The organism is Dickeya sp. Secpp 1600, from assembly GCF_003049805.1.
GTDB lineage: Bacteria > Pseudomonadota > Gammaproteobacteria > Enterobacterales > Enterobacteriaceae > Dickeya > Dickeya fangzhongdai.
This window is the reverse complement of record NZ_CP023484.1, coordinates 460,013-921,385: the sequence shown is the minus strand read 5'-3', so window position 1 is coordinate 921,385 and position 461,373 is coordinate 460,013. Positions and strand designations below refer to the sequence as shown.

The window sequence follows — 461,373 nt, the reverse complement described above, 5'->3', positions numbered from 1 at the left end:
CGATTGAAGAGAAAGTGGCGCAGGTGGCGGAGATGCTGCAACTGACGCCGTTGCTGCACCGCAAACCCGGCGCGCTCTCCGGCGGCCAGCGTCAGCGGGTGGCGATTGGCCGCGCTATCGTGCGTAAACCGCGCCTGTTTCTGTTTGACGAACCGCTGTCCAATCTGGACGCCAAACTCCGCACTCACACCCGGGTGCAACTGAAAGCGTTGCATCAGCAACTGGCCGCCACCATGATTTACGTCACCCACGACCAGGTGGAAGCGATGACGCTGGCCGACCGCATCGTGGTGCTGCATGAGGGCCGCATTGCCCAGGTGGGGACGCCGGAGGAGCTGTACCACCAGCCCGCCACTACCTTCGTCGCCGGGTTTATCGGTACGCCGGAAATGAACTTTTTCCCGTTGCCGCCAAGTCAAATGCCGTCGCACGATCAAATACCGTCGTCTGATCAAATGCTGTCGCCGTGGCTGCAACGGCTGGCGCGTGATGAACGCGCCGCCACCCTCGGCATTCGCCCGGACGCCTTTGAAGTCACCGAAGGCATCCCGACCTTTAAGGTCGATTTGGTGGAAAATCTGGGCGCGCAGTATCACCTGCACGGCCACTTCATCCACGAACCCTGTCTGACGCTGGTGGTGGAAGGCCGCCACCCGGCGCGCATCGGCCAGGAGCTGGCGTTGCAGGTTGCGCCGGAACGTTGTCACTGGTTTGACGCGGCCGGTCAGCGTTTGCCGCAGCCCCCGCTTCCCGTCGGACAGGAGAGCCAGCATGGAGCTTGAGATTCTCGGCAGCGGCGAAGCCTATGACAGCCAACGGGTCAACGCCGCGATACGGGTCAGCGAAGACGGATTCCAGTTGCTGGTGGATTGCGGCCCGACCGTACCGCAGGCGCTGTGGCAGCGCCAAACCGCGCCGGACGACATTCACGCCATCTACATTACCCATGCTCATCCCGACCACGCGCTCGGCCTGACCACCTGGCTTAACTGGTGTGAATCCTGCGGGCGTACCGCGCCGCTGACGATTATCGCACCGCGTCAGCAACTGCCGCAGTTGCAGCGTCTGGCGGATTTCGCCTTCTGGCCCGCCGGCCGGCCGCTGTTTACCCTGAACTGGCAGAACGGCGAAGACCTGATCGAACTGGGGCCGTGGCGCTGCCAGACCGCGCCGACCCGCCACTCGGTGCCCAACCGCTCCCTGTGGCTCGACGGCGAACAGGGGACGCTGTTCTACAGCGGCGACGGTCAGTTGACGCCCGCGGGCGCCGCGTTACTGGCCCGCTCGGATCTGGCGCTGGTGGAGTGTTTTTCGCCGCAGGCGGCGGACAATGCCTACCACGGCAACTGGCCGCAGGTGCAGACGCTGGCGCGTAAGCCGGGCGCGCCGTTGGGTCTGTACCACGTGCAGCAGTCGCAAAAAGCGGCGCTGCAACAGGTTATCGCCGCCTCGCCCGGCGTGTTTTTGCCGGAGCAGGGCGACCGTGCGCAATGCCGCAACGGGCGCTGGCACGTCATCAGGGGAGCAGAGCATGAATAAGAAACGCATCACCTCGATTGATGTCGCCCGCTGCGCCGGCGTTTCGCCATCGGCGGTATCACGCACCTATTCCGCCCCGGGCAAGGTCAGCCAGGCGACCCGCTCACGGGTGTTGGCGGCGGCGAATGAACTGGGCTATCGCCCCAATGCGCTGGCGCGGGCGCTGGTCAACTCTGGACGGCAGGGCTCCGGCATCGTGGCGGTGGTGATGGGCGAATTCGACAACCCGTTCCAGCCCTGGCTGTTCGGCCTGCTGACGCAGGCGTTGCAACAACACGGACTGGTGCCGATGCTGGTCAGCGTCACCGAACAGTGCGACATCCGCGCCCGGCTGCAGCAGGCGCAGTCGTGGCAGGTGGAAGCGGCGATCATCTCCGCCGGCAGCCTGTCGCGGGAAGCCACCGGACGCTGTCTGGAACTGTCGCTGCCGATGGTGCTGATGGGCCGGGAGGACCAGCGTGAAACCGTCACCGCGGTACTGTCCGATAACCGGCTGGCGGGCGAGCTGGCGGCGGACCACTTGATCTCGCTGGGGTTGACCCGGCTGGCTTATATCGGCGGCCGTCAGGACGGGCAGGCGTCGCTGGAGCGGCTGGCGGGTTTTCGCCAGCGGTTGGCCCATCACGGCTTGCCGGAGCCTGTCGTGACGGATAACCCGGATTACGCCTACCACAGCGGCTATCACGCCATGTGTCGGTTGCGGCAACAGCATCCGCTGGTCGAAGGCGTGTTCTGCGCCTGCGATGCGCTGGCCTTCGGCGCCCTTGACGCCCTGCGCCTGACCGACGGCCCGGCGTGCAAGGTAGTGGGTTGCGACGATACCCCGCAGGCAGCCTGGGAAGGATACCGCCTGACCACCGTCCGCCAGCCGGTGGAGCTGTTGGTGGAGCAGGTCATGCGCCACCTGCAACGGGTGCTGAGCGGCGAAGCGCAGAAAGGAGAAACCGTCCGCATTACACCGACGCTGATCGTGCGTTAACCGTATGTAGCCAAATCACGGGTGTTACTTCCCCAGGTTATTAGGCTGAGTCAGGATAGAGAAATGATGCATAAACCGGCCGTCGCTCTGGCCCGCACGGCCAGCAGGCTGTTATCGGGCGATTGTCGTCGCCCGATCGCTGTTTTCCTTTTCCATAAGCCGCTATCCACGCGGCATCGGATCACGCGACACCGGATCACGCAACGTTGGATCACGCAACATCGGATGATGCCGTTCCATAAAATCCAGAAAGCGGCGCACCATCGGAATGCCGGCGCTGCGTTTAAGATAACTCACCGCAAACGTGCGGGTGATCGGCGTCGCCACCGGACGAATCACGATATCGTAGCCCTTCAGGCTGCTCGCCACCGAGGTGCACAGAAACACCACCCCGCCGTGATGCATCACCAGATCCATAATGATGTCGAGATTGCTGCACTCCCGAAAGCAGGTGTCTTCCAGCCCGGCGCGGCTGAACGCCGTCGACACCGCCGCATGCTCGCCGGTGCCTTTCTGCGGCACGATCGGCCGCTCCTGCGCCAGTTGATGGAGCGTCAGGCTCGGTTGAGCCGCCAGCGGATGGTCGGTCGCCATCACCGCCACCAGATTGTCATCCAGAAAAATGGTATGGCTGAACAACGGGTCCTGCAGATAGTCGTCAAACGGCGTAGAGAGCGACACGTGGATCTCGGCGTTTCTCACCTTTTCCAGCAGGTCGCTGCTGACGCCGTCGATAAAAGACAGCTCGATATTCGGGTGCTGTTTCTGAAACAGCGTGAAGACATCGTAATATTTCAGCCGGTTGAAAATCGGAATCACCCCCACCATTAGGGCACCGTCCTGACTATCTTCGTACGACTGCACAAATTGTTCGACGTCATAATATTCCCGGATCAGCGGTTTGATTTTGTCATCAAACGCTTCGCCGAATGGCGTCAGCGCGAATTGCCGGGTGGTGCGATTAATCAGTTTCCTTTCCAGCTCCTGTTCCAGCCGGGATATTTCCTGGGAAAGAAACGCCTGTGAGATATTGAGTGATTTGGCTGCGCGGGTAAAACTCCCTTTCCGCACCAGCTCATGGTAATAAAGTGCTCGCTTTATACTTATCATGATTATATTTATTTATAACCTTAACGAATATTAATTATATTAAATTACGAAAATACTAATGTGAGATTAAGCACATTTGCATTAATCCCAGACGTGATAGCCTGCATCCTGATTTTTTCCTTCCTGTATTGATAAGACAAGCATCAGTTACATAATAATCCTAAGGAATATTCCATGCGTACCCTCCCGCTAAAAATGATATTGTTGTCCGCTGTTACCATTACCGGAGCCGCGCAGGTGACAAGCGCCATGGCCGCAGACAACATTCATGAATTAACCCTGACGCCCCGTCAGCCAGTGGTTAAACTGATTTCCGACGTGGTTTACTCCCAGGTGCCGATGCGCGGTTATGCCAATGTGGCCTTGAAAATGGACATCCTGCAGCCGGAAGCGAAATCACCACAGCCCGCCGTACTGTTCATCACCGGTGGCGGCTTCATCAACGCCAATAAAGACAGCTACATCCAGCAGCGGCTGAAGCTGGCGGAAGCCGGCTACGTGGTCGCCAGTATGGAGTACCGCGTGGCGCCGACCGTGCTGTTCCCGGCGCCGCTGGAAGACGTCAAATCCGCCATTCGCTATCTGCGCGCCAACGCGAATAAATTCGGCATCGATGCCTCGCACGTGGCGGTATTCGGCGCTTCCGCCGGCGGCTATCTGGCGGCGTTTGCCGGCACCACCAACGGCAACAAGCAGTTTGACCGCGGCGAACACCTCGACCAGAGCAGCCAGGTACAGGCGGTGATCGATTTCTACGGCCTGTCGGACCTGACCCGCGTCGGCGAAGGTTTCCCGGACGAGGTGGTGCAGAAACACGCCTCGCCGTCCTCCACCGAAGCTATCTGGGTCAACGGCACCTCGGTGTTCAATGAGGGCGGTCCGATTACCCGCTTCCCGGAGAAAACCGCCGCCGCCAACCCCATCACCTACATCGGCCAGCATACCCCGCCGTTTTTGATCATGCACGGCAGCGCCGATACGCTGGTTTCACCGCGTCAGACCGAAATCCTGCACCGGGCGCTGATAGCCCACGGCATCGACAGCACCTACTACGTGGTGAAAGGCGCCGAGCATGGCGGCGTTTACTGGCTGCAGCCAGAGATCATGCAGAAAGTGATCCAGTTCCTGGATAGTCATTTGAAACCATAATGGCTGATGGTCATGGCTGCTAACAGACAGCCGAGCACAGTTTTTAACGCTGGAAAAAACCTTCGTATTGTATTTAAAGAATTTGCCAGCCATCTGAAACGCCTCGCTGGAGGCGTTTTTATTTTCTGCACTTTTATGTTTCGGCAAAAATAATTTGCCGAAAATGTTAATTCTTGCGCCAAATCATTTTTATTTACCCCCACCAAAATAGACTTTCCTTGCGCAAGTCAAAAAAGACATTTCAATAACAACGTGAAACAATAAAATAACAGCAAGAATAAAAAATCAGACAATAATAACATCACCACGCCAGTTATCGTATTTTGCAATTATTTTTATCCGGATATACAAAAAATTAAATGTGAAGCGTGCCACATATCCCGCCAGGTACGCATGTTCCAATTATTCGCACCAACATGTTTTATTTCCCGACACATGGGCTTTGTCGTTATTTATCGCGCTCACTGAATACAGATGAGTAAGAAAATAAAAAATTGATTTATTGCTGAGCAGATATCGGTTGAGCCAGACCAGATGTCTACCTCTGAAAGGTTATTTTATGGAAAATTACACCCGACGCCGTTTTATTGCCATCATGGGCAGCGCGCTGGCTGTTTCCGGCAGCGGTTTGCCGGCGGTCGCGCAGGAAACGGTAACGCCCACCGGCCCGCGTCCCGTCAAATACGGCATACTGCATAACGAGCTACGCTGCATCGGCTGCAAAGCTTGCATGACCGCCTGCCGTAAAACCAATCAGGTGCCGGAGGGCGTCACCCGGCTGGACATTCTGCAAACCGTCGATATCCCCGCCACCGACAGCAGTAAACCGATCAAACAGTTCTTCCGCCAGTCCTGCCAGCACTGCGATAACCCGCCCTGCGTATCGGTCTGCCCGACCGGCGCGTCGTTCAAGGACGCGCTGACCGGCATTGTCGATGTCAACGACAAGCGTTGCGTCGGCTGCCGCTACTGTATCGCCGCCTGCCCGTACCACGTGCGTTTCATCAATCCACAGACCCACACCGCGGATAAGTGCAACTTCTGCCGGGAAACCAATCTGGCGGCAGGCAAAAGACCGGCCTGCGTCGAGATCTGCCCGACCAAAGCGCTGGTGTTCGGCGATCTCAACGATCCGGATAGCGAGATCTCGAAAATGATCAAAAGCAATCCGATCTACCGCAGCAAAGTCTATCTGGGCACCGGCCCCAACCTCTACCGCATCCCCGGTAAATACGGAGAGAGCGACCATGCATGACGCTTTTCACTTTCACTCGCTGGTGTGGGACTGGCCGATTGCGGTGTACCTGCTGCTGGTGGGGATCTCATCCGGAATGATGACGCTCACCCTGCTGTTTCGCCGCTATGTGCCGCAGGAATACCATCACGCCAATCCGCTGGTCGTCGCCACCGCTATCGTGGCGCCGCTGTCGGTCATGCTGGGATTGCTGATTCTGATTTTCCATCTGGCCCGGCCGCTGACCTTCTGGTATCTGCTGCTGTTCTACAACCCGACTTCCATCATGTCGCTGGGTGTCATGCTGTTTCAGGTGTATTTGCTGGTGATGCTGCTGTGGCTGTTCGCGCTGTATCGCCAGCCATTGCTGGGCGGGTGCGAAAACCGCCTGTCCGCTGGCCTGCATCAGAAGTTCGCCAGCTTGCTGAACGTCCTCGTGCGCCGTATCCGCCTGCTGGAAAATCTGCTGCTGGCGCTGGCGCTGCTGCTGGGCTGTTATACCGGCTTTCTGCTCTCGGCGCTGAAGTCGTTCCCACTGCTGAATAACCCGCTGCTGCCGGTGCTGTTTCTGGTATCCGGCGTGACCTCCGGCATCGCCGTGATGCTGTTGGTGGCATCATCGTCGCGCTGGCGCGACGCCTGCCCGCAAACGCTGCACTTTTTGCACCAGTTGGAAAAACCGGTGGCGATCATCGAACTGTGTTTGCTGTTCGCCTTTTTCATCGGCCTGCTGCTGGGCGGCGGACAGAAAACCGTAGCGGCGCAGGCGGCGTTGAGCGGCTTCTGGGGCGCGGTGTTCTGGCTGGGGATTCTGGGAGCCGGCATTCTCGCTCCGATGGCGGCCGGCGCCGTGCCGGCATGGCGTCACGCCGGCGGCCGACTGACGCTGACCACGGCCACACTAAGCCTGCTCGGCGTATTTTTACTGCGACTGTTCGTGCTGTACGCCGGACAGATGACGGTAGCCTGATCATGGCCGGCTCACGCGCGCTGTTCTGGCTGGCGTCGGTGGCGTTCTTCATGCAATCGCTGGATACCACCATGCTGTATGTCGCCATTCCGGCGATAGCGCGCACGCTGCACCAACCGGTACTGCGCATGGAGCCGGTCGTGATGGCTTACCTCGTCGCCGTGGTGGCGTTCACCCCGCTCAACAGCTGGCTGAGCCAGCGGCAGGGAGAACGGCGCACCTGCCAGCTGGCGCTGCTGACGTTCATCGCCGGCGCGCTGTTGTGCAGCCAGGCCACATCGGCCGCCGCACTGGCGCTCTGCCGCTGCCTGCAAGGCGCCGGCGGGGCGTTGCTGCTGCCGGTGCTCCGCACTCAGGCGCTACGCGCCACTACGCCCGAGCAAAAACTGCCTTTTCTTAACCGCATGACGCTGCTCGGCCTGCTTGGCACCCTGACCGGTCCGCTGGCGGGCAGCCTGCTGACCGATGCCTTCGGTTGGCGCGCTATTTTCCTCGCGCCGATCCCGCTGTCGCTGTTGTGCCTGTGGCTGACCGGATACGCCATTCCGGATGGCGTCACGCCGTCGTCGCGCCGTATTCCGCTACGTAGCCTGCTGCTGCTGACCGCCGCGCTGTCGCTGTTCACATTACTGCTGGTCGCCGCCCCCAAAAATCTGCTGCCGCTGCCGGCGTTGACGCTGATTGCGCTGGCGGGTTGCGGCTGCGGCTGGCTGTATCTGCGCGGCGATCGCCATGCGCGCGAAGCGCTGCTGCCCGCCTCGCTGTTCGGCATTCGCACCTTTTATGTCGGCGTGTGGGGCGGCGTGCTGACCCGGCTGCTGCTGGCGTCGATACCGGTGCTGATTTCGCTGGTGACCCAGACCACGCTGGGTCTGACGCCGGCGACCGCCGGGATCATCATGCTGCTGTTTTCCGCCGGCGCCCTGCTCGCCAAGCTGCTGTTTGAACCGCTGGTGCGCCGTGCTGGTTATCGCCAGTTGCTGATCGCCGCCACGCTGTTGGCGGCGATCGCGGTGCTGGCGCTCGGCGCCGCCATCCAGCAGCGGTCGCTGCCGTGCATCGGCGCGCTGTCCGGCCTGCTCGGCGTACTGACGGCGCTGCTGCACTCGGCGGAAAGCACGCTCGCCTGCTGCCATCTGGAAAACGACGCCTGCAACAGCGGCAACAACATCCTGCTGCTGAGCCAACTGCTGGCGGTGATGCTGAGCATGGCGCTGACCTTTCCGGCGCTGCGGGCGCTATCGCGCCTGTCGCCGTGGCTGCACATCAGCCCGTTCAGCCTGCTGTTCGCGCTGCTTGGGGTCGGGCTGGCGCTGAGCTGCCTGCTGTTTCGCCATCTCGGCCATGAGGACGGAAACGTATTGCTGTCGCCCTCTTCCTGAGCGGGCGGCCCGATTTTTTCATTAATCAACATGTCGTTAATCAACAGAGTGAAATCACGTATGAAGAGAAGTTCAATCACATTACTCATCAGCCTGCTTTGCGCCGCCAGTACCACCGCCGTGGCGGAAAGCGGTCAATTTAAAGCCGGCTCTTACTCCTCCACCAAACAGGGCATCGGCGGCGACGTGACCGTCACCCTGGACGTGGACGCGAGCGGTACGGTCAACAAAGCCAGCATCGACGCCCCGTCGGAAACGCCGGAAGTGGGCGGCGAGGCGGCCAAAGAGCTGGCGAAAACCATGACCGAGAAAAAGACCATCAATGTCGATGGCGTTTCCGGCGCCACCATGACCAGCGGCGCCGTGCATGACGCCGCGCAGGAGGCGTACGAAAAAGCCCGCCAGCACTGATTCATGACGGCCGGGCGCTGCCCGGTTTGCCCTGTGTTATTTCGTGAGAACGATATTTGTGAAAGCAATATTTGTGAGAACAATAAAAGGAAAACAAGATGGCTCAATACCGAAGAACAATCCTTGCCGCCCTGTGCCTGTCGATGCTGGGGATAGCCTCCGCCAATGCGGAGCAGGCAGCGCCGCAACCCGCCGCCAACGCGGAACCGGCCAAACCGGCGGCGATCCCCAAAAGCGCTGACGTGGTGATCATCGGCGCGGGAGCGGCCGGCACCGCCGCCACCATGGCGGCGGCAGAGAAAGGCGCCAGCGTAGTGTTGCTGGAAAAGCAGGGCGTGGTCGGCGGCACCGGCAACTTTGCCGAGGGCATTTTCGCCGCCAACAGCGCCATGCAGAAACGTCAGGGCATCGTGGTGACGCCGGACATGGCGTTCAAAACCATCATGGAATACAGCCACTGGATGGCGAACCCGTTTGTGGTGCGCGCCTTCGTCAACCGCTCCGCCGACACCATCGAGTGGGTCAAATCCAAAGGCATCAAGTTTGAATACATCGGCCCCGGCGGGCCGGGCGGGATGTTGACCTGGCACGTGATCGACGGCCCCGGCCACGGTCGCCACCTGATCAAAACCTTCCACGAACAGTTCAAAACCATGCCGGTCACCACGCTGGTGAAAACCGCCGGTAAAGATCTGGTGATGAAGGACGGCAAAGTCGCCGGGGTGATCGCCGAAGGCAGCGACGGCAAACCATTCCAGATCGACGCCAAAGCGGTGATCATCGCCACCGGCGGCTACGCCAACAACAAAGAGATGCTGCAGAAATACGTGGCGGTGCCGGACACCATCATGGTGGGCAACATCGGCAAAGACGGCGACGGCATCAAAATGGCGTGGAAAGCCGGGGCCAAAGAAGAAGGGATGGGCGTAGTACAGTCCTACCGTCCTGGCCTGCCGGACTATGCGCCCAACTCCCAATTGCTGGCCGCCGCCCGTCAGCCTTATCTGTGGGTGGATCAACACGGCCGCCGTTTCACCGACGAATCCATCGTCATTATCTGGCCGCACGCCGGCAACGCGCTGGCCAAAGCCGGCGGGGTGATGTATTCGGTGTTTGATGAAGACGCCCGCAAGCACTTCGTCAACGACGGCATCGACGTGCCGATCGGCGAATGGGTGATCGCCAACACCAAACTGGTGAAATTCGATGACGAGTTCACCAAAGAGAACCAGAAAAACCGGGGCTTTGTGTTCAAGGCCGCAACGCTGGACGAGCTGGCGAAACAGATGGGCGTCGACGCCAGCGTGTTGAAACATACCGTTGACGAAAACAACCGCTTCGCCGCACAGAAACGGGACGAGGTGTTCAACAAGAACATGGATTACCTGCGCCCGATGAAGACCGGTCCGTTCTACGCGGTGAAAATGCTGCCGGCCGCGCTCGGCACGCTGGGCGGCGTGAAGATCAACGATAAGATGGAAGCAGTATCGCCGACAGGCAATGCGGTGCCGGGGCTGTACGTCACCGGTAACGATGCGGCGGGTATGTACGGCGACACCTACGACCTGCTGCTGGGCGGCGGCACCTTTGGCTTTGCGCTCAACTCAGGTCGCATGGCGGCAGAAAACGCTCTCGATTACCTCCACTTCACCAAAAAGTAATGCCTTTCGTCCCCCACGGCGTGGGGGACTTTCACACTTTACGAAAGGTGAGATTGAAACGAACTTCATCCGACATTCCCGTCGGCAACGGGCCGTTCCTGAGCGGCAAAATGGCATGGTAATGCAGCCGCGAAGGACCGCCCCACACCACCACATCGCCATGCATCAGCGCCAGCCGCTGACACGGATCGCCGCGTTTTTCCCCGCCAAACAGAAACACCGCGCTTAACCCCAGCGAGACGGAGACGATCGGCTGGCGCAGGTCCTGCTCGTCTCTGTCCTGATGCAGCGACAGTTTAGCGCCCACCGTGTAGCGGTTGATCAGGCAGGCATCCGGCGCAAAATCGTGATACCCGGCGGCGCTGGCCGCCGCCTGCGACAGTTGCCAAAAGCAGGCCGGCATAGCGGGCCACGGCCGGCCGGTCAGCGGATCCTGAGCGCTGTAGCGATACCCCCGTTCGTCGCTCACCCAGCCCAGCGGCCCGCAGTTACTCATCGCCACCGACATGGTATGCCCGCCCGGCGTCACCATGTGACGAAACGGCGACGGCTGCGTCACCTGTTCCAGCGCGGCCAGCAATGCTCCGGCCTGTTGCCAGGCGAAGCCGCGCAGCAGCATCGCGCCGGGCGCCAGCGTTTCATTCCGGCGCTCCGGCGGCTCATCGGCAAACAGTTCGAAATTCATGCAGACCTCTGTCTAAATAACCAGTATTATTTAGTGTACGCGGTCCATGAACAAGTTGCCCGCCTTGTTTTAGGCGACACGATAATTATCTGAAACAGAACAAGAAGGATGCCACCGGATGACGCCATCGCCGCTCCCGTTCGACGAACCCCAAGCTCTCGCCCATCTTGCCGCCATTGACGCGCACTGGGCGCGGCTGATCGACGGCGTCGGGCATATTCGTTTTGAAAGCCGCCCGGCGCGGGAACCTTACGACGCGCTGATTCGGGCGGTCGCCAGCCAGCAACTCAGCAACCGCGCCGCCGCGGCCATCATCGGTAAATTGCAGTTGCGCTTCGAGGTCGGTGAAGGCGGCTTTCCCTCCGCCGGGCAACTGACGGCATGCGAACCGGAGGTCTTGCGCCAGTGCGGCTTTTCCGCCCGCAAAATCGACACGGTCAAAGGGATTGCCCAAGGGGTACTGAGCGGGCTGGTGCCAGGGCGGGCGGAGGCGGAACATCTGGATGACGAAACCTTGATCGAGCGGCTTTGCACGCTGAAAGGCATCGGCCGCTGGACGGTGGAAATGCTGCTGATCTCCACGCTGGAGCGGATGGACATCATGCCGGTGGACGATCTCGGCATCAAACAGGGGTTTCGTTATCTGTACCGCCTGTCGCAGGACCCGACGCGCAAAGCGATGCTGGAGATGAGCGAACCCTGCCGCCCTTACCGCACGCTGGCCGCCTGGTATCTGTGGCGTATTCCCCATATGCCGGATTACGCCGAATACCGGGCGTCGCTGCGTCAGTAACGCAAACGGCCAAGCCGACAACGCCAATACCAGGGGAGAGACAACGCCGTCTCTCTCCTTTGCCGTGCGGCTAGCGCCCTTGTACCGCGGTCGCCAACAGCCGCTCGCGCAGCAGGTCGTACAGCCAGTTGTAGGCCATGGTATACGGCAGGAAGAACAGGAAGAAACCAATCTCCACCATCAGCGCCTGCCACAGGGTGATATCCAGCATCCACGCCGCCAGCGGCAAGCCAATAAGGATAAAGCCGCCTTCGAAACCCAGCGCGTGCCCCATACGCACCCACAGGCCGCGTCTGATTCGGCTGACCGGCCATAGGCGATCAAACAGGCTGTTGTACGCCACGTTCCAGACCATCGCCACGCTGGACAGCATTATCGACAGCGCGCCAACCTGCAGGATCGAGCGCCCGAGTACCCAGGCGCCGATCGGGGCGCAAATCAGTAACGCCATCACCTCGAAACCGACGGCATGCGCCATCCGCCATCCGCTCACGGAGTGTTTTGTGTTCATGGCGCGCGCTGCGCTGGACTTGCTGTTGCATGTTTTTCTCCTTCGGCCTGCATGACTGCGATTGCGGGTTGCCATTCTCATCGAAATAACCAATAGTGTTAAATTAGTTTCCATCTAAAAAAGCGATAGAGTCGGCGATGCGTTATTCTCCTGAATCCCTGCTGGCGTTTATCGCCACCGTGAATACCGGTTCTTTTTCCGCGGCGGCCCGTCATCTGCAAAAAAGCCAGTCCACCGTCAGTACCGCGGTGGCGAATCTGGAGGCGGATCTGGGCCTGACGCTGTTCGACAGGCGCGGTCATCAGCCGGTGCTGACCGATGAAGGGCGCAAGGTACTCAGCCACGTCAAAGCGATTTTGTCCGCCAGCGAAGCGCTGGACGAACTGGCGATCCGGCTGGCGGACAAGGTGGAGCCGCGGCTGACCTTTGTGCTGTCGGACACCTGGCAGTGCCGCCACTACTACCCGGTATTGCAGCGTTTCGCCGAGCGTTTTCCTGATGTGGAGTTCGAGTGCCTGATTGCGGAAGACGAGGACGTCGTGGACCTGCTGCAGTCGCAGCGCGCCCATGTCGGCGTGTTGCAGGCGCAGGCGCATTACCCCATCGACATTGCGGTATCCCGGCTACAGGTGACAACCGAAATGGCGATCTACGCGGCCCACAGCCACCCGTTGGCGCAGCACGCGCCGGTGACGCAGGAACAGCTCGCCACGGCGCGTCAGTTGTGCCTTCACACCTACAGCCAGCGGGAGCGGCCGCAGTCCGAAGGCGCTACCTGGTCGACGCCGTCGTATCTGATGCTGCTGGAAATGGCGGAACAGGGGTTTGGCTGGAGTATCCTGCCGCGCTGGCTGGTGAACGAGTACGCGCGCAACCGGCTGGTGGAACTGGCGCTGCCCGGCTGGCCGCGGAAAATTGAGGTGGACATCGCCTGGTCGCGCCCTTTTCCACCCGGCCCGGCCGGCCTGTGGCTGATCGATACCCTGCTGGAACAGCGTGAATGAATATCCGCTCGTAAGGCCTGATGCCCTATTCAATTGGGTAATCAATAAACCTTATTTATTTAATGGATATTGCGTTGTCGCACGCCGCACTTAATTAATTTAAATAAATGACTTAATATGGCGCGCCCAGCGGTCATTTTTGCCGGCAACCTCGTCACGTTTCGGTCTGAGATATATTTTCAACGAAAACATGACAGAGATAAAAATAATGTGACTTGTTGGCGTGGTACTCCCTGTCATAAAGCCATAGTATGTGAGGCGGTATCCCTCAAGGGGCGCGGTACTGGCGCAAGTTAAGGAATATCACCCGACGTTTATTGCTTTTGTCGTCGTGCCCGAGGCGATTGACACAACAATAAGACCGGCACAAAAGCCCTAGACGGAAAATAAGACCCGATGAATCACTCAATTATGCGGCTGCAAGTGAGAAGAATATGTCGAATAAACCGTTCTATTACCAAGATCCGTTTCCATTAGCGAAGGATAAAACCGAATATCGCTTAATCAGCAGCGATTTTGTTTCCGTTAGCCAGTTTGAAGGCCAGGATATTCTCAAAGTCGACCCGCAGGGGCTGACGCTGTTAGCCCAGCAGGCATTCCACGATGCCTCTTTCCTGCTGCGCCCTTCCCACCAGCAACAGGTCGCCGATATCCTGCTCGACCCGGAAGCCAGCGAAAACGACCGTTATGTCGCCCTGCAATTCCTGCGTAACTCCGAAATCGCCGCCAAAGGCATCCTGCCTACCTGTCAGGACACCGGCACCGCCATTATCGTCGGCAAGAAAGGCCAGCGCGTATGGACCGGCGGCAACGACGCCGAAGCGCTGTCGCGCGGGGTGTACAACACCTTTATCGAAGACAACCTGCGTTACTCCCAGAACGCGGCGCTGGACATGTACCAAGAGGTCAACACCGGCACCAACCTGCCGGCGCAGATCGACCTCTACAGCACCGAAGGCGATGAGTACAAATTCCTGTTCGTCACCAAAGGCGGCGGTTCCGCCAACAAGACCTATCTGTATCAGGAAACCAAAGCGTTGCTGTCGCCGGGCAAGCTGACAAACTACCTGGTGGAAAAAATGCGTACGCTGGGTACCGCGGCCTGCCCGCCGTACCACATTGCCTTCGTCATCGGCGGCACGTCGGCGGAAACCAACCTGAAAACCGTCAAACTGGCCTCCACCCGCTACTATGACGAACTGCCGACCGAAGGCAACGAGCACGGTCAGGCGTTCCGCGATGTGGCGCTGGAACAGGAACTGCTGGAAGAAGCCCGTAATCTGGGGCTCGGCGCACAGTTCGGCGGCAAATACTTCGCCCACGATGTGCGCGTGATTCGCCTGCCGCGTCATGGCGCCTCCTGCCCGGTCGGCATGGGCGTGTCCTGCTCGGCGGACCGCAACATCAAAGCTAAGATCAACCGTCAGGGTATCTGGCTGGAGCAGTTGGAAACCAACCCCGGCAAATACATTCCGGACCACCTGCGTCAGGCCGGCGAAGGCGAAGTGGTGCGCATCGACCTGAATCGTCCGATGGCCGACATTCTCAAGACGCTGTCGCAGTACCCGGTGTCCACCCGCCTGTCGCTCAACGGCACCATCATCGTGGCGCGCGACATTGCGCACGCCAAGCTGAAAGAGCTGCTGGATAACGGCGGCGAACTGCCGCAATACGTGAAAGATCACCCGATCTATTACGCCGGCCCGGCCAAAACGCCGGAAGGCTATGCCTCCGGTTCGCTCGGCCCCACCACCGCTGGCCGCATGGACTCCTACGTTGATCTGCTGCAATCCCACGGCGGCAGCATGATCATGCTGGCCAAGGGCAACCGCAGCCAGCAGGTGACCGATGCCTGTAATAAACACGGCGGTTTCTACCTCGGCAGCATCGGCGGCCCGGCGGCGATTCTGGCGCAAAACAGCATCAAGAGCCTGGAGTGCGTGGAATACCCCGAACTGGGTATGGAAGCTATCTGGAAAATCGAAGTGGAAGACTTCCCGGCCTTCATTCTGGTGGATGACAAGGGCAACGACTTCTTCCAGGTGATTCAGTCGCAGAAATGCACCCGCTGCGGTTGATTATCCGTTAGCTTGTCCTTCAAACCCTGGCGCATGCCGGGGTTTGTTATTTTATTCCCAACCGTTTTGCCACTCGGTGCAGGTTGCCGCTATCCACCGCCAGTTCGCGGGCGCAGGACGACCAGTTACCCTGATGTCGCGCCAGCGTGTCGCTAATCACCTGCCGCTGATAATGCTCCGTCGCGTCCCGCAGGCTGATGCCGCGCCACGGCGGCACGGTATCGACGGCGGCCGGACGAGGTGCGTCAGGTAAAACGCCGTCCAGATTCAAATGTTCCGGGCGCAATGTCAGATCGCCGGTCGCCCCACCGGCCCGCGCCACAATGGTCGCCCGGTAGATCACATGTTCCAGCTCGCGCACATTCCCCGGCCACGGATAACACGTCAGCAAATGGGTCGCTTCCGGCGACAACGCCAGACGCTGCAACCCTAACCGGGCCCGGCTGCGTTCGCAGAAAAACCCGGCCAGCAAGGCAATATCCTGACCGCGCGCCCGCAGCGGCGGCACCGACAGCGGAAACACGCTCAGGCGATGGAATAGATCGGCGCGAAAAGCGCCTTCCTGCACCGACTGTTTTAAATCCCGGTTGGTGGCCGCCAGCACGCGCACATCCACTTTCAGGCTACTGTCCTCGCCTACGCGCTGCAAATCGCCGTACTGCAACACCCGCAGCAGCTTGGCCTGTAACGTCAGCGACAACTCGCCAATTTCATCCAGAAACAGCGTACCGTTGTCCGCCAGTTCGAACTTACCGGTACGATGGTGGATCGCGCCGGTAAACGCCCCTTTCACGTGACCAAACAGCTCGCTTTCCGCCACCGACTCCGGCAGCGCGGCACAGTTCAGATACACCAGCGGACGGTCCGCACGCCGCGACCCCTGATGGATGGCCCGCGCCACCAGCTCCTTGCCGACCCCGGTTTCCCCCATGATCAGCACGTTAAGATCGCTGTCAGCCACGATAGCCACCTCTTTTTTCAACTGCTGCATGGGTGCAGACAATCCCACCATCTCGTCAGCATCCACCTCCGTCATGAGAGCGGCGTCTGACAGCGGCGCCAACGTTTGTCGTTCCAGTTGCTCCATCAGCAACGCATTGCTCAAGGCAACGGACGCCATCGCGCCAATCAGCCGCAGTTCTTCATCGCTAAAATGATCGAACTGGTGGGGATCCATACCATCAATGGTCAGCACGCCGATCAAGGTGTGGTGAGCAAACAGCGGCAGACCAACGCAGGCATGGACCTTCAACGCTTCCTGACCGGGAATCAGGCCATCGTAAGGATCCGGAAGCTGGCTGTCCGCCGGGAAACGCACCACGTCGCCTGCCCGGGCTATCGCCTCCAGCCGGGGATGCTCGGATAACCGGAAACGTCGCCCCAGCACGTCCGGCGCCAGTCCATCGGTCGCCAGCGGACGCAACAGCTGGCTTTCATAACGCAGCAACGCTGCCGCATCGCAGCATAACAGCTGGCGCAAGCCGTTGAGCAGGCGCTGAAAACGGTCCCGGGTTGAAAGCCCTTGTTGCAGTTCAATGGCAATGTGCGCAAAGGAATCTATCGATAGCGGCATGGTGTGTCTTTTTCACAAATAAGTGTCAAAAAGACATTACTCAGTCATTGTCATAATGACAATGTTTATTTTTAAAGTACTTAAAAATCAAATAAATAAAATCTGGCACGGCTCATGCAATCACATCGTATCCACCTTTAATACGCTAATGGAGTGTTACGATGTCTATTCATGTTAAGAATAATATTCACTGGGTCGGGCAACGGGATTGGGAAGTGCGTGACTTCCACGGAACCGAATACAAAACGCTGAAAGGCAGCAGCTATAACAGCTACCTGATCCGGGAAGAAAAAACGGTGCTGATCGACACCGTTGACCACAAGTTCAGCCGTGATTTCGTCCAGAACCTGATGGCGGAGATCGATCTGGCGCAGATCGACTACATCGTCATCAACCATGCCGAAGAAGATCACGCCGGGGCGCTGAGCGAACTGATGTCCCACATCCCCGATACGCCGATCTACTGCACCCATAACGCCATCGACTCCATTACCGGCCATCACCATCACCCGGAATGGCATTTCCACACCGTCAAAACCGGCGATTCGCTGGATATCGGCAATGGCAAGCAGCTGGTATTCATCGAAACCCCGATGCTGCACTGGCCGGACAGCATGATGACCTACCTGAGCGGCGACGCAGTCCTGTTCAGCAATGACGCTTTCGGCCAGCATTACTGCGATGAGCATCTGTTCAACGATGAGGTCGATCAGGGTGAACTGTTTGAACAATGCCAGCGTTATTTCGCCAATATCCTGACGCCGTTCAGCCGTCTGGTCACCGCCAAGATCAACGAAGTGCTGGGGTTTAACCTGCCGCTGTCGATGATCGCCACCTCCCACGGTGTGGTGTGGCGCGACGACCCGGCGCAGATTATTCATCACTATTTGCGGTGGGCCGACAGCTATCAGGAAGATCGCATCACGCTGTTCTACGACACCATGTCCAACAACACCCGCATGATGGCTGACGCCATCGCGCAAGGCATCCACGATGTCGATCCGGGTGTCGCCGTGAAAATCTACAATGTGGCCCGCCACGATAAAAACGAAATTCTGACGCAGGTCTTCCGCTCCAAAGGCGTGCTGGTCGGTTCTTCCACCATGAATAACGTGATGATGCCAAAAGTAGCCGCCATGCTGGAGGAAATCACCGGTCTGCGTTTCCAGAACAAGAAAGCCTCCGCCTTTGGCAGTTACGGCTGGAACGGCGGCGCGGTTGACCGTATCCAGACCCGGCTGATGGATGCCGGCTTTGAGACCACGCTGTCGCTGAAAACCAAGTGGCGTCCGGACGGGTCTGCGCTGGCAATCTGCCGGGAACATGGCCGTGAAATTGCCCGGCAGTGGGCCTTGCATCCGTTAACCGTATCGCCCGCCGCCGCTATCGAAGCCCCCCAAACGGCTGAGATGGCGGAAACACCGGCGGTCATGGCGGCGGCATCGACCTGCGCCTGCAACGGCACGTCAGCACCGCAAGATAGCAACCGGATGCAGTGCAGCGTATGCCAGTGGATTTACGACCCCGCCATCGGCGAACCCATGCAGGACGTCACGCCGGGCACGCCCTGGTCTGATGTGCCCGACAGCTTCCTGTGCCCCGAATGCGGCTTAGGCAAAGACGTGTTTAATCCTATCCATATTTAATCCTATCCATTAATAAGGAACGGCCATGTCTGACGAAATCATTGTTATCGGGGCGGGTTTCGCCGCCCGGCAGTTGATTAAAAACCTGCGTAAGCAGGATGCCCAACGCCCGATTCGCCTGATCACCGCCGACAGCGGCGACGAGTACAACAAGCCGGAACTGAGCCATGTGCTCAGTCAGCATCGCCGCGCCGACGATCTGACGCGCATGAGCGCGGCGCAATTTGCCGAAGAACAGCGGATTACGCTGTTGGCGCACACCCCCGTCACCGGCATTGATGCCGAGCGGCGGCAGGTCATGTGCGATACCCGGCGCTACGATTACCACACGCTGGTGCTGGCGACGGGCGCCAGCGCCGTGATCCCGCCGATTCCCGGCCATCAGTGGATGCTGACGCTCAACAGTCAGCAGGAGTATCGCCGGGCGGAAGCGCGCCTGACGCAGGCAACCCGCATTCTGATACTGGGAGCGGGTTTGATCGGCAGCGAACTGGCGATGGATATGGCACTGGCCGGCAAGCAGATCACCCTGGTGGATCGGGCATCGCACCTTCTTTCTGCGCTGCTGCCCGTCGAAATCAGCGCCCGACTGCAAGCCGCCCTGCTCCAACAAGGCGTGGAGCTGATGCTCAATACCGGACTTCAACAGCTGGAAAAAACCGACGCCGGCCTGAAGGTCACGTTGATGTCCGGGCGTACGCTGGAAGTCGACGAAGTGATCTCCGCCATCGGATTGCGCGCCAATACCTCGCTGGCCGCTGCCGCCGGACTGGCGGTTAATCAAGGTATAGTGACCGACAACCGGCTGCGTAGCTCTGATCCGCATATTTACGCGCTGGGAGACTGCGCTGAAATCAGCGGCAAGCTGCTGCCCTTTTTACAACCGATTCAGTTGACCGCCAGTATCGCAGCCAACAGCATTATCGCAGCCAGCACCGGTAATAGCGCGGTCAAGCATGTGCCGGAAGGGAACGGTTCCCTCACCCTGCCCACGATGCTGATTAAAGTGAAAACCCCGTTGTTTCCATTACAGCTGGCTGGCGAAACGCAGAACCCGGAACTGGTCTGGCACCTCGTCGCGGATCATGGCGGGATGGTGGCAAAAGGTATGGCGGGAGAGCAGTTGCGGGGGTTCGTCGTGGGGGGCGATCGCATGAAAGAAGCCTTTCCGCTGTTACGGCAATTGTCATCATGAGCTGCATCATGTCGATGGCAACAGCCGCCATGCAGGCAGCAGCGTCATTTCATGCATTTATAATACATATTTCTGGTCACACCATTGCGTGATTAATAGAATGTCCCCCAAACAATTCGAGTTGCAGAAAGGCAGCGACTGGGTGAGTGGCAAATCGGCTTACGCCGGTTTGAACGCCGCCAACGCATCTGCAACGTGAAGTATGACGGATATAGCGGGATACGCGGACGCACGAGGTCTTTATGCAAGAACTGATTTGCTATAAACACATGCCGGTATGGAACAGCAGCACGCTGCCAGCGGCATTCCAGGAAAAACACAACACCAAAGAAGGCACCTGGGCAAAGCTACATATTTTAAAAGGCGAGCTGACTTTCGACCTGCTGACAGAACAGGGCGACACCAAAGAACGCTTCCACTTCTCGCCACAACAGCAGCCGCCCTACATTGAACCGCAGTGCTGGCATCGCATCGTCTCGTTTTCAGACGATCTGGAATGCCAGTTGGGGTTTTACTGCACGGCAGAAGACTATTACCACAAAAAATATGAGCTGACGCGCACCCACTCGGAAGTGATCAACGCTGTGCGTCATGTGCAGCCGGGAAAAGCGCTGGATCTGGGCTGTGGCGGCGGGCGCAACGCGCTCTACCTGAACCTGAAAGGGTTTGACGTCACCGCCTGCGACAAGAACGTCATGAGCATTGATAAGCTCAATAGCATCATCGCTGATGAGCCGCTCAGCCGGATTGAGGCGTTCGTCCACGACATCAATCAGGCCGATATTCGTCACCAGTACGATTTCATCCTGTCGACAGTGGTGTTCATGTTTCTGGAACGAGCGCGCATCCCGGCGATTATCAGCAATATGCAGGAGCACACCGTCGCCGGAGGCTATAACCTGATCGTCGCCGCCATGTCCACCGACGATTTCCCCTGCCCGATGCCGTTCTCGTTCACCTTCGGGCACAACGAGTTGCACGACTATTACCGTGACTGGGAAATCGTGAAATACAACGAGGATGTGGGAGAACTGCACAAAACCGACGCCAACGGTAACCGCATCAAACTGCGCTTTGCCACACTGCTGGCGCGGAAACCAGCCTGAACCTGACGCCTGAAAAAATCAGGGCCGGAAAACCGGCCCTGCAGGAAGAAGAGTCGACGGCGCGCCGTCTGATAATCAGCTGGCTTTACGCTCAGCCGCCTGACGGTAAGCCACCAAATCCTCGATGGTCAGTACCGGCATATCGTGCTGTTTCGCAAATGCGATCACTTCCGGCGCGCGGGCCATAGAGCCATCGTCATTGGTCAGTTCGCACAGTACGCCGAACGGTTTGAACCCAGCCAGACGCATCAAATCCACAGTGGCTTCGGTATGACCGCCGCGCGCCAGCACGCCGCCCGGCTGCGCACGCAACGGGAACACATGACCGGGACGGTTCAGGTCGCTCGGGCGGGCATCATCGGCAGTCGCCGCGCGAACCGTGGTCAGACGGTCAGCGGCGGATACGCCGGTGGTAACGCCTTCGGCGGCTTCAATCGTGACGGTGAACGCAGTTTGATAATGGCTGGAGTTGTGCTCCACCATCATCGGCAGCTCCAGCTTTTGACGGCGTTCTTCGGTGAGGCACAGGCACACGATGCCGCTGCCGTGACGAATGGTCAGCGCCATCTGTTCAACGGTCATGGTTTCGGCCGGGAAAATCATGTCACCTTCGTTTTCCCTGTCTTCATCGTCCAACACCATCACGCCACGGCCGTGACGCAACGCATCCAGCGCACGTTCAACACGTTCAGCGGGAGTACCAAATTCGGAAAGTAAAGTCTGATTCATGGTAAAAAAACCTCATTATTAATATGGATTACCAGAATCAGGGCGAACTTGAGGAGTCGTTTTTGCACTGAAAAACAGCGGCAAAAACGCAAAAATAACGCGTGCAGGCGCAAACCTGTCAGAAACCGTTACTCTCTCCCATCCGGACTATTACCGTCGGCCCCGGAATTACACCGGATCTGCTGACCTCAAACGATATCGTCTGAGCGCTCGCGGGCTTCCAGCCGGCCTGATGGCGCAAACTGGTTTACCGCCGGTGGGGAATTACGCCCCGCCCTGAGAATAAGCAGGATTACTATAGCGCTAACTGGAGGGACGGGCAATCTCTAACCCCGCTTATGGATCGCAAAATTCATCGTATGAAAATCACTTTTTGTTTATACAACGCTAGTCTGGCATTACACTTGGGTTATATTCGCCATTCGTCAAACAGTTCAGGAAAGCGTCATGATTGACCCGAAAAAGTTAGAGCAGATTGCCCGTCAGGTGCAGGAATCCATGCCGAAAGGCATCCGGGAATTTGGCGAGGATGTAGAGAAGAAAATCCGTCAGATACTGCAATCACAGCTGGGCAAGCTGGATTTGGTCAGCCGCGAAGAGTTTGACGTGCAAACCCAGGTATTGCTGCGAACCCGCGAGAAACTGGCGCTGCTGGAACAGCGTCTGAGCGCGCTGGAAGCAAAAGCCGCCGGCAACGAACCGGCGCAGCAGCCGCCAGCCGATCCGCAATAATTCCCGCCGGCGCGACGCCAGACAGGGCTTGCCGCCCTGTCTGCTTTCAGTCAGCCGTCACCGCCTCGCGCCTGGCCGGCAGCATCAGCCATAACGCCGCCAGCATCCCCAACGCATACAACGACTTCCAGCCGAGCGTCAGCAACAGCGCCGCGCACAGGACGCTGCCGATGATCGCCATTACGCGGGAACGCCCGCGCAACAGACGCCAGCCCGCCAGCATGCACAGCAGATAAATCAAAATGAAAATGCCGTTGGCGTAAACAATCAGTTCGGACAGCGGCAGGTTCAGCCAGTAAATGATCAGACAGCAGATCAAACAGCAAGCCACCACCAGCGACAACGCATTCACCGGCGTACGCGACGCCGATAGCTGGGCCAGACGGCTTTCTTCAGGCGCCTGCGACCACACCAGCCGGGCAAAACCCTGAGTATAGATATTCACACTGGCGAAACAGGCGAGATAACCCACGATGCAGGCCAGCCACAAGGCATGATCGCCGAACAAACGCACCACAATACCGGGCAAAGATGCGGTAGCCGCCTGATGAGGGCCATAAGCCCCGAAATGCAGCACCGCGACAGTACATCCCCAGTAAACGGCGCCCGCCAGCAGCATGCCGATCAGCAACGCTCGAGGAAAATCCCGTTCGGGCGATTTGAACTCCGTCGCCAGATGGGCAAAGGCTTCCAGCCCGACGAAGCACCAGAACATCACCGCCAGCGCATCCAGCATCTTCGCTCCGTTAATGTCCGCCAGCGCAGGCCACGAAATCTGGGACGGCGTAATCCGACCCTGCCACCAGATCGCCGCCACCAGCAAGACCACCAGCAGCGCAATTAGCGTCTGTACCGTGGCGCTGGAGCCGGCGCTGCGCATTCCCAGCAGCCAAATCACGGCCAGCGTCAGCAATTGCACCAGCAGCAAACCGCCGGCATTGAGGCCAAAGGCCGCCTGCCAGAAGCCGGCCGCGATTTGCATCGCCGCAGGCAAACCGACCGGGATGACGGACAAGAACAACCAACCGGTGACCCTGGCTAGTCGCGGGCCAAACGCCAGCCGAACAAAGTGCGCCGCGCCGCCGGCATTCGGAAAGTGCCGGCCAAGCGACGCAAAAGCGATGGCAATCGGAAACACCAGCGCAATCAGCAGCGGCCAGGCCCACAGGCTATCGCCCCGCGCCTGCTCCGCCACCAAGGCGGGTACGGCAAACACACCGGTCCCCAGCAACGAGGTCGACAACAACCCGATGCCCTGAACCAGCCCCAATTCCTGTTTTAACGTATTACTGCCGCCCACTGTCTGCACCTTGTCGCCGGCCGGCGCGCATCTCGCCCTGCGCCGACACACTGAACGTGAACGCCGCCAGGACGCTCACGATGAAAGTAAAAAGCCCCCGCGGACGGAGGCTTCTGAAAAGTATAAGAATTAACAACACATTCGCCGTTATTCGCCCTGAACGTTATTCGCCATTAGCCTTGAGTACCGCACGAATACGAGCTTTATAGGCTTCCACTTTCTGCGGCGTCACCAGACGACGCTCGTCGTCCAGCACCACGCCGCCCACGTCATCGGCGATACGCTGAGCCGACTGCAGCATCAGCTTGAAATTCTGGCTGGCGTCGCCGTAAGACGGCACCATCATGAAAATCGACACGCCCGGCGTAGTGAATTCGGACATCGCTTCTACGTTGAAAGAACCGGGTTTGACCATGTTGGCCAGGCTGAACAGCACCGGGCCGCTGCCTGCCGGGTTGACGTGACGATGGAAAATGTTCATTTCGCCGAACTGGAAACCGGACTGCAATACGCTTTGCAACAACAATTCGCCGCCGATCACGCCGCCCTGATGAGCCGCCACATGCAGCACCAGCACGGCCTCCTGCTGCGATTCATGTTGTGCGGTCGCAGGCGCTTCAGGCGCCGCCGGCTCGGGTTGCCGGTCATACGTTTCCGGCGGGGTTTCGTCGACAATGCGCGCCGCCGATTCGGATACCGGCTGCGGTTGCTGATACTGGGGAGCGGACTGAGGCTCGGCGCGCGGCGCCGCAGGCTGAACGGGTTGACGCAACGGCGCTTGCGGCTCGACGTCATCCAGCAATGGATCATAGGCCGCCGGTTCCTGCCCGAAGGACGGCGCTGAACGCTCGCCCGAAGGCGCATAGTTGCCGGACGAAGGATTCTGCTGGCCGCGGGAATGCGTTACCCGCACCTCGCCGACCCCTTCGTCAAGCTCTTCCAGCGGGGCGTCATCACGCTTTGGCTTCAGGCGTTTTACCGGACGATCGCGGAAAAGGGACGAGCGTTCCTTACGGCTTGTCCAAAGACCGTGCAGTAACAGTGCTATAATTGCGATCGCGCCAACAACAATCAAGATCAGACGCAGGTCCTGCATCATTGCTATCCCAGTTATTCCAATACGTTGCCACTACGGCAAATACACATACCTCTAACTGTATTTGCCTGTGTACCCAAGTGCAAGTCTGGGCGCTAGTTTATGATAATAAAGATCGACAGCGGGCATTTTTTTGCCGTTTTTTCATGCAAATCGCAACTAGCCAGCTGAAAATCATCCCGATATGATGCCATAACCTGCATATCATAGGGTGAGAACAGCACCATGTCTTATACGCAACACCTTGATCCCAAACACAGCGGCCTGCATTACTTTCTGAAAGGCTGGCAACTTCTCTCACTGCCCGGCATCCGCCGTTTTGTCATTCTTCCCATGCTGGTTAATATCCTGCTGATGGGCGGCGCCTTCTGGTGGTTGTTCCGCCAACTCGGCACCTGGATACCGCAATTGATGACCCATGTGCCGGATTGGCTGCAGTGGCTGAGCTACCTGCTCTGGCCGCTGGTGACCCTCTCCGTGCTGCTGGTGTTCAGCTATTTCTTCAGCACGATCACCAACCTGATTGCCGCGCCGTTCAACGGCCTGCTGGCGGAACAGTTGGAAGCACGGCTGACCGGTCAGCCGCTGCCGGCCAGCGGCATCCTCGATATCGCCAAAGACGTCCCCCGCATCATGCGGCGCGAAATTCAAAAACTGGCCTATTATTTACCGCGGCTGCTGGTGTTGCTGTTGCTGTATTTCGTGCCCGGCATCGGCCAGACGGTGGTGCCGGTGGTGTGGTTCCTGTTTGGCGCCTGGATGCTGGCGATTCAGTATTGCGATTACCCGTTCGACAACCACAAAGTCGGTTTTTCAGCCATGCGCCAGGCGCTGCGGCAGAACAAGCTGACCAATCTGCAGTTTGGCGCGCTGGTCAGCCTGTGCACCATGGTGCCGTTGCTGAATCTGTTGATCATGCCGGTAGCCGTCTGCGGCGCTACGGCCTTGTGGGTGGATCGTTACCGTCATCTTTCCGCTACGCTGCGTCGGTCCTGATCACGACGACAACAGTAACCTGTTCTATAACTGGATATTGATGAAAATATATTTCTTCAGAACATATCGATATAGCGATTCTTTACTTCACTGGCTGTCCCGAACGAGTATTCTCTCTAAGGTTCGCAAAAATTTCATACAGTTATTAAGGACGGGCTATGAGTAAGATCTACGAAGACAATTCTTTCACTATCGGCCATACGCCGCTGGTTCGTCTGAATCGCATCGGCAATGGGCGTATTCTGGCTAAGGTGGAGTCACGTAACCCGAGCTTCAGCGTAAAATGCCGCATCGGCGCCAACCTGATTTGGGATGCCGAAAAGCGTGGCGTGCTGAAACCCGGCATCGAACTCGTAGAACCGACCAGCGGTAATACCGGTATTGCACTGGCGTATGTGGCGGCGGCGCGTGGTTATAAACTGACGCTGACCATGCCGGAAACCATGAGTATCGAACGTCGCAAGCTGCTCAAGGCGCTGGGCGCCAATCTGGTGCTGACCGAAGGCGCCAAAGGCATGAAAGGCGCGATTGCCAAAGCCGAAGAAATCGTGGCCAGCGACCCGCAACGCTACCTGCTGCTGCAGCAGTTCAGTAACCCGGCCAACCCGGAAATTCACGAAAAAACCACCGGCCCGGAAATCTGGGAAGACACCGACGGCGAAGTCGACGTCTTTATTGCCGGCGTGGGCACCGGCGGCACGCTGACCGGCGTTAGCCGTTACCTCAAGAACACCAAGGGTAAAGCCATCATCTCTGTTGCCGTTGAGCCAACCGACTCTCCGGTCATCACCCAGGCGCTGGCCGGCGAAGAAATCAAACCCGGCCCGCACAAGATCCAGGGGATCGGCGCCGGTTTCATTCCCGCCAACCTGGATCTGAAGCTGGTCGATCGCGTTGAGCGCGTCACCAACGAAGACGCTATCCACACCGCGCGTCGTCTGATGGAAGAAGAAGGCATTCTGGCGGGTATCTCTTCGGGCGCAGCGGTAGCAGCCGCCCTGAACCTGCTGAAGGAAGAGGAATTCGCCAACAAAACCATCGTGGTGATCCTGCCCTCTTCCGGCGAACGTTATCTCAGTACGGCGTTGTTTGCCGATCTGTTCACCGAACAGGAACTGCAGCAGTAAGTTTCTCCTAGTCGAATAAGTTTCCCCTGGTCGCAAATGTGATTTAAAAGTTAAAAAAGCACCCTGCGGGGTGCTTTTTTGTGGCCGAGTTCAAACTTTCTGTTACTTACACATTGCTTTTCACGGTCAGGTTTAGTATTTAACCGAACAATTATTTTGATGCGTGAAATTAATATCCGTCGAGGCCCCCACATACGGATATCATTCCAGCGACATGGAGCAGCACGGCCGGACGCTTCATCAATCGCAGGATCAACAACACGGGGCCATGTCGACGTTAACCAGGGGTAAGCGCACACCGTTTTCCTCAACCGCATCCCGGCCTGTCCTGAACCATTCAGGGCAACCAAACAGGCTAAAGTTCAGTACATACACTAAACTTTAGTTCCACAACATGAACCTAATCCAACAAGTTGGGGAAAACAGAATGTTCCAGCAAGAAGTAACGATTACCGCGCCAAATGGCCTGCACACTCGTCCCGCCGCACAGTTCGTAAAAGAAGCCAAAGGATTCACCTCTGAAATCACCGTTACCTCCAACGGCAAAAGCGCCAGCGCCAAGAGCCTGTTCAAACTGCAGACCCTCGGTCTGACCCAGGGTACCGTGGTCACCATTTCCGCCGAAGGTGAAGACGAGCAGCAAGCCGTTGAACATCTGGTTAAACTGATGGCTGAGCTTGAGTAAACGGCCCACTCTCTTTAGTGAACATCAGAATCAAGTAAGGTAGGGTTATGATTTCAGGCATATTAGTATCACCGGGAATTGCTTTTGGTAAGGCGCTGCTACTGAAAGATGACGAGATTGTCGTCAACCGGAAAAAAATCTCTGCAGACCAGGTCGATCAGGAAATCGAACTCTTCCTGACGGGTCGCGCCAAAGCCTCAAAACAGCTGGAAGCGATCAAGCAAAAAGCAGCTGAAACGCTGGGGCCAGAGAAAGAAGCCATCTTCGAAGGGCATATCATGCTGCTGGAAGATGAGGAATTCGAGCAGGAAATCATCTCCCTGATTAAAGACGACCACGCGTCTGCGGACGCGGCGGCGTTTTCCGTCATCGAGACCCAGGCGAAAGCGCTGGAAGAACTGGATGACGAATACCTGAAAGAGCGCGCCGCAGACATGCGCGACATCGGCAAGCGCCTGCTGAAAAACATTCTGGGCCTGCACATCGTCGACCTGGGCGACATCCAGGACGAAGTGATTCTGATTGCCAAGGATCTGACCCCGTCCGAAACCGCGCAGCTGAACCTGAACAAGGTGCTGGGTTTCATTACCGATATCGGCGGACGTACGTCCCATACCTCGATCATGGCGCGCTCGCTGGAGCTGCCGGCCATCGTAGGCACCACCGACGCCACCCAGAAAATCAAGAACGGCGATTTCATCATTCTGGACGGGGTAAACAACAAGATTTACCAGAATCCTGATCAGGCCACCATTGACCAGCTCAAGGCCGTTCAGGAACAGTACAACACCGAGAAATACGAACTCGCCAAACTGAAAGATCTGCCGGCCATCTCGCTGGACGGTCATCAGGTGGAAGTGTGCGCCAACATCGGCACCGTGCGCGACGTCGCCGGCGCTGAGCGTAACGGCGCGGAAGGCGTGGGCCTGTATCGCACCGAATTCCTGTTCATGGACCGCGATGCCCTGCCGACCGAAGAAGAGCAGTTCCAGGCTTACAAAGCCGTCGCGGAAGCAATGGGCGCTCAGGCGGTGATCGTGCGTACGATGGACATCGGCGGCGACAAAGACCTGCCGTACATGGATCTGCCGAAGGAAGAGAACCCGTTCCTTGGTTGGCGCGCGATTCGTATCTGCCTTGATCGCAAGGAAATTCTGCATTCGCAGTTGCGCGCAATTCTGCGTGCGTCCGCGTTTGGCAAACTGCGCATCATGTTCCCGATGATCATTTCGGTGGAAGAAGTGCGTACGCTGAAAGCCGAACTGGAGATGCTCAAAGGCCAGCTGCGGGCGGAAGGCAAGGTGTTCGACGAAACAATCGAAGTCGGCGTGATGGTGGAAACCCCGGCCGCGGCGGCCATCGCCCACCATCTGGCGAAGGAAGTCGACTTCTTTAGTATTGGGACAAATGACTTAACCCAGTATACTCTGGCGGTAGATCGCGGGAATGAGCTGATTTCTCATCTCTATAACCCGATGTCTCCAGCCGTGTTGACCCTGATCAAGCAGGTGATCGACGCGTCGCATGCCGAAGGCAAGTGGACAGGCATGTGCGGTGAACTCGCGGGCGACGAACGTGCTACACTACTGCTGCTGGGGATGGGTCTGGATGAATTCAGCATGAGTGCCATCTCGATTCCTCGCATCAAGAAAATTATTCGCAATGCCAACTACGAAGATGCGAAAGCGCTGGCGGAGCAGGCATTAGCCCAGCCGACAGCTGAAGAGTTAAGCAGTCTGGTAAGCCGGTTCATTAAAGAAAAGACGCTTTGCTGATACCGCTGTGCTGACCCAATATTAATGCTTAGGAGAAAATCATGGGTTTGTTCGATAAACTGAAATCTCTGGTTTCTGATGACAAAAAAGAAACCGGCAGCATCGAAATCATTGCCCCGTTATCCGGTGAAATCGTCAACATCGAAGACGTGCCTGATGTGGTATTCGCAGAGAAAATCGTCGGCGATGGCATCGCTATCAAACCTAGCGGTAACAAAATGGTCGCGCCGGTGGACGGCACCATTGGTAAAATCTTCGAAACCAACCATGCTTTTTCCATCGAATCAGACAATGGCATCGAGCTCTTCGTTCACTTCGGTATTGATACCGTTGAACTGAAAGGCGAAGGCTTTAAACGTATCGCGGAAGAAGGGCAGCGCGTCAAAAAAGGCGACGTGGTGATCGAGTTTGATCTGCCGTTGCTGGAAGAGAAAGCCAAGTCTACCCTGACCCCGGTCGTGATCTCCAATATGGACGAGATCAAAGAGCTGACCAAACTGAGCGGCACCGTTGTCGTTGGGGAAACCCCGGTTATTCGCATCAAGAAGTAAGCGACTTTCCGTCATGAAAAACGGCACCTTCGGGTGCCGTTTTTGTTTCTTTTCGCCGTGTAATCAGCCCTGATGCAAGCCGCCGGGACCACGCGAGACTGTTGCCAGAAAAACCATTCCAGCAAAATTTATTGCCAGCGAGGGATGCAAATACGGATCTGCAACCCGCCCTGCTCCCGGTTCTCCGCTTCGATGCGGCCGCCGTGCGCCACCACCGCCTTGCGAGCGATGGCCAGCCCCAATCCGTACCCTTTGCCCGACTGCGGCGAATCGATGCGCATGAAAGGATCGAAAATACTGGAGAGTTTGCTTTCTTCCACGCCCGGCCCGCGGTCCGCTACGCCGACGCACCACTCTTTCTCATCCCGTGACAGCGTGACCAGCACCTGCTGACCGCGCGAAGAGAAACGCAGCGCATTGCGAATGATGTTATCCAGCGCATGCCGCATCAGCTCCGCCGAGCCTTTGACGGTGTAATCATCGTAATCGCTAATATTGAGTGAGATGTCCACGCCCGGCACCTGCGCTTCATAACGCGCATCGTTGACCACCGCATTCACCAGCCCGAGCAGGTCGAAATACTCTTCGGTGTTGACCGCGTTGTTTTCCGCGCGGGACAGCGTCAGCACTTCGCCGATCATCTTGTCCATCCGTTCTGCTTCACGCTCGATGCGCTGCAAGGCGTTTTCCACGTTGTCAGGGTTCTGACGCGCCAGCCCGATCGCCAGTTGCAGCCGAGCCAGCGGCGATCGCAATTCGTGGGAGACGTCGTGCAGCAGTTGCTCGCGCGCGCCCACCAATACCGACAGGCGACCAACCATAGCGTCAAAGTCGCGCGCCACATCGCCGATCTCATCATGGCGGCGGCGCATCGACGGATAAAGCCGTACCGACAGGTCGCCCTGCGCGACACGCTCGAAGCTGGCCCGCAACCGGCCCAGCGGACGCGCCAGGTTCCACGCCAGCATACCGCTGAACAGCAACCCGCCCAGCGCGCCAATCCAGATCATCGGCGGCGGCAAATGCAGGAAAAACGGCATCGGCGCCGGACCGTTCTCCGGCATCAAATCCTGCCGCCAGCGAGCGGTATTGAAACTCACCCGGTATCGCTGCCCGTCAGGGCCTTCCACTACCTGTAACGACGCGGCGTCCGGCCGTTCCGGCATTCCGCCCGGCCCAGGTATTGGCCCCGGTCCGAACCCCGGCCCCGGGCGTCCGGGCGGTTCGCCCAGCATCCCCATTTCCGGCGGCGGTTCAGCGCCTATCCCGGCCACGTCCTCGTTGTCGCCGATAATCGAGACATTGATGTAACCACGTTCGCTCTTCGGCCAGTCGGCCAGCGTGCGCCCCAGTTCAGCCATGCCGCCCTGACGCAACGCCTGCGTCGCCAGCGCCATTTGCAACGACATGGTGTGTCTTCCCAGACGAACCTCCGGCGGCTCGTTACGCCCGCCGTAAAACGAGAAGCCTACCCACAGCAGCTGTGAAATGACGAAAAACGTCAGCCACAAACCGAGCAGGATCTTCCAGAACAGCCTTCCATGCATGATTAACGGATCCGGTATCCGACGCTGCGCACCGTCTCGATGGTCAGGTTACACCCATCCAGCGCCGCCAGCTTTTGACGAATATTGCTAATATGTACATCCACGCTGCGGTCATAGGCCTCCCGGCGGCGTCCCAGGCATTTCTCCGACAGCTCATCCTTGGTCACCACCCGCTCGGACGAGCGCATCAGCAGCTCCAGCAGGTTGAATTCCGAAGCGGTAAGATCAAACGCCTTGCCGCGCCACTCGCTGCTGCGGGTAGAAGGGCAGATCGCCAGCTCGCCGTAGTTCACCGTCCCGGTGTCCTCGCTTTTTTCCGCCTTGTCTTCATAACGGCGCAGCACCGCACGCAGACGCGCCACCAGCTCACGCGGATAGCAGGGCTTCGGCACATAATCATCCGCGCCCATTTCCAGCCCGATCACGCGATCGATGTTATCGCCCTTGGCCGTCAACATAATGATGGGAATCGAGCGGTTGCGACGTACTTGCCGCAGTACGTCAATTCCGCTCATATCCGGCAGCATGATGTCCAAAATCATCGCGGTATACTGATCGGACATGGCGCCGTCCACTCCTTCCTTGCCGGTCATCACCTGTGAAGTGCTGAACCCTTCCGCCGTGAGGTATTCACACAGCATGTGCCCCAGTTCAGCGTCATCGTCTACCAGTAAAATTTTCATACTTTCATTCCCATGCATTGTTACCGCTCCTATTGTCAGGGCTGGTTGCAATCTGCGCAGCACCATTTACGGAATCCTTACCTTTCACTGTTCGAAACATAACGCATTCGAAGCGGGATGACGGGTAAATTATACGCAGCCCGTGTTCCCTGATTCAGGGATACGTCGCGTATTTTGTCCCGGTTCTTCGTTTCGGCGTTTTACTTAGCCAAGGATGCTTTTGTTTTGATGAGATTCCGACCCAGCTCCAGCCGTTTCTGGTGGCTTTTGGCCGGCCTTGCCGCCATTACCCTGTTCGTCGTCTTTCGCCTGTCCCGGCCGGCGCCCCCGCCGAATTATATTACGGCCACGGTGGATGTCCGCGATCTGCAACAGACTGTGCTGGCCGACGGTACCGTCAACGCGCGTAAACTGGTTAGCGTCGGCGCGCAGGTTTCCGGGCAAATCAAAGCGCTGCACGTATCGCTGGGCGACAAGGTGAAACAGGGGCAGTTGCTGGCCGAAATCGACGATTTAACCCAGCAGAACGCGCTGCGGGACAGCAAGGCGGCGCTGGATAACATTCAGGCGCAACGCGCCTCCAGGCAGGCCACGCTGCGTAATAACCAGCTCAGTTGGCAACGCCAGCAAAATCTGATGCAAAAAGGCGTCGGCGTGCGGGCGGATTACGACAACGCCAAAGCTACGCTGGAAGCCACGCAGGCCGATATCGACGCGCTGGACGCCCAGATTGTACGGGCGAAAATCGCCGTCAACACCGCGCAGGTCAATCTGGGTTACACCAAGATCGTCTCGCCGATGAACGGCACCGTGGTGGCGCTGCCGGTGGAACAGGGGCAAACCGTCAACGCGGTGCAGAGCGCGCCGACTATCGCCAAGGTCGCCAACCTCGACACCATGACGATCGAAGCCAAAATCTCGGAAGCGGACGTTATCAACGTCAGGACCGGCATGCCGGTGTGGTTCACCATTCTTGGCAACCCGAACAAACGCTATCAGGCGGTGCTGCGCGCCATCGAACCGGCACCGGAATCCATCAGCAGCGAAAGCAGCAGCACCAGTGGCAGCGGCACCACCAGCAACAGCACCAGCAGCAGTTCCTCCAGCTCCGCCATCTACTACAACGGCCTGTTCGATGTCGACAACCCGGACGAAACCCTGCGTATTTCCATGACTGCGCAGGTCTATATTCTGTTGTCCGAAGCGAAACACGCCATCGTGGTACCGGTCAGCGCGCTGATTAACCGTCAGGGAAAACTGTTTGTTCAGGTGACCCAGCCGCAAGGCCGGCCGGCGCTGCGCGAAGTGACCACCGGCATCAGCGACAACGCCTATATCCAGCTGATTTCCGGCGTGCTGCCCGGCGAGGAAGTGGTGATCAGCCAGCAGACGGCAAGCGACGGCAGCGGCGCGTCGTCCCCGCCACCGCCGCCGATGGGATTTTAAGCCATGAGCGCGCCTCTGTTAGCGCTGCGCCAGGTCCACCGCAGTTTTATCAACGGTGAACAATGCGTCGATGTGCTGAAAAACATCAACCTGACGATTCATGCCGGTGAAATGGTGGCGATTGTCGGCGCGTCCGGCTCCGGCAAGTCCACGCTGATGAATATCCTCGGCTGTCTGGATAAACCGACTCAGGGGGATTATCAGGTAGCCGGCGTCTCCACCCTGAGCCTGAATGACGACCAGCTTGCCGCGTTACGCCGCGAGCACTTCGGGTTCATCTTTCAGCGTTATCACCTACTTAATGACCTGAACGTGGGCGATAACGTAGAAATGCCGGCGGTGTATGCCGGTCAGGCACGCCACGAACGCCGCCAGCGCGCTGCCGCCCTGCTGGCGAGGTTAGGTCTTGCCGGTCGTCTGCAGGACTCGCCCAACCAACTGTCGGGCGGGCAGCAGCAGCGCGTCAGCATCGCCCGCGCGTTGATTAACGGCGGCCAGGTGATTCTGGCGGACGAACCTACCGGCGCGCTCGACAGCGCCAGCGGTGAGGAAGTGCTGTCGATTCTTCATGAGTTGCATCAGCAAGGGCACACCATCGTGCTGGTCACCCACGATATGCGCATCGCCCAAATGGCCGGCCGCATCATCGAGATTCACGACGGTGAAATCGTGGCCGACCGCAACACGGCCGACGACATGACGCCGGCAACGCCGACGCCCCCGGCGCCGCTACCGGCCAAAACGCTGACCAGCGGGTACGACCGGCTGCAGAATGCCTTCAGGATGGCGCTGCGCGCCATGAACGCCCAGCGGATGCGTACCTTCCTGACCATGCTGGGGATTATTATCGGCATCGCCTCGGTGGTGTCGGTGGTGGCGCTCGGCAAAGGCTCGCAGCAACAGGTGCTGGAACACATCAACGCTATGGGCACCAGCACGCTGGAGATCTTTCCCGGTAAGGATTTCGGCGACATGCGCTCCGCCGCCATTCAGACGCTGCGCGTCAACGACCTGCGCCCGCTGGAACAGCAACCCTACATCCACAGCGTCACCCCCACCGTCTCGACATCGGTGACGCTGCGTTACGCCAATAAAGCGGTATCGGTCAGCGTCAGCGGCGTGGGCGAGCAGTTCTTCACCGTGCGCGGCTATGTCCTGTCGGAAGGCGACGGGTTCTCGCCGCTTAGCGTTGAACGTCTGACGCAGGAGGCGGTCATCGATCAGAACACCCGCAATAAGCTGTTCCCCAACGGCGAGAACCCGCTGGGACAGGTGATTTTTCTCGGCACCCTGCCTTGTCGCATCATCGGCGTCGCCACCCGCAAACAGTCCGGCTTCGGCAGCGATGAAAACCTGAATATCTGGGTGCCCTATACCACCGTGATGCGCCGCATGGTCGGTCAGTCATACCTGCGCAGCATTACCGTGCGGGTTAAAGACAATATCGACCTGAGCGTAGCGCAACAGGGCATCACCCAGATTCTGACGCGCCAGCACGGCAACAAGGATTTCTTCGTCATGAACACCGACAGCATCCGTCAAACCATCCGGCAGACCACCGCCACCATGACGCTGCTGGTGTCCGCCATCGCGCTGATTTCGTTGATTGTGGGCGGTATCGGCGTTATGAACATCATGCTGGTGTCGGTGACCGAACGCACGCGGGAGATCGGCGTCCGCATGGCGGTCGGCGCGCGCACCGGCGACATCATGCAGCAATTTTTGATTGAGGCGATTTTGGTGTGTCTGTGCGGCGGAGTATTGGGCGTGATGCTGTCGCTGCTGGCCGGCGCAATCGCCAGCCATGTCAGCGGCGTAACATTCCTTTATTCCGCCGCCTCAATGGTGGCGGCGTTTCTCTGCTCCAGCCTGATTGGCGTGATTTTCGGCTTCTTCCCGGCGCGGCGCGCGGCCCGTCTGCAACCGATCCACGCGCTGGAGCGGGAATAAACACAGGCGTGGCGCTTAGCCAAACACGCCGGTGGAAAGATAGCGATCGCCGCGATCGCACACCACGGTGACGATCAGGCTGCCGGGCTGTTCGGCGGCGATGCGCAGCGCCCCCGCCACTGCGCCGCCGGAGCTGACGCCGCAGAATACCCCTTCCACCCGCGCCAGTTGCTGCATGGTGGTTTCCGCCTCCTGCTGCGACATATCCATAATCCGGTCCACCAACTGCGGCTGAAAGATACCCGGCATATAGTCCGGCGACCAGCGACGGATCCCTGGGATCTGGCTACCGTCCTGCGGTTGCAGGCCGACGGTGCAAACCGTCTCACTCTGGCTTTTCAGGTAGCGGCTAACGCCGGTGATGGTGCCGGTGGTGCCCATGCAGGAGACGAAATGGGTCAGGCGGCCCTGCGTCTGCCGCCAGATTTCCGGGCCGGTGGTGGTGAAGTGCGCCAGCGGATTGTCCGGATTGTTGAACTGGTCGAGCAGCTTGCCTTCGCCCGCCTGCGCCATCTGCCGGGCCAGATCGCGCGCGCCTTCCATTCCCTGCTGTCGGCTGACCAGCAGCAGTTCCGCCCCGTAGGCGCGCATCGCGGCCTGCCGTTCCAGGCTCATGTTTTCCGGCATCAGCAGACGCAGTCGGTAACCTTTCATCGCCGCCACCATCGCCAGCGCGATGCCGGTGTTGCCGCTGGTAGCCTCAATCAGCGTGTCGCCCGGCGCAATCTCGCCCCGGCGTTCCGCCTGCTGGATCATCGACAGCGCGGCCCGGTCCTTCACCGAGCCGGCCGGATTGTTGCCCTCCAGCTTCAGCCAGATTTCGCTGCCGGTATGCTGGGCCAGACGTTGTAATTTAATCAGCGGCGTATTGCCGACGCAGTGCTCAAGCGTGGTCACATTCTCTCTCCGGGTCGTCAGAGGACGCCAAAAAAACAGGCACCGCGATGCAGTGCCTGCCTGTAGCAAAACCGGATTCTGTTATAGCGATAACAAACGATCAAGCGAAGGGGCAAAGAAGTAACTGCCGCTGACCGCGCGGGTAAAGCGCAGCATATCGTCGCGTTTGCCGTCACGGTCGCCAAACATGCTCAGCAGTTGCTGTTCAATGTTGTAGAGACGGGCGCAGTAGGCGGTGAAATACAGGCCGTGCTTGCCGCTGGCGGTGCCGTAAGGCAGGCTCTGACGCAGGATTTTCAGCCCCTTGCCGTCTTCCTTGAGGTCGACGCGGCTCAGGTGCGAAGTCACCGGCCGCGACTCGGACGACAATTCTTCGTTATCTTGTTTGGTGCGGCCGATCATCTGTTCCTGCTGTTCCACGCTCATGCGATTCAACTGGCGCAGATTATGCTCCCAGCGTTGGACAAACACATAGCTGCCGCCTTCGCCCGCCTGCCCGTCCGGCACGATGGCGACGTCACGCCGGGCGTCGCCCTGCGGGTTTTCGGTGCCATCGACAAAACCGCTCAGATCGCGGTCTTCCACCCAGCGAAAGCCGTGGGTTTCTTCTTCGATGTTGATGGTGTTGCCGAACGCCGCCAGCACCGCCTGCGCCAGCGAAAAGTTGACGTCATGACGCAGCGACTGGATGTGAATCAGCATGTCGCGCTGAGTGGCGGGCGCCAGCCCGTTGCCCAGCGGCGTGAAGGGTTTGAGTTCCTGCGCGCTGTTGTCGCAATCCAGCTCGCGCCAGACGTCGTAGCCAAAGGCGATTACCGCGCCAAGACCCGCGTCGGGGAAACGTTGCTGCAACTCGGCCAGCGCCTGACAGAACTTCTTACACCCCTGGCGGATGGCATCAAATTCTCCCTGTACCATAGCCTCCATGAAAATGGCAAAACGGCGATGCTCCAGCAAAATACCGCTTTGAATTTGTGTCATCTGTTGCTTCCTCACATTACTCAGTGCAGTTTCTCTCGCGCCGGCAAGCCATGCCGGGCTGCTATCTCAATGCTGCTCTATCAATAAGGGCATGAGGCGTGACCACCACGCCCCAATTCTGATCACATGATATCAGACGATGTTAACGATAACAGGATAACCTTACCGATAACGATGGAAAGCATAGGTGACTGTTTTCGCAAGAATGATCAACCAAGGGGCCGCAACCCACCCCGGATGGATTTCACTGTCGGTAGCATCACCTTGATTAACCAGTACAGCAAACTGGCCGCCAGCAGCGAATTAAGCGCCGGGATCCCCCATTCGGTGAACAACCCGACGGCGCTCCCCGCCAGACTGGCGATAATCGCCGACCAACCGACGTATGGCGTGCTGCCTGCATCCGGCAGTTCGCCATGCCGACGGCTCTCGTCCAGCAACTTCCGGCTGGTGCGCAGAATATAGTAATCCACCAGCATCACCCCGATAACCGGCGGGAAGAACACCCCCAGCAATGTCAGGAAATCCACAAACCGATCCAGAATGCCGATAACCGACAGAAAAGTGCCGATAAAACCAATCAGCAATGTGATGGACTTGTAGCTCAGCTTTCTGCCGGTGATGCCTTCCACCGCATTGGCGATGCCCAACGACGATGAATACAGATTGATGTCGTTGATGCGCAAGGTAGAGAAAATCACGGTAATCAGCCCGATTCCGCCTGCGGTTTGCGACATGATCGTCACGATGTCGGCGGTATTAAGCGCACGGGCAATCAGGATCGCCAGCCCATTGACGACAAATTCGCCGATCATGATCGACAGCATCGTGATCCAGAAAACATGCCGCCCGCGGCGAGAATAACGTGTCATGTCAGGAGTAATCAGACTGGCCACAATACAACCGCCGACCACCATGGTCGCACCGGCGCTCACCGAAATAGCCTCGCCGGATACGCTCTTTTGCAGCAACTCGGTAATATTGTGCCCGGTCAGCGTCATGGTCGAAATATAGCCGACCACCATGATAAACAGCGGCACCGCAATTCTGGCGGTGTAGCGTAAGGCACTGAAACCGAAGGTGACCAGTAGCGTCAGCGCGCAGCCGGAAAGCGCCGCCGACCAGCCAAATCCCAGCCGATCGCCCAACGCAAAATTAAGCGATTTGGCAAACACCGCGTTTTGTACACCAAACCAGCCCAACAGGCTGACGGCGATAATCGCGCCGATAAACACCGCGCCCATCCGGCCAAACCCGCACCAGCGCGCCAACAGACTGCCGGACAATCCTTCCTTCATGCCCGCGTAACCCAACCCCAGCGTGACGACGCCGAAAATCGCGCTGCCGATGGCTATCGCCAGAAAAGCCTCGCCGAGCGTCATCGAATGACCCAGCACCGCCCCCAACATAAACTGGTCCAGTGCGGTGAGCATGCCAATATGAACCAAAGCCACATTGAAAAATGGCAGCCGCACCGACGTCGGAACCCGGCTCACCGGATAATCATCAAGGTTTTCCATTGCACCCATCCTTGCTTAAATAAATAAAATACCTTTCGCAATCAACGAATGAGGTATAAAACTTTCCAGTCCACTATCCCGGCAATATTCTTCGAATTGGTTCAAAGAATGAACGCCTGCTTTTTGATACATGTTATAAATTCTGTTTTCGATTGTTTTATGAGAAACGTTAAATTTTCTGGCGATCTCTTTACTGGAGAATCTACGCAACATTAAAAAAATCACATCGAGCTCAGACTTAGTAAATACGTCGATATTAGCCGTCGTTTTCAATACCGACGGTTTTTTCTGATCGATATAGATTAATGGCGATAACGTACTGAGTGGCTTGGCATTCCACATCACTCCGATGCATTTTTTATCCCTATCAAAAATAGGAATCTTTTCGCTGACAAATGGCGTTAGCTCATTTCGGCCATACCAGTAATCGGTTTCGATAACCGAGACACGCTGCTCACTATTTTCCGTACGTTTATCATGCTCGATGAAATCGTCGGACAATTCGGCCCAGCTGGCGGGAAACTCCTCATCCAGCCGGCCTTCAATGCCGAACCGTTCAGGCGTAACAGTGTAAAGACGGGCAGCACGATTCATATATATATGGCGCGATGCCAAATCTTTTATCCCCCAAGGTTCGTTCAATCCTTCCAGCAGAGTAATAAGATTACCAATATACTCATTCGCCGCTGATAAAGATAAATTCATCCTGTTATCTCTATGTTTTCATCATGATCGTCTGACTGACATCAGGCGATAGATTTCGCCAGATAATGCCGGGTATATTTGTGCGCGTAATCAGGCAATGAACCATACTCCTGATACCCCAGTTTTTCGTAGAATCCTTTAGCCTGAAAGCTAAATGTATCAACATAAGCCATATGACAACCGCGCGCCGACGCTTCTTTTTCCGCCTGCTTCATCAGTTTGCTGCCTAGTCCAGTACTGCGGTGTTTATCATTGACCCAGAGATACTGTACTTCCAACCCGCCCCACCAGGTTCTGGCGACCAACCCCGCTACAATCTGACCGTCATTATCGGTAAAATTCAAAAACAGCGGGTGAATATCTACATGCTCATAGTTTTCATTATGCCGCCATAAATTTTCGATGACATATTCCTGATCCTGATTATCAGGTTTGTCAGTTACATTCAATTTCACGCTATTCTCCTTAAAGCGACACAAACGCCCAACTCGCCACGCGGGCAAAAATCTCAAAATACAACCGAATGCAAGGGTATTTTTTACCCGTTAAAAATAAACTCACCTGCGTTATCCTACAACTGATGCAACAATAAAAACATTTTCTTGCAAACTTTATAAAATAAATTATTACATCAGGGAAATTATTATTAATAAATATCATAGGTTTTTCAGTCATGCAATACATCACAATCAAACAAATACTGCTGTGACTTTACTGCCATATTCAATCGCCAACACCATTTTTATTACCTTAAATGCATAGATGAATTATGAAATTAATAACAAGAAAACTATTTCATAAATCATATTTATTTATGCTTTATACCATCATTGATGAGAATTAATGTCTCTCAATCTGTTACACCGCCGGAGAATGGCTGATCGCCAACGCATTAGGCGTTAAATATGAAGAAATATGGCCTAACCGCTATTATTTCCCTCAAACTAATGTTCCGTCTTACCCACACGTGAAAAAAACCACCGCGCGGATGGCGGTGGTTTTGCCGTCAATATCAGTTACTCAAGAAGATCAGTCAATCAAAGCCAACCGCACACACTGGCAAGCGCTTACCCGATCGCCCCCACTTCTTCCGCGATCGCCTCCAGCGCATGATGACGCGCGCAGTCCGCCTGTACCCAACGCGCCCGCTGGGTATAACCGGGTTGATCGAGGATGCGCATCACCGCCTCGGCAATCTGCTGCTCGCCCGGCGTGCTGGTGCCGAGATTCAACCCGCAGCCGGCAAACACCACTCTCGCCGCGGTTTCCAGTTTGTCTTCTCCCGTTCCGGCCACAATCAACGGCACGCCGTGAGACAACGCCGCGTTGAGCGAACCGTACCCCCCGTTGGTAATCAGCAGCGCCGCCTTCGGCAACCAGTGTTCCAGCGAGACAAAGCGGCATACCCGCGCGTTTTCCGGCGCCGAGGCGGCCAGTTCTTCCACCGGTCGGCCGCCGGTGGTCGCCAGCACCCGAACGGGCTGATTAGCCAGCGCGCGTAACGTCGGGCCAATCAATTGCTGCAAATCCACATTCGCCAGCGTTCCCTGCGACACAATCACCAGCGGCCGGGTGTCCTGTGGATCCCACAGCGCGTGTTCCGCGTCCTGTTCCGCCACCTTCAACGGTAACGGCCCCACAAAGCGTACGCACGACGGCAAATCATCGCGGTGATATTCCAGTTCGGTGGTGGACAATTGCAGGAAGCGGTCGCAACCGCTGATCAGCGCGTCGGTAAAGGGTGCGGATAGCGGCAGCTGTCCCGACTGCACCATCACCGTATCGAACGCCTCCTTCACGCCGGCGATCAGCCCGCGGGTCTCTTCGTCGATCAGTTGCTCGCGGGTCAAATCCGGCGGCAACAGCGCAGGCGGAATACGCGGCCCGTAAAAGATCGAATCGCGGGAAGAGAAAGACAGCGGCGTCACGCCGATGCCGATCACCGGCGGGCGATCCTCGCTGGCCAGCAGCGGCAGAATGCCGTAGAAACAGTTTTCCGCCATCACTACGTCCGGCTGAGTTTGCGCCAGCACCGCGCGCAATTGTCGGTCGATCAACGGGATAGGCGCGGAAAAGAATTCGCGCAGCGCCAGCGCCATCTGCGCGTTGCCGGGCGGCAGAGTGGCGCGTTTGGGAAAATGGCGTTCCAGGTAGCGGTAGTCAAAATCGATCTGTTCGTCGAACGCGACAAATCCAACGCCGGCGGCCTGCGCCTGCTCGCGAAACAGCGCGCCGCTGAACAGGGTTACCCGGTGCCCTTTGGTCAGCAGATGACGGGCAATGGTCAGCATAGGATAAACATGCCCCGGCGTTGCCACCGCGGCCATCAGGATGTGGGACATCAAAACTCCTTATTGATCATTATCGGTGTGCGGATCCAGACGCGATGCGAATGCGCACATCAGACTTCCTGTACAGGTGATATCCGCAGCCAACGGTACCGCTGTCGGCTGCCGGCCGTACACAGCGCCTCATGTCGGCAATCTGTATGCAGATTTATATGTTAGCGTCAGGCCGGCGCAGATACAGCACCGGATGCGATCCGGATCATATTCAGAAGAAATGACAAACCAGTGGAACAGGACGTGGAGGGAACGATGATGAAAGGTAATAAAAGTAGTGAGTCATCAGGGGATTTTTCAGTAATTCAGCATAGAATAAGCGCCAAATTCTTTAACAAACTTCAACAATAAATCTGATAAAAATTGCATTACAGCGCCAAACGCGGCGGCGGCATGAACCGGGACAACCTCATCCCGGCCATGCATTAATAAATAATACTGATGAATTATTCTCGTTCCTGCGCATGCCAGACGATTTTGCTGACCTTCCAGCTCTTGAGAATATCATCGGACGGCATCAACCCTTCCGGACCGCTCCAGTCGCCGGAGAACAGGTAGCTGACGTGTTTACCCTGCGGCGCCACACATTCGACGCTGCGGGCATCCGCGCCTTGTCCCGGCTGGCAGAGGCCAAACGCTTTGCTGTAAAGCGAACTGAATTCATCGCCGATTTTCACGCCCCATTCGCTGGCGATCGCCTTGTCCATCACCGCCACCTGTTTGACCTGGCCTTTCGGCGCTCCGCTGATTTCCAGCCTGACGCTGTCATCCTTGAGCGCTTCATAGATCGATACCAGCTTGCCGTTGCGGGTTTCCATACCGCCGCGCAGGCGATAATCACCGTTCAGCGCGTCGTTCAACGCTGACTCCAGCATCGGCGTTTTGGCATTAATGTCCCCGACGCCGGCGTCCGATACCGTCAAACGATGGCCGAACCAGTTGAACGGCGACAAACTGGACCAGGAAAAACTGGAAAGGGTGCTGCACCCCGCCAGCAATAACGGGAAAGCCAGAAACAACGGACGCACTTTTGTCACTCTCGACTCCTCAACATAAAACGGCGCCGACTCAACGAGCCGGCCCTGCCATAGCGCTGGCTCTTTGAGTGCGCCGCCGGCAGAAAGTGCCGTGAAAATTCGCGCCGGTTAATCCACGGCGCGTACATGCCGTCAAGATTACCATTGTTCAGACGGGCCGGGGAAACGTTCATCCCGAGAAAAACGTCACCCCGGCCGAAGGGAGAAGGGTTAGCGGAAAGCAGCCAGATCGATGTGATAATGGAACAGATCGGCCAGTTCCTGCTGGTGAGTTACCGCGATCACGGTGCAATCCGGCAATGCCTGTCGGATCACCCCCAGCAGGTGCCGGGCCGCATGCTGGTCGAGATGGCTGGTGGCCTCGTCCAGATACAGGTGATCCGGACGGTTGACCAGCGCCCGCGCCAGCGCCAGCCGCTGCCGTTCGCCGCCGGAGAACACCCGATCCCAGTTCATCTGCTGCTGTAATCGGTCGCCCCAGTCGCCCAGACCAACCTGATCCAACACCCGACGCAACGCCGCTTCATCGTCCAGCGGCGCCCGCGGATAACAAATTACCTCCGCCAGCGCTCCCTGCCCCAGATAGCTTTGTTGCGGCAACAGCAACGAATGGCCGCGCCCGGCCTGCCAGGCGCCGTGGTAATAGGGCCACAACCCGGCCAGCGTGCGCAGCAGGGTCGATTTCCCCAGCCCGCTGTGGCCGGAAAGCCGGTTCCAGCTGCCGGGCGCGCACTGGAACGTCACGTTGCGCAGCAGCGGTTGTCCCTGCGGGGTGGAGAAACTAAGCCGCTCCACCTGCAGTTGCTCACCTTGTACGACAGGTATCGCCGTATCCTGATGCGCCTCGATTTCCCGCCGGAACTGATCCAGACGCGTCATGCTGGCGGAGAGTTCCACCAGCGAGTAATACACCCGAATAAACCAGCTCAGCGCGCTGTGCACCTGCCCGAACGCGCTGCGAATCTGCATCAGCCCGCCGAGCGTGACGGTCTTGCTGAGAAACGCGGGCAGCGCGGCGAATACCGGCACAATCAGGCTGACGCGGGTATAGCCGACGGTAAACAGGCCCAGGTTGCGCTCGGCATTCATCAGTGAACGCCAGTTGCTGACGATCGACGAAAAATAACCGCCCAGTTGGCGCTTTTCCTGCCGCTCGCCGCCGTACAGCGCAATCTGCTCCGCGCTGTCGTGTTTGCGCAGCAGCGAGGCGCGGAAATCCGCTTCCGCCTGCTGTTTATGGTAGTTGATGCCATGCAGCCGTTTGCCGATCCACTGGGTAATCAGGCTGCCCAGCAAGGTATAGATCACCGCTACCCATACCAGATAACCGCTGACGGTCACGCTGTGCCCCCACAGCGTGAACTGCTGCACGCCGGAAAGATCCCACAGGATCAGCAGGAACGAGAACAGCTGGGCGAAGGTGATGATAAACGACACCAACAGCCGCACCGTTTGGGTGACGAACAGGTCGACATCCTGCGCGATGCGCTGGTCCGGGTTATCCACCCGGCCGCTCAGCGACAGGCGATAAAAGGCGCGCTTCGCCAGCCAGCTGTCGATAAACGCCGCCGTCATCTGTTCGCGCCAGCGAATAATCAGCAGTTTGGTCAGCCATTCCTGATACACGAAGACGCCGATATAAATCAGGATATAGAGGCAATATTCCTTGATCAGGCGGTAAAGCAGGCCGCTGTCGAATGCCCCCAGCGCATCATAAAAGGTTTTGCTCCAGTCATTGATGCGGACGTTGAGGTAAACAATGCTGCCGCCCATCGCCACGATAGCAGCCAGCAGCATCCAGCTTTGCCAGTAACGCCGGTTAAGCCAGAACGGACGGCACAACAGGGCAAAAGCCTGCAGGAACGGTTTCACGATTTTTTCTCCTGCGGCAACGTGATATACAGCACCTGATTCTGCGGATGCCACAGCCGGGACGCCGCATCGCGCACTGCTTCAAACGTAATCGCCGGCGCCAGACTATCCAGTTGGGTCAGATAGCGGGGATCATGATAGTTCCGGTAACTCAGCATCAGCCGCGACATCAGGGTGGTGCTGTCCTGCTGGCGAGCGCGCTCGCCGTGGATAAACTGCTTGCGCTCCTGCTCCACATCCTGCGGCGTGATGCGCGCCGCCAGCGTTTCCAGCACCTGCTGCGCGTTGCGTCTCAATTCCTGCGCCCGCTGCGGCGAGGTGGTAAAACGCAGCGACGTTTCAATACGCTGACTTTTATCATTCAGACGGCTTTCCATCCTCAGGTTATAAATTCCCTGCGCGTCATCCCGCAGGCTGGCCTTGAGATAGCGGGCCGCCAGCCGGGAGGCGATATTCACCTGCACCGCCTGCTGCGGCGTCCATGTTTGCGGCGAGAAGCTCCACAGGTAGATATCCGCCTTCGGTTCCAGATTGATGGCGGAGACACGCTCGCGTTTCCCCGCCAGCGCCAGATGCTGCGGGCTTTCCGCGCCAGCCTGACGCGGCAGCGAAGCCAGATAGCGCTCCACCAGCGGACGCAACTGCTCCGCCGGCAGGTCCGCCAGCAGGTAATAGGTCACCGGCGCCGCCACGGTCTGCCGCCACTGATCCGCCAACTGTTCGGTGGTGACGGTATCCAGCTGTGTCGGCGTCGGGAAAGGCGTCGGCGCGTTGCCGAACTGCAGCTCGGCGCTCTCCCGCTCCCGTCGGAAGCCAACGCTCTGCTCGCGGGTAACCTGTTGCCGCTTCAGCACCGACAGGCTGTCGCGCATATCGTTTTCATCAATAGCGGCCGACCGATTCATCGCATGATAGAGATGCAACAGCGCGTCCAGCTTGTCCGGGCTGACGCTGCCGCTCCAGCGCAGTTCGTCCGGCTGATAATCCAGACTGAGCGATAGCCGCCGCTCTTTTTTCCAGTCGTTCAGATCCCGGCCTTTCCAGCCAGCCGGCCCGCTTTGGCTGATCAACTGACCGGCCAGTTGGGACAGCCACGGCTCGCGTCCCGGCGTCATAAAACCGGCCGGCGACTGCACAGCCAGCGACACTGATTTGCCGGCCTGAGCGCTGCGCAGCCATACCAGCCGATCGCCGTTGCTCAGTTGCCACTCTTCCACCTTCTGCTCAGGGAACGCTCGCCCGCCGGTGATCTCGCCACGGCCTTCAGCCGCAGGCAACGCCGGCGCTACCCGCACAACAGGCTTTTGTAGCGGCGCCAGCTCGCTGCGAGCCGCCTGCTGACGCTGTTGCTCAATATCGGCCGCCGACGGCGGCGTGAACGGCAGAGTGCCGGGAACACTGAACTGCACCAGTTGATCGGGCGATGACAGCCAGCGCTGCAGGCAGGCATTGATATCCGCTGCGGTAATGGTTTTCAGCACCGCCAGAACCTGCTGCCCCAGCTGTTGTTTGCCGGTATAAGGACGCTCCTGCTGCCAGGACACCACCAGTTGCTGCACCCAGTCGGAAAACTCGCGCTGTTCCGGCGTCGCCGCCATCTTCTCCGCCGACTGGCGGATCTCATCTTTGACGGCCGCGATATCGGATTCGTAGAGCGGGTAATGGCGCAGGCGCGCAATCTCCTGCAACAGCACGGTCACCCCCTGTGGGTGGCCGTCCGGCAGCACCGAGGCGAACAGCCCCAGCGCCACCGTGGTACGCCCGATGTCGGACTTGCGCACCACCAGACTGCTAACCGCCGTTGCCGGAGCGATCGGTTGACGCTGCACCTGCCGGCTCAGGGTGTCCAGCGCGATCTGGTTGATCAAACGGTGGCGCAGCCCCTGCTCGTCTGTCGCTCTGGCCGCCGCGTCATCAAAACGGAACACGAACGACACCTGGCTGACGCTGCTCTGGCTGTCCTGCAGGCGCACCACATGCAGTTGCGGGCGCAATGCGGGTTCATACCGATCCCGCTGCGGTATTTTGCCGTCCGGCAGCGTGCCCATCGCCTGCGTAATCGCCTGCTTCACCTGCTCGGGCTGTAGGTCGCCGATCACGATCAGGCGCATATTCCGCGGGTGATACCAGCGGGCGTAAAAATTGCGCAGCACCGTCACCGGCGTGGTCTGGATCGCGCTTTCGGAACCGATGACCGGGCGCTCGGGATAGCGGGAGTCATGCCGGATAGCGGCCACCCGCTGTTGATTCATGCGTTCCGCCACACCGAGCTTGCCGCGCCACTCCTCCAGAATCACCTGGCGCTCGCGCTGCCAGTCCTCCGGCTCGAAGCGCGCCTGCCCGGCTATCTGCGCCAGCACGTTCAACGCCAGCCCCAGAGATGGCTTGCCCGCAGGCGGGCTCAGCATGTAAACCGTGCGCTCGTAATTGGTCATCGCATTGTAATGCTGACCGCGAACCCAGCCCTGCTGGCCCAACGTCTGCGCCAGACCGGCCGGATAATCCCGCGTGGCGCGAAACACCATGTGCTCCACCATATGCGCTACGCCGGACTCGTCATCCTGCTCGTCCAGCGAACCGGATTCAACGCTCAGCCGGATGTCCAGCCGTTGCTGCTGCCCGGCCAGCGGCACAATGGTGTAACGCAGGCCATTGTCCAGTTGCCCTTCGGTGATCACCGGCAACGGGCTGGTGACGGTTTGCGCTGAGGCCAGCGCGCTGAACAGACAGAACGCTATCGTACCTATCCAGCGGGAAGTCATTTTTCTCATTAATCGCTCAATCATGGGTATGTAAAACCGACGGGATATCTCAGGCAATCACTGTGTTATCGCCGGGAACGGGACGCACCCGCTCCCGGCGTCAGACCATTACCAGTTGTAAGCCACACCCAGCCAGAACTGACGACCCAGCTTGTAGGTCACCGTATTGCCGGAAGTCTCCTGCGAGGTGGCGATCACGTTGTCGAGCACGTTGATCACATCCAGCGTCAGGTCCAGCGACTGGTTTTTATAGGTGGGCAAGGAGTAGTTGAATCGCCAGTCGTAGGAGACGTAATCCTGATACTGGCGCTCGGTATACAGCGTGGCGCTACCGGTATAATCGCCGCAGGCGCTGACGCTGCTGGAACTGCCGGAGCAGGTAACGCTGGAGGTACGGTAGCCTTTGTAACCGGAGGTATAGGCCAGGTTATGATCCCAGTTAAGACGAATGGCCGGGAAATAGGTGTTGATATTCAACGCCACCGACCACGGGGTGTTGTAGTCAAGCGCGTCCATGTCACGACGATCGGTCAGGCGGCCTTTGAAAATCACCTTGCTGTCGTCCATGTTGCCCTGGTCGTAGTAAAGCTGTGAGCTGGTCTTGTTATCCGCCATGCTGGCGCTCAGCCCCCAGCGAACATCGGCGTATTTCAGTTTATACGGGCTGATAGGTTCCACCGTCAGCGAAAGCGTATTGCCTTCGGTGCGGGCGTCATTGGTCAGGTAGTAATAGCGTTGACCGCTGTCATCGGTTCCATTGCTGCGGCCGAACTGGTTACGCCCCTGACGATTAACCCATTTCAGCGTCCACACGGTGTCGTACACCCGCTGCGACAGCCCCAGCGACAGCTCGTCGCTGTACGGCGTTTTCAGGTCGGAAATATCGTAGTCATAACTGCCATAACTGGTATTACTGCTGGTCCAGCCGCTGCTGGCGCTGGTACGACTCTGCACTACCGACTCGTTGATCCCGGAGCGCAGTTTGTACGCCAGCATGTTCTGGGCGTAGTAACGGTTGGCGCCGCCGAAAACACGGGTGGAGCGATCGCCAAACACATCGTAAGACGCCGCCAGACGTGGGGCGATGTTCAGGTTTTTCAGGTAATCGTCATACTGCAGGCGCACGCCCGGCGTCACTTCCAGGTTCTGGTAACTGACGCTGTCCTGCAAATACACCGCATAGTTGACGTAATTGCCTTCCACCTGACGCGCCGGGAACAGATTGCGATTGCGGTAATACTGCTCGCCATTAATACAGAAGTCGTCGCCGGCCTGGCACACCACGCTGGTGCTGATGGTGGGCGTATTACGACTGGTATACACATTGCTAAAACGGCGATATTGCGCGCGGTAAGAATCTACCTGCCAGCCCATATCCAACTGATGGCTGGTGCCCCACAACGCCAGCGGGTTGAGCTCGTAATCCTGTTTGAACGTGAAGGTCTGTTTTTCTGTGGCATATTTGCCATAACCACCGATTCCCGATAGCTGGGAGTTACCCGCTACCCCCGTACCCCAGTCCACAACATTGGAAACAAACCGGGATGTGCGGTTATAGCGATACCAGGACTGATAGGTATCGCCCTCATGCTCGATACGGTTTTCCTCAAACTGGTAACCCGCCAGACTGCTCACTTTCCCCCAGTCCGCATTGTGTTCCCACTCGATATTGCCGCGATAGCCGCCGCCGGTATTGGTATAGCCGCCGTTTTTGATGTCTTTTTTGTAATAGCCGGATTCATGCGGCGCGTACATACCGGTCAGGCGGAAAATATCGCCGTTATCCGCCAGATAAGTGCCTTTGAGCAAATAGGTTTCCGCCTCGCGCTTCTGCGTGACCCATTCGTCCATGACGCTGTTATAAAACGGGATCGACGACTGCTGGCGGTTATAGGCAAAAATAAATCCGGCCTTGTCGCTTAATGGCTGATTAAAGGTGGCGGAATAAAAATTCTTGCGGAATTTCGGTTGATAATAGAGCTGGCTGGCTGAATAAAAGTCGCCTTCAATATCATCGTCAATATGATAACGGGTCCAGCTGTCGCGGGTGGTGCGATAAGAAACCCTGCCGGAAGCGCGGTCCAGTTTCGGGTCTTTTAATTTGGCATCGACCACGCCGCCGGTAAAGTCGCCATATTTCGCGGAGATATTGCTGTCGAATACCTGTAATTGCTCGATCAACTCCGAGTTAATCCAGAATGATTGCGCGCCGCCGGCAGGCAGGTCGGTTGGTGAATATCCATCCGGTGTATTGCTCAGTTCGCCATTATTCGCGCCGGGGTTGATGACGTTATTGTTGGATAACCCGTCGATCATGTAGTTATTTTGGTAAAACTTCTCGCCATGAAACGACACGTTTTCCGGCGCCAGTTCACCGGGCGTCTGGCTGCTGTCGAGGCTATTAGAAAAACGCACGTTTGGGTTGGAGCGCAATAATTCCGTGACGCTGCCGTTACGTGTCGGCCGACGCTGAATCTGCTCGCTGGTAATCACCTGGGTTCCCATCGTCTGGCTGGTGGGAGTGGAGCGAACCAGGATGGTATCCTCATCGGTATTTTTCTTTTCTGCCGCCGGTTTACCGGCAGAGGTATTTTCTGTTTGAGTCGTCTGTTCGGCAGCCGTCGCCGTTGATGATACGCCGAGTATCATCATCAAATAGAGATGCTTATTCATGTAATTATTTCCTGTACCCTGATGATATTGAAAACAAAAAAATCAATTCTGAAGTTCGATATGCCCATTCAGCCGAAAAATGACGGATACCGTCTGGTCGGCAACCGGTGAATCGGCCTGATAACGCCAGCGCGCCATGTCTTTGATAACGTCGCTGCTAAACATCCCGTCAGGGTTCTCCGACAACACCCGAATATTGGTGACCGTGCCGCTGGCCGTGACGTCGAACCGCAGTCGAACCTGGCCTTCCACCCCCATCGAGCGCGCCCGCACGGGATAATTCACCCGTCGTTGCAACGCCTTCAGCGTGCCGGTCTGGCTATTGCCCGCGCCCTGATGCGCCTGCCCTTGCGTACTCTCGCCCGCCGGTGCGGCCTGGCCGCCTGCCGACGCGCTGGCGGGCGCTGACGCCGTTGCGCGATTTCCCGGCTCAGCCGGACTCGCCGCGTCCGCCACAGGCGTCGGCGTATCACGAGTGTCACTGCGTGGAGAGGCGGGTGTTTTTTTGACGTCCGCTTTTTCCTTTACCGGCACAGGATCTTTTGGCGGGCGTGAAGGTTCGCGGGTTTTCTCCGTCGGTTTTGGCGGGCGTGTCGTCGCAGCAGGATCGGAAGACGTAGCCGTCACCACGGCGCGCTCATTCACCGGCAGCGGCCGCATTACCGCTGGCGCCACAGCTACCGGCGTCACTCTGGTGGCCGTAACCGGCTCGTCGGCAGACGATGTTGCGGTGCTTGCGGAAAGCAGCCGCACTGCGTGGGCGGAGAACGAGGTGACATGCATGCCCGTCACGCTTTCTCCGGCACGCCCGGCCTGCAACACCAGTTGCTCGTGAGGCGCATACCCCCACAACAAGGCCCAGACCACCGACAGATGTACCCCGACGGACAACAGAAGAGAATGTGTAGCTTTCAACGTAATACCATGTTTTATTTATAGAAATAAGTATCAAATTATGGACAGGACAACGACGACGGCGCCCCTGATTCCCATCCCAAAACAAGCAGAAACATCCCTTTATAGATAATGAGAATTATTTTACAAATGATATCCATTATCAATGAATTTTTACAGCACGTCAGTACAAACCTGACCTTTTGGACAGGCAAAACACCACTAATGAGAAAATTGCGCGGAGGCGCGGACAGAAACAGGCGGACAGAAACAGAAAGAGAAAATGCAGCAGGCAAGCGGGATATCGGTCGGCGTCAGACGGAGATAAGGCGGCCTCTCCCCGTCATCGACCGGATGGGAACGGTCAATACTCCTGGTCTTCAATCAGGCGTTTACCCAGCGTGATGCTGTCGACCATGTCGTAATTCATCTTTTCATACATGCTGATGACGGCCGTGTTGCTCTGACGCACCATCAGGTGGATCTTCGGGCAACCGCGCGCGATCAGTTTTTTCTCCAGACGGCTGATCAGCGCATTGGCGATGCCGCGGCCGCGGTAATCCGGATGCACCCCCAGATAGTAGGCCGAACCGCGGTGACCGTCATATCCGCCCATCACTGAGCCGACCACCTCGCCGCCCACTTCTGCTACCAGAAACAGGTCGGGATCATGGTTGAGCTTGCGCTCAATATCCATTTCCGGGTCATTCCAGGGGCGCAGCAAATCACAGCGTTCCCAAAGGGTAATCACTTCTTCAAAGTCATCTTGCCTGAATACGCGGATTTCCATCGCTGCTCGCCATCTAGAGTCAATAGGTGATACTCGATTATCCCGTGATTCACCGCAGACGCAACATCTTCGTCATACACTTTTCAGCAATGACATCGATTCACATCGACGGCATTTACCGGCGATGGGCGGCCTGCCGAATTTCGATATACTAAGGCTGCAATAAGTCCAACCGCCTTTCAACATCATCATAAGGGACACTATGAGCTCACCTGATATCGATGCGATCAAGCACTTTCTGCTCACGTTACAGGACAACCTGTGCCGGCAGTTGGAACTGACCGATGGCGCCGCCACCTTTATTGAAGACGCCTGGCAACATGCTTCCGGCGGCGGCGGACGCAGCCGCGTTCTGCGTCAGGGGCGGGTATTCGAGCAGGCCGGAGTGAATTTCTCTCACGTTTCCGGCGCATCGCTGCCGCCGTCGGCCAGCACCCACCGCCCGGAACTGGCTGGGCGCAGCTTTCAGGCGATGGGCGTTTCGCTGGTGATCCATCCGTTAAACCCGTACGTGCCGACCAGCCACGCCAATATACGTTTCTTCATCGCCGAAAAACCGGGCGAACCGGCGGTCTGGTGGTTTGGCGGCGGCTTTGATCTCACCCCGTACTATGGTTTCGAAGAAGACGCCGTCCACTGGCATCAGACCGCGTTCGACCTGTGCCAGCCGTTCGGCGACGACGTCTACCCGCGCTACAAACAATGGTGCGACGACTACTTCTTCCTCAAACACCGCAACGAAGCACGCGGCGTCGGCGGCCTGTTCTTCGACGACCTCAACACGCCGGATTTCGACACCAGCTTTGCATTCATGCGCGCGGTGGGCGAAGGCTTCCGGCACGCCTATTTGCCGATCGTCAATCGCCGCAAAGATATCCCGTGGGGCGAGCGGGAACGCCAGTTCCAGCTTTACCGCCGAGGACGCTACGTGGAATTCAACCTGGTGTGGGACCGGGGCACGCTGTTCGGCCTGCAAAGCGGCGGACGCACCGAGTCGATCCTGATGTCGATGCCGCCGCTGGTGCGCTGGGAATACCAGTACCAACCGGAGCCGGACAGCCCGGAAGCGGCGCTGTACCGCGACTTTTTGCCCGCCCGTGACTGGCTCGGCCTGAATACGCCGTCGGGAGCACGCGGATGACCGCCATCTGGGTGGACGCCGACGCCTGTCCCAACGTCATTAAAGACGTGCTTTACCGCGCCGCCGATCGCACCGCAACCCGCCTGACGCTGGTCGCCAACCAGCCGCTCAGAACGCCGCCTTCGCCGCACATACACAGCCTGCGCGTCGCCGCCGGGTTCGATGTGGCGGATAACGAAATCGTGCGCCGCGTTCAGCCGGGCGATCTGGTGATCACCGCGGATATCCCGCTGGCGGCCGAAGTGCTGGCAAAACACGCGGTCGCGCTTAACCCACGCGGTGAACGCTACACCCCGGACACCATCCGCGAGCGGCTGACGATGCGGGATTTCATGGATACGCTGCGCGCCAGCGGGGTACAAACCGGCGGCCCGGCGGCATTAAGCCAACGCGATCGCCAGCAGTTCGCTAACGAATTGGAGAAGTGGCTGCGTCAGCAGGCGTAAAAAAACCGGCAGGTCACCCTGCCGGTTTAGTCTTTTCGTTACAGGCTACCTTGCCGGATTACAGCGGCGCGGTTTGTGCTTCCACCACCGCCAGCGCCACCATGTTGACGATACGGCGCACGGAGGCGATCGGCGTCAGGATGTGTACCGGCTTGGCAACGCCCATCAGTACCGGCCCGACGGTTACGCCTTCGGAAGACGAGACGCGCAGCAGGTTGTAGCTGATGCGGGCGGCTTCCATGTTCGGCATGATCAGGATGTTGGCCGCGCCTTTCAGCGGGCTGTTCGGCATCTGCTCACGACGAATGGCTTCCACCAACGCGGCGTCGCCGTGCATTTCGCCGTCAATTTGCAGCTCCGGCGCCATCTTGTTCACCAGTGCCAGCGTGGCGCGCATTTTCTTCGCCGTCGGCGAATCGGAGGTGCCGAAGCTGGAATGCGACAGCAACGCCACTTTCGGCTCAATGCCGAAACGGCGCACGGTGCTGGCCGCCATCAGGGTGATTTCCGCCAGCTGTTCCGGGGTCGGATCCGGGTTGACGTAGGTGTCGGCGATAAAGGTGTTGCCGCTCGGCAGCAGCAGCGCGTTCATCGCTCCCGCCACATGCACGCCGTCACGGTAGCCGAACACTTTCTCCACCACGTTGAAGTGCTCTTCATAGTTACCGACCGTACCGCAGATCATCGCATCCGCTTCGCCGCGGTGAACCATGATGGAGCCGATCAGCGTCGGGTTGCCGCGCATATCGCGCTGCGCCTGCTCCTGAGACACGCCGCGGCGTTTCATCATCTCGAAATATTCGGTCCAGTAGGCTTTAAAACGCGGGTCGGACTCGTTGTTCACCACCTCGAAGTCCTTGCCGATAGCGATCTGCAAGCCCAGTTTCTGGATGCGTTTTTCGATCACGCCCGGGCGACCGATCAGCACCGGGAACGCCAGCCTCAGCGACACCAGTTCCTGTGTGGCGTGCAGCACGCGCGGGTCTTCCCCTTCCGCCAGCACCACGCGTTTCGGCTGGGTGCGGGCCTGAGAGAAGATAGGTTTCATGAACAGGTTGGTTTTGTAGACGAACTGCGTCAGTTTTTCGATGTAATCATCGAAGTTTTCAATCGGACGGGTCGCCACGCCGGACTCCATCGCCGCTTTCGCTACCGCCGGCGCGATCTTGATGATCAGACGGGGATCGAACGGTTTAGGAATCAGGTATTCCGGCCCAAAGGACAGGTCCTGATCGCCATAGGCGGACGCCACCACTTCGCTCTGCTCCGCCAGCGCCAGATCGGCAATGGCGTGCACGCAGGCCAGCTTCATCTCTTCGTTGATGGTGGTCGCGCCCACATCCAGCGCGCCGCGGAAGATGAACGGGAAACACAGTACGTTGTTGACCTGATTCGGGTAGTCGGAACGACCGGTGCACACGATGGCGTCCGGGCGCACTTCTTTCACCAGCGGCGGCAGAATTTCCGGCTCCGGGTTAGCCAGCGCCATGATCAGCGGGCGCGGCGCCATGGTTTTCACCATGTCCTGCGTCAGCACGCCCGGACCGGAACAGCCGAGGAAAATGTCCGCGTTCGGGATAACATCGGCCAGCGAACGGCTGCCGTTATCGTCAATGGCGTACGCCGCTTTGGTTTCCGCCATGTTGGCTTCGCGGCCTTTGTAGATCACGCCGCGGGAATCGCACACCACGATGTTTTCATGTTTCAGACCCAGCGCCACCAGCAGGTTCAGGCAAGCGATGGATGCCGCGCCCGCGCCGGATACCACCAGCCGAACGTCGGAAATCTGTTTTTCCACCACGCGCAGGCCGTTAAGCACCGCCGCGGTACAGATAATGGCGGTACCGTGCTGGTCATCGTGGAATACCGGAATCTTCATGCGCTCACGCAGCTTCTGCTCGATGTAGAAGCACTCCGGCGCCTTGATATCTTCCAGGTTGATGCCGCCGAAGGTGGGTTCCAGCGCGGCGATCACGTCGATCAGCTTGTCCGGATCCTGTTCATCCACTTCGATATCAAACACATCGACGCCGGAAAACTTCTTGAACAGCACCCCTTTGCCTTCCATTACCGGCTTGCCGGCCAGCGCGCCGATGTTGCCCAGGCCCAGCACCGCGGTACCGTTGGAGATCACCGCCACCAGATTGCCGCGCGCGGTATATTTGTAAGCCGCCAGCGGATCTTCAGCGATTTCCAGACAAGGCGCAGCAACGCCCGGGGAATAGGCCAGCGCCAGGTCGCGCTGCGTGGCCAGCGGTTTGGTCGGGGAGACCTGGATTTTTCCCGGCACCGGATATTGATGGAAGTCCAGTGCGCTTTGCTTCAGTTGTTCATCCATAGTTTATTACCTTGTCTTATCGCTTTGTTAGTAGGGTGGCGAGTCACCCAGTGTACCGTGTCTGTGATTTTCGAAACCATGAAGCATTACAAAATCCACGCCGGAATACCGCTTAATATAGTTAATTAATGAGAGTGAAAATCACTCACCATAACGACTATTTCCCCGACCAAACATGACCAAATACCGATGATATCGCTGCCGGCGTTTCCTTTGTCACACGCAAGCCGATACGAATTGACTATGCTTAGAGGCCTATCCCAATAGGCGTAATTGGCGCAGCCAGTTTGGATTCGAGCAGCGCGCAGAACCCGGAGCGTACACGTAGTACGTGAGGGTTCCGAGCACTGCCCAGGTCCAAAATGGCAAGTAAAATAACCCTATTGGGATAGGCTCTTAGCCTGTGTTACGACATGGATGATCAACCTGCCGATGACTGCAATCAGAAAAAACGCATGTCATTCCGCCACAGAATCCTGCAGGGTGATTCCGCCAATTTTCTCTTCAGGGAGCCAAGCCATGAACCAACTAGACGCATTGAAACAATTCACCGTGGTAGTGGCAGATAGCGGCGATATCGAATCTATTCGCCACTTTTCACCGCAGGATGCCACCACCAATCCATCCTTGATTCTAAAAGCCGCCAGCCTGCCCGCTTACCAGCCGCTGTTTGCCGATGCGCTGGCTTACGCCCGCCAGCAGGGCGGATCCAGAGAAACGCGACTCATCAACGCCAGCGACCGTCTGGCGGTCAACATCGGCGCCGAGGTGCTGAAAAGTATTCCCGGGCGGATCTCCACCGAAGTGGATGCCCGTTTGTCGTTTGATCGCGGTATGTGTGTAGCTAAAGCACGTAAACTGGTGGCGATGTACGAGGAAAAGGACGTACATCGTTCACGTATTCTGATCAAGCTGGCGGCCACCTGGGAAGGGATCCGCGCCGCCGAAGAGTTGGAAAAGGAAGGGATCAACTGCAACCTGACGCTGCTGTTTTCGTTTGCACAGGCCCGCGCCTGCGCGGAAGCCAACGTCTATTTGATTTCGCCGTTTGTCGGCCGCATTTACGACTGGTATCAGGCCAGACAACCCTCCGCCGACTACGATGCCGAACAGGATCCGGGCGTGCTGTCGGTGCGGCGTATTTACGAGTATTACAAACAGCATCGCTATCGCACCATCGTGATGGGCGCCAGCTTCCGCAAGGTGGAGCAGATTCTGGCGCTGGCCGGGTGCGATCGTCTGACCATTGCCCCGCCGTTACTGGAACAGCTAAAAAACAGCACCGCACCGGTGGAGCGCATTCTCAGCCCGTCAACCGAAGGCTTTCATCAGCCGGCGCCGCTGTCGGAAACCGAATTCCGTTGGCAGCATAATCAGGATCCGATGGCGGTGGAGAAACTGTCCGAAGGCATCCGCCTGTTTGCCGCCGACCAGCAGAAGCTGGAAGATTTGCTAGCCGCCCGATTGTAAATAGGGTTCCGCCACAAACAACAAGGGGCCTGCCGGCCCCTTGTTATCTACAGTTTTCGTATGCCGTTAACGCACGTTGGCGAACCAACCTTTAATCTGCGCGTGCTGCAGCAGCATGATGGTTTTACCATCACGAATACGACCGTCCTTGATCATCGCCAGCGCTTCGCTAAACGGCAATTCCAGCACTTCGATATCCTCATCATCCACACCGCCGCCGTTCGTTTTACGCTGTGAATCGTCATATTCCGCGGCAAAGAAATGCACCAGCTCGGTGATGCCGCCCGGCGACATGTAGGCTTCAAACAACTTTTCCACTTCACCGATCTGGTAACCGGTTTCTTCGATCGCCTCATTTCGGATGCACTGCTCCGGCGACTGATCGTCCAGCAAACCGGCGCACGCTTCCAGCAGCATCCCGCTTTCATTGCCATTCAGGTAAGTCGGCATCCTGAACTGTCTCGTCAACACCACCGTCCCCCGGGCACGGTTGTAAAGCAGGATGGCGGCGCCGTTGCCGCGGTCATACACTTCCCGCATCTGGCGCACTATGCCGCCATTCTTACGTTTCAAATCGAACACATATTTATGCAGCACAAACCAGTGATCGGATAACAGTTGCTTATCAAGAATAGTAATGGGCGACGACATCATTGAATCTCTGTATCAAAAAATCAGTCCCAGATAATAGGACGGAGCTTGCCGGAATGCACGTGATCGTAAGATGAAAGCAGAAAAGTCGGAACCGAAAAGACAAACGCCCCCGCCCATAAACGGCGGAGGCGTCGCAAAGAACAGGCGAGCGTGTTAACCCAGCAGCGTATCCAGCAGCAGATACAGGTTGAGCGCAATCACCATACAGACGATCACTTTGCCAAGGTTCTGTACCCGGCGGCTGTTCACCAGGCACCCCATCAGTTCGCGGTTGCCGGTAAAAACCAGCAGCGGAATCAACGCCAGCGCAATACCGAAACTCAACAGCACCTGGCTCAACACCAGCACCCGGGTCGGGTTCATGCCGGACAGAATCACGATAAAAGACGGCAGCATGGTTACCACGCGGCGAACCCACAGCGGAATATGAAAGCGCACAAACCCTTGCATCACCACCTGACCGGCCAGCGTTCCCACCACGGTGGACGACAGCCCCGCCACCACCAGACTCAGGCCGAAAATAGTCGCCGCTGCCTGCCCCAGTAAGGGTTTCAGCGTCAGATACGCCTGATCCAGTTCGGCAATCGAGGTGTTGCCGCTGAAGTGAAACGCCGCCGCCGCCGTCGCCATCATCGCCAGATTCACAAACCCGGCGATGGTCATCGCCACCGCGACATCCACCTTGGTGGCGGAATAACGTTCGGCGCGGGTTATGTTGCTTTGTTGCTGTGTCAGCGATGAATGCAGGTAAATTACGTGCGGCATAATGGTCGCGCCCAGTACGCCGGCTGCCAGCAGCACCGCGTCGGAATTGGGCAGGCTCGGTATCGCCATGCCTTTCGCCAGCGACGACAGTTCCGGGCGAGAGAAAATCAGCTCGACGATATAGGCCGCCGCCACAAACAGCAGCAACCCGCCGATCACCATCTCCAGCGGCTTTTGCCCACGTTGCTGCAGCGTCAGGATCAGAAAAGTGGCAATGCCGGTGAGGATCGCACCTTCCAGCAGCGACACGCCAAGCAATAACTTAAAACCGATCGCCGCGCCGATGAATTCCGCCAGGTCGGTCGCCATAGCGATGATTTCGGCTTGCACCCAGTAAGCCCAGACAGCAGGTTTCGGGAAACGATCGCGAATATGCTCCGCCAGATTCTTGCCGGTGGCGATCCCCAGTTTGGCGGAGAGCAATTGAATCAACATCGCCATCAGGTTGGCCCACACCACCACCCACAACAGCTGATATCCATAGGCGGCGCCCGACTGAATATTGGTGGCGAAATTACCGGGATCGATATAACCGATCGCCGCGATAAAAGCCGGCCCCATCAGTGAAAGCTTGAGCTTCCGCGACGTACGGCTGACTGACTCCACTACACGACTCCCCGGCATATGAGTAACCCTTCTAACACTATTGTTTTATTACTCTCGCAAAGTTGATAATGATTATCAAGTGCATTTAGAATGGCAGTGATGATTGCTCTGATAGGTTATGATAATGATGCATTCACCCGACAAACGACACACGTTTTAATACGTAAAGATTAACAAAATATAAACAAAAAAACGATCGGTACAGCATCACGCGACTAAACGCTTTCCATGCGATAACGACAGAAAAAACGGTGTAAGCAACCGGGAAATGCTGTCGTGAAGCCAGCAAGAGAAAACGAAGGGGAATAAAAGGAGGGAAAGAGCAACAAGGCCACATTCACAGTCCGGGAAGAAGATTCACAATCCGGGAAGAAGCCTGCTGGCCGCTCCCCGGAGAAAGCCGGAAACGATTATTCCTTGGCTTTGGACACCGCGACCATCGCCGGGCGCAGCAAACGACCGTTCAGGGTATAGCCCTTCTGCATCACCATCATGACATGGTTCGGCGCGTGATCGGCTGATTCCAGCAGGGTCATGGCCTGATGAATTTCCGGATTAAACGGCACGTTCACTTCCGCCACCACGTCGATGCCGAACTTATTCACGGCGGAAAGCATCGCTTTCAGCGTCAGTTCGACCCCTTCAATCATGCCCGACAGCGCTTCATTGGATTTGTCCGCCATCTCCAGCGCACGTTCAAGGTTGTCGATCACCGGCAGCATTTCGCCCGCAAATTTTTCCAGAGCGAATTTATGCGCTTTTTCCACATCCAGCTCGGCACGGCGGCGGATATTCTCCATTTCGGCGCGGGCGCGCAACGCGCTTTCACGCTCACGCTGCTGGGCATCATTCAGTTGCGCTTCCAGTTCTGCGATACGCTCATCACGCGGGTCAGCGACATCTGTCATCTCTGGTACGGCATCCGCTTGCTGACCTTCCGCTGCTCCTTTTTGATCCAAGACTTGCTCGTCAGGCGACTTCTGTTCTTTACTACTCATGAAATTCTCCGCGTTTTTCGCATTCATCTCGCTAGTTCGCTTATTATGGGGATCAAAACCGGGGTTTCAAGGGAACCACTCACATATTATTGGTCCGGCTATCGGTCCAAAAACCGTGAGCCTCCGGTGCTCTCATGAGGATAATGCACCCAAATGAACAGATCGTTTAACTGCATTGGCATTGTCGGTCATCCACGTCATCCAAATGCCTTGACCACCCACGAAATGCTGTATCACTGGCTACGCGCACAGGGTTACCGCGTGGTGATCGAACAACAGATCGCCCGCGAGTTGCAGCTAACGGACGCCGCCACCGGCAGCCTGTCGGAAATCGGTCAGCAGGCGGACCTGGCGGTGGTGGTCGGCGGCGACGGCAACATGCTGGGCGCGGCGCGGGTGCTGTCGCGCTACGATATCAACGTCATTGGCGTCAACCGCGGCAATCTCGGCTTCCTGACCGATCTCGATCCGGATCATACCCAGCAACAGCTAAGCGAAGTGCTGGCCGGGCGCTACATCCGCGAACAGCGTTTTATGCTGGAAGCGCAGGTGTGCCGCGCCAACCACCCCAACAGCAGCAGCACCGCCATCAACGAGGTGGTTCTGCACCCGGGTAAAGTGGCGCATATGATTGAATTTGAAGTCTATATTGATGACAAGTTCGCGTTTTCCCAGCGCTCCGACGGTCTGATCATCTCTACGCCTACCGGCTCCACCGCCTATTCGCTATCCGGCGGCGGCCCGATTCTAACTCCGTCGCTGGATGCGATCGCGCTGGTGCCGATGTTCCCGCACACCTTGTCGGCGCGGCCGCTGGTGATCAACAGCAGCAGCTCTATCCGGCTGAAGTTTTCCCACATCACCCAGGACCTGGAAATCAGTTGCGACAGCCAGATTTCGCTGCCGGTGCAGGAAGGCGAAGAAGTGCTGATCCAACGCAGCCAGTATCACCTGAATCTGATTCATCCAGAAAATTACAGTTATTTCAATACATTGAGTAGCAAGCTTGGCTGGTCGAAAAAATTATTCTGAAAGTGGCGCTGGCTACTTTACTGTACAAAAAACCAGTCTATACTGTACGTAATAACAGTTGTTGTTACATACAGGACACTATCATGCTGGCGCAACTCACAATCAGTAACTTCGCCATTGTGCGCGAACTGGAAATTGATTTTCAGGCAGGGATGAGCGTCATTACCGGCGAGACCGGGGCGGGAAAATCCATTGCTATTGACGCCCTCGGCCTCTGTCTCGGCAACCGTTCCGACGCCAGCATGGTTCGACCCGGCGCCAGCCGCGCCGACATCTGTGCCCGCTTCTCGCTGGCGGATACCCCGGCCGCGCTGTGCTGGCTTGAACACAACCAGCTTGACGACAACAACGAATGCCTGTTGCGCCGCGTCATTAGCGCCGACGGCCGCTCCCGCGCATTCATCAACGGTACGGCGGTGCCGCTGTCGCAACTGCGCGAACTAGGTCAGCATCTGATTCAGCTTCATGGGCAGCACGCCCACCAGTTGCTGCTAAAACCGGAACATCAGCGCCACCTGCTGGATGCCTATGCCGATGAATCACAACTGCTCAGCGCCATGCGCCAAATCTGGCAGCAGTGGCATCAAAGCTGCCGCGAGCTGGCGCAGCACCAGCAAGCAACCATTGAGCGGGAAGCACGCCGGGAATTACTGCAATATCAGCTCAAAGAGCTGAACGAGTTTGCTCCCCAGTCAGGCGAGTACGAACAGATAGATGTCGAATACAAGCGGCTCGCCAACAGCGGACAACTGATGTCCCTCAGCCAGCAGACGTTGCAGATCCTCAGCGAAAGCGAAGACCAGAATCTGCTTAGCATGCTGCATAGCGCCAGGCACCAGCTGTCGGAACTGGTGAGCATGGATGACAAACTCTCCGAGGTATTTTCCATGCTGGAAGAAGCCAGTATTCACATCAGCGAAGCCAGCGATGAACTGCGCCATTACTGCGATCGTATGGATATGGACCCGATTCGTCTGTACGAACTGGAACAACGCCTGTCGCGCCAGCTGACGCTGGCGCGCAAGCATCACGTAACGCCGGAAGAGTTACCCGCATTCCATCAGCAGTTATTGCAGGAACAACAATTGCTGGAACAGCAGGAAAGCGATCACGAAACCCTGAATCGCGCGGTGCAAGAGTTCCATCAGCAAGCCCTACATGTGGCCGAACAACTTCATGCCCGACGCTGTCAGCACGCCAGCGAACTGGCGGAATTGATCACCACCAATATGCATGAGCTGGCAATGCCGCACGGTCATTTCACGATTAATGTGACCTTCACCCCGGACTCACTGACCGCCAACGGCGCCGACCACATCGAATTCTGCGTCACCACCAACCCCGGTCAGCCGCATCAGCCGCTAATCAAAGTGGCTTCGGGCGGCGAGTTATCGCGTATCGCGCTCATCATCCAGGTCATTACCGCCCGCAAGATGGATACCCCGGCTCTGATTTTCGACGAAGTGGATGTCGGTATCAGCGGCCCGACCGCGGCGATTGTCGGCAAGATGCTGCGCCAGCTTGGACAATCCACTCAGGTAATGTGCGTCACCCATCTGCCGCAGGTAGCAGGATGCGGTCATCACCACTACTTCGTTAGCAAACACACTGACGGCGCGGCGACCGAAACGCTGATGCAGCCACTGGGTAAGCGCGAACGTCTGCAGGAACTGGCGCGCCTGCTCGGCGGTTCCGCCGTCACCAAAAACACGCTGGCGAACGCCAGAGAATTGCTGGCGGCATAGTGAGGATCAACTTTTTCGAATTCCCGCGGTCTTACAGACGTCTTGCAGGTTTTCAAGTCAGGCAAGGTCTATTATCATCTGCAACCTATGCCCTTAAGGAATGTAATCACTATGCGCTGTAAAACGCTGACTGTCGTCGCCGCGGTGGTTGTTGTTATGTTGACTGCCGGTTGTTCCACGCTGGAACGTATAGTCTATCGGCCTGACATCAATCAGGGGAACTATCTGGCACCCGCTGACGTTGCCAAAATCCGTAACGGAATGACCAAACAGCAGGTCATCTACACGTTGGGCACCCCCATGCTGCAGGATCCGTTTGGATCAGACACCTGGTACTACGTCTTCCGTCAGCAACCGGGGCACGAAGCCGTGAAACAGCAAACGCTGACTCTGACCTTCAACAGTCAGGGCGAGCTGGCTAATGTGGACAACAAACCCACGTTGCAGACGCAGTAAGTGAACAGGCTTGGCGAGACGAGTACTCGCTGACTGGCCCCAAAAAATAAGGCACGTTACCGTGCCTTATTTTTTGAACGTTCCGCGCGCTGACGACGCAACTCTTTAGGGTCTGCCAGCAACGGCCGATAAATTTCCACCCGATCGCCATCGCTGAGAACATCGGTCAGTTTCGCCGGGCGGCTAAAAATGCCGATTTTATTGACGCCAAGGTCGATATCCGGGCGTAGGGCCAGCAGGCCGGATGCTTGAATAGCCTGCTCCGCCGTGCTCCCTTCTTCCAGCGTCAACGGTCGTAAGTACTGACGCTCCGGCAACGCGTAGACCACTTCCACGTGAATCTCAGGCACAATAGACCTCTTTGGCGCGCTGGGTGAACGCCTGCACCATATTGTTGGCCAATTCTTTGAAAATCTTGCCGAATGCCATTTCAATCAACACATTCTTGAATTCAAAATCCAGATTCAGCTCGACCTTACAGGCATCATCGCTCAGCGGCGTAAAACGCCAGTCGCCGGTCAACTGACGGAACGGACCGTCCACCAGTTGCATTAAAATACATTGGTTATCAATAAGCGTATTGCGGGTGGTAAACGTCTTGCTGATGCCGGCTTTAGACACATCAACCGCCGCCGTCATTTCACTCCCGGAGGAAGACAGTACCCGGCTACCAGTGCATCCAGGCAGAAAGGCCGGGTAAGACGAGACATCATTCACTAATTTATACATCTGCTCGGCACTGAACGGGACCAGCGCAGACCGGCTGATTTTAGGCATACAATTTTCCGTGATTCATAAAACGCGCAAAATAATACCATCGATGAGCGGTCAGACAAAAATTCTGCGAGGGGCATCGCACCCGTTCACAAAGAACGGTATGAATCCCGGCGAGGGATTTCATTCACGACGACAACCAGTATAATGACGGCACTATGACAAAGAAAAAAGCACATAAACCCGGTTCTGCCACCATTGCGCTCAACAAGCGCGCCCGCCATGAATACTTCATAGAAGAAGAGATTGAAGCGGGATTGGCACTTCAGGGGTGGGAAGTCAAATCACTGCGCGCAGGCAAAGCCAATATCAGCGACAGCTATGTGTTGATGCGTGATGGCGAAGCTTACCTTTTCGGCGCCACATTCACTCCGTTGCACGGCGCCTCCAGCCACGTGGTCTGCGATCCGACGCGTACCCGCAAACTGCTGCTGAACCAGCGCGAGCTGGACTCGTTGTACGGTCGTGTCAACCGCGAAGGCTATACGGTAGTGGCGCTGTCGCTGTACTGGAAAAATGCCTGGTGCAAGGTCAAGATTGGCGTAGCTAAGGGTAAGAAAGAACACGACAAACGTGACGATATCAAAGAGCGCGAATGGAAGTTGGACAAAGCGCGCATCATGAAAAATGCCGCCCGCTAACGGTAGATTAGCGAGTCATCTTTCTGTTATAATAGTGAAATATCTTGGGGCTGATTCTGGATTCGACGGGATTCGCGAAACCCAAGGTGCATGCCGAGGGGCGGTTGGCCTCGTAAAAAGCCGCAAAAAAATAGTCGCAAACGACGAAACTTACGCACCTGCTGCTATCGCAGCTTAATCAGCCTAAGAAACTGAAGGTGTCCTCTCTCCCTAGCCTCCGCTCTTAGGACGGGGATCAAGAGAGGTCAAACCCAAAAGAGATCGCGTGGATGCCCTGCCTGGGGTTGAAGCGTTAAATCCAATCAGGCTAGTTTGTTAGTGGCGTGTCTGTCCGCAGCTGGCAAGCGAATGTAAAGACCAGACTAAGCATGTAGTACCGACGGTGTAGGAATTTCGGACGCGGGTTCAACTCCCGCCAGCTCCACCACTTACATATCCGGATACGTCCGGGAAAGTCCTTAAAGCCCGCATCCCACCTAGGTTTGCGGGCTTTTTTGTTTCTATCATTATCCGACGATATCCGGCTAAATCCGCTGATGATTGGTATACGAATTGGTATACGGTACGATATATACCAAAAAGCGTATACCAATCATTAAGGATATCTCCCAATGGCACGGACAACTCGCCCCCTTACCCACACCGAAGTGCAAAAAGCCAAAGCGGCAGACAAAGACCTGACGCTGCATGACGGCAACGGGCTATTTCTCTTAGTCAAAACCACCGGGAAAAAACTGTGGCGGTTCCGTTACCAGAAACCAACCACAGGCCAACGTACCATGATTGGGTTTGGTGCTTACCCGGCATTGTCATTAGCCGATGTCCGCGCCATGAGAGACGAAAAACTGTCGTTGTTAGCCAAGGGAATAGATCCACAGGAAAAGGTGGCTAAGGAAGCCGAAGAAGCGCAAATCGCCGTAGAAAGCCTTTTCATCAATGTGGCGCGTAGCTGGTTCACGCTGAAACAGGCTACAGTCAGCACCGACCACGCCAAAGACATTTGGCGATCACTGGAAAAAGACGTGCTCCCGGCGATTGAAAATATCCCCATGCAACAAATCAAAGCCCGCACACTGATACAGGCGCTGGAGCCGATTAAAGCCCGTGGCGCACTGGAAACCGTCAGGCGGTTAGTACAACGCATCAACGAAATTATGGTTTACGCGGTTAACACCGGGCTGATTGATGCTAACCCTGCCTCAGGCATTGGTATGGCCTTTGAACGCCCCAAAAAACAGCATATGCCGACCATTCGGCCAGAAGAGCTACCCGCGCTGATGCGCACCATTGCGATGTCTAACCTCTCCATTCCTACCCGCTGCTTGCTGGAATGGCAATTACTGACACTTATCCGCCCGGCTGAAGCCTCCGCCACAGCATGGGCTGAGATCGATATCGAGAAAAAAACGTGGAGCATCCCGGCTGAAAGAATGAAAGCTAAGCGCGATCATATTGTGCCGCTCAGCGAACAGGCGCTGGAACTTCTCGACATCATGCACCCTATCAGCGGCAACCGGGAGTATGTTTTCCCCAGCCGTAACGATCCTAAAAAGCCGATGAACAGCCAGACCGCCAACGCAGCACTAAAACGCATCGGCTACGGTGGAAAACTGGTTGCTCATGGTTTACGCTCAATAGCCAGCACCGCCATGAATGAAACCGGTTTTAATCCTTATGTGATTGAAGCGGCGTTAGCGCATTGTGATAAGAATGAGGTTCGACGAGCTTATAACCGCTCAACATATATCACTCAACGAGTAGAGTTAATGTCATGGTGGGGATGTTATGTTAATGATGCGAACAAATAAAACAAAGGAGTTTAATGTGTCAAAAAAAACAAATGACCAAATAATACTTGAACAAATACTAAAAGATAAAAAAAGTGAACTTGGCATTGACATTAAAGATTCTGAGTTTTTTGAATTATATTCTGCATCAGAGATACTAAAAGATTACGATGTCACATATGATGATATTGAATACGGCATTGTTGGTAATGGTGGTGACGGTGGCATTGACTCTATTTTTACCTTTGTTAATGGTGAGTTACAAAAAGAAGATACTCAACTCAATACTCAAATGCGGAAAAACCATATTGAATTAGTTATAATTCAATCAAAAACATCTCCAACCTTTAAAGAAGATGCGATTATTAAATTCCGAGAAACCATTCAAGACTTGTTTGATCTGGGTAATGAACTCGAAAAATTCAAACAACGCTACAATTCGCTTTTATTAGAAAAAGTCACTTTATTTAGAAATGCATACTCAAAACTAGCTAAAACATTCCCTACCATTGTAATTAAATTCTTTTATTCAGCTCAGGGTATGGATTCTGATATTCATCAGAATGTCATTGATAAAGCAGGTAAACTACAAGAAGATATACGTAAATTGTTTAGTGGCTCAGTTTGCGAATTCAATTTCATTGGGGCCACTACCCTTTTAGAAATGAGCAGAAATATACCTGCCAGCTCTCGCATACTAGAAGTTTCTGAGCAGCCTATCAGTACATCTGCTGGTAGTTATGTTTGCTTAGCATCACTGACAAAGTATTATGAGTTTGTCAGTGATAATGGCTCACTCGCAAGAAGTATTTTTGAATCTAACGTGCGTGACTACCAAGGCAGCGTAACTGTAAACACTGGAATTCGTCTGACACTTCAGAATATGAAATCTGATGATTTCTGGTACTTGAATAATGGCGTCACAATTATCACACCTAAAGCAGTAAGTGCTGGGAAACAATTAACCATAGAAGACCCACAAATAGTTAACGGACTTCAAACCTCCCATGAAATATACCGACACTTCTCAAACGCAGGAGATACTATAGATGATAAGAGATCCATTCTTATTAGAATAATTTGTGAAGAAAACGAAGGGGCTCGCGATAGAATAATTCGTGCAACTAACAGTCAGACCGCAATCTTACCAGCTTCTCTCAGAAGCTCTGATGAGATACATAGAAATATAGAAGATTATTTTAAAGCTAACGATTTCTATTATGATCGCAAGAAGAACTTTTACAAAAACCTTGGAAAGCCCGCTTCAAAAATAATAAGCATTGCATATTTAGCACAAGCGATGATGACCATTGTTTTATTTAGACCTGATAATGCGAGAGCTCGACCCTCAACACTTATTAATTCTGACGCAGAGTATAAAAAAATATTCAGTTTAGATATCAACATTGATACATACTTAAAAGTAACACTAATTATTAAATCTACCGAATTATTTCTGAAAGCTGAAACAGATAAATATACCCCCGACCCAAAAACCACAATAAACATTAAATACTACGTTGCCATGGTTGCAACCATAAAATACCTAAGCACTAAGGAAGATATTTTATCGGCACTATCAACAGTCCCTCAGATATCCATTAGTGACGATATTTTCAATGAAAGCCTTAACACTGTATTACATCATTATCACATCTTGGGCGGGGATGATCAGGTGGCTAAAGGCGCAGCTCTAACCCCAGCAATTCTTGCATCACTTTAATCGGAAATCATCGATTTGGAGAGGCTAAGCTCTCTCCTTTTTCCCCAAGAATAAATAAAAGATATTGCGCGCAATTGTGCCCCCGCCACGCCTGCCCGCTTTATGTAGCAGTTTTCATGCAGTTGCATGGAGGCGCTCAGGCCTTGCCAATACTGGCGCGACAGGGCAAATTGAGAGGTAAGTTCCACATGCAAATTCATGCATTGTACACATGCACGATCAAAAAACTGCTAGCCAGAGAAAAAGTCTCAAAAAAAAGCCCGCGCGATAGCGGGCGATATTCTGATATTAAAATTAATGAAATGATAATTCTACTAATTAATTCAATTCTCAGTATTGTGCCCACGCGTTGTTAACGCAGCCTCTTTTTCTTTCAAGTCGCGGAAAAAATTCATTCGGCCGATCGGATTTGCCACGGGGGGAAAATCTGCATGTGCCAACGAAGGTGAATCAAGCCCCAGCACGGACAAGACTGGCTCGTTGTCCATTTCAAAGCGATAGTTATTCTGTAAGTAGACCGCTTTTAGTTCCACACACTTTTTGAGATTTCCGGTTTCTCGGCCATCAGCCGATATTCTTCCGGCGTCAGGTTATTCAGCGATTCATGGGGACGCTCGCTGTTATATTCATGCAGCCAGCGTTCTGTAATTTCACGCGCTTCATTCAGTGTTCTGAACAGGTAAAAATCCAGTATTTCTGTCCGGTACGTCCGGTTAAAACGTTCGATAAAGGCATTCTGTGTCGGCTTGCCCGGTTTAATAAATTCCAGTGCTACACCATGCTCTTCCGCCCATTGTGCCAACGTCAGCGAAACCAGCTCCGGGCCGTTATCCATCCGCATCTTTAGCGGATACCCTCGGTTTGCCACTATCCTGTCCAACACCCGAACAACGCGTTGTGCCGGTATATTCAGGTCAATTTCTATCGCCAGCACTTCACGATTAAAATCATCCACCACGTTAAACGTACGAAAACGTCTGCCGCATACCAGCGCATCATGCATAAAATCCACTGACCAGCTCTGATTCAGGTGTTCCGGCGTCGCTAATGGTGCTGGATCACGCACGGGCAAACGTTGCTTTCCTTTACGACGAAAATTCAGTTTCAGTAAGCAATAAATACGATGAACGCGTTTGTGATTCCATGCATGCCCCTGCCTGCGTAGCTTCTGGAACAACTTCTTGAAGCCGTATCGCGGATAGCGTTCCGCCATGTCGGTCAGTGCCTGAATGACCGGCTCATCACGCCGGGTGTCAGGCTGATAAAAATAGACCGTCCTGCTCAACGATAACGTCCTGCATGCCTGGCGGATGCTCATCGTAAACTGCGCGGTCAGATAACTGACGAGCTCACGCTTTATCGCTGGTTTTAAAGCTTTTTTTCAATAACATCTTTGAGTGCCCGGCACTCCAGACTGAGATCGGCAAACATCTGTTTCAGTCGCCGGTTTTCGTCCTCCAGATCTTTCATCTTTTTGATATCAGAGGCTTCCATTCCGCCAAACTTCGCTTTCCAGTTAATGGGATGGACTACCTCCTCCCCCTGCGGTTAACTGTACGAAATATGCTCAACAGGAGAGTCACCATGAATATCGTATTTCTGGGTATTGATCTGGCTAAAAATGTTTTCCAGCTTTGCGGATTAAACCAGGCTGGCAAACCGGTTTATACAAAACGTACCGGCCGAAAAGAATTACTCCAGACGGTGGCAAATATTCCTGCCTGTCTGATTGGTATCGAAGCGTCAACAGGGGCATTTTACTGGCAACGCGAGTTTGAAAAACTGGGACATAAAGTAAAAGTCATCAGCCCACAGTATGTAAAACCTTTTGTTCGTGGGCAAAAAAATGACGGTAATGATGCACAGGCGATAGCTGTGGCCCTTATGCAACCCACGATGCAGTTTGTTCCGCCTAAAAGTCCCGAACAGCAGGATATTCAGGCTCTGCACCGTGCAAGACAACGTATTGTCAATCATCGTACTGCAACCGTCTGTCAAATCAGAGGACTGCTGCTCGACCGGGGAATAACAATCGGTGCAGCGGTCTCAAGAGTTCGTCATGCAGTTCCGCTGATCCTTGAAGATGCAGAAAATGGTCTCAGTACCAGAATGCGCAGGACGATTGCAGAACTCTATGATCTCTTTAACGATCTTGGTCGTCGCATAAACTTTTTTGATAAAGAAATAGAGGCTGTGTTCAGGCAATCTGAAGCCTGCCAGCGCATTGCCAAAGTTAAAGGTATTGGTCCTAAAACGGCAACGGCTGTTGTTGCCGCTATTGGCAAAGGAACTGAATTTAAAAATGGTCGTCACTTCGCCGCGTGGCTTGGTCTGGTTCCCCGGCAACACTCAAGTGGTGACAGGCAAGTTCTCATGAATATGACGAAAAAAGGCGACAAGCATCTGCGGACTCTTTTTATTCATGGTGCCCGCGCTGTCGTCAGGGTTGCCACGAATAAGAATGATAGCTGTCTGCATCAGTGGGTTAATCAGTTGAGGGAACGGCGAGGGTTTAATAAAACGACCGTGGCGGTAGCTAACAAGAACGCGAGAATAATCTGGTCGATGCTGAGAAATGATACAGAATATCAGGCAGCCGGAAGTTAATTCCCAGCCAGAAAAGTTGCAGTGTACTGAGAAATGGTGACAGGTTGCACCTGCACAATCGGAACCTGATTTTTATACTGGCCTCAGAGGCCGTCCAGTTGTTGAGGCGATCGTGTGCGGATTACCCATTTGGGCACAGGTTTTCCTGATGCCGGATAGATGTAAGCAACAACCCAAAACCAGAATCAGTGCTTGCAAAACGGAGGTAGTCCATAGATGTAGTACGAAGCCTCGGATATTCCCGCTTCGCGGCAGACGTCTTTGACGGTACGTCCGGCTTCAACGGACTTCAGGACGGCGATGATCTGGTGCTCGGTAAATCGGGCTTTGCGCATGGCGATCTCCTCAACGGGACATAATCAGTATGTCGGAAGATCTCTAAAAGTGAATGGTTCGGTTTAGTGGGATACTTACAATATCTCTGACACTGGCACAGTGGGCGGAAGAGCATGGTATAGCACTGGAATTTATTAAACCGGGCAAGCCGACACAGAATGCCTTTATCGAACGCTTTAACCGAACGTACCGAACAGAAATACTGGATTTTTACCTGTTCAGAACACTGAATGAAGCTCGGGAAATTACGGAGCGCTGGCTGCATGAATATAACAGCGAGCGTCCCCATGAATCGCTGAATAACCTGACGCCGGAAGAATACCGACTGATGGTGGAAAACGCGGAAATATCAAAAAGTGTGTGGAACTAAAACCGGCGTACTTACAAGTTCACTCCGATCCTGTCATTCATAAAAACTTAGATTTATTCAACAAAGCCATTGTATACATATATAATAAACCGCCCCATGATAAGCCAGTGACAACACCTAAACCTGCGCCCCATAGACATTGAAATGAAAAGTTTAGTAGTAACATTGAGTCCGTTTCCATAAGGTAGGTCATGGTAAATTTAAAAACAAAAGATAAAAGAATTAAAACAAGAACAAAAGGACTTCCAGTACGAGTGACTAGACCAGAGGATGCATCATATTCAACAGGTGATCCCCACAATAATGACGTTCTAATAATACAGGATAGGATTGATGTAATCATATATGTAAATATGGTAGGGTAAAAATGAAACCCATTTAGATGGTAAATGCCTGCAGATAAAAACAACACAGGTATGATGAAAAGCCTGTTCAGGGGGATTTTCCTGGGTTGTAGTGCAGAGATACCTCTTTTTAGTAAAAAAACAAAAAGAATCCACACCCATAAAGGTGTATTTGAAAATATAGTAGCAGTCATGTTTGCTCCCTCTCTTGTGCTGAACGGCATGTCTTGTGTGCAGATTACAATGACTCACCCACCGAGCTTAAACCACGCCATATTAACGACAGTAGGCAGACATCTAAGTGACAATCATCTGACAGACGTTCTGGAGCGTATATGGGAAGGAGCGAATTTGTTGAATAAATAAGATATTAGGTGATGAAGTAAATAAAAGCAGCCAAAAAATTTTGAGACTGTAATTTAAATTGTGTAATTGCCTATTTCTGATATGTTCATTCCAATAATGGAGACTGGCAAACGATGGACGAAAAGAAACTCAAGGCTCTTGCGGCTGAACTGGCTAAAGGCCTTAAAACCGAAGCTGATCTCAACCAGTTTTCCCGCATACTGACGAAGTTAACGGCCAAAGCGTCACTCAATGCTGAGCTGACCGACCATCTCGGACATGAGAAAAATTCGCCTAAAACCGGCACCAACACCCGTAATGGTTACTCGTCAAAAACATTGCTTTGCGATAACGGCGAGATAGAACTGAACACACCACGTGACCGCGAAAATACCTTTGAGCCGCAACTGATAAAGAAAACTCAGACACGCATCACACAGATGGACAACCAGATTTTATCCCTCTATGCCAAAAGCATGACCACGCGGGAAATCGTCACCACCTTCAAAGAGATGCGCGATGCGGATGTGTCGCCCACGCTGATATCTAAAGTCACCGATGCGGTTAAAATACAGGTAACAGAATTGATTGATCTATTCCCTTTGCTCAGTACCGGCTGATGGCGGACAACCCGGAACTCCCCAAAAGCGGGTGCGTTCACAGAGGAAGCCCAGAAAAACATCGTAGATACTTATTTATATCCATATAACTGGTAAAAATAAAATAATCCGGGAAGCCACCCCGTTCTTCCCGTTTTATTTTAATCCCATTTTGTTGCCTTCTTTGTGCTCTGAAAACAGAGAAAATAAATCCATAACAAATACTGGCGCCACTTTATTGATAGTATTTCATGACTCCCACCTGAGTCTCGCCTCGCTGTTTTTATCACATTGATACATTTTCGCATTTACTATACGGATTAAGTAATGTATATCAACAAGCCTGTTAGAGTAACAATCAGACCAGGATACAGAAATGTTTTCAAAGCATTATGAGGTTGAGGATAGCCATATCGATTTCCAGGGCGTAGTCGACGGTCTCTATTACCCATTTTATATGGAGTGGACGCGCCATGCGTTCATGAAAGAATCGCTAGGCGTTGATATTGAAGAGGAGTTCAAGCAGGGCAAAGTCTATATGGTACTTGAGTATTCTCTGCGCTTCCGTAAAAGCCTGCAAAAAGGCGATCGGTTAGAGGTTACCTGTCAGTTGGAAAAAAACGAAAAGCGCAATCGCGTCAATTTTGTTCAGCAGATTAAGGTTGATGGCGTAACGTACGCAGAAGCCACCTTTGTCGCTACTTGCCTGGTCAACGGCCGTCCCTCCATGCCAGAAGCCGTGACGAATGCGCTAGCGGACTAAGATATAGATGTTATCAAGGGCAAAATACCCGCCCTTGATAACAAAATTTCCCTTAACACAGCCGCGAACGCGCCTATAACATTGCATAATCGCGCGACACCTGCTTTTACTGCTCAGGTGGCAATGGTACCAACACCCTGCCGGCCGAAAACAAAGGCTGTCCAGAGATGTTGCTCTCATATCTCTTTAACCAGATCACCGCACAAAACAAGCTCACGCCCAATGGCCTCAGCAGCGAAAGACAGCGTGTCATTATCGCCAACGGTACACAAATCCTTTCGCGGTAGCGACATTCGATGATTCATCATTTTTACATCCTGAAAACAAAATAATAACTATTTGTTATTATTTCACGTATAACTTAACATCAATTTTCCGGATGTGGGCTAAAGATGATGCAGTGTCTGGCGTTTTTCCTGTCTTCACTATTTATATGCCGTACGGTCTTTGTCGGTTCAGCGTCGGCTGCACCGCTCGATTCCCGGCCGCCTTTGCTTAGTGAACGCATGCTTTTAATGACGGGAAAGGCGCCGTTTTTCTTTCCGGGCCGGTACACATCTCTATCGGAGTTACTGGCCAGCCCCAGCTGTGGTAGAGGTTGTTTTGCAACGCCTGCTAACGCGCCTTCCGGAAATGCGACCGGTGATGCCCGAACTCAGACGGAATTAACAGGGCAAACCAGCGCGGTGTCGGCTCATTTCCTATCGCTGGTAATGATATGAATACCGAATATTTATATTCAATTTTATACGGTTAAAAGAGGTGTTATTGCCATGTTCAGAAAATTTTCGCTCCTGAAAATCATTGTCATTCTTACTATTTCACCATTTGCATTTGCCAAACAGGACATAATTCGTATTGGCGTCGATTTGACTTATCCCCCCTTTCAGAGCAGGGATAAAAATGGCAATCCATCAGGGTTTGATATCGAGATAACCGATGCCATCTGTAAATCATTAAACGCAAAATGTGACTATATCGTAAACACGTTCGATGCCCAGATTTCGGCTCTTCTCGCCAAAAAAATCGACGTTATTTCGCCACTGGGTGTGACAAAAAAGAGAAAGGAAGCTATCGATTTCAGCAACTATGTTTTTCATATACCAACCAGATTTGTCGCAAGGAAAGAGGCTAATCTTCTTCCACAGGTCGACATGCTGCGAGGGAAAAATATAGCGGTACAACAGGGAACCATTCAGGAAGCATACGCCAACAAACACTGGCAACCTGCTGGGGTTAACGTTAAAAGCTACCCAGATCAGGAAGCAATTTACGAAGATTTATATGCCGGGAGGGTTGAAGGTGCGCTGTGTCCATCGGTTGCTCTGACATTCGGATTTTTACAAACTCCGGAAGGTCAGGATTTTGAGTTAAAAGGCCCGGAAATAACCGATGCTGATTTGTTCAGTATTGGCTCAGCATACGGTATACGCCAGGGCGATACGGAAATAAAGCAGCTATTCAATCAGGGGTTGCAAAACATAATGAGCAACGGTGAATTTTCCCGCATCAAGAAACAGTATTTTGGCGATATCGATTTAAGCGTAAAAGAATAGCGCCAGGCGTAGTTAACTGATGACTTGGTAAATACCGCGCTATTCCTTTCCGGCTTAATCATTTCCCACTCCCGGCCCACTCCGAGGCCGGGAAACAGCTAGCCACGTAGCCCCAATGCCGAACTGTTCTGGCACACTACGTTTCGACGTTATTGAAATAATTTTTATGAAAAAAACCACACCGTCAGGATGTGGTTTTCTGTTAATGCAGGTAACAAACAGAGATGTTATTTCAGATTAGCTTTGAAAAATGAAGTCAATTTTGCAAATGGGATTAAATTGACACGATCATACAAATCGACATGTCCAGCCCCTGGAACAATGTACAACTCTTTTGGCTGGCCGGCACGTTTAAACGCATCTTCGCTGAATTCACGGGAATGCGCATTGTCGCCGGTAATAAACAACATCGGACGCGGCGAGATCGTTTCAATATCATTGAACGGATAAAAGTTCATGAATTTCACATTGCTTGTCAGCGTAGGATGGGTGGTCAATTCTGGTGATGAGCCTTTGGGTGTAAACTCACCGCGAGGCGTACGGTAGAAATCAAAGAACTCTTTCTCGATAGGAGTTGAGTTTGCATCAATCTTATGTACCGTACCACTGGTATATTTAGTCGGGCCACCGGTAAATTCGACATAACGTTGCTCAGCGGCCTCGGCAATGATTTTTTTGCGCTGCTCAAGCGTTAACGAATGGTGGAGCGCGTTACGGTTGGCAGACCCCATGTCATACATACTTACGGTTGCAATAGCCTTCATACGCGGATCGATTTTAGCAGCGCTGATAGCAAAGCTGCCGCTTCCGCAAATACCGAGAACGCCGATCCTGTTTTTATCAATAAACGGACGGGTGCCGAGGTAGTCTACGGCAGCGCTAAAACTTTCAGCGTACATATCCGGAGAAACGGCGTTACGCGGCTGTCCCTCGCTTTCCCCCCAGAAGGCCAAATCGATAGCCAGCGTGACAAACCCCTGCTCAGCCAATTTCTGTGCATACAGATTAGAGCTTTGCTCTTTTACCGCCCCCATAGGATGACCAACGATAATCGCCGGATTCTTGGTATTCTGCTTCATGTCTTTCGGGGTAAAAAGATTCCCCGTGACATTCATTTGATATTGGTTTTTAAAAGTCACCTTCTGCATCGTGACTTTATCACTCTGATAAAAGTTATCAGCACCATTCGACATATCCGCACCTATTGCAGAGAACGAGCTAATAATAAGCCCTAATAACATAGTAAATACTCTCATTACATTTTCCTCATTTAGAGAAACAACTAAATATGAAAAGACCTGCTCTTCAGAAGCCCTTTCAGTCAAAAAATCAGGATGGCGTTATCAATGACAAGCTGATATTTCACATCATCTTTAAGTATTCGTTGATATAGCGATTCATTTCATCGCACCGAATAAATGCAATCGCTTAATGGCGGCAATAGGTCAGCGCCGGTCCGCACGCGAGGTCAGGTACGCCAGAACGGCGGCTAACAACAGCAGGAATGCGCTCAGGGTGAACGTGCTACGGTAGCCGCTCATATCAAACAACCCGCCTCCAATAGTCGACCCCAATGCGATGGCAAACTGAATGATGGCTACCATCAATCCGCCACCCGCTTCCGCGTTTTTCGGCAACACTCTGGTCACCCAGGACCACCACCCCACCGGCGCAGCGGTGGCCACCATCCCCCACATGCAGAGCAATGCCGCCACAATAAAGAGCCGATCGCCAAACGCAATCAGCGCCACGGCAATCGCCGCCATTAACAAAGGAATAATGATTAACGTCTGGTAAAAGCCCGCCTTCAGGAAGGCGCTAATCAGCACCGTCCCGGAAAAGCCGGAAATACCTATCGCCAGCAAAATGAGTGACAGACTGGAGACATCAACGTGAGTCACCGTTTCAAGGTACGGGCGCAGATAGGTGAACAGAGCAAACTGCCCCATGAAAAAGACGCCGCACCCCGCCATCCCCAACGCAACCAACGGATGTTTAAGCAACGCAAAGACATTGCCGGAACCTTTTTCTCGCCCGCCGGCGGGCATCGCAGGAAGGCTGATCCATTGCCAGACCAAGGCAAGCAGCGCGACCGGCACCAGGCAAAAGAAAGCGCCACGCCAGCCGATCATCGCCCCCAGATAGCTGCCTAGCGGCACGGCTACGATGGTCGCCAGCGCGTTGCCGCCATTAAATATGGCCAGTGCTTGCGGCACGCGATGAGGCGGCACAAGCCGTATCGCCGTCGCGGCAGACATTGACCAGAATCCGCCGATAGCCACCCCGATGAGCGCCCGGCCGAGCAAATAGGTCGCGTAGTCCGACGCCAGCGCGATAACGGCGCCTGAAAGCAACATCAGGCCAGTCATACCCAGCAACAGCGCCTTGCGGTTCATTCCCCCCGCCAGTGACGAAATAGACAGACTTGTCAGCACTGCCAGCGCGCCGGATATGGCAATGCCCTGCCCGGCCAGCCCTTCGCTGACCCGAAGATCAGTTGCCATCGGCGTCAGCAGGCTGACCGGCATAAATTCAGACGCCACCAGTGCGAAAACGCACAGCGTCATCGCCAGTACGCCGCTCCAGTAAGCCGGTTGCTGCCCGGTATTGTGGCGGGAAAGGGCATTCCCCACCGGGATGTCATGTACTTTCGTTGTCATAAAACGGGTTATCTCAATAGATTCCAGACGCGGAATGTCTCAGCAGATGCAATACACGCGGCGCGTTTTCACATCCGTCGCAGCGTTATTCGTTTTCTAAAACCCGATTCGCAGGCAAAGCGAACCCTGCACCGGGAAATCCAGACCGGTGATACGTAACGTATTGATGTTGATAAAGCGGACGGGTTCAGCCCCGGTAATGATGACGGTTATTCCCTGACGCGTTCGCTCCTGACGGGATACGCCCGAGTTTCAGCCTCAATGCGCAGGGAATATTGTCGTCCTGAAAATGTAGAGCACATGCTATCCCTTGACTAGCTAATGAATACTTAATAAGGATATAAGTAGTGCTAATAAATCTCTGCGGGGTACACGATCATGATGAAACGCAACCTCAACGACCTGCTGTACTTCGTCACGGTGGCGCGGGAAGGTAGCTTTACCCGGGCCGCGGCACAACTTGGCGTGACGCAATCCGCACTCAGTCAGGCAATCACTGGCCTGGAGAATCGCCTGCAAATCCGGCTGCTGACCCGTACAACACGCAGCGTTTCACTCACCACCGCTGGCGAGCGCCTTTTGCTGGCGATAGGTCAACGCTTCGATGAGATTGAATCTGAACTGGATGTCCTGACGGAACTGCGCGACAAACCGGCGGGTACGGTGCGAATTACCTGCGGCGATCACGTCCTGCGAACCACCCTACTCCCCAAACTGGAGCCTTTACTGCGCGAATACCCGGACATCAACGTGGAGTTCGATATCAATTACGGCTTTCGAAATATCGTGGCGGACCGTTTTGATGCCGGGGTACGTCTGGGGGACACCATCGACAAGGACATGATTGCCGTTCCCATTGGGCCGAAGCTACGTATGGCGGCGGTAGCCTCGCCAGCCTATTTTGCCGGCCACCCCGTCCCGGAAACCCCGCATGATCTGACGGGCCACAACTGTATCAATATGCGAATGGTCAGTTCGGGAGGGCTGTATGTCTGGGATTTTGAACATCAGGGACGCCAGGTCAACGTGCGGGTGAGCGGACAACTCATTTTTAATACTTCCACTCACATCGTCGATGCCGCGCTGGCAGGGCTGGGTATCGCCTATCTGCCGGAGAAAGAGTTCGCGCCGCACATTGAGGAAGGCCGCCTGACACAAGTGCTTGACGAATGGTGTCCCCCTTTTCCCGGCTACTACCTGTATTATCCCAGTCGTCGGCAACCTTCACCGGCCTTCTCGCTGGTTGTTGATGCTCTGCGCGTCAGCCGCTAGGGCTCTGGCTGTCTCCCGCCATTGCCATCATTCCCTCACGCCGACTTGTCTTTCGGCCACACGAGTCGATGTAGCGTAATCCTGTAGTGACTTGACCCTGTAGTTTGACACTGTCGTAGCTTGACCCTGTAGTAGCTTGACCCTGTAGTAGCTTGACCCTGTAGTAACTACAGGGTGTTGAATAGACCGCATATGGCATACCGATGATGCTTACCAACTCACCATCAGGGCTAGCCATTCAGGTCATTCAAACAGTGAATACGGAGGTATCCATGGGTATTTTTGACAAATTATTGGGCGGTCATCATGGGAAGGGCCACCACGGGCATCATCATAACAACGAACATCATAGCTCGCATGGCAGTTACCCAACCGTGAACCACGCGGGAGTAAGTTGCCCAAACTGCCGGTCGCTCCATGCCCCCACCGCGCGGTTTTGCCAGCAATGCGGCTCATCGCTCGTACCGGCAGTCTGCCCGCAATGCAGCACTTCGGTACAGGCTGGCGCAAAATTTTGCGGTCAGTGCGGGAGCACCATCATCTGATGCCAGGCGGTGTCCCGCCATAGCGCGCGACACCACCTAAAACACCGCCACATGCAGCACCGCTCTGATCAAAATGCCGAACAGGGCCCCCAGCGCAGCGTAACGAAACAGTCGGGTAAAACGCGAGCCAACACCCAGAAAAATGCCGATGCCCGGTAAATCAAAGGTCTGTATCAGCAGCCCGGCGGAGGCATTGATTTGACTGGCGGTCATCTTCCCCTGCTGAATCAGGTCTGACACCACGCCAAAATAAGCGGTGCCGCCCGCCAGGCATTTCACCAGCGTCGGCATCACGAAAACAGGGGAAATATTGGCCGACGCCAGCAGCGGCGAGAAAAAGCGTTCAAGCGCCGTCACCGCGCCGGCGGATTCCAGTATGCCGACAATCGTCATGGAAAGAATCAGCATCGGCACCGATCCGAGCGCCAGCCTGATGGCGTCCGCCCCGGCGCTATTAATGATGCCGATAACGCCTCTGGCCGCCGGCTCTTCGGCAGAAACCTCGCCGGAACGCCCGCTTTCCAGCGCGGAGAGTTTGCGCCCCAGCACATGGTAGGTCAGCGCCGCTGCCGCCAGCCCGCCGATAATCGATATCACGATGGCCGCCGCCCAGTGCAGGCCAAACGGCGTCAGCGGATAAAACACGTTGCCCTGCCCCATAGCGAACACCATCGCCAGCGTCGCCGCCATATGGCGATCGGACACGCCGCGTTTTTCCATAATCGACAACGTCGCCAGCGGCGCGGCAAAACTGACAAAGTTAAGCTGAATCAGCGCAAAGGTACTCATACCGGTGAGCCCGAAGGGCTTGAGAATCGGTGCCATCCACCGAACCAGCGCATCCACGATACCTTTCGCTTCCAGAAAACGCATGATGACCAGCATCACGACCATAATCGGCAACAGTGTATACAGCGCAACGTCAACGGAGGCTTTCCCCGATGACATGATGATTCCAATCACGTTCATGTAATGTCCCAGCACGGGTGAATCTGTCCCGGCAGGTGCCGTCAACGGTACCTGCCGGGCTCTCAGTCCGGTTATTTTCGTGATAAACATCACAATATTCCAGAACGTTTTTCACCACATCCGGACAAACGCAGCGCCTGCCGTTATCCGACACCACGGGTGATTAAACAAGGAGAGACAAATCAGAATAAAGAACCGCTGAGGCTGCTCACCTCCCGGTAACAAGACAAGACGCAATGAGATTAATTCATACTTTGACGATCGCTAAAAAACGTCATTCCGGGACATTACACTCGGTATTGTCCCGCTATTGGTTATTGTGATTATTTTACGGCAGCGTTGCAGCACTGACCATGAACCAGCGGCTGTGGCGCCGCAACGAGCTGCCGCAGCCGCTTGCTCCGGTAATCAAAAGCGGATGGTTTCCTCTCCGTAGCAATAACGGGCATAAAGTTCCGGGTTGATCTCAAAGCCGATGCCCGGCTTATCCGGCACCGCCACCATGCTGTCCTGGTCCAGCGTCACTTCCGGCAGCATGAAGTCCTGCGCCCAGTAGCGTGATGACGGCGGAATGTCATGCGCCAGCAGGAAATTGGGCAGCGTCGCCACCGCAATGTTGTGCGCCTTACCCACCGCGGTATCCAACATGCCTCCACACCATACCGGCACGCCGGCATCCTGGCAGAAATCGTGGATCAGCTTGGTTTCGGTGATGCCGCCCACCCGCGCCACCTTGATATTGATGATGCGGCCGCTGCCCAGTTCGATGGCTTTGCGGGCATCTTCCACCGAAGCAATGCTCTCATCCAGGCAGATCGGCGTCTCAATCGCCGCCTGCAACTTGCGGTGATCGACGATATCGTCGTGCGCCAGCGGCTGCTCGATCATCAGCAGGTTGAATTTGTCGAACTCACGGAACAGCGGAATATCGTCCAGCGAGTAGGCGGAGTTGGCGTCCACCATCAGCGTAATGTCGCCGAATTCGCTGCGCAGCGCCTGAATATAGGCCAGATCCTTACCCGGTTTGATCTTAATCTTGATACGGCGGTAGCCTTCCTCCCGGTAGCCCGCCACCACACGCACCAAATCCGCCGGCGTCGGCTGAATACCGATACTCACGCCGGCTTCGACCCGATCGCGCACGCCGCCAAGTTCACGCCACAGCGGCGTCTGCTTATGCCTGGTGTAGGCGTCCCATATCGCGCCCTCCACCGCCGCCTTGGCGCAATTGTTGCGGCGAACCGGCGCGAAAATGTCGCGCACCTCGGAAGGATGGCGAATCTCGCCGGCCTGACGCAGCATCGGCACCAGAAAATCGCGCATGATGTGCCAGGCGGTAACGTTGGTTTCCTCGTTGTAAAACGGTAGTGAAATCGCCGAACAGTCGCCGTAACCCACCACATCGCCGCTATGCGCTTCCACCACGGTGAAGTACTTCTCCGTCTGAGTGGCAAAGCTGGTGGTAAACGGGGTTTTCAGCGTCATTTTCATCTGACGCAATACAATTTTGTCTATTTTCATCCTCTGTCCTTCACCTACACGTTTAACGTCAAACCTGTGCCGCCATATCGGTTTTCACCGACGGGCGCGTATGAATAGTCAGGCTCACCACCGCCGAGAACGCGGCTGCCGCCATGAGAAACAAAAACGCCGAGGGATAGCCGAAATACTCCACCATCGCGCCAATGACCAGCGGCGCAATAAACCCGGCCGCCTGACCGCCCACGTTGATCACCCCGATGCCGGATCCCACCATGCGCGAAGCCAGCACCTTGGTCGGCAGCGCCACCGCGATTGCCAGCACGAACGATTTGAAAAAGTAGGCGCAGGACTGAGCCACCACCACGGCGGTGATGGTCGACGCGCTGTACATCAGATACAGGAACAAGGCGGTCAGCAAGGCGCAGCCCATCAGCATCACCCGCTCGCGGCCATCAAAGAAACGGGTCATCACCCAGCCGCCGCAGGCGGTCGCCACTCCGGCCATCACGTAGGGGATCGGCAACAGCACCCCCACCGCTTTCAGATCCAGATGGCGTTCGGTCATCAGGTAAATCGGCATCCAGGAGTCCAGCCCCTTGTTGATCAGGCTCAGACCGAACCAGACCGCCGCCAGCCGCCATAACAGCGGATTTTTCATTACGTCGCGCCACTCCGCACCGCTCAGGCGTTCCGGTTCATCGGACACCCATGCTGGTTTGGCGCTGACGGTCAGGGTATATACCAGCACGAAGGCGATGCCGAACAGGCCAATCACCATGAATGCATGACGCCAGCCCAACGCCAGAATCAGCGGCGCGATCAGCAACGGCGCAATCATGCTGCCCACATAGTTGGAAGACATCAGCAGCGAGGTCATGCGCGGCTTATCACTCGGAGGGAACTGCTCCGCCGCATTCTTGACGGAAGCGGAAGGATAGGCGCCTTCCCCCACCCCGAACAGAAAACGAATCACCAGTAACGCCGTCAACGACCAGGCGATGCCGGTCAGGAACGTAAACAGCGACCACATGGCGATCGCCATCGCTACCACCACCCTGGCGCCAAAGCGATCCGCCAGCCAGCCGCCGGGCAACTGCATCAACCAGAAGCCGAAATAAAAAGCGCTCAGCACCAGCCCAACCTCGCTAGGCGACAGCGACAGCTCTTTCGCCATCTGCGTCGATCCCATACTCAGCACCACGCGATCGATAAAAGCCACGCACCAGCCGATATAAAGCAGGAACAGCACCCAATATGATTTTTTTCTCGTGTAATGCCCCATCTGTCCTGATTCCCCCTGTGTGATGTTGTCATTGCCTGAAGCCAGTGCGTTCTGCGACGCTTTTTCCCTGTGCCGGCAACCCCTCCTGATTGCATACTAGACACCCGCCATCCATACTGCTATTTCAACTTTTTCACCACCTCATTGCCGAAACGGCAAACTTCAATCATTGAGGGAGTCGCATGACCGCTCGCTATCTGCAGGACACCGCCCTGCGCTATTTTCTGGAAGTGGTGCGTTGTGGTTCCATTAGTGAGGCCGCCTTGCGACTCAACGTGGCGGGTTCCGCCATCAGTCGCCAGGTCAGTGGGCTGGAAGACCGGCTCAACACCACGCTGTTTGAACGGCGGAAAAGCGGTATGACCCCCACCGCCGCCGGAGAACTGCTGGCGGCTTACGCCTTTCGCAATCAGTTGGAAACCGAGCAAGTGACGCAGGAAATCCGGGAACTGCAGGGCTTGCGCCGCGGCGACGTACGCATTGTCTCCACGGCGGGATTTAGCCTGGATTTTATTCCGATGGCGATCGCCTCGTTTCGCCAGCATTACCCCTATATTCGTTTTCAGTTGCTGGTGGCGACGGCCGAAGAAGTGGCGCGCCGGCTGAATGAGGGCGAAAGCGACATCGGGCTGACGTTCAGTCAGATACCAACCGCCAACATTCATGTCGCCTACCGGCTGCACTCGCCGCTGGTGGCGGTGATGCAGCGCTACCATCCGCTGGCGGAGAAATCGAGCCTGCGCCTGTCGCAACTGGCGGGTTATCCGCTTGGCGTGCCGGTTCGCCACATCCTGACCCGGCGGCTGTTCGACGCCTGCTGCAGCCGTCAGGGGTTGCTGATCGATCCGGCGTTTGAAACCACCTCCATCAGCGCCCTGCTGGCGTTCGCCCGTTACTGCGACGGCGTAGTCATTTCCACCGAGTTGGTGGTGCGGCAATACCTGAAGGATCACGATATGGTGGCGGTGCCGATCACCGGCCAGGATCTAAACGGACTCAACATCGAACTGAACACGCTGGCAGGCCGCACGCTGCCGAAAGCGGTTTCCGCGTTTACCGATCACCTGATTCAGATCATGGAGCAGGAACAGCAGCCGGAAGCATAACCCAACGGACCCACAATTCGGTTTTTTCCCTATGGACGTTGCGCTACCATGACCGCCACGTTGTTTTTGACTGAATTATATGGATATCTGATGCGTCGCCTGGTTGCTGTTTTTCCGCTGTTGCTGGCGCTGTCCGCCTGCAGCAATAAATCCGCCGAGCCCACCGGGGCTGAAATTATCGGTACGCCCGCCGCCACTGCTCCCTCCGGCGGTTTTCTGTTATCCCCCGCCCACGCCGGCGGTCTGCTGACCAGCGGCGATTTCGCCAACAGCCCGGATGTGGACCGTTTCGTGGACAAAATGGTGCGGCAGTATGGCTTCGAACGGCAGCAACTGCACGACGTGCTGGCGCAGGCGCAGCGGCTGGACTGGGTGATCCGGCTGATGGACAAACAGGCGCCGTCGCCGTCAACGGCAACCCCCTCCAACATTCCCAACGGCGCCTGGCTGCGCTACCGCAAGCAGTTCATTACCCCGGATAACGTGCAGAACGGCGTGGCGTTCTGGAACCAGTATCAGGACGCGCTGGATCGCGCTCAACAGGTTTACGGCGTACCGCCGGAGATCATCGTCGGTATTATCGGGGTGGAAACCCGCTGGGGCCGGGTGATGGGTAAAACCCGCATTCTCGATGCGCTGGCGACGCTGGCCTTCGCCTACCCGCGCCGCGCCGAGTATTTCAAAAGCGAGCTGGAGTATTTCCTGCTGATGGCGCGGGAAGACGGTTTTGACCCGCTGTCGCTGCGCGGCTCGTTTGCCGGCGCGATGGGCTACGGCCAGTTCATGCCGTCGGCGTTCAAGAAATACGCGGTGGATTTCAACGGCGACGGTATTCCCAACCTGTGGGACCCGGTCGACGCCATCGGCAGCGTCGCCAACTACTTCAAATCGAACGGCTGGCAGCCTAACGGCCAGGTAGCGGTGACCGCCAGCGGTCAAACCTTCGCGCTGGAAACCGGCTTCAAGACCCGCTACTCCCTGTCGACGCTGGCGGCAGCGGGGCTGCGCCCGAGTGCCGCACTGGGCGGCTATCAGGAAGCCAGCCTGCTGCGCCTCGACATGGGCAGCTACTACCAGTTCTGGTACGGCCTGCCTAACTTCTACGCCATCACCCGCTACAACCACAGCGTGCACTACGCGATGGCGGTGTGGCAGTTAGGGGAAGAAGTCAGAAAAGCGCGGCAGGGGTACTAAACCTGAGTCCAACTGCTGACAAACCCTTTAAGTACAGGGTGAAAGGGTTTTCCGGCGTCAAAAACTGTGCTGAGGTGGACGACTTCGCCGGGTGAGCCGCATGGACGCGGCGAAAGCCCGTGCCGCGTCTGGAACGCGTCACGGGCGGCCCGAACAGCGAAGGCGAACGCCGAAGGGACCGCGAAGCGGCGCAGTTTAGCCCCCAAGCCAGTGGTCAAGGAGAGGCGGCGCTGAGCCTCTCCTTGTCGTGCGTGCGATGAAATGGCAAAGAAACGGCTCTGTTCATTCCGCACGAAACCATTCACTGCCCAGACAGACTTCACCATACCAAACAACATGACCAGTTGGGTTGGCAACCCGGTTTTATCTGCACGATAAAAACCTCACCCGCTGTGCTTTGCCGCGTATTCCGCACTATTCACCCACTGGTGGTCCTGCTCCCAGCTAAAACGCCACTGGCGCACCGGCCCGGCCATCACGTTGAGGTAGTAGCTGTCGTAGCCCGCCAGCGTCGCCACCGGATGATAACCGCGCGGCACCATCACCACGTCCCGGTCATACACCGCCATGCATTCGTCCAGCGAGCGATCCTCGGTGTAGACCCGTTGCAGGCAGAACCCCTGCGGCGGGTTGAGCCGGTGATAGTAGGTTTCTTCCAGATACGTTTCCTGCGGCGGGTTGTCCACATCGTGCTTGTGGCTGGGGTAAGAACTGGTGCAGCCCTCGTCGGTGTAGACCTCGACCACCAGCAGGCTATCCGCCACCTTGTCCTCCGGCAGGATGTTGTGCACGAAACGGCGGTTGCGCCCGCTGCCGCGCGCTTGCGCGCCGATATCCTGCGGGGCGATCAACCGGGTGGGATGATTGCTCCACCCCGGCGCGGCGCATACCGCCAGTTCCAGCGGCGTATCGGCGGTGACGGTCACCGTTTCTCCCGGCGCGACGTACACCGCCCAGGGTTTCTTGCGCTCGAACGGGTTCATGCGATCGCCGATATGCTCAAACCGCGCCTGCGGCGTCGCCACCGTCGCCCGACCGCCCACCAACACCAGACAGCGCTCCTCGACCACCGCCGGTAGCGCCAGCGTTGCGCCGGTCGACAACTGGTAAACCTCAAACCCGACATGACGCCAGCCCGCGCGAGCCGGGGTAATCTGCTGGATACGACCTTGCTTATCCGGCGCATGATAACGGGACAGTAATTCAGACATCGCCCACCTCCCTGCCTGCAACAGTCAGATCAGACCCGCGTCGCGGGCAAACCGCTGCAGATTGTTGAACCCCAGCGTGGCGTAAGTCAGCGGATGCGCCACCGCCGGGTCCTGTTCGGCTTCCACGACCAGCCAGCCCTGATAATCATGCGCTTTCAGCAGCCGGAACAGCGACGGATAATCGACGCAGCCGTCGCCCGGCACGGTGAACACGCCGCTCAACACCGCATCCAGAAAACTGGTTTTGCGGTTTTTCACCTCTTTCAACACCTCGGGGCGAATGTCTTTACAGTGCACATGGTTGATGCGTTGCACCCAGCGCTGCGCCACCGCCAGCGGGTCGGCGCCGGCAAAGGTCAGGTGACCGGTATCCAGCAGCAGGCCCACTTCCGGCCCGGTGTGGGTCATCAGTTGATCCACGTCGTCGGCGGTTTCAATCACGGTGCCCATATGGTGGTGATAGGCGATTTGCACGCCCTGCTGCTGGGTATAGCGGGCGAATTCGCTGAGCTTGTCGCCGTATTCCTGCCAGCGCGTCGCCGGAAAACGCGGGCGCAGATGCACCGGCGTACGCTGATCGCCATGCACCGCGCCGGTCACTTCGGCGAACACCAGTACGGTGGCGCCCAGCTCGCGCAGCAGGTTAAGGTGATCCTGCACCGCGGCGATCTCGTCTTTTACCGAACGGGTCAGCAACTGGCCGGAATACCAGCCGGAAACCAGACTCAGCCCATGTTTTTTCAGAATCGGCCCCAGCACGCCGGACTGGCGCGGGAACTTGTTGCCCAGTTCGAACCCGGCGAAACCGGCCTGACGCCCTTCGCTCAGGCAGGTTTCCAGCGGAGTTTCCGCCCCCAGCGACGGCAGGTCATCATTGGTCCAGGTCAGCGGATTGATACCCAGTTGAACAGTCATTCTCGATTCCCTCTCATAATAAATGGATTTAGCCGCGTTGACGCCACAGGGCGATCAGTTGCAGGTAGTTATCTTTGACGTCGGCGATCAGTTGCCGATCGTCGATATCGCCGCGCAGCCACTGCTGCGCCGGCTGCGCAAACAGCGTGCGCCCCACCGCGAACCCTTTCACCACCGGTTGACCGGCGGCGGCGTTGAACCCCTGACGTAATATTTCGATCGGCGCGTCCAGCCCGAGGATCACCACGCCGCGGCAGTGGGGATCGCGCTCTGCCAGCAATCGCTCCAGCCGCTGCCAGCCGTCGGCGGACAGCGGCGGCAGTTTCCACCAGTCCGGCCGGACGCCGATGTTGTAGAAACGCTGGATCGCCCGCAGGTAAAGATCATCGCTGCGCGGCATGTCGGCGGGCAGAATCACCTCCAGCAGCAGTTCGTGGCCGGACTGACAGCAGGCGCGATACACCTCGCTCACCTGCCGTTCCTGCGTCAGCCGCAACGGGCTGTCGTCTTCCGGGTGGAAAAACACCAGGCACTTCACCACATGCTCCAGCGGCCAGCTCACCAGTTGCGAGCCGATGTTGCCGTGCTCCAGCACCAGCGGGCGCGAACCCGGCAGTTCGATCGGGCGACCGATCCACCAGCCTTGCCCGGTAATGGTATTGAGCGCGTCCTGCCCGAAGGTGCCATCGCATAATAATCCGGCTTTGCCGGGCGATAATCCGGCCTTGCCGGACGGCAATCCGTCTTTACCCGATGATGATCCGGCGCTCTGTAGTCCGGCCTGCTGCGCCGCCTGCTGGCTGGCCTGCAAAATCAACTGCTTAAGCGCTGGGATCCGGCGGCGATCGGCACCGCAGGCCAGCGCCATCTCCTCCAGTTGGCTGCGGTGATCAAAGGCGATCACGCACAGTTCTTCCCAGCGCTGACGGCGGGTGGTGACGCGATGTAAATGGTTCAGTTCCGGGTCCAGATCCGGCCGCGGCACCGCATGGGCGCGCGCCAGATAGTTATCCAGCTCGATGCGGCTCGGCATCGCCGGGGCGCAGCCGTGGCGAGACACCACCAGCGCGCCGCAGGCGTTGGCGTAAGCGCAGGCTTTCTCCCAGCCCTCGCCGCTCAGGTAGCCACGCAGCAGACCGGACATAAAGGCGTCGCCCGCCCCCAGCACGTTGAGCACTTCGACGCGCACGCCTTTGACGGTAATGCCCTCATCCAGCGACGCCGGAATGTCGCCGGTGAACACCGAACAGCCGAGCGGACCGCGCTTGCACACCAGCTCCGCCGCGGTATGCGCCCGCACCTGACGCAGCGCCTGTAGGGTGTCGGTGCTGCCGCCGGCGATATGAAACTCCTCTTCGGTGCCGACGATCAGATCGAACAGGTTCAGCACCTGTTGCAGTTGCGCCGTTACCGCCGTTGACTCGATGAAACGGGTTTCGCCGTCGCCTAACGAAGTCAGCCCCCACAGCACCGGCCGGTAGTCGATATCCAGCACCGTTTTCACGCCGTGACGACGGGCGTAACGCAGCGCAGTCAGCACCGCCTCGCGGGTGTTCGGGTGCGACAGATGGGTGCCGGTGATCGCCAGACAGCGCGACGAGGCGATGTAATCCTCGCTGACGTCCTCCGGCGTGATCGCCATATCGGCGCAGTTATCGCGGTAGAAGATCAGCGGAAAGGTTTCCCGATCCTTGATGCCGAGCAGCACCAGCGCGGTCAGGCGCGTCGGATCGGTTACCAGATGACTGGTGTCGCAGCCGACCTGCTGCAACTCTTCGCGCAGAAAGCGCCCCATGTGCTCGTCACCCACCCGCGCCAGCATTGAGGAACGCAGCCCCTGCCGGGCGGTACCGTAGGCCACGTTACCGGAAGAGCCGCCCAGGTATTTGGCGAAACTGCCCATGTCTTCCAGACGCGCGCCGATCTGCTGACCGTACAGGTCCACCGCCACGCGTCCCATGCAAATCACATCAAACTGCTTTTCCGTACTCATAACGCCCATTCCTGTCAGTCAAAAAAGGAAATCGACAACACGTCGGCACGACCGTTATCCCGCTTCATGCACTGCCACCTCATGTACCGCCACCCAGCGCGCGGCCTGATGCGACAGCACGATGGCGTCCAGCACCCGGGAGACGCGCCAACCTTCGTCAAAATCGGGCCACAGCGGACTCCCGGCGGCGATGCCGTCGATCAGGTCGCGCACCTCGACGGTTTTCTGATCGTTAAAACCGATGCCGTGCCCGGCGCTGGCGCAGAACGCGGCGTACTCCGGGTGCTGCGGCCCGATCAGCAAAGTCTGAAACCCCTGTCGGTTGACCGGGTCGTCATGCCGGTACAGTTTTAGTTCCGCCATGCGTTCCTGAGTAAAACTGATGGCGCCGCGGGTGCCGGTGATGACATAACTCAGCCCCATCTTGCGTCCGCATGCCACTCTTGACGCCTCGATCACCCCGCGCGCGCCGCTGGCGAAACGCACCATCGCGTGCGCCTGATCCTCGTTTTCCACCGCCACCCGGTCGGCGCTGCCCGCGCTCACCGGCCGCTGCGGCACCACCGTCTGCAGATCGCCGCACACCTCGGTGATGTCACCCACCAGGTAGTGCGCCATATTGACGATGTGCGCGCCCACGTCGCCCAGCGCGCCCAGCCCGGCGGTGTGCCGGAAGCAATGCCAGTCCGCCGGTTTCAGCGGGTCGGCCAGATAGTCTTCGTTATGGGTGCCGTAGAAATGGGTCACTTCGCCGATCTCGCCGCGCGCGATGATCTCTTTCGCCAGTTGCGCCGCCGGGTTCTTCATGTAGTTGAACCCCACCAGCGTTTTTACTCCGGCCTGACGGGCGGCGTCCGCCATCGCACGCGCGTCGGCGGCGTTGAGCGCCAGCGGCTTTTCCGAATAGACGTGTTTGCCGTGGCGAATCGCCGCCATCGCCATTTCCTGATGCAGAAAATTAGGCGCGCAGATATCCACCACGTCGATAGCCGGGTCAGCCACCAGTTGATGCCAGTCGCTGGTGAAACGGGCGAAGCCCAGTTCCCGCGCCCGCTGCTTTGCCAGCTCCGGCGAGACTTCCGCCAGCATCTCGCACACCAGTTGCCCCTTGAGCGGGTACACCACCGGCGCCTGCGCATAGGCGATGGCGTGGGCGCGGCCGATGTAGCCGGTGCCGATCAAACCGATTCGAACCTGTTTCATGCCTGTCGCTCCCTGTGTCAGATGGCGCCGCGTCGGCTCTTGGCGTAGGTATCGAACGCTACCGCCAGCACGATGATGAGCCCGGTGATGATCTGCTGGTAGTAGGCCGAAACGTTCATCAGCACCAGCCCGTTAATCAGGATCCCCATGATGACGGAGCCGATGATGGTGCCGCTGATGCGCCCGTAACCGCCCATCAGCGAGGTGCCGCCAATCACCACCGAGGCGATCACCCGCAGTTCGAACGAGATGCCCGCCACCGCTTCGGCGCTACCCAGCCGGGCGCTGAGGATGAACCCCGCCAGACCGGCCAGCGCGCCGATCACCACGTAGACGCTGACCAGTACCCGCTGCACGTTGACCCCGGCCAGCCGCGCCGCCTCGGTGTTGCCGCCGATGGCGTAGACGAAGCGCCCCCAGCGGGTTTTATGCAGCGCCAGCCAGCCTACCAGCGCCACCAGTGCGAAGATCCAGATCGGGATGGAGATGCCGAGCAAATCACCCCGCCCCCACCAGCGGTAACCGGGGTCAAACCCGGCGATGGGCGCGCCGTCGTTGACAACCAGCGTCAGGCCACGCCAGATGGTCATGCCGCCCAGCGTGACGATGAACGGCGACAACCGCAGACGGGTAACGCCCAGTCCGTGCAGGAAACCGATAACGGTGCCCATCGCCAGACAGATGCCCAGCCCTACCAGCCAGCTCATGCCGCCCCAGGCTTGCGCATCGACGGTGGTGAAATTATCGCCTTTGATCACGTAGGCGGCGGTCATGGCGCACACCGCCAGAATCGACCCAACCGACAGGTCGATGCCCGCGGTTAGGATCACGAAGGTCATCCCCACCGCCATGATGCCGTAGATGGACACCTCGGTGAGGATGTTGGTGATGTTGCGTTCGGTCAGGAAGTTGCTGTTCTGCGACTGGAAAAAGATCAGCAGCAGGATCATGAAAATGAACACCCCGAAACGCTCGAAGAAGGCGATCGGGTCGATGCGTCCCCGGCCGTTAGCCGGCGCCGGCAGTTTGGTACGGGATAAGGGTTGCTGCATGCTCATGGTATCTCCGTTATGCGGCCTGTGGTGCGTCATGGCAGATGGCCATCAGGGTCATCAGCCGCTCTTCCGTGGCGTCATCGCCGTGCAGTTCGCCGGTGATCCGGCCTTCGCTAAGGGTGATGATGCGATCGGAAATCGCCATCACCTCCGGCAGATCGGAGGAAATCACGATCACCGCCACGCCCCGTTTCGCCATATCGAACAGCACCTGATGCACTTCGGACTTGGTGCCGACGTCGATACCGCGCGTCGGCTCATCGACGATCAGCACCCGGGGGTTGAGCGCCATACAGCGCGCCAGAATCACTTTCTGCTGGTTGCCGCCGGAGAGCTTGCGCACCTCCTGCTCGCTGTCCACCATCTTGATGCGCAACGCCTGCCGGTAGGATTCGATCAGGTCGTCCTCGCGGCGGGTGTCGACGAAGTAGCGCCAGCGCAGCAGCGACGACAGGCTGGAAAGCGACAGGTTGTTGCGGATCGACAAGCCCAGCACCGCGCCCTCTTTCTTGCGATCTTCCGGCACCAGCGCAATGCCCTGATCGAGCGCGTGCAGCGGATCGACCGGGTGATAGGCCTGGCCGTCAAGCCAGAATTCGCCGGAGGTAAACGGGTCGGCGCCGAACAGGCAGCGCGCCACCTCGGTACGGCCGGCGCCTACCAGCCCGGCGATGCCGAGGATCTCGCCCGCGTGCACCTGAAAACCGATGTTGTCGAGCGCGATGCCGTGCGGATCGAGCGGCGGTTTTTCCCGGCACAGCCCTTTCACTGCCAGCCGCACCGGTTTGTCCTGATGATGGGTTTCCGACGGCGGGCGACGGCTGAACACCACGTCGCGCCCGACCATCATGCGGATGATGCCCGCCACGTCGATGTCGGCCACGTTGCCGGAGCCGGTGTAACGGCCGTCCTGCAATACGGTGAAGCGGTCGCACAGCTGGAACACTTCGTGCAGCCGGTGCGTCACATAAATCACGCTGACGCCGCGCGCTTTCAGCTCACGCACCACCCGGTGCAGGCTCTCCACCTCGCTATCGCTCAGCGCGGCGGACGGTTCATCCATCACGATCAACCGGGCGTTGAGGGTCAATGCGCGGGCGATTTCCACCATCTGCTGCTGCGCCACGCTCAGCCGCGCCACCTGCGTGGTCGGTGATATGTTCAGTTGCAGGTACTCCAGCACCGTGCGAGCTTCCTGATTGACCGCCTGCGCATCGACAAACAGCCGGCTGCGTTGCTGTTCGCGGCCGAGAAACATGTTTTCCGCCACCGTCATGTTGGGCAGCAGGTTGAATTCCTGATAGATGGTGACGATGCCGCGGTTCTGCCGTTCTACCGGCGAGTCCTGCGGCGACAGCAGTTCGCCGTTGAAGCGGATATCGCCGCTGGTCTGGGGTTGCGCACCGGCCAGCGCCTTGAGCAAGGTGGACTTGCCGGCGCCGTTCTCGCCCAGCAGGGCGTGGATCTCTCCCGGTAGTACCGTCAGTTGCACTTTATTGAGCGCCCAGACGCCGGAGAAATTCTTGGCCAGATCGGTAATGTTCAGTAAGGGTTCAGTCATGGGATGGCCCTCGTTGCGCACCGGCCGCCGGGCCGGTGCGTGAGTGGTATGTCCGCTTATTTGCCCGCTTCGCCGATACGTTCCGCGTCGTTCAGGTTGTCTTTGGTGATCATGGTCGGCGGGTAATCCGCGCCGGTGATCGGCGACTTGGTGCGAATATTGTTGGTCAGTTGGGTCATCGCCTGCGTCACCGCGTAGCCGGGGCGTTGATCGGCGGTCACCGACAGCCAGCCGTCACGCACGCGGGCCAGCGCTTCCGGCACCGCGTCAAACCCAGTCACCATCACTTCGCCCGGTTTCAGCCCCTGACTTTGCAGCGCTTCGATCGCCCCCAGCGCCATGTCGTCGTTGGCCGACAGAATCACCTGCGGACGCTTGGGCAGCGACGGCAGCACGCTTTCCACGATGCGCATCCCTTCGGAACGCATCCAGTTGCCGGTCTGATCCGCCACCAGGCGATACTTGCTGCCACCCGCTTTCAGGCTGTCGCGGATACCCTGGGTGCGTTCAATATTGGACGATGAACCCGGTTGTCCGGTCAGCAGCACGATGTCGGCGCCGTTCGGAAAGCGCGCTTTGACGAAATCGGCAATCGCCTGACCGCCCTTGTAGTTGTTGGCGCCGAAGTGCGGCACTTTCTTGTCGGTCTTCACCGAGCGGTCCAGCGTCACTACCGGCAGTTTGGCGTCCTGAATCTCCGTTACCGCGCCCGACACCGCGTTGACGTCATTAGGCGACACCACAAAACCTTGCGCGCCGCGGGTGATGGCGTTTTCCAGATCCGCCACCTGTTTCGGGGAACTGCCCTGGCTGTCCAGCACCTGCAGGTTAACGCCCAGTTCTTTGGCGGCCTTGACCGCGGTACGCTGCATGTGAACTTCAAATGGCATCGCCAGATTAGGGGTACTGAACACAATCTGCTCGTTCTGGGCCTGCGCCAGACCGGACGACATCGTGAAGGCCATCGCCGCGGCCATGATGGTTATCTTTTTCATGGTGTTGTCTCTGCATCAGTTGGGTGTAAATTATCCCCGTCATACTTCAAGTTACCGATGCGTTGGCTTTATTACTCGGCCCATCCCTGGGCCTCGCCCTTCGGGCCGCAGCGAGCTGCGTTCAAATCTGCTCCCGGCAGATTTGTCGCTCACCCCAGTCACTTACCGATGTAAGCTCCTGGGGATTCACTGCGTCGCCGCCTTCCTGCAACTCGAATTATTTAGGGTATAAACGTCAGGTCATGTTGTTATGTCAGGGGCCGCCGCCGTGCCGGCCCTCTGGTTATGTCAGAGCGAAATAGCGCGCCCCTTCGCCAGCGATTCCAGCGCTTTGTCGGCCAGATACAGCGCCCGCTCGCCGTCGACGCCGCTGCACTCGGGCGGGGTACGCCCGTGCAGCACCTCGACGAAATGACGCCATTCCGCCGCGTAGGCATCGCGGTAACGCTGCAGGAAAAAGTGTTCCGGTTTGGCGGCGAGGCACCCCGCGTCGCCCCAGTGTTCCACCTGATTTTCACGGATGTTGCCCGCGCTCAGCACGCCGAGCTCGCCGTGCAGCTCCAGGCGCTGGTCGTAGCCGTAGCCGGAGCGGCGGCTGTTGACGATGGTCGCCATCGCGCCGGAGGCGAATTTGAACACCACCAAAGCGGTGTCGATGTCGCCGGCCGCGCCGATGGCCGGGTCCACCAGATTGCTGCCCTGCGCAAACACCGACACCGGCTCTTCGCCCATGATGAAACGCACCATGTCGAAATCATGGATGGTCATGTCGCGGAACATGCCGCCGGACACACGCACATACTCCGCCGGCGGCGGCGATGGGTCGCGGGAGATAATCATCAGCGATTCGGGCTTGCCGATGCGTCCTTCGCCCGCCAGCGTTTTCACCCGGCGAAACTGCGGGTCGTAGCGACGGTTAAAACCGACAAACAGCGGCACCTGCTGCTGCTCCACCACCTTCAGGCAGTCGCGCACCCGGGCGATATCCAGATGCACCGGCTTTTCACAGAAGATGGCTTTGCCGTGGCGGGCGGCCAGTTCAATCAGGTCGGCGTGGGTATCGGTGGCGGAGGCAATCAGCACCGCGTGTACCGCCGGGTCGGCCATCGCCTCGTCGACGGTTTGCAGACGGGCCTGATATTTATCAGACAGCGCCCGGGCGTTGGCGGGGTTGGGATCCACCACCGAATAGAGGCAGGTTTCCCGATGTTCGGCGATATTGACGGCATGAACCTGGCCAATGCGGCCGGCGCCCAGTAAAGCAATGTTAAACATGGCTACTCCCTCGATACCGCGGGGTATCACTGGTTGGTTGTAGGGGTTCAGGGTCTGTTGTGCTTTTAGAGTAAAGACAATAAAACGTTTATTTCAATTTCAGTAAAACTGGAAATTATGTTTTTGCGCGCCAGCTAACATTTTGGTGACATATGAGCAAAATAGTGTTAGCACAATCACGAAACCGCGGCCGGGTCGTCAGCGCGTTGCAGGACGAAAAAAAACGTAATCAAGGCATGGAATTAGTAAACAAGGATGACGTCGTGTCTTGCGGCTGGCGCGCAGATAAAGCGGCCGGAGCACCTGCGGGCATCACCGCCCGGCCGTCCCCGGCAGCGAATAAAAATGAAATAAATATTTCAATAGCTGCCTCTGTTGCAGCGCAGCAAGAACCTCAGCACCATATTTTTTCATAGGAATAACGGTTCTCCTGAAAATAACGGTTTCCCTAAAAACAACGTTGATCTTGATAATGATAACCATTACTATCTGTGTGGTTGTTGGTTTTAGCGACCATGCATCGCCTCATAAAAAAACAAACGAATGATATTGCCTGCGGTTTAACAAAACGGTTCACCAGCATTGCATACCGCCCGGGAATAAAGGCATTGGAATAATTGACCCACTGTGGTAGTGAATAGCTGTAGTAGCAAATAGCTATGGTGGTAAATAGCTATGGTGGTAAACAGTTGTGGGCAGTCCATGGCAGGAAATGACGCAGAATGATTTCGACTCAATACATCAGCCGTATCTCTCTTAATCGCGATAAGGTGCCATCATTTGACCTTTATCCGTTTTCTATTCCAGCGATTCATTCGTTTGACTTTATTGACCCCCATCCCAAGGTTACTTTTTTTATTGGCGAGAACGGCGCCGGAAAGTCAACGCTGCTGGAAGCCATTGCCGTATCAATGGGGTTTAACCCCGAAGGCGGCACCCGAAACTTCAATTTCAGCACACGGGCGTCGCATTCAGAATTATCGAATTACCTGAGAATCGCCAAAGGCGTACCTCGTCCCCGTAATGGATTTTTTTTTCGTGCCGAGAGCTTTTTTAACCTTGCCTCCGAGATCGAACACCTTGACGCCGAACCGTCTTTCGGCCCGCCGGTGATTAATTCATATGGCGGCCACTCCTTGCATGAGCAGTCGCACGGCGAATCTTTTCTCTCATTAATGATGAACCGTTTTGGCGGCAAAGGGCTGTATCTGCTCGACGAACCGGAAGCCGCGCTGTCGCCGGCCAGGCAGTTGGCGATGCTCGCCAGAATGCATGACCTGATTCTGGATGATTCCCAATTTATTATCGCCACCCATTCGCCGATTCTGCTGGGTTACCCGGACGCATTAATCTATCAGTTTGATGGCGATAGCCTCTCCCAGGTGAATTATAAAGACACGGATCATTATCAAATCACGCGTTCGTTCCTGAACAATCCTGAAAAAATGCTGCAGGAGTTAATGAAGAAGTAATAGAAAAGCCATTAAAACCACGTAGTGCATTCAGTTGCCTATACACCATTAATGATCATTGCATCCATAAAGTCATGGAGGAATATCAACGACCGAATTTTAAAAAAACCATATGAAATCACACAGAATCATTCTGATTTAACAAATCAATGAAATTGTACTTCTGAGGGCATCTTTAAAGGAATAATAGATGATCAATCTATCTATAAAAAGAATATTATTTACTTCAACGTTATTAACCATGACCTTATTTTATCAAAACATAAGTATCGCCGATGGAGATATAAATGCAAAATTGACATACAAAAATGAGCGTGAGACAATAAAAAAATTAGCAAATTATTCCAGAGTCAGCGCATCATGCGCTATTAAAAAAAATAAAATAGTGCCAGACTCGGCCAGCAGCACGCTGAATTCAAGCATGGGAGATAAGAAAGACCGATGCATACAAGAATGTTTATATACATTACCAACTGGCTCGTTTGATGGCGGCTCCTTTCACAGCTGTATGGCTGAGTGTATGGGAATGATCCCCATGTGTGATATTTAATTTCTATTTAAAAACAAAATTATGGAGTCATAACCATGTTCATTTCAGACAAAGACGTCGCCAGGAAAGTCATTAATAAATCATCGGCACTCATCACTTTAATTGAAAAAGAACTGACCGATCTGGGAAGTCAGCTGCCAGAAGAAGAATATAACAACTGCAAACGTATCGCAGGCGAGCTCCTTTATACCCTGTGTATGAACGTTTTAAATGAAATCTCCATTGATCACCCTGACTTAAAGCCAAAAGGATTTACCGTTTACGTTCAAAAGGAGGAGAACAAATAATGCCGATTTATCATATAAGCATCATGAGCTGTGGAACAACGAAGACAATAAAATGCAGCGATGACCAATATATACTGGATGCCGCGGAGCAAGAAGGAATACAACTGCCCTACAGTTGCCGGGCCGGCGCATGCTCGTCATGCGCATGCAGACGTTTAACTGGACAATATGATGACTCTGATCAGTCTTTTCTCGATGAAAGCCAACGGGGACAATATATACTCCCATGCGTCACCTATCCACAATCTGATATGTTTATCATGTCTCATGCCGAGGAGGATTTGACCTCATGAACAGGAGAATGTTCATCATATCCGGGTTAGCGTTAGGGCTTTATGGCGTCACGCATCGAACGTATAGTGCCCTAACGAAAAAGCCCATCATAATAAATACCGCACTCATTAACGACGAGCAGCAAATTATCGGCAGGCTGGATAAATTTCTCTTTAAAAAGGGGCAATGCAGTTTTTCAGACTCGAAAGGCTGTATCCCTGTAAAATTCATTTTGCGTTTTTTTGAAAAAGACACCATGAAGCCGCTGACTGGCGCTAAAGTAGGGCTGTGTCTTTCTGATGCGTTCAAAGCACAAGGGAAAACGCCTTCAGTAAATAATACGTGTAATGCAACATGGGCAGAGGTGACGGAGAGCAATCATTTGGAATTTGCCACCCACATCCCCAAAATTACGCTTAAAAAAGACCGACTCATGAACCCCATCGATTTTATCATCAGAAAAGAGGATAAATTCTCGATATCCAGATTTAACTTCTCGAATGATTTTCTGCAAACACGGAGAGATCTACATACGGAGGTTAAAAATGGCGTATATACCCATACATTAACCGATCGGGCACTGGAAGTTTATGGTCAGGACGTTGATAGTGCGGTAGCGGAGTTAGTGCCTGAAATGATGAACGGCTATTTTCACGTCGCGATGGATTTTATTGTCGAAGATCTTAATTCATAGCGGTATGAATGGCGGTGAAAAAATAGGGGGATGCTATTGCCTCCCCCTCCGACTAATACCACCAATGTCACCAATGCCACCAATGCCAGTGCAGCGATGAGTGATGCGGCAGGAAAACCGGCATCACCGAATAAGGTTCTCGTAGCCCAACAACCGGGCGCTTCTGTCGAGAGAACGGCAGGCAGAGCCTTACAGAGGCGTCATGTCCTCATCATCAAGGCATCGGCATGAAATAAAAATTTTACTGATTACCGTGCATCATGAAGACCGCGCCGGGAAAAACCGGTGCAGTAATCCCCCGCTGAATGCCGTCATTTCGATGCTAACGCCAGAACGGGCACGCGCCTAACGCACTGACGGACTGGGTCACCGGGCGCTGGCAAAGCCGGGGCGGTCGATAAATCGCAGGAACCGCATTCGGCGCGATATGGCGCGGCCCAGTCGGACAACGCCTGAAACGAGCCCGTTAACGCGGCCCACTCGGCTAAAACGGTATGACCCATCAAAAATGAATAAAACAGCATTAGGGGCTGCCATAAATCCAAATCTGCACTATTACTTTCTTATCAGCTCCACATCATTTACCCGTCATGCTTCAGGTTGCAGGCATGCTGCCCTTCCTGCAACCCGAATTACTTAGGGCATAAAAAGGTCACTGGTATGTTTCCGGTATAGGGGATGGCGATGTTTGGATTATCAAAAGTGCTGAGCACAGAAGGAAAAAAGATTACGGCATCGAAGGCAAGCACGTCGGAACAAGATATGAATGCGATTAAGCAAAGCATCGCTTATATCGAATTTCTGCCTGATGGCACCATTCTTTATGCCAACCCGATTTTCCTCGACCTGCTTGGTTATACGCTGGATGAAATACAGGGCGAGCATCATCTTATATTTTGCGACCCGCACTACGTATCCACGGAGAATTACCGTATATTCTGGCGCCGACTGGCCAGCGGCGAATCCTTTTCCGGCGTATTCGATCGCTATAACAAGCAACACGATAAGTTCTTCCTGAGAGCCACCTATTTCCCGGTAAAAAACCGTAATGGCGAGGTAGTGAAGGTCATCAAACTGGCGTCCGACATTACCCAGAACCATCAGGCGCTGGTGGATAAAGACGCCATTCTCTCCGCCCTGCACCGTTCACTGGCGGTGATTGAATTCACCCCGGAAGGAAATATTATCTGGGCCAACGATAACTTCCTGAAAACCATGGGCTATAGCCTGGAAGAAATACAAGGCCAACACCATCGGATGTTCTGCTACGACATGTTTTACCGGGAAAACCCGCGCTTCTGGGACAAGCTCAATAACGGCGAGTCGTTCGTCGGCCGTTTTGAGCGCAAAACCTCGCAGGATGAGCGGGTCTGGCTGGAAGCGAGTTATAACCCGATTCTCGATGCTCACGGCAACGTGTACAAAGTCATAAAATTTGCTTCCGATATCACCACCCGAGTCGAAAACGCCAAACGCATCGCGGATATCGCGGTCACCACGTCGGAACAAACCTCGCAAATCACCTACAATGCCAGCGAGGTGCTGACGGAAACGGTCAACAATTCCGAACGGATTACCGCGCAGGTCAAGTCGGCATCGGAAATCGGCGCCAGCCTGAATGAGCATGCCAAGAACATCAGTGCGATTATCAGTACCATCGACGCTATCGCTTCCCAGACCAACATCCTGGCGCTGAACGCGGCGATTGAAGCCGCGCGGGCCGGCGAGTCCGGGCGCGGTTTCTCCGTGGTGGCGGAAGAGGTACGAAAACTGGCGATCTCCACCTCGACGGCGACGCAAAAGATCACCCATATGGTTGAGGACAACGCCCGATTAATCGAACAGATGTACCAGCAACTGGATCAAATTAATCAATTCTTAGGGGATGAGCGAGAGAAAATACACGATCTGTCGCGCGGCTTTAGTGAAATTAACAGCGGCGTGTCCGCGTTTGTTGATGTGATACATAAATTAAACGTGTAATTCAGCTACGATTCCGGCGGCTTATTTTTATGACCAGACAATAAATAATCTCCAGATCATTATTTTGGCGATCATATAAATATGACCCGGCGTAAAATACGCCGCCGGTTTTTAACGTTATCGTTTGTTAATGCTATCGTTTGTTAATGCTATCGTTTATTAATGCTATCGTTTGGAGCGCATATATATTGAAGGGACTGCTTGAAGCGTTATTCATCCCAGACTTCGAGCGGTTCATCAATTATGCGACCGGCTATAAGTGCATCGGCATGACGTGGAAGGGTGATGGGATAGAACGTTTCTTGCGACACCCTTAATTCGCCCAACGGCCACCACTGATAGCGAAGGTGGTCCTCACGTTCGAACGGTTCTCTATAACGCTCATCAATGGTTTGAGGCGCTATCTCGATCCTGGCACAACAAATCGCCTCATGCTGCAGGCGGCGCTCTCCGCGGTAGGTATAGAGGACGTCCCGCTTCCATAGCGGTGAGCTTACGGACGAGGCTGAGAGGGTGATTCCCGTTTCCTCGTAGAGTTCGCGTATCACTGCTTGTGTGATCGATTCGCCCGCTAAAACGCCGCCGCCGGGCAGTTCCCAGGATTCTAAAAACGCCGGATTGCTGGCGTCCCGAGTGCTCAGGAGAAGAACGCGGTTTGAACCGTCAATAAGCAGTACACGCGCAGCGAATCGCTCTTTACGTCCACTGAGGTTCTTTATCGACTTCGGCATGGCTATCAATCTCGTTAATTTGTCCCACAATGGGATCTTACACGGTATAGCTCGATGAAACATGCCGCTATCATGCCCTCAGCCGGTAACACCGATAAATACACAGTCATCATCTTCGTAAGGATCAGATATGGATTACAACGTTCAGCATGTGAATAAACGCCATGCGGCCGGGTTCCATCTGGTGGGCCCCTGGGAACAAACGGTGCCGCAAGGATTTGAACAACTGATGAAATGGGTGGACGAGCACGCGGTACAGCCGCTGGAATGGATTGCGGTTTATTACGGCAACCCGCAAGAAACCCCGCCGGAAAAACTGGCGGCGGATACCGTGGTAAGCGTGACCGCTGAGTTTCGTCTGCCCGCCAACAGCAGCGGGGCGATCGCGACGGAGATCGCCGCGGGGCGGTACGCGATTGCCCGCGCGCGCGTATCCGACGATGATTTCGGCCTATCGTGGCAGGCGTTTTTTGCCGCGTTACTCGGCGATGGTAACACCGTCGACACAACGCGATCCTGTTTCGAGGTCTATCTCAATGACGGTTATAGCGACGGCTACTGGGATATCGACATGCATATTCCGATTCAGTGACGCATAGCACGTGGCATGCCTCAGCCGTATTGATAGCGGCATTGATACGGATATAGCAGCATTGATATGTAGTAGCGGCGATATGTAGTAACGATGAGAGTAGTAACGATGATGCGCATCTGCGCCCGCGAAGAAATCATCGTGAGCGCAGATGCCGCTAAACATGCCGCCTGAAAGGTGTATTCGTCATCAGCCCTAATACTGCCGTGCTTTCGCGCGTTGTAATTGCACCTCGCGCGCCGCGGTTTCAATCGCCGGGTTGTCCGCCACCTGCGCGGTGCCGGTGTTCCACCAGGCGTCGTAGCCGTGGGTCATGGTTTTCGGCAGCACTTTGATATCCAGCAAGCACGGGCCGGGGTGCGCCTGCGCCTCGCGCAGCGCCTGCAATAACGACGCCTCGTCCCGCACCGTCCATGCCCGACAGCCGTAGCTTTCGGCGTTGCGGGCGAAATCCACCGTCACCAGCGAACCGGTCAATTTGCCGCTGTCCCGATCGCGCCGCCGGTTCTCGGTGCAGAAACTGCCCATCCCCTGACTCATCTGCAGGTTGTTGATACAGCCGAACCCGGCGTTGTCGAACAGCAGCACGGTAATTTTGATGCCTTCCTGCACCGCGGTTTGCAGCTCGCTGTGCAGCATCAGGTAAGAACCGTCGCCCACCATCGCGTATACCGGCTGTCGCGGCGCCGCCAGCCGCGCGCCCACCGCCGCCGCGATCTCGTAGCCCATGCAGGAGTAACCGTACTCCAGATGATAGCTGTCCGGCGTTTTCACCTGCCACAGCCGTTGCAGGTCGCCGGGCAGCGACCCGGCCGCGCCCACCACGATGGCGTCGTCTTCCAGCGCGTCGTTCAACAGCCCCAGCACGCGGGTTTGCGTCAGACGAGTGCCAAGCGTCTCGCGGTACTCGGCCAGTTGCGCGTCCAGATGTCCGGCGATTTCCAGCCCCTGCCCGTCTTCGTCGCGCCGTTCAAACAGCCGCTGACGCTCTCGTTGCCAGTCGAGACGGGCCTGCGCGACCTCATCGCCCCAGCCGCTGCGATAGCCCTGAGCCTCCAGCGCCTGCGCCAGTTGCGTCAACCCTTCGCGGGCGTCGGCGATCAGCGCGACGGCATCCAGTTTGAACGCGTCGAACTCCGCCACGTTGAGCAGCAAAAACTCGACCTGCGGATGGGTAAACAGCGATTTGGAGGCGGTGGTGAAGTCGGTCAGCCGGGTGCCGACGCCAATCACCAGATCCGCCTGCGCCGCCAGCCGGTTCGCGGCCTGCCCGCCGGTCACGCCGATGCCGCCGGCGTTAAGCGGGTGCTCCGACACCAGCGCGCCCTTGCCCGCCTGGGTTTCGCCAAACGGCAGATTAAAGCGCTCGGCAAACTGGCGGAAAGCATCGTGCGCGCCGGCATAACGCACCCCGCCGCCGCAAATCAGCAACGGGCGGCGTTTGCGCGCCAGTAATGCCGCCGCCTGCGCCAGCCGGGCGCTATCCGGCGGACGGCGTTCCAGATGATGTACCCGCCGTTGGAAGAACGCCGCCGGGTAATCCCAGGCTTCCGCCTGCACGTCCTGCGGCAGGCACAGCGTCACCGTGCCGGTATCCGCCGGGTCGGTCAGCACCCGCATGGCGTTGACAAGCGCGCTCATTAGCTGTTCCGGGCGGCTGATGCGGTCCCAGTAGCGCGACACCGGCCGCAGGCAATCGTTGGTGCTGATGGTGGCGTCATGATACTGCTCGATTTGCTGCAACACCGGGTCGGGCTGACGGCTGGCGAACAGATCCCCCGGCAGCAGCAGCAGCGGAATGCGATTGGCGGTGGCGGTGGCCGCCGCCGTCACCAGATTGGCGGACCCCGGCCCCACCGAGGTGGTCACCGCGTACACGCGCCGCCGCCGGTGCTGTTTGGCAAAACCCACGGCGATGTGCGCCATGCCCTGCTCGTTGCACCCCTGATGCACCTGCAGGTGCCCGGCATCCTGCTCCAGCGCCTGCCCGATGCCGAGCACGTTGCCGTGCCCGAAGATGGTCATCACCCCGGCGAACAACGGCGTTTCCTCGCCGTCCACCTGGAGATACTGCTGATTGAGAAACCGGACCAGCGCCTGCGCCATGGTCATTTTCAACGTGTCCATCGTTTGCTCCCGCAAGTCAGGTGGAATTACTCCAGCGTTGGCATCACAAAACTACTGGCGTGCTGCTCCAGCCGCACGCTGGCCGGCCAGCGGCTGGTGACGGTTTTCATGCGGGTGTAGAAACGCACGCCGTCGTTGCCGTGCACGTTGAGCGCGCCAAAAATGGAGCGCTTCCAGCCGCCGAAGCTGTGGAACGCCATCGGCACCGGGATCGGCACGTTAATCCCCACCATGCCCGCCTGCACCTCTTCACTGAACTGGCGGGCGGTTTCGCCGTCGCGGGTGAATATCGCCGTGCCGTTGCCGTATTCGTGCTGGTTGATCAGGGTCAGCGCGGTCTGGTAATCCGGTACGCGCACCACCGACAGCACCGGGCCGAAAATTTCTTCCCGGTAGATCTGCATCTGCGGCGTGACGTTGTCAAACAGCGTCGGCCCGACGAAATAGCCCTGCTCATGCCCCGGCACCCGAAGTCCGCGGCCGTCGACCCGCAGCGTGGCGCCCTGATCGATACCGCTTTGAATATAGCCGGTAATCTTGTCGCGGTGCGCGCCCGAAATCACCGGCCCCATGTCGTTTTCCTTGCCGTCGACCAGGCCGGGGCCGACGCGCATGGCGGCGACCTGCTGCTCCAGCTTGCGGCACAGCGTCTCGGCGGTGTCATCACCCACCGCCACCACCACCGACAGCGCCATGCAGCGCTCGCCCGCCGCGCCGAACGCCGCGCCGAGGATGGCGCTGGCGGCCATGTCCATATCGGCGTCCGGCATCAGGATGCAGTGGTTCTTGGCGCCGCCCAACGCCTGACAGCGCTTGCCATGAGCCGACGCGGTGCGATAGATATACTCCGCCACCGGGGTGGAGCCGACAAAGCTCACCGCCTGTACGCGCGGGTCGGTCAGCAGCACGTCCACCGCTTCTTTATCACCCTGCACCACGTTGAACACGCCGTCCGGCAGACCGGCCTCTTTCAGCAGCTTCGCCAGCAGCAGCGACAGCGACGGGTCCTTCTCCGACGGTTTAAGCACGAAGGTATTGCCGGTCGCCAGCGCGATCGGGAACATCCACATCGGCACCATCGCCGGGAAATTGAACGGCGTGATCCCCACGCACACCCCCAGCGGCTGCATCAGCGAATGGCTGTCCACGCCGGTGCCGACGTTGGCGGAGTGCTCGCCTTTTTGCAGATGGGGAATACCGCAGGCGAACTCCACCACCTCCAGCCCGCGGGTCAGTTCGCCCACCGCATCGGAATAGACTTTGCCGTGCTCTTCGGAAATCAGCCGCGCCAGCGTGTGCAGGTTCTCTTCCAGCAGGGCTTTGAAACGAAACAGGATGCGGGCACGACGCAGCGGCGAGTGCTTCGCCCAGTCGGGAAACGCCGCCGCCGCCGCGCTGATGGCCTGCTTCACCTCGTCGGCGCTGCTCAGCGCCACCTGACGAATCTGTTCGCCGCTGGCCGGGTTAAACACCGGCGCGACGCGCGCGCTGTGGCTGGGCGCGATTTCGCCGTGAATGAAATTGGATACGGTTTCCATGGTTACACCTCTGCAGGGGTTTAGGGTGACAGATGGCTGATATCGACTTACTGTATATGAAATAAAAATTCCATTTTAATAAAAAATAAAACAAATGTTGATTATTGTGATCCAGGATAGATTTTCCGGTAAACGGCAGGTAACCAGCGTTTAACCGGCTTTTTACGCGGTTTCATCAGCCGGTAACGCACAGAAAAACTGAATTATTCATTCTATTTTTTACCGAAAAAATGACAAATCGGTTTGAAATGCCGGTTCAACTCACTAGAATCGGATCAACAGCATCCCGCCGGGATGACGGAGAACAACACTATGGCTATGGCGACCAGCCTGAGAGAATTACAGGAGCAGATCCGCGCGCGGTACGACTCCCTGAGCAAGCGTTTGCAGCAGGTGGCGCGCTACGTGCTGGACAACACCAACAGCGTGGCGTTCGACACCGTGGCGGTGATCGCCGAGCAGGCGGACGTACCGCCCTCCACGCTGATCCGCTTCGCCAACGCCTTCGATTTCAGCGGTTTCAATGAAATGAAACAGCTGTTCCGCATGAATCTGGTGGAGGAAACCGCCAGTTACACCGATCGGGCGCGGCTGTTTCGGGAGATGGAAGACACGGTGCCGGAACGTCCGCAGGACATCCTGCACGAATTCGCCCGTTCCAACGCGCAGGCGATGCAGCAACTGGCGGCGCGCACCCAGCCGGAAGACCTGGAAAAAGCGGTCGACCTGCTGGCGCAGGCCGACACGATCTACATCGTCGGACTGCGGCGCTCGTTCAGCGTCGCCACCTACCTGTCCTACGCGCTGAGTCATCTGGAAAGCCGCCCGGTGCTGGTCAACGGACTCGGCGGCATGTTCCGCGAGCAGTTGTGCCGCCTGAACGCCAAAGACATCGTGGTGTCGATCAGCTTCTCGCCGTACGCGCAGGAAACGGTGATGGTAAGCGAAATGGCCGCCAGCGCGGGCGCGCGCCAGATCGTGATCACCGACAGTCAGGTAAGCCCGCTGGCGACGCTCAGCGATGTGTGCTTTGTGGTAAAAGAAGCGCAGGTGGACGCGTTCCGCTCCCAGTCGGCCACGCTGTGTCTGGTACAGTCGCTGATGGTGTCGCTGGCCTATCGTCAGGGCAACAGCCTGCGCCAGCGCGAAGAAGGCCAGAAAAGCGCCTGACTGCTGCATCCATTATCGATTTAAGTTAAGGGAAGCCCCGGTGTTGTGCCGGGGCTTTTTTCCGTCTCTGCTTTTCTGCCGCTACGTTCCTATACCTGTACCGCCGGTCTTCCGCCGTATTATTGCTGAAGCAGCAAAAAACCTCTGCGTTTGTTCACCTTTTTCACAGAGTCGCGCCTCGTGATAATTCTCTGCTTTATTCCTGTGACAAACGAGGTCAATCATGGCAGTTCCTGCATTCGGGTTAGGTACGTTCCGCCTTAAAGACGAGGTGGTGATCGCATCGGTCAAAGATGCACTGGCGCTGGGCTATCGCGCTATCGATACCGCGCAGATTTATGACAACGAAGCGGCGGTGGGTCAGGCGGTGGCGGAAAGCGGCGTGCCGCGCGGCGAGTTATATCTCACCACCAAAATCTGGACCGAAAACCTGAGCCGGGAAAAACTGATCCCCAGCCTGAAACAGAGCCTGCATAAGCTGCGCACCGATGATGTGGATCTGACGTTGATCCACTGGCCGTCGCCCGGCAACGCCGTCAGCGTGGCGGAATCCATGCAGGCGCTGGTGGAGGCGAAACAGCAGGGGCTGACGCGCGAAATCGGCGTGTCCAACTTCACCATCGCGCTGATGCAGCAGGCGATTGACGCCGTCGGCGCCGGGCAAATCGCCACCAACCAGATAGAGCTGTCGCCGTACCTGCAAAATCGCCGCGTGGCGGACTGGGCGCGGGCGCACGGCATCCACATCACCTCGTATATGACGCTGGCCTACGGCAATGCGCTGAAGGATGCGGTCATTGGCGCGATCGCCGCGAAGCATCAGGCCACGCCCGCACAGGTGGTTCTGGCCTGGGCGCTGGCGCTGGGTTACGCCGTGATCCCGTCATCGACAAAACGCGAGAACCTGCAAAGCAACCTGCTGGCGCCAACGCTGACGCTGGATGCCGACGACATGGCGGCCATCGCCGCGCTGGAACGCCATGGCCGACTGGTTAGCCCGGACGGGCTGGCGCCGGAGTGGGATCGGTAATCCGGTTCTGGCGAATAGCCGTCAGGCCCATGCCGCCTTGCCGCACGCCGGACGGTTTTTGCTTTTTCACCGCGTCACCTGCTCGCTCAGAAAATCGATAAACGCCCGGATGCGGGTGCTGACGGCGCGGTCGCTGTAATAGACCGCGCTGAACGGCATCGCCACCGGCAGGCGCCGATCGGCAAGCAGTTCCACCAGCTCGCCGCGGGCGATTTCCCCGTCAATCATGTAATCCGACAGGCAGGCGATGCCGTTGCCCGTCAGGCTCAGTTGCTTGAGGGTTTCGCCGCTGTTGGATGATAACCCCACCTCAATCTCATACAGTTGACCGTCTGCGCGCGCCACCGGCCAGGTGTTGAGCGATACCGGCTCGGTAAACCCCAGACAGAGATGCTGCGCCAGCGCATCCACATGCTGCGGCGCGCCGTGTTTCGCCACATAGTCCGGCGAGGCGACGATCTTGCGATAGCTGGTAAACAACGGGCGGGCGCGCAGGCTGGAGTCGGTCAGCGTTCCGGCGCGGATCGCCACATCGACCTTGCGCTCAATCAGGTTGATAAACGTCTCCGACGACACCAGCGACAGCGTCACCTCCGGGTAACGCTCGCGAAACGGTTTGACCAGCGGCATCAGCAGGTGCAGCACTACCGGCGTGGCGGCGTCGATACGCAACAGACCGCGCGGCGTGCGCCGGGTTTCCATCAGTTCGGTTTCCGCCGCCGCCATCTCCTGCAATATCTGCTGTACCCGACGAAAATAGCGCTCGCCCTCTTCCGTCAGGCTCAGTTGCCGCGTGGTGCGGTTCAGCAGGCTGACCCCCAGTTTCATTTCGAGTTTTTTCACCGCCCGGCTCACCGCCGAGTTCGCCAGCCCGAGCTGTTCCGCCGCCCGGCTGAAGCTGCCGCTTTCCACCACCGAGACAAAAATCGCCAGTTCTTCCGAGGTCGCCTTCATTTTTGCTTCTCCAGCAAAATTCCATTGAGATTTTAGCTATTTTTGTTATTTAAGCAGTTCTCCATACTGATCGCCATTATTCGAACCCCGTTCTATGGAGATAATTATGCCGCTGGCGTTACTGGCTCTGACCATCAGTGCCTTTGCAATTGGCACCACCGAATTTGTGATTGTCGGCCTGGTGCCGACCATCGCCGACCAACTGGCGATCTCGCTGCCCTCGGCAGGACTGCTGGTTTCCATTTACGCGCTGGGCGTCGCCGTGGGCGCGCCGGTGCTGACCGCGCTGACCGGCGCGCTACCGCGCAAACCGCTGCTGGTCGGGCTGATGGCGCTATTCACCGCCGGCAACCTGTTGGCCTGGCTGGCCCCCAACTACGCCACGCTGGTGGCGGCGCGATTGCTGACCGGGCTGGCGCACGGCGTGTTTTTCTCGATTGGCTCCACCATCGCCACCAGTCTGGTGCCGAAAGAAAAAGCCGCCTCGGCGATCGCCATCATGTTCGGCGGACTGACCGTGGCGCTGGTGACCGGCGTACCGCTGGGTACCTTCATCGGCCAGCACGCCGGCTGGCGCGAAACCTTTCTGGCCGTCTCGGCGCTGGGAGTGATTTCACTGTTAAGCAGCCTGATGCTGGTGCCGAACACCATCCCCGGTAGGGCCATCGCCAGCCTGAAAGCGCAGTTGCAGGTGCTGACTCACCCCAGGCTGCTGATGATCTACGCGATTACCGCGCTGGGTTACGGCGGCGTGTTCACCGCCTTCACCTTTCTGGCGCCGATGATGCAGGATCTGGCAGGGTTTAGCCCGGCCGCCGTAAGCTGGATTTTGCTGGGTTACGGCGTGTCGGTGGCGATTGGCAATCTCTGGGGCGGCAAACTGGCGGATCGCCACGGCGCGGTGCCGGCGCTGACATTTATCTTCGCCGCGCTGGCGCTGTTGCTGCTGGTGTTCCAGTTCACGGCATCTATTCAATACGCGGCGCTGGCGACGGTGCTGGCGATGGGGGTGTTCACATTCGGCAACGTGCCGGGCCTGCAGGTCTATGTGGTGCAGAAGGCCGAACAGTATGCGCCCCACGCCGTGGACGTCGCCTCCGGTTTAAACATTGCGGCGTTTAACGTCGGCATCGCGCTGGGGTCGGTGATTGGCGGGCAGACGGTCGCCCGCGGCGGACTGGCGCAAACCCCGTGGATTGGCGCGGTGATTGTCGCGGCGGCGCTACTGCTGATCACGCTCAGCGGCCGGCTGGACAGGCAGCCTCGTCCACTGCTGGATTGAAAAAACAGCGCATGCCGGGGACTCTTCTCCCCGGCAGGACACTTCTCCCCGGCATGTTCCGCCGTTATCCCTGCGAATCCATGTTCTCCAGCGTGAAGGCGCGCCCCGTTTGCCGGGGCCAGCAGGCGAACAGATACCCCGCCAGCGCCATCCCCACCACCGCCCACGGGATGAAGAACACCAGTTGTGACGAAGACCCGCTCAACACGTCCATGTTGTCGCTCACCATCAGCAACGCCACGCCCATCAAGACTGCCGAGCACAGCGGCGCCCAAAGGCGACTCCAGGCGGACGCCGAATAATGGGGCGCGCGATGGAAGAACATCACTACCGCCACCGATACCCCGCCCTGCAGCAGCAGGATCGCCATCGTCGCCACCGCCGATCCCCAGGCGAAGATATGCATCATCGGGTCCGCGCCGCTCGCCGCCAGCACCAGCAGCAACGTCAGCATCATCAGGGTCTGCACCAGACTGGCGACGTAGGGCGTGCCTTTGTCGCCGCGCACCCGCGCCATCTTCGCCCACAGGACGCCGTCGCGGCTGATGCTGAACAGGTAACGGGAAATGTTGTTGTGGAACGCCTGCGCGGCGGCGAACAGGCTGGTGATCAGCAACAGCGACATCACCTGTTCCGACCAGGGCCCCAACAGGCGGCTGGCGACGTCGAACACAAACCGCCCCGGATTGTTGAGCGCCTGCTCGCGCACCTGATCCAGCCCATACGCCTGCACCATCGCCCAACTGGTCAGCGCGAAGAACAACGTGATTAACGTTACCGCCAGCAGGGTGGCGCGGGGAATGGTTTTGGTCGGCTCCCGACACTCCTCGCCGTAAATGGCGGTCGATTCGAAACCAATAAAGGCGGCGATGGTGAACACCAGCGCGATCCCCAGATTGCCCTGCTGGATCACCGAGGGCGTAAAGGAGGCGAACGTCAGCGGTTGCGGTCCGTGCGACCACAGGATCGCGATGTCGGTCAGCAGCACGATGCCCACTTCCAGCAGCATCAGAATGCCCAGCACCTTGCCGCCGATCTCCACGCTTTCGATCCCCAGATAGCAGATCACCAATAGCATCGCGCCGCTGTACGCCCACCAGGGAAAATTGACGCCGAGATGATCCTGCACGTACATCTGGCTGAAGAAACCGAACAGCGCCACCACCGCGATCTGGATGGCGAAATAGGCCAGCAGCGCCACCGTCAGCGCGCTCACGCCGGTGCGCTGCCCCAGCCCCAGCGCGATGTAACTGTAAAACGCGCCCGCGTTGGTCACATAACGGCTCATGGCGATATAGCCAAAGGAGAACACCAGCAAAATCGCCCCGGCCAGCACATACATGGCGGGAATGCCCGCGCCGTTGCCCGCCGACATCGCCACCGGCAACCCGCCGATCACCCCGGTCAACGGCGAAGCGGCCGCGACCACGAAAAACACCAAAGACCACAGCCCTAGGCTGTTCTTTTTCAGTTGATTCTCTTTCATTTCGGCCCTCGCGATCTCGCAGCGGGTTGATAAGCTGAAGGACGTCACCGCCGCGCCGGCGGCAGTGCGTCCGTGTGGTTGTGTCTACATGGTTGTGTTACAGGCAGGCCCGGTACAGGGCTTCCACCTCATCCCGCGTGGCGATGCGCGGGTTCTGCTGCAGGCTGAAGCCCATCGTCTGCACGCAGTTGTCCGCCATCCACGGAATGTCTTTCTCATCAACGCCCAGATCCCGCAGCGTAAAGTTCAGCGCCAGCGTCCCCAGCAACTGCCGGACCAGCACGATGCTGCGCTGGGCCTGTTCTTCTTCGCTCAGCGCCGCGACATCGTCGCTCATCGCCCGCGCCACCGCGGCAAACCCGGCCACGTTGTCGCGCCAGGAAAACGCCATCAGCGCCGGATAAAGCGCCGCCAGCCCCTGACCGTGGGTGATGTTGTACAACCCGCTCAGCGGGTGTTCCATCGCGTGCGGCAAGCCGCAGGCCGACAGGCCAATCGCCATGCCGCCGAGGGTATTGGCCCAGCACACCTGATCCCAGGCGTCCAGATCGCCGGCGTCGCGCCAGACGCGCGGCAGATAACGCGCCAGCAGGCCGATGGCTTCCCGGCTCATGATCGCGCTCATCGGCTGAACATAGCGCCCGACCAGCGCTTCGATGTTGTGGCTCATGGCGTCAAAGCCGGTAGACGCCACCATCGCCGGGGTCTGGGTCACCATCAGCGTCGGGTCGATGATGGCGGTGTGGGCGAACAGCGCCGGGCTGACGAACACCAGTTTGTCGTGGGTGGCCGGGTTGGTGACTACCGCCACGCAGTTGCCTTCGCTGCCGGTGCCCGCCGTGGTGGTCATCAGCACCAGCGGCAGCGCGTCGCCCGCCGGGGCGGGAACGGATAAATACTCGACCACCGAACCGGTATGCTTCGCCATGAAGGCGATGGCTTTGGCGGCATCCATCACACTGCCGCCGCCGACCCCCAGCACCACGTCGCACTGGTGCATACGCGCCAGCCGCGCGCCGTCATCCACCGTAGTGCTGAGCGGGTTGGACTCGATGCGTTCAAACAGAAAACAGGTCACGCCGCTGGCCGCCAGCGCGTCCGTCACCCGGTCCAGCAGGCCGGTTTTGCGGCAACTGGCGGTGCCGGTCACCAGCAGCACCTTGCGGCCCAGCTGCGCCACCACCTGCCCGACCCGCTGCGACTCGCCGCGGCCAAAGCACAGGTTGACCGGTTGTCGATAAGAGAATTTCATGGCGTCACCTCTCATGCCGGCGTCGCCGACAGGGCGGCGGCCTTCACCTGCTCCACCACCTGCGCTACCGAGGCTTCGAACGCATCCAGCGCGTAATCCAGCTCCTCGTCGGTGATGGTCAGCGGCGGCAGGAAGCGGAACACCGCCAGATTATTGATGGTGAAATTCACCTGAATGCGCCATTTCTCCACCATCAGGCCGGCAATGGGCGCGGAGTAGTAGTCGCCGAGCGACGCGCGCAGCGCTTCCGGCATCGGGCAAAATTCCATGCCGATCATCAGCCCTTTGCCGCGCACCTCGCGGATCACGCCGGGGTAGCGCCCCTGTACTTCGCGCAACCGCTGCATCATGCGCTCGCCTTTACGCGTCGCCATGCCGCACAGATCGTTTTCAACGATGAACTGCAACGCGCCCAACGCCGCCGCCGCGCTGAGGGTATTTTCCTGATAGGTGGCGGTGTGGTGATAACAGGTTTCGATGGTGCCGTAGGCCGCTTCGTACAGCGCTTCGGTACACAGGTAACCGCCGAACGGCACCAGCCCGCCGGACAATCCTTTGGCGAACACGATGCAATCCGGCACCACGTCTTCGTGCTCGCAGCACCAGAACGTGCCGGTACGCGCCGCGCCGCACTGGATTTCATCCAGCACCAGCAACGTGTCGTAACGGTCGCACAGCTCGCGCGCGGCCTTCAGATACCCCGCCGGCGGCACCAGAATGCCGCCTTCGCCCTGAATCGGCTCGACCACGAACGCCTTGTACTTACCGGTGGAGAGCGCCGCCGCCAGTTCGTCGACCGAGCCGTAGGCCACATGGTCGATGTTGCCGAGCGTCGGCTGCTGGCCGAAGCGCCATTTGTCCTTGCCGCCCAGCGACACCGCGCCGGAGGTCTTGCCGTGAAACGCGCCCAGCGTCGCCAGCAGGTGGGTTTTCTCCGGCTTGTGGCGGGTGCCGAGCTTTACCAGTTTGATCATGCCTTCGATGGCTTCGGCGCCGCCGGTGGCGGTGCCCATTTTGGTGAGTTTGCCCTGCGGCGAGAGCAGCGCCATGTTATGCGCCAGCGCCGCCGTGACGCTGTGGTAGGAGATGGCGCCCATCATGAACAGGCGATTGTCGAAACACTTCTGCAGGCAGGACCAGACGAACTCGTTGTTGTTGCCGACCGTCACCACCCCAACCGCGCCGATCATATCCAGATGCTTGTCGCCGTTGTCGTCGATAAAGGTGCTGCCTTCCGCCCGTACGAAATACTTGGCATGCCCATCCAGCGACCGCATGCGGTTCAGGTGGGTCAATTGCAGTTCCCGCGTTGTTTTGCCATCCAGCGCAATCGCTTCGTCAATGGTATAGAACCCCGGCACAACCTGTTTTGCATCCGCCATAACACCCTCGCTCAACTCTGATTGATGAAGAAAGAAAAACGTTCTGTGAGCTGTTTATAGCGGGATGGCGGGGTAGGAAAATAGAATAAATCGGCACAGGCCACGGTGCAGAACCGGCGTTGTTTTGGTGCATTTTCGCACTAAAAAAAGGCACCCGCGCAAAGACGTCAACACTGCCGGATGCGGTGCTGATAACGAATGGCCTGAATCCCCGCCAGATAGGCTTTCGGCGAGCAGGAAGCGAAGTCTTTAAATTCGCGCAGGAAATGCGACTGATCGGCATAGCCGAGCCGCTGGGCCAGCATCGCCATGTTCTGCGCCTCGCCCTGATTGAGCAGCGACAACGCGCGCTGAAAGCGGATGGTGCGGCAAAACGCCTTGGTGGACATGCCGCAGTGGTCGTGAAACAGCCGGTGGATATAACGGGCGGAATAGAGGGTTTTCCGCTCCAGCTGTTCAACCCGGATCACGCCGTCATGCGCCATGATCAGATCGATCATCTGCAACAGCAACGGCGGAGAAACCCTACCCATCTGGCGGGAAAAATAGGCCAGAAACAGCGATACCTGCTCACCGAAATCCCGACTGTCGGCCAGCCGCTCCACCAGCCGCCCGGCGCCGGGCGCCGCGTCCTGAAACGCTATCTCCTGCCCGGCCAGTTCGCCGGCGGACAGATCCAGCAACGCCGGCATCACGCCCGGCATAAAGCGTACGCCGAAATAACGTTCTCCCGGGCTGAGTCGGGTCGCCTGCGCCGCCTCGGTGCTGCCGCATACCCGCCCGAACGGCGCGTCGCGATTGATGTTGAACAGAATATCCACGCTGCCGTCCGGCACTGCCAGCGTCACCGGCTGTTCTCTGGCCACGGAAAAACAGTAAAAATGCGCAATCGGCGAGTCGATAAGCGCCTTTTTCAGGTAATCTTCAGCAGCATTGATCACAAACCAGGGCTGCAGCGGCCTGACTGCGAGCGACGTTGAACCGGTACGCATACCCTTCTCCTGTTGCGCATGTCTTCCGGATGAGCAATTTCTGCGCCAGAACCGGAAAGGCGCCGCCGCCGGCCGGAAAAAAGTCCCGCGTTGCGGCATGAAGTGATACTCTTGCAACCACAGGTCAAATGACGTCTTATCAAGCGGTAAACAGTACAACGATCCATAATGGAAAGAGTGATATGAGTAAAATTCGGGTTGGCGTGGTTTTTGGTGGTAAATCCTCTGAGCACGAAGTGTCACTGCAGTCCGCAAAAAACATTGTAGACGCCATTGATAAAACGCGGTTCGACGTGGTGTTGCTGGGCATCGACAAGCAAGGGGAATGGCACGTCAACGACGCCTCCAACTATCTGCTCAACGCCGATAACCCGGCGCTGATCGCCCTGAACCGCACCAGTCAGAACGTGGCGCTGATCCCGGGCCAAACCCACCATCAGTTGATCGATACCGCCAGCGCCAGCGCGCTGTCGCAGATTGACGTCATTTTCCCGATCGTTCACGGCACGCTGGGCGAAGATGGTTCGCTGCAAGGGCTGTTGCGCATGGCGAACATTCCGTTTGTCGGCAGCAGCGTGCTGGGATCCGCCGTCAGCATGGACAAAGACGTCACCAAACGGTTGTTGCGCGACGCCGGCCTGCTGGTGGCGCCGTTCGTCACCCTGACCCGCGCCAACCGCGCCCGCCATCCTTATGACGACGTTACCGAACAACTGGGGCTGCCGCTGTTCGTCAAACCGGCTAATCAGGGGTCGTCCGTCGGCGTGAGCAAGGTGCGCAATCAGGCGGAATTCGAGCGGGCGGTGGAGCTGGCGTTCCGCTACGACCATAAAGTGCTGGTGGAATCGGCGATTGTCGGCCGTGAAATCGAATGCGCGGTGCTGGGCAACGACTATCCGAAAGCCAGCCTCTGCGGCGAAATCGTGCTGCACGACGAGTTCTACTCCTACGACACCAAATACATCAACGAAGATGGCGCGGCGGTAGCGATTCCGGCGGCGATGGACGACGAGGTGCACCAGCATATCCGCGATATCGCCCTGCGGGCTTTCCAGACTCTGGATTGTCAGGGTATGGCGCGGGTAGACGTGTTCCTGACGCCGGACCAGCAGGTCATCGTCAACGAGGTCAACACCCTGCCCGGTTTCACCAACATCAGCATGTATCCGAAACTGTGGGAAGCCAGCGGCCTCAACTACACCGACCTGATCACCCAGTTGATTGAACTGGCGCTGGAGCGCCACGCGCAGGATAGCAATCTGCAAAGCTCGGTGCGTGAGTGATGGATGCGCTCCGGTGCGCGCGCGGCGCATACCGGAGCGTATTACTCAGATGCGGCTGAGGGCCGCGAAGGTATCAACGGTCATGGACGGTTGGAAATCGATCACCTCGTAGTTGGCCACCGCCTGAAACGGATCCTGCTTTAGAAAATCCTCCAGCTCTTCCCGTTCGACGCTCTTGGCCAAAATCACCCCCCCGGTACGCGGATTTTTACGCCCGGACGCCACAAACACGCCTTGTTCATATCCCCGTTTCAGCCAGGTCACATGTCGTTCCAGCAAGTTTTCCACTTCATCCAGCGGCGCGTTGTATGTCAGATTGATGATATACATGGTTATTCTCTTCGTTATAAGTCGGCATTCGGCCAGCGCCCTTGCTGCAACACTACCCGGTAACCGTCGGGATCACGGAAAGTTTTGCCCTGCCGCTCCCAGTAAGGATTAAATGACGCCACTACGCTGAACCCGGCCTGCACCATGCGATCGCAGGACGTCTGCCACCCTTCATGGTCGGAAACGTACAGCACCAGTAAATCGTCTTCCGTCGGCGCTGGCATGACCGGATGAGTATGACAAACGGTAAACTCAAGGTGCCAGGCCAGCCCCCGCCGACCCAGCATAACACCACTGAAGCCGCCGTGTTGCGCAAAGGAGCCTAATTTCTGCAACCCCAGCCCGTCACAGTACATCCGCTCGCTTCGTTGCAGGTCCGTTACCGGCCGCGCCACGCGTAATGTGGTCATGCGTTACTCCTTCTTATGGCTGAAAAGTCTTATGGTTGAAGAGTCTTATGGTTGAAAAGTTTTATGGTTGAAAAGTTTTATGGTTGTTGATGCGCCAGTTGGAAAAGCATGCGCGTCTGGCGGGTTGTCGGGTGATCCGGCTGGAAACCAGCATACATCAGCCGCAGGCGATCCGGCTCTATCTGCGTCATGGCTATCGCCAGCGCGGGCCGTTTTTTCCCTATGGCGACGATCCGCTTAGCGTTTATATGGAAAAAACGATCGCTGGCTGATCCTAAAAAACCGATTGCAGAACTTTGAATCAATGCTGTATATTTAGCCAGTATTTTTCATGGAGATGCAGCTAATGTACGTAGAGTTGGTTTACGATAAAAGAAACGTGAGCGGGTTACCCAACGCGGCGGAGCAGATTAAAAACGAACTCGCCAAACGCATTCATCGGGTATTTCCGGACGCGGAAATCAAAATAAAACCGATGCAAGCCAACGCCATTAATTCCAACGCCAGCAAGCAGGATAAATCCACCATTAACCGGATTATCGAAGAGATGTTTAACGAAGCCGACGAATGGCTGACGCCGGAATAATGGCGGTCAGGCCGGTTTCCTGTTTCGCTCGCGGCACCGCTTCGCCGCTGCAAACGCCATCATGACCCGCTAACCGGATCGTTGCCGGGCGCGCCTGACCGGCATAACCGTTCCCGGCGGTTCGCAGGCTGCCAGCGGTCAGCGGACCAGCCAACGGCCACCACATTGTTATACCACCCCGCCACCTGACTGACAGGTTAATAGACTGTATTTAAAAGCAAAAAAACCTATCCCTGCCGTCACCCGTCTACTCTTCTTCCACAAATTCGTGAGCGGTATAACAGATACCAGTAAACATAATCGGCATAAGAAATTCCGCAATAGTCACCCGTTCAACTAACCACAACAATACGCGGGAACAAAGCAAACGCTGCTTTTATCCATCATCGGAGTTTCCAATGACTAACAATAACAAGTTAAGCACGGCGGAAAAAATCGGTTTCGGCATGGGAGACGCGGCCTGCGGCATCGTCTATTCCTCTGTGACCATGTTCCTGACCTATTTTTATACCGATATTTACGGCATTTCCGCGGCGGCGGTGGGCGTGATGTTTCTGGTAACCCGCGTACTGGACGCCGTCGTCGACCCAATGATCGGCCTGCTGGCTGACCGAACCCGCACCCGCTGGGGACATTTTCGCCCCTGGTTGATCTGGTTCGCGGTCCCGTACGCCGTCATTGCTGTACTGACCTACACCACGCCGGACCTGGCCGGCAGCGGGAAACTGGTTTACGCCTACATCACCTACACCCTGTTGATGATGTTCTACACCTTTATCAACATTCCCTACTGTTCGCTGGGCGGGGTCATCACCACCGACGAAAAAGACCGGCTTTCCGCCCAGTCTTACCGCTTCACCATCTCTTCCGCCGCCGGGCTGCTGGTGTCGGTGGGAACCCTGTGGCTGGTGGACTGGATCGGCCGCGGCGATAAGCAGCTCGGCTATCAGGGCACCATGGCGGTGATGGGCGTATTGGCCGTCATCATGCTGATTTTCTGCTTTTTCACTACGCAGGAGCGAATCAATCCACAGGTGGATCAAGGGCAGAACGTCTGGGACGATGTGAAAAATCTGCTGAGCAACGACCAGTGGCGCATCGTCGCCGTCATTACCTTTTTCTCCAGTATGGCCGGCGTGATGCGCGGCGCCGCCACGCTGTACTACGCCACCTACCTGATGGTTGACCCGGCACATACTGGTGCCGTCGGCACCGCGATGAAAAGCGCGTTTATCACCACCAGCGTGGTCGGCACCATTATCGGCGCCATGCTGGCCGGTTATTTCGCCAAACGCTACCGCAGCCTCAGCCTGTTCAAAAACATCAACCTGCTGCTGGTCGCTACCGGTGTGGTGCTGTTTTTTGTGCCGCCCACCTGGCTTGCCGTGGTGTTTCCGCTGTATTTCCTGGTCGGTTTCTTCCACCAGATGTATCAGCCGTTTAAGTGGAACATGATGGCGAACGCCGCCGACTACGGCGAATGGAAAACCGGCCGCCGCATCACCGGCCTGTCTTTCTCCGGCAATCTGTTCGCTCTCAAGCTGGGAATGGCGGTCGCCGGGGCGCTGGTCGGGTTCGCCTTGGGCTGGTTCGGCTATGTGGCGGGCTCGCCCACCCAGACGTCGCTTGCCACCACCGGCATCATTGGCCTGCTGAGTATCGGCCCGTCGCTGTCCTACCTGATTCTGTACTGGCTAACGCGTTTCTATAAACTGGATGACAAGACTATGGAACAGATCCAGACCGACCTCGCACGCCGTCATGCCGCGCCGCAGCCGGCGCCAGAGCAGGACGACGGCGTCAATCCGCACCTGACCCCGCGCGGCGTGGCCTGACCGTTAAGGAGAAGAACAACGTGGAACCTTCACCGATGACATCCCCCTGGAACCCGGATCGGGGCGACGGCCGCTACCGTAACCCCATTCTGTTCGCCGACTATTCCGACCCCGATATCGTGCGGGTGGGCGACGACGTTTATCTGGTGTCGTCCAGTTTTAATCACATGCCGGCGCTGCCGATCCTGCATTCGCGGGATCTGGTGAACTGGACGCTGATCAACCACGTGTTTGCGCGTTTCGACCTGCCGGGCTACGAGCGGTTTCAACCGGGAAAAGGCGTCTGGGCGCCCAGCATCCGTTACCATGCCGGGAAATTCTGGGTGTTTTTCAGCACGCCGGACGAAGGGATCTTCATGTGTCAGACCGACGAGCCGCGCGGCGACTGGAGCGCACCGCATTGCGTGAAGGCAGCCAAAGGCTGGATCGATCCCTGTCCATTCTGGGACGACGACGGCAGCGCCTGGCTGGTTCACGCCTTTGCCTTCAGCCGCAGCGGGCGCAAGCACCAGCTTCAACTGTGCCGGATGAGCAGCGACGGCCATCAACTGCTGGATGAAGGCCGGATTATCGTCGACGGCACCGCCAGTCAGCCAACGCTGGAAGGCCCGAAACTCTACAAGCGCAACGGCTGGTACTACATTTTTGCCCCGGCCGGCGGCGTGCCCACCGGCTGGCAGACGGTGCTGCGCGCCGCATCGCTACAGGGGCCGTGGCAGGCGCGCGTGGCGCTGCATCAGGGGTCTTCCGCCGTTAACGGCCCTCATCAGGGCGGCTGGGTCGAGCTGGAAAACGGCGAGAGCTGGTTCGTGCATTTTCAGGATCGCCACGCTTACGGCCGTGTGGTGCACCTGCAACCGATGCAATGGCAGGATGACTGGCCGCTGATCGGCGCGCCATCGGGCGACGGCGGCCCGGGCGAGCCGGTGGCGGAAGCGGCCATGCCCGCCGTCAGAGCAAACAACATCCGCGCCCAGCCGGCGACGTCTGACGATTTCACGGCCGACCGGCTCGGTTTGCAGTGGCAATGGCAGGCCAACCCCGATGCAGGCTGGTACGAACTGCGCCGACCTGGACTACGGCTGTGGTGCCAGCCGATGCCACAGCGTCATGGCGTGCCGTCCTGGTATGACGTTCCTAACCTGCTGATGCAGAAATTTCCGGCGGAGACCTTTACGGTCACCACCCGGCTACGGGCAACGCTGAAAAACGTGGGCGATCGCTGTGGGTTGATCGTCTACGGCGAGCGCTTCGCTTTTCTGGGGCTGGAAAAAACGGCGGACGGCGTAGCGCTGACAAACGGCTATGGCTGGATGACCGACGCGCAGGAACTGCGCCAGTACGCCGGAGCGACATTGCCTTTTGAGGAAGCGCACACGCTTGAACTGCGGGTGACGGTGCTGCCGAACGCACGCTGCCAGTTCGCGTGGCGCACGCCTGACGGCGGTTTTACCCCGGTCGGGGAGCCTTTCGCCGCCGGGCCGGGGAAATGGGTGGGCGCCAAAATCGGGCTGTATGCGCTGTCGTTACCGGAACAGCACGGTCAGGGCCGCGCCGACGTCGATTTTTTCCACGTTACCCCCTGAACGCCAGTCGCGGCCCTCATCCGGGCCGCACCGGCAAACCGCCGGCTGTATTCAACCCACGGCAATGGCTGTATTACGACAATGACCGCATGCACGCGCAATGACCGCGGCGGCGGTCACGCAGAATCGCGGTCGCCGCATTAAACGATCGCCGCTAAATAGCGGCTCCACGCATAAGAAAAGGCGCAGCCTAGTAATACTCGATTTTGGTGGTATGCGTCAGAGTGGTGACCGTTTGCGCAGCGCCTTTGCCGTTCGAGACCAGCACCTGACACAAACGCGGATTGAAATGCTGGTCATACTGACAACTGGTGCGGGTCACGCTGACCTGTTCGTTGTTTTCCGTCACGATAACGGTGGCATCAAGCCGTTTTTGCGCCGGCGCATCGTTGCGCATCTCGACCTTAGTCACGTTGCCGTTTTCCGGCGAGACAAACGTCATGCTGACCGGGAAGCCGTCGTCGTCGTAGCGATAGCTCGCCAGCGGCGTCGGCTTATCGCGGTAAACCACCTCGGCGATGGCGTGTTGGTCGTTCGAACGGTAGCTCAGGCGGCCATCGGTGGTTTTCGCCAGTTGGCAGTGATCCGTCAGTTGAAACAGCGCCTGACGATCGCTCTGCTCCACCAGCGTCTGCCCATCGCGCACCAGATCCAGGTCGAGATTCATCGACGGCTGATAGGTACGCAGCGCAGCGAGGCACCCTTCGGCATCAAATTCGCCCTCGACATAGGCCGTCACCTTGCCGGCCTCATCGGTCTGGGTTTGCGTAAAGCGTTTGACCTTTCCCCGCAGCGCATCAAAGCCAAAGATATTGGAAAGCCCGGCCAGTACCGGGTTCACCGGCTCTGCGGCCGGTTTCAGGTCACACCCGGCCAGTAATACCGAGCCCGCCAGCAGCGTGGCGCGTAGTTTCATAGTCCTTATCCTGGATACCTGTTGAATCGCGTCAGTTTACGCCAATTCCAAAAGAGAGGATAAAGATAACTATCCATCACAACCAAGGAGCAGGGAATGGGCAGTGACATACTGGCTATCGCCGCCATCGGCGGAGTACTGGCGCTCGGCGCCATGAGTCCGGGGCAAAGTTTCATTCTGGTCGCGCGGACCGCGCTGGCTTCATCCCGGCGCAATAGTCTCGCCGTCTCGCTGGGGATGGGCGTCGGCGCAGCCATCTTCGCGCTGGTGGCGTTGCTGGGCCTGCAATCGCTGCTGCTGGCGGTGCCCTGGTTATATCAGACGCTGAAAATCGCCGGCGGGATTTACCTGCTGTATCTGGCGTTTACCCTGTTTCGCGCCAGACCAGACCACGCCGCGCCAGCGCTGCACAGCGGCCACGAGCCGCCTCAGACGCACGCCTTTCGGCTGGGGCTGTTGACGCAACTCAGCAACCCGAATACGGCGCTGGTGTTCGGCGGGGTGTTCGCCGCGCTGCTCAGCCAGCACATTGCGGGCTGGATGTACGTGGCGTTGCCGTTGCTGGCGTTCGTGATCGATTTTCTGTGGTATGCGCTGGTGGCGTTGTTGCTGTCTTCCAGCGGGCCGCGCGGCGCCTATTTGCGGTTCAGAACGTTATTTGACCGCCTCAGCGGTACGGTGATGGCGGCGCTGGGCATCCGGTTGCTGCTGCAAAAATAGACCGGCGCCTCATGCCGTCGCCATCGCCGGCGACGGCATCATATAAACGGCAACGGTCTCCTGCCGCTGGCGGGAAGCCAGAAACACATGGCGCATTCCCAGCGAATGAAAACCGCATTTGAGCAATACCCGGCCGGACGCCACGTTCTGCGGCAAATGACAACCGTAGATTTTCTCAACATGCAGTTGGCTAAAGGCAAACTGGCATAGCGCCAGGCTGGCTTCGGTGCCGAATCCCCGTTGCCGGAAATCGGCGCCCAGCCAGTAACCGATCTCCGGCTGGTCGGTTTCCAGCGACACCAGCGAAATCGAGCCAATCAACTGCTGACTCTGCGATAAACAGATGGCGTAGGCCACCCCTTTACGCCGCTCCCAGTTGCTCTGCAAATCGGCAATCCAGTTGACCACCGTTTCACGCGGGCAGGGATAGGGAATCAGCATGGTCATAGCGGAAATATCGGGCGCGCTGTTCAGCAAGGTGCAGACATCAGTGACGTCCTGCGCCTGCAGCGGCCGCAATTGCAGATGTTCAGTGGTCAGGGTAGGTTGCCGCATCAGATTCTCCTCATCAGTCATGTCCACGGGCGCTCTGTTAGGTGGCATCATGGCGGAGAATGGTTCCGGACCGGCGACGCTTGCGCCGGCCCCGCATGCAAAGGATGATAGCCTGTCGTCCTCGTTGGTCGACAACCCTCAGGAATACAGGCTGTTCGCTGCCTGCTCGCTTTCCTCACGGGAGAATCCCCCGTAAGTCATGGCGGAGATAAACGCAGCGCGGTCGGTCGTGGGGTAAACCTTTTCATGCAGCACCAGCCGGCCAACTTCTTCCGCAGTTAACTGTGGAAACTGCTCATGAATACCACCTACGACATCCCAACTGGCGTACCCCAACATGCGGATGATCCCCGCGATCTCCTGCGGTGAGGTTTCATCCTGGTAAGTCGAGTGAATCACATCGGCTATCAGTTTCGAGGTCAGCACATTGACTTTGGACACATCGCTATAACGGCTGCCCAGAGATTGAACAATATGATTGATGGCTTCTTCCGGTCCATAGCCTCTTTCACGGATTCTGGCTAATACCGATACCATTTTGTCTCTCAGATCGATAAACATAGTGCTGTTCCTTCGTCAAAGTCGATAATCAACCCGAAGAGCGCGAAGGCTATCCCTGAAGTATGAACAGATTTCCTTAATGGTCGCGTCTGGGATTTTTCTGCCGGCCTGACGCTGACGCCCGCATCAGGAGGTGTCCGGCGCTTTATTTCAGCATAGGCGCAGATGCCTATCCTTCCACTGGCATTTCCCGCTTTGCGGGCGAATGCCGGATTTTTAATCGGACAGCGCCACGCCCTTGTCAGACTGTACGATAATAGGTGATATAGTCTGATTTTATTAACGATACATTAACACCGCTGTTTATCGCCAGCGTCATCTTCCCTCGCAGGGATGTGAACGGCCGGGCAGAGGATCTGCCGCAACGTATCCGGTTGGGAACTGCACAGCATGTCCCTAAACTGCTACTATTGCCGGCCTGTGGCGCGCCGCCTGCTCGCCATATACATATTGAAACAACTCAGCGGGCTATAATCGGTCAAAAAAACTCGCCGGGCAGCGATAATAGCCGCCACACAGGGACATCGTTCAGCAACAAAGAAGGTTAAGTCATGATCACCACCGACGGTAATAACGCGGTCGCTTCGGTCGCCTGGCGAACCAATGAAGTTATCGCTATCTACCCCATCACCCCCAGCTCCACCATGGCCGAACAAGCGGCCGCCTGGTCGAGCGACGAACGCAAGAATATCTGGGGAGATACCCCTCGGGTGGTTGAAATGCAATCCGAAGCGGGCGCCATCGCCACCGTGCACGGCGCATTGCAGACCGGCGCGCTGTCCACGACCTTTACTTCCTCGCAGGGCCTGCTGCTGATGATCCCGACGCTGTACAAGCTGGCCGGTCAGTTGACGCCGTTTGTACTGCACGTCGCCGCCCGTACCGTGGCGACCCACGCGTTATCCATTTTCTGCGACCATTCGGACGTGATGGCGGTGCGTCAGACCGGCTGCGCCATGCTGTGCGCCAGCAACGTGCAGGAAGCGCAGGACTTCGCGCTGATTTCCCAGATGGCGAGCCTCAACAGCCGCCTGCCGTTTATTCATTTCTTTGACGGCTTTCGCACCTCGCACGAAATCAACAAGATCGAGCCGCTGAGCGACGCGCAATTGCGCACCCTGCTGCCGCAGGCGGCGATTGATGTACACCGTGAGCGGGCGCTTACTCCTGAGCGTCCGGTGATTCGCGGCACCGCCTCCAACCCGGATACCTTCTTCCAGGCGCGCGAAGCCACCAACCCGTGGTACAACGCGGCATTCGGTCATGTGGAACAGGCGATGAACGACTTCGCCCGCGAAACCGGCCGTCAGTACCGGCCGTTCGAGTATTACGGCCATCCCGACGCCACCCGCGTTATCGTGATGATGGGCTCCGGCGTCGGCACCTGCGAAGAGGTGATCGACACCCTGCTGACGCGCGGCGAGAAAGTCGGCGTGGTGAAGGTTCGGCTGTACCGGCCGTTCTGTGCGCAGCATCTGCTGGCGGCGATTCCGCAAAGCGCGCAGTCCATCGCGGTACTGGACCGCACCAAAGAACCCGGCGCCCAGGCTGAACCGCTGTATCTGGACGTGATGACCGCGCTGGCGGAGGCGTTCTCACGAGGTGAGCGCCCACTTATGCCGAAGGTGATCGGCGGCCGTTACGGTCTGTCTTCGAAAGAATTCACCCCGCAGTGCGTCGAGGCGACGTATAAAGAGTTAGCGCTTACCAACCCCAGACCGCGTTTTACCGTCGGTATTTATGACGATATCACCCACCTGTCGTTGCCGCTGTCCGAGCAGCCGATGCCGACGCAGGCGTCGCTGGAAGCGCTGTTCTACGGGCTGGGCAGCGACGGCACCGTGTCCGCCGCCAAAAACTCGATCAAAATCGTCGGTAATTCGACCCCGCTGTTCGTGCAGGGCTATTTCGTTTACGACTCCAAAAAAGCCGGTAGCCTGACGGTTTCCCACATGCGCGTCGGCCCGCACCCGATTCATTCCGCCTACCTGATTGAACAGGCGGATTTCGTGGCCTGCCACCAGTGGCAGTTCATCGACAAATACAGCATGGTGGAGCGCCTGAAACCGGGCGGCATCTTCCTGATCAACACGCCTTACAGCGCCGACGACCTGTGGCACCGGCTGCCGCAGGAAGTACAGGCCGGTCTGAACCAGCGTCAGGCGCGGGTGTTCTGCATCAATGCGGCGAAAATCGCCCGCGAATGTCAGTTGGGCGCGCGCATCAACACCGTGATGCAGATGGCGTTCTTCCACCTGACGCAAATCCTGCCGGGCGGCGACGCGCTCGACAAACTGCGCGCCGCCATCGCCAGCAGCTACGGCAGCAAAGGCCAGGAACTGGTGGAACGCAACTGGCGTGCGCTGGACGCGACGCTGGCCGCGCTGGAAGCGCTGGCGCTGGAGCCGGTGAATCCGGACAGCCCGTGCCGCCCGCCGGTGGTCTCCGACGCCGCGCCCGATTTCGTCAAAACCGTCACCGCCGCGATGCTGGCCGGTCTGGGCGACAGCCTGCCGGTGTCCGCCCTGCCGCCGGACGGCACCTGGCCGGTCGGCACCACCCAGTGGGAAAAGCGCAACATCGCCGAAGAGATTCCGTTGTGGAAACCGGATCTGTGTACCCAGTGCAACCACTGCGTGGCCGCCTGCCCGCACTCCGCTATCCGCGCCAAGGTAGTGCCCGCCGACGCGATGGCCGACGCCCCAGCGTCGCTGCAGTCGCTGGACGTGAAAGCCCGCGACATGCGCGGTCAAAAATATGTGCTGCAGGTCGCGCCGGAAGATTGCACCGGCTGTAATCTGTGCGTGGAAGTGTGCCCGGCCAAAGATCGCCAGAATCCGGAAATCAAGGCCATCAACATGGAATCGCGTCTGGACCATGTGGCGACCGAGAAAACCCATTACGATTTCTTCCTCAAACTGCCGGAAATCGACCGCAGCAAACTGGAGCGCATCGATATCCGTACCTCGCAGTTGATTACGCCGCTGTTCGAGTACTCCGGCGCCTGTTCCGGCTGCGGCGAAACCCCGTACATCAAGCTGCTGACCCAGTTGTACGGCGATCGTCTGCTGGTGGCCAACGCCACCGGCTGTTCCTCGATTTACGGCGGCAACCTGCCGACAACGCCCTGGACCACCGATGCCAACGGCCGCGGGCCGGCATGGGCCAACTCTCTGTTTGAAGACAACGCCGAGTTCGGGCTGGGCTTCCGCCTGAGCGTCGACCAGCATCGCCAGCGCGCCCTGCGCCTGCTGGATCAGCTCAAGCCGCAATTGCCTGCCGATGTGGTGGCCGACCTGCTGGAAGAATCCGTTGCTGCCGATACGCGCCGCGAACAGATTGCCCGCCTGCGTCAGTCACTCAGCGCCATCGACAGCGCCGACGCTCGTCAACTGATAGAGGAAGCCGATCATCTGGTGGATAAATCCATCTGGCTGATTGGCGGCGACGGCTGGGCCTACGATATCGGCTATGGTGGTCTTGACCACGTGATGAGCCTGTCGGAAAACGTTAACGTGCTGGTGCTCGACACCCAGTGCTATTCCAACACCGGCGGCCAGCAATCCAAAGCCACCCCGCTCGGCGCCGTCACCAAGTTTGGCGAGAATGGCAAACGCAAGGCGCGTAAAGACCTCGGCATCAACGTGATGATGTACGGCCACGTCTACGTGGCGCAGATATCGCTGGGCGCCCAGCTTAACCAGACGGTGAAGGCGATTCAGGAAGCGGAAGCCTGGCCGGGTCCGTCGCTGATCATCGCCTACAGCCCTTGCGAAGAGCATGGCTACGATCTGGCGTTCAGCCACGACCAGATGCGCCAGTTGACCGCTACCGGCTTCTGGCCGCTGTACCGCTTCGACCCGCGCCGCACGGCGGAAGGCAAACCGGCGCTGGTGACGGATTCCCGTCCGCCGTCAGCCAGCCTGAGCGAAACTCTGCTCAACGAGCAACGATTCCGCCGGCTCAATAGCCAGCAGCCGGAGGCCGCCGCCCTGTTGTATGAAGAAGCCGAGGCGGATCTGCGCCGCCGCTATGACTTCCTCAGCCTGCTGGCGGGCAAGGCGGAGAAAAACGCCCAGGAATAATGCCGTTTAGTCGGATCACACAGGGAGCGGGAAACCGCTCCCTGATTCTTTCTGGCACACGTCGGCCACACGGTTCGTTCCCTTTATTGGTCGCCTTATTTCCCCGCACCGAAGCTTATAATGTAATGGATTGTACATCTGGTTTTCCTGCCGCCCTTCTGCACATATAATGCGCATCCGGACTTTTTGTACCGGATAACAACAATTCCTTTGCCGCAATGGCTTTTAACACTCAACAAAGATATGAAAATGAGTATTCGCGCGATCCTGACATTAGTTGTGGCGGCGGCTGCTTTCAGCCAGACAGCACTCGCCGTGGTTTATCCATTGCCAGCCCCGAATAGCCGGCTGGTGGGTGAAAATATCCAAGTTACCATTCCCAGCGATAGCACCGACGCGCTGGAACACTTTGCCGCTCAGTACCAGATGGGCCTGAGCAACCTGCTGGAAGCCAACCCGGGTATTGACGTTTATCTGCCAAAACCGGGCAGCACCATGACCGTGCCGCAGCAACTGATTCTCCCTGACGCTCCGCGCGAAGGCATCGTGATCAACAGTGCCGAAATGCGTCTGTATTACTACCCGAAAGGTTCCAAAACCGTGGTGGTACTGCCGATCGGCATCGGCCAGCTCGGTAAAGACACCCCGATCAACTGGGTGACCTCGGTTCAGCGTAAGAAAGAACGCCCGACCTGGACGCCGACCGCCGCCATGCATGCAGAATACGCCGCCCGCGGTGAATTCCTGCCTCAGGTTTACCCGGCCGGTCCGGACAACCCGATGGGCCTGTACGCGCTCTACATCGGTAACCTGTACGCCATCCACGGCACCAACGCTAACTTCGGCATCGGCCTGCGCGTAAGCCACGGTTGCGTGCGTCTGCGTGACAAAGACATCAAATACCTGTTCGACCATGTTCCGGTCGGCACCCGCGTTCAGTTCATCAACGAGCCGGTGAAAGCCACCGTCGAGCCGGATGGTTCACGTTATGTCGAAGTTCACAACCCGCTGTCCCGAACCGAGGAAGAGTTCAACTCCGACACGCCGGTTCCGCTGAAGCTGACCCCGGCAGTAACCAAAGTGCTGGCGGACGCCAGCGTCAGTGAAAGCACGGTGAATCAGGCGCTGCAAACCCGCATCGGTATGCCGACGAAAGTGAACGGTCCGGCGGAAAACATCGCGCCGATCGCGCCGGCTGAACCAGCGGCTCCGCAGGCGCCGGCCATTCAGCAGACCAGCACGCCGGATAATGCACAACCGGCAGCGCCTCAAGCCCAGCAGACGGCAACCGACGCCGTGCCGGCAACCGCTGCTGCGACTGACGCCAGCAAATCCTGATCGATCCCCGGATTTTAATCCTGTTCACAGGGCAGCTTAAGCTGCCCTGTTTGTTTTTGGTGAGTTCTTTCCTGCACTAACCCGTTTCATCCCGCCTGACTATCATCAATAACCCTCATCGATAAACCCTCATTGATAACCTTTCATTGATAAAACCCTCTCCCCACGCCGCGGTAAGGCGTAATTTGCATTAGCAGTCTGTTGCACCGCTGTTTATGATTCACTTCACAAAATCAATTGACTTATCATTAGTTGACTTGTTAACTAATAACATTTCATCTATCCCACGGACTTCATCATGTCACAGACCGAATCTTCCGCCCGTCGACGCTTCGCCCTGCAGTTGGGTCAGACCTCCCGCTTGTGGCGCCGGGTTATCGACCGGGAATTGCAACCGTATGGATTGACCCAGGCGACCTGGCTGCCGTTGCTGTTCATCGCCCGCGAAGAACCCCCCATCCACCAGAAAGCGCTGGCCGAATCGCTGGGGCTGGACGCTTCCGCGGTGGTCCGGGTACTGGATAGTCTGCAAAAGCAGGGATTTATCGAAAGACGTGAAGGCAACGATCGCCGTTTTCGCGAGATCCATCTCACCGCGCTCGGGCTGGAGCTGGTGAAGAAGGTGGAGTCTATCGCCGGTCAGGTGCGTAATCAGGCGCTGGCTGGGGTATCGGAACAGGATATTGAGCAGGTCAGCCGGATCATCAATCAGGTTATCAGCAACCTCTCCCGAACCGAAAACGGTCACTCATGAATACTCACGCATCCAAACTGGCGGGGTTCCGGCGTCTGAGCCAACGCCAGCGTACCTTTTTTCTGGCCGGCGCCGCCTTGCTGTTGCTGGCGGTGCTCGTACTGGCGTACTGGTTTCATCAGCGTTTCACGCATATCGGCGAAACCGACGCCCGCGTAATGGGCGAAGTGATCTCGCTGGCCAGCCGGGAAAGCGGCTGGGTGACCGCCCGTCCCGTTATTGACGGCGATGCTATCCGCAAGGATCAATTGCTGGCGCAGATCGACGATCGCGACGCCCGTTTGCGGCTGGCGGAGCAGGAGGGCAATCTGGCCGCCGCCGATGCTCAAATCAGCTACAGCCAGACACAGCGTCAGGTCACCGATCTCACTACTCAGGCCTCGCTGGATGAAGCGCGGGCGAAACTGGCGTCGAGCGAATCCGCGGTTAACAACGCCGGTTACCAGCTCAGCCTGGCGCAGAACAACTTCCAGCGCGACGATCAACTGCTGAAAAGCAACCTCACCGCCCGCAAAACCTGGGATGAGTCCCACACCACGCTGTTGCAGCGTCAGGGCGAATTGCGGGAAGCCGAAGCCCAGCGCAGCGCTCAACAGGCGGCGTTGAACAACGCCGTGGCGCAGCGCAACACGCTGCAGGTGCTGGACCGGCAGATCGAGATGCAGCGCCAGCAGCGAATCGCGTTGCAGGCGCAGGTGGATCAGCTCAAGCAGGAGATCGCCGACCGGGCGTTGCGTTCCCCGGTGGATGGCGTGGTGGATCGCACCATTGTGAATGTGGGCAGTTACGTACAGGCCGGACAGTGGATCATGCTGGTGCACGATCCGCGCAATCTGTGGGTCGAAGCCAACATCAAGGAGACGGCCATCGGCCGGGTTCGGGTCGGCCAAAAAGTGGAGATTCAGGTGGACGCCTACCCGGACAAACATTTCAGCGGCCATGTGATCCGGGTCGGCGATGCGGCCACCAATCAGTTTGCACTGCTGCCGAGCCCGAATCCGTCCGGCAACTTCACCAAAATCACCCAGCGCGTACCGGTGCGTATCGCGCTGGACGATCCGGACAACGGCCTGAAACCGGGCCTGATGGCGGAAGTCAGCATCAATGTCGCCGATTGAAGCCCAGGCCGCCCGTTTCGGTCACCGCTATCGCTGGCTGGCGACGGTCACCATCATGCTGGGCACCATCGCCACCACGGCCACGGCGACCATCGTCAATGTCGCGATGCATGACATCATGGGCGCGTTCGGCATGGGCCAGGATCAAGCACAGTGGCTTTCCACCGCCTTTCTGGCCTCAATGACCGCCACCATGCTGATCACCGCCTGGACGCTGGAGCGCTTTGGCTACCGCGCCACCTACGTCGGCTCACTGGTGGTGTTCGTCGCCGGCAGCCTGCTCGGCACCTTCAGCCAGAGCAGCGCCGAAGTGATCCTCGCCCGCATTCTTCAGGGCGGCGCCAGCGGCGTGATCCAGCCACTGGCGATGATCATCATTTCGCAGGTGTTTCCGGTATCGGAACGCGGCAAAGCGATGGGTATTTATGGCGTCGGGGTAGTGCTGGCGCCAGCGCTGGGGCCGGCCGCCGGTGGGCTGATGGTCGATCAACTCGACTGGCGCGCGGTCTTCATGGTGGTGGTACCGTTCTGTCTGGCCGGGATAGCCGCCGCACTGGTGATCCTGCCGGCTAAAAGCGCACAGACCGACAGCACGCCCCGGCGTTTCGACACCCTGGGGTTTATTCTGCTGGTGACGGCGCTGACCTCGCTGCTGGCCGGGCTGTCCAACGGGCAGCGCGAAGGCTGGGGGTCGTTCTTCATTCTCTGCCTGCTGACTACCGCCGTGATCGCCACGCTGGCGTTCATCGTCCGCGAATTCACCACGCCGCACCCTCTGCTCAGCCTGCGAGTGTTCGCCAACCCGGTGTTTACCTCCGGCTGTATCGTGGCGTTCGCGCTGGGCGCGGGTATCTACGGCTCGACTTACATCATCCCGCTGTTTGTGCAGAGCATTCAGGGATACACCCCGACCCGTTCCGGCCTGCTGCTGATGCCGGCGGGACTGGCGCTCGGCATGGTGTTCCCGCTGGCGGGATCGCTCAGCGACAAGCTCAAACCCCACCTGCTGGTGGTGGCGGGTTTGCTGCTGTTCGGGCTGTCCTGCTGGCTGTCCAGCGCGGCGGACACCGATACCCCGTTCTGGACCATGGCCTGGTGGATTGTCATCGGCCGCGTCGGGCTCGGGGTGATGTTGCCCGCCATGAACGCCGGCGCGCTGCGGGCGCTGCCGCACGCTCAGCTGGCGCAGGGCGCGGGCAGTCTCAATTTCATCCGTCAGTTGGGCGGCGCGATGGGGGTCAACCTGCTGTCGGTATTTATCGAACGGCGCGCCACCTTTCACGGCCAGATGCTGGCGCAGTCGCTGACGCTGGACAATATCCGCAGCACCGACGCCATCCGCCAGCTCAGTCTGCTGTTCGGCCACGGCGGCAATCCGCTCGGCGATCCGCTCAGCACCAGCATCAACCCCGGCATCATGACCTACCTGCAATCGGTGCTGGCGCCCAAAGCGCAGATGTTCGCCTATCAGGACGGCTTTTTCATGGTAGCGATGTTCTTTTTTCTGGCGATGTTGCCCGCCTGGTTTATTCGACCGCGTCCGGTGCTAAACCCAACCTCGCAACCCGGTGCGGCCAAGGCGCCGGCATGACTCTGTGAACCGGCTTCAGAACACGCCATATGACAGTTGCCGCCCAACCGAAAGACCGTTAAGGTTGGGCGGTTAATTTTTCTCTTTTCAGGACGCCATCTATGTCCAGTAACAGTTTGTCCGGCAACGAAAAAAATCTGTCCAACACGCTGCTGCCCGCCGCAGTGCAACAACCCCGTTACGACCGTCAGTCGCTGAAGCCTCGTATCGTACACATCGGCTTCGGCGCGTTTCACCGCGCGCATCAGGCGTTGCTGACCGATCGGGTGCTCAATCGTCAGGGCGGCGACTGGGGGATTTGCGAAGTGGTGTTGTTCAGCGACGATACCCTGATTTCCGCCCTGCGCCGTCAGGATCACCGGTTTACCGTGCTGGAGAAAGCCGCCCACGGCAATCAGGCAATCGTGGTTGGCGCGGTCTGCAAGTCGCTGCACGCCCGAGTGGAAGGGATCGCGGCGATTCTGGAACAGCTGGCGGATCCGATCGTCGCGATCGTCTCGCTGACCATCACCGAGAAAGGCTACTGCCGCGCAGGCAACAAAGGAGAACTCGATCGGGACAATCCGCTGGTGCAGCAGGATCTGGCCCACCCGCGCCAACCTTCGTCGGTGCCGGGATTGCTGGCCGAAGCGCTGCGTCTGCGCCGTGAGCGAGGCATTACGCCCTTCTCCGTGCTTTCCTGCGACAACGTACCGGAAAACGGCAAAGTGACGCGTCAGGTGGTGGTGGATGCCGCACGCCTGCAGGATCCCGCGCTGGCGGACTGGATCGCGCAGCATGTCACCTTCCCCAATACGATGGTGGATCGGATAGTACCGGCCGCCACGCCGGAAACACTGAGCCAGGTAGCCGACGCCGTCGGCGTGGCGGATCCGTGCGGCATCGCCTGCGAGCCGTTTATTCAGTGGGTGGTGGAAGACAGCTTTGTCGCCGGCCGCCCCGACTGGGAACTGGCGGGCGCCCAACTGGTGGACGATGTGCTGCCGTTTGAAGAGATGAAACTGCGCATGCTCAACGGCAGCCACTCTTTCCTGGCCTACCTCGGTTATCTGGCGGGTTACGAGCATATCAACAACGCTATGGACGACCCTTGCTACCGGCAGGCGGTGCGCCACCTGATGCTGCAGGAGCAGGCGCCGACCCTGCATGTGTCCGGCGTAGACCTGACCGCCTATGCCGACCAGTTGCTTGAGCGTTTTGCCAACCCGGCGCTGAAACACCGCACCTGGCAGATTGCGATGGACGGCAGCCAGAAACTGCCCCAGCGCATGCTGGCGTCGTTACGCTGGCATCTGGCGCGCGGCAGTGACCATCGCGCGCTGACGCTGGGCGTAGCAGGTTGGATGCGTTACGTCGGCGGGGTTGATGATGCCGGCCAGGCGATCGATATCCGCGATCCGCTGGCCGCCACGTTGCAGCAGATCGTCAGCACCACCCGTGACGACGCAGAGCGGGTCCGCGGTCTGTTGTCCATCAGCGCGCTGTTTGGCGATGACCTGCCCGGCAACGCGACGTGGGTAGCGGCACTGACCGACGCTTATCTGTCGCTGCGCGACAACGGCGCCAAAGCAACCGTTGCGGCGTTATTCAACGACTGATCTGTATTCAACGACTGATCGGTGTGGCGCCATATCACACGGCGCTGACGCCATCCCCACATGCCGCGCTCAGGAAAGTACTCGGAGCGCGGCTGTTCAGATGCCGTCTGTACGCCGTGATATCCCGATGCCGCCCCTCTCAGGCGCACCGGCCATCACTCTTCCGGCGAATACTCCAGCACATCGCCAGGCTGGCAGGACAGCACCTCGCATATTCTCTGCAATGTATCGAACCGGATGCTTTTCACCTTGCCGGATTTCAGCAGCGAAAGATTCTGCTCGGTAATGCCGATCAACCCCGCCAGCTCGCGAGACTTCATCTTTTTTTGTGCCAGCAGCACGTCCAGTCTGATAATGATTGGCATAGCCCGTCTTACCAACAATTCACTCATGACCCGATAAAATACACTGTCTGGTGCCGTGAGATAAATCACACTTTGCGTCACGCGTAATATCCAGGATCACAAGCTGATCACAGTTCATCGCTATTTTTTACAATTATTCTTGATTTTTGCGGGCCGGCATTGCGAAATAACGATGATAGTTTCACCACCTTCCCCGACGCTATCGTTCCTGCCGCCGATAATTTTTATCGTCTTACGATAAAAAAATGATGCCAACCGACAAACATCGCGTTTTTCAGGTCAATACTCGTGATCAAATTAAAAAAACTTATTTCATGATCTCCCTGACAGATTCCTATTAAAAGCAGCCAGGAGTGGGATGGCTAGTTTACTTTTGTCTCGAACGGGCAAATGATAAGAACATAAGTTCATTTCAAATGAAATAATGTTTTAATATTGTTAGGCGAATTGATCATGAGTAAACCCATAACTTTGAAACACACGCTCTGTTACGGCAGCGCGAACTTGCTAGGCAGTGGCGCCTTAGCCATTAGTGGCGCCTGGCTAATGTACTTCTATACCACCTTTTGTGGATTGTCTCTGGTTGAGGCCGCTGCCATTTTCTCCGTGGCCAGCGTCATCGACGCCATCAGTAACCCGATCATGGGTTACATCAGCGACAACTTCTACAATACCCGCATCGGCCGCATGTTCGGTCGCCGTCGCTTCTTCATCCTGCTCGGTATTCCTTTGGTACTGGTCTACCCGATGCTGTGGATGGAAGGGCTCGGCTTCTGGTACTACCTGTCGACCTATGTGCTGTTCGAGCTGATTTACACCTCCATCATGGTGCCGTACGAAACGCTCGCCACCGAGATGACCACCGACTTCAAAGTCCGCTCCAAACTGACCGGCTCCAAAGCCATCTTCGGTAAGGTCGCCAACTTCCTGGCCGCCTTTATTCCGGGGCAGTTCATCGGTATCTACGGTAAAGACTCCGCCACGCCGTTCTTCTACACCGGTCTGGCTTATGGCTTCATCATGTGTGCGGCGATGATCGCCCTCTACTTCACTTCCTGGGAACGTTCTCCGAGCGAAGTGGCGCGTGAACACACCCAGAACCTGTGGCAGTCGCTGAAAAAACTTAGCATCGACATGGCGTCTACTTTCCGTCTGCGTATTTTCCGTAAACACCTCGGGATGTACCTGTTCGGTTTCGGTGCTGAATGGCTGTTCGCTTCCGCCTTTACCTATTTCATCGTATTCGGTCTGAAGCAGAGCACCGCGGTAGTGTCCCAGCTCAACAGCTTCAGCTCGATTATGCAGTTTATCTCCACCTTCCTCTTCATCGGCATCTGCGTGAAAATGGGCTTCGGTCGCCCGTATCGCCTGGCGCTGACGGTGGTAATTGTCAGCGTGATCGCCTACGCAGCGCTCTATTTCACTGGCTGGTCTCAAACTGCGACCATCATCGTCCTGTTCGGTATCACCGCTATCTTCGGTCTGAGCACCGGCGGTATCTACTACATTCCCTGGACGGTCTACACCTTCCTGGCGGACGTGGATGAAGTGCTGACCGGTCGTCGCCGTGAAGGGATTTACGCCGGCGCCATGACCTTCGCCGGTAAGATGGTGCGTTCCGTCATCGTCTTCGCCATGGGCTGGATTCTGAGCCAGTTCGGATTCGTATCCGGCAAAGCGGCACAGCCGGAAAGCGCCGTGCTGGCGATTGTGGGCGTGTTCTCTCTGGGCGTGGTTGCTCTGGCGGTCGTCGCGATCTACTACAGCACCCAGATGCGTCTGGACCGTAAGAATCACATGATTCTGCTGCAGGAAATTGCTCGTATCAAAGCTGGCGGTGCGATTGCCGATGTTCCAGCGGAAGCCCGCGCGGTTGCCGAAGAACTGACCGGCTGGAAATACGAACAGTGCTGGGGCAATAACCCGCTCGGTATGCAACAAGACGTTCCGGAACCAGTGGTTGCGACGTCTCATCGCTAAGATTACCCTCGGTCTATCATCATTCAATGCCGCCCTCCGGGCGGCATTTTTCTTTTCTTAATTCTTATCGGCTCTCTCTTTCTTTCCCGACACCAACAGGGGGGGAACGGTTCCACCTGGCACGTCGGCTAAAACACCATAAAGTAGTCCATACAGCAGGATGCTGTAGTTTCGGACCACTAAGGAAACAGCCACGATGCCAGCATACTTTTCCGCCTTTTGCGCACGCCTATCACGTCGCTTTTTCATCCGTTCATCTATGGCTGGAATCTTGCTGCTGGTTTGTACCAGCGCCAGCGCACTGACCGTCGATGAAGCCAGGCATTTACTGGGACGAACCAGTTTTGGCGCCAGTCAGCAAGATATCAACGCGTTACTGCCGTTATCCAAAGAGCAGGCGGTCTCACGGTTATTATCATCACTTGAGCAACCCAACTACCTCCAACCCCCGTCTTACCTTTCACAACCGCGCCCCAATTACTGGGACAAGGACTGGGAAAAACAGGACGTGGTGGCTTATCGCATCAATGAAATTAGCCAGTTGCAGAGTTGGTGGATACAGGAAATGATTGAAACCCCCTCGCCATTTGCCGAACGTCTGGCCCTGTTCTGGCACAACCATTTTGTTTCACGTTTCCAGAACACTCGCGTTTCCGCGCCTTTTTATGATCAACTGATGTTGTTTCGCCAATGGGGCGGAAAAAGCTTTCGTGAACTGCTGAAAGGAATACTGCGCGATCCGATGATGTTAAGCGGGCTGGACAACGTTAAAAACACCCGTATCTCTCCCAATGAAAATCTGGCTCGCGAACTGATGGAACTGTTCACACTGGGCATCGGCCGCTATAGCGAACAGGACGTTAAGCAGGTGGCCCGCCTGCTGGCCGGGCATACCGTAGACCAAAATCAGGGTTGGTATTACAAGGTCAACGAGCAGGACAGGGACACGGGCGTAAAAACCGTACTCGGTCAAACCATTGCCGCAAGCGCCTCGGACGAACTGGATCAACTGGTGGAGGTTTTACTGCGGCAACCCAGCACCGCGGAACGGATTGCCGCCAAATTTTTCTACGAATTCGTATCCTTGCAGCCCAATGCTAGCGAAATTGCCCAACTGGCCACCACGCTACGTGAAAGTAACTATGACCTGAATGCACTGCTGAAAACCCTGTTGCTCAGCGAGGCATTCTGGGCGCCAGAGAACCGCGGCAGTCTGATCAAATCACCACTGGATCTGGTTGTCGGATTTGCGCGCACTTTCCGCCTGCGCCTGCCGGATTATCGTGTACTGGCTGACTACAGCGAAGTGCTGGGGCAGGAACCGTTCCTGGCACCGGATGTTTCTGGCTGGAAAGGGGGCTATCACTGGCTTAACAATAGCAAGATCATTAACAGAAAACGCATTATTGAACGATTGTGGGTCGCCGTTGATCAATCACGCAAGCTCGCCGCGACGCCGACCGACGGCCTGCATATCCGCTTCAACTCAGAATACCGCCGCACGCCCGCGCAATTCAGCGTGCGCGTCAACGGCCGGCCGGTAGCCGATATCACGGCGCAGGCCGGTTTGCACACCCAGGGTATCGAGAAGGCGTCCAATGAGTCTGCGGCGATGAAACCGATGTGGGAAAACGCGCATATCCCGGTTTCCGCACTGCCGGCAAACCCGAAAACCATCACCATTGCCTTTACGCTGACGGATGTGGATACCCATCTATTTATCAACTGGATAGAACTGAACGGGCAGCGTTACAACCCGGCTGAGTCGCGCTGGGTCAATACCACATACGGGCGTTGTCCACTGGGGGTGCCGCCAGCCTCCTTTTATTGCGACGCCCAGTTGGAATTCACGCTGAACCCGGCAAGCAGTCCGGAACAGGCGTCACTGGACGACCTGCGCACACCGTTGAATTCCAGTATCGAATACGGCACGGCGCGCCTGCAGCTGATGCCGCAACACGCATCGGCTAACACGCCGCCCCCACTGACTCAAATGCCGCCACTCATGCCAACGTTCACCGACGATATGGCACCGATGATGCAGGAAACGTCCGCCAGCCAGGTGTTAAGTCTGCAACAGCAAATCTACCGGCTCCTCACGCTAGACCCGGCATATAACCTGAAATAACTCATGGAGTTGTTATGGATAAATCTATCCTGCGTACCCGCAGAAACCTGCTGAAACTGTTTGGTTCGCTGCCGCTGGTGTCATTATTGCCAACATCGTCGCTGGCGGAAAATCTTCAAGCGCTGGGTCGGCAAACCGGTCGGCGTCGGCTGATTATTCTGGAATTATTTGGCGGCAACGATGCGCTGAATACGCTCATTCCTTACCGCGACCCGCTCTATCGTCGCTACCGCCCCAATCTGGCGATTTCCCCCCAGGATTGGATCCGCTTAAGTGATGAGCTGGCGTTTAACCCGTCATTCAAACCTCTGGGAGAACTTTATCAGCGCGGCGAGCTGGCCGTGATACCGGACGCAGGCTATCCCAATCCATCGCTGTCGCATTTCGATTCCACCGCTATCTGGAACACCGGCTATGTTGACACAGCACAGCGTTCCGGATGGGCTGGACGCACTATCGCGGCAAACCGTAGCTGGGCCGCGCCCCATGACGCCAACGGCATCGTTTTTTCTGGTTCGCCTGCGTTTCTACAGGAAGAGGGGATACGCGCTCTGGAACTTCAGGATACCAACGTCCTGATGTCCTCCGATGACGTGGCGCTACGGCCTGCCGTTCAAGCGCCTAATTCAGCGACTCACTACATCCGTTCATTGCTTGAAAACCATCGCGATATCAGCCAACGAATCCGGCAAAAACTCAACCGCCCCAACCCGTTCGAACGGCTGTTCAGGAGCAGCGAGTACGGCTACCTGGAGCCGATTTACATTCAGGGCGCACAACTCCTGTGGCTGATTGCCTGCGATGTAGACACGCCGGTATTTAAGCTAGGCATGTCTGGGTTTGATTTACATGGTTTGATGAATGAACTGCACCGTCCGCTATTACATCAGGTGGCCACGCTGCTGATGGGATTACGGCGGGGATTAATGGACATCGGCACCTGGCAGGACACGCTGATTCTGGTGCAGTCCGAGTTTGGCCGGCGCCCGGAGGAAAATGCCTCCGGCGGCACCGATCACGGCACCAGTGGTGTCGCCCTGCTGCTGGGCGGCGCGTTAAGCGGCGGGATTTATGGCTCGCCCAGTGACCTTGGTAAGCTGGATGAGGCGGGAAATCCATACTTTACCACTGACTTTCGCCGTATTTACTCCAGCATTGTGACCGATTTTTGGCGGCTGCCTCACAATCCATTACGGAATGAAGGCTTTGAACCACTGGCCTTACGCCTTTCGGCCTAAACGCTCATGTTGACAAGGATGACTCTCATGAACAGGATTTCCCCCGCGCTTGCCGTCGGAAACCGGGCAATGCCACAGACGGATACGTTTGCTGTAGCGATTGAAGCGCTGCCGGAGGGCAGACTGATTTATCCCCGGCACTTACCTGCCACCTGCAAAATAATGGCCTGTGTAACGCTATACAATGAGCCGCCCGCAGCGCTGCTGAATACGCTGACAGCGTTGTGCGCCAGCCAGTTTTCCACCACGCTCGAAGACGCGCCGTCGCCCCCGCTGGTGATATGCATGGTTACCGATGGCGAAGCGGCACTGCATCCGCAAACTCGGGCACAGTTGTCTTCGCTGGGTTTTGACCTGTCTTCTCCATCACCGCCTTCCGACGCCGATAAAAATATGGGTAACCAGTTGGCGCTTCAGTGCCTTACCTTATCCGCCAGTGAAATATTGCCGCCGTCGCCACGCATCTCCCCCACGCAGAACGCATTATCATCGGTGACGCTGGTACTGGCTCTTAAGCACCATAATCGCGGCAAACTGGACTCACACAGCTGGTTTTTCCGCCATATTTGCCGGCTGATCACGCCGAGCTATGCTCTGCAAATTGATACCGGCTCTGTTCCCGATGCTCATTGCCTGTCTCGCCTGCATGACTATCTGGAAGCGCATCACCACTGTGCGGCGGTGACAGCCCGTATCCTCACCCCGCCGCCGACCGACCGGCGACTGATACTGAACTGGCAATATGGCGACTTTTGGTGGGAAAAAATCACTGACTGGCCCGTCAACCAACGGCTGGGGTATATGGAGGTCGTGCCGGGTCAATGCAGCCTGATTCGCTATGCAACGTTCAGCATGCCGTCTTCAACCACGTCATCGCCACTTCAGCGTTATTTACGCGGCCTGCACCCGCAGGGCTTGCTGGAGCATAACCAATTTCTGGCTGAAGATCGGGTGTTGGGGTTTGAGATAGTCAGGGAGAGTATTCCGCCTTCTACGACCGAATACCGTTCTGACGCCATGCTGGAAACCGATCCCTGCCACACCTTTGCCGAACTGGTGCGACAACGGCGCCGCTGGATTAACAGCACACTGGCGGTACGAGCCACCACCTTGCTGGCCTTGCCCGGACTATGGCGCCAAAACACGCTCTCATCGGCCAGAAAAAGGCAAATCATCGCGTCCCTGTTCTGGAATTACAGCCAATTGCTGATCCTGTTTCTCTTCCCCTCCCTGTTTAGCGTATTAGGCGCCATGAGTACCGAATCATTCGTTCCGGCCTCGCTCAGTGAAGCCGCGCGCTATGTGGCGGCAGGCAGCCTGCTTGGGCTCTGGTGCGGCGTGCTGTGGCTCAGTCGGATATACAGCGTCAACACCCCGACGGGGGTACGCCTGCATAGTTTTGCCATCAGCATGATGGGGCTCATCATCAATCTGATCATGCTTATCAACATCAGTAACCACCCGGTGCCAGGCAGCTTTCTCCTGCTGGTGCCGCTACTGGCGCTGCTCTTATCTTCATCGAGGAACCTAAATACGTTATGGCGCGTAGCAGTTTTTTATTTACCGAGTCTGCCGTTCTTCCACTTTTATCTCACGAGCTATTCTGTGGCGAATTTCAGCGATATTAGTTGGGGTACGAAAGGATTGACGCAACAAACCAGGCTCTCCCAGTCAGGGGCCTGGTCACGACAGCGTGATATACTGCTGTGCGCCTGGGTTGGATGTAATACGGTACTGACGTTTTCCATGCTGGTGTTGGGGCAGCAGGCCAGCACGACTTTTGTGTTTATCTTTATTCTATTTATGCTGGCGCGTTATCTGTGCGCCGCACTATGTAGCCGCCTGACCGAGCGTATTCTTCTTTTCTGTGCCAGCCGGGTTCTCTCAACGCGACAGCCGCAATAACCTGACAACAGTATCATCCGGATACGTGCCATAATATATATCTGGTGCGTTTCGGACTACTCGCTGTGCCAAAAATCGGTTCAGTCAGTCGTATTATTTTATCCGCCGCCATTACCTTTCTATTTTTTTACCTTATCTGCAAACGTTAGGAATACCAATTGAAGAGTTAAAGGCTGAATAACTCCCTATCGTTTTCAGCCGCATATATATACTGCCACGAAATAGTCAGATGATGCGGCCGACTATCCGTCGGCCATAATTTTTCGTAACGCACGCTCTGTCATGCCAAAATCCCGCGCGATCTGCTCCAGGTTCACGCCTGACTGTAATAGCAATCTAATCGCAACATTTCTCAGCTTCAGATAGATCCCCCATGCAGAGGGAATGTCCAGCACACTATCAGAGGCTGAGTGCAGCAACATGTTCCGGTATGTTTTTTCCGATAACGCGATGCCTACTTTTTGCGTAAACGCGGCATAATCTTTATTAATATAGATCCGACAGCCGCCATAACGCCTGACAAACTCCAGCATTATGTCGAACCCATCATTTTCAATTAATTCGGAAACCAGCCAGGGTAATGTTGCGAGCACGTCGATTTTATTATTCTGATAGAAATCATCAAATAAATAGAAACGCGGATCGTCAACAGAAGGCAATCCAGAGAAAATCCCCTGAAGTATTCTATAATCCATAATTACTCCTATCCTTGAGCAATATATTTTATTTATATACCCAAAACAGTTTTAGTTGCAGAAAAAAAACACTTGCGTTTTGAACAACGCAACGCGTTGGCCTTCAGGACGAGGCCATGAATAGGCCAGGTAATAAAGACAGCACTCCTGCAATTTAACGTATGACGGGTATAATAATTAAAGGCATCAAATAGCCTTATTCTTATAAAAATCATCAGCCCAGAAACTGATGTTTTTTCAGCCTACAATAAAAAAAATAAAAGACAAGGATATCTATTTAACGAAAGGGTGGCTCTAATATTTATAATATATCTCGTATTACCAATACGTTGGCTATATGACGTTCATCATCACCTATAGATAATCAGGAAAACATTATTATTGTCAGAGTAATATATGACTATCTACGAAAACATAGCCAGGTCGTCTGCGCACACGACCTGACTATGAATGGTTATGCGGCTGAGGCTGCATCCGGTAATGATGCAGGCGCAGCCTAAATCAGCGCCGCTTCCCGTAGTTCGCTTTTTAGGTAGGCGTAGTAAATGGGTGCGGCAATCACGCCGGAAATACCGAATGCGGCTTCAAACACCAGCATCGCCAGCAGAATCTCCCAGGCGTGCGCCTTGATGCGGGTGCCGACAATCTGGGCATTGAGGAAATACTCCAGTTTGTGGATCAGCATCAGATAGACCAGCGCCAGCAGCGCGATCGGCACAGAAATCGACAACGCGGCGATGAACACCACCGAGTTGGAGATCAGATTGCCAATCACCGGCAGCAAACCAAAAATGAAGGTCAGCACCACCAGCGTTTTGGCAAACGGCAGATGAATGCCGAAGCCGGGCAGCACGCCCAGAATGAAAATGGCGGACAGCACCGTGTTTACCAGCGAAATCTTCACCTGCGCGAACACGATGTTGCGAAACGAGGAGGACAACAGCGCCACCCGGTGCATCAGTTCAGTTTTCAGCAACGGCTTATCCACCGTCGGCTCGATGTTATACAGGGAGATGATCGCCCCGAGGATCATGCCGATCAGCATGGTGACGAAACCGTGCAGGAAATCTTTCCCCATGTTTTGCAGCATCACCACGTGCTTTTGCAGCCACATCACGAACTCGTGCTGCAACTCCTCCACGCTGACCGGCAGATAGCCCGGCAGGTAGGTCATGATCTGCTTTTGCACATCGTCGAGAATAAAGGCGATGCGGGCGTTGAACACACTGGTGTCTTTCATTTCCTGCATCAGCAACCCGACCAACGCGCCGAAAATCACGCTCAACAGGCAGACCACCAGCGTGCTGATCACCGCCACCACCGCCAGCCGGGCGCGTTTGCCGCTGATCACCTTCTGGAAATACGGCGTCAGCAGATTAATGATTTCATACACCAAAAAACCGGCGATAAAGCAGGCAAGCAGGCGCAGCTCAATCAAGAGCAACAGCCCCCCCATGATAAAGACGAAGCTCAGCAATCTGGCCTGTTTCAAATTCAACAACTGCATATGACATCCTGTTTCGTACTGCTACGTCAGGGGAATCGCAGCGCCTGCCAACGAAGGGGATCGCCCCGTCGCCAGAGGTGGCAATACTCTGACCGTGAAATAATATTTCAGCGACCATTCTTAGCATTTTAACCACGAAACACCAGCGTGATTAGCGTCATTTTTGGGCGTCTATCGTGTGGATAGACAAGGTAATGGTGGGAAAAATTTCAGAAACGGCAGGAAATTACGCCTGACGCGAGCGGATCGTCACCCACCAGTAAAAACGCTGAGAAAGGGTGATCGGCAGGGTTTTCGTCAACGCATTGAACAGCCGTTCGGTGTCCTGCAACGGGAACACCCCGGAAATACGCAGCGCCGCCACGCCGTCATCCAGTTGGAAATGCAGCCGCTGATAACGGGCGATCTCCCCGATTAACTGGTCCAGCCGCATATTATCGGCCACCAGCACGCCGCCCGACCAGCTTTGCCGGAAGGCTTGCACCGCCACCGGCGGCTGCCACTGTTCACGCGAGTAAGTCACTTCCTGCCCGGCAGGCAACCGCAGGCGATGGTCAGCTCCGGCGCCCAGTTGCAAGTGCGCTTCGCCGCCGAACACCGCCAGACAGCTGCGCTGCTCCCAGGTTCGCAGGGACAGCTTACAAGATGAACCGGGCATCACGCTGCCCTGCCCCGTTTCCAGCCGCAGCGCCGTATTCCCGCCGGCTGCTCGCTCCAGCAGCAGTTCACCCGACAGCAGTTGCAGCACCAGTTCCTCGTTCTGATGGCGAACATTCAGCGCCGAATCGGTATTCAGCCATACCTGAACCCCTTGCGCCAACGTCAGCTGACGGCGTTCTCCCACGCCGGTGCGATAATCGGCGGCGTAGCTGCGCCACGGCAGGCTATAGCCTAATGCCCCGCTCACACTGGTCAGCACCAGCAGTTTAAGCGCGCTACGCCGCTCGCGCCCCTGACGGCTCAGCACCGAGGAGATCAGCCGGTTGTCCGGCGTCTGAAAACGCGCCTGAATCTGTTCCACCTGACGCCAGGCCAGTTGATGACGTTCATCGCTCTCCAGCCAGCGGCGCCAGGCGCGCCGCTCCTGTTCGCCGCATCCTTCGTCGTGCAGCGTGGCGAACCACTCCGCCGCGGCGGACAGGATATCGGAAGACAAGGAGGAGGACGGCGACGTCATGGTATTACGCTTGAGCGGTCAGGCAGGTCAGCATGGCCTGCGCCATGTACTTTTTCACCATGCGCTCCGACACCATCAGGCGTTCCGCTACCTGACGATAGGTCAGCCCTTCCAGTTGCACCCACAGGAACGCCTGTCGGGCTTTGGACGACAACGAGGACAACAACGCGTCGATCTCCACCAGCGCATCGACGATCATCGCCTGCGCTTCCGGCGACGGACTGACCACAAACTCCTGGCTGGCCAGCGTCTGCAAATACGCCTGTTCCAGATCTTTGCGCCGCCAGTGATTGACCATCAGCCCATGCGCCACGGTACTAAGCCAGGCGCGCGGTTCACGAATCGGTTCGGCGGGAAAGTGCGTCAGCAACCGCAGAAAGGTATCCTGCGCCAGATCCGCCGCCTGCTGGGAACAGCCGAGGCGACGCCGCAGCCATCCTTGCAGCCAGGAATGGTGCTCGGAATAGATCTGCTGCACACGCCGTTGGTCATCATGGCGGTCATCAGCCTGTTCGGGGCAAAGGGCGGCGGAGTGATTCACGTTGCTGGCTCGTCAAATAATAATCAAATGATTTTCATTCTCAATATTACCAATGTCAACCTTTTATCCGCCCGTTTCCAAAATGGAAACGGGAAGGCAACCGCCGTCGCCCTCCCGTATTATGCGCATCCGTCTTATGCAGATCCGTCTTATGCACATCCATCCATAGACGCCCGGTTTACATCCGCTCCGATCGCACCGCCAAATCCCGACTGTACTGTCGGCTGGCATCCACCAGCATCGTGGTATACGCACTTTTGGGCGTATCGCGGGCTAAATCGCCGGTCGCGAGCGTTTCCAGAATACGGCCATATTGCATCACCGCGACGTTGTGGCACAGGTGCGCTATCACCCCCAAATCGTGCGTCACCATCAGGTAGGTCAATTTTTCCTGCTGCTGTAATTCCGCCAGCAGATTGAGGATTTCCGCCTGCACGGACACATCCAGCGCCGAGGTGGGTTCATCCAGCAGCAGCACCCGCGGTTCCAGAATCAACGCTCTGGCGATCGCCACGCGCTGACGCTGCCCGCCGGAAAGCTGGTGAGGATAGCGGCGGCGAAACTGCGGTCCCAGCCCCACCTTGCCCAATAACGTATCGATACGGTCATCCCGATCGTCGAAGCGATGAATTAACAGCGGTTCTTCCAGAATCGTCTCCACCGTATGACGCGGGTGCAGCGAACCGTAGGGATCCTGAAACACCATCTGCACCCGGCGGCAGCGCGCCTGCTCGATACGATGCGCCAGCGGTTGACCATCGATCCATAACTGCCCCTGCCAGTGATTGAACAGCCCGGCCAGACATTTCAGCACCGTGGTTTTTCCGGAACCGGATTCGCCGACCAGACCGAAGATCTCACCGTCATTGACGGTGAGATTCACATCGTACAGCACCTGATTTTGCGCGCTTCCCTCGCCGAACGTCAGGTTCAGGTTACGCACCTCAATCATCGCCCGCGTCTTGTGGTTTGCCTCAGTCGTCATATGCGCTCCTTAGGGGTTAAGCCAGGCTGGATCGCGATTCATGACCGGCAGGCGCGGCCGCGGATGATCGATATCCGGCAATGAATTGAGCAAACCTCGGGTGTAGGGGTGTTGCGCATGGTCCAGATCGGCGGCCGCGATCGATTCCACCACCCGGCCGGCGTACATCACCAGCACCCGATCGCAGAAGCTGCGTACCAGATTGATGTCGTGACTGATAAAGATCAGCCCCAGACCGCGCTCGCTCACCAGATCATCCAGCATCGCCAGCACCTGCAGGCGCACGGAAACATCCAGCGCCGAGGTCGGTTCGTCGGCAATCACCACTTCCGGCTCGGTGATCAACATCATCGCGATCATAATGCGCTGCCCCTGACCGCCGGAAACCTCGTGCGGGTACAGGCCGTATACCCGTTCCGGCTGACGGATGCGCACGATGTCCAGCATCGCAATCACCTTCTCCTTTGCTGCCTGCCGCGAAACGCGGTGGTGCGCAAGATAGGCTTCGGCGATCTGATCGCCGACGCACACCACCGGATTCAGCGAATACTTGGGATCCTGCATGATCATGGAGATGCGTTTGCCGCGAATCTGGCGCATTCGCGCTTCATCCGCCGCCAGCAGGTCGATGCCGTTAAAATCCAGCCGGTCGGCGGTGATGCGGGCGCTGCGCGGATGCAGTCGCAACAGCGCGCGCCCGACGGTGGATTTGCCGGAGCCGGATTCGCCGACAATCGCCAGCTTTTCACACCCCAGCGAGAAGGACACGCCGCGCACGGCGTCGGTCACCGCGCGGCCATTGACGAAACTCACCCGCAGATTGTCCACCTCCAGCAGCGAAGCTGCTTCCGGCTTGTGGTGAGCCGCATTCACATTATTCAGTTCTGGGATCGAGGATGTCACGTAAGCCGTCTCCAAGGAAATTGAACGCCAGACTGTTGATCAAAATCGCCAGCCCCGGAATCGTCACCAGCCACCAGCACTCCATCATGTAGCGGCGGCCGGCCGAAATCATCGCCCCCCATTCCGGGTCGGGCGGCTGCGCCCCCAGCCCGAGAAAGCCCAGACCGGCCGCGGTCAGAATGATCCCGGCCATGTTCATGGTGATACGGATAATCACCGACGGCAGGCACAGCGGCACAATGTGGTGCAGCAGAATGCGCAGCGAAGACGCGCCCTGCAGTTTCACCGCCGAGACAAAATCAGCCTGACGCAGCGACAGGGTTTCCGCCCGCGCCAGACGCGCGATCGGCGGCCAGGCGGTGAGCGTAATGGCGATCACCACATGCTCCAGCCCTGGGCCGAGCGCCGCCACAAACGCCAGCGCCAGCACCAGACTGGGAAAAGAAATAAAGATATCGGTGATGCGCATCAAAATGGTGTCGACCACCCCGCCGTAATACCCCGCGACCACGCCCAGCAGCAGCCCGATCGGCCCGACGGTGATCGACACCAGCGCCACGATATACAGCGTGATGCGGGAGCCGTACACCAGACGACTAAACACATCGCGTCCGAACTCGTCGGTGCCGAACCAATGGCTGGCGCTCGGCGCCTGCAGCGTGTTGGCGAGATCCTGCGCCAGCGGGTCATGGGTGGCTAGCCACGGCGAAAAAATGGCCATCAGCATCAGCACCAGAACAATCGCCGACCCTATCGCCGTCAGCGGGTTGCGCATCAACAGCGACAGAAAACCCAGAATACGCGCGCCGCGCAGCTTCAAACGGCCGGCGCGCTTGTGCGGCCGGGCGCGCAATACCGGCTCGGAGGAAATCGTCATACTCTCGTCCTCGGATCAAAGACCTGATACAGCATGTCCGACAGCAGATTCAGGCTGACGAAAATCAACCCGACCAGCAGGACACAACCCATCACCGCGTTCATGTCGCCCAGCAACAGGCTACCGGTGAGATAAGAGCCAAACCCCGGCCACGAGAACACGGTTTCAATTAATACCGCGCCTTCCAGCAGCGACCCGTAAGCCAGCGCCACCACCGTCAGCAGTTGCACCAGAATGTTGCGGAACGCGTGCGCCCACACGACGCGAAACTCCGACAGCCCTTTCACCCGCGCGGTGATGATGTATTCCTGCGACAGCTGCGCCAGCATGAAACTGCGCGTCATGCGGCTGATGTACGCCAGCGAGTGGAACCCCAGCAGAGTAGCGGGCAGCACCAGATGATTGAGCGCGCTGCGAAACACTTCCCAGTTGCCGTCCAGCATGGCGTCGACCAACAGCAGGCCGGTGCGGTTTTCCACCAGCCCGTCATAGGCCATGTCCACCCGCCCGGCGCCGCCGACCCAGTTCAACCAGGCATAGAACACCAGCAGCCCCATCATCCCCACCCAAAAAATGGGGGTGGAATAGCCGGCCAGGCTGATGAAACGCACCACATAGTCCGCCCATTTGCCGCGCCTTGCCGCCGCCAGCACGCCGAGCGGCACGCCCAGACCGGCGCCGACGATGATCGCCATCGTCGCCAGTTCAATGGTGGCGGGAAAAACGCGAATAATGTCGTCGATAACCGGGCGGCCGGTCAGCAGCGCATTGCCAAGATCGCCATGCAGCAGCGCGTTGAAATAGATCCAAAACTGAACGTATAGCGGCTTATCCAGCCCCAGTTGCTGGTAAACCTGTTGGTAGGTGCTTTGGTCGGCATCCTGCCCCACGATCGCCAGCACCGGATCGATGGGCATGACGCGACCGATAACAAACGTCAGGATCAATAAGCCGAACAATGTGACCACAACCTGGAATAAGCGTTTCGCCAGCCGGCGCAACACGCCGCCCGGTTTAAGCCACTCGCCTGGTTTGATCCGATCAGAGAAAACCATGTTCTTTCTCCCGAGCCCCCGGCCGGCGACGGACATCAGGCCGCCGCCGGCGCAGTGATTTCACGTTGACGTTCTGCGTCGCCAACTAGCGTTGCTTGTACACGTCCCGCAGATGGGTCGTGGAGGACGGATGCGGCACATACTTCATGACATCCTTGCGCAGCACGACCGAATCGATCATCTGGGAAACCGGGATAATGGCCGGGTACAGCGCCTCATAACGGTTCTGGACGTCGATGTACATTTGCTTCTGCTTTTGCGGATCCTTTTCCAGCAACGCCTGATCGATCATCTCGTTCAGCTGTTTGTCATAGAACGAGGTGCGCCAGCCCTGAAAATTGGTCAGCTTGGCTTCGTCGCTGTTATCCGGGTTGTAGACCACGGAACGCAGGCTGGAATGCGGATGAGGATCGACGCCGCCGCCGCCGCGCCCGACCAGCATGTCGAACTTGCGATCGCGCATCGCGCCATACACCTGATTGCCGGTGCCGGAGAGGATCTGAACTTTGATGCCGGCTTGCGCCAGCGTGGACTGCACGGAGGTGGCGAGGTTCAGGAACGGCTGATCCGACAGCACGCGCAGCGTGGTGTCAAACCCGTTCGGATAGCCCGCTTCCGTCAGCAGGGTTTTGGCCCGCGCCACATCCAGTTTGTAGCCCGGATCGGGCAGCGTGGCGTCCATCCCTTTCTGGATCGGGCGCTGATGATAGAAACCATAGCCGGTCATCACGGTGTTATTGATGCCGTCGTAGTCGATCAGATAACGCACCGCTTCGCGCACTTTCGGATTGGCGAAGTACGGGTTCTTCAGGCTCATCGCCACGTAATACAGCGTGCCTTTGGTCACCTCCTTCACCGTCACGTCTTTATCCTGCTTGAGCGCATTGATATCCGGCACCGACATGCCGGTCGCCACGTCAATGTCGCCTTTCTCGATCATCAACCGCAGCGCCTGCGATTCGGTCATATGTCGGAAAATGACGCGCTTCATTTTGGCGTCGCCCTGCCAGTAACCGCTGACGCGGCTGATGCGCAGCACATCTTTCGCCTGCCACACATCCAGCTTGAAGGGACCGGAACCGGCTTCATTGGTGGTCAGCCAGCCATTGCCCCAGTCGCCGTTTTTCTCGTGTTGCAGCACCGTTTTGCGATCCAGCACCGAGCCGCTGCCCAGCGTCGCCAGCGAGTAGATGATAAGCTTGGGATCGTTGGGCTTGGGCAGTTCGATCTCCACCGTATGGGCATCTTTGGCGCGGATCATCTTCGCGACGTTATCCGCGGTAAAGCCGTACGATTTCCAGGTGGTCGCTTGCGCCATGTTCAGATGCAGCAGCCGGTTCATCGACCAGACAAAATCTTCCGCGGTCACCGGGTTGCCGGAATGGAATTTCGCGTTATCGACCAGATTGAAGGTAATGACGTTGCCGTCGTCGCTGACGCTCCAGCTTTTCGCCAGCGCGGGCAAAACGTGGCTCAGGTTGTCGGGGTCCAGTTCGACCAGCGAGTCATAGAGGTTTACGACCACCCCCACCACTTCATTGCCGGTCATGGCGGCCGGATCCAGTGACAGCATGTTGTTCATGTTCATGCCGACAATCAGTTGATCGTCAGGGGTTTTGGCTGACAGCATGGCCGGCGTGGCGGCCATACACAGTGTGCTCAACAGCAGGGTACGAAGTATTGCTCGTGCTTTCATTATTCTTCTCCAGGTGTGGAAGTATGGAAGACGACAACATTTGTTTTTTTAGTGGTTACTCGCGTACAGACCACAAGCGCTACGCCTGACTCAGGGTATGCGCTTCAATCCAGTCAAAATTAATGTCCTCGCCCAAACCGGGACGCTGCGACAAATGGACATACCCTTCTTCGTCCATCGGGTCGACCAGCGTATTCAGATAGGCCGCCGGCTCGTCGTAGTTCAGGAACGGATGCAGCAGGCCGCGTTCGTACCAGCGGCAGTTTTTAATCGCCCCCACCACCGCCAGGTTCGGCGCGCCGTTGCCGTGAATTTCGCAATCCATGCCGAAGGCTTCCGCCAGATGCGCCACCTTGAGGCACGGCGAAATCCCGCCCACGCCCTGCACCCCGGCGCGCAGAATGTCGCAGGCGCCCTCTTTCACCCAATCAGCGCGGCTGAAATATTTCCCGCCCAGGCTTTCCGGCCCGATGACGTCAATGTCCAGATTCTTGTTCAGCCAGCTGTAGGACGCCATGCTCTGCTCTTCCATCGGCTCTTCGAACCAGGTGAAGTTCAGTTTTTGCAGTTCACGGCCGATATACAGCGCCTCGCTGCGGCTGTACCAGTGGTAGCCGTCCAGCATCAGGCAGATATCCGGCCCCACCGCCTCGCGCACCGCCGCACAGGCTTTGACGTCCATTTTCGGGCTGGGCGCGAACGACACCGGCGGCATCCAGGTGTGCAGTTTGATGGCCTTGTAACCGCGTTTCACCAGCTTTTCAGCAAACTGGCCGTATTCTTCCGGCGTGGACAGGCCGCCTGTCAGCTCGTCGCCGCACATGGTGCTGCCGTAGGCCGGCACTTTATCGCGGTAGCCGCCCAGCAGTTTGTACACCGGCAGATTCAGCGCACGCCCGGCCAGATCCCACAGCGCCTGCTCGGCGATCGCCAGCGCGCGGTCGGTCAGCTGGTTGGCGCTGCCGCGCTGCCAGTGCACCAGATCCTGCCACAACCGCTCACGATCAAACGGATCCTGCCCAATCAGCACCTTGCGGAAAAAGCTGTTCACCACGTATGGGCGGATCACTTCCGGCGGCGCAAACGCATAGCCTTTGTGACCGCTGTCGGCGGTGATGGTCAGCAACGCCATACTGGCCTGATGCTCATCGCCCGGATGAGAATGTCCTGCGCTGTCGGAAACGCGACGAGTGGGATAAGTGAAGACGGTGACGTCGATCGATTCAATTTTCACGTTGATTACCTGCCTGGATAGTTAACTCATTTACAAGATTTTCAGCAATAAACTGTGTGTATCGAAAAATGCATCAGATATATGGCGTAAGTCTGTATCAAGCAAAGCGCAGATATATTTCTCTGTCGCCATACGGCAGAGAGATCAACATCACAAAAAAGGAACCATGTATTAATTAAAGAAAAACCATGTTTTATTTAAATTATTGTGGCTGTATTTCATTTAGTCATTAGGCAATATCTCCCATATGATGAAATTATGACATGGAAAATTAGGCAAACGCCCATAACCTTGTGAGCATTATCACGAGGAAAAATCTATCCCTTATCATTTGAAAGGTTAAAGACAGGCAGGAAACGTACGGGAACGCGGCAGGCGAGGCGCAGCTACCGGAAGGTCCAATGTCGTTATAGATAAAGACAATTTATCAATTGGAAGTGCATCGTGACGCATCACGGCAGGCTGGTATCGGTATGACTGGCGCCGTCGGAACACCTGCAGCAGCGACGTTGGTTCAGGCGTATACCCTGGTTAATTCATTTATTTTTTTATTAGCCTGCAACCTGCGGGAATATATAAATATGACGTCGATTAATCAGATGATAAATATTGCATGTAAGAGGCAATATCCCGCCGTTAAATATAACGGGATACTGCCTGATACATCGTTTATACCCGTCATACTTCAAGTTGCAGGCGCGTTGGCGGCCCTCGCTCGGTTGCCGCGTTGCAAGGCTCTTAATGAGCCTTGCCCTAAGGGCCAGCGCATTGCATTGTTCAACACGCGAGCGAGTTGTCCTGCAACTCGAATTATTTAGGGTAATTACCAGCGATACGTCACATTGGCGGTAATATCACGCCCTTCTCCGTAATAACACCAGAAATTACAGGCGCTGACATAGTGATGATCCGCCAGATTGGTCGCGTTAACCTGCACGCGCCAGTTCTTGGTCACATCGTAGGCGATCATCGCATCCCACAGCGTATACGCCGGGACTTTCAGGCTGGCGCTTTCCAGACGGTCGCCGTAGGAACTGCCGATGTAGCGCACGCCGCTGCCGACGGTCAGCCCTTCCAGCGGGCCGCTGAACGCGTAGCTCACCCAGGTGGAGAACATATGTTCCGGTAACCCCGGCAGCCGCTTGCCGTTTTCTCCCGCTACGCCGGATTGGGTGGTTTCCACATTGTTATAGGTGTAGTTGCTGGTTAACGTCACGCCTTTATACACTTCACCGCTCAGTTCAAGCTCGATCCCACGGGAACGCGCTTCGCCCGACTGCACCTGACGGCTCGGGTTATTGACGTCGGTGGTCAGGATATTTTCCTGACGCAGGTTATACAGCGCCGCCGAGGCATAACCGTTGAACCCTTGCGGGGTATACTTCACCCCCACTTCCGTCTGTTTGCCCATGGTCGGCTTGTACTGGTTGCCATAGGCGTCATAATCCGCCAGCGGCTGGAACGACTCGGCATAGCTGACATACGGCGAAATGCCGTTATCAAACAGGTACATCGCGCCAGCCGTTTTGGTGAACTTGGTGTCGCTGGTGCGGGAGTCGATCCCCATGATCGTGTTGCGCGTGTAGGATTTGGCGTCGTCGTAACGGCCGCCCAGCAGCAGGATCAGACGATCGTCATACTTGATCTGGTTCTGCACATAGTAACCGTTCTGATGACGACCGGAACGGTGATTGGACAGCTGGTTATCGCTCAGGGTGTAACGGCCATAGACCGGGCTGAAAATGTCCAGCGGCGCGCTGTTGAACTGGTAGAGCGAGGCGTTGTACGGCGACAGATCCGCATCGCGGCTCTGGGTATTGGCGCGACGGTAGTCAACGCCCAGCAACAGGGTATTGTCGATATCGCCCCAGCGCCATTCGCCTACCATGCGGTTATCCACCGACCAATTCTGCGCAAAGCCGTCGCGGTAGGTCAGCCCACGATTAACGGTACGATCGTCCAGTTGGCCCATGGCATAGACCCCGCGCAGGTCCATGTTCAGGTAGGTGTAGTTCGTGTTCTGGTGGAAGGTCCAGGTATCGTTCAGGTGGTGCGTGAACTCATACCCGAGGTTCAGTTGGCGGCTATCGAACCGGTTCAGGCTCGGTTCCCCCAGCGAGGTCTTGTAGCCAACCTTGCCGTAGGGCGTGTCGTGCAGGGTGCCGTAGGGCGTCTTGAAGCCATTGGTCATCCCGGAACGGGTATCCATGTAGCTGCTCAACAGCGTCAGTTCGGTATCGTCGCCCATCAGGAAAGTCAGGCTGGGAGCGAGGTAAAACCGCTTGCTGTCGGCAAAATCCACTTCGCCGGACGTATCGCGCGCGGTGCCGACCACCCGGTACAGCACCGTGCCGTCATCGTTCAGCGGGCCGGAGCTGTCCACCGCCAGCTGACGGTAATCATTGGAGCCGTACTCTACCGATACCTGCCCCTGCGGCAGGCGCGTCGGACGCTTGGTGATCACATTCACCAGCCCGCCCGGCGGATTCTGACCATACAGCACCGATGCCGGGCCTTTCAGTACCTCAATGCGTTCCACGCCGAACGGTTCCAACTGCTGAGTATAAAACCCGTCTTCGTTCAGGGTAGCCAGCCCATTCTGGAAGCGGGAAAGATCGCTGAAGCCGCGGATCACCAGCCATTCGGTCTTATTGTCCGGCCCGTAGGGCGTCGCCAGCACGCCCGCGCTGTAACGCAATGCCTGATCGATCTTCTTGGCGCCGCGCTCTTCAATCTGCTGTGCGTTCACGACTGCGACGGCGCGGGGCGTTTCCGACAAGGGCGTGTCCAGCTTCAGGGCGGTATTTGGCGGCGCGGTCACCACTATCTGCTCGTTTTTGGCGGCTGTGTTCGCCGGCGCGGCGGCGGGCGTTGCCGTCGTCTGCTTCGCCAGCGTAACCGTTCCATCCGCGCCAACCTGCGCCTGCAGACCACTATTGGTCAGGATGGACTGAAACCCTTGCTCAACACTGAAGGAACCGCGCAGGCCCTGACTGGTTTTTCCCTGGGTCAGCGCCGGATCGTAAGAAAGCAGTACCCCGGATTGCTGTGCAAACTGATTCAGCACCTGGTTCAACGGCCCGGCGGAAACGGCGTAAGTCCGGGTGACGGCGTTGGCCGATGCCGCCTGACTCACCCCCACGGGCAGCGCCGCATACACGGATAGCCCCAGCACCCCGGCCCGAAGCAGGCGGGTACGATATGTCAACATAGTGATTCCCCTTCAGTATCGAATTTTCAGCATCAATCATGTGGTCTTTAACGCCGTTGGCGGTGTCTATTCACCGCACTCATGCATAGACCAGGGACACAACCGCATCACGTCCCAGGCACCACCTGATTGCTATGCCAAACCAGTCACGTCAAAAGGGAACCGCCGATCAAAAAAATTTTCGCGCAGCTTCTGATTCAACGGGCGGCTACACCGCGACAAGCGGGAATAAAGCGCCTTTAGCGCTGCGATATTCCGGCAAAATAACCCGAACAAGCCGCGAATAATTAGCCTTGCAACGTTATGTCGCCATTATTGAAGGTGAGTAAAAAAAGAATCTTTTTCTGTTGTCCATTTTATTATGGATTATGTAAAAAAGACACTTAACGCTAAGAAGTGTATTTAAATATGGATTTGTTATTAGCTTGATCGTGGAGTGAGGTATCGAAACGTATCGATATAAAAACAACACAAAAAGAAAGAGAATAGCGCTATCATTAGGACGCTTGATAATAGCCGACATGAAAACACAAAAAAATCACATCAATGAATGAATTGATACGGTGTGCGTTTAATTTCCGGACATCCGGCGTCATGACGCCATGGTTGTGGTGATGTCGCCATCATCCTGGTTGAGGATTAACAGCGACAATACCCGATCTTCCACATTCAACTTGGAAAACGACAGCGTACTGAGCGGCTTTTTGGCAAACCCGTCAGACAGGAGATCCCAGGCGACATGCGTACTGAGCAGATCGTTGTTGGTCATGAAATCCTGATACGCGAACCGCACATTCACGGGGAGCACTTCGTCAATGGAAGCCGGCGTTGTGGCGCCGGTGCGCAAACCAAAATGTGCATTAAATGCGGAATTCGCGCAGAGTATCTTGCATTTGTCATCAATGACTGCGATCGCTCGTCTATCATTGTGAACAGGGGCGCTTAACATACTCATGATCTCATTCTGCCCAAATATCAGACTCATATGTCCTCTGCTTCTTGCTATGTGAAATCTATCCCCCCTGAAACTGCCTAAATGTGGACGGCTCGGGGAGTCCGGGGATAGTTTTAAAGTCAACCAGATAAATTACCTGGTAAATGCAATAATTAAACCGTTGATATAATTAGAATTCAGCCAACCGGGACAAAGGACGTTCTGAGCAAGAACTTAATTTCCTGCGTTATTATGCAGTCCAAACAATATAGATATTATACTTTGGTAAATTATATCCCACGTCTTCCGGCGGACTGAAAGTCGAAATTATCTATCACAATAATCAGTCCATTTATTGCCTACAAATTGTTTACAACTAAAACAATTTCGTAACGAAATAGAGGCATTAAATGTCACCCTTTTAGGGATCATTAGCACTATATCTGCTTTCGCCGGAAGTCGATCGTCCAAATAAGGCCGATCTTTTGCTTGTTTGATCATATCGTCCGATCAAATTCTTATTAATGATAGTTAATGTCGATGAAATAGTCATTTTCATTAACTATTCCCTTTACGAATTCAAAGAACGACACATAAGTGACAAAAATGTGAGAAAAGTCGCACAAACTTGTGTGTTTTAACTGCTTCCGGCCCATGCCGCCGCCAACTCAGACTATCTTTAAAAGCAAACGTCTCGGCTCTTTCCTGCAATGCGTGATCCATCGCGCAAAAAAGAAACAAATGTTAATGGCTCACTGTTATTAACTATTGATTGACATAATATTAACAATGTTTAAGGAGAAGCGCTATGAGCCAATATAATAAGCACCCTATACCCGCCGCCATTGCGGAAAACGCCTTAATCACCGCCGAACAATATAAAAAGATGTATCAGGAATCTGTGCAGGATCCTGATGCCTTCTGGCGGGAACAAGGCAAGATCGTTGATTGGATCAAACCCTATCAACGGGTTAAAAACACCTCTTTTGACCCGGGCCATGTCCGTATCCGCTGGTTCGAGGACGGTACATTAAATGTAGCGGCCAACTGCCTCGATCGCCATCTCGACACGCTAGGTGATCAAACCGCGATCATCTGGGAAGGCGACGACGCCGGAGAAAGCAAAAAAGTCACTTACCGCGAGCTGTATCAGGCGGTTTGTCGTTTCGCCAACGTACTGAAATCCAAAGGTATCCGTAAAGGCGACGTGGTCGCTATTTATATGCCGATGGTGCCGGAAGCCGCCGTGGCGATGCTGGCCTGCGCCCGCGTCGGCGCCGTGCATTCGGTGATCTTCGGTGGATTCTCCCCGGAGTCCATCGCCGGCCGTATTGTCGATTCCAACGCCAAACTGGTGGTCACCGCCGATGAAGGCATTCGCGCCGGGCGGGCAATTCCGCTGAAAAAGAACATTGACGAAGCCCTGCGCAACCCGGCAGTCACCAGCGTCAATCATGTGATCGTATTCCGCCGCACCGGCAATCCCGGCAGTTGGCAAAACGATCGGGATCTGTGGTGGCATGAGTTGATCGCTCAGGCGGACGATCATTGCCCGCCGGAAGAAATGAACGCCGAAGATCCGCTGTTTATCCTGTATACCTCCGGCTCCACCGGTAAACCCAAAGGGGTGTTGCACACCACCGGCGGGTATCTGGTGTACGCCGCCACCACTTTTAAATATGTGTTCGATTATCACCCCGGCGACATTTACTGGTGTACCGCCGACGTCGGTTGGGTCACCGGTCACAGTTACCTGTTGTACGGCCCGCTGGCCTGCGGCGCTATTACGCTGATGTTTGAAGGCGTACCCAACTGGCCTACCGCCAGCCGTATGGGGCAAGTGGTGGACAAACACCAGGTCAATATTCTGTATACCGCGCCCACCGCCATTCGCGCGCTGATGGCGGACGGCGACAAGGCGATAGAAGGCACCTCGCGTCAGTCGCTCAAAATCATGGGCTCGGTGGGGGAACCCATCAACCCGGAAGCCTGGGAATGGTACTTCCGGAAAATCGGCAATAGCCGCTGCCCGATCGTCGACACCTGGTGGCAGACGGAAACCGGGGGATTCATGATCACCCCGTTGCCGGGCGCCATCGAAGCCAAACCGGGGTCGGCGACGTTGCCGTTCTTCGGGGTGCAACCGGCGCTGGTGGACAACCTCGGCAACCCGCAGGACGGCGCCTGCGAAGGTAATCTGGTGATTACCGACTCCTGGCCCGGTCAGGCGCGCACGCTGTTTGGCGACCACGAACGCTTTGAACAGACCTATTTCTCCACCTTCAAAGGCATGTATTTCAGCGGCGACGGCGCACGCCGCGACGAAGACGGCTATTACTGGATCACCGGCCGCGTGGACGACGTGCTGAACGTTTCCGGCCACCGGCTGGGAACGGCGGAAATCGAATCCGCGCTGGTTTCGCACCCGAAAATCGCCGAAGCGGCGGTGGTCGGCATTCCGCACAGCCTCAAGGGGCAGGCGATCTATGCCTATATCACCCTGAATCACGGTGAAGAACCTACCAGCGAGCTGTATACCGAAGTGCGCAACTGGGTACGTAAAGAGATCGGCCCCATCGCCACCCCGGATATCCTGCACTGGACCGATGCGCTACCGAAAACCCGATCCGGCAAAATCATGCGCCGTATTCTGCGCAAGATTGCAGCCGGGGATACCAGCAATCTTGGGGATATCTCCACCCTCGCCGATCCTGGCGTGGTAGAGAAACTGCTGGAAGAAAAACAAGCCATGAATCACACACCGTCCTAACTGTCATCTGATAAAACAGCGCCCCCGCACCAGATCGCATTACGCCGTCTGGTGTGTGGTGGCACCTAAAAAAACAGCCGCCCGTAAGGGCGACGCGACTTATCTGACTGGAGATTTATGATGAATGATCTCATTTATCAACGGATTGAAGATAACCCGCTATTTAAAGAACTGATCCAGAAACGGCAGCGCTTTGCCGCCTTTCTTTCACTGATCATGCTGGTGTTGTACGTCGGTTTCATTCTGTTGATCGCCTTTGCGCCGGGTTGGCTGGGGACGCCGATCGCGCCCGGCGCGGGGACGACCCGCGGCATCCCGTTGGGTATTGGGCTCATCGTTATCTCTTTTGTGCTTACCGGTATTTATGTCTACCGCGCCAATGGCGAATTTGACCGCCTGACCAAAGAGTTGCTCAACGAGGTGCAAAAATGAAAAGCCGCATTTTCCTGCTGACCGCTTTGCTGGGGCTACCGATATGGGCGCAGGCGGCGGATGCCGTTTCCGGCAACGTCCAGAAGCAACCACTGAATATTCAGGCCATCGCACTGTTCGTACTGTTTGTAGCGGCAACGCTCTACATCACCTACTGGGCTTCCAAACGCACCCGCTCGCGTAGCGATTACTACACCGCGGGCGGCAACATCACCGGCTTTCAGAACGGGCTGGCGATTGCCGGCGACTATATGTCCGCGGCCTCGTTCCTCGGCATTTCGGCGCTGGTCTACACCTCCGGCTTTGACGGCCTGATCTACTCGCTCGGCTTTCTGGTGGGCTGGCCGATCATCCTGTTCCTGATTGCAGAGCGGTTACGCAATCTGGGCCGCTATACGTTCGCCGACGTCGCCTCCTACCGGTTACAGCAAAAACCGATTCGGACGCTGTCCGCCTGCGGCTCGCTGGTGGTGGTGGCGCTGTACCTGATTGCCCAGATGGTAGGCGCCGGCAAGCTCATTCAGTTGCTGTTCGGGCTGAATTACCACATCGCAGTGGTGCTGGTCGGTATTCTGATGGTGATGTACGTGCTGTTTGGCGGCATGCTGGCCACCACCTGGGTACAAATCATCAAAGCGGTGTTGTTGCTGTGCGGCGCCACCTTCATGGCGATCATGGTGCTGAAAACGGTGAACTTCAGCTTCGATAGCCTGTTCACCGAAGCGACCAAGGTTCACGCGAAAGGTATTGCGATCATGAAACCCGGCGGGCTGGTGTCCGACCCGATTTCCGCGCTGTCGCTCGGGTTGGGGCTGATGTTCGGCACCGCCGGCCTGCCGCATATCCTGATGCGTTTCTTCACCGTCAGCGATGCCCGTGAAGCACGCAAAAGCGTGTTCTTTGCCACCGGGTTTATGGGGTATTTCTACTTCCTGACCTTCATCATCGGTTTCGGCGCGATTCTGCTGGTAGGCGCCAACCCGGCGTTCAAAGACGCCGCCGGCGCGCTGATCGGCGGCAACAATATGGCGGCGATACATCTGGCGAATGCGGTAGGCGGTAACTTCTTCCTCGGCTTTATCTCCGCCGTAGCCTTCGCCACCATTCTGGCGGTGGTGGCCGGGCTGACGCTGGCCGGCGCATCAGCCGTATCGCATGACCTGTATTCGAACGTCATCAAGAAGGGTCAGGCTACCGAGCGCGACGAACTGAAGGTATCGAAACTCACGGTGCTGGCGTTGGGGATCATCGCCATCCTGCTGGGTATTCTGTTCGAAAATCAGAACATCGCCTTTATGGTAGGACTGGCGTTCTCGATTGCCGCCAGCTGTAACTTCCCGATTATCCTGCTGTCGATGTACTGGTCCAAACTGACCACCCGCGGCGCCATGATCGGCGGCTGGGCCGGGCTGCTGACAGCGATAGTGCTGATGGTGCTTGGGCCGACCATCTGGGTGAAAATCCTCGGTCACGCCAGCCCGATTTATCCGTATGAATACCCGGCGCTGTTCTCAATGCTGGTGGCCTTTATCGGTATCTGGTTTTTCTCGATTACCGACAATTCAGCCAACGCCGTCGAAGAACGCGGCAAGTTCAAGGCGCAGTTCATCCGTTCGCAAACCGGCCTTGGCATCTCCAAAGGGTCATCTCACTAAGTTCCACAATACTCACGACAACCGGGGAGCGTGCTCCCCGGTTTTTTTTACACTTTCTCGCTGAGTACCGCTTCCAGCAAATCCAGTTCGCGCAGCATTTTCTGCAGCGTTTCGTTGCTGATGCGCTGCGTGGCGCGCAGGTGATACAGTTCGGCGCGCTCTGCGCTGACGGCGGCCAGACGGAAGCGCCGTTCCAGATTCTCCACCGCCATGTTGTTTTCCAGCTCGTCGGTGCCCGCCACGCGACGATGCAACATACCGATGACGCGCGCGCTCACCTCCGCCAGCACCTGATCGTCCAGGTTCTCTTCCCGGTCCGCCGCCAGTCGCTCCTGCATTTTCTTCAGGCTATCGATAGCGACCTGCGCCATCGTTACCCGCGCGATGCGTTCCTCTTTTTTCTGCACGCTGTGGTCGGTCAGCGTAATGCCCCTGAGCAGCAGCGGTAGCGCCATCACACCGCACAGCAGTGAAAACAGAATCACGCCGGTGGCGATAAACACCAGTTGATAGCGGGACGGGAACGGCTCGCCGCTGCTCAGAAACAGCGGAATGGACAGCACACCCGCCAGCGTGATGGCGCCCCGAACGCCGGCAAAGGTGCTGATCCAGATCTCGCGCGAGGTGTAGTCGGCGAACAGCATCGGGCGTTTGTTCTGTACATAACGGCTGTAGAGCTTCATCAGCCACAGCCAGGCAAACCGCAGCAACAGCAAGGCGCAATAGATCAGGGCGATATCGGCGAACAGCATCCAGGTTTCGATGGTCGGATCCAGCTCCGCCTGCACAATCGACTCTTCAATCACGCCGGGCAATTGCAGCCCCAGCATCAGGAACACCATGCCGTTGAACACAAACTCCAGCATGTTCCACACGCCGTTGGCGCGCAGCCGCATGTTGAGCGGCGCCTGCCGCAACAGCTGGGTTCGGCTGATGGTCATCCCCGACGCCACCGCCGCCAGAATGCCCGATACGCCGAAATGTTCGGCGATCAGGTAGGCGGCGAACGGCAACAGCAGCAGTAATACGATTTGGGTGGCGGCATCGTCATCGTTCTGATGGCCGAGCAACGACAGGGATTTACTGTACACCCAGGTAACGCCGATCCCGGCCAGCAGGCCGCCCAGCGCCACCTGCAAAAACGCCAGCGTCGCGCCGGAAACCGTGAACACCATAGTTCCCATGGCGATCGCCACCGCAAACTTGAGCGACACCAGCGCCGAGGCGTCGTTCATCAGCGCCTCGCCCTGCAGGATCCCCATCAGCTTTTTCGGGATCCGGTCTTCGCCGACGATACCGGACAGGGCCACCGCATCGGTGGGAGACAGGACGGCAGCCAGCGCAAAGGCGGCCACCAGCGGCATTTCCGGGATCATCCAGTGCAGCAGGTAACCGATACCCACCACGGTAATCACCACCAGCACCAGCGCCAGTCCCAGAATTTCACGCATATGGTGCAGGAACTCGCGTGTCGAGGTTTTCCAGCCGTCGGCGAACAGCAACGGCGGAATAAACAGCACCATAAACAACTCGGGATTGAAATCGACATGCAGACCGAATTGCGGCCAGGCCAGCATGGCGCCCAGAGCGATCTGCATCAGCGGCAGCGGTATCTGGAAAGGCAGGATGCGCGTCACTACGCCTGAAAGAGAAACGATCAGCGTCATAATCAGAATGGTGAAAAATATTTCCATGTGTTCCCTGGTTGCTTGCCGTTACATGAAAGGAGGTCGGGTAGCTGCCATCGGGCGCCGACTGCACCATCCGGTGGATGATCTGTTGAAATAATAACAAGATACAAAGCAATGAACAGGAATCGAAGACAAAAAAACAGCGCTTTCGGCACAGAGAAACAAAAAAGGGGAACCCGCGTTCCCCTTATTACATGGTGTGGAATAAAAGACGGCTTAGAGCGCCCAGCCGCCGGCGTAAAATACCACCAACGCTACGGCGATAATCACGGTGCCGAGATTGAGTTTACGCCATTCGCCAGAGAACAGACGGCCTAATACCAGCGAGCCAAAGCCCAGCATGATGCCGGTGACGATGTTACAGGTCAGCACGATGAATACCGCGCACACCAGGCCGGACATGGCGTCGACAAAGTCGTTGAAATCCAGTTTGGAGACGTTGCTCAGCATCAGCAACCCGACATACATCAGCGCCGGCGCCGTGGCATAAGCCGGCACCAGATAAGACAGCGGCGACAGGAACAGGATCAGCAGGAACAGCACGCCCACTACGGTCGCGGTCAGACCGGTTTTACCGCCTGCGGCAGTACCCGCTGCGGACTCAATGTATACCGCCGCCGGCGACGTTCCCACCAGACTGGAGAAAATGCTGCTGACGGAGTCGGCGGTCAGCGCGCGGCCGCCATTGATAATCTGGCCGTCTTTGTCCAGCAGGTTGGCCTGCCCGGCCACTGCGCGAATGGTGCCGGTGGCGTCAAACACCGCCGTCATCACCAGCGCCAGCACGCTCGGCAGCACTACCGGCTGCAACGCGCCCTTGATGTCGAGGCTGAAAATCAGCGACTGGCCGTTAGCATCGGTCAGGCTCGGCAGGGCGAACAGCCCCTGATATTTCACGTTCGGGTCAAAAATCAGACCGATGACTGAAATGGCGACGATCACCAGCAGGATCCCGCCCGGCACGCGGCGTTTTTCAAGACCGATAGTAGCGGCCAGACCGATCAGCGACATTATCACCGGAAACGCGGTGAAGTGACCCAGCGCCACCGGCAAGCCGTCGATCGGGTTCTTGATCACCAGACCAATGCCGTTGGCGGCGATAATCAGCAGGAACAACCCGATACCGATGCCTGCGCCATGCGCCACGCCCATCGGCAGGTTGCGCAGGATCCAGGAGCGGATGCCGGTAGCGGAAATCACGGTAAACAGCACGCCCATCATGAAGATGGCGCCCAGCGCGACCGGCACGCTGATATGCTGGCCCAGCACCAGACTGAAGGCGGTAAACGCGGTCAGCGAAATCGCACAACCGATCGCCATCGGCAGGTTGGCCCACAATCCCATCAGCAGTGAACCGAACCCGGCCACCAGACAGGTCGCCACAAACACCGCTGCGGGCGGAAATCCGGCTTTACCCAGCATGCCCGGCACGACGATGACCGAGTAAACCATCGCCAGAAAAGTAGTCAGGCCCGCCAGCACTTCCTGACGAACGCTGCTGCCGCGCTGCGTAATCTTGAAAAAGGCATCAAGCGCGCCTGCGGGACGAGCCGCATCGTCAGCCTGACGAGTGGTATTGGACATGGTGTATCCCCTGAAATGTCGTTTTATGGTTATCAAACGTTATGGTTCAAACGTTATGGTTATCAAGCGCCGTGACCGGCACTTGGCCAGTATTCGGTGAAAACGGTGTGATTCGACGCCCCTTGCCAGACGCCGGACAGCCTGCCGTTTTCCCACTCCAGCCTGACACGCAAACGATTAACCGTTGCGTTACAAAGCGGCTGAATCCTGCCAGTTGTTGTTGAGGCGGCAGATTATCCTGCCTTCGGGACATCCATTTCAACTGCTATTCCCCGCATTCACGCCGTGGTCGCGCTGAAAATGACGCAAACCAAACGCCGCATGCCGTTGCCGCGATCATCAGACCAACGGCTCTTCGCCACCGTTCGAATAGCAACATCTTGAGTATGAAAGAAAATAAAACCGCGGTTCAGTCAGAGTAGACTACTCGTTCATCTTTTTGTGACGCGCATCACAAAAAAGTTGACCACTCCCTGAGCAGGGTGTATCTTTAAAACCGTGAACAACGTCACAGAAATAATGAATCACACAGAGGAATACGACAATGAAACTGCTGCACAAAATTATCGCCATGTTTGAAAACTTCACCATCAACTTCGGTACTTTCAACCAATAATTCTTTTATGCGTATGGGGGAAACACCATGAGTATTGTCCGTCAAATCACTCAAATCCTAAAAGCGCTGGGCAAAACCTACCGCGGTGTTAATCCCTACGCGCTGTTTCGTTAATCATCAGTCATTCTCTCCTTCTTGTGGCTGCCTTCGGGCAGCCACTTTTTTTTGCGTCTGGCCTTAGCGGTACAGCGACGCCTCGCCGCACGGGCGGGTCTTGAAGCGACGGTGCAGCCATAAATACTGTTCCGGCGCACGCAGGATTTCCCGCTCAATCACCCGATTCATGTACTGCGCCGCCTGCTGCTGATCCTGACTCGGATAATCTTCCAGTTCCGGCTCAATCACCAGCTGATACCCTTGCCGGTTCGGCTTGCGAATCAGTACCGTGGTAATTATCGCCGGTTTGGCCAGACGATGGATGGTGGCCGTACCGCAGGTCGTCGCCGCCTGCTCTACCGCAAAGAAAGGCGCGAACACGCTGCCTTTCGGGCCGTAATCCTGATCGGGAGCGAACCACACCGCTTCGCCGCTTTTCAGCGCCTGCACCATGCCGCGCAGATCCTTACGGTCGATCATCGCTTTGTTGGAGCGGGATCGCCCCCAGGTCTGCACCAGTTCCATCAGTTTATTGTTATGCCGCCGGTACATCGCCATCATCGGCTGACACAGCCCCATAGCGCGGCCGCCCAGTTCCAGCGACATAAAATGAATGCCAATCACCATCACGCCGCGCTGTTCGCGCCCGGCCTGCTGAAGGTTCTCGAAGCCGGAGACGTCGAACCACGCTCTGACTCGTCTGTCCGACCAGAACCAGGCCATGCCGGTTTCCATCAACGCCATCCCCAGCGAGGCGAAATTCGCCTCCAGCATCACTTCACGTTGTGATGCCGGCATATCGGGGAAGCACAGTTCCAGGTTGCGGCGGGCAATACTCACCCGACGCTTGAGAAAATGACGGGAACTACGCCCCAGTCGACTGCCCAACCGCATCAGCAGCGGATAAGGCAACTGCACCAGCAGAAACAGCACGGCAAGGCCGAACCACAGCAGCCAGTAGCGGGGGTGGAACAATTCCCTGGTAAAGGTTTGTTGAGTCATTATGAATATCTTCTTGATTGCCATACCAGCCAGTTTTAACAAACTAACCATGCACGACATTGTCGTTATCCAGGCAGCCCGGAAGAAAACACAGTCAATGTGAAAAAAGAGGAGAAACGTGCGGCAAAGTACAGTCCGGCGCATGCCGCACGTCTCTGCCGCTAAAAAGCGACTCAGATTACCCGAAATCCACCGAATAAAGGAGGGATTCGAGTGTAAAGATTGTGTGCGGCGTCAATGTCGTTGCCGCTCGCCGTCAGGCGCGGGTCGCCAGAATGACGCTGGAAGCCTTGATCAGGGCGATCACCGCCGATCCGGCCTGCAATCCCATCTCTTCCACACTTTCGTTGGTGACGCTGGCAGTCAATTTCAGACCTTTGGCGGTGGTGATATGCACCGTGGCGTGTACCGCGCCTTTGACCACGTCATCAATCGTACCGCTGAACTGATTACGGGCGGAGAAGTTCAGGCCGCAATCGGCCGAAGCCAGAATCACCCACGGCGCCTTAATCAACGCCAGCGCCGCTTTACCCGGCGCCAGTCCGAGCGTCGTCACGCTGCTGCGGGTAATCACGGTAGTCAGCTGTTCGCCGCTTTCCAACGTTAGCACCACTTCGCTATTGACCGCGCCTTCCGCCACGCTGGCCACTGTTCCACTAAGTTGATTTCGTGCAGAAACGGACATAGAACCTCCTGGATAAATCGGTAAATAACCATAAAAGCGTTTAATGGATCATCAAACGCTTTTTCCCGCCGCAGTACAAGCCATCAGCAACAGTTTTATTTTATGGAAACCTTCGTCACCAAATCGTCACCGGCCTGCCATGCCCTTGCAGTATTCCCTGCGCAGCATATGCCTTCCGTTTTACGAAACCCGTTGACTGGCATTAACCATCACCATGCGAAAACTATCACCATGCAAAAAAACTGGCTCCCCTGGGTGATTCTGTCGCCTTCTTTGCTGTTCCTACTCTTGTTCACCTACTTTCCACTGTTGCGCTCCGTTTATGACAGCCTGTTCGATACCCGTATGGCGGGCGCAGACGCGCCGTTCGTCGGTTTGGGAAACGTGGTTCGCCTGCTGAATGACGCCGTATTCTGGCGCGCGCTGCTCAATAACCTGGTCTATATCCTGCTGACGGTGATCCCCGGCGTGGTGCTGGCGCTGCTGCTGGCGGTGGCGCTATGGGAAAACCACGCGGTCAACCGCTGGCTGCGTACTGCGTTTTTTTTCCCGATGATCATCCCGATGGTCAGCGCCGCCGCGCTGTGGCTGTTTATCTTCATGCCCGGCATCGGCCTGCTGGATTACTATCTGGCCAAGCTGTTCGGCCCGATGAACAACAACTATCTGGGCCGCAGCAACAGCGCGCTGCTAGCCCTTGCGCTGATTGGCGTATGGAAATTCGCCGGTTACTACATGCTGTTCTTTCTGGCTGGTTTGCAGAGCATCCCGCCGTCCACCCGCGAAGCCGCGATTATGGAAGGCGCCACGTCGACGCAGGTGTTTTTCCGGGTCACGCTGCCGCTGCTGCGCCCAACGCTGAGTTTCGTCATTACCACCGCGCTGATTTACTCCATCACCCAAATCGACCACGTGGCGGTGATGACTCACGGCGGGCCGGACAACGCCACCACCGTGTTGCTGTACTACATCCAGAACCTGGCCTGGGACACCCACGACCTCGGCAAAGCCTCGGCCGCTACCTTCCTGACGCTGGCGGGGCTGTTCGTTTTCTCGCTGATTAACCTGAAAGTGCTTGAGAAAGGGGCGCATTATGAGCGTTGAGATCTCCCCCGCCGTTGCCTGTTCCACCCGCGCGCCCTTGCCGGCATGGCTGCGCTGGCGCCAGTCGCGCCGGGCGACCCTGAGCCTGCTGATGATCTGCGCCGCGCTGCTGTGGATAAGCCCGTTTATCTGGATGCTCTCATCGGCATTCAGCGCCACCACCTTTGGCGTGGGAATGGCGTCGCTGTTGCCGCGCTGGCCGCTGACGCTGGATAACTTCCGCGACGCCTGGCAGAGCGCCGACTGGATAAGCCTGTACGCCAACACCATTTTCTTTACCTTCGGCACCTTTTTCGTCCAGTTGCTGACCATCACCACCGCCGGTTACGTCTTCGCCTGCCACGAGTTTCGCGGCAAGCAGACGCTATTCCTGCTGTTTCTGGTGCAGTTGATGATCATGCCGGTGGTGATGATGGTGCCCAACATGATGACGCTGAAGGCCTTTGGTCTGCTCAATACCCTGACCGGCGTGATGATGCCCTATTTCACCTCGGCGTTTGGCGTATTTCTGATGCGTCAGGCGTTTCTGGCTATTCCCAAAGAGATTGAAGAAGCCGCGCTAATGGAGGGCTGCCGCTGGTGGCAGGTGTTATTCCGCGTGCTGCTGCCGATGTCCTGGCCCTCCATTCTGGCGTTCGCCACCGTCAGCATTACCTATCACTGGAACGAGTATTTGTGGCCGCTGATGATGCTCAACGACCCGGACAAACAGGTGCTGACCGTTGGGCTGGTGTCATTCGCCATGGGTGCCGAATCCGGCGGCCAGTGGGGAATGATCAGCGCCGGGACGCTGATGGTGTGCCTGCCGCTGATGCTGGCGTTTATCGTTTTCCAAAAACAGTTCCTGAGAAGCTTTGGTTTCTCAGGGATAAAATAAGGAGTTTTTCATGCTGTTAGCGCAAATTTCCGACACCCATTTTCGAAGCCCAGGGCAGAAACTGTACGATTTCATCGACATCAACGCCGGCAACGCCGACGTGGTGTCGCAGCTTAACGCCCTGACCGAACGCCCGGACGCAGTGGTGATTAGCGGCGATATCGTCAACTGCGGTCGCCCGTCGGAATACCAGGTGGCCCGCCAGATTCTGGGCAATCTGGCCTACCCGCTGTACATCATCCCCGGAAACCACGACGACAAAACCCACTTTCTGGAGTATCTGCAACCGTTGTGCCCGCAACTGGGCCACGACCCGCAGAATATGCGCTACGCGATTGACGATTTCGCCACCCGGTTGCTGTTCATCGACTCCAGCCGCGCCGGCACCTCCAAAGGCTGGCTGACGGAAGAGACGCTGGCCTGGCTGGAAGCGCAACTGATGCGTGATGACAAGCCCACCTCCGTGTTTATGCACCACCCGCCGCTCGCCCTCGGCTCCGCGCAAATGGACCGCATCGCCTGCGAAAACGGCCACCGCCTGCTGGAACTGGTGGAGCGTTTTCCGTCGCTGGTACGCATTTTCTGCGGGCATAACCACTGCCTGATCATGACCCAGTACCGTCAGGCGATCATCGCCACCGTGCCGGGTACGGTCCATCAGGTGCCCTACTATCACGAAGACACTCGCCCTTACTACGACATGTCGCCGCCGGCCTGCCTGATGCACCGTCTGGTGGACAAACAGTGGGTCAGCTATCTGCACCCGCTGTCGCATTACGCCGGTCCGTGGCTGTACAACGAAAGCATCAGTTGCCCGGTGGATGAGCGTTAATGGCTACGTTACGACTGCACAACGTCAGCAAACGATTTGACGACAAACCGGCGCTGCGCTCGCTGTCGCTGGAGATCGCCGACGGCGAATTTCTGGTGCTGGTCGGGCCGTCCGGCTGCGGCAAAAGCACCCTGCTGCGCCTGCTGGCCGGGCTGGAAACGGTAAGCGACGGCGAGATTTGGCTGGATGGCGACGACATCACCGCCCACTCGCCGCGCGAGCGCAACTTCGCGATGATTTTTCAGAACTACGCGCTGTTTCCGCACCTGACGGTGAAGGACAACATTACCTTCGGCATGCAGATTCGCCATGAACCGAAAGCGAGCTGGCAACCCCGGCTGGAGAAAGTGGCGCAGTTGCTGCAACTGAACGAACTGCTGGACCGCAAACCGGGCAAGCTGTCCGGCGGCCAGCGTCAGCGGGTGGCGATGGCGCGCGCCATCGTCCGCAACCCCAGGCTGTTTCTGATGGATGAACCGCTGTCCAATCTGGACGCCCGGCTGCGCACCGAAGTGCGCGACGGCATCATGACGCTGCACCGGCAGTTAAAAACCAGCACCGTCTACGTCACCCACGACCAGACCGAAGCCATGTCGATGGCGGATCGCATCGTGGTGATGAACAACGGCGAAGTCCAGCAGGTCGGCACGCCGGAGCAGTTGTATGCCTTCCCGACCAACCGGTTCGTGGCAAGTTTCATCGGTTCGCCCGCCATGAACCTTATTACGCTGCCTTGCGCAGGCGGCGCGGCGCAGGTGGGTGAGCAAGCGCTTCCTCTGCCGCCGCACGCCGGCCAGCTCCAGCAGGTGATTTTCGGCATCCGCCCGGAACACCTTACCGATGCTCCGGAAACCGAACAGCATACGCTGCGTCTGCCCGGCACCGTGACGCAACGAGAATTGATGGGCGCGGACTATCTGCTGCACATCAGCACGCCGATTGGCGAACTGCGCTACAGCCGCAAAAACCGCGGCGACGCCCCGATGGTCGGCGATACCGTCAGCCTCGGTTTTTCACCTTTTGATGTTCATCTTTTTCATGCTGATACACAGCAGAACGTATACCAGGAGATCCCCCATGCATAAGCCCCTGAAACAGCGGTTACAGGCGCTCACCCTCGGCATCACGCTGGCCTTCGCCGGTTCGGCGCTGGCCAAACAGAACATCGATTTCATGTTTCCAGCCCCGGTGGACGGCAAACTGACGATGGAAATGACCCGCATCATCAAAGAATTCAACAGTTCCCAGCAGGATGTGGAAGTGCGGGGGATTTTCACCGGTAACTACGACACCACCAAAATGAAAGCGGAAGCGGCGCAGAAAGCCGGCCAGCCGCCCGCGCTGGTGATCATGTCCGCCAACTTCACCACCGATCTGGCGCTGAAAAACGAAATCCTGCCGATGGACGAACTGTTCAAATTCGGCAACGAAAAAGCCGGTACGTTTTTGACCAACGAATTCTGGCCGGCCATGCACAAGAACGCGCAGGTGATGGGCGTGACGTACGCCATTCCGTTCCACAACTCGACGCCGATCCTCTATTACAACAAGACGATGTTCGAAAAAGCCGGCATCGCCCAGGCGCCGCAAACCTGGCAGGCGCTGCTGGAAGACGCCAGGAAGCTGACCGACCAGAGCAAAGGCCAGTGGGGCATCATGCTGCCGTCCACCAACGACGACTACGGCGGCTGGATTTTCTCCTCGCTGGTGCGCGCCAACGGCGGCAACTACTTCAACGAGGACTATCCGGGCGAGGTCTACTACAACACCCCGACGACCATCGGCGCGCTGCGCTTCTGGCAAAACCTGATCTACAAAGACAACGTGATGCCGTCCGGCGTACTGGATTCCAAGCAGATCAGCGCGGCGTTCTTCTCCGGCAAACTCGGCATGGCGATGCTGAGCACCGGCGCGCTGGGTTTTATGCGTGAAAACACCAAAGACTTTGAACTGGGCGTGGCGATGCTGCCCGCCAAAGAGCAGCGCGCGGTACCGATCGGCGGCGCCAGCCTGGTAAGCTTCAAAGGTATTTCCGACGAGCAGAAAAAGGCCGCCTACCAGTTCCTGAGCTATCTGGTCAGCCCGCAGGTTAACGGCGCCTGGAGCCGCTTCACCGGCTATTTCTCGCCGCGCAAAGCCTCATACGACACGCCGGAAATGAAAACCTATCTGGAAAAAGACCCGCGCGCCGCCACCGCGCTGGAGCAGTTGAAGTATGCCCATCCGTGGTACTCCACCTATGAAACCGTAGCGGTGCGTAAAGCGATGGAAAACCAGCTGGCCGCGGTGGTGAATGACGAGAAAGTCACGCCGGAAGCGGCGGCCAAAGCCGCCCAGCAGGAAGCGGACACTATCATGAAACCCTACGTGGACCAGACGGCGCTGGCCCCGGTGAAGTGATCCTTCCACACCATGAAGAGATGTTAGTTACGATGCCGGCTTGACCGGCATCGTTTTTTCTCACCGCACCCGATCGCCGGAACCTTTGCCGACCACCGTTTGCACCAGATAAGTGAAGTAATGTTTTACCGACAGGGTCTGAATCATGCGTTGATCCCACTCCGCCAGTTTCTGCGGCGTAGACATATCGATAGCGTTAACCTGCGCCAGCCCGGTAATCCCCGGCAACACATCAAATACGCCGCGCGCCTGACGTTCGGCAATCAGTTCCTGTTGGTTAAACAGACAAGGACGCGGCCCCACCAGGCTCATCTCCCCTCTCAGCACATTAATCAACTGAGGCAACTCATCCAGCTTGGTTTTACGCAAAAACGCGCCTAACCGCGTCACGGCACTGCGGCTGGCAAGGTGCGTCGCCACTGACTCGGTCGTCACCGCCATCGTGCGGAACTTAATCAGGTTAAACGGGCGCTGATGTCGGCCGACCCGCTGCTGAATAAAAACCGGCGAACCGGTATCAAACAATCCCAACACATAAACAATCAGCATCACCGGCCACAGACACAGCAAGCCAATCAGCGCCAGTAATACATCCAGAACACGCAGCATAATAATCGGTCAACCTTTTTTGGATTCGGACTCGGAGACGCCGGACGTTTCCGCCAGAAACGCCCGCGCCGTGATGGCAATCGCCTGATGATAAGGGACGGCGGGCTGCCAGCCAAGCCGTTGCCGGGTTTCGCGGATATCCACCTGCAGCGAACCCAGCAGGCGCTCCGCCACCGCGGATTTTCCCAGCAGGGCCGCGGCGCTTTTCAGTACCCACGGCGGCAGCGGCCAACAGCGGTTTTTCACCCCCAGCGCCGCCGCCATATCCGCCAGCAGATCGGCGGTGGAGACGTCGTGGTCGTCCGACGCCAGCCACACCCGCCCCGGTGCCTGCGGATGGCGCAAACTCAGCAGAATCAGGTCGGCCAGGTTGTCCACAAATACCAGACTGCGCTGGTTATGAACCGCCGCCAGCGGCAGCGGCACGCCTTTGCTGGTCCAGTTCATCATCGCCCGGAAATTGGCTTTGACGCCCGGTCCATACACCAGCGGCGGGCGAATAATCACCACCTCAAGACCGGTTTCCTGCGCCAGACGCATCAGCGCCTGCTCCGCCTCGTATTTGCTCACACCGTAAGGATCGGCGGGCGGTACCGCCACATCGGGCTGAAAAGGCCGGCCAGGCTGAGTGGTTTCGCCATTCACCTTGATGGAACTCAGGAAGACAAACCGTTTAACGCCGGCTTCCGCGGCCTGCTGCGCCAGTCGCAACGTCCCCGCCACATTGGTTTCCCGATAAAGCGCCAATGCATCACCGCCGTCCTGCATCTGATGCACTCTGGCGGCGCAGTGTACTACCGCATCCACACCTTGCAGCGCCGGCGTCCAGTCGGTCGTGGCGGTCAGATTGGCGCGAATCATCGGGCTATCGGATACCTCTGCACGCTCGCTGCAATGCAGAACACAGGCGATGCCTTGCTCGCCCGCCAGCGCGACCAGCCGCTTCCCGATAAACCCACGGCTTCCCGTTACTAAGATTTTCAATATGGTTACCTTCCGCAGGAAAATACCTGATAATACCTTGGTACCCGCTATACCAGAAATTGAGATTCTCACAGCTGGTCAAGACGTTGTCGGACCACTAAAATGTCCGCCTAATTTACTCCAATTGTCGTCTCACACAGACATTCAGGCCCCAGATGTTTAAACCCATTCCATTTTTGCTAAGTACTGAGCGTAGAAACAAACGCATCATGACGGTGCTCTATGATGCGATAGCCATTGTAGTTTCACTTTATCTGGCCGTCGCCGTTCGTTTGGGCACCTTGGATTTTCCTGTGGGTTACGCTGAAATCGCCAGCGTCCTGATCACGTTGTCCATCACGCTTTTGGTATTTATTCGCTGCGGTATGTACAGGGCCGTGCTGCGTTACATGATGCTGCCGGCAATGGGGTATGTTTTTCTGTCGGTGATTCTGTCGGCCATCAGCCTGGCGCTGAGTAGTTTCTTTTTTCAGTCGTTTGTGCCGCGCAGCGTCCCTTTTATCTACGCCGGACTGGCGACGCTGGCGCTGGGCAGCCCTCGCGTACTCATTCGCACGTTTTATTACCACTATTACAAACGTCAGAAGCCAAATGTCTTTATCTATGGCGCGGGAGCAACCGGGCGTGACCTGCTTTATTCCCTGATCCAGGGAGACGAGTTTCATCCGGTGGTGGTGCTTGATGATGACGAAAAAAAGATTGGTCAAATCATCTGCGGCATCAAGGTGCATCACAGTAGCGAATTCGAAAAACTGAAACCGTTATATCAACCGGTAAAACTGCTGCTGGCGATTAATAACATCAAAAAAGGCCAGCGATTGAGATTGCTGGAAAAATTGTCGCACTGGCCGATTGAAGTGCAATCCGTACCCTCGGTCGAAGACATTGCCGCCGGAAAGGCTGTTGCGACAGAAATACGGGATTTGGACGTGGCGGACTTGCTGGGACGTGAAGCGGTAGGCCCCGACAAGCAACTGATGTCTAAAAACATTACCGGCAAATCGGTCATGGTTACCGGGGCTGGCGGTTCCATCGGCTCAGAGCTCTGCCGCCAGATTCTGACGCAGCACCCCCGCACGCTGGTGCTGTTTGAACTGAATGAATACAACCTCTATACCATCGACCAGGAGCTTCAGGGCATCAAGAAACGTTTGCTGCTTGATACCAAAATCGTTGCCGCACTGGGGTCGGTGCAAAAGCAAAACCGGATCCAGAAGCTGATGCGGGCCCATCAGGTAGAAACCATTTATCATGCCGCAGCTTACAAGCATGTGCCGTTGGTGGAAGACAATGTCATCGAAGGTATCCGCAATAATGTCTTCGGCACGCTGGCCTGCGCCGAAGCCGCAATAGAGGAAGGGGTGCGCAACTTCACCCTGATTTCGACCGACAAAGCGGTGCGCCCCACCAACATCATGGGGACCAGTAAGCGAATGGCAGAACTGATTCTGCAAGCGCTGGCGGAACGGCAAAGCCAGACGACCTTCACCATGGTCCGTTTCGGCAACGTATTAGGTTCCTCTGGCTCTGTCGTTCCGCTGTTTAAAAAACAGATTCGTCAGGGAGGCCCGGTTACGGTAACCCATCCGGACATTACCCGTTATTTCATGCTGATACCTGAAGCGGCGCAACTCGTTATACAGGCAGGCGCGATGGGGATTAACGGCCAGGTTTTTGTTCTGGATATGGGGGAGCCGGTTAAAATCCTCGATTTAGCGCGCAGAATGATCAACCTGATGGGAATGAAAGGGTGCATCGAAGGCTATGGCGAAGATGGCGATATCGTTATTAAATTCACGGGATTACGCCCGGGAGAAAAGCTCTACGAGGAATTGTTGATTGGCGAAAATGTAGAAGGCACCAGCCACCCCAGAATCATGACCGCGCAGGAAGAAAGACTGAGCTGGCAGGAAATGGAACAACTGTTACAAAAGCTCGACAAGAGTTGCCATGATTATGATGTCGGCGACATCAAGGAGATATTGCTGGAAGCGCCAACGGGATATACGCCCATCGCCAATAATAATATTGCGAATAATAAAGAGCGGAAGGATTAACGGGTATGATTAATGGCCGGGGCCGACCTCATACCGCGGCTTTTTAATAACCCCCGTCCGTAAATCGCTGAGATTGCCTGTTCCCGATACATTGCATGTATCACGACAGGCATCATCGCCTTTTCAAAAGGCCAGTCGGATTAAACCGCAGCCCTCATCGTCGGATAGAGAAGCGCTACCGATTAAACGATTATGCCGCCGTGGAAGCCGAATTAAGCTCGTCGTAGCGCTGCTGGGCGAGCATGACTTCATCAATATTGCTCTCTGCCCAGTGGGTCAGTTCGTGTACGGTCTTGACCAGCGTCTTACCCAGCGAGGTAATCGAATACTCCACCGTCACTGGCACCGTGGCGAACACCTGCCGACGGATCATGCCATCGCGCTCCAGATGCTTCAGCGTCTGCGACAACACCTTCTGCGATACGCCTTCAATGTCACGTCTTAATTGATTAAATCGTACCGGCTCGCACGCCAGACGATCCAGAATCAACAGCGACCACTTATTGGACAAACGATCCAGCACCACGCGCGCCGGACAGGTTTTGCTGTAGACATTGAATTCAGGCATCTTATTACCTCTGCTCCATCTGCTGCCGTTGATGAGTTTCTATTTCATACCTGCATAACCATACTGCATTTTGTTTCCTTTTGGGAGCTGGTTTATTTTTGAAACTGTTAATAGCATGTCGCGTTGTTCAGGCGCCTCAAGGTATGCGGCACATACGGTTATGCCGCGCTCAGCCAGTGACTGATCTGAACCGGTCTATCCGATGGATACCCCGTCGATGCGCGGGTCGTTCAAACCGGAACCGTACGGTTGATCATCTTGATCGAAGGATACGTCAGGATCAGAGCCAGCCCTGTCGATCCAAGCAAGTCGACCGGCCAGTGCATGCCAAGCAGGAGACGGCTTGCCAGCACGCCGGCGGCCCAGGCGATCAGCGCCACCGCGCCGATAAAACGCCGCCGCGGCCACAGTAACCCGACCCCGAGCATGGCCCAGGCGGCGGCGAAAATAGAGTGACCGGAAGGAAATGAATAGCTGGTTTGCTCCGCCCAGTGGGCTTTTTGCCAGACAGGCATCGTGGCATGGTCCTGAAGGCCGTCAAATACGATGCGGCGGCGTTTATCGGTATCCAGATTGTAGAAACGGTGAATTTCCGCTGGCTGGTTGTGGCTTAACCACGCCACAAACGGCCGCGGCTCCTGTACGCATCGCTTCAGTACGCCAACGGACACTTGTCCCAGCAAAATGGGCGCGATAATCAACAAAGCGCATCGCCAGACGAGCGTCTTCGCGGGTTTTAACACCCATAGTAGCGCGCCCAGTAAAAACAGCGCCGTGATAATACCGAACGGATTACTCACCGTTTGCGTCAGAAAATAAAAAAAGGCCAGCAGCCGGGACGGCGCATCCGGATTCCACTGCCAGCCCGTCATCCATGCGATACAGGGCACCGCCAATAACGCAGCCAGGCAAACGCCTATTCCGGTGAATACTTTCGGTTGTTTTTTCATTACGCGAACATCTCTTTTTTTAGCGTACTATCAGCCGCTGTTGAAATACGATAAAACACCTGTTCCGGGCAGTATCACGTCGCCGGAGTCAGGATTTATTCGCTGTTATTGATTAGCAATAACAAAGGGGGTTCTGTTTATTTCTCACCTTATTTATCGGTAGATAACCGATGGGGAAAGTCATTATTTCCCGTTGAGTTTTTATTAATATCGAACGGATGATTTTCGGGTGTCGTATCCGTATGGGGATACCAGGCCGCCGGAGAAAGTATCCATGTATTTCCCACTTTATTTACACTCGCCTGGGCAGGGCTTTGCTCGATAAGAAAAAACGACGCCGCCGCCAGCATTATGTATAAAATATTTACTTTCATCCGACCTCCTCGCTACAGGACTAAAAAAACCGATATTCTCCGCCTGCCGGGATAATATATCGCCGCAGGCGATGTGAGGCTGTACGGAAACAGCACGGCGATATCGTATCGAACACAGGGAACAGCAAAGAAATGCGTTATTCTTCCCGCAGCGTACAGACGTAGACCAGCGCGGGCGGAACGTTTTTCACCACGACAATCCGTTGCCAGTTAAAATAATGCGACAATAATTTCTCCGACAGCGGACTATATTGAAACTGAACAAACGTACTGTGCGGCGCCATACATTTACGAATCTGATTCAGAATGCGCACGGTAATTCTGGTGGGCATCGACAACAGCGGCAGGCAGGAAAAAACAATATCATAACGATTAATGAGTGTTTCTGCCGATGCAGCGACGACATTCAGCCGTTTATCTCCAATCTTTTGTAGCTGATTAACGAACCCCGGATTAATTTCATACGCATCCAGCACCGCGTCGGCGCGCATTCGCTCAAGAATGCCTTTGGTCAATACGCCGTTCGCCGCGCCAAGTTCGGCGATAGAAAGATTCGTACACCAGTCTACCTGGTTCATCATCGCGCGGCACAGCGTGGCGGATGACGGAATAACGGAGCCTACCGAGCGCGGCGCGGCAATAAACTGCCGGACATATGAAAAATAATTTTTCAGTTGAGCGCGAGACAACGCGGTGTTTTGCCTATTCTGAATCATAGTCTGAACCAGCCTCCTGTATGATAATAGGGTCTATTATCAGTGCGTCATGATGACCCAGGCTCAACGCATAAATTACAATTTTGTCAGGTTGGCGATGTCTTCCTTGCGCGTCGGCAGCACCAGCGTAAAACAACTTCCCTTCCCTTCCTCGCTCGCCACCTGGATTTTGCCGCCGTGCATCTCGGCGATGGTTTTCACCAGCGCCAGCCCTAAGCCGGTGTTTTCCGCGTTGCTGCGGGCGTCATCCACCCGATAGAAACGGTCGAAGATATGCGGCAAATGATCCGCGCTGATGCCTTCGCCGTTATCAATAACGCTCAGACAGGCCTTGCCGTTGTAGTTCACCGCGCTCAACAAAATCCTCCCGCCGGGCGGCGTATGGCGCAGCGCATTGGACAGCAGATTCGCCAGCGCGCGCTGCAAATGAATGGGATCGGCATAGAAAACGACGTCGCCTTCGCTCGACAAGTCGATATTCTTTTCTTCCGCGAGAATATCGTAGAAATTGATCAACCGGGCGAATTCGGTTGCGCTGTTCAGCTGTTCCACGTTGAGCGGCTCGCGGCTGTTATCCGCACGAGCCAGAAACAACATGGATGAAATCATGCGCGACAGCCGCTCCCCTTCCTCCACAATCGCCGCCAGCGTTTCGCGGTACTCATCCTGACTGCGCGCCTTGCTTTGCGTCACGCTCGCCGCCGAAATCAAATTGTTGATTGGGCCGCGCAACTCATGGGCGATATCCGACGAAAAGCGGCTCAACTGTTTAAACGATGCCTCCAGGCGGGTCATCATGCCGTCGAACGAGGCGGCCAGCGTATTCAGCTCCGACGGCCAGCGCTGTGTGGACAGCCGGGTGTGCAGGTCTTCCGCGTGGATGTGCTCGATTTCCCGGCTCATCGTCCGCAGCGGCAGCAGCCCTTTGCGGGCCAGCCAGTAGCCAATGGCGGAAAAAATGACGATGGACAGCGCCACGGCAATCTGCATGCGCTTCCAATAATCTTCAATGATTTCATTGTTCTTTGAGACGTTCAGCGCCGCCTGCACCAGCCACGGCTGGTTATCCTTGAGGACGAAATCGGTCGAGGCGATCAGGTATTTTTCGCTGGCTTCGTGCGCGCGATAGCGCCACGCGCTGTAGCGAAATTCGCTGGATGGCGCGGGGAAATCCTGCTGCGGGACGCGCATATTTTTCGACTGCGCCCAGACTTTGCCGTCCGGGCTGATGATCCTGAGCGAAAGGCGTTCCTGACGGGCGACGAACTCGAACAGCTCCTGCTGCCAAAGGTCTTTCGGTCCCTGACGTTCGCTGATGGTAGCGGCGATTTCCTGCTGAAAGCGCAGCGTACTGCGCAGTTCATCTTCATCCTTCTGGCTAAGCTGGTTGCGCATCGTGGAGTACAGCAGCCCCGAAACGCTGTACAGCACCAGACTCATGGCGAGGGAAAAATAAAGCGTCAGCCTCAGGGTGATCGGAAAATTACGCGGTATCAGCATCGTTTCTCACTTCCAGTACATATCCGGCGCCGCGGATGGTGTGCAGCAGTTTGATCTCATAGCCATCGTCGATTTTGCTGCGCAGCCGGCGAATCGCCACGTCAATGACGTTCGTTTCTGGGTCAAAATTCATGTCCCAGACCTGCTCCGCCAGCACGGTGCGCGACAGCACTTCGCCGCTGCGGCGCATCAACAGGCTCAACAGCAAAAACTCTTTTTGCGTCAGCTCGATGCGTTTTCCGCCGCGCGACACGCGATGTTTAAGAAAATCCAGCTGCAAGTTGCTGATTTGCAGAACGGACTCCTCCACCGCCGGCGCATGTACCGCCTGCCGCCGCATAATGACGCGCACCCGCGCCAACAGCTCGCTAAAGGAAAAGGGTTTGATCAGATAATCTTCCGCCCCCAATTCCAGACCACGCACCCGGTCTTCCACCTCGTCGCGCGCCGTCAGGAACATGACGGGGGTCAGTTTCCCGGCCTGACGCGCCAGCTCCAGGATCTTCCAGCCGTTCATACCGGGCAGCATGACGTCGAGGATCGCCAGATCATAATCGTTGGTCAGCAGATAGTGCAGGCCATCCACGCCATCGTGAGCGACATCGACCACAAAATCATTCTCCTTGAGCCCTTTGGAGATGTAATCCGCCGCCATGGTTTGGTCTTCTACCAGCAATAGTCTCATTGTTCCTCCACCGGATGCGCCATCGTCGCCATTTCAACGTTTGGCCGGTCAAACAGCAGATACAGAACGGGGGTAATAAACAGCGTAATCAGCTGCGAGAACAGCAACCCGCCTACCACCGCCACGCCCATCGGCTGACGCAGCTCGGCCCCGGCGCCCCAGCCAAAGGCGATGGGCAGCGCCCCCATCATGGCGCACAGCGTCGTCATCATGATCGGCCGAAAGCGCTGCATGCACGCCTGTATAATGGCGTCATGGGGCGACAGACCCCGCGTCCGCTGTGCGACAAGAGCGAAATCGATCATCATGATGGCGTTCTTTTTCACGATGCCAATCAGCAACAGAATGCCGATCATGGCGATAAACGTCAGATCCAGATTCATCAGCCGCAACGCCAGCAGCGCGCCCACCGCGGCGGACGGCAGCCCCAGCAGGATAGTCAGCGGATGGATCCAGCTTTCATACAATACGCCCAGAATGACGTAAATCACCGCCAGCGCCATCACAATCAGCCAGACCTGACTGGTCTGGGACTGCTGGTAGAGCGCCGCCTGTCCCGCGTAGCTGCCGATAACCGAATTAGGCATCTGGATAGCCTGCTGTACCTGCGCGATCGCGTTGGTGGCGTCGGAAAGCGATTTCCCCGGCGCCAGATCGAACGAAACGGTGATCGCCGGCAACTGCCCCTGATGGTTTACCGCCGTCACCCCCTGTGAACGCGTGATGTGGGTAAAGGTCGTCACCGGCAGCAAGGTGTTCGCCGACGAGCGGACATAGATTTTCGACAGGTCGCTTTCATTCTGCCTAAAGGCGCTGTTCACCTCCATGATGACCTGATAGCTGTCTTCCGGCGCGTAAATGGTCGATGCCTGCTGCGTCCCGAAGGCGGCGTACAGGTTGCTGCGGATCTGATCGATATCCACGCCCATCAGCGACGCTTTGTTGCGGTCAATCTGCAACTGCGCCTGCAAACCGTTCAGCTGCGCGTCGCTGTTCACGCCCACGAAAACGCCGGTTTTTTTCATTCCGTCCATCAGCCTGTTCGCCCAGTCATTTAACGATAGTCCATCGCCGCTGTTCACCGACTGTAGCGTGTACTGGTAGTTGCTTTTTGACGAACGCCCGCCGACCTTCAGGTTCTGCACCGGGCTGTAAAACACGGTAATCCCCGGCAGATAGCGCGTTTCGGCGCGCATTTTCTGCAACACCTGCGCCATCGGCGGACGCTGCGCGCTGTCTTTTAGCGTCAGCATCAGTTGCGTAGTGTCATGGTCGACTTTGGTCACCATATCGCTGACGGCCGGGTCCTGTAGCAGGGTATTGCCCAACTGCTGCGCCACCTTCAACCGCCCTTCGTAGGACATATCCTGCGGCGTATCAATATTCGCCGTCACCTGGCCGAGATCTTCCTGCGGAAAAAAACCTTTGGGCGCACTCCAGTACAGTAAAACGCTGAGTAATACCGTCGCCAGCGCGGTGAGCACCATCACCCAGCGATGCCCGATGGCCCAGTCGAGCGCGTTACCATACCCGCGACGCAGGGATTCAAACCCGCGTTCAAATAGCTGGCTCCAGGCCGGCTCCGGCGTCGGATGTTCCTGATGCTTGATCAGCATCGGCACCAGCAGCGGAATCACCGTCAGCGACGCCGCCGCCGACACCAGTATCGCCAGCGACACCACCCAGGCGAATTCATGGAACAGTAGCCCCAACGTGCCGGGCATAAAGAAAATGGGGATAAACACCGCCACCAGCGACAGCGAAATCGACACCACGGTAAACGCCACCTCTCTGACCCCGAGCAGCGCCGCCCGCCAGGGCGACTCGCCCTCCTCCATGTAGCGCATGATGTTCTCCAGCACCACAATGGCGTCATCAACCACCAGCCCCACGGCAATCGTCAGCCCCATCAGCGAAATATTATCGAGGCTCATCCCGAGCAGGTACATCAGCGCAAAAGCGCCCAGCAGGGACACCGGCACGCTGAGCGCCGGGATCAGCGTGGCGCGGAAATGGCGCAAGAAAAGCAGAATCACCAGCACCACCAACGCGATGGTCAGCATCAGGGTGAGATTCACATCATGAATCGCCTGACGAATCGAGATTGAACGATCGTTCAGCAGCTTCATTTGTACCGACGGCGGCATCTGCGCCTGCAATTTGGGCAGCAGTTGGTTGATGGCGTCGAGCGTCGCCACGATGTTCGCCCCCGGCTGGCGGTTGATGCTCAATACAATCGCGGTATGCCCGTTGACCGCGCTGTAGCTTAGGGCATTTTCGATGCTGTCCTGCACGCTGGCGACATCCGACAGCCGTACCGGCTGCCCGTTACGCGTAGCGATAATCACGTTGGCGAAATCCGCCGCCTTCATCAGATCGCCGCGGGTTTGCAGCATCATCATCTGACGCTTGCCGTCCAGCTCGCCGATGGGCGAATTCGCATTGGCGGCCTTCAGCGCCGTCTGCACTTCAGACAACGTCATATCGGTCGCCGCCAGCCTGTCGGGGTCGATTTCCACCCGCACCGCATAGCGTTTCTGGCCGATCACATTCACCTCCGCCACGCCTTTAATGGTCGATAGCGCGGGGGAAATCAGGTTATCGGTGAAACGGTTGAGCTCGGAAAGCGTCATGGATGGCGAGTCGATGCCAATCGCCGCGATGGGCGCGTCCGCAGGGTTCACCTTGCGAAACGAGGGCGGCGTCGTCATCTGCGACGGCAGCTTTTTCATCGTCTGGTAGAGCGCCGACTGCACGTCAACGGCGGCCGCGTCGATGTTCACGGACGGGTCGAACTCCAGCACGATGGTGGTCGCCCCCTGCAAACTGGTCGAGGTCAGCATCGACAAACCGGGGATCGTGGACAGGTTCTTCTCCAGCGGCGTGGCGACCGACGACGCCATCGTTTCCGGGCTGGCTCCGGACAGCGATGCGCTCACCCTGATGGTGGGCATATCAAACGACGGCAATGCCGCCACGGGCAGTTTCGTCCAGCAGATGACCCCGGTGACGATCACCGACAGCCATAGCAGCATCACGGCAATGGGGCGGGACAGGCACAGTTCGGCGAGTTTCATCAGTTCTGCCCTGCCGCATCTTTTTTCGCCACGGCGACTTTCATACCGGGACGCAAATTGTTGGCGCCCTCAATCACCACATCGGTCCCCTGCGATATGCCGTCCACCACGGCCATCTGCTGCTGGATGCGCAACAGGTTCACCGGCTGCATCACCGCCTGACGTTGTTTATCGACGAGATAGACGAAATGCCCGTCCGGGCCGTTCTGAATCGCCTGCGGCGGCAGCACGACCACGTTTTCCGCACCCGCGTCAATGTTGACCGCCTGATACGCGCCCGGCCACAGCAGATTACCGGCGTTGCTAAACCGCGCCTTCAGCGCGATGGTGCCGGACTCGGTGCTGACGGTATTATTAATAAAATCCAATATGCCTTCCACCGCCTGCCCTTTGGCGTTATTCACCCATACCCGTACCGGCCCTTGCGCCTGCGCGGCCAGCACCGGGTTGAGATCTTTTTCCGGCAGCGTAAAAGAGACGCCAATCGGGTCGAACTGGCTGACGGTGACAAGGGGAAGCGAACTGCCGGGTTGCACCAGACTGCCCGGATGAACGTTCAGCGCGCCGGTTTTGCCGTTAACCGGTGCGTAAATGCGCGTGTAGCCAAGCTGCGCCTGCGCGCTGCGAATATCGTCCCGCGCCGCGTTGAACTGCGCGTCATACTGTTGTCGCGCGCTTTGCAGCGCGTCCCAGTCGGACGCCGAGATATAATTCTGCGCTTTCAGCGCCCGCCCGCGGTTTAGATCCCGCTGCGCTTTATCCAGCAGCGAGCGTGATTCCGCCTGCGACGCCACCGCCCGGTGCAAGGCCGTCTGCTGCGTGTTGTCATCCAGCGTGAACAGCAGTTGTCCCTGATGCACCACATCCCCTTCTTTGAACTCCACCGATTTTACGGTTCCGGTAATCTGCGACTGGATATCGACCTGATTTAGCGAGACGACGTGCCCCTGCGTGGCGAGCGTCAGCGGCAGCGATTTGACCTGCGCCGGCACCAGGCTCACCAGCGGAGCGGGCGCGCTGTGCGGGGTGGCGGAAACGGCGCTTTGGCGGGAATACAGAAAATAGAGAATAACGGCGCCAACCATCAGGCTGGCAACGATAAACGGCCTTGAGCGTAATAATTTCATGGCAATGAACACCCGGAAAGAAATAGCTCAAGTCTACCCACCGCCAACCGACAGAAATGCGCTGCCCAGATGACAATTTTGTCATCTCAGTCGTGAGGACAGGATATGCCTACTGTTGTAGGGGCGGTCCAAATGTGGAAAATAATAGCCAGTTGCTGGAGGCGAGCATTACGCTTGCACAAGCCCATGGCGTCTCGAGAAGAGACAAGAGCATTAAAAACGCGGATGATCTGGACGCTTTTATGATGGCGTGATGCCGGGATGAAACAGTTAAAGCAAGGATAAAAATAATAATGCTACAGATAATTGGTGCATTAATTCTTCTGGTTATAGGGTTTGTTGTCCTTAAAGCGTTGTTTCGGGCATCGCTCAATATTCTGGGCGTGGTATTTGGCCTCGGCGTACTTATCGTGGCAGGCCCGCCGTTATTAGCGGGCTATATTGTGGAACGAGTAACCTTTGCGCTTCGCCTGCGCTGGCTGCTGGGTGTTCCACTCGTCATTGTTGGCATGATAATTAGCTTTATGTGGGGACTGGACGGCGAACACATTGCCTATGAAGCACATACCTTTGATTCAATGAAGTTTATTTTGACTGCGGCGCTTGCCGGCGGCCTACTGGCGGAACCCCTGCAAACCAAAGCTATCCTGAAGAATGGGCTCGCTCCCGTCGATATTGCCGGAAAACTCAAAGAATACTATTGCTGTTTTTACACATCTTATTTTCTTATGGCCTGCTCGGCGGTTACACCGTTTATCGCATGGGAATACGCTATTTCGCCTTCACTAATGTGGTGGGCAGGGCTGCTTTACTGGATTGCAGCCTTACTGACGCAGTTCTATGCAGCAAACCAGCTTCAGGAACTGAAGAAGCTAACGATGGCCGTTAAAGAAGGATTGAAGGAACAAAAAGCGATCAATAGCCGGAGCTGGCTGGCGGAGCTAAAGAAAGCAAGCAACCTCTCCGCAGAATTAACCGAAAGCGTTTTTCTAAAGCTAGTCTCGCAACATATTCTGCAGGGCGAGACACGAGAGCAAGAATTGGCGGGTGATAACTGGTTGTTGAATGATGCCTGGTATGAAGGAAAAATGGCGGAATTCAACGGGCAGTTGAACAGCAAGCTAACGCATTCGCCGGATGAAGTAAAAACGCTCTTCAGCAATCGACTGAATTTACCTGCCGCCGCAAATGATGACCTTCTGAATCGTTATCTTGACGGTGGGAGTTATTATTCGTTTTCAGACGGGCGCAAATTTGTATCATTCCGCTTTATTGATGAGCTTTGTACCTGCGCGTCATGCGGTTTGAGTGAGATTAAAAGCGTGAACGGTTCCGGTAGCGGAAATCATGAATGGTATTGCTCTGATATATGCCGTGAAACCGAAAAACTTTGCCAGGAAATCCATGAAAGACCGCAGGCTGAATTTATTTCCAGCGCGGCGACGAATGGCCTGATTCTCATGACGCTGCCAGAAGCCTGGAATACCAACGAAAAAATGTTCGCCGTGGGCGGACAAGGACATGGTTTTGCTGCTGAACGGGGCAACCATCTTGTCGATAGAGTACAGCTGAAAGACGCTCAAATCCTCGGTGACGACAATGCAAAAAATGGCGCAGACAGGCTGGTTAACGGTACTGAGATCCAAACCAAATATTGCTCAACCGCCGCGCGCAGCGTAGGTGCCGGTTTTGATGGGCAAAATGGACATTATCGTTACTACGACAGTAACGGCGCGCCGATGCAGCTCGAGGTGCCAAAAGACCAGTACGCAAAAGCGCTTGAGACCATGGAGAACAAAATTCGCGATGGCAAAGTGCCTGGCGTTAACGATCCAGCCGAAGCGACAAAACTGATACGTCGGGGGCACCTCACCTACGCGCAGGCGCAAAATATCACTAAATTTGGTACGTTCGAATCCATTACCTACGATCTTGCGGAAGGATCCATTGTCAGTCTTGCCGCAGGCGGGATTAGTTTCGGTCTGACGGCTTCCATTTTCTATCTCAATACCGGCGATCGTAAGGCTGCGTTACAAACTGCCGCGATACAAGCCGGGAAAACCTTTACCCGCACGCTGACGGTTTATGTAACGGTCCAGCAATTACACCGTATTAGTGCCGTTCAGGGGCTGCTTAAAAATATCGATTTCGCTGCTGCCAGCCCGACGGTACGTAATGCGCTTCAGCGGGGAGTCGGAGCCAATAATCTAAATTCTCTAAATAAAATGATGCGTGGCACGCTGGTGACCTCTTTCGCGCTGGTAGCCGTTACCACTGGCCCGGATATGATCAAGATGGTACGTGGTCGTATTTCAGGAGCCCAGTTCATAAAAAATCTGGCTGTAACCTCTTCCGGCGTCGCTGGGGGTGCCATTGGCTCTATTGCTGGCGGTGTGATGCTTAGCCCATTAGGGCCGTTTGGCGCTTTAGCTGGACGTGCAGCAGGTGGTTTACTGGGCGGCATGATTGCAGCGGCTATTTCCAGAAAAATTGCCGGCGCGCTGATTGAAGATGATCGGGTTAAGGTGCTGGAGCTAATTCAGGAGCAGGTGGCATGGCTTGCGGCAAGTTTTCTGCTTACAGAGCATGAGCTGGAAAACCTTAACGCGAATCTGGCAAGCGTGCTCAACCAAAAAACGCTGGAGATCATCTTCGCCGCTAAGGAACAGGGCCGCGCAACAGCAAATATGTTGCTCAAGCCGCTGGTGGTGAGTGTGGTTAAGCAACGACCAGTTCTGACATACGGGCAAGAACAAATCAGCGAGATGGTTGATCAAATGGAGACGGCTGTTCCAGTTTCTGCCGCTGCATAACGAAAGTACTACAGAAACAATTTCTTGACGCATCCAATCGGACTGGGCTGAGCGTGTTGCAGCCCAGCCACAAACTTGAATAAGGGCGCAGGCGCGCTTCTTTGATAACTCGCTTTATTACCTATAAATCAATGCTACAGGCTACGTCTCGTTAACTGTAACAGTCTGCCAGGAATGGCAGACTACTCCAAACCACCACGGCTCCAGGGCATTTTATTGCAAGGAAAAAATGACCGTATACACACGTGATAGATTCAAGGAGTACCGAATTGAACCAAGGGAAGAGAGCAAACCTGACGAGCAGTTAACTTCATTGAGGGTAAGTTTATATCCCCATTCCCCTACATCAACGTTGAGTATGAGTGACGAAAAAATTCTATAATTGATTATTTAACAAGGAAAAATTGAATTTAGTGCAGTTCAGGAGCGTTGATTTTGGAGCGGGCGAAGGGAATCGAACCCTCGTATAGAGCTTGGGAAGCTCTCGTTCTACCATTGAACTACGCCCGCGTCGAAAGTGACTGGCATTATAGCGTCATCTGTCTGGCGGGCAAGACAAAACACCAGCTGACTGCGCGCGTTTTAAGCAGTCGATTCAGTTGGCCGGCGTCAGCAGCGTTTGGTATCCGTTAACGATCACCTGTGCGGCGAACACGGCGAACAGCACGGCGGATAACGCGCTGCAATAAAACGACAGTCGGCCTTTCAACGCGCCGCGCCCGTACTGGATCAACAGCGCCATGAACAGCGTCCAGAGCACGCCGCCGATAAAGAATCCCCCCAGAAACAGCGCTACCTGTCTGGCGGAGCCGTCGGTGGCCTGTGCAATCAACGTCCCGCCGACCGCCGCAAACCACAGCAGCGCGCTGGGCGACGCCAGCGCCATTCCCATTCCGCTGATAAAATCGCGGTGAGCCGACGCCGGCGCGCGCGGTGAAAACACGGTAACGGTATCGATCGGCAAACCGCGCTGCTGGCGGTAGTCGCGCCAGGCGCTGCGCGCCATGCTGAACGACAGCCACAGCAGTACACCGCCGCCGCCTATCCACAACAGCCAGCGTACCGGCGTATAGTTGAAAATCACCGCCATCCCCAGCACCGACAGCGTGGCGTAAATCAGGTCGCCGAAGCAGGACCCCAGGCCGATAAAAAACGCCGCGCCTGCGCCATCCCGGACGCCGCGATTAATAATGGCGGTATTGACGATCCCCAAATCCAGGCACAGCGACAACGACAACAGCAAGCCGCTCAGCATCACTAGTAACATAGCGTCCCTCAGTTATTCTTTTTTCCGGTAACGTTTTTCCGGTCGCTCTGGTGCGTTTCCGGTAATTAATGTCTGTTTCCGGTAACTTAATGATTAATGTGCGACGAGCTTACGGCGATATTCACCGTCTGTATTGTCAAAATTTGATATCGCGAAACTGCCCCGGCGTCATGGCGCTATAACGGCCGAACGCCTTGGTGAAATGCGCCTGATCGGCGAACCCCAGCGCCAGCGCCACCTGGCTGATAGGCATCCCCTGACGCAGCCAGATTCGCGCACGGCGCATACGCACCTGCATCAGCCACGCCAGCGGCGAGATACCTTCCGAATGGGTGAAACCGCGCACCAGATGGGCGGCGGAAATGCCCTCCTGCCGCGCCAGTTCGGACAGCGTTGGAATCTCGGTCAGATCGCTCGCCAGCCGCGCCTTGATCCGGCGGATCCGGGCCGGCTCCCGTATGGGACGGGGAGCAGAAGCGCCGCGGGCTTGCGTCATCAGTTCAGATAACCACATCACGATCTGTTCCTCACGCTGCGCGGGCGTCATCACCGCCGTCACCAGTTGGGTCAATTGGCGGGCCAGCCGGGGAGACACGCTGGCCGGACGTGAAAACAGGAACGATTGCTGGAAATAGTCTTCGAACGCCCGTGGTTGTACGTACAGCGACGCGCATTGCCAGCGGTCGTGGCTGTGTTCGCTGCCCTGCAACTGGCCGGGATTATAGGTCGTGACCATTGACGTGTCGGCAACAAAGGTGTCGCCGTCCAGCCAGACCTGCTCCAGCCCGCCCAGATTGGCGCTGATGACGAATTCGTCATGGCTGTGACGAGGGAAACGCTTGCCGTTGGTCAGCAACGCCAGCTCGAACGCGTCATTACGGTACGTGATCATCATCCCCTCCACTGACTAAAGAAGCGTGACAGTAACATCCCCGCTCCACAGGCAGCAAGCAGCGACCTTTCCGCTGTCATATCAAGGTGGAAGAATAAAAAACGGCTCGTCTGCCTGTAGCAAACGAGCCGCGATAGCATGTTGTCAGAGGAAGTTATTTCTGCGGACGCATCGCCGGGAACAGGATCACATCGCGAATGGTGTGGCTGTTGGTGAACAGCATGACCATACGGTCGATACCGATGCCCAGACCGGCGGTCGGCGGCAGGCCGTGCTCCAGCGCGGTGACGTAGTCTTCGTCGTAGAACATGGCTTCGTCATCGCCGGCGTCTTTCGCAGCAACCTGATCCTGGAAGCGTTGCGCCTGATCTTCAGCGTCGTTCAGCTCGGAGAAACCGTTGCCGATTTCACGTCCGCCGATGAAGAATTCAAAGCGGTCGGTGATTTCCGGGTTCTGATCGTTACGACGCGCCAGCGGAGAGACTTCCGCCGGATATTCGGTGATGAAGGTCGGCTGAATCAGATGCGCTTCCGCTACTTCTTCGAAGATCTCGGTTACGATACGGCCCAGACCCCAGCTCTTCTCAACCTTGATGCCGATGGACTCCGCGATGGCTTTCGCCGCGTCGAAGCCGTCCAGATCCGCCAGGTTGGTTTCCGGGCGGTATTTCTTGATCGCCTCACGCATGGTCAGCTTCTCGAACGGCTTGCCGAAGTCGAACACCTGGTCGCCGTACGGCACTTCAGTGGTGCCCAGCACGTCCTGCGCCAGCGTGCGGAACAGCGACTCGGTCAGTTCGATCAGGTCTTTATAGTCCGCGTACGCCATGTAGAGTTCCATCATGGTGAACTCAGGGTTGTGACGCGGCGACACGCCTTCATTACGGAAGTTACGGTTGATCTCGAACACGCGTTCAAAACCGCCCACCACCAGACGCTTCAGATACAGTTCCGGCGCAATACGCAGGTACATGTCGATATCCAGCGCGTTGTGATGGGTGATGAACGGACGCGCGGATGCGCCGCCGGGGATCACCTGCATCATCGGGGTTTCCACTTCCATGAAGTCGCGGCCGACCATGAACTGGCGGATACCGGCCAGAATCTGCGAGCGCACACGGAAGGTGTGGCGGGACTCGTCGTTAGCGATCAGGTCCAGATAGCGCTGACGGTAACGGGTTTCCTGATCCGCCAGGCCGTGGAACTTGTCCGGCAACGGGCGCAGCGCTTTGGTCAGCAGACGCAGTTCGGTACAGTGGATCGACAACTCGCCGGTCTTGGTTTTGAACAGCTTGCCGCGCGCGCCGACGATATCGCCGAGGTCCCATTTTTTGAACTGTTCGTTGTAAACACCTTCCGGCAGATCGTCGCGCGCCACATACAGCTGAATGCGGCCGCCCACGTCCTGCAGCGTAACGAACGACGCTTTACCCATGATACGGCGGGTCATCATGCGGCCGGCCACGTTCACTTCCAGACCCAGCGCTTCCAGCTCTTCGTTGTCTTTTTCGTCGTAGCTGGCGTGCAGCCGATCGGCAGTGCTGTCACGGCGGAAGTCATTCGGGAAAGCCACGCCGGTTTCACGCAACGACGCCAGCTTCTCACGACGCGTTCTGAGTTCGTTATTAAGATCCAGCGCCTGCTCGGCACCCTGGTTTTGTGGTTCAGACATGAGATTCCTTATAACCCCGCTTTTAAACTTGCTTCGATAAACTTGTCCAGATCACCGTCCAGCACCGACTGGGTATTACGTGTTTCCACCCCGGTGCGCAGGTCTTTAATGCGGGAGTCATCCAGCACATAAGAACGAATCTGGCTGCCCCAGCCGATGTCGGACTTGTTGTCTTCCATCGCCTGTTTCTCCGCGTTCTTCTTCTGCATTTCAAACTCATACAGCTTGGCTTTCAGCTGCTTCATGGCCTGATCTTTGTTCTTGTGCTGGGATCGATCGTTCTGGCACTGGGTAACGATATTGGTGGGAATGTGGGTGATACGCACCGCGGATTCAGTACGGTTAACGTGCTGGCCGCCGGCGCCGGACGCGCGGTATACGTCGATACGCAGGTCCGCGGGATTGATCTCGATATCAATGTCGTCGTCCACTTCCGGATACACGAAAGCGGAACTGAACGAGGTGTGACGACGGCCGCCGGAATCGAACGGACTCTTACGCACCAGACGGTGTACGCCGGTTTCGGTACGCAGCCAGCCAAACGCATAGTCGCCCATGATCTTGATGGTGGCGGATTTGACGCCGGCCACTTCGCCTTCGGACTCTTCAATGATTTCAGTCTTGAAGCCTTTGCTTTCCGCCCAGCGCAGATACATGCGCAGCAGCATGCTGGCCCAGTCCTGCGCCTCGGTGCCGCCGGAACCGGCCTGCAGGTCAAGGTAGCAGTCGGCGCTGTCGTACTCGCCGGAGAACATACGGCGAAATTCCAGCTGACCCAGCTTGTTTTCCAGCTGATCCAGCTCGGCAGCGGTTTCGTTGAAGGTGTCTTCATCGTCTTCTTCCACCGCCAGTTCCAGCAGACCGGAGACATCGTCCAGCCCCTGAACCATCTGATCAATGGTGTCGACAATCATTTCCAGGGAGGAACGTTCTTTCCCCAGCGCCTGCGCGCGTTCAGGCTCGTTCCATACGTCGGGCTGTTCCAGCTCGGCGTTTACCTCTTCCAGACGCTCTTTCTTGGCGTCATAGTCAAAGATACCCCCTCAGAACAGCTGTCCGTTCAGACAGGTCCTGAATGCGGTTTTTTACCGGATTGATTTCAAACATGGTGTTAGGATCTTAATGTTGTTTGTCGATGACAGAATGCATGTAAACGGCGAATTGTAGCGGATCCGCGCCGTGGTTTATAGCTTTTTACCGATTTTAGCGGGATACGCCGCATAGCGAAAAGAAAACGCCGGGAAACCCGGCGTCAGTTGTGGCGCCTGCATACTACAGCGGCCACAGGTGTTCGATCAGCAGTTGTACCGAGCGTTTGCCGCGGAATTCGTTGACGTCCAGTTTGTAAGCCAGTTCAACTTCGCGCACGCTGCTGTCAGGCCACAACAAGGTGTCGACGTTGAAAGCGATGCCGTCCAGCAGCGGGCCGCCGCCCAGCGGTTCCACCATCACCTTGAGGTGACGTTCGCCGACCAGTCGTTGCTGCAACAGCCGAAAGCGCCCGTCGAAGGTCGGCTCCGGAAACGCCTGCCCCCACGGCCCTGCTTCACGCAGCATTTCAGCGGTGCCGAGCGTCAGTTCAGGGATCGCCAGTTCGCCGTCGGACCAGACGACGCCTTCCAGTTGCGACGCATCCAGCCACTCGCCCACCAGCTCGGCAAAACGCTGGCGAAACTCGTCAAAACGGTCTTCCACCAGCGACAATCCCGCCGCCATCGCGTGGCCGCCGAACTTCAACATCAGACCGGGGTGGCAGGTATCAAGGCGCTCCAGCGCGTCGCGCAGATGCAGCCCGGCGATAGACCGCCCGGAACCTTTCAGAATACCGTCGCCCGCAGGCGCAAACGCGATCACCGGGCGGTGAAAACGCTCCTTGATGCGCGACGCCAGAATCCCCACCACGCCCTGATGCCACTCCGGGTGGTACATCGCCAACCCCAGCGGCAGCGTGTCGCGGCTGCGCTCCAGCTGTTCGCACAAATGCAGCGCTTCCACCTGCATGCCGGCTTCGATTTCACGGCGACTCTGGTTCAACGCATCCAGATCGCTCGCCAGCATCCGCGCTTGCACGATGTCGTTGCATAACAACAGTTCTACGCCGACGGACATGTCGTCCAGCCGTCCCGCAGCATTAAGACGCGGCCCCAGCGCAAAGCCCAGATCGCTCGCCACCAGTTGGACGGCGTCGCGGTTGGACACTTCCAGCAAAGCGCGAATCCCCGGTCGGCATTTGCCGGCGCGAATCCGGCTTAATCCCTGCGAAACCAGAATACGGTTGTTGGCGTCCAGCGGCACCACATCCGCCACCGTGCCCAGCGCCACCAGATCCAGCAGTTCCGTCAGATTGGGAACGGCAAGACCGCGTTCGGCAAACCAGCCGGCGTCGCGCAGGCGCACGAACAGCGCCATCATTAAATAAAACGCCACCCCGACGCCCGCCAGCGCTTTCGATGGAAACGCGCAATCCGACAGGTTGGGGTTGATCATCGCCTCGGCCGCCGGCAGGGTTTCCCCCGGCAGATGGTGGTCGGTCACCACCACCGCGATGCCGCGCCGGTGCGCATCGTCCACCCCGGCGTGCGACGAAATGCCGTTATCGACGGTCACGATCAGCTCCGCGCCTTTGGCGGCGGCCTGCGCCACCACTTCCGGGCTGAGCCCGTAGCCGTCCTCAAACCGGTTGGGCACCAGATACTGAATCTCGCGGCCGCCCATGCTGCGCAGCGCCAGCACCGTCAGCGCGGTACTGGTGGCGCCGTCGGCGTCGAAATCGCCGACGATCACGATGCGACGGTTGTCCGCCAGCGCCTGGCGTAACACCTCAACCGCCTGCTCAATGCCGCCAAGCAGACGGTAATCCAGCAGACCGCGCAGACTGCGCTCAAGCTCCTGCATCTGTCGTACGCCGCGCTGGGCGTATAAACGACGCAGCAATGCGGGGAGGGAGTCGGGTAACTCTGTCTCCGTCGTCGGGCGACGACGGAGTTGGGTAACAACATTCACGCTTGATTAACCACTCGATTCAATTAACCGCCTGATTTCAGCGAGGCTTTGTGCGCATCCAGCATCGCCATCATCTCTTTTGGCGGCTGATACCCCGGCACCACCGTGCCGTCTTCCAGCACGATCGCCGGCGTACCCTGCACGCCAAACAGCACGCCCAGTTGATAATGGGCGCCGATGTCGGTTTTACAGGTGGCGGGCGACACGTCATCGCCTTTCATGGCGGTGTCAAACGCCTTGTTGCGATCCGCCACGCACCAAATCGACTGCATGTCTTTCGCCGCCTGAGAGTTCATGCCCTGACGGGGATACGCCAGATAACGCACGGTAATGCCGAGCGCGTTGTAGTCTTTCATCTGCTCGTGCAGTTTGTGGCAGTAACCGCAGGTGATGTCGGTAAACACGGTAATGACATGTTTTTCCTGCGGCGCTTTATAGACGATCATCTGGTCTTTTAACGCATCCAGACGCTCGTTCAGAATATGGTTGGTGACATTCACCGGGTTCTTGCCGCTGACGTCATACAGCGGCCCCTGCAGCAGGTGCTTGCCGTCTTCGGTGATGTAGAGCACGCCATTCTCGGTCAGCAGGGTTTTCATCCCGCTGATAGGGGAATCCTTCACTTCCGCGCTCTGCAAGCCCAGACGGTTTATGGTCTGCTTGATTGCGGCATCATCCGCGCGCGCCGCGCCGCTCAGGGCCAGAGTCAGCAATGAAAAGAGTACTACACGTTTTTTCATGGAATTATCCTGTTATCAGGGCGCAAGCGCCGTGCTTATCCATCATTGGCGGGGAACCCGCCATGACATCCTGTCAGCCCGCCGGACATCATGCCCGGGGATGGTGCTGTTGATGCAGCTGTCGCAGCCGCTCCGTCGCAACGTGGGTATAAATCTGCGTAGTGGACAGATCGCTGTGGCCCAATAACATCTGCACCACTCGCAAATCCGCACCGTGATTCAGCAGGTGGGTTGCAAAGGCATGACGCAAAACATGCGGAGAAAGTTTATTGCTGTCAATAGACGCCAGTGTCGCATAGTGCTTGATGCGGTGCCAGAACGTCTGGCGCGTCATCTGCTGGGCGCGGTTGCTTGGGAACAATACATCCAGCGTCTGGCCGTTCAGCAGCCAGGGGCGGCTGTACTCCAGATACTGCTCCAGCCAGTACACCGCCTCTTCTCCCAGCGGCACCAGCCGCTCCTTGTTGCCCTTACCTATCACGCGCACCACGCCCTGCCGCAGGCTGACATCGCTGATGGTCAGCCCCACCAGTTCCGATACGCGCAGGCCGGTGGCGTACAGCAGTTCCAGCATCGCTTTGTCGCGCAGTTCAAGCGGCTGATCGGTAACCGGCGCCGCCAGCAGTGCTTCCACCTGCGCTTCCGTCAGATCCTTCGGCAGCCGCTGCGGCAGTTTCGGCGACGACAGCGGCGCGCTCGGGTCGTCGGTTCGCTGCTTTTCCCGGTACAGGTACTGAAACAAGCGCCGCATCGCGCTCAGCAAACGCGCTGAACTGGTGGCCTTGTAGCCGCCTTCCAGGCGTTCAGCCAGAAAGTCCTGCAAATCCGACGGCTGCGCCTGCAACAGGCTACTGTCGTGATGAGCCAGCCAGTCCGCCAGCGAACGCAGGTCGTTGCGATAGGACGACAGCGTATTTTCCGCCAGATTGCGCTCCAGCCACAGGGCATCCAGAAACTGCTCGATTAACGTCTGATCCTGTTTCTGCATCACTCTCTCCCGTCATGCCGCCAACGGCTCCATCCCGCCATTATGCCTCACAGAGTATGTTCGGGGTACAATTCGGTAATCATTCTCAACTTCATCACATCCTGTGGCAAAACGAAGCGCGAAAGGGATTATATTTTCTTATTCCAGCGTATCCCGGAATGCCTTTGCCGCAAGGGCCGGCGTCAGTCGCGGCGCTGGTTTGAAAAGAACTTTTTTCTATGCATAGAATGCGGGTCCGTGTGTTACAAAAAAGCAAAAAACTATGCAAGCCTCCATCTCATCCACTATTGATAATCAAACACCAGATGCGCCGGTAAACTCGCGCAATAAAGTGGTGGTCGCCTCGCTGATCGGCACCGCCATCGAATTCTTCGATTTTTACATTTATGCTACCGCTGCCGTGCTGATCTTTCCGCACATTTTCTTCCCGCAGGGTGATGCTACCGCCGCCACGCTGCAATCGCTGGCGACCTTCGCCATCGCGTTTGTGGCGCGCCCGATCGGCTCCGCGCTATTCGGCCACTTCGGCGACCGTGTCGGCCGCAAAGTGACGCTGGTCGCGTCGCTGCTGACCATGGGTATTTCCACCGTCTTGATCGGCCTGCTGCCGAGTTATGAAACCATCGGCGTACTGGCTCCGCTGCTGTTGGCGCTGGCCCGCTTCGGCCAGGGGCTTGGCCTCGGCGGCGAATGGGGCGGCGCGGCGCTGCTGGCGACCGAAAACGCCCCGGCCAACAAACGCGCGCTGTACGGCTCCTTCCCGCAGTTGGGCGCGCCGATCGGCTTCTTCTTCGCCAACGGCACCTTCCTGCTGCTGTCCTGGGGGCTGACCAACGAGCAATTCATGAGCTGGGGATGGCGTGTGCCGTTCATCGCCTCCGCCGTGCTGGTGATCATCGGTCTGTACGTGCGCGTATCGCTGCACGAATCGCCGGTATTCGCCAAAGTCGCCAAAGAAGGGAAACAGGTGCGCGTGCCGCTGGGCACCCTGCTGAGCAAACACGTGAAAGCCACCGTTCTCGGCACCTTCATCATGCTGGCGACCTATACGCTGTTTTACATCATGACCGTCTACTCCATGACTTACGGCACCACCCCGGCGCCGGTCGGGCTTGGTATTCCACGCAACAACTTCCTGTGGATGCTGATGATGGCGGTGATCGGTTTCGGTCTGACGATTCCGGTGGCGGGCTATCTGGCTGACGCCTTCGGCCGTCGCAAGACCATGATCACCGTGACCTGCATCATGCTGGTGTTCGCTATGGCGTTCCCGTCTTTGCTGGGCTCCGGCAACCAGACGCTGATTATGGCGTTTCTGGTATGCGGCCTGAGCCTGATGGGGCTGACCTTCGGCCCGATGGGCGCGCTGCTGCCGGAACTGTTCCCGACCGAAGTGCGTTATACCGGAGCATCATTCTCCTATAACGTCTCTTCTATTTTGGGCGCGTCCGTGGCGCCGTACATCGCCGCCTGGCTGACCAGCCACTACGGGCTGTTCTACGTGGGCGTTTACCTCGCCGCGATGGCATCACTGACGCTGATCGCCTTGCTGCTGACGAAAGAAACCCGCCACCAGTCTCTCGGTTAAGTCTTTTAGGGATGAAGGCATCGCCTTCATCCCTTCTTCCGCTCCCACCCTGTACGACCCTGTTATATTCCGTTAGGCTAAACGCTCTGCGATACCGCCTTTATTGATGCAATCACGATCAGACACTTATGAAGATAGGACTTTTTTACGGCACCAGCACCTGCTACACCGAAATGGCGGCGGAGAAAATCCGCGACATTCTGGGCGAGGAGCTGGTAGACCTGCACAACGTGAAAGACGTTGCGCCCCAGGAAATGGAAAACTACGAGATGCTGATTCTTGGCATCCCCACCTGGGACTTCGGTGAAATTCAGGAAGACTGGGAAGCCGTCTGGGCGCAACTGTCGACGCTGAACCTGAAAGGCAAGATTGTCGCGCTGTATGGCATGGGCGACCAGTTGGGGTACAGCGAATGGTTTCTGGATGCGCTCGGCATGTTGCATGACCAGCTCAAGCCGCTGGGCGTGCGTTTTATCGGCTACTGGCCGACCGAAGGATACGACTTCACCAGCCCGAAGCCGGTAACGGAAGACGGTAAACACTTTGTTGGTCTGGCGCTGGATGAAGTGAATCAGTACGACATGAGCGACGAGCGGATTCAACAGTGGTGCGAGCAGATCCTGCACGAAATGGCGGAGTTACTCTGACGCGCTACGCCAGGGGCGGCATCAGGCGTTGCGTGCATGCCATTCGTGACATTAATGCAACGCCTGATGCCGATTCGATGCGGCTCCCGCCGGCAGCCTTAATGATGGCGGGAGGATTCCGTGCCCTGCAGCGGATGCTGCAGCAACAGTTGGCGCAACAGCCGCCACTCTTCATTGCCCATACTGTCTGACGCCAGCCACAAGCGCTGATGCCCTTTACCGGTCGTCGCCCGCAACGACAGCAACACGCCGTTGCGCATCACCCACGGTCGCCGGGCTATCTGCCAGTCACGCTGCTGCCAGTGCAGTTGGTTTTCCCCATGCAGGGAAATTTCCCCCTGACGCGACTTGATGATGCGCTGACTGCGCACGAAACCGAACACCACCAGCGTCACCAACCCCAGCCACAGCGGCGCATAGCCGTCCGGCCAGGGAGCCAGCAGGATCATCAGCACCAGGAACCCGTGCGTCAGCAGAGAAAACAACTGCATGCGCCAGGATACACGCAAATCACATTGCCACTGGGCCACGGTCTTTATTTCGCGTCTGAATAAGGGAAACCATGCGCTTCAGTTCCGGATCCACCGGCTCGCCGTGGTTCATCAGCCAGTTGAACAAGTCGGGATCGTCGCACTGCAACAGACGGATGAAATGCTGCTTGTCGTCGTCGCTCAGCGTGTCGTACTCATGCTCGAAAAACGGCATGATGGAAATATCCAGTTCACGCATTCCGCGTCTGCACGCCCAGTGAATGCGTGATTTGTTATTGATGTCCATGTTCATTTCGCCCACTTCTCTGTATGGTTATCCGCGCAGGGTGATGATGACCGTCGGTGTAACCCTATTCTACCTGATGGCCTTCTACTAATAGTAACACTTTGACATATTTTCGCGTATTACCGCGTGTACTATTTCACGGATGCGCAGCATATCGCACGATTAGACTATCCTTTTGCCTTCTCGCCCCCGCCTTCTATTCCCCCCGTTCGCCGCCTTATGGCGGAACACAGCCTAAACTGCTTGCAAACCGTTGTCGCTCTTTTACCATTGGGTCATTCGCTGACATTACGCATCGCAGGATTGTAATATGGCTCATCCGTTTACCGCACAACCGCTGTTTTCTTCTGCTCAACTCCCCGCCACCCTGATAGCGCTGGATGACTGGGCGCTGGTCACCCTTACCGGCCCGGACACGGTCAAATACCTTCAGGGCCAGCTTACGGCCGACGTCGATGCCTTGCAGGCCGATCAGCACGTGCTCTGCGCCCACTGCGACGCCAAAGGGAAAATGTGGAGCAATGTGCGCCTGTTCCATTATGGCGACGGGCTGGCTTATCTGGAGCGCCGCTGTGTGCGGGATAGCCAGTTGACTGAGCTGAAAAAATACGCGGTCTTCTCCAAAACCACCATCGCGGCCGACGACAACGTGGTGCTGCTGGGCGCCGCGGGCCTCGACATTCGTTCGCATCTGGCGCCCCTGTTCGATGTGCTGCCCGACGCCGATAACGCCGTGGTGCAGCAACCGGGAGCGACGCTGTTGCATCTGGCCCACCCCGACGAACGTTTCCTGCTGGTGCTGGATGCGCAACGCGCCGCCGCGCTCATTGAAACGCTGCAAGCCAGCGTCAAGCTCAACGACAGCCGCCAATGGCAAGCGCTGGATATCGCGGCCGGGCTGCCCATTATTGACAGCGCCAACAGCGCACAGTTCATTCCACAAGCCACCAATTTACAGGCGTTACAAGGCATTAGCTTCACCAAAGGGTGCTATGCCGGTCAGGAGATGGTCGCGCGCGCCAAATACCGCGGCGCCAACAAACGCGCGCTGTACTGGCTGGCGGGCACCGGTGCGCAGGCCCCCGCGGCAGGCGATGAGCTGGAACTGAAACTCGGCGATAACTGGCGCCGTACCGGCACCGTGCTGGCGGCCAGCCAGTTGCATGACGGCACGTTGTGGGTTCAGGCGGTGCTGAACAACGATCTGGAGGCTGACAGCGTGCTGCGGGTGCGCGACGACAGCGGCAGCCAGCTCGCCATTCAGCCATTGCCTTATTCTTTGGAAGAGTAACCGGTCCTGCAAAGCATCGGGGATGCCCCGGCTCCCTGATGCTTATCCGGCTGACGGCGATATCTGCACCGGTTATCCCACGTACAGATAGATCGCCAAAAAGTGGCACACACTGCCTCCCAGCACAAACCCATGCCAGATGGCGTGATTGAACGGTATACGCTTGCAGACGTAAAACACCACGCCCAACGTATATACCGCGCCGCCGATCGCCAGCAGCGTCACTCCGCCGACGGACAGTTTCATCGCCAGTTGATAAATAACAATCAGCGATAGCCAGCCCATCACCAGATAGGTCATCAGCGACAGCATTTTAAACCGGTGCGCAAACGCCAGCTTGAATATGACGCCCAGCAGCGCCAGGCTCCAGATGGTGATCATCAGTCCGCGCGCCAGCGGCGAGTTAAGGCCCACCAGCAGAAAAGGCGTATAGGTTCCGGCAATCAGCAGATAGATAGCGCAGTGATCAAATTTCTTCAGCCAGCGTTTTGCGCGCTGATGAGGAATGGCGTGATACAACGTCGATGCGAGAAACAGTAAAATCAGGCTGCCGCCATACAGACTATAACTGGTTATAGCCAGAGACGTGGCGCCATTGTCCAGCGCCTGCACCAGTAATAACACCAGCCCGACAATCCCAAAGATAAAACCAATTCCATGGCTGATACTGTTGGCGACTTCTTCCGCCAGCGTATACCCCGATTCCCCCATTTTTTTCTTCATGCAAACCTCTTGTCCCACACTTACCCCTATGCTCGCACCGGCGGCCTTCCCTGCCACGCTGAGCAAGCTTTGAGCAGCTTAACTGAGAACAATTCCAGTGTACACCTGTACGCTAAAATAAAAATCAGCGGCTTTCAGACGGTATTCTTGCATGTTCATCTTATGGCGCATCCCCTACAATAGAGCCTCTTTATTGCAGGAGATTAACGGATGTCGTTCGCTTTACCCGTACTGGATTTCGGCCCCATGACCGATGTCGTCCGGTTTCTGATGGAAATCGACAAACTCAAGAGCGTTCAGCGCCGTTCCAAGGTGATTGGCACCGATCGTCAGGAAGACTCTGCAGAGCACAGCTGGCATTTTGCGGTCGCGGTGATGAGCCTGGCGCCTTATGCCGATGACGGTATCGATATCACCCACGTGCTGAAAATGGCGCTGATTCACGACATCGTGGAGATCGACGCCGGAGACGTGCTGGTGTATGACCTGAAAGCCCGCGAAGCCATTCAGGAACAAGAGCAAGCCGCCGCGGCGCGCATTTTCGGCCTGCTGCCGCAACCGCAGCACGACCAGTTTCTGGCGTTATGGCACGAATACGAAGCCGGAGATACCGCCGAAGCGCGTTTCGCGCTGATGATCGACCGTGTAATGCCGGTGCTGATGAACCTGCACAACGGCGGCCAAAGCTGGGTGGAACACGGTATCCGGCTGGAGCAGGTGTTGAGCCGCAACGCCTTTATCAGCGACGTCAACCCGGCGCTGTGGAGCTATCTGAAACAGCACCTGGAAGAGGCGCAGGCGAAGGGCTGGTTGAAATAGCCGATGGTCGCCAACCGCATGAGCGGCGCCAGAGGCCGCTCATATCGGCGAACAAAAATGTCTGTATCGGTCAGTTTTTTGCCGTCATCGCCAGCTTCACGCCCAGTGAAATAAACAGCACGCCAATGGTTTTATTCAGCCAGAAGCGCACCATTTTGCTGACTTTCAGCTTGCTGCTGGCCAACGCGGTCGACGCGGCCAGAAAGTGACACCACAGCATGCCGTTGAAATTGAAGATCAATCCCAGAACGATAAACGCCAGTGCTTTCTGCGGCGCCTGCGGGTCAATGAACTGAGGCACGAACGCCAGAAAGAACAGCGCTACTTTCGGGTTTAACACGTTGGTGAGGAACCCCTGCCAGTAGATTTTCCGCATGGAAAGCACAGGCCGGTTGGCCGGCAGAACACCGCTGTCGGCATTAGCGCGGTGAGCGGATTTATCCAGCAACGCTTGCACGCCCATATACACCAGATAGACAGCCCCCAGCACTTTCACCACCGTAAACGCGGTGGCCGAGGTAGCCAGAATGGCGGACAGCCCCAATGCCGCTGCCAGAACATGCACCAGCGTGCCGGAACCGATGCCCAGCGCCGCAGCCGAGCCCGCGCGCCATCCCTGCGACGAACTCTTCGTCATAATCAGCAACGAATCCGGTCCCGGCATGATGTTGAGCAAAATGCCGGACAGGATAAACAGTGAAATATCGTGAATGCCTAACATGATTTTCCCGCCATCTATTAATATTAATTTTGCTTCAGCTCCCGCTTCATTTTTCAGGGGGAGAAGCGACCACTCTACCACGCCGGACAAAAAAAACGGGCGCCGCTCACGCCGCACCCGTTTGTATCAGGAGGCTCTCGAACCACCTCCCAATTATTCACACTGTAAAAACCGCGCTTACTGATATTCGCTCATCGGCACGCAGGAGCAGAACAGATTACGGTCGCCGTACACGTCATCCAGACGTTTCACCGCCGGCCAGTATTTGTGGGTCTGTCCGGCCGGGAATACCGCCAGCTCGCGGCTGTACGGATGCGACCAGTCGGCTGCCAGCTCGGTCTGGGTGTGCGGCGCATTTACCAGCGGATTGTCTTCGTGCGGCCATTCGCCCGCCGCCACGCGGTCGATCTCGGCACGGATCGCCAGCATCGCGTCGATGAAACGGTCCAGTTCCACTTTGCTTTCCGACTCGGTCGGCTCGATCATCAACGTACCCGCCACCGGGAACGACATGGTCGGCGCATGGAAACCGTAGTCGATCAAACGCTTGGCGATATCCATCTCGCTGATGCCGGTGCTCTCTTTCAGCGGACGAATGTCCAGAATGCACTCGTGCGCTACGCGATCATCACGGCCGGTATACAACACCGGATAAGCGTCTTTCAGGCGCGTCGCCACGTAGTTGGCGTTCAGGATCGCCAACTGGCTGGCCTGTTTCAGCCCGTGCGCGCCCATCATGCGGATGTACATCCAGCTGATCGGCAGGATGGAAGCGCTGCCGAACGGCGCAGCGGAAACCGCGCCCTGACGAGTCAACACGCCGTCCATCGCAACCACCTGATGGCCCGGCACAAACGGCGCCAGATGCGCTTTCACGCCGATCGGTCCCATGCCTGGGCCGCCGCCGCCGTGCGGAATGCAAAACGTTTTGTGCAAGTTGAGGTGCGACACGTCCGCGCCGATGTGACCCGGCGAGGTAATGCCTACCTGCGCGTTCATGTTGGCGCCGTCCAGATACACCTGGCCGCCGTACTGATGAACAATCTGGCACACTTCGCGGATAGTTTCTTCGTACACCCCGTGGGTGGACGGGTAAGTCACCATGATGCAGGAGAGCTTATCGCCGGCCTGCTGCGCTTTTTCCCGCAGGTCGTGCAGGTCGATGTTGCCCTGCTTGTCGCAGGCCACCACCACCACCTGCATCCCCGCCATCTGGGCGGAAGCCGGGTTGGTGCCGTGGGCGGAACTGGGGATCAGGCAGAGGTTGCGCTCGCCTTCGTTACGGCTTTCGTGATAACGGCGGATCGCCAGCAGACCGGCGTATTCGCCCTGAGCGCCGGAGTTCGGCTGCATACACACCGCGTCATAGCCGGTTAGTTGCACCAGCCAGTCGGACAGCTGCGTGATCAGTTGACGGTAACCCAGCGCCTGTTCGGTCGGGCAGAACGGATGCAGTTCGGCGAATTCCGGCCAGGTAATCGGCAGCATTTCCGCCACCGCGTTGAGCTTCATGGTGCAGGAGCCGAGCGGGATCATCGCCTGATTCAGCGCCAGATCCTTACTTTCCAGACGATGCAGATAGCGCATCATTTCGGTTTCGCTGTGGTACTGGTTGAATACCGGATGAGTCAGGATGTCGTCACTGCGCAGCAACGCCGCCGGGATTGACGCCGACCGGCTGCTGACCGCCGCATCCAGCGTATCGATATCCAACCCGTGATCGTCGCCCAGCAGCACGGCGAACAGCGCCAGCACGTCGTAGCGGCTGGTGGTTTCATCCAGCGCGATGCCGACCGCGCCATCCAGATCGGCGCGCAGGTTAATGCCGGCGCTCAGCGCGCGGCCCTGTACCGCCGCCTTATCGGCGACCTCAACGGTCAGGGTATCGAACCAGTGCTGATGACGCAGCGTCAGACCGCGCTGGGTCAGCCCGGCGGCCAAAATGTCGGCCAGACGGTGGATGCGCCCGGCAATGCGTTTCAGCCCCTGCGGCCCGTGATACACCGCGTACATGCCGGCAATGTTGGCCAGCAGTACCTGCGAGGTACAGATGTTGGAGTTGGCTTTTTCGCGGCGAATGTGCTGCTCGCGGGTCTGCATCGCCATGCGCAGCGCGGTGTTGCCGGCGGCATCACGCGAAACGCCGATAATACGGCCCGGCATGGCGCGTTTGTATTCGTCGCGGCAGGCGAAAAACGCCGCGTGCGGGCCGCCGTAGCCCATCGGTACGCCGAAACGCTGGGCGGACCCCAACACAATGTCGGCGCCCTGTTTGCCCGGCGCATCCAGCAGCACCAGCGCCATGATGTCCGACACCACGCTGATGATCACTTTGCGGTTTTTCAGCTCAGACATCAGCGCGCGATAGTCATGCAGCTCGCCGGTGGTGCCTGTCTGTTGCAGCAACACGCCGAAGACGTCGTCATACTTCACCGCGTCAGCCGCGTTGCCGGTAACGATGTCAAAGCCGAAGGTCTGCGCGCGGGTGCGCACCACGTCCAGCGTCTGCGGATGCACGTCGGCGGCGACGAAGAAACGGTTTGCCTGCTTGAGTTTGCTGACGCGTTTGGCCATCGCCATCGCTTCCGCGGCGGCGGTCGCTTCATCCAGCAACGAAGCGGAAGCCAGCTCCAGACCGGTCAGATCCTGCGTCACCTGCTGGAAATTCAGCAGCGCTTCCAGACGTCCCTGCGACACCTCCGGCTGATACGGCGTATAGGCGGTATACCAGCCCGGGTTTTCCAGCACGTTGCGCAGAATCACCGGCGGCGTCAGCACCGCGTGGTAGCCCATGCCGATGTAGCTTTTGTAACGCAGGTTACGTCCGGCGATCGCCTTCAGTTCGGCCAACGCCTGATATTCGGTGGCGGCGTCGCCTACCGCCGGCGGTTGGGGCAGTTGGATATCGGCGGGTACGATCTGGCGGGTAAGCCCGTCCAGTGAATCCGCCCCGATAGCGGCCAGCATCTGTTGTTGCTGAGCGGCCGACGGGCCAATATGGCGCTCCGTGAAGGCGCTACCGTGTTCGAGCTGACTGAGAGTCTGGGTCATGTGGGGGAATTTCCTGCATTTAGCACAGTGATGTGCAGCACAATTAACTAATTCAGAAAACAAGCAAATCATTCAGAAAAACAAGCAAACAATTCACAAAACAAACAGATCATAAAAACAAGCGGACAATAAAAACGCCCCGTCGCGGGGAGCGAACGGGGCGTCAGGCTTATTCTTCGTCGTCGCCGTCTTCTTCTTCCAGCAGCGCCTGATAACCAGCGGCATCAAGCAATTCGTTCAGTTCGTCTTCATCAGACGCCTTGATGCGGAACAGCCAGCCTTCAGCATACGGCGCGCTGTTCACCAGTTCCGGTGCGCCTTCCAGTTCGTCGTTGATTTCCACCACTTCGCCGCTGATCGGCGCGTAGATGTCGGACGCGGCTTTGACGGACTCCGCCACGGCGCAGTCATCACCGGCGTTGACCGTGCTGCCGACTTCCGGCAGATCGACAAACACCATATCGCCCAGCAATTCCTGCGCGTGCTCGGTGATGCCCACGCTGTAAACGCCGTTGCCTTCCGCCATCACCCATTCATGGGACGAGGTATATTTCAATTCTGCCGGAACATTGCTCATTGCCACCTTCTCCTTCCATTAACGCCAAAAATTAAAACTGAACCAGCGCCTTGCCGGCGCGAACGAAATTGGGTTTGGTCACATGCACCGGCATCTCGCGATTACGAATCTGCACGATAGCCTGTTCGCCGATACCGGCGGGAACACGAGCCAGGGCGATGCTGACGCCCAGCGTGGGCGAAAACGACCCGCTGGTGATCACACCTTCCTGCATGACGCCATGATTATCGGTAAAGCGGACCGGCTGACCGTGACGCAGCACGCCTTTTTCGGTCATCACCAGGCCGACCAGTTGTTCGGTGCCTTCCGCCTGCTGACGCTCCAGCGCTTCACGGCCGATGAACTGGCGGTCTTCCGGCTGCCAGACGATGGTCCAGCCCATGTTGGCCGCCAGCGGCGAGATGGATTCATCCATGTCCTGACCGTACAGGTTCATGCCCGCTTCCAGACGCAGCGTGTCGCGCGCGCCCAGTCCGCAGGGTTTAACGCCGGCCGCCAGCAGTTGTTGCCAGAAACCGACCGCCTGTTCCTGCGGCAGCGCGATTTCATAGCCCGCTTCGCCAGTATAGCCAGTGGTGGCGATAAACAGGTCGCCCGCCTGTACGCCAAAGAAGGGTTTCATGCCGGCTACTTGCTCACGCTGGGCATCGTTCAGCAGACTGCGCACTTTTTCCTGCGCCTGCGGCCCTTGCACCGCGATCAGCGACAGATCCTCACGTTCGGTAATCTCCACCATGAACGGTTTGGCATGCTCGGTGATCCAGGCCAGATCCTTCTCGCGGGTGGCGGAGTTCACCACCAGCCGGAAATAGTCTTCGGTCTGGAAATAGACAATCAGATCGTCGATCACGCCGGCGGAGGGCGTCAGCATCGCGGTATAGAGCGCTTTACCGGGCTGGGTGAGTTTGGCGACATCATTCGCCAGCAGATAACGCAAAAATTCACGCACGCGGGCGCCGCGCAGATCCACGATGGTCATGTGCGACACATCAAACATGCCGGCGCTGTTGCGTACGATGTGATGTTCGTCCAGTTGAGAACCGTAGTGCAGCGGCATCATCCAGCCATGAAAGTCCACCATTTTGGCGCCATCGGCCAGATGCTGTTGATACAACGGAGTGTGGTTTGCCATTCTTTTCTCTCTACGTTAGCCGCGCGTTGTGACGCCAGGCCCCACGACGCAAACGTTTATCCTGCCCCAGAACTTACCACCGAAGCGCGCGTTCCACCACTCCCACAACCATAAGTTTATCTATATAAAAAGCCAAACCGGCATTGAATTACCCAATCACCCAATCAGGATATAAATCCGTAAAATTTCACAAAATAAAAACTTAACTCCAAATTAAAAAATAAAACCAATACCACAAATTATTAATGCATGACTTTCTGGTTTGATGTCAGAAGAGACAACCACAAGTTAAATTAGATTAAATAATGCGAAAAAACCCTAAAATTAGATTATTTCAGGTAAGGCCACGCCCGTTTTTCATTGCCTTCACACTCCGATTCTGTGATCGCCGTCGTGGACACCTTCCCGTCAGCGACAGTACGACGCGGCTGATGGCAGCCGTAAGAAGGCAGCGAGTCCCGACCGGTTTCACACTGGGTTCATCGGCGGGTGATCCCTCTGACAAAGGTTTGACTTTTATCAACCGGAAGCGAGCTTTCGTCTCGCCCTGCGCGGTGCGCGACTAGATTAACTATTAACCACACCGGCTACTGGCGCAAATGGATAACCGACACGCCTCAATGATTAAAAATCAATGCGTTAAGGAGAAATCATGGCACACAGAATGATACTGAATGAAACGTCCTATTTTGGCGGCGGCGCCATCGCCCACCTGACCGAAGAGGTACAGCGACGCGGCTTTCGCAAGGCGCTGGTGGTGACGGACCAGGAACTGATGAAGTACGGCGTAGCGGGTAAAGTAACCGCGCTGCTGGACAAAGCAAGCCTACCTTATGACATCTATGACGGCGTGATTCCCAACCCAACCATCGCCGTCGTCCGGCAGGGCGTCGAACGTTTTCAGGCATCTGGCGCCGACTACCTGATCGCGATTGGCGGCGGTTCGCCGCAGGACACCTGTAAAGCCATCGGCATCATCATCAACAACCCGGAATTCGCCGATGTGCGCAGCCTGGAAGGGGTCGCGGCCACCCGCAAACCCAGCGTGCCGATTCTCGCCATTCCTACCACCTCCGGCACCGCGGCGGAAGTCACCATCAACTACGTCATCACCGATGAAGAGAAACGGCGTAAATTCGTCTGCGTCGACCCGCACGATATCCCCATCGTGTCGTTTATCGACGCGGACATGATGAGCAGTATGCCCGCCTCACTCAAAGCCGCCACCGGCATCGACGCCCTGACCCACGCCATCGAAGGGTTCACGACTCTGGGCGCCTGGGAATTGACCGACATGCTGCACCTCAAAGCCATCGAGATCATCAGCCGTTCACTGCGCGACTCGGTGGCCGGCAAACCGCAGGGCGTGGAAGCGATGGCGCTGGGGCAATATATCGCCGGTATGGGTTTTTCCAACGTCGGCCTGGGACTGGTGCACGGTATGGCGCATCCGCTGGGCGCGTTCTATAACACCCCGCACGGCGTCGCCAACGCGATTCTGCTGCCCCATATCATGGCCTGGAACGCGGAATACACCGGCGAGAAATTCCGCGCCATCGCCGCGGCGATGGGGATACAAGGTGCGGACAGCATGCCGCTGACGCAGGCGCGGAACGCGGCGATTCAGGCGGTGCGGCAGCTGGCGCAGGATGTGGATATTCCGGCGCAATTGCGTCAGGTCGGCGTTAAAGAGCAGGATATTCCGGCGCTGGCGCAGGCGGCATTCGACGATGTCTGCACCGGCGGCAACCCGCGCCCGGCCAGCGTGAAGGAGATTGAGGCGTTGTATCAGTCGATCTACTGATAATCAAACCAAATGACAATCAAACTGCGGATCGTGCGATTTGTCGATGCGTGACGGGAAGTGACAAAAAACGCGCGTCCTGCCAATGATGAACCGGAACCTGCCGCGTCAAACGCCGCGGCAGGCCGGTCAAGCCCGTATTACTATCGGGGCTTCAGGACGCGTGGAGCAACCAGCGCCTGTGACGAACATTCAGCATTCGCAATGCAGCATTTACGCTGGAATATTCGTTACAGGCGAACACGGCTCAAAGGCTGCAAAGCCTTGCAGCAGGTAGGATCGTAGCATCTGAACCGAGCGTATCACGCTCAGATCAGGTGGCTGATATTCACGTTCTCCATCAGGTAATGGTTGTCGGAGTAATCCACCGGAATGGCAATCACCGCCGGGCCGTCCACATCCATCGCCTGCCAGAGCTTCGGCACCAGTTCGGCGGCGGACTCCACGGCGAAACCTTTAGCGCCGAAGGCTTCCGCATAGGCTTTGAAGTCAATCGGCCCGAATTTGACGCCGGAAGCGCGGTGATATTTTTTCTCTTCCTGAATTTCCACCATGTTGTAGGCGTTATCCACCCAGATGATGTGCAGAATGTTGGATTTCAGCCGCACCGCGGTTTCCAGTTCCATACTGGACTGCATGAAACCGCCATCTCCGGACACCGACACCACTTTCTGTTGCGGATTCACCAGCGCGGCGGCGATCGCCCACGGCAACGCCACCCCCATAGTCTGCTGACCGTTGGTCATCAGCACCTGACGGGCGCGGAAGCTGTAGAGATAACGCGCCAGCCAGATATGGAAGCTGCCCATGTCCACGCACAGGGTCACGTCTTTATTGACCAGATCCTGCATTACCCGCACCAACCGCAGCGGATGAATAGCGAAGCCGTCCATGTTGATGGCGCGGGTCGCCAGTTCATGGCGCAGTTGACGACGCTCCTCCAGAATCGCCTCCGACTGGGACGACAGCACGATCGGCGAGCTCAGTTGCTCATTGAGCGTATCAATGGTGATGCTGATGTCGCCAACCAGTTCCACATCCGGGCGGTAGGCGTTTTCCACTTCGGCGGGCAACACATCAATGTGCACCAGCGTGGCATTACCAGAATTCCACAGCGCCGGCGCATACTCCACCGGGCTGTAGCCGACCGTGACGATAAGGTCGGCCTGCTGTAGCAGCTTGTCGCCGGCCTGATTGTTAAACAACCCTACCCGTCCGGCAAAATGGTCAAAATGCTGTTGATCGATTACCCCGGCGGCCTGATAGGTACTGGTCACCGGCAGGCGGCTGTGATGCAGCAGGCGGCGCAGCGCCTCGGCATTTTTCGGCTGGCTGGCCATCAGCCCCAGCAACAGTATCGGGTTTTTGGCTTTCTTGATCAGCCCGACCACCCGTTCAACATCCGCACGCGGCGCGCTATTGAGGGTCGGCAGCGAGGTACGAGCCAGAATCGGGCTGTCTACCGGTTCATTGACAATATCTTCCGGCAGACTGATGAACGACGCGCCCGGCCGACCGAGCTCAGCAGCGCGAAAGGCGTTAGCCATCACTTCTGAAATGGCGGACGACACCGTGATTTCGGCGCTGTATTTGGTCACCGGCTGAAACAGGCTGACGGTATCCAGGCTCTGGTGGGTCAGTTTCAGGCGGTCGGCGCGTTTGACCGCACCTCCCAGCGCCACCAGCGGGTCGCCTTCCGCCGTCGCAGTCGCCAGCCCGGTCACCAGATTCGAACAGCCCGGCCCCGACGTCACCAGCGTCACGCCGGCCTTGCCGGTAAGACGGCCGACGGCGGCCGCCATAAAGGCGCCATTAGCCTCATGGCGCACGGGAATGGTTTGAATCGGCGAATCCACCAACGAATCAAACACGCGGTCTACTTTTGCACCAGGAATGCCGAAGACATAGTTGACGCCTTGCTGCTCAAGATGTTTTACGATCAGCTCCGCACCGCTAGACCAATGCTGTTGACCATCCCTATTTTCCATAATGTTTATCCTCTGCATAACAGTGTGCTTTTGCTTTCAGTACCTGCTCGATGCTTCAGCTCTCCACGGAGTGAATGACGCTATCGAGATTTTCAGGGGATAAATTGGCTTTCAGGAAATCCCTGTCGCGGGGAAGGTCAATAACCAGTTTGGCGATAGAGCCAAAGGTCAATACGCCTTCTTCCAGTCGATAATCAAGGATATGCCCGCCGCCTTTGCGGTCATCAGTGATGAAATGCTCGTGATAACCGGCAACATTAATCCCCTGAACATAGGCAGGACTACGGAAACCGATAACGCTGCCCTGACACTGTTCGAAACGGAACGTGGGTTGTTGGGCAATCGCTTCCAGCATCGGTTTATAAGGGCGTTCCTGGCGAGGTACCGTACGGGTTTCCACGTGGCTAAAGCGGCCATCTATCCGCAGGGCACAAAACAGATTATCTGTTGCAATCAAGTCATTAATGCGCTGATGAATCGCTTCGCGGCTGGTGGCCTGCCCGAAATGGATTTGCTCCGTCGGGCGGAAAAAGGTCATTACCGCGAAGGGAGTTTTTTGATACGGCAGCGCTGCTCGCGCGCTGCCATCCTCACGGAGCTGGAAGATACGGCTGTTAAGCGCCACCAGTTCACCGTCGAGATCATTAAACGTCCCTAATCCAAAATCGCCATGTTTCAGAAGTTCTTCCATGGTGATGTTACCTTCATAAACGCCATTAATAAGCCCGCTCATTAATGACGTCTGATAAATAACGCACTCTGGATGCTGTTTCTGATGATGAAGTGCAAAGCTGGCCAGTTCCCTGACACAGGAGTCGACGCAGTTAACATCTTTCATATCCATTCCCTTCTGACGATGATCAACTTAAATTTATTTAATGTTTCACTTGAATATTGACCTCCGTCACACCAAAGTTCCAATACAGAGATGTGGCCATTTGGAGATCGAAAATATATGGAATTACGTTACCTGCGCTATTTTGTCGCAGTGGCCTCAACCCGGCATTTCACCCGCGCGGCGGAAATTCTCGGCATATCACAGCCGCCGTTAAGCCAGCAGATTCAAAAACTTGAGCGGGAAATCGGGACGCCGTTGTTCAAGAGGCTGACCCGTGGCGTGGAGATGACGGAAGCTGGCGAAGCGCTGTATCAGGACGCCAGCCATATTCTGGAACTGGCCGAATCGGCCGTGGAGAGAGTGCGCAGCATCGCCCGCGGGGAGAGCGGCGCGATCAACATCGGCTTCTCCTGTGCGGTGACGTTTCATCCCACGGTGCTGGCGCTGTTGCGCCGTTACCGGCAGCATTATCCCAGCGTCCAGCTGCGGCCGCGGGAAGAGCACATCAACGAGATTCTGGAGAGCCTGCGCAACCGCACCACCGACATCGCGTTTGTGCGCCTGCCATGTGATATCGGCGAGGAGTTCGAAGGCGAATTACTGGCGGACGAGCCGATGCGGCTGGTGCTGCCGGAAAACCATCCGTTCAGCGATCAAACGCGAATCAATCTGGGACAGCTGCGGCAGGAACCGTTGATCATCTTTCCGCGCGAACTCTGCCCTAGTCTGCACGACCTGATTATCCGCGCCTGCTACCTGTCGGGCTACCAGCCAAAAATCAACCCGCTGGCGCCGCATATCACCGCCACCATCAGCATGGTGGCGTCCGGTTTTGGCGTGACCTTTGTCCCTGAATCGCTGGCCAGCATCCAGACCGGCAATGTGACTTATCACGACACCAACACGCCGCACCTCACCACGCAGATTGCCGTTATCTGGCGCAAACATGACCGCTCCGCCACGCTGCTGAACATGCTGCAGCTGGTGCGCGACTATCTGCACAGCGCCTGATCGTTCTCAGGCATCCAAAAACCTGCCGTCGTCAAACGGCAGGTCACACAAAAATCATGCGGCACCGGTTGTATAGCGGCAAATCTTATATATGATATTAGTTATCATTATCAACAAGAGAAGCCACAATGCTGACCGCCATGATCGCCGCCTGCGGGCTATGGGGAATAAGCTGGTATTTTGGCAAGCGTCTGTCCAGCGCCTGGGGCGTTCTGCTGCCGGCGGCGCTGATGCCGTTGCTGGCCCTGCCGGAACTAAACCTGACCCACCTGAAGTACATCTGTGCGCTGGCGATGCTGCTCACGTTGAGCATGCTGTTTCATCGCCGTATGCGTCACTATCTGCTGCTGCCGTCCTGCATTGCGCTGGCAGGCGGCCTGGCGGCGCTGTCGCTTACGCTAAAGGGATGGTGATACCGACCCTGAACGGGCATAACGCACAAGATAAAGGAAGAAAACGCGCTGTTGATTTTATGAGCGAGAAGAATTGCTGTGCTGGAAAAAGACAAGAAAGATAAGGATGAGGAGAGTGGTGCGAAGAGAGGGACTTGAACCCTCACGTCCGAAGGACACTAACACCTGAAGCTAGCGCGTCTACCAATTCCGCCACCTTCGCACTGTTTACTACGATACTATTTACTATTCACTACTTACTACGATTACTACTTACTACGATATTGCTGCTACATCTTGATTTGTATCCCAGTGGTGCGAAGAGAGGGACTTGAACCCTCACGTCCGAAGGACACTAACACCTGAAGCTAGCGCGTCTACCAATTCCGCCACCTTCGCAGGTACTGTGAAATACAAATCTGTGGTGATTTTGGTGCGAAGAGAGGGACTTGAACCCTCACGTCCGAAGGACACTAACACCTGAAGCTAGCGCGTCTACCAATTCCGCCACCTTCGCAAACCAAGCAACATTACGTCACACAATGTCACCACGGAGGCGAATTCTAGAGATTTTCGCACCAACGTCAATCATTATTTCCATGTCGTTACAGCGTTTGCTGTAAAAAACAGCATTCAGACAAACGGGGCCTGCTGGAAGCATTGTTGAAGCCACTCAATCACCACCCGGATGCGCGGCGCCAGAAAGCGCCCGGAGGGATACATCACATACAGCGGCATATCGGGCGGCGGTAACTGCGGCAGGATCTCCACCAGTTCCCCGCTCGCCAGCAACGGCGCCAGACCGTAGCGCGGCGCCTGAATAATCCCCATTCCGGCCTGGCAGGCGGCGATATAGGCATCGGCGCCGTTGATTTCCACCAGACTGGGCAGCGAGCGGGTAATGACTTGCCCCTGCTGCATAAATTCCAGCGGGTAACGCTGCGATGTGCGCAGCGAAAAATAGCTCACCATACGATGAGACGTCAGCGCCTCCAGCGTGTCGGGCACGCCGTATTCCGCGCAATAAGCCGCGGAAGCGCAGGTTATCTGCGGCAGCGACGGCAGCGAACGCGCCACCAGCGAATCATCATCCACCTGCCAGGCGCGCAGCACGCAGTCCACGCCTTCGCGCACCACATTAATCGCGGCATCGTTGGCGCTCAGCACCAGCGCAATCTGCGGATAGCGGCGGTAAAACGCGGGCAACGACGGGATCACCACCTGCCGGGCCAGCGAATGCGGCATGTCGATTCGCACCCGTCCGCTGGGCTGCTGGCGCTGACGGGAAAACAGCGCGTCCGTTTCCTCAATTTCCGCCAGCAACTGCACGCAGCGCTGGTAGTAAAGCAAACCTTCGTCCGTCACCTGCACCTGACGGGTGGTGCGTTGCAACAGACGCACCCCCAGCCGCAGCTCCAGCCGTTTCAGCGTCTGGCTGACGGTCGCCCGCGGCAGTCCCAGCTTTTCCGCCGCCCGGCTAAAACTTTCCGCTTCCACAATGCGCACAAACACCCGCATCGCCTGAACCTGATCCATCACCGGCCCCATTGTTTGCATTTTACAAACAGTGTTGCATAAAACCGCGAATTTATCTTTTTGATTCAAACAACCACACTGAAAAACGCGGTTAATAACACGGAGCAATAACATGCAACAGCGAAAACTGGGCCCGCAGGGGCCAACGGTATCTGCACTGGGTCTCGGCTGTATGGGGATGAGCGATTTCTATTCCACCGGGCAAGATGAAAAAGAGGCTATCGCCACCCTGCATCGTGCGCTGGAACTGGGCGTCACCCTGCTGGATACCGCCGACATGTACGGCCCTTACACCAATGAAACGCTGGTGGGCAAAGCCATCAAAGGCAAACGGGATCAGGTATTTCTGGCTACCAAGTTTGGCATTCTGCGCGACCCGGCCAACCCGAACCTGCGTGGCGTCTGCGGCCGGCCGGAGTATATCCGTCAGGCGGTCGAAGGCAGTCTGAAACGTCTGGGCGTCGAGGTCATCGATCTTTATTACCAGCACCGCATCGATCCGGCAGTGCCGATTGAGGACAGCGTCGGCGCGCTGGCCGATCTGGTTAAGGCAGGCAAGATTCGTTATATCGGCCTGAGCGAAGCCTCCGCCGCTACGCTGGAACGCGCGCACCGCGTTCACCCTATCACCGCGCTGCAAAGCGAATACTCATTGTGGACGCGGGATGTGGAAGCGGAGATTCTGCCCGCCTGCCGCCGTCTGGGCATCGGCTTCGTGCCTTACAGCCCGCTGGGACGTGGTTTTCTGACCGGCGCCATCAAACGACGGGACGATCTGGCCGCGGACGATTTCCGACGCGCCAACCCGCGCTTCAGCGATGAAAACTTTGCTAAAAACCTGCAACTGGTGGACAAAATCACGCAGCTGGCGCAGGAAAAAGCGGTAACGCCATCGCAGCTGGCGCTGGCCTGGGTGCTGGCGCAGGGCGAGCACATCGTTCCGATTCCCGGCACCAAACGCCGTCGCTATCTGGAAGAAAATGTCGGCGCGCTGTCGGTTTCGTTGACGCCGCGCGAGCAGGATGACATTAACGCCATCTTCCCGCCGGAGATCGCCGCAGGCGCGCGCTACGGACAGGAAGGCATGGCGACGCTCGATAACGCCTAAGCGTCGCATCGCGCCCGGCGAAAGCCGGGCGGCTCAGTTAACGTTTTTTATTGCGGCGCAGCACCGCGCGATAAACGCGGAAACGACCGGTCTGGGCGATAACTTCATGGCTGCCGAAGGTTTCGTCCAGCAGCGCCGGGTACGGCAGGAAAGCGTTGGCGACAATGCGCAATTCGCCTTCCATATTCAGGTGCGAGGCGGCGCCGCGAATCATCACTTCCGCCGCGTGCAGGCTGGTCTGCATGCCGTCATGGAACGGCGGGTTGGAGATAATGAGGTCAAAACGCCCCTGAATATCCGAGTACGCGTTGCTGGCGATCACCTGCCCTTCCAGACCGTTGGCCGCCAGCGTCGACCGGCTCGCTTCCAGCGCGGCGGCGCCGACATCGCTGAGCGTCAGGCGGATTTTCGGCGATATGCGGGCAAACGACGCCGCCAGCACCCCAGCGCCGCAGGCGAGATCCAGTACCTTGCCCTTGCGATGCGGCTCCAGCGTCGAGAGCAGCAACTGGCTGCCGGTGTCCAGCCCCTCGCGGCTGAATACGCCCGGCAACGTGTGTACCGGCACGCCATCCACGTCATACTCCAGCCACCAGTCCTCCAGCGCAAAAGCAGACGGTGCTTCCAGACGACCGTGATACAGGCCGCAACGGCGGGCGCTGTCGATCTTGTTGATGGCGGCGATCGGCTCCAGAATGCCCTCGGCGCTGCGTACCCCGCTGCGGTTCTCGCCGACGACGAAAATGTCGCAGCTCACCGGCAGCAGCGACAGCAGGTTGGACAGCTGGAACTGCGCTTCCTGTTTGCTTTTCGGCCAGTAGTAGATCAGGGTGTCGCACCCGGCTACGGTTTCCGCCTGCGCCAGCAGCGAGAAATGCACGTTGTCGCCCAGTACGGGCTGCAACTGCTGCCAGTGATGATACTGCGTGGTGTGCACGGTGACGGCGGCTGCGTCAAAATGAGCGGGCAGCGTATCTTGCAGATCGCCGGCAAACAGCACCCGGCGGGAAACAAATTCATCACTGTGGCGCAGTATCACTTCACTGGCGGGGGTTAATGCTGACATCAGGTCTGGCTCCTCAATAAACTGAGCGAGGATTATAGTGGTTTGTTGGCGCATGTTCAGCGATTTGTTAGCATAGCGCCGCACAATCGTGCGCCACCACTATTGTTTATCGCGATGATCATATCGCGGTTATCGTATCGCGGTTATCGCGCGCGGAGTTAAGGCATGACATCAAGACGGGACTGGCTGTTGCAGCAACTGGGGATCACCCAGTGGACTTTGCGTCGGCCGTCGGTGCTGAAAGGCGAAATCGCCGTCAGCCTGCCGCCGGACGCCCGGCTGCTGATCATCGCCGATCCGCTGCCCGCCAGCGACGATCCGCTATTGCAGGATGTGGCGCGCAGCCTGAATCTCGCCCCGCAGCAGATAGTCAGCCTGACGCCGCGTCAGGCGCAGATGCTGCCGGAACACACTCGCTGCCACAGCTGGTGGCTTGGGCAGCCCGCCGCCGACCCGTTGACGTTGGACGGCGTGCAACTGACCAGCCCGGCTCTGGCCGAGCTTTATCACAACGCCGGGGCGAAACGCGCCCTGTGGCAACAGATTTGTCACCATGAACATGATTTCCACCCTGACCACGGCTGACCTGCCGCGGGCGTTTGAGATTGAATGCTTAAGCCACGCCTTCCCGTGGAGCGAAAAAACCTTCATCAGCAATCAGGGCGAGCGTTACCTCAACCTGAAACTGTGCCATGACCAGCAGTTGGTGGCCTACGCCATCACCCAGGTGGTGCTGGATGAAGCCACGCTGTTCAACATCGCCGTCGCCCCCGACCATCAGCGTCACGGCTACGGACGTCAGTTGCTGGAACACCTGATCGCCGAGCTGGAGCGCAGCGATGTGGTGACGCTGTGGCTGGAAGTACGTGCCTCCAACGCGCGCGCCATCGCGCTGTATCAAAGCATGGGATTCAACGAGGTGTCGGTGCGGCGGGATTATTACCCGACCGTCGGCGGCCGGGAAGACGCCATCATTATGGCGCTGCCGCTGGGCTGACGGCGCGCTTTTCCCATCAGTCCGGCCGTTTCCTTCCGGTTGTCAATAATTTGAAATGGAAATCATTCTCAATTAATATGCGGCGATATTTTGCGCTTTCCGTTTTCAGGAACCCGTTATGTCCGCCGTCAACACCGCCAGCCCTTGCGACCTTCAGCAGCTTTATCAGCAGCATCACGGCTGGCTGCAGGGGCTGCTGCGCAAACGGCTGGGCAATCTGTGCGACGCCGCCGATCTGGCGCACGATATTTTCGTACAGCTGCTGACCCGTCCGCGCCACTTCGACAGCCATGAAGGCGCGCGCGCCTACCTCAGCGTGATGGCGCAGGGCCTGTGCGTCGATCTGTGGCGCCGCCAGGCGCTGGAACAGGCCTGGCGGCAGTCGCTGAACGACTGCGAGCAAGTGCATGCGCTGTCTGCCGAGCAGCACACCATCATTCTGGAAACCCTGTATCAGGTCGACGCCATGTTGCGTCAGTTGCCGGACAACGTGCGCGTCGCCTTTATCCTGGCGCAGATTCAGGGGCAAACCTACGCGCAAATCGCCATCACGCTCGGCGTCAGTGAGCGGATGGTGAAAAAATACATGGCGCAGGCGATGCTGCACTGCATCCTGCTGGAAGCGGAGCATCACGGCCATGAGGCGATGCAGCGGTGAACCGACAGGCACCGGCGTCGCCACCGGATTATCAGGCGCTGCAACAGGCGGCCGACTGGTACGCCCAACTGCTGGACTCCGCCCACGACAGCGAGCTGCATATCCGCTGGCAACAGTGGCTATCGGCAAGCGATGCGCACCGTCTGGCCTGGCAGTATGTGGAAACCGTCAGCCAACGCTTTCAGCCGTTGCGCGGCGACGTCACGCCATTGACGGCGCAGACGCTGCTGCAACCGTCTACGCCGCTCACCCGCCGCCATACCCTGCGCCTTGGCGCACTACTTGCTACCGGCTCGCTGCTGTCCTGGCTGACCTGGCGCCACACGCCGGTGCGCGAAAGCCTGCTGGCGCTGACAGCCGACTACCGCACCGGTACCGGCGAAATCCGCGATTTTACGCTCAGCGACGGTACCCGGCTCTGGCTAGATACCGCATCCGCGCTTGATGTCCGCTACACCGATACCCGTCGCCAGTTGAACCTGATCGCCGGCGAAGCGCTGATCGACACCGCCGCCGACAAGCGGCGACCGCTGTTTGTCGCCAGCCGGGAAGGCAGCATGCAGGCGCTCGGTACCCGTTTCAGCGTGCGTCAGTTGGCAGGCAGCACCCAACTGACCGTATACGCCGGCAGCGTGGCGGTCACGCCGCGGCAGACAGGCCCGCTGCGCCAGATCGACGCCGGCCGACAGTGGCGATTTGACGCCAGCGGCGCCGGGTTCGAAACACGCATCAGCGCGCAGGATGCCGACTGGCGTCAGGGAATGCTGCACGCCAACGACACCCCGCTGGGCGACGTGGTGGCGCGGCTGGCCCGCTACCGCCACGGCCATCTGGCCTGCGCGCCGGATGTCGCCGCGCTGCGCGTGGTCGGCACTTTCCCGCTGATGGACACCGATCGGGCGCTCGCCATGCTGAGCCGGGTGCTGCCGGTGCGCATCCACCGCCGTTTCGACTGGTGGATCACCGTCGAACCTGCCTGAAAAAAATTATCGCCCGCCGGTTCCCTTTTTGCGCCGCTCGTTCGATTCCCACTAAAAGCACGCTCTTTTACTCTGGGATACAAGGCATTCATCATGACATTCACTACACCTGCTCGCGCTGGCCTGCGCCAGATTCTCCGCCCACAAAAACCGCTGGTCGTCGCGCTGCGCCTCGCCCTGCTCAGTCTGTCGCTGCCGTGCGTCATTCCAGCCAGCGCCGCGCAGGAAAGCCCGGCGACGCGCCATTACGCGCTCGCCGCCGGTCCGCTTGGCAACCAGCTGAACCAGCTCGCCGGGCAGGCCGGCATCTATCTCGCCGCCGACGCCAGCCTGACGCAGGGGCTGAGCGGCCCGGCGCTGCAGGGCGATTACACGGTGGATGAGGCGTTACGCCGCCTGCTGAGCGGCAGCGGGCTGACCGCGTCACGCCAGGCGGACGGCAGCTACGTGCTGAGAAAGCCGGCGGACGGCGAAGAAATGTATGTTATCCGCCAACCCAGCCTGAACGGCCCGACCGAAGACACCGGCGCCTACACCACCCGCAATCTCAGCACCGCCACCCGAATGACGCTTTCGCCGCGCGAAACGCCGCAATCGGTCAGCGTGGTCACCCGCCAGCAGATGGACGACCAGCACATGACGTCGCTGGAAGACGCGATGGCCGTATCCACCGGCGTCACCGTGGTGAAAGAGAGTTCATATCAGACCCGTTTCCAGTCCCGTGGCTTCATGATGGACAACGTGCAGGAAGACGGCTCCGGCAGTTCATTCCAGAACAGCGTATCGGGCATGGGCTCGGCGGAATCCTCCAGCGAGTCGCCCGATCTGGCGATCTACGATCGGCTGGAAATTCTGCGCGGCGCGTCCGGGCTGTTGCAGGGCAACGGCGAGCCGGGCGGCACCGTCAATCTGGTGCGCAAAAAACCGACCTACGATTTTCGCGGTACGCTCAGCACCAGCGCAGGCAGTTGGGATCATTACCGTCAGGAAGCGGATGTGTCCGGCCCGCTCAATAGCGACGGTTCGCTGCGCGGCCGTTTTGTCGGCGTCACCCAGAAAAAAGGCAGCTTTGTCAACGAGGTATACAGCGAACGCCATGTCATGTACGGTACGCTGGCCTATGATCTCACCAGCGACACCACCGTCACCACCGGCGTCAACTGGCAGAAAACCCGCACCGTGCCGGATCTCTACGGCGTACCGATGTCTACCGATTACGCCAGCCTGAACCTGCCGCGCTCCACCTTTCTGGGCGCCAGCTGGAACCGGATCACCTTCGAGAAAATCAACGCGTTCGCCGAACTGGAACACCGCTTCAGCAGCGACTGGACGCTGAAAAACGCGCTCAACTATACCCACTCCACCGCCGTCGGGCGCTTTACCGGTATTTTCGGCAACGGCACCAGCGGCGTCGGTAGCAGCGGCACCGGGCGGCTCAACAACATGCTGGCGCGGGATAATCAGGCCGATCAATGGAGCTATAACCTGACGCTCAACGGGCCGTTCGAACTGCTCGGGCGTCGCCATGAGCTGGTGGTGGGCGGCGATTACCAGAAAGAAAACTTCGACAACCTGTTCGGCCGGGTGATCAACACCAACGTCGTGAACGTGTATAACTGGAACCCCGACGCGCTGGCCGAACCCGCCTGGCCCGCCTACAGCAACAATTACACCTACGATCTCTACCAGCGCGGCCTGTTCACCACCGCCCGCTTTACGCTGGCGGACGACTGGAAGCTGATTGTCGGCACCCGCTACAGCAACTTCAGCTATACCAACAACTTGCGTAATCTCAGCAGCGGCTCCGCCACCCAGACCCACTTTAAAGCCAACGAACAATGGACGCCGTACGGCGGCCTGCTGTGGGACTTCGCCGATCACTACACCTGGTATCTGAGCTACGCCGATATCTACAAGCCGCAGGAAAATATCGACAACCGCGGCAATCTGCTGCCTGCCGTCACCGGCAAAAACTACGAAACCGGGGTGAAAGGCGAGTTCTTCGGCGGCGCGTTGAACACCTCGGCAGCGCTATTTCGCATCGTGCAGGAAAACCGGGCGGTCGAAGATATCAACTGTCAGGTTTCCACCACCTGTTACCGCGCCGACGGCAAGGTGGAAAGTCAGGGACTGGAACTGGAAGCGGCCGGCAAACTGGCGACGGGCTGGCAGTTGTCCGCCGGTTATACGCTGACCAACAGCAAATACCTGAAATCCGACGAGAGCACGCAGGGGCGACGCTACAGCCTCAATACGCCGCAGCACCAGTTCAAGCTTTACACCAGCTATCAGTTGCCCGGCAGCCTGAATCAATGGACGGTAGGCGCCGGGCTGACCGCGCAAACCGACACCACCACCAGCCGGGGGGTGACGCAGGGCGGTTATACGCTGCTCAACGCCAACGTGAACTATCAGTACAACTCGCATCTCAGCTTCAACCTGGCCGGGTATAACCTGACCGACAAGGTGTACTACGTGAACGTGTCGAACCGTCATCGCGGCGGCAACAACTTCTACGGCGACCCGCGCAATGTGATGCTAACCGCCAAATGGGCCTTCTGATGGCGGCGCTAAACCTTTGGCGCCGGGAGCCATGACCAGCCTGCGGCGTTTCTGCCGGCTAGCCGCGCCGCTGTGGCTAAGCCGCGGCGCATTATGGTTATGGCTGCTGCTGTTTGCGGTTATCGGGCTGACGCTGTCGGTCGTGTGGATCAGCGTACAGTACAACAACTGGAGCAAAGCCTTCTACGATGCGCTGGCGGACTACTTCCGCCATGCGTCGATCCGCGCGCTGGCGCTGAGCTATCTCGGCTACACCGCGCTGTTTGTCGCGGTGGTGGTGTGCGGCAACTGGCTGAAAAAACTGCTGATGCTGCGCTGGCGCGAGCAGATGACGCGGCAGTTCGAACAGCAATGGTTGCAGCGCCACGCGCACTATCGGCTACAACTGATGCCCAACGGCGCGCCGGATCACCCCGACCAGCGCATCGCCGAGGATATCCGCCTGCTGACGGAGCAGAGCCTGACGCTGCTGCTGTCGTTGCTGAAAAACACCGCCCGGCTGTTCTCCTTCCTTGCCATCCTGTGGCAGATCTCCGGCGTGCAGACCATCACGCTGGGCGACTGGCGCCTGACCGTGCCGGGGTATCTGGTCTGGATTGCGCTGGGGTATGCGCTTTTCGGCAGCGCGGTCACACACTGGCTCGGCGCGCCGCTGCATCGCGTCAATGCCCGGCTACAACAGGTGGAAGCCGGCTATCGCGGCACGCTGTTGCGTATCCACGACCACAGCGAGCAAATCGCGTTTTATCAGGGACAGACGGCGGAACGCCAGCGGATGCAACGGCACTTCGGCGCGATCGTCGCCAGCGCCTTTCAACTGATGGGGCGCGAGTTTCGGCTGGAGAGCTTCACCACCAGCTACTTCCGCCTGAGCCTAATTATTCCGGTGTTCGCGGTGCTGCCGCTTTACCTGCTGCAACAGATTTCGCTGGGCGCCATCATGCAGGCGCGCGCCGCCTTTGGCTACGTGCTGGACGCCTTTGGCTGGTTCATCGACAGCTACCGGGAACTGGCGCGCTGGTCGGCTACCGTCGACCGGCTGTGGGAACTGCAACAACAGTTGCAGCAGTTGCCGCCCTGCCCGGCCCCACAACGCCGGGGCGAGGCGCTTATCGCCGATCGCCTGCAACTACGCTCTCCACAAGGGCATGCCTTACTGGAGCCGGTGTCGCTGTGTCTGCAACCGGCCAACTGGTGCCAGTTGCAGGGCGCGAGCGGCAGCGGCAAAACCACCCTGCTGCGAGCGCTGGCCGGGTTATGGCCGTTCAGCGCCGGACCGGTGATCCACCCTGCCGGCGAAGTGCTGTTCTTGCCGCAAAAACCCTATCTGCCGCAGGGAACGCTACGTCAGCTGTTGAGCTATCCGTCGCCGCACACGCCGCACGATGATCAGTTGCAGGCCGTACTGCAACAGGTGCAGTTGCCTCATCTCGTGCCGTTGCTGGACTGCGAGCACCCCTGGTCGATGCGTCTGTCCGGCGGCGAGCAGCAGCGGCTGTCGCTGGCACGCGCCTTGTTACAAAAACCGGCGTTGTTGTGCCTGGATGAAGCCACCAGTCAGTTGGACGATGACAGCGCGTATCTGCTCATGCGGGAATTGCGTCATCAGTTGCCGCACGCCATCGTGCTGGCGGTGACGCATCAAACGGTGCTGGCGGAGCTGTTCGATACCACGCTGACCACAACGACAGCCGGGCGGGCGAACGCGGCCTGAGCGACAGGAAAAAATACCGTCAGGAAAGAAACCAAAGAAAGCGGCCCGAGGAATATCGGGCCGCCAGAGGGATTAGGCGTCGGCTTTGTCGCCCAGCAGTACGGATTCGAGCGCGATCTCGATCATCTCGTTGAAGGTGGTCTGACGCTCGGCCGCGGTGGTCTGCTCGTGGGTACGGATATGGTCGGACACGGTGCAGATCGCCAGCGCTTTAGCGCCGAATTCCGCCGCCACGCCGTAGATACCGGCCGCTTCCATTTCCACGCCCAGAATGCCGTATTTTTCCATCACGTCGAACATTTGCGGGTCCGGCGTGTAGAACAGATCGGCGGAGAACAGGTTGCCGACGCGAGCGTCGATGCCGCGCGCTTTGGCTGCGTCCACCGCATGACGCAGCAGATCGAAATCGGCAATCGCCGAGAAGTCGTGATCTTTAAAGCGCATCCGGTTCACTTTGGAATCGGTGCAGGCGCCCATGCCGATCACCACGTCACGCAGTTTCACATCTGCGCGCACCGCGCCGCAGGAACCGACGCGGATAATTTTCTTCACGCCGTATTCGGTGATCAGCTCTTTGGTGTAAATGGAACAGGACGGAATGCCCATGCCGTGGCCCATTACGGAAATGCGGCGGCCTTTGTAGGTACCGGTGAAACCCAGCATACCGCGCACATTGTTCACTTCCACCGCGTTTTCCAGAAAGGTTTCCGCGATGTATTTGGCGCGCAGCGGGTCACCCGGCATCAGCACTACGTCGGCGAAGTCACCCATTTCTGCATTGATATGTGGCGTAGCCATGCTTTTTCTTCCTTTTCAAATTCAGTGTGAAATCATGATGATAAATTATAGCGCCCGTCACCGGTCCGTGTCACAGCATTGACCTGTCACAGAATAGTCCTGTCACAGAATAGACTGGCCGTAATCCATCGGCGACAGCCCGAAATAACCGGTAACCGTCTGGCCGATATCGGCAAAGGTGGTGCGGTGGCCGTAATCGCCCGGCTTAACGTTCGGCCCGTAAATCAGCACCGGCACATGCTCGCGGGTGTGATCGGTGCCGGGCCAGCTCGGGTCGCAACCGTGGTCGGCGGTCAGGATCAGGATATCGTCGCCGGTCACGCGCGCCAGCATCTCCGGCAGACGGCGGTCAAACAGCTCCAGCGCCGCCGCATAGCCGGGCACATCACGGCGGTGGCCGTAGGAAGAGTCGAAATCGACAAAGTTGGTGAACACGATGGTGTCGTCGCCCGCCTGTTCCATCTCTTTCAACGTGGCGTCAAACAGCGCATCGATACCGGTGGCTTTCACCTTTTTGGTGATGCCGACGTTGGCGTAGATATCAGCGATTTTGCCCACTGACACCACAGTGCCATTTTTCTCGTCCACCAGCTTTTTCAGCATAGTCGGCGCCGGCGGCTCGACCGCCAGATCGTGGCGGTTGCCGGTGCGCTGGAACTGACCCGCTTTGTCGCCGACGAACGGACGGGCGATCACCCGGCCGATATTGAAACCGCCGTCGGTCAGCTCTTCGCGGGCGATTTCACACAGCTCGTACAGTTTCTCCAGCCCGAAGGTTTCTTCATGGCAGGCAATCTGAAATACCGAGTCCGCCGAGGTATAGAAAATCGGTTTGCCGGTTTTCATGTGTTCCTCGCCGAGCTGGTCGAGGATCACGGTGCCGGAAGAATGGCAGTTGCCAAGATAACCCGGCAGCCCAGCGCGTTCGACCAGTCGGTCCAGCAGCGCCTGCGGGAAACTGTTGTGTTCGTCGAGGAAATAGCCCCAGTCGAACAGCACCGGCACCCCGGCGATTTCCCAGTGGCCGGACGGCGTGTCCTTGCCGGAGGAAATTTCGCTGGCGTACGCGTAGGCGCCGATGATATCGGCCTGTTCATCCAGCCCCGGCGGGAACTGCCCGGTGGAACCTTCCGCCGCCTTGCCCAGCCCCAGACGGCTCAGGTTCGGCAGCCGCAGCGGCCCTTGTCGGCCGACATCGGCCTTGCCTTGTGCGCAGGCTTGTGCGATATGGCCCAGCGTATCTGAACCTGCGTCGCCAAACCGTTCGGCATCAGCGGCGCTGCCAATCCCGAACGAGTCGAGAACCATAATAAATGCACGTTTCATGTAGTTATCTCCTGCGTCGTGCGTAAGGCACAGCTTATACGTAAAACGTAAAGCATCGGTGTACGTAAGGCCGGGCGGCGACAGTGCGGTTATACCCGTCATACTTCAAGTTGCAGGTGTGTTGGCTGCGTTCGTTCACCCGAATCACTTACCTGAGTAAGCTCATCGGGATTCACTCACTTGCCGCCTTCCTGCAACTCGAATTATTTTGGGTATAGATGTCCGTAGCGTCCAGACGACGATAAATCAGCGGACAAGGCGCAGGCGGTTGATCGTCAAGGCGAATCGCCTCGCGCAGCGCCTGCGCGGCCAGTTGCCAGTCCGACTCGGTTCTGGCGTGGACAACCGCCAGCGGACGCTGCGCATCCACCCGCTCGCCCAGACTGACCATGTCGCTCAGCCCGACACTGTGATCAATGATATCACTGGCCTGACGTCGACCACCACCCAACGCCACCACTACCATGCCCAACGCGCGCGCATCCATCGCGCCGACAAAGCCGTCGCGCCCGGCGAACACCGGTTTGCTGAGCGTGGCGGGCGACAAATAGCGATCGTAATGTTCGACAAAATCCGTCGGGCCGTGCTGGGCCGCCACCATACGGCCAAATACTTCCGCCGCCCGGCCGTTGTCCAGCACCGACTGCAGTTTCGCGCGCGCCTCGGCGGCATCGCGCGCCAGGTGGCCCGCCAGCAGCATGGATTCGCACAGCGCCATCGTCACCTCGAACAGACGCGGGTTACGCTGCTCGCCGGTCAGAAAGCGCACCGCTTCGCGCACTTCCAGCGCGTTACCGGCGCTGGAAGCCAGCACCTGACTCATGTCGGTCAACAGCGCGCTGGTGCGGCAGCCGGCATTATTGGCCACGCCGACAATCGCCTGCGCCAGTTGCTCCGACTGTTCATAGGTCGGCATAAACGCGCCGGAACCGACTTTGACGTCCATCACCAGCGCGTCCAGCCCTTCCGCCAGCTTTTTCGCCAGAATCGAGGCGGTGATCAGCGGGATGGAATCGACGGTGGCGGTGATATCGCGGGTGGCGTAAAAACGCTTGTCCGCCGGCGCCAGCGAGCTGGTCTGCCCGATAATCGCCACCCCAACCTGACGGATGATCTGCCGAAAGACGTCATCCTCCGGGAAGATGTCCAGCCCAGGAATCGACTCCAGCTTGTCCAGCGTACCGCCGGTGTGGCCCAGACCGCGGCCGGAAATCATCGGCACATAGCCGCCGCAGGCCGCCACCATCGGCCCCAGCATCAGCGACGTGACATCGCCGACGCCGCCGGTCGAGTGTTTGTCCACCAGCGGACCGTTCAGGTTTAGCCCGGACCAGTCCAGCACCGTGCCGGAATCGCGCATCGCCAGCGTCAACGCCACCCGTTCATCCATGTTCATATCGTGGAAGAAGATGGTCATCGCCAGCGCGGCGATCTGCCCTTCCGACACGGTGTTATCGCGCACACCGTTGATGAAAAAGCGAATTTCCTCCGCGCTGAGCGGATGCCCGTCGCGTTTTTTGCGGATAATTTCCTGAATCAGAAACAAGGTGCGTTCTCCTGCATAATCCATGAGTACCGATGTATCGCGCCCGTCAGGCGCGAACCGCATCAGTAGCCGCTGCGTGCCTGCCCGGCTTCGTGGCCCAGCGTGGTCAACAGGCTACCGAGCAAGCCGGACGCGCCAAATCGGAAATGGCGGGCATCCGCCCAACCGTCGCCCATGATAGCGTCGGCAAGTTGCAGATACTGCGCCGCATCTTCCGCTGTGCGCACGCCGCCGGCCGGTTTAAAACCGACGCGCTCACCCACGCCTTTATCGCGGATCACGCTCAGCATCACTTCGGCAGAATGCAGCGTAGCGTTCACCGCCACTTTGCCGGTCGAGGTTTTGATGAAATCCGCCCCGGCATCAATGGCAATTTCGCTGGCTTCGCGAATCAGTTCATCGCTTTTCAGCTCGCCGGTTTCAATGATTACTTTCAGCAGCACGCCCGCCGCGGCACAGGCCGCCTTACAGGCGCTCACCAGCTCGAAACCGACCTGACGGTTGCCGGCCATCAGCGCCCGATAGGGGAACACCACGTCCACGTCGTCGGCGCCGTAAGCGATAGCCGCATTGGTTTCCGCCAGCGCAATGTTAATGTCGTCGTTGCCGTGCGGGAAATTGGTCACGGTAGCGATGCGGACATCCGGCGTGCCCTGCTCGCGCAGCACCTTGCGCGCCAGCGGCACAAAACGCGGGTAGATACAAATGGCGGCGGTTTTTCCCGCCGGGCTGTTAGCCTGACGACACAGGGCGATCACCTTCTCATCGGTATCGTCATCATTCAGGGTGGTTAAATCCATCAGTCCCAGCGCGCGTTGCGCCGCCGCAGTCAAATCACTCATACAACACTCCCGCTCTCAGCCACACTATTGCGTTTCCGGGCATTTCACCCTGATAACGCACTCTGTTATGTGATTTTATTCACATCAAAAAGAAATTAAATGCACATAAATCATCATTTGTGTGAATATTGTAACACCAAAGAAGGTAAGCACTGTATCGAATTATATGAAGCCTGATAATGCAGGCTTATCCCCGCTAGCGCGGGGAACACTCTCAATACGATCCACGCCAATCCACGAATCTCGGTTTATCCCCGCTGGCGCGGGGAACACCAAGGAGTGGTTTCAAAATAAACACTCTTTAACGGTTTATCCCCGCTGGCGCGGGGAACACGTCACGATACAGCCCGATCCACACATCACAATCGGTTTATCCCCGCTGGCGCGGGGAACACCAAACGCATAGTTGTTCATTGCGTTTTTACTCCGGTTTATCCCCGCTGGCGCGGGGAACACGTACACCCGGTCAGCGGCCTGTATCGGCAGGGAGGTTTATCCCCGCTGGCGCGGGGAACACTTCTGTCCGTCACTTTCAACGGCAAGTTCAGCCGGTTTATCCCCGCTGACGCGGGGAACACATGGCTAAGGGCTTCGATAACCATCGCAAGCCCGGTTTATCCCCGCTGGCGCGGGGAACACGCGGACTCGGAAGGATTGCGCCGACGGTGTGTTCGGTTTATCCCCGCTGGCGCGGGGAACACCGGACCCATGACATAATGAAGTGTTTGTCCTGCGGTTTATCCCCGCTGGCGCGGGGAACACTGCGCCGCACTGGCTTTACTCGGTGAAGTACGCGGTTTATCCCCGCTGGCGCGGGGAACACATTCTTCTGCGCGGTAAGGTCAGTGTTAGCGGCGGTTTATCCCCGCTGGCGCGGGGAACACGCTCTCTGCGTAGGCCGTAAATTTGGCCTCAACGGTTTATCCCCGCTGGCGCGGGGAACACCTGGGCTTTCTGGTTCTGCTGCTCCACCAGTTCGGTTTATCCCCGCTGGCGCGGGGAACACCCAAATCCATAGGCATCTGCTTGAAAGCATTTCGGTTTATCCCCGCTGGCGCGGGGAACACGCATCCCATTGAGCCTTGACATCAGACCACAGCGGTTTATCCCCGCTGGCGCGGGGAACACATGTTCCGTGCTGCATTATTCGTTTTCCCCATCGGTTTATCCCCGCTGGCGCGGGGAACACATACTGAGGCTCCCATTTTTCGACCTCGGCGCCGGTTTATCCCCGCTGGCGCGGGGAACACTTTCATAGCATCAAATAGCAGCCCGATTTCTTCGGTTTATCCCCGCTGGCGCGGGGAACACCTGAAGAGCATTGGAAAAAGCTGAGCGATGAGCGGTTTATCCCCGCTGGCGCGGGGAACACGGATAAAAATATTAAACCTACTGACGTTCAGAACGGTTTATCCCCGCTGGCGCGGGGAACACGATACCTCACCTTGTAATGATGTGCCTATTACCGGTTTATCCCCGCTGGCGCGGGGAACACCCGCTGGAAGGGATTTTGTCGTAAAAATATAGCGGTTTATCCCCGCTGGCGCGGGGAACACTCTAAAACTATATACTTGTTTTTTAATGACTTTTAAAGCCTGAAAAATTCCACCAACTTTTTTATGTTGTTAAAGAGCGCTAACTTATTGATAAATAAAAGCCTCAAATTTTTCCACCATCGGCCACCGACGAATACGGCAGCACAGGCAGCCTTTATCGAGATATCACCGTAAGATAAGCGCTGACCCACGAAAAGGAAATGACGTGAAAAACAGTGAGACCACATGGTTTCTGTACCTGCTGCGCACCGACAGCGGGCTGCTTTATACCGGCATCACCACCGACGTGACGCGGCGGCTGGCGCAGCATCAGGCCGGGAAAGGAGCGCGCGCGTTGCGCGGCAAAGGACCGCTGACGCTAGCGTATCACTGCGTGGCGGGCGATCGTTCCACCGCGCTGAAATGGGAATATCGCGTCAAACAGCTAAGCAAAATGCAAAAAGAAAGGCTGGTGCAGCACCAGCCTCCGACGCTTACCGATTTTATGCCCCTGTTCAGAAGCGATTGAACGGCGCGGCGTATTCCACCAGACCGCTGGCGCCCTGAAAGTGGTTGTCCGCCAGCGGGTAAACCTGAAAGGCCCGTTCGCTGCCCGGCCAGCGACAGCGCAATTGCTGCTCCTGCGCCGGCACAAAACCAAAACGAGCGTAATAATGCGGGTCGCCCAGCACCACCACGGCGGTGTAGCCAAATTCGTTGAGCGCATCCAGTCCTTCATACACCAGTTGCTCGCCGATCCCCCGGCGGCGCAGGCTTTCGTCTACGGCCAACGGCGCCAGCGCTACCCACTGCAGGTCTTCGCCGCCCAGCGTCACCGGGCTGAACGCGGCATATCCCACCACGCCGCCTTCGTCGTCGGTAGCGACGATACCCAGCGTCAACTGGCCGTCCTCACGCAGCTGATGCACCAGCTCCGCTTCGGCCTCGCTGGAGAACGACCGCCGCAGCAAGGCGTCGATGCCCGGCGCATCAACCGGGATTTCAACACGAATCAGCATGACACTGGCGCGTGCGGACTGGCTTGCTCTGCGCCCTCCTGTAAACCGGCGGCCACGAACCCGGCCAGTTGCAGCAGCGCAACGCGCAGCGGCGCGGGCATACTTTCCAGCTCGATGGCATCCATCAGGTTCTTGACGTACAGCCCCAGTTCAGTGTCCCCTTCAATACGCAGGCGGCGCTGGAAAAACAGCGTGTCCGGATCTTCACGACGGGCGGCGATCAGGATCAGATCGTTGGCATCGGCGCTGAAGCTTACATCCGCCAGTTCGTTGTGACTGATTTCCAGCCGGTTATCCCGCAACGTGACAAACCACTGCAAACCGATATCGCGGACTTCGATCTGCAACCAACGCCCGTCAAGAAAATCCAGCTCGCCTTCTTCCAGCGCCTGACGGAACTGCCACCCCAGCAGTTGCTCCAGCACCCGGCGTTGCAGGAAGAAAGGCGTTAACGCTAACGGCTTACTCAGTAAACGTGGCCCTTGACGCACAATCTGCGCACGTAGTTTTTCCAACACTGGCGTACTCCTCATAAAGCGATGCTGCTTAACCGATATGGTCATTATTCTGCCACAGAACGGGAAACCGGCAGCAGGGGTCTACATCAATAAAAAACGCCAGACGCGTTTTTTAACATCGCGTAGCGACCCCCGCAGGCAAGTCGCTGGAATGTGACGAGTTAAATTTAGCCTGTTCTGCGCCAAATCACGACCGGTAAGCGCCAGCAATTCCCCGATATGCTGGTTTAAATCAAAGTCGCTGGCAGCCGGGTTCACTAAGATTCCTTTTCATTGCAAACCGGCCCGCTGCGTCAGGCCGTGATGAAAGGACGTAAGAATGGAACTGCTTTGCCCCGCCGGTAATCTGCCGGCACTAAAAGCCGCCATCGACCATGGCGCCGACGCGGTGTACATCGGGCTGAAAGACGATACCAACGCCCGCCACTTCGCCGGCCTCAATTTCAACGACAAAAAACTGCAGGACGCCAGCGACTACGTGCATCGCCACCGCCGCAAACTGCATATCGCCATCAATACCTTCGCCCACCCGGACGGCTATCAGCGCTGGCAGCGGGCGGTGGACACCGCGGTGCAGACCGCCGGCGCCGATGCGCTGATTCTGGCGGATCTGGCGATGCTGGAGTATGCCGCCGAGCGCTATCCGACGGTAGAGCGACACGTGTCGGTGCAGGCATCCGCCACCAACGAGGAAGCCATCCGTTTTTATCAGCGCCACTTCGATGTCGCTCGTATCGTGCTGCCGCGCGTGCTCTCCATTCATCAGGTCAAACAGCTTTCGCGCACCAGCCCGGTGCCGCTGGAAGTGTTCGCCTTCGGCAGCCTGTGCATCATGGCTGAAGGGCGCTGCTATCTGTCCTCCTACCTGACCGGCGAGTCGCCCAACACCGTAGGCGCCTGCTCGCCGGCACGTTTCGTGCGCTGGCAGCAAACGGAAAACGGCATGGAATCACGGCTGAACGATGTGTTGATCGATCGCTATCAGGACCATGAAAACGCCGGCTACCCGACCTTGTGCAAAGGCCGTTATCTGGTGGACGGCCAGCGTTATCACGCGCTGGAGGAACCCACCAGCCTGAATACGCTGGAACTGCTGCCGGAACTGATGGCGGCCAATATCGCCTCGGTGAAAATCGAAGGCCGTCAGCGCAGCCCGGCGTACGTCAGCCAGGTAACCCAGGTATGGCGGCAGGCGATCGACCGCTGCAAGGCCGATCCGGCGCATTTCACCCCTACCGCCGAGTGGATGGAGGCGCTGGGCGCCGTCGCCGAAGGTACGCAGACCACACTAGGCGCCTATCATCGCCAGTGGCAGTAGACAGGAGACATCGACACAACATGAAATATTCACTGGGCGCCCTGCTCTACTATTGGCCCAAAGCCGACATTGAAACGTTTTATCAGGCAGCGGCCGCCAGCAGCGCCGATATCATCTATCTGGGTGAAACCGTGTGCAGCAAGCGCCGGGGCATGAAAGTCAGCGACTGGCTTGACCTCGCTCGCGCGATCGCAGCCAGCGGCAAGCAGGTGGTAATCTCCACACTGTCGCTGTTGCAGGCGCCTTCCGAACTGACCGAGCTGAAAAGGTATGTGGAAAACGGCGAATTCCTGCTGGAAACCAACGATCTGGGCGCGGTCAACATGGCGGCGGAGCGCGGCCTGCCGTTTGTCGCCGGCCACGCGCTCAACTGTTATAACGCCTACACCCTGCGGTTACTGCACAAACAGGGCATGATGCGCTGGTGTATGCCGGTGGAGCTGTCGCGGGACTGGCTGCAACATCTGCTCAATCAGTGCGATGAGCTCGGTTTTCGCCATCAGTTTGAGGTGGAAGTGCTGAGTTATGGTCATCTGCCGCTGGCGTATTCCGCCCGCTGCTTTACCGCCCGTTCGGAAAACCGCCCCAAGGATGAATGCGAAACCTGTTGCATCAATTACCCGCAGGGGCGCCAGATGCTGTCGCAGGAAAACCAGCAGGTATTTGTGCTTAACGGCATCCAGACCCAGAGCGGTTACTGCTATAACCTCGGCAACGATCTGGCGTCAATGGACGGGCTGGTGGATATCGTGCGCCTGTCGCCGCAAGGGCCGGATACGCTGGCGATGATCGATAATTTTCGCGCCAACCAGCACGGCGGACAGCCGCTGACGCTGGCAAACCAGCAGGATTGCAACGGCTACTGGCGACGGGTGGCCGGGCTGGAGCTGGTCGGTTAAATCAGTCGGGACGATGCGCACGCATCGTCCGTTGCAAATTGTTAAGATCGCGTAACATCTCATTTGTGTTTATTTGGGCTGGCACCGTCAGCCCCTCAACCCGATGAGTCACGCTTATGACAGCTACCGTTCCTTTCTCGCTGCTCGATCTGGCCCCTATCCCGCAAGGCAACACAGCCCGCGATGCGTTCCGCCATTCTCTGAGTCTGGCGCAGCACGCGGAAAAATGGGGATATCAACGCTACTGGCTGGCGGAACATCACAACATGACCGGTATCGCCAGCGCGGCCACGTCGGTGCTGATCGGTTACATTGCCGGCGGTACGCAACGTATCAAGCTCGGTTCCGGCGGCGTCATGCTGCCAAACCATGCTCCGCTGGTGATTGCCGAACAATTCGGCACGCTCGAATCACTCTATCCCGGTCGGATTGAACTGGGTCTGGGACGCGCGCCGGGCACCGACCAACGTACCATGCAGGCGTTGCGCCGCCATCTGAACGCCGATATTGACGATTTTCCCCGTGATGTGCAGGAACTTCAGCGCTACTTCGCCCCTGCTCAGCCGGGACAGGCCGTGCAGGCGGTGCCGGGACAGGGGCTGAACGTCCCGATCTGGTTGCTTGGATCCAGCCTGTACAGCGCACAGTTGGCTGCATCGATGGGATTGCCGTTTGCCTTCGCCGCCCATTTCGCGCCGGACATGCTCCTGCAGGCATTGCAGCGCTATCGGGATAACTTCCAGCCATCCGCCCAGCTTGAAAAACCGTATGCCATGGTGTGCGTCAACGTGGTCGCCGCCGACAGCGAGCGGGACGCCCGTTTTCTGTTCACCTCGTTGCAGCAGCAGTTTATCAACCTGCGACGCGGCACGCCGGGACCGTTGCCTGCACCGGTAACGTCGATGGAGGCGCACTGGTCCGCCGCGGAACAGTTTGCTGTAGAGCAGACTTTACGACTGGCGGTGGTCGGCGATCCGGCCAGAGTGCGTCACGGCCTGCAAACCCTGTTGCGGGAAACCCAGGCGGACGAGCTGATGATTAACGGCCAGATATTCGACCATCAGGCGCGGCTGCGTTCATTTGAACTGGTGGCACAGCTGCAAGCGGAAATCGTGCGGGAACCGCGCATTCAGTGATATAAAAACCATCACATAAAAACCGTGACATAAAAAAACCAGCCCGAGGGCTGGTTTTTCATATCAACGTCAGACGTTATCAGGCATTGCTGAAACGGCGCGGCGCACGCTGACCGTCACGGCTGCCACGACGCTCGCCGCCTTCACGACGTTCGCCATTGAACGGACGACCGCGGCCATTGCCGGCACCGGCGCGCTCGCCAAAGCTACGACCACCACGATCGCCGCGCTCACCGCCTTCACGACGCTCACGGCGTTCATGCGGCTGAGCATCGCCCATCAGTTGCATATTCATCGGCTTGTTCAGAATACGCGTACGAGTGAAGTGCGACAGCAGATCGCCCGGCATGCCTTTCGGCAGCTCAATGGTGGAATGCGAGGCAAACAGTTTGATGTTGCCAATGTAACGGCTACTGATGTCGCCTTCGTTAGCAATCGCGCCCACGATATGACGCACTTCCACGCCGTCGTCGCGACCCACTTCGATCCGATACAGATCCATTTCGCCGACGTCACGGCGCTCACGACGAGCCGGACGATCCTCGCCACGCGGGCCACGATCGTTACGGTCGCCACGACGTTCGAAGCGCTCGTCGCGTTCGCGGAATTCACGGCGCGGACGACGCTCAACCACCGGATCCGGCGGCAGAATCAGCGGACGTTCGCCCTGCGCCATCTTCAGCAGCGCGGCTGCCAGCGTTTCGATGTCCAGCTCTTCCTGCGGTTGCAGCTTGCTGAGCAGCGCACGGTACATGTCCAGATCGCTGCTTTCCAGTTGCTGCTGTACTTTAGCGGCAAACTGCGCCAGACGGCGCTGACCCAGCAGTTCGGCGTTCGGCAGATCCACTTCCGGAATCGTCAGCTTCATGGTGCGCTCAATGTTGCGCAGCAGGCGGCGTTCGCGGTTTTCCACGAACAGCAGCGCGCGTCCGGCACGGCCAGCACGACCGGTACGGCCGATACGGTGTACGTAGGACTCGGAATCCATCGGGATGTCGTAGTTCACTACCAGGCTGATACGATCAACATCCAGACCACGCGCGGCAACGTCGGTCGCGATCAGGATATCCAGACGACCGTCTTTCAGGCGCTCCAGCGTTTGTTCACGCAGCGCCTGATTCATGTCGCCGTTCAGCGCGGCGCTGTTGTAACCGCTGCGCTCCAGCGCTTCGGCCACTTCCAGCGTGGCGTTCTTGGTGCGCACGAAAATGATCGCCGCATCAAAATCTTCCGCTTCCAGGAAACGGATCAGCGCTTCATTTTTACGCATGCCGTATACCGTCCAGTAGCTCTGGCTGATATCCGGACGAGTGGTCACGCTGGACTGAATGCGGACTTCCTGCGGATCGTTCATGAAACGACGGGTGATACGACGAATCGCTTCCGGCATGGTGGCGGAGAACAGCGCCGTCTGATGTTCAGCCGGGATCTGCGCCATGATGTTTTCCACATCTTCGATGAAGCCCATGCGCAGCATTTCGTCAGCTTCGTCCAGCACCAGACCGCTCAGGTTGGACAGATCCAGCGTACCGCGTTTCAGGTGGTCCAGCAGACGCCCCGGGGTACCGACGACAATCTGCGGTCCCTGACGCAGCGCGCGCAACTGCACGTCATAACGCTGGCCGCCATACAGAGCAACCACGTTGACGCCCTGCATATGTTTGGAAAATTCGTTACAGGCTTCCGCAACCTGCACCGCCAACTCACGAGTCGGCGCCAGCACCAGCAACTGCGGCGCTTTCAGGTCAGCCTTGATATTGTTCAGCAGCGGCAGGGAAAATGCCGCGGTCTTGCCGCTCCCGGTCTGCGCCATACCCAGTACGTCGCGCCCGTTGAGCAGATGAGGAATACATTCCGCCTGAATCGGGGACGGCTTTTCGTACCCCATCTCAGACAGTGCATTCAGAATCGGAGCGGACAGCCCCAGACTAGCAAAAGAGGTTTCAAACTCTGCCATGTAAACTTTGCCTCACTTCAAAATGGCGGCCAGTCTACATAACTTGTCGAGAAAATACTCAATCATTTTCATTGAAAAGTGTGAACCGGCTCAAATTGGATTAAAAAGCGAACAAAAAAGCCTCGCCCGTTAAGGCGATGAAGAAATCGTCATGATTTCAGGCTGAAAGGTGTTCGTCAGCTATTGCTGGTCCGATCCTGATAGGTCGTCTTGCTCTTGGCCTAACTGCGCCAATTCCAACAATGCATAGCGGTGCTCAACAAAGTTGTGAACATTGTTAGCAACCGTCAGCTTGAACAACGCCTCGGCGGTGTTCTTGTCCCCCAGACTTAGGTAGTGCTTACCTAAATAGAAGTCAGTTTCACTGAGATGCTCGGCGAGCGAAGTGTTATCCTTAGCTTCTTCCTGCACACGCTGCATCAACACTTTTTCGTTGATGTCGCCCAGGTAGAATTCGACAATCGTCCATCCCCACACACCTTTCTTTGCCCCTTCGTAGCGTTCTTTTAACGCTGATTTGGCCTTCTCGGGATTGATTTCTCTCTCCACCAGGTAAAGCCACAGGGAACGGAAAGGATCATTAGGATCGTCGCGATAAAACGCTAGCAGATCATCCTGCGCCAACAGGTAGCGACCGCCGTAGTACAAAGCGATGCCCCGATTCAAACGCGCATAATTGTAAGTTGGATCAAGCTCTAATACAGAATCAAACGCTTCATAGGCAGCATCAAAATTGCCTGCCTGCGTCAAGTAAATGCCGAGATAGTTAAATACTTCCGGCATATCGGGACGGATGGAAAGCGCTTGTGAAAAATCATTTCGCGCCAACGCCCGTAACCCGAGGCTATCATACAGCACTCCGCGCTCATATAACAGCTGTGCTCGTTCATCGGGAGTAATTGCCCGGCTCGCCAGGATCTGCTCCATGCGCGCCAGGATGACTTCCTGCTGCAACGTTGGCTGCAACGGTACCGCCAGCAATGCATCTTTGCGCCAATCCGTGTTGCTGCATCCTGCCAGCATAATTGCTGTCGCAACATAACACCAGCGCAAGAAAGGCTTCATTTCCCACTCCCGAAGACAAACATTGGATGAACATCCTGTCCCCGACTGCTCAGCATAAGGATATCCGTTCCTTATAATACACGCAGCTCCTTCACATCGTAAGGAGCTGCCAATCGATTATCCGCTATTATTCTTCCTCGGAAACCGGAACAGTTTCCTGAGATTGAGCATTTGCTTCTTTTATGCTCAAACGGATACGACCCTGACGGTCCACTTCCAGTACCTTAACCGGCACTTCCTGGCCCATCTGCAGATAGTCGGTCACTTTCTCAACGCGCTTGTCGGCGATCTGAGAAATATGTACCAGACCTTCTTTACCGCCGCCGATGGCTACAAATGCGCCAAAGTCAACGATACGGGTCACTTTGCCCTGATAGATACGGCCCACTTCGATTTCAGCCGTGATCTCTTCGATACGACGAATGGCATGTTTCGCTTTTTCGCCGTCGGTCGATGCGATTTTCACCGTGCCGTCATCTTCGATCTCGATGGTAGTACCGGTTTCTTCGGTCAACGCACGGATCACCGAACCACCTTTACCAATCACATCTTTGATCTTGTCGGTGCTGATCTTGATGGTGTGAATACGCGGTGCGAATTCGGAGATATCGCCACGCGGCGAGCTAATCGCCTGTTCCATCACGCCCAGAATGTGCAGACGCGCACCCTTGGCCTGATTCAGCGCCACCTGCATGATTTCGCGGGTGATACCTTCGATTTTGATGTCCATCTGCAGCGCGGTCACGCCTTCACGGCTACCAGCCACTTTGAAGTCCATGTCGCCCAGGTGGTCTTCGTCACCCAGAATGTCAGACAGAACCACGAAGTTGTCGCCTTCCTTCACCAGACCCATCGCGATACCGGCAACGGCAGCCTTGATCGGCACACCGGCATCCATCAGCGCCAGCGACGCGCCGCACACGGACGCCATAGAAGAAGAACCGTTGGACTCAGTGATTTCGGATACCACACGCACGGTGTACGGGAAGGCTTCCGGTTTCGGCATCACAGCCAGCACGCCACGTTTAGCCAGACGACCGTGGCCGATTTCGCGGCGTTTCGGCGAACCGACCATACCGGTTTCGCCCACGGAGTACGGCGGGAAGTTGTAGTGCAGCAGGAAACGATCGGTACGTTCGCCGGTCAGTTCGTCAATAATCTGCGCGTCGCGCTCGGTACCCAGCGTCGCGGTCACCAGCGCCTGAGTTTCACCACGGGTGAACAGAGCGGAACCGTGAGTACGCGGCAGTACGCCGGTACGAACGTCCAGACCACGGATCATGTCTTTTTCACGACCGTCGATACGCGGTTCGCCGCTCAGGACACGGCTACGCACCACATTCTTCTCAATGCTGCCGAGAATATCGCGCAGTTCATTCTCGTCCAGCGTGTCATCTTCCGCCAGCAACGCCGCAACCACGTCGGATTTGATGGTATCAACCTGAGCGTAACGCTCCTGTTTTTCGGTGATGCGATAGGCATCGCCCAAACGGACTTCAGACAGCGCCTGCACACGGTTGTGCAGTTCGACATTAACTTCCGGCGCCTGCCAGTTCCACTTCGGCTTGCCGGCTTCCGCCGTCAGCGACTTGATGTTTTCGATAACAATCTGCTGCTGATCGTGACCGAACACTACCGCGCCCAGCATCTGATCTTCGCTCAGCAGATCCGCTTCGGATTCAACCATCAGCACCGCGCCTTCGGTACCGGCAACCACCAGATCCAGACGGCTGGTTTTCAGTTCTTCGGTAGTCGGGTTCAGCACATACTGGTCGTTGATGTAACCAACGCGAGCCGCGCCAATCGGGCCGTTGAACGGAATGCCGGACAGACTCAGCGCAGCGGAAGCACCGATCATGGCGACGATATCCGGGTTAACCTGCGGATTAACGGAAACTACGGTGGCGATAACCTGCACTTCATTAACGAAACCATCCGGGAACAGCGGACGAATCGGACGGTCGATCAGACGGGAAATCAGAGTTTCGCCTTCGCTCGGACGGCCTTCGCGACGGAAGAAACCACCGGGGATGCGGCCAGCAGCGTAGGTACGCTCCTGATAGTTAACGGTCAGCGGGAAAAAGTCCTGACCCGGTTTGGCCTGTTTGGCACCTACCACGGTCACGAATACCGCGGTGTCATCCATGCTGACCATCACGGCGGCAGTTGCCTGACGAGCCATCATGCCGGTTTCCAGTGTCACGGTATGCTGACCGTACTGGAATTTACGAACGATCGGATTAAGCAAAATACTGTCCTTTACCAGAGGCGCGCGCCATATCCCTGATACGGCACACCAGTTAATACCCGACCCGCTCATTACATCCTCGCGACTAATGACAGTCCTCATCCGACGCCACAGATAAAGCCTCTCATTAGCCGCGCGAATCGCTGTAATAACGGATCATATTCACAACAGCAATACATTACTCTGTTTTGCTGGCACTTCCTAGAAGAAAGGGGCCCAAAGAGGCCCCTTTCTCCTGAAACTCGTCGAATTAGCGACGCAGACCCAGACGTTCAATCAGGGTGGTGTAGCGTGCCAGATCTTTACGCTTCAGGTAGTCCAGCAGCTTACGACGCTGAGAAACCATACGCAGCAGACCGCGGCGGCTGTGGTGATCTTTCTTGTGCTCGGCAAAGTGACCCTGCAGATGGTTAATCTGAGCAGTCAGCAGAGCAACCTGAACCTCGGTAGAACCGCTGTCATTCGTACCACGACCAAATTCCGCAACAATTTTCGCTTTCGCTTCAACGCTTAGAGACATGATTTACTCCAAAATATTATAGATAGAACAGGCGCCGATCTCTAATTCAGCCGCCCAGGATTTAAGCCGCGTCATTTTACTCTCAGCGCCATCTAATCGCAAGGCGCTCAGGCATCCGTCGGCACAGGGTTTTCTACTACCAGACGACGCGGCGCGACCCGACCTTCGTCATCGATTTCCCCCATCCCAATAAACCGGCGCGCGTCACCCTCGGTAATGCGCACCATACCATTAGCCGGCGTAGCGGCAGCACGCACCGCTTGCCCCAGCTTGAGATAGCCCGCCACCACCGGCGACAGATTAACTTCCGGAAACGCCTGCACAGCGGTATCCATCGGCAACAGCAGCACATCCAGCAATTCGCCGATCGGCTGCTCCTGCGCTTCCGCCTGTTCACGCAACGCCTGCAACTGCTCCAGAGTCACCATCCGCTCGATCGGATAAGTCGCCACCTGCAACCGGCGCAGGTAAATCACATGGGCGCCACACCCCAGCTTCTCGCCCAGATCATCAATAATGGTGCGGATGTAAGTTCCCTTGGAACAATGGATTTCCAGTTCCAGCTCATCCCCTTCCCAGCGGATAAACTGCAACTCATACACAGTAATATCACGCGCTTCACGCGGCACGGTCAGCCCCTGACGCGCATATTCGTACAGCGGGCGACCCTGATATTTCAGCGCGGAATACATTGACGGCACCTGTTGGGTATCGCCGCGGAAACTATCCAGCGCCGGCATCAGCAGATCATGGGTAAAGGCTACCGGGCGCTCCTGAATCACATTGCCGTCGGCATCCGAAGTATCCGTACGCTGCCCCAGACGAGCTATCACCCGGTAGCGTTTATCGGCATCCAGCAGGTACTGGGAAAACTTGGTCGCCTCACCCAGACATATCGGCAACATGCCGGTTGCCAGCGGGTCCAGCGCGCCGGTATGCCCGGCTTTATTGGCATTAAAGAGGCGTTTTACCTTCTGCAGCACATCGTTGGACGATGCTCCTTGCGGTTTATCCAGCAGCAAAACGCCGTGGATATCCCGGCCGCGGCGACGAGGACGCGACATTACCCCTCCTGCTCATCATCTGCGGCAGGGGTACGACGTTCCGCATCACGTCTGACCACGTTGGTCACCAGATTGGACATCCGCATCCCTTCCACCAGGGAATTGTCATAGGAGAAGGTCAGTTCCGGCACTACGCGCAGACGCATGGCCTTGCCCAACAACATACGGATAAAACCGGACGCATCCTGCAACGCCTTCACTCCGGCTTTGACCTGCTCCGGTTCGTTGTCATTCAGAAAGGTCACAAACACTTTGGCGTAAGCCAAATCGCGCGACACTTCCACGCCGGATACCGTCGCCATGCCCACACGCGGATCTTTCACTTCACGCTGAATGATAATGGCGATTTCTTTTTGCATTTCCTGAGCCACACGCTGCGTGCGGCTGAATTCTTTTGCCATGATGAATCCTCAGAGAAAAATCGGGGGGCACTCGGCCCCCCAGCATGAAAACATCAGGTACGTTACTGCACGTATCAGTCGATGGTGCGTTTGATCTCAATGGTTTCAAACACTTCGATCACGTCGCCAGTGCGAACGTCATTGTAGTTCTTCACACCGATACCACATTCCATACCGTTACGGACTTCGTTGACGTCGTCTTTGAAGCGGCGCAGGGATTCCAGCTCGCCTTCAAAGATAACCACGTTGTCACGCAGCACGCGGATTGGGTTGTGACGTTTCACCACCCCTTCGGTCACCATACAGCCGGCAATCGCGCCAAACTTCGGTGACTTGAACACATCGCGCACTTCCGCCAGGCCGATAATTTCCTGCTTGTACTCCGGCGCCAGCATACCGCTCATCGCCTGTTTCACTTCGTCGATCAGGTCATAGATGACGGAGTAGTAACGCAGATCCAGGCCTTCCGCTTCGACGATACGACGGGCAGAGGCATCCGCACGCACGTTAAAGCCAAGGATGATCGCGTTGGAGGCCGCGGCCAAGGTGGCATCGGTCTCGGTGATCCCACCCACGCCGGAACCCACAATCTTGACTTTGACTTCGTCGGTGGACAGTTTCTGCAACGAATCGGAAATCGCTTCCACAGACCCCTGAACATCGGCTTTCATCACAATGTTCAGCTCGGAAACTTCGCCCTCGGTCATGTTGGCGAACATGTTTTCCAGCTTGGACTTCTGCTGACGCGCCAGCTTCACTTCGCGGAACTTACCCTGACGGTAAAGCGCCACTTCACGAGCTTTCTTCTCGTCACGCACCACTGTCGCTTCGTCACCGGCCGCCGGTACGCCGGACAGACCCAGGATTTCCACCGGAATGGACGGACCCGCTTCGGTGATTTCGCGACCCAGTTCGTCACGCATGGCACGCACGCGGCCATATTCGAAACCACACAGTACGATGTCGCCCTTGTTCAGCGTACCTTCACGTACCAACACGCTCGCAACCGGGCCACGACCTTTGTCCAGGAAGGATTCGATCACCACGCCGCTGGCCATACCGCTGCGAATGGCTTTCAGTTCCAGAACTTCGGCCTGCAGCAAAATAGCTTCCAGCAGTTCATCGATGCCTTCGCCGCTTTTGGCGGATACATGCACAAACTGCGATTCACCGCCCCACTCTTCCGGCATGATGCCGTACTGAGACAGTTCGTTTTTGACACGATCCGGATCGGCTTCCGGTTTGTCGATTTTGTTGACGGCAACCACCACCGGTACCTTGGCGGCCTTGGCATGCTGAACAGCTTCGATGGTCTGAGGCATCACACCGTCATCAGCGGCCACAACCAGCACCACGATATCCGTAGCCTGTGCGCCACGCGCACGCATGGCGGTAAACGCGGCGTGCCCCGGCGTATCCAGGAAGGTAATCATGCCGTTGTCAGTTTCAACGTGATAGGCACCGATATGCTGGGTAATACCGCCAGCCTCGCCAGCCGCTACCTTGGTGGAGCGGATGTAGTCCAGCAACGAGGTCTTACCGTGGTCAACGTGACCCATGATGGTCACTACCGGCGCGCGCGATTCGGCGGAGGACAAACCGGTATCGCGGTCGCTCATTACCGCTTCTTCCAGCTCGTTTTCACGGCGCAGGATCACTTTATGACCCATTTCTTCCGCTACCAGCTGCGCGGTTTCCTGATCGATAACCTGGTTGATGGTGGCCATCGCGCCCAGTTTCATCATGGCCTTGATGACCTGAGAACCTTTGACGGCCATCTTGTTCGCCAGCTCGGCCACGGTAATGGTTTCGCCAATCACCACGTCGCGGTTGACCGCCTGCACAGGCTTATTGAAGCCCTGCTGCAGGGTACTCGGCTTACGCTTGCCTTTACCGCCGCGAGTCACCGCACGGGCTTCTTCGCGATCGGCCTTCGATTCAGACAGACGGCTGCCTTTTTTCTGTTTGGTAACCTTGCTGCCGCGACCGCGACCGCGACGATCGCCTTCCACCTGACGATCATTCTCATCTTCCGCTTCACGCGCGTGATGGGAGGTGGTTACGTGGTAATCCGCGTCTTCGGTTTCATCGCCTTCTTTTTCCCAACGTCCGGCATTTTCTTCTGCCATCTGGCGAGCCTCTTCTGCGATACGACGAGCTTCTTCCTCGACCTTACGACGAGCCGATTCTTCCGCCTTACGCTTGAGCTCAGCCGCTTCCGCTTCGCGACGCGCTTTCTCAGCCTGAGCTGGTTTAGTCATACTATCGTTTTGTTGGTTGCTCACTTTCTCTTTTTCCGCTACGTCACGCTTAGCTTTTTCAGCGGCCTCACGTTTGGCTTGCTCTTCAGCAACAGCGCGCTTTGCCTTCTCTTCTTCCTCACGTTTGGCCTTTTCTTCGGCCTCGCGTTTGGCTTGATCTTCGGCTGCGCGTTGCGCCTGTTCTTCCGCTTCACGCCGTGCCTGCTCTTCCTCAGCCGCAGCCTGCTGCTCGTCGTGAGGATCGCGTTTTACATAGGTGCGCTTCTTGCGGACTTCGATCTGCACCGATTTACTCTTACCACCGGTGCTGGGGATATTTAAAGTGCTACGTGTTTTACGCTGCAGTGTCAATTTTCCCGGCGCGCCGCCGCGGTCGCGGTTCAGGTGCGCCAGCAGTGTTTCTTTTTCATTCTGAGTCACAGAGTCCGATGCAGACTTGGTGATTCCCGCATCAGCAAACTGCTGTATCAGGCGGTCAACCGGCGTCTGGATCTCTGCGGCCAGTGATTTTAGGGTTACATCTGTCATGCTGTTCCTTTCCTGCTACAGTTCGTTATTCGTTACTGCCACCAAACCAACAGATATTACGTGCAGCCATAATCAGCTCGCCGGCTTGTGTTTCATCAAGCCCTTCAATATCTGCCAGGTCGTCGACGCCCTGCTCAGCAAGATCTTCCAGCGTGCAAACACCGCGCGCGGCCAGTTTAAACGCCAGCTCGCGGGACAGACCAGATAAATTGAGCAAATCTTCCGCTGGCTGACCACTGCCGCGGTTTTCTTCATTCGCCAGAGCCAGCGTGGTCAGCGCCGCTTTTGCCCGTTCGCGCAGAGCTTCGATGGTTTCTTCATCCAGACCATCGATCTCCTGCAGCTCATGGATTGGCACATAAGCCAGTTCTTCCAGCGAAGAGAAGCCTTCTTCAACCAGCGCCGTCGCGAATTCTTCGTCAATATCCAGGTGCTTGGTGAAAATATCGATGGCGGCATGAGCCTCTGCCTGGTGTTTCGCCTGCAGATCTTCAATCGTCATCACGTTCAGTTCCCAACCGCTCAGTTGAGAAGCCAGACGAACGTTCTGACCGTTGCGACCGATAGCCTGCGCCAGATTGCCGGCTTCAACCGCGATGTCCATAGTGTGTTTGTCTTCATCAACTACAATGGACGCCACATCGGCCGGCGCCATGGCGTTAATGACAAACTGCGCCGGATTATCGTCCCACAGAACGATATCGATACGCTCGCCGCCCAGTTCGCTGGATACCGCCTGAACGCGCGCGCCGCGCATCCCCACGCATGCACCGACCGGATCAATACGCTTGTCGTTGGTTTTGACCGCGATCTTGGCGCGGGAACCCGGATCACGGGCTGCAGCTTTGATCTCAATAACTTCTTCGCCGATTTCCGGCACTTCGATACGGAACAATTCAATCAGCATTTCAGGGCGGGAACGGCTCACAAACAGCTGTGCCCCACGCGCTTCCGGACGAACGGCATACAGGACGCCGCGAATACGGTCTCCCGGGCGGAAGTTCTCACGCGGCAGCATGTCTTCACGGCCGATCACAGCTTCAGCATTGCTGCCCAAATCCAGCGTGATGTTATCGCGGTTAACTTTTTTGACCACGCCGGTGACGATCTCGCCTTCCTGTTCACGGAACTGGTCAACCACCATGGCGCGCTCGGCTTCGCGCACTTTCTGCACGATAACCTGCTTGGCGGTCTGAGTGGTGATGCGGTCGAAAGTTACGGATTCGATCTGATCTTCGATGTAGCCACCCAGTTCCACGCTTGGCTCTTCAAATTGCGCCGCTTCCAGGGTGATTTCGCGTGTCGGCTGGGTGACTTCGTTCACGACCTGCCAACGACGGAAGGTATCGAAATCGCCGGTTTTGCGATCGATACAGACACGAACATCAATTTCCTGCTCGTATTTTTTCTTGGTCGCTGTCGCCAGTGCAGTCTCCAGCGCTTCAAAAATCTTTTCACGCGGCACGGCTTTTTCATTGGAAACCGCTTCAACAACAGCCAGAATCTCTTTATTCATCCTAGTTGCCTCATCCAAACTTTAAAAGTGGGGTACCAGGTTCGCCTTCTGGATATTGCTCAGCGCGAACACTTCATCTTTGCCTTCCACTGTTACGGTGATCATCTCGCCTTCAACGGATTTGATGATGCCCTGCCACTTACGGCGATTCTGCACCGCCATGCGCAGCACCAGGCTAACTTCTTCACCCGCGAAACGCTCGTAATGCGCAGCGGTAAAGAGCGGCCGTTCCAGGCCCGGCGACGACACTTCCAGGTTATAGGCAACGGATATGGGATCCTCAACATCCAGTACCGCACTGACCTGGTGGCTAACATCAGCACAATCATCAACAGTGATGCCATCTTCACTATCAATATAGATTCGCAGTGTCGACTGGCGTCCCCGAATGAACTCAATGCCTACCAGCTCATAGCCCAGGGCTTCAACAGGTGCCGAAATCATCTCTGTTAACTTTTGTTCTAATGTGGACAAGCCCACCCCCAAGACATAAAAAAAGGGCTTAATAGCCCAGTAATTCTGCTGTCAGATAACAAAAAACCCCGATATATCGGGGCTTTGTGCAACTGGACCCTATTTACCGCAAACTACTGCGGCATAACTACCATCAAGTATTCTTTCAGAATTCACCGTAGATAATGCGCTTGATGCAATACAGTTTATTTGAAAAAAAACTTTTCTGGGAAGTTAAGTGGTTGCGGGGGCCGGATTTGAACCGACGACCTTCGGGTTATGAGCCCGACGAGCTACCAAGCTGCTCCACCCCGCGTCCGAAAACGTGGCAAATACTACGCTGACAACCGCAAAAATGCAAGTTATCTATAGGATTGGTACCGAGGACGGGACTTGAACCCGTAAGCCCAATCGGGCACTACCACCTCAAGGTAGCGTGTCTACCAATTCCACCACCTCGGCATCACAATTGCTTTTTATCATCAGCGGCGTTTACCCGCCGATGAAACGCCCGCGATTATTTAGGAATATCGCTTGACGGTGCAGTCGGTGCTTTTGACTGCTCTGCTTTTTCGGGCGCAGCTGGCTGACTCAGGTTTTCCCACTCGCTGCCTTTCTTGCTGTGGTCGGAACTCATGTTCCCCAGAATCAGGCTGAGTACGAAAAACAGCGTGGCAAACAGCGCCGTCATTCGGGTCATAAAATTGCCGGATCCGCTCGAACCAAACAAGGTAGCGGAAGCCCCTGCTCCGAACGACGCTCCCATATCAGCACCTTTACCTTGTTGCAGCATGATAAGACCAACCAGGCCAATCGCCACAATCAGGAAAATTACCAGAAGAGCTTCGTACATAGTCGTACCTGTTATTTATCCCCACCACCTGGTGAGGCATCGCTAATTCTTGCGGCTTACCCGCGACTACCCGCCAGGAGAGGTAACTCCCCTATAAAGCGGGTCTGAATACTAACTAAAGCATCGGGTGTACGCAAGGGTAATTTGGCGCCAACCCACTGATTGAGGAAAAAACCAGCGGCCGAAAAAGAAAGACCGGAAAATACTGGCTAGCCGACTGATTACATAGGCATTCACGCTATCACGCCGTGTGACAGGCATTCGCAGCCTGCCACCACCGTCGGCGCATTATTCTGCCCTTAGCCGGCCGCTTTTACCGCATCGGCAATGCGATTTGCCATCTGCGTCACCGTCGCTTCGTCTTCCCCTTCCACCATGACCCGGATCAAGGGCTCTGTACCGGACTTACGCAGTAATACCCGGCCACGACCGGCCAATTGCTCTTCCACCGATTGCGTGGCCTGCTTCACCAGCTCGCTTTCCAGCGGATCTCCTTCTCCGGAGAAGTGCACATTGACCAGTATTTGCGGAAAGAGCTTCATGCCGCTGCACAGGTCATGCAGGCTCATATGGTTGCGGACCATGGCAGTCAGTACCTGTAAGCCTGCGATAACGCCATCACCGGTAGTGGTTTTATCCAACAGGATAACGTGGCCGGAGTTTTCAGCGCCCAGACGCCAGCCTTTCGACTGCATCAACTCCAGCACGTAGCGGTCTCCCACCTTGGCACGAGCAAACGGGACGCCTAACTGTTTTAGCGCCAGCTCCAGTCCCATGTTGCTCATCAATGTACCGACCGCACCACCGCGCAATTGCCCCTGACGCAGCGCTTCGCGCGCGATAATGTACAGGATCTGATCGCCATCGACTTTGTTGCCCTGGTGATCAACCATAATCAGGCGATCGCCATCACCATCAAACGCCAGACCGACATCCGCTTTTTCAGACAGCACCCGCGCCTGCAATTGCGTGACGTCAGTAGCTCCGCACTGTTCATTGATGTTCATGCCATCGGGTTCACAACCAATGGCAATCACCCGTGCGCCTAACTCACGCAGCACGCTGGGCGCAATGTGGTAGGTAGCGCCATTGGCGCAATCCACCACGATTTTAAGTCCGCTGAGGCTCAGTTCACTGGGAAACGTGCCTTTACAAAATTCGATATAGCGCCCGGCAGCATCAACGATACGGTTCGCCTTGCCCAATTCGGCGGATTCGACGCAGGTCAATGGTTTTTCCATTTCTGCTTCGATCGCCTCCTCCACTTCGTCCGGCAACTTGGTGCCGTCAATCGAAAAGAACTTGATACCGTTGTCGTAGTAGGGGTTATGTGACGCCGAAATCACGATCCCGGCTTCAGCACGAAAGGTACGGGTCAGATAAGCCACCGCCGGGGTTGGCATAGGTCCGGTGAACGATGCGGACAAGCCAGCCGCCGCCAGCCCGGCCTCAAGCGCAGACTCCAGCATGTAGCCGGAAATACGGGTATCTTTGCCAATAATAATTTTTCTGGAACCATGACGCGCCAGAACTTTGCCGGCAGCCCATCCCAGCTTCAATACAAAATCAGGCGTAATCGGCAGATCGCCCACCTTGCCCCGAATACCGTCAGTGCCAAAATATTTGCGGCTACTCATAATTGTTGTTATTCCTTCGCTGATAGAGTTGCTTCGACTACACGTATTGCATCCACCGTCGCTTTCACATCATGGACACGGATAATATGGGCACCCTTCATCGCGGCAATAACCGCCGCTGCTACACTGCCATAAACCCGTTCAAGCGGCGGAACACCCAGCAATTGCCCAATCATGGTTTTTCTGGACATACCAACCAGCAACGGCAAACCGAAGCGATGTAATTCTTCCAGGTTCCCCAGCAACCGATAATTATGCTGCAGATTCTTGCCGAAGCCGAACCCAGGATCCAGCAATAACTGGTCGCGCGGAATACCGGCGGCGACACAACGGGCAATATGATGCTCAAAAAACGCCGAAACCTCACCTACCACATCGTCATAATGCGGCGTGTGTTGCATGGTTCTCGGCAATCCCTGCATATGCATCAGGCACACAGGAAGACCTGTTGCCGCCGCCGCCTCCAGCGCACCCGGCTCTCTAAGCGCCCGAATATCGTTGATAAGGTGTGCGCCGGCCTGCGCACAGGCGGTAATCACTTCAGGCTTGGACGTATCCACCGAAATCCAGGTTTCAAAGCGTTGCGCCAGCGCTTCCACCACCGGCACAACCCGCTCCAACTCTTCATCGGTACTGACTTCGTCTGCGCCCGGTCGGGTAGACTCGCCCCCCACATCAATGAAATTGGCGCCAGCAGAAATCATCTGCTCGGCATGGATCAAAGCCGTGTTCAGCGTGTTGTGTTTACCGCCGTCGGAGAAGGAATCCGGGGTGACATTCAAGATCCCCATAACCTGGGGACAGGAGAGATCCAGCGTCAATCCACGAGCGTTCAGTTTCATGTTTTGCTTCTCAAATTCGTCTAGCCAGCATGCCCTACCGGAGTAAAAAACCCCGGCAAGCCGGGGTTGGAGGGAAGCTGTGGCCCGCCAGGGGGCCGTCATACCATTACTTGTCGTTCAAAGGCCCGGACATGGTATTGCCCGGTGTCGGCGCATGAGGTTCATCCGCCGGCGTCGGCGCCTTAGGAGCCCCGCCATTGTCAGACGACGAAGAGTTATTGCCCGAAGTCGGTTCTTCCCAGCCGGCTGGCGGGCGAACGTCTTTACGCGACATCAGATCATCGATTTGCGGCGCATCGATAGTCTCATACTTCATCAGCGCGTCCTTCATCGAATGCAGAATGTCCATATTGGCCATCAGCAATTCGCGGGCACGCTGATAGTTACGCTCGATCAATGCCTTAACTTCCTGATCGATGATACGCGCCGTTTCATCCGACATATGCTTGGCTTTGGCTACAGAACGACCGAGGAACACTTCGCCTTCTTCTTCCGCATACAGCAAAGGCCCCAGCTTTTCCGAAAAGCCCCATTGCGTCACCATGTTGCGGGCGATGGACGTCGCCACTTTGATGTCGTTGGAAGCGCCGGTAGAAACATGCTCGGATCCGTAGATGATTTCTTCAGCCAGACGGCCGCCGTACAGCGTGGAAATCTGGCTTTCCAGTTTCTGACGGCTGGCGCTGATCGCATCACCCTCAGGCAGGAAGAAAGTCACACCCAGAGCACGACCGCGCGGGATAATCGTCACTTTGTGCACCGGATCGTGCTCCGGCACCAGACGGCCGATAATCGCATGACCCGCTTCGTGATAGGCGGTGGATTCTTTCTGCGCTTCGGTCATCACCATAGAGCGGCGTTCCGCCCCCATCATGATTTTGTCCTTGGCCTTCTCGAATTCCACCATCGAAACCACGCGACGGTTGCCGCGAGCCGCAAACAACGCAGCTTCGTTCACCAGGTTAGCCAAATCCGCACCGGAAAAGCCCGGCGTACCACGTGCGATAACGGAAGCGTCAATATCCGGCGACAGCGGTACGCGGCGCATATGGACTTTCAGAATCTGTTCACGGCCACGGACATCCGGCAAGCCAACCACCACCTGACGGTCAAAACGACCGGGACGCAGCAACGCCGGGTCCAGCACGTCGGGACGGTTAGTCGCGGCGATAACGATGATGCCTTCGTTGCCTTCAAAACCATCCATCTCAACCAGCATCTGGTTCAGCGTCTGCTCGCGTTCGTCATGACCACCGCCCAGACCCGCGCCACGCTGGCGGCCCACGGCGTCGATTTCATCAATAAAGATGATGCAGGGTGCAGCTTTCTTGGCCTGCTCGAACATGTCACGCACGCGAGAAGCACCGACGCCCACAAACATTTCTACGAAGTCGGAACCGGAAATGGTGAAAAACGGCACTTTCGCTTCACCGGCGATGGCTTTCGCCAGCAAGGTTTTACCGGTCCCCGGCGGGCCGACCATCAGCACGCCTTTCGGAATTTTACCGCCCAGTTTCTGAAAGCGGCTCGGCTCGCGCAGGTACTCCACCAGCTCGGCAACTTCTTCTTTGGCTTCATCACAGCCCGCCACATCGGCGAACGTGGTTTTAATCTGATCTTCCGTCAGCATCCGTGCCTTGCTTTTACCAAAAGACATGGCACCTTTGCCGCCTCCGCCCTGCATCTGGCGCATGAAGAAAATCCAGACACCAATCAGCAACAGCATCGGGAACCAGGAAATGAAGATAGAAGCCAGCAGGCTCGGTTCTTCCGGCGGTTCGCCAACCACTTTCACATTTTTGGTCAGAAGGTTATCCAGCAGTTTAGGATCGTTGACAGGGATGTACGTGGTGTAGCGGCTGCTGTCTTTTTTGACAACATTGATCTCGCGCCCGTTGATACGCGCTTCACGGACCTGATCCTGATTCACTTCAGTCAAAAAGGTTGAATAATCCACCCTACGGCCATTCGACTCGCTGGGCCCAAAGCTCTGGAATACGGACATCAGCACTACCGCGATGACCAACCAGAGAATCAGGTTTTTCGCCATGTCACTCAAGGGATTAACCTCATATTACAACTGTGTTAAAAAATAGCGTCAGGGTACTACAGTTTACGACCTGTCGCTACAATGTACACCTCACGGGACCGGGCTCGCGAGGCATCTGGCTTACGAATCTTCACCGTCGTAAACAGGGAGCGAATCTCACGCAGATACTCATCGAAGCCCACTCCCTGAAATACTTTCACTACGAAACTGCCACCGGGCGCTAATATATCCCGACACATGTCCAGCGCAAGTTCAACCAGATACATGGCGCGGGGAATATCCACCGCCGGAGTACCGCTCATGTTCGGGGCCATGTCGGACATCACCACCTGAACCTTCTCGTCTCCAACCCGCTCCAGCAGGGTTTTGAGCACTAATTCATCACGGAAATCCCCTTGAAGGAAATCGACTCCAACAATAGGATCCATCGGTAAAAGATCGCACGCGATAATGCGCCCTTTTCCACCAATCTGACTGACAACATACTGGCACCATCCGCCTGGCGCTGCGCCAAGATCCACCACGGTCATGCCGGGTTTGAACAGCCGGTCAGTCTGCTGTATCTCATCAAGTTTAAACCAAGCGCGCGAGCGAAGCCCTTTTTTCTGCGCCTGCTGTACATATTTGTCGCTAAAGTGTTCCTGCAACCAGCGGGTGGAACTTGCAGAACGCTTTTTGTTAGCCATCGATTTTCCAACTATGATTTTTTCTAACTAGTGTTAATTAAGTGCCAGCGGCGGGCAAAACGTCTCAACGACAGCCAATCTGTATAGCCGGATTGGTGATAATCATGAGATGGCGGTAGAATGGCCCGTTTTCAATCCCAACCTAAGCAAAAAAGACAATGAATCTGAGTAACAAACAAAAACAGCACCTGAAAGGCCTGGCTCACCCGTTGAAGCCGGTCGTCATGCTGGGCAACAACGGCCTCACTGAAGGTGTGCTGGCTGAAATCGAGCAGGCTTTGGAACATCACGAACTGATCAAGGTGAAAATCGCCGCTGAGGATCGTGAAACCAAGGGCCTGATTGTCGATGCCATTCTGCGCGAAACCGGCGCCAGTAATGTCCAGGTCATCGGCCACACTCTGGTACTCTATCGTGCGTCAAAAGAACGCAAGATTGTGTTGCCCCGTTAACATTTTCGGTTCAGGTTACCCTGTTTCCCGGCAAGGTTCCATGACCCGCTGGTGAGAAAAAAGGCCGATATCGGCCTTTTTCCTTTCTTTACAATCGAGGCTGGCGCCTTGCCAGTCAATAGGAATCAGAGATATTCCACCTTCAGGATTTCGTACTCCACGACCCCGCCCGGCGTGCTGATCGTCACCACGTCATCCTCTTCTTTGCCTATTAACCCCCGCGCAATCGGCGAGTTGACAGAAATGAGGTTCTGTTTGAAGTCGGCTTCGTCGTCACCCACGATACGGTAGGTCTGCTCTTCTTCGGTATCCAGGTTCATCACGGTTACCGTAGCGCCAAAAATCACGCGACCGTTCGCCGCCATCTTGGTGACGTCGATAACCTGGGCGTTAGACAGTTTGGCTTCAATTTCCTGAATCCGACCTTCACAGAATCCCTGCTGCTCGCGAGCGGCATGGTATTCTGCGTTTTCTTTCAAATCACCGTGCTCACGCGCCTCGGCAATCGCCGCAATAATTTCGGGCCGGCGTACTGACTTCAGGAAGTCCAGCTCCTCGCGTAACTTTTCAGCACCACGCAACGTCATCGGAAATTGTTTCATATCGTCACTACCTCTAAAAAATCCGTACGGCTCACGTTACCGTCATCCTGACAATTTAAACAAAAATAGCCTCGCCCGGAACATTCCTTCCAGGCCAGACGCGTTTTTGCATTTTGATACGCATTTTACCCCAGAGTTCCACCAGGGTCATCGTTTACTTTATCCCTTGATGCGCCGTAGTATGACCACCACGTTACCCTGTACTTAATTGAGATTATGCGTTTTTTATCGATTCTGACCGGTTTTGCCTGCGCAGTTGCCCTACAGGCCAACGCCGCCCCCATTGACGAGTACACCAAATATCTGCCCGATGGGGCCAATCTGGCGCTGGTGGTGCAAAAAGTCGGAGCATCTACCCCGGCTGTCGATTATCACAGTCAGCAGATGGCGCTGCCCGCCAGTACGCAGAAAGTCATCACCGCGCTGGCTGCGCTGTTGCAACTGGGGCCGGATTACCGTTTCATCACCACGATGGAAAGCAAAGGCACGCTCGCCAACGGGGTATTACGCGGCAATCTGGTGGTGCGCTTCAGCGGCGATCCATCGCTGAAACGACAGCAACTCCGTAACATGGTACAGGAACTCAAGAAACGGGGAATTCGAGAAATCAGCGGTGACGTCCTGATCGATACGTCCGTATTCGCCAGCCACGACAAGGCGCCCGGCTGGCCCTGGAATGATATGACTCAGTGTTTCAGCGCGCCGCCCGCTGCCGCGATTGTCGACAAAAACTGTTTTTCCATCTCGCTCTACAGCGCCCCCAAGGCAGGCGATAACGCATTTATCCGCGTCGCGTCCTATTATCCGGTGCAAATGTTCAGTGAAGTTCGCACCCTGGCGAAAGGCTCCCCAGACGCTCAGTATTGCGAGTTGGATGTAGTGCCGGGTGAACTCAACCGCTTTACCGTTACTGGCTGCCTGACGCAGCGCGCCGAACCGTTGCCGCTGGCGTTCGCCATACAGGACGGCGCCAGCTACGCCGGCGCGATCGTGAAAGACGAACTGCAACAGGCGGACATCCGCATCGCCGGCAGCCTGCGCCGGCAATCGCTGCCTGGCGCTCCCGGCACCGTACTGGCGCAAACCGAGTCGGAGCCGTTGCACGAATTGTTGACCACCATGCTGAAAAAATCGGACAACATGATTGCCGATACCGTATTTCGCACCATCGGGCATGAGCGTTTCAAGGTTCCCGGAACCTGGCGCGCCGGCGCTGACGCCGTTCGCCAGATCCTGCGTCAGAAAGCCGGAATCGACCTGGGCAACACCATCATCGTTGACGGCTCAGGGTTGTCCAGACATAACCTGATCGCGCCGGCAACCATGATGCAGGTGCTGCAGTATATTGCTCAACACGATAACGAATTGAATTACATCAAGATGCTGCCGCTGGCGGGCTATGACGGGACATTACGCTATCGTGCCGGCCTGCATGAAGCCGGGCTTGATGGCAAAGTCTCGGCCAAAACCGGCGCGTTGCAAGGGGTGTACAACCTGGCGGGCTTTATCACCACCGCCAGCGGCCAGCGAATGGCCTTCGTACAGTATCTCTCCGGTTACGCGGTTCCACCGGAAGATCAAAAAGAACGCCGCATTCCGCTGGTTCGCTTCGAAAGCCGCGTTTACAAAGATATATACCAGAACAATTAACTGACTGATAAAAAATTCCCTTATCTGCCTGGCAGATAAGGGAAACATACACAACTAACAAGCAAATTTTTCTTTTCGACCACTGCCTAGATGGCCTGGTGGCGATTAATGCTGGTAAATAATTTCAACGCCTTCGTCGTCATCTTCATCCCAGTCGTCATCCCACTCCTCTTCAGCTTCCGCCTTGGCGGCTTCCAACTGTTCGCGGTGGTAATCATCCCACATGAAGTCGACTTTCTCAGGCGCCTTGTTCTCTGCTTCGGCCAGCGCTTTCGGCTGAGTATTGAGGAAATTCATCACATCCCAGCACAGGGCATTTACCCCTTCCCGGTTGGCTGCGGAAATCAGGTAATATTTACCTTCCCAGCCAAGTGCGGTCGCGATCTCTTTCGCGCGTTTTTCCGCCTCGCCTTTCTCCAGCAGATCAACCTTGTTGAACACCAGCCAGCGCGGTTTTTCCGCCAGAGACGCGCTGTACTGCTGCAATTCATTAACGATCACTTTGGCATTTTCGATCGGATCGGATTCATCGATCGGCGCCAGATCGATCAGATGCAGCAACACGCGGCAGCGCTCCAGATGCTTCAGGAAACGGATCCCCAGCCCAGCGCCTTCGGACGCGCCTTCGATAAGACCGGGGATGTCTGCCACCACGAAGCTCTTCTCGCTGTCCATGCGCACCACGCCCAGGCTCGGCACCAGCGTGGTAAACGGATAATCCGCCACCTTCGGCTTAGCGGCCGACACTGCGCGAATAAACGTTGATTTCCCGGCATTCGGCAAACCCAGCATACCGACATCCGCCAGCAGCAACAGCTCCAGCATCAACTCACGCTCTTCGCCCGGCGTACCGTTGGTTTTCTGTCGCGGCGCACGGTTGACGGAGGATTTGAAGCGGGAATTACCCAGCCCGTGCCATCCGCCTTTGGCGACCATCAGTTTCTGCTGATTACGGGTCATATCACCCAGTACTTCACCCGTGCTTTTATCCAGCACGCGCGTACCGACGGGGACCTTGATGGTGATGTCTTTGCCACGCTTGCCGGTGCAGTCACGGCTCTGACCATTCTGGCCGCGTTCCGCACGGAAGCTTTTCTCAAAGCGGTAGTCAATCAGGGTATTAAGGTTTTCATCCGCCAGCAGGTAGACATCGCCGCCGTCGCCGCCGTCGCCGCCGTCAGGCCCGCCATTGGGAATATATTTTTCACGACGGAAGCTGACACAGCCATTGCCACCGTCACCCGCCACCACCAGAATGGTGGCTTCATCTACAAACTTCATGAACTGTCTCCGCAAAAAACCAATAGAGAATGACCGACGCGTTTGAATAATTTATTGGTTCTCTTTGGCTCAACGAATTGGGTTGATGACAGATAACCGCAGTATGTCACCTGCCACTGAAAAACCGACGCATCAGAACCGTTCCGATAAAAGGGCGCTGATTGTACCTGCTTGGCGAAAGGATTTCACCTGTATTAAAAATAATCAGCCCTGATTCGCTTCGCCACCCTTTGTTCAGAGTATCCGCGCGGCCTGTTCCTACCTCATCAAACCCTAGGACGCTTGTCGCGTTTTAATGCGATCAGACGATGCCCAATCGCAGAGAACATCGCGCCGGTCACCACGACAAAGGCGCCGATATACCCCAGCAGATTGAGTGCCGGCGCGGCAAATACCGAAGGCCAGGCCAATGACAATAAATCCGAAAAAAACAGCGTAAACAACGGCGTCAGCGTAATGATGGTACTCACCTGAGCGGCCTGCCAGCGCGCCATAGCCTCAGCCAGCGCCCCGTATCCCACCAGAGTATTCGCGCCGCAAAACAGCAGACAGGCCAATTGCCAGCCAGTCAGTTGGAAAATCCCCCCCGGTTTTGCCAACGGGGTGATAAACAGTACACAGAGCGTATACAGCAGAAAAAGCAGCTGTTGCGAAGTCAGACGACGCAGTAACACCTTTTGTGCCACGCCATAGGCCACCCATACCGTGGAAGCCGCTACCCCCAGCAATATCCCGAAGGTGTAATCCGTCAGTCGGGTAAAAAGCTCCACCAGACTATTGTTGAAAAACATCAATAATCCGCAAATCAGTACCCCAGCGCCGATGATTTGATTCACGCGCATCTTTTCCTTGAGGATCACAACGCTGGCAACCATCAACCCCACCGTCGACAACTGCCCGATCACCTGCGACGCCGTAGGGCTCAGATATTGCAAAGATGAGCTGAACAGCACGAAATTGCCCAGCAACCCGCCGGTGGCTATCAACAGCAGAATCCACCAACGCTGATGATCAAATACCCGCGGCGTCGGCAATTTGCCTTTGCTGTACAGGAAAATCCACAGCCCGACGGAGGCGATCAAAAAGCGGTACCAGACGATGGTATAAGGCTCCATCGCTACCAGAACCTGTTTCATCGCGATTGGCAGCGCTCCCCAGCATATGGCGGTAGTCAGCGCCAGACAAAACCCGATGACAGCATTCTGTTTCATCACATCACCTGTTCTTTTTATCGATTTCTGTATTATGCCGCGTATCTGTATTGTGCCGCGCAAATGTAAAAAGCCCTGCAACAAGTTGCAGGGCTTTATTATTCAACCTGATACCGAAAAATTACTCAGCGACGATGCTGATATATTTACGGCTGTTCGGGCCTTTAACTTCGAATTTGACTTTACCGTCAGACAGAGCAAACAGGGTGTGGTCTTTACCGCAGCCTACGTTGCTGCCTGCGTGGAACTTGGTGCCACGCTGACGAACGATGATGCTGCCAGCCAGAACTGATTCACCGCCGAAGCGTTTTACGCCAAGACGTTTGCTTTCTGAGTCGCGGCCGTTACGAGTAGAACCGCCAGCTTTTTTGTGTGCCATTAATCCGCTCTCCTAAAACTTAAGCGCTGATGCCGGTGATTTTCACGTCAGTGAACCACTGACGGTGGCCAGCCTGCTTACGGTAGTGTTTACGGCGACGAAACTTAACGATTTTAACTTTCTCGCCACGGCCGTGAGCAACGACTTCAGCCTTGATTTTGCCGCCGTCGACGAAAGGAACGCCGATTTTGACATCTTCACCATTGGCAACCATCAGAACCTGGTCAAACTCAACAGCTTCACCGGTTGCGATGTCCAGCTTTTCCAAGCGAACGGTCTGGCCTTCGCTTACTCGGTGTTGTTTACCACCACTTTGGAAAACCGCGTACATATAAAACTCCGCTTTCCGCGTGCTTCTTTGAATGATGTGAAGCGCGCTATAAATATTCACAATAGGGCGCGAATTCTACGCAAAAAACCCACTGATGACAAGCGCAGAATCAATCAATGTGAAGAAAAAGGATACAACCCATGAACTGCCGTTTATCTGCGCCGTTTTTCAAGTACAATCAGGCCTAACGTTCCCCTTTTCAGTGCCGACACCATCAGCATTTTCACGGCAGAAACAGAAGCAATCAGCTGGCAGAAACAATGAACTTAGAGCAAATCACAGCGTTAAGCGCACAGGATATGGCCGCCGTCAACCAGACCATACTGGATCAGCTCAACTCCGACGTTGTCCTGATCAATCAGTTAGGAAATTACATCATCAGCGGCGGCGGCAAGCGTATCCGGCCTATGATTGCGGTATTAACCGCCAGGGCGCTGAACTACCAGGGTGACAAACACATTACCGTTGCCGCGCTGATTGAATTCATCCATACCGCCACTCTCCTTCACGACGATGTGGTCGACGAATCCGATATGCGTCGGGGAAAAGCTACGGCAAATGCCGCGTTCGGCAATGCCGCCAGTGTGCTGGTAGGCGACTTCATTTATACCCGCGCTTTTCAGATGATGACCAGCCTGGCTTCGTTGCGCGTCATGTCGGTGATGTCCGACGCCGTCAACGTCATCGCAGAAGGCGAAGTGCTCCAGCTCATGAACTGCAACGATCCGGACATTACCGAAGACAGTTACATGCGGGTGATTTACAGCAAAACGGCCCGGTTGTTCGAGGCGGCGGCGCAGTCATCCGCCATTTTGTCGGGCGCCAGCAGCGAGCAGGAACAGGCCTTACAGGACTACGGCCGTTACCTCGGCACCGCCTTCCAACTGATTGACGATTTGCTCGATTACAGCGCCGACGGCAAAACGCTGGGGAAAAATACCGGCGACGACTTGAATGAAGGCAAGCCCACGTTGCCGTTGCTGCATGCCATGCATCACGGCAACGAAGAGCAGCGCGCCATGATCCGCCAGGCGATCGAAGAAGGTAATGGGCGCCATTTGCTGGAGCCCGTGCTGGCGGCCATGCAATCCTGCGGCTCTCTGGCTTACACCCGACAGAGAGCCGAAGAAGAAGCCGACAAAGCTATTACCGCTATTCAATGCCTGCCTGCCAGTGATTTTCGCACGGCGCTTGAAGGCCTGGCTCATCTCGCGGTACAACGCGACTTCTGAGTCATTCTTCCTTAATTTTGTACTCCTGCGGCCCGTTTTCCAGGCGGGCCAGCATTCCCATCGCCCCTTCGCGCAGAATATGTCCAATCAGCCGGGTACGTTCTTCCACGGAAAGCTGGTGGTAAATCTGTATCCAGGTGTGTTCCTGAACAGTCGCCGATTTCCCGACGTAGTCGGGCGGGGTTTCCTGCATGAGGCTGGTTTTCACCTCCTCCGGCAAGCTCCAGACAGCGTATTCGACGCCCTTACCCTGAACACCTTTGCGACGCCGTTTCTCCCAGCCATGTTCCTTGGCTCTTTTATTGAGCCCCTGGCGAGACTTCGGCAACCCTGCCACGCCTAACAATTCATTAGTGGTAAACCATGCCTTTTCCATCATCCTTCTCCCTTTCATCTCGTTCCTGATACGAATACGCAATTAGATGACTAAAACAGCAATTACGTTTCCATATAATAGACTAATTTTATTCAAACCACTAATGCAATAGTGTTAAAGGTAGCATTAATCGCGATCAGGAAAGTTCCACAGAGAGAAATCAGGTGAGGATAAAGAGGGGAGAAAGCCATTCCGCAATACAGAAAATCGGGAATGGCTGAGTCACTTAATCAGAAAAATCTTTTATCAAAGTCGCGCTTGCCGGATTGGCAAGACCCAGCTGTTTCAGCGTGGCAGACACGCCTTCGCGCATGATATACGCAATCAGTTTTTCCCGTTCCGGGACAGATAACTGATGGTAAATCTGGATCCAGACTGACAGCATGTCTGACGGCTTTGCCGAATATTCACCTGACGTTTCCTGCATCAGCAGTGTTTGCTGAACAGACTGAGGCAAGCTATGGATAGAATATTCTACCCCTCGTCCTTGTACACCTTTACGGCGACGCTTTTCCCAACCATCTTCTCGGGCTCGCTTATTCAATCCTTGCCGTGATTTAGGGAGTCCGCCAATACCAACCAATTCGCTGGTCGCAAACCACTCTTTTTTCATGTCCTTTTCATCCCGATAGAGATACTCGTTACCTATTCAGATCCATTTGGAAATTAATTTGGAAATATTAAGGAAATTGGTGCTATATTATTTCCAAATAATGGCTTTTGGTTAGCGAAACCATTCACCATGAGCCGTTAGTTATACCATTAATACGCTGTCGTCTTAATAGCAATAAGGGAAGGATTATGAATTCAAGGAAAAATGACTGGCATCCCGCCGATATTATTGCGGCACTGAGAAAGAAAGGGACAACGCTCGCGGCCGTATCACGAGCCGCCGGGTTGAGTTCTTCCACACTGGCCAATGCTTTATCCCGCCCATGGCCGAAGGGCGAATGGTTAATAGCCGACGCGCTGGGTATTCACCCATCGGAAATATGGCCCAGTCGCTATTACGATCCTGAAACACAAGAACTACTCGACCGCAAAAAACTGATCCGTCCGCCGTCTGATCCGCAATCCGAATAATGCTTCCGGAAAAAAGAAAGGCCGGAGAATAGACTCCGGCCTTATCAACAGTATGTTCACACAAAGGTGATTATTTCTTGTTAACGAACTCTTCGCCCAGCGCGATATCCTGCTTCAGGGTATCCAGCATGCTAACCAGAGCCTGTTGTTCAAACGCGCTCAGCGCACCGATGTCTTTACGCTCGGCAATGCCGTTTTTGCCCAGCAACAGCGGTTGAGCAAAGAAACGAGCGTGTTTGCCATCGCCTTCCACATAAGCGCACTCAACCACGCCGCTTTCACCCTGCAGAGCGCGAACCAGAGACAGACCAAAGCGTGCGGCTGCCTGACCCATAGACAGGGTTGCTGACCCGCCGCCGGCTTTCGCTTCCACAACTTCGGTGCCCGCATTCTGAATACGTTTGGTCAGATCGGCCACTTCCTGCTCGGTGAAGCTCACGCCCGGAATCTGGGACAACAACGGCAGGATGGTGACGCCGGAGTGGCCGCCGATAACCGGCACGTCGATGGCCTGCGGCTGTTTGCCTTTCAGTTCGGCAACGAAAGTGCTGGAACGGATAATGTCCAGCGTCGTGACGCCAAACAGTTTGTCTTTGTCATACACGCCGGCCTGCTTCAGCACTTCGGCGGCAATCGCCACCGTGGTATTGACCGGGTTGGTGATAACGCCGATACAGGCTTTAGGGCAGGTACGGGCAATCTGCGAAACCAGGTTACGCACAATCCCTGCGTTCACATTAAACAGGTCGGAACGATCCATCCCCGGCTTACGGGCCACCCCGGCAGACATCAGCACAACATCTGCGCCTTCCAGAGCAGGAGTAGCATCTTCACCGCTGAAACCTTTGATTTTCACATCGGTGGGAATGTGGCTCAGATCGACAGCTACACCCGGCGTAACGGGGGCGATATCATAAAGAGAGAGCTCTGAACCTGAAGGAAGCTGGGTTTTGAGGAGAAGGGCAAGGGCTTGACCAATACCACCTGCGGCTCCGAGAACTGCAACTTTCATCCTAAACTCCTTATTATGTTAAGTAAAATTACCGTGGATGCGTTTAGTTAAAAACGTTTATGCTCGCGAGAGAAGCCAGGCGTCAGACCTGTTTTCAGAAGGACACTACATAGGTCCGCAGCGATAAATAGGCACGCAGCGATAACGCACTATGTGATTAATAATAAACTAACAATCTGCCTGATATCTGAAAGGTAATTAAAGTAACAGGCAATTGTAGTATGCCCCGGCATAAGCCCACGACTGATTAACGGGTGTGTTACATTACACCGACCATCAGCCTCCAAACAACATCATTTTGATAACATTTATTTTACTTTTATGTGATGAAGAGCACATTTTTTGACACCCTGGTAAAGTATTGCCCCACCGCCCACTAAGTCCGCTGTCTCAGGCCAATAATCCGGTTTTATACGCGCTCATATTGCATAAAAATTCATTCAAATGCATAATGGCCGCATGTTCCACTTTTTCCCGGACACGGTGCAGAATGCGTAACTCCACTAAACAAGAAGATCTGGTTAAGGCGTTCAAAGCGCTGTTAAAAGAAGAGAAATTCAGTTCGCAAAGCGAAATTGTGCAGGCGCTGCAGGACGATGGGTTCGAGAACATCAACCAGTCCAAGGTATCCCGCATGCTGACCAAGTTTGGCGCGGTGCGTACCCGCAACGCGAAGATGGAAATGGTTTACTGTCTGCCTGCCGAACTGGGTGTTCCCACCACCACCAGCCCGCTAAAAAACCTGGTGCTGGACGTGGATTACAACGACGCGGTGGTCGTGATTCACACCAGCCCTGGCGCAGCCCAGCTGATCGCCCGCCTGCTGGACTCGCTGGGCAAATCGGAAGGGATTCTCGGCACCATCGCCGGCGACGATACCATTTTCACCACCCCAGCCCGGGGCTTCAGCGTCAAGCAACTGTATGAAGCAATACTGGTATTGTTTGAACAGGAACTGTAATGCTTCTCCGCCCCGCTATGCGTTTGGGGCGGAATAGCCGGAAAATCACAGCGCAGGCAATTCAGCCAGCGGCCAACGCGGCCGAACCGTGATGCCAAGCTCATCCGTCACGCCCTGGGCAAGACGAACCGCTCCGGCATAAGCAATCATCGCGCCGTTGTCGGTACAGAATTCAGGGCGGGCATAGAACACGTCGCCGCCTCGTTTCGCCATGATGTCCGCCAGCCGCTGGCGCAATGTCCGGTTGGCGCTCACGCCGCCGGCCATCACCAGCCGGCTGAACCCTGTCTCATCAAGCGCACGCCGGCATTTGATGGCCAACGTATCCACCACCGCATCTTCAAACGCCCGCGCGATATCCGCCTGCGTCTGCGGATCGCTGCCGTTTTCACGGATAGTATTGGCGGCGAAAGTCTTCAGCCCGGAGAAACTAAAATCCAGACCGGGTCGATCGGTCATCGGCCGGGGAAAAACAAAACGGTCGGAATGCCCGCCTTGCGCCATTTTCGACAGCAACGGCCCGCCGGGATAATCCAGCCCCAGCAGCTTGGCGGTTTTGTCGAACGCCTCGCCAGCCGCATCGTCAATGGACTCACCCAGCAACCGGTATTCGCCAATGCCGGTAACGCTGATCAACTGGGTATGGCCGCCGGACACCAGCAGCGCGACAAACGGAAACGCCGGCGGATTATCTTCCAGCATCGGCGCCAGCAAGTGACCTTCCATGTGATGCACCGGAATGGCCGGCACATCCCAGGCAAACGCCAGCGAGCGCCCTACCGTCGCCCCGACCAGCAGCGCCCCAACCAGACCAGGGCCGGCCGTGTAAGCGACGCCATCGATATCTCTATGCTGTAGCCCGGCGTCTTTCAACGCCGCCTGAATCAACGGCACGGTCTTGCGAACATGATCGCGGGAGGCCAACTCAGGCACCACGCCGCCATAATCGGCATGCAACTTCACCTGGCTGTAAAGCTGATTCGCCAGTAGCCCGGCCTGCGTGTCATAAATCGCGACCCCGGTTTCATCGCAGGATGTTTCAATACCCAATACGCGCATTGCTGTTTTCACTCTCGTTTACATTTACGGCGGCGGTTACATTTACGGCGGCCCGCCACGGCTGCTTGATTCAGGCGGGACATAGTCTATCATAAGCCAGTCCACTGACGAGCGAACCGGCGCCGCGCGTTTTATGATCGCTGATGCACTTTACAAACGCGCCACAGTTGCAGTAGAATTCCGCACCATTTTGAAAAGGCTGGCACAAGGCCAGCAGCAAACCGAATTTACTGAGGTGAGAGGCACATGCCGGTAATTAAAGTACGTGAAAACGAGCCGTTCGACGTCGCTCTGCGTCGTTTCAAGCGTTCCTGCGAAAAAGCAGGTGTTTTGGCTGAAGTTCGTCGTCGTGAGTTCTATGAAAAACCGACTACCGAACGTAAGCGCGCTAAAGCTTCTGCTGTGAAACGTCACGCCAAGAAGCTGGCTCGAGAAAACGCACGCCGCACTCGTCTGTATTAATTTTCTGGAGGGTTATCCTCCACCGCGTGATTAATCCGCAGACTTAGCAGTTGCATACGAAGGCCGTGCTTTCCGAAAGGAATGCGCGGCTTATTGTCGTTTATAAACGTATATAGATAAGGGGCTTATGGCTGGACGTATTCCCCGCGTATTTATTAATGACCTGCTGGCCCGCACCGACATCGTTGACCTGATCGATGCGCGCGTCAAACTGAAAAAGCAGGGCAAGAATTATCACGCGTGTTGCCCGTTCCACCACGAGAAAACCCCTTCGTTCACCGTTAACGGTGACAAGCAGTTCTACCATTGCTTCGGCTGCGGCGCCCACGGCAACGCGATTGATTTCCTGATGAATTATGATCGTCTGGAATTTGTTGAAAGCATTGAAGAACTGGCTGCAATGCACGGCCTGGAAGTTCCTTACGAAGCAGGCACCGGTCCGAGCCAGCTCGAACGCCACCAGCGGCAAAGTTTATACGAGCTGATGGAACAATTAAGCGCTTTTTACCAACATACCCTGAACCAACCTGCGGGTACGCCGGCCAGAGAGTATCTGTCCAGACGCGGCCTGAGTGATGAGGTGATCCGGCAATTCGCCATCGGATGTACGCCGCCAGGGTGGGACAATGCGTTAAAACGTTTCGGCCGCAGCAGCGAAAACCGGACCACGTTGACCGACGCCGGCATGCTGGTGACCAACGATAATGGCCGTACTTACGACCGTTTCCGCGATCGGGTGATGTTCCCAATCCGCGACAAACGTGGGCGGGTTATCGCTTTTGGCGGTCGGGTGATGGGCGATGCTATGCCCAAGTACCTGAACTCGCCGGAAACCGAGATTTTTCACAAAGGCCGCCAGCTGTACGGCTTGTACGAAGCGCAACAGAAAAATCCGGAATTGAAGCGGTTGTTGGTAGTCGAAGGCTATATGGATGTGGTCGCGCTGGCCCAGTTTGGCATCGATTACGCGGTGGCCTCGCTAGGAACATCAACGACGGCGGACCATATCCAGTTGTTGTTTCGCGCCACCGATCAGGTGGTGTGCTGTTACGATGGCGACCGCGCCGGACGCGACGCCGCCTGGCGCGCGCTGGAAACCGCGCTACCCTATCTGGATGACGGTCGGCAGTTGCGCTTTATGTTCCTGCCCGACGGCGAAGACCCGGATACGCTGGTGCGTCAGGAAGGCAAGGCTGCTTTCGAGCAACGTATCGAACAGGCGATGCCGCTGTCGGCGTTTTTGTTCGACTCGCTGCTGCTGCAGGTGGACATGAGCACCCCGGACGGGCGCGCCAAGCTCAGTACGCTGGCCCTACCTCTAATTGGGCAGGTACCGGGCGAAACGTTGCGATTATACTTACGTCAACAACTTGGCAATAAACTGGGGCTGTTGGACGACAGCCAGCTGGACCGCCTGCTGCCGAAAGCGGCGGAGCAAACATCGTCCTACCAGCCTCCACGGCTAAAAGTCACAACTATGCGTATACTGATAGGACTTTTAGTACAAAATCCGAGGTTGTCCGCCGAGGTGCCGGAACTGGCGCTGGAAGGGGTGGAAGAGAACAAAGTTGCAGGGCTGGAGCTGTTTCTGGATCTGGTGAAAACCTGCAATGAAAGCCCAGGTATGAACATGGGACTGCTGCTGGAAAAATATCGCGAAAGTAAATATCGCAAGCAGCTTGAAACCCTGGCCGCCTGGGACCATATGATTGAAGAGGAAGAGCTCGAAGAAAAATTCAGGGTCAGCCTGGCCGAGCTCTACGACCAGTTGCTGCAGTTGCGGATGGACACGCTAATCGCCCGCGAGAGAACGCATGGGCTGAGCACGAACGAGCGCAAGGAACTGTGGTCGCTGCAACTGGCGCTGACGCGAAAAAACTGATTTCCCGCGGCTTAATTGCCGATAAATAGTAGGGTCGAGCCCTACAGCGTGCCGCTACGGGGGCTGCGGCGATAAGAAAAATTCCCCTAATGTTATTGTTAGCGATTTACGCTGACCGACACCAACCCCAATATTCTGAAGTGTGGATACCGTCTTATGGAGCAAAACCCGCAGTCACAGCTCAAGCTACTTGTCACCCGTGGTAAGGAGCAAGGCTACCTGACCTATGCCGAGGTCAATGACCATCTGCCGGAAGATATCATCGACTCCGATCAGATCGAAGACATCATCCAGATGATTAACGACATGGGCATCCAGGTGATGGAAGAAGCGCCGGATGCCGATGATCTGATGCTGGCTGAGAATACCGCCGATGAAGACGCTGCCGAAGCAGCGGCGCAGGTATTGTCCAGCGTTGAATCGGAGATTGGCCGCACGACCGATCCGGTTCGCATGTACATGCGTGAGATGGGTACCGTCGAACTGCTGACCCGTGAAGGGGAAATCGATATCGCCAAGCGAATCGAAGACGGTATCAATCAGGTACAGTGCTCCGTAGCCGAGTATCCGGAAGCCATCACCTATCTGTTGGATCAATACGATCGCGTCGAAGCGGGAGAAAGCCGCTTGTCCGACCTGATCACCGGTTTTGTGGATCCGAACGCCGAAGAAGACCTGGCGCCGAATACCACGCCCGAGAACGCCGAATTGGCCGACGACGGCATGGATGATGACGACGACGAAAACGAAGAAGACGAAGACGACTCCGATGATGACAACAGCATCGACCCGGAGCTGGCGCGTCAGAAATTCACCGAGCTGCGCGATCAGTATGAAGCGACCCGCGTAAGCATCAAAGCGCATGGCCGCAGCCACCCGACCGCGATTGATGAAATCAATAAGCTGTCTGAAGTGTTCAAGCAGTTCCGTCTGGTGCCGAAGCAGTTCGACCTGCTGGTGAACAACATGCGCACCATGATGGACCGCGTGCGCACGCAGGAACGCCAGATCATGAAACTGTGCGTCGAGCTGTGCAAAATGCCGAAGAAAAACTTCGTAACGCTGTTCACCGGCAATGAAACCAACAGCAAGTGGTTCGACGCCGCGCTTTCCATGGGCAAACCCTGGTGCGAAAAATTGCGCGAAGTGGAAGACGACGTGCATCGCAGCCTGCAGAAACTGCAACAGATCGAAGAAGAAACCGGCCTGACCATCGAGCAGGTGAAAGACATCAACCGTCGCATGTCGATTGGCGAAGCCAAGGCACGTCGCGCCAAGAAAGAGATGGTGGAAGCCAACCTGCGTCTGGTTATCTCGATCGCCAAGAAATACACCAACCGCGGCCTGCAGTTCCTGGACCTGATTCAGGAAGGCAACATTGGCCTGATGAAAGCGGTAGACAAATTCGAATACCGCCGCGGCTACAAGTTCTCCACCTACGCTACCTGGTGGATCCGTCAGGCGATCACCCGCTCCATCGCGGATCAGGCGCGCACCATCCGTATTCCGGTGCATATGATTGAGACCATCAACAAACTCAATCGTATTTCCCGCCAGATGCTGCAGGAAATGGGCCGTGAGCCGACACCGGAAGAACTGGCCGAGCGTATGCTGATGCCGGAAGACAAGATCCGCAAGGTATTGAAGATCGCCAAAGAGCCGATCTCCATGGAAACCCCGATCGGTGATGACGAAGATTCGCATCTGGGGGATTTCATCGAAGATACCACGCTGGAACTGCCGCTGGATTCCGCGACGTCGGAAAGCCTGCGTTCCGCCACCCATGACGTGCTGGCCGGCCTGACCGCCCGCGAAGCCAAAGTGCTGCGTATGCGTTTCGGTATCGACATGAATACCGACCATACGCTGGAAGAAGTCGGCAAACAGTTCGACGTAACCCGTGAGCGTATTCGTCAGATCGAAGCGAAAGCGCTGCGTAAACTGCGTCACCCGAGCCGTTCCGAAGTACTGCGTAGCTTCCTGGACGATTAATAAGATTCTTTATTGAATCGGTGCTATCAACCCCCGGTCCCGACCGGGGGTTTTTCTTTCTTATATCCGTGGTTACTCACTGCGTAACGCCAGACCAATACATTCTGGTCCCCTGCCTTTATTCACGATTACCGCCCTATCCCCACGGTAAATACAATGAATTCTTAATAATAACAATCTGCTGAATACTGGATATAAAACAACCATATGGCCGCCAGACTATAGACCCCACCAGCCGGATTACCTATAATCGAAGTATAATTGGCCCCTTAGCTCAGTGGTTAGAGCAGGCGACTCATAATCGCTTGGTCGTTGGTTCAAACCCAACAGGGGCCACCAGATTTCAGCAGAAAAATCATATAATTAAGCCACCTTTGACGGGTGGCTTTTTTACTAATGCAGCTTAGCGTGGCGATTCAATGCCAAAGTAGCACACAGGACCATCGGGCAGCTAAGTCGTCACGCATCCCTTCACCAACAGATAACCACTATCTCAATCTGACGACCACCTTACCTTTCGCCCGCCCGGTCTCAACGTAAGACAGCGCATCTGCCGTTGCATCAAATGGAAAGACCCGATCCACCACCGGCCTGATGATGCCTGACTCAATGAGAGCGCTAATTTCATCAAGCTGCTCTCCGCTGGCCCGCATAAAGACAAACGCATAACTCACGCCCTTCTGCCGGGCCTGCTTCCGGATACGGTGACTCAGGAGACGCATCACCTGTTTCAGCCCCCATGACAACCCCTGTTCTTTCGCAAACTCCGGTGCGGGCGGGCCGGAGATGGAGATGAGCTGCCCGCCGGGTCTCAACACCCGCAGCGATTTTTCCAGCACGTCATTGCCCAAACTGTTCAGCACCACATCGTAGCCATGCAGTACGGTTTCAAAATCCTGCTTCCTGTAATCAATGACCACATCCGCCCCCAGCGCTTTTACCCATTCGACGTTACTCGTGCCGGTGGTGGTGGCGACGAAAGCGCCGAGATGTTTGGCAAGCTGGATAGCGATGGCACCCACGCCGCCGGAGCCGGCATGAATCAGCACCTTCTGCCCTTTCTTCAACTTTGCGGTTTCAACCAACACCTGCCAGGCCGTCAGGCTGACCAGCGGAATTGAAGCCGCTTCTTCCATGCTGAGGTTGCCGGGTTTCAGCGCCAGCGAATCCTCTTTGACGGCGATGAATTCGGCAAAGGCGCCGATACGTTCCTGGTCTGGCCGTGCGTAGACCTCATCGCCCGGCCTGAATCGCGTTACCTTTGGCCCGACGCGAACGACAACGCCTGCGACATCGTTTCCCAACGCCAACGGCAAACGATACGGCAGAATCAGCCTGAATTCGCCGCTCCTGATTTTGGCATCAAGCAGATTGACGCCGGCGGCATGAACCTGAATCAGGACGTCATCGCCCCGTAACTCCGGCTCAGGCATTTCGCCAATTCGTCCGCTGCTTCTGCGGCCATAGCGATCGATAATGAACGCCTTCATAAAGTGTTGCTCTCCAGAATGATTACCTATTAACGGCCTGCCCGCCCGCGGTTATCGGTACGAATGACGGAAAGAAAAGCCAGTGCGAGGACCACTTCTAACACGGCAGCCAGCAGGATCCCGCTATTGGCGTGTCCTGCAACAAACTCCCCCACCCCAAGCGTTGCAAGTATCATGCAAGTGACCACTACGCCCTTCATCAGGGATGAGCGGGCTGGCGATGGCGCTACATTTCTGGCCAGGAAGAATATGACGCCAACTCCGGCATACAGCGCCGCTGAACGACGACTAACCAGCCCCGCCGAACTATTGAAGTCAACGCCCCAACTGGCCAGCATCAGAGCTGGCACCGATATCCAGGCGACGGCGAGCACAAAGAACAGCAGCGCCGACAAGATAGCCAGCGGCCGGAATCTGAGTGATAAGACGGTCATATGCTGAGTTCCTAAGCTACGCATCAAGCTGCAAACTTTTGCGGATACCCGAGTCCAGTAAACCCGGCGCGAATCGGCGCAGCAGTCGCAGGCGAGCCGCGGCCGCGCCTGCCGTATAGCGAAGCTTCGGACGTTTTGCGCGGGCCGCTGTCAGTACAACCTCAGCTACCACAGCCGGATCATCCGCGCTCGCCATTGCCAGCCTCACCACCTTTTCCAGCGCCCGGCGTACCGGGGCGTATTCATCCAGCACCGCATCCGGCGGCACGTTGTTGGACTCGAACTGCGTTTTGGTATACGCAGGCTCAATGACCGAAACCCGGATACCGCGCGTGCGTAATTCGTGATCCAGCGCCTCTGAATAGCCTTCGACCGCATGTTTGCTGGCCGCGTAAAGCGCCACATAAGGCATCGGCACAACGCCGAGAATAGAACCGATGTTGATGATGCGGCCGCCGCCCTGTTGGCGCATGTGGGGCACCACGGCGCGGGTCATGCGGACAACGCCCAGAAAATTGGTGTCGAAGACCGCTTGCGCCTGTTCGATTGAGCTTTCTTCCGCCCCGGCCGGGCTAAGTCCAAAACCCGCGTTGTTCACCAGCAGATCGATACGCCCTTCCCGCCGGAGTAGCTCGCTCACGGCGGCGTCGACCGATTCATCAGAAGTCACATCCAGCGCCAGCAGCTCAAACCGCCGCTGCCCGGCCTGAGCACCTCGTCTGCTGGTGCCGTATACCTTATAGCCGGCCTGCACCAGCCGTTCCGCTGTAGCTTCACCGATCCCCGATGAGGCGCCGGTAACCAGCGCGATGGGTTTATTTGATGTCATAAAATACCTTGTCTATTGCTTCGTCATCAGGCTGTCTGTTGCCTGAGTAAATAAAACCGGCGCGCTACGGACGCAATTCTGTATCGGCGAGTGCATCAGTCGATAACGTGCGGCGGCATTCGCCTGCGAAAACCCCGGCAGCATGGCTTGCCGGGCGTGTTGATAAGCATCCCATTGCCCGGCTTCGTGGAGCGGCGGGATAGTTACCGGCTCGCGGCGATCAAAACCAACCAGCGCGGCATCCACCAGTTCCTCAACTTCCATCACGGCGGGAAGCGTATTGATGTCGGTGCCTGAACGTTCCCAAATCTCTGTGCGCGTAGCCGCCGGAAGCACCGCCTGAACGTAGATGCCCCTGGGAGCCAGTTCGAGGCTGAGTCCCTGAGAAAGAAACAGCACAAACGCCTTGGTCGCACCGTAAACGGTCAACCCGAACTCCGGCGCCAAACCGACTACAGAGCCAATATTGATGATGGCGCCCCCGCCTGCCGTCGCCAGACGCGGGGAAACCGCGCTGGCAAGCCGCACCAGCGCCATCGTGTTGAGCGCGACAAGCCGCTCGATATCGTCCGTCGCCTGTTCAAGGAAGCTCCCACCGATATTCATACCCGCGTTATTCACCAGGATCCCGATATGGCTGTCTTCGCGCAGTCGCGTCTCCACCGCAGCAAGCTCGTCAGGTTGGGTAAGATCGGCGGGCAGGACATCAACCGTCACGCCGTAGTCCTGACGCAGGCGAACAGCCAGGGTATCCATCCGCGTATGGTCGCGGGCAACCAGCACCAGATCATGGCCGCGACGCGCAAAACGTTCGGCATAAACAGCGCCAATCCCCGATGACGCACCAGTGATGAGAACAGCAGGAGTGGTATTCATTCATTTATCCTTTTGTCAGCGTGAAGAAGGTGGATGTCGCACTTGCCAAATAGATGATGAATGACATATATAATAGATGTCAATCGACATTTAAATAAAAGGATCGATAGCATGCAATACACCACGTTTGGCCGAAACACAGGATTACGCGTCTCTGAACTGGCCCTCGGTACCGGTAACTTTGGCACCGGATGGGGTTATGGCTCAGAAAAAGAAGAAGCGAAACAGGTATTTGAACGCTACGCTGACGCCGGCGGCAATTTCATCGACACGGCAGACGCCTATCAGTTCGGCCAGTCCGAGCAGTTGGTAGGGGAGTTCATCGCTGCCGAACGCGATCACTTCGTGGTCGCCACCAAGTATACCCTTGGCGCGGCGCCGACCCCGGATATCGCGCAGACCGGCAACAGCCGCCGCAATATGATTTCCTCGGTGGAAAATAGCCTGAAACGGTTGAAAACCGATCGCATTGATGTGCTATGGGCACACTTTGACGACCAGTTAACCCCGCTTGAAGAGATCGTCCGCACCTTTGACGATCTGATCCGTGCCGGAAAAATTCAGTATGCCGGGCTATCCAATTTCCCTGCCTGGCGCATCGCCAGAGCGGATACGATGGCGGAACTGCGCGGCTGGTCGCGTATCGCCGGGATACAGGTGGAATACAGCCTGGCACAACGCACCGCCGAGCGGGAACTGCTGCCGATGGCGGAAGCGCTGGGGCTGGCGGCAACGCTCTGGTCGCCGTTGGGCGGTGGTCTGCTGACCGGAAAATACCGTCACAGCAATGAAGGGCGTCTGACGGGGTTTGGCGGCAGGTTGGTGCATATCGAGCGGGATACCGCGCTGCTGGATGAAGTCATCGCCGTATCACAGGAGCAACAGCGACAGCCCCTGCACATTGCCATCGCCTGGTTGCGACAGAAAGCGGCCCATTCCAGCACCAGTCTGATCCCCATTCTGGGTTCCCGCACCCGAAATCAGTTGGATGATACCCTCACAGCGCTGGAGGTGACGCTAAGCGATGAACAGATGGCGCGCCTTGAGATCGCCAGCGCCATTTCGCTCGGAACACCGCACGATCAGATCGCCGGCAGTCTGCCCCGCGCTCAGGGCGGCGACAGCGCTCGCATCGCCAGTCTACGACCGCCGCGCGCCTGAACCGGTTGATCATTATTGATGAAGGGCATCATCTATTGAGTCTGGTATTTCCATGCCCTAAGATGATGCCCGTCCGATGAGAGGAGAAAGTCATGGCCCGTGTATCAAAACAGCAGATGGAGCGTAACCGCGAAGAAATTATTCAGGTTTCTTCACAGCTCTTTCGTGAACGTGGCCTGAATGGCGTCAGCGTGAATGATTTGATGGCGGCAGCCGGGTTAACCCACGGTGGTTTCTACGGGCACTTTGCCTCCAAAGATGAACTGGCCGCTATCGCCAGCCGTAAGGCTCTTGAAGATTCCAGCACCCGCTGGCAGGCGCTCAGCCAACAGCCGGATCAACGCAACCTGCGTACGCTGGTAGAAAACTACCTGTCTTCCGCCCACCGCGATGGCGTGAAGGACGGATGCGCGATCAGCGCGTTAGCCAGCGATGTGGCTCGGGAAAGCGAAGATAAGCCAGTACGTGAGGTGTATCTCAATGGCGTGAAAGCCATGCTGGGCAGACTGGAGGCCCTTTCCGAGACGGAAGACCACGAACAGCGCAGGCAACAGGCGCTGACGCAGGTGGTTTTGTTGGCCGGCGCGCTGATGTTGTCACGCGCGACCGCCGGGGACCCGTTGTCGGATGAGTTTCTCGCCGCAGCCAAAAAAGCGCTGCTGGGCGAAGAGTAACACTTTCGCATTCTCGCATTCTCGCATTCTCGCGCTATCACACCGCAGCCAGCTCGTACCCCGTATCCAGCAGCGTAAAAGCATACTGCCGCTGCGAGGAGAGAATCACCCGCCGGTCTTTGGTCACGAAAATGGCTTCGATATGCGGTAGCCGGGACAGGTAAGCCACGCCTTTTTCCACGCCCAGGCCGTAAATCAGGGTGGTGTAGATGTCTCCGTCGATGGAGGCATCGGAAATGATGGTCACGCTGAGCAGTTCGTTATCCAGCGGGTAACCGGTTTTCGGGTCGAGAATATGGTGATAAAGGCGGCCATCGCACTCGAAATAACGCTCGTAAATGCCGGACGTCACCACCGACTTGTTCGCCACGTGAACCACGCCGATCAGCTCGCCGTTGTCGCCAAACGGCTTTTGCAATCCTACCGACCAGCCAGCCTGACCGCCGCTCTGCGGTCTGCCAAGCGCCAGCACGTTGCCGCCCAGATTGATCAGCGCATGATAGACATGGTGCTGATACAGGAATTGCCTGACGACATCGGCGATATACCCTTTCGCGATCGCCCCCAGATCGATTTCCATCCCCGCTTTTTCCAGCCATACCGAGCAGTCCTGCGCATTGAGCACGACGTGGTGAGGGTCGGTCAGCGCCAGTAATGCCCGCAATTCGTCGGCGGGCGGCACGCTGTGGCCCTGAAAGCCGATTTTCCAGCGTTTCACCACCGGCCCGATGGTGAAATTGAAGCAACTGCCCTCCAGCAGGCTGACCTCTCTGGCGCACTTAATCAGATTGAACAGCGGCTGGCTGACGACAACCGGGTGTTTGCCTGCGGCACGGTTGATGTCCATGACTTCGGAATCAGCCCGGTTAACGGTCAACGCATCCTCCAGTTGTTTAATGCGGCCAAACACCTGCGATGCCAGATGTTCATTCGGTTCAAACAATTTGAGAAGAATGGGCGAGCCCATGAGTACGGTGGAATAGACGTAAACCCGATCGTCTGACGGCATGGCGGATAGTCCTGGAAGAAAAGCGAATAATGCCTGCATCAGCAACGGTCGCTGACGCAGGCATTCTTGCTTACAACGGCATTTACTTACAACCGCCTTTACTTATAACTGCCTCTACTTATAGCTGCACGTAAGATGCCGCGTTACGGCCCGCCTGAATACCAAAAACGATGATATCGGCGACGGCGTTGCCGCCGATGCGATTACCGCCGTGGATGCCGCCCACCACTTCACCGGCGGCGAAGGCGCCCCGGATCACCCGTTTCTTGCTGTCCAGCACCGCGGTATCGGTGTTGATCACCACGCCGCCCATGGTGTGGTGCACGCCGGGCGCGATGCGGATAGCGTAGAACGGCCCCTGATTGATGGGGTGGCGCAACGCGGTTTTACGGCCGAAGTCGTCATCATGCTGCTTGTCGACAAACAGGTTGTAGCGTTCCAGCGTCGCCAGCAGAGCGTGGAAGTCGATAGACAGCTTGTCCGCCAGCTCGCGCGGAGAAGCGGCGCTCACCACAAAACCACGGGACAGATATTCGTCCGCCGCCTTGTTCTTCGCCCTCACCTGCTCGTCAAACAGGATATAGGCATACTTCTCCGGCAGGCCGATAATTGCCGCCGACACCTTGTCGCGGGTTTCCATCTCGTTAAAGAAGCGATGCCCCTGCTGGTTCACCAGAATCGCACCGCCGCCGCGAATGGATTCGGAGATCAGGTAAGACGTGGTCTGCTCGACCGTCGGGTGGATCTGAATTTCCCCCAGGTCGACGGTATCGGCGCCCACTTTCTCCAGAATCTCAATACCGCTGCCGGTAGCGCCTTGGTGGTTGGTGGTGACGAAGCCGTCCAGATCCGGGCGGTATTTCACCACCATCTCGCGGTTGGCGCTGAACCCGCCGGTGGCGACCACCACGCCTTTGGTGGCGATGGTCAGTTGTTCATTGTCCTCGTTAAGCACCCGTACACCGGTAATCGCGCCGGCGTCATGGACGATATCGATAACCGACGTATCCAGCATCACATCGATATTGCGCTTGTTGATGTTTTTCACCAGACCGCTGATCAGGAAGCCGCCTACCGCCGAACCATCCGCCGGGCGATGGGTGCGATCCACGCTCATCCCACCGGTAATGGTAATGTCGTTCAGTTCGATGCCGCGCTCCGCCAGCCACTCGATCGCCATCGGCGCACCTTCCACGAATCGTTTCAGCAATTCGGGATTATTTTTTAGCTTACCGCCTTTCAGAGTCTCCTCGTAGAACCGTTCCTTGTCGTCTACGATGCCTTTTATTTTCTGGAAACGAGTTCCTGCCGCGTTCATACCCACGGACGCCTTGATAGTGTTGCCGCCGATGCTGGACATCTTCTCGACAATCAGCACGTTGGCGCCGTCATCGCAAGCCTGAATCGCCGCAGCCAGACCGGCGCCGCCGCTGCCGATCACCACCACGTCATAACGCTGCATGTCCGCCGGGTCGCCGCCTTCCGCCATAATCGCCGCTTTACAGGACTTAGCCAGCGCCTTGGACACCGCTTTTTTCACCGCTTCGCTCTGGGTGGTGGCGCCGGTGACCGCATCCACATGCGGGCTATTGGCGTCAAGAATACGGGAGCGGATAACCTCAAAGCTGCTGACGAAATCGGTATTCAGCTGCGAATTAGGCTCCAGCGTAACATCGGCGATGCGATCCGTTTCCAGGCTGACGTTGATCACCAGCTCGCCGGCGTCGTCCTGCACTTTCTCCTGAAACACGCCCGCCTTGAATTTTTTCGCCGACAAGCTCATGTCGCGGATCATCGCTTCCACCAGCGAGAAGCGCCACAGCGGTTCGGGAATGGTCAGGGCTTCACGTTGGGTGCTGTCGATAAACAGTTCGAGCTTCTGTTGATTGATGAGGCGATCGGTCCAGTCCGGATAGGCAATGCAGGCTTTCCCCACCGCCACCAGATCGTAACCGTGTTCCAGCGCCGCGTCGGCATCCGCTTTATTCACCACGCCGCCGACGCCGATTACCGGCACCTTAGCCAGCGTATCGGAACGCATGGCGACATATTTGCCAATCAACGGGGTGGGATCGGTGGTATCGACGATGGATGAGCGCAGAGTGTATCCCATAGAAAAATGCAGGTAATCCAGCCCACGCGCCGCCAGTTTTTCCAGCAGGTACAGGGTGTCGTCAAACCGGATGCCCGGCTCTTCGATTTCCTCCGGCGAGAAGCGATAGCCGATGATGAAGGACGCATCCGCATACTGGCGCGCCATCTTGTGGGTGATTTCCAGCACGGCGAGCGGGAATCTGGCGCGATTGTCGCGGCTGCCGCCCCATTCATCGGTGCGCTGGTTGGAGTTCGGGGAGTAAAACTGCTGAATCAGGTAGGTATTGGCGCCGTGGATTTCCACGCCGTCGAAGCCGGCTTCAATGGCGCGGCGCACCCCTTCGCCAAATTTGGCGATCATGGCTTCCACCTCTTCGCCCGTCAGCGCGACCGGAACCGCCGCCCCTTCGCGCGGCGCGGCAACGGCGCTCGGCCCGACCGGCGACTGGCCGCCAATCAGTTTCGGCTCCACCATGCGCCCGCCGTGGTAGATCTGCAAAATGGCTTTCGAGCCCTTTTCCTTGATGGCCGAGGCGACTTTCGCCAGTCCGGCGATCTTGTCGTCGTTGTCGATGCCAATCGCGCCCGGAAACGCCAGCCCTTTATCATCGATAAAGCAGCACTCCACAATCACCGCGCCGATGCTGCCGGCACGCACCTGATAGTACTCCACCAGCTCTTTGGTGACGGTTCCGTCATAAAAGCCGGTGCAGGTGGTCATCGGCGCCATCAGGAGACGATTTTTAAGCTCGACGCCATTTGGCAAGATAAACGGACTCAACACCTGGTCGTTAATGTTCATAGTCAGTGACTCCATAATTACAAATATTTCATAGGCTTTAAATTTGTTATCGGTTTATTGTTTTTTATTTTGCTTAGCGGGCCGATGTCATAACGTTAATATGATTGGCTTTTTAGTTTATAAATAATCAAATTAGTTAATTAACTAATATTCCACTATTATGTCATAGCGTTGTTTAAATACTGATTCAGTAAAAAATAAACCGTTCACATTCGGTTAAAATAAAGTAACGCTTTATTTACCTGAATATGCCGCCCCCCGAATATACGTGCTATACCCTAAATAATTCGAGTTGCAGGAAGGCGGCAACCAAGTGAATCCCCTGGAGCTTACATCAGTAAGTGACTGGGGTGAGCGAGGGCAGCCAACGCATCTGCAACTTGAAGTATGACGGGTATATTCTTCAGGTTACCGCGCCATGAACCCAGACCAAAGCCAGCCCAGACTGCTCATACGCCACATGGCCATGCGCTGTTGAACGATGTCAGCCGCCTCTGCCGGGGCAATCTTAAATATGACCAATCACGCTTAATAAATAAAACACCGGTTCATTATTATTCGCTCCAGAATACCTTTAATAATTAACCTTGTTTTTTGTAAGTCTATTGCATCTGACAACCCGGTTATTTATTACCACCCTGAGAGTGGGCCGATATAAAAAAGCCGCCTGATGGCGGCTCATATAAATGATTACGCTCAGGCAATGTCCTCGTCGATTAATTGCGCCACCCTCCGGCGGGACACTTCGTCAAACGGCGCACGCATCAGCAGATTCGATTCTCCCCCGGCGCTCTGATAAAACACCGGCCGCGCGTGCGAGAACCGTTTGAAACCGATATCGCCGTGATAAGCCCCTATCCCCGACGCGCCAACGCCGCCGAACGGAATGTCATGCACCAGCACATGGCTCATCACGTCATTGATCACCAGCGCGCCGGATAGCGTGCGGTGCCGGATCTGCGCGATCTCTTGCGGGCTCTCGCCGAAATAGTAAGCGGCCAGCGGACGATCCATCCCGTTGATGATCGTCAGGCACTGCTCGATATGGTCGTAGGCGATCACCGGCAACAGCGGTCCGAAGATTTCCTCCTGCATAATGCGGGCGGTGGGCGGCGGGTTGATTACCAGCGTCGGCGCCATACGTCGACGCGGCAAATCGTCTACCTCCTCCGTCGCGCGCACCAGTGTCGCCCCCTGATGACGCGCGTCATCCAGCAGCGCTTTCAGCCGTGCGGTCTGGCGGGCATTAACCACGGAGGTGTATTCGCGGTTTTCGATAAACGCCCCGTAGGTCTGGCGCAGAAACACGCAGGCCTGTTCGACCAACGCCGGCAGATCATCCCGGTGCACCAGCACATAGTCGGGCGCAATACAGATTTGCCCGGCATTAAACGTTTTGACGGTCATGATGCGCTGCGCCGCCAGTACGATATCGCTGCCGCGCGACACGATGACCGGCGATTTGCCGCCCAGCTCCAGCGTCACCGGGGTGAGGTTTTCCGCCGCGGCCTTCATCACCTGCCTGCCGGTAGCGGTGCTGCCGGTAAACACCAGATGGTCGAACGGCAGCGACGAGAAGTGTATTGACGCGTCAACACCGCCCTGCAACGTCGAGATTTCGTCTTCGGCGAACCGTTCCGCAATCAGCCGACACAGCAGCCGACTACCGTTTTCAGCCAGTTCGGAGGGCTTAATCATTGCCCGGTTGCCGGCGGCGATCACCCCGGCCAGCGGGCCAAACGTGAGCACCAGCGGGAAATTCCACGGACTCATGACGCCAATCACCCCCAGCGGTTTGTACTCCACCACCACCCGGGTGCCGGGAAACGGCGAGGTTCCCTGCTCTTCCTCCGCCCATTGCTCCAGATGGCGCGCCGCGTGGCGCAGCGCATCAATCGAGCCGAGAATATCGGAAATCAGCGTGTTGCCGGGAGCGCGGTAGCCGAAATCCTGGCTGTAGGCGTCGCACAGCTCATCCTGATGCGCTTTCAGCAATTCAATACAGCGATTCAGAATGGAAATACGTTCGGGGATTGTCAGCGGACGGTCGGTGGCGGCCGCTTGCATACGAGAAAGGTGCTGTGAAATAACATCAGCCGAAACAGGCTGATTATTAAGAATAAAATGACTCATGACGACTCACTTAACAAACATGGGAAATGGCGCCTTCTGAAAAGAAGGATGCGGAGATATGAATTTGATAAGTAAGTAGCCGGGGCGAATTGTACGTGCGCGGCGCCGGATTATCCAGCACTAACCGAGCCTGATGAGAGGCATCAGGCTCGTTGTCTGATTACGGCGTCGGCAACAGAAACGCCTTGAACTGCGGCGTCATGACGGCCTCAAACCCTTTATCGGTTTTGGTGATCAAATAGACCGCCAGTCCTTGCTGTTCCGCCAGTTTCAGCGCCTTTTCGGTGCCCAGCACCATCAGCCCGGTATCCCAGCCATCCGCCTCCAGCGCGGTTCTGGCAATCACGGTGGCGGAAACCAGCTGATGCGTAATCGGCCGACCGGTGGCTGGGTCGATGACATGAGAATAGCGTTTGCCGTCCTGCTCAAAATAGTTGCGATAGCTGCCGGAAGTGCTGATGCCGTAGCCCTGCAGGTCTACCGCCGCCTGAATGGCATTCTCCTTGTCGGTAGGCTTCTGAATGGCGACCCGCCAGGGCTGCCCCTGACCGTTGACGCCGCGGCTGGAAATCGCGCCGCCCACCGACACCAGATAGTTGGTGATGCCTTTGCGGGTCATCAGTTGCGCCAGCAGGTCCGCACCGTAACCCTCGCCCATAGTAGACAGATCCACATACAGGCCCGGCAGATCTTTCTGCAACCATTCGCCCTGATGATTGCTGATCAGGCGCAGGTGGTTCAGCCCCACTTTCCGTCGCGCATCATCAATCTGCTGCTGGCTGGGAATCGCCACCGGCTGCTTCTGCGGCCCGAATCCCCACAGGTTGACCAGCGGCCCCACCGTGATATCCATCGCCCCGCCTGTCGCCCGGCCGATGCGCTGCGCGGCCAGAATGATATCCGCCATGCCATTGCCGATAGGCTGCGGGTCAGTACCGGTGTCGCGGTTAAAACGGGACAACACCGAGTCGTTACGGTAGGTGGAAATGTCGTTGTTGGCCTGTTCCAGCAAGGCGTCGATCTCCTGCTGCAACTGTTGCCGGTCTTCCGGCAATTCTCCGCTGATCTTCACGCTATAGAAGGTACCCATGGTTTTACCCTCAAACGTGGTAAACGGACGTGAGCTGTCCGCGGTCGCCCCCGGTTTGCAGGCGCTCAGCACGCTGAGCACAGCCAGAAAAAGGATGGATTTTAAGGCGGAAAACGCCATGAGCCGCACTCCCTGAATCACAATGACGCGCTATTGATAGAGCAAGATCGGGCGATTGAAAAGTGCTGATGGGGAAAAACCTGTCTGAACGCAAGAGATCGGCCAAAAGCGGTGTGCCGGTCGGCCAGGCTGGCGCAGAAAAACCGCGCAGAAAGATGAGCGCTTGCGGCGATAAAAACGAAACGCGCCAGCAGGCGCGTTTCGGGTATATCAGGCTAGACGGTTATTGCGGCGCTTTTGCCGGCGCCGGTTCTTTCAGGTGTTTGGCAAAGTTGTCGTTGAACTGCTTTTTCTGTTCCGGCGTCAGCACGTTGTACATCTTGTTCTGGATTTCCAGACGTTTCAGCATATGGGCTTTGCTGGTTTCAGCCATTTTGTTGGCCACCGCTTCGGCTTTAGCTTGATCAAAGCTGTCGGCGGCAATCAGGCTGTGCCATTCAGTGCGTTCCTCAGCCGAAGGCCGCTCACGGTCCTGTTTAGCGTTCTCCATGATGTCACGCATTTTCTGGCGCTGTTCATCGGTCAGATTCAACCCTTTGAACATCATGTTCTTTTCCATGCCGCGCTCGCCGTCATGATGCTTCATCATACGCGCGCCCTGATCCGGCGGGGTATTATCCTGAGCGTAGGCGAACCCGGCGCTACTCAGCGCCAGCGCAGAGGCAATCACAATCGCAGTTAACTTAGACATAAGACCTTCCTTCACGTTACGGTTTTAATTATTAACGCACCGGAATGCGTCAACCTTTGCGATGCAGTATAGGCCGGGGAATTTCAGTTAACCGGGGGCTAGGGTAAAACTTTGCAAGGGAGATATTCACAATTGCGCCAATTGTGGAGAAAGCGGAAATATTCCGTAAGAGGCCGGTCAGAAGAACAGAGCAACGGCGCTGGCCCACCGGTGAAAGCCGCTGGCAGGCCGCCGCGCCGTGGCTCGTCACCCGCCGCCGGCAATGCACCGGCGGCGGCGTCATCAGGCGGCTTGCTCCTGACGCAGGCGTTTTTCGCGGCGGATTTTGCGCTCTTCCATCACCGCTACCAGCGCCATCAGGCAGATACAACCGATCGCGGCGGCGTCCAGCGCGGCAAAGGTGCCCGCCCAGCCGGTCAACCCGAAAATCGGGGTGCCGTCGGCGATCATGCCCAGCCCCAGCTTGGCGAAGCTGTCGCCAATCAGATAGGCGAAGGTGCCTTTGATGCCGTCGGCGGCGCTGATGGCTTTCTTCGGCACAAAACCGACGGCGGCCACGCCAATCAGCAACTGCGGGCCGAACACTAAAAAGCCCAGCGCAAACAGCGACGACAGATAAACATACTGGTTGCTGGCATGTTGATAGACGCCAAGCGTCACGATGATCAACGCCAGCGCGATGCAGGCCACCAACCCGCGGCGACCGTTGGCGAGATCCGACAGCCAGCCCCACAGCAGCGTGCCCACCAGCGCACCGGCCTCGAACAGGGTAAAGCCCTGAATCGCCACCGCTTTCGGCAGTTTCAGTTCCTGATAGGCGTAAACCGTGGACCACTGGTCGATGCCGATGCGCACCACATACAGAAAGATGTTGGAGAAGCACAGCAGCCAGATCACTTTGTTTTTCAACACATACTCGACGAAGATCTGCCATTTGGTCATGGCGCCGTCTTCCGTCTCCTTGTCTTCTTCGGAGATAGCCTCGTCAAACAGCTCTTCGGCTTTCCCCAGGCCGTAGGCTTCCGGGGAGTCGCTGCCGAAACGCAGGCCGATGAAGCCGACAATCAGCGCGATGATCGACGGGAAGATAAACATCCCGATTACATGGCCGTCGAACAGGTAGTTAGCGCCGAACAGCGCTACGCCCGCCGCGCCCGCGCCGCCGAGGTTATGAGAAATGTTCCACAGCCCCAGATAGGTGCCGCGTTTGCGGCGCGGCGTCCACTTGGTGATGGTGGAGTAGCTACACGACCCGCCGGTGCTCTGGAAAAAGCCGCTCAGCGCATAACACGCGATCATCAAAAACAGGCTCACGGACCCCGTCCCCATGCTGGCGCTGAAACCGAGCATGCAAATGGCGGACAGGATCAGCATAAACGGCAGAAACTGCTTGGTGTTTTTGCCGTCCGCATAATAGGACACCAGCGTTTTCCCAACGCCGTAGGTTATCGAAAAACCGAGGCCAATCATGCCAAGCTGCGTCATGCTCAACCCGTAGGTGCTGATCATGTCGTTCTGCGCGATGTTGAAGTTCTTACGGATCAAATACATGGTCAGGTAGCCGATGAACACCACCAGATAAGACTGCATGAACGGCTTGAACCACATTTTACGCCGCACATCGAGCGGCAGATCCAGCGTCGGTTGACGCACCTGGGTTAAAAAGTTGAGCATGATGTTTCCTCTTACAGGACGAAACGGCTTGCAGCCTTATCTCGCCCGCATGGGCTTTGTTTTAGGTGATTTGTTTTTGGGTAATTCGTTTTGGGTGATTCGCTTTGAATGATTTGTTTTGAGTGATTTATTTTGAATGAATTGTAAAAAAGCCCGCGAATGCGGGCCTGAGGGAACGTCCTGCTTCAACTAGGAAATTTTCCCGGTTTTCGCCGATTCAGCGCAAAAGGGTGAAGCGAATCACGCTATGTCGGCCGCGGCGCGCGGCGACGAGGCACGCAGGAAAGGCAACAGCAGTAGCGCCGAGACGCCGGCGGCCACCGCAATCACCGCGAAAAAGCCGCTCCAGTGCCACACATCCATGATGCGCGCCAGCGGCCAGCCGGACAGCGACGCGCCAAGATAGGCGAACAGCCCCACAAATCCGGTGGCGGCGCCGGCGGCGTCTTTGTGGGAGCATTCGGCGGCCGCCATGCCAATCAGCATTTGCGGGCCGAAGACGAAGAAACCGGTGGTGAAGAAGCAGGCGGCCTGCATCACGTAGCTGGCGAACGGCATCAGCCACAGCGAACCGACGGACAGTAAAATGCCGGCGGCGAAGATCAGGTTCATCGGGCCGCGGTTGCCGTTAAACAGCCTGTCCGATCCCCAGCCGGCCACCAGCGCGCCGATAAACCCGCCCAGTTCGAACATGGTGACCGCCGAGTTGGCGGTCACCAGATCGACCCCCAGCGTTTCCGACATGTAGAGGTTGCCCCAGTCGTTGATGGCGGCGCGCACCACGTACACCAGCACATAACAGCAGGCCAGCAGCCAGATATACGGATTGGTGAACACGTATTTATGCAGGATTTCCCGACGCGACAGCCCGGCCCCCTCCTGCTGCTGGGCGATCTCCAGCGTATCCTGACACCACTCGCCCACGCTCGGCAGGCCGAGGGTCTGCGGCTTGTCGCGCAGTCGCCAGCATAAAAACAGCCCGGCGACGATCGCCAGCGAACCGGCGATCATCATCCCGGCGCGCCAGCCGTAATGCAGCGCCGCCGCTCCCACCACCATCGGGATCAACGCACCGCCCACGTTATGCGCGGTATTCCACAGCGCCCACCAGCCGCCGCGCTCGGTGCGCGAATACCAGCTGGTGAGCAGCCTGGCGCACACCGGCGCGCCCCAGCCCTGAAAAAAGGCGTTCGCCATCCACAACGCGGCGAAGGCCCACAGCGACGAGGAAAAGCCAAACAGAATATTCACCACGCCGGTCGCCAGCAGGCCGATGCCCATAAAGTAGCGGGCATTGGAACGGTCGCTCACGATGCCCGAGAGGAATTTCGACGCCCCGTAGGTCACGTAAAACAGCGTCGCCAGCATCCCGATATCGGTACGCGCCATCAGCCCGCTGGCGAGGATTTCCGGCACCGCGGCGTTAAAACTTTTACGGGTGAAGTAAAACAGCGCATAGCCCAGATATAGCGTCATCAGGATATGCCGACGCCAGTAACGGTAGGCTTCATCAATGGCCTGACGGTCGGCCAGCGGCGGCGCGCCGGCGGGAATTTTAAGGAAACGCGTATTCAGGAAACGCGTATTCAGGAAACGAATGTTCAGAAAGCCGGACATCAAGACTCCTCGCTGGCTGGCAGCGGCAGGATGACGGTTAAACGGGTGCCATGAGTACAGGAAAGCTGCAAGGTGCCGCCCAGCGCCGTGACGCGCTCGCGCATCCCGAGCAGGCCAAAGCCTTCCGCGCCGGAACCCGGCGGCAGCCCGCCGCCGTCGTCCTCGATCACCAGCGTCAGTCGCTCGCCCTGCTGCCAGACCTGCAACGTCACCGCGCTGGCGTTGGCGTGTTTCACAATATTATTCAGCCCTTCCTGACACACGCGAAACAGCGTTACCCGCAGCCCTTCGCCGAGCGACGCTTCGTCAATGTGCCAGGCGAGATGGCTGACGATGCCATTCGCCTCCAGCTCCATCTCGCGCATCAAGGAACGCACCGCCTGCTCCAGAGTGAGATCGTCCAACTGGCGCGGACGCAGGCGACCCATCAGCCGGCGCACCGAATCATACACCCCGAGCGATAACTGCTCGATGAGCGCGCCGCTCTGCCGCACGTTGCGGTTCTCCGGCGCCAGCCGTTGCAAAATGCCCGCCTGAGTACGAATCGCGGTGATGGTCTGGCCGATGTCGTCGTGCAGCTCCCGCGCGACGTCGCGCCGCACGTATTCTTCCGTCGCCAGCAATCGTTCCGCCAGACGGCGATTACGCGCCAGCTGATTTTGCAGCGACAGGTTCAGCTCGCGCAGGCGCTGGATGCCGGCGCCGAGCAGCAGCCCGGTCAGGCTCTGAGCCAGCAGCGACAGCAGCAAATCCACCGGATGTTCATGCCAGGTCTGGCTGGCGATCAGCGCAATGGCGTTCATCAGCGTGGCGATCAGCGCGCCTTGCCAGCCATAGTGCCAGGCGAGCGCAATGATCGGCAGCGCCAGACAGAACGGGGTAAAACGCGACAGCTCCGCCGGCAACCCCAGTTGCAGCCACAGGCTCACGACAAACAACAGCAAATACCAGAGCAGATGGCGCCCGCGCCAGTTCACCGGCTGGGAAACCAGCGACGGCCCGAGCGGCAGCCAGGTAGAACTGGACAGATAGTGCCAGATAAGCAAACAGGTGGGCGAAAGCGTCAGTCCGCCGGTCAGGGTCAGCAGCAACACCGTGAGCGCGTCCTCGCCGCGGCCGAGCCACGGCAGGGATTGCAGCAGCGCCGCCGCAATCAGCGCGCCGCCCTGCCACAGCAGCGTGTGCCAGTCATCCTGACGCGCCCGCCGCGATGCCAGCATCACCGGCAGCAGCGCCAGTACGCTGCCCGTCAACAGCAGCGGCAAATGCGCCAGCGCCACTTCCTTCGCCAGCCAGACCAGAAGCAACCACTCGCTGCCCAGCAGCACCGGCCAGAAACGGCGCGGCGATTGCAGCATCAGCCCCAGCCGCAGGCCGAAAGGAAACAGCAGCGCGGCCAGATCCGGGCGCGTCACCAGATGCAGACTGATGCTCCACAGGCAAAACCACGCGGCGGAGAAGATAAAACAGCTGGCGAAGACGGCGATAAGCCAGGTAGCAATCGGGCGCATCACCAACCATCAAACATGCGGCGGGCCAACTCCACGTCGTTGCTGACGCCCAGTTTTTCCATCAGGTTGGCCCGGTGAACGTGTACCGTTTTCGGCGACAACCCCAGTTCGGCGGCAATGGCTTTCACCGCCATCCCCTGCGCCAGCTTTTCCGCTACCTGACGCTCACGACGCGTCAACGGATCTCGCCGGCCCGACGCCAGTTTCAGCGCGATATCCGGCGTCAGGTAACAGCCGCCGCCCGCGACGGTGCGCACCGCCGCGATCAGCTCATCCGGGCTACAGCGTTTAGAGAGAAAACCGCGCGCCCCGGCGTTCAGCGCCTGTTCTATCAGCGCCGGGCTGTCGTGTACCGATAGCATAATCACCGCCATGCCTTTCGGCAGTTGACCGAGCAGTTCAAGCCCGGAGAGATCCGGCATCGAAATATCGCAGATGCAAACCTGCACGCCTCGCCCCGGCAACCCGGCGAGCGCCTCGCGCCCGGAGCCGAATTCCCCCACCACCTGCATATCGGGCTCAAGCCCCAGCAGTTGGGCAAAACCGGAACGGACAATAAGGTGATCGTCGATAAGAGCGAGGGTAATCATGGTTGAACCTGGGTGACCGAGAGGCGCTTACCTTAGCGTTAAGACCTGGCGTGTTCAAGGGTTGAGCAATCAGGTGTTGAGCTACCCGGCATGGAGCCATCAGCTAATGAGTAAAAACGGGCTGTCGCCAGCCCGTTAGTATCGCTTATCCGCCGAAAGTCAGGCTGCTGCTTTGTACCCCGGCGTATTTCTGGGTAAAGGTTTTGGCTTCAGAAACCGTCTTCAGCTTGTAGCTGTAATTGGAAGACGGCGTCCACTTGCTGGCCGACGAGGTCTGGTTGGTAATGGACGGCGTGCTGCCGGTATCGGTAAATGTCCCGGTCCCTTTGTCGTCCAGCATCCCTTTGTTACTGCTGGTGGTGGTGCCGAAATAGTTATATTCGGACACAATTTTGGCATTCTGCGCCAGCGTGAACCCCAGTTGGTATTTGTCGATGAAGTTGTTATAGGCGTGGTAATAGCCATAACGCATCAGCCCCGGCGCACGCACGTAGATATTGCTGAAATAACAGTGGCAAATAGTCAGGTGCGGGTAACCGTCGTAGGTGGAACCATTGCTGCTGCCGTCCTGCGGATAACCGAAGATCAATCCGTACTCATGGTTTTTGAACAGGCAATTACTTATGGTGATGTAATCGGCTTTTTCTCCGATATAAATCAGTTTATCCAGCCCGCCGTCGGTCAGCGTATAATCGTGGCCGGGAAAAGTGAGATGATCCAGCCAGTATTTATTGCCGTGCGTGAGGTAAACCTGAATATCATCATTACCTTTAATGGTGCTGGTGTGTTTAAACGTCAGGTTCTGAAAGATAATATTCTTCGAACTCGACGCGCTGCGAAAATGAATATTAGTCAGCGTATTACTGCCATAAGAACCAATAATCGATTTATTCGCCCCCAGCGTTACCTTGGTTAATGAACTGGCGCTGATATTGGCGTTAATCACCAGGATTTTCGCATCCGTTCCCGCCACGTGGGTTTTCAGGTCGCTCAGGCTGGTAATAGAAACCACGCTGCCGCCTGTGCCACCGGTGGTGCTGCCCGATTTTGCAAAACCGACCATACCGGATGTGCCTGTAGTTGGATAGGCCATAATAATGCTCCTGTCGAAATATCCCGCCATACTTCAAGTTACAGGTGCGTTGGCTGCGTTTGATTACCCTGGTGACTGACTAGAATAAGCTCACGAGGATGCACTCGGTTGCTGCTTTTCTGTAACTCGAATTATTTAGGGTATAGATGAATGAATAAAAAGAGAGGAATTCTCTTTTTTCTCGCCTGATGTTGCAGACATATTCACCCTACAACAGGAATTGATGACTCTCATTATTTTGGTATTGACTCATCCGCCACACAACGGCCAATATAATTTCTTTAAATAAAACAAACATAAAAAAGACGAATGAAAAAGAAGATAATTAAATTATAAATAAAATATCAATGTTGCCATAAAAAATAAAAAACAAATATAATCAACCTAAATGATAATACCGAAAATAAAATAGAACGGCCCTGACCGTTCGTCAGGGCAGAGAACGATAAAACGCAGCGGCTTCGTTGGCTAGCGCATCGAGGTGGGCGCGGATCAGGTTGATCTTCTGCAGCAACGGATTGCGCTCGGGGGATTCATCCATCATGTTGACCCGGGTAACCAGCTCATTGATTCTTGCGCACAAATCCGCTTCGCGCTGGCGAGCCTGCGCTAGTTGCAAATGAAGATGCTGATAATCGCGCTGCCAGATCTGTTGCTGTCGGCTGACGCTGGCTTCCAGCGCCTGCAGCGCGCTGTCCAACCGCGCTTCCAACTCTTCGATACACATAGGGGTTCCTTCGCTGACGTAACCTGCGGATTATAATGACAGTCCCGCGCGACAACAAATGCCATGCGGGACTACGCCGCTTAGCGACTGCGGGTTTTCACCGCCCGCAGCACGACGAACTTCGCATTGCTAGCGACGTTTTCGCAATTGCCGAACAGCCGCTTCAGCTTGTGGAAGTAGTCCAGATGGCGGTTGCCAACGATCCGCAACTCTCCGCCAACTGCCAGACAGCGGCGCGCATCAAGGAACATCTGCCAGGCGATATCATCGGTAATCGCCTGTTGCTGATGGAACGGCGGATTGCACAGCACCGCCTGCAGGCTGTCCTGCCCGACGCCCGCCAGCGCATGGTTCACCACAAAACTGCTGCGCGCCATATCCTGCGGCCGGTTGTATTCCACATTGCGCCGACTGGAGGCCACCGCCATATAGGACTCGTCGAAAAAGCTGACATAGGCCTGCGGGTTCAGCGCCAGCGCGGTCAGGCCGATGACGCCGTTGCCGCAGCCCAGATCGACAATCTTGCCGTCCAGTTGCTGCGGTAAATGCTGCATGAAAAAACGGGCGCCGATATCCAGCCCGCCGCGGGCAAACACATTGGCGTAGTTGTGAATGTGATAGTGGTGGGTAGGATCATCCGTGCCGTCCAGCGGCCAGACCGTCATCACCGGTTGTTCATCAACAGTACGCGGCTCCGGCTGGCAGTGAATCAGCCGGGCCTTTTTCCAGGCCAGCGAGGTGCGGGTCGGCCCCAGAATCTGCTCGAACAGTTGCAGCGTCGAAGTATGGATATCCCGCGCTTTAGCGCCGGCGATGACCACGGTCTGCGGCGTCGCCACCTCACGCAGTTGCCGTAGCTGATGTTCCAGCAACGCCAGCGTTTTCGGTACTTTCAGCACCACCAGCGCCGGTGCGTCCGGCAGCGGCGCCAGGCTGTCCAGCAGGGTGACCGATTCCGGCGCGTACCCATTAAGCGACAGATTATGCCGGGTCGCCAGTTGGCTCAGGTACGAGTCGCTGATGCAGCAGGGCGTCTGCGCCTGCAAGCCGCAGGCCAGCGCCCCGAACGCATCATTGAAAATCAGCCGGGGACCGGGCCCGATCGGCATCTCGGCCAACTCCCGCAGCAGATATTCATCCGCCGCTTCCCACGCCTGCAACGGTGACTCGCGATCGGACTGCGGGTAACGAACCAGCGTCAGGCTATGTGTTTCCAGATCAAGTTGGCTCATGGCCTCTCCTGCAATACAAAATCTGGCGCTGTTTATCCCTTAAAACGGCGTCGCAGTAAATGGTTTTCCTGTCGAATCGCCGAGAGTTCGTCACGCCGGCGGCCTATTCATCCACTAGCGTAGACGTCATTTGCAGCGATGCCTTCGCGGGATAAAGCGCCAGCGGAATTGTTTGACCCTGTACAGGAACTATCCTATCTTTGGTGTTGCAAAGGGGAGTAACTTTTCGCTGGTCAATCGTCATTACAGTGCAATAGCACTCGGTTACCAGGCAACCTTAATGACTATTCCGCATTAAGTTGTAAGTGAGACCTTGCCAGAAGGCGAGGTCTATTTGCAGCTTAATAGCAAACGGCCTGTGCCTTCTGACACAGGCCGTTTTGTTTTCTGACGACAGAGCCAACCCGGATGGGATAGGTTCTAAGGGATACTGTTATGGTAACTATAGGTACCCCCCTGATGTGGGGCAGCTTCGCAATCATTGTGGTGGTCATGCTCGCCATCGACCTGTTTTATCAGGGTAAGAAAGGCTCCACGGTCATGACCTTCAAACAGGCCGCCGTCTGGTCGCTGGTGTGGGTCACACTCTCAATACTGTTCAACGCCGGTTTCTGGTGGTATCTCACCGGCACGATGGGCCGTGAGGTGGCGGATGCTCAGGCGCTGGCGTTCTTTACCGGTTATCTGATCGAAAAAGCGCTGGCCGTCGACAACGTGTTCGTCTGGCTGATGCTGTTCAGCTATTTTGCCATCCCCGCCCAGTATCAGCGCCGGGTGCTGGTGTACGGCGTGCTGGGGGCGATCGTGCTGCGTACCATCATGGTGTTCGCCGGCAGTTGGCTGGTCTCCCAGTTCCAGTGGCTGCTGTATCTGTTCGGCGCGTTCCTGCTGCTCACCGGCCTCAAAATGGCGCTGGCGAAAGCGGACGACACCGCCATCGGCGATAAACCGGTGGTCCGCTGGCTGCGCAGCCACCTGCGGATGACCGACGACCTGCAAGGCGAGCATTTCTTTATCCGCCAGAACGGCCTGTGGTACGCCACGCCGCTGTTTCTGGTTCTGGTGATGGTGGAAATCAGCGACGTGATCTTCGCGGTAGACAGCATCCCGGCCATTTTCGCCGTCACCACCGATCCGTTCATCGTGCTGACGTCAAACCTGTTCGCCATTCTGGGGCTACGCGCCATGTACTTCCTGCTGGCCGGGGTGGCGCAGAAGTTCTCGATGCTGAAATATGGGCTGGCGGTGATCCTTGTCTTTATCGGCATCAAGATGATGCTGATCGATCTGTTCCACATTCCGGTCGCCATTTCGCTCAGCGTGGTGGCCGCGATCCTGCTGACAACCATCCTGATCAACATCTGGGTGAATCGCCGCGCCGGGCGCTGATAGCGTCGTCTGTTAACGCAAGCCCCGCAGCCGCGGGGCTTTTTTCTCAGGCGCTCTTGGTAGACGAGTGCTCATCCATCTTGAACGGATCGATGCCGTTACGCTGCATACGCCAGAAACGAACGATGTTGTATCCGTTCATCACCAGAAAACTGGCTTCAATCAGCGACCCGCCGATCGACCCCAGCCAGATGTTGTGTATCACCCACAGTGAGGTTGAACACCAGATAATGCCGCGCATCGCCAATCCATGAGCCCGGAATAGCGCCCAGGTGCTGCACACGGTGCCGATGATCGGCAACAGTTCCATCGGGTGTTTCACGCCCGGCAGACCCAGCGCCAGCGTCAGGGTAATAAACACGAACATCACCGCGATATTGTTGGTTTTCAGGGTGATCAGGGTACGACCCGAGTTCAGCATGGCGCTCATACCGGCCGCGTTCGCTCCCATCAGGAAGAAGTGACAAGCGATAACCGCGCTGTAGGCGGAGAGCTGGATTTTAAATTTCTTTTCACTGCGGTTGAAAAACATAGTGATACCGACCAGAAAGGCCAGTACGCCAACTGCCTGAGCAAACACGTAAGATGTCATGATCCCTGCCTTAAAAGCGCCATTACGAAAAAAACGGCGTTCAAATAATGAAACGCCGTTTTATTTTATTTGGAATCGTTTAGATTTACAACGACCGTATTGATAACGATCGAGTTTGTCATGATCCGCTTTACAAGGTCACACCGCTTTTAAAGATCGCCAGTTCGCGGAAATCGTTGATCTCGTTTTTCGCCAGCTTGCCGTTGGCGATCTCAACGATCAGATCGACAAACTGCGACAGCAGCTCATCCATCGACATACCGTGAATCAGACGCCCGGCGTCAAAGTCGATCCAGTGCGGTTTCTTTTGCGCCAGTTCGGTATTGGTCGCCAGTTTCACCGTCGGCACAAAGCCGCCGTAAGGCGTACCGCGACCGGTACTGAACAGCACCATGTGACAGCCGGCGCCTGCCAGCGCGCTGGTGGCTACCGCATCGTTACCCGGCGCGCTCAGCAGGTTCAGCCCCGGCGTATGCAGGCGTTCACCGTACTTGAGCACGTCCACCACCTGGCTCTGCCCCGCTTTCTGGGTACAGCCGAGGGATTTCTCCTCCAGCGTGGTGATGCCGCCGGCCTTGTTGCCCGGCGACGGGTTTTCGTAGATCGGCTGGTTATGTTCAATGAAATACTGTTTGAAATCATTGACCATGTGCACGGTTTTCTCGAATGTAGCTTCGTCGCGGCAACGGCTCATCAGGATGCGCTCGGCGCCGAACATTTCCGGCACCTCGGTCAGCACGGTGGTGCCGCCGTTGGCGATGAGGTAATCCGAGAAACGCCCCAGCAGCGGGTTGGCGGTAATGCCGGACAGACCGTCCGAACCGCCGCACTCCAGACCAAACTTCAGCTCGCTGAGCTTGCCCGGTGCCCGGCGATCGTCGCGCATCACCTGATACAACTGGTGCAGACGTTCCAGACCGGCTTCCACTTCATCTTCCTGCTGCTGGCAGATCATAAAGTTGACGCGATCGGCATCGAACTCGCCCAGCGTATCGCGGAACGCAGATACCTGATTGTTCTCACATCCCAGACCGATGACCAGCACCGCCCCCGCGTTCGGGTGACGCACCATGTTCTGCAACATGGTGCGGGTGTTTTCGTGGTCCTGCCCCAGTTGGGAACAACCGAACGGATGAGTGAACAGGTAAACGCCGTCGATACCTTCCGCATCGTTGGTTTCCTTGAGGAAACGCTGCTGGATCTGACGGGCGATGCCGTTGACGCAGCCGACGGTCGGCAGGATCCACAGTTCGTTGCGGATCCCGACGTCGCCGTTTTTGCGACGGTAGATTTGAACCTCGCGATCCGCCAGCTGCGCCGGCAGATCGATGAACTCCGGCTGGTACTGGTACTCGTCCAGATCGCTCAGATTGGTTTTGGCGTTCTGCGAGTGGATGTGCTCGCCGGGCGCGATGGCGACCAGCGCGTGGCCGATGGGCAGGCCGTATTTCACGATCATCTCGCCGGACGCAATCGGCCTGAGGGCGAACTTATGCCCGCGCGCTACCGGCTGCGGCAACGCCAGGGAGATATCGCCAACCGACACCGTTTCATCCTGCGCCAGATCGCGCAAGGCGACGGCGACATTGTCCAACGAATGAATTTTGATGATGCTCTGCATGGATAAAACCTTATGCGATTAGCAATAACCCGCCACCGCGTCACGCATGCCGCGCTCAACGATAGCCTGCAGTTGTTCGATGACCAGCGCCGCCAGACCGGGCACCAGCGTCAAATCCTGCTCCCAGTGCTCCGCATCGCTCAGCACCGCGTTCACTACCTGCGCCAGCGACGTGGTGCCGGCGCGCACGCCGCCCCACAGCACCTCATAACGCTCCAGCCAGTGAGCGTCGTCCTGCAGCGGGTAGCTGTCGCCGTTGCGCTCGCCGCGATAAAAAGCGATCAGCGCCGCCAGCGCGAAGGTCAGGCGTTTCGGCAAAGCGCCGTGGCGTTCGCGGTAGGTCAGCAGCTGCGGCAGAATGCGGGTACGGAATTTGGTCATGCCGTTCAGGGCGATAGACAGCAACTGATGCTGGATGAACGGGTTTCTGAAACGGCTCAGCACCGCCTGCGCGAACGACACCAGCTCGTCGTGCGGCAGATCCAGCACCGGTACGATCTCCTCGGCGATGGTGGTTTCGACAAACTTGCCGATCTGCGCATCGTTCAGAGATTCGCCCACGGTATCCAGGCCGGCCAGGAACGCTACCGGCACCAGCGCGGTATGCGCGCCGTTAAGGATCGCCACTTTGCGTTCTTTGTACGGCTTGATGTCGTCGACAATACGCACGTTCAGTTTCAGCTTGTTCAGGCGCAGCTCTTCCGCCAGCCATTGCGGCCCCTGAATCACAAACAGGTAGAAGTACTCGGCGGTATCCAGGAAGGTGTCCTGATAGCCCAGTTCCTGCTGCAGCGCGTCCACTTCGGCGCGCGGGTAACCGGTTACGATACGGTCCACCAGCGTCGAGCAGAAGGTGTTGCTCTCGTTCAGCCAGGCGGTGAACGCCGCCGGCAGTTCCCACTGCGCCGCGTAACGCAGCACCAGCTCTTTCAGTTTTTCGCCGTTGTAGTCGATCAGTTCGCACGGCAACAGCACCCAGCCTTTGTCGGCGGCGCCGTTAAAATGGTTAAAACGTTCGAACAGCAGGCGGGTCAGTTTGGCCGGGAAGCTGGCCGGCGGCGTGTCGGTCAGGCGATCGTCAGCATGGTAGCTGATGCCGGCTTCCGTCGTGTTCGAAAACACAAAGCGGATGTTGGCGTCATGCGCCAGCGCCAGATACTCGTCAAACTGGCGGTAAACATTGATTTCACGGTTAACGGAGCGGATCAGGCGCGGCTCGCGCACCGCTTCGCCCTGCTCGTTCAGGCCGCGGATGATGGTGGTGTACAGGCCATCCTGGGTATCCAGCGCGGGCGGAAAATCGGTATCAATCGGACGAACCACAACAATGCCGGCATCCAGATCGGTATGTTCATTCAACAGATCCAGTTGCCAGTCAATAAAGGCGCGAAGGAAATTGCCTTCGCCAAATTGGATGACGCGGTCAGGGTGACGACGGCCAGGAAAATCACGACGATTCAGCGTTTGCATTAACAAGCTACCTCAGAACACGACACTTCGGGACAAACGCCAGTCGGTACAACCGTCAGATCATTACGACAGCGTCAGGTCAGCACGACAGCGTCAGGGCGGCGGATTCAGCACCCTGCGCCAGCCCGAAATCACAACATTGACAGACGGGCCCGCGATAGCGCCCGCCCTCCCTTTTCTTATATACCCGTCATACTTCAAGTTGCAGGTATGTTGGCTGCCCTTACTCACCCCGGTCACTTACTGATGTAAGCTCCCAGGGATTCCCTCGGTTGCCGCCTTCCTGCAACTCGAATTATTTTGGTTATAACTCGATGCCGAAATAGTTTTTGGCGTTATCGAAACAGATATTTTTCACCATCTCGCCCAGCAGCGGCAGGTCGCCCGGCGCCTCGCCATCTTCCACCCAGCGGCCGATCATCTGGCACAGAATGCGGCGGAAGTATTCATGACGGGTGTAGGACAGGAAGCTGCGGCTGTCGGTCAGCATGCCGACGAAACGGCTCAGCAGACCCAGTTGCGCCAGCTGCGTCATCTGACGCTGCATGCCGTCTTTCTGGTCGTTGAACCACCAGCCGGAGCCAAACTGCATCTTGCCCGGCATACCTTCGCCCTGGAAGTTGCCGATCATGGTGCCCAGCACTTCGTTATCACGCGGGTTCAGGCAGTACAGGATGGTTTTCGGCAGCAGGTTTTCTTCATTCTGCTTGCTGAGCAGGCGGGACAGCTCCTGCGCCAGCGGGCGGTCGTTGATGGAGTCGAAGCCCACATCCGGCCCCAGCAGATTGAACTGGCGCAGGTTGTTGTTGCGCAGTGCGCCGATGTGATACTGCTGCACCCAGCCGCGGCGTGCGTATTCGGCACCCAGCCACACCAGTACCGCGGTTTTGAACTGCGCCACTTCGTGTTCGCTCAGGGTTGCGCCGGACAGGCGACGGGCCAGAATGCCATCCAGCGTGGCTTCATCCGCGTCGGCGTACAGCACGACGTCCAGCGCATGGTCGGACACTTTACAGCCGTGTGCGGCAAAGTGGTCCAGACGCTTGGTCAACGCGGCCTGCAGGTCGCTGAAACGGCGGATGTCGGTATCGGACACTTCACCGAGCTTCGCCATATAATCGTTAAAGGTCGCCAGTTCGATATTGAATGCCTTGTCAGGACGCCAGCTTGGCAGCACCTTGATAGAGAAGGTTTTATCCTGAGCGACCGCTTTATGGTGCACCAGATCGTCGATCGGATCGTCGGTGGTGCCGACCATTTTCACGTTCATCTGCTGCATGATGCCGCGCGCGCTGAACTCGTCACGCTCCAGCAGGGCGTTGGTGCGGTTCCAGATGTCTTTGGCGGTAGACGGCGACAGCAGGGTGCCGGTGATGCCGAACGGACGGCGCAGTTCCAGATGCGTCCAGTGATACAGCGGGTTGCCGATGGTATGCGGTACGGTGGCGGCCCAGGCTTCGAATTTCTCCCAGTCGCTGGCGTCGCCGGTGCAGAAACGCTCCGGCACGCCGTTGGTGCGCATGGCGCGCCATTTGTAATGGTCGCCCTTCAGCCAGATGTCATACAGGTTTTTAAAGCGGTAATTCTCGGCAATCTGCGCAGGCGGCAAATGGCAGTGGTAATCAAAAATGGGCTGATCCGCTGCAAATTCATGGTACAGCCGACGGGCAAACTCAGTATCCAACAAAAAATCTTCACTTAAAAACTGGGGCATGTTCGCTTCCTCACACTACATTTGCCAACCAAATGCGGTCACGCTTACAAAGATATCACACCAATTATCTGCGATAACTGACACCATTAGTGAGGTCATGATCGCAAAAATGGCATAAATCGCTTCCCATCACACCATTTTTACGCTTCCACCTCGCCAGACTGCGGTTCCTGTGGGCCGGGTTATTTTATTCCCTATCAAAATAATGGTTTTGTGATATCACTCAACTTTTAAATTGGTATGACAAATTATTGTAGCGCTGCCTGATGAGGGGATTCAATCTCAATATTGTCAACAGGGTTGATATCCCCGCCGGAAAACAATAACGCGCGCGGCGGGATCGCCGTCGCAGCCCGCCAGCCGTGCCCGGCGGCAGGGCAACCGGTCAGGCGGCAACTCCCGCAGGCTTTGACCGGGGCGCAGCTGCGCCCCGTCACTTTCGGCGTGGTCTACACCTATCGCGGCAGACCGATGACAGGTTCCGCTGTGGTAATTAAACTCGGAGAGATATTTAACATGTTCAAGATCAAAGGCTTGCGCTGGTACATGATCGGACTGGTGACCATCGGTACCGTTCTGGGCTACCTGACGCGTAACGCAATTGCCGCAGCGGCGCCAACACTGCAGGAACAGCTCCATATCAGCACCCAGCAATATTCCTATATCATTGCGGCCTATTCAGCCTGCTACACCATCATGCAGCCGGTTGCCGGTTATGTACTGGATTTGCTGGGCACTAAAGTCGGCTATGCCGTATTTGCTATCCTGTGGGCGTTGTTCTGCGCCGGCACCGCGCTGGCCAACAGCTGGGGCGGCCTGGCCATCGCGCGCGGCGCGGTCGGTGCGGCAGAAGCGGCGATGATTCCCGCCGGCCTGAAAGCCAGTAGCGAATGGTTCCCGGCCAAAGAGCGCTCCGTCGCGGTCGGTTACTTCAACGTCGGTTCTTCAATCGGCGGCATGCTGGCTCCGCCGCTGGTGGTCTGGGCTATCATGGCGCACAGCTGGCAGATGGCGTTCCTGATCACCGGTGCGCTGAGCATGGTGTGGGCAATCGGCTGGCTGTACTTCTATAAGCATCCGAAAGATCAGAAAAAACTCAGCGCGGAAGAGCGCGACTACATCCTGAGCGGTCAGGAAGCTCAGCATCAGGTTGGCAACGCCAAGAAACTGTCCGCCTGGCAGATTCTGCGCAACCGTCAGTTCTGGGGCATCGCGCTGCCGCGTTTTCTGGCTGAGCCGGCCTGGGGTACTTTCAACGCCTGGATCCCGCTGTTCATGTTCAAAGTCTATGGCTTTAACCTGAAAGAAATCGCCATGTTCGCCTGGATGCCGATGCTGTTCGCCGACCTGGGCTGTATCCTTGGTGGTTATATGCCGATGTTGTTCCAGAAATACTTCAAGGTGAACCTGATCGTTTCCCGCAAACTGGTCGTCACCCTGGGCGCGCTGCTGATGATCGGCCCCGGCACCATCGGCCTGTTCACCAGCCCGTATATCGCTATCGCGCTGCTGTGCGTCGGCGGCTTTGCCCATCAGTCCCTGTCCGGTGCGCTGATCACCCTGTCTTCCGACGTGTTCGGCCGTAACGAAGTGGCCACCGCCAACGGTCTGACCGGGATGGCCGCCTGGACCGCCAGCACCCTGTTCGCCCTGGTGGTAGGTGCGCTGGCCGATACCATCGGCTTTAGCCCGCTGTTCGCCGTACTGGCTATCTTCGACCTGCTGGGCGCGATCGTTATCTGGACGGTACTGAAAAACCACCCGGCTTCCGAAGAGGGAAATAACGGCACCGACCTGAAAGCCGCACAGCAACACTAACAGACAAATTTCTGCTTCACGCCATTCATCCGGTATCATGATCATGGGATACCGGATGAATCCTTTCCTCTGGGTTTATCACAACAGCTAACTGTGACGTGGGTGTTGGTCGCCGTCCGCTGTAGGTGGTATAACAAATCTACTCTGAATATCAGTCTACATTAACGAAATCATCATAACGAGATAGACGCAGTGACGCACGTTGCCTCAGGGAGCGTCCTCTATCTTAAGAGCAGGCATCATGGCACTGACAGAATCCAGACGGCTCTACCAGCAGTTGGCCGCAGAATTGAAACAACGCATTGAGAACGGCGTTTATCCGGTGGGCGACAAGTTGCCGGCCGAGCGCAATATTTCCGAAGAGATGAACGTCAGCCGTACCGTGGTACGTGAAGCCATCATCATGCTGGAAGTGGAAGGTTACGTGGAGGTTCGCAAAGGCTCCGGCATTCACGTTATGTCCAGTCAACAGCGCCATCTGCTGGCCGCCAACGGCAGCGACGCCGATTTTCTTACCGCCGGGCCGTTCGAGCTGCTGCAGGCGCGCCAATTGATAGAAAGCAATATCGCAGAGTTCGCCGCCACTCAGGTCACCCGGCAGGACATCATCCAACTGATGGAGATTCAGGAAAACGCCCGTCAGGAAGATCGTTTCCGCGATTCGGAGTGGGATCTGAAATTCCACGTACAGGTCGCGCTGGCTACCCAGAACTCGGCAATGGCCACCATCGTGGAAAAGATGTGGAGCCAGCGTATCCACAACCCTTACTGGCGCAAGCTGCATGAACATATCGACGACAAGTCGATCGAAAGCTGGTGCGAAGAGCATGATCAGATTCTTAAGGCGCTGATCCGCAAAGATCCTTACGCCGCCAAACTGGCGATGTGGCAACACCTGGAGAACACCAAGCAGATGCTGTTCCGCGCCACTACCGATGACTTCGAATTTAATGTCGATCGCTACATGTTCGCCGAAAATCCGGTCGTCCATCTCGATCACATCACCAACGGCAAATCCTGAATTTCCCCATACCTTTCCTGCATTTTGCCCCCACCATTCGGGGGCAAAAAAGTCATCCAGCGTCGAGTTCTGTCAGCAAGTGTAAAATATGACGGCAATCACAACCTTTTCCCAATAAACAGGTCGTTATACGTTTTCAGAACGTGATATTTTCCTATCTCGCCCGCACTGCTTTTGTTACAGTTAGGGTACTTTTTTTACGCTTAATTACTGGCAGAACGACCTGAAAGGCAAAATAACCGGAAAGGAACATGGCAAGTGGGGAAATACGCTGAAAAGCGCCAGTATGCCCCGGCAAGCCGGCCAACTGCCCGTATCGCAACGTTTATCAGCGTAAACAGGACATGCCATCGGCCACACACGGATAATGACATCAGTCTGTACCCCAAAATTCGAGTTGCAGGACGAAACGCTCGCGTGTTGAACAAGGCAACGCGTTTGGTCCTTCAGGATAGGGCTCATTACGAGTCTTGTAACGCGGCAAGCGAGTGACTCCCCAGGAGCCCGGTAAGCGACTGGAGTGATCGAAGGCAGCCACTTGAAGTATGAAGGGTATATGTGCAGGCTCGTGAAGGAGCACGCCACCCGATGTACAGCAATGACCGCTCTGCGTACCCGGCTCATCAGCGCGCCCGTTCATGGTTCCGAACATCGGACTATGCCAACGGCGGCAGCGCTGACGGGTCACAGGTTCTCAGCGTGGTTTCTCCAACGCCGCAGTACAGGAACACCAGATGGATATAGTTAAAGAACTTTTGCATGCTCTCTGGCACCAGAATTTCGAAGTCCTGGCCAATCCCAAACTGGTCTGGACGATTTACCTGCTGCTGTTTTTGATTTTGTTCCTGGAAAACGGCCTGCTGCCGGCAGCTTTCCTGCCGGGCGACAGCCTGCTGATTCTGGTGGGGGTGCTGGTAGCCAAAGGCACCATGAATTACCCGTTCACCATCGCGCTGTTAACCACCGCCGCCAGTCTTGGCTGCTGGGTCAGTTATCTGCAGGGAAAATGGCTCGGAAATACGCGAGTCGTTCAAGGATGGTTGTCGCATCTTCCATCACACTATCACCAGCGGGCGCATCAGTTGTTCCACCGTCATGGGTTATCGGCGCTGTTGATCGGCCGTTTCCTGGCCTTCATCCGAACCTTGCTGCCGACCATTGCCGGGCTGTCCGGGCTGAATAACACCCGTTTCCAGTTCTTCAACTGGATGAGTGGTTTTTTGTGGGTCATCATTCTGGTTTCTCTCGGTTTCGCGCTGGGCAAAACCCCGGTATTCCGCAAATACGAAGACCAGCTGATGTTCTGCCTGATGATGCTGCCGCTGGTTTTGCTGTTTATCGGGCTGGCAGGGTCGCTGCTGGTGCTGTGGCGTAAAAAACGCATGATGGCACGTGAAAAAAGGAATTGATTGATGACCAACCGCAGGTTCAGAAAGCCCTCCGCCTGGCGTCTGTTGCTGCTGCTGTTGCCGCTGGTCGTGCTGCTCTCCATGTCGTCACGGCGTCTGCCGGACGAGGTGATGCTGCACATTACCCCGCTGCATCAGGGCGCGCCTTTGCCGGATGGCTTCTATATTTACCAGCGGCTTAACGAACGGGGTATCGCCATCAAGAGCATTACCCCGGAAAACGACAGCATCATCGTGCGGCTGTCTTCGCCGGAGCAAAGCGGCGCGGCCAGAGAAATACTGAGCACCGCGTTGCCGCACGCCCTTGTCATCGCCCAACGCATCAACGGCGCTTCGCCGGTTATCAGAAGCTGATCCCCTGCGGACACGAACCGTGTTCCGTTTTTTCGCCGCCTGTTATGTCATTCCCTTCTTTTCGAACTAATTTCGCCAGTTTTACAGCGGGTTATCAGAATTATCCGTAGTCATTCCTTCAGCAAAGATGAAAATCTGCACTATAGTTAACACTGAAAGTGGTTAACACTATGATTCATCAAATAAAGGAGTGTTCACATGGCACAAGAATCCAATACCGAACAGTTGCGAGCAGAGCTGCGTTCTCTGGGAGACACACTGGAAGAGGTGTTACGCTCCTCCAGCGATAAGTCCAAAGCCGAACTGGACAAACTGCGCGATAAGGCTGAAACCGTCCTCAAAGAGTCACGCGAACGTCTGAATGACACCGGCGAACGGATTACGGCGCAAGCCCGCGAAGCGACCCAGTGCGCCGATGATTTCGTACATAAAAATCCCTGGACCGGGGTTGGCATCGGCGCCGCCGTCGGCGTGGTGCTGGGTCTGTTGCTGGCTCGCCGTTAACTTATGGAGACAGAACCGCAACGCCAGGGCCCCGGCAGCACCGCCGTTTCCACCGTACAGCGGATTCTCGCCATTCTGGTCGGTATGGCGGAAACACGCCTCAGACTGGCGGTGGTGGAACTGGAGCAGGAAAAAAACCTGCTGATTCAGTTGTTGCTGATGGTGGGGTTGACCCTGCTGTTCACGGCGTTTGGCCTGATGAGCCTGATTGTGCTGATTATCTGGAGCATTGATCCGGCCTTGCGCCTGACGGCATTGTGCTGGATCACCGCCGCCCTGTTTGGACTGGCGTTGTTCGGCGCGCTCTGGACGCTAAAACGCCTGCGCCGTTCCACGCTATTGCGGGACACACGCAAAGAGCTGGCGACGGATCGTTCGCTGCTGGAGGATGAGTCAAAATGAATCGTCAGCAGCGTCTGGCCGCCGAAAAACAGCAACTGCTACGTCAGATCCAACAACAACGGCTGGATCTGGCGGCGAACAAAAACCGTTGGCTGGAAATCACCGCACCCTGCGACGACTACTGGCAGAAATTGGCGCGGATACGCCGCTATCTGGTCGTGATCCCGCCGATCGTCGCCATACTGGGGATACGCCACCCGCGGCGGCTGATGAACCTGGCACGCAAGGCCGCCGGCATCTGGAGCGCATTAAAGCTGATACGCTCCGTAGTGCAATCACCGCCACGGCGGTGAAGCCCGGTTTTCCATCTTTTCGCCGCACGGTTCGTTCACCATGTATCCTCGTCACGTTTTATCATCACCGGGGTCGGCATACATACCGTTTCCCGGTTTTTTCGTTCATCGGTCGCCGGCATGGTCAATTTTTCTGACATAAAACAACAATTTTACTCGCTGGCACCGGCCCGCTTTCGCCTCTAGTATTCTTCCCATCTGTTAAACAAACGTTCTAAACAAGCCACGCCGGATGCGCCCTTGTCGATTTTGCTCCGGCAGCAAACACACTACTGGAGAATATCGATGAAAAATTTTGAGAATGCATTGCTGATGGTTGCCCGTATTCTGCTGCCAATCCTGTTTATCGTTGCCGGTTACGGCAAACTGGGCGCATCTTACGCCGCAACCCAACAGTATATGCAGGCGATGGGCGTTCCGGGCGCACTGCTGCCATTGACCATTCTGCTGGAACTGGGCGGCGGTCTGGCGGTTCTGTTTGGCTTCCTGACCCGCACCGCTGCAATCGCCACCGCAATTTTCACGCTGCTGACCGCATTCATTTTCCATACTGATTTCGCTCAGGGCGCCAACCAGTTGATGTTCATGAAAAACCTGTCTATCGCCGGCGGCTATGTACTGCTGTTCGTCACCGGTCCGGGCGCATTCAGCATCGACCGTCTGCTGAACAAAAAATGGTAATGGCAGTCTGAATAATCAGTTGAGCAACACAGCCTGACTATCATTTGATGGCGGTCGACAGCATGCTGTGACCGCCATTGTCATTATTCCTGGAGGATCCGGCTATGGGATTATTGGTTGACGGCGTATGGCACGACACCTGGTATGAAACCCAGTCATCCGGCGGACATTTCAAGCGGCCGCAGACATTTTTCCGCAACTGGGTCACCGCCGACGGCGAAGCCGGCCCGACGGGCACCGGCGGTTTCAAAGCAGAAGCCGGTCGCTACCATCTGTACGTATCGCTGGCCTGCCCCTGGGCTCATCGCACGTTGTTACTGCGAAAACTCAAAGGTCTGGAACAACACATCGATGTCTCGGTGGTGCACCCGCTGATGCTGGACCACGGCTGGACCTTCGACACCGATTTTCCACAGGCCACCGGCGACACACTTTATCAGCACGAATTTCTCTATCAGCTTTATCTGCACGCCAAAGCCGACTACAGCGGGCGCGTCACCGTTCCCGTGCTGTGGGACACTCAGCAGCACACCATCGTCAGCAATGAATCCGCGGATATCATCCGTATGCTCAACAGCGCGTTCGACGGTTGCGGCGCCATACCCGGTGATTACTATCCGCTGGCGCTGCGAGGGCAAATCGACGAGCTGAACGAGTGGATTTACCACCAGGTTAACAACGGCGTGTACAAAGCCGGCTTTGCCACAACGCAAACCGCTTACGACGAATCCGTCGGGCTGGTATTTACCGCCCTGGACAAACTGGAAACCATCCTCACCCGACAACGTTATCTGGCCGGCGATCGTCTCACTGAAGCAGACATTCGTTTGTGGACGACGTTGATCCGTTTTGATCCGGTCTATCACACCCATTTCAAATGCGACAAACGCCGGATAAGCGATTACCCGAACCTGTATGGTTATCTGCGTGAGATCTATCAGTTGCACGGCGTAGCCGACACCGTGGACATGGCGCATATCCGCCACCACTACTATCGTAGTCATGGCACCATCAACCCTCACGGCATCATCTCCGTAGGGCCGGAGATGGACCTGAATACGCCGCACGGCCGTGATAAACGCTACCCGTAATCTCTGGTGAACAACGCGTACGATTTACCGACACGCTCCAGACACAACAACGCCGCCGGTTGATTTCAGCCAACCGGCGGCGTTGTATTTTGCCTTCATGCCGCCATCAAAACGCGTTGAATATGCGCGGAATTTCCCGTAAAAACCACGCCTTGGCTTCGCCCATACTGTCGCGCCGCCATGCCATGATAATTTGAGCTTCCATGGAATCTTCCGGACTTACCACTCGCAGACGGCCTTCGGCGATATCCTGCGCCACCCGCTCATACGGCATGGTCGCCACCCCCAACCCGGCCAGCAACGCCCGGCGCTTGTCATCCATCGAACTCACGGTCAGGCGCGGCTGTTTATCCAGCAGTTGCACCGTCAACACCGGACGCTCGCGAGCGGTATCAGCGATAGCAATACCCCGGTATTTGACACGAGTCACTTCCGATAACGGTTCGGGCTCATCGTGAATCGGGTGGTCCGGGCTGGCCACATACACGTTTTTCATCAAATAGAGTTTGCGGGTGTTGATCTCTGAAGACGAACGAAAGTGCATGTCCGGCGCGACAACGATATCCGCTCGCCCCTGCTCCAGCCGTTCCCACGCCCCAGCCAGCACTTCGGTCAATAATGACACTTGGGTATTGGCCTTTAGCGATAGCTTGTCCAACAGCGGAAAAAAGTGCTCGGTCGGCACCAGCGCTTCCACCACGATGGTCAGGTGGGTTTCCCATCCTCGCGCCAGCGCTTCGGCATCCGTGGTTAGTTTGTCGGCGGCTTCCAGCAGAATTCGTCCCCGCTCCAGCAGCATCCGTCCGACATTAGTGAATTTGGTGCGATGGCCTGAGCGGTCGAACAGCACCACATCCAGTTCATCCTCCAGTTTCTGCATGGTATAACTCAGAGCGGACGGGACTCGCCCCAGTTCATCTGCAGCGGCAGCAAAACTTCCCCGGCGATCGATGGCGTCCATGACCCTTAAAGCTTCTAGTGTTAATGCCCGTTCTTTTGCCATTTCTTCACTCATTCAGGATTTTTGAACGTACCGACCAGATTAACTGGCTAACAATCCATCGTCCAGACAATTACTATCGCTTTATCAATAATTCTCAGGGTCGAATACCATGATCATTAGCAGAGCAGCAGAACAATGCGGCCAGGCTGACTATGGCTGGTTGCAGGCACGTTACACCTTTTCTTTCGGTCATTACTTTGATCCTGATCTACTGGGTTTCGCCTCGCTGCGGGTGCTCAATCAGGAAGTGCTGGCCCCGGGTGCCTCTTTTCAGCCACGAACCTATCCGCGCGTCGACATTCTGAACATCCTGTTGCAGGGCGAGGCGGAATACCGCGACAGCAACGGTAATCATACCCGCGCCAAAGCGGGCGAAGCCTTGCTGCTGGCCGCCCAGCCTAACGTCAGTTACAGCGAACACAATATCGGCGACGACACGCCGCTGACCCGGCTGCAACTGTGGCTGGACGCCTGCCCAACGCGGGAAAACCGGTGTTTGCAGCGGTTAGCGCTGAAAGACCAACCTTACCAGTTGCTGGCATCGCCGGATGAGTCGGCCAGCGCCTTTCATTTGCGTCAACAGGTGTGGATCCACCATCTGAATCTGGCGGCCGGCGAGCAGCACAACCTGACGCTAAACGGCAACCGCGCCTATCTGCAATCGATTCACGGCACGATCAGCATCAACGGCAATAGCGCTGCGATTCCCAACGTATTGCGCTGCGGCGACGGCGCGTTTGTTCAGCAGGAAAACAGCCTTATCATCCGGGCGGAAACCGCCACACGAGCATTGCTGATCGATCTGGTGGTCTAAGCCTGATCCGTGCTCGTACAAAGCCCCGCCACGCATGTTGCCTTCCGCCCTGACCACCAGGTTTCAGGGCGGTGCCGGCGCCGCGAATCAGGCCGGTACACGGCAGGGATTCCGCTATGAAGAAAATGAATCGCCAGTTATGCAGTGTGACGAGAGATGGCCCAGCGCAACCTTGCGGCAGCCATCTCGGCGTTTTTATTCAGTCATGGTAAGATGCCGCCATGATTTCACACTCGCTTCAGGGTTACTGCAATGGATTCAACCAATCCGGACAAACTTGTTGCCCAGGCTGAACAGCTTTGCCAGCAACGCAATGTGCGTCTGACGCCACAGCGTCAGGAAGTGTTGCGCTTGATGGCCCAGCAACCCGGTGCGATCAGCGCGTATGATCTGCTGGATTTGCTTCGCGTTTCCGAGCCTCAGGCCAAGCCTCCCACCGTTTATCGCGCGCTGGATTTCCTGCTGGAACAAGGTTTTATCCACAAGGTGGAGTCCACCAACAGCTATGTGCTGTGCCATCATTTCGAAGAACATAGCCATACTTCGGCATTGTTTATCTGCGACCGCTGCGGGCAGGTGACGGAACGTCAGACGGAAGGCGTTGAGGAAACGCTGCACCAGTTGGCGAAACAGGCTGGCTTCGCTCTGCGTCACAGTGTGGTGGAAGCCCACGGCTTGTGTGGCGAATGCCAGAAGGTGGAGTCCTGCGAACATCGGGACAGCTGTAATCATGATCACAGCATCATGGTGAAGAAACGCTAAGTGTGAAGCATTGCTTCACACTACTCTTTCTAAATACATGATTCTTTATGAATACATTATTCGTTCTGAAGGCAGCTATTCTTTCTGAAAACAGCTATTCGTTCTAAAGACAGTTATTCGTTCTGAATAAAGTGATTCTTCCTGAATACACCACGCGTCCCTGAATTCATACATCACGTTCAGCCCGGTCAAAGTACCGGGCAGTACAGGCGTTCATCCAGACAAGCTGAACACCTGCATGGGCGGCAGCATCCATCCTTCAAAGGCGGACTAAAGCAGGGGCGTTAGCTCCAGTCGCTGTTGCGGATCACACCAACCGCCAATCCTTCAATCGAGAAATTTTGCTCACGCAGATCGACAACGATTGGAGCGAACTCTTTGTTTTCCGCCAGCAGTTGCACAACATTGCCCTGCTTTTTCAGTCGCTTGACCGTCACTTCATCTTCAATGCGCGCGACCACTACCTGGCCGTTGCGCACATCCTGCGTTTTATGCACCGCCAGCAGGTCGCCGTCCAGAATACCGATATCTTTCATCGACATCCCGCTAACCCGCAACAGGAAATCGGCGCTGGGCTTGAACATCGCCGGGTCGACCTGATAGTGGCATTCGATGTGCTGTTGCGCCAGCAACGGTTCACCGGCGGCGACGCGACCGATCAACGGCAATCCCTGATCTTCTTCTTCCATCAGCAGGCGAATACCGCGGGAAGCGCCGGTGACGATCTCAATAACGCCTTTACGCGCCAGCGCCTTGAGATGTTCCTCAGCCGCATTCGGCGAACGGAAGCCAAGCTGACTGGCGATTTCGGCCCGGGTGGGCGGCATACCGGTTTGTGAAATATGATCGCGAATCAGATCATAAACCTGCTGTTGTCTGGTAGTTAGCGCTTTCATTCCGCCCCCTGGTTGTTTATACAGTTTCGCTGTGAGTATATACAGGGAAAGTGCCGATGGGAACCGCGATATCGCTATTGCGCGGATTTTTCTGCGATTATGCAAAGCGTCACGCAAAACGATTCCACAGTATCGCCCCCCATACTCCGGTCGCCAGCAAACAGGCGACAAATACCGCCGCCGAACCGATGTCCTTCGCCCGGCCGGACAATTCGTGGTAATCCGTGCCGACCCGATCCACCACCGCTTCAATAGCGCTATTGACCAGCTCAAACAGCACGATCAGCACCACGGAACCGATCAACAACAGCCGTTCCACCATTGAAACCGGCAGCCAGCAGGCAATAATAATCGCAGCAAGCGTGAGTAATGACTCCTGGCGAAATGCCGCTTCGTGCCGCCATGCCTGTTTCAACCCTTGTAGCGAATAACCCGCCGCCTTGATGATGCGGGTTATTCCGGTTGTTTTGTTCATGCTTACTCCACCTTTAATTTGTCATTGGCCGCAATTTTAACGCGTCGTCATGGTCTCATCACCACAGATATCCTGCCGGGTTTCTGGTATCCTTGGCCCGCATTGCTAACAAGAGGCTTCTGGTTGTTATGTCAGGTTGGCGTAGAATCTACTATAAACTACTGAATTTCCCACTAAAACTCTTGGTAAAGAGTAAGGTTATCCCACAGGATCCCGTTAACGAACAACGTCTGGATCCGGCGCGGCCGATCTTCTATGTGCTGCCCTACAATTCCAAGGCGGATCTGCTGACTCTGCGCACCAAATGTCTGGAGCTCAATCTGCCCGATCCGTTGCAGCCGTTGCAGATCGACGGAAAAACCTTGCCGAGCCACGTATTTGTCAACGACGGCCCGCGTCTGTTCCGTTACTACGTGCCCAAACAGCAGTCGATAAAGTTGTTTCACGACTATCTGGATCTGCATCGCAATAATCCGGAACTCGACATACAGATGGTGCCGGTGTCGGTCATGTTCGGCCGTTCCCCAGGCCGCGAAGGCCAGAATCAGGACACGCCGCATCTGCGGTTGCTGAACGGCATAGAGAAATTCTTCGCCGTTCTGTGGCTGGGTCGCGACAGCTTTGTGCGTTTCTCCGTTCCCGTTTCGCTGCGTTACATGGCGACCGAGCACGGCACCGACAAGACCATCGCCCACAAACTGGCGCGCGTGGCGCGTATGCACTTCTCCCGTCTGCGACTGGCGGCCGTCGGCCCGCGTTTACCGGTTCGTCAGGAGTTGTTCAACAAGCTGTTGTCTTCCCGCGCCATCGCCAAAGCGATTGATGATGAGGCGCGGGTCAAGAAGATTTCCCACGACAAGGCACAGCAGAACGCCATCACGCTGCTCGAAGAGATTGCCGCCGACTTCTCCTATGAAGCCGTTAGGCTATCCGACCGGGTGCTGGGCTGGACCTGGAACCGTCTGTACCAGGGCATCAACGTGCACAATGCCGAGCGGGTACGCCAGTTGGCGCAGGACGGGCATGAAATCGTCTATGTTCCCTGCCACCGCAGCCATATGGACTATCTGCTGCTCTCTTACGTGCTCTACCATCAGGGGCTGGTGCCGCCGCACATCGCCGCGGGCATTAACCTTAACTTCTGGCCGGCCGGTCCGATCTTCCGCCGTCTTGGCGCCTTTTTCATCCGCCGGACCTTCAAAGGCAACAAGCTCTATTCGACCCTGTTCCGCGAGTATCTGGGCGAGTTGTTTACCCGCGGTTATTCGGTGGAGTACTTCGTCGAAGGCGGCCGTTCCCGCACCGGCCGTTTGCTGGAGCCGAAGACCGGCACGCTGGCGATGACCATTCAGGCGATGCTGCGCGGCGGCACCCGCCCGATCACGCTGGTGCCGATTTACATCGGCTACGAACACGTGATGGAAGTGGGCACCTACGCCAAAGAGCTGCGCGGCGCCACCAAGGAAAAAGAAGGCTTCCTGCAGATGGTGCGCGGGCTGCGCAAGCTGCGTAATCTCGGCCAGGGGTACGTTAACATCGGCGAGCCGCTGTCGCTGACCACCTACCTCAACAACCGCGTGCCGCAGTGGCGCGACGCCATCGATCCTATCGATCCGCAACGTCCGGCCTGGCTGACGCCGACCGTACAGGATATCGCCGACGACATCATGGTGCGCATCAACAACGCGGCGGCGGCCAACGCCATGAACCTGTGCTGCACCGCGCTGTTGGCTTCCCGCCAGCGGGCGCTGACGCGCGAGCAGATGGAAGAGCAGTTGGAGTGTTATCTGCAGTTGTTGCGTAACGTTCCTTACAGCAGCGATATCACCGTGCCGAACAAAACCGCCGCCGAGTTGCTGGAACACGCGCTCGGTATGGACAAGTTCGAGGTGGAAAAGGACAACGTCGGCGACATTATTATCCTGCCGCGCGAGCAGGCGGTGCTGATGACGTACTATCGCAATAACATTCACCATATGCTGGTGTTGCCATCGCTGGTTGCCAGCATCGTAATGCATTATCGCCGGATCACCACCGAAGAACTGCTGCGCCAGATAACGCTGATTTATCCGCTGCTGCAGGCCGAATTGTTCCTGCATTACAAGAAGTCCGAACTGTCCGCTGTACTGGATTCGCTGGTGTCCGAGCTGGCACGTCAGCAGTTGATTCTGAATAAGGACGGCGGGCTGGAACTGAACCCGGCGCGTATCCGCGCGCTGCAATTGCTGGCCGCCGGTGTCCGCGAAACGCTGCAGCGTTACGCTATTACCCTGGCGTTGCTGAACGCCAACCCGACCATCAGCCGCGGCGCGCTGGAGAAAGAAAGCCGCAGCATGGCGCAGCGTCTTTCGGTGTTGCACGGTATCAACGCACCGGAGTTTTTCGACAAGGCGGTGTTCTCAACGCTGGTCAACACGTTGCGTAACGAAGGGTATGTCAGTGACAGCGGCGATGCGGTGCTGGAACACGTCCAGGCGATTTACGCCATTCTGGGCGAGCTGCTGACTCCAGAAGTGAAGTTGACGATTGAAAGCGCCAGTCTGGCGCAGGAAAGCGACGATAGCGAACCTGCCGCCAGTATCGTCGAAAAAGAAGAAACCGAGTGATAATCAGCCCTGCGGATCGACTCCGCAGGGCTGCATTTATTACCAGGGAAACGGTTACAGACCGAACAGGATGCCGAAAAACAGCACCATCCCCACGTAGTTATTGTTTTTGAACGCCCGAAAACAGTCATCGCGCTCACGCCCGGCAATCAGTTTCTGCTGATAAGCGAACAAGGCGGCGGCCGCCAGCACCGACCAGTAAAAAATCTGACTCAGCCCCATCATCCGCCCCAGCGCCAGCATCGCCACCAGCGTCATCAGTTGCAGTACGCCGATAATCAGGGTGTCGTGACTGCCAAACAGAATGGCGGTGGATTTTATCCCGATCTTGAGGTCATCGTCGCGATCCACCATGGCGTATTCGGTGTCGTAAGCGACGGTCCAGCAGATATAGGCAAAAAACATCAGCCAGCAGGTGGCAGGCAATGATTCGCTGACAGCGGCGTAAGCCATCGGGATCGACCAGCCAAACGCCGCGCCCAGCACCAGTTGCGGCAGATGGCTGACGCGCTTCATAAATGGGTATACCCAGGCCAGCGCCAGCGCGGCGACCGATAACCAGATGGTCAACGGATTCATGGTCAGCACCAGGCCGAACGCCAGTAACACCAGCACGACAAACAGTACCTTGGCGGATTGTTCGCTCACCAAGCCAGCCGGCAACGGACGCGCGGCGGTGCGTTTAACATGACCGTCGAAATGGCGGTCGGCGTAGTCATTGATCACACACCCTGCCGCACGCATCAGGAACACGCCCGCCACGAACACCAGCAGCGTCCAGGGTGCCGGCGTTCCTCGCCCTGCCAGCCACAATGCCCACAGTGTCGGCCATAACAACAACAGGGTGCCAATCGGGTTGTCGATACGCATCAGGCGACAATACGCGCCCCAGCGTTCTGACGTTAACAGTCTTTCCAACGCCTGATTCTCCTTCTGCACTCAGCCCTGATGGGCGTCGGGGAAATAAATGGGGGCATCCGGCAGAAACAGCTCGGTGATCAGCAACGGATTGCCCGACAAAAGCAAACGTGAACGCCGCACCCACAGCGCCCCGCTTCGGCCGGTCTGAATCACATCGCGCGGCGGCGGTCCCTGCAGAAACAAATAACGCCCCAGCGGCGTGTTACCGATCTGCGTCAGGTCAATATCGGCCTCCTCCAGCGTCTGCTCCGGTATTACCGTGCGGCCGAATAACCAGGGCTTGCCATCACCCAGCAGCGTCACCTCACGCAGCCAATAACGTTCACTCAGCGGCAACAGCGCCGATTCGCCAGCCATATCCAGCGACGACACAAACTGCTCTTCGCTAACCTCCACGGTCAGCCGCAGGCAATGCCGTTCCAGACGACGCGTCATAGAATCGCGGTAAACCAACCAGTCCACCACTGACGCGGGTAAATCTTCAGGCGCGCACCACTCAACCGAGTGCAGGCTAGCCAACGCCTTATCAGACATGTATCCCATTCCACCCGGTGTTTAATAAATAAAATCTACCCCAAATAATTCGAGTTGCAGGACAACACGCTGGCGTGTTGAACAACGCTACGCGTTGGCCCTTCAGGGCAAGGCTCATTAGCGCCTTGTAACGCGGCAACCGAATGAATCCCCGAGAGCTTACATAAGTAAGTGACCGGGATGAACGACAAATTGGCGTAAGCCGATTTGAACGCAGCCAACACACCTGCAACTTGAAGTATGAAAGGTATAAACGCGCTTATTGTAGCGCAGATGCTCAGTGTAGCGAAGAATCGTACGCTGATAACAGGCTCTGAACCGCCTGTTAACGATTTGAGTAATTTTTACACAATCTATCCGCCCGGCTCACACCCTGTTGCAAACTAGCGGGTAGCCAAACCTCATCACACATGAGGTACGTTCCTGCGCTCACCCTGCATACCGGCAGCCCTTAAAAAAAACTACCCGGCCAAAGCCGGGTAGTTTTTACAGTGCGACAGGCACCACAGCAAGAATATTGCTGCGGTCGCGCGGCAGATTACATCATGCCGCCCATACCACCCATACCGCCCATGCCGCCAGCAGCGCCTAAGTCAGGCGCGTCGCCTTTCGGCAGTTCGGTCACCATACATTCGGTGGTGATCATCAGGCCGGCAACGGAAGCCGCGTACTGCAGCGCAGAACGGGTTACTTTGGTCGGATCCAGGATACCCATGTCGATCATGTTGCCGTACTGCTCGGTCGCCGCGTTGTAACCGTAGTTGCCTTCGCCCGCTTTCACGTTGTTGGCAACCACTGACGGTTCTTCACCGGCGTTGGACACGATCTGACGCAGCGGCGCTTCCATAGAGCGCAGCGCAACTTTGATACCCACGTTCTGGTCTTCGTTGTCGCCAGTCAGTGCGCTGATGGATGCCGCTACGCGCACCAGCGCCACGCCGCCACCAGCAACCACGCCTTCTTCAACGGCGGCACGGGTCGCGTGCAGCGCGTCTTCAACGCGGGCTTTCTTCTCTTTCATTTCCACTTCGGTCGCTGCGCCAACCTTGATAACGGCAACGCCGCCTGCCAGTTTGGCTACGCGTTCCTGCAGTTTTTCACGATCGTAGTCGGAAGTGGCTTCTTCGATCTGCTGACGAATCTGGGTCACGCGGCCCTGAATCGCGGCTTCGTCGCCCACGCCATCGATGATGGTGGTGGTATCTTTGTTGATAACCACGCGTTTAGCCTGACCCAGATCTTCCAGGGTGGCTTTTTCCAGTTCCAGACCGATTTCTTCGGAAATCACGGTACCGGAAGTCAGGGTAGCGATGTCCTGCAGCATGGCTTTACGACGGTCGCCGAAGCCCGGCGCTTTCACCGCAGCGACTTTCACGATGCCGCGCATGGTGTTGACCACCAGCGTCGCCAGCGCTTCGCCTTCCACGTCTTCAGCGATGATCAGCAGCGGTTTGCCTGCTTTGGCAACGGCTTCCAGCACCGGCAGCATTTCGCGGATGTTGGAGATTTTCTTGTCGGCCAGCAGAATGAACGGGCTTTCCAGTTCAACAGAACCGGTTTCCGGCTTGTTGATGAAGTACGGAGACAGGTAGCCGCGGTCGAACTGCATACCTTCCACCACGTCCAGTTCGTCCTGCAGACCGGAACCTTCTTCAACGGTGATCACGCCTTCTTTACCCACTTTTTCCATGGCTTCAGCGATCAGCTTGCCCACGGTTTCGTCGGAGTTGGCGGAGATGGTGCCTACCTGAGCGATGGCTTTGGTATCAGCGCAAGGTACAGACAGTTTCTTCAGCTCTTCTACTGCGGCGATAACGGCTTTGTCGATACCGCGTTTCAGATCCATCGGGTTCATGCCCGCGGCAACGGCTTTCAGACCTTCGTTAACGATAGCCTGAGCCAGTACGGTCGCGGTGGTGGTGCCGTCGCCTGCCGCATCGTTGGCTTTGGAGGCAACTTCTTTCACCATCTGGGCACCCATGTTCTCGAACTTGTCTTCCAGTTCGATCTCACGTGCAACGGACACGCCGTCTTTGGTGATGGTCGGCGAGCCGAAGGATTTGTCCAGTACCACGTTACGGCCTTTCGGGCCCAGCGTTACTTTCACTGCATCAGCCAGCACATTAACGCCACGCAACATTTTTACCCGAGCGTCATTACCGAATTTTACGTCTTTAGCTGCCATTGGTAGTTTCCCTTGAATTCGTTTCGTTCAGATGATTACGTGAGATTAGGCTTCAACAATCGCCAGAATGTCGCTTTCAGACATGATCAACACTTCTTCGTTATCGATCTTCTCAGTCTTCACGCCATAGCCATCATTGAAAATGACGATATCGCCAACCTTCACGTCCAGCGGTTTCACTTCACCGTTTTCCAGGATACGGCCATGGCCAACAGCCAGGACTTCACCACGGGTGGATTTACCCGCTGCAGAACCGGTCAGAACAATGCCGCCAGCAGATTTTGACTCGACTTCTTTGCGCTTGACGATCACGCGGTCATGCAATGGACGAATTTTCATTGATAGCTCTCCTTTGAGAAAGTCCATATCAGTTTAGGTTAAACGCCGGACGCACTCTGGCATCCGGCCTTGTGGTGAACTAAGTGGGGACGTTTCACGACGCTTCAAGGGAAAAAAGAAATTTTTTTTGCGTTAAGTGAAATTTTTCCGCCGGCCTGCGCCCGGCGCCGTTCCGCGCCCCTTCCGGCCGGGGTCAGCGCGGTGAGGAATCGTTGGGTGGATTGCCGTCGTGGCGGTCGTCATCGGACTTGTCCAGCCGCTCGTGCTCGTCTTTGCGCTGAAACTCGCCTTCAAACACATTGCCCTGCCCGCCGTGACCGCCCGGACCCGGACGGCCGCGCCAGATTTGCAGGTGCGGCATCAGCTTGAGCGTCAGGTGCTTCTGCACTGGCGGCAGCAGCAGCAACAAGCCGAGAAAGTCGGTGAAAAATCCCGGCACCACCAGCAGGAAACCGGCCAGTATCAAGGATACGCTTTTAACCAGTTCGGCCGCCGGACTTTCCCCCGCCTGCAGGCGCTGCTGCATCAGCATGATGTTCTTCACGCCCTGGTTACGCACCATGGAGATCCCGATACAGGACGTCAGCACGACCAGCAGTAAGGTGAGCGCCACGCCCAGCACTTCGGCCACCCGAATAAAAATAGAGATTTCGATGTAAACGAACAAAAAAATCAGCAAAAGCGGTAACCAGCGCACCCGAAACTCCTGTGGTTGATATTTAACCCATTGATAGAAATATTGACTCAGAGCCTATCCCAATCGGCGTCATTGGCGCAGCCAGTTTGGACTCGGACAGCACGCAGAACCCGGAGCGTACACGTAGTACGTGAGGGTTTCGAGCACTGCCCAGGTCCAAAATGGCAAGTAAAATAGCCCTATTGGGATAGGCTCTTAACAGCGCGCGGTCATATTCCTTACCTCATGCTGTCATCACGAACAGGTATGAAGATACGACCAGTTGGCGTGGTACAGTACTTTATACTCGAACACGCCATTTACCCATACTGGCGGACGCTAATCAGGAGATGGTAGTGCAAACGCCGTTTTTCAACCACGATGGTGATGTATCCGTTTATTCCTGCGCCACGGTCATGACCCTCATCACAGTTCACACAGTAGGAGAGAGATGACCGCCCATATGTGATCGGGGCAACGGAAATCCTGCATAACAACAGAATATCATAACAACAACAGCGAGCATGGTGGTTAAACATTCTGCTGCTGTCCTCCACGGTAAGACGATACATCCTATAAATTCTAATCGACAGAAGTAAGAGAAGGCTCTCATGTCAGATAACATTCGCATTGAAGAAGATCTGTTAGGTACCAGAGAAGTTCCGGCTGATGCGTATTACGGCGTCCACACGCTGCGCGCGATAGAAAACTTCTATATCAGCAACCAGAAAATCAGCGACATCCCGGAATTCGTACGCGGCATGGTAATGGTCAAAAAAGCCGCGGCCATGGCTAACCGTGAACTTCAGACCATACCGCGCAAGATTGCCGACACCATCATCAAAGCCTGCGATGAAGTACTGGTCAACGGCAAATGCCTGGACCAGTTTCCGGTCGACGTGTTCCAGGGCGGCGCGGGCACGTCCGTCAACATGAACACCAACGAAGTGCTGGCTAACATCGGTCTGGAACTGATGGGCCATAAAAAAGGGGAATATCAGTATCTGAACCCCAATGACCACGTCAACAAATGCCAGTCCACCAACGATGCCTACCCCACCGGTTTCCGCATCGCGGTGTACAACTGCATTCTGAAACTGGTCGAAGCCGTGACCGTACTGGGCGATGGCTTTGAGCAGAAGGCGAAAGAATTCGAAAACATCCTGAAAATGGGTCGCACCCAGTTGCAGGATGCGGTACCGATGTCGCTGGGCCAGGAGTTCCACGCTTTCAACGTGCTGCTGAAAGAAGAGAACAAAAACCTGCTGCGCACCGCGGAACTGCTGCTGGAAGTGAACCTGGGCGCCACCGCTATCGGCACCCGTCTGAACACCCCGGAAGGCTACCAGCCACTGGCGGTGCAGAAACTGGCGGAAGTGAGCAAACTGCCGTGCGTACCGGCGGAAGACCTGATCGAAGCCACCTCCGACTGCGGCGCCTACGTGATGGTGCACAGCACGCTGAAACGTCTGGCGGTCAAACTGTCCAAGATCTGTAACGACCTGCGTCTGCTCTCTTCCGGTCCGCGCGCCGGCCTGAACGAAATCAACCTGCCGGAACTGCAGGCCGGTTCCTCCATCATGCCCGCCAAGGTCAACCCGGTGGTGCCGGAGGTGGTTAATCAGGTGTGCTTCAAAGTCATCGGCAACGATACCTGCGTTACCATGGCGGCCGAAGCCGGTCAGTTGCAGTTGAACGTGATGGAGCCGGTCATCGGCCAGGCGATGTTTGAATCCACCCAGATTCTGACCAACGCCTGCTACAACCTGCTGGAAAAATGCGTCGAAGGCATCACCGCCAATAAAGACGTCTGTGAATCCTACGTGTTTAACTCCATCGGCATCGTGACTTACCTGAACCCGTTCATCGGTCACCACAACGGCGACATCGTCGGCAAGATCTGCGCCGAAACCGGCAAGAGCGTGCGTGAAGTGGTGCTGGAGCGCGGTCTGCTGACCGAAGCCGAGCTGGATGACATCTTCTCGGTGCAAAACCTGATGCACCCGGCTTACAAAGCCAAACGCTACACCGAAGACCAAGACGCGTCGTAATCCCGCGCGGTCTGTTCTGTAAGGCACGTCAGTCCCGCCTGGGGCTGCGTGCCTTTATTCTATTCACTACTATTCATTCGCTACTTTTTTCCGCGCCGCAAAAGGCCAGGCTGTCGCCACAGCCATAAGAAAAAAATATGGAAAGACGTTTTGCAATGTCACGGACAACAAAATCAGAAGGAACATCAACATGGTTATTCTGGAACTGTTTATCGTACTCCTCGCTATTTATTTAGGCGCCAGACTCGGCGGCATCGGCATCGGTTTTGCCGGTGGGCTGGGTGTACTGGTTCTGACGCTGGGGTTTCACATCAAACCGGGCGCGATCCCGTTCGACGTGATTGAAATCATCATGGCGGTTATCGCCGCTATCGCCGCCATGCAGGTAGCAGGCGGCATGGATTATCTGGTCAGTCTGGCGGAAAAATTGCTGCGCCGTCAGCCGCGTTACGTCACCTTTCTCGCGCCGCTGGTGACCTATTTCATGACACTGCTGGCTGGCACCGGCCACACCGCGTTCTCCACCCTGCCGGTTATCGCCGAGGTGGCGAAAGAACAGGGCATACGCCCGTCCCGTCCGCTGTCGATCGCAGTGGTCGCCTCGCAGATCGCCATTACCGCCTCGCCGATCTCCGCCGCGGTGGTCTTCGTCGCCGGTCTGCTGGAACCGAAAGGCGTGAGCTATCTGGCGCTGCTCGGCATCTGCATTCCCAGTACGCTGATCGCCATCATGCTGACCGCCGTGTTCACCAACTTTCTCGGCAAGGAGCTGAAAGATGACGAGGTTTATCAGGAGCGCCTGCGCAAAGGCGAAGTCACCCTGCGCGGTCACGGCCAACTGGCGCTGAAACCGGGCGCCAAACGTTCGGTCGGGCTGTTTCTTGTCGGCATCATCGCCGTGGTGCTGTACGCCACCGCCATCAGCGACACCGTCGGGCTGATTCATAACCCGGTGTTGCCGCGCAACGAAGCGATTGTGGTGTTCATGCTGACCATCGCCACGTTGATCTGCCTGACCTGCCACGTCGATACCGCCCAAATCCTCAGCGCCAGCACCTTCAAGTCCGGCATGAGCGCCTGCGTGTGCGTAATGGGCGTAGCCTGGCTGGGCGATACCTTCGTCAAAGCGCACCTTGCCGATATTCAGAGTACGGCGGGCACGCTGTTGCAGAGCCACCCGTGGATGCTGGCGGTGGTGCTGTTCTTCGCTGCAACGCTGCTCTATTCGCAGGCCGCTACCGCCAAAGCGCTAATGCCGGCCGCGCTGCTGCTGGGCGTTAGCCCGGTGACGGCGATTGCCTCGTTTGCCGCGGTATCGGCGCTGTTCGTGCTGCCCACCTACCCCACGCTGCTGGCGGCGGTGGAAATGGACGACACCGGTTCAACCCGTATCGGCAAGTACGTGTTCAACCATGCGTTTCTGATCCCCGGCGTGGTGGCGATTTCGCTGTCGGTCGCCTTCGGCTTCGTTATCGGTCACCTGGTGCTGTAACGTTCCACCGAATCGTAAAGTTTTTTCGGATCGGCGTTCCAGCGTCGATCCGGCCTTACGATTGCCGACCCCGCACGGTATAGTGTGTCAACCGTTACCGTTATCGAGGTCACGATGTCAGAACCCAACGACGATGCGTTATTCGGCAACAATGCGCAATTCAACAGTAATGCGCAATTCAACAGCGCGGTGGTAGTACTCTGCACCGCACCCGATGAAGACTGCGCCCGACGGTTGGCCAACTCCGCGCTGGAAGCGCGTCTGGCCGCCTGCGTCACCATACTGCCGGGCGCCACTTCCCTGTATCACTGGGAAGGTAAACTGGAACAGCAGACGGAACTTCAACTGCTGCTTAAAAGCGACAGGGAACATCAGTCCGCACTGCTGACTCACCTGAAACAACAGCATCCTTACCAGACGCCAGAATTACTGGTGCTGCCGGTCGAGGGTGGCGACAGCGATTATCTCTCATGGCTCAACGCATCTTTACGCTGACGGTTCTGTGCCTCAGCCTGTTTTTCAGTACCCTGGCACCGGCGCAAAGCCCTTTCGGGCGCAGCGCGACGTCGCAGTTCCTGCCGGTGGATCAAGCTTTTACCTTTGATTTTCACCAGCGTGGCAACCAACTGACGTTGAACTGGCAGATCCACCCCGGTTACTACCTGTACCGCCAGCAAATCAAGCTGGATAGCGCGCTGCTCGCGCCTCCGGGCCTGACGCTGCCGCCCGGCGAACCACATCGGGACGAGTTTTTCGGCGAGGTGGCCATCTACCGCCAGTCGCTGACGCTCAATGTCCCTTTACGCGACGTGCCGCCCGGCGCTTCGCTCAGCATCACCTATCAGGGCTGCGCCGACGCCGGCTTCTGCTACCCGCCGGAAACCCGTTCGGTGCCGCTCAGCGCCATCGCCAGCGCTATCACCAACGATACACCGGCAACGCCGACCGCCGTCACGCCGCAGCCGGACCGCGCTTATACCCCGCAGTTGCCGTTCTCGCCGCTGTGGGCGCTGCTCATCGGTATTGGCGTCGCCTTCACCCCTTGCGTGCTGCCGATGTACCCGCTGATTTCCGGGCTGATTCTCGGCCGCCAGCAACGGCTGTCCGCCGGTCGTACGCTGTTGCTGACGATGGTGTACGTACAGGGAATGGCGCTGACCTACACCCTGCTCGGCCTGGTAGTTGCGGCGGCCGGCTTGCGTTTTCAGGCGGCATTGCAACACCCTTACGTCCTGATCGGGCTGTCGGTGATGTTTGTCGCGCTGGCGCTGTCGATGTTCGGCGTCTATAGCCTGCAATTGCCGTCATCCCTGCAAACGCGCCTGACCCTGTGGAGCAATCGCCAGCAAAGCGGCTCCGCTGCCGGGGTTTTCGCCATGGGCGCACTGGCCGGGCTGATTTGCTCGCCCTGCACCACCGCGCCGCTCAGCGCGCTGCTGTTGTACATCGCCCAAAGCGGCAACCTGCTGGCCGGCGGCGGCTCGCTGTACCTGTACGCGCTGGGCATGGGGCTGCCGCTGATGGCGATTACCCTGTTCGGCAATCGGCTGTTGCCCAAACGCGGCCCCTGGATGAATCACGTCAAGGAAGGTTTCGGGTTTGTGATTCTGGCGCTGCCGGTATTCCTGCTGGGAAGAGTGCTGGGCGATGTCTGGGAGTGGCGCTTGTGGGGGCTGCTCGGCGTGGCGTTTTTCGGCTGGGCATTTGCCCTCAGCCTGCGCAGTCACGTCGGCGCCATGCGAATGGTGCAGATTCTGCTGTTTCTGGGCGCGTTGCTGGCGGCCCGGCCGTTGCAGGACTGGGTGTTCGCGCCGGTACAGGCTGAACCGACCAGCGGCAGCCAGTTACACTTCACGCCGACCAACACGCTGGATGATCTGACCACGGCGCTGAGTCGCAGCGACAACCGCATCACCATGCTCGACCTGTACGCCGACTGGTGCGTGGCCTGTAAAGAGTTCGAAAAATACACCTTCCGCGATACGGCGGTGCAGCAGTCGCTGTCCGCCATGCAACGATTGCAGGCGGATGTCACCGCCAACAACGAAACGCAGCGGGCGCTATTGCAGCACCTACAGGTGCTGGGACTGCCGACGATTCTGTTTTTCGACGCCAGCGGCCGGGAAATTCCGGGCTCGCGTGTAACCGGCTTCATGGACGCCGCCGCGTTTAGCGCGCACTTGCAGACGCTGGCGCGCTAACATCAAGCTATATCGCGGCAGGTGGTCATAAACTTGAAAGATGCCGGAGATAAACCACACTGGTTAGTGATGATTGATGAGCAGGAGGAGCATGATGCAACGGGAAGAAGTTCTGGAGCAGGCGCTGGCCTTGCTGGAACGGCGCGGATTCGCCGACACAACGCTGGATATGCTGGCCGACCAGTTGGGCGTCTCTCCGGCCGAACTGCAACCCTTCTGGCCCGACCGTGAAGCCCTGCTGTACGACAGCCTGCGTTATCACAGCCAGCAGGTGAATATCTGGCGCAAACAGGTGCAGTTGGATGAACAACTCGGCCCGGAGCAAAAGCTGCTGGTGCGCTACCAACGGTTACAGGACGCCGTCAGCCAGCATCGTTTTCCGGGCTGCCTGTTCATCGCCGCCTGTAGCGCGTTCCCGGACCCGCTCCACCCCATTCACCAGATTGCGGAACAACAGAAACAAGCCTCGTACCACTACACCAAAGCGTTGCTGGAAGAACTGGAAACCGACGACACGGACATGGTGGCATTACAGCTGGAACTGATTCTGGAGGGCTGCCTGAGCAAGTTGTTGGTAAAACGCCAGTTGTCCGACGTGACCGTGGCGAAACGGCTGGCGGAAGACGTACTACGCGTGGCAATGTGCCGGAAACACGGCGCGCTGGCGTAACGCTTTCGCACCCGGCGAACCACGTCCGACAGGCCCATCGGCGATATGCTGTTGCTTATTTATTCAAAAACCGCATAAACGCCGAAAAAGCAGCCAAACCGTCAAAAAGTGGGTGAATTCACGTTGACGAAGCCGCCTGAATCCGGTTTAATGCGCCCCGTTGCCCGGATAGCTCAGTCGGTAGAGCAGGGGATTGAAAATCCCCGTGTCCTTGGTTCGATTCCGAGTCCGGGCACCACCTTTCCTTTTTTATGCCTCCTTATCAATTCTTATGTGTATGTAATTCAATAAGTTGGCGTAAAAATCTTTTCCGATGCGTTTTGATTTATCCCTTCGTATCGGGGAATTTGTGGGTCAGATTGCGGGTCATTCAGTTCGATGAACGGGAGTGACCCTCACATGTTAACTGACAGCAAAGTCCGATCCGCGAAACCTCTCGCAAAATCTTACAAGCTCACCGATTCGCAAGGCTTATACCTGACGGTATCCACCAGCGGCGCTAAGCTATGGTATTTCCGCTATCGCCTCGGCGGTAAAGAAAACCGTCTGGCCTTTGGCCCCTACCCTCAAACCACGCTGGCGGAAGCCCGTGAAAAGCGCGATGCAGCACGTAAGCTGCTGGCGTCCGGCATTAGCCCTTCTCAGCTTCGCAAAACGAACAATCCCGCCGTTGATGAATCCCGCACCTTTCAGTATGTCGCAACCGCATGGCACACCAGCAGTCTTAAACTCTGGTCAGACGCGCACGCCGATAAAATTCTCACCTGCCTGAAACGCTACGTTTTCCCCGCGATTGGCGCGATGGATATCGCACAGGTTGAAACCCGCCATCTGGCGCAGTTGGTTAAGGCGATTGACGACAAAGGCGTGCATGACGTCGCCGGACGGGTACGCCAGCATCTGACCAAAATCATGCGCCACGCCGTACAGCAGGGCGTCATCAAATACAATCCGGCTTACGATTTGGATGGCGTCGTGACCCCGGTCGTGACCCAACATCACCCCGCCCTGCCGCTGAAACGTCTGCCCGAACTGCTGGCGAAGATTGACAGCTACAAAGGCCGGATGCTCACCCGTCTGGCGCTGGAGCTGAATCTGCATGTTTTCCTGCGCTCCAGTGAGCTGCGTTTTGCCCGTTGGGATGAATTCAACCTGAAAGCGCATATCTGGAGCGTGCCCGCCCAGCGCGAAGCGGTAAACGGCGTGCGATTCTCAGAGCGTGGCGCAAAGATGAAGGATGAACATCTGGTGCCGCTGTCACGGCAGGCGGTCGCCCTGCTGAAACAGATTCAGGCAATTTCAGGCGAATCGGTCTTCGTTTTTCCGGGCGCGCATACCCTGAACAAGCCGATGAGTGAAAACACCATCAACAAGGCGCTACGCGTGATTGGCTACGACACCAAAACCGAAATCTGTGGGCATGGTTTCAGAACCATGGCCTGTAGCGCCCTGAACGAGTCCGGACGCTGGTCAAAAGACGCCATTGAGCGACAGATGAGCCACAAAGAGCGCAACGGCGTGCGGGCGGCTTACGTGCATAAAGCGGAGCATCTGGAAGCCAGAATCGAAATGATGCAGTGGTGGTCGGATTATCTGGACGTCAACCGCGAAGGATATGTCGCGCCGTATATCTATGCGCGGAGTCATTCGGCTGGCTAACGCGCTGCGCTTGTTGGCTCCTGACGGGGTTTCTATGTGATAGAAACCCCGTCAGGAGCGTTGTCATAAAACCATATCGAGCATTCTGCCAAATGTTTCTTATACGTCAGGGTTTCACAGGCTTGTCACGTTTTGGCGCTGCCAGTTTTCGGTTGCAAGCATCCAGAACCCAGGCTGAAAAATTAGCATCGGGATCTTCCGTTTTCTCCTGCGCAACGCTGGCGTTTATTTCTTCGATAAGCTCATGCGGGAAGCGAATTCCCTTTGTGGTCGAACGCTTGTTTTTAGAACCTGTAGGCATGCCGTTTTCCTTTCTCGCTGAGCGCACACTATACAAGGAAAAATATTTTTAAACACGTTGACGTGTATATGCACCTAGCGTTAAGGTGTATGAACACCAAGAGCGAATTCATGGTGAAAAACGAAACCCGGCAGTGCGCCAACACTAACCGGGCTTCTGACCACAACATTATGAGGACTAATGCTATGGCTGACACCGATAGTAACACGGGCGCGTCTTATCAATCACTGCCGGATTATGAGAACCGCTACTCCGCCATGAGTGCCGCGCTGGCTCGTCTGGACTTTTCACGCATGGACAATGATGAACTCTCGCTGGTCACAGAATATTGCGCCGAAACGCAGGCAGGACTTTGCCATTGCCTGAATTTCATTGGCGATGCGCTGATTACCTTTGCCGATAATGACGTGTGTGAATCTACACCAGAAAGTTTGTGCCAGTTGGGTCATGGGTTAACTGCAATTAGTTTACTCATCCCAGCCCTTACCACGATGCACAAACGCGCACATTCACTCACCGTCAGATAGCCATCTGAACATCACCAGCCTGATTAAAGCTCTGCCGTTAGGTCAGAGCTTTTTTGCTTTTATGGCTCAATAACAATAACTCTTCCCATCCGATATTGAGTTGTTTGCAGGCAATCCCCCTCTTTCCCGATAGCCTTCCCTACTGGCTGATTCCAGCGGGGTAGACATAGACATGCCAGCACGTTTTATTTTCGCAACGCTGACCGCGCTCAGCATGCCATTCAAACACAATGCAAGACGCAGCGGGTTTAGGCGGTTGAATGCCTGCGCCTCGCGGGCATTCAACCGTGGCGTGAGGCGAGTAAATTCAATTTCGCAGAAATTGCTAATTTGCGTCGCCCGAACCCACCCGCGAGCGCTTCCCCCAAGGGAAACCGAGCAGGCCGGGGGGAGCCGAATAAATTTTGCCGCCCCAGCGAGCAAAAAGACGCGCCCACGCGTCGGTTTATTTGGGGGGCGACAGCCCCGCACACCGTCGCGGCTAAGTCTCCGGCCACAAGCCGGTAGCGAGGCGCGACTACCCACTTTGAAGGCGTTTTCCCATTTTTTCGCTGACCGGAACGGGCAAAAGAAAAAGTGGGCTAAAAACGGCGTCTCAAAGGGGGTAGTCGCGCGTAGCGCGCGACGGTGTGCCGCTGTTGACGTTGGGGGTTTTGGCGTGGCGTCCAGCCGCGACATTACCCCCATGCGACAGGCAATAAGGGCGTCCAGCCCGCATGAACTGGCGCACGCCGTTCTGTGCCGGGAAATGTATTTTCCGGCGCATGGTTGCAAAGCAGCCACCTCTTTATCACAACAAAATCGCCTCATGACGTCGACTCATGCCAGTGGGCGAAGGTATGCGCCCATGTAATGAGGCGATAAAACCGAAAGAGCGCCCCCCCAGTAAAATGCGAAGGAGGAACCATGTTGATTTCTGATTACCGTGAACGCCGGGCGCGTAGTCACGAAAAAATGCGACTTCTGCTCACCTTTCTGAAAGAAGAAACCTACAGCGACTTTAAAACGTTGATGCTGCTTTTTGATTATAAAAATCACAAGCCGCTGTATCTGTTGCTGGCAAAAGCTATCGACATGGGATTGATCCAAAAGCATGAAATAAACACCAGAATGGTGAAAACCTCTCTGTGGGGGATCACCAATGGCGGATTATCAGTTGTTGCCACACCCCATGAGGATGGCTTTCCTGCACGGTTTGAGCCCTCGAAAGTCACGGGCTGGACACTGATACAGCGCCTTGATCGTCAGCTAGCACGGCTCCTTCTGGAAAAGAAAGGCGCTTATGGGTGGATCAGCGGCGCTGATTCAACATTCCGCAGCCGCTATGAGGTATATCATCGCCCGGCCGGGGTGATAACGTTACCAGACGGAACCGTCATCGCCGTTGAGACTGAGCGCCATCTGAAAACCAAGGCCCGTTATCAGGCGATTATCACCCAGCATTTGATAACCCGTACTCAAAAACTTTGGATGTACGTCTTCTATATCGTGCCCGATCCGCAGATAAAGCGAGCTATTGAGCGGATGTTTAATAGCATGACATACGCCATCGTCAACCATCAGCGCATCCCGCTGGAAGCGAAGCACCGCAATGTTTTTCGGGTTTATACGTTTGAGGAACTTAAACGGTTAGCGTTAGATTTTGAATAATTGCTGAACAACCACGCGAAGTATATACTCAAAGTATGCACACAAGAGGAGCACTATCATGAAACACCGCGTCAGCGTTACCGTGGACAAAGACAATTATCAGGTTCTGAGTGCTGCCGGAGTCAATATTTCCGGGCTGGTGAATGACGCCATTGGCAAAGAAGCCCGCCGCATCAAGGCTGAGGAGTGGAAGAAGGAAAACCGCGAAGGGATGGAAGAAGTCGCCCGATTTATCGCGCAGAATGGCTCCTTTGCGGATGAAAACAGGAACTGGTGATCATGCAATTCATTGTTTATCAATACAAACGTACCAGCCACTACAAAATGTTTGTCGATGTGCAGAGTGATATTGTCGAGACACCCAAGCGGCGCATGGCCATTCCGCTTATCGAAGCACATCATCTGTCTGAGAAAGTGAATAAGATGTTGTTCCCTCTGCTTCGCATCGATGGCGAAGATTATCGGTTGATGACAACTGAACTATCGAGCGTTCCTGTTGAGGTTATTGGTGAAGAAATCGCGGATCTTGGCAACTACGCTGATGAGATTAAGGATGCTATTAATCTTATGTTTTGGGGGATTTGAGAGAGGTTCAACGCATTCACATTGAGCCTGATTTATCGCGTTATGTACAAGTATGCTGAAAATTTCTTAAAATGAATGGCTCTGTTTGACGGGATATTGACAGTTTGAGTTTATAGCAGAAGTAGTGCTCGATTCTGAACTCTCAATTTCGAGTACATATGATTTTGGACACAGCACAAAAATTGAAACATAGAGTATTGGCTCAAGAGTTTTTAACATATTACCACCTATTAAAATTAGGAGGATGAAAGCATCATAGAAATGAAATGGTAAGGATTAACCAAGTACTCTCTATCAAGACTTTCTAAAAATAGCACGTTTCACCTAGACTCTTACGTTAATAAATAACTCACACTCCAGGTGACCTAAATCATTATCTAAAAACTGTCATGGGAAGGAGTTGTTAACTTGATGCTTCCCTCCCCAACATTTAAAGTGAAAATTTAAAATTACCTATATAAAAAGGTGGCTATATTATTTTTCTTTGAGTAATCTATTTTCCTCATTTAATTTAATGATGACATTATCTTTCATTGAGTCAGGGTATTTGTTCTCACCGGTAGACAAAATTACCTGATAGTCAACATTGTTTGGATTCTCAAGCATATCCAAGCATGAAATCATTCGATTAAGATTAACATTGTCAATACCTATATTCTCCGGCGTGTCAATTAACAGCAGGCGAGGGAAAGGAATGTCATCTAATAGTGAAAGCTGAAGAAGTGTTAAATAGTATAGAAATCTTTTATGTACAGCTGCACTGGCTTCTTTATAAACACCATTGTTTATCAGCGGCATGTAATCGTCATTATTAATCTCTGCGACTCGACAATCCAGTAATGAAGATTTCATGAAGTGATTATAGTATTTATTGAACTTGTCAACTTTATCGATTAGCTCAGCTTCAGATGAGGCTTCCAACCTTTCGACAGCAATTTTTGCTAAGTCCATGTCTCTTTTAGCAGCGTCTTTTATACGTTGATAATCCTGAAGGTTTTTCTCAAGCTGAAGAGCTTGTCTCAAACTGCTGATTTTCTCCTTTTGTCTGAGCAGATGATCTTCTACATCATCTATTTCATCAAAGTTAGTAATATACTCAATTTCATTTAGAGCACTTGAGAGTTCTTCTTTCAAAATAATATTTGAAATATTAGAAGCCTCAATTTCGCTTTCTATAGATTTAAAATCATCCTGTGCAGTTTTTAGAGCGACTTCCATCGTCTCTAAAGACTTAACTTTGCTTTTAAGCAGCGTATAATATTCACCTGGGTCATAGAAATATCTTCTATAATCATTTTCATCAATATCATGCCCACAAACACACTTGTCACTTGGCCTATCAACATTTTTCAAGCAATATGGACAAGTATCAGGTGTAAACATTTCCAACTGTCTGTGTGTGTGAATGATTTTCTGGAGCCTAAAAGCATCTTCCCTTGTTTGCCTAATTACACGATTAAGTGAATCAATGTCCTTCAGCTTAATTTCAAGTTTTCGCTTTAAATCAATTATATTAAGCTCAGCGCGACCATATGTATCCTTCAATCTTGTAATATGACTTAGCCCAGCATTTTCACTAATTTTCGAGGTTAGTTTTTCTGAGCGAAAAGATATTAAACGCTCAACAGACTCTTCCAAATCATTTATTTCTTTGGTTAAGTGGTAATCATTAATAACTTCTTTGAAGCCAAGTTGTTTATACATTACTGAAACAATATTTCTATATTCAGAAAGTATCGCATTGGCTTTTTCATGTTCTGACTGCTTGCGCTTTAGGTTACCGTAAGCTTCATAAAGTTTGACTAAGGTCTTTCCCATCAAAACTTCGAAGATGGCTTTTCTAAGGAATACTGAATCACTGATATAGTTTTGATTATCAGCAGGTTTATAGATACCGTTAACATCAGTACCTTGGTTATGATATACAAGGCGTAATAAATCGTTAAAGCCTATTTTGAAGTTTTTACCTGCGTGAAAAATCTCAATGCTCGGGATGTTAAGTTGTTCAAGAATCCAATCTGAAAATATATAGTCTTCCGATTTGTTTCTATTAATAGCCAAACATAAGAAGTCTACAGATGACCCATCATTGTTTAAGAAGGGTTTATCTGAAAGGATAGTAATAAGGTTCTCACCGATTTTTCTTATGAATTTGAAAGATTTGCTTTTCAATGAAACTTCTAACTCAACAAAGTTTGACTTATCATTGACTATTTCATTATGTTTTTCTTTTTCAGTGCTGCTGAAATGAGGAACTTTTCCTCCTAACCCATAATAAATAAGGTCGAAAAAAGTAGATTTTCCGCATCCATTAGGTGCTTCGACTATGTTGACTTTGAATTTATCCAGTTCGGGGGAGCTGAAATTATAAAGCTTACCCTCGTAGTGCATTTTATGTATTTTTAATTGGCCCATAAATTCAACCCATACTCAGTGAAAAACTTTCCAATCAAACCATCAAGCCCAAGAATATTTATAGACTTGAAATGAGATTTCAAAATGGCTGTATTATTTAATTCTCTACTAAAAAGTTCCGTATCAAAAAAAGAACTAAAAAGGTCGTTATTCTTAACCTCAACATTATAACAATCAATTTTTTCAGTATCAATTACCGAGATTACTCCGCTTTTTTCTAGGCTCCTTACTATTTTATAAACTTCTCTTTGGTGTAAGGAAGCTTTCACATATATATCAAATAAATATTCCTTGTCGAATGGCTTTAAAACACCCTCACCATGATTCTCAACAAGAATATTAACAGCAGTGGAACTGGAAATTATTTGCATCAAAAACGTAAGTTTCCTATGGTCTTTAAAAACAAGCTTTTTATTAGAAAACTCTTTGAGACAAATAATTATTAAGTAAGTTAAAAAGTAAAAGTCTTCGCCAGAAACAAAGCTTATTCTTTTTAGTTTATCCTTATTTTTATTTGTGTTCATAATCTATTCTTCGTCGAATGCTAAGTAACAATCATCAACCAATGTTAAAATTATACCACGAATCGTTAGTTTATCATCAATGCTCATTCGATAAGTTTTTTTAAGTTGTTGAATATTATCATAGCATAACTCTACCATTTGGTCTAAATGGGCTAGTATATCGTCTGATGTGTAACTTATCTGTGAAAAATGTCCAGAAATATAATCGCTACACCACTCGTAAAAGTTGCATCTTAAGGAAATATACTCCTGTCCAAATAACTCTTCATTAGTTCTTGCTTTAGTGGCGGTGAAACTTAGAAGTTGGATTTTTTTATTTTTAATGTCATTACAGACAGCTCTCAATTTTTCCTCAAGATTTCTCTGATCACTTACATCAAGATCTTCGAATATTTTCCATGCAGGATCTATAGGTTTAAGTTCATTTTGATTTGAGGCTGCTTGTAGAAAAATGACTTGTACCATTTCACGACTAACAAAACGTCCAAACTTTCTTTCATCTTGTTGGTTTCTATCGAACAAACTTTCCAAGGCACCAAGAATTATATTTTCAAGCCCATAATGTCGATGATCATAGAATTGGCAATCCTTGATACTTTTCATAACTTCATCATCATAGCTATCTCTATCTGATTCAGTTATAACAAAATCAATAGAAGATAAAAATTCGTAAAAATCTTGATTAGTCCATTGAGATATAACCTTGTGGTTTCCACCATAAGATGTAATTACTGTTTTATCTTTATCAGCATAAATAGCATATTGTTTTTCGTATTCCTGAAAAAATAAAAATTTTGCTATAGTTATTTCATCTTGTGTGAGTGCTATCTTTAGAGATAATCTCTTCAATATGCTGAGCTTTGTAGTTTTGGTTTGACTAAGTTGAAGGTTAGGAACAACTACATTTAAAATTGAATTATCAAGTTGCTCATCTGATATTTGAGCGTGACAAAACATTGAAAAATCAATTGTCTTTGAGTCTTTAAAGTGACTTATATATTGATCTGCAAAAGCCACAATCGTATTTTTTATTGCCTCTGAATTAAAACTCAGGCCACTTGAGTATTTTTTATTCTCTTCTATTCCTATAGTTGCAACAGCATCTTCTACAACTAGGGTCGCAGAGTCTTCAATGAATTCCGTTGCACAATAACAAGTTTTCTTACCCAGTTTGCTTATCAAATTTAAGAGGCGATGAACTGCCCTAACTCTTTGAAATAACAATCCGCTTCCAGAAGTTTTCGCTGCTTCTCTATTTATAGTTTGTGGAATCATGAAGTGGTAGTCATTAGAGAAAATAATGTATTCTATCCTAACATATTCAACAGTCGGTGCAATGTAAGTATCCCAGCAAATCGAACCAGTAATTTTTGATGTTCACAGGCACAACATCAATTTCAAATTGATAAACTCCCCACCAAATCCCCCAACGTCACCATCAGCATCATCGGATCTATCGGCGAAGGCTCAAATCCCACCCGCAGGTAAAACTCCCGTGCTTCATCAGACAGCGCATGAACCAGCATCCCGCGAATGCCGATAGTATCCGCCACCTGAATCACCCGTAGCCCAGCATCTCGTACCAGCGCCCGGCCAACACCCTGACCATGTAATGATTTATCTACCGCCAGACGACCCAGCACCACGACCGGGATTGGATCGGGCATATTGCGGCGAAAACGTCCGGGAGCGGCATTCGTTGCCACGGCGCTGGAAGCCAATGAGTAATACGCCAGCACTTTTGAATCATCGCAACTGACGAAAGTTCGTGATGCTCCAGTGACCTGATTTTTCATCGCCCGTAGTTTTAGCCAGTTATCCATAGACTCCACACCGCAACAGAACGAGGAAAGTGCATGTTCGGCGTGGAGTGGCTCAGGAGCAGAGATCATTTTTTCTGTTCCCACGGTGCAGGTGTTTGCATGGTTTTGCGCAGCGCAGCATTCGGTGAAGGAACCTGATCCAAACGGGCGAGGAATTCCTGATAAGCATCGGGATCTGCCATGATGATGCGTTGATCGATCAACGCTTCCTCTGCGGCGGCACGCGCAGCCTCAAGGACAAAATCAGTACGATTTTTTCCTCTGGCCTTTGCAGCACGATCGATTAGATCGCGTTCGGCAGGCTTGATGCGTAAATTTAGTGTTTCGCGTTTAACAGAAACGCTGTTCGTCGCTGGCATGATGTTATCCTCGATTATACTCTCTGGATATTAATCATACAGCAACCGTAACGCTAATGTCATTACGATTTATAGACATCATAGGGAATCGAACCGAAGGAACGAACCGGACATTTCTTTATCGCATGTGACCCATCATTCTGATCTATCTATGAAAACACGGGTCAATCTATGGGTCTTGACAACTAGTACGATTAAAATTTATGCTACATTTCAACTTAATAGAAAGCTGAATGATCCCGAGTCCGGGCACCACTTATTCAGAAAAACCAGCCTACAGGCTGGTTTTTTGCTTTTCAGCTTGCGGACTCTCCATCGAACTGCGTTCGATAACTCGCTTCTACGAAGCTCGCCCTATGGACCAGCGCGATAACTGCGCTGTTCAACGCCTGCGGCGTTAGTCCGAGTCCGTCATCATTATTTAGCCCATAGACGATCACTACCGTCTGTAACCTTCCGTCTCATTACACCCGCACAAAAATAAGCACTCTCTCAATTCAATTCCCTGACGCCATACCCCACGACTATTTTATCCGCAGCAAGACTTTTGGTAACCACGGTTCCTGCGCCAACTTTTACGTTATCGCCTAATGTAATGTCGCCAAGCAGAATGGCATTGGCGCCAAGCTCCACCTGATTGCCCAGCACCGGACTTTTAGTGACCTGACCTTCACGGTTTATCACGCTGCCAATGGTCACCCCCTGCCGTAATGTGCAGTTCGTCCCGATGATGACGTCGGAATTCACCACAATGCAGTGCGGATGATATATTTTCAGCCCAAAGCCGATTTGGGTTCTGTGCGGGATTTCCACACAAAACAGCCATTCATTAATCACTTTATTCAGAATCACAAAAGGAATGCTGATAATTTTCAGCAGCGCATTTGATGACTGGTAGAGGGTAGCAAGGCGGAACAGCAGTATTACCAGTTTGGCTTTAACACTGCCCGCCGTTTTTACTTCACGCCATACATGGCCGATATTGTTCAGCATATGAATATCTATTCTTAATTCCGTGCTCAGTGCACCGTTACCGTGGAAACCCGATACCAACCGTCGGCCTGTTTGCCCTCGTTGGCGAGATTAATTCGCGATACTCCCTTTGTGTCCAGTATCGCCACGTCAATATTATACAGCCCGGCTGGCAGTGCTTCCGGCATCGTCAGTTGGTAGACGGACGTATGCTGCCCCGGCAACCAAGAGCGAATGTCATCCGCAGTTTTTCCCATACTCATCGCGCTGTTGTCATTATTCACCACGCGATAGGCCAAATCATATTTCAGATAAATGGGCGCTACGCCGTCATTAACCCACTGATTATTTAGTATCAGACTCTGCCCTTGCGCTAATTCGGACTCATGCGTTAAAGAAGCCAGGCGGAAACGATAGCCGAGTTTGGTCAGCGCGTTATCCACGATGTCCCGATACTCCGTCGGCACGCTGCGCGATTTCAGATTAATGGTGCTGGCGTGTTGTGCCAACGCCCAGTCAAAGGTCGCCTGCACTTGCTCACGCGTATAATGCTGAACGCTCTGCCACTCCGACATATAGCCACAGATTTCCAGACTCACCGGCGCACGTTGCCACACCGTACTAAAGTTTGGATAAAGCGCCGCCGCGTTTTGCAGCCGCTGCGGATAATCATCTTGCATGTGACTCCACGTCGTCGAAAAATTATGCCAGTCGCCCAAGCAGTCGGCGCGCCATCCCGCACCTTGTTTCACGGCGCTTGCCAGAGTGTCGCCGCCGTTAATCAGCATGATTTTTGGGCAGCTGGGAAACGCGGCAAAATACATTTTTACGTACTTATCTAACTGGGCTGATGTGTAACGCTCAAGCAGCGGCTTAATGGTCGGGAAATTACTGTTGTGCCACTCTCCCCATGACCCCACCAACCCAATATCGATATAAGCCAGATTCAAATTACCGTCATAGCGCTGACCAAAAGCGTTAAGCAAACGCTGGCTATATTCGATAAACAACGGATCGTCCAGATCCGGCACAAAGGTTTTTTTGTCCGGCGTCCACTCGCCCTTGATCCCTTTTTGGATCAACCAGTCAGGAATCTTCGAGCCGCTGGCAGGCTCATCAAGCGCCATAAAGCGCAGCCCCACGTTCATCGCCGGTTGATGCTGGCTAGCCAGTTCGAAAATAGTATCCACCAGTTGAAAGTTATACTGGCCTTCGACCGGCTCCAGTTCACTCCAGTACAGGCGATCATATTCAATACCGGTGTCGGGATAATCAGCCAGCGATAGCGTAGCGCCATTACCCTTGTTAAAGCTGGCAACGCCATTGCCCGGATTCGTTAACGGGCCATTTAGCCCTTTGGGAGTGACGGTTGTCATCGTGCCTCCAGCCACACCCACTACAGAAAATAACAAACCTCCTACCGCAATCATTTTAAGATTCATCTAAGACTCCTTATTTCCACGTCAGTAGAAACCGGAGGTCAGTGATCCTTCAGTCTGAGCCACCAATCCCAAATCCCTAAGTGGAAATGTGGGAAAATATCAATACCCAAGGCAGACTTAATCATGTACAGCGTCAATAGCGCCGCAAGCGTACAGAACAGGCAGGTAAACAGGATCAACGCGGTCAGCAGTATGCAAAACAGCGTTGATTCTTTACGGGGACGTTTACGGTGATCCTGGCCAAATAAAAAGACGAAATAATAGCGTCGGCTAAAAAAAGGGAAACTCTTACGCACGTCGACCCAGTGCATTGAAGCCGCTGTGATCGACAACACCGCCTGTTCAACGGCCTGCCGTTGTTCCAGGGTAAGTTCTGCGTCAATGTTCCCATCAAGGGCTTCATAGAAGCGTTCAATGACTAACGGACGTTGATTCGATTCGTTCACTATTTACCTATTGATTTATTAACTCATTGACCTATTGACTGAGGTATAAACCGCCATCGTTTGTTGCGCGATTTTTTTCCAATTATACCTTTGTAAATATTCAGAGTAATCAACAGCAAACGATTTAGAGCGCTGTGTAATTTTTTCGGATAAATCCGCCACGTCTCCAACATTAAAATAGGTGTCTGGCGCTAATTTCACCTCCAGATTAGCGGGAATATTGCTAACCACGACAGGCAATGAAAACGACATGGCCTCCAGCAGCGCAATGGGTAACCCTTCATGATATGAAGGCATCACAAAGAGTTTAGCCTGTGAAAAGACAGTTTGCAGTTCATGACCTTTTAAAAATCCGGTCAGGACCACATTAGGGGTGTCATGGGCTAACTGTTTTAAGCGCATACTATACGCAGTGGGGTGATCGGCATCGCCAACCAAAACCAATGGCATCGTGATACCTGATTGCTTATAGGCGGTGATGAGATCGTGCAAACCTTTTTCTTCCACAAAACGGCCAACCGCAACCAAATAGTTTTGTGGCTGAAGAGAAAAACGCGCCAACGTTTGATTGATAACTTCCGGTGTTAATTGCTGAGATAAGTTCACGCCGTTATAGATAAGATGAGCATCATTTCGTCCATATTTCTGCTTGATCATATTATTAATAACTTCGGAGATTACAATCACTTCATTGGCATATTTCACGGCCACCTTTTCACCCAGCAACAACACTTTCTTTGCCAGGAACCCCCACTTCTGGCGGTCATAGTCCGGGCCATGATGAGTAAAAACCACTTTTTTACCCAGCAGACGCAGAAGCGGCACCACCAGCCCTGGGCCAATAGCGTGGACATGTACTACCGTGGACTGATCAAAGCAGGTGATAAATGCCGCCAGTACCGAATGGACTATTGCTTCTAATGAACGTTTTTTCGGCGCTAATAAAGCGCGAGTCGTTACTCCCTGATACTGTGATTCTTTATAATTAACATAAGGTGAACGTGCGAGAACGCAAATATCCACATCAAATTGCTGTTTAATAGTCGGGTATAAATTTTGACAATGTGTTTCCACACCGCCTAACACGTTTGGAATGCCACGTGTTCCCAGAACGGTAATTTTCGTAGTCATATTATTTATCGTTTAATAATTCCTGATAAAGCGCCAATAAAGATTCTGTGTGTTTACGTAATGAATATTTTTCGCTAAGACGCTGACGCGCATTCAATCCCATTTCTCTGGCTTTTTGCGGATTCAACGCCAGGTCATCCAGCACATCGGCTAATGCCTGCACATTGCCTGGTTCGAATAAAACGCCGTCTACATTATCGCGAATTTGTTCGGGAATGCCGCCAATACGCCCGCCCACTACTGGTTTGGCGAACGCCATCGATTCCAGCACCGACATTGAACAGTTTTCATAATATTCGGAAGGAACCACCACCGCGCGCGCATATTTAATAAGCTGGTTAAGTTCTTCGCCCTGCTGTTTATAGCCCAGGAATTCCGCATTCGGAAATTGCGCGACCAGATCGTCATACAGCGGCCCGCTGCCTGCGATCTTTAACGGAATTTTATTGCGCATTTGCTGATGCGCTCTGGCCAGCGTAGCCACGCCTTTTTCCCGACTCAGGCGGCCAATAAAAAGAAAATAGCCGTCGTCTTCAACATCCTCCACCGGCAGGCTGTCATTAATGCCGTTCACAATCACGTCAATACGGGAATTCGGCAGCTTGCGAATTAATTGACTACGTAGAAATTCGCTGGGCGAAACGATCGCATCCAACGCCTGATAATTTTTGGCAATATTCTGCCAGGCGCCTTCTAACGAAAGCAGCAGGCTTTTCGAAGCGGAGCCTTGCTGGCAACGATATTTAAAGGCGTTAAATACCGAGCCGGTTAAACAGGCGTCACAGACTTTGCCATCGCGCAACATGGTGTACGACGGGCAGATAATCTTGTAGTCATGGGCCGTTAACACTGTTTTACACCCAAACTGACGGGCAATTTTAATCAACGACGGCGTGAGCTGATGATAGATATTATGAAAATGAACAATATCCGGCTTTTCTTTACGCAATAACGCCAGCAACTTCTTACATGCCTCAGCGTTATGAATAAAGTTCACGGCCGTTTTAACTGCTCCGATCACGCCGCTGCGCTGATGATAATCCACATTATCAACAAAATAGGGAGAGTAATCTGACGGGAAGTTATTTTCATGCTGCATTGAGAAAGCGATAACCTCAACGCCAGCCTTTTTCAGCATATCGCTTTCCTGAAAATAAACCGTTTCCGCGCCGCCCTTGATATAGAAGAATTTATTGACTAATAAAACTTTCATCATACCTGCCTATTCATGAATAACCTTGCTGTCTGGCGGCATCATGGGATCGCGCATGGGTCTGGTTAACCCTTTGACTAATCCGGCAGAAAATACAGCCAGGTTCATCACGCTTTGTAGTCCGTTCAGCAGTGAACGGTTTTTCATCGTTTTTAAGGCAATAAAAGCGAGTAGCGGCAGCAACGCCACGCCAATAATATCGGCGTTAAACGTCAACACACTCATCAACAGCGCCAGCAGATAAACCGCAAAAATCGCCTCGTTTTTAACGATGTGTAACGCCTCGCGGAAATAAGGCATGCCCCATGCACTGCGTAACAGTTCGCCCGGCGCCCAGAGAAAACCGTTCGTCCAACGGTATTGCAGCATTTTATATGTTGGCATGGTGTATGACGTGTGCCGGAAATAAGGCACGTTAAGGCGATGTAATTTATATTTGGCATAGCGCAGACGAATGCCTAATTCAGCCTCCTCATAACCATGTAAGCTACGGTTGGTGAGATAGCCTATTTTTTCAATTGCCGAACGTCGATATAAGCCCCCGCCGCCTAAATGGCCACAGTCGCCCAGCGGATATATTTTATGAAGACGTTGTTTGCGCGATTTAAACTCATAGTTCGCCGCGCCATCCATCTCTACCGTTCCAGCTACGCCGGCGTAGTCTGGATGCGCCGCTAAAAATGCGATGCCCTGCTCAATAAAGCCATCTTCCAGTACCATATCGCCGTCCATCAGCAGGAGATAATCTCCCTGGCTGTACAGATAGCCAAGCTGATGCCCCACGCCGCAGCAGCGTTCAGACGGCTCAGTCAGCGACACCACGGTTACCCCTTTGGCGCTGGCAAGCTGCTGAGTGTTATCGGTCGATAAGCTATCGGCAACAATAATTTTATGTGGATAATCCGCAATATGACGACGAATACTGTCGATGGTTTGCTCGATACATTCCGCCTCATTGAATGTCTTAATACTCACTGAAATAAAAGGTTTCTCACTCATACGATTTTCCGGTATAACGGCAGACAGAATGGCGAATCACCAGACTTGAGCCCAGAGACAAATAAAACAGGAATTGCAGCATGGGAATAATCATCAGGATCTGGCTATAAGGCAGACTCAGCAGGCACCCAACCGCAAAAACATTAAAGGCCGGAGAAAAACTCAGCAGTTTCAGATCCTGTTGGTCTACTTCATTACGCTCCAGCATCGGCTTTGGTCGCGAAATAATTAAGATATAAATAATTAACCCGATAAAAAATAACGATCCAACGATGCCCACTTCCCATAGCAGCACACTTAGCGAAGTCGAATCGATAATCAGGTTGTAGATAATATTTAAAAAGCCAGGAGAAACGGCGCTTCCGCTATTTGTCGCATTTAAACCGTAGCCAAATAACGTACCGGAAAGTCCCCACATATCGTGATTTTTTAGCCAGAAGAATATCGTCGTAAGACGGCCAAGCTCACCTGATTCCATAATGTAGTTGGTATCAAAAATATAGCCTAGCGAATCCATAAATACGCTTAACGCACTTTTCGTCGGGTCACCGCCAAACGCCGAGGAATAACCCGAGGCCAAAATGGTAATCGCGACGGTAATGAGTAACGCCATGCCGCTAAAGATCAGCAAAATCGCTTTCAGGTTTACGTTATTCATGCCTTTGATGTAGCTCGGCATTAACCAAACCCAGGCCAGCAATAACGGCGAAACCAGAATCACGAATTTCACTTCTCCCAGAATACACAGGCCAAACCCCAAAACGATATGCACCGCCATGGATTTAAACGACGTTAAACCATGTTTAAATTCCGAGACTTTCAGCAGCATAATCAGCAGACAGAACAGCCCCATCGCCGCGGTATTGCCCCCGCCCATCGGGTCGCCGCCAAACGTGCCGACCACGGAGTCCCATTTTTCATCTTCGCCACGAAGCGCCACACGCCGCGGCAACACAAACAACACCTGATAAATCACGACAGGAAACTGCGCGTAGAACACCCAATACAAACTGCGGGTCACGCGGTAAATTTGTGATTCACGACAAAACCCCAGCAGCAGGCAAAACATCATCAACGACAAGGCAATCTCGTTTTTAAAACCAACGATCGTGACCGTTATTCCGCCCTGCAATAGGGTAGACACTCCCGCCATCGCCAGAAAAGAGAGATACAGCGTGAGCACCACCAACTCCTGCGTATCCAAATGCAACGCATCGTAGCGGGTCTGCATAATCAGCAACCCCACCATGATTAAAGCCAAAATAAAAGGCAACCACAGCACCGCCAGCAGGCCGGTGAAATACTGCGTCAGCCCGCAGAATACCAGCGTAATGACGACATAAATCTGCAGGTAAAGCCCGGTATTCAAAATCATGACGCTATCATCATGCTTTTCAGCAAATTGGCGCGTTTATTGACCTTGAGATAAATAAACGTGTAGCGTACAAACGTCAGCACGGAAAACAGAATCATGGACGTGGCATAGTGATTATAAAAATAAGGCACAATCACAAAAGCGACTAATACAACCGCCAACTGTTCTAACTGAATACGCAGAAAGTAGCGATGAGAACCAAATATTAGCTCAATCACCGTCAGCGGACACACCGCCAGCGCAGGGAATAAATAAGGTAGCATATAGCGAGACGTTGGAATGGAGTTAATCCACTCTTCGCTAAAAAACAGGTGCATCACCAGCGGATAGAAAATAAATACCCCCAGCGTGCAGACAACCCCACACATCAATAATACCAGGCGAACTTTTTTGAATTCCTCATAGTTGAAGCGCTTATTTCTGAAATCGACGGACCACGTTGAAAAAATAGAGTTACGCACCGCATTACCGATGATCACCACCGGAGCCAGACAAAAGCGGCTCACCACCGAGAAATAACCCGCCGTCAACGCGGAGAACCAAAAGTTAATCAGCATCACAGGCAAATTACTATTGACCATCGCCAGCACTTCGGCGCTGCCAACCCGGGTGAGATGGTGAACATGCTGATGAAAGAAAGCCACATTACGCTGCAGGCTAAAATTTCTGAGCGTAACGGTGTGAATATTGAACGAGTACAACATACAGCCGCTAATAAGCACCATCATGGCGCAGGCCCAGGACCAATAAAATGCGGCGGTATGTGACGTGAACACCACCGAAAGCACCACCACCGCCGAGACGGCGAGCCGCTGAAAGGCCAGAAAACGATAGTTACCCTCGCGCAGCGATAAATTCTCCGCGATCAGCACCAGCGCATAGGCCAGTGTCAGGAGGTAGAGAAAAAACACATTTCGCTGGAACAGCCATGCGGTCAGCATCGCGTAAGGCACCGCGGTAAGCAGACTTTGCAGCACGCTGAACACCACGCTCTGCGCCAGTTCACTGTCTGGCTGTTTTGGAATCAGCAGTTGCGATGCAAAGGTACAGACTTGCGCTCCCACCAACACGATGCTGTAACTCAGCGCGTAGATTCCCACCTCGGCCATGTCGTATTTATGTGAAATCAGCCAGATAGACAGCGCGCCAATCAGTTGTGAAAGCACCGACGACCCCGCAATGGTAGAAACGCTTTTTAATAAACTCATAGGTGGCCCGTACTGTTGATTAGCGTATTCATGTGTTGGTTCAGGGAGCGAACGCCCTCTTTGGTTTCGAGGTTCTTATCCGCTACCCGATTTATTACCGCGCCAATCAGCACCGCGCGGTGGTGCTTCACTTTCTCAATGGCATTAAGCACATCGCCCGCACGCCACGCGCCGGCTTTCAGCACAAAAACCACCCCGTCTATCACCCGGCTAATCAATTGAATATCCTGCGTTTGATTCACCGCGGCCACGTCAACGATAATTCGCTGATAGCGCGTTTTCAGTTCAGTCATCAACGTCACAAAATGCTCGGACGACAGCATCAGTAAAGAAGACGTCGAGGCATTACCACGCGGCAGGAAGCTTAAATGTTCATTGATTGTCACCAGCGCGGCATCCAGCGGTGATTGACCTTGCAGTAGCTCCGCCACGCCAACCGCGGCAGGATGCGCCAACTCTTGCGTCAGCCCGCCGTCGTTAAAGAAATCCAGATCGATAAGCAGCGTTTTTTGATCAGCGCTGAAGGATGTCGCCAGCAAATGCGCCAGCAACGATCGCCCTTCGCCATGCTCTGTCGAGCTGACGGCAAGGATTTGGCAGGAGGGATGCGATAGCAAAATGTGGGTTCGCATGCTGTGGACAATATCGACATCCAGCGGCGATTCGGTGATCAAACGCACCACCTGCGAGCGCCTCACTCCATTGGCAAAAGTGCGAATTTCACCCACCGGCGCCACATTCAGGCGCTTTTTCATCTGGCTAATGCTGTTGATTGAATTATCCAGCGCGGCTCTCACGATGAAGTAAACCACGGAGAAAATCAGGGTTAGCATGACAACCATCACCAGCAGCATCGCTTTATTGGGCTTCGACGGATGGTCAGCCGGCACCGCCGGGTCATAAAGTATCGCGTCCGGCTCTAAATAGTTACCCGCGAGCGTCTGCTCCTTCGTGCGCTGATAGAGCGCCTTATACAGTTCTTTGGTTTTATCCAGCGCCGTGGTCAGGTTGTTGTATTCATCACGTTTAGACGCCAGCGTTTGAAAATCCGCTTTCTGTTGATTCAACAGCTGCTGATAGTATTTTTCATCCTTCAACGCCGCCTGATACTGCTTATTCAGCCCGGCTTCCAGTTCGAATAACACGGTGTGGGTCTGTTCCTCAATCGCCTGAACCTGGGCTTCGGCTTCCAGGATTTTGGTATGTTTCAGCCCATAGCGTTTACGTAAATCATATAAAGAGCGCCGGGCCTGAATCAGCGCGATGCGCAAATCCTGAATCTGGGCATGATTAGAAATATCGGGCAGAGAAATCACGTTTTCCAGCGACTTACCCGCGTTCAAACGCACGCTGTTGTAATTCGTTTCCGCCCTGATGCGACGCTGGGTAGCATCAGCCAACTTAGTGGTGACGATCCCCAACTGTTCAGTCTCAAAGCCATCCACGCCACGGAACGTGAGCAACCCTTCTTTCTTCAGAAACTGGTCGATGGCAGCCTGTTGCTCAACGACTTGCTGCCATATCTCTTCCATCTGTTTTTGGTTCAACGCCTTGGCTTTCAGCGTTTTGAGGTGCTTTTGCTTAGCCGTATAGTCAATAAACGCCTGCGCCACGCCGTTAGCGATGTCGGCCGAAAGCGCAGGCGATGCCGATTCGTAGGAGATAGTGGCGAGGTGTGTGGTGCGAACGCCGTTGATAGTGAGGTTTTTCACTATCGCATTCAGCGCGTTATCGACCCGCTGTTGCTCATCGGCGCGTTTATCCGCGCTTTTGTCGGCATCGCCGTTAAACGCGGGGTTTTGGTCCAGCCTGATGTCCCGCACGGCTTGTTCCAGCACAATACGTGACTGCATCAACGCATACTGGGTTTCGTAATAGCCGCTGCGGGTGGAATCATAGCCATCGACCTGCGGCAACGGCGAAACGTTATCCTGTTGCGCTTTCAGCAGCACCGTTGCCGTCGAAACATATTTCGGCGTGATCATGCTGATCAGCGGGTAAGCCACTACCGCGCTAATCAGGCCAGCCAGGATGATCTTCCAACCGTTCTGTTTGATCTTTTGGGCAAATCTGGAGAAATCGATCGTGCTTTCCAGTTTTCTGCCATTTTCCACTATAGATAGACTCATGGTCAGAAAAAGCTCATACCGACAACCACGGTGTCGCCAGGATGAACGGCGCGTCTTACATCAACATTTTCAATCAGTTGATTGCTATTCGACAGGCGAAGACTCACATCCTTGCGGTCTGCGCGATCGGTAAATCCGCCGGCCAGCGCCAGCGCTTTTTCAACGGTTAAGCCCGGCTCGTAGGCATACCCGTTCGGCTTCTCAACTTCACCGGTGATATAGAATTTCCGGAACTCGGCGATGCTGACCGTCACCATCGGGTTTTGCAGATAATCACCGCGCAGGCGATGGGCCAGTTCCTCGCCTACCTGCCCCGGCGTTTTCCCTTTCAACACCAGTTGACCGATGTAGGGGAAGTTAATCGCGCCGCTTTTATCCAACATAAATGTCATCGTCATCTCCGGCTCGCCGTATACCAGAATATTGACAGCATCGCCTTCGTCTAACTGATAACCGGTTGTTTCATTGTCAGTTTTTTCCAACTGTTGTGGGCTTGACGAGGTGCATCCCGCCAACCAGACGCTTAGGCACAGAAAAATGCACAGTTTTATTATTTTCACGTTAGATCTGTACCTTAGCTGTAAACATAATCAGGGAGTTATCGCGGCCCAACATTCTGACGACCTGGCGATCGCCATCAGGGCCAATAAAGAAAGAATCGGTATCTTGATTGGAACGCAGCGTATTCAGTTGATACTTTAATTCAACGTTAATCGAGGGCCTGAAGTTATAGCTCATGGCGAAGGTGAACACCCTATTTCTGTCTTTGCGATCCTTCGGGTAATTCTTGTAACCCTCGGCCAGGTATGAATAGTCAAACGTGGTGGAGAAACGATCGGCTAGCCAAAAATGCTGATAGGAGATGCCGTATTTAGAAGCCATGATATAGCCGCCGACTTCCGACGGATCCTTGATATGCTGCGACGTATGTACGGTAAAAACGGATTGTTCGAGCGGTTTCCACTCAGCCTGAATATCCCAGTTTACCCCGCTAAAATCCCTGGCGTTTGGGTTATTATCGAATGTCTTATATAGCCAGGCCACGTTCGCATCCACGCGGGTTTTGCCCGTAAGCTGCGATTTAATACCGTATTCCAGGTAATACTCATCATTGTCTTTTTGCGAATCGACCTCATAACGGCGCTGATTGTTAATAAAGCGGTAGCGAAAGCGTGTTGTCCGTGAGTATTGGTCAGATAATTCGGCGATCAAACCGTTCTCGTGCCATTCCTGCCCACGAACATAGTTATAAAAATCAATATCGGTATTTTTAATATCGTCCACGTGGCCTAAACGCAGCTTTTTAAACAGCAGAGCGACTTCGGCTGTACCGCGCCCTTTCGGTGCGCCATAGCTGTAACGTAATTCGCTGTTAAACAGTTCGCTGCTCAGCGGCGAATTAATACCGAAATCGCTGAACTGTTGTGGTCGAAAACCTTCGGAAATACCACGCCCGCGCGCCTCGTGCCCGAGAGAATCTTCAAGACTGAGCGTTAACCCATGCTTTAGCCCGTAGCGCCATACGCCATTAAAGCGAAAGAAATGATCGGTGTAATTATCCGCCGAATCGCGGTCGTAACGACGATAATCACCGGAATACATCAACAGATATTGGTCCTGATAACGCGCGCCAATGGCTTTAATCATCGGCCTGACGCTCTGAAAATCAGAACTCACCGCGTCTTGATCATAAGCCTGATAGGTCACGTTATTCTCATGCCCATAATCCAGACCAACCTGGCTTTGAAAATCAATACCCGCAATGCCGATATGCGATTTCGGCGTCAGGTCAGCCCAGGAGGGATGCGGCATAATCATTCCAGCGGCGATGATCAATTTAGTACGCATTTTCACCGATAAAACCTTTGAAAATGGTTCTAAAGATAATCTTGATATCCAGCCAAAGCGACCAGCTCTGAATATAGGCAATATCGTAGTGAACCCGTTTTTCCATTTTATCGAGGGTATCCACTTCGCCACGATAACCATTAACCTGCGCCAATCCTGAAATACCAGGCTTCACTTTATGGCGAATCATGTAGTTTTCGACCAGTTGCCGATACTGCTCGTTATGCACCACGGCATGAGGACGCGGGCCAATAATCGACATCGTGCCTTGCAATACATTGAAAAATTGCGGCAGTTCATCCAGCGAAGTACGGCGTAAAAATGCGCCAAAACGCGTAACGCGCGGATCGTTTTTAGTCGCCTGCGTCACAACGCCGGCGTTTTCCATCACGTGCATCGAGCGGAATTTCCACACTTTGATTTTGTTGCCGCTCAGACCGTAGCGATCCTGCTTGAATAACACCGGTCCACGCGACGTCAGCTTGATACCAATCGCAATCAACAGCAGCAACGGCGAAATCATCAGCGTAATCACGCCGCCAATCACTAAATCCTCAACGCGCTTAATAAAAGAACCAATACCATCAAACGGCGATCTGAAAATACTGATGGTCTGAATGTTATTGATGGAACGAAACTGCGATACATACGAGCTGTAGGAATAAAGGTCAGGAATGATGTAGGTATCAACCGTAGTATCAGACATCATCGACAGAAAATAGCGAATGCGTTTCAGCGCAATCATCGGCAGTGCAATATAAATCTCATCCACCCTGCCCGCTTTGGCTTCTTCAACCAGCGCACTCACATTGCCTTTAAACGGGCTCTTAGTCAGATAGCCGCAACGGGATGGGCTGCGATCGTCGTAGAAAGCCAATTCCAACTGCATATTGGCATACTCTTTGAGCAATGCTTTTTCCGCCGCTAACCCACCGGGCGTTAAGCCCACAATAGCAATCCGAATCCGTTTTTTAGCCGTACATTTAAACGTAATAAAACGCGTGAGATAGAGGCCGCATAACGAAAGGGTATACCAATACAGCGTCGCGGAAAAATATATGTTATCGAGATGATGTAATAGCCCTAGCGAATACAGCGTGCCGGCATATTCCCTGACCACCTCAACAAACATGACGGACAACAATGCGGAACCCCACAGTTTTCTCTGCCCGCGAAATTGCATATTCTTAAGCCCATTATGATATAAGCCGGTATATTCTCCAATAAGTAAAAAAGAGGTGGAAAATAGCAAACTAATCATAATGACATCATCGAAAGCGCCCATTAAAAATAGCCTGGCGCTGACTATTAATGTTAAATTAATTGATAAGAAATCCATCAATTTAATAACAAAAAAGTCATTCCCATAGGAAATCTTTATCTGATTACTAGACACTTTTTAATCATAATCCATTAAGTTTTTATTATTGACGCCTCTCCGAGACGGATAATATATCACCTAAACGAAATTTAAAATGACAATCAGAAGAATCTCAAAAAAAATTTATTAAAATACAAAAAATCTCAGTATTTTCCACAATGATTATTAATTTATAAAATATAAATGTTCACGTTAGTAATTTAACTGCAATTATTTATTGTATTATTATTTATATAATAATATTTATAATTAATAATTATTTTTACGTGATCGATAAAGAATAAAATTTCACCAATCATGCTGCGGTAGCCAGGAGGTGCAGAAAATGATTCGGGTCTGGTCATATCTGTAATCTGCACGCGCCACTCGAATTATTTGGGGAATAGCCGCTCAGATACAGGTGATGGATAAACGCTACATTCGTCTCGATATTCATGATGCCGTCGCCGGTTTTCTTCCCTATCCAGCGAATCAGGGAAGAAAACCTCAGGAATACGCATCGTTTCGTTCGTCTGCCACCCCCCGGTTGCTATGTTCTATACGCTATGTGCTATACGCTATGCGAAGCGGCAATGCGAGGCGGCATCTCAAACGTCACTGACAACCGGGCCAGACGTTACCCGGCATAGTTGCCGAATTCACAGCTCAGTTGCGTCCATTTGCGAGCCTGCTCGCTCAGGGTGAAGCCCAGACCGTGACGATCCGACACCCACATGCGCCCGTCGCGCAGTTCAAGCTGCTCGTTAAACAGCGGGTTGAGCCATTCAAAATGTTCCAGCCAGGGTTCCAGCGGGTAGGCGGCGGCCAGATGCAAATGCACCTCCATCGCAAAATGCGGCGCCAGCTTACGGCCGTGTTTCGCCGCCAGATCCATGATTTTCAGGAACGGCGAAATCCCGCCCACGCGCGGCGCGTCCGGCTGCACAAAATCGCTGGCGTTGCCCAAAATCAACTGCTCATGTTCCCGGAAACTGGTGAGCATTTCCCCGGTGGCGATCGGTGTGTCGAGGGCCGCAGCCAGCTGCGCGTGGCCTTCCACATCGTAGGCGTCCAGCGGCTCTTCAATCCAGATCAGGTTGAAAGCCTCCATTTTGCGCCCCATGCGGATCGCGGTTTCACGATCCCACTGCTGGTTGGCATCCACCATTAACGGGAAATCATCGCCCAGCGCCTCGCGGACCGCGGTCAGACGGCGGATATCCTCCGCGGTGTTGGGCTGTCCGACTTTCAGCTTGATGCCGCCGATGCCGCTCTCCCGCGAGAAAGCCACGTTCTTCAGCACCTGTTCCAGCGGGGTATGCAGAAAGCCGCCGGAGGTGTTGTAGCACTGAACGGAATCCCGGTGCGCGCCCAGTAATTTCGCCAGCGGCAGCCCCGCGCGCTTGGCTTTCATGTCCCAAAGCGCAATGTCGATAGGAGAAATGGCCTGCACGGCCATGCCGCTGCGCCCCACCGAGGCGCCGGCCCACAGCAGTTTGCTGTAGATTTTATCGATATCGTTCGGGTCTTCCCCCAGCAGATTATCGGCAATCTCTTTCGCATGCGCATAAATACCCTGGCCGCCCGCACGCTTGGAGTAACTGAACCCGACCCCTTCAAACCCATCGCGGGAACGAATCTCCGCGATGATAATCGCCACTTCGGTCAGGGGCTTCTGGCGCCCGGTAAGCACCTTGGCGTCGCTCACCGGCGTCGCCAGCGGCAGCAACGCCAGCGACAATTTAACCCACTCAATACGGTCGCCGGTTTCCGCCGCGGTTTTGACGCCGGTAACGCTGGCATAGGAAACGGCATCTGAATTTGCGCTTAACGACATGGCATGGCCCTCATCAGGTAAAATGTTTGCGCTAACATCAATAGCGAAGATACCGATAAAGCACCACTGCATTGAATCTATTTTGTACAAACGATCACAATCCGGATATTTATGGCAAGTTGCACAATAAAATGATAGCGCCAACACCAAGCCTTGCCGCGTAATATCAGGTGCGGGCGCGTGCCGCCGCGCCGCGCTGGAAAAAGCACACGGCTTCACCAATAATCCACGAAACGGACGCCACCGAATAACACAAGGGTCAGGCTCACTGTGAGTACCAAAAAAACACCCCGACATGCCGCCGCAACGCGTGCGCCAACGCTGGATGACGTCGCCCGGGCGGCGGGGCTCTCTTCCATGACGGTCAGCCGCGCGCTCAACACCCCGGCGCTGGTGCGCGCCAAAACCATCGAAAAGGTGCAGGAAGCGGTGCGCGCCACCGGGTATATTCCGAACGCGCTGGCGGGCGGGCTGGCCTCCCGGCGCAGCAAACTGATCGCCGTTGTGGTGCCGCAAATCAATAACAACATGTTTGTCGATACCATTCAGGCCATCAGCGACGAGCTGGCGCAGCGCGGTTATCACATGCTGCTTTGTGTGGCGGGATACACGCAACAGGCCGAGGAGGAACTGGTGGCGACGCTGCTGTCGCGCCGCCCTGACGGCGTGGTGCTGACCGGCATCCATCACTCGCCGGCGCTCAGGAAAATCATGCTGAACGCCGCGGTTCCGGTGGTGGAAATCTGGGATCTCACGCCAACGCCGCTGGATATGTTGGTGGGGTTTTCTCATGAAAAAGTCGGGCTGGCGATCGGCGAGTATATCCGCCGTAAAGGGTATCAACGCCCAGGCCTGATCTGGACGGCAGACCCACGCGCCGCGAGGCGCAAAACCGGTTTGTGCGACGCACTGGCCCGCGACGGCGCTCCCCAGCCATCCTGCATCGACGCGCCCCTGCCCGCCACGCTGGCATTTGGCCGGCATGGGGTCAGCCAGTTGCTGGCGCAGAGTCATCCCGACATTGTCGTCTGCAGTTCGGACACGCTGGCGCAGGGCGCGATCATGGAAGCGGAAAGCCGTGGCCTGCGTGTTCCGCAGGATCTGGCGGTGATGGGGTTCGGCGATCTGGATTTTGCCGCCAGCAACCGTCCGTCGCTCACCACGGTCGGTATCGACAGACGGGAAATGGGCCGGCGGGCGGCCACCTTACTGGCAGACAGCATCGCAGGTGATGACCGCAACGGCGCCATTGTCGACATCGGCTTTCAGCTTATCGAACGGGAGTCGGCGTAGCCCGGCCAACGGCGCGCAGCGGCTAGGTTCACCCCAAATGCGTATGACCGGTGCCGCTGTCCTCCGGCTCCAGCACAGACAAACCGTGCAGGATGCCGCAACCGTCCACCGTCTGCGTGACCTGACAGCGCTGGCTGATGTGCATCAGTTGCGCTTTCAGTTGCTGCAACTCCGCAATGCGCGCCTCCACGTGCCCCAGATGTTCGTTCAGCAACACGTTCACCCCCTCGCAACTGGCGGCCGGTTGCTCGCTCAGCGCAATCAGGGCGCGAATTTCATCGTGGTTCATGTCCAGCGAGCGGCAGTTGCGGATAAACCGCAGCCGGTCGACATGAAACTGATGGTAGTAGCGGTAGTTCCCTTCGGTTCGCTCCGGTTCCGGCAATAGCCCTTTCTTCTCATAAAAACGAATGGTTTCCGGTGTGGTGTTGGCCACTTTCGCCAGATCGCCAATTTTCATGTGATTCCCCCTTGACCCTGTAGTTGCTACAGGGTTTTTACTACAACAAAACCCCGAACAGGAATCAACCATGTCAGAGAAACATTCACCCACTTCTCCGCGTCAGTTCCAGCCTGTCGCGCTGGAAAAACCGGGCAAGGCCCTGTTCCGACCACACCCGCACGCTCACGCCGGACTGGGTCAGGCCGCGCTAAAAACCGCGGGTAACCCGCAAAGCGGGCAATCGTGCGCCAATCACTGCTGCGACCATCCAGCACCAGCCCAGCCGACCGCAACGCTGGCTGGCGCGGAGCGCATCGGCGACCAGCAGCGTACGCCGATCCGCATCATGCAGATGGACTGCCCGACCGAAGAAACCATGCTGCGTAAAAAACTCGACACCCTGCCGGAAGTGAGCGCGCTGGAGTTCAACCTGATGCAGCGGGTGATGACCGTCACCCACCGTTACGACGCGCTGGATAAGGTGCTGGCCGCTATCCGCACGTTAGGTTTTGAACCCGAAGTACGCACCGGGGACGACCGCTCGCCCCTGCCGCCGGAGCCGAAAAAGTCCTGGTGGCCGCTGGGGCTGGCGGTGGTGGCCGCCGCCGCCGCGGAAGCGGTGGAATGGACCGGGCTGCCCGAATGGTGGGCCGCGGTGCTGGCGATTCTCGCCGTGGCGGCCAGCGGGCTGACCACCTACCGCAAAGGCTGGATTGCCCTTCGCACCGGCAACCTGAACATCAATGCGCTGATGAGTATCGCGGTAACCGGCGCACTGTTCCTGCAACAGTGGCCGGAAGCGGCGATGGTGATGGTGCTGTTTACCCTTGCCGAGCACATCGAGGCGCGCTCGCTGGACAGAGCCCGCAACGCTATCGCCGGGCTGATGAATCTGGCGCCGGACACCGCCACCGTACAGCAGCCGGATGGCGACTGGCGCGAGGTGGAGGCCAAAACCGTCGCGCCGGGCGACATCGTGCGGGTGCGGCCCGGCGAGCGTATAGCGCTGGACGGCGAAATCATCAGCGGCCACTCCGCCGTCAACCAGGCGCCGATTACCGGGGAAAGCCTGCCGGTGGATAAACGTGTCGGCGACAGCGTATTTGCTGGCACCATCAATGAAAGCGGCTCGTTTGAATATCGGGTGACGGCGGCGGCGGCCAATACCACGCTGGCGCGGATTATTCACGCGGTCGAACAGGCGCAGGGAACCAAAGCGCCGACGCAGCGGTTTGTCGACCAGTTCGCCCGCGTCTACACCCCGCTGGTATTTCTCGGCGCGCTGCTGGTGGCGGTGCTGCCGCCGCTGTTTACTGACGATAGTTGGCTGGACTGGACTTACAAAGCGTTGGTGCTGTTGGTGATCGCCTGTCCATGCGCGCTGGTGATTTCCACCCCGGTGACCATCGTCAGCGGGCTGGCGGCGGCGGCGCGACGCGGCATTCTCATCAAGGGCGGGGTATTTCTGGAAAAAGGCCACGCCCTCTCCTGGCTGGCGCTGGACAAGACCGGCACCCTGACCCACGGCAAACCGGTGCAGACCGGCTTTGAAGCGGTCGCCGATCTTGACGATGCCCGTTGCCGACAACTGGCCGCCAGTCTGGCCAGCCGCTCCGACCACCCGGTATCGCAGGCGGTGGCAAGAGCCGCGCAGGAAGCCGGCACGCCGTTGCTTGATGTTATTGATTTCAGCGCCGTCGCCGGACAGGGCGTCACCGGATCGCTTGAAGGACAACGTTATTTTCTCGGCAACCTGCGGCTGGCCAGACAGTGGCTGGGCGATGCGGCCGCCGGCATTACCGATCGGTTGACCGCGCTGGAGCAGGCGGGCAACACCGCGATCATCCTGGGCGACGAGCGACAGGTTCTGGCGCTGATGACGGTGGCCGACACGGTGAAACCCTCCAGTCAGGAAGCGATCAACACGCTGCATCAGGCCGGTATAAAAACCCTGATGCTCACCGGCGACAACCAGCACGTGGCGCAGGCTATCGCCCGCGACGTGGGGATTGATGAAGCGCGCGGCAACCTGTTGCCGGAAGACAAGCTGTCGCAGATTGAACGGCTGTCGGCGCAGGGCGTGACCGGCATGGTAGGCGACGGCATCAACGACACCCCGGCGCTGGCGCGCGCGGATATCGGTTTCGCGATGGGGGCGATGGGCACCGACAGCGCCATTGAAACCGCCGATGTCGCGCTGATGAACGACGATTTGCGCAAGATCCCGGAATTTGTGCGCATTTCTAAAGCCACCCGCGCCATCCTGATCCAGAACATCGTGCTGGCGCTCGGCATCAAAGCGCTGTTCCTGACGCTCACCCTGCTGGGCATGGGCACCATGTGGATGGCGGTGTTCGCCGATGTCGGCGCCAGCCTGCTGGTGGTAGGCAACGGCCTGCGGCTGCTGCGTCAGGCGCCGGCCGCCGCGCACGCCTGACCCGGCGACGCCGGGGCGGGTCGATCCGGGATGGGATACGCCCTATCCCAGCGGGCCGCCCTGTATCGTGTCGCGTAACCCGGCGATGATGCGATCGCCGGTTTCCTGACGCAGTTCCTGATACCACGCCTGCGTCTGTTCCCACACCTTACCGTGGGTCAGGTCACAGCGTTTGCGCGCTTTCAGCACCAGATCGCGCACGCGATCGAGGCGTTGGCGCTCGTACTGCCGCAGCGCCGTCTCTATCGGGTGATGCCCCGCCAGGGCCTGCCCCAGCACCACCGCATCCTCCATCGCCGCGCAACCGCCCTGCCCGATATCCGGCGTAGTGCTGTGCCCGGCGTCGCCCAGCAACGCCACCCGACCGCGCGCCAGCCGTTCCACCGGGTCCATGTCGTGGATCTCAATCCGGTTGATGGCACCGGGTTCAAGCTGTGCGATCAACCGTTGCACCGGCGCGCACCAGCCGTCGAAATAGCGCCGCAGATCCTGACAAGCGCTGTGGCGATCCTCCGCCAGCCCGGCGGGCAACGGCACATCAAAGAAGAAATAGAAGCGCCCGTTCGCCACCGGCATCAGCGACACCCGTTTGCCTTCGCCGACAAAAGTGGTCCACTGGCGGGCCGGCGCGATGCTTTCGTCGATCGCCACCAGTCCGTTCCAGTTGACGTACCCGGCGTAACGCCGTGCCGGCGCATGCCCCAGCACATACGGACGCACCGCGGAATGGGCGCCGTCGGCGGCAATCAGCAGGTCGCCATGAGCCGCCGAGCCATCGGTAAAGGTCGCGCGGACCATACCGCCCTGTTCCTCCACCTGACAAACACGCTTGCCGAACTGAACCCGGTCGCGCCCCCAGTGATCCAACATCTGCCCCTGTAATTCGGCGCGCGCCACCGGACAAGGGCGTTCCCCCACCTGATCGACCAGCGGCTGCAAACTAAAGCGGGTCAGCGTGTCGCCCCGTCGTCCATCCTGATAGGCCATGTCGTGCATCGGGCCGCCGCCGCAGTCCAGAATGTCGCCCATACCGAGCGATCGCATACACTTCACGCCGTTCGGCCACACCGAAATGGCCGCGCCCACCGGTTTGATGTCGGTGACCGCTTCAAATACCTCGCACTCCATGCCGGCTTTTTTCAGCGCCGCCGCCGCGCACAACCCGCCAATCCCGGCCCCGATTACCAGCGCTTTCATTTGCGTTTCTCCTTACGATCGCGGTAAACGCACCGCCCACGGCAGTCAATCGCTGCCTTAAACCGCTACAATTCAATCACCAGATGTGCCGATCGACTGCGGGAACAGCACAGCGCAATCTGTTGTTGCGGCGCGCTTTTTTCCGCGTCCGACTGCACGCTGTCACGGTGATCCGGCCTGCCGTCGCGCACCGGCGTCAGGCAGGCGCCGCAAATCCCCATCTCGCACGACAGCGGCACCGCTACATCATGCTCCAGCAGTACGCTGGCAATGGTTTTCTCCGGCGGCACGGTGAACGTGCGGCCGCAGGACGCCAGTTCGACGGTAAACGTCCGCCCGTCGGCGTCATCAGCATGAGTCTGCGCCGGGGCGCAAAACGCTTCGGCGTGAATGGCGGACGCTGGCCACTGATGCGCCAGCGCCTCGTTGGTTGCATGGGTCATGAACCCGGCCGGGCCGCACAGATACAAGCGTCGGCCCTCGGCCCCCTCATACAGGCTGCCCGGCAGGCGACGGCGCGCGCTATGCCCTTCGTCAGCGCACCAGATCTGACAGTGGCCGTGGCGGAACCCCTGACTGAGCCGCTCACGAAACGCCAGCTCACACCGGCGACGAACAAAATAATGCAGCTCGAACGGCTGACCGGCCTGATCCAGCGCGTGCGCCATTGCCAGCAGCGGCGTAATGCCGATCCCGCCCGCCAGCAGCAGATAGCCGCAGGCCGGCGCCAGCGCGAACGCGTTGCGCGGCGGGGAGATCGCCAATGTCTGCCCGACCCGCAACGCGGTGTGCACGTAACGGGAACCGCCGCGCGACGCCGCATCGTGTCGCACGCACAACAGATAGTGACTGCGATCCGCCGGGTCGCCCGTCAGCGAATAGGGGCGCACCACGCCGCCCGGCAGATGCACATCGACATGCGCGCCCGCCTCGAAGGCTGGCAACGGCTGGTCATCAGGCGCCACCAGCCGCAGCGCCACGTTGCCCTCGCCCTGACGGGACAGCGCATCGACCACCACAGTCATGGTTTTTACCGCGGTTATGGTGTTTACCGCGGTTATGGTGTTTACCACGGTCATAGTGTTTGCCACGGTGATAGTTTTTATCTCGCCCGAAATGTTTATCTCGCCCGCAGCGTTTATCCGGCCCGGTGTATCCATCGCCTTTCCTCCCGCGCTCATACCAGAAAGAACTCGCCATACCCCAGCTTTTTCAGGCCGCGACGATAGGCGATCGAGCTGCGATCCGCCGGAATGTGCGCTTCCAGCGTCAGGTCCAGCGGCAGATGCTCCGGTCGCTGGCTTTCCACCATCGCCCGATCCTCCTCGAACACCCGCAGGTTGAAGGCATGCACATCCTCCACCGGAATGTGCAGATCGAAATTACGGGCGATCGGCACAAACAGGCGGGTTTTGCGCGCCGAAACCGGCGAAGCGGCATTCATGATCACCAGCCGCCCGTCATCCGGGAAATGGATGGTCAGTGTGGCGGTAAACGGCAGGAACATCTCGAAATGGCGCAGCCAGGCGAACCCTTCCGGCGCCTGCCGTTCGGAACCGCGGGCAAAATTCGACACCGAACTGACGTAGTCCACGCTGAAACCATACGGCGTTTCCATCGGCTGATAATCGGGAACTTGTTGATTGTCCGGGTCGGCAAAGGTGTCGGTATGCACCCAGGCAAAGTGGGCCACATCAAGAAAGCCTTCAATCTGGCGACCGGCAAACCCGGCGATATCAAACGACGGGCAGACAATCTGCTGGAAACCGGCGTCATTCCAGTGCGGCATGAACGGCAGTTCCGGCAGAATGCCGTCCGGCGGCGCCAGACACACCCACACCAGCCCATACTGCTCGCGCGCCGCAAAAGTATTCAGATGCAGCTTGGCGGGAATCGGCTGCTCCGGGCTGGCCGGCACGCGGTTGCAGCGCCCACCGGCGCCGAAACGCAGCCCGTGGTAGGGGCAAACGATGCCCTCGCCATCGTGCGATCCCATACTGAGCGGCACGCCGCGGTGCGGGCAAATGTCACGCGCCGCCACGATCTCGTCACCGATTCGGTACACCACCAGTTGCTCATCCAGCAGCGTGACCTGCGTCGGCGCGGGGCCGACGTCGCTCGTCAGCGCCACCGGGTGCCAGCAGCGCGCCAGACGGATCCAATCTTCTACCTCGAAGGAACAGTGTGCAGGGGGTGTCAGCGTGGGTTTCATCACATCACCTTGTATGCCGTCGGCGGTCGGGAAAATTAACAGGTGAGGTTATTGTGGATAACAGGAAGTGTTGCAGTCCATAATAGATTTTTAACATTCACGCTGCAAAAATTCGTACAGGTGAAGCCGATGGACCCCTTTTCCCGCTTTTCCCACTATTTTATGGCGGTCGCCCGCACCGGCAGCCTGCGCAAGGCGGCCGAGGCGCTGCACGTTTCCAGTTCCGCCATCAACCGGCAGATTCTGCTGGCGGAAGCGATGATGGAAACGCCGCTGTTTGAACGGCTGCCTGCCGGACTGCGGCTGACCACCGCCGGCGAATTGCTCTACAGCGACCTGTGCCGCTGGAAAAAGGAGTATGCGCTCACTCGCCAGCGCTTCGACGACCTGCAGGGGCTGCGGCGCGGTCATGTGTCGGTGGCGATGATCGCCGCACTAAGCGACGGGCCGCTGATACAGGCGCTGGCGACGGTAAGCCGCCAGTACCCTCACCTGACCTTCGATATTCACACCCATGAAAGCCATATTATTAACGGGCTGGTGGCGGAGGCAGAGGTGGATATCGGCCTGTTGCTCGACCCGCTGGAAAGCCGGGGCATTGAAGTGCGTGCGTTCACCGAAATTCCCATCGGCGCGGTGATGCGCCCTGACCATCCACTGGCTAGTGAGCGGGCGCTCACTGTCAGCCAGCTGGCAGCGGACCGGCAACTCTTACCCGCCGCACCGCTGATGGTGCATGAGCGTACCGAAGGGCTGTACCACCGGCATAACCTGACCCCGGCGCAACACATGGTGTGCAACGACCTGCGGGTGATGAAGTCGCTGGTGCGTCAGGGCGTGGGAGTCGGCGTGCTGAGTCTGCTGGATGTTTATAGCGAAGTGCGCGAGGGGTCGCTGGCGTTCGTGCCCTTCACCCATCAGGCGGTGCGGCCGCTGACCCTGGCGCTGTGCGTTGCTCCCAGCCGCCAGTTGTCGCGCGCTGCACAATTAGTGATTACTCACTTTACTCAGGCGATCGAACAACTGGATGCAGAGACAACCGGGCGGCATTCCCCTTCACCGACGTGACGCCGTTCCGGTGCGCCGGACCGATTATCCTGCAATTGCACCACAAAAGTGCAGTGCGTTGCGCCACCGTGAACCGGTTGTATGCGCCAGACTACACCGGTTTCCGAGCCGTCGGTCGAATTACGGCTGGCATGTTAGTTGCAAGTGGGTTGAAAAAAGAAAAATCCTATCCTGTGAAACCGGCGTGACAACAGGGAATTTGCGCCGTATTGCGTCAATACAACCGAACAAGGAGCGACGATGATCACGTTAGAACAGTTTAATCTGCTCAGTGTCAGCGAAGCGGTGGCGCTGATAACGCCGTGCGTGACCCTGCCCGGCTGGGCAAAGCAGGTCACCGCCGGCCGTCCCTACGGCAACCGCGCGGCGTTGCTGGCGGCCGGATTACAGGCCACGCAAGGCTGGCAGGAAGAAGAACTGGCTCAGGCGCTGCGCACGCACCCGCGTATCGGCGAGCCGGCGCACGCCCCGACGCCGGAGGCCGGCCTATCGCGCCAGGAACAGGCGGCGGTACGGACCAACGATGACACGCTGACCAACGCATTACGGGCGGGCAACGCCCGTTACGAATCCCACTTTGGCCGGGTGTTTCTGATTCGCGCCAAAGGCCGCAGCGGCGAAGAAATCCTGCAAATTCTGCACCGCCGGCTGCAAAACACCCCCCAGCAGGAAACGGCGGAAGCGCTGGAACAGTTGCGCCAGATTACCCTGCTCAGACTGGAAGGAACTATCGGCGAATGAGTACCCTCAGCACCCACATTCTGGATACGGCGCTGGGCCAGCCGGCGACGGGCATCCTGGTTCTGCTGGAGCGACGCGTGCATGACAGCTGGCAACCCGTGGCGCAGCATCGGACCAATGATGACGGCCGCATCGCCAGCTTCACGCCTGACCCGCTGCCCGCCGGTCACTACCGCCTGACGGCCGATATCGGCCGTTGGTTTGCCGCCGGCAACCGGGAAGCGCTGTACGTGAGCGCGCAGATTGACGTGCGGCTGGGCGACGCCGGGCATTACCACCTGCCGTTTCTGATTTCGCCCTGGTCGTGGTCTACCTATCGCGGCAGTTGATCAGACGGCGTCGGGAACGACGCGTCGCGATAGAAATAGTCGACGAACGTGGTCACATCCTGCTGGAACAGGTGTAGATGATCGCGAATTTTCTCGTCCGGCCAGTCCCACCAGCGCAGTTGCTCCAGTTTTTCCGCCACCGCCGGGTCTTCAAAGCGCGGACGCAGCACCCGCGCCGGGTTACCGACCACCACCGTCCAGGCCGGCACCGGCTTGGTTACGATGCTGCCTGCGCCGACGATAGCGCCGTTGCCGATGGTCACGCCCGGCAGCACGATGGCGCCGTGGCCGATCCAGACATCATGGCCGATCACGACGTTATCCTGCTGACGCCAGGTGAAAATTTCCTCGTCCACCGCCGTCGGGTTATCGCTCAGGCGGTATTTGCCGGGGCGATAGGTGAAATGATGCAGCGTCGGCCGCCACCACGGGTGGTTGCTGGGATTGACCCGCACATGCGAGGCGATCGAGGTAAATTTGCCGATGTGGGTAAACATCAGGTCGCAGTCATTCATGATGTAGCTGTAATCGCCCAGCGAGACATGGTTGAGCACGGTTCGTTCAGCCACTTCCGTCCAGCGCCCCAATTCGATATGGTGGGCTTTTACATCACTGGCAAGGCGGGGTTCCGGGCTGAGCACCGGCGATGGCGGTTGAGGACGCATAATCGGTTTTCCTGGTGCGGTGAAGTCAATGAAGAAATGGCGTCAGCAAGCGTGACGAAGCAAAAAACTCATGCTGTCACCGGCCGATGACAGCAACATGTCAGGCACGGTGCGATTAAGATCCGCTTACAACTTCATGACTGCGTGAAATTTACCCGTCATCAAAGTGCGCCTAACCTAGGCAAACACATGTCGATACCCCCAATAATTCGGGCTGATGCAAGCCGCATCACACAGCCCCCTCCTGCCATCTGAAGCATGAAGGGTATGTCAATCACCAACCACTCGGAGGAATCATGAACCCGTTACGCCGCCGCTTCGTCTTACAACTGCCGCTGCTGGCTTACGGTATGTCGTTGTTCGCCAACGCCAGAGCCGACGACACGTTCAGCACCATGCGCCCATCCGGTTCCCTGGTGCCCACGCCGCGCGACATCGGCGGTAAATTCAACCCCGACGGCAGCGTCAGGCGCTTCCCCGGCAACACCATTATTTCTCACATCCCGCTGGGTTCCAGCGCGTCGGATGCCTTTACGGCGGTGCGTGATACGCTCAGGCAACAGGATTTCAGCCACTGCCTGACCTTCACCCCGCCCTCCAGTTACCACATGACGGTGTTTGAAGGCGTGACCGAATCCAAACGCAGACTGCCATTTTGGCCGGCCGACCTGCCGACCGACGCGCCGCTGCAAGCCTGCAGCAGTCATCTGGTACGCAAGCTGGCGGGATTCGATTTGCAGGCCACGCCGCCGTTTAAACTGCGCATCACTGATTTCAACGCCCGACAGGACTCCGGCGCCACGCTACGCCTGACGCCGCTGGACGACAACGAGGAACGCAAGCTGCGCACCCTGCGGGATCGGCTGTCCGAACGGCTGGCGATCCGCGCGCCGGACCACGATAGCTATGGCTTTCACGTCACGCTGGCCTATCTGGTGCGCTGGATGACGGAAGAGGAATCGCAAGCGTATCTGCAAGCCCAGCAGGCGTGCCTGCGTTATTTGCAGCAACAGGTGCCGGTGCTGGAACTGGGCGTGCCGGAATTCTGCGTCTTCAACGACATGTTCGCGTTCGATACCCAGTTGAAAGTCGGTCAGCCGGTCACCACCGTGCCCTTGACCGTCTGACTGGCGTTAATAACGAATTTTCGGGAGAAATTTTTGACGTCGCAGCGCGGCGGCCCGCAGAGTAGTGGTCTGGATCACGCCATAAAAAAACCCCTTCAGACACGCTGAAGGGGGTCGGGTCGCCTGAAAGTTCAGGTTAATGCATGAGGGTAACAGCCCGAAAGCGGCCGGTCAGGCCACAGGATGGAACAAGGTTCGGACCTATCAAGCCTGGGTTCTGATCAAATAATCAAACGCGCTCAGGGAGGCTTTGGCCCCTTCACCGGTGGCGATAATGATCTGCTTGTAAGGCACGGTGGTGCAGTCGCCCGCCGCAAACACGCCTTTCACGCTGGTTTCGCAACGGGCATCGATTTCGATTTCACCGATGCGGTTGCGGTCAACCGCGCCTTCCAGCCAGCCGGTGTTGGGCAGCAGGCCGATCTGCACGAAAATCCCTTCCAGCGCCAGCTTGTGAACACTGTCAGTAACGCGATCTTTGTACTGCAGGCCGGTGACTTTCTGACCGTCGCCCAGCACTTCGGTGGTCTGAGCATTCGCGATCACGTCCACGTTCGGCAGGCTACGCAGTTTGTCCTGCAACACCGAGTCCGCTTTCAGTTCCGGCGCGAACTCCAGCAGGGTAACGTGTTTCACCACGCCCGCCAGGTCGATGGCCGCTTCCACGCCGGAGTTACCGCCGCCGATCACCGCCACGTGCTTGCCTTTGAACAGCGGGCCGTCGCAGTGCGGGCAGTAGGTCACGCCGCGGGTGCGGTACTGATCTTCGCCCGGCACGTTCATGTTGCGCCAGCGCGCGCCGGTGGCAATGATGATGCTGCGGGATTTCAGCACCGCGCCGGAGACGGTTTCAATCTGGTGCGGTTGGCCCGGTTCGGAAGCCGGAATCAGTTTCTGCGCGCTTTGCAGATCGATAACGTCGACATTGTAGTCGTCTACGTGGGTTTTCAGCGCGGTCGCCAGTTTGGCGCCTTCGGTCTTCGGCACCGAAATGTAGTTTTCGATATCAACGGTATCCAGAATCTGGCCGCCGAAACGCTCGCCCACCAGACCGGTGCGGATGCCCTTACGGGCCGCGTACACGGCGGCTGCCGCGCCCGCCGGGCCGCTGCCGACGATCAGCACGTCATACACCGGGCGGCTATTCAGTTTGTCGACCACGCGGGCGTTGGCGCCGGTGTCTACCTTGCCGACGATTTCCCCCAGGCTCATGCGGCCCTGGCTGAAGTGTTCGCCGTTCAGGAATACCGTGGGCACGCCCATGATATTGCGGTCTTTGATCTCATCCTGAAACACGCCGCCGTCAATCGCGGTGTGGGTGACGTTCGGGTTCAGAACGGACATTAAATTCAGCGCCTGCACCACATCCGGACAGTTGTGGCAGGTCAGCGAGTAATAGGTCTCAAAGTGGAATTTGCCGTCCAGATCGCGAATTTGATCGAGTAACTCTTTCGCTTCTTTCGACGGGTGACCACCGGTCTGCAACAACGCCAGCACCAGCGAAGTAAACTCATGCCCCATCGGCGCACCGGCAAAACGCGGCCCGTTGGCCGATCCCGGATTGGTTATCAGGAACGAAGGTTTACGCACCGGCAGATCGTTATTTTCAAAGAAACTGACTTTGTCGGACAATCCGGCGATTTCGGTCAGCAATTCCCGAACTTCAGCGGATTTGGCTGAGTCGTCCAGCGTCGCCACTAACTCAACAGGTTTGGTTAATTTTTCCAGATAGGCTTTCAACTGGAGCTGCATGTTATTGTCGAGCATAGATTATCCTTGGCGTTGGCGTAAAAAATCGGGTGCAACGCACCCGATAAAAGCATCAGAGGGAGAGTCGGACTTAGATTTTGCCAACCAGGTCCAAAGACGGCGCCAGCGTGGCATCGCCTTCTTTCCATTTGGCCGGGCACACTTCACCCGGGTGAGACGCCACGTACTGGGCGGCTTTCACTTTACGCAGCAGGTCGGACGCGTCGCGGCCGATGCCTTCCGCCGTGATTTCCACCGCCTGGATGATGCCTTCCGGGTCAACGATGAAGGTGCCGCGGTCAGCCAGACCCTGGTCTTCACGCAGGTTTTCGAAGTTGCGGGTCAGCTGGCAGGTCGGGTCGCCGATCATCGCGTATTTGATTTTGGCGATAGTGTCGGAGCTGCTGTGCCAGGCTTTGTGAGTAAAGTGGGTGTCGGTGGACACAGAGTAGATGTCTACGCCGATTTTCTGGAATTCATCATAGAAATCCGCTACGTCGCCCAGTTCGGTCGGGCAGACAAACGTAAAGTCAGCCGGATAGAAGAAGAACACGCTCCATTTGCCTTCAATGTTTTTCTCGGTCACTTCGATGAACTGACCCTCTTTGAAAGCCTGATTTTTAAACGGTTTAACTTTAGTATTGATCACGGACATCTCGTTTTCCTCATCGGTTCAATGTGTTTGGCTTGAGATGTAAGGTACAAAAATGTGATGTATGTCGCTAATGCGTTGTCTGTATCAAATCGATAAGCAATACCTAACGTTTTGCCAGCAGGGCAATCACGAAGCAGCCCCCCAACCCGGCGGTCACAATCCCCACCGGCAGTTCCTGCGACGGCAGCAGCACCCGGCTGAGGGTATCGCCGCCGCACAGCAGCGCCGCCCCCAGCAGGCCGCACAGCGGCACCAGCCGCCGGTGACGCGCCCCGGCCAGCGGGCGGCACAAATGCGGCACCATCAACCCGACAAACCCGATTACGCCGGTCAGCGACACCAGCAATGCCGTCGCCAGCGCGCAACACAGAAACACGTCGACCCGCAACCGGTTGACGTGAACCCCCAGCGACGCCGCCGTCTGTTCCCCGGCCAGCAGGCTATCCAGCGCCCGCCAGCGCGCCAGCAATAACCCGAGCAGCAATAGCAGGCTGCACAACGCCACCGGCAGATTCTCCCAGCGCGCCAGCCCCAGCCCGCCCAGCGACCAGAACAGCACCGAACCGGCGGCGCGCTGGTCGCCGGAAAACACCAGATAGCTGGTGAGCGCGCCAAACAGAAACGAAATAGCCAACCCGCAAATCACCAGGTGCTCCGCCTGCCGCCCCTGTCGCAGGAAAAACAGCGCCATCACCGCCAGCGCCGAACAAATGCCGCCGCCAAACGCCGCCGCCGGCAGGGTGAACGCGCCGAACCACTCGCCGAAACGGGTAATCACCAGCACCGCGCCCGCCGACGCGCCGGAGGACAAGCCGAACAGGAACGGATCCGCCAGATCGTTGCGGGTGGTGGTTTGCAGCAACGCGCCGACCATCGCCAGCCCGGCGCCGGTGACGGCGGCCAACAGAGTGCGCGGCAGGCGCAGTTCCATGACGATGCGGCGCACGCTGTCCGGCGCGTCGCCGTGATTCGGCGTCAGCGCCGCCAGCACCTGCGCCAGCGGAATACGAATCGCGCCCACCGCGGTGCTGAACAGCATCATCGTCAGGAGCAGAGCCAATACCAGCAGGCAGATCAGCGCATAATGGCGGCGCGCCCTCATTGCGCCGCAGCCGAATAAAGCGCGTGCGCGAGTTTTTCAATCGCGGTGATATTGGCCGGCCCCGGCGTCAGCTCGGCGTATTGCAGCTTCAGGTAACGCCGATGTTCCACCGCCGGGGTGTGTTTCATCAGCGGGTGGGACGCCAGAAAATGCTGCAAGGCCGCCGCGCCGCCGCCGTTCTGGTAATCCAGCAGAATGATCAGATCCGGCTCCGCCGCCGACACCGTCTCCCAGGAGGTGGTGGCCCAGCTCGCCGCCATATCATCCATCACATTACGGCCGCCGGCCGCGTCGATAATGGCGGTCGGCATGGCGTAAACGCCGCTGGTAAAGGGTTTATCCTCACCGGAGTCATAGACGAATACCTTGAGCGGCGCCTGACCCGACGGCGGTTTAGGCACCGCCGCCAGCCGCGCCTTCCACTGATCCACCAGCGCCTGCGCCTGTTCCGCGCGGCCGAAAATTTGCCCCAGCGTCAGCACGTCGCCGTACAGCAAATCCATGCTGGCGCGCGGGCGATGGCGGTCTTCGAAAATACAGCTTTCACTCAGCACCAGCGTTTTGACGCCGTATTTCGCCAGCGTGTCCGGCGTGACTTCGCCGCCTACTTTCATGCCGTAGTTCCAGCCGGCGAAGAAAAAGTCCGGACTGGCACCCAGCAGGGTTTCCAGCGACGGGTATTTCGGCGACAGCTCCGGAATCGCCCCCATTTGCCGGCGGAATTCCGGCGTCATCTTGTACCAGCCGCTGATACCGGTCAGGCCGACGATCTGCGGTTGCAGATGCAGCGCGAACGCCATTTCGGACATGTTGAGATCGTTGATGACGGCGCGCTGCGGCGCTTGGGTGAAGGTCAGCGGCTTGCCGCAACTCTGCACGGTAACCGGAAACCCCGATGCCTGCGCCGTCATGGCGCTGAATCCCAGCAGCAGGCTAATCAGCCCGACAGAACCGTTGAATGGCGATACGCCGCCGAATGATATTTTCATAGACTTCCTCTGGTGGTGAATGCACACGCGCCCGCGGGCACGTCAAACAAGCGGAACGGGAGGCCGGTTTGCGGATGGGGAACCGTGAAGCTGCGAATGCCAAACACCGGATACAGGCAATCGCTGGCAAGCGCCTGGGACGGCGCGTCCCAACACACTTGCCGGCCCCGGCACAGCACCAGCACCCGGTCGGCGAACGGTTCCACCAGCGACAGATCGTGTAATACCGCCACTACGGCGATGCCGCGCTGTCGCACCAGCGCCAGCAACGCCGCCCGCCCGAGCGGATCCAGATGGTTGGTCGGCTCGTCCAGCAGCAGTACGTCCGGACGCTGCGCCAGCGCGCGCGCCAGAAACGCCCGTTGGCGTTCGCCGCCGGACAACGCCGCCAGACTGCGCTGCCGTAATGGCGACAAGCCGGTCTCATCCAGCACCTGTTCCACCGTGGCCTGTTGTGCCGACAACGACAGCACATCCGCATGCGGCAGGCAGCCGAGCGATACGTATTCCTCCACCGTTAACGTCAGGCTGGGGGAGTCATGCTGGCTCATCAGCGCGATACGTCGTGCTCGTTGCGCCCGGGACAGCTGCGCCAGCGGCTTATCGCCCAGCCAGATACATCCGCCTGCTGGCGGCGGGTCATGCAGCAAGGCGCGCAACAGCGTGGATTTGCCGCTACCGTTGGGGCCGACAATCGCCAGGCATTCCCCGCTCCCGACCGTAAAATGAATATCGGTAAGCAACGGCTGACCGGCGGAATGCGCCACATTCAGATGTCCCAGATGTCCTACCCGCAGATGTTCTACCCGCAATAAAGGCGGCATGGCCTGCCACATTTGAGCGCACCTCCCGAATCATATATGTTATGTTATAACATAACATATTGAAGGTTTAAAAAAGAACCCCAAAAACACCATCCAACCTGCCGCCGGATACGCCGGTATAATCGTCATGAACGCTTACAAACTGTACGATTGTGGGACGAGAACGAGGGATGCGAAGCGAGAAAGGTTATGTTATAACAAGCCGTCATTATTCCTTATTCCTTCGCAACATGATTTGCTTTGCAACCCACAGGCGGTCTGTCATGAAACTCAGGATGTCGCTGGTTTTTCTCTCATTTGCAGCAGCCAACGCTTCGGCGTTTCAGGCCAAACTGACGCCGGTCAACCCGGATGACGCCATAAAACTGGCGCAGGTGGAAACGGCGTTCAGTAACGGTCACGTCGCTACCGGCCAGAAAGTCGGTCAACTGGGGATCTGCGATGCGACGTCGGTCAGCGGTTGCAACTGCCCGTTCTGCACCCAGTTGAGAAGTATCGGTCGTTGACTATCAGCGCCAGCCGCCGTACACGTTTTGCAAAGCGCTATCCGCCTGAATACGCCGGGCCGGCTATATCGTCGTTATAAATCGGCATCGCTTGCACGCAACGATCGTTCCACCAGCGCCACCCACACCTGAACGCCGTTGGCGATAATCTCATCGTTAAAATCGTATTCCGCATTGTGCAGCGAAGCCGATGGCGATGCGCCGTCCGCGCCCAGCCAGAAATAAGCGCCGGGGCAAGCCTGCAGCAGGTAAGAGAAATCTTCCGCCGCCATTGAGGGTGGCTGATTCCAGTGCACCCGCGAGGCGCCCAGCGCCGCGATCGCCGCTTCGCGCACCGTCTCGGCCGCGTCGGGCTGGTTCTGCGTTACCGGATAGCCAGGACGCCAGTGCAACTCGCTTTGTACCCCCATCGGCTGCGGCACCGCCTGCACATACTCGCCAATCAGCTGCCGCGCCCGCTCACGCGTGTCCGCCGTCAGGCAACGCAACGTGCCCGCCAGCGTGACCTGACCCGGAATAGCGTTGACGGCCTCTCCGCCTTCAATGCGGGTGATGCTGATCACCGCCTGTTCCAGCGGCGACAACCGGCGGGCGGTAATGGTCTGTAACGCCAGAATCAGCTGGGCGGCGGCCACGATCGGATCGGTGCCGCGCTCCGGCATCGCGGCATGGCATCCCACACCGGTCAGGATAATGCGGAAGCTGTCCTGCGAAGCCATCATCGGACCAGGGTTAACCGCCACCTCGCCCGCCGCCAGACCCGGCCAGTTGTGCAGCGCATAGATCGCCTGCATCGGGAAACGCTCGAACAACCCTTCCCGCACCATCATTTTGCCGCCGCCGGCATTCTCCTCCGCCGGCTGAAACACAAAATGCACCGTACCGCGAAAGCGGCGGGTTTCGCTCAGATAGCGCGCGGCCGCCAGCAGCATCGCGGTGTGGCCATCGTGTCCGCAGGCGTGCATGCGGCCGTCGGTACGAGAACAATGGGAAAAAGCGTTCAGTTCCTGAATCGGCAGCGCATCCATGTCTGCCCGCAGGCCGATAGCCGGCCCGTTGCCGTGGCGCAGCGTCCCAACGACGCCGGTCTGCGCCATCCCCTGATGCACGTCCAGCCCAAAAGACTCCAGCAATTCAGCCACCCGTGCCGAGGTGCGGTGCTCGCGCAGGCCGATTTCCGGGTGAGCATGAAAGTCACGCCGCCATTCGATGGCCTGCTCAATAATGTGCCGTGGGATCTCCGTCATCAGGCGTTCCTCACGTCATGTCCGCGTCACAACAGCAAGCGCCGTCAGACGCGACGGCCCCGGCAATCAACCGATCAGACCCGTGACATAACCTCATATTTCCTCCCAGCCGCCGACGATAAATGGAACAGATTGCGTTCACTCATCATAGGAGGCGGAAAAGGCGACAGCGAATCACATTTCATCATGAGTTATAATGAAATCAATATAAGGCGAGAATAATTAATTCCCTCAAAGAATAAAAATAACGTCTTGAAAAAATCACCCTGGCGTTATTTCCGCCCTGTTTCGGGTATATTTCGGCACACGTGAATCGATAAAAAGCGGGGAAATAATCTGATGACCAATGAGGTTATTCTGACTCAGCAGGCTGAGATTTCTGACCGGCGGCCAGAGTCTTACTATGACTGATATGGGAATAATTAACCGGTAAATATCCCAGCCCTTCGCCGGGCAGCCGGAATTGATTGGCGCCGGACTGAAACTCCTCCCGCAACCGCTGCAGAAAACGGAAGCCTTGCCGCTGACTTTCGGCAATCAGCGTCGCCAGCGCGTCCGGCAATGCCCCGACACGCACAATCCGTACGCTCACGCCAGTTCCCGCGTTCGCGCCAGCACCACGCTCAGCGGCAAATGGGCTTCGTACTGTTGCCATAACTGCTGATACCAACCTTCATCGCCCTGTGCGCGGTGAATAGAGAGAATCGTGTGATCGCACTGGCGGGTCGCGACGTCGTACAGCCTCGGGTCGCCCTGCGTCAGCACCGCCAGCAAGCGGCGCATCTCCACCATGTACGGACGGGCAAACACCGGGTCATGTTCCAGCACACTGCGGCTGTTATCAATCAGATCGCACAGCTTGATGCTCTGCGCCTCCGGGCAGGCGACCGCGCTGTGCAGCAGATTGGCGTTTTTGCGGTGAATGCGCTCGCCGCCGGCTTGCCGGGTGCGCACATCGGTCAGCATTTCCACATAACGCGCCACCGGCGCGCCAAACAATTCGGCCACCAGTTCCAGCGTTACGCCGGTATCTTCCACCGTGTCATGCAGCCAGGCGGCGGCAATCATTTCCGGCGATGGGTCAATCTGCATCAACAGGGCGACCACCGCCGCCGGGTGAACAATATAGGGTTCGCCGGTATATTTCCGTTTCTGCTCGCAGGCGGCATGCGCCGCGGTAGCGAAGATCCTGGCTCGTTCAGTGAGTGTCATTTTCTCGCTCCTTAAATGGAGTCAATGCCTATCGTCATGCATTCGCGGCGTCATCACAACAACCCTGTTGCAGTCCCTGATACACGGGGCACAGCGATCATAATGCTGGAAAACGCCATCAGGCTACGGCTAGCTTATTATTTAAGAATAAACTATTTTTTTATTGAAGAATAAACTCCGGGGGGTGAACTCGAAAAATAGGTGGTGACACACGCCCTGCTCGTTGCACTAAAGCACGATTGATAGCCCGCCGCTCATCCCCAGACAGCGCCTTCGTCGCCATGCGAACGCCGACTCAGGCGCCGCCGACACGTGTAATTTTTCCCGCCTCCCCACCCCGACCATCCGGCTTGCCGCGGTGTTGTTCCCTGTTTTTTTCGCCGGCATTGTTCAGGTGATTTTTCGTCCTATTTACCCATCGTCAGAAATAAATATCAGTAGAATTATTTCCGAATTTTTATTTTCATATTTAAAACGCAGTTAATAAATATAAAATTGACATCAATGACCAATTATTAGAATGTAGCGACGGCCATTCCAGTTCTCACCTCTGGGGAATGGCGTTCGTCGACAGAAAATAACCATCTATTTATCGGCAGGTATTATTTACACTACCGAAAAAACGCTCTTCCATGGTCTGGTTGAGCCATAAAATAGCCAGCATGGACAGGCATAACCTATTTTCTGTCGGTCAATTTATCTCATATTGAGAGTTATTTATATGAAACGGAAATCAGTTTTCACGCGCCTTGCTCTGGGCGGCGCGCTTCTGGCGGCTTCGCTTTCTCAGGCGGCCATCGCGGCAGGCAGTTACACCTCCAGTGTGGTACTGCCCACCGTATATACCCGTAATTTCCTCGACATCGCTGATGTCCCGGTTAAGGGCAATCCGCCGGCCAACGGTGCGATTACCTACGTAAGCTGGACCTGGAATGTGGCAGGATTTCCCGATGGCCTGAATGTTTATCTGTGTCAGGGCAGCACCAGTAATTGTGTTGATGTTTCCCGCACAAGAAGAATGTCAACCGAAGTATTTAAAGGCAAAAGCCCGGCGCTGCCGTTCTTCTTTGCCATGCGCGTAATAAGTGGCGGAAAAATACCGGTTTCCGGCCAGCAGGCGCAAATCATCGTGAACTGGCAATAAATATTCAGGCCGCAGGGAAGTATATCGCTTCCCTGTTTTATTCTTAATCAATCCAAAGCAAATAATAAAATAGAAAATAAATAACAGCCTATATTAATAACATCTTAAAAGAATAGATTATGCGGCTGGTGCAGCCAGAGAACGCCCCAAATATCCTCAACCGGAATAAACGCGGGAACGCTCCCCAAAAAGCGTGATATCACTACTCCCTTCCACGCGGTTAAGCAAAGGTAAATACTGTTTTACACGCTCGTATCAAAAAAAGATCTGGTAATAAGATATAAATAAAGCATCTTGTTTTTTAACCATGCAGAGTGAAAGGTTAACGCCATATCCCTTTTACTGAGAGTAACCACCATGACCACACTGGCGATTTTCCACCGTCCTCACCTCGAATATCCCACTCAGCAGTTCGACGAATTCGACCAGATTGCCGCCCTGCTGGCGGCGGCGGGCCTGCAACTGGAGCGCTGGCACACCGGCGACACCCCTGCCGACGTTGACGGCGACGCGTTGCTGGCGCGTTTTCGTCAGGATATCGACCGGCTCAGTCAGCGCGAGGGTTATACCTCGGCGGACGTCATCAGCCTGACCCCAGAGCACCCGGACCGGGCGGCGCTGCGGGAGAAATTTTTGCAGGAGCACACCCACAGCGAAGATGAAGTGCGTTTCTTTGTCCGCGGCAGCGGCACCTTTTTCGTTCCGGCGGGCGAACAGGTGTATCGCCTCACCTGCCAGGCCGGCGACCTGTTGCGGGTGCCAGCCAATACTCCACACTGGTTCGATAGCGGCGAGTTTCCCGATTTCACCGCCATTCGCATTTTTACCAATCCGTCCGGCTGGGTCGGGCATTTCACCGGCCGCCCGACCTTTCACTAAAAGAAAACGGGTAGCCAAAGGCTACCCGTTAACGGCTTTCACCTTTGTAACTCAGAAGGTTTCCCAGCCGTCGTTGCTGCTTTTAGCTTTCTTCGCGCCGGGGAGCGTTTTGGGCAACGCCGCCGGCGAAGAAGCCGGACGGGCCCCGATGCTGATGGCCGGGCGGCGTTCCGCGCCGTCGATACGAAACGCCGACACCGCCTCATTCAGCCCGGCGGCCTGTTCCGCCAGCGACGTGGCGGCAGCGGTAGCCTGCTCCACCAGCGCGGCGTTCTGCTGGGTGACATTATCGATAGAGTTAATCGCCTGCCCGACCTGATCGATGCCTTTGCTCTGCTCCTGCGACGCCACCGAAATTTCCGCCATGATATCCGTCACGCTGGTAACGGCGTTGACGATATCCTGCATGGTTTCCCCGGCGCGGCTGACCTGACCGGAGCCGGTTTCCACCAGCGCCACGGATTCGGTGATCAGCCCTTCGATCTCTTTGGCGGCCTGGGCGCTGCGCTGCGCCAGCGAACGCACTTCGCCGGCCACCACCGCAAAACCGCGGCCCTGTTCGCCGGCACGCGCCGCTTCCACCGCGGCGTTAAGCGCCAGAATGTTGGTCTGGAAAGCGATGCCGTTGATGATATTGGTGATTTCGGAAATCTTCTTCGAACTCTGGTGGATGTTGCCCATGGTTTTCACCACGCCTTCCACCAGTTCGCCGCCCTGACGCGCCTTGCCGGAAGCGTTGCCGGCCAGTTGGCTGGCGTGGTTGGCGTTGTCGGCGTTATGACGCACGGTAGAGGTCAGCTCTTCCATGCTGGAAGCAGTTTGCTCCAGCGCCGACGCCTGCTCTTCGGTGCGGGAAGAGAGATCGCTGTTGCCGGCGGAAATTTCGGTAATACCCTGATAAATGGCTTCCACCCCGTGACGTACATTGCTGACGGTGCGTGCCAGCGACTGCTGCATGTTCTGCAGATAGTGCCCCAACTGGCCGATTTCACCGCGTCCCCACTGCGCCAGCGGCATGGTGAGATCGCCCGCGGCGATATGTTCAATACGTTCAACCAGCGAACGCATCGGTTTGATGATCACCCGGCGCAGACACAGGTAGGTAAACAGCGACACCAGCACCGCCACCACAAAGCTGGCGGCCATCACGCTGTAACCCAGCACCGACTCCTGCTGCGCCTCGTTGTTGAGCGCTTCCGCCCGCTGGGTGCGAATCGCCACCACTTTCAGCAATACCTCGTTATAGGCCAGATCGAGCTTACGGGTCTGTTTCCATTCGGTCGCCACCACATCGTCGTAACGACCGGCTTTCACCGCATCCAGCATCGGCCTGACGCCATTATTGACGTAGTCGTTGTAGCGCTGTTGCAGCGCGTCATCCAGCGCCAGATCGGCCGGGGTTTTCACTTCACGATTCTGGTAGGCGGCAAAGCTGTCCGCCGACTGCTTCAGGCGGCCTTCCGCCTGCTGAATACTGCTGCTGGCGGTGTCTTTATCGCCCTCTTTGGCGGCGGCGGCGGCCTGAATCAACATCAGGCGAGCGGTACGTAAATGGTTGGAGCTGTTGGAAACCCCCAGACGGACCTGAATTTCCGCCGTCACGTCGTTAAGGGAGCTGTTGCTGCGCATCAGAAAATGGACTGAAAAGCCAATCGCCAGTGCAAACAGGATCAGGATAACGCCGATAATCGAGCTGAACATCGGCATCAGCCGCCAGTTGTGCCAGAAACTCACACCGGACGACGAAGGAGGCAGAGTAGTTGTATTCATCATTTTTTCCTTTAAGAGGGCACATGGTCGCTGAATCTATACAAAACATTACATTAGTTATCGGCGTGTTAACGTCAGAGATTAATCTGTCCAACGGGAAAAAAACCGGAGAAAAGCCGCATTCGTAGAATAAGGAAATGAATAAATAGACATCAAACAACTGATTTTAAAAGATAAAATAAAAACACTACAAAATATATGGAAAAAACACCGGCAATAGCAGATTAAAATTAAGGCGGTTGCCCAAACCGTAACTCATCAGAAAACATGAAATATTACATCCGGACACAATATTACCCCCAGATACCGTGTTGCCTCCGGATAACCGACCGGGAGAGAGGCCTTCAGCCATCCCCCTAACCGACTACGTTTTAATCGCCTGTGTCCGGGTCAAGATTGAATGCCCGAAAACGCTCGGCGTAAGCGCCTTCCCGTTCGGCAAATCGCAACGCGCGAGCGCGTTCCACCACGATCTCGTCGGCCTCCGGCTGCTGCGACAGCAAAGCCAGCGTTTCATCAATAAAGTCCGGCAACGGCATGGCGCGCGGGTCATAGCCCCATTCGCCCTGCAATCCGGTCTGCACCCAGGGCGGAATAATTTCGATGACCTGCACCGGCGTCTGGCGCAACTGACAGCGCAGCGCATCGGTATAGGCATGCAGCGCCGCCTTGCTGGCACAGTAAGTCGGGGTAATCGCCTGCGGCAGAAACGCCAGTTCCGACGTCACATTCAGCACTGCCGCGTGCGGCTGACGCAGCAGATGGGGTATCAACGCGCCGGTCAGCCACAGCGGCCCCAGCAAATTGGTCGACACCGTGTCGTTGATAAGTTGCGGATCCGGCTGGGTAAGATCTTCACGCCGCTGAATACCGGCGTTATTGATCAACACATTGAGCGCCGGATAATCCCGCGTCAGCTGATCGACAAAGGCGCTGATGGCCTCAGGATCGCGCTGATCCAACACCCGCCAGACCATGCCGGGGAAGGCGGCGGCGGCCTGGCGCAGCGTCGCCTCGCGCCGCCCGGCGATGATCACCTGGTTGCCGCGCTGGTGAAACGCCGCCGCCAGCCCCAGCCCAATGCCCGAGCCGCCGCCGGTAATCAGTATCGTGTTGCCGGTCATCTTCATGTTCGTCGCTCCCTGTTGTCATGACGTCAATGGCATCCTGTTCAGTCAAACAGAAACGTGGTGATATCGCTTTCCCGCAATTGGTAGGTTCCCGAGAAACGACGCCCCGCCAGATAATCTGGCGACAGGTCGGTCAGCAACTGCAACGTGAAGGTCTGCTGTACGGTATCCAGCCCGACCATGCGGACATCCAGAAAATCGAAGTAACGTTTTACCTGTGGATACAACGCCTTGTACAGGCTCTCTTTGGCGGAAAAACTCAGCGTCAGCATACTGGCGAAACTGATGGGGTTGTGGGAGTGCAGCCAGTCATACTCAATCTCATCGGCGATGCCGGGCCACAGGTTATTGGCGCGCTCGGCGTTCATCCGGGTTTCGATATCCAGCCCGACGCAGGACGCGTCGTGGCGGCATTGATGCGCAGCGCACAGCACACTGTCGACGTTGTGGCTGAGCGATCCGATGATACGCTCCGGCCACTGCGGCGAGCGATCGGCCGCGCTGGTCAGCACATAGCCATTCACCCCCAGCCGGGACAGCACCATTTTTGCCAGATAACGCCCCGCCAGATATTCCGCCCGACGTTTCGGCACCGAGCGGGTGATTTCCGCCGGTACGGGAATACCTGCCCGGGAAAACAGATCATCGCGGTACGCCGACAGGTCGAAATAACAGCGCGCACAATGCCCAGGGTAAGTGGTTTCATTCCCGGCCTGACGGACAGTCAACCATTCGATATTTTTGATAAATGAAGAAAGCATGTCACTGCACTCTGCAACCGGGTGTGAGCCGTCCACGAGCAGGCCCTCCGGTAAATAAGACGATGTATCGCCGACTGAACGTGAACGCATCCGGCGAAACACCAACCGCCGCCAGCGGCGAGAAAACCCAGCCCAGCATCCGTTTAATCGACAACCGGGAGTCATTGACCCCGTCGCCGATGTCGCCAAGGATACCGTAAAGTAAAGCAACTAATGCAATAAACGCCAATAGTATGGCGGCGGCATCAGGCGGATTGATGCGGCTCCGGCGACTGCAACCCCGGGAACAGCCGCAGGGTATTGGCGAGAATGGCGCCCGCAATGACCTGCGGCGATTCCGGACGTAATTCGCACAGCGTTTCGAACACCGAAGTAATGCGCTCCGGGCGATTCGGTTGCCCCTGAAACCCGCACACCGGCATATCCGGCGCATCGGTTTCCAACAGCAGCCGGTCGAGCGGCAGGCGCGCAATCGCCTGCCGAGTCTTGTTGGCGCGCGGATAGGTAATAGTGCCGCCCACGCCGATGTAGTAGCCAAGGCGGATAAACGTCATGGCCTGATCGTAGCTGCCGGCAAAACCATGCACTACGCCGGTACAGGGAACCGGGTAACGGCGCAGTATTTGCGCCAGTTGATCGTGACTACGACGGGAATGGAGAATAACCGGCAGATCGCGCCGGGCCGCCAGCTGAAGCTGCGCGCCCAGAAACGCTTTCTGCCGTTCAAATTGCGGTTCCGGCATGTAGAGATCCAGGCCGATCTCGCCCACCGCCACCAGACGGGGATGCGGCTGCGCCAGCAGGGACGCCAGTTCGGCCAGATGGGCGTCCTGATGCCCGGCGATATACAGCGGATGCAGCCCCAGCGCGGCGTACAGGGCAGGCCAGCGCCGGCTGAGTTCCAGCACCCGTTCAAAATGTTCGGCGGCCACGGCCGGCACAATCAAGCGGTGTACGCCCGCCTGCGCCGCCCGCGTCAGGCTGCCCGCGTCATCCTCAGCGAACAGGGGAAAATCAAAATGGCAATGGGTATCGATAAACCCGACGCTCGCTGCCTGCGCGCGATCGGGCTCGGCCGCCATCGCGTCATCGGATAAAGAGTGGGTGGGCAACGGTTATCCCTCAGTGCAAACGGTCATGCTCCGAGGATACCTTGTCCTGCTCTTTTCCGTAATATTCCTGCATCACACCGGCCAGAAAACCGTGGTTTCCCGACACCCAGGCGCCGTCGCTGTCAAAGCACTCGGCCCACAGTTCCCACAGACACCCTTTCCACTGCTTCCATCTGCCGATGGCGACATCCAGATTCATCATGATGACCCCCAGAACAGGACAAACGTCGGACAAAAAACAGCACGGGCAGTGTGGCGGAAAAATATGACAACCGTATGGCTTCAAGCTATCGCCGGCGTCGCCCCATAAACAGGCTGAGCAGGAACAGGATAATCCCCACCACAAAGACGATTTTAGCCGCGGCGGCGGCAGTACCGGCGAGGCCGCCGAACCCGAAAGCGGCGGCAATGACCGCAATAATCAAAAAGATAATGCCCCAGCGAAACATCAGACCTCCTGGCGAGCGAACAGGCGAGGGAGTCGCCGCCAGTACGTACGCCCCTGAACCGGGCTGCGTATGCCGGGCGGCGTCCATAGTCAGTCAGAAAGGGAATAACGGCGGCGAGCATCGCGCCGCCGCTCTGAAGCGCATCAGGATTTCACCGTCAGCGCGTTCTTGACGCTTTTGACGCCGCTTACGGCTTTAGCGATGGCTTCCGCCCGATCGGCCTGCGCCTGACTCGTCACCTGACCGGTCAGCAGCACCACGCCGTCGTGGGTTTCAACCTTAACGTGACGGGAAGGAACAATGTCATCCGCCAGCAGTTTGGCCTTGATGGTGCTGGTGGTGAGGGTGTCGTCGGCATACGCGCCGACCGACTGCACGCCGCTGTTATCCTTCACCTGCAATTTATCACTGACCGACTTGACCCCTTCGGTCTGGGCGGCGATTTTCACCGCGCCGGTCGCCATCTGCTGGCTGCTGATAAAACCGCTGAGCGTCACCACGCCATCGCGGGTGGAAACGGAAATGTCATTGCTGTCGAGCGTTTCATCTTTCAGCAGCGCGCTTTTCACCCTGGCGGTGAGGGTGCTGTCATCCACAAAGCCCGCGGCCTGTTGTACGGAACTATCGATTTTTTTACCGGCGGTATCTGCGATACGCTGCGCCTGTTGCACCAGCGTTTGCTGCTCAGCCTGCGCCTGACCGCCCGCCAGTACCGTCCCCAGAACCACCGTCGCCAGCGAAAATGCAAATTTAGTCGAAAGTGCAATCTTGGTCTTTTTCATCGATACCTTCCTTATCGTTATTGCCTGTTTCACAACAGGTTTACCCATTAGCCCGAAGCGATTCGTCATGATTCGTCAGATTATCTCGTTAACTAAATGTATAAAATCAACATAACAAACCACTACGAAAACCAATGGCAGTTAAATAAACCAAATACGTAACACACCGTTAACTATAGCCAATGAGAGTGAAAAGCCCAGCGCAGAGCGGCCGGCTAGCGGTGATTTCAGATTTGTCCGTGGCGGAAAAACCGCGGGGAAGGCAGCAACAACAGATTGATCGTTAAGGAATAAGCAGAAAGCAGCCCACTCCGGACGGAGTGGGCGGTAAACCGGCGATTAATGCTCGCGGGTTTTATGGAACCGTACGTCAGGATAACGTTCCTGCGCCAGGTTGAGGTTAACCATGGTCGGCGCCACATAGGCCAGATTGTCGCCGCCATCAAGCGCCAGATGCTGTTCGTTCTTGCGCTTGAACTCCTCGAATTTCTTCACGTCGCCGCACTCGACCCACCGGGCCGTGGAGACGTTCACCGACTCGTACACCGCTTCCACGTTGTATTCGGTTTTCAGGCGCGCCACCACCACGTCAAACTGCAGCACCCCAACCGCACCCACGATCAGATCGTTGTTGATCAGCGGACGGAACACCTGCACCGCGCCCTCTTCGGAAAGCTGCACCAGCCCTTTCAACAGCTGTTTCTGCTTGAGCGGGTCACGCAGGCGGATACGACGGAACAGTTCCGGCGCAAAGTTGGGAATACCGGTGAATTTCAGCTCTTCACCCTGAGTAAAGGTATCGCCGATCTGGATCGTACCGTGGTTGTGCAAGCCGATGATGTCGCCCGGATAGGCTTCTTCCACGTGGGAACGGTCGCCCGCCATGAAGGTCAGCGCGTCGGAGATCACCACATCTTTGCCGGTGCGCACCTGACGCAGTTTCATGCCTTTATCGTACCGGCCGGACACCACGCGCATGAACGCCACGCGGTCGCGGTGTTTCGGGTCCATATTGGCCTGAATCTTGAACACAAAGCCGCTGAACTTCTCTTCGTCGGCGCTGACCACGCGCGCGTCGGTCTTACGCGGCATCGGCGCAGGCGCCCATGCCACCAGCCCGTCCAGCATATGGTCCACGCCGAAGTTGCCCAGCGCGGTGCCGAAGAACACCGGCGTCAGTTCGCCGTTCAGGAACGCGTCCTGTTCAAACTCGTGGGAAGCGCCTTTTACCAGTTCCAGCTCATCGCGCAACTGCGCGGCCAGATCCTCGCCCACCGCCTGATCCAGTTCCGGATTATCCAGCCCTTTGACGATGCGCACGGCCTGAATGGTGTGGCCCATGCCGCTCTGATAAAGATAGGTTTCATCTTTGTAGAGGTGATAGACGCCCTTGAACAGCTTGCCGCAGCCGATCGGCCAGGTAATCGGCGCACAGGCGATGTTCAGCTCGCTTTCCACTTCATCCAGCAGCTCCATCGGGTCGCGGATGTCGCGGTCGAGTTTGTTCATGAAGGTCAGGATCGGCGTGTCGCGCAGACGGGTAACTTCCATCAGCTTACGGGTCCGATCCTCAACGCCCTTGGCGGCGTCGATCACCATCAGGCAGCAGTCGACGGCGGTCAGCGTACGGTAGGTATCTTCGGAAAAGTCTTCGTGCCCCGGCGTATCCAGCAGGTTGACCAAGCATTCACGGTAAGGGAACTGCATCACCGAGGTGGTAATCGAGATACCACGCTGCTTTTCCATTTCCATCCAGTCGGATTTGGCGTGCTGGCTGGAGCCGCGTCCTTTCACCGTACCGGCGACCTGAATCGCCTGTCCGAACAGCAGCACCTTTTCCGTAATGGTGGTTTTACCGGCGTCGGGGTGAGAGATAATGGCGAATGTCCGACGTTTCGAGACTTCGCGTGCGTATTCACTTGGAGACATGTTATTCAGGCTTCTTAATAGTTAGCCGCCCGACACGCGCATCGCACGCCGCATCAGGCAAAGCGGAAAATACAGACATCAAGCTGTATAATGCCAATCAGTTAAGCCATCGGCACTCGCAGTAAGCGCAGCCGCATGGCTGAGAGATTCCATTAAGCATTTTTACACGCGTTTTCCCCCACACAGGCTTAAATGACAGGCATAAGTAGCGACAGACATAAATAAGCCGTCCATTTTCCCCGATTTGCCAGCCCGGCACAATCAATCATAACGTAAACACGATCGACCATAACGCAAACACAGTCGGTGATAACGCAAACAGCGCATTAGGCCCGCCACCTGATAATAACATTCAGAAACATTTGTAAAGATCTGTTTTACACTTACCGATAACAGACAGGTTAACGCTTATCATAATTAAGGAGAGAGCATGAGCCTGTCTGTCGACAATACGGGTTATAGCAGTTCTCAGACCCAGATTAACGCACCATCCGCCGGCGCTTCGTCCAACGGCGATCCGGTAAAAATCGATCCTCTGACCGGAAAAACGATTGAACTCCCTACCAGCATCAAAGTATCCGAAGAAACGCTGGCGCGCTGGCGCAGCGCCACGCCGCTGAATGAAACACTGAGTAAAGAAACACTGAGTAAAGAAGAACAGGAAAAACTGACGCTCGCCATTCGCGACCTGCGCAACGATGTGATTACGCGCACCTCCTCCGGCGTCAGTCTGAACAACCTGCTGTTTCGCGACCCCATCACGTCCAGCGACGGCCTGACGTTTAGCAGCTGGGCCAATAACATCAAAGCCGACAGCGGCATCAGCAAGGAAGACCTCCTGACGCTGGTCCACGATGTGCTGGCCTACGGCTTCGCCAATCAGCAGAGCAATATCACCAGCGCCATGCAACTGAGCGTGAAAAAAGCCGAACTGACCGCGATCAAAGACAAGTATCTGGACAGCAGCTACCAGCAGCAGGCGGAAGCGGCCATCAACAGCTACGTCAATCAGAAAATCAGCGATGAAGACACCATCGGCAAGGCGTTGATGGAAGGCGAATACCGCATCGGCATCGAAGTGGGCGATACCGCTCGCGCGGTGTGGGCACAAAGCCAGCTACAGAAATACGACGCCGGCACCAGCGATTTGCAGGTCAAACGCCAGCAAATCTTTGCGCTGGCGAGCGGCGGCAACGTGGACGGCTGGTTCGACAGTTTCAGCCATTACCTGCAGGCCTCGTCCTACGGCAGCGACTGGGAACAGCAGAACATCGATGCGCTGCAGAACCAATGGCAGCAGTTCCGCCAGCGTCTGGGGTGATGCACATCACGCTATTAAGATCCACGCGGATAATAACATTTAGAAACATTTGTAAAGATCTAATTTACATTTACCGATAATAGACAGGCTAACGCTTAATTGCATTTAAGGAGAGAGTATGAGCTTGTCTGTTATCAATACGGGTTATAGCAATTCTCAAACCCAGAGCCTTACCACGTCAGCCACCAACACCTCAGTCGGCAATCCGGTCAAAATTGTCGATCGGAATGGAACCACGGTTGACTCCGCCGCCACCGAGCTGTCCGAAGAAGCGCGGGCTCACCTGCGCGACCTTCTCGACAAGGCAAACACCAAGTACGCACAGCAAGGCACGTCTCTTGAAGAGGAACTGGCGAAACAGCTGCGCGATCGCAGAGAGGCCAGTGCGATCCCCGCCCCCAATCCCGGCGATCCGACGCAGTCAGTCAATCTGGTTGGTACGCCAATCGTGATGATCCCGGGGGTTAATATGAACCACCCGCTGTTCACCGACCGTTTTCTGACCGACGAATCCGCGGTATTCGGCGTCTGGGCCAATAACCTCAAGGCCGACAGCGGCATCAGTAAAGATGACTTTCTTGATCTCGTTCACAGCGCCTTGTCTGATACCCCACTGCCCACCTGGAGCAGCGTCACCGACAACCTGGAGTTGCCGATCAAACAAGCCAAGCTGGAAGCGCTGAAAAACCGCTACATCGACAGCAATTACCAGCAGCAAGCCAGTCAGGATATTACGCAGTACGTCAGTGACCGGATCGCCGCTTTCGACAGGATGGAGAAAGGCACGCTGGAGAGTGTATATCAATACAGTACCGACACCGGCGATACCCAACGGGCAGAGGCGGCACAGCGCGAGTTGCAGAAAAACAGTGAGGGTATCTCGACCAGTCAACTGGAACGCAAGAAGGTGTTTGCGCTGACTGAATCCGGCAGCGTCGATAGCTGGTTCGATCAGTTCCGCAATTATGTATCCAGAACCTTCGCCGACCCTTACACCAAAAGCGACTATCTGTCGGCCATCGGCCAGTTCCAGGCGCAATGGCAACAGTTCCAGCAACAGTTGGGGTAACCGGCGCCCGCAGCACAATCCGGGACCGATGATCAGTGACCGATTATCAAGGACTGATTATCAAGGACTGATTGTGCTGTATTCCCCGACGGCGGATAGAAAAAGCCGCCCCAACTTCTTATGCTGCTACTCCTCGGCTTTACCCATCGCACCCACCTGCAGAGGATATGGCTATGCAAGACTGGAACCCCGAGCTTTACCTGCGCTTTGCCGGCGAACGTACCCGCCCCGCCCTTGAACTGTTATCCCGCATTTCCCACCCTGCTCCTATTGCCATCACCGATCTGGGCTGCGGCCCGGGCAATAGTACCGAGCTGCTGCATCAGGCCTGGCCGCAGGCGCGGGTCACCGGCGTGGATAACTCAAGCGCCATGCTGCAACAGGCGCGACAGCGTCTGCCGGGCTGCACGTTTCAGGAGGCGGATATCGCCAGTTGGCAGCCGGATACGCCGCAGGACATCATCTACGCCAACGCCTCGCTGCAATGGTTGCCGGATCATGACCAACTGCTGCCTGCGCTGATCGAACATCTGACGCCGGGCGGGGTGCTGGCGGTGCAAATGCCGGATACCCTCAGCCAGCCCACACATCAACTGATGCGCAAAATCGCCGCCGAAGGGCCGTGGTGGGAACGATTCGGTGATGTGGACAAGGTCAGGCAGGCGTTGCTCAGCACCGGGCAGTACTACGATCTGTTGGTCAGTCACGGCTGCGACGTGGATATCTGGCACACCACCTACTATCACGTGATGAGCGGGCCGCAGGCAATCATCGAGTGGTTGAAAGGCACCGGTCTGCGCCCGTTTCTGGCGGAACTGAACGAGCAGGAACAGCAGGATTTTCTGCAACAGTACCAGCTGTGCCTGCAAACGGCCTACCCGGCTCAGGCGGACGGCAACAGCCTGCTGACCTATCCGCGCCTGTTTATGGTGGCGACCAAACGCCAGTGATACGACAGCCCAACTCAGGGTTTGCGGGTCTGATCGCCATCCTGCGTGGACGGCTCATCGTCGTTAGCCGGTTCATCATCCTGCGCCGACGCGTTGGCCGTCAGCAAATAAGGAGACTGCTGCCAGCGGGAACGGCGATGCTGCAGCAGGGTGCGGGCCAAAATAATGCCGATGGCCAGCGCCATCAGAATCATCAATCGCAGGATATTGGTGGTGTTGTCGACCTGACGGGCTTCGGTCGCCAGCACGTGGGTATCCAGCGTGATGCGCAGAAAACCGATCGGCCCGTCTTTACTGTTGATCGGCTCCACCAGTTGGTGGTTGAAGTAGCTGCCGGCGCGGCTGCCATCCAGCGCCAGCCGGTCGCGCACCTCAATCTGTTCGCCGGCGCGCGCCACCAGCGTGCCGTCCTGCTGGTACAACGCGGCATCCAGAATACGGTTGTGGTCGGTGAGCTGTCGCAGCGTTTCCCCGATTCTGCCGCTGTTGTCGCTGTTGCTTTCCATCAGCGGCGTCAGACTGAACGCCACCTGCTTCACCAGCGTGCGCGCCAGTTCTTCCACCTGCTCGGAACGGGCCATTTGATGACTGAGGCTGAAATAGGACGCGCCCTGCAGCAACACCACCAGCAGAGCCAGACAGATCAGCACAATGGCCGTACGATGTAAGCGAAATTTTATCCGGGCCCGAACCATGGGAATACCTGCGCGATTTGGATACTTTCATGTTGCCAGAAGCGTTGGCGATAGGATAGCTTGTTGCGTTGATTTGTGACCGTCCACCCCGTCAATTCTTCACTACCCGCAGGAAAGGATATTTAACCCATGTCGAACCGTTTGACCTATAGCGATCTGCCCGATGAGATCAACTGCTGGCCAAATTTACCGCTGTCGTTGAGTGACGACGAGGTGATGCCGCTCGACTACCGCGCCGGCAATACCGGCTGGCTGATGTACGGCGACGTGCTCGACAAATATCTGTTATCCCGCATTCAGCGCCGTCTGGATGAGCCGCTGGTGATCGTCAGCGCCTGGAGCGTAGATGATTATCAGGTGGTACGGTTGGCCGGCATCCTGACGCCGCGCATCACCAAGGTAGCCCACGAACTGGGGCTGGACGTGACGCCAATGTACAACACCCCGAGCCTGCGCTCACCCGGTCTGCTGGTCATGGACATGGATTCCACCGCGATCCAGATCGAATGTATCGATGAGATCGCCAAACTGGCGGGCACCGGCGAGCAAGTGGCCGAGGTCACCGAGCGCGCCATGCGCGGCGAGCTGGATTTCTCCGCCAGCCTGCGCCAGCGCGTCGGCACCCTGAAAGACGCGGACGCCAACATTCTGCGTCAGGTGCGGGACGCCCTGCCGCTGATGCCGGGTCTGAAAAACATGGTCAAACAGTTGCAGGACGCGGGCTGGCATCTGGCCATCGCTTCCGGCGGCTTCACCTATTTCGCCGACTACCTGCGTGATGAACTCGGGCTGGTGGCGGCGGTCGCCAACGAAATGGGCATGCGCGACGGCAAACTGACCGGCGACGTGGTCGGCCCGATCGTCGATGCGAAATATAAAGCCGATACGCTGCATCAGCTGGCGGAAAAGCTTTCGATCCCGCTGCACCAGACGGTCGCCATCGGCGACGGCGCCAACGACCTGCTGATGATCAAGGCGGCCGGGCTGGGTATCGCTTACCACGCTAAACCCAAGGTCAACGAACAGAGCGCGGTCAGCATCCGCCATGCCGACTTGACTGGCGTACTGTGCATTCTCAGCGGCAGCCTGAGGCATGAAAAAGGCTGAGCCACGCCATACCGAGATGCAGTGCAGTAAAGAGCACTGATGTAGTAAAGAGCAGATGCAGTAAAGAGCAGATGTAGTAAAGAGCAGTAAAAAGGAGGTAATTCATGGCCAAAGCCGTCAAACGCGCCTTTGTCTGTAATGAATGCGGGGCCGACTATCCGCGTTGGCAGGGGCAGTGCAGCGCCTGTCACGCCTGGAATACCATCACCGAGGTGCGTCTGGCCGCCGCGTCCTCCTCGTCACGCAACGACCGTTTCTCCGGTTATGCCGGGGACAGCGGCAACGTCAGCCGGGTACAGAAACTGTCGGACATCAGCCTGGAAGCGCTGCCGCGTTTCTCCACCGGCTTTCTGGAATTCGACCGGGTGCTGGGCGGCGGCGTAGTACCCGGCAGCGCCATTCTGATCGGCGGCAACCCCGGCGCCGGCAAAAGTACCCTGTTGCTGCAAACCCTTTGCAAACTGGCCGAACAGATGAAGACCCTGTATGTCACCGGCGAGGAATCCCTCCAGCAGGTGGCGATGCGCGCTCACCGTCTTGGCCTGCCCGCCCAGCACATCAATATGCTGTCGGAAACCAGCATCGAGCAGATCTGCCTGATTGCCGAACAGGAACAGCCGAAACTGATGGTGATCGACTCCATTCAGGTGATGCATCTGGCGGACATTCAGTCGTCTCCCGGCAGCGTGGCGCAGGTGCGGGAAACCGCCGCCTACCTGACACGCTTCGCCAAAACCCGCGGCGTCGCCATCATCATGGTCGGCCACGTCACCAAAGACGGCTCGCTGGCCGGTCCGAAAGTGCTGGAGCACTGTATCGACTGTTCGGTGCTGCTGGACGGCGACGCCGACTCCCGTTTCCGCACCCTGCGCAGCCACAAAAACCGCTTCGGCGCCGTCAACGAGCTGGGCGTCTTCGCCATGACCGAACAAGGGCTGCGGGAAGTCAGCAACCCGTCCGCCATCTTCCTGAGCCGGGGCGATGAAATCACCTCCGGCAGTTCGGTGATGGTGGTATGGGAAGGCACCCGGCCGCTGCTGGTGGAAATTCAGGCGCTGGTGGATCACTCGATGATGGCGAATCCGCGTCGGGTAGCGGTCGGGCTGGAACAGAACCGGCTGGCGATCTTGCTGGCGGTACTGCACCGCCACGGCGGGCTGCAAATGTCGGATCAGGACGTATTCGTCAACGTGGTGGGCGGCGTCAAGGTAACGGAAACCAGCGCCGACCTGGCGCTGCTGCTGTCGCTGGTGTCCAGCTTCCGCGATCGGCCGCTGCCGCAGGATTTGGTGGTGTTCGGCGAAGTCGGGCTGGCCGGAGAAATCCGCCCGGTGCCGAGCGGTCAGGAACGCATCACCGAAGCCGCCAAGCACGGCTTTAAACGCGCCATCGTGCCGTTTGCCAACATGCCGAAAAAACCACCCGCCAACATGCAGGTGATGGGCGTGAAAAAACTGTCGGACGCGCTGGCGATCCTTGACGATCTGTAATTTCCATTAGGCTTTGCTCGTCAGAGCCTTAATATGGCAGAGCGTTAACATCGTAACGCGTTAATATAGCAGAGCGTTATCCGCCACATCGGAGTATCAGACCATGTCTCCCTACGATTACCTGAAAACAGCCATCAGACAAAAAGGCTGTACCCTGCAACAGGTCGCCGATGCCGCGGGTATGACCAAAGGCTACTTAAGCCAGTTGCTCAACGCCAAAATCAAAAGCCCCAGCGCCCAGAAGCTGGAGTCGCTGCACCGTTTTCTGGGGCTGGAATTTCCTTATCAGCAAAAAAGCATCGGCGTGGTGTTCGGCAAGTTTTATCCGCTGCACACCGGCCACATTTACCTGATTCAGCGCGCCTGCAGCCAGATAGACGAACTGCACGTGATTCTGGGCTATGACGAGCCGCGCGACCGTCAGCTGTTCGAGCACAGTTCCATGTCGCAACAGCCGACCGTCAGCGACCGCCTGCGCTGGCTGCTGCAAACCTTCAAGTATCAGAAAAATATCCATATTCATGCCTTCAACGAACAGGGCATGGAACCCTATCCGCACGGCTGGGATGTGTGGAGCCGCGGCATTAAGCAGTTCATGTCGGAAAAAGGCATCGACCCTAGCTACGTCTACACCAGCGAAGAGCAGGACGCGCCGCAGTACAAGGAACATCTCGGCATCGAAACCGTGCTGATCGACCCTAAACGCTCCTTTATGAGCATCAGCGGCGCGCAGATCCGTCAGGATCCGTTCCGCTACTGGGAATATATCCCCACCGAGGTGAAACCGTTCTTCGTGCGCACCGTGGCGGTTTTGGGCGGCGAGTCCAGCGGCAAGTCCACGCTGGTCAACAAGCTGGCCAATATTTTCAATACCACCAGTGCCTGGGAATACGGCCGCGATTACGTGTTCTCCCACCTGGGCGGCGACGAAATGGCGCTACAGTATTCGGACTACGACAAAATCGCGCTCGGCCAGGCCCAGTACATTGATTTCGCCGTGAAATATGCCAACAAAGTGGCGTTTATCGACACCGACTTCATCACCACGCAGGCGTTTTGCAAAAAATACGAAGGCCGCGAGCACCCGTTCGTACAGGCGTTGGTTGAGGAGTACCGCTTTGATCTGGTGATTCTGCTGGAGAACAACACCCCCTGGGTGGCGGACGGCCTGCGCAGTCTGGGCAGCGCGGCGGATCGCAAGGCGTTTCAGGACGTGCTCAAAAGTATGCTGGCGGAAAATAACGTGCCGTACGTCCACGTCACCGAATCAGACTACGACAGCCGCTTTCTGCGCTGCGTGGAGCTGGTGCAGCAAATGCTGGGGCACGACCGGCAAACGCCGATGCCAGCGGCGAGTTAATCCCGCCGCGCCTTCACCAGCGCCAACTGCGGGACGGGGTGATAATTTCCGGCAGCGGCACATCCCAGCTTTCCGCCGGCAGCACATCCACCTGCTGACAATCGTGCGCCAGCCCGATGGGATACGGACCGCGCGACCGCCAGTGCTGCAACGTGCGGTCATAAAACCCGCCGCCCATGCCAAGCCGCTGCCCGGCAGCGTCGAACGCCACCAGCGGCGTCAGCAGCACATCCAGTTGCTCAACCGGCAACACCTGGCGCACATCCAGCCGCGGCTCCTGAATCCTCAGCCGGTTCCACACCAGTTCGGTATCCGGCGCATAACGCAAAAACAGCAGATGCCCGTTGCAGAACGGATGCAGCACCGGCAGGTAAACCTGTTTTTGTCGCTGCCATAACACGTCGATCAACGGCCGGGTATCCAGCTCGCCGTCAAACGACAGAAACAGCGCCACCCGACTGGCGTCGCCAAGACGCGGGTGCGCCATCGCCCGTTCGGCAGCCTGTGCGGCAAAAGCAGCTTGCTGTTCACGATTTAACGCGCGACGACGCTGACGAACCTGCTGACGGATTTGCTGGCGTAATGCCGCTACGGAAGAAAGGTCGGAAGAAGCACTGGCTGGATTCATGCGCAGTCACTTTCATGCAATTAACATGCAATCAAAGGGGAATAAACGAGAGGGAATCTCCGAGATGCCGCCGCAGGCTGTAACCCTTGAACCCTTGGTTCAAGGTGAACGCAACGTCGCAGTCTTAAGGCTTCTCGGTCGAACCGAGCATGCTCACCAACCACGGATCGTTACATTCTGTTGGTTGAAATATCGGCTCAGGGGACTTGCCCGCTGACGAACATCTCAGAGAAATTTTGTTCTTTCAAGGCTACCTTATCATGTCTGGCAGCGATGTGTTACCCCAAAAAACCGTACTTTTGTCAAAACGAGACACGCTACTCAAATTGCGCGCCCTGACGCTCGGTAATACGGCCCTGCTCCAGCAACGCCTGTTCAATCGTCTGCTGCAACATGCGAATACGCTGTTCCATATTGGCGGCATAATCGCGGGTTTTCAATCGCTCCTGCGCCAGCTCGTGGCACACGTTGAGCGCCGCGATGAACACCAGTTGCTCCGTGTTCGTCACCCGGGTACGAACCTTGAGGTCCTGCAACCGCTGGTTAAGATCCTCCGCAGCCTGATTCAGCGCATCCTGCTGTTCTGGCGGACAATTGACTCTTAACGAACGGCCAAAAATCTGAATATCTACCGGTTGTGCAGACATGTCACCTTCCTGCCTTATTTCGTTTCACGCCCGCATGAGGGACATCCGCTGCGCGGCCCGTGACGGGGCCGGGAAAAAGCGGGCGCTACTATATATATCCACAATAGAAGATACAAGCCCTTTATACCCGCCATACTTCAAGCCGCAGAGGCGTTGGCTGCGCTCACTCACCCGAATCACTTACCTGAGTAAGCTCATCGGGATTCGCTCACTTGCCGCCTTTCTGTCGCTTGAAATCTATTGGGTATCTGGTCTGGCGACGGAGCTTGCTGGTATAGCAGCGGAGCTTGGTGGTAGCATAACACGAACGACCTGCCAACGACGATGAATGCTCATGTCTATACAGAATACACTCCCCGGTTACGAAGCTATCGACCAGCTACTGCAACAGCATCAGGTGGCCCTGACCGCCGCCGAAATGCACGGACTGATAAGCGGCATGCTGTGCGGCGGCAACCATGATGATAGCTGGAAAACGCTGACGTTCGAACTGACCAACGACGGTATGGCCTTCCCGCAGACGCTGGCCCAGCCGCTGCAACATCTGTATCAGGCTACCCGCGACGCGCTGGAGGACGACGGCTTTCTGTTCCAGCTGTTCCTGCCGGACGACACGCTGGAGCACGTCAGCGTATTCGACCGCGCCGACGCGCTGGCCGGCTGGGTCAACCATTTTCTGCTCGGCCTCGGCGTCGTCCAGCCCCGCCTTGGCAAAACGCAGGGCGAGCTGAAAGAAGCGATTGACGATCTGCGCAACATCGCCCAGCTCGGTTACGACGAAGACGAAGATAAAGATGAACTGGAGCAGTCGCTGGAAGAAGTGATCGAGTATGTACGGGTAGCGGCCATCATGTGCCATAACGAATTCACCCGTCCGGTGGTCACTGCGCCGGAGCAAAAAAAACCGACACTGCATTAACACACATTCTGCATTTGATGCCCTTTTCAGGAGCAGGTAATGAATCAACAAGAATACCTCCGCCGCCGTCTGGCCCTGCTGGACAAGATGGCGCCCGGCAGCGCGGCTATCCTGTTTGCCGCGCCGGAAGCGCAACGTAACGCAGACAGCGACTACCCTTACCGCCAGAGCAGCGATTTCTGGTATTTCACCGGCTTCAATGAGCCGGAAGCGGCCTTGCTGCTGATCAAAAGCGACGAGAATCACCATCACAGCGTGCTGTTCAACCGGGTGCGCGACGTCACCGCTGAAATCTGGTTCGGCCGTCGCCTCGGCCAGGAAGCGGCCCCCGCCAGGCTGGGCGTAGACCGCGCGCTGCCGTTCAGCGAAATCGGCGAACAGCTGCATCTGCTGCTCAACGGCCTGGATGTGGTCTACCATGCGCAGGGCGAATACGCCTATGCCGACAAGCTGGTGTTCGCCGCGCTGGAAACCCTGCGCACCGGCGGTACGCGCAAAGGCTTCCACGCGCCGGCAACGCTGACCGACTGGCGGCCGTGGGTACACGATATGCGCCTGTTTAAATCGCCGGCGGAAATCGACATCCTGCGCCGCGCCGGTGAAATCAGCGCGCTGGCCCACACCCGCGCCATGGAGAAATGCCGCCCCGGTATGTTCGAATACCAGTTGGAAGGGGAAATCCACCACGAATTTAACCGCCACGGCGCGCGCTACCCGTCCTATAACACCATTGTCGGCAGCGGCGAAAACGCCTGCATTCTGCACTACACCGAAAATGAATGTCAGATGCGCGACGGCGATCTGGTGCTGATCGATGCCGGTTGCGAATATCAGGGCTACGCCGGCGACATCACCCGCACCTTCCCGGTCAACGGCAAATTCACCCCGGCGCAACGCGCTATTTACGACATCGTGCTGGAATCGGAAGTGCGCGCTATCGAGATGTTCGCGCCGGGCCGTAGCATCCGCGAAGTGAACGAGGAAGTGGTGCGCATCATGCTGCGCGGCCTGATCAAACTCGGCCTCCTGCAAGGCGACGTCGACACCCTGTTCGCCGAGCAGACGCACCGCCAGTTCTTCATGCACGGACTGAGCCACTGGTTGGGTATGGATGTGCATGACGTCGGCGACTACGGCACCGCCGATCGCGGCCGTACGCTGGAGCCGGGCATGGTGCTGACGGTCGAGCCGGGTCTGTACATCGCGCCGGACGCCGATGTGCCGCCGGAGTATCGCGGCATCGGCATTCGTATCGAAGACGATATCGTCATCACCGAGAACGGCAATGAAGTGCTGACCGGCGACGTGGTGAAAGATCCGGACGAGATTGAAGCATTAATGGCAAGGGCGGCAGGACAAGCCTCATGACCGTCATGATTGTCGGCGGCGGAATGGCGGGCGCAACGCTGGCGCTGGCGATCTCCCGCCTGTCGGGCGGCCGGATCCCGGTGGATCTGATCGAAGCTCGCTCGCCGCAGGAAAACCACCACCCCGGCTTTGACGCCCGCGCCATCGCGCTGGCGCAGGGCACCTGCATGCAACTGGACGCCATCGGCGTCTGGCAGGCGCTCGCGCCCGTCGCCAGCCCTATCGCCAGCGTGCACGTCAGCGATCGGGGGCATGCGGGACGAGTGCGGTTACAGGCCAGCGATTACCGGGTGCCGGCGCTGGGCCACGTAGTCGAACTGCACGACGCCGGCAAACGGCTGTTTTCACTGCTACAGAACGCGCCCGGCGTGCGGCTGCACTGCCCGGCAACGGTGGTGGAGGTCAACCGGGAGGCTGGCGGCGCATCGCTGCTGCTGGACAACGGCGCCCGCCTCAGCGGGCAACTGCTGGTGGCGGCCGACGGCTCTCGTTCCCAACTGGCGCAACACGCCGGCATTCAGTGGCAGCATGCGCCGTATGGACAGGTGGCGATCATCGCCAACGTCGCCACCGCCGAAGCGCATCAGGGCCGCGCCTATGAGCGCTTCACCGAGCACGGCCCGCTGGCGCTGCTGCCGATGAGCAAAGGCCGCAGTTCGCTGGTGTGGTGCCACCCGCTGTCACAACAGGCCGAGGTGGATAACTGGAGCGACGCGCAGTTCCGCCAGCAGTTGCAGCGCGCTTTCGGCTGGCGGCTGGGCGCGATAACCCAGGTCGGCGATCGCCACAGTTATCCGCTGGCGCTGGTGACCGCCAGTCAGCATATCAGCCACCGTCTGGCGTTGGTGGGCAACGCGGCGCAAACCCTGCACCCCATCGCCGGACAAGGGTTTAACCTCGGTCTGCGCGACGTGATGACGCTGGCGGAAACGCTGACGGCCGCCGTTGAACAGGGTGAAGACCCGGGCAGTCAGGCGGTATTGCAACGCTATCAGCGCCGCCGCCAGCCGGATCAACATACCACGGTAGCCTTGACCGACGGGCTGGTGCGTGTCTTCTCCAACCACCTGTTCCCGATGGAAGTCGGGCGGAATCTGGGGCTGATGGCGATGAACAGCCTGCCGTTGCTGCGGGATGTGCTGGCGCGGCGCACGCTGGGTTGGGTGGAACGTTAACACAGACAGGAATTCATGCTCTATGCAATCATTTGATGTGGTCATCGCGGGCGGGGGAATGGTTGGGCTGGCGCTGGCCTGCGGTCTGCAAGGCAGCGGCCTGAGCGTCGCCGTGTTGGAAAAACAGACCGCGACCGAACCGCTGGCGAACGGCCCGCACACGCTGCGTGTCTCCGCCATCAATGCCGCCAGCGAGGCGCTGCTGCGCAAGCTCAACGTCTGGCCGGGCATTGCCGCGCAGCGGCTGAGTCCTTACAACGAAATGTATGTCTGGGACAAAGACAGCTTCGGCAATATCCGTTTTTGCGGGGAAGAGTTCGGCTTCTCCCGTCTCGGCCACATTATTGAAAACGACGTCATCCAGTGGGCGCTGTGGCAGCAGGCAAGCCAGTCGCGGGACATCACCCTGCTGGCGCCCGCCGCGCTGCGGCAGGTCGCCTGGGGCGAAAACGAAGCCTTCATTACGCTGGAAGACGGTAGCATGCTCACCGCCCGGCTGGTGGTGGGGGCGGACGGCGCGCACTCCTGGCTGCGCCAGCACGCCGACATTCCGCTGACTTTCTGGGATTACGGCCATCATGCGCTGGTCGCCAACATCCGCACCGAGCGGCCGCACGGCGCCATCGCCAGCCAGGTGTTCCACGGCGACGGCATTCTGGCGTTTCTGCCGCTGAGCGATCCGCACCTCTGTTCGATTGTCTGGTCGCTGCCGCCGGAACGCGCTCAACAGATGCGCGAGCTGCCCTCCGACGAGTTCGCCAGGCAGTTGGCGATGACCTTCGATATGCGGCTGGGGCTGTGCCAGCTGGAGGGCGACCGTCAAACCTTCCCGCTCACCGCGCGCTATGCCCGCAGCTTTGCCGCCCATCGTCTGGTGCTGACGGGCGATGCGGCGCACACCATTCATCCGCTGGCCGGCCAGGGCGTCAACCTCGGATTTATGGACGTGGCGGAGCTGATTGCCGAACTCAAGCGGTTGCAAGCGCAGGGCAAAGACATCGGCCAGCACCTGTATCTGCGGCGCTACGAACGGCGTCGCAAGCACAGCGCCGCGCTGATGCTGGCGAGTATGCAGGGCTTTCGCACCCTGTTCGCCGCGTCCCATCCGGTCGGCGGCCTGCTGCGCGACATCGGACTGAAACTGGCGGACACGCTGCCGGGCATAAAACCGACTCTGGTGCGCCAGGCGATGGGGCTTAACGATCTACCGGACTGGCTGGATCATGCCGGCTGATCCATGCCACATAACCTGAGAATATCGGGCCGCGTGCGTTATGGCGCGGCCCGCAAATCCCGCAATACGACCCGCTCGCCGGCAAAGAAATAGGTATATTCAAACAGTTGCTGTTTGCCATCGCCGTTCTTCCAGTCGGTATATTCCACGATGCCTCGCACCACCTTCTGACCGTTCATCTGATCCAGCAGCGAAAAAGAAAAATAAGGCCGGGTTCCCAATTTTTCCTGAATACGTTCGCGGATAACCGAATCGCCCAGATAAAAACCAAGCGGTGAAATATAGACGCCATAGGTGCGATAAAAATAGTTTTCGCTAATCTGCCGGGCAATAACCTGATAGCAGCGATCATAGAGCGGGGTCTTTTTTTCTTCGACAATGCCCGGCGCGGGAGAAACGGTATTATCGATACCATAAGCGACAGCGCCGCCATCCGCCAGACTGATGCGATAGGTATAACGCTCGCCGCCGATCGGTTCATTAATGCCGTGATAGTGTTTTTTCAATACGCCGGCGTACTTGTCTTTCAGGCTGGCGTCGTAAATCCGGATCGTCGGTTTGGGATCGCGATTCTGCGCCAGCGCGGCCGCCAGCGCTTTCAGACTGGCGTCTGACATAAAAAACCGATCCTGACCGAGCTGTGAAAGATCGGCAAAATAAGCCACCAGCCACTCATCCCGATCCTGCAAATCCTCACCTGCCAGCGAGAAAAAATCGCCCGTCAGATTCAGCTTCAGCAACCGATCGAGGTACGCCTGCTGTCGTTTGACGAACGCTGTCTTCTCTGCCCGTTCCGCCTGAACCCGCGCCAAAAACTGCGCCGGTGAGTCGGTTTCGGCAAAGCGGACCATAAAGGTCTGGTCGTCGCTGCGATCGAGCAGGTAGAGCGCATACGCGCCCTGCCAGGATTTAAACGGTTCCGAGGGGGAAAGCCGGGTCATATCGAGGTACTGCAACTGCTCGCCGAACTGGGCGCGCAGCATCTTTTTATAAGGAGCGGGATTGGAAAAACGGATACAGGACGCCAGTAACGGCACGACCAGCAACATTGCCAGCCACATCACTTTTCTCATTGATCATCCTTGTCAGGCGCAGATGTTATTTTCGTCTGAATAATGTCCAGGCAGTTACGCAGCATTCAGATTTCATAATAACAGTAAAATAAGCACCACCAATTATTTTCGCCACATTCGATAACGCATTAATATTTACAGACGGAATTATCCATTCCTCAGATAAATCACAATACATTTTCATTACAAGAAACCACAGCATTTAATATCTGTCGCATTAAAAGAACATCTATCATGATTGGAAAAAACAATTAACACATCAGATAGATAGCCTTGATGACTAACACTCGAACATCGTGATTTAAAGGCGTATGCTATCGGCAAAGACGATCGTAACTATTTAAAGGAGAGTGAATTATTCACTGTTCGTCTTTTCTTTTTTTTGTTTTATTCCCAAGGAGAAATACCATGCAGGCTCGTACCGTTAAGGAAAAAATTATATTGGCGGTGATGATTGGCATTATTGCCGGCATCATTTGCGCGATCGCCAAATTCGGCTGGGAAATTCCCTTCCCGCCTCGTACCCCGGAAAGGGATCTTACCAACCCGCCTCAGCAGCTATTGCAACAGCTTGGCATGTCGTTTGATCTCTCGCATCTGACCTATCTGTTCAACGGCAATCCGCGGCCGATCATGAGTTTCATCATGCATTTCGGCTTCTCGATTACCTTTACCGTGCTTTATTGCGTAGCAGCGGAATTCTGGCCGCGCATCAAGCTCTGGCAAGGCGCTTTTTACGGTCTGGTGCTGTGGGCCGTCTTCCATGTGGTGCTGCTGCCGCTGTTCGGTACCGTACCGGCACCGTGGGACCAGCCGTTCGCCGAGCACTTCTCAGAAATCTTCGGCCACATGTTCTGCTTCTGGGTTGCCGAACTGGCGCGGCGCGATCTGCGTAACCGCATCACCCACCAGTCAGAAGACAACGCGCTGACTACACAACACGCGCACTGAGTTTCCTGCCTCATCAGGCCATCTATTCAGGATGGCCTTTGTTCTCATGCTTTATGAAGCAGCTTTATAAAAACGACCTTAATAAAAACAGTCTTCTTTTATATCCTTTTGGGAATTAAAAATAATTTTTTATGCTTTTACACACTTCCGGCAACTCCCTAGAGTAGGTTGTTAAGACTACACTCCTTATTACTATGCTAATTTCGAGGACTCAGGGAATGGCGACATTATCTCCGGCAAGCAAAACATCACGGTTCTCCTTACTCACCGCAGGGCTGCTGTCTCTGGCGGTGGGCGCATCGCCTTTCGCCCACGCGGCGGACGCCACCGTTACGCCCGTGCAAGGCGGCACGCTGAATATCGGGCTGGGCAGCGATACCCCGGTCATCGATCCATCCATCACCGCTTATTCCGTGGCGGCGCTGGTCGCCCGCAACGTGGTGGATTCGCTGGTTGGTCAGGCGGAAGACAACCGTTTTACGCCCTGGCTGGCCGAACGCTGGGAAATCGGCGACAACAACACCCGTTATACCTTCCACCTGCGTAAGGACGTGACGTTCAGCGACGGCACCAAACTGGACGCGGCGGCGGTAAAATACAACCTGGACCGTATTCTCGACCCGAAAACCACCTCCAGCTACGCCAAATCCCTGCTGGGGCCAATCGACAGCATTACCACGCCGGACGACTACACGCTGGTGATCAGCTATAAGAGCCCGTTCGCCGCGCTATTGCAGGGGCTGAGCCTGCCGTATTTGGGCATTCAGTCGCCGACGTACCTGAAAAACACTCCGAATACCAGCAACACCATCGTCGGCTCCGGTCCGTTCATTCTGGAATCCTTCGTAAAAGGCAGCGGCAGCCGCCTGAAAAAACGTCCGGATTATCACTGGGGACCGGGCTATGCCGCCCACACCGGTCCGGCCTATCTGGATAAAATCGAATTTAAATATCTGCCGGAATCCTCAGTGCGCCTTGGCGCGTTGAGCAGCGGCCAGGTGCAGGCGATTGACGCCGTGCCGCCCGCCAACGCCGCCGCGCTGAAAAAAGACAACCGTCTGGAACTGATCGCCCGCGAGAACCCTGGCGTTAACCGGGTGCTTTACCTGAATACGTCTAAAGGCCCGTTCCAGGATGTCAGCGTGCGCCGCGCCTTCCTGCACGCGGTGGATGCCGCGTCAGCGACAAAAGTGGCGTTCTTCGGCACCCTGAAAGCCGCGGATAATATTCTTGGTCCTTCCACGCTGTATTACGACAAGTCAGCCACATCGCTGGGCGGTTTTGATCTGAAGAAAGCCAACCAGTTGCTGGATGACGCAGGCTGGAAAACCAAAGACGGCGAAGGCTACCGCACCAAAGACGGCAAACGCCTGACCGTACATTTCGTCTACAGCACCGGTTCATCGGAAGCAGCGGAAATCACCCTGTTCCAGGCAGTGCAGTTCCAGGTGAAACAGGCCGGTATCGATGTCCAGCTTAATCCGGTGGACAGCGGGGGCTTCATCAGCCGCACCAACGATAACGACTACGACATCGCGTCCAACTATTTTGTGCGTGCCGAGCCGGATATCCTGCGTACCGTGTTTGATTCCAACTATATTCCGCCCAACGGCAACAACTTCAGCCGCACCCACTCGCTGGATGACAAGCTGAGAAAAGCCATCGGCGCCGGCGACGCCGAGCGTCAGCAGCTCTACAGCCAGATCCAGCACGAACTGCTCGACCAGGCTTATGCCGTGCCGCTGTTCGTCCCGGCCTACCAACTGGGCCTGTCGAAGAAAGTACAGGGCATCAGCTGGGCCACCAACGCTAAACCGAACTTCTATGATGTCTGGATTAAACCGTAACCTGGCCGTCACGGCTCTCCAGCGACTCTTCACCATCGTGGCTGTGCTCTGGGGCGCAGCCACGCTGACGTTTATTGCCGTCAAGCTGATCCCCGGCGATCCGGTGGCGATCCTGAGCGGCGGCGATAACGTGGTGGATGAGGCGTACCGGGCAGCGCTGATCAAGCAATTCGGGCTCGATCAGCCGCTGTGGATGCAATACCTGCGCTACTGCGGACAGGCGTTGCAAGGCGATTTCGGCATCAGCTATCAGTACCGGCAGCCGGTAGTGGCGTTGGTCGGCGACGCCATGAGGGAAACCGTCCAGCTGGCGCTCAGCGCGCTGGTGCTGGCGCTGCTGCTGTCGATCCTTAACGCCTTGCTGACCGCCGGACGCCATGCCCGGCTGCGGGCGCTGATGTCCTGGCTGGAACTGACGCTGCTCAGCACGCCGGTCTACTGGGTCGGCATCGTGTTGCTCAGCGTTTTCAGCTTCCGTCTGCAATGGTTCCCGGTAATGGGCAACGACGGATTGATATCGCTGGTGCTGCCGGTCGTCACCCTGAGTCTGCCGCTGGCTGCTCTGCTAAGCCAGGTGCTGCGCGACGGGCTGGAAGAGGCGCTATCGCAGCCGTTCGCGCTGACGGTGCGCACCCGCGGCGTCAGCGAAACCTGGCTGCGCGTTCGGCACGGCCTGCGCCACGGCGCGCTGGCGGCGTCCACCCTGACCGGCACCCTACTGGCGGGCGTGTTGAGCGGCTCGGTGCTGACCGAAACCGTGTTCGGCCGCGCCGGCATCGGCCAGATTACCCTGCATGCCATCGAAAGCCGCGACATGCCGCTAGTGCTGGGGCTGGTGATGCTGTCCGCCCTGCTGTTTGTGGTCATCAACCTGCTGGTGGATGCGCTGTATCTGATTATCGACCCCCGTTTGAGAAAAAAGGCGAACGCCCATGAGCAGTGAACCTTTAACCAGTCGTGAGCCTCTGACGCTGATGCATACCCCTTATCGCACGGTCTATCGTAGCCCCTGGCTGGCGCCGGCAACCCTGCTTCCTGCCGCCGCCGTACTGCTTTTACTGCTGGCGGTGTTTTTCCCTACGCTGTTCACCCACCGCCTGCCGGATGAGATGGACATGGGGGCGGTGCTCCAGCCGCCCAGCGCGGACCACTGGTTCGGCACCGACCCGCTCGGGCGCGACGTGTTCACCCGCGTCGTCTATGGCACGTCACTGTCGCTGAGTATCGGCGTCGGCGCGATGTTAATCGCCTGCCTCGGCGGCGTGCTGCTGGGCACCTTGTCGGCGCTGGCGCCGTTGCCGGTACGCCGCGTACTGGTGCGGCTGCTGGATATCATGCTGGCGTTTCCGGAAATGCTGCTGGCGCTGCTGGTGATCGCGGTGCTGGGGCGCGGCCCGGAAAATACGCTGCTGGCGGTAGGGCTGGCCGGCGTCGCCAGCTATGCGCGGCTGGTGCGCTCGCAGGTGCTGCAGGTGAAACTGTCCGGCTACGTGGAACACGCCGTCGCGCTGGGCGAGCATCCACTGTACATCGTGGTGCGCCATATCATTCCCAACACATTACGGCCGTTGCTGATTCTGGCGACCATCGGCGTCGGCAACGCGGTGCTGTCCGCCTCTGCGCTGAGTTTCCTCGGGCTTGGCGTGGTGCCGCCCACGGCGGAATGGGGCGCGTTGCTGGCCGACGGCCGCAACTTCCTGGATATCGCCCCCTGGGTCAGCCTGTTTCCCGCCAGCGTCGTTGCGCTGTCGGTCATCGTCATCACCCTGCTGGGCCGGCGTTTGCAGGCCATTTTGGCTAAGGGGGCAGCATGAGTCAGTCTGCTTTGCAGCCGTTGCTACGCGTCGATGGATTAAACGTGACCTTCCCCAGCCCGCACGGGCCGGTGGAATCGGTGCGCAACCTGTCGTTTCAGGTTAATCCGGGTGAAATTCTGGCGCTGGTGGGCGAGTCCGGCTCCGGCAAATCGGTCACCGCCCGAACGCTGGTCGGGCTGGCGGGTGAACGGGCGCAGATTCAGGCCAACGCCATCGAACTGGTGCGCCACGACGGCAGCCGGTGCGACCTGCAAAAACTCAGCGATCGGCAGTGGCAACAGGTGCGCGGCCGGGAGATCGGCTTCGTGCTGCAAGACGCGCTGGTGTCGCTCGATCCACTGCGGCGCATCGGGCAGGAGGTGGCAGAACCGCTGCTGACCCATAAACTGGCGTCGCGTAACGATGTGGCGACACGCGTCGCTGAGTTGCTGGCCCAGGTCGGTATTCCCGATCCGGCCAACCGCGCGGCGCAGTACCCGCATGAACTGTCCGGCGGGCTGCGCCAGCGGGCGCTGATCGCCTCGGCGCTGGCCGCCGGGCCAAAACTATTGATCGCCGACGAACCCACCACCGCGCTGGATGCCACCGTCCAGCAGCAGGTACTGAAACTGTTCACCGCGCTGGCGCAGGCCGGACACGGCGTGCTGCTGATCACCCACGATCTGGCGGTGGTGTCGCAGGTCGCCGATCAGGTGATGGTGATGCAGAAAGGTACGCTGGTGGAACGCGGCCCGGCGCGACAGGTGCTGTCCGCTCCCCAGCACCCTTACACCCGCAGGCTGCTGGCCGCTATCCCGACCGCCGCCACCCGCGGCAACTGGCTGGCGGGAGAAAACCCGCTTAGCCCGCAGGCGTCGACTCTGCTCTCTTCCGCCGGCGAATCAGGCGAAAAGAACGGGCTGGCGTTGCAGGTAGACGGCGTATCCGTCTCGTTCAAACGCCCGGACGGCAGCCGTATGACGGCGGTGAACAACATTTCGCTGACGGTGGAACGAGGTGAGACGCTGGGCATTGTCGGCGAATCCGGCTCCGGCAAGACCACGCTGGGGAAAGTGATTCTGGCATTGCAGCAACCGGACAGCGGTGAAGTGCGCCTGTCCGGCCAACCGTGGAGCTCGCTGGCCGAACGAGAACGCCGCCCGTTACGCGCCCGTATTCAAACCATCACGCAGGATCCGCTCAGTTCGTTCGATCCGCAGTTCACCATTGAGCAGATCCTACAACAACCGTTGCGCCTACGGCGCGATCTCAGCCCGCCTGTCCGCCAGCAGCGTATTCTTGCTCTGCTGGAACTGGTGGGGTTGTCGCCGACGCTGCTCTCCAGACGACCACAATCGTTATCCGGCGGGCAGCGCCAGCGCATCTCCATCGCCCAGGCGCTGGCGGCGGAGCCGGATGTGCTGATTTGCGACGAACCGGTATCGGCGCTGGATGTCACCACTCAGGCGCAGGTGCTGGACCTGCTGGTGGCGTTGCAGCAACGCTTGCAACTGTCGATGGTGTTTATCTCCCACGATCTGGGGGTGGTACAACACATGAGTCACCGGATTGCGGTCATGAAAGACGGCGACGTGGTGGAACGCGGCACCGTGGAGCAGATTTTTAACCAACCGCAACACCCGTACACCCGGCAATTACTTTCCACCGTCGCCCCGGTAGCGATTAACCGACAAAATAACGATATTTACGCCTGACGTTATTTCAGCGCGCCATCATGTACGTTACGTTTTCAATTAAAATGAAAATGTAGTGCATGATGGCGCCCATTACGTCCAGAACGGCAACCTAAAATCACTTCAGCATAAAATGCTCCAGCCACGGCAATAAATACCTTTGATAGACGTGCTAATCTATAGGCAGCGCGTTGTGACAACGCCAACAAGAATATTAAGGTCGTGACTGATGACAATATTTTCCCGTAGGGTGTTTAAGACTCTATTATTTTTCACCCTTTATTACCTATCACTGAGGTATATCCATCCCTACCCGATAACATTCACGCGGAACATGACCGACTGGCTCGTCACGGTTGCTAACAGTCTGGGGTTCCGTGATCCGGAGTGGTTTTACCTGCTGGCAGTACTGCTGATTAATATGGTTATCACCGTGGTGTTGTACGGGTTAGGTATGCGAGCATGGAAATACCATCAATCCATGAAACGTTAACCAGAAAAATAAAAATATAATCACTAATGACCACATTTACCCGCAGAGCACTAAAGTCGATTTTATTTATTATTTTATTTTTCTTATCGGTACGTTATGTTCATACCTACCCCGTTCCTATGACCAAAGATCAAGTAACGTTGCTGTTTAGGCTGTCTGATGCTCTCAGTATCCGCGATCCTGAAGATCTTTATATTTCGGCAATGATGGTTATTGAATTAATCACAGCAATACTGGCCTATTTACTTATCATAAAACTCTGGCGCTATTACCACACCTCACGCTCAACACGTCAGCCGTCATCGAAATAGCGATAGCCGCCCACCATCTCACGCTTTGCCACCAACCTGAAAACGCTGCCGGTAACCGCTCGGCGTGACGCCGAACGCCTGATGGAACACCACGGAAAAATAGTTGCTGTCGTCAAAGCCGCATTCGGCCGCCACTTCGCTGATGGTCTGGCGATTGTGGCGCAGCAGCTCCATCGCCCGGCACAGCCGCAACTGGCGCAGATACTGCGCAACGCTCATGCCGGTCTGCTGTTTGAAGCGACTGCGCAGGCTGCGCATGCCGATGTCGTGCAACCGGCAGAAATCCTCCAGCCGGAACGGCCGGGCGATGCTGGCGCGTAACGCATTCATCAGCAGGTCCAGCTGTTGGGCGTCGGCCAGTTGCGTGCTGTCCGGCGCGTAGCGATAACGCAGCGCCAGCAACGCAATCTGCAACAGCAGCACTTCGCTGAGCTGTAACGACAGCGGGTCCGATTTCATGCATTCCTGCGTCAGATTTTCCACTTTGTCGCGCAAGGTATCCATGCTCTGGGTCGCCAGCCGCCAGTAGCGTTGTTGCTGCGGCACCTCGCCGCCCGGCAGCAGGTTTTGCCAGTCGGTGGGCAGCGTCAGGCGGTCACGGATATAAAGGATGTTGTCCAGCTCCAGGTCATGCACCGATTCGTAGCTGTGACGGTCGCGGGCGGTGACATAGAACAGGTCGCCGCAGGTAATACGGTAGGGAACGTCATTCCACAGGTGCAGGCCATTGCCGCGCCAGACGATCACCAGCTCGTCGAAGTCGTGATGATGCAACGGAAACGCCGGCTGCGGGCTGCGCTCCGCCACCGTGACCGTATTCTTGTCGGTAAGAAAGTAATCTTCCGTTCGTAACTTCAACCCGCGGGATGGCACAGCCTGTCGCCCCTATAACGCCTACTGGGATAGGCTCTTAGTCCTCACACAGCGCCTGATGGCGCAACGTTTTGGGGGCCAGCGAAAAGGCTTTGCGAAACTGCGTGGAAAAATGATTGCTGTCGCTAAAGCCGCAATCATGGGCGATGGTGGTGATGGAGTCATCGCTGTGCTGCAACCGACGCCGGGCCTCCAGCAGCCGCAACCGGTTCAGATAGCGCTGCGGCGTCATGCCGGTGTGCTGCTTCAGTTGCCGGTGCAGCGTACGCAGCGACAGCGAAAAGCGGTCCGCCAGCGTTTCCCAATCCACCTCTTCACAAAAGTTGTGCTGCAACCAGCCCAGCAACGCCTGGATGCCCTGCTGTGCGCTGCCGTCGCCCTGCGTCTGGAAACGCTTTTGCCGCAGCAGCACCAGAATTTGCAGGAACAGGCTTTCGCTGGCGGCGATATCCTCCGGCTGATCATGATGCGCCAGCGCCGCCAGTTGCAGGATCAACTGCTTGACCTGCTGCTGGGCGGCGGCGTTCACCTGCCACTGCCCCAGCCACTCGCCATTGGCGCCATACGGCAGAAACGGCGCGATGTCCGACAAAAAGCGAAACCCGCGCGGCGACCGATACAGCACATTGGTCAGGTGCAGTTCCTCCACCTGTTCAAACAGATGGCGATCGTTGTCCCGCACGAAGAACACCGCCCCGCTGCACAGGGCAAAAGGCTGGTCGTTGAACACGTGCACGCCGGCCCCCTGCTCCACCAGCACGATTTCCCAGAAGTCGTGATAATGCTCAGGAAAGGCGCACTGCGGCATGCGAGGTTCCACCGCCACCGTCGCCGCTTGTGAAGCAAAAAACTCTTCGCCATGAAGTTGTGTCATGTCGCGTTCCTCCCCTCAGCGACGCATCCGCATGTCCGGATAGTAGTCAGAAGGCAGGCCCCCGCGCCTTAAAATAGCGCCGCGACATCGCCGTCGCGAGGTCATTTTTTCAAGATCCGGCGGTTAAATCACTGAACTGTGTGCAGGATCACAAGCGTTTACAACTCGTTATTACAGGGTTACAAGCTGACTATCGCCATAAACTGTGAGCCGATTCACAGTCAACTTTGCCATTTTGCCAACCCCATTTTTCAGATGGCACTCACCCAAAGGTGCCGCCGTTCCAACTCTCCTACACTGCCGAACACAGTCACAAACACACCATAACGACAACGGAGAGAACGGCAATGGCGGTCAAGCATTACGTAGCGGTCGATCTCGGCGCATCCAGCGGGCGGGTGATGTTGGCGTCGCTGGCGGTCGAAACCCGGCGGTTGACGCTGGCGGAAATTCACCGTTTCAACAATCCGCTGCGGCACTGGCAGGGGCATCATCTGTGGGATCTGGACGAACTGGAACACCAGATTCGCCACGGGCTTGAAGCCGTCGACGCGCGCGGCATTCACCCCGTCAGCATCGGTATCGATAGCTGGGGCGTAGACATGGTGCCGCTGGACCGGCAAGGCAACCGGCTGGGTCTGTCTTACGCCTATCGCGACCACCGCACCGACGGCCAGATGGCGCAAGTCATCGCCGAACTGGGCCGCGAGCGCCTCTACCGGCAGACCGGCATCCAGTTTCTGCCGTTCAACACCCTCTACCAACTGCGGGCGCTGCGCCAGCAGGATCCGGACGTCTGGGGGCAGGTGGCGCACCTGCTGATGATCCCGGACTACTTCCACTACCGGCTGACCGGCCAGATGACCTGCGAATACACCAACGCCAGCACCACCCAGTTGCTGAATCTGGATAGCGGCGACTGGGACCGCTGTCTGCTGGATTATCTGGGTGTGCCGCCCAACTGGCTCGCCGCGCCGCGCCGGCCAGGCCGCCGGGTGGGCGACTGGGTAGCACCCAGCGGCTGCGCCGTGCCGGTAGTGACGGTCGCCACCCATGATACCGCCAGCGCGGTGGTCGCCACCCCGCTGACCGACGCGGACAGCGCCTACCTCAGCTCCGGCACCTGGTCGCTGATCGGTATTGAAAACCGTGAACCGTTGACCGGTCCGGCGGCGCTGGCCGCCAATATCACCAATGAAGGCGGGGTCGGCGGCCGTTACCGGGTACTGAAAAATATTATGGGACTCTGGCTATTGCAGCAGGTGTGTCAGGAACAGCAGATCGCGGACCTGCCGGCGCTGCTCGACGCCGCGGCGGCGCAGCCGGGCTTCGTCAGCCTGATCAATCCGAACGACGCGCGGCTGATTAATCCGCCGTCGATGAGCGACGCGCTGTATGAACTCTGCCGCGAACACGGCCAGCCGCGGCCTGCCAATACCGCCGCGCTGACGCGCTGCATTCTGGACAGCCTGGCGCTGTCCTACCGTCAGGGCCTGCTGACGCTGGGCGAGCTGCGCGGTGCGCCGCTGCGCCATCTGCATGTGGTGGGCGGCGGCAGTCGTAATAGCCTGCTGAACCAACTGTGCGCCGATGTCTGTCAGGTGCCGGTGCTGGCCGGCCCGGCCGAAGCCTCGACCCTCGGCAACATCGGCTGTCAGCTGATGGCGCAGGGCGACGTGGCGGATCTGGACGCCTTTCGCCGTCTGCTCACCGACAACATTCCGCTGCAACCGTTTATCCCCCGACAGGATAGTGATTTTGCTGGTCACTGGCGCCGTTTTCAGGCGCTGTGCCAGGTTAACGAGGAGCTTACCGTATGAATACCGCGATAGAAACCGCCTGGCGGCTGGCCAGAGAACGTTACGCCCGACTGAATATTGATGTGGATGCCGCGCTGCGCCAGTTGGATCAGATTCCGGTCTCCATCCACTGCTGGCAGGGCGACGACGTCGCCGGCTTCGAGCACGACAGCGGCGCGCTGACCGGCGGTATTCAGGCCACCGGCAACTATCCCGGCAAAGCGCGCAACGCCGCCGAACTGCGCGCCGATCTGGAGCAGGCGTTCCGCCAGATCCCCGGCCCGAAGCGATTGAATCTGCACGCCATCTATCTGGAATCGGATACGCCGGTGGCGCGCAACGCCATCGAACCGCACCATTTCAGCCACTGGGTAACCTGGGCCAAAACACATCAACTGGGGCTGGACTTCAACCCCACCTGTTTTTCGCACCCGCTTAGCAGCGACGGTTTTACCCTGTCGCACCCGGATGAAAACGTGCGCCGTTTCTGGATTGAGCACTGTCAGGCCAGCCGCCGTATTTCCGCCTGGTTCGGCCAGGAACTGGGCACCGCTTCGGTAATGAATATCTGGATTCCGGACGGCATGAAGGACCTGACCGTCGACCGGCTGGCGTTCCGTCAGCGGCTGCTGGCGTCGCTCGACGAGGTTCTCGCCGAAAAACTGGACCCGGCGCACCATATCGACGCGGTGGAGAGCAAACTGTTCGGGCTGGGGGCGGAAAGTTTTACCGTCGGCTCCAGCGAGTTTTATCTGGGCTACGCCACCAGCCGCCAGACCGCGCTGTGTCTGGACGCCGGTCACTTCCACCCCACCGAAGTGATTTCCGACAAAATCTCCAGCGCCAGCCTGTTCGTACCGCGCCTGTTGCTGCACGTCAGCCGACCGGTGCGCTGGGACAGCGACCACGTGGTGCTGCTGGACGACGAAACGCAGGCCATCGCCCACGAAGTCGTGCGCCACCGATTGTTCGATCGGGTGCATATCGGGCTGGATTTCTTCGATGCTTCCATCAACCGCATCGCCGCCTGGATTATCGGCACCCGCAACATGAAAAAAGCGCTGCTGCGCGCGCTGCTGGAACCCACCGACACCTTGCGTACGCTGGAACAAAACGGCGACTACACCGCCCGGCTGGCGCTGCTGGAAGAGCAGAAATCGCTGCCGTGGCAGGCGGTGTGGGAACACTACTGCCAGCAGCATGACGTCACGCCCGGCGGCGACTGGCTGCAGTCCGTGCGTCATTACGAAAACACCGTTCTCTGTCAACGTTAAGGATTTGCCATGCAATCACTACTCACCTCCTGGTTTGTACAGGGAATGATCAAGGCCACCGGCGACATGTGGCTCAAAGGCTGGGATGAACGCAACGGCGGCAACATCAGCCTGCGCCTGACCACAGACGACGTGACGCCGTTCGAAAGCGACTTTTATCCGCAGCCGCGGCACGAAGCGCTGTCCCAGCCGATGCCGGAACTGGCAGGCTGCTGGTTTATCGTCACCGGCTCCGGCAAGTTCTTTCGCAATGTCCAACTGGACCCGGCCGACAGTCTGGCGCTGTTGCAGGTGGATGACGACGGCCTCGGTTACCGTATCTTCTGGGGGCTGACCCACGGCGGCCTGCCGACCTCGGAGCTGGCGGCGCATTTTCAGTCGCACATCGTGCGCATGAACCTCAGCGACGGGCGGGATCGGGTCATCATGCACTGCCACGCCACCAACCTGATCGCCCTGAGCTACGTGCTGGAACTGAACAGCGCGGCGTTTACCCGCGAGCTGTGGGAAGGCAGCACCGAATGTCTGGTGGTATTCCCGGACGGCGTCGGCATTGTTCCGTGGATGGTGCCGGGCACCGACGCCATCGGCAGCGCCACCGCCGAACAGATGCAACACCATTCGCTGGTGCTGTGGCCGTTTCACGGTATCTTCGGCACCGGCCCGTCGCTGGATGACGCCTTCGGTCTGATCGATACCGCCGAAAAATCGGCAGAGGTGATGGTCAAGGTGCGCGCGATGGGCGGGAAGAAGCAGACGATCTCGACTGAAGAGTTGATCGCGCTCGGCGAGCGGTTTGGAGTCACGCCGATGGCGTCCGCCTTACGTGTCGGGTAAATGGCGTTATGCCGGGTAAATGGCGTTATGCCGGGTGAATATAACCATCAGGAACCATGCGGGCAGAAACGCCGTCGGGGTTCACCGGTAATGGTGAAAAGCAGGCGGAACCCTGACGTCGTGCGCGGCCGGCATGGAACACAAGGATGTTTCCCGCCGAATGCGGGCTACTGTCACTGTTTACAGGATGACGAATATGTTGAAAAAAGCCTTTGTGATGCCGGTCTTCCCGGATTGCCACGAGGAATACCAGCGTCGCCACAACCCAATCTGGCCGGAGCTGGAAGCGGAACTGAAAGCGCACGGCGCACACCACTACAACATCTTCCTCGACCCGGCGCGCAACCTGCTGTTCGCGTACGTGGAAATTGAATCGGAAGAACGCTGGAACGCCGTCGCGCAAACCGACGCCTGCCAGCGCTGGTGGAAATACATGAAAGAGGTGATGCCCGCCAACCCGGATAATAGCCCGGTCAGCGCCGAGCTCAAGGCGGTTTTTTATCTGGATTAATTCGCGTCAGCACGCCAGCCGCTAAAATTAACAGCACCGAATCATACGATTATTTATTTTGTATGAATTCGTCTCGCAAATAGAAAACTTCCCTTTTTCCCCAATAACTTGAGGCGCAGGACAACGCGCCCGCGCCTTGCACAGCATGACGCGCTTCTCCTGCAACCTGCATTATTTTGGGCATATTCACAGAAAGAACAAAAAATCATAAATCGGCATCACAAAATCACCATTCAAAAAAATAAAAAACAATTCGTCAAAATGACGACTCCCCCCTATGAAGGGAATAAATTTTTGAATTACCCTGCCGTTATTAAAGATACTTTCCCTTGCCAAGAAAAAAACTATGAAAAAATTCTCGCAATTAACCGTCTTTTCCAAGCTGCTGTTCGGTTTTTCCGTGCTGATCGTGATGATGTTGCTGATTGGCGCCGTTTCCATCTATCAACTCAGCGCCAATAATGACCGTATCGACGCCTACCGCGACAATCGCCTGCCGGGGGTGCGCTATACGCTGGAAATGCGTGGCGTCCTGTCTGAATTACGTCTGCAGCAGATACAGTACATCTCTTCCAAAACGCCCGACGAGCGAGAGGGCCATCGCAAGGAACTGTTGCAGAATCAGGATGTATTTCTGAACGCCCAGGCCAATTACGCCAAACTGGTGAAAAACGACGCACAGGACAAACAAGCGCTGTTCGGCCAGGTAACGGATAATTTCAAGAATTTCGTGGACGTCAACGCCAAGGTGATTGACGCGGTCAACAGTGAAAAACTGGACGATGCCAGCAAAATCAGCGGCGCGGTTTCGGCTAAATACCGCACCCAGTTGATGAAGGATCTGGCGAAACTGGTGGAAATGGAGATCGCCAGCGGCGATCAGGCCGCCGTTGAGGCAGCAACGGGTTATCGTACCGCGCTTTATATTCTGTCCGGTTTGTTACTGCTGGCGCTGATCGCAACCGGCGTTATCGCCACGCTGATTGCCCGCAACCTGTCTCGTCAGCTTGGCGGCGAGCCGGCCTATGCGGTATCGATCATGAACCAGATCGCCGCCGGGCACCTCAATACCGCCATCAACCTGCGCGCTGGCGACACCCAGAGCCTGCTGGCCACCATGAAGAACATGAATGAAAAGCTGGCTGACATCATCCACAACATCGTGAACGGCAGCGAATCCATCTCGCTGGCGGCCAGCGAAATCGCTCAGGGCAACAGTGACCTGTCGCAGCGTACCGAGGAACAGGCGGCATCGCTGGTGCAAACCTCCTCCAACATGCAGCAGATCACCGAAACCGTGAAACGCAACGCCGATAACGCCCATCAGGCCAGCGAACTGGCGCGTCAGACGTCGCAAACCGCGGTGCACGGCGGCAACGTGGTGGACGACATGCTCAAGCGTATGCATGAAATTTCCGACAGTTCGCAGAAAATCGTCAACATTATCTCGGTGATCGAAGGCATCGCCTTCCAGACCAACATCCTGGCGCTCAACGCCGCGGTGGAAGCGGCGCGTGCCGGTGAGCAAGGCAAAGGGTTCGCCGTCGTTGCCGGGGAAGTCCGCAATCTGGCGCAGAAGAGCGCGAACGCCGCCAAAGAGATCAAAACGCTGATCGAAGGCACGGTGGAGAAAATCACCGATGGCTCCCGCCACGCCGACACCGCCAGCCACGCGATGGAAGAGATCGTCAGTTCGGTCACCAAGGTCACCGACATCGTGGCGGAAATCTCAATGGCCTCCAACGAACAGCATCAGGGAATCAAGGAAATCGGCATCGCCATTGACCAAATGGACCGCGTGACCCAGCAGAACGCCGCGCTGGTCGAGCAGGCCGCCACCGCCGCCCAGTCCATGACGGAACAGGGCGAGCAGTTACGCGACTCCGTGCGCTTCTTCCATCTGGAAGCACAACAGTCTCCGCTGCGCCTCAACTGATCCATCCCGCCGGGTCGTCGCGTCGACGGCCCGGTTTTCCTGCCTTCCTTCTTACCCCTAGCCCCGCTGTACGGATTCGCGCTTATTTACATGTCGTCGGGCAGGGTTTTCAGCGCCTGAGAAAGCACGTCAGCGGTCTGGCGCAACGGCGTCAACAGAGTTTCCTCATCGATTTGGCACAGCTTGGCCGAAGAAAGCGATAACGAAATGGCGTATTTCACGCGCTGCTGCGCATCAAATACCGGCGCCGCCATGCAGGACACCCCGACTTCGTGCTCTTCCCGATCGAACGCCACCTTGCGCTGGCGCACGTCTTCCAGCTCTCGCTGCATGTGTCCCGGGTCGGTAATGGTATACGGGGTTAGCTTGCGGATATGCGGTTGATGGCGGCCCCAGTAGGAAAAGAGCGCGTCTTTGGTGTCGTCAGCCAGAAACAGTTTCCCCATCGCCGAACTGAACAAGGTCATCTGCTGCCCGAGGTAAGCGCGGGTGCGCAACATACCGGTGGTGGGCTCCAGCTTGTGGAGCAGAATGCAGTAATCGCCGTCGCGCCGGGAAAAATTGACGGTTTCTCCGGTCGCGGCGTTCAGCGCCTGCAACGGCGGTGTAATCAGCCGGATCACCTCTGGCGGCGCCAGCGATGTCAGCCCAACCGTAATGAACCTGGTGGTCAGACGATAACTGCCTGCGGCGGGCGCCGGGGTGACGTAGCCACACGCCTGCAATCCCTGCAACAGGCGATGCACGGTGCTTTTGTTGAGCCGGGCCAGCCCGGCCAAATGCGCCAGCGGGCACCCGTTCGGGTAATTGCTTAAAATCTCAAGCAGCAGAAATCCCCGCAGCAGGCTTTGGTTCCCCGCGGGTTTGTCATGACCGCGCGACATCGTTTCCATGCATCGCTCCCTCTGGCTAAACATTAGCGTCTATCGATACCACGATTCAGCGCAACATGACGTGATCCCAGCCCGCTCTGCTTCACATCGTCAGAAAAAAAGCCGCCTAAGTAGTACGGACACTTTCTACGCGGCGCGACAATAGCTGACAATCATTTACAACGAAAAAGAAAAAATTATCTATTTCCGCAATACCGAATAAATTCGCGTCGCCTTTTTTATCTTCAAAAAAGAAGATAAACATATTATCCGTTATTTATTCGATAAGAAAAATAATACACATCAGGAACAAAACCAGTCCAAAGTCAATTCATTTTCCGGATTAATCGTCTTAACTAAAAATAAAACCCGTCTCTTGATGTGGATTTATTGAAAATAAATTTTATCATCGGACTGGTATTGTCAGATTATTGTTGCTATACATTTAGGCAGTGTTGAAAATAAGGGTGACAGTCAAACCGTGACAGGACGACGACGTAAAAGGACAACAACACAACAGAAAAACACATTGTCACCCTGGTGATAATCGCTGTGTTAAAACGGGTAAGGATGCCTTTCCCTCCGGCGTATTTCCGCTGTACATACGATGATTTTTACAGAGAAATCTGATACTTAAATTAGAAGATAATTTGATAAAAATCATACTGTTAATTTTTTATGACATCCCCCACAGGCTTATCTGCTATCGCCTGCGGCGGCTGGCGCTTGCCATGAATAAACCAGACGGCGATCCACGATGCAGGACGACCGGCGCCGTAAAATAACTAAATAAAACAAAGCATAACGAGCGTATCCAACATAATTCGAGTTGCAGAAAGGCGGCGACGCAGCGAATCCCCAGGAGCTTACTCGATTAAGTGACTGAGATGAATGATAAATATTCTTTGAGCAGCGTTAAACGCCGCGTGCTGCGGCCCCGAAGGAGCGAGGCTCATGTATGGCCGAGATGGATGGCCGGGTAATGTAATAAAGCCAACGTACCTGCGACTTGAAGTATGAAGGGTATAAAAATAATGCTGACTGGGACTGGGTAATATTATTACCTCCTGAACTGTCGTTATTTCCCCACAGCAGCAACTGACAGATATCGTCATTCTTTTTTCTTATTGAATAAAGAATGACAGAGATAAACCGCAGTAATTACTGATCGGAATTATCTTATTTAACAGAAAAAATCATTCCGAATAAGAACGGATGTGACAGTTCCGGTATCGGATAAATACGCGCCGTGAATATGCGACGCGTTAATTAGGCCGTGTCCCGCCATTATCCGGCGAGGCACCTTCTCATTGTGAGTTATGTTCAACCTGGTAGAGAGAGTTCTGTTGTGACGACGCTAAAACCTTTGCTCGCCAAAAACCGCAGTTGGGCACTGCAACGGCGGCAGCGCCACCCCCACTATTTCAGGAAGCACGCGCTGGTGCAAAAACCTCACTCGCTGTGGATCGGCTGTTCCGACAGCCGGGTGCCGGCGGAAGTACTCACCGGATCCGATCCGGGCGAGCTGTTCGTGCACCGCAATATCGCCAACATGGTGAGCCACGACGACGACAACTTCATGAGCGTACTGCAATACGCGCTGGAATACCTGAAAGTGTCGCGCATTGTTCTGTGCGGCCACTACGGCTGCGGCGGGGTGCAGGCGGCAGTCAACCTGCCGGGCATGCCACTGGTAAATGAAGATTCGCCGCTGTCCCGCCGCATCCGATCGTTGCGCGCCTCGCTGGCCCACCATATCGCTTTGCCGGACGACGGCGCGGACGACGCGGACGACGCAGCCCAACGCCAGAATCAACTGGTGGAAGCCAACGTGCTGGAGCAGTTCGCCCGGCTGGTGAACGCGCCGCCGGTGCTGCAAGCCTGGCGCGACGGCGTCGAACTGGGCGTCTATGGCTGCGTTTACGACCTGCACAACGGTCATCTGAAAGAGCTTATTCATCAATACGCCGTGGAGGAATCGACATGAACCTGAGTACGCTTCGGCAGGATATTCCCGCCGGTCTGGTGGTTTTCCTGGTGGCGTTGCCGCTGTGCCTCGGCATCGCCCAGGCCAGCGGTCTGCCGCCGTTCGTCGGCCTGCTGACCGGCCTGATCGGCGGGCTGGTGGTCACCCTGTTCAGCCCATCCCGTTTCGCAGTCAGCGGCCCGGCCGCCGGGCTGGTCACCATTGTTTCCGGCGCTATCGAAACGCTGGGCTCATTCTCCGCGCTGTTGCTGGCGATCATGCTGGCCGGCGTGTTGCAGTTCCTGATGGGGGTCGCCCGCGCCGGACGCTTCATTTCGGTGATTCCCGGCAGCGTCATCCGCGGCATGCTGGCCGCCATCGGTCTGCTGCTGATCATCCAGCAGTTCCCGCTGGCGCTGGGGGCGGACGCCAAAGCCAAGTTCAGCAGTCTGTGGCAAAACCCGGCCGCGGCGCTCTCTATCGGCGCTATCGTCGTCGCGGGCGGCGGTTTGCTGCTGCAATGGCTGTGGGGAACCTCGGCGGTAAAAAACCACCGCTATCTGACCTGGCTGCCAGGGCCGCTGGTCGCGGTGCTGTTCGGCGGGATATTCACCCTGTATGGCGCGCAGGCGATGCCGGAAATCCTCGGCAGCATGCCGCGCATCGTACTGCCGGAATTCGCCGGCTTCACCGAAATGACCGACGAGCTGCTGCGCCCGGACTGGCTGGCATGGCGTAACCCGGCCGTCTACATGGTGGCGGTTACGCTGGCGCTGGTCGCCAGCCTGGAAACCCTGCTGAGTCAGGAAGCATTGAAGAAAATCAAGCCGCAGACGCCGCCCCCATCGCCGGACAAGGAACTGCGCGCCCAGGGGATCGGTAATTTTCTGAGCGGCTTTCTCGGCGGTCTGCCCATCACGGCGGTGATCGTGCGCAGTTCGGTCAACGTCAACGCCGGCGCGCGCAGTAAAATCTCCATCCTGCTGCATGGCGTGCTGTTGCTGTTGAGCGTGCTGTACCTGACCGACTTGCTCAACGCCATTCCGCTGGCCAGCCTGGCGGCGGTACTGCTTTATACCGGCTACAAACTGGCGTCGCCGTCGCTGTTTGTCGAACAGTGGAAACAGGGCTGGCAACAGTTCATACCGTTTATCACCACCATCGTCGGCATTATCGCGCTGGGCATGCTGGCGGGGATCGCGCTGGGGATGGTGACGCAATTGCTCATCAATTTCTACGGCAGCCACCGCAACGCGCTGCAGCTCACCCGCTACAGCGATCACTTCGTGCTGCGTTTCCAGCAGAACCTGACGTTTGTCCACAACCCGCGTCTGCAGGGCCTGCTGAACCGCATCCCGGCCAACAGCGTGGTGATTGTGGAACACGACAACGCGGACTATATCGACCCGGATGTACAGGCCGTGTTGCAGGATTTCCGCGATAACGCGCCAGCGCGCGGCATCCGGCTGGCGCAGTGGCCGGTGTGAGATAAGCGTCGTACCGGCAACAGCCGGTACGACGCTTCGGGATTAGCTGGCTCGCGTCAGGTCAGCCAGGGATGCCAGGCGCTGAATTGCGCGCGAACCAGCGGATCCAGCAAGGTCGGGTCGCCATTGACTTCCCCGGCCAGCTTGGCCAGAAAATCCACCAGCCAGGATGCATTGGCTTCGGCGATGCGTTTGCCTTCCGCCGTATTCATGGTTTCCGGCAAGCGCATCAGTTTGACGCGGAAGTGATCCAGCGTGTAGAGGCGATCGTCCAGCTCGCGATCGCAAGCGAACAGATCCTGCGGATCAAACAACGGCCGCCCCATCATGCCCGCCACATAGAACACCCGCGCCAGCCCCAGCGCGCCGAGCGAATCCAACCGGTCGGCATCCTGCACGATTTTGGCTTCCAGCGTTTCCGCCGTAATGCCGGCGCTGAAGCTGTGCGCCTCAACCGCATGAAACACCGCCGGGTACAGCGCGTAGGGAAAATCGGGGAAATCCAGCGACAGAATACGCACCGCTTCTTCCGCCGCCATGCGCGAAGCCCGGCTGCGATCCGGGTGATTTTTCGGGATCAAAACAATGTCATGCAGCCAGGCGGCGGCGATAATTACCCGCAGGTCGCCCCCTTCCGTGCGCTGAATGTGCCGGGCGCTGTTCGCCACCCGCACCAGATGGTGGTGATCGTGCGCGCTATCCACGGAGTCCGCCAGATGCCGGGCGACGTACTGACTGAGCGTCTGTTCAAAACCAAGTAAATCCATGCCGTTCTCCTGCACCAATCCATTTAGATCACCACAGAATAGCCAAAAAGTAATGACAGCAACATGACTGATGTGGGCAGCGCATTTTTCAAAATTGATAATAAGCGGTAAAATTATTTTAAACAAAAAATGTTTACCCCGGTTTTGTCAATAAATAAACATTTACTTTCCCGACGACACATTATTATATTGAGGCGCTTATACGGTGCCGTAGCGTTTATTTTTTGTTTCCGCTTACGTCATTTTTTTAATTTACAAAACATGACCTGATATGCCCGAAATAATTCGAGTGGCAGGACGACGGCGACGCAGTGAATCCCCAGGCGCTTACAACAGCAGGCGGCCGGGGTGGCGGAGAAAACCGATGTCCCTGCAACTTGCAGCTATGGAGGGTTATGCTGTCAGGGGTATTTATCCCATGAGTCCGGTTTTGCTTTTTTTTCTTGCATTGGTGTTTATCGCCGATGGTTTGATGGTGTTCCTGATTCCGGTGCTGGTCTACGCCGAAACCCAAAGCCTGACCTACTCCGGTTTGTCTTATACGTTATGGTGGCTGCCGCGCATTGTGCTGATCCCGGCGCTGGGCGCGCTGATTGATCGCTGGGGCGTCCGCCCCATTTCTATCGCGTCCGACGCGGTCAAGGCGTTTGGCTGCCTGCTGCTCTGTCTGGTGCTGAATTTTGCCGAACAACCGTTGACGCTGGCGCTGGCCTGCGGGCTACTGGGCGCCGGGGTGTCTATCGGCAACGCGCAAACCCTCACCGCCGTGGAAAAGCTGATCGCCGCCCATAGCCGCCACATCGATCGGGACGCCAACCTGCTGACCCGGCTGGATTTACTCGGCATGGTGCTGGGGCCGTTGATTGGCATACTGTTGTATGAATACGGTTTTTTGACGCTTTTGTATATCGCCGCCACATTCTATTTATGCAACGCTTATTATTTCCTCACCTCCCGCTTGTTTTCTTTCACCCCAGACCCGGCGTCGGAAAATAAAATCAACTCGCCTCGCCCAGCGCCAAAAAAATTATTCCCGCTACTGATGATAATCAGAAATCCATTTATTATTTTGATGATCGTACTGGCGGCCGGAAATAATATGTTCGATGGGCTGGTGGAGTCCGGCGGCGCCGCCCTGATTGAAAATCAGATGGGATTATCAGTGAAATATTTTGGTTTCATTGATATTTGCGCCGGCGCGGCAGGATTTTTATCCACGCTGGTTTACGGCGCGGCGCTCAGTCGCCTGAGCCGGGAAGCGCTGCTGGCGGCAGGACTCGGCCTGATTGTCGTCGCTTCGTTGTTGCTGACCACCACGCTCGATCACCTGGGGCCGTTTCTGACGTTCTACGCGCTGGGCATCGTCGGTAAGGTCTTCACCGGCAATATCATGCGCACCCTGCGCCTGACGCTGATTCCCTACGAGCGGCTGGCCAGCGTTTCCTCGCTGATCCTGATGCTGAACCAGTCGGTGCTGCCGCTGATGGGTGTGTTCCTGTTTCTGTCCGAGCGCTACGACTGGCCGCTGACCTGGTTCATGCATATCGCCATCGCGCTCTCGCTGCTGGCCGGCATCGGATTGCTGATCGGTCTGCGGCGCAAACTGGCGGACACATCGCTGCCATCGCCCCGTCCCGACCACTCCGGATGACGCCACGTTCCGCCACGCCCGCTGGCGGAACGTATCAATATATGTCCAACAGTATGAAAATTTTATAAAAATGAAGCGGCTTCCACTATCGCTTCCCTTTCCGGCTCCAGCGGTTACGGGTGAAATAATCTACGGCAGCGCGCGTGGAATCAGGGTAGCCGCATCGGCTGATAACACGAATTCATACAATCACATCCAGTAATCACCGCACAGAATGCAAAACAACATGTACGTCTGGTTACGAATCCGCCATCGCCGCGTTGATCACAACGCTATGCCATGCACTTAAGATGGTGGCGCGATGATTGCCGTGTTCGCCGCAGGCGTCCGTGGCGACGGCAGGGTCGATATGGCGGCTTTGCCTTCTTACTTTCAACCATCTGGAGACAATATGTTACGGACAATGTGTCTGGTAGCCTGCCTGATCAGCACCAGTGCGCTGGCAGCGGAAAGCGCCGATCTGGCATCACTGGTTAACCAACGCCTCGGCTACATGAAGGATGTGGCGGGCTACAAAGCGGCTCATCATCTGGCGATTGAGGATCTGCAACAGGAAGACAACGTACTGAAAGCCAGCCGACAGCAGGCGACGCAGTACGGACTGGACGCCGACTCGGTTACGCCGTTCATTCAGGCGCAGATGGATGCCGCCAAGGCGATTCAGTATCGCTACCGCGCCGACTGGTTGGCTGTGCCGGAGAAAGACTGGCAGCCGCGCCCGCTGGACGAAGTGCGCGCCCAAATCGCCAAACTGAACGGCGTGCTGCTACAGCAACTCGCCGATACCCTGCACAAACAGGGCGGCAGCCTGAGCCGGCTGAATCACGCTGCGTTTATGCACGCCGTGACCCAGAAGAACCTCAGCGAGCACGACAAGGCGCGGTTGTACACCACGCTAAAGCAGGCCAGATTACAGAAATAACCCTCAGACGGCGCGCCTCATGCGCGCCGTTTTACGCCGTCCGCACATCCCCTTATCCGCCATCAAGCGCGTCGCCCTGAAATAGTCGGTGTTATGTTGAAGGAAATTGCGCCATACTCATCTAATGCGCAATTTTGCTGCGTCAATGTGACTTCCAGTGGAGATTAAACCACCATGAAAACCAAAACCGCCGCCGCCGATAGCCCGGACGAAAAAAGCCTCAATCTTGACCGTTTTGATCTCGCTATCCTGCGTTATCTCCAGTCCGACGCCTCCATCTCCAACGTAGCGCTGGCGGAAAAGGTCAAGCTCAGCGCGCCGGCCTGCCTGCGCCGGGTGGAGCGATTAAAACAGATAGGGCTGATCAAAGGTTATGTCGCCCTGCTGAACCCGCAGGCGCTGAATGTCGGCATGGTGGTGTTAATCGGCGTGGTGCTTGACCGCTCTACCCCGAAAAGCTTTGAAGACTTTGAAGCGGCGGTGCAGAAAATCAGCGGCTGTATGGAGTGCCACGTGGTCACCGGCGAGTTCGATTACATCCTGATGATCCGCACCAAAGACAACCAGAGCTTCAACAAACTGCACGCCGAACAGTTACTGTTCCTGCCGGGCGTACGTCAGATCCGCTCGTTTATCGGCCTGCGGGAAGTGCTGTCGACAACGCAGTTGGTGTTTTAAAGGCGAGCACACAAAACAATAACCACGCCGGGATATTCCCGGCGTGGTACGTCGCAACGACAATCAGCCATTGCGGAAAATATAGCTGTAAGCGCTCAATGCCGGCGCGCCGCCGAGGTGGGCGTAGAGCACTTTGGAGCCTTTCGGGAATTCGCCGTTGCGCACCATGTCGATCATGCCGTGCATCGACTTGCCTTCATACACCGGGTCGGTCAGCACCCCTTCCAGACGCGCGCACAGGCGAATCGCTTCCAGCGTGCCGTCGTTCGGCAAGCCGTATTCCGGGCCGCCGTAGCGGGTATCCAGCACCACGTCTTCTTCAGTGATCTCGCGGCCCAGCTCCACCAGCCCGGCGGTGTTCTGCGCGATGCGCAGGATCTGCGCCTTGGTTTTTTCCGGCTTGGCGGAGGCGTCAATGCCGATCACATTGCGGGAACGGCCGTCGGCGGCAAACCCTACCACCATGCCGGCCTGAGTGCTGCCGGTTACCGAGCACACCACGATGTAGTCAAATTTGAAGCCCAGCTCTTTTTCCTGCTGGCGCACTTCTTCAGCGAAGCCAACGAAGCCCAGACCGCCGTAAGGGTGCTCGGAGCAGCCGGCCGGGATCGGGAACGGTTTGCCGCCGTTCTGCGCCGCTTCGTCCATCGCCTGCTTCCAGCTTTCGCGGATGCCGATGTCGAAACCGGCCGGATCGAGACGCACGTCGGCGCCCATAATGCGCGACAGCTCGATATTACCCACCCGGTCGTACACCGCGTCGGCATAATTCACCCAGTTTTCCTGTACCAGGATACATTTCATGCCCAGATGCGCGGCGACGGCGGCCACCTGACGGGTCTGGTTCGACTGCACGCCGCCAATCGACACCAGCGTGTCGCAGCCCTGCGCCAGCGCTTCCGGAATCAGGTACTCCAGCTTGCGGGTCTTGTTGCCGCCGAACGCCAGACCGCTGTTGCAGTCTTCACGCTTGGCGTAGATCTCCACATCACCGCCCAGGTATTCACTCAGGCGTTTCATCGGGGTAATCGGCGACGGTCCGAAGGTTAAGGGGTGACGCGGAAATTTTTCCAGGTTCATAGTCAGGCTCCGGTGGCTAACGTGGGTCAATCAGGCATCAGATGACCGCTTTCCGGCAGGAAAACCGCGTCATCGCTTACCCCTGATACTACACAAAACCAACTTGATTTAAATTGCGTTTTTAACCATTAATTTTTTAAAAAATTAACCAATTTATATTTTTATGAAACTTAAAATAAAAATAAAAACGAAAAATGGAAATAAAATTAAATCACAACTTGATGCATTAAAACCGGTACCGCTCAACGCAGCGGCAGCCCGAAATCCTGCCGGCATTGCAGGTCATATTGCTGCAACGCCTGCTTCAGGAAGGCAAAAAAGCTGTTGAGAATGGCGGTGCGGGGTTTCCCCATTTCGGTTTGCAGTTGCAGCGTGCGCTGGCTCAGTTGATCCAGATTGACCGCCTTCATCGTCAGGCCGTCGCGCCGGGCGCTGCACAGAATGGAGAAATGACTGCACACGCTGACCGCCGCCGGCGTGTTGCGCACATACTCGTACAATGAAGAAAAGTGATTACAGGTGAATACCGGTTCGATAAAGACGTTGTTCATCCGGCAGGAGAGATCAAACAGTTGCCGAATAGTGGCGGACTGATCCGGCAACACCACCGGCCAGGCGTTGAGATCCGCCAGTTGGAAATCCCGGTTGGCCAGCGGGTGGTCCGCCGCCATAAACACCAGCACCGGCGCCGGAAACGACGCCAACACCTCCACGCCATGCTCCGGCGCCAGACTGAACTTGATGGCGACGTCGCATTCGCCGTTACGCAGCAGCTCCGGCACCTGCCGGGCGCTGCCGACCGTCAGGTAAAAATTGACGCGCGGGTGCTGTTCGCGAAAGCGCGACATGAGGGCCGGCAGTAGATTGAGCGCCAGACCGTCGGTGCACACCACCCGCAGGGTAGTCTGGCGCGCCGACTTCATGCCTTCGATTTCCGCCATCGCCAGTTCCATGTCGGCCATACTGCGCCGCACATGATTCGCCAGAATGTGCCCGGCGTCGTTCAATACCATGCCGCGGGTGCTGCGCTCAAACAGCGGCATACCCAGCCGGGTTTCCAGCCGCTGGATCTGCCGGCTGATGGCGGACACCGCCACAAACAGCTGCTGACTGGCGGCGCTGATGGAGCCGGTATTCACCACCGCCATGAAGTAACGAATTTCGCTATTGTGCATGGATTATCTCCGAGAGATAGAATCTTTCGGAAACGTTATGTCATCACATTCAGAATCCGAGAGGATTTCGGGCGAATTAACCTCATATTTTCTCTTTAATATCTACCGCTCCGCCCGACACAGGGAGGCTCAAACGCCGCCTCCCTGTGAACCCGGGCTGCTGGCTAAATTTTGCCGCTAACGCGGTCCCTTCGGAATACGCGGCCGCTTAACGGGCCGCTCGTGACGCGCTCCCGGCGCGGCACGAGCTTTCGCCGCGTCCATGCGGCTCACCCTACGGCCACTTATCCCTCAGCAAAATTTTTTACGCCAGAAGACAACACGCTAGTATCAAGATATGAGTGACATCTGCGAACTTACACCATTACCTGTTGATCTCTTAACTGCTTCACCTTGCTGCCCTCTTCCGCCAGATCCCAAAATAGGCCGGTCATGATTTGCAGCGCTTCGCGCGCCACGTCCGCCAGCAGGTGTTCGTTGGGGGCGTGCTGGGAGCAGGCGGGATAGGAGTGCGGCACCCACAGCGTCGGCAAGCCGAGCGTGCGCAGGAAGCAGGCGTTGGGCAGGCCGCCGCCGAAGTTGGGCAGCACCGCCGCCTGCTTGCCGACCGAGCGTTCGATAGAATCCACGCCCCAGCGCACCCAGGGGTCGTCCGGGTCGATGCGGGTGGCTTCGAAACAGTTATCCGGTTTGACGATCGCCACATCCTCGAACCCGCAGGCATCAAGACGGCGGCGAATATGCCCGGCAAAATTATCGACATCGCTGCCCGGCACGTAGCGCATATGGCATTGCGCGCGGGCGCTGGGCGGAATGGCGTGTTCCGGTTTGTCCGGGTTGCCGGTAACGAACGCCAGCACATCCAGCGTGTTCCAGCCGTATACCTTTTCCGCCGCGTTCAACCCCGGCTCGCCCCAGTGCGGATCGATAGCCGGGTCGCCCGGCGCGCCGCCAAGAGCCAGATCCGATAACGCGCTGCGGATCGACGCCGACAGCGGCGGCGGCAGTAATTCCGGCACCAGAATACGGCCGTTGGCGTCCACCAGACAGCCGATGGCGTGCGCCAGCCGGATACCGGGGTTGCTTAACAACCCGCCCCAGTTGCCGGAATGGTGCGCGCCGTCGCGCAGCGTCAGTTGCAGGCCGAAGTTGAACACCCCGCGCGAACCGAGAAATAACGTCGGCCGGTCGGCGGATACGCGCGGGCCGTCCGAGGCGATAAACAGGTCCGCCGCCAGCCAGTCGCGGTATTGCTGGCACACCGCCTCCAGGCCGGGAGAACCGCACTCTTCGCCCATTTCCAGAATCAGCTTCACGTTGTAGCCCAGCCGGCCGCCGCGCGCCTCCAGCACCAGCGCCAGCGCCGCCAGATTGATGGTGTGCTGGCCTTTGTTGTCGGCGGTGCCGCGCCCGTACCAGCGGTTGCCGTCCGGCGTCAGTTCCCACGGCGACAGCCCGCTGCGCCAGCGCGACGCGTCCCCCATCACCACATCGCCGTGACCGTAGCTCAGCACCGTCAGCGCCGCGTCCGGTTCAATGCGCCGCGCCAGCAGGAATGGCCCACGGTCCGCCACTGGGTTGGGAACAATCCGGCACTCGAACCCCATTTCCTGCAGTAACGGAATCATCTCGTCGGTCAGGTAGGCCATCAGCGCCGGCGCGCGATCCGCGTTCTGACTTTCGGTCTGGCAGGCCACCCGGCGCGCCAGAGTGTCGCGAAATGCGCCGGATTCGAAATACGCCGCCGCGGCCTGCATCATCTCTTCACGTGTCATCATCTGTCCTTTTTTGTTCACGCCATACCGGCTTTGCGGCTTACGCCGCCCCAATATCCGGAATGCCCAGCCCCGGCTCCGGCGTCAGTACCGACGCCAGCAGCGCGCGGGTATAAGGATGCTGCGGCGCGCCGAATACCTGCTCGCGGGTGCCCTGCTCCACAATCGTGCCTTTGCTCATCACCGCCACGTGATCCACCAGATGTTCCACCACCGACAGGTTGTGGCTGATGAACAAGTAGGTCAGGCCGAACTCTTTTTTCAGCGTCAGCAGCAGGTTGAGGATCTGCGCCTGCACCGACACATCCAGCGCGGAAGTCGGCTCGTCGCAAATCAGGATCTCCGGCTGCAGGATCAGCGCACGGGCGATCGCCACCCGCTGGCGCTGACCGCCGGAGAGCTGCCCGGGATACTGGCCGTGGGTACGTTCCGGCATCCCGACCACGTCCAGCATCTCGCGCACCCGTTGTTTGCGCTCCTCCGGCGTGCCGATGTCGTGCAGCCGCAGCGCCACCTCTACGATATCCGCCACCGTGCGGCGCGGATTGAGCGAGGAATAAGGATCCTGAAAGATCGGCTGGATGCGCGACGCCAGCTCGCGGCGATCGCCGGCGTCGATCTCGCGCCCTTCGATCAACACGTTGCCGGAGGTCGGCGGCAGCAGGCCGAGCAGCATTTTCGCCAGCGTGCTCTTGCCGCAGCCGGACTCGCCCACCAGCCCCAGCGTCTCGCCCCGGCGAATGCGCAGCGATACATTGTCCACCGCGCGGATCTCGCCGGGCCGTGAGAACAGCCCGCGATTAAGGCGAAACACCCGGCTTAACGCGCACAGTTCCAGCGCGATGTCGTCGTTGCCTGGAATGTGCGGCAGCGGGCGACCGCGTTCTTCCGTCATCTGGCTCATACCGGCTCCTCCGTCATCAGCGCATCGACACAGCGCACCGCGTGCTGCTCAGTCACCGGCACGTAGGGCGTTTCCTGCGCGCAGCGATCGCGGCACTGGCTGCAACGGTTGCGAAACGCGCAGCCGTGCTGCGGGCCAATCAGGCTCGGCACCACGCCGGGAATGGCGTGCAGCGGCTCACCCGGCACGGTGCGCCCGGCTACCGGAATGCATTCCAGCAGCCCGCGGGTATAGGGGTGACACGGCTGATGAAACAGCTCCATCACCGGCGCGGTTTCCACCACCTGCCCGGCGTACATCACCGCCACCCGGTCGGCGATGCGCGCCACCACGCCCAGGTCGTGAGTAATGAAGATAACCGAGGTGCCGAACTCCTGTTGCAATTCACGCAGCATCCGCAGGATCTGCGCCTGAATGGTAACGTCCAGCGCAGTCGTCGGTTCGTCGGCGATGATCAGTTCCGGGCCGCACATCAGCGCCATGGCGATCATGATGCGCTGGCGCAGGCCGCCGGAGAGCTGATGCGGGTACTGCCGCAGCCGCTCCGCCGCCATCGGGATGCCGACGCGATCCATCAGGTACACCGCCCGTTCGCGCGCCTCGGCTTTAGAGGCCTTGCGGTGCGCCAGCAGGGTTTCGCACAGTTGGTCCCCCAGCGTGAACGACGGGTTGAGCGAGGTCATCGGCTCCTGAAAGATCATCGCCATCTGGTTGCCGCGCAGCGCCGTCCGTTCACGCGGGCGCAGCGACAGCAGGTCGGTATCCCGAAAGCGCAGCGTATCGGCGGTGCGCACCGCGTTGCGCGGCAGCAGGTCCATCAGCGCCAGCGAGGTCATCGACTTGCCGCAGCCCGACTCCCCCACCAGGCACAGCATTTCGCCGCGCCGTACCGAAAAATCGATGCCGCGCACCGCGTGCAACGTGCCGCGCGGCGTCGTCAGATCGACCCGCAGGTTCTTCACTTCCAGCACCACCTCGTCCGAGCGACTGGCCGACGGGTTTGTCTCAACAGCAGAATGCATAGCGACCTCCTTAGCGCCTATCCCAATAGGCTCTTAGTTACGCACGCCCGTCCAGCGCGGTAATATCGCGCAGGCCGTCACCCACCAGATTGATGCTCAGCACCAGCAGCGCCAGCACCACGCCTGGAATCACAATCACCCACGGTTGGAAGAACATGTAGGCTTTGCCTTCCGCCACCATCAGTCCCCAGGACGGCATCGGCGGCTGTACCCCGAGGCCGAGGAACGACAGCGTCGCCTCCAGCAAAATGGCGTGGGCGATCTCCAGCGTCGCCACCACGGTGAGCGGCCCCAGCAGGTTGGGCAGAATCTCGCGCAGCATGATGAACAGCGACGAGGCGCCGAGCGTGCGGGCGGCGGCGATAAATTCCGCCTCGCGCAGCTGGCGCGTCACCGAGCGGGAGACGATCAGAAAGCGGTCCCACAGCAGCAGGCCCAGCAGCATGATCACCACCTTGACCGAACCGCCCACCAGCGAGGCCAGCGCCAGCGCCACCAGAATCACCGGCATCGACAGGCGCACGGTGAGGAGATAGCTCACCGCCGCGTCCACCCGGCCGCCGAAATAGCCCGCCAGCACCCCGAGCGCAATGCCGATGGTGCCCGCCAGCATGACCGACACCAGCCCGATGGTCAGCGACACCCGCGCGCCGTACAGCAGGCGGCTTAAGTAATCCCGCCCCAGCTTGTCGGTGCCGAGCCAATGTTCCCAACTGCCCTTTTCATGCCACACCGGCGGGATCAACCGGCGGCTGACCTCCTGCGCGTAAGGGTCGTGCGGGCTGATGAACGGCGCCAGCACCGCCAGCAGCACGATCGCCCCCAGAATCACCAGCCCCAGCGTCATGCCGTGGTGACCCAGCACCTTGCGCTGCCAGCGCCGCCACGGCCCAGGTTCCGGCAGCAGGCCCGGCTGCGGAGCGGTTTTAATCATCACGGCCAGTCGTGCCATTGCAGTTCTCATCACGGCTCCTTATTTGCTGCGCAGTCGTGGATCCAGCGCGGCGTTAAGCACATCCGCCAGAAACGTCAGCCCGATATAAAACACGGCGATAATCAATACGATGGCCTGCACTACCGGAAAGTCGTTACGCGAGATGGAGTCCCACGCCAGTTGCCCCAGCCCCTGCAACGAAAACACCGATTCGATCACCACCGAGCCGCCGAGCATGAACCCCAGTTCCACCGTCGCCAGCGCCACTACCGGAATAATGGCGTTGCGCAGGCCGTGTTTGACCACCACCTTAAAGGCGCTCAACCCTTTGGCGCGCGCGGTACGGATGTAATCGGAGCCGAGCACGTCCAGCATGCCGGAGCGGGTCAGGCGCATCAGCGACGGCATGGCGTAGTAGCCGAGCGCCACCGCCGGCAGCACGAAGTTCTGCCAGCTGGCGTTGCCCGCCACCGGCAGCCATTTCAGCCCGACGGCGAAGATAAGAATCAGCACCAGCGCGAACCAGAAATTAGGCATCGCCTGACCGAGCACCGACACCAGCATGGCAAGGCGATCGACCCAGGTGTCGCGGAACACCGCCGCCAGCACCCCGAGCGGGATCGCCACCGTCAGCGCCAGCAGCAGCGATACGCCGCCCAGCTTGAGGGTGACCGGCATCCGCTGGCCGACCAGTTCCATCACCGTGTTTTCAAAGTAGAACGAGCGGCCGAAATCCAGATGCAGCGCCGACCACATCCAGCTGGAAAACTGGCTCAGCAGCGGCTTATCCAGCCCGTTCTGCACCCGGATCTGGGCGATGGTTTCCGCGGTGGCGTCCGGCCCGGCGATGGCGGTCGCCAGATCGCCGGACAGGTGCAGCAACGAAAAGCTGACCGCCGCCACGGTGAACAGCACCGCCAGCGCCACCAGTAACCGATGAAAAATGTACTTCACCATAAGCGAACTCCTTACAACTCAAGCGCGGCCGGTTCCCCGACAGCGGTTACTTCCAGCTCGCTTCGGCGAAGCGCGGCAGTTCGTCCGGCCAGTCCTGGAAGTTCAGATCGGACGTAAAGGCGTAATGGGTGGAATAGGAGAACAGCGGCGCCATATACGCCTGCGACGAAATACGGCCCAGCAGTGCGGCGTACAGCGCGCTGCGCTGCTGCGGGTCCACCACTTCATCCGCTTTCGCCAGTTCGCCGATAACCTGCGGGTCTTTCCAGATATCGCTGCCTTTACCGCCGAAATAGGGGGTAACGAACGCAGTGGCGTCGTTGATGGAGAAGGAACCCCAGGTGCTGAACGCCAGCGGCGCCTGACCGGACGCCAGCGCGTTGGCCATCACCGGGTATTGCACGAAGTGCAGACGGGCGCGGATGCCGACCTTGCGCAGATCGCCGATAATCGCTTCGGCGTAATCACGCTCGCGGTAGGCCCACAGATCGGTGTCGAAGCCGTTGGCGTAGCCCGCCTCCGCCAGCAGTTGTTTGGCTTTGGCCGGGTCGTAGGGGTATTGGATCACCTGGCTGGCGTCGCAGGCGGTCTGGGTGCGGAAGCAGGCGGAATACACCGGTTTGCTGCCGCCGCGCACCAGATTATCCACCATCGCCTGGCGGTTGACGGCGTAATTGATGGCCTGACGCACGCGCACGTCTTTGAACGGCGCGCCTTCCGGGCCGCTGGCGTTAGTGTTCAGCTCCAGAAAGCCGACGCGCATGGTTTCGCCGCTTTTCACCGCAATGTTCGGCATGGCGGACAGCGATTCCACCTGATCCGACGCCACGCGCCAGATCCAGTCCACCTGGCCGGTCATCAACTGGGCTACGCGCGCTTCCGGGTCGCGGATCACCACAAACTGCAGCTTGCCGATTTTCGGCTGCCCGATCGGACTGTCTTTGAAATAGTCCGGGTTTTTCACCATCGACACGCCCTGCCCCGGCGTCACCTTGACGATTTTGTACGGGCCGGTGCCGACAGGCGCTTTGCTAAAGCCCTCCAGCTTCACCTGCTGGAAATATTTGGCGGGGTAAATCGGCGTCGGGCCGGAGAGGTATTCCAGCGCCGCCGGGAACGGTTTTTTCAGATGCAGACGCACGCTGTAGTCATCGACTTTTTCCACATGGTCGATCCAATCGACGCTTTGCGGGATCACCGAGGCGGTATTCGGCCCGGCGATACTCTGAAAGGTATACACCACATCATCGGCGCTAAAGGCATCGCCATTATGGAAAGTCACGCCTTTACGCAGATGCAGCAGCAACACCGTCGGCGACTCCCATTTCCAGTCGGTCGCCAGTTCACCTTTATATTCCCCGGTTTTCGGATCGCGATAGATCAGCGTATCCCAGGCGAGATGCGCCAGAATCACCCCTTCGCGCATGTTATTGTGGTACGGGCTGACGTTTTCCACCTCGCTGTCGGAGGCGTAAACCAGCGTGTCATTTTGTTTGCCGGCATAACTGGCGCAGGCAAAACCTGCCAGTAACGCGGTTAATGCATATTGACGGATATGTCTTGCCAGATTACGAGCCATGCTGTTCTCCACCACAATAAAGGACGAATAAAAATGGTCACCAACAAAAACATTCGTCCGTTACGTTGCAAGAGCAGCGCCAGATAAGGATTATTACCGTTATCGATTTTCGACACACACTTTCTCAAAAAGAGAAACCACCGATAACAGCTGGATTCATTTGTCCAGACAATAATAAAAATGAATGGTATTGATTACGCGGCAAGCCGCTGCCGACGCCGCATTGACAACGCCGGGTACTATTTCAGTGCAAAAACCCACCAGCCTGCACCATTTGCGTGATTATCGATAAGGGGAGGTTATTTCTTGTTTTTAGAAAGACACGTTCACTGGTCATATCAACAATAAGCAAGATTTTTCAGCAAGAAAAAAATGAAATAAATGGATAATAAAACATTCATCCACTATATAAACATTAATTTATTACAGACTAAAAAATAACCAACAAATAATTAGTCATAAACAAATCATCCATCAAAAATAAAATACAGTATTCCGCAACTTGATCTTTATAAAAATGAATCCTAGCTTTAAATGGAAAAACTTATTATCTCCCCCTACACATTTACATCTGGAGAGTATTACGATGAAATTCGACGATATTGTCGTTCTTAATAGCAATGACCTTCTGGTAAAAGAATCAAATTTAGATCTCAATTTCAACACGTTATTCCAAATGCCTGCAAAATATGTCAGTCAGGCACTTTCCATGTCAAGGGTATTTCAGGATGCAATTAATGGAGAAAATCTTGAATTTAATTTTGACAAGGCCATCGAGCTTGTAAAAAACCACCCTGAAATGGCCATCATAGGCACGATAAATCAGTCGATTGTCAAGCAAAACAACCAGGTATCCGCCATGGTTGACGACGTGATGAAGCTGCTGGATACCGTTGTCGGTGTGGTGCTCGATAAAGAAAGTCCAACCTATAAAAAATTCGCCAACACGATTGAGCAAGGTTTTACCAACCTTGACGCGCAAAAAGAAGGTAGATGGATTTTCTGGAATAAAGAAAGCGAGTCAAAAACCACATATACCTACAACATCCTGTTTGCTATTGCTAATCAGGATACCGGTTCTGTTATGGCGGCTGCCCCTATCGGCCTGACAATTACCGTCGATGTCGATAAACAGCAAGTACTTTGGATCACCACAAAAGACAAACATAATTATTCTGTTAATGTGAAATCCATCACTGTTGTTGAGGCACTAAAATCCTAATCCTAAAAATGCCATGCTTGGCATGGCATTTTTACTATTATTTCTAATAGATATGAATTAAGGCACTGAGATGAACAATATTGCATTGAATCCGATTAATACTGTCGACGAAAGTAAAAATTTCAGTGTAACGTTAAACGTTGAGTTGAAGAATGTTGATCAGGCCATAAATATGGCCAGTATTTTCAATGAGGCTTGTCTTCCTCAGGAGGGCATCAATTTCGAAAAGGCGCTGTCGCTTGCCAAAAGCCACGATACCCTGGCGGTCGTGGGCACGCATACCGTAAAAGGCAACAGCAGCGTGTCTCAGGTCTGGGTCGCCATTGACCAGCTCCAGAACCTTATCCGTATGGTACAAGGTGCTGCAACAGAAAATTGGATGGCATTCGGTATTGCCGCCAAAGCCTTTATCGACCTTAACGCGCAAAAAAACGGCAACTATTTTACGATTTTCAGCGAGCAATCAAATACGTTGCATTATCAATATAATATCTTTGATGTCACACAAAATGAGACAACTGGTTCAGTTATGGTAGGCCAGTTAACCAGCGTTGACATTACCATTACCAAAGCAAGTACGAATGTTCTGGCATTGGTAGCCGGCTCATCAATTACACAAAAAATGAACTTCAAGAGTATGGTGATTGTTGAGGCACTGACGGCAGAATAGTGGAAAACTGAAATATTAATACATGGTGAGAACATGAGTATAGAAATTTACCCAGATGATGATAACACCTTGCCATATCAGGTTTTTCTCAATCTGGAAAATGAGCATTATTATGCACAGGCCATACAACTGGCTCAGCTTTTTGCACATGACGTTGATGATAAAGGTCAGTTGGATATGGCGAAGGCGGTGAAAAAAGCCCAGTCGCAACCTGATCTGGCCATTGTGGCCACCAACAATATGACCCTCAAAAAATCATTCGACACACTTTCAGCCTTAACCACCACACTGTCCGATCAGTTAAAAATAGAAGGCGTGCTGGGTATTAGTCACGATACCTATATTCAAAATATTTTATCTCATGCCTTCTGTGACCTGGAAACACAAAAAGATAAACCCTGGTTTCATATCAATACCCTCCCCCATGCGGGGCATCAGGTAACCAGTTATTCATACAGTTTATTTATTGTCAGTCAGGGTGAAGAAACCGGCGCCATGATGGCGGCTGGCCCGCTAATCATCAACGTCACACCGAATACCGCAATAGCCGATATATTTAGCGCCAAAAACTGGCGTTTAACCTTGCAAAAAGAGGAGATCACAATAGAAATCAAAGGATTTCAGATTGTCACGCCACTGGGATAATCAGGAGATATTCTTCCCTGATGGTCCCACATGCCATCATTTCATTAACCTGGATAAGGGGGTCTACGTTGTATATTACCGACGACTTACATCCGACAATTTATAGCAGCCCGGTCGTGCTGAATGTCATCCCTGCCCCCACTATGCTTAGAGGATACGGCTTACAGGCAGCACAAGATCAGCCACTGCATTTCAAAACCCTATTCAGTGTTGATGCAAAATATATTCCCCAGTCGCTTGCCATCAGCCGGGTATTTCAAAATGCCTTAACCTCTACCCTGAGCTTTGACACCCCCAAAGCTATTGCCGTTGCCAATGCCGCCGGATTAACGGTTGAACAAGTCATTGATTTCCATATTTCCAGTGATTCACCTGAAAAGACCATCGCACAAGTTTCCGACCATATTGATTCAGTGATCGGCGGTTCACTCTCCGCTTCACTCAAAAATCAAATTATAGACACCATTAAAACGGGATTTTTAAACCTGAATCGCAACAGCGAAAGTGCGTGGATTTTCTGGTCAAAAGAGAGCGGTAGCAGCACCAGCTACAGCTATAATTTATTGTTTGCTATCCAGCAGAATCAAAAGTTAATCGCGATCCCTTTAGGGATGCTGGTCAATGTCGATGTTAGCGAAGAAAAAGTGTTGTTTATCACTATCTCATCCCATGCATACTATGCTGTGAATCTTGACGGTTTGAAAGTCAGCCAATCGCTGTCAGGGTGATCGCGCCGCTGCCCAGGCCCTGTCCCGAAAGGCGTTATTAGCGCAGTCAGTTTGGATACTGACCATGCACGGGGAGCGGGCGGGATGCAGCAGTTGGTCAGACGCCCCCCACCGGGCTATCAATTCAGGCGCAGGGCCAGTGCGACAACGGCCACAACCTGACCTGACTAGTCCGTTTGCAAGCGCGAAATCCGCTGACCGCTGACCACGGCGGCCAGCGTGGCGAATATCCCGGCGGCGATCAGCGATGCATGGGTGCCTTGCGCGCCGAACAGGTTGAACATCAGCGCCACCAGCGCCGCGCCGGCGGTCTGCCCCACCAGCCGGGCCGTGCCCAGCATACCGCTGGCGCCGCCGCTGCGATGACGGGGCGCCGCGCTGATGATGGTGTGATTGTTCGGCGACTGGAACAGCCCGAAACCGATACCGCACAGTACCATCCGCAGGCAGATATCCAGATAGCCCGGCGAAGCCGGCAGCCAGGCCAGCGAGAACAATCCCAGCGCGAACAACGACAGCCCGATGGTGCACAATACCCCGGCGTTAACGCGTTCAAGCCAGCGCCCCGCCAGCGGCGCCGTCGCCATGATCGCCAGCGGCCAGGGGGTGAGCAGCAGGCCGGTTTCGATTTCATTCATCCCCAGCGCGCTCTGGAAATAGAACGGCAGCGACACCATCGCCAGCATCTGGGCGCAGAACGAACCGATCGACGTGCCCATCGACAACGCAAACACCGGGATGCGCAGCAGATCCACCGGCAGCAGCGGGTAAGACTGATTCAGCTGCCGCCGGAAGAAATAGCCGCCCACCAGTAGCGTCAGCGCCAGTTCGCCCAGCACCAGCCACAGATTTTGACCGTGAGCGAATCCGCCCAGCGCAATGAAAAACAGCCCGAAAGTCAGCGCGTTCAGCAACGCGCTCGGGGTGTCGAAGCGCTGCGCCCTCACCCCGTCGTTACGCGGCAGGAAACGCCAGCCCAGCAGCAGCGCCACAATACCGAACGGCACGTTGATGGCGAACAGCCACTGCCACGACGCCACGCCCAGAATTCCCGCCGCAACGGTCGGCCCGGCGGCGGTGGACACCGCCACCACCAGCGAGTTGATCGCCATGCCGCGCCCGAGCCGGACCTTGGGGTAAATCAGCCGGATCAACGCGGTGTTGACGCTCATCAGCGCCGCGGCCGCCAGCCCTTGCAGAATGCGCGCCAGCGTCAGCGTCGGCAGCGAATCCGCCAGCGAGCACACCACCGACATCAGCGTAAACAACACCAGTCCCACCAGATAGACGCGGCGATAACCGACGATATCGCCAAGCGACGACAGCGACAGCAACGTCATGGTGATCGCCAGCTGATAGGCGTTGACGATCCAGATCGACGACGCCGGGCTGGTGTTGAAATCCGCGGCGATGGTAGGCAGCGCCACGTTGACCAGCGCCCCGTCCAGCACCGCCATAGCGATGCCGAAGGCAATAGCGAAAATGGCGCCGATACGCGCCGGCATCGGTAATCCGTCGACGGCGGATCCCGCGCTCTGAGAGGTAACAGCAGCGTTCAAAATAATGTCCGAAGATGAAAGGCGTGGAGTGCGCGGCAGGCCGCCGCCACACGTTTTTCGTACCCGTTACCCTACTGGGTTTAGCTGGAGGGTGCAATTGATGCGTCCGGCAATTCGTGCTTCATCTCGTTGACGAAGCGCATGATTTTTCCGACCTCGCCTGGCATAGTTAACGCATCGATTAACGCGATACGCTAACTCGCAGGAAAACGTATGGCAGCCTCCACGCTCTGGACGCGTGACCAATTATTGGTTGCGTTTACGTTGTACAGCCAATTACCGTTCGGCAAGCTCCACTCCCGCAATCCCGAGATTATCCACTACGCCAAGCTGATTGGCAGAACCCCTTCCGCGTTAGCGATGAAGCTGGTGAATATCGCCAGTCTGGACCCGGTAATCATCAACTCTGGGCGTACCGGATTAAGCCAGGCTTCCAAAGCCGACCGGGAACTCTGGCAGGAATTGGAGCAAGACCCGGAAGCTTTCGACCAGCAATGCCAGCAAGCGATCGCCGCGCTGACGGCACCGGATGAAACACAGCCGCAAGCGCAGGAAGAAAATGCGCCCGATTATTACGGCCACGAGCGCCTGACCGCCACCAAAGTACGCGTCGGCCAGCAACAGTTTCGCAAGCGGGTGTTGAATGCGTACAACGAACGCTGCTGTATTACCGGGCTGGAAGAACCGATCTTATTGATTGCCAGTCATATTCGCCCGTGGAAAGACATCGCCGAACATCGTCTGGACCCCAGCAATGGACTCTGCCTATCCACCCTGCACGACAAAGCCTTTGACCAAGGGCTGATCGGTTTTAACGATCATCTGGAGTTATTGATCTCGCCGCGTATCAAGGTATTGAAAAGCGATATTATTCAAAGCCAGTTTGAACAATACGAAGGCAAGCCGCTGCATCTCCCCAACGAAGAGAAACATGCGCCGAAGCTCGCACATATTCAGCACCATCGGGATAATATCTTTTTAAAGCATTAGCCTGCCTGATTGCCGATTAAATCTATTCATTGGCCTTAGCGCCGTAATTTATCAATGATGCACGCCGAGCGCCGGACGCGGGGAATAATGCCCCGCCCCGGCCTCATTCCTCACGTTATTGATTCATTCGGGATTAAAGAGAAACCATGCCAATGCCTGTTTTTATCACCGGTTTTATGACCAGTGCCGGTTTGATCGTCGCGATCGGCGCGCAGAATTCGTTCGTGTTGCGTCAGGGGATGCGCCGGGAGCACGTGTTCTGGGTCAGTTCGGTGTGCTTTTTATGCGATATGGCGCTGATGACGCTCGGCGTGCTGGGTCTTGGCAAAATCATCAACGACAGCAAACCGGCGATCACCGCGCTGACGCTGGCCGGGGTGCTGTTTCTGCTGTGGTACGGTTATAACGCGCTGAAAAGCGCCTGGCGCGGCAACAATCAGCTGACGCTCACCACGCAGGGCGACGGCCTGCGCCGCCGGCGCACGGTGATCGGCGCCTGTCTGGCGGTCAGCCTGCTGAATCCACATGTCTATCTGGACACGGTGGCGATCATCGGCGGCATTTCCTCCGGCATCGCCCCCGACCTGAAACTGTTTTATCTGGCCGGCTCCATCAGCGCGTCGTTAATCTGGTTCTACACCATCGGCTACACGGCCGCCGCCTGCTCGCGCTATTTCGCCAACCCGCTAACCTGGCGCATCATCGATAGCCTGATCGGCTGCTACATGATTTTTATGGCGTTTCAGCTGTGTCGTTTTCTGTATCAGCAATAACGCTATCCGACGCGGTCGCTCCGCCGCGCAGCCACTCGATTGCCAGCGTCGGCCAGGCTTGCAGGCGCGCCAGCGCATCGGCGTAGAGCGGCATGGCGTTGGCTGCGCCTTCCCGTTCAACGCACACCGCCGCGTAGGCGGAAGCGAACAGCGCCGCCTCGGCCAGCGCTTCCCCCGCCGCCAGCCGGGCCGCCAGCGCGCCGTTGAAGGCATCGCCCGCGCCGGTAGTGTCTTTCGGTTGCGCCGGGAATACCGGAATACGCGCCAGACTGTCGCCGGTGGACAGCAGCGCACCCTGCGTGCCCAGCGTAATCAGCAGTTTCGCCACGCCCTTGTCGTGCAGCACCTCGGCGGCGCGTTGGGCGCTGTCCCAGTCACTGACGGCGACGCCGGTGAGCTGAGCTGCTTCGGTGCTGTTGGGGGTGAGCAGATCGACGTGACGCAGAAAAGCGTTGCTGACCTTCTGCCACGGCGCCGGGTTGACGATGACGTAGGTGCCCGCCTCGCGGGCGGTGTCCATCATGCGCTGAATGGCGCTCAGGTTATTTTCCAGTTGCATCAACAGGATGTCTGCCGCCGCCACCGTCGGCCGACAGCGGGCGACTTCGGCGGCGGTGACGGTGAGATTAGCGCCGGGGTAGACCGAAATCATGTTCTCGGCGTCGTCGCCCGCCACATAAATCAGCGCGTTGCCGGTCGGTTTTTCCTTGCAGGTGAACAGGGTGATGGCGTCAAAACCGCTGTGTTCCAGATGGCGACGGGCGTAGGAGCCGAAATCATCCCGCCCGACCTTGCCGATATAGTGCACCCGCGCCCCGGCCCGCATCGCCGCCATCGCCTGATTGGCGCCCTTGCCGCCCGGCCCCATCATACTGTGCTGGGCAATCAACGACTCGCCGGGCGCCGGAAAGCGCTGCATGTGCGAGACGATATCCAGATTGAACGAGCCAAACACGCACACCTTACCTTTCATACCTGCTCTCCCCAAATATGTCATCGCCCCACATCACGTTATCTCCCGAAATAACGTTCCGCCGCCAGACAGGCGCCGCGGCACCCGGTGTGATCGGTGGCGGCGCTGACGACCAGTTTCAGCCCGCGCCGGGTCACCGGCGGGCGCAGATGGCGCACCAGCAGCGACTGAAGCTGTTCGAGCGGGAAGTCCGCCATCGCCAGCACCCCGCCGCCCAGAATCAGGTATTCCGGGTCCAGAATATTCATTTCCGCCGCGATGGTTTTCGCCAGCCGGTCGATGAACGCGCGCAGATCCGGGTGGTCGCGCTGTGCCGAAAACAACGCTGAGAGCGGCAGCTCCGGGCAGTGCGCCTGCGCCCACTGACTCAGCCAGTGACCGCTGGCGATAGTCTCTACGCAGCCTTCGTTGCCGCACGGGCAGGCCAGCGGATTGTCCGGCCACGGAATGTGCCCCAGTTCGCCGGAGCCGCCGTGCCGGCCGTGGTAAAACTGGCCGTTGAGCCACAGGCTGTTGCCCATGCCGGTGCCGAGGTACACCCCCACCGCATGCTGCGGCAGACGTTCCAGTTGCAGCAGGTCCCACAGCATCAGGTGGTTGACGTCTTTGTCCATCGCCACCGGCACGCCCACCCGCTCCGCCAGTTGGCGCGCCACCGGTTGATCATCCAGCGCGGGGATAAACGGCAGCGACACCACCTGCTGGCGGTCGTGGCTGAGGATACCCGGCAGCCCCAGCATTACGCCGCCGATGGCGCAGTCAGCCGCCGCCAGCGCCGGACGCAGCACCCCGGCCAGCGCGCCGAGCGCGTCCGGCTGACGCGCCCAACTGGCGGTAGGCACTTTGTGAAATCCTGACCAGCGACGCTGCACGTCCATCACCAGCAACCGGGTGCTGGTGCCGCCGATATCCACCCCCAACCAGCCGGTCATCACGCGGACTCGCTTAGCGCGCCCTTCGCCTGCGCGATGTGTCCTTGCATCAGGTCCCACGCCTGCTCCAGCCGGTCGTGCAGGCCGAACAGACCGGAGGTGCCGACGATCAGCACCTCGGCTCCCGCCGCCAGCAGCGTGCCGTAAGTGCGCTGGTTGCAGGAGCCGTCCACCTCGATCAGATAACGGTGGCCGTGCCGCGCTTTCAGATCGCGCAGTTCCGCGATCTTGCTCACCATTTCCGGAATAAACGGCTGGCCGGCGTAACCGGGATCCACCGTCATCACCGTGATCTTGTCCAGCAGGTGAATGTAGTGACGAATAAACGACACCGGCGTCGCCGGGTTGAGCACCACGCCGACCCGGCGATTCAGCGCGCGGATCTGGTTGATGACCCGGAACGCGTCGCGGTTGATGGTTTCGGCGTGCGGGCAGATCACGTCCGCCCCGGCCTTCGCCACCGCGTCGATAAAATCGGTCGGCGCTTCCACCATCAGATGCACGTCGATAGCCACGCGGGTAAACGGCCGAATCTGCTCGATGAAAAACGGCGACAGGGTGATGTTCTTGACGTAGTGCCCATCCATGATGTCCACGTGCAGAAAATCGGCCCGGGTGTCCAGCACCGCCAGTTGCTGCTTAATCTCCATGAGATTCATGCACATCAGCGAGGGGGAGAGTTGAGTACGCATCAGACGTCCTTTTTATCGTTTAACGGTGACTGGCGGGCCAGCCGCACGCTGCGGCGCACGGCCCGGTAATGGATGTACTGGTTTTTGAAGAACTTGAGCGACAGCACCACGATCAGCACCGCGCCCCACATCGCCAGGCTGAAGTGCTGGCTGATGTTCAGCAGGTTGAAACCGGTGGAGAGGATCTGTAGCGCCACCAGCGCCAGCACCACGCCGGTGACGCGGCCGAAACCGCCGTTGGGGTCGGCGCCGCCGAGAATGATCGCCAGCACCGTCAGCAGCAGGTAGGAATCGCCGTAGCCGATGCGCGCCGAGTTAAAGCGCGCCATCATCACCAGCCCGGCCAGCACGCACAGCAAGCTGGAGATGACGTACACCAGCACCAGCATGCGGTGGGTGTTGATGCCGCTGAACCAAGTGGCGTTGATGTTGCTACCGCCCATATAGATGCACTTGCCGGCGCGGGTTTTGCCGAGGAACAGCGCCATCGCCGCGGCCGCCAGCAGGAACAGGTAGAGCGGCAGCGGCACGCCGAGCAGGGTGCCGGAACCGAGCGTGCGCACCACCTCCGGCATACCGCTCACCGCCGCGCCGCGCGTCAGCCAGATGCCGATGCCGTTGACCGTCATCATGGTGGCGAGCGTCACCAGAATCGGGTGCGCGCCCACTTTGGTCACCATCAACCCGGTGACGCCGCCGATCAGCACCGCAATCGCCACCGCCCCCAGCACGCCGATGCCGAGCCACAGCAGTTGCAGCGCGGTGCCCGCGCCGGACGGCAGATAATTCAGCAGCACCCAGGCGATAAACAGGCTGGTAAGGTTGGCGGTGGCGATGATGCACAGATTCAGGCCGCCGCTCAGGATGGCGACGAACATCGCCAGCGTGAACAGCCCCAGTTCCGGCAACTGGAACGCCATGCTCATGAAGGTCGAGCCGGTGAAAAAGCGCCCCGGCAGCGCCAGCGTAAAGGCGGCGACAGCAACGGCAATCAGCAGCAACAGACCGGGATGCGCGCCGCCCGCCAGACGGACAGCGGCGCGTAACCGGGTAACGGGGTTCATGGCGGAATACGCCTGTCGTTCAGGTAAAACTGACATCGGTTTCCTTCCGTTTCTTGTAGTGGGTAACGGTTATCGCCAGCATGATCACCGCGCCGATGACGATGTTCATGAAGTAGCTGGAGACGCCAATCAGGTTGAGGCCGTTTTTGAGGATGGCGATCAGAAATACGCCCATCAGCGTACCGGTGACGGTGCCTTTGCCGCCCATCAGGCTGGCGCCGCCCAGCACGGTGGCGGCCAGCACATCCAGTTCGCCGCCCACCAGCGCGTTCGGCACCACTTCGCCGACGCGGTAGACCTGCACCAGCCCGCCAACCGCCGCCATCACGCCGAGATAGCCGTAAGCCAGCAGGTGGATCAGCCCGACGCGAATGCCGATGCGCCGCGCCGACTCCTGATCGCCGCCGGTGGCGTACAGCTGGCGGCCAAGGTGGGTTTTGTTGAGCAGGAGCCAGGTGAACAGCGCGATCGCCAGCATCAACGTCAACGGCAGGCCAAGCTGATAACTCTGGCCATTGACGCTAAACGGCAGCACGCTACGCAATGTCACCCACCACTCCGGCAGGCTATACAGGCTGTGGCCGTTGGTGAGCCACATCAGCAGCCCGAACAGCAGCGACTGCATACTGATAGTGATGATGATCGACACGATGCGCAGCGAATAGATCAGCACCGCGTTGATCATGCCGAACAGCGCGCCGCACAGCACCGCCAGCCCGATGCCGAGCAGCGGATTGTCGATGCCGGCGCGTACGAACAGCGAGGCGATCAGGTACTGCGTCACCGAGGCCACCGCCGCGAACGAAATGTCGATGCCGCCGGTCACCAGCACCACGAACAGCCCCAGCGCGAAAATACCGGTGACGGCGTAGGTATCCGCCAGGTCGAGCAGATTCTGCAACGTCAGGAACTGGTCGCTGGCGAGCGAGAAAAACACCACGAAACACAACAGCACCCAGGCCAGCCAGCCCTGACTCGACTGCGGTTTCAACCAGGATACGTCAGGCATTGATCACCTCCGCCAGTTGCTGCTGCGCGATGTCGTGCGGCCGGTATTCGGCGTGGATAGTGCCGTCCTGAAAATGCAGTACCCGGTCGCAGTTGTAGTAGACCTCCGGCACTTCATCGGAAATCAGGATGATGGCCAGCCCCTCGCGGGCCAGTTGGTGGATCAACTGATAGATGCTGGCCTTGGCGCCCACGTCCACCCCGACGGTAGGCGAGTCGAGGATCAGGATCCGCGGTTGGGTCAGTACCCATTTCGCCAGCACGATCTTCTGTTGGTTGCCGCCGGACAGCGTGGAGATCGCCTGATCCGGATCCGCCACCCGCACGCCCAGTTGCTGGATCCAACGCAGGATCAGCGTGTTCTTGCGGTATTCGTCGATCAGGTGGAAGCGGTTGCGCAGTTGATCGAGGATGGTCAGCACCATGTTGTCCGCCACCGACTGCTGCTGGATCAGCCCCAGCGTTAGTCGGTCTTCCGATACATAGCCGATACCGGATTTGATGGCGTCTTCATGGTTGCGAAAGCGTACCGGTTTGCTGTCGAGCCAGATTTTGCCGCCGTCGGGTTGGGTCATACCGAACAGCGACAGCGCCAGTTCGGTGCGCCCGGAGCCAAGCAGGCCGCACAGCCCCAGCACTTCGCCCTGATGCAGCCGGAAACTGACATCGTGGTACTGCCCGGCGCGGCTCAGCCGTTCCACCTCCAGCAACACGCGATCCGGATCGCCGGTGGGCGTTTTCAGTTGGTAGTCGAGCTTCAGGCCGGTCATCAGTTCGGTCAGCCGGGCGCCGTCCATCTCGCTGGCGGGCCAGGTGCCGACCTTGCGGCCATCGCGGATCACCGTCACCCGATCGGATATCTCCAGCACCTCGTCCAGCCGGTGGCTGACGAACACCACGCAGATGTTTTTGTCCTTCAGGTAACGCACGGTGCGCAGCAGTTGATTAACTTCGGTGCGGGTGAGCGAGGCGGTCGGCTCGTCCATGATCACCAGCCGCGCGTCCGCTACCAGCGCCCGGCAGATCGCCACCTGCTGACGTTGCGCGATGGACAGCGCCGCTACCTTTGCATCCAGTTGCAAGTCAAACTGCAACTCGCTGATGATGCGCTGCGCGGTGTCCCGCACCCGGCGGGCGCTGTACCAGCCGAACAGCCCGTTCAGGTTGTGCTCGAAGGCGATGTTCTCCGCCACGCTCAGGTTAGGAAACAGCGACAGATCCTGATAGATCACCTGAACGCCAAAATCGCGCGCCTGCCGGGCGGTGAGGCGGGCGATCGTGTCGCCCTCCCCCATACGGCTGCCGCTGTCCGGGGCATGCACCCCGGCGATCACCTTGATCAAGGTACTTTTGCCACAGCCGTTGGTGCCGGCCAGACAGTGCACTTCTCCCGCCATCAGCGACAGCGAGATATCGCTCAGCGCCCGGTTGCCGCCAAAGGTCTTCGACAGGTTATCCAGCGCAATCAGCGTCTGTGGTTCGGCCGCGTTCATCGCTTACAGCCCCATTTTGACCAGTTTCGGCAGGTTGGTTTTATCCAGGCTCTCGGTGGTGTTGCCGAGGATGGTGTGGGTCTGGCTATCCACCTTCACCTTGCCCAGGCCGTCGATGGTCATGCCGTCGGTGATGGCTTCCTTCTTCTGGATCATGTCCGCCAGCCGCACGAATACCTCGCCCGCCGTCATCGGGTTCCAGATATAGCCGCCCTTGATGGCGCCGCGGTTGACCAGCGACTGGCCCTGACCGGGGCTGAACGAACCGATAACGCAGATCTGGTCAATCTTGTTGCGCGCCATCACCGCCCGCCCGGCGCCGATCGGCCCCTGTGAACCAAAGGCGATGATGCCTTTCAGGTCGGGGTATTTGGACATCAGTTCGTTGGTGGTGCGGATGGAGTCATCCAGCGATTCGCCGACGCCGAACTTGTCCGCCACCAGTTGCATCTTCGGGTAATGGGCTTTCTGCCACGCCACGGCGGAATCAACCCAGGCGTTGTGCAGCGGCACCGTCAGGCTGCCGACGTAAGCGGCGTATTTGCCCTCGCCTTTCATGCAGTCCGCCAGCGCTTTCATGTGGTTCTCGCCGTGGGTTTTGGCGTCCACCAGTTCAAAATCCCAATCGGCGTATTGCTGCCCCGGCGACTCATGCACCAGCACCTTGATGCCCGCTTCCTGCGCGCGTTTCAGCACCGGTTCCAGCACCTTCGGGTCGTTCGGCACCACGCCGATGATGTCCACCTTCTGGGCGATCAGATCTTCGATGGCGCGCACCTGAAGCGCCGGGTCCGCCGAGGTCGGCCCCACCTGCCAGGCATCGATGCCGCGTTTGGCCGCTTCGCTCTTGATGCCGGCTTCCATGGCGTTGAACCACGGAATGCCGCCGATTTTCACCACCACCCCCATGCGCAGCTTATCGGCGGCGTGGGCAGAAGCGGCGAACAGCGCCAGCAGGGTACAGGCGAGTAAGGTTCTTTTCATTATGCTTCTCCGATCGAGTTATTAATTAACTGCATGGCGGACGGCCGTTGCGAGCAATCGATAATATTGACGCCATTCCATGCCAGTTCCTGTTGAAGCGCTTTATCTTTCAAACTGTCGGTAATCAGAAAATCCACATCGCGGTAATGACAAATACGGGCGAATGACGGATGAGAAAATTTACTGGCGTCCATTAATAAATATTTTCTTTCCGACGCCAGCAGCATTTGTTGTTTTAAATGGGCGCTATTTTCATTTCCCTCGCGTAAATAACCGTCATTGCCCAGACTGCTACAGGAAAAGAAAATCTTATTAATTAAAAACTCCTTTAACGGCTGTTCCGCCACCACGCCGCTAAAATCCTCATAGCGATCGGAATATTCCCCGCCCAGACAAATGGTGCGAATATTGCCTTTCGGCGCCAGCGTTTGCACCGTACGCAATGAATTGGTTAATACCGTTAATTCAATATCCGGTAATTGCCGCGCCAGAAACCAACAGGTGGTACTGCTGTCCAGTAAAATACAATCGCCGGGGCTGATAAAATCCAGCGCACGTTTAGCCATTTGCATTTTCTGCGACACATTTTCATTCATGCGCTGACGAAATGTGGCTTCCTGTTCACTGTGGCCGCTTGTTATATTCGGAATATTTCCCTGGCTGCGCTGCGCGATAACCGCGCCGCCGTGACTGCGTAATAACACGCCTTTCTTTTCCAGCAGCGATAAATCCCGCCGGATGGTTTCCTGCGACACCTGGCATAACCTCACCAGCTCTGAAACCAATACACGACCATGCACGGTTAATTGCTCGACAATGCGCTGCTGACGCTCAATCGGCAACATGGCGACCTCCTGTGGGAATAAAGGTAATGGATAGCGGGAACACAAAATGTGCCCTGGGCAAAAGACCGGGGGCAGGAAAATGACGGGGCTGCATTCAGTGATCCTGGTGGAAAATAAAAATGAAATTTGCATCACCGGCAGATTAAAAGGTGATGAATGTCACAAAAAAGTGCCGTTTTAACGGCCATCATCGCGCCTTAACATAAGCACGCTAATAAATGTAGCAATAAATTAACCTGCCCGAATGTGACCGTTTCTGTGGATTTGACCGGTTTGAGAGAACAACGAGGAAGAGCAACATCAGAAGACGGAGCGGCGCACCACACACCACCCCGATAAAAGACATGAAGAATGCAACGATACTACGCGCCGCGATATGCCGTATTGGCGCCCATACCGCTAACATACACATTATGCGCCAGCCCGGTTTCCTTCATCGCTTCCCAGAAATTAACGTCTTTCACCAGCGCTGACAGGCTTTGCCACTGCAACGCGCTCCCCGCAACGCCTTTGCGCTGATACAGACCGAACCAGCCGGAAAAACCGTACGATTCCGCCACCGGCGCCAGCACCACCACCGTCGAGGACGGATGACCGTGCGCCTGCCGCATCCGCTCAAGCCAGCCTAACAGTTGCGACGGCGACAGCGGTTGACCGTCATGTCCATGCAATACCCCTGCGTAGAGGCAGGCCGGCTGGGGTTTGAGCTCCAGAAAATCGCTCGCCGACATGTCTTTGCCGGTCAGATGATTGTCGCTCCAACCCTGCGGCGAGATGCAGATATCCCCTTGCTCAACGGCGCCAAACAAATCCAGCCCCAGCAGCAGGTAATGTTTGTCTGGCAATACGTGGTCTTCCTGTGCGATCACCGGCAGCGCCAGATCGGCGCCGGGCACCCACTCCGGCGTAAACTCTTCTTTCACGGAGAAGATCTTCTCAATCTGGTGGATGTTTTGCCGGGCGTTGAAATCACACCGGTAGAGAATATCGAAAAAGGTTTCACCCTCAATATCGCGGGTAATCACCGACGGCGGCACCGGCATCGCCAGCCCCAGCGCACTCAACAATTCGGGCAGATAATTAAGCGATGCCGCTTCCGCATCGGTGTTGGTATCACGCACCCAGGATTTCCGGCGATGTTGTTCTTTCAAATGGTAGCCTTTCATGGTGTATCTCCCGACAGATGAATGTCTTCACACCATAATTCAGCACGGGAAAATCCCTCTGGTGGTAAATGGGGAAAAATGGGGGAGGAATGGGGTCTTCCGGCAAATCATTGCTTCAAAATAAAAAATTATCAGTCCCTAAAAGGGACATAACAAACGACTCAGAGAAGGATGTATTTCCCTTGCAACGGCAAGGTACCAGCAAGTACAAACTCACTGCATAACTACACTTTGCGAGGCACATTCCAAAACGCATCGCAACACCACTGTAAATTCATCCAGCCTCTTTCACCCGGTTGGCCGCTGGCATAGAGTGTCTGTGCTGCGGCAACATCCGCAGCCGGGACTGGAACCCCCGACTATCTCAGGACTGAAAAACGCTTTGTTTTTTCAGGGGCTGCGTGCACACTCGTTACGGTGACGCAGGCAGGGCAACCGCAAGGTTGACCGGTCTTCTTGAGAGCCGGGGTTCCAACCCTGTCTGTGTCACCACCAAGTTTGGAACCCTTGAGTGGTGACGTGCTGATACTATCTCAAGGAAAACAGACTATGACGGACACCCACGCCACACCCACTGACAGCAGCATCAACATTTTCCGCGGCCTGATCGCCAGCCTGCCGTTCCATCAGCTTGATGAGGTTCAACTGTGTGACCTTGGCGCTATCGCCGCTGAATCCGTCGCCGGGCTGTGCCACGGGCTTCACGAACTCGGCGATCGGTTGCAAAACGGCGCCGACATCGAACCCGAACAGCGCTACCAGTTGGGCGCCAGCCTGAATGCCGCCGCGCACCTAATCCCGGCGCTGCTGGAAATCTGCGAACAGGCGGAACGCCACACTCGAGTGGTGCCACATGCGGGTGAATTAATACCGCTCTACGTTATTTAAGTTCACCAGCATGGCCTGACCGCCGTTGACGGCACACTGCGATAGATGCCGGAGTCTGGATGAGTTGAACGATGTCGCATTCACTGAATACAGTGAGTAATAAAACCGGCGGTGGCGGTGCGGTATGACGAATGATATAGCGGCTATCTGGTCCAAAAACCGCGTCTTATATTCCCGTCCTGACGGACGGGACTTTACACCGCACTGGATAACATTATTAGAAATCACATTTCTACTGCGGGAACATTTTTAAAAAATCCAAGTGTGCTAGCCTTAACAGCGTAATGACCTTTCAACTCGTACCGAGGCTTTGATGCTGGAGAATGTAATCATCAGATAATCAGCTTTCCGACCTTCTCAGGCCGGACTGGTTATCGCTGCGCTTAAACTTTACGCAAACACCTGCGGGTGTTGGCTCGTTTTAGCACATGATGATTAACAGGTTTCCAGTATGAACTTATCCCGTCAGGAACAACGTACCTTACACGTTCTCGCTAAAGGCGGTTGTATTGCGCACGTGCGCGATGCTTCTGGGCACATCACTTCCGTTGAATGTTATAGCCGCGAAGGACTGCGACTCAGCGACTGCACGCTGGCCGTCTTCAAAAAACTTAAAACCAAAAAACTGATCAAATCCGTCAATGGTCAGCCGTACCGCATCAACACCACCGGGCTGAGCACCGTTCGCGCCCAACCGGACAACCGTTAAGGTACAGATGATGAATATGCCTATTAATACCCCGTTTACCGATAGCTATGACAAAGCTTTTCTGCTGGACACGATGATGGGGCCGAATGCCATGCGCATTACGGAAGAAATGGCCAATATGCTCCCCATTTCGCCGGGCATGCGTATCCTTGACCTTGGTTGCGGGAAAGGAATTTCGTCCATCCTGCTGGCGGAAAAGTACGACGTGACGGTGTTTGCCGCCGATTTATGGATCCCCCCGACCGAAAACACACAGCGGTTCACCAGTCTGGGGGTTGATTCTAAAATTTTTCCCCTGCGGGTAGACGTAACGAAGGAGATCCCCTTTGCTGATGAATACTTTGACATGATCATCAGCGTGGATGCCTGGCAGTACTTTGGCAGCAACGGCGGCATGCTGGCGAAACTGCTGCCTTTTGTGAAAAAAGGCGGGCTGATAGCGGTTGCCGTCCCCGGGTTTATACAAGACTACTCAGAAGGCAACCTGCCCGAAGTAGTAAAACCTTTTTGGACACCAGACTGGTATTTTTATTCCTGTCACTGGTGGAAAGCGTTATGGGAAAAAGAATCCGGCATAGAAATTACCATGCTGCGCGAAATGGATTCATGCCGGCAGGCGTGGGATGACTTTATGGAATGCACGCTTGCTCAGGAAATGATGGTTCCCATCATGGAGGCGGGGGCCGGAGAGTATTTCAACATTATTCAAATCGTGGGACGAAAAAAATAAGATTAAAAGTTTATTTAATAGTCAAATATGAACATTAATAGACGATAACGGGCACAAAAAAAGCCACCCGAAGGGGGCTTGATTTTTGAATTTTGGTGCGAAGGCCGGACTCGGGATAACTTTTAATTTATTGATTTAAAATAAATTTAATTTTACAAATGGTTTTATTGACCACCATTTTGACCCCAATGCGATTTATACGACGCTATTTGAGTTAATTTTTCATCAGAAAATGGAAGAAGGTAATCCCTTTCTTATCAAACAAGATCAGTAAATCTGGCAGGCCGTTAAGAGCGGAAAGCGCACATGGCCGTCTACTTAAACCCGGGAATTTTTCTGGGTCTGGGTGATGCTCTCGATTTCAATTCTATTTACATGACAGACTTGACCTATTTCATATTCTAGCATGCAACATAAACAGTCTTTCGTATATTACCGGCAATGAATCGATTTTTATGTTCTCCACTATTAGTAAAACCTCGCGATGAGTCCTGTAAGGGAAAACCGGAAAGCAAGTTTTAATCGTTGTAACTTTATTGCAGTTCATATTTTTATCGTCAGGACAACCAGTCATAACGAGTTATCCTCCGATATAACCTAGGGGTATTTTGGGTTATCATCACTATGATCAAGAATTTCTTCATCCGGTAAAATTATTAAATAATCCTATATTGAATCATTTAGTCTTCATCACCTTTTTGGAACTCATTTACGCTGAAATTCAATTTTTTCAATGGTGCATCGGGAAGGTGGTGATGATAAAAAACCCCTATATACTCAATATGATAACTTAATAGTATGTAGAACAAACTTAAGCATAATATATAGTTATCAACATTGTCTTTCCAAACGTGTTTTTTGAAATGTTCAGCATGTGCAGATCTATTTCTTGCCTTAAACCAGGCAGTGGCCATTTCTTTCGGAAATACCCCCTGCCGAGCCATGTTAAAAAGAATTCCTTTTGGCGAGGACTGTCCACTTCTTTGTAGTAAATTAATTATTGAGCTTTTAACTCGCTCATTTATTTCAAGGTGGTCTATTATAGGCTTTACATCGCTACATAACTTTTTGAATTCCCTATCTTCTTGTTTGAATTTTGAGTGAAATTTATTTATAACACCCTCAATTGAAACCGTTAGGCTGAGAGTTTCATTTTCAAGATCAGACTGGTGGGCATTAAATATCTTCAACCAATAATAATAAAATGTTCTATCGGTTCCGAATTTTTCGGTATATGATTTTATAAATTCGATCCACTCATTAAGATAATGAGGGATTCGTTGAGGGAGGAATTCCATAAGGTGGAGTTTTTTTGTGTTTGATATCTCTTTAAATATTAATGTTTTATCTACTACTGTTTGTGTCACGCTTAATGTTGGTGTTAGTAACACACCTCCAGCAATTGACAATGCGTCAACTATACATTTAGCTTGATCTAACGTAACGTTCTGTTCTGACGTAAGGTGTATGCAAGAATAATTATCCTCTAGCAGTACTGATATATTTATATTATCTAATATAAATGAGCATCTTGTTCTCCTTTGTCCGCCTTCTCCTAAATTTTGGAATTCATTGCAAGGTATATTAAATCTCTGTGGAACAAAAAAATAGTGTTGGTATTCAGAATAATCATTTTCTATAGTTTTCCTTATTTCATATAACTCACAATCAATACCTATCCCACATGGTGACACGTTCATACTAATATAAGGATTAATGTTGTCCGCATGCCAAACCTTACCGCTTAAATCCGTAGCTTTTAATGAGAACAAATACTCCTCGCTAATTATTTCTCCAGTCTTCAAGTGTGAATAAGTTGGTTTGACGCGGAATTGCTGATCAGATTTCTTATGTAAAAACTTCAAATATGGTTTTTTATCTTTGTAGTAAAAATACCCTGAACCAGTGAATATCTCTGGATTTTCAGTAGTTTGTTGGGTCAAAGTAATATCAATAAAATCGTGGGTAAAAGTACCTGCTATTAGTTGTTCAACTATTTCCTTTGAAATGCTCATTTAAAGCCTTTTACTATGATTGAATGTTGAAGAGTTTTTCCACTTGAGATAGTTTTTGTCAATTATCTAATTCTTAGTTTTAGAGATGACTCATCATGTTATCTTTAACTTAGAGTCCAATTCAGTACATGATGATCTGTCCCCAAATCATTAACATTACACTATGCCAGTAACATCAGCTACTGGCACTAAACGACCTGTCAAATTAGCTCTAAACTTATCTTACAAAATCGTCATCTTAAGAATAAGCCAGCACAACTAAATCAAACCAACACCTTCAACCCATGCTTCTGCACCACGGTAAGCAGTTTCAGCGATAACCCGCTGGGGCGTTTTGCGCCGCTTTCCCATTTCTGCACTGTTGAAACACTGGTGTTCAGGTAGCGGGCGAAAACTGGCTGGCTGACGTTTAACTTCTCACGCAGCGCTTTAATTTCCAGTGGCTGAAGAGACTCGACACTGTTAAGGCACGCTTTGTCAAAATTGCGCATCGTTTCTTGTGGGATGGCATCAACGCTGAATAAGCCAGATGCGGCGCTGTGAATGGCCTCAAATGCCGGGCTTTTGAATTTACTTTTTGCAGTCATGGCAAATCTCCACCCGTTCTTTATGCTTAATCAGTGCCGTAATCTTTTCATCGGCAAGGGCAGCATGGCTTTCCCCTGAGTTACCGCCTCAATGGCCTGACATAACTCGCTATCCTTGATAGCGTGGGATTTAGCCGCCTTAGTAAACCATTTGGTTTTGAATACACGCATCAGGCCAGCATTCCATCCCTTAACTATAGCACTGAGTGCTAGATTACTCCCTTTTGATGAATATTCAAACTACTTGAAGTCTGCAAAATTCTGTCGTAATTTTATCCGCGTAATCCGTTGTCTCAGACAACTGCCAATGTTTCCAGTGTCAGGATGATACGAGTGACCTGAGAGAAACGCCTTCGGGTGGTCGCCCCTTCAATGCTGTACGGTTCCAGTATCTGGTGTGTGTGATTGTAGTGAACCGTATGGCCCTTTCTTCAGAGCCAGGGAAAAAATGCCATCGTAGCCTGAAAGATGGCGCTATTACCGTAGCGGTACCTCCGTTAATCCTTTGAGAACGGAGATCACCACTCTATATGATGGTGATAAAGGAATATTAACTTTACACAAAAGCCAGAATGGCTTGTTTTTACTTGCAAAAAACGGCGTTGCTGTCTGTTGATCTATGGCAGGCGTGCTGTCGTATGCTTTATGCCGCATTGAATTTCTTTGCTGGCAACGGGCTGTTTTTATCTACCATCGGCTTTCAGATTAAATGACAGACATTTATGGCTGTCCTGTCAGCCTATTTTTTAACTTTAACTTGTTGTTTTTTAAAAGCAATAAGCGTTCTCAGCGCGCTTATTGACTCAGGGTTCGCGTTTTATCGCGCAACCCCACCTTCTTCATAGCAACGACAGGCGTGTGTTTAGCATTGTCATGTAGCTTTGCTTTGTCATCAGACAACGGCAGGGATTCGCTCATGGCAACGCTTTCACCCGGCGTCACTTTTACCGCGCAAGCAGGTGAAAGTGACGCCGCGCACTGACGTCTTTCTCGACTTTACTCATGGCCGTTTGCGCTGCGTGTCAACATTCTGACACCACCGTTTTCGCGCCTCACTGTGTTTAAAAGCATTCTGGATCGATACCGAGGCAGGCGATTTGCCTGGGGGTATGACTGTGTGAACAGCGGTTGCACTGTGTGCATCACCGAACCCCCGATACCTCAACAAAACCCAAGCCCTCCGGCGCACAGGTATCGTTCAGGCAGAGTACCGACTCTGCATAGCAGCCATGCGCCGAAGGGCTGAAGTCGAGATAAGAGCATGACAAAACTCAGTCGTGAAATGAAAACATGGGCGAAACAGGCGGGTGGCAGCCATAAAACGGTTCATGATCGCCTCCGTATTGTTGAGCGTTTGTGCCGTCATCTGCTGGCACTCAACATTCAGGTGCGCAGCGTACAGCACGTTAAAGCCCGGCATATCGAAAGCTATGTGTCGGCCCGCCGCTCTCAGGGCATGGCTTTACGCACGCTGCATAACGAGATGTCCGCCTTGCGCAGCGTGCTGCGTCTGGCAGGCCGGGGAAAACTGGTGGATGATCCCCGCCTGAGCAATCAGGCGTTGGGGCTGGGTGGTGCCAGCCGGGCAGGCACTAAATATGCCATCCCGGATGCGCTCTATCAGTCCGTGCTGGAGTCCGCCCGCCGGGAAGATGCCGGTCTGGCCTGTGCGCTCCAGCTTGCCCGGTTGCTGGGGTTGCGTTCTCAGGAAGCGGTGCAGTGTTGCGCCTCGCTCAAGCGCTGGGAGCAGCAACTGACCCGGCAGGTTGACCGGCTCACCGTCGTGTTTGGCACCAAAGGCGGGCGACCGCGTGAAACCCGTGTGCTGGACAGCGCAGCGGTGCTTGCTGCTGTGCGTGAGGCACTTGTCATCGCCGACAACCGCAACGGCAAACTCATCGATAAACCGGATTTGAAAACCGCCATGAATTTCTGGCGTGCTCGTACTACCCGCCTCGGCCTGACCGGCCATTACTCCCCCCACAGTCTGCGCTATGCATGGGCGCAGGATGCCATGCATTTCTACCTTGCCGACGGGTTTAGCCGTCAGGAGGCACGGGCGCTGGTGTCGATGGATTTGGGTCATGGCGATGGCCGTGGCCGTTATGTTGAACGTGTCTACACCCGTCAGGAGGAGGCGTAATGATGTCCAATCTCACTTTGTTGCGTTTGCCCGATGTGATGAAAAAAACCAGCCTCAAAAAATCCTGGATCTATTACCTGATCGATCGTGGCGAGTTCCCCCAGCCGGTGAAGCTGGGCGCACGTTCTGTCGCCTGGGTGGAGAGTGAAATCAACGACTGGATTGCCGAGCGTATCCGTCAGCGGGCGGAGGGGCGCAAATGAATCATTCAGCTTTTCTTCTGGCGGGCAAATTGGGCTATACTGCGCGGGCTACGGCAAAATCCGTAGCCGGAATTGGCGTTCCGAACAATAGTCTGGTGCCTGAATACGCACATCGTGCGTATTTTTTTGCAGGCAAGCGTCGAGCTGTACCTTCAATGGTGGCTCGTGCGGGGCTTCCGCAAGGAAGGCCGGTAGCCAGACTGTCCGGTAACGCCAACCTCGCACGGGCTACCACCCGCGAGATTGGCGTCTCTGGTGGTAGCTATCACAATTGCTACAGTCTGGAGGCTGCCTTATGGCTACGACCCTTAGCTATTCCTGCCTGCAATCTTTCACCTCTCTTGTGGAGGTGCGCTATGTATAACCCCACACCGTTGTTACTGGAAGAGATCGCCGATCACTGCCGGGTGCTGGCCTACGCCATCATTGAGCTGGAAACCCCCGTTGCCAAAGAGCTGCTGATGTTCATCTTATGGGAGCGGCTTAACCTGCTGAATGAGACGCTGGATGCGGAGGTGCCGGACAATGAGTAAGTTTGTCTCGGAAAGTGTTGCACAATCCCGCCACCGCTGGCCGTCGATTCTGGCGGCATTAGATATCTACTTTCCTGCCGGGGGCCAGCATGGCCCTTGCCCTGTCTGCGGTGGAAAAGATCGCTTCCGCTTTGATGACAAGCGTGGGCGTGGCACCTGGTTCTGCAATCATTGCGGCCACGGTGATGGTCTGGATCTGGTCGCCCGCGTCAGGCGGTGTGACATCGCGGAAGCGGCCAGAGTGGTGACGGCACTGGCGTCATCAGCCAGTGAAACACCGCCCGCCAGAGAAAAGACGGTTGATCCCCGTCCGCTGGCGGAGCGCATCAAGGCGCTGATGGCAGCCACGAGCACCGGGGAAAGCCGGTATCTGAAAGCCAGAGGGCTGATGACACCGGCGATGCTGTTGACTGCCGCACAGGCGATGACCATCGGGCGTGTCCGGTTTGGCGAAGGATCGCTACTGCTGCCGATGTTCCGCACCTCCGGTGAACTGGCGGGCGCGCAACTGATCACGCCCGGCGGTGAAAAGCGGTTGTACCCCGGCACGCAGTTGAAAGGGGCGTTTATTCCGGTCAACCACGGCCCGGAGCCGTCGAAGCTGATTATCACCGAAGGGTATGCCACAGCGCTCACCCTGCAACAGTGCTCGTCATGCCATGTGGTGGCGGCGGTATCGGCCAATAACCTGCTGAACGTGGCGCAGGCATTCAGGGCGCGTTATCCCCAGTGCTGCCTGATCCTGGCCGGGGATAACGATATTCACCCGGATGGCGCGGCCAACACCGGCAAACTGATGGCGGAGAAAGCGGCGCTGGCCGTTGACGGCTGGGTATCCCTGCCGCCGACCGATACCGCCTGTGACTGGGATGACTTTCGCCAGCGGCACGGCATGGAAGCCACCAAAGCCGCGTTCCGGCGTCAGCTTACCCGGCCTGCCGTTATCAGCCCGGCCCCATTGCCTGACGCCGGGCTGTCTCCTGTCACGGCATTTTCCTCCGCCCTGCCACTGCATAAAGGCTCGGAAGGGTTTGATACCCGACAGGATTACCTGATCAAGGGCTATCTGCCGAGCGGCGCGGTTGCCAGTGCCTACGGTGCCAGCGGGTCGTATAAATCCTTTCTGGCTGTTTCCTGGGCGTGCCATATCGCCACCGGAAAGCCGTGGGCCAACCGACCGGTCACGCAGGGCGCGGTGATTTATGTGGTGGGCGAAGGTGGGATCGGCGTGCCGCGCCGGATTCGGGCGTGGGAGGAAACGCTGAACGACCATAGCCCGATTGATGCGCTCTACCGCGTTGACTGCCCGGTATTCCCGGCCAGTCCCGACAGCGTGGAGCAGGTGATCAAGGCCGCCCATGACGTGCAGGCCGCCACCGGGATGGCGGTACGGCTGATCATTCTGGATACACTGGCCCGCTGCTTTGGCGGTTCGGATGAAAACGCCGCTAAAGACATGGGGGCGTTTATTCAGGGTTGCGACTACATCAAGGCGGCCACGCAGGCCACGGTACTGATTATTCATCACTCCGGCAAAGATCAGGACAAAGGCGCTCGCGGCTCCAGCGCCTTCCGGGCTGCGCTGGACGTGGAGTTTAATGTGCGCCGCGAGGCCGACGGGCAGGCGCTGATCCTGACCTGCACCAAGATGAAGGACGCCGAAGAGCCGCCACGCCGGGCCTACGACCTGACGGCGGTAAATCTGTACGTGGACGATGACGGCGAGCCGGTCACGTCGCTGGTTCTTAGGGATGAAGGCCGGGAAGTCCGCGATGACCCGACCGACGCTGACCCGGCGCTTAGTGGGATCACCCGGCTGACGGATAACCATGTAGCGCTGTGGGAAGCGATCCGCTCGCGCACGGCCAGTGGCGACGGCTGCACCCGCGCACTGGTGCGTGACGATATGCGGGCGATGGGGTTTGATGTCTCCAAAAAGTTTACCCGCTGGCTGGATAAACTCGTCAGGGATGACCTGATTGCGCTGGATGGTGAAAACATCGTGCCATTATCAAAACGCGGTAAAGTGGGGGAATAAACGGGGGGAATGTGGGGGATGCCGGGTATCAGGTTATGGTATCTGGCGACTTCCCCCACTTCCCGGATGCCTATATACCCTAAGTGGGGGGGAATGGTTAACTTACTGTATATCAATGATTTGTTTTTTTCCTCCATCATCCGGTGGGGGAAGCGTATTACGCGGTAAAGTGGGGGCAAGGTGGGGGATCTTTTACTCATGACCTACTCCGGCAGAGGATGTTTTGGTCTTTCCTCCATTCAAAATATAACATTTGAGTTATTATAACTTATAAATTATAATCCCCACAGATAAGGGGACTGACATGTATGAATTGATTTTTCACCCCGAAGCTGCAAGCGAAATTTATGACCTCGAACCTGTTATGCAGGCAAAGGCGCTTAAAGGGCTGGAAAAGCTTGAAGCTAAAGGGCCCGAGCTAAGATATCCAGACACGGACATCATTGAAGATGGATTGTTTGAGCTGCGGGTTGGTAGAAAAGACATCAGCAGAACGTTTTTTGCTTACGCCAAAGGACGTAAGATCTATATTTTAAGGACATTCATCAAGAAAACCCCTAAGACCCCGAAAGCTGAAATAGCGCTGGCAAAGTCAAGATGGGAGGAATTGAAAGATGGCAGTTAACGGTATCCGATTTTCTGATGTTAAAGCGAAAGCGCTTTCTCATCCTGAAGTTAAAAAAGCGTATGAGGACGAAACTCAAGAAGAAGCGCTTCGCGCTGTTCTGATCGAAATGAAGTCCAAGTCAGGTCTGACAAGTACAGAGATTGCCGCTCGCATGGGGGTAAGCCAACCTGCGGTGAGCCGCCTTGAGAGAAATGTTTCCAGTGCGAGTATCTCAACCTTACAACGATATGCCGCTGCTTGTGGGATGCAGCTTAAGCTGTCACTGGGTTAAGATTAGCACGGTATTCATAAGCCAGATTTTGCACTGGCTTGCCGGTTAGCATTGGTGCTACAGGTTCCGGCTTGCTACTTCTATACGGTGGAAAGCGATCTGGCAAAATGATACTTGGGTATTATGAGTAGCTGGGAAATCATCCACATAAGAAAAATGAGCGCTAGCCCCTCCTAAAAAAGGGGCTGGCGCGGTGGATAGTATATCCTCAAATTTTAAATTTCCCTTCCGCATTAATAATTGTATCCCACTGTTTAAATTCGTCACTACTAAGAACTACACAACCTTTTGCCATAGATTTAAAATTTTCGGTGAGGTTTTTATCTTGTTTTGGAGGAAAATGATCGAAACTTGAAATCAATGTTTTTCTTCTAAGATTCTCTACATACTCGGGGCAAATTAGATTTTTTCCATCAAGCGAGAACATATTAACAGCCTTAATGAAGAAATCACTTCTATCTTTTAAGTATTTCGTATCCCATATTGAATTAGGAAATAATTCTTTATAGTATTTATCAGATGTAACATGGTAATAATGAGTTCTTTTATCTAACACACCGATTGTACTTAATGTATTCGAGCTAATAAATAAAAAACCATTAGGCCAAAAGAAAAAAACCAAGAATAATGAAGCTAACACAGAAAAAACCGTCTCTTTTGCTACTTCAAAATTAAAAACCCCATTATTATTAAACGAAAAATTTCTTGAATAAAAGATCATCGCTGGAAATAATGATAACAATGAGTAAAAAGATAGAAAAAAGAAAGCATAAACAAACCCATAAAAAGTATGTCCATCCATATTCATCAAGAGCAAAGAAATAGACAAACTTATTGATATTGAGGCTAAAAAGCATATAAACAAGGTGGCAATAATAGAGCCAATTATTTTAATAAATTTTTTAAATCCGCTATCACGATAGGCATGAGTGTTTTTTACTTTAAATGGAAACACAGTAAAAATTGTAGAAACAATAAAAGATATGAGTAAAGAACGAAATGGTTCATCTATATATAAGAAAATTTTCTCTATGTATACATGCTTTTTGGAAAATTCAGAAAAACCATCCGATGATAATATCAAAATAGAAATCAACATAGATATTATCATTATCAAAGTAATATATGGCATCTTTTTTGTATTAGCAATATAACTTTCATTAACAAAAGATGAAAAAAGCATTAGATTAAAACTTGGAAGTACAAATACAAATGACATTAATACAGAAATAAATACAAATGAGCCAAATATTGAAAGAAGTGTTGTTTTATTATCAATAATACCAATCAATAGGTCAAGACGTGAAAAATGCCCTAAATATCCCCAAACAACAATTATGGAGAGTAGGATGCATATAGGTGAAATTTTCAGTGCATAAAGAAAAAATTTTTTAGCATTATTAAATAAATGGGTTAATTCACTCTCTTTGATTCCTTCCATATATCCCTCTGCCTAGAAAAAAATCCATTAATAATCAATAAAATGATTAAATCCTATAAGATAGAGTATTCAGTACATCATTTCTTAAACTCATACGGCACCACATACTCTTCCCGAGTCGCATCCAGATAATCCGCCCACCATTGCAGCATCAGCTTGCGCTCCTCAAGATGTTCGGCTTTGTGGATATACGCAGCACGGACGCCATTGCGCTCCTGATGGCTCATTTGCCGCTCTACGGCATCCCGCGACCACTGGCCAGACTCAACTAACGCGCTACAGGCCATAGTACGGAAGCCGTGTCCGCATACTTCGGTGGTGGTGTCATAGCCCATTGTTCGCAATGCACTGTTGATGGTGTTTTCACTCATCGGTTTGGTTGGCCGGTGGTCGCCGGGGAAGACCAGTTCGTGAGCGCCGCTGATAGCCTTAATCTCTTCCAGCAGTGCTAAAGCCTGTCGGGATAACGGCACCAAATGTTCAGAGCGCATCTTTGCACCACGCTGTGAGTGTTTCACTCCGGGGATAGCTTCACGTTCGGGCGGTATCGTCCACATCGCGCGTTTAAAGTCGATTTCCGGCCAACGGGCAAAGCGTAGCTCGCTGGAACGGATGAAAACGCACAGGGTGAGTTTTAAAGCCAGTCGGGTTAACGCTCGCCCTTTGTAGCGTTCAATCCGTGCCAGAAAGTCAGGCAGTTTATCGAGCTTCAAGGCTGGCCGATGCGTCGCCTTTGGCGCAGCTATCGCCCCGGTGAGATCCTGCGCCGGGTTGCGCTCTATCAGGTCATTTTGTACCGCGTAACGCATGATGTCGGTAACGCGCTGGCGTAGCCGCGACGCCAAGTCAAGATGGCCGTTTTGCTCCACGGCTTTAAGCGGTTCAAGCAGGTCTTTGGTTTTCAGGTCGGCGATGTGGCGCTGGCCGATGGCAGGCAGAATATTACGCTCCATGTCACGCCATACCCGTCCGGCGTGTGTTTGTGACCATCGGTTTTGGCTGATGTTTCGGTGCCAGTCTCTTGCCACCTTTTCAAAGGTGTTCAGCGCATCCTGTGCCTGTTCTTTCTCTTCTTCCCGCTTTTCCGTTGGGTGGATGCCTTCTGACAGCAGTAATCGCACCTCGTCGCGTTTCTCTCTGGCCTTCGCCAGCGAAATCAGCGGGTAGGCACCGAAAGCAATCCGGCTTTCCTTACCGCCGAAACGGTACTTGAGATACCAGCGCTTAGAACCGTTAGGGCTCACCAGAAGGTACAGGCCATGTGCATCCGCAAGCTTGTAGGCTTTCTCGCGGGGCTTAGCGGTACGAGCAACAACGTCAGTCAGAGCCATAATTGGGGGTCAACTCATAATCGAAGCGAATTGACCCTTATCTTGACCCCCAAATAATCTGGATGTCAACGGATGCAAAAAGACCACTGTGGAAAAAACGCACAATCCACACAGGCAATAAAATTAGATTAAATCGTTATTTAACAATAATATATGGAATTTAGTGGACGATAACGGACACAAAAAAAGCCACCCAAAGGTGGCTTGATTTTTGAATTTTGGTGCCGAAGGCCGGACTCGAACCGGCACGTATTTCTACGGTTGATTTTGAATCAACTGCGTCTACCGATTTCGCCACTTCGGCACGAAGTAGTACTTTGCGGAAAACGTGGTGGATTATACCGTGGTGCGGGCCCGGCGCAACCCCAATCCGTCGTATGGCGTTGCGAGCGCTGAAAAAATCGCCGTTGTCGGGACGATATCGGTGGATGGCAGAGTAGTCTGATAAAAAAACGGGCGAACCGCAGGCCCGCCCGTTTGGTGGAAAAGGTGAATCAGCGCCGTTTCAGCAGCAGCGTGATGCTGATACACAGGAACAACGCACTCGGCAACAGAGCGCCCAGCACCGGCGGAATGTGGTACACCAGACTGAGCGGGCCGAAGATCTGATCCAGCACGTAGAACATAAAGCCAAAGCTGATGCCGATGATGATACGCACACCAGCCGGCACGCTACGTAGCGGACCAAAAATAAATGACAGCGCCATCAGCATCATCACCGCCACCGACAGCGGGGCAAACAGCTTACTCCACATGTTAAGTTGATAGCGGCTCGCTTCCTGGCCGCTCTGGTGCAGGTAGTTGATATAGTCGAACAGACCGCGGATCGATAACGCATCCGGATCCAGCGCCACCACGCCGAGCTTGTCCGGCGTCAGGTTAGTTTTCCACTCTCCGCTCACCGTCTGGCTGCCGCCAATCTGCTTGTTGTCGCGCAGGTCGGATTCTTCCACCTGCGACAGTTTCCAGGCGCCGTTCTCATACACCGCCGACGACGCGTAGCGTATCGATAACAGTTTGCTCTGTTTGTCGAAGTGATAGATATTGACCCCGGCCAGCTCGTTTTCTCCCGCCACCCGCTGGATATAGACAAAATCATTGCCGTCTTTGGCCCATAACCCGCCCTGGGTTGATAACATCGAGCCGCCGTACATCATCTGGGAACGGTAATTACGGGCCATCTGCTCGCCCGCCGGCGCCAGCCATTCGCCAATCGCCATGGTCAGCAGCACCAGCGGAATAGCGGTTTTCATCACCGCGGCGGCAATCTGTAAACGGGTAAAGCCGGAAGCCTGCATCACCACCAGTTCACTGCGGGTCGCCAGTGTGCCAAGCCCGAGCAGGGCGCCCAGCAACGCGGCCATCGGGAAGAAAATCTCAATATCTTTCGGCATGCTGAGCAGGGTATACAGCCCGGCGCCCATCACCGAGTAACCGCCCTGCCCGACTTTGCGTAGCTGATCGACAAATTTGATGATGCCGGAGAGCGACACCAGCATGAACAACGTCATCATGATGGTGTTGAAAATGGTTTTACCGATATAGCGGTCCAGTACGCGAAACATCTCAGGCCGCTCCTTTTATTTTCTGACGATTGCCCGATTTCAGGCTGGCGCGAATTTTACGCGCCGGCACGCTGTCCCACAGGTTCAGGATGATGGCAAGCGTAAGATAGGCCAGATTGGTCAGCCACATCCACACCATCGGGTCAAGCTTACCTTTGCCGGCGTTGGAGCGTAGCGAACTCTGCAACAGGAAGAACACCAGATACAGCAACATGGCGGGCAGCATGCTCAGTACCCGGCCCTGACGCGGGTTAACCACGCTCAGCGGCACCACCATGATAGCCATCACCAACACCGACAAAATTAGCGTCAACCGCCAGTGAAACTCGGCTCGGGCGGCGATATCCGACGAACGCCACAGTGTTTGCATATCCATCTGATCGACGTTATTCGGATCGAGCGCGACCGGCTGGTAACCGATAATCGCCTGATAATCGATGAAGTCGGTAATGCGAAAATCGCGCAGCATCGCCGTGCCTTCATAGCGGGTGCCCTTGTTCAGCGTCACCACCTGGGAACCGTCGCTGCGTGCCGCAACCGTGCCGCTCTCCGCCACGACCACCGACGGTCGGGAGTTCTCGCGCGGATGCAATTGCGCCAGGAACACCCGCTCAAAATCACTGCCGTTCGCCTTGCCGACAAACAACACCGAGTTGCCGTCCTGCGTCTGTTGGAACTGGCCTTCCGCCAGCGACGCCATTCCCGGGTTGGCGCGCGCCTCCGCCAGCACTTCATCCTGATGGCGCGACGACCAGGGGCTCAACCACAGCACGTTTGCGGCGGCGAGCGCACCCGTCAGCAGCGACAACAACAACGCGGCCTTGAGCAACACGCCTTTGCTCAGCCCGCAGGCATGCATGACGGTGATTTCGCTTTCAGCATAGAGCCGCCCGAAGGTCATCAGCAGCCCGAGGAACAGACTCAACGGCAGAATCAGTTGCGCCATCGCAGGCACGCCCAGCCCCAGCAGGGACAAAACCAGGTTCGTCGGGATGTCGCCGTCCACGGCAGCGCCCAGTATCCGCACCAGTTTCTGACAGAAAAAAATCAGCAACAGGACAAACAGAATGGCCACCTGGCTCTTAAAGGTTTCCCGTACCAGATATCGAATGATGATCACGCTTAATTACGCCTGTGAAAACTTGTATTTTTGCAGGAAAGTCGATAGTTTTTTCGCTAACTCGCCATTTACACTCATTTGTGGCAACCTTCGTAGCTAAAGCTTTATTAAAACATCCCTGTTTGTGGGATGTTTATCAGAACCTGCTGAGTATCCACTGCACAGATTCGCTACGTCGTTTAGATTAACACAGGTTATGTTAACGCAACGGCGGGAAAATATTACGGAATGTCACATTCTAGCCGTAGATCCCGCCGTTGTCTTTAAAGATTCAGGAGAGTACATGGAGTTCAGCGTAAAAAGCGGTAGCCCGGAAAAACAACGCAGTGCCTGCATTGTCGTCGGCGTGTTTGAACCGCGTCGGCTGTCCCCTATCGCAGAACAACTCGATAAAATCAGCGACGGTTACATCAGCGCGCTACTTCGCCGTGGCGAACTGGAGGGCAAGGTCGGGCAATCCCTGCTTTTGCACCATGTACCCAATATCCTTTCCGAACGCATTTTGCTGATTGGCTGCGGCAAAGAGCGCGAGCTTGATGAGCGTCAGTACAAGCAGGTGATCCAGAAAACCATCAACGCCCTCAATGAAACCGGCTCGATGGAAGCAGTCTGCTTTTTGACCGAACTGCATGTAAAAGGCCGCAACACCTACTGGAAAGTGCGTCAGGCGGTCGAAACCGCCAAAGAGACGCTCTATACCTTTGATCAACTGAAGACCAACAAGGTCGAACTGCGTCGCCCGTTGCGCAAGATGGTGTTCAACGTGCCGACCCGCCGCGAGCTTACTTCCGGCGAGCGCGCCATCCAACACGGTCTGGCGATTGCCTCCGGCATCAAGGCGGCCAAGGATTTGGGCAATATGCCGCCCAACATCTGCAACGCCGCCTATCTGGCCTCGCAGGCGCGTCAGCTGGCTGACGGCTACAGTCAGGTCACCACCCGCGTCATCGGCGAACAGCAGATGAAAGAGCTGGGTATGAACGCTTATCTGGCGGTAGGACAGGGCTCGCAGAACGAATCGCTGATGTCGGTGATCGAATACAAGGGCGACCCGGACAACAACAGCAAGCCGATCGTGCTGGTAGGCAAGGGCCTGACCTTTGACGCCGGCGGCATCTCCATTAAACCGGCCGACAGCATGGACGAAATGAAGTACGACATGTGCGGCGCGGCTTCGGTTTATGGCGTGATGCGCGTGGCGGCGGAGCTGGCGCTGCCGCTCAACATCATCGGCATTCTGGCCGGTTGCGAAAATATGGTCGATGGCCGTTCCTATCGTCCCGGCGACATTCTGACCACCATGTCCGGTCAGACGGTGGAAGTGCTGAACACCGACGCCGAAGGCCGTCTGGTACTGTGCGATACCCTGACCTACGTCGAGCGCTTCGAGCCGGACGTGGTGATTGACGTCGCCACTCTGACCGGCGCCTGCGTCATCGCGCTGGGGCACCACCTGACCGGGCTGATGTCGAACCACAATCCGCTGGCGC

Annotated in this window: 411 protein-coding genes, 9 tRNA genes, 2 other RNA genes, 8 pseudogenes, 1 CRISPR repeat array and 1 riboswitch (2 of these 432 only partly in view); of the genes and pseudogenes, 188 read left to right on the top strand and 242 right to left on the bottom strand. The window is 56.4% G+C overall.

Annotated elements, in window-relative coordinates; genetic code table 11:
- The 3 genes in view from CPA59_RS04285 to CPA59_RS04275 are tightly spaced (each overlapping or abutting the next) and all read left to right on the top strand, a layout consistent with a single transcriptional unit that may run on beyond the window.
- On the top strand, window positions 1-782 hold the 3' portion of the coding sequence (locus tag CPA59_RS04285) for an ABC transporter ATP-binding protein (protein WP_107758759.1). Its footprint begins 325 nt before the window's first position; the window shows 782 of its 1,107 coding nt (coding positions 326-1,107); its start codon lies beyond the left edge, outside the window; the stop codon is at window positions 780-782.
- The gene (locus tag CPA59_RS04280; protein WP_107758758.1) at window positions 772-1,539 is read left to right on the top strand and encodes an MBL fold metallo-hydrolase; all 768 of its coding nucleotides are present in this window, start codon (window positions 772-774) and stop codon (window positions 1,537-1,539) included. The genes CPA59_RS04285 and CPA59_RS04280 overlap by 11 nt, the downstream gene beginning before the upstream one ends.
- Window positions 1,532-2,518 carry a LacI family DNA-binding transcriptional regulator gene (locus CPA59_RS04275; protein WP_049842633.1) on the top strand — a complete coding sequence of 329 codons (987 nt, stop codon included), beginning with the start codon at window positions 1,532-1,534 and terminating at the stop codon, window positions 2,516-2,518. The genes CPA59_RS04280 and CPA59_RS04275 overlap by 8 nt, the downstream gene beginning before the upstream one ends.
- 162 nt (window positions 2,519-2,680) lie before the next feature.
- Here CPA59_RS04275 and CPA59_RS04270 read toward each other — a convergent pair whose 3' ends face one another.
- Window positions 2,681-3,628 (bottom strand): LysR family transcriptional regulator, encoded by a 948-nt coding sequence (locus tag CPA59_RS04270; protein WP_100849003.1) that lies wholly within the window; start codon window positions 3,626-3,628, stop codon window positions 2,681-2,683.
- Window positions 3,629-3,802: 174 nt separating this feature from the next.
- Between CPA59_RS04270 and CPA59_RS04265 the strand changes: the two genes are divergently transcribed.
- From CPA59_RS04265 to CPA59_RS04240, 6 genes are all read left to right on the top strand, one after another.
- The gene (locus CPA59_RS04265) at window positions 3,803-4,777 is read left to right on the top strand and encodes an alpha/beta hydrolase (RefSeq protein ID WP_049853637.1); all 975 of its coding nucleotides are present in this window, start codon (window positions 3,803-3,805) and stop codon (window positions 4,775-4,777) included.
- Between the two features lie 559 nt (window positions 4,778-5,336).
- Window positions 5,337-6,032, top strand: a complete 696-nt coding sequence (locus CPA59_RS04260; RefSeq protein WP_107758757.1) for a 4Fe-4S dicluster domain-containing protein — start codon at window positions 5,337-5,339, stop codon at window positions 6,030-6,032.
- On the top strand, window positions 6,025-6,981 hold the full coding sequence (nrfD, locus tag CPA59_RS04255; protein ID WP_038917980.1) for a cytochrome c nitrite reductase subunit NrfD: 957 nt from the start codon (window positions 6,025-6,027) through the stop codon (window positions 6,979-6,981). Before CPA59_RS04260 ends, nrfD begins: the two co-directional genes overlap by 8 nt.
- Window positions 6,982-6,983: 2 nt before the next feature.
- On the top strand, window positions 6,984-8,363 hold the full coding sequence (locus CPA59_RS04250) for an MFS transporter (RefSeq protein ID WP_107758756.1): 1,380 nt from the start codon (window positions 6,984-6,986) through the stop codon (window positions 8,361-8,363).
- Window positions 8,364-8,423: 60 nt separating this feature from the next.
- On the top strand, window positions 8,424-8,774 hold the full coding sequence (locus CPA59_RS04245) for a TonB family protein (RefSeq protein WP_038917977.1): 351 nt from the start codon (window positions 8,424-8,426) through the stop codon (window positions 8,772-8,774).
- 98 nt (window positions 8,775-8,872) lie between these two features.
- Window positions 8,873-10,435 carry an FAD-dependent oxidoreductase gene (locus CPA59_RS04240; protein ID WP_107758755.1) on the top strand — a complete coding sequence of 521 codons (1,563 nt, stop codon included), beginning with the start codon at window positions 8,873-8,875 and terminating at the stop codon, window positions 10,433-10,435.
- Between the two features lie 31 nt (window positions 10,436-10,466).
- Here CPA59_RS04240 and alkB read toward each other — a convergent pair whose 3' ends face one another.
- Window positions 10,467-11,120: a DNA oxidative demethylase AlkB gene (alkB, locus tag CPA59_RS04235; protein WP_107758754.1), complete on the bottom strand. Its 654-nt coding sequence runs from the start codon at window positions 11,118-11,120 to the stop codon at window positions 10,467-10,469.
- A 118-nt stretch (window positions 11,121-11,238) separates the two neighbouring features.
- Here alkB and CPA59_RS04230 point away from each other — a divergent pair, with 118 nt between their 5' ends.
- The gene (locus CPA59_RS04230; protein ID WP_049853632.1) at window positions 11,239-11,913 is read left to right on the top strand and encodes a DNA-3-methyladenine glycosylase; all 675 of its coding nucleotides are present in this window, start codon (window positions 11,239-11,241) and stop codon (window positions 11,911-11,913) included.
- A 70-nt stretch (window positions 11,914-11,983) separates the two neighbouring features.
- Here CPA59_RS04230 and CPA59_RS04225 read toward each other — a convergent pair whose 3' ends face one another.
- Entirely contained in the window at window positions 11,984-12,424 is a 441-nt protein-coding gene (locus CPA59_RS04225) for a multidrug/biocide efflux PACE transporter (RefSeq protein ID WP_107758753.1), read from the bottom strand.
- Window positions 12,425-12,561: 137 nt separating this feature from the next.
- On the opposite strand from CPA59_RS04225, the gene CPA59_RS04220 reads away from it, so the two are divergent.
- Together CPA59_RS04220 and fumA are read left to right on the top strand one after the other, a co-directional pair.
- On the top strand, window positions 12,562-13,428 hold the full coding sequence (locus tag CPA59_RS04220; RefSeq protein WP_038661801.1) for a LysR family transcriptional regulator: 867 nt from the start codon (window positions 12,562-12,564) through the stop codon (window positions 13,426-13,428).
- Window positions 13,429-13,862: 434 nt separating this feature from the next.
- Window positions 13,863-15,506 (top strand): class I fumarate hydratase FumA, encoded by a 1,644-nt coding sequence (fumA, locus tag CPA59_RS04215; RefSeq protein WP_038661804.1) that lies wholly within the window; start codon window positions 13,863-13,865, stop codon window positions 15,504-15,506.
- Between the two features lie 46 nt (window positions 15,507-15,552).
- Here fumA and norR read toward each other — a convergent pair whose 3' ends face one another.
- A complete protein-coding gene (gene norR / locus CPA59_RS04210) occupies window positions 15,553-17,079 on the bottom strand; it encodes a nitric oxide reductase transcriptional regulator NorR (protein WP_107758752.1) in 1,527 nt (508 codons plus the stop codon).
- Between the two features lie 161 nt (window positions 17,080-17,240).
- On the opposite strand from norR, the gene norV reads away from it, so the two are divergent.
- The 3 genes from norV (at window position 17,241) to tehB (ending at window position 21,026) form a co-directional block, all read left to right on the top strand.
- Window positions 17,241-18,725 (top strand): anaerobic nitric oxide reductase flavorubredoxin, encoded by a 1,485-nt coding sequence (norV, locus tag CPA59_RS04205; protein ID WP_107758751.1) that lies wholly within the window; start codon window positions 17,241-17,243, stop codon window positions 18,723-18,725.
- A 25-nt stretch (window positions 18,726-18,750) separates the two neighbouring features.
- Window positions 18,751-19,920, top strand: coding sequence for an NADH:flavorubredoxin reductase NorW (norW, locus tag CPA59_RS04200; protein WP_107758750.1), 1,170 nt, complete (start codon window positions 18,751-18,753; stop codon window positions 19,918-19,920).
- A gap of 242 nt (window positions 19,921-20,162) precedes the next feature.
- On the top strand, window positions 20,163-21,026 hold the full coding sequence (gene tehB / locus CPA59_RS04195; protein ID WP_038917966.1) for an SAM-dependent methyltransferase TehB: 864 nt from the start codon (window positions 20,163-20,165) through the stop codon (window positions 21,024-21,026).
- Between the two features lie 75 nt (window positions 21,027-21,101).
- On the opposite strand, the gene ribB is transcribed toward tehB, so the two are convergent.
- Window positions 21,102-21,755, bottom strand: a complete 654-nt coding sequence (gene ribB / locus CPA59_RS04190; protein WP_038661818.1) for a 3,4-dihydroxy-2-butanone-4-phosphate synthase — start codon at window positions 21,753-21,755, stop codon at window positions 21,102-21,104.
- A gap of 126 nt (window positions 21,756-21,881) precedes the next feature.
- Window positions 21,882-22,043, bottom strand: a riboswitch (FMN riboswitch).
- Window positions 22,044-22,202: 159 nt separating this feature from the next.
- On the opposite strand from ribB, the gene CPA59_RS04185 reads away from it, so the two are divergent.
- Window positions 22,203-22,487 (top strand): accessory factor UbiK family protein, encoded by a 285-nt coding sequence (locus tag CPA59_RS04185; protein ID WP_033570374.1) that lies wholly within the window; start codon window positions 22,203-22,205, stop codon window positions 22,485-22,487.
- Between the two features lie 46 nt (window positions 22,488-22,533).
- Here CPA59_RS04185 and yjeH read toward each other — a convergent pair whose 3' ends face one another.
- Both yjeH and zipA read right to left on the bottom strand, forming a co-directional pair.
- Complete coding sequence (gene yjeH, locus CPA59_RS04180) at window positions 22,534-23,787, bottom strand: L-methionine/branched-chain amino acid transporter (protein ID WP_107758749.1); 1,254 nt, start codon at window positions 23,785-23,787, stop codon at window positions 22,534-22,536.
- A gap of 163 nt (window positions 23,788-23,950) precedes the next feature.
- Entirely contained in the window at window positions 23,951-24,886 is a 936-nt protein-coding gene (gene zipA / locus CPA59_RS04175; RefSeq protein WP_107758748.1) for a cell division protein ZipA, read from the bottom strand.
- A 222-nt stretch (window positions 24,887-25,108) separates the two neighbouring features.
- On the opposite strand from zipA, the gene cysZ reads away from it, so the two are divergent.
- From cysZ to crr, 5 genes are all read left to right on the top strand, one after another.
- On the top strand, window positions 25,109-25,879 hold the full coding sequence (cysZ, locus tag CPA59_RS04170) for a sulfate transporter CysZ (protein WP_107758747.1): 771 nt from the start codon (window positions 25,109-25,111) through the stop codon (window positions 25,877-25,879).
- A gap of 158 nt (window positions 25,880-26,037) precedes the next feature.
- Window positions 26,038-27,006: a cysteine synthase A gene (gene cysK, locus CPA59_RS04165; RefSeq protein ID WP_038917961.1), complete on the top strand. Its 969-nt coding sequence runs from the start codon at window positions 26,038-26,040 to the stop codon at window positions 27,004-27,006.
- 427 nt (window positions 27,007-27,433) lie between these two features.
- Entirely contained in the window at window positions 27,434-27,691 is a 258-nt protein-coding gene (gene ptsH, locus CPA59_RS04155; RefSeq protein WP_013316619.1) for a phosphocarrier protein Hpr, read from the top strand.
- A gap of 47 nt (window positions 27,692-27,738) precedes the next feature.
- Complete coding sequence (gene ptsI / locus CPA59_RS04150) at window positions 27,739-29,466, top strand: phosphoenolpyruvate-protein phosphotransferase PtsI (RefSeq protein WP_038661836.1); 1,728 nt, start codon at window positions 27,739-27,741, stop codon at window positions 29,464-29,466.
- 41 nt (window positions 29,467-29,507) lie between these two features.
- Window positions 29,508-30,017 (top strand): PTS glucose transporter subunit IIA, encoded by a 510-nt coding sequence (crr, locus tag CPA59_RS04145; protein ID WP_022632320.1) that lies wholly within the window; start codon window positions 29,508-29,510, stop codon window positions 30,015-30,017.
- A 128-nt stretch (window positions 30,018-30,145) separates the two neighbouring features.
- Here crr and CPA59_RS04140 read toward each other — a convergent pair whose 3' ends face one another.
- Window positions 30,146-31,564: an ATP-binding protein gene (locus tag CPA59_RS04140; RefSeq protein ID WP_107758746.1), complete on the bottom strand. Its 1,419-nt coding sequence runs from the start codon at window positions 31,562-31,564 to the stop codon at window positions 30,146-30,148.
- Between the two features lie 2 nt (window positions 31,565-31,566).
- Window positions 31,567-32,247, bottom strand: coding sequence for a response regulator transcription factor (locus tag CPA59_RS04135; protein WP_038661845.1), 681 nt, complete (start codon window positions 32,245-32,247; stop codon window positions 31,567-31,569).
- Window positions 32,248-32,475: 228 nt separating this feature from the next.
- On the opposite strand from CPA59_RS04135, the gene CPA59_RS04130 reads away from it, so the two are divergent.
- Together CPA59_RS04130 and CPA59_RS04125 are read left to right on the top strand one after the other, a co-directional pair.
- Window positions 32,476-33,693 (top strand): efflux RND transporter periplasmic adaptor subunit, encoded by a 1,218-nt coding sequence (locus CPA59_RS04130; protein WP_107758745.1) that lies wholly within the window; start codon window positions 32,476-32,478, stop codon window positions 33,691-33,693.
- Window positions 33,694-33,696: 3 nt separating this feature from the next.
- Window positions 33,697-35,643 (top strand): MacB family efflux pump subunit, encoded by a 1,947-nt coding sequence (locus CPA59_RS04125; RefSeq protein WP_107758744.1) that lies wholly within the window; start codon window positions 33,697-33,699, stop codon window positions 35,641-35,643.
- Window positions 35,644-35,658: 15 nt separating this feature from the next.
- Here the strand turns inward: CPA59_RS04125 and cysM are convergent, their stop codons facing one another.
- From cysM to CPA59_RS04100, 5 genes are all read right to left on the bottom strand, one after another.
- Window positions 35,659-36,540 (bottom strand): cysteine synthase CysM, encoded by an 882-nt coding sequence (gene cysM, locus CPA59_RS04120; RefSeq protein ID WP_038917957.1) that lies wholly within the window; start codon window positions 36,538-36,540, stop codon window positions 35,659-35,661.
- Window positions 36,541-36,621: 81 nt separating this feature from the next.
- On the bottom strand, window positions 36,622-37,521 hold the full coding sequence (locus CPA59_RS04115) for a Dyp-type peroxidase (RefSeq protein WP_038661858.1): 900 nt from the start codon (window positions 37,519-37,521) through the stop codon (window positions 36,622-36,624).
- Window positions 37,522-37,730: 209 nt separating this feature from the next.
- Window positions 37,731-39,041 (bottom strand): cytosine permease, encoded by a 1,311-nt coding sequence (locus CPA59_RS04110; protein ID WP_107758743.1) that lies wholly within the window; start codon window positions 39,039-39,041, stop codon window positions 37,731-37,733.
- 15 nt (window positions 39,042-39,056) lie between these two features.
- Window positions 39,057-39,746, bottom strand: coding sequence for a PAS and helix-turn-helix domain-containing protein (locus tag CPA59_RS04105; protein ID WP_107758742.1), 690 nt, complete (start codon window positions 39,744-39,746; stop codon window positions 39,057-39,059).
- A gap of 41 nt (window positions 39,747-39,787) precedes the next feature.
- Window positions 39,788-40,201, bottom strand: coding sequence for a GNAT family N-acetyltransferase (locus CPA59_RS04100; protein WP_107758741.1), 414 nt, complete (start codon window positions 40,199-40,201; stop codon window positions 39,788-39,790).
- 398 nt (window positions 40,202-40,599) lie between these two features.
- Here CPA59_RS04100 and CPA59_RS04095 point away from each other — a divergent pair.
- Window positions 40,600-40,686: pseudogene (locus tag CPA59_RS04095) on the top strand (helix-turn-helix domain-containing protein); the annotation flags it as partial.
- 127 nt (window positions 40,687-40,813) lie between these two features.
- On the opposite strand, the gene CPA59_RS04090 reads toward CPA59_RS04095, so the two are convergent.
- From CPA59_RS04090 to CPA59_RS04060, 7 genes are all read right to left on the bottom strand, one after another.
- A complete protein-coding gene (locus CPA59_RS04090) occupies window positions 40,814-42,088 on the bottom strand; it encodes a glycosyltransferase (protein WP_159077923.1) in 1,275 nt (424 codons plus the stop codon).
- 446 nt (window positions 42,089-42,534) lie between these two features.
- Window positions 42,535-43,125, bottom strand: coding sequence for an RpoE-regulated lipoprotein (locus CPA59_RS04085; RefSeq protein ID WP_107758740.1), 591 nt, complete (start codon window positions 43,123-43,125; stop codon window positions 42,535-42,537).
- Between the two features lie 210 nt (window positions 43,126-43,335).
- On the bottom strand, window positions 43,336-44,997 hold the full coding sequence (locus tag CPA59_RS04080; RefSeq protein ID WP_100848986.1) for an ABC transporter ATP-binding protein/permease: 1,662 nt from the start codon (window positions 44,995-44,997) through the stop codon (window positions 43,336-43,338).
- Window positions 44,994-47,768 (bottom strand): pitrilysin family protein, encoded by a 2,775-nt coding sequence (locus tag CPA59_RS04075; protein ID WP_107758739.1) that lies wholly within the window; start codon window positions 47,766-47,768, stop codon window positions 44,994-44,996. Before CPA59_RS04075 ends, CPA59_RS04080 begins: the two co-directional genes overlap by 4 nt.
- Window positions 47,769-47,867: 99 nt before the next feature.
- On the bottom strand, window positions 47,868-50,432 hold the full coding sequence (locus tag CPA59_RS04070) for a TonB-dependent siderophore receptor (protein ID WP_107758738.1): 2,565 nt from the start codon (window positions 50,430-50,432) through the stop codon (window positions 47,868-47,870).
- A gap of 42 nt (window positions 50,433-50,474) precedes the next feature.
- A complete protein-coding gene (locus CPA59_RS04065; RefSeq protein ID WP_107758737.1) occupies window positions 50,475-51,347 on the bottom strand; it encodes a TonB family protein in 873 nt (290 codons plus the stop codon).
- A 343-nt stretch (window positions 51,348-51,690) separates the two neighbouring features.
- On the bottom strand, window positions 51,691-52,116 hold the full coding sequence (locus tag CPA59_RS04060; protein WP_038661883.1) for a GNAT family acetyltransferase: 426 nt from the start codon (window positions 52,114-52,116) through the stop codon (window positions 51,691-51,693).
- A 202-nt stretch (window positions 52,117-52,318) separates the two neighbouring features.
- Between CPA59_RS04060 and hemF the strand changes: the two genes are divergently transcribed.
- Both hemF and CPA59_RS04050 read left to right on the top strand, forming a co-directional pair.
- Window positions 52,319-53,257, top strand: a complete 939-nt coding sequence (gene hemF, locus CPA59_RS04055) for an oxygen-dependent coproporphyrinogen oxidase (RefSeq protein WP_038917949.1) — start codon at window positions 52,319-52,321, stop codon at window positions 53,255-53,257.
- Window positions 53,254-53,703 carry a YaiI/YqxD family protein gene (locus CPA59_RS04050; protein ID WP_038661889.1) on the top strand — a complete coding sequence of 150 codons (450 nt, stop codon included), beginning with the start codon at window positions 53,254-53,256 and terminating at the stop codon, window positions 53,701-53,703. Before hemF ends, CPA59_RS04050 begins: the two co-directional genes overlap by 4 nt.
- A gap of 58 nt (window positions 53,704-53,761) precedes the next feature.
- Here the strand turns inward: CPA59_RS04050 and maeB are convergent, their stop codons facing one another.
- Complete coding sequence (maeB, locus tag CPA59_RS04045; protein WP_107758736.1) at window positions 53,762-56,041, bottom strand: NADP-dependent oxaloacetate-decarboxylating malate dehydrogenase; 2,280 nt, start codon at window positions 56,039-56,041, stop codon at window positions 53,762-53,764.
- A gap of 519 nt (window positions 56,042-56,560) precedes the next feature.
- Between maeB and tal the strand changes: the two genes are divergently transcribed.
- A complete protein-coding gene (gene tal / locus CPA59_RS04035; protein ID WP_107758734.1) occupies window positions 56,561-57,511 on the top strand; it encodes a transaldolase in 951 nt (316 codons plus the stop codon).
- Between the two features lie 66 nt (window positions 57,512-57,577).
- Here the strand turns inward: tal and nudK are convergent, their stop codons facing one another.
- The 3 genes from nudK to grpE all read right to left on the bottom strand — a co-directional run bounded on the left by nudK (window position 57,578) and on the right by grpE (window position 60,534).
- A complete protein-coding gene (nudK, locus tag CPA59_RS04030; RefSeq protein WP_038917946.1) occupies window positions 57,578-58,162 on the bottom strand; it encodes a GDP-mannose pyrophosphatase NudK in 585 nt (194 codons plus the stop codon).
- A 156-nt stretch (window positions 58,163-58,318) separates the two neighbouring features.
- Window positions 58,319-59,554 carry an Nramp family divalent metal transporter gene (locus CPA59_RS04025; RefSeq protein WP_049842636.1) on the bottom strand — a complete coding sequence of 412 codons (1,236 nt, stop codon included), beginning with the start codon at window positions 59,552-59,554 and terminating at the stop codon, window positions 58,319-58,321.
- Window positions 59,555-59,946: 392 nt separating this feature from the next.
- A complete protein-coding gene (gene grpE, locus CPA59_RS04020; protein ID WP_107758733.1) occupies window positions 59,947-60,534 on the bottom strand; it encodes a nucleotide exchange factor GrpE in 588 nt (195 codons plus the stop codon).
- 153 nt (window positions 60,535-60,687) lie between these two features.
- On the opposite strand from grpE, the gene nadK reads away from it, so the two are divergent.
- The 3 genes from nadK (at window position 60,688) to bamE (ending at window position 63,767) form a co-directional block, all read left to right on the top strand.
- Complete coding sequence (gene nadK / locus CPA59_RS04010; protein ID WP_038917944.1) at window positions 60,688-61,566, top strand: NAD(+) kinase; 879 nt, start codon at window positions 60,688-60,690, stop codon at window positions 61,564-61,566.
- An 83-nt stretch (window positions 61,567-61,649) separates the two neighbouring features.
- Window positions 61,650-63,311, top strand: a complete 1,662-nt coding sequence (gene recN / locus CPA59_RS04005) for a DNA repair protein RecN (RefSeq protein WP_107758732.1) — start codon at window positions 61,650-61,652, stop codon at window positions 63,309-63,311.
- A 111-nt stretch (window positions 63,312-63,422) separates the two neighbouring features.
- Entirely contained in the window at window positions 63,423-63,767 is a 345-nt protein-coding gene (gene bamE / locus CPA59_RS04000; protein ID WP_038917942.1) for an outer membrane protein assembly factor BamE, read from the top strand.
- A 56-nt stretch (window positions 63,768-63,823) separates the two neighbouring features.
- On the opposite strand, the gene CPA59_RS03995 is transcribed toward bamE, so the two are convergent.
- Both CPA59_RS03995 and CPA59_RS03990 read right to left on the bottom strand, forming a co-directional pair.
- Entirely contained in the window at window positions 63,824-64,117 is a 294-nt protein-coding gene (locus tag CPA59_RS03995) for an RnfH family protein (RefSeq protein ID WP_038917941.1), read from the bottom strand.
- Window positions 64,110-64,544 carry a type II toxin-antitoxin system RatA family toxin gene (locus tag CPA59_RS03990; RefSeq protein WP_038661915.1) on the bottom strand — a complete coding sequence of 145 codons (435 nt, stop codon included), beginning with the start codon at window positions 64,542-64,544 and terminating at the stop codon, window positions 64,110-64,112. Before CPA59_RS03990 ends, CPA59_RS03995 begins: the two co-directional genes overlap by 8 nt.
- 155 nt (window positions 64,545-64,699) lie before the next feature.
- Between CPA59_RS03990 and smpB the strand changes: the two genes are divergently transcribed.
- From smpB to CPA59_RS03970, 4 genes are all read left to right on the top strand, one after another.
- The gene (gene smpB / locus CPA59_RS03985) at window positions 64,700-65,182 is read left to right on the top strand and encodes an SsrA-binding protein SmpB (protein WP_016942314.1); all 483 of its coding nucleotides are present in this window, start codon (window positions 64,700-64,702) and stop codon (window positions 65,180-65,182) included.
- A gap of 46 nt (window positions 65,183-65,228) precedes the next feature.
- Window positions 65,229-65,609: a transfer-messenger RNA gene (gene ssrA / locus CPA59_RS03980) on the top strand.
- Window positions 65,610-65,793: 184 nt separating this feature from the next.
- The gene (locus CPA59_RS03975) at window positions 65,794-66,990 is read left to right on the top strand and encodes an integrase domain-containing protein (protein WP_107758731.1); all 1,197 of its coding nucleotides are present in this window, start codon (window positions 65,794-65,796) and stop codon (window positions 66,988-66,990) included.
- A gap of 16 nt (window positions 66,991-67,006) precedes the next feature.
- Complete coding sequence (locus tag CPA59_RS03970) at window positions 67,007-68,692, top strand: AIPR family protein (RefSeq protein ID WP_107758730.1); 1,686 nt, start codon at window positions 67,007-67,009, stop codon at window positions 68,690-68,692.
- Here the strand turns inward: CPA59_RS03970 and CPA59_RS03965 are convergent.
- Both CPA59_RS03965 and CPA59_RS03960 read right to left on the bottom strand, forming a co-directional pair.
- Entirely contained in the window at window positions 68,689-68,892 is a 204-nt protein-coding gene (locus tag CPA59_RS03965; protein WP_107758729.1) for a hypothetical protein, read from the bottom strand. The two genes, CPA59_RS03970 and CPA59_RS03965, sit on opposite strands and share 4 nt — an antisense overlap.
- Before the next feature lie 323 nt (window positions 68,893-69,215).
- Window positions 69,216-70,210, bottom strand: a pseudogene (locus CPA59_RS03960) (IS3 family transposase); the annotation flags it as partial.
- A gap of 66 nt (window positions 70,211-70,276) precedes the next feature.
- Between CPA59_RS03960 and CPA59_RS03955 the strand changes: the two are divergent.
- On the top strand, window positions 70,277-71,299 hold the full coding sequence (locus CPA59_RS03955; RefSeq protein ID WP_100848778.1) for an IS110 family transposase: 1,023 nt from the start codon (window positions 70,277-70,279) through the stop codon (window positions 71,297-71,299).
- Between the two features lie 218 nt (window positions 71,300-71,517).
- Here the strand turns inward: CPA59_RS03955 and CPA59_RS03950 are convergent.
- A pseudogene (locus CPA59_RS03950) lies at window positions 71,518-71,634 on the bottom strand (transposase); the annotation flags it as partial.
- A gap of 80 nt (window positions 71,635-71,714) precedes the next feature.
- Here CPA59_RS03950 and CPA59_RS03945 point away from each other — a divergent pair.
- A pseudogene (locus tag CPA59_RS03945) lies at window positions 71,715-72,005 on the top strand (integrase core domain-containing protein); the annotation flags it as partial.
- Window positions 72,006-72,042: 37 nt separating this feature from the next.
- Here the strand turns inward: CPA59_RS03945 and CPA59_RS22810 are convergent.
- On the bottom strand, window positions 72,043-72,543 hold the full coding sequence (locus CPA59_RS22810; protein ID WP_159077922.1) for a hypothetical protein: 501 nt from the start codon (window positions 72,541-72,543) through the stop codon (window positions 72,043-72,045).
- Between the two features lie 285 nt (window positions 72,544-72,828).
- Between CPA59_RS22810 and CPA59_RS03940 the strand changes: the two are divergent.
- From CPA59_RS03940 to CPA59_RS03930, 3 genes and pseudogenes are all read left to right on the top strand, one after another.
- Window positions 72,829-73,278, top strand: a pseudogene (locus CPA59_RS03940) (transposase); the annotation flags it as partial.
- Window positions 73,279-73,669: 391 nt separating this feature from the next.
- Window positions 73,670-74,056: a thioesterase family protein gene (locus CPA59_RS03935; RefSeq protein ID WP_049853606.1), complete on the top strand. Its 387-nt coding sequence runs from the start codon at window positions 73,670-73,672 to the stop codon at window positions 74,054-74,056.
- Between the two features lie 773 nt (window positions 74,057-74,829).
- Complete coding sequence (locus tag CPA59_RS03930) at window positions 74,830-75,612, top strand: transporter substrate-binding domain-containing protein (protein WP_100848978.1); 783 nt, start codon at window positions 74,830-74,832, stop codon at window positions 75,610-75,612.
- Window positions 75,613-75,839: 227 nt separating this feature from the next.
- On the opposite strand, the gene CPA59_RS03925 is transcribed toward CPA59_RS03930, so the two are convergent.
- Both CPA59_RS03925 and CPA59_RS03920 read right to left on the bottom strand, forming a co-directional pair.
- Window positions 75,840-76,868 carry an alpha/beta hydrolase gene (locus tag CPA59_RS03925; RefSeq protein ID WP_038917933.1) on the bottom strand — a complete coding sequence of 343 codons (1,029 nt, stop codon included), beginning with the start codon at window positions 76,866-76,868 and terminating at the stop codon, window positions 75,840-75,842.
- A gap of 189 nt (window positions 76,869-77,057) precedes the next feature.
- Complete coding sequence (locus CPA59_RS03920) at window positions 77,058-78,272, bottom strand: MFS transporter (protein ID WP_107758728.1); 1,215 nt, start codon at window positions 78,270-78,272, stop codon at window positions 77,058-77,060.
- 381 nt (window positions 78,273-78,653) lie between these two features.
- Here CPA59_RS03920 and CPA59_RS03915 point away from each other — a divergent pair, with 381 nt between their 5' ends.
- On the top strand, window positions 78,654-79,544 hold the full coding sequence (locus CPA59_RS03915; protein WP_202438431.1) for a LysR family transcriptional regulator: 891 nt from the start codon (window positions 78,654-78,656) through the stop codon (window positions 79,542-79,544).
- A 203-nt stretch (window positions 79,545-79,747) separates the two neighbouring features.
- Complete coding sequence (locus CPA59_RS23265) at window positions 79,748-80,089, top strand: zinc ribbon domain-containing protein (protein WP_369831420.1); 342 nt, start codon at window positions 79,748-79,750, stop codon at window positions 80,087-80,089.
- 36 nt (window positions 80,090-80,125) lie between these two features.
- Here CPA59_RS23265 and CPA59_RS03905 read toward each other — a convergent pair whose 3' ends face one another.
- From CPA59_RS03905 to CPA59_RS03895, 3 genes are all read right to left on the bottom strand, one after another.
- Entirely contained in the window at window positions 80,126-81,058 is a 933-nt protein-coding gene (locus CPA59_RS03905; protein WP_107758726.1) for a nucleoside recognition domain-containing protein, read from the bottom strand.
- 408 nt (window positions 81,059-81,466) lie between these two features.
- On the bottom strand, window positions 81,467-82,579 hold the full coding sequence (menC, locus tag CPA59_RS03900; RefSeq protein WP_107758725.1) for an o-succinylbenzoate synthase: 1,113 nt from the start codon (window positions 82,577-82,579) through the stop codon (window positions 81,467-81,469).
- 28 nt (window positions 82,580-82,607) lie between these two features.
- Window positions 82,608-83,822 (bottom strand): MFS transporter, encoded by a 1,215-nt coding sequence (locus CPA59_RS03895; RefSeq protein WP_038917930.1) that lies wholly within the window; start codon window positions 83,820-83,822, stop codon window positions 82,608-82,610.
- Between the two features lie 182 nt (window positions 83,823-84,004).
- On the opposite strand from CPA59_RS03895, the gene CPA59_RS03890 reads away from it, so the two are divergent.
- Window positions 84,005-84,928 carry a LysR family transcriptional regulator gene (locus CPA59_RS03890; protein ID WP_100848974.1) on the top strand — a complete coding sequence of 308 codons (924 nt, stop codon included), beginning with the start codon at window positions 84,005-84,007 and terminating at the stop codon, window positions 84,926-84,928.
- Between the two features lie 90 nt (window positions 84,929-85,018).
- On the top strand, window positions 85,019-86,122 hold the full coding sequence (gene mltB, locus CPA59_RS03885) for a lytic murein transglycosylase B (protein ID WP_038920800.1): 1,104 nt from the start codon (window positions 85,019-85,021) through the stop codon (window positions 86,120-86,122).
- Window positions 86,123-86,505: 383 nt separating this feature from the next.
- Here the strand turns inward: mltB and iolB are convergent, their stop codons facing one another.
- The 8 genes from iolB to iolG all read right to left on the bottom strand — a co-directional run bounded on the left by iolB (window position 86,506) and on the right by iolG (window position 96,330).
- Window positions 86,506-87,333, bottom strand: a complete 828-nt coding sequence (iolB, locus tag CPA59_RS03875; protein WP_038917928.1) for a 5-deoxy-glucuronate isomerase — start codon at window positions 87,331-87,333, stop codon at window positions 86,506-86,508.
- A 24-nt stretch (window positions 87,334-87,357) separates the two neighbouring features.
- Entirely contained in the window at window positions 87,358-88,248 is an 891-nt protein-coding gene (gene iolE / locus CPA59_RS03870; protein WP_038917927.1) for a myo-inosose-2 dehydratase, read from the bottom strand.
- A gap of 28 nt (window positions 88,249-88,276) precedes the next feature.
- Entirely contained in the window at window positions 88,277-90,241 is a 1,965-nt protein-coding gene (gene iolC, locus CPA59_RS03865; RefSeq protein WP_038917926.1) for a 5-dehydro-2-deoxygluconokinase, read from the bottom strand.
- A gap of 54 nt (window positions 90,242-90,295) precedes the next feature.
- Window positions 90,296-91,444, bottom strand: coding sequence for a Gfo/Idh/MocA family protein (locus tag CPA59_RS03860; RefSeq protein WP_107758724.1), 1,149 nt, complete (start codon window positions 91,442-91,444; stop codon window positions 90,296-90,298).
- Between the two features lie 17 nt (window positions 91,445-91,461).
- Entirely contained in the window at window positions 91,462-92,496 is a 1,035-nt protein-coding gene (locus tag CPA59_RS03855) for an ABC transporter permease (RefSeq protein WP_038668909.1), read from the bottom strand.
- 16 nt (window positions 92,497-92,512) lie between these two features.
- Window positions 92,513-94,060, bottom strand: a complete 1,548-nt coding sequence (locus CPA59_RS03850) for a sugar ABC transporter ATP-binding protein (protein WP_049853600.1) — start codon at window positions 94,058-94,060, stop codon at window positions 92,513-92,515.
- A gap of 56 nt (window positions 94,061-94,116) precedes the next feature.
- Window positions 94,117-95,055, bottom strand: coding sequence for a substrate-binding domain-containing protein (locus CPA59_RS03845; RefSeq protein WP_033111610.1), 939 nt, complete (start codon window positions 95,053-95,055; stop codon window positions 94,117-94,119).
- A gap of 288 nt (window positions 95,056-95,343) precedes the next feature.
- Window positions 95,344-96,330, bottom strand: a complete 987-nt coding sequence (gene iolG, locus CPA59_RS03835; RefSeq protein ID WP_107758722.1) for an inositol 2-dehydrogenase — start codon at window positions 96,328-96,330, stop codon at window positions 95,344-95,346.
- Between the two features lie 152 nt (window positions 96,331-96,482).
- Here iolG and CPA59_RS22805 point away from each other — a divergent pair, with 152 nt between their 5' ends.
- The 8 genes and pseudogenes from CPA59_RS22805 (at window position 96,483) to CPA59_RS23255 (ending at window position 101,589) form a co-directional block, all read left to right on the top strand.
- Window positions 96,483-96,746 carry a hypothetical protein gene (locus CPA59_RS22805; RefSeq protein WP_123251654.1) on the top strand — a complete coding sequence of 88 codons (264 nt, stop codon included), beginning with the start codon at window positions 96,483-96,485 and terminating at the stop codon, window positions 96,744-96,746.
- 306 nt (window positions 96,747-97,052) lie between these two features.
- Window positions 97,053-97,802: an AAA family ATPase gene (locus CPA59_RS03830; RefSeq protein ID WP_049842627.1), complete on the top strand. Its 750-nt coding sequence runs from the start codon at window positions 97,053-97,055 to the stop codon at window positions 97,800-97,802.
- A gap of 190 nt (window positions 97,803-97,992) precedes the next feature.
- Window positions 97,993-98,352 carry a hypothetical protein gene (locus CPA59_RS22800; protein WP_127353470.1) on the top strand — a complete coding sequence of 120 codons (360 nt, stop codon included), beginning with the start codon at window positions 97,993-97,995 and terminating at the stop codon, window positions 98,350-98,352.
- A 35-nt stretch (window positions 98,353-98,387) separates the two neighbouring features.
- Window positions 98,388-98,639 carry a hypothetical protein gene (locus CPA59_RS03825; RefSeq protein ID WP_049854527.1) on the top strand — a complete coding sequence of 84 codons (252 nt, stop codon included), beginning with the start codon at window positions 98,388-98,390 and terminating at the stop codon, window positions 98,637-98,639.
- On the top strand, window positions 98,639-98,932 hold the full coding sequence (locus CPA59_RS03820; RefSeq protein ID WP_071605154.1) for a 2Fe-2S iron-sulfur cluster-binding protein: 294 nt from the start codon (window positions 98,639-98,641) through the stop codon (window positions 98,930-98,932). Before CPA59_RS03825 ends, CPA59_RS03820 begins: the two co-directional genes overlap by 1 nt.
- An 8-nt stretch (window positions 98,933-98,940) precedes the next feature.
- Complete coding sequence (locus CPA59_RS03815) at window positions 98,941-99,606, top strand: hypothetical protein (RefSeq protein ID WP_159077921.1); 666 nt, start codon at window positions 98,941-98,943, stop codon at window positions 99,604-99,606.
- Between the two features lie 678 nt (window positions 99,607-100,284).
- A pseudogene (locus CPA59_RS23260) lies at window positions 100,285-101,067 on the top strand (PAS domain-containing protein); the annotation flags it as partial.
- A 78-nt stretch (window positions 101,068-101,145) separates the two neighbouring features.
- Window positions 101,146-101,589 (top strand): methyl-accepting chemotaxis protein, encoded by a 444-nt coding sequence (locus CPA59_RS23255; RefSeq protein ID WP_225622676.1) that lies wholly within the window; start codon window positions 101,146-101,148, stop codon window positions 101,587-101,589.
- Between the two features lie 209 nt (window positions 101,590-101,798).
- Here the strand turns inward: CPA59_RS23255 and CPA59_RS03805 are convergent, their stop codons facing one another.
- Window positions 101,799-102,320 (bottom strand): NUDIX hydrolase, encoded by a 522-nt coding sequence (locus CPA59_RS03805; RefSeq protein WP_100850405.1) that lies wholly within the window; start codon window positions 102,318-102,320, stop codon window positions 101,799-101,801.
- A 130-nt stretch (window positions 102,321-102,450) separates the two neighbouring features.
- Here CPA59_RS03805 and sbmC point away from each other — a divergent pair, with 130 nt between their 5' ends.
- A complete protein-coding gene (sbmC, locus tag CPA59_RS03800; RefSeq protein WP_038917919.1) occupies window positions 102,451-102,912 on the top strand; it encodes a DNA gyrase inhibitor SbmC in 462 nt (153 codons plus the stop codon).
- A 195-nt stretch (window positions 102,913-103,107) separates the two neighbouring features.
- Here sbmC and iolD read toward each other — a convergent pair whose 3' ends face one another.
- On the bottom strand, window positions 103,108-105,039 hold the full coding sequence (gene iolD / locus CPA59_RS03795; protein WP_107758720.1) for a 3D-(3,5/4)-trihydroxycyclohexane-1,2-dione acylhydrolase (decyclizing): 1,932 nt from the start codon (window positions 105,037-105,039) through the stop codon (window positions 103,108-103,110).
- 26 nt (window positions 105,040-105,065) lie between these two features.
- Window positions 105,066-106,577, bottom strand: coding sequence for a CoA-acylating methylmalonate-semialdehyde dehydrogenase (locus CPA59_RS03790; protein ID WP_107758719.1), 1,512 nt, complete (start codon window positions 106,575-106,577; stop codon window positions 105,066-105,068).
- Between the two features lie 312 nt (window positions 106,578-106,889).
- Here CPA59_RS03790 and CPA59_RS03785 point away from each other — a divergent pair, with 312 nt between their 5' ends.
- Together CPA59_RS03785 and dkgB are read left to right on the top strand one after the other, a co-directional pair.
- Window positions 106,890-107,747, top strand: coding sequence for a MurR/RpiR family transcriptional regulator (locus CPA59_RS03785; protein ID WP_038917916.1), 858 nt, complete (start codon window positions 106,890-106,892; stop codon window positions 107,745-107,747).
- 223 nt (window positions 107,748-107,970) lie between these two features.
- The gene (gene dkgB, locus CPA59_RS03780; protein ID WP_100848966.1) at window positions 107,971-108,777 is read left to right on the top strand and encodes a 2,5-didehydrogluconate reductase DkgB; all 807 of its coding nucleotides are present in this window, start codon (window positions 107,971-107,973) and stop codon (window positions 108,775-108,777) included.
- A gap of 66 nt (window positions 108,778-108,843) precedes the next feature.
- Here the strand turns inward: dkgB and yafC are convergent, their stop codons facing one another.
- Window positions 108,844-109,731, bottom strand: coding sequence for a DNA-binding transcriptional regulator YafC (gene yafC / locus CPA59_RS03775; protein WP_038662113.1), 888 nt, complete (start codon window positions 109,729-109,731; stop codon window positions 108,844-108,846).
- A gap of 106 nt (window positions 109,732-109,837) precedes the next feature.
- Here yafC and CPA59_RS03770 point away from each other — a divergent pair, with 106 nt between their 5' ends.
- Complete coding sequence (locus CPA59_RS03770) at window positions 109,838-111,013, top strand: MFS transporter (protein ID WP_107758718.1); 1,176 nt, start codon at window positions 109,838-109,840, stop codon at window positions 111,011-111,013.
- Window positions 111,014-111,077: 64 nt separating this feature from the next.
- On the opposite strand, the gene CPA59_RS03765 is transcribed toward CPA59_RS03770, so the two are convergent.
- The 4 genes from CPA59_RS03765 to CPA59_RS03750 all read right to left on the bottom strand — a co-directional run bounded on the left by CPA59_RS03765 (window position 111,078) and on the right by CPA59_RS03750 (window position 116,125).
- Entirely contained in the window at window positions 111,078-112,499 is a 1,422-nt protein-coding gene (locus CPA59_RS03765) for an APC family permease (RefSeq protein WP_162942906.1), read from the bottom strand.
- Between the two features lie 97 nt (window positions 112,500-112,596).
- Complete coding sequence (locus CPA59_RS03760) at window positions 112,597-113,751, bottom strand: iron-containing alcohol dehydrogenase (protein WP_107758716.1); 1,155 nt, start codon at window positions 113,749-113,751, stop codon at window positions 112,597-112,599.
- An 11-nt stretch (window positions 113,752-113,762) separates the two neighbouring features.
- Window positions 113,763-115,133 (bottom strand): aspartate aminotransferase family protein, encoded by a 1,371-nt coding sequence (locus CPA59_RS03755; protein ID WP_038662126.1) that lies wholly within the window; start codon window positions 115,131-115,133, stop codon window positions 113,763-113,765.
- A gap of 167 nt (window positions 115,134-115,300) precedes the next feature.
- Window positions 115,301-116,125 (bottom strand): AraC family transcriptional regulator, encoded by an 825-nt coding sequence (locus CPA59_RS03750; RefSeq protein WP_100848963.1) that lies wholly within the window; start codon window positions 116,123-116,125, stop codon window positions 115,301-115,303.
- Window positions 116,126-116,307: 182 nt separating this feature from the next.
- On the opposite strand from CPA59_RS03750, the gene ddlA reads away from it, so the two are divergent.
- On the top strand, window positions 116,308-117,408 hold the full coding sequence (gene ddlA / locus CPA59_RS03745) for a D-alanine--D-alanine ligase (protein WP_107758715.1): 1,101 nt from the start codon (window positions 116,308-116,310) through the stop codon (window positions 117,406-117,408).
- A 45-nt stretch (window positions 117,409-117,453) separates the two neighbouring features.
- Here ddlA and CPA59_RS03740 read toward each other — a convergent pair whose 3' ends face one another.
- Window positions 117,454-117,738 (bottom strand): YciI family protein, encoded by a 285-nt coding sequence (locus tag CPA59_RS03740; protein WP_038662136.1) that lies wholly within the window; start codon window positions 117,736-117,738, stop codon window positions 117,454-117,456.
- Between the two features lie 14 nt (window positions 117,739-117,752).
- Window positions 117,753-118,148 carry a VOC family protein gene (locus CPA59_RS03735; protein WP_038917908.1) on the bottom strand — a complete coding sequence of 132 codons (396 nt, stop codon included), beginning with the start codon at window positions 118,146-118,148 and terminating at the stop codon, window positions 117,753-117,755.
- Window positions 118,149-118,237: 89 nt separating this feature from the next.
- Here CPA59_RS03735 and CPA59_RS03730 point away from each other — a divergent pair, with 89 nt between their 5' ends.
- Together CPA59_RS03730 and CPA59_RS03725 are read left to right on the top strand one after the other, a co-directional pair.
- Window positions 118,238-118,420: an N-acetyltransferase gene (locus CPA59_RS03730; protein WP_236883934.1), complete on the top strand. Its 183-nt coding sequence runs from the start codon at window positions 118,238-118,240 to the stop codon at window positions 118,418-118,420.
- A gap of 74 nt (window positions 118,421-118,494) precedes the next feature.
- Window positions 118,495-118,734, top strand: coding sequence for a DinI family protein (locus CPA59_RS03725; RefSeq protein ID WP_013316433.1), 240 nt, complete (start codon window positions 118,495-118,497; stop codon window positions 118,732-118,734).
- On the opposite strand, the gene CPA59_RS03720 is transcribed toward CPA59_RS03725, so the two are convergent.
- Window positions 118,700-118,900: a hypothetical protein gene (locus tag CPA59_RS03720; protein WP_049854533.1), complete on the bottom strand. Its 201-nt coding sequence runs from the start codon at window positions 118,898-118,900 to the stop codon at window positions 118,700-118,702. The two genes, CPA59_RS03725 and CPA59_RS03720, sit on opposite strands and share 35 nt — an antisense overlap.
- Before the next feature lie 232 nt (window positions 118,901-119,132).
- Here CPA59_RS03720 and CPA59_RS03715 point away from each other — a divergent pair, with 232 nt between their 5' ends.
- Window positions 119,133-120,569 carry a glycoside-pentoside-hexuronide (GPH):cation symporter gene (locus CPA59_RS03715; protein ID WP_038917907.1) on the top strand — a complete coding sequence of 479 codons (1,437 nt, stop codon included), beginning with the start codon at window positions 119,133-119,135 and terminating at the stop codon, window positions 120,567-120,569.
- 35 nt (window positions 120,570-120,604) lie between these two features.
- Window positions 120,605-122,155 (top strand): glycoside hydrolase 43 family protein, encoded by a 1,551-nt coding sequence (locus tag CPA59_RS03710; RefSeq protein ID WP_107758714.1) that lies wholly within the window; start codon window positions 120,605-120,607, stop codon window positions 122,153-122,155.
- A 190-nt stretch (window positions 122,156-122,345) separates the two neighbouring features.
- On the opposite strand, the gene CPA59_RS03705 is transcribed toward CPA59_RS03710, so the two are convergent.
- Complete coding sequence (locus CPA59_RS03705) at window positions 122,346-123,071, bottom strand: YnfC family lipoprotein (RefSeq protein WP_038917905.1); 726 nt, start codon at window positions 123,069-123,071, stop codon at window positions 122,346-122,348.
- Window positions 123,072-123,167: 96 nt separating this feature from the next.
- On the opposite strand from CPA59_RS03705, the gene CPA59_RS03700 reads away from it, so the two are divergent.
- The gene (locus CPA59_RS03700) at window positions 123,168-123,791 is read left to right on the top strand and encodes a LysE family translocator (RefSeq protein WP_038917903.1); all 624 of its coding nucleotides are present in this window, start codon (window positions 123,168-123,170) and stop codon (window positions 123,789-123,791) included.
- Window positions 123,792-123,800: 9 nt separating this feature from the next.
- On the opposite strand, the gene CPA59_RS03695 is transcribed toward CPA59_RS03700, so the two are convergent.
- Together CPA59_RS03695 and CPA59_RS03690 are read right to left on the bottom strand one after the other, a co-directional pair.
- The gene (locus tag CPA59_RS03695; protein WP_038917902.1) at window positions 123,801-124,346 is read right to left on the bottom strand and encodes a GNAT family N-acetyltransferase; all 546 of its coding nucleotides are present in this window, start codon (window positions 124,344-124,346) and stop codon (window positions 123,801-123,803) included.
- Window positions 124,347-124,484: 138 nt separating this feature from the next.
- A complete protein-coding gene (locus CPA59_RS03690; RefSeq protein ID WP_038917900.1) occupies window positions 124,485-124,907 on the bottom strand; it encodes a hypothetical protein in 423 nt (140 codons plus the stop codon).
- Window positions 124,908-125,458: 551 nt separating this feature from the next.
- On the opposite strand from CPA59_RS03690, the gene nifJ reads away from it, so the two are divergent.
- The 6 genes from nifJ (at window position 125,459) to CPA59_RS03660 (ending at window position 135,391) form a co-directional block, all read left to right on the top strand.
- Window positions 125,459-128,992 (top strand): pyruvate:ferredoxin (flavodoxin) oxidoreductase, encoded by a 3,534-nt coding sequence (nifJ, locus tag CPA59_RS03685; protein ID WP_107758713.1) that lies wholly within the window; start codon window positions 125,459-125,461, stop codon window positions 128,990-128,992.
- A gap of 249 nt (window positions 128,993-129,241) precedes the next feature.
- Window positions 129,242-130,330 carry a L,D-transpeptidase family protein gene (locus tag CPA59_RS03680; protein WP_100848957.1) on the top strand — a complete coding sequence of 363 codons (1,089 nt, stop codon included), beginning with the start codon at window positions 129,242-129,244 and terminating at the stop codon, window positions 130,328-130,330.
- A gap of 298 nt (window positions 130,331-130,628) precedes the next feature.
- Window positions 130,629-131,084: a MarR family winged helix-turn-helix transcriptional regulator gene (locus CPA59_RS03675; protein WP_107758712.1), complete on the top strand. Its 456-nt coding sequence runs from the start codon at window positions 130,629-130,631 to the stop codon at window positions 131,082-131,084.
- The gene (locus CPA59_RS03670; protein ID WP_038917897.1) at window positions 131,081-132,202 is read left to right on the top strand and encodes an HlyD family secretion protein; all 1,122 of its coding nucleotides are present in this window, start codon (window positions 131,081-131,083) and stop codon (window positions 132,200-132,202) included. Before CPA59_RS03675 ends, CPA59_RS03670 begins: the two co-directional genes overlap by 4 nt.
- Window positions 132,189-133,793 carry a DHA2 family efflux MFS transporter permease subunit gene (locus CPA59_RS03665; RefSeq protein ID WP_107758711.1) on the top strand — a complete coding sequence of 535 codons (1,605 nt, stop codon included), beginning with the start codon at window positions 132,189-132,191 and terminating at the stop codon, window positions 133,791-133,793. Before CPA59_RS03670 ends, CPA59_RS03665 begins: the two co-directional genes overlap by 14 nt.
- 101 nt (window positions 133,794-133,894) lie before the next feature.
- Window positions 133,895-135,391, top strand: coding sequence for a mannitol dehydrogenase family protein (locus tag CPA59_RS03660; RefSeq protein WP_174213727.1), 1,497 nt, complete (start codon window positions 133,895-133,897; stop codon window positions 135,389-135,391).
- A gap of 155 nt (window positions 135,392-135,546) precedes the next feature.
- On the opposite strand, the gene CPA59_RS03655 is transcribed toward CPA59_RS03660, so the two are convergent.
- Window positions 135,547-135,756, bottom strand: coding sequence for a helix-turn-helix transcriptional regulator (locus CPA59_RS03655; protein ID WP_038917895.1), 210 nt, complete (start codon window positions 135,754-135,756; stop codon window positions 135,547-135,549).
- A 453-nt stretch (window positions 135,757-136,209) separates the two neighbouring features.
- Here CPA59_RS03655 and CPA59_RS03650 point away from each other — a divergent pair, with 453 nt between their 5' ends.
- The 4 genes from CPA59_RS03650 to CPA59_RS03635 all read left to right on the top strand — a co-directional run bounded on the left by CPA59_RS03650 (window position 136,210) and on the right by CPA59_RS03635 (window position 143,007).
- Window positions 136,210-137,736, top strand: a complete 1,527-nt coding sequence (locus CPA59_RS03650) for an MFS transporter (RefSeq protein WP_038917894.1) — start codon at window positions 136,210-136,212, stop codon at window positions 137,734-137,736.
- Window positions 137,737-137,995: 259 nt separating this feature from the next.
- A complete protein-coding gene (locus CPA59_RS03645) occupies window positions 137,996-139,864 on the top strand; it encodes a DUF1800 family protein (protein ID WP_255412262.1) in 1,869 nt (622 codons plus the stop codon).
- A gap of 14 nt (window positions 139,865-139,878) precedes the next feature.
- Complete coding sequence (locus tag CPA59_RS03640) at window positions 139,879-141,102, top strand: DUF1501 domain-containing protein (RefSeq protein WP_107758709.1); 1,224 nt, start codon at window positions 139,879-139,881, stop codon at window positions 141,100-141,102.
- Window positions 141,103-141,129: 27 nt separating this feature from the next.
- The gene (locus CPA59_RS03635) at window positions 141,130-143,007 is read left to right on the top strand and encodes an addiction module (RefSeq protein WP_159077920.1); all 1,878 of its coding nucleotides are present in this window, start codon (window positions 141,130-141,132) and stop codon (window positions 143,005-143,007) included.
- A gap of 242 nt (window positions 143,008-143,249) precedes the next feature.
- On the opposite strand, the gene CPA59_RS03630 is transcribed toward CPA59_RS03635, so the two are convergent.
- From CPA59_RS03630 to CPA59_RS23250, 12 genes are all read right to left on the bottom strand, one after another.
- Window positions 143,250-143,702 carry a hypothetical protein gene (locus CPA59_RS03630; protein ID WP_038917890.1) on the bottom strand — a complete coding sequence of 151 codons (453 nt, stop codon included), beginning with the start codon at window positions 143,700-143,702 and terminating at the stop codon, window positions 143,250-143,252.
- 496 nt (window positions 143,703-144,198) lie between these two features.
- Window positions 144,199-145,209, bottom strand: a complete 1,011-nt coding sequence (locus CPA59_RS03625; RefSeq protein ID WP_038917889.1) for an AI-2E family transporter — start codon at window positions 145,207-145,209, stop codon at window positions 144,199-144,201.
- A gap of 226 nt (window positions 145,210-145,435) precedes the next feature.
- A complete protein-coding gene (locus tag CPA59_RS03620; protein ID WP_107758707.1) occupies window positions 145,436-146,386 on the bottom strand; it encodes a DUF4880 domain-containing protein in 951 nt (316 codons plus the stop codon).
- A 4-nt stretch (window positions 146,387-146,390) separates the two neighbouring features.
- On the bottom strand, window positions 146,391-146,864 hold the full coding sequence (locus tag CPA59_RS03615; protein ID WP_038917887.1) for a sigma-70 family RNA polymerase sigma factor: 474 nt from the start codon (window positions 146,862-146,864) through the stop codon (window positions 146,391-146,393).
- Between the two features lie 241 nt (window positions 146,865-147,105).
- A complete protein-coding gene (locus tag CPA59_RS03610) occupies window positions 147,106-147,879 on the bottom strand; it encodes an ABC transporter ATP-binding protein (protein WP_161130952.1) in 774 nt (257 codons plus the stop codon).
- 42 nt (window positions 147,880-147,921) lie between these two features.
- A complete protein-coding gene (locus CPA59_RS03605) occupies window positions 147,922-148,815 on the bottom strand; it encodes an ABC transporter ATP-binding protein (RefSeq protein ID WP_369831419.1) in 894 nt (297 codons plus the stop codon).
- A complete protein-coding gene (locus CPA59_RS03600; RefSeq protein WP_369831427.1) occupies window positions 148,787-149,590 on the bottom strand; it encodes an ABC transporter permease in 804 nt (267 codons plus the stop codon). The genes CPA59_RS03605 and CPA59_RS03600 overlap by 29 nt, the downstream gene beginning before the upstream one ends.
- Window positions 149,591-149,688: 98 nt before the next feature.
- Window positions 149,689-150,747: an ABC transporter permease gene (locus CPA59_RS03595; protein ID WP_038917884.1), complete on the bottom strand. Its 1,059-nt coding sequence runs from the start codon at window positions 150,745-150,747 to the stop codon at window positions 149,689-149,691.
- 85 nt (window positions 150,748-150,832) lie between these two features.
- Window positions 150,833-152,443, bottom strand: coding sequence for an ABC transporter substrate-binding protein (locus CPA59_RS03590; RefSeq protein ID WP_049854545.1), 1,611 nt, complete (start codon window positions 152,441-152,443; stop codon window positions 150,833-150,835).
- A gap of 79 nt (window positions 152,444-152,522) precedes the next feature.
- Window positions 152,523-153,677 carry a mandelate racemase family protein gene (locus CPA59_RS03585; RefSeq protein ID WP_107758706.1) on the bottom strand — a complete coding sequence of 385 codons (1,155 nt, stop codon included), beginning with the start codon at window positions 153,675-153,677 and terminating at the stop codon, window positions 152,523-152,525.
- Between the two features lie 823 nt (window positions 153,678-154,500).
- A complete protein-coding gene (locus CPA59_RS03580) occupies window positions 154,501-156,888 on the bottom strand; it encodes a TonB-dependent siderophore receptor (RefSeq protein WP_107758705.1) in 2,388 nt (795 codons plus the stop codon).
- Between the two features lie 592 nt (window positions 156,889-157,480).
- Window positions 157,481-157,873 carry a transcriptional regulator gene (locus tag CPA59_RS23250; RefSeq protein ID WP_100848948.1) on the bottom strand — a complete coding sequence of 131 codons (393 nt, stop codon included), beginning with the start codon at window positions 157,871-157,873 and terminating at the stop codon, window positions 157,481-157,483.
- Window positions 157,874-158,630: 757 nt separating this feature from the next.
- On the opposite strand from CPA59_RS23250, the gene acs reads away from it, so the two are divergent.
- The 3 genes from acs (at window position 158,631) to actP (ending at window position 162,679) form a co-directional block, all read left to right on the top strand.
- Window positions 158,631-160,592: an acetate--CoA ligase gene (acs, locus tag CPA59_RS03570; protein ID WP_038917880.1), complete on the top strand. Its 1,962-nt coding sequence runs from the start codon at window positions 158,631-158,633 to the stop codon at window positions 160,590-160,592.
- A gap of 120 nt (window positions 160,593-160,712) precedes the next feature.
- The gene (locus tag CPA59_RS03565) at window positions 160,713-161,024 is read left to right on the top strand and encodes a DUF485 domain-containing protein (RefSeq protein WP_038917878.1); all 312 of its coding nucleotides are present in this window, start codon (window positions 160,713-160,715) and stop codon (window positions 161,022-161,024) included.
- Complete coding sequence (gene actP / locus CPA59_RS03560; protein ID WP_038917877.1) at window positions 161,021-162,679, top strand: cation/acetate symporter ActP; 1,659 nt, start codon at window positions 161,021-161,023, stop codon at window positions 162,677-162,679. Before CPA59_RS03565 ends, actP begins: the two co-directional genes overlap by 4 nt.
- A gap of 47 nt (window positions 162,680-162,726) precedes the next feature.
- Here the strand turns inward: actP and CPA59_RS03555 are convergent, their stop codons facing one another.
- The 4 genes from CPA59_RS03555 to CPA59_RS03540 form a co-directional block, all read right to left on the bottom strand.
- A complete protein-coding gene (locus CPA59_RS03555; RefSeq protein ID WP_038662213.1) occupies window positions 162,727-164,373 on the bottom strand; it encodes a Na+/H+ antiporter in 1,647 nt (548 codons plus the stop codon).
- A gap of 213 nt (window positions 164,374-164,586) precedes the next feature.
- Window positions 164,587-165,954, bottom strand: a complete 1,368-nt coding sequence (locus CPA59_RS03550) for an NCS2 family permease (protein ID WP_038662216.1) — start codon at window positions 165,952-165,954, stop codon at window positions 164,587-164,589.
- Window positions 165,955-166,747: 793 nt separating this feature from the next.
- Window positions 166,748-167,671 (bottom strand): kdo(2)-lipid IV(A) palmitoleoyltransferase, encoded by a 924-nt coding sequence (gene lpxP, locus CPA59_RS03545; RefSeq protein WP_100850402.1) that lies wholly within the window; start codon window positions 167,669-167,671, stop codon window positions 166,748-166,750.
- Window positions 167,672-167,924: 253 nt separating this feature from the next.
- Window positions 167,925-168,353, bottom strand: a complete 429-nt coding sequence (locus tag CPA59_RS03540; protein ID WP_038917874.1) for a molybdopterin-binding protein — start codon at window positions 168,351-168,353, stop codon at window positions 167,925-167,927.
- Between the two features lie 231 nt (window positions 168,354-168,584).
- Here CPA59_RS03540 and CPA59_RS03535 point away from each other — a divergent pair, with 231 nt between their 5' ends.
- The 5 genes from CPA59_RS03535 to CPA59_RS03515 are packed head-to-tail and all read left to right on the top strand — an operon-like array spanning window position 168,585 to window position 173,566.
- Window positions 168,585-169,457, top strand: a complete 873-nt coding sequence (locus tag CPA59_RS03535; protein WP_038662225.1) for a carbohydrate ABC transporter permease — start codon at window positions 168,585-168,587, stop codon at window positions 169,455-169,457.
- Window positions 169,447-170,334: a carbohydrate ABC transporter permease gene (locus tag CPA59_RS03530; protein WP_042858712.1), complete on the top strand. Its 888-nt coding sequence runs from the start codon at window positions 169,447-169,449 to the stop codon at window positions 170,332-170,334. Before CPA59_RS03535 ends, CPA59_RS03530 begins: the two co-directional genes overlap by 11 nt.
- A gap of 10 nt (window positions 170,335-170,344) precedes the next feature.
- Window positions 170,345-171,166 (top strand): phosphodiesterase, encoded by an 822-nt coding sequence (locus CPA59_RS03525; RefSeq protein WP_107758704.1) that lies wholly within the window; start codon window positions 170,345-170,347, stop codon window positions 171,164-171,166.
- Complete coding sequence (locus tag CPA59_RS03520) at window positions 171,166-172,251, top strand: ABC transporter ATP-binding protein (protein ID WP_107758703.1); 1,086 nt, start codon at window positions 171,166-171,168, stop codon at window positions 172,249-172,251. The genes CPA59_RS03525 and CPA59_RS03520 overlap by 1 nt, the downstream gene beginning before the upstream one ends.
- Entirely contained in the window at window positions 172,244-173,566 is a 1,323-nt protein-coding gene (locus tag CPA59_RS03515; RefSeq protein ID WP_100848945.1) for an ABC transporter substrate-binding protein, read from the top strand. The genes CPA59_RS03520 and CPA59_RS03515 overlap by 8 nt, the downstream gene beginning before the upstream one ends.
- A 60-nt stretch (window positions 173,567-173,626) precedes the next feature.
- Here CPA59_RS03515 and CPA59_RS03510 read toward each other — a convergent pair whose 3' ends face one another.
- Together CPA59_RS03510 and CPA59_RS03505 are read right to left on the bottom strand one after the other, a co-directional pair.
- Complete coding sequence (locus CPA59_RS03510) at window positions 173,627-174,175, bottom strand: sugar transferase (protein ID WP_161130555.1); 549 nt, start codon at window positions 174,173-174,175, stop codon at window positions 173,627-173,629.
- 9 nt (window positions 174,176-174,184) lie between these two features.
- Entirely contained in the window at window positions 174,185-175,159 is a 975-nt protein-coding gene (locus CPA59_RS03505) for an NAD-dependent epimerase/dehydratase family protein (protein WP_100848943.1), read from the bottom strand.
- A 155-nt stretch (window positions 175,160-175,314) separates the two neighbouring features.
- Here CPA59_RS03505 and CPA59_RS03500 point away from each other — a divergent pair, with 155 nt between their 5' ends.
- Complete coding sequence (locus CPA59_RS03500; RefSeq protein WP_038917864.1) at window positions 175,315-177,216, top strand: nucleoside-diphosphate sugar epimerase/dehydratase; 1,902 nt, start codon at window positions 175,315-175,317, stop codon at window positions 177,214-177,216.
- Between the two features lie 190 nt (window positions 177,217-177,406).
- On the opposite strand, the gene CPA59_RS03495 is transcribed toward CPA59_RS03500, so the two are convergent.
- The 8 genes from CPA59_RS03495 to CPA59_RS03465 form a co-directional block, all read right to left on the bottom strand.
- Window positions 177,407-177,784, bottom strand: a complete 378-nt coding sequence (locus CPA59_RS03495; RefSeq protein ID WP_038917863.1) for a helix-turn-helix domain-containing protein — start codon at window positions 177,782-177,784, stop codon at window positions 177,407-177,409.
- A 230-nt stretch (window positions 177,785-178,014) separates the two neighbouring features.
- Window positions 178,015-178,734, bottom strand: coding sequence for a phosphatase PAP2 family protein (locus CPA59_RS03490; protein WP_049842624.1), 720 nt, complete (start codon window positions 178,732-178,734; stop codon window positions 178,015-178,017).
- Window positions 178,735-178,883: 149 nt separating this feature from the next.
- The gene (locus CPA59_RS22795) at window positions 178,884-179,108 is read right to left on the bottom strand and encodes a hypothetical protein (RefSeq protein ID WP_127353471.1); all 225 of its coding nucleotides are present in this window, start codon (window positions 179,106-179,108) and stop codon (window positions 178,884-178,886) included.
- Window positions 179,109-179,245: 137 nt separating this feature from the next.
- Complete coding sequence (locus CPA59_RS03485; RefSeq protein ID WP_038917862.1) at window positions 179,246-179,824, bottom strand: class I SAM-dependent methyltransferase; 579 nt, start codon at window positions 179,822-179,824, stop codon at window positions 179,246-179,248.
- A 75-nt stretch (window positions 179,825-179,899) separates the two neighbouring features.
- Window positions 179,900-181,324, bottom strand: coding sequence for a heavy metal sensor histidine kinase (locus CPA59_RS03480; protein WP_100848941.1), 1,425 nt, complete (start codon window positions 181,322-181,324; stop codon window positions 179,900-179,902).
- Complete coding sequence (locus CPA59_RS03475; protein WP_038917860.1) at window positions 181,308-182,009, bottom strand: heavy metal response regulator transcription factor; 702 nt, start codon at window positions 182,007-182,009, stop codon at window positions 181,308-181,310. The genes CPA59_RS03480 and CPA59_RS03475 overlap by 17 nt, the downstream gene beginning before the upstream one ends.
- Window positions 182,006-185,086 carry an efflux RND transporter permease subunit gene (locus tag CPA59_RS03470; RefSeq protein ID WP_107758702.1) on the bottom strand — a complete coding sequence of 1,027 codons (3,081 nt, stop codon included), beginning with the start codon at window positions 185,084-185,086 and terminating at the stop codon, window positions 182,006-182,008. Before CPA59_RS03470 ends, CPA59_RS03475 begins: the two co-directional genes overlap by 4 nt.
- Window positions 185,086-186,213 (bottom strand): efflux RND transporter periplasmic adaptor subunit, encoded by a 1,128-nt coding sequence (locus CPA59_RS03465; RefSeq protein WP_038917858.1) that lies wholly within the window; start codon window positions 186,211-186,213, stop codon window positions 185,086-185,088. Before CPA59_RS03465 ends, CPA59_RS03470 begins: the two co-directional genes overlap by 1 nt.
- Before the next feature lie 293 nt (window positions 186,214-186,506).
- On the opposite strand from CPA59_RS03465, the gene CPA59_RS03455 reads away from it, so the two are divergent.
- Window positions 186,507-189,026, top strand: a complete 2,520-nt coding sequence (locus tag CPA59_RS03455; protein ID WP_107758701.1) for a hypothetical protein — start codon at window positions 186,507-186,509, stop codon at window positions 189,024-189,026.
- Between the two features lie 436 nt (window positions 189,027-189,462).
- Here the strand turns inward: CPA59_RS03455 and CPA59_RS03450 are convergent.
- The 8 genes from CPA59_RS03450 to xerD form a co-directional block, all read right to left on the bottom strand.
- A tRNA-Gly gene (locus tag CPA59_RS03450) sits at window positions 189,463-189,536 on the bottom strand.
- An 85-nt stretch (window positions 189,537-189,621) separates the two neighbouring features.
- A complete protein-coding gene (locus tag CPA59_RS03445; protein ID WP_049854558.1) occupies window positions 189,622-190,293 on the bottom strand; it encodes a LysE family translocator in 672 nt (223 codons plus the stop codon).
- A gap of 136 nt (window positions 190,294-190,429) precedes the next feature.
- Window positions 190,430-191,185 carry an AraC family transcriptional regulator gene (locus tag CPA59_RS03440; protein WP_038662274.1) on the bottom strand — a complete coding sequence of 252 codons (756 nt, stop codon included), beginning with the start codon at window positions 191,183-191,185 and terminating at the stop codon, window positions 190,430-190,432.
- A gap of 154 nt (window positions 191,186-191,339) precedes the next feature.
- The gene (lysS, locus tag CPA59_RS03435; RefSeq protein WP_049854560.1) at window positions 191,340-192,857 is read right to left on the bottom strand and encodes a lysine--tRNA ligase; all 1,518 of its coding nucleotides are present in this window, start codon (window positions 192,855-192,857) and stop codon (window positions 191,340-191,342) included.
- Between the two features lie 8 nt (window positions 192,858-192,865).
- Window positions 192,866-193,964, bottom strand: a protein-coding gene (prfB, locus tag CPA59_RS03430; RefSeq protein ID WP_107758700.1) for a peptide chain release factor 2 whose coding sequence is annotated in 2 segments (ribosomal slippage) — window positions 192,866-193,888 and window positions 193,890-193,964 — 1,098 coding nt in all. Because the reading frame shifts where the segments join, the coding sequence is not laid out codon by codon here.
- A 165-nt stretch (window positions 193,965-194,129) separates the two neighbouring features.
- Window positions 194,130-195,860, bottom strand: a complete 1,731-nt coding sequence (gene recJ, locus CPA59_RS03425) for a single-stranded-DNA-specific exonuclease RecJ (protein ID WP_038917848.1) — start codon at window positions 195,858-195,860, stop codon at window positions 194,130-194,132.
- A gap of 23 nt (window positions 195,861-195,883) precedes the next feature.
- Window positions 195,884-196,600 carry a bifunctional protein-disulfide isomerase/oxidoreductase DsbC gene (dsbC, locus tag CPA59_RS03420; protein WP_049854562.1) on the bottom strand — a complete coding sequence of 239 codons (717 nt, stop codon included), beginning with the start codon at window positions 196,598-196,600 and terminating at the stop codon, window positions 195,884-195,886.
- Window positions 196,601-196,688: 88 nt separating this feature from the next.
- A complete protein-coding gene (gene xerD / locus CPA59_RS03415; RefSeq protein ID WP_038917846.1) occupies window positions 196,689-197,588 on the bottom strand; it encodes a site-specific tyrosine recombinase XerD in 900 nt (299 codons plus the stop codon).
- Between the two features lie 262 nt (window positions 197,589-197,850).
- On the opposite strand from xerD, the gene CPA59_RS03410 reads away from it, so the two are divergent.
- Both CPA59_RS03410 and fldB read left to right on the top strand, forming a co-directional pair.
- Window positions 197,851-199,176 carry an MFS transporter gene (locus tag CPA59_RS03410; protein ID WP_107758699.1) on the top strand — a complete coding sequence of 442 codons (1,326 nt, stop codon included), beginning with the start codon at window positions 197,851-197,853 and terminating at the stop codon, window positions 199,174-199,176.
- A gap of 128 nt (window positions 199,177-199,304) precedes the next feature.
- Window positions 199,305-199,823 (top strand): flavodoxin FldB, encoded by a 519-nt coding sequence (gene fldB / locus CPA59_RS03405; protein ID WP_107758698.1) that lies wholly within the window; start codon window positions 199,305-199,307, stop codon window positions 199,821-199,823.
- 98 nt (window positions 199,824-199,921) lie between these two features.
- Here the strand turns inward: fldB and CPA59_RS03400 are convergent, their stop codons facing one another.
- Window positions 199,922-200,353: a protein YgfX gene (locus tag CPA59_RS03400; RefSeq protein ID WP_049854564.1), complete on the bottom strand. Its 432-nt coding sequence runs from the start codon at window positions 200,351-200,353 to the stop codon at window positions 199,922-199,924.
- Window positions 200,334-200,600 (bottom strand): FAD assembly factor SdhE, encoded by a 267-nt coding sequence (sdhE, locus tag CPA59_RS03395; RefSeq protein ID WP_023637600.1) that lies wholly within the window; start codon window positions 200,598-200,600, stop codon window positions 200,334-200,336. Before sdhE ends, CPA59_RS03400 begins: the two co-directional genes overlap by 20 nt.
- Before the next feature lie 310 nt (window positions 200,601-200,910).
- Here sdhE and ygfZ point away from each other — a divergent pair, with 310 nt between their 5' ends.
- Complete coding sequence (gene ygfZ / locus CPA59_RS03390) at window positions 200,911-201,891, top strand: tRNA-modifying protein YgfZ (protein WP_107758697.1); 981 nt, start codon at window positions 200,911-200,913, stop codon at window positions 201,889-201,891.
- Window positions 201,892-201,963: 72 nt separating this feature from the next.
- Here ygfZ and CPA59_RS03385 read toward each other — a convergent pair whose 3' ends face one another.
- Window positions 201,964-202,614, bottom strand: coding sequence for a hemolysin III family protein (locus CPA59_RS03385; RefSeq protein ID WP_038917842.1), 651 nt, complete (start codon window positions 202,612-202,614; stop codon window positions 201,964-201,966).
- A gap of 210 nt (window positions 202,615-202,824) precedes the next feature.
- Here CPA59_RS03385 and CPA59_RS03380 point away from each other — a divergent pair, with 210 nt between their 5' ends.
- Window positions 202,825-203,433: an HD family hydrolase gene (locus tag CPA59_RS03380; protein ID WP_038917841.1), complete on the top strand. Its 609-nt coding sequence runs from the start codon at window positions 202,825-202,827 to the stop codon at window positions 203,431-203,433.
- Window positions 203,434-203,503: 70 nt separating this feature from the next.
- On the opposite strand, the gene CPA59_RS03375 is transcribed toward CPA59_RS03380, so the two are convergent.
- The 4 genes from CPA59_RS03375 to gcvT form a co-directional block, all read right to left on the bottom strand.
- Window positions 203,504-204,154 carry a LysE family translocator gene (locus tag CPA59_RS03375; protein ID WP_049854566.1) on the bottom strand — a complete coding sequence of 217 codons (651 nt, stop codon included), beginning with the start codon at window positions 204,152-204,154 and terminating at the stop codon, window positions 203,504-203,506.
- Between the two features lie 177 nt (window positions 204,155-204,331).
- The gene (gcvP, locus tag CPA59_RS03370) at window positions 204,332-207,205 is read right to left on the bottom strand and encodes an aminomethyl-transferring glycine dehydrogenase (RefSeq protein ID WP_107758696.1); all 2,874 of its coding nucleotides are present in this window, start codon (window positions 207,203-207,205) and stop codon (window positions 204,332-204,334) included.
- A 169-nt stretch (window positions 207,206-207,374) separates the two neighbouring features.
- Window positions 207,375-207,782 carry a glycine cleavage system protein GcvH gene (gene gcvH, locus CPA59_RS03365; protein WP_100848931.1) on the bottom strand — a complete coding sequence of 136 codons (408 nt, stop codon included), beginning with the start codon at window positions 207,780-207,782 and terminating at the stop codon, window positions 207,375-207,377.
- 31 nt (window positions 207,783-207,813) lie between these two features.
- Window positions 207,814-208,914 carry a glycine cleavage system aminomethyltransferase GcvT gene (gcvT, locus tag CPA59_RS03360; RefSeq protein ID WP_038917837.1) on the bottom strand — a complete coding sequence of 367 codons (1,101 nt, stop codon included), beginning with the start codon at window positions 208,912-208,914 and terminating at the stop codon, window positions 207,814-207,816.
- Window positions 208,915-209,566: 652 nt separating this feature from the next.
- On the opposite strand from gcvT, the gene fucO reads away from it, so the two are divergent.
- Window positions 209,567-210,718 carry a lactaldehyde reductase gene (gene fucO, locus CPA59_RS03355; RefSeq protein ID WP_107758695.1) on the top strand — a complete coding sequence of 384 codons (1,152 nt, stop codon included), beginning with the start codon at window positions 209,567-209,569 and terminating at the stop codon, window positions 210,716-210,718.
- 308 nt (window positions 210,719-211,026) lie between these two features.
- Here the strand turns inward: fucO and alsS are convergent, their stop codons facing one another.
- Window positions 211,027-212,706 (bottom strand): acetolactate synthase AlsS, encoded by a 1,680-nt coding sequence (alsS, locus tag CPA59_RS03350; protein ID WP_038917833.1) that lies wholly within the window; start codon window positions 212,704-212,706, stop codon window positions 211,027-211,029.
- Between the two features lie 55 nt (window positions 212,707-212,761).
- On the bottom strand, window positions 212,762-213,550 hold the full coding sequence (gene budA, locus CPA59_RS03345) for an acetolactate decarboxylase (RefSeq protein ID WP_087881257.1): 789 nt from the start codon (window positions 213,548-213,550) through the stop codon (window positions 212,762-212,764).
- Between the two features lie 111 nt (window positions 213,551-213,661).
- Between budA and CPA59_RS03340 the strand changes: the two genes are divergently transcribed.
- Together CPA59_RS03340 and CPA59_RS03335 are read left to right on the top strand one after the other, a co-directional pair.
- Window positions 213,662-214,555, top strand: a complete 894-nt coding sequence (locus CPA59_RS03340) for a LysR family transcriptional regulator (protein ID WP_038917832.1) — start codon at window positions 213,662-213,664, stop codon at window positions 214,553-214,555.
- A 128-nt stretch (window positions 214,556-214,683) separates the two neighbouring features.
- Complete coding sequence (locus CPA59_RS03335; protein ID WP_013316348.1) at window positions 214,684-214,968, top strand: DUF1435 domain-containing protein; 285 nt, start codon at window positions 214,684-214,686, stop codon at window positions 214,966-214,968.
- A 116-nt stretch (window positions 214,969-215,084) separates the two neighbouring features.
- On the opposite strand, the gene CPA59_RS03330 is transcribed toward CPA59_RS03335, so the two are convergent.
- The 4 genes from CPA59_RS03330 to CPA59_RS03315 all read right to left on the bottom strand — a co-directional run bounded on the left by CPA59_RS03330 (window position 215,085) and on the right by CPA59_RS03315 (window position 216,483).
- A tRNA-Leu gene (locus CPA59_RS03330) sits at window positions 215,085-215,170 on the bottom strand.
- Window positions 215,171-215,260: 90 nt separating this feature from the next.
- Window positions 215,261-215,346: transfer RNA gene (locus tag CPA59_RS03325), tRNA-Leu, on the bottom strand.
- Between the two features lie 32 nt (window positions 215,347-215,378).
- Window positions 215,379-215,464 (bottom strand) — tRNA-Leu (locus CPA59_RS03320).
- Between the two features lie 116 nt (window positions 215,465-215,580).
- Window positions 215,581-216,483 carry a LysR family transcriptional regulator gene (locus CPA59_RS03315; protein WP_038920793.1) on the bottom strand — a complete coding sequence of 301 codons (903 nt, stop codon included), beginning with the start codon at window positions 216,481-216,483 and terminating at the stop codon, window positions 215,581-215,583.
- A 112-nt stretch (window positions 216,484-216,595) separates the two neighbouring features.
- Between CPA59_RS03315 and CPA59_RS03310 the strand changes: the two genes are divergently transcribed.
- Window positions 216,596-217,591: an aldo/keto reductase gene (locus CPA59_RS03310; protein WP_107758694.1), complete on the top strand. Its 996-nt coding sequence runs from the start codon at window positions 216,596-216,598 to the stop codon at window positions 217,589-217,591.
- 37 nt (window positions 217,592-217,628) lie between these two features.
- On the opposite strand, the gene rsmC is transcribed toward CPA59_RS03310, so the two are convergent.
- A complete protein-coding gene (rsmC, locus tag CPA59_RS03305) occupies window positions 217,629-218,657 on the bottom strand; it encodes a 16S rRNA (guanine(1207)-N(2))-methyltransferase RsmC (protein ID WP_107758693.1) in 1,029 nt (342 codons plus the stop codon).
- Between the two features lie 165 nt (window positions 218,658-218,822).
- Here rsmC and CPA59_RS03300 point away from each other — a divergent pair, with 165 nt between their 5' ends.
- From CPA59_RS03300 to CPA59_RS03275, 6 genes are all read left to right on the top strand, one after another.
- Window positions 218,823-219,242 (top strand): DNA polymerase III subunit psi, encoded by a 420-nt coding sequence (locus CPA59_RS03300; protein ID WP_049854570.1) that lies wholly within the window; start codon window positions 218,823-218,825, stop codon window positions 219,240-219,242.
- Window positions 219,211-219,654 carry a ribosomal protein S18-alanine N-acetyltransferase gene (gene rimI / locus CPA59_RS03295; RefSeq protein WP_039692139.1) on the top strand — a complete coding sequence of 148 codons (444 nt, stop codon included), beginning with the start codon at window positions 219,211-219,213 and terminating at the stop codon, window positions 219,652-219,654. Before CPA59_RS03300 ends, rimI begins: the two co-directional genes overlap by 32 nt.
- Before the next feature lie 118 nt (window positions 219,655-219,772).
- The gene (locus CPA59_RS03290) at window positions 219,773-220,312 is read left to right on the top strand and encodes a sigma-70 family RNA polymerase sigma factor (RefSeq protein WP_107758692.1); all 540 of its coding nucleotides are present in this window, start codon (window positions 219,773-219,775) and stop codon (window positions 220,310-220,312) included.
- Entirely contained in the window at window positions 220,309-221,292 is a 984-nt protein-coding gene (locus CPA59_RS03285) for a FecR domain-containing protein (RefSeq protein WP_107758691.1), read from the top strand. Before CPA59_RS03290 ends, CPA59_RS03285 begins: the two co-directional genes overlap by 4 nt.
- 93 nt (window positions 221,293-221,385) lie before the next feature.
- Window positions 221,386-223,854 (top strand): TonB-dependent siderophore receptor, encoded by a 2,469-nt coding sequence (locus CPA59_RS03280; RefSeq protein WP_107758690.1) that lies wholly within the window; start codon window positions 221,386-221,388, stop codon window positions 223,852-223,854.
- Window positions 223,855-223,885: 31 nt separating this feature from the next.
- Complete coding sequence (locus CPA59_RS03275) at window positions 223,886-225,568, top strand: ABC transporter ATP-binding protein/permease (protein WP_049854574.1); 1,683 nt, start codon at window positions 223,886-223,888, stop codon at window positions 225,566-225,568.
- Window positions 225,569-225,640: 72 nt separating this feature from the next.
- Here CPA59_RS03275 and deoD read toward each other — a convergent pair whose 3' ends face one another.
- From deoD to deoC, 4 genes are all read right to left on the bottom strand, one after another.
- Window positions 225,641-226,366 (bottom strand): purine-nucleoside phosphorylase, encoded by a 726-nt coding sequence (deoD, locus tag CPA59_RS03270; protein ID WP_038917824.1) that lies wholly within the window; start codon window positions 226,364-226,366, stop codon window positions 225,641-225,643.
- A 102-nt stretch (window positions 226,367-226,468) separates the two neighbouring features.
- Window positions 226,469-227,692, bottom strand: coding sequence for a phosphopentomutase (gene deoB, locus CPA59_RS03265; protein ID WP_049854575.1), 1,224 nt, complete (start codon window positions 227,690-227,692; stop codon window positions 226,469-226,471).
- Window positions 227,693-227,864: 172 nt separating this feature from the next.
- The gene (gene deoA, locus CPA59_RS03260) at window positions 227,865-229,238 is read right to left on the bottom strand and encodes a thymidine phosphorylase (protein ID WP_049854655.1); all 1,374 of its coding nucleotides are present in this window, start codon (window positions 229,236-229,238) and stop codon (window positions 227,865-227,867) included.
- 62 nt (window positions 229,239-229,300) lie between these two features.
- Window positions 229,301-230,080, bottom strand: coding sequence for a deoxyribose-phosphate aldolase (gene deoC / locus CPA59_RS03255; protein ID WP_049854576.1), 780 nt, complete (start codon window positions 230,078-230,080; stop codon window positions 229,301-229,303).
- Between the two features lie 183 nt (window positions 230,081-230,263).
- Window positions 230,264-231,636: a CRISPR direct-repeat array (repeat unit 29 nt; unit sequence CGGTTTATCCCCGCTGGCGCGGGGAACAC).
- A gap of 205 nt (window positions 231,637-231,841) precedes the next feature.
- On the opposite strand from deoC, the gene CPA59_RS03250 reads away from it, so the two are divergent.
- On the top strand, window positions 231,842-232,144 hold the full coding sequence (locus tag CPA59_RS03250; RefSeq protein ID WP_038917819.1) for a GIY-YIG nuclease family protein: 303 nt from the start codon (window positions 231,842-231,844) through the stop codon (window positions 232,142-232,144).
- Here CPA59_RS03250 and CPA59_RS03245 read toward each other — a convergent pair.
- Both CPA59_RS03245 and CPA59_RS03240 read right to left on the bottom strand, forming a co-directional pair.
- Window positions 232,131-232,634 (bottom strand): GNAT family N-acetyltransferase, encoded by a 504-nt coding sequence (locus CPA59_RS03245; RefSeq protein ID WP_038917818.1) that lies wholly within the window; start codon window positions 232,632-232,634, stop codon window positions 232,131-232,133. The genes CPA59_RS03250 and CPA59_RS03245 overlap by 14 nt on opposite strands.
- On the bottom strand, window positions 232,628-233,152 hold the full coding sequence (locus tag CPA59_RS03240; protein ID WP_038917817.1) for an SCP2 domain-containing protein: 525 nt from the start codon (window positions 233,150-233,152) through the stop codon (window positions 232,628-232,630). Before CPA59_RS03240 ends, CPA59_RS03245 begins: the two co-directional genes overlap by 7 nt.
- 319 nt (window positions 233,153-233,471) lie before the next feature.
- Between CPA59_RS03240 and CPA59_RS03235 the strand changes: the two genes are divergently transcribed.
- From CPA59_RS03235 to CPA59_RS03225, 3 genes are all read left to right on the top strand, one after another.
- A complete protein-coding gene (locus tag CPA59_RS03235; protein ID WP_038917815.1) occupies window positions 233,472-234,470 on the top strand; it encodes a peptidase U32 family protein in 999 nt (332 codons plus the stop codon).
- Window positions 234,471-234,490: 20 nt separating this feature from the next.
- Window positions 234,491-235,369: a U32 family peptidase gene (locus CPA59_RS03230; RefSeq protein ID WP_107758689.1), complete on the top strand. Its 879-nt coding sequence runs from the start codon at window positions 234,491-234,493 to the stop codon at window positions 235,367-235,369.
- A gap of 116 nt (window positions 235,370-235,485) precedes the next feature.
- Window positions 235,486-236,505 carry a luciferase-like monooxygenase gene (locus tag CPA59_RS03225; protein WP_107758688.1) on the top strand — a complete coding sequence of 340 codons (1,020 nt, stop codon included), beginning with the start codon at window positions 235,486-235,488 and terminating at the stop codon, window positions 236,503-236,505.
- 79 nt (window positions 236,506-236,584) lie between these two features.
- Here CPA59_RS03225 and CPA59_RS03220 read toward each other — a convergent pair whose 3' ends face one another.
- The 17 genes from CPA59_RS03220 to rlmE all read right to left on the bottom strand — a co-directional run bounded on the left by CPA59_RS03220 (window position 236,585) and on the right by rlmE (window position 254,586).
- Window positions 236,585-238,462: a DEAD/DEAH family ATP-dependent RNA helicase gene (locus CPA59_RS03220; protein WP_049854581.1), complete on the bottom strand. Its 1,878-nt coding sequence runs from the start codon at window positions 238,460-238,462 to the stop codon at window positions 236,585-236,587.
- Between the two features lie 12 nt (window positions 238,463-238,474).
- Window positions 238,475-238,534 carry a protein YrbN gene (yrbN, locus tag CPA59_RS23245; protein WP_107760761.1) on the bottom strand — a complete coding sequence of 20 codons (60 nt, stop codon included), beginning with the start codon at window positions 238,532-238,534 and terminating at the stop codon, window positions 238,475-238,477.
- A 108-nt stretch (window positions 238,535-238,642) separates the two neighbouring features.
- Window positions 238,643-239,527 (bottom strand): lipoprotein NlpI, encoded by an 885-nt coding sequence (gene nlpI / locus CPA59_RS03210; RefSeq protein WP_013316326.1) that lies wholly within the window; start codon window positions 239,525-239,527, stop codon window positions 238,643-238,645.
- Window positions 239,528-239,654: 127 nt separating this feature from the next.
- A complete protein-coding gene (gene pnp / locus CPA59_RS03205) occupies window positions 239,655-241,775 on the bottom strand; it encodes a polyribonucleotide nucleotidyltransferase (protein ID WP_049854582.1) in 2,121 nt (706 codons plus the stop codon).
- Window positions 241,776-242,025: 250 nt separating this feature from the next.
- Complete coding sequence (rpsO, locus tag CPA59_RS03200; RefSeq protein ID WP_012771120.1) at window positions 242,026-242,295, bottom strand: 30S ribosomal protein S15; 270 nt, start codon at window positions 242,293-242,295, stop codon at window positions 242,026-242,028.
- Window positions 242,296-242,402: 107 nt separating this feature from the next.
- Window positions 242,403-243,359: a tRNA pseudouridine(55) synthase TruB gene (gene truB, locus CPA59_RS03195; protein ID WP_100848918.1), complete on the bottom strand. Its 957-nt coding sequence runs from the start codon at window positions 243,357-243,359 to the stop codon at window positions 242,403-242,405.
- Window positions 243,359-243,760 (bottom strand): 30S ribosome-binding factor RbfA, encoded by a 402-nt coding sequence (gene rbfA, locus CPA59_RS03190; RefSeq protein ID WP_100848917.1) that lies wholly within the window; start codon window positions 243,758-243,760, stop codon window positions 243,359-243,361. Before rbfA ends, truB begins: the two co-directional genes overlap by 1 nt.
- A 74-nt stretch (window positions 243,761-243,834) precedes the next feature.
- Window positions 243,835-246,549: a translation initiation factor IF-2 gene (infB, locus tag CPA59_RS03185; protein ID WP_038917810.1), complete on the bottom strand. Its 2,715-nt coding sequence runs from the start codon at window positions 246,547-246,549 to the stop codon at window positions 243,835-243,837.
- A gap of 25 nt (window positions 246,550-246,574) precedes the next feature.
- Window positions 246,575-248,065, bottom strand: coding sequence for a transcription termination factor NusA (nusA, locus tag CPA59_RS03180; RefSeq protein ID WP_038917809.1), 1,491 nt, complete (start codon window positions 248,063-248,065; stop codon window positions 246,575-246,577).
- A 21-nt stretch (window positions 248,066-248,086) separates the two neighbouring features.
- On the bottom strand, window positions 248,087-248,539 hold the full coding sequence (rimP, locus tag CPA59_RS03175) for a ribosome maturation factor RimP (RefSeq protein ID WP_013316320.1): 453 nt from the start codon (window positions 248,537-248,539) through the stop codon (window positions 248,087-248,089).
- A gap of 218 nt (window positions 248,540-248,757) precedes the next feature.
- Window positions 248,758-248,834, bottom strand: a tRNA-Met gene (locus tag CPA59_RS03170).
- A gap of 59 nt (window positions 248,835-248,893) precedes the next feature.
- Window positions 248,894-248,980: transfer RNA gene (locus CPA59_RS03165), tRNA-Leu, on the bottom strand.
- A gap of 55 nt (window positions 248,981-249,035) precedes the next feature.
- Entirely contained in the window at window positions 249,036-249,371 is a 336-nt protein-coding gene (gene secG / locus CPA59_RS03160; protein ID WP_038662423.1) for a preprotein translocase subunit SecG, read from the bottom strand.
- A gap of 299 nt (window positions 249,372-249,670) precedes the next feature.
- Window positions 249,671-251,008, bottom strand: a complete 1,338-nt coding sequence (glmM, locus tag CPA59_RS03155; protein WP_100848916.1) for a phosphoglucosamine mutase — start codon at window positions 251,006-251,008, stop codon at window positions 249,671-249,673.
- 8 nt (window positions 251,009-251,016) lie between these two features.
- The gene (gene folP / locus CPA59_RS03150; RefSeq protein WP_107758687.1) at window positions 251,017-251,850 is read right to left on the bottom strand and encodes a dihydropteroate synthase; all 834 of its coding nucleotides are present in this window, start codon (window positions 251,848-251,850) and stop codon (window positions 251,017-251,019) included.
- 106 nt (window positions 251,851-251,956) lie between these two features.
- On the bottom strand, window positions 251,957-253,909 hold the full coding sequence (gene ftsH, locus CPA59_RS03145) for an ATP-dependent zinc metalloprotease FtsH (protein ID WP_071605151.1): 1,953 nt from the start codon (window positions 253,907-253,909) through the stop codon (window positions 251,957-251,959).
- A 47-nt stretch (window positions 253,910-253,956) separates the two neighbouring features.
- On the bottom strand, window positions 253,957-254,586 hold the full coding sequence (rlmE, locus tag CPA59_RS03140) for a 23S rRNA (uridine(2552)-2'-O)-methyltransferase RlmE (RefSeq protein ID WP_038917805.1): 630 nt from the start codon (window positions 254,584-254,586) through the stop codon (window positions 253,957-253,959).
- Between the two features lie 158 nt (window positions 254,587-254,744).
- On the opposite strand from rlmE, the gene yhbY reads away from it, so the two are divergent.
- Window positions 254,745-255,038, top strand: coding sequence for a ribosome assembly RNA-binding protein YhbY (gene yhbY / locus CPA59_RS03135; RefSeq protein WP_013316313.1), 294 nt, complete (start codon window positions 254,745-254,747; stop codon window positions 255,036-255,038).
- Between the two features lie 125 nt (window positions 255,039-255,163).
- On the opposite strand, the gene greA is transcribed toward yhbY, so the two are convergent.
- Window positions 255,164-255,640, bottom strand: a complete 477-nt coding sequence (greA, locus tag CPA59_RS03130; RefSeq protein ID WP_019843796.1) for a transcription elongation factor GreA — start codon at window positions 255,638-255,640, stop codon at window positions 255,164-255,166.
- Window positions 255,641-255,856: 216 nt separating this feature from the next.
- Between greA and dacB the strand changes: the two genes are divergently transcribed.
- Window positions 255,857-257,290, top strand: coding sequence for a serine-type D-Ala-D-Ala carboxypeptidase (gene dacB, locus CPA59_RS03125; RefSeq protein ID WP_107758686.1), 1,434 nt, complete (start codon window positions 255,857-255,859; stop codon window positions 257,288-257,290).
- 105 nt (window positions 257,291-257,395) lie between these two features.
- On the opposite strand, the gene cgtA is transcribed toward dacB, so the two are convergent.
- From cgtA to rplU, 4 genes are all read right to left on the bottom strand, one after another.
- Complete coding sequence (cgtA, locus tag CPA59_RS03120; protein WP_107758685.1) at window positions 257,396-258,571, bottom strand: Obg family GTPase CgtA; 1,176 nt, start codon at window positions 258,569-258,571, stop codon at window positions 257,396-257,398.
- Between the two features lie 266 nt (window positions 258,572-258,837).
- On the bottom strand, window positions 258,838-259,782 hold the full coding sequence (locus CPA59_RS03115; RefSeq protein WP_049854587.1) for a DMT family transporter: 945 nt from the start codon (window positions 259,780-259,782) through the stop codon (window positions 258,838-258,840).
- 121 nt (window positions 259,783-259,903) lie between these two features.
- Entirely contained in the window at window positions 259,904-260,161 is a 258-nt protein-coding gene (gene rpmA / locus CPA59_RS03110) for a 50S ribosomal protein L27 (RefSeq protein WP_022632116.1), read from the bottom strand.
- A 19-nt stretch (window positions 260,162-260,180) separates the two neighbouring features.
- On the bottom strand, window positions 260,181-260,492 hold the full coding sequence (gene rplU / locus CPA59_RS03105) for a 50S ribosomal protein L21 (protein WP_016943772.1): 312 nt from the start codon (window positions 260,490-260,492) through the stop codon (window positions 260,181-260,183).
- Between the two features lie 260 nt (window positions 260,493-260,752).
- Here rplU and ispB point away from each other — a divergent pair, with 260 nt between their 5' ends.
- Window positions 260,753-261,724: an octaprenyl diphosphate synthase gene (ispB, locus tag CPA59_RS03100; RefSeq protein WP_038662450.1), complete on the top strand. Its 972-nt coding sequence runs from the start codon at window positions 260,753-260,755 to the stop codon at window positions 261,722-261,724.
- A gap of 1 nt (window position 261,725) precedes the next feature.
- On the opposite strand, the gene CPA59_RS03095 is transcribed toward ispB, so the two are convergent.
- Together CPA59_RS03095 and CPA59_RS03090 are read right to left on the bottom strand one after the other, a co-directional pair.
- Entirely contained in the window at window positions 261,726-262,100 is a 375-nt protein-coding gene (locus CPA59_RS03095; protein WP_038920789.1) for a DNA-binding protein, read from the bottom strand.
- A 226-nt stretch (window positions 262,101-262,326) separates the two neighbouring features.
- On the bottom strand, window positions 262,327-262,713 hold the full coding sequence (locus CPA59_RS03090) for a DNA-binding protein (protein WP_038917801.1): 387 nt from the start codon (window positions 262,711-262,713) through the stop codon (window positions 262,327-262,329).
- Between the two features lie 188 nt (window positions 262,714-262,901).
- On the opposite strand from CPA59_RS03090, the gene CPA59_RS03085 reads away from it, so the two are divergent.
- Window positions 262,902-263,183, top strand: coding sequence for a helix-turn-helix transcriptional regulator (locus tag CPA59_RS03085; protein ID WP_013316304.1), 282 nt, complete (start codon window positions 262,902-262,904; stop codon window positions 263,181-263,183).
- Window positions 263,184-263,253: 70 nt separating this feature from the next.
- On the opposite strand, the gene mdh is transcribed toward CPA59_RS03085, so the two are convergent.
- Complete coding sequence (gene mdh / locus CPA59_RS03080) at window positions 263,254-264,195, bottom strand: malate dehydrogenase (protein WP_038662455.1); 942 nt, start codon at window positions 264,193-264,195, stop codon at window positions 263,254-263,256.
- A gap of 490 nt (window positions 264,196-264,685) precedes the next feature.
- Between mdh and argR the strand changes: the two genes are divergently transcribed.
- Window positions 264,686-265,156, top strand: a complete 471-nt coding sequence (argR, locus tag CPA59_RS03075; protein ID WP_013316302.1) for a transcriptional regulator ArgR — start codon at window positions 264,686-264,688, stop codon at window positions 265,154-265,156.
- 45 nt (window positions 265,157-265,201) lie between these two features.
- Here argR and tsaD read toward each other — a convergent pair whose 3' ends face one another.
- Window positions 265,202-266,215: a tRNA (adenosine(37)-N6)-threonylcarbamoyltransferase complex transferase subunit TsaD gene (tsaD, locus tag CPA59_RS03070; RefSeq protein WP_049854588.1), complete on the bottom strand. Its 1,014-nt coding sequence runs from the start codon at window positions 266,213-266,215 to the stop codon at window positions 265,202-265,204.
- A 246-nt stretch (window positions 266,216-266,461) separates the two neighbouring features.
- On the opposite strand from tsaD, the gene rpsU reads away from it, so the two are divergent.
- From rpsU to CPA59_RS03050, 4 genes are all read left to right on the top strand, one after another.
- Window positions 266,462-266,677, top strand: a complete 216-nt coding sequence (gene rpsU, locus CPA59_RS03065; protein WP_001144069.1) for a 30S ribosomal protein S21 — start codon at window positions 266,462-266,464, stop codon at window positions 266,675-266,677.
- Between the two features lie 127 nt (window positions 266,678-266,804).
- Complete coding sequence (dnaG, locus tag CPA59_RS03060; protein WP_107758684.1) at window positions 266,805-268,559, top strand: DNA primase; 1,755 nt, start codon at window positions 266,805-266,807, stop codon at window positions 268,557-268,559.
- Between the two features lie 156 nt (window positions 268,560-268,715).
- Window positions 268,716-270,551 carry an RNA polymerase sigma factor RpoD gene (rpoD, locus tag CPA59_RS03055; protein ID WP_033570667.1) on the top strand — a complete coding sequence of 612 codons (1,836 nt, stop codon included), beginning with the start codon at window positions 268,716-268,718 and terminating at the stop codon, window positions 270,549-270,551.
- Between the two features lie 263 nt (window positions 270,552-270,814).
- A tRNA-Ile gene (locus CPA59_RS03050) sits at window positions 270,815-270,890 on the top strand.
- Between the two features lie 149 nt (window positions 270,891-271,039).
- Here CPA59_RS03050 and CPA59_RS03045 read toward each other — a convergent pair.
- The 4 genes from CPA59_RS03045 to CPA59_RS03030 are packed head-to-tail and all read right to left on the bottom strand — an operon-like array spanning window position 271,040 to window position 274,180.
- Complete coding sequence (locus CPA59_RS03045) at window positions 271,040-272,041, bottom strand: NADP-dependent oxidoreductase (protein ID WP_107758683.1); 1,002 nt, start codon at window positions 272,039-272,041, stop codon at window positions 271,040-271,042.
- A gap of 29 nt (window positions 272,042-272,070) precedes the next feature.
- Window positions 272,071-272,475: a hypothetical protein gene (locus tag CPA59_RS03040; protein WP_107758682.1), complete on the bottom strand. Its 405-nt coding sequence runs from the start codon at window positions 272,473-272,475 to the stop codon at window positions 272,071-272,073.
- Window positions 272,476-272,491: 16 nt separating this feature from the next.
- Entirely contained in the window at window positions 272,492-273,304 is an 813-nt protein-coding gene (locus CPA59_RS03035; protein ID WP_107758681.1) for an oxidoreductase, read from the bottom strand.
- A gap of 12 nt (window positions 273,305-273,316) precedes the next feature.
- Window positions 273,317-274,180 (bottom strand): SDR family oxidoreductase, encoded by an 864-nt coding sequence (locus CPA59_RS03030; protein WP_107758680.1) that lies wholly within the window; start codon window positions 274,178-274,180, stop codon window positions 273,317-273,319.
- Between the two features lie 111 nt (window positions 274,181-274,291).
- On the opposite strand from CPA59_RS03030, the gene CPA59_RS03025 reads away from it, so the two are divergent.
- Entirely contained in the window at window positions 274,292-275,341 is a 1,050-nt protein-coding gene (locus CPA59_RS03025) for an aldo/keto reductase (protein WP_038917793.1), read from the top strand.
- 92 nt (window positions 275,342-275,433) lie between these two features.
- Window positions 275,434-276,015 (top strand): TetR/AcrR family transcriptional regulator, encoded by a 582-nt coding sequence (locus CPA59_RS03020; protein WP_107758679.1) that lies wholly within the window; start codon window positions 275,434-275,436, stop codon window positions 276,013-276,015.
- Window positions 276,016-276,052: 37 nt separating this feature from the next.
- Here CPA59_RS03020 and CPA59_RS03015 read toward each other — a convergent pair whose 3' ends face one another.
- The 12 genes from CPA59_RS03015 to rlmG form a co-directional block, all read right to left on the bottom strand.
- The gene (locus CPA59_RS03015) at window positions 276,053-277,024 is read right to left on the bottom strand and encodes an FAD:protein FMN transferase (RefSeq protein WP_107758678.1); all 972 of its coding nucleotides are present in this window, start codon (window positions 277,022-277,024) and stop codon (window positions 276,053-276,055) included.
- Window positions 277,025-277,142: 118 nt separating this feature from the next.
- Window positions 277,143-279,920, bottom strand: a complete 2,778-nt coding sequence (locus CPA59_RS03010) for a flavocytochrome c (RefSeq protein WP_038917790.1) — start codon at window positions 279,918-279,920, stop codon at window positions 277,143-277,145.
- Window positions 279,921-280,616: 696 nt separating this feature from the next.
- Window positions 280,617-282,053: a coniferyl aldehyde dehydrogenase gene (locus tag CPA59_RS03005; protein WP_107758677.1), complete on the bottom strand. Its 1,437-nt coding sequence runs from the start codon at window positions 282,051-282,053 to the stop codon at window positions 280,617-280,619.
- A gap of 160 nt (window positions 282,054-282,213) precedes the next feature.
- Window positions 282,214-283,263 (bottom strand): FAD:protein FMN transferase ApbE, encoded by a 1,050-nt coding sequence (gene apbE / locus CPA59_RS03000; RefSeq protein WP_038917788.1) that lies wholly within the window; start codon window positions 283,261-283,263, stop codon window positions 282,214-282,216.
- 223 nt (window positions 283,264-283,486) lie between these two features.
- Window positions 283,487-283,954: an ATP-independent periplasmic protein-refolding chaperone Spy gene (spy, locus tag CPA59_RS02995; RefSeq protein WP_038917787.1), complete on the bottom strand. Its 468-nt coding sequence runs from the start codon at window positions 283,952-283,954 to the stop codon at window positions 283,487-283,489.
- Between the two features lie 282 nt (window positions 283,955-284,236).
- Window positions 284,237-285,628, bottom strand: a complete 1,392-nt coding sequence (gene uhpT / locus CPA59_RS02990) for a hexose-6-phosphate:phosphate antiporter (RefSeq protein WP_107758676.1) — start codon at window positions 285,626-285,628, stop codon at window positions 284,237-284,239.
- A 240-nt stretch (window positions 285,629-285,868) separates the two neighbouring features.
- On the bottom strand, window positions 285,869-287,245 hold the full coding sequence (locus CPA59_RS02985) for an MFS transporter (protein WP_107758675.1): 1,377 nt from the start codon (window positions 287,243-287,245) through the stop codon (window positions 285,869-285,871).
- Window positions 287,245-288,756 (bottom strand): signal transduction histidine-protein kinase/phosphatase UhpB, encoded by a 1,512-nt coding sequence (gene uhpB / locus CPA59_RS02980; protein ID WP_107758674.1) that lies wholly within the window; start codon window positions 288,754-288,756, stop codon window positions 287,245-287,247. Before uhpB ends, CPA59_RS02985 begins: the two co-directional genes overlap by 1 nt.
- Complete coding sequence (uhpA, locus tag CPA59_RS02975) at window positions 288,756-289,346, bottom strand: transcriptional regulator UhpA (protein ID WP_038917784.1); 591 nt, start codon at window positions 289,344-289,346, stop codon at window positions 288,756-288,758. Before uhpA ends, uhpB begins: the two co-directional genes overlap by 1 nt.
- A gap of 145 nt (window positions 289,347-289,491) precedes the next feature.
- Window positions 289,492-290,439: a pectate lyase gene (locus CPA59_RS02970; protein ID WP_107758673.1), complete on the bottom strand. Its 948-nt coding sequence runs from the start codon at window positions 290,437-290,439 to the stop codon at window positions 289,492-289,494.
- Window positions 290,440-290,869: 430 nt separating this feature from the next.
- A complete protein-coding gene (locus CPA59_RS02965) occupies window positions 290,870-291,166 on the bottom strand; it encodes an MbeD/MobD family mobilization/exclusion protein (RefSeq protein WP_038917780.1) in 297 nt (98 codons plus the stop codon).
- Between the two features lie 80 nt (window positions 291,167-291,246).
- Window positions 291,247-292,398 (bottom strand): 23S rRNA (guanine(1835)-N(2))-methyltransferase RlmG, encoded by a 1,152-nt coding sequence (gene rlmG, locus CPA59_RS02960; protein WP_107758672.1) that lies wholly within the window; start codon window positions 292,396-292,398, stop codon window positions 291,247-291,249.
- 435 nt (window positions 292,399-292,833) lie between these two features.
- Here rlmG and CPA59_RS02955 point away from each other — a divergent pair, with 435 nt between their 5' ends.
- Entirely contained in the window at window positions 292,834-293,787 is a 954-nt protein-coding gene (locus CPA59_RS02955) for a TerC family protein (protein WP_107758671.1), read from the top strand.
- A 46-nt stretch (window positions 293,788-293,833) separates the two neighbouring features.
- On the opposite strand, the gene CPA59_RS02950 is transcribed toward CPA59_RS02955, so the two are convergent.
- From CPA59_RS02950 to uxaC, 4 genes are all read right to left on the bottom strand, one after another.
- Window positions 293,834-294,379 (bottom strand): YgjV family protein, encoded by a 546-nt coding sequence (locus tag CPA59_RS02950; protein ID WP_038662528.1) that lies wholly within the window; start codon window positions 294,377-294,379, stop codon window positions 293,834-293,836.
- Between the two features lie 130 nt (window positions 294,380-294,509).
- Window positions 294,510-296,000, bottom strand: a complete 1,491-nt coding sequence (locus CPA59_RS02945) for a UxaA family hydrolase (RefSeq protein ID WP_038917776.1) — start codon at window positions 295,998-296,000, stop codon at window positions 294,510-294,512.
- A gap of 18 nt (window positions 296,001-296,018) precedes the next feature.
- A complete protein-coding gene (locus CPA59_RS02940; RefSeq protein WP_107758670.1) occupies window positions 296,019-297,470 on the bottom strand; it encodes a tagaturonate reductase in 1,452 nt (483 codons plus the stop codon).
- Window positions 297,471-297,774: 304 nt separating this feature from the next.
- Window positions 297,775-299,184, bottom strand: a complete 1,410-nt coding sequence (gene uxaC, locus CPA59_RS02935) for a glucuronate isomerase (RefSeq protein WP_038917774.1) — start codon at window positions 299,182-299,184, stop codon at window positions 297,775-297,777.
- Between the two features lie 516 nt (window positions 299,185-299,700).
- Between uxaC and CPA59_RS02930 the strand changes: the two genes are divergently transcribed.
- From CPA59_RS02930 to CPA59_RS02890, 9 genes are all read left to right on the top strand, one after another.
- Window positions 299,701-301,002, top strand: a complete 1,302-nt coding sequence (locus tag CPA59_RS02930) for an MFS transporter (RefSeq protein ID WP_107760760.1) — start codon at window positions 299,701-299,703, stop codon at window positions 301,000-301,002.
- Window positions 301,003-301,243: 241 nt separating this feature from the next.
- Window positions 301,244-302,023: a transcriptional regulator ExuR gene (exuR, locus tag CPA59_RS02925; protein ID WP_022632078.1), complete on the top strand. Its 780-nt coding sequence runs from the start codon at window positions 301,244-301,246 to the stop codon at window positions 302,021-302,023.
- Window positions 302,024-302,757: 734 nt separating this feature from the next.
- Window positions 302,758-303,432 (top strand): DedA family protein, encoded by a 675-nt coding sequence (locus tag CPA59_RS02920; RefSeq protein ID WP_038917773.1) that lies wholly within the window; start codon window positions 302,758-302,760, stop codon window positions 303,430-303,432.
- Between the two features lie 3 nt (window positions 303,433-303,435).
- On the top strand, window positions 303,436-303,786 hold the full coding sequence (mzrA, locus tag CPA59_RS02915) for an EnvZ/OmpR regulon moderator MzrA (RefSeq protein ID WP_038917772.1): 351 nt from the start codon (window positions 303,436-303,438) through the stop codon (window positions 303,784-303,786).
- Between the two features lie 198 nt (window positions 303,787-303,984).
- Window positions 303,985-304,290 carry a YqjD family protein gene (locus CPA59_RS02910; protein ID WP_038917771.1) on the top strand — a complete coding sequence of 102 codons (306 nt, stop codon included), beginning with the start codon at window positions 303,985-303,987 and terminating at the stop codon, window positions 304,288-304,290.
- Between the two features lie 3 nt (window positions 304,291-304,293).
- Window positions 304,294-304,692 carry a phage holin family protein gene (locus tag CPA59_RS02905; protein ID WP_038662552.1) on the top strand — a complete coding sequence of 133 codons (399 nt, stop codon included), beginning with the start codon at window positions 304,294-304,296 and terminating at the stop codon, window positions 304,690-304,692.
- On the top strand, window positions 304,689-304,985 hold the full coding sequence (locus CPA59_RS02900) for a YqjK-like family protein (RefSeq protein ID WP_049854606.1): 297 nt from the start codon (window positions 304,689-304,691) through the stop codon (window positions 304,983-304,985). The genes CPA59_RS02905 and CPA59_RS02900 overlap by 4 nt, the downstream gene beginning before the upstream one ends.
- Before the next feature lie 285 nt (window positions 304,986-305,270).
- On the top strand, window positions 305,271-305,666 hold the full coding sequence (locus tag CPA59_RS02895; RefSeq protein ID WP_038662558.1) for a DoxX family protein: 396 nt from the start codon (window positions 305,271-305,273) through the stop codon (window positions 305,664-305,666).
- Between the two features lie 104 nt (window positions 305,667-305,770).
- A complete protein-coding gene (locus CPA59_RS02890; protein WP_107758669.1) occupies window positions 305,771-306,757 on the top strand; it encodes a glutathione S-transferase family protein in 987 nt (328 codons plus the stop codon).
- A 106-nt stretch (window positions 306,758-306,863) separates the two neighbouring features.
- On the opposite strand, the gene CPA59_RS02885 is transcribed toward CPA59_RS02890, so the two are convergent.
- Window positions 306,864-307,760, bottom strand: a complete 897-nt coding sequence (locus CPA59_RS02885) for a LysR family transcriptional regulator (RefSeq protein ID WP_038917767.1) — start codon at window positions 307,758-307,760, stop codon at window positions 306,864-306,866.
- 109 nt (window positions 307,761-307,869) lie between these two features.
- On the opposite strand from CPA59_RS02885, the gene CPA59_RS02880 reads away from it, so the two are divergent.
- Both CPA59_RS02880 and zur read left to right on the top strand, forming a co-directional pair.
- A complete protein-coding gene (locus CPA59_RS02880; protein ID WP_038917766.1) occupies window positions 307,870-308,574 on the top strand; it encodes a pirin family protein in 705 nt (234 codons plus the stop codon).
- Window positions 308,575-308,826: 252 nt separating this feature from the next.
- On the top strand, window positions 308,827-309,336 hold the full coding sequence (zur, locus tag CPA59_RS02875) for a zinc uptake transcriptional repressor Zur (protein ID WP_033570633.1): 510 nt from the start codon (window positions 308,827-308,829) through the stop codon (window positions 309,334-309,336).
- A gap of 284 nt (window positions 309,337-309,620) precedes the next feature.
- Here the strand turns inward: zur and lexA are convergent, their stop codons facing one another.
- Entirely contained in the window at window positions 309,621-310,232 is a 612-nt protein-coding gene (gene lexA, locus CPA59_RS02870; RefSeq protein WP_022632067.1) for a transcriptional repressor LexA, read from the bottom strand.
- 109 nt (window positions 310,233-310,341) lie between these two features.
- Window positions 310,342-310,707: a diacylglycerol kinase gene (locus CPA59_RS02865; RefSeq protein ID WP_107758668.1), complete on the bottom strand. Its 366-nt coding sequence runs from the start codon at window positions 310,705-310,707 to the stop codon at window positions 310,342-310,344.
- Window positions 310,708-310,835: 128 nt separating this feature from the next.
- On the opposite strand from CPA59_RS02865, the gene plsB reads away from it, so the two are divergent.
- Window positions 310,836-313,313: a glycerol-3-phosphate 1-O-acyltransferase PlsB gene (gene plsB, locus CPA59_RS02860; RefSeq protein ID WP_038917765.1), complete on the top strand. Its 2,478-nt coding sequence runs from the start codon at window positions 310,836-310,838 to the stop codon at window positions 313,311-313,313.
- 54 nt (window positions 313,314-313,367) lie between these two features.
- On the opposite strand, the gene ubiA is transcribed toward plsB, so the two are convergent.
- From ubiA to CPA59_RS02835, 5 genes are all read right to left on the bottom strand, one after another.
- Window positions 313,368-314,231 (bottom strand): 4-hydroxybenzoate octaprenyltransferase, encoded by an 864-nt coding sequence (ubiA, locus tag CPA59_RS02855; RefSeq protein ID WP_038662580.1) that lies wholly within the window; start codon window positions 314,229-314,231, stop codon window positions 313,368-313,370.
- Between the two features lie 21 nt (window positions 314,232-314,252).
- The gene (gene ubiC / locus CPA59_RS02850; protein ID WP_038917764.1) at window positions 314,253-314,768 is read right to left on the bottom strand and encodes a chorismate lyase; all 516 of its coding nucleotides are present in this window, start codon (window positions 314,766-314,768) and stop codon (window positions 314,253-314,255) included.
- A 538-nt stretch (window positions 314,769-315,306) separates the two neighbouring features.
- A complete protein-coding gene (groL, locus tag CPA59_RS02845; RefSeq protein WP_033570628.1) occupies window positions 315,307-316,953 on the bottom strand; it encodes a chaperonin GroEL in 1,647 nt (548 codons plus the stop codon).
- 45 nt (window positions 316,954-316,998) lie between these two features.
- The gene (locus tag CPA59_RS02840) at window positions 316,999-317,292 is read right to left on the bottom strand and encodes a co-chaperone GroES (protein WP_013316258.1); all 294 of its coding nucleotides are present in this window, start codon (window positions 317,290-317,292) and stop codon (window positions 316,999-317,001) included.
- 193 nt (window positions 317,293-317,485) lie between these two features.
- Entirely contained in the window at window positions 317,486-317,989 is a 504-nt protein-coding gene (locus CPA59_RS02835; RefSeq protein ID WP_038662588.1) for an FxsA family protein, read from the bottom strand.
- Between the two features lie 590 nt (window positions 317,990-318,579).
- On the opposite strand from CPA59_RS02835, the gene aspA reads away from it, so the two are divergent.
- The 7 genes from aspA (at window position 318,580) to CPA59_RS02795 (ending at window position 326,041) form a co-directional block, all read left to right on the top strand.
- On the top strand, window positions 318,580-320,019 hold the full coding sequence (aspA, locus tag CPA59_RS02825; protein WP_038917763.1) for an aspartate ammonia-lyase: 1,440 nt from the start codon (window positions 318,580-318,582) through the stop codon (window positions 320,017-320,019).
- A gap of 190 nt (window positions 320,020-320,209) precedes the next feature.
- Complete coding sequence (locus tag CPA59_RS02820) at window positions 320,210-321,511, top strand: anaerobic C4-dicarboxylate transporter (protein WP_038917762.1); 1,302 nt, start codon at window positions 320,210-320,212, stop codon at window positions 321,509-321,511.
- 114 nt (window positions 321,512-321,625) lie between these two features.
- Window positions 321,626-322,006, top strand: coding sequence for a divalent cation tolerance protein CutA (gene cutA / locus CPA59_RS02815; RefSeq protein ID WP_159077919.1), 381 nt, complete (start codon window positions 321,626-321,628; stop codon window positions 322,004-322,006).
- Complete coding sequence (locus CPA59_RS02810; RefSeq protein ID WP_107758665.1) at window positions 321,982-323,712, top strand: protein-disulfide reductase DsbD; 1,731 nt, start codon at window positions 321,982-321,984, stop codon at window positions 323,710-323,712. The genes cutA and CPA59_RS02810 overlap by 25 nt, the downstream gene beginning before the upstream one ends.
- 94 nt (window positions 323,713-323,806) lie before the next feature.
- Window positions 323,807-324,382 carry a transcriptional regulator gene (locus CPA59_RS02805; protein WP_038917759.1) on the top strand — a complete coding sequence of 192 codons (576 nt, stop codon included), beginning with the start codon at window positions 323,807-323,809 and terminating at the stop codon, window positions 324,380-324,382.
- 162 nt (window positions 324,383-324,544) lie between these two features.
- Window positions 324,545-324,620 (top strand) — tRNA-Phe (locus CPA59_RS02800).
- A gap of 161 nt (window positions 324,621-324,781) precedes the next feature.
- Window positions 324,782-326,041 (top strand): integrase arm-type DNA-binding domain-containing protein, encoded by a 1,260-nt coding sequence (locus tag CPA59_RS02795; RefSeq protein WP_107758664.1) that lies wholly within the window; start codon window positions 324,782-324,784, stop codon window positions 326,039-326,041.
- 106 nt (window positions 326,042-326,147) lie between these two features.
- Here the strand turns inward: CPA59_RS02795 and CPA59_RS02790 are convergent, their stop codons facing one another.
- Window positions 326,148-326,342: a YlcI/YnfO family protein gene (locus tag CPA59_RS02790; RefSeq protein WP_010299634.1), complete on the bottom strand. Its 195-nt coding sequence runs from the start codon at window positions 326,340-326,342 to the stop codon at window positions 326,148-326,150.
- A 185-nt stretch (window positions 326,343-326,527) separates the two neighbouring features.
- Here CPA59_RS02790 and CPA59_RS02785 point away from each other — a divergent pair, with 185 nt between their 5' ends.
- The 4 genes from CPA59_RS02785 (at window position 326,528) to ccdB (ending at window position 329,104) form a co-directional block, all read left to right on the top strand.
- Window positions 326,528-326,869 carry a hypothetical protein gene (locus tag CPA59_RS02785; RefSeq protein ID WP_107760759.1) on the top strand — a complete coding sequence of 114 codons (342 nt, stop codon included), beginning with the start codon at window positions 326,528-326,530 and terminating at the stop codon, window positions 326,867-326,869.
- A 906-nt stretch (window positions 326,870-327,775) separates the two neighbouring features.
- Window positions 327,776-328,519, top strand: coding sequence for a MobC family replication-relaxation protein (gene mobC, locus CPA59_RS02775; protein ID WP_107758662.1), 744 nt, complete (start codon window positions 327,776-327,778; stop codon window positions 328,517-328,519).
- A 58-nt stretch (window positions 328,520-328,577) separates the two neighbouring features.
- Window positions 328,578-328,796, top strand: coding sequence for a type II toxin-antitoxin system antitoxin CcdA (gene ccdA / locus CPA59_RS02770; protein WP_015855076.1), 219 nt, complete (start codon window positions 328,578-328,580; stop codon window positions 328,794-328,796).
- A 2-nt stretch (window positions 328,797-328,798) separates the two neighbouring features.
- The gene (ccdB, locus tag CPA59_RS02765) at window positions 328,799-329,104 is read left to right on the top strand and encodes a type II toxin-antitoxin system toxin CcdB (protein WP_107758661.1); all 306 of its coding nucleotides are present in this window, start codon (window positions 328,799-328,801) and stop codon (window positions 329,102-329,104) included.
- Window positions 329,105-329,578: 474 nt separating this feature from the next.
- Here the strand turns inward: ccdB and CPA59_RS02760 are convergent, their stop codons facing one another.
- From CPA59_RS02760 to CPA59_RS02675, 18 genes are all read right to left on the bottom strand, one after another.
- Window positions 329,579-331,519, bottom strand: a complete 1,941-nt coding sequence (locus CPA59_RS02760) for a hypothetical protein (RefSeq protein ID WP_107758660.1) — start codon at window positions 331,517-331,519, stop codon at window positions 329,579-329,581.
- The gene (locus CPA59_RS02755) at window positions 331,507-332,043 is read right to left on the bottom strand and encodes a hypothetical protein (protein WP_107758659.1); all 537 of its coding nucleotides are present in this window, start codon (window positions 332,041-332,043) and stop codon (window positions 331,507-331,509) included. Before CPA59_RS02755 ends, CPA59_RS02760 begins: the two co-directional genes overlap by 13 nt.
- Before the next feature lie 3 nt (window positions 332,044-332,046).
- On the bottom strand, window positions 332,047-333,318 hold the full coding sequence (locus CPA59_RS02750) for a hypothetical protein (protein ID WP_159077918.1): 1,272 nt from the start codon (window positions 333,316-333,318) through the stop codon (window positions 332,047-332,049).
- Window positions 333,319-333,440: 122 nt separating this feature from the next.
- Window positions 333,441-333,935, bottom strand: a complete 495-nt coding sequence (locus tag CPA59_RS02745; protein ID WP_094107695.1) for a GNAT family N-acetyltransferase — start codon at window positions 333,933-333,935, stop codon at window positions 333,441-333,443.
- On the bottom strand, window positions 333,932-334,225 hold the full coding sequence (locus CPA59_RS02740) for a DUF1778 domain-containing protein (RefSeq protein WP_107758657.1): 294 nt from the start codon (window positions 334,223-334,225) through the stop codon (window positions 333,932-333,934). The genes CPA59_RS02745 and CPA59_RS02740 overlap by 4 nt, the downstream gene beginning before the upstream one ends.
- Window positions 334,226-334,717: 492 nt before the next feature.
- Entirely contained in the window at window positions 334,718-335,218 is a 501-nt protein-coding gene (locus CPA59_RS02735) for a serine acetyltransferase (RefSeq protein WP_049854610.1), read from the bottom strand.
- Between the two features lie 26 nt (window positions 335,219-335,244).
- Window positions 335,245-336,639, bottom strand: coding sequence for a DUF4832 domain-containing protein (locus tag CPA59_RS02730; protein WP_107758656.1), 1,395 nt, complete (start codon window positions 336,637-336,639; stop codon window positions 335,245-335,247).
- A gap of 38 nt (window positions 336,640-336,677) precedes the next feature.
- The gene (locus CPA59_RS02725; RefSeq protein ID WP_038917744.1) at window positions 336,678-337,085 is read right to left on the bottom strand and encodes a hypothetical protein; all 408 of its coding nucleotides are present in this window, start codon (window positions 337,083-337,085) and stop codon (window positions 336,678-336,680) included.
- Between the two features lie 18 nt (window positions 337,086-337,103).
- On the bottom strand, window positions 337,104-338,216 hold the full coding sequence (locus tag CPA59_RS02720; protein ID WP_049854612.1) for a glycosyltransferase family 4 protein: 1,113 nt from the start codon (window positions 338,214-338,216) through the stop codon (window positions 337,104-337,106).
- 1 nt (window position 338,217) lies between these two features.
- Window positions 338,218-339,429, bottom strand: a complete 1,212-nt coding sequence (locus tag CPA59_RS02715) for a glycosyltransferase family 4 protein (protein ID WP_049854656.1) — start codon at window positions 339,427-339,429, stop codon at window positions 338,218-338,220.
- A gap of 9 nt (window positions 339,430-339,438) precedes the next feature.
- A complete protein-coding gene (locus CPA59_RS02710; protein ID WP_107758655.1) occupies window positions 339,439-340,428 on the bottom strand; it encodes a glycosyltransferase family 2 protein in 990 nt (329 codons plus the stop codon).
- Entirely contained in the window at window positions 340,421-341,803 is a 1,383-nt protein-coding gene (locus CPA59_RS02705; RefSeq protein WP_107758654.1) for a capsular biosynthesis protein, read from the bottom strand. The genes CPA59_RS02710 and CPA59_RS02705 overlap by 8 nt, the downstream gene beginning before the upstream one ends.
- Window positions 341,800-343,011 (bottom strand): lipopolysaccharide biosynthesis protein, encoded by a 1,212-nt coding sequence (locus CPA59_RS02700; RefSeq protein ID WP_107758653.1) that lies wholly within the window; start codon window positions 343,009-343,011, stop codon window positions 341,800-341,802. Before CPA59_RS02700 ends, CPA59_RS02705 begins: the two co-directional genes overlap by 4 nt.
- Window positions 343,008-345,140 (bottom strand): polysaccharide biosynthesis tyrosine autokinase, encoded by a 2,133-nt coding sequence (locus CPA59_RS02695; protein WP_107758652.1) that lies wholly within the window; start codon window positions 345,138-345,140, stop codon window positions 343,008-343,010. The genes CPA59_RS02700 and CPA59_RS02695 overlap by 4 nt, the downstream gene beginning before the upstream one ends.
- 2 nt (window positions 345,141-345,142) lie before the next feature.
- Window positions 345,143-345,700 carry a polysaccharide biosynthesis/export family protein gene (locus tag CPA59_RS02690; protein WP_049854616.1) on the bottom strand — a complete coding sequence of 186 codons (558 nt, stop codon included), beginning with the start codon at window positions 345,698-345,700 and terminating at the stop codon, window positions 345,143-345,145.
- 1 nt (window position 345,701) lies between these two features.
- Entirely contained in the window at window positions 345,702-346,988 is a 1,287-nt protein-coding gene (locus CPA59_RS02685; RefSeq protein ID WP_107758651.1) for an outer membrane beta-barrel protein, read from the bottom strand.
- Window positions 346,978-348,384 carry an undecaprenyl-phosphate glucose phosphotransferase gene (locus CPA59_RS02680; protein WP_082170976.1) on the bottom strand — a complete coding sequence of 469 codons (1,407 nt, stop codon included), beginning with the start codon at window positions 348,382-348,384 and terminating at the stop codon, window positions 346,978-346,980. The genes CPA59_RS02685 and CPA59_RS02680 overlap by 11 nt, the downstream gene beginning before the upstream one ends.
- A 601-nt stretch (window positions 348,385-348,985) precedes the next feature.
- On the bottom strand, window positions 348,986-350,185 hold the full coding sequence (locus CPA59_RS02675) for an L-talarate/galactarate dehydratase (protein ID WP_038668965.1): 1,200 nt from the start codon (window positions 350,183-350,185) through the stop codon (window positions 348,986-348,988).
- A gap of 270 nt (window positions 350,186-350,455) precedes the next feature.
- Between CPA59_RS02675 and CPA59_RS02670 the strand changes: the two genes are divergently transcribed.
- Window positions 350,456-351,478, top strand: a complete 1,023-nt coding sequence (locus CPA59_RS02670; RefSeq protein WP_107758650.1) for a LacI family DNA-binding transcriptional regulator — start codon at window positions 350,456-350,458, stop codon at window positions 351,476-351,478.
- A gap of 28 nt (window positions 351,479-351,506) precedes the next feature.
- Here the strand turns inward: CPA59_RS02670 and cadR are convergent, their stop codons facing one another.
- Window positions 351,507-351,938 (bottom strand): Cd(II)/Pb(II)-responsive transcriptional regulator, encoded by a 432-nt coding sequence (cadR, locus tag CPA59_RS02665; protein ID WP_038662639.1) that lies wholly within the window; start codon window positions 351,936-351,938, stop codon window positions 351,507-351,509.
- A 70-nt stretch (window positions 351,939-352,008) separates the two neighbouring features.
- Here cadR and CPA59_RS02660 point away from each other — a divergent pair, with 70 nt between their 5' ends.
- Window positions 352,009-354,357: a heavy metal translocating P-type ATPase gene (locus CPA59_RS02660; protein ID WP_107758649.1), complete on the top strand. Its 2,349-nt coding sequence runs from the start codon at window positions 352,009-352,011 to the stop codon at window positions 354,355-354,357.
- Window positions 354,358-354,399: 42 nt separating this feature from the next.
- On the opposite strand, the gene hpxO is transcribed toward CPA59_RS02660, so the two are convergent.
- The 3 genes from hpxO to CPA59_RS02645 form a co-directional block, all read right to left on the bottom strand.
- The gene (hpxO, locus tag CPA59_RS02655) at window positions 354,400-355,554 is read right to left on the bottom strand and encodes an FAD-dependent urate hydroxylase HpxO (protein ID WP_049854619.1); all 1,155 of its coding nucleotides are present in this window, start codon (window positions 355,552-355,554) and stop codon (window positions 354,400-354,402) included.
- A 65-nt stretch (window positions 355,555-355,619) separates the two neighbouring features.
- Window positions 355,620-356,579 (bottom strand): PDR/VanB family oxidoreductase, encoded by a 960-nt coding sequence (locus CPA59_RS02650; protein ID WP_174213726.1) that lies wholly within the window; start codon window positions 356,577-356,579, stop codon window positions 355,620-355,622.
- A 152-nt stretch (window positions 356,580-356,731) separates the two neighbouring features.
- Window positions 356,732-357,766, bottom strand: coding sequence for an aromatic ring-hydroxylating dioxygenase subunit alpha (locus tag CPA59_RS02645; RefSeq protein ID WP_107758648.1), 1,035 nt, complete (start codon window positions 357,764-357,766; stop codon window positions 356,732-356,734).
- A gap of 129 nt (window positions 357,767-357,895) precedes the next feature.
- Between CPA59_RS02645 and CPA59_RS02640 the strand changes: the two genes are divergently transcribed.
- From CPA59_RS02640 to uraH, 3 genes are all read left to right on the top strand, one after another.
- Window positions 357,896-358,834 carry a LysR family transcriptional regulator gene (locus CPA59_RS02640; RefSeq protein WP_049854621.1) on the top strand — a complete coding sequence of 313 codons (939 nt, stop codon included), beginning with the start codon at window positions 357,896-357,898 and terminating at the stop codon, window positions 358,832-358,834.
- A gap of 240 nt (window positions 358,835-359,074) precedes the next feature.
- The gene (gene uraD, locus CPA59_RS02635) at window positions 359,075-359,575 is read left to right on the top strand and encodes a 2-oxo-4-hydroxy-4-carboxy-5-ureidoimidazoline decarboxylase (RefSeq protein ID WP_038917729.1); all 501 of its coding nucleotides are present in this window, start codon (window positions 359,075-359,077) and stop codon (window positions 359,573-359,575) included.
- Window positions 359,572-359,904, top strand: a complete 333-nt coding sequence (gene uraH / locus CPA59_RS02630; RefSeq protein WP_107758647.1) for a hydroxyisourate hydrolase — start codon at window positions 359,572-359,574, stop codon at window positions 359,902-359,904. Before uraD ends, uraH begins: the two co-directional genes overlap by 4 nt.
- Here uraH and CPA59_RS02625 read toward each other — a convergent pair.
- Window positions 359,889-360,569: a DapH/DapD/GlmU-related protein gene (locus CPA59_RS02625; RefSeq protein WP_107758646.1), complete on the bottom strand. Its 681-nt coding sequence runs from the start codon at window positions 360,567-360,569 to the stop codon at window positions 359,889-359,891. The two genes, uraH and CPA59_RS02625, sit on opposite strands and share 16 nt — an antisense overlap.
- A 296-nt stretch (window positions 360,570-360,865) precedes the next feature.
- Here CPA59_RS02625 and CPA59_RS02620 point away from each other — a divergent pair, with 296 nt between their 5' ends.
- Window positions 360,866-361,696, top strand: coding sequence for a DUF1868 domain-containing protein (locus CPA59_RS02620; protein WP_038917725.1), 831 nt, complete (start codon window positions 360,866-360,868; stop codon window positions 361,694-361,696).
- 204 nt (window positions 361,697-361,900) lie between these two features.
- Here the strand turns inward: CPA59_RS02620 and ahpF are convergent, their stop codons facing one another.
- The 5 genes from ahpF to CPA59_RS02595 all read right to left on the bottom strand — a co-directional run bounded on the left by ahpF (window position 361,901) and on the right by CPA59_RS02595 (window position 367,027).
- Window positions 361,901-363,463 carry an alkyl hydroperoxide reductase subunit F gene (gene ahpF / locus CPA59_RS02615; RefSeq protein WP_107758645.1) on the bottom strand — a complete coding sequence of 521 codons (1,563 nt, stop codon included), beginning with the start codon at window positions 363,461-363,463 and terminating at the stop codon, window positions 361,901-361,903.
- 73 nt (window positions 363,464-363,536) lie between these two features.
- Window positions 363,537-364,100, bottom strand: coding sequence for an alkyl hydroperoxide reductase subunit C (ahpC, locus tag CPA59_RS02610; RefSeq protein ID WP_038917722.1), 564 nt, complete (start codon window positions 364,098-364,100; stop codon window positions 363,537-363,539).
- Window positions 364,101-364,203: 103 nt separating this feature from the next.
- On the bottom strand, window positions 364,204-365,202 hold the full coding sequence (locus tag CPA59_RS02605; RefSeq protein ID WP_107758644.1) for an iron ABC transporter permease: 999 nt from the start codon (window positions 365,200-365,202) through the stop codon (window positions 364,204-364,206).
- Window positions 365,199-366,191: an ABC transporter substrate-binding protein gene (locus CPA59_RS02600; RefSeq protein WP_107758643.1), complete on the bottom strand. Its 993-nt coding sequence runs from the start codon at window positions 366,189-366,191 to the stop codon at window positions 365,199-365,201. The genes CPA59_RS02605 and CPA59_RS02600 overlap by 4 nt, the downstream gene beginning before the upstream one ends.
- Window positions 366,188-367,027: an ABC transporter ATP-binding protein gene (locus tag CPA59_RS02595; protein WP_082170977.1), complete on the bottom strand. Its 840-nt coding sequence runs from the start codon at window positions 367,025-367,027 to the stop codon at window positions 366,188-366,190. Before CPA59_RS02595 ends, CPA59_RS02600 begins: the two co-directional genes overlap by 4 nt.
- A gap of 251 nt (window positions 367,028-367,278) precedes the next feature.
- On the opposite strand from CPA59_RS02595, the gene CPA59_RS02590 reads away from it, so the two are divergent.
- Window positions 367,279-367,521, top strand: coding sequence for a hypothetical protein (locus CPA59_RS02590; RefSeq protein WP_107758642.1), 243 nt, complete (start codon window positions 367,279-367,281; stop codon window positions 367,519-367,521).
- 74 nt (window positions 367,522-367,595) lie between these two features.
- Here CPA59_RS02590 and CPA59_RS02585 read toward each other — a convergent pair whose 3' ends face one another.
- From CPA59_RS02585 to CPA59_RS02575, 3 genes are all read right to left on the bottom strand, one after another.
- Window positions 367,596-368,768 (bottom strand): M20 aminoacylase family protein, encoded by a 1,173-nt coding sequence (locus tag CPA59_RS02585; protein WP_107758641.1) that lies wholly within the window; start codon window positions 368,766-368,768, stop codon window positions 367,596-367,598.
- Window positions 368,769-369,120: 352 nt separating this feature from the next.
- The gene (locus CPA59_RS23060; RefSeq protein ID WP_225622634.1) at window positions 369,121-369,360 is read right to left on the bottom strand and encodes a hypothetical protein; all 240 of its coding nucleotides are present in this window, start codon (window positions 369,358-369,360) and stop codon (window positions 369,121-369,123) included.
- Window positions 369,357-369,980 carry an HD domain-containing protein gene (locus CPA59_RS02575; protein WP_038917717.1) on the bottom strand — a complete coding sequence of 208 codons (624 nt, stop codon included), beginning with the start codon at window positions 369,978-369,980 and terminating at the stop codon, window positions 369,357-369,359. The genes CPA59_RS23060 and CPA59_RS02575 overlap by 4 nt, the downstream gene beginning before the upstream one ends.
- Window positions 369,981-370,701: 721 nt before the next feature.
- On the opposite strand from CPA59_RS02575, the gene CPA59_RS02570 reads away from it, so the two are divergent.
- Both CPA59_RS02570 and CPA59_RS02565 read left to right on the top strand, forming a co-directional pair.
- Window positions 370,702-371,124 carry a flagellar protein FlhE gene (locus tag CPA59_RS02570; RefSeq protein ID WP_049854626.1) on the top strand — a complete coding sequence of 141 codons (423 nt, stop codon included), beginning with the start codon at window positions 370,702-370,704 and terminating at the stop codon, window positions 371,122-371,124.
- Window positions 371,125-371,481: 357 nt separating this feature from the next.
- Window positions 371,482-372,003: an acireductone dioxygenase gene (locus tag CPA59_RS02565; protein ID WP_038917715.1), complete on the top strand. Its 522-nt coding sequence runs from the start codon at window positions 371,482-371,484 to the stop codon at window positions 372,001-372,003.
- Between the two features lie 51 nt (window positions 372,004-372,054).
- On the opposite strand, the gene CPA59_RS02560 is transcribed toward CPA59_RS02565, so the two are convergent.
- The 3 genes from CPA59_RS02560 to CPA59_RS02550 all read right to left on the bottom strand — a co-directional run bounded on the left by CPA59_RS02560 (window position 372,055) and on the right by CPA59_RS02550 (window position 375,664).
- A complete protein-coding gene (locus CPA59_RS02560; protein ID WP_038917714.1) occupies window positions 372,055-373,773 on the bottom strand; it encodes a methyl-accepting chemotaxis protein in 1,719 nt (572 codons plus the stop codon).
- Window positions 373,774-374,144: 371 nt separating this feature from the next.
- Window positions 374,145-374,903: an SDR family oxidoreductase gene (locus CPA59_RS02555; protein WP_100848812.1), complete on the bottom strand. Its 759-nt coding sequence runs from the start codon at window positions 374,901-374,903 to the stop codon at window positions 374,145-374,147.
- A gap of 41 nt (window positions 374,904-374,944) precedes the next feature.
- Window positions 374,945-375,664, bottom strand: a complete 720-nt coding sequence (locus CPA59_RS02550; RefSeq protein WP_038917712.1) for a 4'-phosphopantetheinyl transferase — start codon at window positions 375,662-375,664, stop codon at window positions 374,945-374,947.
- A gap of 62 nt (window positions 375,665-375,726) precedes the next feature.
- Between CPA59_RS02550 and CPA59_RS23240 the strand changes: the two genes are divergently transcribed.
- Entirely contained in the window at window positions 375,727-375,864 is a 138-nt protein-coding gene (locus tag CPA59_RS23240) for a hypothetical protein (protein ID WP_222844070.1), read from the top strand.
- 45 nt (window positions 375,865-375,909) lie between these two features.
- On the opposite strand, the gene CPA59_RS02540 is transcribed toward CPA59_RS23240, so the two are convergent.
- The 5 genes from CPA59_RS02540 to prfC form a co-directional block, all read right to left on the bottom strand.
- Complete coding sequence (locus CPA59_RS02540; protein ID WP_107758639.1) at window positions 375,910-376,746, bottom strand: TatD family hydrolase; 837 nt, start codon at window positions 376,744-376,746, stop codon at window positions 375,910-375,912.
- Window positions 376,747-376,786: 40 nt separating this feature from the next.
- Complete coding sequence (locus CPA59_RS02535) at window positions 376,787-376,975, bottom strand: stress response protein (protein WP_038920779.1); 189 nt, start codon at window positions 376,973-376,975, stop codon at window positions 376,787-376,789.
- Window positions 376,976-377,063: 88 nt separating this feature from the next.
- The gene (locus tag CPA59_RS02530) at window positions 377,064-377,225 is read right to left on the bottom strand and encodes a DUF1328 domain-containing protein (protein ID WP_071605144.1); all 162 of its coding nucleotides are present in this window, start codon (window positions 377,223-377,225) and stop codon (window positions 377,064-377,066) included.
- A 143-nt stretch (window positions 377,226-377,368) separates the two neighbouring features.
- Window positions 377,369-378,007, bottom strand: coding sequence for a molecular chaperone OsmY (osmY, locus tag CPA59_RS02525; protein WP_038917711.1), 639 nt, complete (start codon window positions 378,005-378,007; stop codon window positions 377,369-377,371).
- Between the two features lie 339 nt (window positions 378,008-378,346).
- Window positions 378,347-379,936 carry a peptide chain release factor 3 gene (gene prfC, locus CPA59_RS02520; RefSeq protein WP_038662740.1) on the bottom strand — a complete coding sequence of 530 codons (1,590 nt, stop codon included), beginning with the start codon at window positions 379,934-379,936 and terminating at the stop codon, window positions 378,347-378,349.
- 430 nt (window positions 379,937-380,366) lie between these two features.
- On the opposite strand from prfC, the gene CPA59_RS02515 reads away from it, so the two are divergent.
- From CPA59_RS02515 to tam, 3 genes are all read left to right on the top strand, one after another.
- Window positions 380,367-381,257: a hypothetical protein gene (locus CPA59_RS02515; protein WP_107758638.1), complete on the top strand. Its 891-nt coding sequence runs from the start codon at window positions 380,367-380,369 to the stop codon at window positions 381,255-381,257.
- Between the two features lie 118 nt (window positions 381,258-381,375).
- Complete coding sequence (locus tag CPA59_RS02510) at window positions 381,376-382,326, top strand: hypothetical protein (RefSeq protein ID WP_107758637.1); 951 nt, start codon at window positions 381,376-381,378, stop codon at window positions 382,324-382,326.
- A gap of 173 nt (window positions 382,327-382,499) precedes the next feature.
- Window positions 382,500-383,276, top strand: a complete 777-nt coding sequence (gene tam / locus CPA59_RS02505) for a trans-aconitate 2-methyltransferase (protein ID WP_049854632.1) — start codon at window positions 382,500-382,502, stop codon at window positions 383,274-383,276.
- A 14-nt stretch (window positions 383,277-383,290) separates the two neighbouring features.
- On the opposite strand, the gene CPA59_RS02500 is transcribed toward tam, so the two are convergent.
- Window positions 383,291-383,971 carry a YtjB family periplasmic protein gene (locus CPA59_RS02500; protein ID WP_038917706.1) on the bottom strand — a complete coding sequence of 227 codons (681 nt, stop codon included), beginning with the start codon at window positions 383,969-383,971 and terminating at the stop codon, window positions 383,291-383,293.
- Between the two features lie 129 nt (window positions 383,972-384,100).
- Between CPA59_RS02500 and serB the strand changes: the two genes are divergently transcribed.
- The 3 genes from serB (at window position 384,101) to nadR (ending at window position 387,928) form a co-directional block, all read left to right on the top strand.
- Window positions 384,101-385,078, top strand: a complete 978-nt coding sequence (gene serB, locus CPA59_RS02495; RefSeq protein ID WP_107758636.1) for a phosphoserine phosphatase — start codon at window positions 384,101-384,103, stop codon at window positions 385,076-385,078.
- A gap of 104 nt (window positions 385,079-385,182) precedes the next feature.
- Window positions 385,183-386,568, top strand: coding sequence for a DNA repair protein RadA (gene radA / locus CPA59_RS02490; protein ID WP_100848808.1), 1,386 nt, complete (start codon window positions 385,183-385,185; stop codon window positions 386,566-386,568).
- 103 nt (window positions 386,569-386,671) lie between these two features.
- Window positions 386,672-387,928: a multifunctional transcriptional regulator/nicotinamide-nucleotide adenylyltransferase/ribosylnicotinamide kinase NadR gene (nadR, locus tag CPA59_RS02485; protein ID WP_038917702.1), complete on the top strand. Its 1,257-nt coding sequence runs from the start codon at window positions 386,672-386,674 to the stop codon at window positions 387,926-387,928.
- A 13-nt stretch (window positions 387,929-387,941) separates the two neighbouring features.
- Here nadR and CPA59_RS02480 read toward each other — a convergent pair whose 3' ends face one another.
- From CPA59_RS02480 to zapA, 3 genes are all read right to left on the bottom strand, one after another.
- Window positions 387,942-388,556, bottom strand: a complete 615-nt coding sequence (locus tag CPA59_RS02480; RefSeq protein ID WP_107758635.1) for a 5-formyltetrahydrofolate cyclo-ligase — start codon at window positions 388,554-388,556, stop codon at window positions 387,942-387,944.
- Between the two features lie 52 nt (window positions 388,557-388,608).
- Window positions 388,609-388,791, bottom strand: a non-coding RNA gene (ssrS, locus tag CPA59_RS02475) — 6S RNA.
- Between the two features lie 82 nt (window positions 388,792-388,873).
- The gene (gene zapA / locus CPA59_RS02470) at window positions 388,874-389,203 is read right to left on the bottom strand and encodes a cell division protein ZapA (protein WP_012883229.1); all 330 of its coding nucleotides are present in this window, start codon (window positions 389,201-389,203) and stop codon (window positions 388,874-388,876) included.
- 334 nt (window positions 389,204-389,537) lie between these two features.
- On the opposite strand from zapA, the gene CPA59_RS02460 reads away from it, so the two are divergent.
- From CPA59_RS02460 to ubiI, 4 genes are read left to right on the top strand one after another with little or no spacing between them, the layout of a single operon-like run.
- Window positions 389,538-390,122, top strand: coding sequence for a YecA family protein (locus CPA59_RS02460; protein WP_038917700.1), 585 nt, complete (start codon window positions 389,538-389,540; stop codon window positions 390,120-390,122).
- 39 nt (window positions 390,123-390,161) lie between these two features.
- Window positions 390,162-391,490, top strand: a complete 1,329-nt coding sequence (gene pepP, locus CPA59_RS02455) for a Xaa-Pro aminopeptidase (RefSeq protein WP_100848805.1) — start codon at window positions 390,162-390,164, stop codon at window positions 391,488-391,490.
- Window positions 391,487-392,665, top strand: coding sequence for a 2-octaprenyl-6-methoxyphenyl hydroxylase (ubiH, locus tag CPA59_RS02450; protein ID WP_107758634.1), 1,179 nt, complete (start codon window positions 391,487-391,489; stop codon window positions 392,663-392,665). The genes pepP and ubiH overlap by 4 nt, the downstream gene beginning before the upstream one ends.
- Window positions 392,666-392,687: 22 nt before the next feature.
- Window positions 392,688-393,899: an FAD-dependent 2-octaprenylphenol hydroxylase gene (ubiI, locus tag CPA59_RS02445; protein WP_049854637.1), complete on the top strand. Its 1,212-nt coding sequence runs from the start codon at window positions 392,688-392,690 to the stop codon at window positions 393,897-393,899.
- Window positions 393,900-393,937: 38 nt separating this feature from the next.
- Here ubiI and CPA59_RS02440 read toward each other — a convergent pair whose 3' ends face one another.
- Complete coding sequence (locus tag CPA59_RS02440; RefSeq protein WP_107758633.1) at window positions 393,938-394,972, bottom strand: hypothetical protein; 1,035 nt, start codon at window positions 394,970-394,972, stop codon at window positions 393,938-393,940.
- 408 nt (window positions 394,973-395,380) lie between these two features.
- On the opposite strand from CPA59_RS02440, the gene CPA59_RS02435 reads away from it, so the two are divergent.
- The 6 genes from CPA59_RS02435 to CPA59_RS23050 all read left to right on the top strand — a co-directional run bounded on the left by CPA59_RS02435 (window position 395,381) and on the right by CPA59_RS23050 (window position 401,753).
- Window positions 395,381-395,923 carry a DUF1440 domain-containing protein gene (locus tag CPA59_RS02435; protein ID WP_038662787.1) on the top strand — a complete coding sequence of 181 codons (543 nt, stop codon included), beginning with the start codon at window positions 395,381-395,383 and terminating at the stop codon, window positions 395,921-395,923.
- 218 nt (window positions 395,924-396,141) lie between these two features.
- The gene (locus CPA59_RS02430) at window positions 396,142-397,770 is read left to right on the top strand and encodes an ABC transporter substrate-binding protein (protein ID WP_107758632.1); all 1,629 of its coding nucleotides are present in this window, start codon (window positions 396,142-396,144) and stop codon (window positions 397,768-397,770) included.
- Window positions 397,748-398,713: an ABC transporter permease gene (locus tag CPA59_RS02425; protein ID WP_100848801.1), complete on the top strand. Its 966-nt coding sequence runs from the start codon at window positions 397,748-397,750 to the stop codon at window positions 398,711-398,713. The genes CPA59_RS02430 and CPA59_RS02425 overlap by 23 nt, the downstream gene beginning before the upstream one ends.
- A 31-nt stretch (window positions 398,714-398,744) precedes the next feature.
- The gene (locus CPA59_RS02420; protein WP_107760757.1) at window positions 398,745-399,584 is read left to right on the top strand and encodes an ABC transporter permease; all 840 of its coding nucleotides are present in this window, start codon (window positions 398,745-398,747) and stop codon (window positions 399,582-399,584) included.
- Window positions 399,581-401,281, top strand: coding sequence for an ABC transporter ATP-binding protein (locus tag CPA59_RS02415; RefSeq protein WP_049854640.1), 1,701 nt, complete (start codon window positions 399,581-399,583; stop codon window positions 401,279-401,281). The genes CPA59_RS02420 and CPA59_RS02415 overlap by 4 nt, the downstream gene beginning before the upstream one ends.
- A 313-nt stretch (window positions 401,282-401,594) precedes the next feature.
- On the top strand, window positions 401,595-401,753 hold the full coding sequence (locus CPA59_RS23050) for a hypothetical protein (protein ID WP_225623141.1): 159 nt from the start codon (window positions 401,595-401,597) through the stop codon (window positions 401,751-401,753).
- A gap of 329 nt (window positions 401,754-402,082) precedes the next feature.
- Here the strand turns inward: CPA59_RS23050 and rhaR are convergent, their stop codons facing one another.
- On the bottom strand, window positions 402,083-402,937 hold the full coding sequence (gene rhaR / locus CPA59_RS02400) for an HTH-type transcriptional activator RhaR (protein ID WP_038917689.1): 855 nt from the start codon (window positions 402,935-402,937) through the stop codon (window positions 402,083-402,085).
- Window positions 402,938-402,974: 37 nt separating this feature from the next.
- On the bottom strand, window positions 402,975-403,811 hold the full coding sequence (gene rhaS, locus CPA59_RS02395) for an HTH-type transcriptional activator RhaS (RefSeq protein WP_038917687.1): 837 nt from the start codon (window positions 403,809-403,811) through the stop codon (window positions 402,975-402,977).
- A gap of 347 nt (window positions 403,812-404,158) precedes the next feature.
- Here rhaS and rhaB point away from each other — a divergent pair, with 347 nt between their 5' ends.
- From rhaB to CPA59_RS02370, 5 genes are all read left to right on the top strand, one after another.
- Window positions 404,159-405,631, top strand: coding sequence for a rhamnulokinase (gene rhaB / locus CPA59_RS02390; RefSeq protein ID WP_107758631.1), 1,473 nt, complete (start codon window positions 404,159-404,161; stop codon window positions 405,629-405,631).
- Window positions 405,628-406,884 carry an L-rhamnose isomerase gene (locus tag CPA59_RS02385; RefSeq protein WP_107758630.1) on the top strand — a complete coding sequence of 419 codons (1,257 nt, stop codon included), beginning with the start codon at window positions 405,628-405,630 and terminating at the stop codon, window positions 406,882-406,884. The genes rhaB and CPA59_RS02385 overlap by 4 nt, the downstream gene beginning before the upstream one ends.
- Before the next feature lie 9 nt (window positions 406,885-406,893).
- Entirely contained in the window at window positions 406,894-407,721 is an 828-nt protein-coding gene (gene rhaD, locus CPA59_RS02380; protein WP_107758629.1) for a rhamnulose-1-phosphate aldolase, read from the top strand.
- A 196-nt stretch (window positions 407,722-407,917) separates the two neighbouring features.
- A complete protein-coding gene (gene rhaM, locus CPA59_RS02375; RefSeq protein WP_107758628.1) occupies window positions 407,918-408,232 on the top strand; it encodes an L-rhamnose mutarotase in 315 nt (104 codons plus the stop codon).
- A gap of 346 nt (window positions 408,233-408,578) precedes the next feature.
- Window positions 408,579-410,168, top strand: a complete 1,590-nt coding sequence (locus CPA59_RS02370; RefSeq protein ID WP_038917681.1) for a methyl-accepting chemotaxis protein — start codon at window positions 408,579-408,581, stop codon at window positions 410,166-410,168.
- An 86-nt stretch (window positions 410,169-410,254) separates the two neighbouring features.
- Here the strand turns inward: CPA59_RS02370 and CPA59_RS02365 are convergent, their stop codons facing one another.
- Entirely contained in the window at window positions 410,255-411,061 is an 807-nt protein-coding gene (locus CPA59_RS02365; RefSeq protein ID WP_038917680.1) for an IclR family transcriptional regulator, read from the bottom strand.
- A 1,327-nt stretch (window positions 411,062-412,388) separates the two neighbouring features.
- Here CPA59_RS02365 and CPA59_RS02360 point away from each other — a divergent pair.
- Both CPA59_RS02360 and CPA59_RS02355 read left to right on the top strand, forming a co-directional pair.
- Window positions 412,389-413,027: a carbonic anhydrase gene (locus tag CPA59_RS02360; RefSeq protein ID WP_038917679.1), complete on the top strand. Its 639-nt coding sequence runs from the start codon at window positions 412,389-412,391 to the stop codon at window positions 413,025-413,027.
- Window positions 413,024-414,493: a SulP family inorganic anion transporter gene (locus CPA59_RS02355; protein ID WP_038917678.1), complete on the top strand. Its 1,470-nt coding sequence runs from the start codon at window positions 413,024-413,026 to the stop codon at window positions 414,491-414,493. The genes CPA59_RS02360 and CPA59_RS02355 overlap by 4 nt, the downstream gene beginning before the upstream one ends.
- A 56-nt stretch (window positions 414,494-414,549) precedes the next feature.
- Here CPA59_RS02355 and CPA59_RS02350 read toward each other — a convergent pair whose 3' ends face one another.
- Window positions 414,550-415,260, bottom strand: coding sequence for an HD domain-containing protein (locus tag CPA59_RS02350; RefSeq protein ID WP_038917676.1), 711 nt, complete (start codon window positions 415,258-415,260; stop codon window positions 414,550-414,552).
- Between the two features lie 418 nt (window positions 415,261-415,678).
- On the opposite strand from CPA59_RS02350, the gene CPA59_RS02345 reads away from it, so the two are divergent.
- The 3 genes from CPA59_RS02345 (at window position 415,679) to CPA59_RS02335 (ending at window position 418,511) form a co-directional block, all read left to right on the top strand.
- Window positions 415,679-416,911, top strand: a complete 1,233-nt coding sequence (locus CPA59_RS02345) for an MFS transporter (protein ID WP_107758627.1) — start codon at window positions 415,679-415,681, stop codon at window positions 416,909-416,911.
- A 391-nt stretch (window positions 416,912-417,302) separates the two neighbouring features.
- Window positions 417,303-417,833, top strand: a complete 531-nt coding sequence (locus tag CPA59_RS02340) for a chorismate mutase (RefSeq protein ID WP_038917674.1) — start codon at window positions 417,303-417,305, stop codon at window positions 417,831-417,833.
- 174 nt (window positions 417,834-418,007) lie between these two features.
- Complete coding sequence (locus CPA59_RS02335; RefSeq protein WP_033568499.1) at window positions 418,008-418,511, top strand: Lrp/AsnC family transcriptional regulator; 504 nt, start codon at window positions 418,008-418,010, stop codon at window positions 418,509-418,511.
- Between the two features lie 63 nt (window positions 418,512-418,574).
- Here the strand turns inward: CPA59_RS02335 and CPA59_RS02330 are convergent, their stop codons facing one another.
- The 8 genes from CPA59_RS02330 to CPA59_RS02290 form a co-directional block, all read right to left on the bottom strand.
- Window positions 418,575-419,591 (bottom strand): 1-aminocyclopropane-1-carboxylate deaminase, encoded by a 1,017-nt coding sequence (locus CPA59_RS02330; RefSeq protein ID WP_038917673.1) that lies wholly within the window; start codon window positions 419,589-419,591, stop codon window positions 418,575-418,577.
- A 242-nt stretch (window positions 419,592-419,833) separates the two neighbouring features.
- The gene (locus tag CPA59_RS02325) at window positions 419,834-420,766 is read right to left on the bottom strand and encodes a LysR family transcriptional regulator (RefSeq protein ID WP_107758626.1); all 933 of its coding nucleotides are present in this window, start codon (window positions 420,764-420,766) and stop codon (window positions 419,834-419,836) included.
- A gap of 356 nt (window positions 420,767-421,122) precedes the next feature.
- Complete coding sequence (locus tag CPA59_RS02315) at window positions 421,123-422,541, bottom strand: M20 family metallopeptidase (RefSeq protein WP_107760756.1); 1,419 nt, start codon at window positions 422,539-422,541, stop codon at window positions 421,123-421,125.
- 40 nt (window positions 422,542-422,581) lie between these two features.
- Entirely contained in the window at window positions 422,582-423,445 is an 864-nt protein-coding gene (locus tag CPA59_RS02310) for an ATP-binding cassette domain-containing protein (RefSeq protein ID WP_107758625.1), read from the bottom strand.
- Window positions 423,442-424,467 (bottom strand): ABC transporter ATP-binding protein, encoded by a 1,026-nt coding sequence (locus CPA59_RS02305; protein WP_107758624.1) that lies wholly within the window; start codon window positions 424,465-424,467, stop codon window positions 423,442-423,444. Before CPA59_RS02305 ends, CPA59_RS02310 begins: the two co-directional genes overlap by 4 nt.
- Window positions 424,468-424,504: 37 nt before the next feature.
- A complete protein-coding gene (locus tag CPA59_RS02300; protein ID WP_107758623.1) occupies window positions 424,505-425,431 on the bottom strand; it encodes an ABC transporter permease in 927 nt (308 codons plus the stop codon).
- A 9-nt stretch (window positions 425,432-425,440) separates the two neighbouring features.
- On the bottom strand, window positions 425,441-426,358 hold the full coding sequence (locus tag CPA59_RS02295; RefSeq protein ID WP_038917670.1) for an ABC transporter permease: 918 nt from the start codon (window positions 426,356-426,358) through the stop codon (window positions 425,441-425,443).
- Window positions 426,359-426,404: 46 nt separating this feature from the next.
- Entirely contained in the window at window positions 426,405-427,937 is a 1,533-nt protein-coding gene (locus tag CPA59_RS02290) for an ABC transporter substrate-binding protein (protein ID WP_107758622.1), read from the bottom strand.
- Window positions 427,938-428,523: 586 nt separating this feature from the next.
- Here CPA59_RS02290 and CPA59_RS02285 point away from each other — a divergent pair.
- The 4 genes from CPA59_RS02285 (at window position 428,524) to CPA59_RS02270 (ending at window position 431,202) form a co-directional block, all read left to right on the top strand.
- Window positions 428,524-429,159: a delta-endotoxin CytB gene (locus CPA59_RS02285; RefSeq protein ID WP_107758621.1), complete on the top strand. Its 636-nt coding sequence runs from the start codon at window positions 428,524-428,526 to the stop codon at window positions 429,157-429,159.
- A gap of 70 nt (window positions 429,160-429,229) precedes the next feature.
- Window positions 429,230-429,829: a type-2Aa cytolytic delta-endotoxin gene (locus tag CPA59_RS02280; protein WP_107758620.1), complete on the top strand. Its 600-nt coding sequence runs from the start codon at window positions 429,230-429,232 to the stop codon at window positions 429,827-429,829.
- 33 nt (window positions 429,830-429,862) lie between these two features.
- Window positions 429,863-430,474 carry a type-1Ba cytolytic delta-endotoxin gene (locus CPA59_RS02275; protein WP_107758619.1) on the top strand — a complete coding sequence of 204 codons (612 nt, stop codon included), beginning with the start codon at window positions 429,863-429,865 and terminating at the stop codon, window positions 430,472-430,474.
- Between the two features lie 68 nt (window positions 430,475-430,542).
- A complete protein-coding gene (locus CPA59_RS02270; RefSeq protein ID WP_237431855.1) occupies window positions 430,543-431,202 on the top strand; it encodes a cytolytic delta-endotoxin in 660 nt (219 codons plus the stop codon).
- A gap of 167 nt (window positions 431,203-431,369) precedes the next feature.
- Here CPA59_RS02270 and CPA59_RS02265 read toward each other — a convergent pair whose 3' ends face one another.
- A complete protein-coding gene (locus CPA59_RS02265) occupies window positions 431,370-432,707 on the bottom strand; it encodes an MFS transporter (protein ID WP_174213725.1) in 1,338 nt (445 codons plus the stop codon).
- Window positions 432,708-432,974: 267 nt separating this feature from the next.
- Here CPA59_RS02265 and CPA59_RS02260 point away from each other — a divergent pair, with 267 nt between their 5' ends.
- Both CPA59_RS02260 and CPA59_RS02255 read left to right on the top strand, forming a co-directional pair.
- The gene (locus CPA59_RS02260) at window positions 432,975-433,751 is read left to right on the top strand and encodes an HNH endonuclease (protein ID WP_107758616.1); all 777 of its coding nucleotides are present in this window, start codon (window positions 432,975-432,977) and stop codon (window positions 433,749-433,751) included.
- 146 nt (window positions 433,752-433,897) lie between these two features.
- The gene (locus tag CPA59_RS02255) at window positions 433,898-434,524 is read left to right on the top strand and encodes a LysE/ArgO family amino acid transporter (RefSeq protein ID WP_100848788.1); all 627 of its coding nucleotides are present in this window, start codon (window positions 433,898-433,900) and stop codon (window positions 434,522-434,524) included.
- Here the strand turns inward: CPA59_RS02255 and CPA59_RS02250 are convergent.
- From CPA59_RS02250 to CPA59_RS02210, 9 genes are all read right to left on the bottom strand, one after another.
- Complete coding sequence (locus CPA59_RS02250; RefSeq protein ID WP_107758615.1) at window positions 434,484-435,497, bottom strand: ribokinase; 1,014 nt, start codon at window positions 435,495-435,497, stop codon at window positions 434,484-434,486. The two genes, CPA59_RS02255 and CPA59_RS02250, sit on opposite strands and share 41 nt — an antisense overlap.
- A 38-nt stretch (window positions 435,498-435,535) precedes the next feature.
- Entirely contained in the window at window positions 435,536-436,432 is an 897-nt protein-coding gene (alsK, locus tag CPA59_RS02245) for an allose kinase (RefSeq protein ID WP_107758614.1), read from the bottom strand.
- Window positions 436,429-437,121 carry a D-allulose 6-phosphate 3-epimerase gene (gene alsE, locus CPA59_RS02240; protein ID WP_107758613.1) on the bottom strand — a complete coding sequence of 231 codons (693 nt, stop codon included), beginning with the start codon at window positions 437,119-437,121 and terminating at the stop codon, window positions 436,429-436,431. The genes alsK and alsE overlap by 4 nt, the downstream gene beginning before the upstream one ends.
- Entirely contained in the window at window positions 437,121-438,185 is a 1,065-nt protein-coding gene (locus CPA59_RS02235) for an ABC transporter permease (RefSeq protein ID WP_038662884.1), read from the bottom strand. Before CPA59_RS02235 ends, alsE begins: the two co-directional genes overlap by 1 nt.
- Window positions 438,186-438,204: 19 nt before the next feature.
- Window positions 438,205-439,194, bottom strand: a complete 990-nt coding sequence (locus CPA59_RS02230; protein WP_107758612.1) for an ABC transporter permease — start codon at window positions 439,192-439,194, stop codon at window positions 438,205-438,207.
- Window positions 439,187-440,686 (bottom strand): sugar ABC transporter ATP-binding protein, encoded by a 1,500-nt coding sequence (locus CPA59_RS02225; protein WP_107758611.1) that lies wholly within the window; start codon window positions 440,684-440,686, stop codon window positions 439,187-439,189. The genes CPA59_RS02230 and CPA59_RS02225 overlap by 8 nt, the downstream gene beginning before the upstream one ends.
- Window positions 440,687-440,689: 3 nt before the next feature.
- A complete protein-coding gene (locus CPA59_RS02220) occupies window positions 440,690-441,670 on the bottom strand; it encodes a substrate-binding domain-containing protein (protein WP_042858441.1) in 981 nt (326 codons plus the stop codon).
- Window positions 441,670-442,515, bottom strand: coding sequence for a DeoR/GlpR family DNA-binding transcription regulator (locus CPA59_RS02215; RefSeq protein ID WP_100848782.1), 846 nt, complete (start codon window positions 442,513-442,515; stop codon window positions 441,670-441,672). Before CPA59_RS02215 ends, CPA59_RS02220 begins: the two co-directional genes overlap by 1 nt.
- Window positions 442,516-442,877: 362 nt before the next feature.
- Complete coding sequence (locus CPA59_RS02210) at window positions 442,878-443,681, bottom strand: hypothetical protein (RefSeq protein ID WP_100848781.1); 804 nt, start codon at window positions 443,679-443,681, stop codon at window positions 442,878-442,880.
- A 549-nt stretch (window positions 443,682-444,230) separates the two neighbouring features.
- Between CPA59_RS02210 and CPA59_RS02205 the strand changes: the two genes are divergently transcribed.
- The 3 genes from CPA59_RS02205 to CPA59_RS02195 all read left to right on the top strand — a co-directional run bounded on the left by CPA59_RS02205 (window position 444,231) and on the right by CPA59_RS02195 (window position 446,008).
- Window positions 444,231-444,569: a hypothetical protein gene (locus tag CPA59_RS02205; protein WP_107758610.1), complete on the top strand. Its 339-nt coding sequence runs from the start codon at window positions 444,231-444,233 to the stop codon at window positions 444,567-444,569.
- 451 nt (window positions 444,570-445,020) lie between these two features.
- Window positions 445,021-445,278 (top strand): YjhX family toxin, encoded by a 258-nt coding sequence (locus CPA59_RS02200; protein ID WP_049855262.1) that lies wholly within the window; start codon window positions 445,021-445,023, stop codon window positions 445,276-445,278.
- A gap of 7 nt (window positions 445,279-445,285) precedes the next feature.
- Window positions 445,286-446,008, top strand: coding sequence for a methyltransferase domain-containing protein (locus CPA59_RS02195; protein ID WP_107758609.1), 723 nt, complete (start codon window positions 445,286-445,288; stop codon window positions 446,006-446,008).
- A gap of 680 nt (window positions 446,009-446,688) precedes the next feature.
- Here the strand turns inward: CPA59_RS02195 and CPA59_RS02190 are convergent.
- From CPA59_RS02190 to CPA59_RS02180, 3 genes are all read right to left on the bottom strand, one after another.
- Window positions 446,689-448,023, bottom strand: a complete 1,335-nt coding sequence (locus tag CPA59_RS02190) for a hypothetical protein (RefSeq protein ID WP_107758608.1) — start codon at window positions 448,021-448,023, stop codon at window positions 446,689-446,691.
- A gap of 263 nt (window positions 448,024-448,286) precedes the next feature.
- Complete coding sequence (locus tag CPA59_RS02185) at window positions 448,287-448,610, bottom strand: DNA-binding transcriptional regulator (protein ID WP_107758607.1); 324 nt, start codon at window positions 448,608-448,610, stop codon at window positions 448,287-448,289.
- 30 nt (window positions 448,611-448,640) lie between these two features.
- Complete coding sequence (locus CPA59_RS02180) at window positions 448,641-448,781, bottom strand: type II toxin-antitoxin system RelE/ParE family toxin (RefSeq protein WP_369831415.1); 141 nt, start codon at window positions 448,779-448,781, stop codon at window positions 448,641-448,643.
- Between the two features lie 1,090 nt (window positions 448,782-449,871).
- Between CPA59_RS02180 and CPA59_RS02175 the strand changes: the two genes are divergently transcribed.
- From CPA59_RS02175 to CPA59_RS02150, 8 genes and pseudogenes are all read left to right on the top strand, one after another.
- A complete protein-coding gene (locus tag CPA59_RS02175; protein ID WP_107758606.1) occupies window positions 449,872-450,753 on the top strand; it encodes an integrase domain-containing protein in 882 nt (293 codons plus the stop codon).
- Between the two features lie 2 nt (window positions 450,754-450,755).
- Window positions 450,756-450,956, top strand: coding sequence for an AlpA family transcriptional regulator (locus CPA59_RS02170; protein ID WP_026357784.1), 201 nt, complete (start codon window positions 450,756-450,758; stop codon window positions 450,954-450,956).
- A pseudogene (locus CPA59_RS23045) lies at window positions 450,953-451,282 on the top strand (ash family protein); the annotation flags it as partial. The gene CPA59_RS02170 and the pseudogene CPA59_RS23045, both read left to right, overlap by 4 nt.
- A 30-nt stretch (window positions 451,283-451,312) precedes the next feature.
- Entirely contained in the window at window positions 451,313-451,489 is a 177-nt protein-coding gene (locus tag CPA59_RS23040) for a hypothetical protein (protein WP_255412297.1), read from the top strand.
- Window positions 451,452-452,372, top strand: a pseudogene (locus tag CPA59_RS23035) (primase-helicase zinc-binding domain-containing protein); the annotation flags it as partial. The gene CPA59_RS23040 and the pseudogene CPA59_RS23035, both read left to right, overlap by 38 nt.
- A 75-nt stretch (window positions 452,373-452,447) precedes the next feature.
- On the top strand, window positions 452,448-453,527 hold the full coding sequence (locus CPA59_RS23030; RefSeq protein ID WP_255412296.1) for a helicase RepA family protein: 1,080 nt from the start codon (window positions 452,448-452,450) through the stop codon (window positions 453,525-453,527).
- A gap of 304 nt (window positions 453,528-453,831) precedes the next feature.
- Window positions 453,832-454,152: a type II toxin-antitoxin system RelE/ParE family toxin gene (locus tag CPA59_RS02155; protein ID WP_024104360.1), complete on the top strand. Its 321-nt coding sequence runs from the start codon at window positions 453,832-453,834 to the stop codon at window positions 454,150-454,152.
- Complete coding sequence (locus CPA59_RS02150) at window positions 454,142-454,426, top strand: helix-turn-helix domain-containing protein (protein ID WP_107758603.1); 285 nt, start codon at window positions 454,142-454,144, stop codon at window positions 454,424-454,426. The genes CPA59_RS02155 and CPA59_RS02150 overlap by 11 nt, the downstream gene beginning before the upstream one ends.
- Before the next feature lie 208 nt (window positions 454,427-454,634).
- On the opposite strand, the gene CPA59_RS02140 is transcribed toward CPA59_RS02150, so the two are convergent.
- The 5 genes from CPA59_RS02140 to lptF all read right to left on the bottom strand — a co-directional run bounded on the left by CPA59_RS02140 (window position 454,635) and on the right by lptF (window position 459,883).
- Window positions 454,635-455,867 (bottom strand): hypothetical protein, encoded by a 1,233-nt coding sequence (locus CPA59_RS02140; RefSeq protein ID WP_107758602.1) that lies wholly within the window; start codon window positions 455,865-455,867, stop codon window positions 454,635-454,637.
- A 77-nt stretch (window positions 455,868-455,944) separates the two neighbouring features.
- A complete protein-coding gene (locus CPA59_RS02135; RefSeq protein ID WP_107758601.1) occupies window positions 455,945-457,198 on the bottom strand; it encodes an integrase arm-type DNA-binding domain-containing protein in 1,254 nt (417 codons plus the stop codon).
- A 219-nt stretch (window positions 457,199-457,417) separates the two neighbouring features.
- Window positions 457,418-457,502: transfer RNA gene (locus tag CPA59_RS02130), tRNA-Leu, on the bottom strand.
- A 190-nt stretch (window positions 457,503-457,692) separates the two neighbouring features.
- Window positions 457,693-458,763 (bottom strand): LPS export ABC transporter permease LptG, encoded by a 1,071-nt coding sequence (gene lptG, locus CPA59_RS02125; protein WP_107758600.1) that lies wholly within the window; start codon window positions 458,761-458,763, stop codon window positions 457,693-457,695.
- Between the two features lies 1 nt (window position 458,764).
- Window positions 458,765-459,883 carry an LPS export ABC transporter permease LptF gene (gene lptF, locus CPA59_RS02120; protein WP_107758599.1) on the bottom strand — a complete coding sequence of 373 codons (1,119 nt, stop codon included), beginning with the start codon at window positions 459,881-459,883 and terminating at the stop codon, window positions 458,765-458,767.
- Between the two features lie 283 nt (window positions 459,884-460,166).
- On the opposite strand from lptF, the gene pepA reads away from it, so the two are divergent.
- Window positions 460,167-461,373: the 5' portion of a leucyl aminopeptidase gene (gene pepA, locus CPA59_RS02115; RefSeq protein ID WP_013316104.1), read on the top strand. 302 nt of this gene lie beyond the right edge of the window; the window shows 1,207 of its 1,509 coding nt (coding positions 1-1,207); the start codon lies at window positions 460,167-460,169; its stop codon lies beyond the right edge, outside the window.

Excerpts from the sequence above, each read along its gene's own strand:
- CPA59_RS02150 (WP_107758603.1), top strand. The coding sequence starts at position 454,142 with ATGGCAGTTAACGGTATCCGATTTTCTGATGTTAAAGCGAAAGCGCTT.
- CPA59_RS02685 (WP_107758651.1), bottom strand. The coding sequence starts at position 346,988 with ATGCGTACTAAATTGATCATCGCCGCTGGAATGATTATGCCGCATCCC.
- CPA59_RS03765 (WP_162942906.1), bottom strand. The coding sequence starts at position 112,499 with ATGAAAGAGAATCAACTGAAAAAGAACAGCCTAGGGCTGTGGTCTTTG.
- CPA59_RS04090 (WP_159077923.1), bottom strand. The coding sequence starts at position 42,088 with ATGTCCCACATCCTGATGGCCGCGGTGGCAACGCCGGGGCATGTTTAT.
- CPA59_RS03675 (WP_107758712.1), top strand. The coding sequence starts at position 130,629 with ATGTCACAGACCGAATCTTCCGCCCGTCGACGCTTCGCCCTGCAGTTG.
- CPA59_RS03645 (WP_255412262.1), top strand. The coding sequence starts at position 137,996 with ATGGCTGGAATCTTGCTGCTGGTTTGTACCAGCGCCAGCGCACTGACC.
- CPA59_RS03730 (WP_236883934.1), top strand. The coding sequence starts at position 118,238 with ATGCGCCAGTTGGAAAAGCATGCGCGTCTGGCGGGTTGTCGGGTGATC.
- CPA59_RS02625 (WP_107758646.1), bottom strand. The coding sequence starts at position 360,569 with ATGCGTCCTCAACCGCCATCGCCGGTGCTCAGCCCGGAACCCCGCCTT.
- zapA (WP_012883229.1), bottom strand. The coding sequence starts at position 389,203 with ATGTCTGCACAACCGGTAGATATTCAGATTTTTGGCCGTTCGTTAAGA.
- CPA59_RS03525 (WP_107758704.1), top strand. The coding sequence starts at position 170,345 with ATGCTGTTAGCGCAAATTTCCGACACCCATTTTCGAAGCCCAGGGCAG.
- CPA59_RS03475 (WP_038917860.1), bottom strand. The coding sequence starts at position 182,009 with ATGAGACTATTGCTGGTAGAAGACCAAACCATGGCGGCGGATTACATC.
- CPA59_RS03565 (WP_038917878.1), top strand. The coding sequence starts at position 160,713 with ATGAATGATCTCATTTATCAACGGATTGAAGATAACCCGCTATTTAAA.
- CPA59_RS03925 (WP_038917933.1), bottom strand. The coding sequence starts at position 76,868 with ATGAGAGTATTTACTATGTTATTAGGGCTTATTATTAGCTCGTTCTCT.
- aspA (WP_038917763.1), top strand. The coding sequence starts at position 318,580 with ATGTCAGATAACATTCGCATTGAAGAAGATCTGTTAGGTACCAGAGAA.
- pepP (WP_100848805.1), top strand. The coding sequence starts at position 390,162 with ATGAATCAACAAGAATACCTCCGCCGCCGTCTGGCCCTGCTGGACAAG.
- CPA59_RS03720 (WP_049854533.1), bottom strand. The coding sequence starts at position 118,900 with ATGTGGTGGCCGTTGGCTGGTCCGCTGACCGCTGGCAGCCTGCGAACC.
- ahpF (WP_107758645.1), bottom strand. The coding sequence starts at position 363,463 with ATGCTCGACAATAACATGCAGCTCCAGTTGAAAGCCTATCTGGAAAAA.
- argR (WP_013316302.1), top strand. The coding sequence starts at position 264,686 with ATGCGTAACTCCACTAAACAAGAAGATCTGGTTAAGGCGTTCAAAGCG.
- mltB (WP_038920800.1), top strand. The coding sequence starts at position 85,019 with ATGCGTCGCCTGGTTGCTGTTTTTCCGCTGTTGCTGGCGCTGTCCGCC.
- CPA59_RS23250 (WP_100848948.1), bottom strand. The coding sequence starts at position 157,873 with ATGAGTCTGATATTTGGGCAGAATGAGATCATGAGTATGTTAAGCGCC.
- CPA59_RS03690 (WP_038917900.1), bottom strand. The coding sequence starts at position 124,907 with ATGTTTATCGATCTGAGAGACAAAATGGTATCGGTATTAGCCAGAATC.
- CPA59_RS02905 (WP_038662552.1), top strand. The coding sequence starts at position 304,294 with ATGGAGACAGAACCGCAACGCCAGGGCCCCGGCAGCACCGCCGTTTCC.
- ygfZ (WP_107758697.1), top strand. The coding sequence starts at position 200,911 with ATGGCTCATCCGTTTACCGCACAACCGCTGTTTTCTTCTGCTCAACTC.
- exuR (WP_022632078.1), top strand. The coding sequence starts at position 301,244 with ATGGCACTGACAGAATCCAGACGGCTCTACCAGCAGTTGGCCGCAGAA.
- CPA59_RS02435 (WP_038662787.1), top strand. The coding sequence starts at position 395,381 with ATGCAGGCTCGTACCGTTAAGGAAAAAATTATATTGGCGGTGATGATT.
- nusA (WP_038917809.1), bottom strand. The coding sequence starts at position 248,065 with ATGAATAAAGAGATTCTGGCTGTTGTTGAAGCGGTTTCCAATGAAAAA.
- CPA59_RS02225 (WP_107758611.1), bottom strand. The coding sequence starts at position 440,686 with ATGAACGCGGCCGAACCACAGACGCTGATTGCGCTGGATAACCTGTCG.
- CPA59_RS03095 (WP_038920789.1), bottom strand. The coding sequence starts at position 262,100 with ATGGAAAAGGCATGGTTTACCACTAATGAATTGTTAGGCGTGGCAGGG.
- hemF (WP_038917949.1), top strand. The coding sequence starts at position 52,319 with ATGAGCTCACCTGATATCGATGCGATCAAGCACTTTCTGCTCACGTTA.
- nadK (WP_038917944.1), top strand. The coding sequence starts at position 60,688 with ATGAACAGATCGTTTAACTGCATTGGCATTGTCGGTCATCCACGTCAT.
- CPA59_RS02275 (WP_107758619.1), top strand. The coding sequence starts at position 429,863 with ATGAGTATAGAAATTTACCCAGATGATGATAACACCTTGCCATATCAG.
- CPA59_RS03310 (WP_107758694.1), top strand. The coding sequence starts at position 216,596 with ATGCAACAGCGAAAACTGGGCCCGCAGGGGCCAACGGTATCTGCACTG.
- CPA59_RS03445 (WP_049854558.1), bottom strand. The coding sequence starts at position 190,293 with ATGTTACTAGTGATGCTGAGCGGCTTGCTGTTGTCGTTGTCGCTGTGC.
- cysZ (WP_107758747.1), top strand. The coding sequence starts at position 25,109 with ATGTCTTATACGCAACACCTTGATCCCAAACACAGCGGCCTGCATTAC.
- CPA59_RS03580 (WP_107758705.1), bottom strand. The coding sequence starts at position 156,888 with ATGTTGACATATCGTACCCGCCTGCTTCGGGCCGGGGTGCTGGGGCTA.
- groL (WP_033570628.1), bottom strand. The coding sequence starts at position 316,953 with ATGGCAGCTAAAGACGTAAAATTCGGTAATGACGCTCGGGTAAAAATG.
- CPA59_RS03620 (WP_107758707.1), bottom strand. The coding sequence starts at position 146,386 with ATGACGTCGCCGTCCTCCTCCTTGTCTTCCGATATCCTGTCCGCCGCG.
- zur (WP_033570633.1), top strand. The coding sequence starts at position 308,827 with ATGGATTCAACCAATCCGGACAAACTTGTTGCCCAGGCTGAACAGCTT.
- CPA59_RS03220 (WP_049854581.1), bottom strand. The coding sequence starts at position 238,462 with ATGGCAGAGTTTGAAACCTCTTTTGCTAGTCTGGGGCTGTCCGCTCCG.
- CPA59_RS04140 (WP_107758746.1), bottom strand. The coding sequence starts at position 31,564 with ATGCATGGAAGGCTGTTCTGGAAGATCCTGCTCGGTTTGTGGCTGACG.
- uhpB (WP_107758674.1), bottom strand. The coding sequence starts at position 288,756 with ATGCGCCCGATTGCTACCTGGCTTATCGCCGTCTTCGCCAGCTGTTTT.
- tsaD (WP_049854588.1), bottom strand. The coding sequence starts at position 266,215 with ATGCGCGTATTGGGTATTGAAACATCCTGCGATGAAACCGGGGTCGCG.
- CPA59_RS03630 (WP_038917890.1), bottom strand. The coding sequence starts at position 143,702 with ATGGATTATAGAATACTTCAGGGGATTTTCTCTGGATTGCCTTCTGTT.
- iolG (WP_107758722.1), bottom strand. The coding sequence starts at position 96,330 with ATGTTTAACATTGCTTTACTGGGCGCCGGCCGCATTGGCCAGGTTCAT.
- CPA59_RS04105 (WP_107758742.1), bottom strand. The coding sequence starts at position 39,746 with ATGAATTTATCTTTATCAGCGGCGAATGAGTATATTGGTAATCTTATT.
- CPA59_RS02185 (WP_107758607.1), bottom strand. The coding sequence starts at position 448,610 with ATGACTGCAAAAAGTAAATTCAAAAGCCCGGCATTTGAGGCCATTCAC.
- CPA59_RS03040 (WP_107758682.1), bottom strand. The coding sequence starts at position 272,475 with ATGACCGTCTTATCACTCAGATTCCGGCCGCTGGCTATCTTGTCGGCG.
- CPA59_RS03375 (WP_049854566.1), bottom strand. The coding sequence starts at position 204,154 with ATGTTAGGCATTCACGATATTTCACTGTTTATCCTGTCCGGCATTTTG.
- CPA59_RS03640 (WP_107758709.1), top strand. The coding sequence starts at position 139,879 with ATGGATAAATCTATCCTGCGTACCCGCAGAAACCTGCTGAAACTGTTT.
- CPA59_RS03555 (WP_038662213.1), bottom strand. The coding sequence starts at position 164,373 with ATGGAAATATTTTTCACCATTCTGATTATGACGCTGATCGTTTCTCTT.
- ahpC (WP_038917722.1), bottom strand. The coding sequence starts at position 364,100 with ATGTCCGTGATCAATACTAAAGTTAAACCGTTTAAAAATCAGGCTTTC.
- CPA59_RS02250 (WP_107758615.1), bottom strand. The coding sequence starts at position 435,497 with ATGAAAGGTAAGGTGTGCGTGTTTGGCTCGTTCAATCTGGATATCGTC.
- CPA59_RS03380 (WP_038917841.1), top strand. The coding sequence starts at position 202,825 with ATGTCGTTCGCTTTACCCGTACTGGATTTCGGCCCCATGACCGATGTC.
- CPA59_RS02740 (WP_107758657.1), bottom strand. The coding sequence starts at position 334,225 with ATGCCAGCGACGAACAGCGTTTCTGTTAAACGCGAAACACTAAATTTA.
- CPA59_RS03500 (WP_038917864.1), top strand. The coding sequence starts at position 175,315 with ATGTTTAAACCCATTCCATTTTTGCTAAGTACTGAGCGTAGAAACAAA.
- CPA59_RS04230 (WP_049853632.1), top strand. The coding sequence starts at position 11,239 with ATGACGCCATCGCCGCTCCCGTTCGACGAACCCCAAGCTCTCGCCCAT.
- CPA59_RS02265 (WP_174213725.1), bottom strand. The coding sequence starts at position 432,707 with ATGCCGGCGCGTATCGGCGCCATTTTCGCTATTGCCTTCGGCATCGCT.
- CPA59_RS23050 (WP_225623141.1), top strand. The coding sequence starts at position 401,595 with ATGACCGACTGGCTCGTCACGGTTGCTAACAGTCTGGGGTTCCGTGAT.
- CPA59_RS02890 (WP_107758669.1), top strand. The coding sequence starts at position 305,771 with ATGGGATTATTGGTTGACGGCGTATGGCACGACACCTGGTATGAAACC.
- CPA59_RS02500 (WP_038917706.1), bottom strand. The coding sequence starts at position 383,971 with ATGGTTCGGGCCCGGATAAAATTTCGCTTACATCGTACGGCCATTGTG.
- CPA59_RS02135 (WP_107758601.1), bottom strand. The coding sequence starts at position 457,198 with ATGGCTCTGACTGACGTTGTTGCTCGTACCGCTAAGCCCCGCGAGAAA.
- CPA59_RS03410 (WP_107758699.1), top strand. The coding sequence starts at position 197,851 with ATGCAAGCCTCCATCTCATCCACTATTGATAATCAAACACCAGATGCG.
- CPA59_RS02285 (WP_107758621.1), top strand. The coding sequence starts at position 428,524 with ATGAAATTCGACGATATTGTCGTTCTTAATAGCAATGACCTTCTGGTA.
- CPA59_RS02155 (WP_024104360.1), top strand. The coding sequence starts at position 453,832 with ATGTATGAATTGATTTTTCACCCCGAAGCTGCAAGCGAAATTTATGAC.
- CPA59_RS03920 (WP_107758728.1), bottom strand. The coding sequence starts at position 78,272 with ATGACAACGAAAGTACATGACATCCCGGTGGGGAATGCCCTTTCCCGC.
- apbE (WP_038917788.1), bottom strand. The coding sequence starts at position 283,263 with ATGGCGTTTTCCGCCTTAAAATCCATCCTTTTTCTGGCTGTGCTCAGC.
- CPA59_RS02940 (WP_107758670.1), bottom strand. The coding sequence starts at position 297,470 with ATGCAAACGCTGAATCGTCGTGATTTTCCTGGCCGTCGTCACCCTGAC.
- ubiH (WP_107758634.1), top strand. The coding sequence starts at position 391,487 with ATGACCGTCATGATTGTCGGCGGCGGAATGGCGGGCGCAACGCTGGCG.
- CPA59_RS02595 (WP_082170977.1), bottom strand. The coding sequence starts at position 367,027 with ATGTGGCAGGCCATGCCGCCTTTATTGCGGGTAGAACATCTGCGGGTA.
- CPA59_RS02205 (WP_107758610.1), top strand. The coding sequence starts at position 444,231 with ATGACGGACACCCACGCCACACCCACTGACAGCAGCATCAACATTTTC.
- hpxO (WP_049854619.1), bottom strand. The coding sequence starts at position 355,554 with ATGAAAGCGCTGGTAATCGGGGCCGGGATTGGCGGGTTGTGCGCGGCG.
- CPA59_RS03905 (WP_107758726.1), bottom strand. The coding sequence starts at position 81,058 with ATGAACGTGATTGGAATCATCATGTCATCGGGGAAAGCCTCCGTTGAC.
- CPA59_RS02560 (WP_038917714.1), bottom strand. The coding sequence starts at position 373,773 with ATGAATACAACTACTCTGCCTCCTTCGTCGTCCGGTGTGAGTTTCTGG.
- CPA59_RS02230 (WP_107758612.1), bottom strand. The coding sequence starts at position 439,194 with ATGCCTGACGTATCCTGGTTGAAACCGCAGTCGAGTCAGGGCTGGCTG.
- ccdA (WP_015855076.1), top strand. The coding sequence starts at position 328,578 with ATGAAACACCGCGTCAGCGTTACCGTGGACAAAGACAATTATCAGGTT.
- CPA59_RS02345 (WP_107758627.1), top strand. The coding sequence starts at position 415,679 with ATGAGTCCGGTTTTGCTTTTTTTTCTTGCATTGGTGTTTATCGCCGAT.
- CPA59_RS02570 (WP_049854626.1), top strand. The coding sequence starts at position 370,702 with ATGAAACGGAAATCAGTTTTCACGCGCCTTGCTCTGGGCGGCGCGCTT.
- CPA59_RS02640 (WP_049854621.1), top strand. The coding sequence starts at position 357,896 with ATGGACCCCTTTTCCCGCTTTTCCCACTATTTTATGGCGGTCGCCCGC.
- fucO (WP_107758695.1), top strand. The coding sequence starts at position 209,567 with ATGGCACACAGAATGATACTGAATGAAACGTCCTATTTTGGCGGCGGC.
- CPA59_RS03740 (WP_038662136.1), bottom strand. The coding sequence starts at position 117,738 with ATGTATATCATCAATCTGACATACAACGCGCCGCTGGATGAAGTGGAA.
- budA (WP_087881257.1), bottom strand. The coding sequence starts at position 213,550 with ATGGATATGAAAGATGTTAACTGCGTCGACTCCTGTGTCAGGGAACTG.
- fldB (WP_107758698.1), top strand. The coding sequence starts at position 199,305 with ATGAAGATAGGACTTTTTTACGGCACCAGCACCTGCTACACCGAAATG.
- CPA59_RS03830 (WP_049842627.1), top strand. The coding sequence starts at position 97,053 with ATGATTTCGACTCAATACATCAGCCGTATCTCTCTTAATCGCGATAAG.
- CPA59_RS04250 (WP_107758756.1), top strand. The coding sequence starts at position 6,984 with ATGGCCGGCTCACGCGCGCTGTTCTGGCTGGCGTCGGTGGCGTTCTTC.
- CPA59_RS02235 (WP_038662884.1), bottom strand. The coding sequence starts at position 438,185 with ATGAACCCCGTTACCCGGTTACGCGCCGCTGTCCGTCTGGCGGGCGGC.
- CPA59_RS03975 (WP_107758731.1), top strand. The coding sequence starts at position 65,794 with ATGGCACGGACAACTCGCCCCCTTACCCACACCGAAGTGCAAAAAGCC.
- lexA (WP_022632067.1), bottom strand. The coding sequence starts at position 310,232 with ATGAAAGCGCTAACTACCAGACAACAGCAGGTTTATGATCTGATTCGC.
- CPA59_RS03535 (WP_038662225.1), top strand. The coding sequence starts at position 168,585 with ATGCAAAAAAACTGGCTCCCCTGGGTGATTCTGTCGCCTTCTTTGCTG.
- CPA59_RS22795 (WP_127353471.1), bottom strand. The coding sequence starts at position 179,108 with ATGAAAGTAAATATTTTATACATAATGCTGGCGGCGGCGTCGTTTTTT.
- CPA59_RS02660 (WP_107758649.1), top strand. The coding sequence starts at position 352,009 with ATGTCAGAGAAACATTCACCCACTTCTCCGCGTCAGTTCCAGCCTGTC.
- CPA59_RS02840 (WP_013316258.1), bottom strand. The coding sequence starts at position 317,292 with ATGAAAATTCGTCCATTGCATGACCGCGTGATCGTCAAGCGCAAAGAA.
- CPA59_RS23040 (WP_255412297.1), top strand. The coding sequence starts at position 451,313 with ATGTATAACCCCACACCGTTGTTACTGGAAGAGATCGCCGATCACTGC.
- rpoD (WP_033570667.1), top strand. The coding sequence starts at position 268,716 with ATGGAGCAAAACCCGCAGTCACAGCTCAAGCTACTTGTCACCCGTGGT.
- CPA59_RS02820 (WP_038917762.1), top strand. The coding sequence starts at position 320,210 with ATGGTTATTCTGGAACTGTTTATCGTACTCCTCGCTATTTATTTAGGC.
- CPA59_RS02750 (WP_159077918.1), bottom strand. The coding sequence starts at position 333,318 with ATGATTCCACAAACTATAAATAGAGAAGCAGCGAAAACTTCTGGAAGC.
- CPA59_RS02330 (WP_038917673.1), bottom strand. The coding sequence starts at position 419,591 with ATGAACCTGGAAAAATTTCCGCGTCACCCCTTAACCTTCGGACCGTCG.
- CPA59_RS02805 (WP_038917759.1), top strand. The coding sequence starts at position 323,807 with ATGCAACGGGAAGAAGTTCTGGAGCAGGCGCTGGCCTTGCTGGAACGG.
- CPA59_RS02735 (WP_049854610.1), bottom strand. The coding sequence starts at position 335,218 with ATGCTGAACAATATCGGCCATGTATGGCGTGAAGTAAAAACGGCGGGC.
- CPA59_RS03915 (WP_202438431.1), top strand. The coding sequence starts at position 78,654 with ATGAAACGCAACCTCAACGACCTGCTGTACTTCGTCACGGTGGCGCGG.
- CPA59_RS02605 (WP_107758644.1), bottom strand. The coding sequence starts at position 365,202 with ATGAGGGCGCGCCGCCATTATGCGCTGATCTGCCTGCTGGTATTGGCT.
- CPA59_RS04070 (WP_107758738.1), bottom strand. The coding sequence starts at position 50,432 with ATGAATAAGCATCTCTATTTGATGATGATACTCGGCGTATCATCAACG.
- CPA59_RS02300 (WP_107758623.1), bottom strand. The coding sequence starts at position 425,431 with ATGAGAACTGCAATGGCACGACTGGCCGTGATGATTAAAACCGCTCCG.
- CPA59_RS03750 (WP_100848963.1), bottom strand. The coding sequence starts at position 116,125 with ATGCGTACCGGTTCAACGTCGCTCGCAGTCAGGCCGCTGCAGCCCTGG.
- CPA59_RS02675 (WP_038668965.1), bottom strand. The coding sequence starts at position 350,185 with ATGTCGTTAAGCGCAAATTCAGATGCCGTTTCCTATGCCAGCGTTACC.
- CPA59_RS02620 (WP_038917725.1), top strand. The coding sequence starts at position 360,866 with ATGAACCCGTTACGCCGCCGCTTCGTCTTACAACTGCCGCTGCTGGCT.
- CPA59_RS04225 (WP_107758753.1), bottom strand. The coding sequence starts at position 12,424 with ATGAACACAAAACACTCCGTGAGCGGATGGCGGATGGCGCATGCCGTC.
- smpB (WP_016942314.1), top strand. The coding sequence starts at position 64,700 with ATGACAAAGAAAAAAGCACATAAACCCGGTTCTGCCACCATTGCGCTC.
- CPA59_RS04265 (WP_049853637.1), top strand. The coding sequence starts at position 3,803 with ATGCGTACCCTCCCGCTAAAAATGATATTGTTGTCCGCTGTTACCATT.
- CPA59_RS03530 (WP_042858712.1), top strand. The coding sequence starts at position 169,447 with ATGAGCGTTGAGATCTCCCCCGCCGTTGCCTGTTCCACCCGCGCGCCC.
- CPA59_RS02535 (WP_038920779.1), bottom strand. The coding sequence starts at position 376,975 with ATGAATCTGGATGTCGCCATCGGCAGATGGAAGCAGTGGAAAGGGTGT.
- CPA59_RS02745 (WP_094107695.1), bottom strand. The coding sequence starts at position 333,935 with ATGATCTCTGCTCCTGAGCCACTCCACGCCGAACATGCACTTTCCTCG.
- nrfD (WP_038917980.1), top strand. The coding sequence starts at position 6,025 with ATGCATGACGCTTTTCACTTTCACTCGCTGGTGTGGGACTGGCCGATT.
- acs (WP_038917880.1), top strand. The coding sequence starts at position 158,631 with ATGAGCCAATATAATAAGCACCCTATACCCGCCGCCATTGCGGAAAAC.
- CPA59_RS02585 (WP_107758641.1), bottom strand. The coding sequence starts at position 368,768 with ATGACGGAGATCCCACGGCACATTATTGAGCAGGCCATCGAATGGCGG.
- CPA59_RS02340 (WP_038917674.1), top strand. The coding sequence starts at position 417,303 with ATGTTACGGACAATGTGTCTGGTAGCCTGCCTGATCAGCACCAGTGCG.
- CPA59_RS03495 (WP_038917863.1), bottom strand. The coding sequence starts at position 177,784 with ATGCCTGAATTCAATGTCTACAGCAAAACCTGTCCGGCGCGCGTGGTG.
- rpsU (WP_001144069.1), top strand. The coding sequence starts at position 266,462 with ATGCCGGTAATTAAAGTACGTGAAAACGAGCCGTTCGACGTCGCTCTG.
- CPA59_RS03845 (WP_033111610.1), bottom strand. The coding sequence starts at position 95,055 with ATGAAAAAGATAACCATCATGGCCGCGGCGATGGCCTTCACGATGTCG.
- CPA59_RS03030 (WP_107758680.1), bottom strand. The coding sequence starts at position 274,180 with ATGAATACCACTCCTGCTGTTCTCATCACTGGTGCGTCATCGGGGATT.
- CPA59_RS02385 (WP_107758630.1), top strand. The coding sequence starts at position 405,628 with ATGAATACCGCGATAGAAACCGCCTGGCGGCTGGCCAGAGAACGTTAC.
- folP (WP_107758687.1), bottom strand. The coding sequence starts at position 251,850 with ATGAAACTGAACGCTCGTGGATTGACGCTGGATCTCTCCTGTCCCCAG.
- serB (WP_107758636.1), top strand. The coding sequence starts at position 384,101 with ATGTCGAACCGTTTGACCTATAGCGATCTGCCCGATGAGATCAACTGC.
- CPA59_RS02795 (WP_107758664.1), top strand. The coding sequence starts at position 324,782 with ATGTTAACTGACAGCAAAGTCCGATCCGCGAAACCTCTCGCAAAATCT.
- xerD (WP_038917846.1), bottom strand. The coding sequence starts at position 197,588 with ATGCAGAAACAGGATCAGACGTTAATCGAGCAGTTTCTGGATGCCCTG.
- CPA59_RS02985 (WP_107758675.1), bottom strand. The coding sequence starts at position 287,245 with ATGTCCGGCTTTCTGAACATTCGTTTCCTGAATACGCGTTTCCTGAAT.
- radA (WP_100848808.1), top strand. The coding sequence starts at position 385,183 with ATGGCCAAAGCCGTCAAACGCGCCTTTGTCTGTAATGAATGCGGGGCC.
- rsmC (WP_107758693.1), bottom strand. The coding sequence starts at position 218,657 with ATGTCAGCATTAACCCCCGCCAGTGAAGTGATACTGCGCCACAGTGAT.
- CPA59_RS03635 (WP_159077920.1), top strand. The coding sequence starts at position 141,130 with ATGAACAGGATTTCCCCCGCGCTTGCCGTCGGAAACCGGGCAATGCCA.
- CPA59_RS03465 (WP_038917858.1), bottom strand. The coding sequence starts at position 186,213 with ATGAAATTATTACGCTCAAGGCCGTTTATCGTTGCCAGCCTGATGGTT.
- CPA59_RS02170 (WP_026357784.1), top strand. The coding sequence starts at position 450,756 with ATGTCCAATCTCACTTTGTTGCGTTTGCCCGATGTGATGAAAAAAACC.
- CPA59_RS02370 (WP_038917681.1), top strand. The coding sequence starts at position 408,579 with ATGAAAAAATTCTCGCAATTAACCGTCTTTTCCAAGCTGCTGTTCGGT.
- CPA59_RS02220 (WP_042858441.1), bottom strand. The coding sequence starts at position 441,670 with ATGAAAAGAACCTTACTCGCCTGTACCCTGCTGGCGCTGTTCGCCGCT.
- yafC (WP_038662113.1), bottom strand. The coding sequence starts at position 109,731 with ATGAAGGCGACCTCGGAAGAACTGGCGATTTTTGTCTCGGTGGTGGAA.
- CPA59_RS03695 (WP_038917902.1), bottom strand. The coding sequence starts at position 124,346 with ATGCGGCAACCTACCCTGACCACTGAACATCTGCAATTGCGGCCGCTG.
- uhpA (WP_038917784.1), bottom strand. The coding sequence starts at position 289,346 with ATGATTACCCTCGCTCTTATCGACGATCACCTTATTGTCCGTTCCGGT.
- CPA59_RS02550 (WP_038917712.1), bottom strand. The coding sequence starts at position 375,664 with ATGCTTTCTTCATTTATCAAAAATATCGAATGGTTGACTGTCCGTCAG.
- norV (WP_107758751.1), top strand. The coding sequence starts at position 17,241 with ATGTCTATTCATGTTAAGAATAATATTCACTGGGTCGGGCAACGGGAT.
- CPA59_RS03670 (WP_038917897.1), top strand. The coding sequence starts at position 131,081 with ATGAATACTCACGCATCCAAACTGGCGGGGTTCCGGCGTCTGAGCCAA.
- CPA59_RS03440 (WP_038662274.1), bottom strand. The coding sequence starts at position 191,185 with ATGATCACGTACCGTAATGACGCGTTCGAGCTGGCGTTGCTGACCAAC.
- rpmA (WP_022632116.1), bottom strand. The coding sequence starts at position 260,161 with ATGGCACACAAAAAAGCTGGCGGTTCTACTCGTAACGGCCGCGACTCA.
- ubiC (WP_038917764.1), bottom strand. The coding sequence starts at position 314,768 with ATGTCTGATAAGGCGTTGGCTAGCCTGCACTCGGTTGAGTGGTGCGCG.
- CPA59_RS02720 (WP_049854612.1), bottom strand. The coding sequence starts at position 338,216 with ATGACTACGAAAATTACCGTTCTGGGAACACGTGGCATTCCAAACGTG.
- CPA59_RS02310 (WP_107758625.1), bottom strand. The coding sequence starts at position 423,445 with ATGAGCCAGATGACGGAAGAACGCGGTCGCCCGCTGCCGCACATTCCA.
- uhpT (WP_107758676.1), bottom strand. The coding sequence starts at position 285,628 with ATGCTCAACTTTTTAACCCAGGTGCGTCAACCGACGCTGGATCTGCCG.
- CPA59_RS02920 (WP_038917773.1), top strand. The coding sequence starts at position 302,758 with ATGGATATAGTTAAAGAACTTTTGCATGCTCTCTGGCACCAGAATTTC.
- uxaC (WP_038917774.1), bottom strand. The coding sequence starts at position 299,184 with ATGCCCCAGTTTTTAAGTGAAGATTTTTTGTTGGATACTGAGTTTGCC.
- CPA59_RS03860 (WP_107758724.1), bottom strand. The coding sequence starts at position 91,444 with ATGAAACAGGTTCGAATCGGTTTGATCGGCACCGGCTACATCGGCCGC.
- CPA59_RS02880 (WP_038917766.1), top strand. The coding sequence starts at position 307,870 with ATGATCATTAGCAGAGCAGCAGAACAATGCGGCCAGGCTGACTATGGC.
- CPA59_RS02355 (WP_038917678.1), top strand. The coding sequence starts at position 413,024 with ATGAACCTGAGTACGCTTCGGCAGGATATTCCCGCCGGTCTGGTGGTT.
- CPA59_RS04220 (WP_038661801.1), top strand. The coding sequence starts at position 12,562 with ATGCGTTATTCTCCTGAATCCCTGCTGGCGTTTATCGCCACCGTGAAT.
- CPA59_RS03115 (WP_049854587.1), bottom strand. The coding sequence starts at position 259,782 with ATGAAACAGAATGCTGTCATCGGGTTTTGTCTGGCGCTGACTACCGCC.
- CPA59_RS03540 (WP_038917874.1), bottom strand. The coding sequence starts at position 168,353 with ATGTCCGTTTCTGCACGAAATCAACTTAGTGGAACAGTGGCCAGCGTG.
- CPA59_RS03485 (WP_038917862.1), bottom strand. The coding sequence starts at position 179,824 with ATGATTCAGAATAGGCAAAACACCGCGTTGTCTCGCGCTCAACTGAAA.
- CPA59_RS04275 (WP_049842633.1), top strand. The coding sequence starts at position 1,532 with ATGAATAAGAAACGCATCACCTCGATTGATGTCGCCCGCTGCGCCGGC.
- norW (WP_107758750.1), top strand. The coding sequence starts at position 18,751 with ATGTCTGACGAAATCATTGTTATCGGGGCGGGTTTCGCCGCCCGGCAG.
- CPA59_RS02900 (WP_049854606.1), top strand. The coding sequence starts at position 304,689 with ATGAATCGTCAGCAGCGTCTGGCCGCCGAAAAACAGCAACTGCTACGT.
- alsE (WP_107758613.1), bottom strand. The coding sequence starts at position 437,121 with ATGCGTACTCAACTCTCCCCCTCGCTGATGTGCATGAATCTCATGGAG.
- CPA59_RS03715 (WP_038917907.1), top strand. The coding sequence starts at position 119,133 with ATGACTAACAATAACAAGTTAAGCACGGCGGAAAAAATCGGTTTCGGC.
- CPA59_RS02430 (WP_107758632.1), top strand. The coding sequence starts at position 396,142 with ATGGCGACATTATCTCCGGCAAGCAAAACATCACGGTTCTCCTTACTC.
- cadR (WP_038662639.1), bottom strand. The coding sequence starts at position 351,938 with ATGAAAATTGGCGATCTGGCGAAAGTGGCCAACACCACACCGGAAACC.
- cysK (WP_038917961.1), top strand. The coding sequence starts at position 26,038 with ATGAGTAAGATCTACGAAGACAATTCTTTCACTATCGGCCATACGCCG.
- CPA59_RS03725 (WP_013316433.1), top strand. The coding sequence starts at position 118,495 with ATGTACGTAGAGTTGGTTTACGATAAAAGAAACGTGAGCGGGTTACCC.
- CPA59_RS03825 (WP_049854527.1), top strand. The coding sequence starts at position 98,388 with ATGTTCATTTCAGACAAAGACGTCGCCAGGAAAGTCATTAATAAATCA.
- CPA59_RS02195 (WP_107758609.1), top strand. The coding sequence starts at position 445,286 with ATGATGAATATGCCTATTAATACCCCGTTTACCGATAGCTATGACAAA.
- CPA59_RS02930 (WP_107760760.1), top strand. The coding sequence starts at position 299,701 with ATGTTCAAGATCAAAGGCTTGCGCTGGTACATGATCGGACTGGTGACC.
- cgtA (WP_107758685.1), bottom strand. The coding sequence starts at position 258,571 with ATGAAGTTTGTAGATGAAGCCACCATTCTGGTGGTGGCGGGTGACGGT.
- iolD (WP_107758720.1), bottom strand. The coding sequence starts at position 105,039 with ATGGACACGTTGAAAATGACCATGGCGCAGGCGCTGGTCCGGTTTCTC.
- truB (WP_100848918.1), bottom strand. The coding sequence starts at position 243,359 with ATGTCGCGTCCTCGTCGCCGCGGCCGGGATATCCACGGCGTTTTGCTG.
- ribB (WP_038661818.1), bottom strand. The coding sequence starts at position 21,755 with ATGAATCAGACTTTACTTTCCGAATTTGGTACTCCCGCTGAACGTGTT.
- plsB (WP_038917765.1), top strand. The coding sequence starts at position 310,836 with ATGTCAGGTTGGCGTAGAATCTACTATAAACTACTGAATTTCCCACTA.
- CPA59_RS02645 (WP_107758648.1), bottom strand. The coding sequence starts at position 357,766 with ATGAAACCCACGCTGACACCCCCTGCACACTGTTCCTTCGAGGTAGAA.
- CPA59_RS02480 (WP_107758635.1), bottom strand. The coding sequence starts at position 388,556 with ATGAATCCAGCCAGTGCTTCTTCCGACCTTTCTTCCGTAGCGGCATTA.
- CPA59_RS02810 (WP_107758665.1), top strand. The coding sequence starts at position 321,982 with ATGGCTCAACGCATCTTTACGCTGACGGTTCTGTGCCTCAGCCTGTTT.
- CPA59_RS02715 (WP_049854656.1), bottom strand. The coding sequence starts at position 339,429 with ATGAAAGTTTTATTAGTCAATAAATTCTTCTATATCAAGGGCGGCGCG.
- CPA59_RS03085 (WP_013316304.1), top strand. The coding sequence starts at position 262,902 with ATGAATTCAAGGAAAAATGACTGGCATCCCGCCGATATTATTGCGGCA.
- CPA59_RS03045 (WP_107758683.1), bottom strand. The coding sequence starts at position 272,041 with ATGAAGGCGTTCATTATCGATCGCTATGGCCGCAGAAGCAGCGGACGA.
- CPA59_RS03625 (WP_038917889.1), bottom strand. The coding sequence starts at position 145,209 with ATGCAGTTGTTGAATTTGAAACAGGCCAGATTGCTGAGCTTCGTCTTT.
- dnaG (WP_107758684.1), top strand. The coding sequence starts at position 266,805 with ATGGCTGGACGTATTCCCCGCGTATTTATTAATGACCTGCTGGCCCGC.
- rplU (WP_016943772.1), bottom strand. The coding sequence starts at position 260,492 with ATGTACGCGGTTTTCCAAAGTGGTGGTAAACAACACCGAGTAAGCGAA.
- CPA59_RS03515 (WP_100848945.1), top strand. The coding sequence starts at position 172,244 with ATGCATAAGCCCCTGAAACAGCGGTTACAGGCGCTCACCCTCGGCATC.
- CPA59_RS02945 (WP_038917776.1), bottom strand. The coding sequence starts at position 296,000 with ATGCAGAGCATCATCAAAATTCATTCGTTGGACAATGTCGCCGTCGCC.
- CPA59_RS23240 (WP_222844070.1), top strand. The coding sequence starts at position 375,727 with ATGTATCGCCGACTGAACGTGAACGCATCCGGCGAAACACCAACCGCC.
- CPA59_RS02950 (WP_038662528.1), bottom strand. The coding sequence starts at position 294,379 with ATGACATCTTACGTGTTTGCTCAGGCAGTTGGCGTACTGGCCTTTCTG.
- nudK (WP_038917946.1), bottom strand. The coding sequence starts at position 58,162 with ATGTCGTCGCCCATTACTATTCTTGATAAGCAACTGTTATCCGATCAC.
- CPA59_RS03025 (WP_038917793.1), top strand. The coding sequence starts at position 274,292 with ATGCAATACACCACGTTTGGCCGAAACACAGGATTACGCGTCTCTGAA.
- gcvH (WP_100848931.1), bottom strand. The coding sequence starts at position 207,782 with ATGAGCAATGTTCCGGCAGAATTGAAATATACCTCGTCCCATGAATGG.
- dacB (WP_107758686.1), top strand. The coding sequence starts at position 255,857 with ATGCGTTTTTTATCGATTCTGACCGGTTTTGCCTGCGCAGTTGCCCTA.
- CPA59_RS03705 (WP_038917905.1), bottom strand. The coding sequence starts at position 123,071 with ATGAAACTACGCGCCACGCTGCTGGCGGGCTCGGTATTACTGGCCGGG.
- CPA59_RS03655 (WP_038917895.1), bottom strand. The coding sequence starts at position 135,756 with ATGCCAATCATTATCAGACTGGACGTGCTGCTGGCACAAAAAAAGATG.
- CPA59_RS03385 (WP_038917842.1), bottom strand. The coding sequence starts at position 202,614 with ATGAAGAAAAAAATGGGGGAATCGGGGTATACGCTGGCGGAAGAAGTC.
- CPA59_RS02540 (WP_107758639.1), bottom strand. The coding sequence starts at position 376,746 with ATGGCGGCCGAGCCCGATCGCGCGCAGGCAGCGAGCGTCGGGTTTATC.
- CPA59_RS02350 (WP_038917676.1), bottom strand. The coding sequence starts at position 415,260 with ATGGATTTACTTGGTTTTGAACAGACGCTCAGTCAGTACGTCGCCCGG.
- rpsO (WP_012771120.1), bottom strand. The coding sequence starts at position 242,295 with ATGTCTCTAAGCGTTGAAGCGAAAGCGAAAATTGTTGCGGAATTTGGT.
- CPA59_RS03520 (WP_107758703.1), top strand. The coding sequence starts at position 171,166 with ATGGCTACGTTACGACTGCACAACGTCAGCAAACGATTTGACGACAAA.
- iolB (WP_038917928.1), bottom strand. The coding sequence starts at position 87,333 with ATGTCTGAATTACTGTCCCGTTATCATGCGCCGGATAAGCAAGGTCGT.
- CPA59_RS03790 (WP_107758719.1), bottom strand. The coding sequence starts at position 106,577 with ATGGAAACCGTATCCAATTTCATTCACGGCGAAATCGCGCCCAGCCAC.
- lysS (WP_049854560.1), bottom strand. The coding sequence starts at position 192,857 with ATGTCTGAACCACAAAACCAGGGTGCCGAGCAGGCGCTGGATCTTAAT.
- CPA59_RS02215 (WP_100848782.1), bottom strand. The coding sequence starts at position 442,515 with ATGTTGCCGATTGAGCGTCAGCAGCGCATTGTCGAGCAATTAACCGTG.
- CPA59_RS03010 (WP_038917790.1), bottom strand. The coding sequence starts at position 279,920 with ATGAACATTAACGACCAGGTGTTGAGTCCGTTTATCTTGCCAAATGGC.
- CPA59_RS02200 (WP_049855262.1), top strand. The coding sequence starts at position 445,021 with ATGAACTTATCCCGTCAGGAACAACGTACCTTACACGTTCTCGCTAAA.
- CPA59_RS04135 (WP_038661845.1), bottom strand. The coding sequence starts at position 32,247 with ATGAAAATTTTACTGGTAGACGATGACGCTGAACTGGGGCACATGCTG.
- tehB (WP_038917966.1), top strand. The coding sequence starts at position 20,163 with ATGCAAGAACTGATTTGCTATAAACACATGCCGGTATGGAACAGCAGC.
- CPA59_RS04060 (WP_038661883.1), bottom strand. The coding sequence starts at position 52,116 with ATGGAAATCCGCGTATTCAGGCAAGATGACTTTGAAGAAGTGATTACC.
- mobC (WP_107758662.1), top strand. The coding sequence starts at position 327,776 with ATGTTGATTTCTGATTACCGTGAACGCCGGGCGCGTAGTCACGAAAAA.
- CPA59_RS03035 (WP_107758681.1), bottom strand. The coding sequence starts at position 273,304 with ATGACATCAAATAAACCCATCGCGCTGGTTACCGGCGCCTCATCGGGG.
- CPA59_RS02760 (WP_107758660.1), bottom strand. The coding sequence starts at position 331,519 with ATGGGCCAATTAAAAATACATAAAATGCACTACGAGGGTAAGCTTTAT.
- CPA59_RS02335 (WP_033568499.1), top strand. The coding sequence starts at position 418,008 with ATGAAAACCAAAACCGCCGCCGCCGATAGCCCGGACGAAAAAAGCCTC.
- CPA59_RS03610 (WP_161130952.1), bottom strand. The coding sequence starts at position 147,879 with ATGATTGAGGTGCGTAACCTGAACCTGACGTTCGGCGAGGGAAGCGCG.
- recN (WP_107758732.1), top strand. The coding sequence starts at position 61,650 with ATGCTGGCGCAACTCACAATCAGTAACTTCGCCATTGTGCGCGAACTG.
- CPA59_RS03020 (WP_107758679.1), top strand. The coding sequence starts at position 275,434 with ATGGCCCGTGTATCAAAACAGCAGATGGAGCGTAACCGCGAAGAAATT.
- CPA59_RS02555 (WP_100848812.1), bottom strand. The coding sequence starts at position 374,903 with ATGAAGATGACCGGCAACACGATACTGATTACCGGCGGCGGCTCGGGC.
- ptsI (WP_038661836.1), top strand. The coding sequence starts at position 27,739 with ATGATTTCAGGCATATTAGTATCACCGGGAATTGCTTTTGGTAAGGCG.
- CPA59_RS04185 (WP_033570374.1), top strand. The coding sequence starts at position 22,203 with ATGATTGACCCGAAAAAGTTAGAGCAGATTGCCCGTCAGGTGCAGGAA.
- osmY (WP_038917711.1), bottom strand. The coding sequence starts at position 378,007 with ATGAAAAAGACCAAGATTGCACTTTCGACTAAATTTGCATTTTCGCTG.
- CPA59_RS03490 (WP_049842624.1), bottom strand. The coding sequence starts at position 178,734 with ATGAAAAAACAACCGAAAGTATTCACCGGAATAGGCGTTTGCCTGGCT.
- CPA59_RS03470 (WP_107758702.1), bottom strand. The coding sequence starts at position 185,086 with ATGAAACTCGCCGAACTGTGCCTGTCCCGCCCCATTGCCGTGATGCTG.
- ddlA (WP_107758715.1), top strand. The coding sequence starts at position 116,308 with ATGAGTAAAATTCGGGTTGGCGTGGTTTTTGGTGGTAAATCCTCTGAG.
- CPA59_RS02425 (WP_100848801.1), top strand. The coding sequence starts at position 397,748 with ATGATGTCTGGATTAAACCGTAACCTGGCCGTCACGGCTCTCCAGCGA.
- CPA59_RS02970 (WP_107758673.1), bottom strand. The coding sequence starts at position 290,439 with ATGGCCTATCCAACTACAGGCACATCCGGTATGGTCGGTTTTGCAAAA.
- CPA59_RS02305 (WP_107758624.1), bottom strand. The coding sequence starts at position 424,467 with ATGCATTCTGCTGTTGAGACAAACCCGTCGGCCAGTCGCTCGGACGAG.
- CPA59_RS03090 (WP_038917801.1), bottom strand. The coding sequence starts at position 262,713 with ATGAAAAAAGAGTGGTTTGCGACCAGCGAATTGGTTGGTATTGGCGGA.
- zipA (WP_107758748.1), bottom strand. The coding sequence starts at position 24,886 with ATGATGCAGGACCTGCGTCTGATCTTGATTGTTGTTGGCGCGATCGCA.
- CPA59_RS03955 (WP_100848778.1), top strand. The coding sequence starts at position 70,277 with ATGAATATCGTATTTCTGGGTATTGATCTGGCTAAAAATGTTTTCCAG.
- CPA59_RS02515 (WP_107758638.1), top strand. The coding sequence starts at position 380,367 with ATGAGCCTGTCTGTCGACAATACGGGTTATAGCAGTTCTCAGACCCAG.
- norR (WP_107758752.1), bottom strand. The coding sequence starts at position 17,079 with ATGCCGCTATCGATAGATTCCTTTGCGCACATTGCCATTGAACTGCAA.
- CPA59_RS02140 (WP_107758602.1), bottom strand. The coding sequence starts at position 455,867 with ATGGAAGGAATCAAAGAGAGTGAATTAACCCATTTATTTAATAATGCT.
- CPA59_RS03890 (WP_100848974.1), top strand. The coding sequence starts at position 84,005 with ATGACCGCTCGCTATCTGCAGGACACCGCCCTGCGCTATTTTCTGGAA.
- CPA59_RS03300 (WP_049854570.1), top strand. The coding sequence starts at position 218,823 with ATGACATCAAGACGGGACTGGCTGTTGCAGCAACTGGGGATCACCCAG.
- CPA59_RS04025 (WP_049842636.1), bottom strand. The coding sequence starts at position 59,554 with ATGCCGGGGAGTCGTGTAGTGGAGTCAGTCAGCCGTACGTCGCGGAAG.
- fumA (WP_038661804.1), top strand. The coding sequence starts at position 13,863 with ATGTCGAATAAACCGTTCTATTACCAAGATCCGTTTCCATTAGCGAAG.
- gcvT (WP_038917837.1), bottom strand. The coding sequence starts at position 208,914 with ATGGCAAACCACACTCCGTTGTATCAACAGCATCTGGCCGATGGCGCC.
- CPA59_RS03805 (WP_100850405.1), bottom strand. The coding sequence starts at position 102,320 with ATGCCGAAGTCGATAAAGAACCTCAGTGGACGTAAAGAGCGATTCGCT.
- CPA59_RS03245 (WP_038917818.1), bottom strand. The coding sequence starts at position 232,634 with ATGCTGATTCGTGTTGAAATCCCGGTTGATGCGCCGGGCATCGACGCC.
- CPA59_RS04125 (WP_107758744.1), top strand. The coding sequence starts at position 33,697 with ATGAGCGCGCCTCTGTTAGCGCTGCGCCAGGTCCACCGCAGTTTTATC.
- CPA59_RS02460 (WP_038917700.1), top strand. The coding sequence starts at position 389,538 with ATGTCTATACAGAATACACTCCCCGGTTACGAAGCTATCGACCAGCTA.
- CPA59_RS03550 (WP_038662216.1), bottom strand. The coding sequence starts at position 165,954 with ATGTCCAATACCACTCGTCAGGCTGACGATGCGGCTCGTCCCGCAGGC.
- CPA59_RS03225 (WP_107758688.1), top strand. The coding sequence starts at position 235,486 with ATGACAGCTACCGTTCCTTTCTCGCTGCTCGATCTGGCCCCTATCCCG.
- crr (WP_022632320.1), top strand. The coding sequence starts at position 29,508 with ATGGGTTTGTTCGATAAACTGAAATCTCTGGTTTCTGATGACAAAAAA.
- mzrA (WP_038917772.1), top strand. The coding sequence starts at position 303,436 with ATGACCAACCGCAGGTTCAGAAAGCCCTCCGCCTGGCGTCTGTTGCTG.
- CPA59_RS03815 (WP_159077921.1), top strand. The coding sequence starts at position 98,941 with ATGTTCATCATATCCGGGTTAGCGTTAGGGCTTTATGGCGTCACGCAT.
- CPA59_RS03480 (WP_100848941.1), bottom strand. The coding sequence starts at position 181,324 with ATGCTGATACCGCGTAATTTTCCGATCACCCTGAGGCTGACGCTTTAT.
- lptG (WP_107758600.1), bottom strand. The coding sequence starts at position 458,763 with ATGTTTCGCGTACTGGACCGCTATATCGGTAAAACCATTTTCAACACC.
- CPA59_RS02790 (WP_010299634.1), bottom strand. The coding sequence starts at position 326,342 with ATGCCTACAGGTTCTAAAAACAAGCGTTCGACCACAAAGGGAATTCGC.
- ubiI (WP_049854637.1), top strand. The coding sequence starts at position 392,688 with ATGCAATCATTTGATGTGGTCATCGCGGGCGGGGGAATGGTTGGGCTG.
- ccdB (WP_107758661.1), top strand. The coding sequence starts at position 328,799 with ATGCAATTCATTGTTTATCAATACAAACGTACCAGCCACTACAAAATG.
- rlmE (WP_038917805.1), bottom strand. The coding sequence starts at position 254,586 with ATGGCTAACAAAAAGCGTTCTGCAAGTTCCACCCGCTGGTTGCAGGAA.
- greA (WP_019843796.1), bottom strand. The coding sequence starts at position 255,640 with ATGAAACAATTTCCGATGACGTTGCGTGGTGCTGAAAAGTTACGCGAG.
- CPA59_RS22800 (WP_127353470.1), top strand. The coding sequence starts at position 97,993 with ATGATCAATCTATCTATAAAAAGAATATTATTTACTTCAACGTTATTA.
- CPA59_RS04280 (WP_107758758.1), top strand. The coding sequence starts at position 772 with ATGGAGCTTGAGATTCTCGGCAGCGGCGAAGCCTATGACAGCCAACGG.
- CPA59_RS03015 (WP_107758678.1), bottom strand. The coding sequence starts at position 277,024 with ATGCCGTCAGACGATCGGGTTTACGTCTATTCCACCGTACTCATGGGC.
- CPA59_RS02415 (WP_049854640.1), top strand. The coding sequence starts at position 399,581 with ATGAGTCAGTCTGCTTTGCAGCCGTTGCTACGCGTCGATGGATTAAAC.
- CPA59_RS02705 (WP_107758654.1), bottom strand. The coding sequence starts at position 341,803 with ATGATTTTGAATACCGGGCTTTACCTGCAGATTTATGTCGTCATTACG.
- dkgB (WP_100848966.1), top strand. The coding sequence starts at position 107,971 with ATGGCAGTTCCTGCATTCGGGTTAGGTACGTTCCGCCTTAAAGACGAG.
- CPA59_RS23265 (WP_369831420.1), top strand. The coding sequence starts at position 79,748 with ATGATGCTTACCAACTCACCATCAGGGCTAGCCATTCAGGTCATTCAA.
- CPA59_RS04260 (WP_107758757.1), top strand. The coding sequence starts at position 5,337 with ATGGAAAATTACACCCGACGCCGTTTTATTGCCATCATGGGCAGCGCG.
- yhbY (WP_013316313.1), top strand. The coding sequence starts at position 254,745 with ATGAATCTGAGTAACAAACAAAAACAGCACCTGAAAGGCCTGGCTCAC.
- CPA59_RS03665 (WP_107758711.1), top strand. The coding sequence starts at position 132,189 with ATGTCGCCGATTGAAGCCCAGGCCGCCCGTTTCGGTCACCGCTATCGC.
- CPA59_RS04115 (WP_038661858.1), bottom strand. The coding sequence starts at position 37,521 with ATGACACAAATTCAAAGCGGTATTTTGCTGGAGCATCGCCGTTTTGCC.
- CPA59_RS04130 (WP_107758745.1), top strand. The coding sequence starts at position 32,476 with ATGAGATTCCGACCCAGCTCCAGCCGTTTCTGGTGGCTTTTGGCCGGC.
- uraH (WP_107758647.1), top strand. The coding sequence starts at position 359,572 with ATGAGTACCCTCAGCACCCACATTCTGGATACGGCGCTGGGCCAGCCG.
- CPA59_RS03230 (WP_107758689.1), top strand. The coding sequence starts at position 234,491 with ATGAAATATTCACTGGGCGCCCTGCTCTACTATTGGCCCAAAGCCGAC.
- uraD (WP_038917729.1), top strand. The coding sequence starts at position 359,075 with ATGATCACGTTAGAACAGTTTAATCTGCTCAGTGTCAGCGAAGCGGTG.
- CPA59_RS03990 (WP_038661915.1), bottom strand. The coding sequence starts at position 64,544 with ATGCCTAAAATCAGCCGGTCTGCGCTGGTCCCGTTCAGTGCCGAGCAG.
- CPA59_RS22810 (WP_159077922.1), bottom strand. The coding sequence starts at position 72,543 with ATGACTGCTACTATATTTTCAAATACACCTTTATGGGTGTGGATTCTT.
- CPA59_RS02910 (WP_038917771.1), top strand. The coding sequence starts at position 303,985 with ATGGCACAAGAATCCAATACCGAACAGTTGCGAGCAGAGCTGCGTTCT.
- CPA59_RS03785 (WP_038917916.1), top strand. The coding sequence starts at position 106,890 with ATGGCTATGGCGACCAGCCTGAGAGAATTACAGGAGCAGATCCGCGCG.
- maeB (WP_107758736.1), bottom strand. The coding sequence starts at position 56,041 with ATGGATGAACAACTGAAGCAAAGCGCACTGGACTTCCATCAATATCCG.
- CPA59_RS02365 (WP_038917680.1), bottom strand. The coding sequence starts at position 411,061 with ATGGAAACGATGTCGCGCGGTCATGACAAACCCGCGGGGAACCAAAGC.
- alkB (WP_107758754.1), bottom strand. The coding sequence starts at position 11,120 with ATGAATTTCGAACTGTTTGCCGATGAGCCGCCGGAGCGCCGGAATGAA.
- rhaB (WP_107758631.1), top strand. The coding sequence starts at position 404,159 with ATGGCGGTCAAGCATTACGTAGCGGTCGATCTCGGCGCATCCAGCGGG.
- tal (WP_107758734.1), top strand. The coding sequence starts at position 56,561 with ATGAACCAACTAGACGCATTGAAACAATTCACCGTGGTAGTGGCAGAT.
- CPA59_RS03895 (WP_038917930.1), bottom strand. The coding sequence starts at position 83,822 with ATGGGGCATTACACGAGAAAAAAATCATATTGGGTGCTGTTCCTGCTT.
- CPA59_RS03680 (WP_100848957.1), top strand. The coding sequence starts at position 129,242 with ATGAGTATTCGCGCGATCCTGACATTAGTTGTGGCGGCGGCTGCTTTC.
- CPA59_RS03755 (WP_038662126.1), bottom strand. The coding sequence starts at position 115,133 with ATGGCGGATGCAAAACAGGTTGTGCCGGGGTTCTATACCATTGACGAA.
- CPA59_RS02260 (WP_107758616.1), top strand. The coding sequence starts at position 432,975 with ATGGCAGCCTCCACGCTCTGGACGCGTGACCAATTATTGGTTGCGTTT.
- CPA59_RS03315 (WP_038920793.1), bottom strand. The coding sequence starts at position 216,483 with ATGGATCAGGTTCAGGCGATGCGGGTGTTTGTGCGCATTGTGGAAGCG.
- CPA59_RS02255 (WP_100848788.1), top strand. The coding sequence starts at position 433,898 with ATGCCAATGCCTGTTTTTATCACCGGTTTTATGACCAGTGCCGGTTTG.
- CPA59_RS03280 (WP_107758690.1), top strand. The coding sequence starts at position 221,386 with ATGACATTCACTACACCTGCTCGCGCTGGCCTGCGCCAGATTCTCCGC.
- CPA59_RS02600 (WP_107758643.1), bottom strand. The coding sequence starts at position 366,191 with ATGAAAATATCATTCGGCGGCGTATCGCCATTCAACGGTTCTGTCGGG.
- CPA59_RS02530 (WP_071605144.1), bottom strand. The coding sequence starts at position 377,225 with ATGTTTCGCTGGGGCATTATCTTTTTGATTATTGCGGTCATTGCCGCC.
- rhaD (WP_107758629.1), top strand. The coding sequence starts at position 406,894 with ATGCAATCACTACTCACCTCCTGGTTTGTACAGGGAATGATCAAGGCC.
- CPA59_RS04270 (WP_100849003.1), bottom strand. The coding sequence starts at position 3,628 with ATGATAAGTATAAAGCGAGCACTTTATTACCATGAGCTGGTGCGGAAA.
- CPA59_RS03340 (WP_038917832.1), top strand. The coding sequence starts at position 213,662 with ATGGAATTACGTTACCTGCGCTATTTTGTCGCAGTGGCCTCAACCCGG.
- CPA59_RS02190 (WP_107758608.1), bottom strand. The coding sequence starts at position 448,023 with ATGAGCATTTCAAAGGAAATAGTTGAACAACTAATAGCAGGTACTTTT.
- CPA59_RS03590 (WP_049854545.1), bottom strand. The coding sequence starts at position 152,443 with ATGAAAGCACGAGCAATACTTCGTACCCTGCTGTTGAGCACACTGTGT.
- CPA59_RS03820 (WP_071605154.1), top strand. The coding sequence starts at position 98,639 with ATGCCGATTTATCATATAAGCATCATGAGCTGTGGAACAACGAAGACA.
- CPA59_RS02755 (WP_107758659.1), bottom strand. The coding sequence starts at position 332,043 with ATGAACACAAATAAAAATAAGGATAAACTAAAAAGAATAAGCTTTGTT.
- CPA59_RS04075 (WP_107758739.1), bottom strand. The coding sequence starts at position 47,768 with ATGAGAAAAATGACTTCCCGCTGGATAGGTACGATAGCGTTCTGTCTG.
- CPA59_RS04245 (WP_038917977.1), top strand. The coding sequence starts at position 8,424 with ATGAAGAGAAGTTCAATCACATTACTCATCAGCCTGCTTTGCGCCGCC.
- rimI (WP_039692139.1), top strand. The coding sequence starts at position 219,211 with ATGAACATGATTTCCACCCTGACCACGGCTGACCTGCCGCGGGCGTTT.
- CPA59_RS03275 (WP_049854574.1), top strand. The coding sequence starts at position 223,886 with ATGACCAGCCTGCGGCGTTTCTGCCGGCTAGCCGCGCCGCTGTGGCTA.
- CPA59_RS02650 (WP_174213726.1), bottom strand. The coding sequence starts at position 356,579 with ATGACTGTGGTGGTCGATGCGCTGTCCCGTCAGGGCGAGGGCAACGTG.
- CPA59_RS02865 (WP_107758668.1), bottom strand. The coding sequence starts at position 310,707 with ATGAACAAAACAACCGGAATAACCCGCATCATCAAGGCGGCGGGTTAT.
- CPA59_RS02440 (WP_107758633.1), bottom strand. The coding sequence starts at position 394,972 with ATGAGAAAAGTGATGTGGCTGGCAATGTTGCTGGTCGTGCCGTTACTG.
- CPA59_RS03510 (WP_161130555.1), bottom strand. The coding sequence starts at position 174,175 with ATGCTGCGTGTTCTGGATGTATTACTGGCGCTGATTGGCTTGCTGTGT.
- CPA59_RS04110 (WP_107758743.1), bottom strand. The coding sequence starts at position 39,041 with ATGGAAAACCTTGATGATTATCCGGTGAGCCGGGTTCCGACGTCGGTG.
- CPA59_RS03660 (WP_174213727.1), top strand. The coding sequence starts at position 133,895 with ATGTCCAGTAACAGTTTGTCCGGCAACGAAAAAAATCTGTCCAACACG.
- CPA59_RS02700 (WP_107758653.1), bottom strand. The coding sequence starts at position 343,011 with ATGAGTTTATTAAAAAGCGTTTCTACCATTGCGGGGTCGTCGGTGCTT.
- CPA59_RS02420 (WP_107760757.1), top strand. The coding sequence starts at position 398,745 with ATGCATACCCCTTATCGCACGGTCTATCGTAGCCCCTGGCTGGCGCCG.
- rlmG (WP_107758672.1), bottom strand. The coding sequence starts at position 292,398 with ATGAGCCAACTTGATCTGGAAACACATAGCCTGACGCTGGTTCGTTAC.
- deoB (WP_049854575.1), bottom strand. The coding sequence starts at position 227,692 with ATGAAACGTGCATTTATTATGGTTCTCGACTCGTTCGGGATTGGCAGC.
- bamE (WP_038917942.1), top strand. The coding sequence starts at position 63,423 with ATGCGCTGTAAAACGCTGACTGTCGTCGCCGCGGTGGTTGTTGTTATG.
- menC (WP_107758725.1), bottom strand. The coding sequence starts at position 82,579 with ATGAAAATAGACAAAATTGTATTGCGTCAGATGAAAATGACGCTGAAA.
- CPA59_RS02895 (WP_038662558.1), top strand. The coding sequence starts at position 305,271 with ATGAAAAATTTTGAGAATGCATTGCTGATGGTTGCCCGTATTCTGCTG.
- rbfA (WP_100848917.1), bottom strand. The coding sequence starts at position 243,760 with ATGGCAAAAGAATTCAGCCGCACGCAGCGTGTGGCTCAGGAAATGCAA.
- CPA59_RS02565 (WP_038917715.1), top strand. The coding sequence starts at position 371,482 with ATGACCACACTGGCGATTTTCCACCGTCCTCACCTCGAATATCCCACT.
- mdh (WP_038662455.1), bottom strand. The coding sequence starts at position 264,195 with ATGAAAGTTGCAGTTCTCGGAGCCGCAGGTGGTATTGGTCAAGCCCTT.
- CPA59_RS03935 (WP_049853606.1), top strand. The coding sequence starts at position 73,670 with ATGTTTTCAAAGCATTATGAGGTTGAGGATAGCCATATCGATTTCCAG.
- infB (WP_038917810.1), bottom strand. The coding sequence starts at position 246,549 with ATGACAGATGTAACCCTAAAATCACTGGCCGCAGAGATCCAGACGCCG.
- CPA59_RS03760 (WP_107758716.1), bottom strand. The coding sequence starts at position 113,751 with ATGAAATTCTCTTATCGACAACCGGTCAACCTGTGCTTTGGCCGCGGC.
- CPA59_RS03235 (WP_038917815.1), top strand. The coding sequence starts at position 233,472 with ATGGAACTGCTTTGCCCCGCCGGTAATCTGCCGGCACTAAAAGCCGCC.
- CPA59_RS02510 (WP_107758637.1), top strand. The coding sequence starts at position 381,376 with ATGAGCTTGTCTGTTATCAATACGGGTTATAGCAATTCTCAAACCCAG.
- ispB (WP_038662450.1), top strand. The coding sequence starts at position 260,753 with ATGAACTTAGAGCAAATCACAGCGTTAAGCGCACAGGATATGGCCGCC.
- iolC (WP_038917926.1), bottom strand. The coding sequence starts at position 90,241 with ATGAGTACGGAAAAGCAGTTTGATGTGATTTGCATGGGACGCGTGGCG.
- glmM (WP_100848916.1), bottom strand. The coding sequence starts at position 251,008 with ATGAGTAGCCGCAAATATTTTGGCACTGACGGTATTCGGGGCAAGGTG.
- CPA59_RS03850 (WP_049853600.1), bottom strand. The coding sequence starts at position 94,060 with ATGACTGAACCCTTACTGAACATTACCGATCTGGCCAAGAATTTCTCC.
- nadR (WP_038917702.1), top strand. The coding sequence starts at position 386,672 with ATGTCTCCCTACGATTACCTGAAAACAGCCATCAGACAAAAAGGCTGT.
- actP (WP_038917877.1), top strand. The coding sequence starts at position 161,021 with ATGAAAAGCCGCATTTTCCTGCTGACCGCTTTGCTGGGGCTACCGATA.
- rhaS (WP_038917687.1), bottom strand. The coding sequence starts at position 403,811 with ATGACACAACTTCATGGCGAAGAGTTTTTTGCTTCACAAGCGGCGACG.
- CPA59_RS02885 (WP_038917767.1), bottom strand. The coding sequence starts at position 307,760 with ATGGCAAAAGAACGGGCATTAACACTAGAAGCTTTAAGGGTCATGGAC.
- CPA59_RS03710 (WP_107758714.1), top strand. The coding sequence starts at position 120,605 with ATGACATCCCCCTGGAACCCGGATCGGGGCGACGGCCGCTACCGTAAC.
- CPA59_RS03855 (WP_038668909.1), bottom strand. The coding sequence starts at position 92,496 with ATGCAGCAACCCTTATCCCGTACCAAACTGCCGGCGCCGGCTAACGGC.
- CPA59_RS02965 (WP_038917780.1), bottom strand. The coding sequence starts at position 291,166 with ATGTGTATCGAAGAGTTGGAAGCGCGGTTGGACAGCGCGCTGCAGGCG.
- CPA59_RS02695 (WP_107758652.1), bottom strand. The coding sequence starts at position 345,140 with ATGAGTCTATCTATAGTGGAAAATGGCAGAAAACTGGAAAGCACGATC.
- CPA59_RS02710 (WP_107758655.1), bottom strand. The coding sequence starts at position 340,428 with ATGAGTGAGAAACCTTTTATTTCAGTGAGTATTAAGACATTCAATGAG.
- CPA59_RS02575 (WP_038917717.1), bottom strand. The coding sequence starts at position 369,980 with ATGACACTCACTGAACGAGCCAGGATCTTCGCTACCGCGGCGCATGCC.
- alsS (WP_038917833.1), bottom strand. The coding sequence starts at position 212,706 with ATGGAAAATAGGGATGGTCAACAGCATTGGTCTAGCGGTGCGGAGCTG.
- CPA59_RS02315 (WP_107760756.1), bottom strand. The coding sequence starts at position 422,541 with ATGACACGTGAAGAGATGATGCAGGCCGCGGCGGCGTATTTCGAATCC.
- spy (WP_038917787.1), bottom strand. The coding sequence starts at position 283,954 with ATGTCTAAGTTAACTGCGATTGTGATTGCCTCTGCGCTGGCGCTGAGT.
- CPA59_RS02295 (WP_038917670.1), bottom strand. The coding sequence starts at position 426,358 with ATGGTGAAGTACATTTTTCATCGGTTACTGGTGGCGCTGGCGGTGCTG.
- tam (WP_049854632.1), top strand. The coding sequence starts at position 382,500 with ATGCAAGACTGGAACCCCGAGCTTTACCTGCGCTTTGCCGGCGAACGT.
- CPA59_RS03930 (WP_100848978.1), top strand. The coding sequence starts at position 74,830 with ATGTTCAGAAAATTTTCGCTCCTGAAAATCATTGTCATTCTTACTATT.
- cutA (WP_159077919.1), top strand. The coding sequence starts at position 321,626 with ATGTCAGAACCCAACGACGATGCGTTATTCGGCAACAATGCGCAATTC.
- iolE (WP_038917927.1), bottom strand. The coding sequence starts at position 88,248 with ATGACTGTTCAACTGGGTATCAATCCGCTGACCTGGACCAATGATGAC.
- CPA59_RS03455 (WP_107758701.1), top strand. The coding sequence starts at position 186,507 with ATGCTACAGATAATTGGTGCATTAATTCTTCTGGTTATAGGGTTTGTT.
- CPA59_RS03965 (WP_107758729.1), bottom strand. The coding sequence starts at position 68,892 with ATGAATTTGCATGTGGAACTTACCTCTCAATTTGCCCTGTCGCGCCAG.
- deoD (WP_038917824.1), bottom strand. The coding sequence starts at position 226,366 with ATGGCTACGCCACATATCAATGCAGAAATGGGTGACTTCGCCGACGTA.
- prfC (WP_038662740.1), bottom strand. The coding sequence starts at position 379,936 with ATGTCTCCAAGTGAATACGCACGCGAAGTCTCGAAACGTCGGACATTC.
- rhaM (WP_107758628.1), top strand. The coding sequence starts at position 407,918 with ATGTTGAAAAAAGCCTTTGTGATGCCGGTCTTCCCGGATTGCCACGAG.
- CPA59_RS03700 (WP_038917903.1), top strand. The coding sequence starts at position 123,168 with ATGGGCAGTGACATACTGGCTATCGCCGCCATCGGCGGAGTACTGGCG.
- secG (WP_038662423.1), bottom strand. The coding sequence starts at position 249,371 with ATGTACGAAGCTCTTCTGGTAATTTTCCTGATTGTGGCGATTGGCCTG.
- sbmC (WP_038917919.1), top strand. The coding sequence starts at position 102,451 with ATGGATTACAACGTTCAGCATGTGAATAAACGCCATGCGGCCGGGTTC.
- CPA59_RS03735 (WP_038917908.1), bottom strand. The coding sequence starts at position 118,148 with ATGACCACATTACGCGTGGCGCGGCCGGTAACGGACCTGCAACGAAGC.
- CPA59_RS03770 (WP_107758718.1), top strand. The coding sequence starts at position 109,838 with ATGCCGCTGGCGTTACTGGCTCTGACCATCAGTGCCTTTGCAATTGGC.
- CPA59_RS03335 (WP_013316348.1), top strand. The coding sequence starts at position 214,684 with ATGCTGACCGCCATGATCGCCGCCTGCGGGCTATGGGGAATAAGCTGG.
- sdhE (WP_023637600.1), bottom strand. The coding sequence starts at position 200,600 with ATGGACATCAATAACAAATCACGCATTCACTGGGCGTGCAGACGCGGA.
- deoC (WP_049854576.1), bottom strand. The coding sequence starts at position 230,080 with ATGAGTGATTTGACTGCGGCGGCGCAACGCGCGCTGGGACTGATGGAT.
- nifJ (WP_107758713.1), top strand. The coding sequence starts at position 125,459 with ATGATCACCACCGACGGTAATAACGCGGTCGCTTCGGTCGCCTGGCGA.
- CPA59_RS02210 (WP_100848781.1), bottom strand. The coding sequence starts at position 443,681 with ATGAAAGGCTACCATTTGAAAGAACAACATCGCCGGAAATCCTGGGTG.
- CPA59_RS02180 (WP_369831415.1), bottom strand. The coding sequence starts at position 448,781 with ATGCGTGTATTCAAAACCAAATGGTTTACTAAGGCGGCTAAATCCCAC.
- nlpI (WP_013316326.1), bottom strand. The coding sequence starts at position 239,527 with ATGAAGCCTTTCTTGCGCTGGTGTTATGTTGCGACAGCAATTATGCTG.
- CPA59_RS02785 (WP_107760759.1), top strand. The coding sequence starts at position 326,528 with ATGGCTGACACCGATAGTAACACGGGCGCGTCTTATCAATCACTGCCG.
- CPA59_RS03290 (WP_107758692.1), top strand. The coding sequence starts at position 219,773 with ATGTCCGCCGTCAACACCGCCAGCCCTTGCGACCTTCAGCAGCTTTAT.
- CPA59_RS04240 (WP_107758755.1), top strand. The coding sequence starts at position 8,873 with ATGGCTCAATACCGAAGAACAATCCTTGCCGCCCTGTGCCTGTCGATG.
- CPA59_RS02280 (WP_107758620.1), top strand. The coding sequence starts at position 429,230 with ATGAACAATATTGCATTGAATCCGATTAATACTGTCGACGAAAGTAAA.
- CPA59_RS03005 (WP_107758677.1), bottom strand. The coding sequence starts at position 282,053 with ATGAGTCATTTTATTCTTAATAATCAGCCTGTTTCGGCTGATGTTATT.
- CPA59_RS02175 (WP_107758606.1), top strand. The coding sequence starts at position 449,872 with ATGACAAAACTCAGTCGTGAAATGAAAACATGGGCGAAACAGGCGGGT.
- CPA59_RS22805 (WP_123251654.1), top strand. The coding sequence starts at position 96,483 with ATGAGCAAAATAGTGTTAGCACAATCACGAAACCGCGGCCGGGTCGTC.
- grpE (WP_107758733.1), bottom strand. The coding sequence starts at position 60,534 with ATGAGTAGTAAAGAACAGAAGTCGCCTGACGAGCAAGTCTTGGATCAA.
- dsbC (WP_049854562.1), bottom strand. The coding sequence starts at position 196,600 with ATGAAAAAACGTGTAGTACTCTTTTCATTGCTGACTCTGGCCCTGAGC.
- CPA59_RS03600 (WP_369831427.1), bottom strand. The coding sequence starts at position 149,590 with ATGCGCAACCCGCTGACGGCGATAGGGTCGGCGATTGTTCTGGTGCTG.
- CPA59_RS02955 (WP_107758671.1), top strand. The coding sequence starts at position 292,834 with ATGGTAACTATAGGTACCCCCCTGATGTGGGGCAGCTTCGCAATCATT.
- ptsH (WP_013316619.1), top strand. The coding sequence starts at position 27,434 with ATGTTCCAGCAAGAAGTAACGATTACCGCGCCAAATGGCCTGCACACT.
- CPA59_RS02290 (WP_107758622.1), bottom strand. The coding sequence starts at position 427,937 with ATGGCTCGTAATCTGGCAAGACATATCCGTCAATATGCATTAACCGCG.
- CPA59_RS02590 (WP_107758642.1), top strand. The coding sequence starts at position 367,279 with ATGAAACTCAGGATGTCGCTGGTTTTTCTCTCATTTGCAGCAGCCAAC.
- CPA59_RS03595 (WP_038917884.1), bottom strand. The coding sequence starts at position 150,747 with ATGGTTTTCTCTGATCGGATCAAACCAGGCGAGTGGCTTAAACCGGGC.
- gcvP (WP_107758696.1), bottom strand. The coding sequence starts at position 207,205 with ATGACCCAGACTCTCAGTCAGCTCGAACACGGTAGCGCCTTCACGGAG.
- CPA59_RS04050 (WP_038661889.1), top strand. The coding sequence starts at position 53,254 with ATGACCGCCATCTGGGTGGACGCCGACGCCTGTCCCAACGTCATTAAA.
- CPA59_RS03650 (WP_038917894.1), top strand. The coding sequence starts at position 136,210 with ATGAGTAAACCCATAACTTTGAAACACACGCTCTGTTACGGCAGCGCG.
- CPA59_RS02730 (WP_107758656.1), bottom strand. The coding sequence starts at position 336,639 with ATGAATCTTAAAATGATTGCGGTAGGAGGTTTGTTATTTTCTGTAGTG.
- CPA59_RS02325 (WP_107758626.1), bottom strand. The coding sequence starts at position 420,766 with ATGCACAATAGCGAAATTCGTTACTTCATGGCGGTGGTGAATACCGGC.